The sequence below is a fragment of the Bradyrhizobium sp. USDA 4353 genome, from assembly GCF_054063215.1.
On record NZ_JBSSGB010000001.1, the window covers coordinates 6385720 to 6847092 of the forward strand.

Below are 461373 nucleotides of genomic sequence, written 5' to 3' on the forward strand. Positions count from 1 at the left end.
ACGTAATGTCGCTCAACGGCATCAGCGACGAGCTACTAAAAGAAGTGCTCGCCGAACACCTGACACCTTCTAAGTCAATCCAAACGCCGGAACGGCTGTTCGGTCGGACCAAAAACCTTCGCACCATCGATCGGGCGCTGAGTTCTCCAGGGCGGCAGATCTTCATTCATGGAGATCGAGGCGTAGGCAAAACATCATTAGCGCTCACGGCAGCAAACCTTCACACCAGTAGCGAGCTAAAACCGATACATGTGATGTGCGGTGCACATAGCACCTTCGCCGAAGTTATCCAGTCGATTGGAGCCGCAACGGTTCCGGTGGAGCGAAGGCTTGGAGAGCGCGCAACAGGGGGCGGCTTGAACTTCAACCTACCGGGTGGAATCGGCGGAGTGGGCTTCACCCGGCCTACTGTTAGTGGTGGCTCTATAGAAGCGCCAAACTCGCTCAACGAGGCGTTGGACATCGTTCGCTATGTGGCGAAGATCTCTAAAGGCAAGCAGGTTGTGATCATCGATGAGATGGAGCGTATAAGCTCGGCGGATGAGCGAGAAAAGTTTGCAGAATTTATCAAGAATCTCCAGGAGATGCCGGATAACCTTCGTTTCATCTTCTGCGGAATTGGGCACGACCTGACGGAGCTTTTACAAGCGCATGCCTCCGCCGGTAGGATATTGGAGACGATCAAACTGGAGCGCTTGAACCATAGCGATCTATGGCAAATCATCACCGTTGTTGCTGACAAGCTGAAAGTAAGCATCCAGCGAGACGCGCTCATTCGGATAGGCCAGATCAGCGATGGCTTTCCGCACTACGTTCACTTGATCGGCGAGTCCCTTTTCTGGAGCATGTTCGACGATCCAGAACCTGTAACAGTATCTAACGCCTCTCACTTCAAGGCAGGGATCGAGGGCGCGCTTCAACGAACCGAGGCGATGTTAAGAGCGCAATATGAAAAAGCTACACGAAAGACGCGCAACACCGCGGACTATGAGGATGCACTATGGGCCCTTGCCGATAGCACGGCCGATAGCCGCCAGATCGCCCAGATCTATGAAAGTTCGTACACGTGGATTGTAGCCAAACGCGCCCGTGTGCGTTTGCCGCGTGATAGACTCAACCAACGTTACTTGGCTCTACGAAAGGACACGCACGGTCGTATCGTTGTTGGGTTCGGCTCCGGGTGGTACGCCTTTCGGGAGAATATCATGCGGGGCTATGTGCGGTTACGTGCGGTCCACGAGGGCATTGATCTCGGTCGGCACAATGCGACGACGGGTGATTAGAGCGTAGACTGGATGAACGCAGCGATATCCGGGATCATCGCTACAAGCTCTTGTGAACCCGGATGTCGCTGAGCTCATCCGGGCTACGGACCCGCCGACTCGAGCTGCGGTGCGTAGGGCGGCGGCTTAGCCGGAGGCGTAAGCCGCCGCTCTGTCTCGGACCGTGATGGCGGATTACGCTGCGCTAATCCGCCCTACTGGTTTGGCAGTTAGTTACTCCGTCATGCCCGGGCTTGTCCCGGGCATCCACGTCGTTCTCAGCATGCCGGGCGACGTGGATGGCCGGGACAAGCCCGGCCATGACGATGGGGAGATGGACGAGCGCACCACTGCGACCGTGAAATGCGAGAGCCCTGCCTCACGCCGCCTGCAACGATCCCAGGAACCGGCTCACCTCGCGCTTCAGCCTTCCGCTCTCCGCCGACAGCGACCTGGCCGCCGTCAGCACCTGGGCTGACGCCGATCCCGTTTCCGACGCCCCTCGCTGCACATCGTCGATGTTGCGCGAGACGCGCTGGGTGCCGTTGGCGGCGTGCTGGACGTTGCGGGAGATTTCCTGGGTGGCGGCGCCCTGCTCTTCCACCGCGGCGGAGACGGCGGCGGAGATTTCGGAGAGGCGGCCGATGGTTGAGCCGATCTCCTTGATCGAGCCGACCGACTCCTCGGTGGCGGCCTGGATGCCGGAGACCTGCTGGGCGATCTCGCCGGTGGCTTTCGCGGTCTGCTCGGCCAGCGCCTTGACCTCGGCGGCGACCACCGCGAAGCCGCGGCCGGCTTCGCCCGCGCGCGCGGCCTCGATGGTGGCGTTGAGCGCCAGCAAATTGGTCTGGCCGGCGATGCTACTGATCAGCTCGAGCACGTCGCCGATGCGCGCGGCCTGCTTCGACAGCGTGCCGACGCGCTCATTGGTGCGGTTGGCCTGCGCGACGGCTTCGCCGGCAATGCGCGCCGATTCCTGCACCTGGCGGGAGATCTCGCTCACTGACGAGGACAGCTCCTCGGCGGCGGAGGCCACCGTCTGCACGTTGGACGAGGCCTCCTGCGAGGCGGCGGCGACCTCGGTCGACAGGCCCTGCGCGCGCGAGGCCGTGCTGGTCAAGGTGCCGGCAGAGGCTTCGAGCTCACTGGAAGCCTGCGACACCGCGTCGATGATCTCGCCGACGGCCTGCTCGAACTGATGCGCGAGCCGGGCCATGTCGGCCTTGCGCTCGTGCTCGCGGCGCGCCTCGGCGTCGCTCTGCTCGGCGCGCAGGCGCTCGGTCTCGGCCATGTTGTCCTTGAACACCTGGATGGCGGTCGCCATCGCGCCGATCTCGTCACGGGCGCCGCGGCCGGGGATCTCGACGGCGACGTCGCCGCTCGCGAGCCGGCCCATCGCCCGCGTCATCGATGTGAGCGGGCCGACGATGCCGCGGGCGATCAGGAACGCAACGAGACAGCCGAACAGCACCGCGGCGGCGCCGACCTGCATCTGCAGTGAGATGGTGTGGCCGATCGCGCCTTCCGCAGTCGTGCGCGCGGCGTGATAGTCGGCATTGATGCTTGCTTCGGCGGCTTTGAGGGTCTCGATGCTCCGTGCGATCAGCGGCTCGATCGCGTTGGCGTAGACCTCCTCGGACTTCAAGGTCGCGGCCGCAGTGGCCTCGAACGCGTTCTTGTTGAGATCGAGCGAGGCCTTCACCGGCGCGATCGCCGCGAGCACGCTCGCGGGCGGCGAATTGCCTTCGAGGGTGGCGAGGCGCTGCTCGACATTGTCGACGCCGGCGCGGAAGGCGGAGGCGGCCTTGGCGTCGCGCAGCGCCAGGAAGCGCCAGGTCGCGATGCGCACCAGTTGCAGGCGGGTGTCGATGTCGGCGACGGCGGTCATCACCTCAGGTTCTTTGGAAATGCGCGCGGAGATCGAAAGCTTGGCGGTCTTGGCGGCCAGGTCCTCGCCGCCCGGCAGCAGCGCGGCGCGGCCGGTCTTGATCTGCCTGACGGCGTCCTGCAACTGATCGCGCAGGGTTCGCATCTGCGCGATGTCGGAGAGCAGATCGGCATAGGCCTTGCGGCGCTCGGCGGAGAGCGGGCCGTTGCCGGCGGCCTGCAGCAGCTCGGTCGCCGCCGTCTCGCGATCGGCGGCCTCCTTCAGCGCGGGCTCGTTGGCATCGTGGATGTAGCGCAAATTGGCGCGCTGGATCGCCTGGAGATGGTTGGAGATCTGGAGGATGCGCGCGGTCGCATCCGACAGCGCCGACATGCTCGCGACCTGGTCGCTCACGGCGCGCAGGTTCCACACGGCAACCGCCGCCATGACCATGCCCACCGCCACCAGCGCCGCGAAGCCGGCGTAGAGACGCCCCCTGATCTTCAACCCGAAGCTCATCATTCCCGTTGGCCCCTTCCCTTGTGCGGTCAGCGGACATCTCGTTCCGCGGCTCCGGCACAGCATCCGCCGCGCGCGGCGGCGACTCCTCCCAGCAGAGCGCATGCACGATGAGGGGTATTTGCTAATAGGCGGTTAGAGCGGCCGGTGAAGCTCCGCGACATCGTGATGTTGTCGAGCTACTTAGTTCCGATGAGTTGCGTGGCGCGCCACCGCAACTCGGGATGCCGGAATCGTCGGGCGGCTTGGGCCGCGGGCGTATGCCGGGGCGCGGCACATCGCTGTCCATTGTGAGGGAGTGGCGGATTACGCTGCGCTCATCCGCCCTACTCACTGCCCGTGTCGCGCGAGTGGCCGCCACAACCACCACTGTCGTCCCGGCCTCGAGCCGGGACCCATACGCCGCGGCGGTTATGGTGAGACACGATTGGGTCGGCATCTCGCCCGACAACATCTCCCTGGGGTTATGGGTCCCGGCTCAAGGCCGGGACGACAGCGGAGGACTGGGTGAGAACTGCGCGTCGTGGCGGAGGAATTCGGCTGGCTGAGCAGCCGTCCCCTGTCCTCAGCTCGCCTTCACGCTGACGATGAACGCGTCGACCTCGCGCTTCAGGGTCTCGGCCTGTTGCGACAGATCGCCGGCGGCGTCGCGGGCGTCGGTGGCGAGGCGGCCGGTTTCGGCTGAGGTGGAGGTGATCTGGGCGATGTGGTTGGAGACGTCGAGCGTGCCCCGGGCGGCTTCCTGGACGCTCTTGGAGATGTCCTGGGTGGCGTTGCGCTGCTGCGAAGTGTCGACCTCGATGCCCGACATGATGGCGCTGATCTCGGACAGCGTCGTCGAGATGCCGTCGATGGCGCCGCGGGTCTCGGCGGTGATGCCCTGGATGCTGGCGACATGCGCCGAGATCTCGTCGGTCGCCTTGCTGGTCTGGTCGGCGAGGTTCTTCACCTCGGACGCCACGACCGAGAAGCCCTTGCCGGCCTCGCCGGCGCGCGCGGCCTCGATGGTGGCGTTGAGCGCGAGCAGATTGGTCTGGGCTGCGATCGCCTGCACAAGCTGCACGACGGTGCCGATCTTCTCGGCGGCGTCCGACAGCGAATGGATGGTGTTCTTGCTCTTCTCGGCCTGCGACGCGGCGCCCTCGGCGCGCTGGGTGGCATCGGAGACGCGGCGGCTGATGGTGCCGATCGAAGACGTCATCTCCTCGGCCGAGCCGGCCACCGTCTGCACGCTGCGATTGGCGTGGGCGGCGGCGGCCTCCACCGCATTCGCCTTCGCCGAGGTGTCGTTGGCGGCGCGCGACAGGGTCTCGGCATTGCTCTTCAGGCGGACGGCCGAGGAGGCCACGCTGCTGACGACGCTGGCGACCAGCTCGTTGAAGGAGTGGATGCGGCCGTCGAGGAAGCGCGAGCGCTCGCCCTGGCGCTGCGCCTCCTGCAATTCGCGCTCGGTGAGACGCTGGCGCTCGATGCCGTTGGTCTTGAACACCTCCAGCGCGCCGGCGAGTTGGCCGATCTCGTTAGTGAGGCCAAGGCCCGGGATGCGGGTGTCGTATTTCTGGCCGGCGACGTCGCGCATGGCCGCGACCATCGCGGCGAGCGGACGCAGGATGCCGTTCTGCACGGCGGCATAGGTCATCAGGCAGACGGCGCTGGCGAACACCGCGATGGCGACGCAGGCGGTGATGAAATAGGAGAACGCCGACTGCGCCTGCTGATAGGTCAGCATCGCATGATCACGCGCCGGGCCGCTGAGGGTCGCAAAGTCCTGCGACAGGCTGGTGATCTGGTTGTTGAGATAGAGCACCGCAATGAAGCCGGTGCCGCCGCCGATCGCCAGCAGCATCAGGAGCGAGGCCACGACGCCTCCCACGAGGAAGCGGATCGTCAGATTGCTGTTGGAGAACATTGGCTTTGCCCGGACACGTCAGACGGAATGTCAACGCACATTTCCAGACAATGGTAAAATAAGATGAAAGCCGGCGGCCGGGCGGAGCACGGGGGTGCGGGGGTTTTGTGGCGGCGATGGCGGTGCGCTCCCTCTCCCCGTCCTTCACGGGGAGAGGGTTGGGGTGAGGGGCAGCCACGCACACCGACCGTGCGGAGAGTCCCCCTCACCCGGATTGCATCTGCGATGCAATCCGACCTCTCCCCGCCTTAGCGAAGCTACGCTTCGCCCTGGCGGGGCGAGGTGCAGCGAGCGAGCCGCAACACCTATGACCTAACCAAAGACTTATACCGGCGGCTGCTGCTCCGCCGCCATCAGCGCGGCAAGGCGCGCCTCCTCCTCCGCCGTCAGCTTCGGCACAGCCTCCGCACCGCGCTGGCCGCGGCGGCGGACCTGGAGCCACAGCGCCAGCCCGCCGCCGAGCAGCAGCACCGGCGGCAGCAGCCAGAGCAGCAGCGTCTGGCGCTCGAAGCGCGGCTTGAGCAGCACGAACTGGCCGTAGCGGGCGACCAGGAAATCGAGCACCTGATTGTCACTGTCACCGGCGGCCAGGCGCTCGCGCACCAGGAGGCGCAGGTCGCGCGCCAAGGGGGCGTCGGAATCGTCGATCGACTGGTTCTGGCAGACCATGCAGCGCAGCTCGCGCGACAGCGCGCGGGCGCGCTGCTCCTTGGCGGTGTCGGACATGACCTCGTCGGGCTGCACGGCATGTGCTGCTGGCGCAGCGAGTAGCAGCAACAGGAGCGCGAGCGAACTGAGAATGCGTCGCATCCGCCCTACTCCGCCGGCTGCAGCGCGCGCGCCGCTCGCGCCGGGCGCGGAGCGCCGACGCGCAGGCGGCGATCGGACAACGACAGTAGTCCGCCGAACGCCATCAGCACCGGGCCGAACCAGATCAGCAGCACCAGCGGCTTGTGATAGATGCGCACCGCCAGCCCGCCATCGGCGGTGGTGTCGCCGAGCGAGACATAGAGTTGGCTGACTCCGCGCGTCAGCAGCGCAGCTTCCGTGGTCGACATGCCGCGCGTGGCGAAGCTGCGCTTGGAGGGCGTCATCACCGCGAGTTGCTTGCCGTCCTCGCTGATCACGAAGGTGCTGATCACCTCGGTGAAGTTCGGGCCCTGGCGCTGGGTCATGCCGTCGAACTTGATCTGATAGCCGGCGAGGTTGCGCATGTCGCCGGGGCGGAGCGTCGAGATCAGCTCGCTGTTCCAGGTGGTCTCGCAGACGATGCCGAGCAGCGCGACACCGAGGCCGGCATGCGCGAAGGCCGTGCCCCATACCGAGCGCGGCAGGCCGCGCGTCCGATGCAGCGCTGTCTTGAACGGAACACGGGTGATGCCGCTGCGCTCGACCAGATCAACGATGGCGCCTGTGATCACGAATACGCCGAGGCCGATGCCAACAGGCGCCAGCGCGCTGCCGCCGCGCGCCCAGGCCCAGGCGATGGCGATCGCGGCCAGCGAGGCGACGCCGGCGGCGAGCAGACGCTGCGTCGCCGCCAGGAGATCACCGCGCTTCCACGCCAGCATCGGGCCGAACGGCACCATCAGCAGCAAGAGCGCGAACAAGGGGCCGAAGGTGAGATTGTAGAACGGCGCGCCGACCGAGAGCTTGAAGTCGAGCGCTTCCATGATGACGGGATAGAGCGTGCCGAACAGCACGGTGGCGCAGGACACGGTGAGCAGCAGATTATTGAGCACCAGCGCGCCCTCGCGCGAGATCGGCGCGAACAGCCCGCCCTGCTTCAGCGACGTGGCGCGACCGGCGAACAGCGTCAGGCTGCCGCCGATGAACAGCACGAGGATGCCGAGGATGAACACGCCGCGGGTCGGATCGCTGGCGAAGGCATGCACCGAGGTGATGACGCCGGAGCGCACCAGGAAGGTGCCGAGCAAGGACAGCGAGAAGGTCAGGATCGAGAGCAGGATGGTCCAGACCTTGAGCGCGTTGCGCTTCTCCATCACCAGCGCGGAATGCAGCAGCGCGGTGCCGGCGAGCCAGGGCATCAGCGAGGCGTTCTCCACGGGGTCCCAGAACCACCAGCCGCCCCAGCCGAGCTCGTAGTAAGCCCAGTACGAGCCCATGGCGATGCCGAGCGTCAGGAAGATCCAGGCCATCAGGGTCCACGGCCGCACCCAGCGCGCCCAGGCCGCATCGATGCGACCCTCGATCAGGGCGGCGATCGCAAACGAGAACGAGATCGAGAAGCCGACATAGCCGAGATAGAGCATCGGCGGATGCACGGCGAGGCCGATGTCCTGCAGCACCGGATTGAGGTCGCGGCCCTCGATCGGCGGCGTGGCGAGGCGGGCAAAGGGATTCGAAGTGGTCAGGATGAACAGATAGAACGCGCTCGCGACCCAGGCCTGAACGGAAAGCACGCGGGCACGAAGCGACAGCGGCAGATTGTTGCCAAAGGCCGCGACCATGGCGCCGAACAGCGCCAGGATCGACACCCACAGCAGCATCGAGCCTTCGTGGTTGCCCCACACGCCGGTGATCTTGTAGAGCAGCGGCTTCATCGAGTGCGAGTTCTCGAACACGTTGGCGACGGAGAAGTCCGAGGTCACGTGCAGGGTGATCAGCGCGATGAAGGAGAGGCCGGCGAACAGCAATTGCGCCAGCGCGGCGGAGCGGCCGACATTCATCAGCGCGACGTCGCGTTGATGCGCGCCGAGCATCGGCACCGTGGACTGGATCAGCGCCAGCGCGAGCGCCAGCACCAGGGCATAATGTCCGCTCTCTGCAATCACTGCGTCGCTCCTGCGGCCGTCTTCTCACCCTCGCGCATCGACACCGGGCCCGGTTTGGCTGCGCCCTGCGGCTTGCCGTAATCGTCCTTCCAATGGCCTTGTTTCTTCAGACTGTCGGCGACTTCCTTCGGCATGTAGGTCTCGTCATGCTTGGCGAGCACGGTGTCGGCCTTGAACACGCCGGAGGCATCGAGCGCGCCCTCGGCGACGACGCCCTGCCCTTCGCGGAACAGGTCCGGCAGGATGCCCTTGTAGGCGACCGGGAGTTTCGCCCCGCCATCGGCGACTTCGAAGGTGACCGCGAGATCGTCGCCGCGCTTCAGCGAGCCCGGCTGCACCAGGCCGCCGAGGCGGAAGCGCTTGCCCGGCGCGACGTGCTTCTCCGCGACCATGGTCGGCGTCGAGAAGAACACGATGGAGTCGCGCAGCGCGTTCAGCACCAGCCCGGCTGCGACCGCGAGCACGAACAGGGCCCCGCCGATGATCGTCAAACGCCTCTGCTTGCGTGTCATCCCACTATCCCGTTCGCGGCGGACGCGCCGCTTCTCATCCATCCAGCCCGAACGTCTTCACGCCCTCGTTGAGCTGGCGCAACCGCTCGGCATCCTTCACGGCCTGCCGCGCATCCGATAACGCTGACTTGGCCTTGTCGAGATCACCCATCACGACATAGGCGCGCACCAGCCGCAGCCAGCCCTCGACGTCGTCGCCATTCTGCTTCAACCGCGTGGCGAGACGATCGACCATGCCGCGGATCATCGCGTCGCGATCGTCGGCGCTCATGTCCTTGGCGGCAGCCATCGCCTCGTTCGGCAGCGCCGGCGCCTCGCCGCCGCCGACGCGGGCCAGCGCCGCCACCACCAGCGGCCGCCATGGCGCGTCCGCCGGGCCCTTGCTCAGCATGCCGCGCCAGATATTGGCGGCATCGTCCTTGCGGCCGTCCTGCTCGGCGGCGAGACCGAGATAATAGTTGGACTTCGGCTCGTCGGCGTCGAGCGCATGGCCGCGCTCGAACTCCGCCTTGGCCTCGGCCGTCACCACGCCGCCCGCGGCAGCCGTGATCACCTCGCCGAGATCGGCGCGCTTGGCGGCGCCGTCGCCGGCATAATTGATCATGTTGCGATAGGCGCGGATCGCGTCCTCGGTGCGGCCGAGCCGCGCCAGCACGGGGGCGAGCACCGTCCAGCCGCGGCCGTCGGTCGGGTTCTTCTGCAGATGCTGCTCGACCTGCGAGACCAGGTTCTCCAGCGGCTGCGCGCCGTCGGCCGGCTTGGCGCGGGCGGTGAGCGGAAAATCCGGCAGTTGCGGCGAGCCGAGCGGCAGATAGACCGCGAGCGCCACGATCGGCACGCCGATCAACGCTAGCACGGCCGCCACCCGGCGCAGACCGACGCTCGGCTTGGCTGATGGCTCGCTCTCCTGGTCGGCGGCGGCGAGCAGGCGGCGGCCGATCTCGACCCTGGCAGCCTCGGCCTCGACCTTGCCGATCAGGCCGGTCTCGACGTCGCGCTCGATCTCGGCCAGTTGGTCCTTGTAGACGACGGCTTCGCGGCCGTCCGAGGCGCTGCGCGCGCCCAGCCCGAGCGGCAGCAGCACGGCGAAAATCGCCGCAGCCGTCATCACGGCGAACACGAACCACAGCGTCATCGGACCCAACGCATCATCGGAGAGAGTTCCAGGCAGCGCCCACCGGCGGACACGCGTTGCGGGAGCTTTTAACCAGCACCGTTCCCGGCGGCAATTCACAATTGCCGCCCTGGTAGCCCAGCCGTCCGCGCCGAAAAACTCAGGAGGATTACGTAATTAGCGGACCTCGAACTCGGCGCTCTTGGCGAGGTAGCTGCCATGGCCGTTGAGCGCGACGAGGAAATAGGTCCCCGGCCGAACCTCCTCGCTCAGCCGGATCCGCAGCGAGCCGGCCGGCACCGGCGAGGCGATGGTGGTGACGGGATCGGGCAGTTGCGTCCCGCTGGTCTTGTCGACCAGCACGACCTTGGCCTTGATCATGAGGTTGCGATAGGTCGCGCTGACGACGCGATTCTCGAGCTCGACGAATTTGATGACGGAAATCATGGTCTTGATGAAAAATATGAAACCGGCGGGAACTTATGCGTCGCCCCAGGAAGGGGTCAACTCAAAATTGCAAACTCGAAAACGCTGGCAGATTAGCAGAAAATCTCAACCGGCGCGCGAGGATTTTCGCTCGCCGCTCATGGCGTTCTCGGCCGCCCGGCTCATCAATTGGGCGTAGTCGTTGCCGAATAGCACGTGGCAAAAGCGGATCGCCGCCGAGACCTGCGACTGCCGATAGGCGCGCGCCCGCGCATCGCCGGAGCGCAGCGACTGCACCAGCGCTTCCGTGGCCTTCTCGACATATTGCTGCAGGTCGGTGTAGGTGCGCAGCGTGACCTCGTTGATCGCGAGCTCGCTGGCATAGTTGCGGCACACCGCGACGAACTCGATCAGCGCCGCCACCTCCTCGACCTCGCCAGCATCGACGCCGGCGCCGGCCGGAATGTCCTTGTCGGCGCGCTGCCGCAGGATGCGGCGGGCGCGGCCCGGCACGCTGTCGATCTCGGATTGCAGCGCGTTGGAGATATCGGCGCGGATCGCCGTGAGCTGCTTGCCCCAGTTCGACTCAGAGCGCAGATCGAGCTCGGTGCGCAGGCCGCGGACACCGTCATGCAGCGTCTTCAGCGTGTCGCCGAGATTGGAGAAATGCCCGCGGCGGATGTCGGCGCGCAGCAACGAGGCGAGGTTCGCAAGATCGTTGAGAGCGATGGTCACGGCGACGCCGAACGGGGTCGCCGCGACGCGGATCTCGTCGTCGGAGGCGGCGATCTTGGTCGCCAGGCGGATGATCTGCCAGGGCGCGGCGAGCCGCTGCATCACCAGCGACAGCGCAAACGGCAGCATCAAGGGCGTCTGCAGCGACGGCACGTTGATGGCTTCGGTGACCGAGGCAATCTGAGAATCGCCGAGCACGCGGATGATGCCGGGCAGCCGGCCGTTGAGGCCGTCGAGCGCCTCGCGGTTCTGCAGCACCAGCCCGATCGGCAGGAGATCCTCGATCACGCTGGGCGCGCCGATGCGGGCGAGCAGGCGCTGGCGGTCGCCGGTGGCATTGGGGCCGACCAGCTTCATCAAGGCTTCGGCGGCCGCGAGCTGCAGCTTGCGGGCGGCCATCTCGACCTCGCGCGAGCTGTCGCTGCCGGCCGACATCGCGGCCTCGAACTCGGCATAACGCTCCGGCGCGCCTTCGCGGCCGAGCCACTGCCAGACGGCGAGCAGCGACGCGCGGCGGATCTGCCCCGGACGGAGAGGACCGGTGGAATCGGTGAGGAATGGTTCGAGCGGCCGGAACAGCCGGCGCGGGCCATCGCCGCTCTGGCGGCGCTCCTCGCGCGCCGGCGGACGCGCGACCTCGACGGCGGGCGGCGGACGAACGGGGTCGGCTGCGGGCAGCGGAGCAGTCGGGGTGGCGGCCGGACGCACCACCTTGCGCAGCTGCTCGAGCACCATGGTGGCCACGGCCACGTCCTGGCCGCGCTCGATGGCGCGCTCGAACTCGCGCATCAAGAGCGACTGCGCGTTTGGCGGCAGCTGCCCGAGATATTCCCTCAACCGTTCGTGAGCTGTCTGACCCATGCGCCGGCGTGCAAATTTCCACGGCGAGAGCGCACATCGCGCACCCCGGCCCCCACCATAGCGACCGCGGTATTAAGAAGACCTTTAGGATGGGCGGATTCCACCGCCCCGTTAAATGCCGGGCAACACCAGCTCCGCCCGCAAGCCCCCGATCGGGGCATCGCCCAGGGTCAGGCGGCCACCATAGAGCGCCGCCAGATCGCTGACGATCGACAGGCCGAGCCCCGACCCCGGCTTGGACTCGTCCAGCCGCTGACCGCGCCGCAACACCTGCGCGCGTTCGACGGCCGACAGGCCGCGGCCGTCGTCGTCGACCACGATCCGCAACATCGGCGTCGCCCCGGCCTGGGCCGGCGGCTGCACCGCGACCTCCACTGACACCCGCGAGGCCGCCCATTTGCAGGCATTGTCGACGAGATTGCCGACCATCTCCTCGAGGTCCTGGCGCTCGCCGCGAAACCGCGCGGCGGGATCGGCGGTCGCCTCCACCGCGATGCTGCGCTCGCGATAGATCTTTTCCATGGTGCGGCGCAGCGCCTCGATCGCCGGCGCCACCTCGGTCACCGTCGACACGATGGTCACGCGGGCGGCGATGCGCGCCCGCTCGAGATGATGGGCGACCTGGTCGCGCATCACGTCCGCCTGCTCCATCACCTTGGCGGCGAACGGGTCGGCCGCATGGGTGGTCGCCTCGTTCACGATCACCGACAGCGGCGTCTTGATGGCATGGGCGAGATTGCCGACATGGGTGCGGGCGCGCTCGACAATCTCGCGGTTGGCATCGATCAGCGCGTTGGTCTCGCGCGCCAGCGGCGCGATCTCCACCGGAAACTCGCCTTCCAGCCGCTCCGCTCGGCCCGAGCGGATATCGGCGATCGATTCGGAGATCCGCTTCAACGGCGCCAGGCCGTAGCGGACCTGGAAGACGGTCGTCAGCAGCAGCACGACGCCAAGCGCCGTGAAGGTGCCGCCGAGGTAATAGTCGAAGCTGCGGGTCTCGTCGAAAATCTCCGAGGCGTCACCGGCGACGCTGACCAGGAATTTGCCGTCGGAGCCGAGATCGACCGGACGCTCGACCATGCGCAGATCCTGATTCTCCGGCCCCTCGACATAGCCGATCCGGATACCGGCCGCAGTTAGATCGATCCCCTGCTCTTCCAGCTTCGGCAGCTTCTTGTCCCACAGCGAGCGCGAGGCCCGCACCTCCGGCTTCTCGGTATCGGTGCGGGTGATCTGCCAATACCAGCCCGACAGCGGCAGCTCGAACAGCGGCTCGCCGAGCGACTGGAATTGGCGGTCCGGCGGATCATCCGGCGTCGCCACCTCGGCGATCAAGGTGCGGAGATAGAGATTGAGCCTGCGGTCAAAGGCGCGCTCGGTCGCATTGCGATAGACCGAGGACAGCACGATGCCGGTGATGGCGAGGATGACCACGAGCCACGCGGTCGCGGACAGGAACAACCGGGTGGCAAGTGAACTCTGGCGCATGATCGCAAATTAGCGAAACGGCCGGCGCCCGGCCACCTCTATGGCGGGCGCCGGTTCGGATCAGGCACCGGCTGCCGGCGGCGGCGTCAAGAGATAGCCGAGGCCGCGAACGGTCTGGATGACGTCGCAGTCGAGCTTCTTCCTGATGCGGCCGACGAACACCTCGATGGTGTTCGAGTCGCGGTCGAAGTCCTGGTCGTAGAGGTGCTCGACCAGCTCGCTGCGCGAGACGACCCGGCCGGAATGATGCATCAGATAGGACAGCAGACGGTATTCGTGTGAGGTCATCTTGACGGGATTGCCCGACACGCTGACCTTACCGGTGCGGGTATCCAGCGTGACCGGGCCGCAGGTCAGCTCGCTCTGGGCGTGGCCGGCGGAGCGGCGCAGCAGTGCGCGGATGCGGGCCAGCACCTCCTCAAGGTGGAAGGGCTTGGCGACGTAGTCGTCGGCGCCGGCGTCGAAGCCTTGCACCTTGTCGCTCCAGCGATCCCGCGCGGTCAGTATCAGGACCGGCATCGCCCGGCCGTTGCGCCGCCACGCTTCCAGCACCGAGATGCCGTCCATCTTGGGCAGGCCGATATCGAGCACGACGGCGTCGTACGGCTCGCTGTCGCCCAGATAGTGCCCCTCCTCCCCATCGAACGCACGGTCCACGACGTAGCCGGCGTCGCTCAGGGCCGTGGTGAGCTGACGGTTGAGATCCGGATCGTCCTCGACAACGAGCAGACGCACGCTTGCCTCCAAAGCTGAACTGCACGATTTCCGCCCTCAAGATGAACCGGAAGGCCGTGAACCGCGCATGAACGGAACCCGACCGAGGGGTTACTTTTTGGTCATCTCGGTCAGGGCCGCCGGCAAGGGCCGACAGAATTGGGGCGGATATAAGCTCTGGGACACCACGATGAAAAGCCCGGCCATGGGGATGGCCGGGCTTGGCTTGCGTGCGAAGCGATCGAAGCCGGCCGCCCGTCACGCGGCCGGTCAACACCTCGATGCCGCTCTCAGGTGTGGAAGAACACGAACCACACGAGGCCGAGGACCAGGAGCGCCAGTCCGGTGGAGATGGCCAGCATGGCCAGGACTGACGGGCCGGGTTCGCCCTGCCGCGCTTCGGTGGGAGTTTCGACGATCTGCGACCCTCGTCTTGTTGCCATGGCGCCCTCAGCTCGCTGCTACGATCTCGAACGCGGTATCGCGTTCTCTCATTTGCTGATTGGCAACGTCGCCCCCCGAACGATGTTCCGGCCCGGCCCCCTGCTGCGACCAGTTAACGCCGCTCTCAGAATCTGCAGGCCAGCTTGTTGAATCCGGGGGCTGCGATGTTATCCTCGCGGCTCTCAGCGACAACTACGTCGCAGCAGCCCGGTCCCGGGGGATTCCGCCCGTCAGTTTGCAGTTGAGTGGAGTTGAGACATGGCCCCGCGCGCCAATTGGAAGGGTTTTCTGCGGCTGTCGCTCGTGACCTGTCCGGTCGCGCTCTATCCGGCGACCTCGGAGTCCGAGAAGGTCTCCTTCAACCAGATCAACCGCAAGACCGGCCATCGCATCAAATACAGCCGGGTCGACGCCGAGACCGGCGAGGAAGTGGCCAATGAGGACATCGTCAAGGGCTACAAGGTCGACACCGACACCTACATCGAGGTCACCAAGGACGAGCTCGAGGACATCGCGCTGGAATCGACCCATACGATCGAAATCGATGAGTTCGTGCCGCGCACCGACATCGACAGCCGCTATCTGATCCGCCCCTACTACCTCGTGCCTGACGGCAAGGTCGGCCATGACGCCTTCGCGGTGATCCGCGAGACCATCCGCAGCATGGACAAGGTCGCGATCGGCCGCGTGGTGCTGACCAATCGCGAGCACATCATTGCGCTGGAGCCGCTCGGCAAGGGACTGATGGGCACGCTGCTGCGCTACCCCTACGAGGTGCGCAATGAGCAGGAATATTTCGACGACATCCAGGACGTGAAGATCACCGGCGACATGCTGGATCTCGCCAAGCACATCGTCGAGAAGAAATCGGCCGACTTCCAGCCGGAGAACTTCGAGGATCACTATGAGGCCGCGCTGGTCGAGCTGATCAACAAGAAGCGCAACGGCGTGACCATCACCGCCAAGGCTGCGCCGAAGTCGAGCGGCAACGTGATCAACCTGATGGATGCCCTGAAGCGCAGCCTCGCGAGCGAGGGCGACAAGGCGCCGGCGGCCTCAGCCCCCGCTCCGAAAGCGAAGCCCAAGAAGGCGAAGAAGCGAGTCGAGGGCCAGCGCGAGATGCTGCTACCGATCAGCGGCAAGAAAGCCAAGGACGAGGCGAAGAAGACCGACGAGCCGAAGAAGGCCGAGAAGCCGGTGCGGACGAGCGCACGCTCGCGCAAGGCGAGCTGACGCGCCGAGACGATCCGTCGCCTCTGCAACAGCGAGCCTCAGTCTCCGAGTTCCCGTGCGGAACTCCACGGAGGGGCATGCCCAAGCTCCAGGCCCCTTCTCCCTGCTATCGCGATCCACCCAGACGACGCCGTCCCCCGCACGCGCCTGCGAGCAGCTACGATTCTCGCAGGGCCGTCCGATCACCTGAGTCAGTCAGCCATTTGCAATCCCAGACGCGGATTTGTGATCACCACGAAACGGCGTCGATGCTTGCGGAATGAGCACGTCCCGCCTAGCTCTGCGGCGCGGGTGAATGATCGGGCGCGTCGAATCGGTGCGTCCGGATGGTGGAACGATCTTGGCGGAGTCGTTTCGGTTGCACCGACGCGGTGTGTCAGGGGGTGTGCATGTTTCAGCGCGATGAGAGACAGGATCAGGCGCGGCACGACTAGGGCATGGCGCGCGTTCAATTGTCCGAGCTCTCGGCGTTCGCGGCGGTCGCGGACACGCTGAGCTTCACCAAGGCTGCCGCTCACATCGGCTGCTCGCTGCCGACGATCAGTCAGACGATCAAGGGTCTCGAGGAGCGGCTGGACGTCAGGCTGTTCAACCGGACGACCCGCAGCGTTGCGCTGACCGAGGCCGGCGAGCGGCTGCTCGCGGAAATCCAGCCCGCTCTCGAGCGCGTGGATCAGGCGATCGAGAGCATCAACGCGTTCCGTGACAAGCCCGTCGGCACGCTCCGGCTGGCGGTGTCGCGCGTGTTCGCCCTCAGAGGGCTTGGGCCGCTGATCACGTCGTTCCTGGCCGAATATCCGTCCATTCAGCTCGAGCTCGCGGTCGACGACACCAACAGCGACATCGTCCGCAACCGCTTCGACGCCGGCATCCGCTCCGGTCAACGGGTCGAGCGCGACATGAAGGTGATTCGCGTGGTCGACGATTGCGATTTCATCGCCGTTGCCTCGCCGAACTATCTCGCGAGCCGTCCGGCGCCATCCCGCCCCGATGAGCTTCAGACCCACAATTGCATCCGCCACCGCTTTCCTGCCGATGACACTTTGCAGCCGTGGATCTTCGACAAAGGCGAGCAGCGGGCCGAGATCGCGGTGGACGGTTCGCTGATCGTCAACGATTTCGATCTGGCCCTGAATGCCGCGCTGGACGGCGTCGGCATCGCCTATCTGGTCGAGCCGATGGTCGATCAGCATCTGGCCGATGGGCGCCTGGTGCGGCTGCTGCCGGACTGGAGCTACGCGACTCCAGGACTGTTTCTGTATCATCCGAGTCGGCGACAGCCGCCGATGCCGCTGCAGGTGTTTCTCGACTTCGTGAAGCGATGGCGAAGCGACAGCACGCGCCAGGCGATGACGCCGATCACGAGATTCGGCGGCAGCGCACTTGTCGTACCAACGTCACATTGCCCCTCGGTTCAGATCGAATCGAGCCAGTGACACCGCGCGCAAGACGACCATTTCCGTGGGCAAGTCAGTGACTTGCCCACCTACGATGATGTGCGCAGCACCGCCCCCGGGATTGTTCGGGATTCCCATCTACCCTATTCACGAATAACGTCATTAACAAATTGCCACCGAGAGGCCAGAAGGGTGGCGTGATCGCGTCGAAGCGCGTGCGAACCAACGGCACGTTAACGACGATCGAGCGGAACCCGAGCAAGCGAGCAACTTTCATCAAATTGAAATGGGCTCGTGCACAATTCGTTCACGCGATCCGAGAGCCGAGCGTATCGGTGTGGGGACTTGAAGTCTGGCGACGCCAGGGGCGACACGCGGGGGGCCGTGTGGGCGCCGATCAACCGGAGATACAGAATGAAGACGATGAGGGGCCTGCTTCTCGGGACGGGAGCAGTGATTTTGTCAGCCGCGGCGGCTCAGGCCGCTGACCTTCCGATCAAGGCCAAGGCCGTCGAATATGTGAAGGTGTGCTCGCTCTACGGCACGGGCTTCTACTACATTCCCGGCACCGACACCTGCATCAAGCTGGGTGGCTATGTGCGCGCGGAAACCGCGCTGTGGACCAACAGCAATTATGGCGGCGCCTATTCCGCCCAGGCCGGCGCGGACAACCGCCTCAGCAACCGGCTTCAGACCCGCGCACGCCAGGACCTGAACATCGACACGCGCACCGCGACCGAGTATGGCGTGGTCCGCACCTATTTCGACGCGGTGTTGACCTGGACGTCGGGCACCTATGCCGGCGTCGGCAACGGCGGCACCCAGTATAACACCGGCTCTGCCAGCACGACCGCGCTGACCTCCGTCAACGGTCTCAGCAATGACGGCATCTCGGGCGGCTCGCTCGGCGTCTACTATGCCTTCATTCAGTTCGCCGGCTTCACCATGGGCAAGGCGGTGTCGACCTTCGACGCGCCCTGGACCAACTATCCCGGCAACAATTTCGACGGCCTGGTCGGCGGCAGCGGCTCCAACAACGGCGTCAACCAGTTCACCTACACGGCCGATTTCGGCCAGGGCATCACGGCGGCGATCTCCGTCGAGGACCAGAGCCAGTTCTTCACCAGCAACATCTGGAACACGTCCGGCATCACCGCGTCCGGCGTGCTGGGCGGCGCCTATGGCACGAACAGCATCGGCGGCAACGTGGCGCCCGACATCATCGGCATGGTGCGCGTCGATCAGGCCTGGGGCCTGTTCCAGGCGTCGTTCGCTGCGCATGACAACCACGCCGGCTACTACGCGCCGGGCGTCGAGACCGCCGGTCATCCGTCGGACAAATGGGGCTGGGCCGGTCAGCTGTCGCTGTCGATCAAGAACATCCCGACCGGTCCGGGCGACGTCCTGAACCTGCAGGCCGTCTATACCGACGGCGCGAGCCGCTACAACTTCCAGAGCCTCGCCAACACGTCCTACTCGATGTATGGCAGCACCGGCGTCGCCGGCGCCTACCAGAGCATCGGCTTCGCCGGCGTGGCCGACGCCGTGTTCGGCAACGGCACGGGCCTGTCGACCGTGCAGACCTGGGGCATGCGCGGCGCCTTCACCCATAATTGGGATCCGCACTGGAACACCGCGCTGTACGGCGCCTATGCCCAGGTTCGCTACGGCCAGACCGGCTCGGATTTGATCTGCACCCGCATCGCCGCGACCGGTTTGCTCACGGCGGGCTCGACCTGCAACCCCGACTTCAACCTGTCGCAGATCGGCCTGATCACGCGCTGGGTGCCGGTCAAGAACCTGACCTTCTCGGCCGACGTGACCTACAGCCATCTCGACCAGAAGTTCTCGGGAACGGCGAACGCTCCGACCATCGCGAGCACCGCGAAGCCGGCCGCGATCTACCAGCTCAAGGACCAGGACACCGTGAGCATGCTGCTGCGCGCCCAGCGTAACTTCTGACGCTGGACGACCGAACCTCCGAACAGGCCACGAGCTTCCGGCGATGCCCCGCCGGAAGCTCGTGCTTCAAACGGCCAGGAGTTCGGATCGCATAGGAGATACGAGCAGGCGCGCGCGTTTCGGCAGCGAGGTCGATTACTTGATCGAGCTGTTGATCGACGTGAACTTGCTGCTGAGGCCGGATCCCAGCCCGTTGACGGCGGCCAGGATCACGATGCTCAGGCCGCCGGCAATGATGGCGTATTCGATCGACGTCGCGCCGGCCTGATCTTTGAGAAAGCTCGCAATCAACTGCCGCATCTACCACTCCGGTCGGGCTCGATCATCTGATGCGCCGGAAGGGCGCGCCAAGGCCGGGACGGACGCCCCGGAGAAACCCTGCGTCATCGACTTGAACAATGGGTTAACCCGACCTGGGAGCCACGGCGTCCGGATATCATGGCGCGAAGCCAAGGCGAGCACGCGTCTGCGTTGTCGCGGCACGTTCAAAGACATCACAAGCGGCTGACGTCATTGCATTTTGTTGGCGGCTCGTCGCCCCCCGGCGGTCGACCGGACCGCTTCGCTGCATCCGAAATCTCAACCGATACATTTAGAAAAAATTCGGCCTGTCCGGCAGATGCGATCTGAAGATCTGATGGCATGATCTGGGTCAACGGTCATGGAGCCGGCCGGCATAAGGTTGATCCTGACCGCCATGACCGCATCAGATACCGCCCGCCCCCAGCTCAAGATCCGCAGCGTCGCGCTCGATACCGGCCGCGAGAACGTCGTCGTGATCTCGCGGCGCTCGCGCGCGCTGCGTCCCGAAGTGTTCAGCGGCTTTTCCCGCGTCGAGCTGCGCTGCAATTCACGCACCCTGCTCGCCACCCTGCTGATCACCGATGACGACGCCCTGGTCGGGCCCGACGAGATCGGCCTGTCGGAGCCGGCGCTGCGGCGCTTCGCCGAGCCGGCCGGCACGCTGGCCACGGTGTCGCCGGCCACCCCGCCCGAAAGCCTCGAGTTCGTCCGCGCCAAGATCCGCGGCGAGACCTTGAGCGACCAGGCGATCGCGGCCGTGATCGATGACCTCGCCCATTACCGCTACTCCGACATGGAGATTGCCGCCTTCCTGATCGGCTCGGCGAGCTTCATGAGCTCCGGCGAGCTGCTGGCGCTGACGCGCGCGATGGCCAATGCGGGGACCCAGCTGAAATGGCCTGAGCCCGTGGTCGTCGACAAGCATTGCATCGGCGGCATTCCCGGTAACCGCACCTCGATGGTGGTGGTGCCGATCGTCGCCGCGCACGGCCTGACGATCCCGAAGACGTCGTCGCGCGCGATCACTTCGCCGGCCGGCACCGCCGACACGATGGAGGTGCTGGCGCGGGTCAATGTCGGCGCCGAGGAGATGAAGTCGATCGTCGCGGCCTGCAATGGCTGCGTGATCTGGGGCGGGCACGTCAACCTGTCGCCGGCCGACGACATCCTGATCTCGGTCGAGCGGCCGCTCAGCCTCGACACCAGCGAGCAGATGGTGGCCTCGATCCTCTCCAAGAAGCTCGCCGCCGGCTCGACGCATCTGCTGCTCGACCTGCCGGTCGGGCCGACCGCCAAGCTCACCAGCGGCGTGGAAGCGATGCGGCTGCGAAAGCTGTTCGAGTTCGTCGGCGACCGCTTCGGCCTCGAGGTCGAGGTGATCACGACCGACGGCCGGCAGCCGATCGGCAACGGCATCGGGCCCGTGCTGGAAGCGCGCGACGTGATGGCGGTGCTCGGCAATGAGCCCGATGCGCCGGCCGATCTGCGCGAGAAGTCGCTGCGGCTCGCCGCGCATCTGCTCGAATATGATCCGAAGCTGCGCGGCGGCGCCGGCTATGCACGCGCGCGCGAGCTGCTCGACAGCGGCGCGGCGCTGAAGCAGATGCTGAAGATCATCGACGCCCAGGGCCCACCGACGAGCCGCAGCGAGCTCGGCGATCTCGCTTTCGACGTCAGGGCTGAGCACGACGGGATCGTGTCCGCGATCGACTGCCTGCGACTCAATCGTCTCGCCCGCACCGCCGGCGCGCCGGTCAACAAGGGCGCCGGCATCCGGCTGTTCAAGAAGATCGGCGATCGCGTCGAGCAAGGTGAGCCGCTCTACCGCGTGTTCACCTGCGATCCCTCCGAGCATGATCTGGCCGCAGCGGCCGCCGGCGCCAACCACGGCTACGCGCTCGCGGACGGACGGCCGTGACGCGCCGCTGTCGCAGCGCGACTCATTCCCAGGAGATTGCCGCATGAGTATCACGCTTCGCTTCTGCGGCGCCGCGCAGACGGTGACCGGGTCCTGCTATCTGGTCGGCACCGACCATGGGCAGATCCTGATCGATTGCGGCCTGTTCCAGGGGCAGAAGACGCTGAAGGAGCTGAACTACGGCGACTTCCCGTTTCGCCCCCACGACATCGACGCCGTGCTGCTGACGCATGCGCATATCGACCATAGCGGCCTGCTGCCGAAGCTGGTGCGCTTAGGCTTCGACGGCAAGATCTTCGCCACGCGCGGCACCATCGATCTGTGCTCCTGGATGCTACCCGACGCCGGCAATATCCAGGAACAGGAGGTGCTGGCGCTGAACCGGCGCAACATCGCGCGCGGCCGCGACGAGGTCAGCCCGATCTACACCCAGGGAGATGCGATCGCGTCGCTGCAATATTTCCAGCCCGTGCCGTTTGAGACCTGGACCGACATCATCCCGGGCGTGCGCGCCCGCTACTGGAATGCCGGGCATCTCCTGGGCTCGGCCTCGATCGAGATCGAGCTCGCTGGACAAGGCACCGGCGGCGCGCCGCTGCGCCTGCTCGCCTCAGGCGATGTCGGGCCCGACGCCAAGCTGCTGCAGCCTGATCCCAGAGCGCCGGAAGGCTTTGACTACGTGATCTCGGAAGCCACCTATGGCGATCGCATCCGCGAGCCGACGACGCCGGAGCTGCGCCGCAACCGTCTCGCGGGCGAGGTGCGCGACGCCGCGGCCGCCAAGGGCGCGCTGCTGATCCCGGCCTTCGCGGTCGAGCGGACGCAGGAGCTGATCGTCGATCTCGTCGGGCTGATGGAGCAAGGCGCCATCCCGGCCGCGCCGATCTTCCTGGACTCGCCGCTCGCGATCCACGCCACCGAGGTGTTTCGCGCGCACACCGAGAGCCTCGACGGCGGCCGCGATGTCGGCCGCCTGCTGTCGTCGCCGCATCTGCGCTTCACCGAGACGGTCGACGAGAGCAAGGCGATCGCCAAGCTCACCGGCTTTCACATCATCATCGCCGCCAGCGGCATGTGCGATGCCGGGCGCATCCGCCATCACCTCAAGCGCTGGCTGTGGAATAGCCGCGCCACCGTGCTGCTGGTCGGCTACCAGGCCAACGGCACGCTCGGCCGCTTCCTTCAGGACGGCGTCAAGGCGGTGCGCATCCAGGGCGAGGAGATCAAGGTCGGCGCCCGCATCCGCGGGATCGACGACTATTCGGGCCATGCCGACGGCGCCGAGATCGCGCGCTGGATCGCCGCGCGCCGCCCGATCGCGCGCGGGCTGTTCCTGTCGCATGGCGAGGAGGCGGCGATCGCCGCATTGGCGGCGCGCATAGGCGAGCGGATCGTGCCGGCGGCCAAGGTGTTCTCTCCCCTGCTCGACGACGTCTATGAGCTGACCAGCACCGTGCCGACGCTGCTCGACGTCACCAGCAGGCGAAGGCTCGCGCCGGAGGCCGTCACCCGGCTCGATTGGCACAACGACATGTCCGGCCTGCTGCTCGACATCCACGCGCGCATCGAGCAGGCCGCTGACGACCGCGCCCGCGGCGTCATCATCCGCCGTCTGCGGCGGGCGCTCGAGGAGTGATGCTCCGCACGGTGGCGTGAAGACGGGGGCAGAAGCTTCGTCGTCGAACGGTCACAGTTCGATCGCACCCTCGTCGCATCGGACAGGGATCGATGACGCGCGCGGAGCACGGCTGCCGAAAGCGACGCCATCTGCGCTTGTGCATAGGGAACGGCACAACGCGCAGACGGCTGGTCTCGGGGAACTATTCTGCTACGCTCGACGGGTGGTTCACGACAACGGCACGATCCGGGTGAACCCGGCGCAGGTGGGGAAACGGGGGGCTCTCACATGCATCAACCATCGAAATGGTGGACGGGACTGATTGCTGTCGCCGTGCTCTGGCTGGCCGCAGTGAGCTTCAAGACAGCAGGTGTCGAAGACGAGATTGCACCGCGGGTGCGCGCCGCGGTCGCAGCCGCCGCACCGGATACCGCCGCGGCGCTGAAGGTCTCGGTCGCCGGCCGCGACGTTCGCATCGAGGGGCCCGAGTTCAGCGCCGATCAGTCGGAGCGCCTGAGCGATGCCGCAGCCGTGAGCGGCGTCCGGCTCGTCGATGACAGCTACGACAAGCTGCCGACACCGAAACCCTACGCATTCCGCGCCGCACGCAACGGCAACCAGCTCGTGCTCGAAGGCGGCGTGCCGACGCCAGCGGTCCGTCAGGCCGTGTTGAGCGCGGCCCGCGCCGCGGGCGGCGGCGAGGTCGTCGATCGGCTCGGCTACGCCCTGGGTGCTCCGGTCAACTTTGCCGCCATCGCCGGCCATGGCGTGGCGCAGGCCGCCAAGCTCAATGGCGGCAGCTTCTCGCTCGCGGACAAGGCCTATTCGATCGCGGGCGCGGCCGCCTCGTCGGATGTCTATGAGGCAGCCATTGCCGCGACACGGCAGCTGCCGAGCGGCGCCGTGCCCGACAAGATCGCCATCCTGCCGCCGGAGGCGAAGCCCTTCATCTGGAGCGCGGTGCGCGACGACAAAGCGGTCGTCTTGTCCGGCGTCGTGCCGACCGACGACATCAGGCGGGCGCTGGAGACTGCCGCGGCCAAGGCGTGGCCTGGGTCGTCCGTGATGCATCAGATGCAGATCGCGCGCGGCGCGCCATCGGGCGATTTCAATGCCTATACCACTTACGCGCTGGCCGAGCTGGCGCGGCTGAGCACGGGCCGCGTTGTCATCTCCGACGCCACCTATGCGATCACCGGCGAGGCGCCCTCCTCTGCCGCCTACGACGAGGCCATGGCCGGCGTCGGCAAGCTGCCGGCCGGCCTGACGCTCGCCAAGGCGGACATCCTGCCGCCGGAGATCAAGCCGTATCGTTGGACGGCAGAGTTCGACGGCAGCGGCCTGAGCCTTGCGGGTCTCGCGCCCAGCACGGCCAGCCGCGAGGCGATCATGGGCGCGGCGAGCGGTCAGTTCGACGGCAAGCCGATCAAGAGCCAGATCGGCATCGCGCGCGGCGCCCCCGACGGCGATGTCGCCAAGGTCGGTGCCAGCCTGCTGCAACAGCTCGCCAGGCTGTCGGGCGGCCGCGCCGAGATCACGGACACGCAGGTCTCGATCCGCGGCGTCGGGCTTGCCAATGTCACCGGGGCTGCGGTGCGCGAGCAACTGGCCGGCGCGCTGCCTGCGCCGTTCACGCTCGCCGCCGTCGACGTGCGCGACGGCCCGGTGTCGCCCTACGCCTTCAGCCTGCAGAAGCAGGACGGCCGCGTCCGGCTGAGCGGCTATGTGCCCGACGATGCCGCACGTCGCGATCTCATTGGTGCGGCCACCTCGGCCTTCGTCACCGAGACGGTCGAGGATAGCCTCAAGATCGCCGACGGCGCGCCGAAGGATTTCGTCAAGTCGCTGAGCGCGACCTTCCCGGCCCTGGCGCGGCTGTGGTCCGGATCTCTGACGGCGAAGGACGCGACCCTGTCGGTCGACGCGCTCGCCATCTACGACAAGTCAGCCGATCAGGTGCGCAAGGAGCTCGCCGACGCGAGCGGCAATCTCAAGCTCGACGAGGTCAAGATCGGGGTCAAGCCGGAGAGCCCGCCGCTCCCCGTGGCCGAATGCCAGCCGGCCTTCGAGGGCCTGCTCGCCAAGGGCCGCATCCGCTTTGCGACTGGCAGCGCCGAGCTCAGCCGCGAGTCGCTGGCGTTGCTCGACCACATCGTCGACGTGGCGCAGCGCTGCAAGGACGCCGAGATCAGGATCGAAGGCCACACCGACAATGTCGGCGACGAGGCTGACAATATCGACCTCTCGAAGCGGCGCGCAGCGGCGGTGGTGAGCTACATCAGCGAGGCCGGAATCGACACCTCGCGGATGACCTCGGAAGGCTACGGCCAGAACCGACCCGTCGCCTCCAACGACAGCGCGGAAGGCCGCGCGCAGAACCGCCGCATCGAATTCGTCGTGAAGTGAGGCGCCGATCATGATGTACGACCTGACGACGTTCTTCCTCTGGATCCTGCTCGCCATCGTCATCGGCGGCTTCGTCGGCTGGCGCACCTGGTCGGATGCGAAGCAGCCGGACTGGATGAGGACCTGGCTGTTGCCGGCCATTCTGGCCGTCCTCATCGGCGCCCTGATGGCGATGCTGAGCGTGCTGCCCGGCCGCGCCGGGCTGTGGCTCGAGGTGGCGCTGCTGATGGTCGGCGGCTACGTCGTCGGCTGCCTGGTCGGCGGACAGCTGAAGGAGTATGTCGGGATCGGCGACTCCAGCGCGATGTCCCCGGGCGGACCGGGGAACGTCGCGGCGTTCACGGCGCCGGCTGCCGCCCGTCCCTGGGCGGACAGCCCCTCGCCCGCCGCGCAGGCCGCGGCCCAGGTCGAAGCCGATCGCCTGGCTGCGGAGGCCGCAGCAAAGGCGGAGGCTGATCGTCTCGCGGCCGAAGCCGCCGCAAAAGCGGAAGCCGAACGTCTTGCCGCTGAAGCTGCCGCGAAGGCCGAAGCAGATCGTCTCGCTGCCGAGGCTGCTGCGAAAGCCGAGGCCGACCGCCTCGCTGCTGAGGCGGCTGCAAAGGCCGAAGCCGACCGTCTTGCCGCTGAAGCTGCCGCGAAGGCCGAAGCAGATCGCCTAGCTGCCGAGGCTGCTGCGAAAGCCGAGGCCGATCGTCTCGCTGCCGAAGCTGCTGCGAAGGCGGAAGCCGACCGGCTTGCCGCCGAGGCTGCTGCGAAAGCGGAGGCCGACCGGCTCGCCGCTGAGGCTGCTGCGAAGGCCGAGGCCGATCGTCTCGCTGCCGAAGCCGCCGCAAAAGCTGAAGCCGATCGTGCTGCTGCGGAAGCTGCGGCAAAGGCCGAGGCCGAACGTCTTGCGGCGGAGGCCACCGCGAAAGCCGAGGCGGAGGCCGCGCGCCTCGCTGCAGAAGCCACGGCGAAGGCCGAAGCCGATCGCCTGGCTGCCGAGGCGGCCGCGAAGGCCGAGGCCGAGCGTCTCGCCGCGGAGGCCGCAGCGAGCGCGGAGGCCGATCGCCTCGCCGCCGAGGTCGCGGCGTCGGCCGCAGAGCCTGCCCCGGGCAGCCGCAATGGCACCGCTGATGGCCGGCCGCCAGCCCTGCCCGCGCCCGACGGCGCGGCCGACGATCTCAAGCTCATCAAGGGCATCGGCCCGAAGAACGAGGCCATCCTCAACGACATCGGCGTGCATCATTTCCGCCAGATCGCGGAGTGGTCGCCGGTGCATGCCGAGTGGGTCGGCCACCACATGGCCTTCCCCGGCCGGATCGAGCGCGAGCACTGGATCGCGCAGGCCAAGCTGCTCGCGGCCGGCCTCGACACCGCGCATTCGACCGCGGTGAAATCTGGCGCGATCACCATCGACGACCAGGCCGACGCGCCGCTGAGCGAAGACGAGGCCCGCTACCTCCTGGCCCACCTGCCGGCGCTGATGCCGCCGGTCGAGAACGAGGACGCCCACGCCGGCAGCCGGCCGCTCGGCCTCGCCGCGCCCCGTGGCGGACAGGCTGACGACCTCAAGCTGATCAAGGGCATCGGCAAGCAGAACGAGGCCCGGCTGCATGGGCTCGGCATCTGGCACTTCGATCAGGTGGCGGCGTGGACCGCCGAGCACGCCAAATGGGTGGGATCCTATCTGGCCTTCGCCGGCCGCATCGAGCGCGAGCAATGGATCTCGCAGGCGAAGGAGCTGGCCAGCGGCGGCACGACGGAGTTCTCCAGGCGCGTCGAGGCAGGTCTGGTCAAATCGTCGCTCGACGACGGCTCGCGCGGCCAGGACAATGTCGAGGTGGTGCAGCCGCGCGAGTAGGACGACGATCAGCCAAGTCCCAGCGCGCTGCCAGATACAGTGCCCTCTCCCCTTGCGGGAGAGGGCATCTGCGGCCCGTCCGCGCAGGAGATTGGGTGAGGGGTATCTATCCGCGAGCGATGTGCGCGGAGAGATACCCCTCACCCGACCGACATCGCCGCACGTTCGTGCATGCCCTCTCCCGCAAGGGGAGAGGGCACATTCATAAGCACCGCGCTCATCTTGCGTTCGTACTGCCTTAGTGAGCTTGCTGTTTGCTACTCCGCCAGCTCCACCGGCTCATTCCGCGACGGGCCGGCCAGCGGGCGCTCCTCCATCAGGATCATGCACACCGAGGCGCAGGCGAGCATCGCGGTGGCGGCGGCATAGACGAAGCGGAAGGCGTGGATCATGTCGGCTTCTGCGATGCCGCTGACGGCGCCGTGGGCGCCCTCGGCGAGCGAGATGTCGGCGCCGAGCACCATCAGAAGGATGGCGCTGAAGGCTGCGACCGTGAACGAGGACATCATCGAGCGGAAGAAGTTCATTGCGCCGGTGATGGTGCCGATTTGCGAGCGGTCGACCGCGTTCTGCAGCGACACCACCGAGATCGGGAACGCCGTGCCGAGCCCGATGCCGAAGATCGACAGTAGCACCATCAGCACCCACAGCGACGGCGTGGTCACCGTCATGACCGCGGCGGCGATGGTGCCGATGAAGGTGCCGACGATGGCGACGCGCTTGTAGTGCTTGACCCGCGCCATGGTGCGGCCGGCGATCGCCGCACCAAAGGTAGAGATCGCCGCGATCGGGATCAGGCCAAGGCCGGCCTGGCTCGGCGTGAGGTGATAGACCAGCTCGTAATACAGCGGCAGATGTACCGTGAGCCCGATCAGCGCGCCGAGCGCGCAGCCGCTCGCCAGCATGCCATAGGGCACAACCGTGCCGCCCATCAGCGACAGCGGCAGAAACGGCTCGTCGGCACGCTTGGCGTGCCAGACGAAGGCCAGGCCCAGAGCGATCGCGCTGCCGATCATCGCCAGGATGGTCGGCGATAGCCAGGCCAGCTTGTGGCCGCCCCAGGTCAGCACCAGCATGAACACGACGGCCGAGGCCATCAGTAGCAGGCCGCCGGCCCAGTCGACCTTGCGAAGGCGGTGATAGACCGGCAGCCGGCCCATCTTGGGCAGCAGCAGCGCGAGCGCCGCGATCGCCAGGGGAACGTTGATCCAGAAGATCATCGACCAGTGCAGATGGTCGGCGAAGAAGCCGCCGATCACCGGACCGAGCAGACCCGCCAGCAGCCAGACGCCGCTGAAATAAGCCTGGTACTGGCCGCGCTCGCGCGGGCTGACCACGTCGGAGATCACGGTCTGCACCACCGGCATGATGCCGCCGCCGCCGAGTCCCTGCAGGCCGCGCGCAAGGATCAGCACCGGCATGTTCGGCGCGAGCGCGCAGACGACGGAGCCGACCACGAACAGGCTGAGCGCGGTGATGATCATCGAGCGTCGTCCATAGATGTCGCACAAGGTGCCGAACACCGGCGCCACCGCCGTCGAGGCCAGCAGATAGGCCGTGATGACCCAGGAGAGATTGGTGACGTCCTGGAACTCGCGGCCGATGGTCGGCAGCGCGGTCGCGACGATGGTCTGGTCGAGCGCGGCCAGGAACATCGTCAGCAGCAGGCTCATCAGGATGGTGCGGACCTCGGCCGGGGTCAGCGGCACCGGGGCCACGAGCGACGGCGCATCCTCGATCGCCTGCACCTGCGGCGGGATCGCCGGCAGCTCGGCTGCGAGCTCCTCGGGCAAGGACGGGGACGCGGCAGGGTAATGGCTCTGCCGATCAAACTTGTTCATGGGGATAAATTGCTACGCCGCGCGCGGCCAACGCCGCGCAGATTCGCCAGATAGCGAACTACTTAAGGCATAATTTTCCCTTGCGGCAGCGGGCCGTGCGCATGGGTGTATCCCGACAGCACAGGACCGGTCGCACCATCGTGACTTGCTGCGTCTGCGAAGTGATCGCGCCTATTTCGGCCGGCGCTTCAGCTTGGCGCGCTTGGGCAGCAGCACCGGCCATTGCACGATGTGATCCTCGAGCTGGTCGTCCGGGACGTCGTCCTCGGTTCCCTCGACCCGGCCGCGCACGGACACGCCGGCTTCATGCACCGTCTGAGGATCGCCCGAAATCAGCGGATGCCACCAGTAGAGGTCGCGTCCCTCGGCCGCCAGCCGATAGCCGCAGCTCGGCGGCAGCCAGGTGATGGTGCGGACATTCTCAGGTGTCAGGCGCACGCAATCCGGCACCTGCTCCGAGCGGTTCGGGTAATCCTTGCAGGCACATAGGCCGGCATCCAGAAGCTTGCAGGAAATGTGCGTGAAGTAGATGTCGCCGGTATCCTCGTCCTCGAGCTTCTCGAGGCAGCAGCGCCCGCAGCCGTCGCACAGGCTTTCCCATTCCGCCTCGGACATCTCTTCCAAGGTCTTGGTTTTCCAGAACATTCCCTCCTGGCCCGAGGGACGTTTGAGCGGTGCGGTCATCGGGCGATTCCAAGGGGGGCGCGGCGTGGCCGCCATCTAGGTGCCCGGCCCCTTCCCGCGCAAGGGCGGCAAGCAGCGGCTCATCCATCACGTTAGCTTTGTGCATCAAATTGTGACGGGAACCCGTTGGTTTGTGCCACCTGCTCAGCTAGATATCGGCTACACAAGAGGCTTGAGTCACTCCGGCGGCGGTGTGCAGGGCCATCCGGCCCGGTGCCTTGGGTTTGCCGCAACATACGCGCAAGACCCTTCGAAGGCTTCAGCCCCGCTTGCTGAGTGCTTCGAAGCCCGCTGACACGATTTCGAAACGACCAGGGTTCCCGTGCGGCAGATCATTCCAGACGATTGGAAGAAGCGGATCAATAATTTCCGCCTGGATCTCGACGCCCGTTTCGATTCGGCGCTGTTCTCCTCCCTGCGCGGCACCCGCGAGCTGTACGAGCGCTATTCGGCGTTCATGGACCGCTTCTATGTGGGGGGGTGGAAGCGCTGGGTGTTCGTCGAGCCTCTGTCGGAAGCCGCCACCATCGGTCTCGGCGGCCTGGTGCTGATGCTGGCGCTGGCCATCCCTGCGTTCCGGGAGACCGCCGACGAGGACTGGCTGAAGAAATCTGACCTCGCCGTCACCTTCCTCGACCGTTACGGCAACCCGATCGGCAGCCGCGGCATCAAGCACAACGACTCGATCCCGCTGGAAGACTTCCCGGACAATCTGATCAAGGCGACCTTGGCCACCGAGGACCGCCGCTTCTACGACCATTTCGGCATCGACTTCCCCGGCCTCGCCCGCGCGCTGGTGACCAATGCCCAGGCCGGCGGTGTCCGCCAGGGTGGCTCCTCGATCAGCCAGCAGCTCGCCAAGAACCTGTTCCTGTCCAACGAGCGCACCATCGAGCGCAAGGTCAACGAGGCGTTCCTGGCGATCTGGCTGGAAACCCGCCTGACCAAGAACGAGATCCTCAAGCTCTATCTCGACCGCGCCTATATGGGCGGCGGCACCTTCGGCGTCGACGGCGCGGCGCATTTCTACTTCAACAAGTCGGTGCGCGACATCAACCTGTCGGAAGCGGCGATGCTCGCCGGCCTGTTCAAGGCACCGACCAAATTCGCGCCCCACATCAACCTGCCCGCCGCGCGCGCCCGCGCCAACGTCGTGCTCGACAACCTGGTCGATGCCGGCTTCATGACCGAGGGCCAGGTGTTCGGCGCCCGCCGCAATCCGGCCTTCGCCGTCGACCGCCGCGACGAGAGCTCGCCGAACTACTTCCTCGACTTTGCCTTCGACGAGATGCGCAAGCTGGTCGACACGTTCCCGAAGTCCTACACCGAGCGCGTGTTCGTGGTGCGGACCTCGATCGACATGACCGTGCAACACGCGGCGGACGAGGCAATCGAGAACCAGCTTCGCCAGTTCGGCCGCGACTATCACGCGACCCAGGCCGCGACCGTGGTCTCCGATCTCGACGGCGGCATTCGCGCCATGGTCGGCGGCCGCGACTACGGCGCCAGCCAATTCAACCGCGCCACCGACGCCTACCGGCAGCCTGGCTCGTCGTTCAAGCCTTACGTCTACACGACCGCCCTGCTCAACGGCTACAAACCCACCTCGACCATCGTCGACGGCCCGGTGTGCATCGGCAACTGGTGCCCGCAAAACTATGGTCATTCCTATTCGGGCACCGTGACGTTGACGCAGGCGATCACTCGCTCGATCAACGTCGTGCCGGTCAAGCTGTCGATCGAGCTCGGCAAGCCGAATGGACCGAAGGCCGGCCGCGCCAAGATCGTCGAGGTTGCCCGCCGCTTCGGCATCAAGGCGCCGCTGCCCGACACCCCGTCGATGCCGATCGGCTCGGACGAGGTGACGGTGCTGGAACATGCCGTCGCCTACGCGACCTTCCCCAACAAGGGCAAGGCGGTCACGCCGCACTCCGTTCTGGAGGTGCGCACCGGCGCCGGCGATTTGGTGTGGCGCTGGGACCGCGACGGGCCGAAGCCGAAGCAGGCGATCCCCGCCTCCGTCGCCGCCGACATGGCGGGCATGATGAGCCACGTCGTCAGCGAAGGCACCGCGCGCCGCGCCGCGCTCGACGGCATCCCGACCGCCGGCAAGACCGGCACCACCAATGCCTATCGCGACGCCTGGTTCGTGGGCTACACCGGCAACTTCACCTGTGCGGTCTGGTACGGCAATGACGACTACTCGCCGACCAACCGCATGACCGGCGGCTCGCTGCCGGCGCAGACCTGGCACGACATCATGGTCGCCGCGCATCAGGGCGTCGAGGTCAAGGAGCTGCCCGGCGTCGGCATGGGCGAGAAGCTGCCGCCGCAGCCGCCGTCCGCGGCGATGGCGCAGGCCGGCCAGCCGAAGACGCTGGAGATCAAGCCCGGTCCGCCGCCGATCCTGACGCGTCGCGGCGCCGAGGTGCTGGTGCAGGTGGAGAAGATGCTGGACGACGCCGCGCGCGTCGCCGAGAAGGCTGCGCCTGCCGACCCGAAGAAGCCCGGCAAGCCGGTGTCGTCGAGCGCGCTGGCGTTTCCCGAGAATTACGCCACGGCCACCGCCGACAGCGTGCCCAACCCTGCCTTGCGCAAGAACTGACGACAGCGAACTCCCGTGCGGCTGCTCTTCATCACCTTGATCGCGCTCCTGATCGCCACCGGCGTCGGCGTCGGCGCGACCTGGATCACCACCACCCGCGGCACCGAGTTTGGCACCTTGACGATCGGCGCCTGGACCGCGCGTCCGAAGACCGGCACAGCCGATGTCGATCCTTATGCGCGCGCCACCATCACCCGCAACGGCGAGCTGCCGATCGGCACCGGCGACGGCGTCGCCTTCACCGCCAACACCGATGACAAGAAGAAGCCGCTCGACGGCCGCTGCGACATCCTCGTCAGCGGCGTGACGCCGCCTGCGCGCTTCTGGACGATCACGCTGTATGACCGCAAAGGCCATCTCGTCGCCAACACGCTGCAACGCTACGGCTTCACCAGCCAGGAGCTGGTGCGCGGCGCCGACGGCTCGTTCGAGATCCGGGTCGCCGCGCGCTCGCGCGCCGGCAACTGGCTGCCGACCGGCGGCATCGAGCGCTATTCGCTGATGCTGCGGCTGTACGACACGCCCGTCGGAGTCGCGACGCGCACCCAGCGCGATGCGCCGATGCCCGCGATCACCACCGTGGGCTGCCCGTCATGATCCGGCTGCTGTTCACGATTCTGGTCGGCGTGCTGCTCGGCGGCGTGGTCCATCTCGTCAGCGTGCTGGCCCTGCCCCGCATCTCGACGCAGGACGCCTATTCGCGCCTGACGCCGATGACCAAGCTCAACGCAGTCACGCCGCTGCCACTCGCCGATCCCAACAACTCGCCGATGCCGTTCATGGACCCGGCCTTCGCGATGGCGATCTGCCGCTACGACCTGTCGGACGGGCCGCTCAAGCTCACCGTGCCGGTGAGCCAGGCCTACACGTCGGTGTCGTTCTACACGCGCAACGAGATCGCTTATTACGCCATCAACGACCGCTCCGCCGGCAAGCGCGTCATCGAGCTCGACCTGATGACCGAAGCCCAGCACGAGGATCTGCCCGAGGACGAGGAGGTCACCGCGGCCGACCGGCTGATCATCGATTCGCCGACGACGACGGGGCTCATCGTGTTGAAGGCGCTCGCGGCCGAACCCGGCCTCATGCCGCAGGCGCAGGCCTCTCTTGCGTCCGCCACCTGTGGCGTGCAGGCGGAGGCGCCCGCCAAGGCTGAAAAGCCGCGCGGCAAGCGCTGAATGGTAAGTCGTTAAGCGGACCTTCGATCAATTCGACAACGCGCTCTTCATCCTTCGTGGCATAGTGTTCATCACGCTCCGTTGCTATGACGGTTCAGGACGGCGAAGTTTCGCTTATCAGCAGGTCATGCCCCTCGAAATCGAACGAAAGTTTCTCGTCAGGACCGACGCCTGGCGGGCTCAAGCGACGCACAGTGAATACCTTCGCGACGGGCTCGTCGCGCGTCAGGACGGCCTCAAGGTTCGCGTCCGCTGCTACGGCAATCGAACGACCCTGTGCGTGAAGAGCGGCCGCCGCGGGCTGGCGCGCGAAGAGTTCGAATACGACATCCCGCGTGATCATGCGGAGGCGATCTTCGCGCATTGCGAGGGGCGCATGATGGAGAAGACGCGCCACTATGTTCCAGGTGAAAGCGGCATCTGGGAGGTCGACGTCTATCACGGCGAGCTCGACGGCATCATCATCGCCGAGATCGAGCTGCCGAGCGAGACGACCGTCGTGACGCTGCCCGACTGGATCGGCGACGAGGTCACCGGTGATCCCCGCTACAGCAAGGCCAACTTGCTGAGCGAGCGTCTGCGCGCCGCCAAGGTCCGAGAGCTGCGTCGCGCCTGCCTTGCAGGGCCTTAACCGGCCCCAAGGCCGCCGGGCCTTGACCCCTGTCAAACCGCCGTCGAGAGGCCCAGCTTAAACAGCGCGGGACTTGAACAGCGCGACTTGCGGTCTGAACGATCGCGCACGGAGTTGGCAGGATGAGCTCATCGCAAGTGATGTCGCAGGCGCTGCGCGCCAAGATCATGTCGGCGGATGATGCCGCCGCGCTGGTCAAGCCGGGCAGCCATGTCGGCATGAGCGGCTTCACCGGCTCCGGCTATCCGAAGGCCGTGCCGCTGGCGCTGGCCCGCCGCATCGAGGCGGCGCATGCGCGCGGCGAGCCGTTCCGCATCGGCGTGTGGACGGGCGCATCGACCGCACCCGAGCTCGATGGTGCGCTCGCCAAGGCCAACGGCATCGACCTGCGCCTACCCTATCAGTCCGACCCGACGACGCGCCAGCGCATCAATGCCGGCAGCATCGACTATATCGACCTGCATCTCAGCCATGTCGCGCAATTCGTGTGGTTCGGCTTTCTCGGTCATCTCGATGTCGCGGTGATCGAATGCTCCGGCATCATGCCCGACGGGCGGCTGATCCCGTCGACCTCGATCGGCAACAACAAGACCTGGCTAGATCTCGCGGACCGCGTCATCATCGAGGTCAATTCGTGGATGAACCCGGCGCTGCTTGGCATGCACGACGTCTATTACGGCACCCGCCTGCCGCCGCATCGCAAGCCGATCCCGATCGTGGCGCCCGGCGACCGCATCGGTGAGACCACCTATCGCTGCGACCCGGACAAGGTGATCGCCATCGTCGAGACCCATGCCCCGGACCGCAACACGACCTTTGCTGCGCCGGACGAGGTCTCCAACGCGATCGCCGGACACATCCTCGAGTTCTTCGCGCATGAGGTGAAGCAGGGCCGCCTGCCGCGCAATCTGCTGCCGCTGCAATCCGGCGTCGGCAATGTCGCCAACGCCGTGATGGCCGGGCTCGATGAAGGCCCCTTCCCGCATCTGACCGCCTACACCGAGGTCCTGCAGGACGGCATGCTCAATCTGATCCGCTCCGGCCGCATGGATCTGGCCTCCGCGACGGCGTTGTCGCTGAGCTCCGAGGCTGCGATCGAGTTCAACCGCGAGATCGAATTCCTGCGCGACCGCATCGTGCTGCGGCCGCAGGAGATCTCCAACCATCCCGAGGTGATCCGGCGGCTCGGCGTGATCGCGATGAACGGCATGATCGAGGCCGACATCTACGGCAACGTCAACTCCACCCATGTCCGCGGCAGCAGCATCATGAACGGCATCGGCGGCTCCGGCGACTTCGCCCGCAACGCCTATCTGTCGATCTTCATGACGCCGTCGACCGCCAAGAACGGCACCATCTCCTGCATCGTGCCGATGGTGACGCATGTCGACCACACCGAGCACGACGTGCAGATCCTGGTCACCGAGCGGGGGCTGGCCGATTTGCGCGGCCTGTCGCCGAAGCAGCGCGCGCGCGTCATCATCGAGAACACCGCGCATCCGCGCTTCCGGCCGGCGCTCGACGATTATTTCCAGCGCGCCTGCCGCGACGCCACCGGCAAGCACACGCCGCATCTGCTCGAGGAGGCGTTCCGCCTGCTCAGGCCGGAATGACGGCCGCGAAGGCCGGCGATCATCCCCGCGTCGTCAGCGGCCGCTGGATGTAGGGACGCGCCGCCACCGGCGGATTGGCGGTCTGGGCGGCCAGCTCGTTGATCAGGCGATCGGCCTCGGCGGCCATTCCGTCGGGCGCCTGCAGCACCAGGCGCTCCAGCGCCCAGCGGTAGGACGAGACGCGCTGCTCCAGACAGATCTGCACCCACTGCACGATCAGCGAGTTCTCCTGCATGCGCGCGACCGCGTCGGCCTTCTCGCGCGGCGACAGCTCGGTCATGTACTTCATGCTGGCGTCGCGCTTGCGATCGAGGTCGATGACGCGGATGGCGGACGCAAAGAACGGCTCGAAGCGCGTGAGGTCGTCGCGGACGTCGTCGGTGAGTTGCGCATAGCGCGAGGCGTGCGATCGATGCGGCTCGTCGATCAGAGCGCGGCCATAGGCGGTGCGGTCGAACACGACCTTCTGCCGCCAGGGCGACGCCGACGGCTGATAGTCGCCGAACACGGCCTTCCAGGCGGGGCGCGAATGCGGCGGCTCGATCAGCGGATAAGCGAGGTCGCGCAGCTGGCGCTCATTGTCGGTCAGTTGGAACTGCGATGGCGCGACGCCCACGCTCGCCGTGGCTTCAGCGCCGATCCATTTGTGCATGTCGTCGTTGCGCATATCGGCGCGGGTGCGGCCGAAATCGCCGCCGCTGCAGGCGCCAAGCAGTCCGCTACAAAGAATGAGTGCGACGGCCGGAGCGGCTCGCCGGACCCGAACCATCACGTCCGGCATTCCCATTCCCCTGATGTCAGCGGCGACGCCGGCGGCGGCTCGGAGCGGTGCCCTCGCGGGGATCGCGATCGTCGGTCGTGCTCTCGCGCTCGATCCTGATGACGGGAAGAATCAGGATCGTTCCCATGCCCTCCTGCGGCGCGCCGGTCACGGCAGGCCGCGCGCGACGCGCAATGTCCGCCGGAAATTCAATGATGGTCGCCATGTTGACTCTCTTTCGTGCCCGAAGTTCTTACCCCCCAACTCCCCGTTGCCCGAACTTCGCAGGCAAGAGAGCACGCAAACTGACGATCACGAATGCCGACCGCACTGACAGGCGACGCGGCATCCAACGCGGTGAGGATCAGGCCGGCGGCGCGACGAGGCCAGGGCGAGATCATCGAACGGGTCGATTAAGATCAGGACGTGGTTAAGAGGATCTTAATGCGGCGCAATGGAACACGGATCGCGTGCAGACGTCGCGCAAATGGCACGCGGGCGTTGCGCCTTTGTCTCACCGGGAAAATTCGGCCGATCTTCACCGATTGTTTTCCTTAACGGCCCATTAAAACAACTGCGGTCTAATCGGCGCAACGATTGCCGAAGTTGCGTACCCGACATGACCAGATCATCGCTGTTTCCCGGCTTCGACGGGCTGTTGACGCTCTCGCGCCGCGAGGGCGTCGACATCAAGCCGACCTTGCTGCGCGTGCTGACCGACCTCTATGTCCAGGCGAGCACGCATTCGGCCGATGAAGAGAGGCAATTCGTCGAGCTGGTGTCGCGGCTCATCGACGATGTCGACGACACGACCCGCGCCGCGGTGCGCGCGCGTCTCGCGATCTATCCGGGCACGCCGATCGAGATCTTGAGAAAGCTCGGGCTACGTCCTGCGCCTGACGAAGCGCTGCTGCCGCTCGCCGGTTTGATCCCGCCTGCTCTTCGTCCCCACGCGCCCGCGCCCGACGAGGCCGCGCCGGCCGGACTGGCGATGCAGCCGAAAGACGCGGCCGAGCTCAGCGAGATGTTCCTGCGCGCCGCCTCCAAGGAGCGTATCGCGATCTTGCAGAATCTCGCCACCGCCCCGCTGAAGCCGGCGGCGCCGATTCCGCAGCATCGCGCCGCGCATGCGATCGAAGCGCTGGAGATGGCCGCCTTCAACGCTGACGTCGAGACCTTCACGGTGGAGCTCGGCGAAAGCCTGATCCTTCCGGCGCGCATCACCCATGAGGTGATGAACGATGCCAGTGGCGAGCCGCTCGCCTGTGCGTTGAAGGCTCTTGCCATGCCCGCACCCGTGTTCGAACGCGTGCTGTTGTTCCTCAAGCCCGAGATGGGCCAGTCCGTGCAGACCGTGTTCAGGCTGTCGCGCTTCTACGAGCGGCTGAGCGAGCGCGCGGCGCTGGTGATGCTGGCGGCCTGGCGCGGCTCGGCCGTCGCGGCGATGCGCGCGAAACATCGCGCGGCGTTGTACGACGACGAGCGGCAGCATGTGCGCGGCGGCAGCTCGCGGATGGGTGCGCAATCGCCAGCCAAGCCGATCGTGCGCACCGGCACCGACGGCTTCAAACGCTGAGGCAGGCTAGGAGCGCTCCGGCGCGAGATCGAGGAAGTGGCGGCCCTGCTTGTCCTCGGTCTCGACGATCCAGGCATCGGGATCGAAACGCAGCTCCTTGCGGAGTCGTTCGTCGACCTCGAACTCCGGCATCGGCTGCGGCGAGGCCACAACGAACAATCGGTCGATCGGCCGGCTGTCTTCGTAGACCGTCTGCGGTGCGGGAACGTAGAGCTGAGCCGTGCGATCCATCAGCGCGACCTTGACGAAGACGGCGCCCGCCTCCTCCGCACCGCGATGGCTGATCGCGCCGAACACCCCGGCCGACTGGCAGCGGCGCAGATAGGCGCTGACCCAGATGCTCGTCTTCAACCGCATGATGGCTCGGCCAGGTGAATGCGCGCTGCCAAGCGCAGCCGCCGGCCTGCTCTATTCGATCGGGTGCCCGATGACAATTGCCAGCTCGCGCACCAGACGATCCGATACCTGGCCCGTCACCGGCAGCTTGCGCTCGCGTTCGAACTTCTGGATCGCGGTCTGCGTGTCGGAGCCGATCATGCCGGTCGGCTTCAACTGGCCATAGCCATATTCGGTCAGCGCCCGCTGAACCGCCGCGACGCGACGGGCATTGCCGCCCTGCTGGGTCGGCTGCGGCCGCGGGATGCTGTTGCCCTGACCGCCGCTGACGGAACGGACGAGATCAGCCAGGGGATCGGCGTATTTCTGATCCGGCCGGGCATCAACCGTTCGCTGATCGGGCACCTTCGGCTCGGTCGCGCGGGTCTCAGGCGGCCGGGTCTCGATCACCTTCGGATCGAACGGAGAGATCGCCTCCGCTGGCCTTGGGCGCGGCATCGGATTGGAGCTGGTCAGCACCGGCGGAATGGTCACGATGGAACCGAACATCGGCGCCGGATGCGGCCCCGATTGCAGGAAAACGGCGTTGACGATGATCGCGCTGGCCGCTGCGCAGGCCAGAAGACCGGCGAACAGATCCTTGGGGCTGTAGAGCATCGCGCGCATCACAAAACCGCGCTCGTCGGCCACTTCGACCACCGCGGCAGCGGCAGCAGCCCGCTTGCGACGGCGCGGCGGCGCCGAATCATCCTCTGCAACTCGTCTAGGCACTCTTCTTCACCTGAATCACCTGCCCGGCCTGGGCGGACCGCGAGGGCGACAGCGGCGTCACGGTGGCGCCGGTGCTCGCCTCGGCGACGCAATTGATCGGCAGCGCGATCGTGACCGTCGTTCCCTCGTCGATCTTGCTTTCTATCGACATTTCGCCGCCGTGCAAGTTCACCAGGCTCTTGACGATCGAAAGCCCGAGACCGGTTCCCTCGTGACGGCGCTGATAAGTCTTGCCGGCCTGGAAGAACGGATCGCCGATGCGCTTGAGATCGTCGGCGGCGATGCCGACGCCGGTATCGGTGATTCGCAACAGCAGGTTCGCGCCATCGACGCCGGCGGACACCGCGACGCGTCCGCCGCGCTCGGTGAACTTGATCGCGTTGGAGACGAGGTTGATCACGATCTGCTTGAAGGCGCGCGGATCGCCGGTGATGAGCGGCAGATCGTGCGGCGCATCTGCCGAGAGGTCGACGCCGTTTTCTCGCGCCCGCAGCGCCAGCAGATTGCAGCAATTGAACAGCGCGGCGCGCGGCGCGAACGGCTCCGGCGTCAGCTCGAAATTGCCGGACTCCATCTTCGACATGTCGAGGATGCCGTTCACGACCGACAACAGATGCTGGCCGGAATCATTGATGAGCTGCGCGTATTCGCGGCGCCTCGCGGCGTTGAGCACGAGCACCTGCTCCTGCATCAGCATTTCCGAGAAGCCGATGATGGCATTGAGCGGCGTGCGCAGCTCATGACTCATGGTCGCGAGGAACCGCGTCTTGGCCGCGTCGGCACGCTCGGCTGCGCTCCGCGCCAGCTCGAGCGCCTGCTCCTGCAATTTGCGATCGGTGACGTCGCGCATGACCGCGACCACCTCATGCTCCGATCCGGCCGGCGTCGGAGCGGCGTAGTCGAGCGGCCGGCAGCGCATCTCGACCCAGATGAAGTCAGCGCCGTGAAGCGAGCCGCGGCCCTCGCCGGGCGCATCGCGCCGCAGCCGGAATTCGACGCTTGAGGCTTCGCTGCCGCCCGCCGCCTGCGACAGCGCCGTGAGGTAGGCTGGCCGGTCGGCGACGTGAACGCGCTCGAACAGGCCGTGGCCATGGAGTTGCGCGACCGGCGTGCCGAGCAGCGTCTCCGCCGCGGGCGAGATGAACATGACCGCGCCGTTGCGGCGATGACGCGAGATCACATCGCTCATGTTGCGCGCGAGCAGCCGATAGCGCTCCTCCTCCATCGACAGCAGCGCCACGCTGGTGCGTGCGAGCGTATCGGCGGCGAAGGCGAGCACGGCCGCGTAGAGCGTGGCCGAGGCGACGCCGAAGGCGAGCAGCGCGGTCCGCAAAGCGGGGTTCGTCTCGGGCTTCGGGAGCCAGCCGAGATGGCCGATCAGGATCAACAGCAGCGCGCAGGACAGTGCGAGCGCGGCGGAGAACACGACGACGCGGCGAGAGGCCGAGAACGCGGCCTCCAGCGGCACGACGATGAGCCATACCGCGGCGAAGGATTCGATGCCGCCGGTCTCGATCGACACCGCCATGATCAGCGCAGACAGCGCCAGCGACGACAGCGCGCAGGCGCTCTCATAGCGGCCGGTGCGCGACAGATACCAGGACAACAGAATGGGTGCGATCAGCCAGGCGAGCGCGCCGACCTCGAGCGCGCTCGGTGCGCCGCGCATCGCAAGATAGGCGGGAAACACCGCGAACGCAGCGAGGCTGCCGAGCAGGCGCGGCGCGATGAAGGCGCGATGGCGCGCGCGCGTCATCGCATCAGTTCGAGCCGATGGATGCAGCAACGCATCAAGACAATCGCGGATGATACTCAACACACTCACGGCTCTCGCGCCTCGGCCTATTCGGTCGTTCTACAAAAGAGAACGCGCCGGGACGCCCCCTGTCGTCGAAGGCCACCGTGTCAGACTCGCATTAAGCGAACGCTAAGGGCCAGACTGCGGCGAGCCCGGCATTCGGCCGGGATGGTGAATGCATCGTTTCAGGCCGCGCCTGCGGTTGTGAAAGCGCAGCGATCCACAGCCGGTTGCACGGCGCATGCAGCTCGCGCCAACCAAAAATTTACGCCGAAAAAAGTTCGGGGGTCCGCTTTGCCAATTCTCAACCAATTAAGCCCAAAGCAAGCAGTCGCGACATAGAACAAGAGAGCTGCGATCCCGGTTATCGCGATTGAGGACGGACGCGGGATCAGCAGCACGGTCGGGGTTGCGTGATGTTCTTTCTGCTTCGCATGGCATTCTGGCTCGGGCTCGTGCTGGTGCTTCTGCCGCGCGAGAAGAGTCCTGACACCGACAAGCTGCCGCAGATCAACGCGCATGAAGCCGTGCAGGCTGCGACCGCCGCCGTCTCCGACATGAGTCAGTTCTGCAAGCGCCAGCCGCAGGCCTGCGAGGTCGGCGGCCAGGCCGCCACCGTGATCGGCCATCGCGCCCAGGAAGGCGCGCGCAAGATCTATCAGATCATCACCGACAAGCCCGAGACGGCCGAGAAGCCTGGTGCCGCCGACAAGTTCATCGGCCCGGTGAAACCGGCGAGCCTCGACAAGCGCAGCAACGATCATACCGGCTCGATCGATGCGGCCGTGACCGAAACCGATCTGGTTCCGGCCAACGAGGCCCCGGCCGATACGCTCTCGGCCGACGATCTCAGCGCCGAGTGGCAGCTGCCGCCGACGCCCTGATTGCCTGGAACCGACTGTCGCTTTCGTCGCGCCGACCCCCTATATGAGGGGTTCGGACGGGACTGAAGAGCATCATGACGATCGACGACATCCGCGACAATTTCGCCCTGCTGGACGACTGGGACGACCGCTACCGCTACGTGATCGAGCTCGGCCGCACCCTGGCGCCGATGCCCGAGGACGAGCACTCCGCGGCCAACAAGGTGCAGGGCTGCGCGAGTCAGGTCTGGCTGTCCAAACATCCCGATCTCAGCGGCGGCGTTCCGGTGCTGAACTATCTCGGCGACAGCGACGCGCATATCGTGCGCGGCCTGATCGCGATCCTGCTGACGCTGTATTCCGGGCGCACACCGCAGGAGATCCTGACCATCGACGCGCCCGCCGTGTTCGACGAGCTCGGGTTCCGCGAGCACCTGACGCCGCAACGTTCCAACGGCTTGCGCTCGATGGTCGAGCGCATCCGCTCCGACGCGCGCGAGGCGCTCGCCGCCGCGTCCTGATTTCTTGAGCTACTTCTCGCGCTCGGGACGCTGCTGCCCCAAGCCCATCTTCTTGGCGAGCTGCGAGCGGGTCACCGCGTAGTTCGGCGCCACCATCGGGTAATCGGGCGGCAGGTTCCATTTGTCCCGATATTGTTCCGGCGTCATGTTGTACTGCGTGCGCAGGTGCCGGCGCAGCGACTTGAAGCGCTTGCCGTCCTCGAGACAGACCAGATAGTCCGGGTGAATCGACTTCTTCACCGGCACCGCGGGCCGCGCCGGCTCAGGCGCCGGCTCGCTGCGTCCGGCCGCGACGCGCGTCAGCGCCGCATGCACCTGGCTGATCAGCGAGGGGATCTCGGCTGCGGGCGTCGGATTGTTGCTGAGATAGGCCGACACGATGTCGGCCGTCAGATCGATAAAGCTCTTGCCGGCCCCGTCGGTCATCGAAGCGCACCCCCACTGTCGCGCACTGACTTTCACTCGCAAGTATCACCCGTGCGAGTGCCCCGCGTCGTCTGTCAATTCTCCAAGCAATATGGGCGAATGACTGGCAAAATGACAATAAGGTGAGGACTTCTTCTTGAGAAGTCTGTCCTCGCCTCAGTACTGTGGCTGATATGCCAGTCTAAGCACCCTGACGTGCGTCAGGTGCGCCCTTCCAGGTGGGTGCGCAGCTCGTCGATCGAAGCGAAGCGCATCATGCCCTCGGGCATCTGCGCTTCGATCGAGCCGTCAGAATAGAGCGAGTACGCCATTCCATCGACCACCCCCGACTTGATGATGCTGGCGGCCGGCACCTCCGGCTCCTGGGGCTCCGGCGCCGGCGGCGGCTCGGGCTCGACGAAAGCCGGCGCGGCCCGCGCCAAGCGGCGCGGGAACGGCGGCCGCAGCGAGTCCGAGGCCCGCGTCCGTTCGGGCCGCGACCGGTTGTCGTCCAGCGCGGGAGGCGCGGGCTCCGGTGCCGGCTCATCGAGAGGCGCAGCCGGCGGCTCGCTGAGCGGCGGCGACCGGAAGTCCGTCGGCATCGGCTCTGCGGCGCGCTTGTCCCGCTCCCGCTCGCTTCGCGAGCTCGACGCGAACAGCAAATTGCGCCTGGGCCGCTCGGCCGGCTCCGGGGCCGGCTCGTCCGATGCCGGCTCCACGCTGGCGGCGCGCAGGCTCGCGGACAATGCCGAGGACATCGGAGGCGGCGCCAGCGGCGCTGATGACAATGGCCCAGACAGGTCGGGCATCCGCGGCCTCGGCCGCGGCGCACCGCCCTCGCGCCACATGTCCTCCGACGGCGGCACTGGCGGCGTGTCGAGCTCAGGCTTGGTCATCGCGCCCGGGAGCTGCAGGGGCCGAACCTCGGTCTCGGAGGGATTGCGCGTCCGCAACCTGTGGGAAATCACCTTCAGCTCGCTCAGGACCGCCGAGAGGCCGAATAGGATGAGCCCGCTGCAGACGCCGAGGGTGCCCGACAGGATCAGCGTGTTGCCGAGACTGAACTCCTTGACCGGAATTCCCCAGGCGATCGCTCCAAGCCCAGCCAGCACGGCCAGGGCCCCAGCGGCCAACAAAGCACTCATCATTCGAACCTATCCCCTAATGCGTCGGTTCCGGACGGCGTCCCGACCGATATCACACTAGCTAGCAGCGGTTGCCCCGCGTCCCCTGGCTGCTTCTAGTCGAAATCCGCGACAATTTGCAGCAGAACTTCGGCCAGACCGTCGTCTCACCCCGATGGAGGGGATTCGCGCGCCACGATCGCGCCACATTCCGCCCCCGCCAACCCACGGAACCGACTAGGGTTCCTCCGGGTTTGTCCCGAGGCTGATGGTTCAGGACGCGTTCATGTCACTGTGCCACTATGGCACCAAGCAGCCGAAATTCGGGCCCCTGCTGCACTGCGATGGAAGCGTGACGTTCATATTTCCAACACCTCGGAAACCGGGACGCGCTATACGCAGCGGGACATACAGGCCTGAACCGCGGAAGCGGGGTCGTTAGGGGACGCCGGGTCACACTCAGCCATGACATCGATAACCACTTCGGTCCTCGAGACGCCGACGCGGCGGACCCTCGAGCGGACTTGTGACGATCTCGCCATGTTCGCGCTCGCCGCCGTCGCGGTGGTGGCCGGACTGACGTTCCGCGACTATGGCCTCGGCTGGGACGACTACACCCACGCCGAATATGCCGATCTGTTGCTGCGCATGTACGGTTCCGGTTTCAGGGACCAGGCGGCACTGTCGTTCGCCAATCTGTATATGTACGGCGGCGGGTTCGACATGGTTGCAGCGCTGCTGCACAAGATCTTGCCGCTGGAGCTGTTCGAGACGCGCCGGCTGGTCGGCGCCATCGTCGGGCTGATCGGCCTCGCCGTCACCTGGCGGCTGGCGCGCCGGATCGGCGGCGCCGTGGCCGGCCTTGCCGCCCTGCTGCTGCTGGCCCTGTGCCCGATCTTCTACGGCCACATGTTCATGAACCCGAAGGATGCGCCGTTCGCGGTCGCGATGGTGGTGCTGCTGATGGGCTTGGTGCGCCTTGCCGAGGAGTATCCCTACCCCTCGCCGCGCACGATCCTGATCCTCGGCCTCGGCGCCGGCTTTTCGATCGGTTGCCGCATTCTCGGCGGCATGGCGGTGGTCTACGCCATGGTCGGCTTCCTGCCGCTGTTCCTGGAGGAGTACCGCACGCAAGGCGCGCGCGAGGCGATCCGCCGCTTCGCCCATGTGCTCTACGTGCTGATCCCCGGCCTGATTGTGGGTTATCTGGTCATGGGCCTGATCTGGCCCTGGTCGATCATCGAGCCGGCCAATCCGTTCCGCGCGCTGACCTACTTCTCGCACTTCTTCGAGAAGCCGTGGAAGGAGATGTTCGACGGCGCGCTGGTCTCGGTGCCGGACATGCCGTGGTCCTATCTGCCGACCTTGTTCGCGCTGCAACTGCCCGAGCTGATGCTCGCGCTGTTCGTGGCCGGCGTGGTGGCCACGCTGATGTCACTGTCGCGCCCGGACATGCCGGCCCGCCAGAAGACGATCCTGTTGATGCTGACCTTGGCGGCGACGCTGCCGATCCTGATCGCGATCGTCAAACGCCCGGCGCTGTACAACGGCATCCGCCACTTCGTGTTCGTGATCCCGCCGATGGCGCTGCTCGGCGGCATCGCGTTCTCGTGGCTGCTCTCCTGGCTCAACAATGACGAGCGCCGCAGCTGGCAGCCGGTGGCCATCGCCGCCTTCTCCTTTGGCCTGCTGCTGCCGCTCGCCGAGATGATCCGGCTGCACCCCTATCAATACACGCACTTCAACTACATCGCGGGCACGGTGCGCGAGGCCGACACCCGCTTCATGCTGGACTATTGGGGCCTGGCGCTGAAGCAGGCCTCGGACGGGCTCAAGGAGCAGCTCGACGAGCGCCAGGAGGTGCCGCCGATCGGGCACAAATGGAAGGTCGCCGTGTGCGGTCCGCAGCGGCCGGCCCAGGTCGCGCTCGGCCCGGACTTCACCATCGGCTGGGACAGCCATGCGGCGGACTTCGCGATGACGCTCGGCGAGTTCTACTGCAAGGGACTGACGGCTCCCGTCATGGTCGAGATCAAGCGTGACGACGTCGTGTTCGCCCGGGTCTACGACATCCGCGGCCGCAGCATCTCCAGCCTGCTGTCGATCCCGGCTCCGTAAGGCGATTGGCTCAGCCAAACGACATGACTGCCCTCCCGGCTCCGCGCCTTGCCGAGCCGGGAGAGGCCGCTTAGGCTCCGATCAACCCTGAGATCGGAGAATGCCATGTCGCCAGCCGAAGCGCGCCTGAAGGAAGTGCCGTCCAACATGACGGAGGCGGAGTGGTCGCAGCGGGTCAACCTCGCCGCCGCCTACCGCCTGGTCGCCATGTTCGGCTGGGATGATCTGGTCGACACCCACATCTCGGCCCGCGTGCCCGGCCCCGAGCATCACTTCCTGATCAATCCCTATGGCCTGCTGTTCGAGGAGATCACCGCCTCCAGCCTGATCAAGGTCGACCTCTACGGCAATCAGCTCTCCGAGAGCGAGTACAGCATCAACCCGGCTGGCTTCACCATCCATTCGGCGATCCACGAGGTGCGCGAGGACGCCGGCTGCGTGATCCATCTGCACACGCTGGACGGCGTCGCGGTGTCGAGCTGCGCCGACGGCCTGCTGCCCGCGAACCAGATCGCGCAATACGTCACCCACGACCTCGCCTATCACGACTATGAAGGCGTGGCGCTGGACCATGACGAGCGGCCGCGGCTGCAGCGCGACCTCGGCACCAAGAACCACATGCTGCTGCGCAATCACGGCACGCTGACCGTGGGCCGCTCGGTCGCCTCGGCGTTCGAGCGGATGTATCACCTCGAGCGCGCCTGCTCGATCCAGGTCCGCACGCGCACGCTGGGGCCGGTGGCCTACCCCGTCCGCGACGAGGTCATCGACAAGAACGCCAAGCTGTTCGAGAGCGAGGACCGCGCCGAGCTCCGCTCCAATCAGCTGGTCTGGCCGCCGCTGCTGCGCCGGCTCGACCGGGTCAATCCGGGGTACCGGAATTGATCGTCGCGCGCTGATCGGCTATAAGGGGGCATCACCCTCTACGCTATTTGGAATGAAACGCCGCCCAATTCCGGGCGGCGTTTTTATATGGTTGGTCAGCAGCACGCCGCCTGCGCCGACGGCGGCCGCTCCGACAGTCCGTGCAACTGCTGCAGTTCCTCCGTCAGCCGGCGCTCGACGAATCGCCGCTCGTGCTCGGCGAGCCGGGTGGCCAGCAGCTTGCGATAGCGCCGCACATTGGCTTCGCGCGAGAACCGCAGCCGAGCGGCTGGCCGCATCCGACTTCCACTGCCGAGAGCATGATCCGCCGCAGCCCCATCGGCCTCGACATCGACGCGCGGAACAATGCGCATCGCGGCACCGCCGCGCGGCCGCGGTGGCTGATCCTCGCGATCGAGCTGGCGCAGCGCACCGAGGATGTCGGACAGACGAAGCGGCCTCGCGATGCCCGGGATCTTGCGCAGGCCCGGCTGCGATTCGACCGCATACATGTCCGACGCCCAGGATGACAGGATCAGCCGCTTCTCGGCTCGCGACAGCTTCGCATCGTTCAACAGGTCCGTCGGGGATGCGTAATGCGAGACCGGATGGAAACCGGCGCCGCTTGCGGTGATCGAAACACGGTGATCGCTCATAGCGTGTCTCCTCCTCCACTCCTTTCACAACAGAAGAATGATGCCGCGACGCGGGCGACGATGCAGCCCGCGTCGCGGGTCAAAAACCTCAAGCAGCTCTCGACTGCGCGATCTGCTCGGCGGGCGCGGTGCCGATGGCGATGCGACGCGGCTTCATGGCCTCGGGGATCTCCCGCACCAGCTCGATCCGCAGCAGGCCGTTGTCGAACGCGGCGTTCGTCACCTGCACATAGTCGGCCAGATTGAACTGCCGCTTGAAGGGCCGCGACGAGATGCCCTGATACAGGTACTCGCGGGTTTCCTTGTCGGCCTTGCGGCCCTCGACCGTCAGCACATTGTGCTCGGCCGTGATGGTGAGCTCATCCGGCGCGAAGCCGGCCAACGCCAGCGAGATCTGATAGCGGTCGTCGCCGATCCGCTCGATGTTGCAAGGGGGATAATTGTCCTCGACGGCGCGCTGGGTCTCGTCGAGCAGGCTGAACAGCCGGTCGAAGCCGATGGTCGAACGCCACAGCGGGCTGAAATCATACGTCCTCATAACCAAGTCCTCCAGGGAGCAAGATGGATACGAAGGAGCGCCGGGCCGATGCAGGACTACTTCTGAGAACCAGACAACCGGTCAGCGCCCAGATCATTGCCGGGCCCGAAAGGCACCCGGCGCCGCCGAAGCGGCGACAAACGACTTAGAAAAACGTCGGGCTGTTTCAAGAGCCTCAAGCCATTTTTTTTGCCACGAGCCGGGCGGTATCTCCAGGCGTCACGCTGCCACAGCCGACAGCCGCTGCAACCGCATGGTGGCCTCGCGCAATACGCTGACCAGCCGCTCGCGCTCGCGCGGATCGATGTCGCCCCGCGACAGCACGGCCTGGCAATGCGCGACGACGCGCTGCTCGCTTTCGATGAGAAACCGCGTCAGCCGTCGCGGATCCGCGATCGGCATGACCGAGGTCGGATTTGGCGGCGGATGATTATACTGCCACGCAGCCATGTTGGCCCTGCAAAGGCTTCTGCGCTGCACTGAGACCGGGCGGCGCGACAGCGCCCAACCGCACCTCCCGTCGACCGTCGATCCATCCACGCGCCGGCCGCGCTCTGGCGATTGTGGCCGGCTCTGTACGGATTGCGGTCGTAGCTCTGACTGATAGCTGCGCGTTGTGGCCGATCCACGGCCAGCGGCGGCAGCAACTAACTTTCTTTTGAAGGGCCGTGACGGACGGCGCGTCAGGCAGTCCGTCACGGCTGAGAGCGATCAGTAATCCATCGCCGGAGCGGCTGCGGCTTCCGTCTTCTTCGGCTTGTCAGCCACCAGCGCCTCGGTGGTGATCAAGAGCGAGGCGACCGAGGCCGCATCCTGCAGCGCGGTGCGGACCACCTTGGCCGGGTCGATCACACCGGCCTGCACCAGATCCTGGTACTCGCCGGTCGCGGCGTTGAAGCCCCAGCTGTAGGTGTCCTTCTCCAGCAGCTTGCCGACCACCAGCGAGCCGTCGTCGCCGGCGTTCTGCACGATCTGCCGCACCGGCACCTGGATGGCGCGTCGGATGATCTCGACGCCAGCCTTCTGGTCGGCGTTGGCGGTCTTGATGCCGTCGAGCACCTTGGTGGCGCGCAGCAGCGCCACGCCGCCGCCGGGCAGGATGCCCTCCTCAACGGCCGCGCGGGTGGCGTGCAGCGCGTCGTCGACGCGGTCCTTGCGCTCCTTGACCTCGACCTCGGTGGCGCCGCCGACGCGGATCACCGCGACGCCGCCGGCGAGCTTGGCCAGCCGCTCCTGCAGCTTCTCGCGGTCGTAGTCGGAGGTGGTCTCCTCGATCTGCAGCTTGATCTGCTGCGCGCGGGCCTCGATGTCCTTCTTGGCGCCGGCGCCGTCGACGATGGTGGTATTCTCCTTGTCGATCACGACCTTCTTGGCGCGGCCGAGCATCGACAAGGTCACGTTCTCCAGCTTGATGCCGAGATCCTCTGAGATCGTGGTGCCGCCGGTGAGGATCGCGATGTCCTCCAGCATGGCCTTGCGGCGATCGCCGAAGCCCGGCGCCTTGACGGCCGCGATCTTCAGGCCTCCGCGCAGCTTGTTGACGACGAGCGTCGCCAGCGCCTCGCCCTCGACGTCCTCGGCCACGATCAGCAACGGCTTGCCGGACTGCACGACGGCCTCCAGCAGCGGCAGCATGGTCTGCAGACCCGACAGCTTCTTCTCGTGGATCAGGATGTAGGGGTCCTCGAGCTCGACCCGCATCTTCTCGGAGTTGGTGACAAAATACGGCGAGACATAGCCGCGGTCGAACTGCATGCCCTCGACCACCTCGAGCTCGGTGTCGAGGCTCTTGGCCTCCTCCACCGTGATCACGCCCTCATTGCCGACCTTCTGCATGGCCTCGGCGAGGAAGCGGCCGATCTCGCTGTCGCCATTGGCCGAGATGGTGCCGACCTGCGCGATCTCGTCATTGCTGGTGATCTTCTTGGCGTGCGACTTGAGGTCCTTGACGATGGCGTCGACCGCCAGGTCGATGCCGCGCTTGAGGTCCATCGGGTTCATGCCGGCGGCGACGGACTTCGCGCCTTCCTTCACGATGGCCTGGGCGAGGACGGTCGCGGTGGTGGTGCCGTCGCCGGCGAGATCGGCGGTCTTCGAGGCCACCTCGCGCACCATCTGCGCGCCCATGTTCTCGAACTTGTCCTCCAGCTCGATCTCCTTGGCGACCGTCACGCCGTCCTTGGTGATGCGCGGCGCGCCGAACGATTTCTCGATCACGACGTTGCGGCCCTTGGGACCGAGCGTGACCTTGACGGCATTGGCGAGGATGTCGACGCCGCGCAGCATGCGGTCGCGCGCGTCGGTGGAAAACTTCACGTCCTTGGCAGCCATGTTCGTCGTCTCCTTTCTCGTATGACTGTCAGTTCCGAGGAATCACGCGGCCTTCTTGGCCGCGGCGGGCTTGTCGACAATGCCGAGCAGGTCGCTCTCCTTCATGATCAGGAGATCCTTGCCGTCGATCTTCACCTCGGTGCCCGACCACTTGCCGAACAGCACGCGGTCGCCTGGCTTGACGTCGAGCGGCACCAGTTGCCCCTGCTCATTCCGCGCGCCCGGCCCCGCGGCGACGATCTCGCCCTCCTGCGGCTTCTCCTTGGCGGTGTCGGGAATGATGATGCCGCCCTTGGTCTTCTCCTCGGCATCGATACGGCGCACGAGCACGCGGTCGTGCAATGGACGGAAATGCATGCACATCCTCCTTCACAAGATCAGCGATGTCATAAGCCTCGGGTCCCATGAGGCCCCCGGGCGAGCAACGACCTAGGAAAGCCGAACTTTTCGTTCAAGAGGGTCACGCAAAATTTTTGGCACTCGGTGGGAACGATTGCCAGGACGGCTCTTGACCGCGGCAGCCGTCCTGACCAGTTCTACGGGCGCCAAAATCCGCCCCCGTCCGTCGAGGAAAAAACGATGCAGATTCTGCGTTGTCTCCGGCCTTTGGTCCTGCTGCCGGCGATCCTGCTCTCCCTCCTGGCTGCCCCCGCTCTCGCCCAGATCCCCGATCTCAAGCTTGGCCGCGTGCCGACGCTGGCGCCGCTGGTCAAGGAGGTGACGCCCGCCGTCGTCAACATCTCGGTCGAGGGCAAGGTCCGGCAGGACAATCCGCTCTATCAGGACCCGCTGTTCCGCGACTTCTTCGACGTGCCCAAGCAGGTCGAGAAGCAGATCAGCGCCACCGGCTCAGGCGTGATCGTCGATGCGGCCAGGGGCTACGTGATGACGGCCAACCATGTCGTCGAGCACGTCACCACCGCCCAGATCCGCACCAAGGACGGCCGCAAATTCTCCGCGCGCCTGGTCGGCCGCGATCCCGCCACCGACATCGCGCTGCTGCAGATCAAGGACCCGACAGAGCTGAAAGCGATCGCGATGGGCGACAGCGACGCGCTGGAGGTCGGCGATTTCGTGATCGCGGTCGGAAATCCCTTTGGTCTCGGCCAGACCGTCACCTCCGGCCTCGTCAGCGCGCTCGGCCGCACCGGTCTCGGCAAGCAGGGCTATGAGGATTTCATCCAGACCGATGCCGCGATCAATCCCGGCAATTCCGGCGGCGCGCTGATCAATCTGCGGGGCGAGCTGGTCGGCATCAACACCGCGATCATCTCGCCCGGCGGCGGCAATGTCGGCATCGGCTTTGCCGTGCCGATCAACATGGCGCGGCGGGTGATGGAGCAGCTGGTCGCCAACGGCCGCGTCGATCGCGGCCGCATCGGGGTCACCCTGCTCGATCTGGATTCGGCGGCGGACGGCCGCGTCGTCGGCGCGCGGGTCGCCGATGTGAGCGTGGGCTCGCCCGCCGAACGGGCCGGCCTGCGCAAGGGCGACATCATCGTGAAGGCCAACGACATGCCGGTGCGCAGCGCGACCCAGGTGCGCAATCTCATCGGCCTGACGCCGGTCGGACAGCGCGTCCGCCTCGTGTTCGAGCGCGACCGCGCGCTCGGCAATGCGACGGTCGAGGTCGCTCCGATCGCGGAGGAGCGTGCCCGCGTGCGCACGTCGGGTTGAGGATGGCTCGGCCCTCAGCCTGAACGGCACCGATTCAAGTCAAATTTTACCGTCCATCAAGCATGCAGTCAGACGAGGATACCTCCCTAAAGACCTGTTAAGTGCCATGCGGCTTATTGCAACCCCGCGGAGGTATTGACATGCGGGGTGATGGTCTGGCTTTCAGTTTGCCACGCTGGCGCGTGACGCGCTGGCTGGCAGACCCGGGACATCCGGTGTCACCGGATATCCGCCTGGCGTTGACCGGCGAGCTCTATGGCTGCTGGTCGGTGTTCGCCGGCGGCGCCGTCAACACCGTCGCCGTTGCGGCCGCGCTGGCGCTGCGCACGCCGACCGCCCTCTTCATCGGCTGGCTCATGCTCGAAGTCGCGATCTGCCTGTCGCGGCTGATCGTCATGATCATCTCCTATCGCCGCGCCCGCCGGCAGCTCGCGACGCCGACCGACATCCACATCCTCCTGGCCGTGGCATGGAGCGCCAGCGTCGGCTTCGGCGTCGGCATCAGCCTCGCCTCCGGCGACTGGATCGCGGCGTCGCTCGCCTGCATCTCCTCGGCGGCCATGGTCGGCGGCATCTGCTTCCGTAATTTCAGCGCACCGCGCCTGGTCGGCACCATGATCCTGTGCAGCATCGGCCCGGTCATCCCCGGCGTCGCCATCTCGCACGAGCCGCTGCTGTTTGCGATGTATCTGCAGATGCCGGTCTACTTCCTCGCCATGACCGGCGCGGCATTCCGCCTGAACAAGATGCTGGTGGCGGTCATGCATGCCAAGAGCGAGAGCGATGCGCAGGCGCGGCGCGATCCGCTCACGGGCTTGTCCAACCGCGCCGGCCTGATCGACGCCCTGCAAAGCCGTCTGTCCAGCAGGGTTCAGGGGCAGCAGAGCTTCGCCGTGCTCTACCTCGATCTCGACGGCTTCAAGCCGGTCAACGACACCTTCGGCCACGCCGCGGGCGATGAGTTGCTCAAGACCGTCGGCAAGACATTGCGGAGCATCGTCTCGCCCTCTGACGTCATCGCCCGGATCGGCGGTGACGAGTTCGTCGTCCTTGCCACCGATCCGGATATCGATCACGCCCTGGCGCTCGGCGAGCGCCTCATCGAGGTGATGACGGCTCCCATCGCGCTGCCCGGCGGCGCGCGTGTCAACATCGGCATGAGCATCGGCATCGCGGCTGCGCCCGATCACGGCAGCGATCCGGAATCCCTTCTGTTCGCCGCGGATGCGGCGCTCTATGAAGCGAAATCGAGCGGAAAATCCTGCTGGCGACTGGCCTCCGCCGAGGCCAACCTCGCAGCGCTGCGCAAGATCGCAGGTCGCGATCTCGCGCAGCCGGTCGCCAGTGCGGCTTGAGCTGACTTGCGCGACATCCGCGCTCTCTCCACACGATCATTCCGCGCTCTCGCGTTCGCGCGCCCGGAATGACGGGCGAGTGCGGCGTTCACTCTCCCATCACACCAGCATGACCAAGAGGCGAGCCGCCCGCCCTACCGCGGCATCTCCGCGAGCGCGGCGAGGATGCGGGCCCAGGAGCGGATGCCCTTGTGGTAGCTCTTGAGGTCGTACTTCTCGTTCGGCGAATGGATGTTGTCGTCGTCGAGGCCGAAGCCGACCAGCAGAGAGTCCAGGCCGAGCGTCTTCTTGAAGTCGGTGACGATCGGGATCGACGCGCCCGAGCCCATCAGGATGGTCTCCTTGCCCCACTCCTCGGTCAGCGCCTGCTTGGCAGCGGCGAGCGGCTTCATGGTCCAGTCAAGCGCGATCGCGGCGCCCGCGGAGTGATCGCCGAACTCGACCGCGCAGTCGCCGGGGATGCGAGCCGACACGTAGTCGCGGAACGCCTTGCGGATCTTCAGGGGATCCTGACCTTCGACCAGGCGGAACGACACCTTCGCATGCGCCAGCGACGGAATCACCGTCTTGGAGCCCTCGCCGATATAGCCGCCCCAGATGCCGTTGATGTCGCAGGTAGGGCGCGACGAAATCTGCTCGATCAGCAGGCGATCCTTTTCGCCGGCGGGAATCGACAGCCCGATCGGCTTCAGAAAGCTCTCCGGCGTCAGGTTCAGCTTCTTCCATTGCTCCAGGACTTCCGGCGGCACGTCCTTCACGCCGTCATAGAAACCAGGAATGGTGATGCGACCATCCGCATCGAACAGTCCGCCGAGCACCTCGGTCAGCACGCGGATCGGATTGCGCGCACCGCCGCCGAACACGCCCGAATGCAGGTCGCGGTTGGCGGCCTTGATCTTGATCTCTTCATAGAGAAGACCGCGCAACGAGGTCGTGATCGCCGGCGTGTTCGGGTCCCACATGCCGGTGTCGCAGACCAGCGCGAAATCGGCCTTGAACTCGTCCTTGTTGGCTTCGAGGAACGGCACGAAGTTCTTCGAGCCGACCTCCTCCTCGCCCTCGATCACCACGGTGATGTCGAGCGGCAGCGACCCCGTCACCTTCTTCCAGGCGCGGCAGGCCTCGACGAAGGTCATCAGCTGGCCCTTGTCGTCCTCGGCGCCGCGCGCGACGATGATCTTGCGGCCGTCGGCGTGGTCAGTGACCACGGGCTCGAACGGCGGCCGGTGCCACAGCTCGAGCGGATCGACTGGCTGCACGTCGTAATGGCCGTAGAACAGGACATGCGGCTTGGCCGCACCATGGCCGTTGCTCTTGCCGACGACCGCCGGGTGGCCGGCGGTCGGGCGCACCTCGGTGGCGAAGCCGAGCGTCGCGAGATCCTTGGCCAGATGATCGGCGGCCTGCTTGCAATCCTCAGCGAAGGCCGGATCGGCCGAGATCGACTTGATGCGGATCAGCTGGAACAGCCGGTCCAGGCTGTTGTCGAAATCGCCATCGATGTGGTCGAGCACGGATTGAAGCTGCGCATTGGCCATGGCCAAGAGATCCCTTCGCTGGTGACGCCTGTTGGCTCGCTTGTAGCCCCGTTGCGCGCTCGGGACCAGCGTGATGCCGTGAGCATCACGCTGGCGATGCCGGCATGGCTCAGCGCCGCAGCAATCCGCCGAGCGCGCCGCGCACCAGGGAACGGCCGATCGAGCTGCCCAAGGAGCCGCCGACCTGCTTGCCGAGATCGGCGGCGATGCCGCCGACAACCTTGTCGGTCACCTGGCGCGCGACGTTGCGCGCGATCACCTGCGTGGTCGAGAGCTGGCCGCGCTTGACGTTGGTACCGAAAATCGTCGCAGCGAGATTACCGATCGTGCCGAGCACGCCACCGGACGAGCCTTCTGTGGTTGCCGCCTTTCCGGCGATCCGCTGCTGCAGGAGTTCATAGGCGGACTCGGCGTCGATCTCTGTATCGTACTTCCCCTTCACCGGGCTTGCCGCGATGATCGCCTTGCGCTCCTCCGGCGTCACCGGCCCAATCCGCGCCGACGGCGGCCGGATCAACACGCGTTCCACCATGGCCGGCGTGCCGTTGCCTTCGAGGAACGACACCAGCGCCTCGCCCTTGCCGAGCTCGGTGATCACCTTGGCGGTATCGAGCTTGGGATTGGGACGGAACGTGTCGGCGGCGGCAGCCACCGCTTTCTGGTCACGCGGCGTGAACGCGCGCAGCGCATGCTGCACGCGGTTGCCCAATTGTCCGAGTACGCGATCGGGAACGTCGAGCGGGTTCTGCGTGACGAAATACACGCCGACGCCCTTGGAGCGAATGAGACGCACCACCTGCTCGATCTTGTCCAGCAGCGCCTTCGGCGCATCGTTGAACAACAGATGCGCCTCGTCGAAGAAGAACACCAGCTTCGGCTTGGCGACGTCGCCGACCTCCGGCAGCTCCTCGAACAGCTCGGACAGCATCCACAGCAGGAAGGTCGCGTAAAGGCGCGGGTTCTGCAGCAGCTTGTCGGCGACGAGGATGTTGATCATGCCGCGGCCTTCGCGGTCGGTCTTCATGAAGTCCGTCAAGGTCAGCGCCGGCTCGCCGAAGAACTTCGTGCCACCCTGGTTCTCCAGCACGAGCAACTGGCGCTGGATGGTGCCGACGGTCGCGCGCGTGACGTTGCCGAACGATTGCGCGGCTTTCCGGATCGGCGCCAGCGGATCTTCGGCTGCATCCGCGCCCTTCTTCGCTTCCGGGATGATGGCATCGAGCAGCGCGCGCAGATCCTTCATGTCGATCAACGCAAGCCCGTTCTCGTCGGCGACACGGAACGCGACGTTGAGCACGCCTTCCTGGACATCGTTGAGGTCGAGCATGCGTGCGAGCAGCAGAGGTCCCATCTCGGTGACCGTCGCGCGCACCGGATGGCCCTGCTCGCCGAACACGTCCCAAAATACCGTCGAGAACTGATCGGGCTGATAGGTCAGTCCGAGCTCCTGCGCGCGCTTGACGATGAAGTCCTTGGCCTCGCCGGTCTGCGAGATGCCGGAGAGATCCCCTTTGATGTCCGACGCGAAGACCGGAACACCGGCGCGCGCAAAGCCTTCGGCCATCACCTGCAGCGACACGGTCTTGCCGGTGCCGGTCGCGCCCGTCACGAGGCCATGGCGGTTGGCGAGTGCAAGCGTCAACCAGGCCGGCTGCTCGCCGGCACCTACGAGAATCCTGTCGTCGGTATCAGCGAGTGATTTTCCGGATGGTGCCATGTTGATCCGTCTCTCGATCATGTTGTTGCGCATCGCACGATGGAGCCGCGCCTTGCCTGCGGCGTAACATACTTCAGTTTCACTGCCTGGAACCAGCCGCAGAGCCCCTCACCGCCGCGAACTCCATGCCGCATTCATACCATCGGCGCTGCGCGACGTGCGGGTTTCATCCGCAAATTGGCCATCGGGTCTTGCATCGCTGCAACAGTTGATCCGCGATCGCGAATCGATTCGCGCGCGACGCGGGGTGGTCGCTTGTAATTCACGGATCGTCCGATCAAGATGAATTCAGCGAGAGGACATCCGGTCGGGGGGCCCGATGGAGACGGGGTTCACATGGACGAGTTGTTTGAGCCGCTGGCTAGAACGGCCGGCATCGCTACAGTCTTGGCCGAAGTGTCAAGACATCATTGTTCAGAACGTTTTTTTATCGACCAGATTTTTGTTGAGGGTCTGTGCAACGATAAGCCGCAGCGGCAGTTTGCTACCCGCTCGATTTCGGGCAATGACGCGCAGGCAAACGATTTTGCGACCGACGGACACCCCGCCCTTGAACTTTCCGGGTTCTTCCAAGACCAAACCGGAACGGACCAGATGATCACGATGCGGTTGGGCACGCGAGGCCTGAACCAGTTCGTTTGAAGCACCTTCGCGCGCCGAGTCTCATGACATATCCGATCACCGAACTCGAAGGCATGACGACCTTCTATGCCTCCAAGCTGAAGGCTTTGGGCATCCGCACCACCGACGCGTTTCTCGAGGCTGCCCGCACCGTCAAGGGGCGCAAGGCGCTGGCCGCCAAGACCGGGATCAGCGAGCAGCAATTGCTGGAATGGGCCAACGTCGCCGACTACATGCGCATCCCCGGCATGGGCAAGGCCAAGGTCTGCCTGGTGCGTGCCGCCGGCGTCACCACCGTCCGCGAGTTGGCGCACCGCAACCCCGCCAAGCTGGCGCAGAACATCAAGGAAGTGAACACGCGCCGGCAGCTGGTTCGCATCCTGCCCTCGGAAAAATCCGTCGGCCAGCTGATCGAGAAGGCGCGCCGGCTGGAGCCGAAAATCAGCTATTGAGCAGTCTTTATCCGGCTGCATCGGCCTTGTGCGGTGCGACACCTTGACTTGGGGGTAGCAACCGCGCAAAGCGGCGGCCATGAGCGCAATTTTGCCGCACCCTGCTACGGACCTCAACGCGAGCCACCCGCTGCTGCGGCCGTGGCTGGCGCGTCCCTATCCCGCGGTCATGGGCATCCTGAATGTCACGCCGGATTCGTTCTCCGATGGCGGCCGCTTCAATGCGCCGGAACGCGCGATCGAGCAGGCCAAGGCGATGATCGCGGCCGGCGCCGACATCATCGATATCGGCGCCGAATCCACCCGCCCCTATAAGGGCGCGGAGCCGGTGAGCGCCGATGAGGAGCTGGCGCGGCTGCGGCCGGTGCTGGCCGAGATCATCGCACTCGGCGCGCCCGTATCGATCGACAGCATGAAAGCGCAGGTTGTGAGCTTCGCGCTCCAGGCAGGCGCGGTGATCGCCAACGATGTCTGGGGCCTGCAGCGCGATCCTGATATGGCCGAGGTGGTTGCGGCGCATGGCGCGCCGGTCGTGGTGATGCACAACCGCGAGGCCGTCGATCCCGACATCGAGATCATCGACGACATGCTGCGCTTCTTCGCGCGCTCGCTCGACATCGCCGCAAAGGCCGGCATTCCCGCAGGCAATATCGTGCTCGATCCCGGCATCGGCTTCGGCAAGACGGCGCAGCAGAGCATGACGGCGCTCGCCAGGCTCGATGCCTTCACGCGCTTTGAGCTGCCGCTCCTGGTCGGCGCCTCGCGCAAGCGCTTCATCAGCACCGTGGTTGCATCCGAGCCGCATCAGCGGCTCGGCGGATCGATCGCGGCGCATCTCATCGCGGCTCGGCATGGCGCCGCGATCATCCGGGCGCATGACGTCGCCGAGACGGTTCAGGCCGTGCGCGTGGCAGCGGCAATCGAGGCTGAGGGATGACCGACACCATTTTCATCAAAGGCGTTCTCATCCATGCCCGTCACGGCGTGATGGAGCATGAGAGCGAGGTCGGCCAGCGCTTCGTGATCGATCTCGAGCTCGACACTGATCTGTCGGACTCCTCGCGCAGCGACCGGCTCGCGGACACGGTCTCCTACTCCGACGTGGTCGAGACGGCGACGGCCGCGTTCAAGGATGTCAACTATCGCCTGCTCGAACGCGCCGCGGGCGCGGTGGCCGACGCGATCCTCGCGACCTTCGCCCGCATTCGCGCCGTCAAGGTGACCGTGCACAAGCCGCACGCGCCGATCGCCGCGATCTTCGAGGATGTCGGCGTCGTGCTGACCCGCTCGCGGCATCCGTGACGCCATGGCCAGCGCGCTGATCGCCCTCGGCGGCAATGTCGGCGACGTCAGGGCGACCTTTGCGCAGGCCATTCCCGAGATCATCAGCCGGGCCGAGGCCAAGCTCGCCGCGCGCTCCTCCGACTACATCACTCCGCCCTGGGGCGAGGAGCAGCAGCCGCCCTTCATCAATGCCTGCATCGCGATCGAGACCACGACCGCGCCGCATCTCCTGCTCGCGATTCTGCACGAGGTCGAGCGCATGTTCGGCCGCAATCGCGCGCAGGAGACGCGGTGGGGCCCGCGCACGCTCGACCTCGATCTCATCGCGTATGATGATGTCAGGATCGACACGCCCGACCTCACCTTGCCGCATCCGCGCCTGTTCGAGCGCGGCTTCGTGCTGGTGCCGCTCGCCGAGATCGCCCCCGAGCGCCGGATTGCCGGCCGCCGGGTGGCCGACGCCCTGCTCGCCGTTTCGCGCGACGGAATCCAGCCGCTGCCCTCAGCCGAATAGCTGACATCCCCCGCGAAACAACCGTTTGGCTTGGCGGTCGCGACGTGGCATTTTGCGCCACAATCATCGCGATAACAGACGCTTCCGGGAGACACGGGCCGCATGACCACCGACACCGAACAGCTGCGATTGGCCGCCGATTTCGCGCCGGCCAGCGAGGCGGACTGGCGCAAGCTGGTCGATGGCGTGTTGAAGGGCGCGGCGTTCGAGAGACTGGTCGGCAAGACCTATGACGGCCTGAAGATCCAGCCGATCTACCCGCGCGCCAAGGACGCTGCGCCTGTCGCCGGCCGCGCGCCGGCGGCGGCGTGGCAGATCATGCAGCGCGTCGATCATCCCGATGCGGCCAAGGCCAATGCGCAGGCGCTGCTCGACCTGGAGAATGGCGCGACCGGGCTGACGCTGGTGTTTGCTGGATCGAACGCCGCGCACGGCTTTGGTCTACCGGCCACAGCCGATGCGCTGGCGCGCGCGCTCGACGGCGTGCATCTCGACGCTGCGATTGCGATCGAATTGCAGGCCAGTGACGTCGCTGCGGCCGCACTGCTCGCGGACTACGTCAAGCAGCGCGGCGTCAAGCCTGGTGCCTGCGACATCCGCTTCGGCCTCGATCCGATCGGCGATGCGGCGAGCCGCGGCGCGAGCGCGCATGATGCGTCGACGCTCGGCGGCAGCTCAGGCTCGGTCGTGAAGCAGTTGCTTGAGGCCGGCTTCAAGGGGCCCTTCCTCGCTGCGGACGGTCGCGTCATCCATGATGCCGGCGGCTCAGAGGCGCAGGAGCTCGCCTTCGTGCTCGCCTCCGCCGTCGCCTATTTGCGCGCGCTCGAAGCGAGCGGCGTTGCATTGGAGACCGCGCGCGACCTGATCTCTGCGCGGCTCGCCGCCGACACCGATCAGTTCCTGACGCTGGCAAAATTCCGCAGCCTGCGCCGGTTGTGGGCGCGCATCGAAGAGGCCTGCGGTCTTACGCCGAAGCCGCTCTTCATCTCCGGCGAGACGGCGTGGCGCATGCTCACCCGGCGCGATCCCTATGTGAACATGCTGCGCGCCACCATCGCCACCTTTGCCGCAGGCCTCGGCGGCGCCAATGCGGTGACGGTCCTGCCGCACACGGCCGCGCTCGGCCTGCCCGATGCCTTCGCACGCCGTGTCGCGCGCAACACGCAGCTGGTGCTGCTGGAGGAAAGCAACCTCGCCCGCGTCGCCGACCCCGCCGCTGGGGCCGGTGGCATCGAGGCGCTGACGGCCGAGTTGTGCGGCACCGCCTGGGCGCTATTCCAGGAGATCGAGAAAGCCGGCGGCGTGGTCGCTGCGCTGCAATCCGGGCTCATCCAGTCCAAGGTCGCCGCGGTGAAACAGGCGCGCGACGCCAACATCGCCAAGCGGCGCGACGTGCTGACCGGCGCCAGCGAGTTTCCGAATTTGAACGAGGCCGAGGTGGCCGTGGAAGCGGTCGCGCCTTCGGCTCCTCCGCCTGCGCCACAGGCTGCGCTCAGCTTCGCGCCGCTCACGCCGATCCGTCTCGCCGACGCCTTCGAGACGCTGCGCGACCGCTCCGATGCTTTGTTGAAGAGCAAGGGCCAGCGTCCCCAGGTGTTCCTCGCCAATCTCGGCACCACCGCCGACTACACCGCGCGCGCGACCTTCGCCCGCAGCTTCTTCGAGGCTGGCGGCATTGCCGCGATCGATGGCCAGGGCGGCGCCGATCCGGCCGGGCTTGCGGAGGCGTACCGCGCCTCCGGCGCCGCGATCGTCTGCCTCTGCTCGACGGACAAGGTCTATGCCGACACTGCGATTCCCGCCGCCAAAGCGCTGCAAGCGGCCGGCGCGCGACATATCTATCTCGCAGGCCGCGGCGGCGAGCAGGAGGCTGCGCTACGTGAGGCCGGGATCGGCAGCTTCGTGTTCGCCGGCGGTGACGCGCTGAAGACGCTCGAACACGCCTATACGCATCTGGAGTGAGCATGACCGAGGCGACAAAACCCGTCCTCACCGGCGGCTGCCAATGCGGCGCGATCCGCTATGCGCTGATGGCCGCGCCATCGCGCGTCACCATCTGCCATTGCCGAATGTGCCAGAAGGCGACGGGCGCGCCGTTCGCGTCGCTCGCCGACATCAACCACGACAGCTTCGCTTGGACGCGGGGCACGCCGGGAACGTTCCGCTCCTCCTCGATCGCGAACCGCTATTTCTGCGCCGCCTGCGGCACGCCGCTCGGCTTCGGCGCGATCGACGGGCCGCGCATCGAGATCATGACCGGCAGCTTCGACCGTCCCGACCGCGTCGTGCCGACACGGCAGTTCGGCTCGGAATCCCGGCTCGGCTGGGTGGTCGCAATCGCCAACCTGCCGAGCCAGACCACGCAGCAAAATTACGGACCGGAGAAGATGGCGACCATCGTCAGCCATCAGCATCCGGATCACGACTAACGCGATGAGGACACGAGGCCATGAGCCGCATTCCTGATTTCAGCGCCATCGCATTCGAGCCCACCGCCGCCCCCGCGCCCGCTGGCGCCGCCGAGCCGTGGCTGACGCCCGAGGGCATTCCGGTGAAGCCGGCCTATGGCGAGGCCGATCTCGCCGGCATCGATTTCCTCGACACGTGGCCGGGCACCCCCCCCTATCTGCGCGGCCCCTACCCGACCATGTATGTCAACCAGCCCTGGACGGTCCGGCAATATGCCGGCTTCTCCACGGCCGAGGATTCCAACGCCTTCTACCGCCGCAACCTCGCTGCGGGTCAGAAAGGCCTGTCGGTCGCGTTCGATCTCGCCACCCACCGCGGCTATGATTCCGATCATCCGCGTGTCGGCGGCGATGTCGGCATGGCCGGCGTCGCGATCGACTCGATCTACGACATGCGCACGCTGTTCGCCGGCATCCCGCTCGACCAGATGAGCGTGTCGATGACCATGAACGGCGCGGTGCTGCCGATCCTCGCTCTGTTCGTCGTTGCCGCCGAAGAGCAAGGCGTGCCGCCGGAGAAGCTGTCGGGCACCATTCAGAACGACATTCTGAAAGAGTTCATGGTGCGCAACACCTACATCTATCCGCCGTCGCCCTCGATGCGGATCATCTCCGACATCTTCGCCTTCACCTCGCAGCGGATGCCGAAGTTCAACTCGATCTCGATCTCCGGCTATCACATGCAGGAGGCCGGCGCGACGCAGGACCTCGAGCTCGCCTACACGCTCGCCGACGGCGTCGAGTACTTACGCGCCGGCATTGCCGCAGGCCTCGATGTCGACCGCTTCGCGCCAAGGCTGTCGTTCTTCTGGGCGATTGGCATGAACTTCTTCATGGAGGTCGCCAAGCTTCGCGCCGCCCGGCTCTTGTGGGCCAAGCTCCTGAAGCCGTTCAACCCGAAAGACCCGCGCTCGCTGTCCCTGCGCACGCATAGCCAGACCTCCGGCTGGTCGCTGACCGCGCAGGACGTTTACAACAATGTCGTCCGCACGGCCGTCGAGGCAATGGCGGCCACGCAAGGCCACACCCAGTCGCTGCACACCAACGCGCTCGACGAGGCCCTGGCACTGCCGACCGACTTCTCCGCGCGCATCGCCCGCAACACGCAGCTCTTCCTGCAGCAGGAGAGCGGCACCACCCGGATCATCGATCCCTGGGGCGGCTCGTACTATGTCGAGCGTCTCACCCGCGATCTCGCCGCCAAGGCCTGGGGCCACATCCAGGAGATCGAGGAGCTCGGCGGCATGGCCAAGGCGATCGAGGCCGGCGTGCCCAAGCTGCGCATCGAGGAAGCCTCGGCCAAGACCCAGGCGCGCATCGATACCGGCCGCCAGTCGGTGATCGGCGTCAACAAGTACAAGCCCACGGATGAGCCGCCGCTCGACGTGCTCAAGGTCGACAATTCCACCGTGCGCCGGTTGCAGATCGACAAGCTCTCCAAGCTGAAATCCGAGCGCAAGCAGGCCGAGGTCGACGCCGCCCTCGCGGCGCTCACGCGCTCCGCCGGCGACGGCAACAGCAACCTGCTGGCGCTCGCCATCGAGGCCGCGCGCGCCAAGGCCACCGTCGGCGAGATCTCGGATGCGCTGGAAAAAGTGTTCGGCCGCCACCGCGCCGAGATCAAGTCCATCACCGGCGTCTACAAGCGGGAGATCGCCGCCATGTCCGGCAAAGCCGAGAAGCTGCAGGCGCTGATCGAGGCCTTCGAGGAAGCGGAGGGACGCCGTCCGCGCATCCTCGTCGCCAAGATCGGCCAGGACGGCCACGACCGCGGCCAGAAGGTGATCGCGTCGGCCTTCGCCGATATCGGCTTCGACGTCGACATCGGGCCGCTGTTCGCCACCGCCGACGAGGCCGCGCGGCAGGCGGTCGAGAACGACGTTCACATTCTCGGCGTCTCCTCGCTCGCCGCAGCCCATCTCACCGCGGTGCCGGAGCTGAAGGCCGCGCTGAAAAGCCAAGGCCGCGAGGACATCATGATCATCGTCGGCGGCGTCGTGCCGCCGCAGGATTATGATGCACTCTACCAGTCCGGCGCCGAGGCGATCTTCCCGCCGGGCACCGTCATCGCCGACGCGGCCGAGGAGCTGATCCATAAGCTCAACGCGCGGCTCGGCCACAGCGAGGCGGCGGAGTAGCGCGCAACGCGCCGGGCGATCCTGATCAGACCGCCCGGCCCGCGAGCGACCTAATAGCCGCTGACGTCGATCAGCCGGTAGCCCTCGCCGACCAGCTTGTTGAACTCGGACTGGTACTCGTTGCTGGTCATGCCATGGCGGGCTACCCAGCCCGGCGAGGCCTTCTTGTCCCAGATCGCCGCATAGAGCGTCTTGTCGCCGACCCGATAGCCGTTGACCATGGCCAGCCGGAAGCCCTGTCCGACATTCTGATCGAACGCCTGCTGATAGTCGGCCGAGCTCATGCCGTGACGGGCCACGAAGGGAGGTCCGAGGTCGCGTTGCCAGATCGCGGCGTAGCGCGCCTCGTCGCCGACGGCGTAGCCGCTGACGACCACGAGCCGATAGCCCTGCGCGACGTGCTTGTCGAACTCCGCCTGATACGCCTCGCTGGTCATGCCGTGGCGCGCGATGAAGGCGGGCCCCTGGCTCTTCTCCCAGATCGCGGCATAGCGATCCTGGCCGTTGACGGTGTAGCCGTTCACCCAGACCAGCCGATAGCCCTCCCCGACCAGCTTGTCGAACTCGGCCTGGTAGCTCGCGCTGGTCATGCCATGGCGGGCCTGCCAGGGCGCTGAGGACACCTTGTTCCACAACGCCGCATAGCGGGCGCTGCCATCGACCTCATAGCCGTCGACCTTCACCAGCCGAAAGCCCTGGGCGACGAACTTGTCGAACTCCTGCTGATATTGATCCGACGTCATGCCGTGGCGGGCCACCCATGGCTCGGCGCCGGTCTTGGCCCAGATGGCGGCATAGCGATCCGGGCTGCCTTCCGTAAATGCTGCGGCATACAAGGTCAGACGGCAGACCGGCGAGTTCGGCAGCGGATGCTCGTCGCGCCGCAGCGCGCATTTCTGGATCTCGAGCGCCGAATTGAGGTGGCTCTGGCTGAATACGGTCTGGCCCGGGGTCATCCACAGCGGCGAGCTCGCCGAGTCCGGGTTCTTGCTGTGATTCTTGTTGTGATCCCAGGCGGCGGTGGCACGAATGCCGAAATCGAGCGCGGTGCCGGTGCCGGAATTCGCGTCGAGCGCCGTCAGGTTGCTGACACCCATGCGGTGGCAGTCGTTGCAGAGATTGCCCTCGACCTCGACCTTGTAGGCCTTCCATGACGAGAAGTCCGAACCGACGAAGGCATAGGGCTGCGTGCTGTTGAAGTTGGAATCATGCGATCCCGGCAGCACGTTCTTCTCGTTCGGATTGTCCTTCAGCTGGGTGAGATAGGGCGAGCGGATCAGGGGACCGTTGTCGTGGCATTCGGCGCAACGAATGCCCGCGGTGTCCGTCGGCGTCAGCCAGAAGCCGCCCGTGCCCTTGGACGGCGCCTTGACGTCACCCGACAAGGTGCCGAGCGCCTGATAGAAGCAGGTCGCGCCGTTCTTCTTGTTGTACTGGATCACGGCGATGTCGCCGAAATGCCCCGCACCCTGGCCCTTCTTGCGGCAATGCGCGACGACAGCCGCGTTGGCATCGTCGGTCAGGACCTGGAAGCGGCTGCCGGGATCGCAGACCATGTTGAGCTGGTTCGGCCGATCGCAGCGGTTTCCGGTCGGATGCGTGTCGGGCACCAGCGTGCCGGCGCCGCAGACGAAGTCGGGCACGGTGACGCCGACCGCCGCATCACACTTCTGCGCATATTGCTCGAGCGTATCGGATGCCCGGGCCGGGAGCGGTGAGAGGGCAAGACTACAAAGTAAGAGTGATTGCAGCACACGTTTCATCGTGTCGACCTCCAATGAAGCGCCGCTGCACTCCACCCGGCTGCCCGGCGCCTCTATGGGTGCGGACGACCGCGCCTGCAATTCAAAAGAGATGAAAATTTTCTGGCATCTTATGGTGGTATTACAGTCGGGCGCTTGGTCTCGCACGGTCTCGACGAGCCGGCATTGAACTTCGCCGCGTCCCAGCGCACAGATGACAGACGATGCGGCCAGCGGATGCGGCCGCAGCAACCGACCGGACAACGCATGCCATCCTTCAGACCAGGTCTCGCACTTCTGCTCGCCTTGATCTCGCTTCCGGCGCTCGCCGCCGAGCCCAAGCCGGACGCCGCCATCAACACCAAGGCGATCGAGGCCAACGTCACGCTCGATGCGCAGATCAAGGCGGACGCGCCGCTCGCTGCCTATTGCCTCGCCGACGGCAAGAAGTGGATCGACAAGAACGCGGCTGATGCCGCCAAGGAACGCAAGGAGGACCCGCAACTGTTCCGCGACCGCAAATGGTCGTTCGAGCGCAAATATTCCGTGCGCTCCGTCGTCGCCGACCGCTATGTGAGCGTGCTCAGGGACGACTACATGGACACCAATGGCGCGCATCCCAATAGCGACGTCAACACCATCCTGTGGGACAGATCCGCCGCCAAGCCGATCAGCATCCGCCCCTTCTTCACCGAGACCGCCGACAACGGCCCGGCGATGAAGGCGATGCTGGCCGCGATCCTCACCTCGCTCAAGGCCGAGAAGAAGAAGCGCGATGCGACGGAAACGGCGACAGCCGAATGGTTCAAGGACCTGGAGCCGAAGCTCCTGAAAATCGGTGCGGTGACGCTCGCGCCGTCCACGGAGGCCGGCAAGAGCTCCGGCCTGACCTTCCATTATCCGCCCTATGCCGTCGGTCCCTACGCCGAAGGCCAGTACGTCGCCTTCGTGCCCTGGGAGACGCTGAAGCCATATCTCAGCCCTGAGGGCCAGGCGATCTTCGCCGGCAGCCGGCCGAAGGGGGACGCCGAAGACAACTAGCTGGCCGCGCCGTCTGCATCCGCTATAACGGGCGCATGTCTTCCCGCTCCTCCGCTCCGTTTGGAATCACGACCTTGGCCGACGACATCCGCGCCGGCAGCCGCGCGGCGCTCGCGCGCGCCATCACCCTGGTCGAGAGCCGGCGTGGAGATCATCAGGCATCCGCACGCGAGCTGGTCCAGGCGCTGCTGCCGCAGACCGGCAATGCGATCCGCGTCGGCATCACCGGCTCGCCGGGCGTCGGCAAGTCGACCACGATCGATGCGCTTGGCATGTACCTCATCCAGCAGGGCCAGAAGGTCGCCGTGCTCGCGGTCGATCCCTCCTCGGCGCGCACCGGCGGTTCCATCCTCGGCGACAAGACGCGGATGGCGCGGCTATCGCATCACGAGCACGCCTTCATCCGCCCCTCGCCCTCCTCCGGCACGCTTGGTGGCGTCGCCGCCAAGACGCGCGAGGCGATGCTGTTGTGCGAGGCCGCGGGCTTCGACGTCGTGCTGGTCGAGACGGTCGGCATCGGCCAGTCCGAGACCGCCGTCTGCGACATGACCGACTTCTTCCTCGCGCTGATGTTGCCGGGGGGCGGCGACGAGCTGCAGGGCATCAAGAAGGGCCTGGTCGAGCTCGCCGACATGATCGCCATCAACAAGGCCGACGGCGACAACGTCAAGCGCGCCAACATCACCGCTGCGGACTACCGCGGCGCGCTGCATCTGCTCTCGCCGCGCTCCGAGCATTGGCATCCGCCGGTCGTCACCTATTCGGCCATGGCCGGCACGGGGATCGCCGAGCTGTGGCAGAAGGTGCTCGACCATCGCAGGGCGATGATCGCCTCCGGAGAGTTCGCCGCGCGCCGCCGCGACCAGCAGGTCAAGTGGATGTGGACCATGCTGGAGCAGCGCCTGATGGCGCGGCTGCGCACCGATCCCTCCATTCGTACGAAGGTGAAGAAGCTGGAGACCGACGTCGCCGAGGGCCGCGTGGCCCCTGCGCTGGCGGCCGAGCAGCTCGCGGAGATGCTGACTTGAGCAAGCGGCCGCGCATCCTGATCACGGGCTTCGGCCCGTTCCCCGGTGCCCCCATCAATCCGACCATGCCAATGGTGAAACGGCTGGCCGAGCTGCGCCGGCCGGCATTGGCTGATGTCGAGATCTTCAGCCACATCTTTCACGTCACCTACGACACCGTCGATCGCGAGCTGCCGCAGCTGATCGCCGAGCGCCGGCCGCACGCGCTGCTGATGTTCGGCCTCGCGGCGCGAACCTCTTACTTGCGCATCGAGACCCGCGCCCGCAACGCCATCACCACCACCTTCCCCGATGCCGACCGCCACGTCGCCCGCAAGGGCGTGATCGTCCCCGGCGCGCACGCAATGTCGTTCGGCCCGCACATGGCGCGGCTGCTACGCGCCGCCCGCGCCACCGGCATCGATGCGCGGCCATCGCGCGACGCCGGCAGCTATCTCTGCAACTACCTGAGCTGGCGCGCGATCGAGGCGACGCAGAGCGAAGGCGGCCCGCGCCTCGCCGCCTTCATCCACATCCCCCCACTGCCGCGCGCCGGAACGGTGCTGCCCCACGGCAGCGCGCGCATCACGCTGGAAGCGCTGGTCGATGCCGGTGAGGCGATGCTGATGGATTTGGTGAAGCTCGCGCGGGTGAAGCGTTAGTCGAATTCGTTCAGACCCATCGGTTCAATTCAATCGAATTGATATGACTTGTCAGTTCGAGGCCGAGCTAGCACATCGCGCACGGTGGGCTCCCTCTCCCCGTTCTTACGGGGCCGCGACGAGCTTCGCCCGCGCTGAGAGGGTTGGGGTGAGGGGCAGCCACGCGCACCGGCCCAGCGGAAAGCCCCCCTCACCCGGATTGCATCTTCGATGCAATCCGACCTCTCCCCGCCTTAGGGAAGCTTCGCTTCGCCCTGGCGGGGAGAGGTGCGCACAAGCCACCGAATATCAGCCCAAGAAACGATGCGCCTTCATTGCCATCTCAGACAGCGGTTGCTGCGGGTAAAGATTTAACCCTACCCGCAACAAACAACCCCTGCGGCGCCGCGCCAAAGCCGGCCGTCAGCGCTTTCGCGTTATCTCAGACCGAGAGCTGAACCAACGCGAGCCTGACACCATGGACGTCAACCGCCGCAACCTGATCGGCGCGACTGCGGCCGGTGCCGCCGGCGCCCTGGCGCTACCGAGCGAGCCGGCGAAGGCTGCCCCGCTGATCGCCACCCTCGGCCGGGACGCGACGCAGTACGGCGTCAAGCCCAACAGCCCTGACGACCAGACCCGCGCCCTACAGCGCGCGATTGACGCGGCCGCGCGCGCGCAGGCCCCACTGGCGCTGCCGCCTGGCACCTATCGCACGTCGATGCTACGGCTCGCCAAAGGCAGCCAACTGGTCGGCGTCCGCGGCGCGACGAAGCTCGTGTTCACCGGCGGCGCTCCGTCACTTTTGTCAGCAGAAGGCGCCGACAGCCTTGGAGTCACCAGCCTGTCGCTCGACGGCGGCGGCATCGCCCTGCCCCAGCGTCGCGGCCTGCTGCACGTCGCCGCCGGCAACGATGTCCGAATCCTCGACTGCGAGATTATCCGCTCCGGCGGCAGCGGCATCTGGCTCGAGCAGGTCTCGGGCGACATCAGCGGCAACGTCATCACCGACATCGCGGTCACCGCGGTGGTCTCCTTCGATGCGCTCGGCCTGATCGTGTCGCGTAACACCATCCGCGGCACGCGCGACAACGGCATCGAGATCCTGCGCACCGCGATCGGCGATGACGGCACGATGGTGCTCGACAACCGTATCGAGGACATCAAGGCCGGTCCGGGCGGCTCCGGCCAGTACGGCAACGCCATCAACGCTTTTCGCGCCGGCAACGTGATCGCCAGAGGCAACCGCATCAGGAATTGCGACTACTCCGCGGTGCGCGGTAACTCCGCCTCCAACATCCAGATCGTCGGCAACAGCGTGACAGACGTCCGCGAGGTCGCGCTGTATTCGGAGTTCTCGTTCGAAGGCGCGGTCATATCAGGCAATACGGTGGACGGCGCCGCGTTCGGCGTGTCCGTCTGCAACTTCAACGAAGGCGGCCGCATCGCGGTCGTTCAGGGCAACATCATCCGCAACCTGATCCCGAAGCGCCCGATCGGCACCGCGCCCGACGACGATGCCGGCATCGGCATCTATGTCGAGGCGGATTCGTCGGTGACCGGCAACGTGATCGAGAACGCCCCGTCCTACGGCATTGTCGCCGGCTGGGGCCGCTATCTCCGCGACGTCGTCATCTCGGGCAACGTGATCCGCAACGCGCTGGCCGGCGTCGGCGTCTCGGTCATGCCGGGCGCGGGCACGGCGCTCGTCAGCGGCAACATGATCTCCGGCACGCCGCGCGGCGCGGTGATCGGGCTCGATCACATCAAGCCGGTGACGTCGGATCTTACGCAGGACGGCGCGCAGCGGTTTGCGCAACTGAACGTCAGCGGCAACGCCGTGGTTCGATGAAGGTCTGGAGCATGATCCGGACAAGTGAGAATCGGTTTTCCGAAGAGATCATGCTCAAACAAAGAGATCAGATCATGATGCGTTTCCGCGGAAACGCATCATGATCTAATAGGCCACGGCCAGCGCCGGATAGCGACGCTCGATGGCGTCGAGGTCGACCACCGGCTCGTCATACCCTGCCTCGGACTCGTCCATGCCGATGCTCAGGGCCTGCTCCAGCGCCGACATGTCGATCCGCACCGGCGCGTCCGTCAGATCGGGTGCGATGTCGGACGCGATCTCGTCTTCGGATACGTCGCCGGATTCGACGAGGTCGAAAGTCTCGAAATCCTGCCCGGCCAGCTCGATCTGAGGCTCGGGCGCGACGATGATCTCGGAGTTCGCAAGGATGGTTTCGAGCGACCGCGGCAGCTCGATGGGCCGGTGCTCGACGATCGGCGCTTCGATCCTCGGCGCCGCGATCCTTGGCATCTCGACCGGCGGCTGCTGGATGTGATGAAGCGTGATCGGCTCCGGCTCGGCGAGGCGCATGGGAGCTGGCGGGATGGCGAGTGTCGCCGCGGCCGGCCTTTGGCTCGGCACGATGCTCACCGGCTCTGGCTCGGCGCGACGTACAGGAGCCGGCGGCATAGCCATTGTCGCAGCCGGCCTATGGCGCGGCGCGATGCTCGCCGGCTCGGGCTCGGCACGGGACAGCCCCTGCCAAGTCTGCACCGCCGCCTTGGCGTGGCGAAGGTCGTCGAGGAACGCCTGCTCGGTGTAGTAGCGACGCCAGCGGCCGCTATCGAACAGCTCGGTGAGATGATCGAGACGCCGTTCGGCAAGCGCGCACCAGCGCGCAGCCAGTTCGCGGCTGCAGGCCACGTCCAGTCGATGTGTCATAGGGGAGCCCGAAAAAAGGGGACGGACGCACTCGGCACGAATCAACGCAACGTGACGTGAATATTTTGTGGAAAAGGTTAACAAAGTCTAGCTAACGCCATCTTCTTTGGCGGCCAAACCGTAGTCGTGCGGACATTTTATCCGTGCTTTCGCGGGCTCGGCCGCATCAAAACAACGCTGGCGCGTCCGCCGAGATCGTCTAGCAACCCAAAGCTGTAGGCCGAAGCCGGCAGCGACCCGCCCGTCGCGGCCTCGCATATCCCCAAAACAAAAGAGCCGTCCGGGGGGACAACCGGACGGCTCGAGCCATATGGGCGCTTGGGGTGGATGGGCGCTCGCGCCTGATATAGCCGTGGGGAGGGGATCACCGCTCCCACGTACCATCTGTCGTGACCGCCCCAGCGCACGTTCAAAGTGACAGCGGGAATTTTGGAGCATTCACGAAAACGTTGACGCTACTGCTGCGCTGGCCGAACGGGGTCGGCACGCGGTGCGTCGGTCGCCATATCGGTTGTCATATCGGTTGTCATGGCCGAGGTCGACGCCGGGCGCAGCTCGCGTGCGGGCGGCGCCTCCTGTCCGTTGTCGCCGGGCCGCCCGGCCGCAGGTGCCGCCGAGACTGCGGGCCGATCCTGCGGCGAGAGCACGGCCTGCACGGCCGCCAGCGCGTCAGCCTCCCCTGCCCCGAACAGATCATCCGGCCCGGGCGAGCCGAGATCGCGCGCGGTCCTGGTCAGCACCGTGCGCACCGTCTCCGGCTTCAGCGCCGGATTGCGCTCCAGCACCAGCGCCGCAAGACCGCTGACATAGGCTGCGGAGAACGAGGTGCCGGAAATGATCTGATACTTGCCGTCCGGCGCCGGGAGGAAGATGTCGGCGCCGGGCGCGGCGAGCGCGATGTAGTTGCCGCGGTTCGATGCCGGCAGCAACTGATCCCGTGTGTCGGTCGCGCTGACGGCGATGACATTCGGATTGGCCGCGGGATAGAGCGGCGGCGATTTCGCCCCGGCATTGCCGGCGGCGGCGACCATCACGACCTCCTTTGCCGCGACCGCTGCGATGGCGCGCTCGATCACCGCATCCTTCGGGCCGGCGAAGCTCATATTGATGATCTGCGCGCCATGCAGCGCCGCGTAGTCCAGCGCCTTCAGGATCACATAGGAGCTGCTCTCCGGACCGCCCTTCTTGCCCACCCCGAACGCACGGATGGCGATGATCCGCGCATAGGGCGCGCTGCCCATCAGCCGCTTGTGCGAGACGATCACGCCGGCGATGCCGGTGCCGTGCACATGCGGCCCCTCGTCGCCGCCGAGCGCATCATACGTATCGAACGACGCATCGGCGAATTCCGGATGCTTGAGGTCGACCCCGGAATCGATCACCGCGATCGTGACGTTGGAGCCCTGCGCCAGCCTGTGCGCCTCCGGCAGCCGCAGCTTCGTCAACGCATATTGCGCCGGGTCGCCCTCGGTTGGCGTGGCGCTCTGCTGCAAAGCGTAGCGATAATTCGGCTGCACCGCGCGGACGCTGCGATCCGCCGCAAAGGCGCGGCTGGCCGCCTCGACGGAACGGCGGTCGGTGATCCTGAACAGGCCGATGGTGGCGCCGATCAACGGAAAGCTCTGCGAGCTGATGCGCTGCAAGCGATAACGACGAGCCAGCGCGTCGGCCTGGTCGGTGGACAGGCTGCCGTCGATCTCGGCGACCAGCTCATTGGCGATGCTGCGCGGATCGCTTGCCCCTGCGGCGGAGGGCTCGCGCCGCTGCGCTGACTTCGCCGACTTGCCCCCGCCCGACGTCCCGTTCGTCGACGTCGCCGTCTCTGATCCGCCCTCGGCTGTTGCCGACGAGCGCCTCGCGCATTCACCTGAGGCGGTGCGGTCGGGCGGGCTGCAGGACGTCTGCAGGTTCGGCGAGAAGCGCGCATTCGGCAGCGCCGGCCGCATGACGATGCCGGGGCTCGGCCCGGGCGCCCGCATCGCCGCGCCTGGATTGATGCTCGGCACCCGGCTCGGAATGTTGATGGTGGGCGAGCGCATCATCGCCTGCGCCGATGCGCTGAGATCGCTGCTCGTCATCACGAGCAGCAGGCCTGCACTCAGCGCGGCGAGATCTCTTGCGGACCGCAACAATGCGCGCAGCGACATGGAGCCTCCGAACGACGCCTTCGGACGGCGCAACCTATTGAGCGGCCACCGCGAGGCTGACGATCTTCTCCCGCGACAGCCGGCCGATCAGGCCGTCGGCGTCCGCCCGCGACAGCGGCTGGGTGCCGAGCTGCAGCTTGACCAGGCCGCCCTGGGCGCCTCCGACGATCGAGGCCTGATAGCTGTCGAGCAGCGCGGTGACGTCGGCCATGCGCGCATCCGGCGCGAACCGCACCAGCGCGTAGACCGGCGCGGTCGATCCAGCGACCTGCGGGCCGAGGCCGCGGATCAGCGGCGCAGCCGGGGCCGGTGCTTCAGCCATGCGCTGGCGGGCCACGCTGTTGTCAGGCGCCCGTTCGGCCACAGCCGGCGCGGCCGCGCTAGGCGGCGGCGGTGCTGCTGCCATCGGCTTGCTCGCGGGCGCAGGCGCGACACTCTTCTCCTGGACAAGCTTGTCCTCGGCGACCGAGGCGGTCTGGTAGGTCGCGGTCTGCGAGCGCATCAGCACGGCGCCGATGATGCCGGCCTGCGCCACCACCAGGAGCGCGCCGAGGCTGACGGTCCATACCAAGGTGCGCGGCGACAGGCTCTCGAAGAACGCCATGATACGCGCGCCGAGGCCGGGCAGCGCCTTGGGCGCCTGCTCCGGCTCGGCCTCGATCGCGGCAAACAGCTTCTGCATCGCGCGCATCGACGGCGCACCGAGGCTTTCGTTCAGCGCGATGGTCTCGGCATATTCCTTCTGAATCTCGGCGTATTGCCGGGCGAGATCGGCATCCTGGGCCAGCGCCTCCTCGACGCGGCGCATGTCGCGCGCATTCAGCGTGCCGGCGGCGTACCACGGCAGCAGCAGCTCGATGTCACCGGGCTCTTGCTCCAGCATCCTCTTGCTCAATGCCATCATGGCCAGCCTCTTTCAATGCCGGCCGCCTTCAGGAGTTCGGCCAATTTCTTGCGCGCATAGAACAGGCGCGTCTTGACGGTGTTTTCCGGAATTCCGACGATCTCGGCCACCTCCTCCACGGACTTCTCGTGGTAGTAGACGAGATCGACGATCTCCCGGTGATCAGGCGAAAGCGCGGTCAGGCACTTGCGCAGGGCTTCCCCGGTATTCTTCTTCTGCACCGCCACTTCCGGATCGTCGGACGTATCCTCGATCGCGTTGGCGGCGTCGTCCTCGAGCTCAACGTCCTTGCGGCGCCGAAGTGCCGAAAGCGCCTTGAACCGCGTGATGGCCAGGAGCCAGGTGGAGACGGCAGAGCGGCCCTCGAACTTGCCGGCCTGACGCCACACGTCCAGGAAGACCTCGCTGATGAGATCCTCCGCGACCTGTTCGTCCCGCACGAGCCGCAGCCCGAAACGGTACACCCTGACATGGTGCCGTCCATACAGCACCTGCATGGCGAGCCGGTCGCCTTGAGCGATCCGGGCAATCAGGGTTTCGTCTGACGCCGCTGCTGTCACGCTCAATGGCCGTCTCGCAAGATTGGTCTGGAGGAGTGAGATCGCGGTTCGAATACAACCGCAAAATTCTTGAAAATACCGGAAAGATACGTCCCCGCGTGTGAGCTGGCGCACAGACACGCATATTTTGCTGCATCAACCGGGGCGATCGCGCCCGGCGGGTTCCCGCCTGCCATGTTACGTCCCCGCCCTGACCAACTGCGCCCGAAACCCGTCAATTCCCTGCCGCGGCAGGCCGCAGCGCCACGTCGTCATGGTTCCCTAGATACCAAAGATAAAGGCTTTCCCACGTAGATTTTCAGTTGAACCGAGACAAATTGCGCGCGCATGGGCACCACGGCACCGCCTTATTCCATTCCCGACGTTGCCGATGCCAAGGGCTCGCGAGCGTCGCCGGCGCGCGAGCTGCGCGTCCGTCGCGCCGGCCGGCGCCGGCAGATCCTGGCGATGATCGCCGCCTGCTACCTGATCGACGCGGTCATCCTGCTCATCTACGCCCAGGCCGGCACCGTGCCGACCGCGATCGCCCCGTCCTATGCGGCGATCGGCGTCCTCACCGTCGCCTTGTGGACGGTGCTGTCGGAGAGCGGGTTCAACGACCGCTTCCATGATCATTATCTGGTGGTGCCGCAATCGATCGTCAGCATGATGATGACGGTCGCGTTCTGCTACATCGCGCCCGAAGTCAGCATCGTGTTCCTGTGCACGCTGTATCTCGTCGTCGGCTTCAGCTCGCTGCGCGCCACGCCGCGGCAGACCGCGATCTGCTGGACCTTCCTGGCGCTCGGGCTCGCCGGCCTGTTCCTGCTGACCGACAAGCCGCTCGGCATGCCCACCGGCAGCCCGCTGGAGCGGCTCGCCACATTGTTGGTGTTCGTGCTGACCATCGCCGGCTGCATGTTCCTCGGCATCTTCTCCAGCGCGCTGCGCGAGACGCTGTATCAGCGCGGCCAGAAGCTGAAGGAAGCCTATCGCCGCATCGAGGAGCTCGCCGAGCTCGACGAGCTGACCGGCGCGCTCAACCGGCGCTCCATCATGCACGTGCTGGAGGAGGAGCTGGCGCGCGCGCGGCAGGCCGGCAGGCCCTGCTCGGTCGTGCTGATCGATCTCGACTGGTTCAAGCGCATCAATGACGAGCACGGTCATCCGACCGGCGACGACGTGCTGCGCACCTTCGCCATCACCATGTTCGCCAACATCCGCAGCAGCGACCGCTTCGGCCGCTATGGCGGCGAGGAGTTTCTGCTGGTGCTGCCCGGCGCGCCGCAGGAGCCGGCCTGCCGGCTGGCCGAGCGGCTGCGCCAGATCATCGCCGACCTCGACTGGAGCGCGTTCTCGACCGGCCTCCAGGTCACCTTCTCGGCCGGCGTCGCCACGGCGCGCGGTGACGAGACCACGGAATCACTGCTGTCGCGCGCCGACCGCGCGCTGTACGAATCCAAGGCGCAGGGACGCAATCGCGTCACCCGCGCCTGAGCGATCCGGCCCCCATGTCGGTCAAGCCCAAGCCCAATGAGAGCCTGCTGGACGAGTTGGAGGACACGCTCGCGCATGGCACCGTGGCGCGGCGGGTCGAGACCCTGCGCAAGGTGACCGACCTGTTCGTGGCGGGCACGGCGGATTTTGCCGACAACCAGGTGGCGCTGTTCGATGACGTGTTCGAATGCCTGATCGACCATATCGAGACCTCGGCGCGGGCCCTGCTCGCCAGCCGGCTCGCGCCGCTCGACCGCGCGCCGCCGCGGACCCTGCACCGGCTCGCCGATGACGATTCCATCGAGGTCGCCGGCCCCGTGCTGTCGAAATCCGAGCGGCTCGACGAAGCCGCGCTGATCCGCACCGCCGAGACCAAGAGCCAGGCCCATCTGCTCGCGATCTCGATCCGCCGCGTGCTGAGCCGCGCCGTCACCGACATCCTGCTCCGGCGCGGCAACGACGCGGTCGTGCACAGCACCGTCAGCAATCCCGGCGCGGACCTTTCGGAGCGCAGCTTCGACGCGCTGGTCGACCGCGCGGCGCTCGACGAAAATCTCGCCGCATGTCTCGCCTTGCGGCCCAACCTGCCCCGGCATCTCTATCTGAAGCTCGTCGCCAAGGCCTCGGCCACGGTGCGCGCGCGGCTCGAGGCGGCCAACCCCAAGCTGGCGCCGGAAGTCTCCTCCGCCGTGCGCACCGCCGGCCGGCGGGCGCGGTCGAGCGCGGTGGCGCTGACCAGCCAGACCGAGATCGCGCATGCGCTGGTGCGCTCGCTGCACGCCGACGGCCGGCTCGACGATCGCCTCCTGGTGCAGTTCACCGAGCAGCGCAAGTTCGACGAGGCGAATGCCGCGGTCGCCGCCATGGCCAACGTGCCGGTCGCGGTTGCCGAGAGCATCATGGTCGAGAGCCGCGCCGAGGGCGTCATGATCCTCGCCAAGGTCGCTGGCCTCGCCTGGCCGACGGTCAAATCGATCATCCAGATGCGCGATGAGCTGGCCGGCGCCGCCGCCACCGATCTCGTCGCCTCCAAGGCGACCTATGAGCGGCTGCGGCGCTCCACTGCGCAGCAGGTGCTGCGCTTCCATCGCGTGCAGGATGCCGCGGCGCCGGTCTGAGCGGTCCCCCGCTCAATAGCGCAGCACACGCCGGCCGATCAGCGCGCCGAGCCCGGCCATTGCGAGCGCCGCAAGCGTGTACCAGGTGGCGACGAACAGCGGTGAATCGTCGGTGCAATGCGCGGCGTAGAGCGTCGCCGCAATCCCGGCAGACACCAGCCCGGCGATGCCCCCCGCGACGCCCGGGCGTGACGGCGCGCCGTGACGCAGACCGAACAGCGCGGCGGCGAGCATCGGCAGCGACAGCGCCGGGATTGCACACACGCACAGCATCGAATTGTGCCCGACCAGCCGCGCCATCATCGGCGCCCGCTGCGGCAGCATCATCTCGGCCGCGATCCCGCCGATCAGGACGACGATCGGCGCGATCAGCAGCCAGCCCCAGCCGTGCAGCGACGCTTCCGGCCGCGACAGATGCACGCTGATGATCAGCGCCGGGATCGCCAGCGCCGTGGTGACGACGAATTTCAGGTCGAAGAACGGATTGCGCACCGCAAGCCAGATGTCCGGGCGGATGCCGAGGCCGATCAGCAGCATCGCGGTCGACACCGGCGTCGCCGCCATCAGGGCCAGCGCCAGCACGATCCCGACCGGCAGCGCGCGCTGCGCATTGTCGGCGGCAAGGGTGCGGATGAGCTGATCGGTGTCCATGATTCACGTGTCCCGTAGCTTGGCCGTCAGGGTCGAGAGCGCCCGGTGCAGCGCCACGCGCACCGCGCCCTCGCTCATCGAAAACTTCTGCGCCGTCTGCTTGATCGAGGCGGCCTCGACCGCGATCGATTGCAGCACGTCGCGCTGGCGCTGCGGCAAGGTCTTGAGCTGCGCCTCGACCTCGCTCGCGGAGACGCTCGGCGCCGGCGGCTCGTCGGCCAGCGTCTCCGAGAAATCATCGATGTCGACGAACACGCGGCGGCCGCGCCGGCGCAGCATGTCGATCAGCTTGTTGCGGGCGATCGCGAACAGCCAGGGCGCGAACGGCGCATTGACGTCCCAGGTGTGCCGCTTGAGATGAACCGCCAACAGAATTTCCTGCACGATGTCCTCGGCCTGGTCGGGGGGTTGGCCGGCGCGCGCGAGGCCCCGCCGCGATGCCGCGCGCAGCACCGGCGTGATCGCCTTCAGCAGGCGATGATAGGCCTCGTCGTCTCCGGCGACGGCCTGGCGCATCCAGCCCGTCCACTCGTCGTCACGCTCGCGCACCTGCGCTCCCACCCGACAATTCGCCCTGGACCCGCTATCTGTTACACGACCCGCGAACTGATCACAAATTAGTGATCAGTCCTTCGGCCTCGGAACCATCCGAGTTGCGCCACACGGAGAGCACGCCAGCGGGCAAATCTCGGAACCGCTCCATAGCACCAAATCGATCCACGCCAAGATCGGTTTGTCAGCTCCATTGCGCGAGGCCGCCGACATGCTCGGCGTCGCCTCCATTTTGCCGTGAGCGGCAGGAAGATACCCATATTCTGCCCCGTTCTCGACATCTGTCGGGGTCTCACTCCGTCATGGGCTGGCAGGGTGGGGAGAAGGCCAATATGACGATCCAAGCCAGTGGACGTACAGCATTCATCATCGCAGCCGCGTTCGTCCTGAGCCTCGCCGGCACTGGAGCGGGACGCGCGGCCGAACAGCAGACCTATAGTCCGTTCCTGCCGGTCGGCTCCGACACGGCGCAGGCCGCCAAGCCGGACGTGTTTCCGGCACCGACCGCCGAGGCGCAGGCCGCGCCTGTGGCGGCCCAGCCGGCCGAGAGCGAATCGGCGGCCGCCGAGCCGACAACCGTCAACATGGTCACCGTCAGCAATGACGACGGCTCCGGCTGGGACAAGGCCTCGATCATCGGCAAGATCTTCATCGCCTGCGGCACCCTGCTCACCCTGGGCTCGGCCGCGCGGATGTTCATGATCTGACGCAGCCAGCCTCCCCACCTACTTGATGCGCGGCCGAGCAGCGGGCAGATTGCCCGCTGTTTGATTTGGGGGGATGGAAACATGAGCGTTTTCGAGCACATCATCGTCGAGGGCAAAGGCGCGGTCGGCGTCATCACCTTGAACCGGCCGAAGATGCTCAACGCATTGTCGTTCGGCGTCTTCCGCGAGATCGCCGCCGCCGTCGACGATCTCGAGGCCGACGACGCCATCGGCTGCATCGTCATCACCGGCAGCGAGAAGGCGTTCGCCGCCGGCGCCGACATCAAGGAGATGCAGCCCAAGAGCTTCATCGACATGTTCTCGAGCGACTTCACCGCGATCGGCGGCGACCGCGTCGCCCGCTGCCGCAAGCCGACCATCGCCGCCGTGTCCGGCTACGCGCTCGGCGGCGGCTGCGAGCTGGCGATGATGTGCGACTTCATCATCTGCTCCGACACCGCGAAATTCGGCCAGCCGGAGATCACGCTCGGCACCATCCCGGGCATCGGCGGCACGCAGCGCCTGACCCGCGCGATCGGCAAGGCGAAGGCGATGGACCTCTGCCTCACCGGCCGGATGATGGACGCGGCGGAAGCCGAGCGCTCCGGCCTCGTCAGCCGCGTCGTGCCCGCTGACAAGTTGATGGAAGAGACCATGGCGGCGGCCGAGAAGATCGCCGCTATGTCGCGCCCCGCCGCCGCGATGGCCAAGGAGGCCGTCAACCGCGCCTTCGAGACCCCGCTGTCCGAGGGCATGAACGTCGAGCGCAACCTCTTCCACGCCACCTTCGCCCTCGAAGACCGCGCCGAAGGCATGGCCGCCTTCATCGAGAAGCGCAAGCCGGTGAACAAGAACCGGTGAGCGGTACAGAGCGATCCTCTCCGAAGTAGTTCGACTTCTCGCCGCACGAACGGTGCCCTCCCTCTCCCCGTTCTTACGGGGAGAGGGCTGGGGTGAGGGGCAACCACGCGGGCAGTGTTGCCATAGAGCGCGAACGTGCGAGTCCGAAGGCGCTGGGGATGTGGCTCCGCCAGTGCCATGCCCCTCGCCCGGATTGCTATGCAATCCGACCTCTCCCCGCAAAGGGCGGGGAGAGGTTGCAGCCGTCGCGCGGCGCGAGACTGCCCTTGATCGGTGTCTAGCTGTCAACGCGCAATTGCCCCGGCACCGCGCGCGGCTGTGCCCGTTCTTCGCCGAAAGATCATTCGGGACGTGCAGCGCGCCGGTCACAATCACTCGCAACTATCAGACTGATTCGCGTTATTCAGCTCCGGCATTTCTCGCCGCCCACTCACCCGCCTACCGCGCGGCCGTCCCGGTGCACCCGCCGCGCGGCGCCTGTGGCGCGGCCGCCACAACAAACCATGGAAAAGCCTGCCGGAATCCACATCCGCGGTTTGTGTGTGGCCGCGCTCCGCCGTAAACAGGTAAACGATTGGTTAAGACAGTGAGACGCGGCGGAGTCGGATGGTGGGTCGAGCCAAGACGTTTGGCGTCGGCAAGGGACGTGCACGGAGGTTCGGCTCTGGCCTGATCCTCGCCGCCAGCCTTGTCGCTGTCTGCTCACCGGCGCGCGCCGAGGATCTCGCCGCGGCGCTGGCGAAAGCCTATCAGACCAACCCGGCGCTCAATGCCGAGCGCGCGCGGCAGCGTGCGACCGACGAGAACGTGCCGCAGGCGCTGGCCGGCTATCGCCCTCAGCTCATCGCGAGCCTCAGCGCCGGCCTGCAGGCGGTGCGCAATCTGCTGCCGACCAACGCGATTCAGAGCCAGACGCTAAAGCCCTGGACCATTGGCCTTACCGTCAACCAGACCCTCTTCAACGGCTTTCGCACCGCCAACAGCGTCCGCGTCGCCGAGCTGCAGGTGCAGTCCGGCCGCGAGGCGCTGCGCAATGTCGGCCAGGGCGTGCTGCTCGACGCCGTCACCGCCTACACCAACGTTCTCGCCAATCAGTCGCTGGTCGAGGCGCAGCGCTCCAACGTCGCCTTCCTGCGCGAGACGCTGTCGGTGACGCAGCGCCGCCTCAATGCCGGCGACGTCACGCCGACCGACGCCTCGCAGGCGGAGGCGCGGCTGTCGCGCGGCCTGTCCGACCTCAACGCCGCCGAGGTCAATCTCGCGATCAGCCAGGCGACTTACGCGCAGGTGATCGGCATGACGCCGAGCCAGTTGCGCGCCGCCGACCCGATCGACCGCCTGCTGCCGCGCTCGCGCGACGATGCGATTGCGCTCGCCAACAAGGAGAACCCGGCGGTCGCCGCGGCGAGCTTCGACGTCGACGTCGCCACGACCTCGATCAAGGTGGCCGAGGGAGCGCTGCTGCCGACCGTGACCTTGCAGGCCGGCGTCAGCCGCAGCCGTGATTCGGATCAGACGCTCGGCACCTTCGGCACCGACCAGGCCTCGGTGGTCGGCAGCGTCACCGCGCCGATCTATGATGGCGGCACCGCGGCCTCGCAGACCCGCCAGGCCAAGGAGGTCGCGGCGCAGAGCCGCCTGGTGCTCGACCAGGTCCGCAACCAGGCGCGCACCGCCGTGGTCAGCGCCTGGGTCGCGAACGAAGGCGCCAAGGTCGCCGTCAGCGCCTCAGAAGCCGAGGTGAAGGCCGCGACCGTGGCGCTGCAGGGCGTCTCGCGCGAGGCGCAAGGCGGCCAGCGCACCACCGTCGACGTGCTGAACTCGCAGGCCGACCTGATCCAGGCCAAGGCCCGCCTGATCGGCGCCCAGCGTGACCGCGTCATCGCCTCCTACACCCTGCTCAGCGCCGTCGGCCGGCTCGACGTCAAGAACCTCAATTTGAACACGCCGGACTATCTGCCCGAGGTTCACTATCAGCAGGTCCGCGACGCCTGGCACGGCCTGCGCACGCCCTCGGGGCAGTAGGAGCATCATCAGTCGATCAGTTCGCGACGGAGCCGGACACCCACCTCTCCCGGAGGGAGAGGTCGGATTGCATCGTCAGATGCAATCCGGGTGAGGGCTTACGGTCGATCGAGGAAACTGCGCCCCCTCACCCGCGCCTAGCGGCGCGACCTCTCCCCGCTGGGGAGAGGTGAAACCGTGCCGCACCCGACCTGCACGCCTCACCAACACGCGAGGAATGCCCGCGCTGTTCGCTCTTGCCCCCTACTGCGCCCCGGTCCACGCTGATGGCCGAAACCACGCGCGTCACCCGCAACGCACGCGCGACATTCGGGGAGGACCACCATGTTGAACCGCCGCAGCCTGCTTCTGGCCTCGCTCGCCGCCGGAGTGACGATGACCACGACAGCCCGTGCCAAGCCCTCGCAGCCCGCCACGCCGGTCGATTTCGACGTCCCGGCTGACGCCTGCGACTGCCACACCCATATCCACGGCGATCCCGAGAAGTTTCCGTTCGCTGCCAGCCGCGTCTACACGCCCGAGCCGGCCCTGCCGGAGGAGATGGCCGCCCTGCACAAGGCGCTGCACATCAAGCGCGTCGTCATCGTGACGCCGAGCGTCTACGGCACCGACAATTCCGCGACGCTGTACGGCATGAAAGCACGCGGCAATGACGCCCGCGGCGTCGCCGTGATCGACGACAAGACCACCGACGCGCAGCTCGATCAGATGAACGCCGACGGCTTCCGCGGCATTCGCCTCAACCTCGCGACCGGCGGCATCAACGATCCCAATGTCGGCCGCGCCCGCTTCCAGGCCGCGGTCGAGCGCATGAAGGCGCGCGGCTGGCATGTCCAGCTCTACACCAACACGCCGATGATCGCCGCGATCAAGGACCTCGTGATGCAGTCGCCTGTGCCGGCCGTGTTCGATCATTTCGGCGGCGCCCAGTCCGAGCTCGGCCTGGAGCAGCCCGGCTTCTCCGACCTCGTCGAGCTCGTCCGTAGCGGCAAGGCCTATGTGAAAATCTCCGGCGCCTACCGCGCATCAACGAAGGGCCCTGATTACACCGACGTCATCCCGTTTGCGAAAGCGCTCATCGCCGCCAACCCCGACCGCATCGTCTGGGGCACCGACTGGCCGCACCCGGATTCCTCGCCGCATCCGGAGCTGAAGGTGACGGATGTCAGGCCGTTCTATCAAATCGATGACGGCCGCCTGATGAACCAGCTCCCGGTGTGGGCACCGGATGCAGCGATCCGGAAAAAGATCCTGGTCGACAATCCCGCGCGGCTTTACGGGTTTTGAGAGGCGGTCCAGGCGCGATTGGCCGGCAATGCATTTGTGAGGTCGTAGGACGGATTGCGCTCCGCCAATCCACCCTACTCGCTCGAGGACTCTTATGATCTTTAATGTCATTGATCGACGCAGCCGCCCATACCGGTGGAAATCCGTCAACGCCATCATAGAAGCCGTCGAGCACGACAATAGTTGCCGCGATGCCGACCAAGCCGATGAGGCTCCCGTGTCCGAAGTCATCGACTACGAGGAGCGAAATGGCCTGTCTGTTTCCGAAGCCGTTGCATGGGCGAATGCACAACGCTGTCCTGTAACCCTCTATCTCTACGATGCTGACGGACAGACGAAGGGAAGACATTTTGAAAACTGCGGCGAGCGCTTTGGCGCGAACGACAATTAGCTCCTAGGGCGGGATAGCGGAGCGTAACCCGCCGCAACACTCTCCTCGACATTACGACGGAATAAGCTTGCTAATCCGCCCGACTTGCCACGTCGGCCACCGCGCGATTCTCGCTTCGCACCACCGTGAACATCTCCCAGATCGCGATGAACATCGCCGCGATCACAGGGCCGATGATGAAGCCATTCAACCCGAACACCTCGATGCCGCCCAAGGTCGACAGCAGCACCACATAGTCCGGCATCTTGGTGTCCTGCCCGACCAGGATCGGACGCAGCAGATTGTCGACGAGGCCGATGACGAGCGCACCATAGGCGATCAGGATGACGCCGTGCCAGATCGAGCCGGTCGCCAGCAGATACAGCGCGACTGGAAACCAGACGATCCCCGCGCCCACTGCAGGGAGCAGCGACATGAACGCCATCACCACCGCCCACAGCAATGGCGCGGTGATCCCGAGGAACCAGAACATCAAGCCGCCCAGTGAGCCCTGCGCCAACGCGACCACCAGATTGCCCTTCACCGTCGCGCGGATGACGATGATGAATTTTGAAAGCAGCGCGTCGCGTTGCTCGTCGCGCAGCGGGATGGCGTCCGTGATCCGCCGCGACAACCTCTCCTCATCACGCAGCAGAAAGAACAGCAGATAGAGCATCAGGAACAGGCTGACGAAGAACTCGAACGTGCCCTGCCCGATGTTCAGCGCCTGGCCCGCGATCACCTGGCTGCCTCGCAGCAGCAGCGCGGACAGCCGATCCTTCAGACCAGCCAGGCTGCCGATCCCAAAGCGGTTGAGCAGGTCGACGATCCAACCGGGCAGCGCGTCCAAGATCTTCTGGAAATACTGACCGACATCGAGCTGGCCGCCCTGCGCCTGGCCGTAGACGCCGGCCGCCTGCTGCGCCAGCGCCGTGCCGATCAGCGACAACGGAAGGATCACGATCAGGACAACGAGCAGCACCACGATCGCAGCCGCGAGTCCATCTCGGCCGTGCATCGACCGCGACAGCCGGCGATGCAATGGCGCGAACACGATCGCGCCGACCACGCCCCACAGCAGCGCGCCATAGAACGGCAGCAGGATCCAGCCGAGCGACAACGTGATCACGGCGAGCAGGAACAGCAGGACTCGGTCTTCGAAACTGCGCATCTCGACTTTCCAGTGTGGCCGCGTTTTGAACGGCACCCATTTTGAACCCGGCGGCAACGCGCCTCCGACTCGACTCGACACGGTCAACGCGGGAGCGTTGCTTTCGACCCTGCGCATAAATGCTATTTTCGGCTGCGTTCGCAATGACAAAGCCCGTTTCAAGCGGCCCGCCCAAAATAAATCACTTCCGAAAATCAGCAAATCATGCGTATAACATCCGCGTTCCGGTCCGGATGAGGGGCGTACGCGTCGTCACGACACGTTGGGCCGGCAATGCGGTGGACGTCGGGGCATCGGCGCGCGTGATGTGCGGACGAGCGATGCACTGACGTACGTGAAGTCGCGTGGTCCTGGCCTCCCGGTGCCGAGGTCAAGGTGTGCGGAGGTCTGACGAGCTCCGCGGCCGACGGGGTCAACAAGCCGGTCCCCGAGGAGAGCGCGTATAAGCGTGAAGCCCATCGCGCAGGGAATGCCGGGATGTCTCGGCTGACCTGTGGTGACTGCCGCCTGCTTTTTTCTTGCAGGCGGGCCATGGGTGCGGCCAGCGCCCGGCATTCCCTGCGCCCTCATCACTGACGAGGGCCCGCTATCCGGATCAGCCCGGGCGCCCAGCGCCGCGGGATCGAGAGCGCGCGCCGGCTGCTTGACTGGTCTCAGTAAGAAGGAGGCACGTTGCTGCCCACACTTGCCGAGGCAAACGACGTCCGATGATGAGATCGCTCGCGCAGCAATCTCATCCACCCTCCCCTTGAGGGGGAGGGTCGATCGCACGCGAAGCGGGCGAGCGGGGTGGGGTGAGCCACACAAAGACCGCCCATGGGACTCACCCCACCCCGTCCCACATTCGCTCCGCTCATGTGAGACGACCCTCCCCCTCCAGGGGAGGGTGGCAGCGGGTTCCGCAGCGAGGCGTGAGCAGAGCCTTGCACCAGCTCGGATTCCGACATCGCCTCGCCCCGTTGCCAACCGCGCGGCAAGTCGCAATAAACAGCGCTTTCCGAGCCGGCCTACCCCGGCCCGTCGACCTGGAGGCATGATGATGACGACGAGACCGGCCGCAAAATCATCCGACAAGGATGTCTGGCGCGTCGGCGTGCTGTTCTCGCGCAGCGGCCTGATGCAGGTCACGGAGTCCGAGCACTTCTTCGGCACGGCGCTGGCGATCCAGGAAATCAACACTGCCGGCGGCGTGCTCGGCCGCGAGATCGAGGTCATCGCCTATGATCCGGGCTCGCAGCCGGAAACCTTCCGCAAGCTCGCCGACCGCCTGCTGACCGAGGATGGCGCCTCCGTGATCTTCGGCTGCTCGACGTCGGCGGAGCGCAAGGCGGTGCTGCCGGCAATCGAGCGCCGCAACGGCCTGCTCTGGTATCCCTCGCTCTACGAAGGCTTCGAATACTCCCCGAACGTGATCTACACCGGCCCGGCGCCGAACCAGAACGCGTTCCAGCTCGCCGAATATATCGTGCGCAAGCACGGGCCGCGCGTCTATCTGATCGGCTCCGACTACATCTATCCGCGCGAATCCAACCGCATCATGCGCGACCTCGTCGAGTCCTATGCCGGCCGCGTCGTCGGCGAGCAGTATGTGACGATGGAAGCCACCGACGCCGAGCTGACGCGCGGCCTCGACGCGATCAGGGACGCAGCGCCCGACGTCGTGTTCTCGACCATCGTCGGCCGCACCGCGCAGCGCTTCTATCGGATGTATGCGCAGGCCGGCTTCGATCCGAAGCGGCTGCCGATCGCGAGCCTCACCATGGCCGAAGGCGAGGTGCGCGCCATCGGCGCGGAGTATTGCGCGGGCCATCTGACCGCGGCGAGCTATTTCGGCACGCTGGCGCGCGACAGCAACGACCGCTTCAAGGCGGCGTTCGCGGCCACCTTCGGCGCCGACACGCCGGTCAGCATGTGGAGCGCCTCGGCCTATGCGCAGATCAAGCTGTTCGCGCGCGCGCTCGAACAGGCCGGTAGCCTCGACACGCAGAGACTGGTGGAGGCCGCGCTCGGCCTCAGCCTCGAGGCGCCGGAGGGGCCGATCCGGATCGATCCCGACAACAACCACGTCTGGACGACGCCGCGCATCGGCCGCGTCCGCGCCGACGGCGAGTTCGACATCGTGTGGGAGAGCAAGAGCCCGATCAAGCCGGACCCCTATCTGTCGGTGTCGCCGATCGGCGGCCGCTGGCTGAGCGAAGAGGCGCTGTCCGCATGAGGCCGGATGACCGCATGAAGCCCGGCGTGCGCCGCCTGATCGAGGAGCTACGCGGCGCCCGCGTGCTGGTGATCCATCCGCGCGACGCCGAGGGCGATGCGCTGATCGACCAGCTGAAGCGCATCGGCTGCAATGTGCGCGGCGTGTGGCCGCCGCCGGCGGCGATCCCGCACGACATCGACACGGTATTCCAGCTGATCGAGACCTCGGAGGAGATGATCTTCCCCGAAGGCACGACCGAGCATCCCCTCACCTTCATCGCCATCGTCGACTACGAGAACCCGACCATCCTCAAGCGCCTGCTCGACAGCAATGCGCATGGCGTCGTCAACAAGCCGATCCGCTCGTTCGGCATCCTCTCCTCGCTGGTGCTGGCGCGCTCGCTGCGCGGCTATACGCGCCGGCTCGAAGGCAAGGTGCAGAAGCTGGAGGAGACGTTGAAGGCGCGGCGCGACGTCGACAAGGCGGTCAAGATCCTGATGGGGCTGAAGCAGGTCGGCGAGGTCGAGGCCTATGAGCTGATCCGCGCGCAGGCGACGCAGAAGCGCGTCGCGATGGCCGACATCGCGATCTCGATCATCAATGCGCAGGAGACGCTGGGAGGATTGGGGGTGCTGGATGCGCCGGTGTCCCGCTAGAGGTTTGCCGCGCCCACGCGTTGGGCAGCAACGGCCTCAAATTTTTGCAAGCGACGGCGTTGACTTCGCTTCGCGCATTTGAGTTACTTGATGTCGTTGCGGACATCGCATGTCCGCCAATGGCCGGTCGGCCATTTCACATCAGGCTATGCAGCCCTCGTATTGCGCCGCAAGGCGCAGTCGGGGGCTTTTTGTTTGGCGCGCGCGAACCTCGCGAACGCAACGGAGACTCGTGCCTTGACGACGGATGACGACAGCAAACTGCGGATCGCCTGCATCCAGATGCAACCGATGGTCGGCGAGTTGGCCACCAACCTCGCCCACAGCCTCGACCTGATTCAACAGGCGCTGGCCCAAGGCGCCAAGCTCGTGGTGCTCCCCGAGCTCGCCTCCTCCGGCTACGTGTTCAAGTCGCGCGAGGAGGCCTTCGCAGCCTCCGAGACGATTCCAGGCGGTCCCGCGGTGACCGCCTGGAGCGAGATCGCGGCCAGGCACGGCCTGCACCTCGTCGCCGGCATCTGCGAGCGCGATGGGACGAAGCTCTACAACAGCGCCGTGCTGATCGGGCCGAAGGGCTATATCGGCACGTTCCGCAAGGTGCACCTGTGGAACGAGGAGAACCTCTATTTCGAGCCCGGCAATCTCGGCTTCCCCGTCTACCACACCGAGATCGGCCGCATCGGCATGGCGATCTGCTACGATGGCTGGTTCCCGGAGAGCTATCGCCTCAACGCGCTGCAGGGCGCCGACATCGTCTGCGTGCCGACCAACTGGGTGCCGATCCCCGGCCAGGCCGAGGGCCGCGAGGCGATGGCCAACATCCTGGCGATGGCGGCGGCGCACTCCAACTCCATCTTCATCGCCTGCGCCGACCGCGTCGGCGTCGAGCGTGGACAGCCGTTCGAGGGCCAGAGCCTGATTGTCAGCTACACCGGATGGCCGGTCGCCGGCCCCGCGAGTCGCGACAAGGAGGAGATCGTGATCGCCGACGTCGCGCTCGGCGAGGCCCGCCGCGCCCGCAACTGGAACGCCTTCAACCAGGTCCTGCGCGACCGCCGCTCCGACGTCTACGACGAGATGCTCGGCAGCGAGGTCAAGCGCGGCTGGTACTGAGAACTTCGCCTGTCTGTTTTCGACCATTCATGGAGGACCATCAATGACGTCGCGTTTGCTCACCACCTCTCTCGCGCTCGCCCTTACGGCGACCGCGCTTTCGTCTGCCTTTGCCGCCGATCCGATCAAGATCGGCGTGCCTGTCGGCCTGTCCGGCGCCAACTCGGTCGTCGCGCCGTCTGTCGTGCAGTCCGCCGAACTGGCGGTCGAGGAGATCAACGCCAAAGGCGGCGTGCTCGGCCGCAAGCTGGAGCTGGAAGTGGCCGATGACGCCTCAGGCGCCGCCGGCGCGCAGAAGGCGTTCGACGCACTGATCTTCCAGAAGAAGGTCAACGTGCTGATCTCGATGGAGACCAGCGCCGCCCGCAACGCCGGCCTGCCGATCGTCGCCCGCGGCAAGACGCCCTACATCTACACCTCGTTCTACGAGGGCAAGTCCTGCAGCCCCTATCTCTACGTCAACGCCTGGGTGCCGGACCAGCAGGTGCCGCCGATCGTCGACTACTTCAACAAGGAGAAGAAGGCGAAGAACTACTTCCTGATCGGCTCCGACTACGCCTTCGGCCGCGGCATGCTCGCCTTCACGAAGATGTACATCGAGAATACGGGCGGAAAGGTCGTCGGCGAGGAATATCTGCCGATGGACGGCTCCGACTGGACCTCGATCATCTCCAAGCTCAAGGCCTCCGGCGCCGACGCGCTGATCACCTCGACCGCGGGCGGCGCGCCGAACGTCACTTTGACCAAGCAGCTCCGCGCCGCCGGCGTGAACCTGCCCTACGGCAACCTCGCCGTCGACGAGGGCACCGCCAAGGGCATGGGCGCTGACGCCGCCGGCATCTATCTGTCTGCTTCCTACGTCACCGGCATCGACACACCAGCCAACAAGACCTTCCTGGCCTCGATGGCCAAGAAGTTCGGCGGCGAGCTGAAGACGCCGAACGATCTGTCGGTGCCGCAATATGAGGCCGTCTACGCCTACAAGGCTGCTGTCGAGAAGGCCGGCAGCACCGATCAGGACAAGGTGCTCAAGGCGCTCGCTGAGGTCTCTGTCGACGGCCCGCGCGGCACGATCAAGATGGACAAGCAGCGCCATGCGCCGCTGACCATGTATCTCGGCCAGGTCCAGCCCGACGGCAGCGTCAAGGTGATCCAGAGCTTCCCCAACGTCGATCCCGGCGCGCAGTGCCCGGGCAAATCCTGAGCGTTTGGCTTCTGATCGGGTATGATCCCGCGGGGCGGACCTGAGGCCCGCCCCGCTTCTCTCAAGTGGAAGTCATCATGCTGACCGTCGCCCTCGATGCCGTCACGACGGCCGCCATGCTCTTCATTATTGCCGCCGGCCTCCTGATCGTGTTCGGCGTGATGAAGATCATCAACTTCGCCCACGCCGCGTTCCTGACCGTCGGCGCCTATTCGGCCCTCGTCGGCGCGCAACTCGGCTTGCCCTGGTTCCTGGTTCTACCGCTGGCCTTCATCGCCGGTGCGATCTGCGGTGGCATCACCGAGATCGTCATCGTCCGCCGCCTCTATAAGCGCCCGCTCGATGCGATCCTCGCCACCTGGGGTCTCGGCATCGTGCTGGGACAACTCATCACCCTGATGTTCGGCCGCGAGGTGCAGTTCGTGCAGGCGCCGATTTCCGGCACGGTGCATCTGTTCGGCGCCGACTATTCGGCCTACCGGCTTGTCATGATCGTCGCGGCCGTCATCGTCGGCCTGCTGTTCACCGCGCTGCTCAACGGCACGCGGCTGGGCCTATCGACCAAGGCCGTGATCATGAACGAAATGCTGGCACAGGGACTCGGCGTCGATTCCTCGCGCGTGCGGCTCATCACCTTCGCGCTGGGCAGCGGACTCGCCGCGCTGTCCGGCGCGCTCATCACGCCGCTGTCGAGCGTCGATCCGAACATGGGCGTGCCCTGGCTGATCGGCGCCTTCATGCTGGTCATGGTGTCCGGCGGCTCGCTGCTGGCGCTGGCCGGGTCCTGCGCCGTGCTGGGGACGTTGCAGGTGCTGGTCTCGACCTTCGTCAATCCGATCCTCGGTGGTCTGACGATTGCGATCTGCGCCGCGATTGTGCTGCGGATCCGGCCGGAGGGTTTTGCCCGTGCCTGAAGCGCGCCCCCTCGTCTCTCCCGCGACATCCCCAACGAGCCGTGCGATGCCGCGCCTGATCGTCCCCGCGTTGCTGGTGGCGCTCGCCGCCGGCGTGATCCTCGTCGCGCCGCTGCTGCTCGATACGTACCTCGTGAACATCCTGGTCCGCGCCTGCTTTGTCGCGATCGCGGCGATCACCGTCGACATCATGTGGGGCTATTGCGGCACGCTGACTTTCGGCCAGTCCGCCTTCTTCGGCATCGGCGCCTACGCGCTCGCAATCATGTTCACCGAATATGGCTTCGGCACGTGGCAGATCTTCGCTGCGATCGGCGCCGCGGTGGCCGTTGCTGCGGCGGTTGCCGCCTTCACCGGCTGGCTGTCGTTCTATCCCGGCTCGACACCGCTCTACGCCTCGGTGATCTCGCTGGTGGTGCCGATCGTGCTGGTGCAGATCCTGTACTCCGGCGGCACGTTCACCGGTTCGTCGAGCGGCCTCGTCGGCTTCGAGAGCTTTGACCTGGAGATCGAGACCTGGCTGCGCCTCGCCGGCCTCGGACTGCTCGCGACCGCGGTGCTTGCGCTCGTCATCATGCGCAGCGACACCGGCCGCCTTTTGTCGGCGCTGCGCGACAATGACGCGCGCTGCACCTATCTCGGCATCGACACGTCGCGCCTGCGCATCATCGTGCTGGTGCTCTCCGCGATCGTCTCCGCACTGGCCGGCTTCTTCTATGCCGGCTTCGGTGCGGTCGCCGCGCCCGAGAACGCCAGCTTCACCTTCGGCACCAATCTCGTGATCATGGTCGCGCTCGGCGGCCGCGGCACGGTGATCGGTCCTGTGATCGGCGCGCTGTGCATCGAGGTCGCCAGCGCCTATCTCGCCAACAGCCTGCCCTATGTCTGGGAGCTGATCGTCGGGCTGGCGCTGATCGTAGTGATCCTCGTGTTCCCCGATGGCCTGCTCGGCGCAGTGATGCATCTGATCAAGCGCGGGCGTTCGGCAGGCGCTACGACGGTTCTGCAGCCCGCCATCGCCGCCACCGTCGCCGACAATCCAGATGCCGTCGCCATTGAAGTACGCGCGCTCGGCAAGCATTACGGCAGTCTCGCCGTGCTGGACGGCGTTGAGTTCACGGCGTATCGCGGCGAGTTGCTGAGCTTGGTCGGTCCCAACGGCGCCGGTAAGACCACGTTGATCCGCTGCCTGTCCGATGGCCGCGAGCGCTCGACCGGCGACGTCGCCATCGTAGGCCACGACATCGCGCGGCTGCCGCCGGATCGGGTCGTTCGTTTCGGCCTGGGGCGCAAGTTCCAAACGGCGTCGGTGTTCGAGACGCTGACCGTCGCCGAATGCCTGCGCGTCGCGCGGACTCATGCCGATCCGCCCGCCCTCACATCGCGTTCGGACACCTTGGCGCTGCCTCCCGCAGCGATGTCGGTCGTCGAACGGTCCGGCCTCGGCGAACGGCTGGACGAGGAAGCGCGCAATCTCAGCCACGGGCTGAAGCAGGCGCTCGAGCTCGCGATGGTGCTGTCGCTCGAGCCCGACGTGCTGCTGCTCGACGAGCCCACCGCCGGCCTCACCCGCGCCGAGCGCCAGGGCTTCGCTGATATCCTGACCACCCTCGCCCGTCGCGACCGGCTGTGCATCCTCCTCGTCGAGCACGATCTCGATTTCGTCCGCGAGATCTCCTCGCGCATCATCGTGCTGCACCAGGGCCGGCTCGCGCTCGACGGCTCGGTCGACGAGGTCGTCAACAGCGAGTTGGTCCGCGAGATCTACACCGGTCAGCACGTGGCGCATGCGGAGGTGCCGGCATGAGCACGACGCTGGAAGTCAAAGAGCTCGCGAGCGGCTATGGCTCCTCGGAAGTGATCAACAATGTCGGCTTTGCGCTGGCGAAAGCCGAGACGCTGGCGATCGTCGGCAAGAACGGGATGGGCAAGACCTCGCTGCTCAAGGCCATCCTCGGCTTCCTGCCGGCGTGGCGCGGCAGTGTCACGCTTTCGGGCAAGGACGTCACACGGGTGGCGCCGCATCTGAAGCGCAAGATGGGGCTGGTCTATGTGCCGCAAGAGCATGCGCTGTTCCAGGACCTTTCCGTGCGCGACAACCTCCGGCTCGGTCTGCTGTCGGACAAGGATATCGATGCCCTGTTCGAGCAGGTCGGCGGCTGGTTTCCGGTGCTGACGAAACGGCTCGGCCAGCGGGCGGGAACGCTGTCCGGCGGCGAGCAGAAGATGCTGATCGTGGCGCGCGCGCTGATGGCCAAGCCCGACGTGCTGCTGCTCGACGAGGTCACCGAAGGCCTGCAGCCCTCCGTCGTCGACCGCCTCTCCGAGGTGCTGGTGCGCGTCCGCCGCGAGATCGGCACCTCCATGATCGTGGTCGAGCAGCATCTGCCTTTTGCCCTGTCGATCAGCGACCGCTACCTCGTGTTCAAGCGCGGCGAGATCGTCGATGCCGCCACTGTTGATGCCGGTGCAGCCGCGCGGATCGACGAGCATATGCGGATCTAGCGAGCCCTCCGGCGGGAGAACAGCGAGATCAGCACCGGCAATGTGATCAGGATGACCATCGGCGCCAGCATCATGCCGGTGACGACGACGATGGCGAGCGGCTTCTGCACCTGCGAGCCGATGCCGGTCGACAGCGCCGCCGGCAACAGGCCGATGCCGGCGACGACGCAAGTCATCAGCACCGGGCGCAGCTGCAATTCGCCGGTGCGGATGACCGCCTCGATGCGCTCGACACCCTCGTCGATCAGCTGGTTGAACTGCGACAGGATGATGATGCCGTCCATCACGGCGATTCCGAACAAAGCGATGAAGCCGATCGCGGCGGACACGCTGAACGGAATGCCGGAGAGAACAAGGCCGACGACGCCGCCGAAGATCGCCATCGGGATCACGCTCATCGCAAGCAAGGTGTCGGCCATCGAGCCGAAATTGAACCACAGGAGCACGCCGATCAAAGCGAGGCTGATCGGCACCACGATCGACAGCCGCTTGATCGCGTCCTGCAGATTGCCGAACTCGCCGACCCACTCCACGCGTGAGCCGGCCGGCAGCTGCACCTGCTCGGCGACCTTCTGCTGCGCCTCCTGGATGGCGCTGCCGAGGTCGCGCTCGCGCACTGAGAACTTGATCGGGAGATAGCGCTCCTGCTGCTCGCGATAGATATAGGCCGCGCCCGACACCAGCTTGATGGTCGCGACCTCGCTCAGCGGAATCTGCGTGATGCCGTTCGGCCCCTGCGCGCCGATGCGCAGATTCTCGATCGCCTCGGCGCTCTTGCGATATTCCGGCGCGAGCCGGACGATGATCGGAAAATGCCGGTCGCTGCCCGGCTCATAAAGATCGCCCGCGGTGTCGCCGCCGATCGCGACCTTGATGGTGGCGTTGATGTCGCCGGGCGCCAGCCCGTAGCGGGCAGCCTTGGCGCGGTCGATATCGATCTGCACGGTCGGCTGGCCGAGCGAGGTGAACACCGCAAGGTCGGTCACGCCCTGCACCGTCGACAGCACCTGCTTGATCTTGTTCGCGGTATCGGTCAGCGCCTGCAAATCGTTGCCATACAGCTTGATCGAGTTCTCGCCCTTCACGCCGGACACCGCTTCGGAGACGTTGTCCTGCAGATATTGCGAGAAGTTGAACTCGACGCCCGGGAAGCGGTCGTCGAGCTGCTTCAACAGCTCGGCGGTGAGCTGGTCCTTGTCCTTGGTGCCCGGCCAGTCCTTGACCGGCTTGAGCGGCGCGAAGAACTCGGCATTGAAGAAGCCCGCGGCGTCGGTGCCGTCATCGGGACGGCCGTGCTGCGAGACCACGGCCTCGACTTCGGGGCGCGCGCGGATCATCTTGCGCATTTCGTTGACGTAGGCGTTGCCCTCCTGGAGCGAGATGGTCGGCGGCAGGGTGGCGCGAATCCAGAGGTTGCCCTCTTCCAGCTTCGGCAGGAATTCGAGGCCGAGCAGCCGGCCCACCACCACCGTGAGCAGCACGAGACCGATCGCGCCGGCCATCACCAGGTTGCGGTTGCCGACCGCCCAGCGCAGCACCGGCGCATAGATCGCGTGCAGGATCCGCATCAGCCGCGTCTCGGTCTCCTCGACATGCGCCGGCAGGATGATGGCGCTCAGCGCCGGGGTCACCGTGAACGTGGCGAGCAGACCACCGGCCAGCGCATAGGCATAGGTGCGTGCCATCGGCCCGAAGATGTTGCCCTCGACGCCGCTGAGCGTAAACAGCGGCAGGAAGGCCGCGATGATGATCGCGGCGGCAAAGAAGATCGAGCGCGACACGTCGGCGGCCGCCGACAGGATGGCGTGGCTCTTCATGCCCATCATCGTCTCGGGCGAGATGTGGCTCGACTCCGCCTCCGACAACGGCGTGGTCTGCGTGAGGCGCCGGAAGATCGCCTCGACCATGATCACGGTGGCATCGACGATCAGGCCGAAATCGATCGCGCCGACCGACAGCAGGTTGGCGGACTCGCCGCGCAGCACCAGGATGATCACGGCAAAGAACAGCGCGAACGGAATCGTGGCGCCGACGATCAGCGCGCTTCTGAGATTGCCGAGGAACACCCATTGCAACAGCACGATCAGGCCGATGCCCACCACCATGTTGTGCAGCACGGTGTGCGTCGTGGTGTCGATCAGGTCCTTGCGGTCATAGATGCGCTCGATGCGGACGCCCGGGGGCAGGATGGTCGAATTGTTGATCTGGTCGACCAGCTGCTCGACGCGCGCAATGGTTGGCGAGCTCTGCTCGCCGCGCCGCATCAGCACGATGCCCTGGACGATGTCGTCATTGTTGTTAAGGCCGGCGATGCCGAGCCGCGGCTTCTCGGCCACCGTGACGTTGGCGACGTCCTTCACCAGCACAGGGTTGCCGCCGCTCTGCGACACCATGGTGTTGGCGAGGTCGTCCATCGAGCGGATCAGGCCGACGCCGCGCACCACGGCCGATTGCGTGCCGATCTCGACCGTGTTGCCGCCGACATTGATGTTGGAGTTGCCGACCGCCTGCAGCAGTTGCGGCAAGGTCAGGCCGTTGGCGACCAGCTTGTTGAAGTCGACCTGGATCTCATAGGTCTTGGTCTTGCCGCCCCAGCCGGTGACGTCGATGACACCAGGCACGGCGCGGAAGCGCCGCTGCAGCACCCAGTCCTGCAAGGTCTTGAGGTCGAGCACGCTGTAGCCGGGCGGGCCGCGCAGCCGGTAACGATAGATCTCGCCGACCGCGCTGAGCGGCGAGATCTGCGGCGTGACGTTGCCCGGCAGCGGCGACAATTGCGACAGGCGGTTCAGCACCTGCTGCAAAGCCTCGTCATAGGTGTAGTCGAACGAGAACTGCAGCTTGACGTCGGACAGGCCGTACAGCGAGATCGTCCGGATGGTCCGCAAATTCTTGATGCCGGCGACCTGGGTCTCGATCGGGATCGTGATGTAGCGCTCGATCTCCTCGGCCGACAGGCCGTTGCTCTGCGTCACGATGTCGACCATCGGCGGGGTCGGATCGGGATAGGCTTCGATGTTGAGCTGGCGGAACGCAATCAGGCCGCCGATCAGGACGGCGACGAACATTCCAACCATCAGGAAGCGCCGCTGAACGGCGATGGAAACGAGGCGGTCCATTCAGGTCGGAGCTTTCAGCACGGCAGGCAGGAGGACTTTACTCAGCTGCCGGAGGCAGCGCGATCGATGAACAGGCTGCCCTTTGTGACGATCTGCTCGCCCGCGCTCAGATTGCTTTCGACGGCGACTTGGTCGCCATTGATCAATCCGGTCTTGATCTTGCGCAGCTCGATCGACTTGTCCGGACGTGCAACCCAGATGCGGACCTGGTTGCCTTCATAGATCAAGGCCTGACGGGGCACAGCGACAGCGGGCTGCTCGCCGGGCGAATAGATCGTCACGTTGGCGAACATCTCAGGCTTGAGCACGCCATCCTTGTTGTCGATGGTCGCCCGCACCAGCAGACGGCGCGTTGCCGGATCGATCGACGCCGCGACGTAGTTGATGTTGGCCTTCAGCGGCCGGCCGGGCAGCGCCAGCACGTTGACGAGGATCTCCTCCCCGATGTTCACCAGCGCCGCATCGCTCTCGCGGACGAAGGCCGTCAGCCAGACGGTGGAGAGATCGCCGATCACGAACACGGGGTCGCTCGCGCCGGAGTTGACATACTGGCCGGGACCGACCTTGCGCTGCACGACCGTCCCGCCGATCGGCGCGTAGATCGTGATCTCGCGGTCGATCACGCCCTTGTTCTGGAAGTCGCTGATCGCGGCGTCTGTGAAGCCGAGGATGCGCAGCTTGTTGCGGGCGGCCTCGAGCGCGGTCTGCGACGACCGCATGTCGTTCTGCGCCTGAACGGAGGCCGCCTCCGCCTGTTGGAAATCCTTGAGCGGGATCGCCCGGCCTTCGAACAGATCCTTGGCGCGCTTGTACTGGATGTCGGCGAGGTCGAGCGCCGACTTCGCCTTGTTCATCGAGGTGATGGCGGTGATGAAATCGTTCTGCGCCTGCACGGTGTCGGCGGCCTCGATCACGAACAACGGCTGGCCCTGGCGCACGGTCTCGCCCGGGCGAGCCAGCAGCTTGGTGACGCGGCCGGCATAGGGGGAGAACACCGGCGTCGAGCGATCCTCGTCGACGGCGACCTTGCCCTCGGTGATGTGCTCGGCGCGGAATATCTTTTCACAGACCGGCTCGATCGTCAGCGTCGCCCACTCCGCCGCCGACGGCGTGAAGGTCGTGCCGTTGCGCTTCGACTGGCTGGAGAGCTCGATGTTGTCCTTGGACGACGGCGCCGAGCTCAACTGGGTGTAGCCGTAGGCGCCCGCGCCGGCGATTGCCAGCACGGCCAGGCCCAACACCAGCCGCTTGGTGCTGATCATCTGCGGAAGTGGGTTCGTGTCAGGCGCCATGGCTGTTTATGACTGGCTCGTTTGATCCGTCGACGATTCCGGCATTGGCGGGCTCATCGTTGCGCTAATAGTGCGGAACTGGAGCTTTAAACAACCTAAAAATCGCCAAACTCGCCTCTGTCTTGCTTTAAAAATTTGAAACTTCAACGACCGCCGTTCAGCTTGCATTCAGGTCATTTTGAGCAAGCGTCACTTTCTTCTGCGTCGCACCATGATGTCATCCTGTCGTAATGATCGCGGGGAACGGTGTCGGGACCTCACGGGCCAACTTCAGCGGGTATATCCCTACTCCGCCGATCATGTTCACACATAGGCCGCCGCATCTGGCAGGCGGCGGGACATGCCTGATCATTGCGGATCTCCGAAATCACCACCTCCAAGACGAACATAGCAACTTAGCCTCGCGGCGCAGATGCGTCCGAGTTGTGCCGTTCGTTTCACCCTCTCGTGAGGAGGGCGCAGGGAAGGCAAGGCGCCGACTGACGCCTGCGGCCCGCCTGCTAACAAGAATGCAGGCGGCAGGTACCACAGGTGCAGCCGAGATCACCCGGCCTTCCCTGCGCGACGGTTTTCACGTTTATACGCAGTCTGCCTGGTGCGCCGGGCTTTTTGGCCACCATTGCCCACGCGGCGCGCAAGCGCCGTCGCGAACGTAGCACCAGCGTCGGGGTGCCAGCACGCTGCGATTTCACGTCCGCGCGCTGCCGTTCGTCCACGTGCCAAGCACGCTGCGGCAACACCACGGCCATCGCTCCCCGCCCCGCGTGTCGTGACGATCGCGCGCTACGCCCCTTCTCGATGGGACGGGATACGCGAGAATAGAACATGATTTCGTAAAAATGTAAAGCCGTTTTCTGGAAATGCGAAGCAACGGGACCGACTGAACACCGTCTGGACGACGCGGCGGGTGGGCACGTCACGACGCGCGATGCGCGCCGTGCCTTTGCCCACCCTACAGATTGAGGCTTGATCCTACAAACTAACAAGAAGGCTCGGGGGTCAGCGCGAGGCAGCGGAGCTGCATCGACCAGCAGCCGCACAGGCAGCTTCGCGCAGGCCTTGCTCGGATTTGACTCGATGGATCTTAGGTTCGAACCATTCCCGGCTGAGGCAATCCTGGCCCGCAGCGGTTCTTGGACGGATCCGCGGCACCCTCTGCGGGTTGGCCATGGCTCGCTTGAGGGGGAACCTTTCGCAGGCGGAAGAGCAATCGATTGGATCGGGCAATCGGCCGAGCTCCGCGGGAGGGAGCTTGGACAAGTCAGCCATGAAATGCGCATAATGCGCAATTTGCATTTGCATTCTGCGTTCATCGAGCATAATTGACCAAAGAGCGCATATTATCTCTCATAAATTGCGCAAAATGCTCAGAACTGACGTCATCAGGGAAGGACGCGGGACATGCAGGTGCCCATCAAGCAGACGATCGAGAAGGTGCCGGGCGGGATGATGGTGGTGCCGCTGCTGGTCGGCGCGCTGATCGCGACGTTCTTCCCCGAGACGCCGAAATTCTTCGGCTCCTTCACCGGCGCGCTGTTCTCGGGATCGCTGACCATCCTTGCCGTGTTCTGCGTCTGCATGGGCGCCAGCATCGACTTCCGCGCCACGCCCTACATCTTCAAGAAAGGCGGCACCCTGCTGGTCGTGAAGGTCGGCGTCGCCGTGATCCTCGGCGTCATCTTCGGCCGCCTTCTCGGCGAGACGCCGGTGACCTCGGGCATGTTCGCAGGGATCTCGACGCTCGCCATCGTCGCCGCGATGAACGACACCAATGGCGGCCTCTACATGGCGCTGATGGGCCAGTATGGCCGGCCGCGCGATGTCGGCGCCTATACGATCATGACCCTGGAAAGCGGCCCGTTCCTGACCATGCTGACGCTCGGCGTCGCCGGTCTGTCGGCCTTTCCGTGGCAGGCGCTGGTCGGCGCCATCCTGCCGCTGGTCGTCGGCATGATCATCGGCAATCTCGACCGCGAGATGCGCGCCTTCCTGAGCCGCGCGATCCCGGTGATGATCCCGTTCTTCGCCTTCGCGCTCGGCGCCGGACTCGATTTGTCGAAGGTCTGGCAGGCCGGCCTGCTCGGTCTCGGCATGGGCGTCGCGGTGGTCATCGTGACCGGCATTCCGCTGTTCCTTGCCGACCGCATCACCGGCGGCACGGGCGTCGCCGGCGTCGCCGCGGCCTCCACCGCGGGCAATGCGGCGGCCGTTCCGGCCATCGTGGCCGCGGCCAATCCGGCCTATGCCCCCGCGGCCGGCCCTGCCACCATCCTGATCGCGGCCTGCGTCGTCGTCACCGCCATCCTGACGCCGCTGTTGACCGCCTGGGTCAGCCGCAAGGTCGGCCCTGGCGCGGACATGGAGAGCGAGGACGAGGTGGCGAGCGCCGCTGCACTGACACCCACGCCACGTCCGGCAGGTCACTGATCCCATGGCAGGCTGGCTGATCGTCGCGGACGACCTCACCGGGGCAGCAGATTGCGCGATCGCCTTCGGTCGGCGCGGTCGCGCCGCCGCGGTGACCTGGGGAGAGGACGCGTCCGATCACCGGCTGCCCGTGCTCGCCTATGACGCGGCGAGCCGCGGCCTTTCGGCCGAGGACGCCGCGCGCCGGCACGGCCACGTGCTGGCGCGGCTCGCCCGGCCGGGAGTGCGGCTGTTCAAGAAGATCGACTCGACGCTGCGCGGACAGCCGGCAGCGGAGACGGCGGCGACGCTTGCGCATCTCGCGCAATCGGGCCCGGCCTTCGGCGTATTCGCGCCCGCCTTCCCCGCGACCGGCCGCACCACGGTGAGCGGGCGCATCCTGGTGCAGGGACGGCCGCTCGAACAGGCCGAGGTCTGGCAGCGCGACCACAGCTATCCGACCGCCGATCTGGCCGACGTGCTCGCAACCGCCGAGGTGAATAGCGAGAAGGTGGCGCTCGCCGCGGTGCGCGGCCCCGGCCTGAAGGACACTCTGGCCCGGCTCGCGGCCGAGGGGAACATCGTCGCCATCTGCGATGCCGAGACCGAGCACGATCTGCATCTGATCGCGGCCGCAAGCAGCGAGGTCTCGCCGGCGCCGTTCTTCATCGGCAGTGCCGGCCTCGCGCATGCGCTGGCCGGTCTCGAGGCCGAGGAGACCGGCGAGACGTTGCGGATTCCGGCCAGCGCCTGCGGCACCCTGATCGTGGTCGGCTCGCTCGCGGGAGCCTCGCGCGCGGCGGCCCGCGCGCTGCAGGCGAGCGGCACCGCAAGGCATTTTCCGGTCGCACCTGAGATGCTGCTGGCTCGGGATGACGACGCCCGCGCCGCGCTCGCCGCCGGCGTGACCGCGCATCTTGCGCAAGGCGGCAATGCGCTCGTCGAGATCACGATGACCGATCACCCCGACATGCGGCTGGGCGCGCAGCTTGCGAACAGTCTCGCTGACGCGCTGCAGACGGTCGCACCCGCCATCGGCGCTTTCGCCGCAACCGGCGGCGAGACCGCGGCCGCCCTGCTCACGCGCTTCGGCGTCAACGGCATCCGCCTTGCTGACGAAATCGAGCCGGGCGTGTCGCTCGGCCTCACGCTTGGCCAGATCGCCGTTCCCATAGCCACCAAGGCCGGCGCGTTCGGCGACGCGCACAGCCTGATCCGCATCAGCGAACGGCTGCGCACGATCCGAACCAGAGGAAGCTTTTCATGACACGTCCGACCATCGCAATCACCATGGGAGATCCGGCCGGCATCGGGCCTGAAGTGATCATGAAGGCGCTGGACCATCCGGAGACGCGGTCGATCTGCAATCCGCTGGTGATCGGCGATGCCGCGCGCCTGCGCAAGGCGGGTGCAATCGTCGGCACCGCTCGCGGAGTCGATTCGCTTGGCGAGGCCAACGAAGCCAACTTCGCCTCCGAAGCTGTTCAATGCGTCGACCTGAAGCTCGTGCCGGACGATCTGCCGTTCGGCCAGGTGTCGCCGGTGGCCGGCGAAGCCGCCTATCGCTTCATCGAGAAGGCCGTCGAGATCGTGCAGGCGGGAACCGCGCAGGCGATCTGCACCGCGCCGCTCTCCAAGGAGGCGCTGCATGCGGCCGGGCACAAATTCCCAGGGCATACCGAACTGCTGGCGCATCTCACGGGCACGCCCGAAGTCTCGATGATGCTGGTGTCGCCGAAGCTGCGCGTCATCCACGTCACCACGCATATCGGCCTCTTGGACGCGATCGCGAAGATCGAGCCGGGGCTCGTCGAGCGCGTGATCACGCGCGGGCATGACGTGCTGGTGCGCGCCGGAATCAAACATCCGAAGATCGGCGTCTGCGCGATCAATCCGCATGCCGGCGAGAACGGCTTGTTCGGCCGCGGCGAGGAGGCCGCCAAGATCACGCCGGCGGTGGAAGCCTGCCAGCGCAAGGGCTGGGACGTGCGCGGGCCCCTACCCGCCGACACGCTGTTCTTCCTGGCCGGCCGCGGCGACTACGACATGGTGGTGGCGATGTATCACGACCAGGGCCACGGCCCGATCAAGGTGCTGGGGCTGGAGGCCGGCGTGAACATCACGGTCGGCCTGCCCGTGATCCGCACCTCGGTCGACCACGGCACGGCGTTCGACATCGCCGGGAAAGGCATCGCCGACGAGCGTAGCCTGATCGAGGCGCTGCGCCAGGCGGCGGATCTGGCGCCGAAGCTCGCGGCCTGACGCATTGCGCAGGCACGCCGGCATGCTATGGCGTCCCCTCATCAGCGGGCGCCATGAACAGGGCGCGGCATTGAGGGTGAGAGGTCGATGTCGATGCGCAGCAAGGAGCGGCATGCCCGTCTCCTCGAAGCCTTGAACGCCGGCGAGATCGATGTCGACGATCTCGCCCGGCGCTTCGACGTCTCCGCCTCGACCGTGCGCCGCGACCTGCAGCATCTGTCGAAGAGCAACGCCGTGCGCCGCACCTATGGCGGCGCCATTCTCACCGGCCATGTCGCCGAGGCCACGCTGGAGCAGCGGCTCGCGGTGCAGGGCCGCGAGAAGCAGGCGATCGCGCGCGCGGCGGCCGAGCTGATCGAGGATGGCGACACCTTGATCCTCGATGCCGGCTCGACGGTCGCCGCCTTCGGCCGGCTGCTGCTGCAGCGGCGGCTGCGCATCATCACCAACAATCTCGCGCTGCTGCCCTTTCTCGCCAAGGCGCCGGCGCTCGAGATCGTGGTGCTCGGCGGCGCGCTGCGCACCACCAGCATGAGCACGATGGGCCCGCTGGCGGGCGATGCGTTGCGGCGGATCACGGCCGACCGCGCCGTGATGAGCGCCGACGGCGTGGTGACGGGCCGCGGCCTGTGCGAAGCCGATCTCGACCAGGTGGCGCTGAAATCGCTGATGATGCAGCAGGCCCGCGAGCTGATCGTGCTCGCCGACGCCGGCAAGCTCGGCCGCGCCGAACAGGACGCCTGGGCCCCCCTGCCACCGCGCTGGACCCTGGTGACGGATGACGGCGCCTCGGAGACGCAACGCGCGGCGTTCGCGGAAGCCGGCGCGCGGGTCGTGATCGCCCGCACCGGCTGAGACGCGATCTGCGTCCGCCTCAATGAAAATCGCGCGAGCGCGGCAGGATGCGGACGTTGCGGGGGTGGCTGACGCGCTGGGAGGAATTGTCCGGGTGATCGCGGCGGTCGTCGTTGAGCGGCTCTGCCGGCATCTGACCTTGCGGGATGGCGCCGAGGCGGTCGTCGGACAGCAGGGCGAGATCGGCGGTGCGGTCGACCAGGCGCTCGGCCACGAGGTGTACCACCTTCTCCGGGCTGCTCTGGATGCGGCCTTCGACCAGCACCAGGCGCGCGCCCATCACCTCCTTGCGGAAGGTCTCCATCACCTTCGGCCAGACCACGATGTTGGCGATCCCGGTCTCGTCCTCCAGGGTCATGAACACGACACCCTTGGCGCTGCCCGGCCGCTGCCGCACCAGCACCACGCCGGCGCAGCGGATACGACGGCGGTCATTGGCGTCGTTGACGTCGCGGCAGGCCAGCACGCCCTCGGCGGCGAAACGCCGGCGCAGGAATTCCATCGGGTGGCCCTTCAGCGACAGGCGGATGGTCTGGTAGTCCGCGACCACATGCTCCGGCAGCGGCATCTCGGGCAGCGGCTGTGCCCCCTCGTCCGGCTGCTCGCGGGCGATCGCGGCCTCGAACAGCGGCAGCGGCACATCGTCGGGCAGCCGGCGCACGGCCCACAGGGCTGCGCGGCGGTCGAGCCCGAGCGAGCGGAACGCATCGGCATCGGCCAGCAGCAGCAGCGCGCGCTTGGGCAGCGCGGTGTCGCGGGCAAAGTCTTCCAGCGAGGTGAACGGACGGCGCTGGCGCGCGCGGATGATGCGGTCGGCCCAGTCGTCCTCGCGGTCGGCATCCGACAGCAACATGTGAGCTTGTTGTTCGTTGTCATTCCGGGGCGAGGCGACAGCGTCGCGCTCTCGAAATCCATCAATGAATTGTGAGTCGGACAACACTCTATCCCCGCCGTCATTCCGGGGCGCCCGGAGGGCGAGCCTGGAATCCATACTCCCGATCGTGGTTATGGATTCCGGGCTCGCGCTGCGCGCGCCCCGGAATGACACCGAGGATATAGTCGGCAACGAACGTGTAGAAACGGCCAATGCTTCTTTACGCACCGCTTCCGACAACTTCCTGATCCGCTCCTCGTCGCGGTCGATCCAGCGAAAGCCGTCGATCTGGCGGAAGCCGAGGCGGACGGCGCAATACTTCCCATTCGTATCCTCCAGCGTGTTGTCGGCAAAGCTGTAGGAGACATCGATGTCGCGGATCTCGACGCCGTTCTTGCGGGCGTCGCCGACGATCTGGGCCGGCGCGTAGAAACCCATCGGCTGCGAGTTCAGCAGCGCGCAGCAGAACGCATCGGGATGGAAGCATTTCAGCCAGGACGAGACATAGACCAGCTGCGCGAAGCTCGCGGCATGGCTTTCCGGGAAGCCGTAGGAGCCAAAACCCTTGATCTGGTCGAAGCAGCTCTTGGCGAAGGCCGGGTCGTAGCCGCGCGCGATCATGTTCGAGACCATCTTCTCCTCGTAGGAGCCGATGGTGCCGACATTGCGGAACGTCGCCATCGCGCGGCGCAGGCCGTTGGCTTCCTCCGGCGAAAATTTTGCGGCTTGAATCGCGATCCGCATCGCCTGCTCCTGGAACAGCGGCACGCCGAGCGTCTTGTGTAGAACTTTGTAGAGCTCGTCGGACGGGCCGTGATCCGGCGACGGCGCGGGATAGCCGACCTTCTCGAGGCCGTTCCGACGGCGCAAGTACGGATGCACCATGTCGCCCTGGATCGGGCCGGGCCGGACGATCGCGACCTCGATGACGAGATCGTAGAAGGTGCGCGGCTTGAGCCGCGGCAGCATGTTCATCTGTGCCCGGCTCTCGACCTGGAACACGCCCAGCGACTCGCCCCGCTGCAGCATCTGGTAGACTTCGTTGTCGTCCTCCGACTTGATGTCGGCGAGCACGTAGCGCCTGCCCTTGTGATCGGCGATCAGAGCAAAACTCTTGCGGATGCAGGTCAGCATGCCGAGCGCGAGCACGTCGACCTTCATCATGCTGAGCGCGTCGACATCGTCCTTGTCCCATTCGATGAAGGTGCGGTCGTCCATCGCGGCATTGCCGATCGGCACGTAGCTGTCGAGCCGGTCCTGCGTCAGCACGTAACCGCCGACATGCTGCGACAGATGGCGCGGAAAGGTGATCAGCTCCGAGGCCAGCTCCACGGCGCGGCGGATCATCGGATTGGTCGGATCGAGCCCGGCCTGACGCACCTGCATGTCGGAGAGGCCGTCGCCCCAGCTGCCCCATACGGTATCGGCGAGCACCGAGGTGACGTCCTCGGTCAAGCCGAGCGCCTTGCCGACATCGCGGATGGCGCTGCGCGGGCGATAATGGATGACGGTGGCAATGATCGCGGCGCGGTGGCGGCCGTAGCGGCGGTAGACATATTGCATCACCTCCTCGCGCCGCGAATGCTCGAAATCGACGTCGATATCCGGCGGCTCCAGCCGCTCCTTGGAGATGAAGCGCTCGAACAGCAGGTCGATCTTGGTCGGATCGACCGAGGTGATGCCGAGCACGTAGCACACGGCCGAGTTCGCCGCCGAGCCGCGGCCCTGGCACAGGATGCCCTCGCTGCGGGCGTAGCGCACGATGTCGTGGACGGTGAGGAAATAATGCGCGTAGTTGAGCTCGGCGATCAGCGCCAGCTCCTTGTTGAGTACCGCGCGCAATTTGTCATCGAGCTTGTCGCCGAAATAGGTCTTGGCGCCGGCCCATGTCAGGTCCTCCAAATGGCCTTGCGCGGTCTTGCCCGGCGGCACCGGCTCGTCGGGATATTGATATTTGAGCTGGTCGAGCGAGAAGGTGATGCGATCGGTGAAGCGCAGCGTCTCGGTGATCGCGTCGGGATGATCTCGGAACAGCCGCGCCATCTCGTGTCCCGGCTTGAGATGGCGCTCGGCATTGGCCTGGAGACGGCGGCCGATGCTCTCGATCGAGGCCTTCTCGCGGATGCAGGTCAGCACATCCTGCAGCATGCGCTGCTGCGGGTGATGATAGAGCACGTCGTTGGTGGCGATCAGCGGGACCTTGGCTGACGCCGCGAGGCGCGCCAGCCGCGTCAGCCGGCGGCGATCGTCGCCGCGATACAGCAGGCTGCCGGCGAGCCACACGCCTTCGGCGGCGCTGTCTTTCAGACGGGTCAGGATTTTGCCGAGGGCATCCTCGTCGAAGCGATGCGGCGGCATCAGGACCAACAGCTGGCCGTCGATGAAGTCGAACAGATCCTCGAATGTCAGGCGGCAATCGCCCTTGGCGACCTTGTCCAGATCGCTGCCGCGCTTGCCGCGGGTGAGCAGCTGGCATAGTCGGCCATACGCCGCGCGGTCGCGCGGATAGACCAGGATGTCCGGCGTGCCGCAGGTGAAGACGAGCCGCGCGCCGTAGAGCAGTTTCGGCTTGTAGCTGAGCTGGTCGTTGCTCAGCTCGCTATAGGCACGCACGATGCCGGCCAGCGTGTTGTGATCGGCGATGCCGATGCCGGTGAGGCCATAATCGGCGGCCTGGTGCACATAGGCCTGGGGATGCGAGCCGCCGTGCAGGAAGGAGAAGTTGGTGGTGATGCCGATCTCGGCGTAGCGGGTGGGAGTCATGGGGCGGCCGCGGAGATTGGGACGGCGCGTGGTCTATGCACGACATCGTTAGTGTGAGCACATCTCTCGCAGCTTGCGCGGTCCTTACCTCGCCCCGCTTGCGGGGAGAGGTCGGATTGCATCGCAAGATGCAATCCGGGTGAGGGGGGCTCTCCGCACGGTCGGTGGGCGTGGCTGCCCCTCACCCCAACCCTCTCCCCGTGAAGAACGGGGAGAGGGAGCGCACCGGTCGCGCTGCAAGTGCTCGGATCCAATGTCCAAGCTAGCTTCGTTCCGATGACAACGGGGACCGCAAACGCGGATGGTCTGTCACCCCACCCCGGCTCGCATGCGCGCATGCGAGCCGACCCTCCCCCTCCAGGGGAGGGTGAGCAGCGCGCTTGCCGTGCGACCACCCTGCCCCTCATGCAAATAGCCCGTGCATGTACCAGGAGGGCTGCACCGGCGGGCCGTTCTCCGGCTGCTCCAATTCACGGTCATACAAGCCGTCGCGGTAGAGCCAGAAACGCAGGCCATGCTCGTCCTCGACGCGGAAATAGTCGCGGGTGAGGCCCTGACCGTCGGGGCGCCACCATTCCATCGCGATGCGCTCGGGGCCTTCGGCGCGGACCACCGCATGCGCGGCGCGGCGCCAGACGAAACGCGCGGGCGGGCCGTCGGGGATGCCGGCGATCACCTGGATCGCCTCGGGGCGCGCGAAAAGCCTTAAAGGACGCAGCGGCGGCTCGCCGTCGTGGCGTTCGGGCCAGGCGGCGGTGCTGGTGGCCGCGAGATTGTGCTGGGCCGGCAGCGGCAGCGCCGCGCGCTCGGGGAGATGCGTGTCGACCGGCAGGTGCACGACGACGCGTTTGCCGCCGATGCGGGCGGCGATGCGGTCGATCAGCGCCGAGAGCTCGTCATTGTCGTGGACATGGGCATCGAGATCGCGCTGCTGCTGCACCACGATCTCGCTGCGGCCGGCGGCGAGGCGGATCATGTCGAAGCCGAAGCCGGGATCGAGTGGATCGTTCAGCGCCTCCAGCCGCTCGCGGAACAGCCGGTCGATGACGGCGGCGTCCGTCACCGGCTGGCCGGTGTCGATGGCGATGATGCGCACCAGCCCGTCGGTGCGGAAGAAGCAGGCCTCGAGCCGCCGCGCGCCCTTGCCCTGCTGCGCCATCGCCGCCACCAGCATCGCGGCCAAGCTGGAGAGGCTCGCCGCGATCACCGTGTCGGTCGCGACCGGCTCGGCAAAGCGCTTGTCGACGATGTAGTCCGGCGGCACCTTGCGCGGGCTGATCGGCGCATCGGCCTCGCCCAGCGCCTGCGCCAGCACGCGGGTGAAGGCGGCGCCAAACCGGGCTGTGATCTCGTTGCGGCCGCGCGAGGCGACATCGCCGATGGTCTTCAGGCCGGCACGGCGCAGGCCGAGCGTGATCGCGTCGCTGCCGCCGAGGGCGGCCACCGGCAGGGTTGAGACCGCGGCCGCCTCCTCGCCATCCGGCACGATGCGACCATGCACCTGCCGGTTCAGCGTGCGGGCACACACCGCGTTGGAGGCGATCGCCGCCGACACAGTGAGGCCATGCGCGGTCAGCGCATCGCACACCGACTGCATCAGCTTCGCCTCGCCGCCGAACAGATGCACGCAGCCGGTGATGTCGAGCGACAGCCCGTGCGGCGGGTCGAGCGCCACCAGCGGCGTGAAGCGGTCGCACCAGTCGGCGATGCTCTCCAGCAATTTGGCATCGGCGGCGAGATCGGCCTCATGCGCGACGAGATCGGGACAGACCGCGCGGGCATTCGCCAAGGGTTGGCCAAGCGATACGCCGTGGCGCGCCGCGGCTTCATCCAGCGAATGAATCAGCAGCGCATTTGCGTCCTTGATGACGACGACCTGCGGCTTGCCTTGCTCAAGCGGATCGGCGACGCGGCTCCGCTTGATGCGCTCGATGGGCAGGCGCGGCAGCCACAGGCTGAGGATCCGCCGCCGGTTCGCTGAAACGGCACGCATCGGGCATCCACTCCATGATCCATCGTCCGGTCTGGCCGTGACGGTTACGAATGAGCTCGGCATCGAGGCGCGGCGCGCCCCATGCCATCCATGGCGCCACCGCCGGCGACGGCGCGGTGCGCACCATCCAGCGCGTCTCCGCGGTCGACGGCTCCGGCGACGCGGCGACGCGCAGCAGCAGCGCGGTGACACCGGACTCCTGCGCCGCCAGGGTCAGCTTGCGGCTGGCGACGAGATCGAGCTTTGGCGTCTCGCCCCACACCTCCAGCATCACACCGCCCAGCGCATCGCAGGCGAGCGCATCGGCGGCGGTGCGCAAGGCGTGATCGAGATCGGGCGCGCGCACGACCACGAGGCGGCGCGGGTCGAGGCCGAGCTCGGCGAGCCCACTCATCGACAGCGCGCCGGCCTCGCGCTCGGCAAAATCCTGCCGGATCCAGATCAGCGGCCGCCGCGCGGCAACGCGCGCGGCGAGGCCCCACACGAAGCCGGTCGCGGCCGCCGCCTGGCGGCCGCCTTCCGCAAACACCTCGTGCAGCGCGCCGGTGGCAAGCCCGCCCTGCAGCACCGCATCGGCCTCGTCATGGCCGAGCGCGACCCGGCGCAGATCATGCGCGCCATCGGCCGCTTCGAGCCTAGCAATGCGGCCGCGCAGACGCGCGAGCGTATCCATGCGTGCGCCGGTCATCCGTCGCCGCTCCTTTCAATCCATCGTGCGGGTGCAGCCGTTCTCAAAAGAAAAGCTGGCTGTTGAACCCGCGACGAACCTCTTTGTTCATGATGTGTTCTAATATAAAGCTAACGCGTCCGAGAGAGTCAATCGGGATTGCCCCGGTCCGGATTCAACGAGTGGAATCAAAGGGATTCAAAAGCATGGAGCTGCTGCGCAAACTGGAGATCCTGGCCGATGCCGCCAAATACGACGCGTCCTGCGCCTCCAGCGGTACGGAGATGCGGGATTCCCGCGACGGCAAGGGGCTCGGCTCGACCTCGCCGGGCATGGGCATCTGCCATTCCTATGCACCGGACGGACGCTGCATCTCGCTGCTCAAGATTTTGCTGACCAATGCGTGCAACTTCGACTGCCTGTATTGCGTCAACCGCGCCTCCTCGAACGTGCCGCGCGCCCGCTTCACGGTCGACGAGGTGGTGAAGCTGACGATCGACTTCTATCGCCGCAACTACATCGAGGGGCTGTTCCTGTCGTCGGGCATCATCCGCAGCCCGGACTACACGATGGAGCAAGTCGTCTCCGTCGCGCGCAAGCTGCGCGAGGAGCATCGCTTCCGCGGCTACATCCATCTGAAGACGATTCCCGAGGCCGACGAGGCGCTGATCGCGGAAGCCGGCAAATATGCCGACCGGCTCAGCATCAACATCGAGACGCCGCTGGAGGACAGCCTCACCAAGCTGGCGCCGGAGAAGGACCAGCGCGCGATCCGCCGCACCATGGGCCGTCTCCGGCTCAAGCTCGACGAGACGGCGGAGGCGAAAAAGACGGTGCGCCGGGCCAAGCCGCCGCGCTTCGCGCCGGCCGGCCAGAGCACGCAGATGATCGTCGGCGCCGATGCCGCCAATGACCGCACCATCCTGTCGACCTCGGCCAATCTCTACGGCGCCTACAAGCTCAAGCGGGTCTATTACTCGGCCTTCAGCCCGATCCCCGATGCCAGCCGCGCCCTGCCGCTGCAGGCCCCGCCGCTCGTGCGTGAGCATCGGCTGTATCAGGCCGACTGGCTGATGCGGTTCTATGGCTTCGATGCCAATGAAATCGTCGAGGAGAACGAAGGGATGCTGCCGCTCGACATCGACCCCAAGCTCGCCTGGGCGCTGCGCCACCGCGACCGCTTCCCGCTCGACATCAACACAGCCAGCCGCGAGGAGCTGCTGCGCGTGCCCGGCTTCGGCACCCGCACCGTGCAGCGCATCCTCGCCACCCGCCGCACCACGACGATCCGCTTCGCTGATTTGGCCCAGCTCAATGTGATCCGGAACAAGGCGCTGCCGTTCATCGTTTTGTCAGACCACCGGCCGTCGCCGTCTTTGCTGGACGGCGCCAGCCTCAGGGCCCGGCTGCGGCCGAAACCGCAGCAGCTGGGATTTGGATTTTAGCCAAGTCGTCATTGCGAGGGGCGAAGCCCCGAAGCAATCCAGGGGCGACACGACGACCCTGGATTGCTTCGTCGCTCCGCTCCTCGCAATGACGTGAGGAGACAAATGCACGTCGTAACCCTCGACAGCGACACCGATTTCGATGGCTGGCGCAAGGCGGCGCGGGCGCTGGCGATGAACGACGTCAGGGCCGCCGATGTGAGCTGGCGGGTGAAGGGCGCGACGGCCGATCTGTTCGACGATCAGTCGGAGTCACGCCTCCCCGACGTGCCCAAGGGCGCCTTCTCGGTGCCTGCGAGCTTCATGGAGCTGGCCGAAAGCGCGATCCTGCACAGCGATCCCAATCGCTTCGCCCTGCTCTACCGGCTGCTGTGGCGTCTGCGCACCAACCACGACCTGATGGATATCGCGACCGATCCCGATGTCGCCCAGGCCAACGCGCTGGCGCGCGCCGTGCGCCGCGACGTCCACAAGATGCACGCCTTCGTCCGCTTCCGCGAGGTCGGCCGCGAGCGCGACGCGCGCTACGTCGCCTGGTTCGAGCCGGAGCACCACATCGTCGAGCGCGCCGCTCCCTTCTTCGCCCGCCGCTTTGCCGACATGCCCTGGTCGATCCTGACGCCGGAGATCTGCGCGCATTGGGACGGCAGCCGGGTCTCCTTCACCCCGGGTGTGAGCAAGGCTGAAGCGCCGACCGAGGACCGGCTCGAAGAGGTCTGGCTGCGCTATTACGCCAGCATTTTCAATCCGGCGCGGCTGAAAGTGAAGGCGATGGAGAAGGAGATGCCGAAGAAATATTGGCAGAACCTGCCCGAGGCGAAGCTGATCCAGCCGCTGATCGCGGAAGCCAGCCGGCGCACATCCATGATGATCGCCGATGAAGGCACCGAGCCGCACAAGCCGCAGAAACGCGTCGAGGAGACCGCGATGACCCGCAAGCCGAAAGCGCACGCGCCTGCTGCCGCTCAGACTTCACGTGATGTCGAGGCGACCGATCTTCAGACCTTGCGTGAAGAAGCCGCCGGCTGCCGCGCCTGCCCGCTGTGGAAGGACGCGACGCAAACCGTGTTCGGCGAGGGCCCGGAGCACGCGCCGCTGATGCTGGTCGGCGAGCAGCCCGGCGACAAGGAGGACCTTGCCGGCCATCCCTTCGTCGGCCCCGCCGGCCAGATGCTCGACCGCGCGCTCGAGGAAGCCGGCATCGACCGCTCCAAGGTCTACGTCACCAATGCGGTGAAGCACTTCAAGTTCGTCCCCCGCGGCAAGATCCGGCTGCACCAGAAGCCGGCGACACCGGAGATCAAGGCCTGCCGGCAATGGTACGAGCGCGAGCTTGCGGCCGTTCGCCCCGCTTTGGTCGTGGCGATGGGCGCGACGGCCGCTCAGGCGGTGTTCGGCAAGATCACCCAGGTCACCAAGAACCGCGGCCACATCGTCGAGCTGCCCGAGGGGTCCAAGGCGATGATCACGGTGCATCCGTCCTATTTGTTGCGGCTCCCCGACGCGGAGGCCAAGGCGCGGGAGTACGAGCTCTTCGTTAAGGACCTGAAGATCGCCGCCGCCGCGCTCAAGCGCGCGCACGCTGCTTGAGCGACGCGCGCTGCCCGCCGCCGAGCGCCGGTCAACTTTCCTCCATCGTCTCGCCTCGACAATGCAACCATGAGCTGATCGAGATCGTCCACGCGCGGCGAGAGCTCGTCATGCTTGATCTTGGCAACCGCGTTCGGCATTCACATGCATGTGGGGGATCACGTGGCTGCGGTCGCGGAAGAGGTTGGGGTCGAGGCAGGGGCGATGACGGATGATCAAGCGGCGGCAAGCCCGACAGCCACTCCCCCGAACGACTTCAAGCCCGGCGAGCATCGCACGACCGAATTCATCGAGCGGCGCAGCCTGCTGCCGCGGATCTTCCTCGGCCTGATCATGGCCGTGGCCGTCGGCGGTGGCAGCCTCTATCTGCTGCGGCCCGATTTCGCCGCGCCGGTCGATCAGGTCATCCAGACCTTCCGCAGCTCGGCGGTGGCGGAGCCCGATCGGCCTGCGACGGCAGCGGAGGCCAGGGCGGAAAGCCGATTCACCGGCCTCTACCAACGCTACCGCGTTGCTCCCCTTCCGGCCGGCCTCGAGAGCGGCGCCAAGCTGAGCAGCCTGCTCGCCACCTTGCAGAAGGAGCCATGCGACAAGCAGACCGCCTTCCACGCCTCCGTCGCGCTCGAGGAGCGGCGCGAGACCCGGTTGGCGGCTGACCTCCTGAACGGCTTCGCCGACAGCTGCCCGGAAAGCACCGCCGAGCGCGCCCGCGCCGGCGAGCTGTATTATCTGCTGGGCGACTATGACAAGGCGATCCGGCTGAGCTCCGAGGTGATCGGGCGCCGTCCCGAGGTGCAGAAGCCCTATGTGATACGCGCCCGGGCCGAGCAGGCTCTGAAGCGCTATGCGGCGTCGATCGACGACTACACGACCATGATCAGCCTGATGCCCGATGCAAAGATGATCATGTCCGATGTGTTCACCAGCATGTCCGACAGCTACGAGAAGCTCGACCGCCCGTGCGAGGCGATCGGCCCGATCCAGACCTACATCGCGCTCGACAGCGAGAAGCGCTCGACCCAGCCGCTGCTCCGCCGCATCGCCACGCTGGCGGCCAAGGGCAATTGCACCCAGGTCTACGCCACCGGCACCGCCCGCATTCCGCGCCGCTCCAGCGGCGTCACCACCGCCAAGGTCCAGATCAACGGCGTCACCGGCACCTTCGTCATCGACACCGGCGCGAGCTTCGTCATGCTCACCCGCGGCTTCGCCGACAAGGCCAAGCCGCAGATGTTCAAGACCGACCCGGTCGAAATCCAGACCGCCAACGGCACCACCTCGGCCAATCTGGCGACCGTCGACAGCGTCAAGCTCGCCGGCGTCTCCGCCTCCGGCGTTCCCACCATCATCGCCGCCAAGGGCATCGGCGACGGCATCGACGGCCTGCTCGGGATGTCGTTCCTGAGCCGCTTCACGGTCGTGATGTCGGACCGCGAGATCCAGCTCAAGGCCAAGACGCTGAACGAGTAGCGGCGGCTCACGCCACCACGCGGCGTGCTCACTCCGCGGCAACGCCGGCATCATCAGGGACAGACGTCACGCGATCATGCCCTCCGCGCACCGATAGGATGGCGATCGCGCGAATGAGCAGCGTCGCCAGGAAGCCGGCGAGGATGGCCCAGGCTTGCGGCACCTCGAGCAGCCGCATCGCCGCCACCACGCCCGCGCCGAGAAAGGCCGCCTCGAGGATCCAGTGGCGGGGGCGCAGCGTCGCCGGGACTTCGTTGATCAAGACGTCGCGAATGATGCTGCCGAAGCCGGAGCCGATCGCCCCCATCAGCGCGCACAGGATGAAGAGCTGCGCCGTGGCCAGCACACCGGGACCGATCGACAGCGACAGGATCGCGTAGGCCTTGGTGGCGCCGAGCGCGGCAAACGAGGCCAGCGCAATCGCCTCCGCGCTTTCCCTGATCACCCTGTCGCGCCTTGCGATGAGCCGTTTGACCAGCGCGACATGCGCATAGAGCATCGCCACCGCGAACACCGCGACCACTTCGAGCGGATAGACGATCCAGAAGAAGGGCTGCGCCGCCGGCCCCAGCAGCAGGTCGCGCAAGGTGCCGCCGCCGAACGCGGCCGCGAAGGCGCAGGCGAAGATGCCGAGCGCCGACAGTCTCTTGGCGTCGGCGACGATCATCGCATTGACTGCGAACGAGACGATGCCCAGGGTCTCGATGGCGACGAACCAAGCATGACTCGAACGCATGATCTGCAACGCCTTCTTCCGTCCCGCGGATGACGCAACAATTCCAGACGCGGCTGCGGCATGCAACGCCGGGCTGCCCAGTTTGATCACGCCGGGCTCGGAGGCCGCCATCCGTCATGCTATGCTCCTTGCAGTTGAGGGAGATGGCCATGAAGGACCTGCTGCTGATCGCACGCCCCGACTGGTTCGAGGGACAAGGCGGCGCCGCGCCAATGGCGTTGGCTTTGGCGAAACAACTCACAGCACAGCTGTCGGTCATGGTCGCTGCGCTGGAGCGCGACGACCGCCCACCGCCGCCGGACAACATGCAGCTTGGATGGCGACAAGAGCCGGCGGCTGCTCCGATCGCGGAGGCGATGCGCCGGCTCGGCGCGAGCGCGGCCGAAGCCGAGGTGACGATGACCGCGCTCGATGCGCCGGCGGAGACGGCCGCGCTGCGCGCAGCCGCCGTCGACCACCTCAAGCTCCGCGACGTCGCCCTGATCGATGTGTTCGGCACGAGCGCGACAATGCGGGCCGGCCTGGTCGAGGCCATGCTGTTCGGCAGCGGCCGCCCGGTGATCATCGTTCCCCCCGATCGCCGGGCCACCGCCATCCGGAAGGTCCTGGTCGGCTGGGACGCCTCGCGCGCGGCGGTCCGCGCCATCCATGACGCGCTGCCGCTGCTGCAGCGGGCAGACCAGGTGACGCTGCTGTCGATCGCCGACGGCGGCGCGGCCGACCTGAAGCCCTCACCTGCGGCGATGACCCAGCATCTCGCGCGTTGGGGCGTTCGCGTAGAGGCAACCATCGTTCGCGGCGAGCGCGCAGCGGTCGCGGCGACACTGCACGCTTACGCTACTCAGTCGGGTTGCGACCTGCTGGTCATGGGCGCGGCCGGCGCATCGGCCAGGGATGCGTTCGTGTTCGGCAGCGCCGCGCGCGACATGCTGGCAACGTCCATCGCGCTGCCGGTGCTGCTCAGCCATTAGCGGTCGGAGAACGATCCGGAAGGCAGTCTCACTCTTCGAAGACGTTGCGCTCAGCCCCTAAGTGATCACCAGACCAGCGCTGACCACAGCAACATCCGAGACGATCATCCCGATGGGCCTCCCCCGCTCACGGCTTGATCGCCATGATCTCCTCGAGGCTCGGAAACAGCAGCTTACGGCAGGATTCAAGCGAGGGGGCGCGGTTCTGGTATTCGGCCTGGGCGATGCCGAGCTGCGCCTGCTTGTCGAGCAGCGATGACAGCGATTCATTGCGCTGCCGGTACAATTGCTCGGCGCGCGCAACGACCTTCTCCATGAAGTCGAGCCGCGCCTTGGTGGCGGCAACCTCGTCGGGCCCCTTCTCGCAGCCGGCCTCCCAGCCCTTGCGGAAGGTAGCGTAGATCGCGTCGGTGGTCTGTGGCACGCCGCCGAAATGCTTGGCGAGCTGCACCATGGCCTGGTACTCGGCCTGGACATAAGCGAGATTCTTCTCGGCGACGACGAGCTGGGCCTTGTTCCAGGTGTCCTTGAGCTGGGCGATCTCCAGCTCCACCAGCGGAATCGATTTGCGCTCGTAGAGCTCCTGCTTCTGCTTGAGCAGGGTCGCGTCGCGCTCGAACTGGGCGCGGTCGCGGTCCAGCTGGATGCGCGCCATCATCACCTGATAGCCATAGGAGCGGCCGTAATCGACCAGCAGCATCACGGCGATCTGCTTGTCGTTCACCGGGGCCTGCTCCTGCGCCGCCGCAACCCGCACAAGGCTCAGGAGCGTCACGAGAGTCAGTGCGAGCGGTCGTCGCAGCGCGATCATCTGCGTTCCTCAATGGCCGAACAGCCGCACGACGGCGCCGCCGCCATGGACGTTGATGGTCTGGCCGCTGATCCACGCGCCCGCCGGCGAGCACAGCCACAGCATGGCGTTGGCGACGTCCTCGGGGCGGCCGGGCCGACCGGTCAGCGTGTCCGGATGCATCATCCTCTGTTGCGTCGCCTCGTCGATGCCGGCGGACTCATAGCCGGCCGTGATGACGGTGCCGATGAGGATCGAGTTGACGCGCACCTTGCGCGCCAGCGCGTGCGCAAGGCTCACCATCATCTGGTTGAGCGCGGCCTTGGCGGTCGCGTAAGCGAGGATGTCATAGGCCGGCACGGCCGATGAGAACGAGCCGGAATTGGTGATGGTCGGGTTACTGGCCTTGGTGAGATGCGGCAGGCAGGCCATGCTCATGCGGTAGGCGCTGATCGTGTTGAGCTTGTAGGAGGCGATCATGTCGGCCTCGCTGATCCCCAGGGGATCGGGATGCACGCCGCCCCAGCCGACATTGTTGATCAGCGTCGAGATGCCGCCGAACGCCTCCGCGGTCGCAGCGACGACGGCGGCGATGTGATCCTCCCGGGTCACGTCGCAGGCGATGCCGCGGCAATCATGGCCAGTCTCGCGCGCGATCGCGGCTGCCGTCTCCTTGGCCTTGTCGCCGTTGAGATCGGCGATCATCACCTTGGCGCCGGCGCCGGACAATGTGCGGGCGATGCCGGCACCGATGTTCTGCGCCCCGCCGGTGATGATGGCGCTGTGACCGGTCATGCGGAATTCCGCGAACGCATCGAACGTCATGGGCAGCCTTCCTGCTTTGCGATGATGGGATGAGCTCGGGCCGGCGCTCAATCGAGCTCCTGCACGCCGCCGCCGGAGACGGTCAGCACCTGGCCGCTGATCCAGCTCGATGCGGGCGCGCACAGGAACAGCGCGGCATGCGCGATGTCGGTGGCCTCGCCGAGCCGGCCGAGCGGGGTATGCTTGAGCATCGCGCGCTCGACCTCCGGCGTCAGCACCGAGCCGAGCGCCGCCGTCTTGATCGCGCCCGGCGCGATGGCGTTGACGCGGATGCCCTTGGGGCCGAGGTCGAAGGCGATGTTGCGCGTCAGATGGTTCACCGCGGCTTTCGACGAGCCGTAGGAGGCCATCCGCACATTCTTGTTCTCGCCGGCCATCGAGGAGATGTTGAGCACCGCGCCGTGCCCCGCCTGCTCCATATGCGGCACCGCGAGCTGCGTCAGGCGAAACAGCGAGAATACGTTGAGGTCATAGGCCCAGCGGAAATCGTCCATCGGCATCGCGAACGGCTTGGGCCCGCCGCCGCCGGCATTGTTGACGAGAATGGTGAGGCCACCGAATGATTTTACGGCCGCAGCGACGACGCCGGTGAGGTCGGCCTCGGCGGTCACGTTGCAGGCCAGGCCGATCGCCTGCCCGCCGCTCTGCTTGATCCCGGCCGCGACCTGCTCGGCAGCCTCCGCCTTGAGATCGCTCACCACCACCTTGGCGCCGGCCGCTGCAAAGCATTCCGAAATGGCCTTGCCGATTCCGGCGCCTGCGCCGGTGACGACGGCAATCTCGCCGTCCAGACGAAACAGTCCGGGATCGAACATGACGCCCCCCACGCAACGTTTTGAAGCGTGGGTATCCACATCCCGCAAAATCGCACAAGCGGCGACCTGCTCAAAATGAGCAGGTCGCCGGGGATCTCGCAGATGCAAGATCAATGGTGCGGAATCAGGCTCTTCAAATCGCAGAGCAGGCCGGCCACGCGATCGTTCGATGGCTCATCGAGCGCGAACGTCGCGCGACCTGTTTCGGCGCGGCGGCGGTTCGCCGCGCTCACGCCGCCAGCGTGTTCTCCACCACCTTGATGAAGAACGAGGTGCCGTAGACGATCGCCTCGTCATTGAAGTTGTAAGCGGGATGATGCAGGCCGGCCGAGTCGCCGTTGCCGACGAAGATGAAGGCGCCGGGGCGGGCCTCCAGCATGTAGGCGAAATCCTCGCCGCCCATCATCGGCGGCATCTCGTGGACGTTGGCGTCGCCCGCGACCTCCTTGGCGGCGCGGATGGCGATCTCGGTCTGCTCGGCGTGATTGACCACGACCGGATAGCCGCGGGTGTAGGCCAGGTCGATCTTGGCGCCGGTCATCTGGGCCACGCCGGCCACGACCTCGCGTACCCGCTTCTCCATCAGCTCGCGGATCTTCGGCGTCAACGTGCGCACCGTGCCGCGCAGCACTGCGCTGTGCGGGATCACGTTGCGGGCATTGCCGGCGTGGAACTCGCAGATCGACAGCACGGCTGCTTCCAGCGGATCGACATTGCGGGCGACGACCTGCTGCAACGCGGTGACGAGCTGGGCGCCGACCATCAGCGAGTCGATGCAATTGTGCGGCTTGGCGGCGTGACCGCCATGGCCCTCGATGGTGATGTCGACCGAGTCGGTCGAGGCCATCAGCGCCCCCTGGCGGATCGCGAACGCGCCGACCGGCAGGCCCGGACCGTTGTGCATGCCGTAGACCTGGTCGATCTTGAAACGCTCGATCAGGCCGTCCTTGATCATCGCGTCGGCGCCGCCGCCGCCCTCCTCGGCCGGCTGGAAGATCACGGCGACCTCGCCGGCGAAGTTGCGGGTCTCCGCGAGATAGCGCGCGGCGCCCAAGAGCATCGCGGTGTGGCCGTCATGGCCGCAGGCATGCATGATGCCCGGGGTCTTGGAGGCATAAGGCAGGCCGGTGATCTCCTCGATCGGCAGCGCGTCCATGTCGGCGCGCAGGCCGAGCACCTTGACGTCGCCATTGCCGGGCTTGCGGCCCTTGATGACGCCGACCACGCCGGTCTTGCCGAGACCCGTCACCACCTCGTCGCAGCCGAACTCGCGCAGCCGATCGGCAACGAAGGCGGCCGTCCGGTGCACCTCATAGAGCAGCTCGGGATGCGAATGGATGTCACGCCTCCAGGCCTGGATATCGGGCTGCAGATCGGCGACGCGGTTGACGATGGGCATGGGGAATCTCGTAACTCCAGAAGGGATTTGAGCCGTTCTAGCATGCAAAAGTCACACCGCCCAAGCTGGGGGCTGCGCAAGCCTCATGGCTCGGTCAACCAGCCATGAACGGGACGCTTGTCCCGCGCCCTCCCGGCTGACTAAAAGCTGGCCCAAAGATTGGGAAGGGAATGCCGATGGGACGCCAGCTCGCGGGGGATTTCGACTACATCGTGGTGGGCGCCGGCACCGCCGGGTGCATCCTCGCCAACCGCCTGTCCGCCGATCCCCGGAACCGGGTGCTGATTCTCGAGGCCGGCGGCAATGACAACTGGATCTGGTTCCATATTCCGGTCGGCTACCTCTTCGCGATCGGCAATCCCCGCTCCGACTGGATGTTTCGCACTGAGGCCGAGCCCGGGCTGAACGGCCGCTCCCTCGCCTATCCCCGCGGCAAGGTGATCGGCGGCAGCTCGGCGATCAACGCGATGATCTCGATGCGCGGCCAGGCCGCCGACTACGACCATTGGCGCCAACTTGGGTTGGCCGGCTGGTCCTATTCCGATGTGCTGCCGGTGTTCCGGCGGCTGGAGGACCATTTTCTCGGCGAGAGCGAGCACCATGGCGTCGGCGGCGGCTGGCGGATCGAGGCGCCGCGGCTGTCCTGGGCGGTGCTGGACGCCGTCGGCGATGCTGCCGAGCAGATGGGCATCCGCCGCATCCCGGATTTCAATACCGGCGACAATGAAGGCATCAGCTATTTCCACGTCAACCAGAAGCGCGGCCGGCGCTGGTCGTCGGCACGCGGTTTCCTCAAGCCCGCGCTGAACCGGCACAATCTCCGGCTCGAAACCAACGTTCACGTCGATCGCCTGATCGTGGAGAACGGCCGCGCGGTCGGCGTGCGCTTCCGGCAGAATGGCGAGACCATCGAGGCGCGCACCAAGGGCGAGGTGATCCTCAGCGCCGGCTCGATCGGCTCGGTGCAGGTGCTGCAACGTTCGGGCATCGGCCCGGCCGAGTGGCTCGGCGAGCTCGGCATCGATGTCGTCATCGACAAGCCCGGCGTCGGGCGCAATCTGCAGGACCATCTGCAGCAGCGCGCGATCTACAAGGTGTCAGGCGTCAAGACGCTGAACGAGACGTACTACTCACTGGTCAAGCGTGGGCTGATGGGGGTCGACTACGCGCTCCGCCGCCGGGGTCCGCTGACGATGGCGCCGTCGCAGCTCGGCATCTTCACGCGCTCGGATCCAAGGCGCGACCGCGCCAACATCCAGTTTCACGTCCAGCCGCTGTCGCTCGACAAGTTCGGCGATCCGCTGCATCGCTTCCCGGCGATCACCGTCAGCGCCTGCAATCTGCGCCCGACCTCGCGCGGCACGGTGCGCATCCGCTCGGCCAAGCTCGACGAGGCGCCATCGATCGCGCCGAACTATCTGGCGACCGAGGACGACCGCCAGGTGGCCGCCGACGCCATCCGCGTCACGCGGCGGCTGATGAAGCAGAGCGCATTGGTGGCCTACAAGCCTGAGGAGTATCTCCCCGGTCCCGCCGTCGGCGACGATGACGCCGCGCTCGCCAAGGCCGCCGGCGACATCGGCACGACGATCTTCCATCCCGTCGGCACGGCGAAGATGGGCACGGCAGATGATCCGATGGCGGTGGTCGACGAGCGGCTGCGCTTCCGCGGCCTCGACGGCCTGCGCATCGCCGACGCCTCGATCATGCCGACGATCACGTCAGGCAATACCAACACGCCGACCGCGATGATCGCGGACAAGGCGGCGTCGATGATTTTGGAGGATGGGCGTTGACGATCTCCATGCCGCTCGCCTGTCGCGAGCGGCATGACGCGAGATCGAACTCCTGACGATGGCTGTACGCTTACGCCGCGCGAACCGGCAGCGTTTTAGCGGCCCAAGCTGACACTTCTCTGACAGCGCGCGACCATCGGACGCGATGCAGGACAGTGGGAATAACGTCCGCACCGTCATCCGCCTGTCGTCACTTCATGCCGCAAAAACGTAGGGTGGGCAAAGCGACGCCGAAAGGCGGCGCGTGCCCACCGTCTTACGGCAGACTCCGCGGCAAGATGGTGGGCACGGCGCGCGCGAGTTCATCGCGAACAGCCGACATCACGGCCCGCCTTTGCCCACCCTACAGATCATCGCACGACCTAGATGATCCGCGCGACCAGCGGAATTCGCCGCAACAGCGCGGCGGCCAACCAGCTCACCGCCAGCGTCCCCACTAGCACGATTGCGAATTTCACCGCCGCGGGCCACGCCGGATCGAACACCAGATATTGCAGCCAGAGCAGCGGCAGGAAGTGCAGCAGATAGATGCCGTAGGCCGACGGCTGCATGCGGTCCATCAGCGACAGCGGCGCACGCGCCCAGCGCAGGAAGAAGGTCGGCACGCCGAATGCCATCGACGCGCAGAAGCTTGCGACGGCGCTCCCGTAGGCCGCGCGCCACCACAGCGGCGGAGAATCGAAATCGGCGATCCAATTGTGATGGGCATAGGCGAGCAACAGGACCAGGCCGTAGCAGCCATAGGACAGAGCGAACCAGATCGCCCAGCGCTGCACCAGCGCGCTGTCCTGCGCGAACGGGCCGGTGCGCAGGCCGGCGGCACCGATCGCGATGCCGGCGACGAAGAACGTCGGATAGAGCAGCGCGCGGCTCGCTTGCAGCGGCAGCGGGAAATGGCCGGGCATGAACCACAGCCCGTCGCCGAAGACGAGATGCGGCGGCAGATAGGCGGCGTTGGCGATGGCGAGGAAGACGACAAAGCCCGTGAGTGGATAACGCAGCAGCGCGCCGGCCCAGCGTCCGAGCGCCGGGATCATGCGCGGCGCGACAGCCCATGTGAGAGCAGCGAGCAGATCGAAGATCAAGAGCACGCCGAGAAACCAGGCCGAGCCCGACGGCCACGGACCTTCGCTGATCATCCGCCACCACACCGTCGTGAACTGATCCTCTGCGACGTAGTAGCGGTAATAGGCGATCGGCATGATGACGAAGATCGAGACGATGTAGGGCACGCCGAGCCGCAGCGCGCGGCGGCCGACATAGTCGGAGGCGCCCCGCCTCGCCAGGCTCGCCGGCACGAACAGGCCGGAGATGAAGAACATGCACGACATGAAGTAGCTGTCGTTGAACAGCGCGACGAGATCGAAGCCGAGCCAGTGCATGCGGTCGCCGCCCTGCCCGAAATAAGTGTAGTTGATCGCGGAGTGATAGAGAACGACCGACAGTGTGATGAAGGTGCGGGCGCGGTCGAGCGCGACGATGCGGCCGTCGGCCGCCTCGGTCCGTGGCTGGGTTGAAATCACACGCTCATGCATCAACGTCGGGTCCAGGGATCAGCAATGCCATGAGTTTCTTTATACCGTTCAAAATCTAGAACGGATGACATCCTGCTTGAACAATCCGAGCCTTGCCTGCGACCCGCGCGATCACGAACGCGTCAATGCCGAGCCAGATGCGGGACGCCGGGAATAAACCCGCCGCGAAACCGCTCTCCTCCTCCGCAAGCCCAGTGAGGGCGACGGGAGAGCACGATGAGCTTCGACAATCATGATGACGGCAGCCACAGCCGCCGCAAGGTCCTGGAATGCATGACATGGGCCGGCACCGGCGTGCTCTGGACGCTGGCCGGCGGCGTGCCACGCTCGCTCGGCCTCGTCGAGGCCGCGCGCGCGGCTGAGCAGAAGGCCACCGGCCTTACCTTCCTGCAGATCAGCGATAGCCATGTCGGCTTCGACAAGCCGGCCAATCCCAATGCGATCGGCACGCTGGAGGAAGCGGTCAATCGCATCAAGGCGATGCCGGTGAAGCCGGCCTTCATGATCCATACCGGCGATATCTCGCATCTGTCGAAGGCGGCCGAGTTCGACGATGCCGACCGCATCATCTCGCAGACAAGGCTCGACGTGCACTATGTGCCGGGCGAGCATGATTTCCTCGACGAGGACGTCAAGCTTTACAAGGAGCGCTACGGCAAGGGCACGCGCGGTGCCGGCTGGTACTCGTTCGACGCAAGCGGCGTGCACTTCATTGGCCTCGTCAACGTCGTCGATCTCAAGGCTGGCGGCCTGGGCAATCTCGGCGCCGAGCAGCTCGCCTGGCTGGAGCAGGACCTGAAGGGCCGTTCGCGATCGACCCCGATCGTCGTGTTCGCGCATATCCCGCTGTGGACGGTGTATCCGCAATGGGGCTGGGGCACCGAGGATGGCGGCCGCGCGCTCGACATGCTCAAGGGTTTCGGCTCGGTGACGGTGCTGAATGGCCACATCCATCAGGTGATGCAGAAGGTCGAGGGCAACGTCACCTTCCACACTGCGCGCTCGACCGCGTTCCCGCAGCCGGCGCCGGGCACGGCGCCCTCGCCCGGCCCAATGAAGGTCGAGGATGCCAGGCTGCGCAGCCTGCTCGGCATCGCCAGCATCGACTTCAAGCTCGGCGACGAGCGCCTCGCCATCATCGACACGCCGCTGGCGGGCTGAAGGACTGCGTCATGATCAAGCTTGTCTCGCGGGGGCGAAGCATCCGCCTCGCCCTCATCGCCGCCGCCGTGCTCGGCGCCGCGCCGCTGCACGCCGAGACCGTCAAGGTCACCATCGACAATTTCACCTTCACGCCGGCCGACGTGAAAGTGAAGGTCGGCGATACCGTGACCTGGACCAACCATGACGACATCCCGCACACCGTGGTGTCGGCCGGCAAATACAGGTCGAAGACGCTCGATACTGACGACAGCTTCTCATTCACCTTCACGTCGAGCGGCGACTACAAGTACTTCTGCTCGCTGCATCCGCACATGACAGGGATGGTCAAGGTTGAGTAGCCTGACGAACCAGGGCATGAGAGCAGCGTCATGGCCGGGCCTGCGGCAAGCCGCCGCTCCGGCCGTGATGCTGCGCCCCGAACCGGAAAGGACGCCGGTGAGCACATCGCCTGACGATCCCGAGCGGGCGCGGCGCTTCCGCGAGGCGGCGCTGCCTTATCTCGACGACGTCTACACGCTGGCGCGCTATTTGCTGCGCAATCCGGCCGACGCCGAGGACGCGGTGCAGGAATGCTACTTGCGCGCGCTCAAGCATTTCCACACCTATCGCGGCCCTGCGATGAAGCCGTGGCTGTTCGCGATCCTGCGCAATGTCTGCCATGCCGAATTCGCACGCCGCGCGGTCGCGCCGGTCAAGACGCTCGACGATACGCCTGACGCTGTCGAGCAGGCGCCAATCTGGCAGGAGACCGCCGAGACTCCGGAGGGCACGGTGCTGCGCGAGCGCGACGCGTCCGCCATCCGCGCCATGATCGAGACCTTAGCCGAGCCGTTTCGCGAGACCTTCGTGCTGCGCGAGATCAACAATTTGTCCTATCGCGAGATTGCGGAAGCCGCCGGCGTGCCGGTCGGCACCGTGATGTCCCGCCTCGCCCGCGCCCGCGCGATGCTGCGCGCCGCCTGGCTCGCGCAGGAGGAGCCACAATGATGACCTGCGACGAAGCCGAGATCCTGATCCACGCGCTGGCCGACAACGAGCTCGACGCCGGCCACGCCCGTGAGGTCGAGGCTCATGTGGCGACCTGCCCGCGCTGCGCCGCCGACCTCGCCGCCATCAGGCAGATGAAGCAGGCGCTGGCGAGCACCGACCTGAGCTTCAAGGCACCGGCCGCCCTGCGCCAGCGGATCGAGGCGGCGCTGCCGCCGGCGCAGCCGTCGAACGTGACGCCGCCCGTTGCCGCGCCGAGCCGTCGCTCGTTGCTGAGGGGCTTCGCCATGGGGTCGGCCGTCTCGGCGCTCGCCGCCACCGGCCTTATCGCCATCGTGCTGCGCAACGACGATCAGCAGCGCATCGAGGCGGAGATCGTCTCGGCGCATCTGCGCTCGCTGCAGGCCGGCCACCTCACCGACGTGATCTCGACCGACCAGCACACGGTCAAGCCGTGGTTCAACGGCAAGCTCGACGTCGCACCGCCGGTGATCGATCTCACGGCCGAGGGTTTCACGTTGATCGGCGGCCGGCTCGATTATGTCGATGCGCGCGCGATCGGCGCCGTGGTCTATCGCCGCCGCCAGCACGTGATCAATCTGTTCGTCGCGCAGACGTCCTCGACCGAACGCCGAGCACCGCGGCTGGACGCGCTACAAGGCTTCAATATCCGCTCGTGGCGCGACCGCCGGCTGAGCTACTGGGCCGTGAGCGACATCAATGCCGAGGAGCTGAACGAGTTCGGCGAGCGCTTCGAGCGCGCGATGGGTGGGTAAGCGGGAAAGGATGAGTAGTACCGAGACGACCCGTCGACGCACTAAGCCCGAAAGAGACGATCAGACGCGGTGTCAGTGAATGCGCCCTCTCCCCTTGCGGGAGAGGGCATGTAGGAAAGTGCAGCAAGCTCGGTTGGGTGAGGGGTATGTTTCCACACGCGTCGCTCGCGTTGAGATACCCCTCACCCAATCGAGAACTTGGATGAGCCGGCGATGCCCTCTCCCGCAAGGGGAGAGGGCACTGTATCCGGCAGCGCAAACGCGGCTGGCTATGAGCTGTTGTGGCGATAGGTGGGCAAAGCGAAGCGTGCCCACCGAAACGGGAGATCACATGGTAGGCACGGCGCTTCGCGCCTTTGCCCACCCTCCATATTCACCGGCTCACGCCGACTTGCGGATCGCGTTGTCGACCAGGGTCTTGCCGAGCGACCAGATCGCGCCGGGGACTTTGTGGCTCTGGGCGATGACGTCGTCGAAGGCGCGTTCGATCCAGGTGCAGTCTTCCTCGGTGATGGTCAGCGGCGGCAGCAGCTTGATGGTGTGGAGGCCGTGGCCAGCGACCTGGGTCAGGATCTTGTGGTCCTTGAACAGCGGCACGGTAATGAGCTGGCAGAACAGGCCCTTGTTGGCGCTCTCCAGCATCGTCCAGGAGGCCTTGAGGCGGAGCGATTTCGGCGGGCCGAACTCGACGCCGATCATCAGGCCCTTGCCGCGCACTTCCTTGAGCAGCTCGTAGCCGGGCACCATCCGCGTCAGCGCCAGGCGCAGCTCGGCGCCGCGCTTGGCGGCCGCCTCGACCAGCTTCTCGGCCTTGAGCACCTCGAGGGTGGCGATACCGGCGGCCATCGCGAGGTCGTTCTTGGCGAAGGTCGAGCCGTGCACCACAGCACGATCCATGCGGTTGAAGATCTTGTCGAAGATCGCCTTGCGCGTCAGCAGCGCGCCGACCGGCACATGGCCGCCTGACAGCGCCTTCGACAGCAGCACCATGTCGGGCTCGACGTTCCAGTGTTCCACCGCGAGGAACCGGCCGGTGCGGCCCATGCCGGTCTGGATCTCATCGGCGATGAAAATCGTGCCGTACTTCTTGCAGAGCGCGGCCGCCCCTGGCAGGAACTCGTCGGAGGGCATGTTGACGCCCTTGCCCTGGATGGGCTCGACGATGAACGCTGCAATTTCGCGTGATGAGAGCGCCTGCTCGAGCGCGGCGAGATCGTTGAACGGGATGGCGGTGCATCCCGGCAGCAGCGGCTCGAAGCCGGTGCGGAAGTTCGAATCATCCGTCAGCGACAACGCGCCGTAGGTGAGGCCATGATAGGAATGCCCGCAATACACGATGCCCGGCCGGCCCGTGGCACCCCGCGCGAATTTGATCGCCGCCTCGACGGTCTCCGCACCGGAATTCGCGAAGAAGACCTTGTCCAGATACGGGACATATTCCAGCAGCCGCTCGGCAAGAACACCCGCGAGCGTGGAGACGTCGAGCTGAACGAGGTTCGGCAAATCGCTGTCGAGAACGCTTTTCAGCGCATCACGCAGGGTCGGGTGATTGCGCCCGATTGCAAAGACGCCAAAACCGCTGAGTAGATCGAGGTAACGGGCGCCATCGCGGTCGTAGAGATACTGCCCTTGTCCCTTTTGGAACCCGACATCATACCCAATCGTCTTGAGGACGCGGACCAATTGCTCGTTCAGATGCCGAGAATGCATGGTGCTGCGCTGCGCCTGGCGCTCCACAAACATCTCGGAAACGTCTATATTGGGCTTTAGCATCGGCTACATACTTCGGTTGATGGACGTGACGTCAACTGAAAACGCGCAATGCGGCGTTTTGCCCTCATTCGCACCATCAAAGCAAGCACGGGTTTCTGCCAATGTTGCATCGCCTTAGATCTCTCATGTCGACAACGATAGCATACTCCGCAGTGGTGTTCGCCGCAGGAATTTCTTCTGCCTTCGCGGCCGATCCGACGGGCGACTGGCGGGTGGCCGACGGGGTCGCGAATATCCGAGTCGCACAATGCAATGGCAGCATGTGGGGCGTGGTGGCCTGGGAGAAGACCCCCGGCGGGCGTGACGTCAACAATCCCGACCCGTCGCGGCAGAGCCGGCCGACCTTGGGCATGCCGATCCTGATCGACATGAAGAAGAAGGCCGGCGCGGAGGCCTGGGAAGGCCAAGTCTACAACGCCAAGGACGGCAAGCTGTACGCCTCGACGATCACGCCGACCGATCCGGATCACCTGGAGATCCAGGGCTGCGTGCTCGGATTCCTCTGCGGCGGCGAGACCTGGACGCGCGTCGGTCCTCCGATCCCGTCGAGCCCGGTCAACAGCATGGCGAAAGGTACGCAAAAACCAATTGCGCCGGCCCCTGCTCCCGCGCCCAAGACCACGACCGGCGTCGGCAGTGGCGCGATGGCCGCAGCCAAGCCGGCTGCGGGCAAGCCCGCCGATCAGGTCGGCGACATCTGCCTGCTGCCGGAGGTCGCGCGCCCGCGCTGACGCAAGCTTCCACCGAACAAAAAAGCGGCCGATTTGCATCGGCCGCTTTTTTCTTGTTGCGAATAGTTCGCCCTATTCATGCACCTCGCGGGGCTTGCCCATCAGCGCTGGCTGGAACAGCAGCACCGCGGCCAGGGTCGTCACCAGCGACAGCGCCAGCAATTTGCCCATGCTGGATGTGCCGGGATGGCTCGACAGCCACAGGCTGCCGAACGCGGTCGCCGTCGTCAGCGCGCTGAAGAAGATCGCCCGTGTCAGGCTGGTCTGCAGCAGGTCGGTGCGGCCGCCGCGCCACGCCACCACGTAGTAGATCTTGAACGCCACACCGATGCCGAGCAGCAGCGGCAGCGCGACGATGTTGGCGAAGTTGAGCGGCAGCTTGATCAGCACGCAGATCTCGAGCGTGACGGCACCGGCCACCAAAAGTGGCACCAGCGTCATCAGCACGTCGGAGAAGCGGCGCAGCGTGACCCACAGCAGCAGGCTGATCACGACCAGCGAGTAGATGCCGGCGTGGATGAACGCCTTCACGATCGTGTCACCCGACTTCAGGATCGACACCGGACCGCCGATCGCGTTTGGCTCGGCGCTCAGCACGGCATTGGCGAACCGCCGGAGATTGTCGTTGTCGTTCGGATCGCCCTTCGGCTGCGCCTCGACCCGAATCAGCCCGTCCTTGCTCTTCCACTGCGACACCAGCTCGGGCGGCAGGTTGGCGAGCGTCACCGGCTGGGCCTGCAGCGCGGCGCCGAGCTGCGTGAGCGTGATCTTCCAGGGCTCGACGAACACGTCCTGCGCCTTGTTGCGCACCGCCTCGGTGGCGCCGGCGAGCTTGGCGAGCGCGTCGGCCAGGCGCCTTGACGCGACGGCGCCGGGGCCCTTGCCGTCGCCTGCGGTGCGGCGGAGGTTGTCGACGGTCGAGTTCAGCGCGTCGATATTCTCCTTGTCGGTCGGCGCGGCGTCGATCTGGTCGGGATTGAGCGCGGGCCCCAGCACCTTCGCGCCCTGCGCGATCAGCTTCAGCTTGGTCTGCTGGTCCTCGGGCACGAAGCTGTCGAGCGACATCACCCGCGCCACCTCGGGCACCTTCTCGAGCTTGGCCTCGATCGCCTTCGCCTCGGCCTCCGAACGCGTCAGCACGTCGATGGCATTGGCGCCGGTGTTCGGATCCTTGCGCAGGTCCAGATAGGTCGCAATCGACTCGGCGTGCGGGTTGCGCAGGTTCATCGGGTTGAAGTCGAACTTCATGTAGTAGAGCAGCGGCAGGCCGGCGATGACCAGGCCCAGCGTGCCGACGATGATCGGCACGCGGTGCTTTTCCAGGAAGTGGTCGACCGGCGCCAGGAAGGCGTAGCCGACCGGCTCCTTCTCGCCGGGCGGATTGAGGATCTTGAGCAGCGCCGGCAGCACCGTGATCGAGGACAGGAAGGCGATGATCATGCCGGCACCGGCGATCGCGCCGAGCTCGGAGATGCCCTTGTAGTCGGTCGGCAGGAAGCACAGGAAACCGGCAGCGGTGGCCATCGCGGCGAGCGACAGCGGCACCGCTGAGCGGCGCGCAGCCTCGGCCAGCGCCTCGGGCAGATCGTCGTTCTTGAAACGCTCGGAGCGGTAGCGGACGCTGAACTGGATGCCGAAATCGACCCCGAGGCCGATGAACAGCACGGCAAAGGCGACCGACAGCAGGTTCAGCGAGCCGACCATCATCAGGCCGACGGCCGTGGTGAGGGCGAGGCCGATGAACAGGTTGATGAAAACCGCCGAGATGATCTTGGCCGAGTGCAGCGCCAGCCACAGGATGATCAGCACGACCACCACAGTGCCGATGCCGTTCGTCACGGCGCCCTCCTGCACGGTGGCGTATTCCTCGTTCGCAATCGGCACCGGCCCGGTCAGCCTGACGCGCGCATGGAAGCGGTTCGGGAAATCGAGCTCGGCGGCCGCCTGGCGGATCGCGTCGGTCGCGGCCTTGCCCGGCTCCAGCGCCTGGTAGTCGAGGATCGGCTTGAATTGGATGAAGGCGCGCTTGTCGCTGTCGGCGAGCGGCTTGTCGGAGATCAGTTGGCGCCAGGAGAAGGTCGCATCGCCCTTGTCGAGCACGGTCTCGACGGTCTGCGAGATGTAGTCGAACGGCCGCGCGGCATTGTCGAGTTGGACCTGGCCGCGCTTGACGCCGGCAAGGCCAGTCTCCAGCGCGCCGGTCAGGCCGCGGATCGAGGGATCGCCGGCCATGATCTCGACCAGCGGCGCGGCTGCGGCGAACTGCTCGGTGAGCTGCTTCACCTGATCGGTCGGCAGGAACAGCAGGCCGTTCTTGGCAAAGAACTCGCCGCCGCCAAGCAGCTCGACCGAGGAGAAGTTGGCGGTGTCGCCCTTCAGCTTGTTGGCCAGCGCGTCCGCTGCCACGCCGGTCAGCTCCGGCGTCGCCGCCTCAACCACGCCCAGGATCATGCGGTCACGATCGAACGCCTGCTCGTATTGCTGGTCGCGCTTGCGCCAGTCCAGATCGGGAGAGATCAGCTTGTTAATGTCGGTGTTGATGGAGAAATGGCGGGCCGTGTAGACCCCCGCGCCCACCGACAAGAGCAGGCCCACAATCAATGTCGGCCACGCAAACCGGGTGCAGGCCTTGACGATCGAGACGACAAACGTTGTCAGCACTTCGTGACTTTCTAATGTTTAAAAGAGCTGGGCGGAAACGTCCGCTTCATGGCGGAGTTCCCAGGCCAGCGCCAGCTCGGAGCAGGCTCCAGCCGGGTCTGACCCAGTCTTCGGAGACGAGGATGGTCCCTGGACGGCGGATCAGGTGGAACGATGCACGGAACCGTCGGGGCGGCTGATATAGCGGCTGTTCTCGGCGGTAAAGTGACGAACGAGTGAGATCATAACCTACTCAATTGACTGAATTAATCTATCATTACCCTAATACCTTCAGACCATTCACCCGGTGTGTGCCGGCGGTCACATGCGAGCGGGTTGCAAACCGGCTTTCCTATCTGCTCGATTTTTGACACAAAGCCCTGCGCTTCCATGCTCATCGGCGGGCAAAATGGGGCAATCGCTTGGTGCGGATATTGCAAACCCATCGCACGCACGGAGGTGGCAGGTCGAAAGTGAGGCAACGTGGCTGACGGACGTCCCTTGCAGGTGTATCTCGCGCAACCGCGCGGTATTTTGTGCTGGCGTGGTGCGCGCGATCGAGATCGTCGAGCGCGCGCTAGAGAAGTATGGCCGCCCCGTTTATGTGCGTCATGAGATCGTGCACAACAAATACGTGGTCGAGAGCCTGAAGGCCAAGGGCGCCGTGTTCGTCGAGGACCTCTCGGAAGTGCCGCCGCGCGCCGTGACCGTGTTCAGCGCCCATGGCGTGGCGCGGACGGTGGAGGAAGAGGCTGCCGCGCGCGACCTCCCGGTGCTCAATGCGACCTGCCCGCTGGTGACCAAGGTTCACAACCAGGGCAAGCGCTATGTGTCGAAGGGCCGGACCCTGGTGCTGATCGGCCATGCCGGCCATCCCGAGGTCGAGGGAACCATGGGGCAGGTTCCCGGGCCGGTCTATCTGGTCCAGAATACCGCAGATGTGCCCGCCCTGCCCCTGCCCGTCGACACCCCGATGGCCTATATTACCCAGACCACGCTCAGCGTGGATGACACCAAGGACATCATTTCGGCCCTTCAGGCCCGCTTTACAGACCTTCAAGGTCCCGATATCCGGGATATCTGCTATGCGACACAAAACCGGCAATCTGCGGTAAGGGACTTAAGCAAGCTGGTGGACGTTATCCTGGTGGTGGGCGCCGCCAACAGCTCCAACTCGAACAGACTGCGCGAGATCGGCACCGAGGCCGGAATCGACAGCTATCTGATCGCTGATGGCAGCGAGCTCAATCCGGATTGGCTGAAGGGGGCCAAGGCCGTCGGCATCACCGCCGGCGCCTCGGCTCCCGAAGTGCTTGTCGACGACGTTATCGAGGCCCTGCGGCGCATCGGACCTGTCGAGGTCGCGGTGGTCCCGGGGCGGGAAGAAAACATCGAATTCCGCCTGCCGGCCGAGCTGGTCGCGGGTTGATCGGTCCTTGTTTGGTCCAGAAAGAAGAGACGTAATGGCAATCCCCTTCCATAAGGAACTGCGTATCGGGGCTTATCTGATGAAGCAGAAGCTTCTCGGCCGCAAACGCTATCCTCTCGTTCTGATGCTGGAGCCGCTGTTCCGCTGCAACCTGGCCTGCGCCGGTTGCGGCAAGATCGATTACCCCGATGCGATCCTCAACCGCCGCATGAGCGCGCAGGAGTGCTGGGACGCCGCCGACGAATGCGGCGCGCCGATGGTGGCGATCCCCGGCGGCGAGCCGCTGATCCACAAGGAGATCGGCGAGATCGTGCGCGGCCTGGTCGCGCGCAAGAAGTTCGTCTCGCTCTGCACCAACGCGCTGCTCTTGGAGAAGAAGCTCGATCTGTTCGAGCCGTCGCCCTATCTGTTCTTCTCGGTGCATCTCGACGGTCTGCGCGAGCATCACGACAAGGCCGTGTCGCAGAAGGGTGTGTTCGACCGCGCCGTCTCCGCGATCAAGGCCGCCAAGGCCCGCGGCTTCACCGTCAACGTCAACGCCACGGTGTTCGACGGTCACCCGGCCGAGGAGATCGCAAAATTCCTCGACTTCACCACCGAGCTCGGCGTCGGTGTCACGATGTCGCCCGGCTATGCCTATGAGCGCGCGCCGGACCAGGAGCACTTCCTCAACCGCACCAAGACCAAGCAGCTGTTCCGCGACGTCTTCAAGCTCGGCAAGGGCAAGAAGTGGAACTTCATGCATTCCGGCCTGTTCCTCGACTTCCTCGCCGGCAACCAGGAGTTCGAGTGCACGCCCTGGGGCATGCCCGCGCGCAACATCTTCGGCTGGCAGAAGCCCTGCTATCTCCTCGGCGAAGGCTACACCAAGACCTTCAAGGAGCTGATGGAGACCACCGACTGGGACTCCTACGGCACCGGCAAGTACGAGAAGTGCGCCGACTGCATGGCGCATTGCGGCTACGAGGCCACCGCGGCCAATGCGGCGCTGAGCAACCCGATCAAGGCGATGGCCGTGTCGCTGCGCGGCATCCGCACCGAAGGCCCGATGGCGCCGGAGATCGACCTCTCCAAGCAGCGCCCGGCGCAGTACGTGTTCTCCTCCGAGGTGCAGAAGCGCCTCTCGGAGATCCGCAAGGACGAGGCCCTCGAAGCGCAGCAGAAGGCCTCGACTGCGGCCTGAGGCTTTGACAATCAACAAACAACAAAAAGGCCGCCGAGCAATCGGCGGCCTTTTTTGTTTCGGGCGTCTCGGCTCTTCTCCTCAAAAAAGAGCCACTCACTTCTCCAGAAGAGACCCGGTGTCACCCACTCCGCTGTGAGTAGGATGCGAGAAATCAGGCCGCGCAAGCGGTGCGCTCCCTCTCCCCGTCCTTCACGGGGAAGAGGGCTGGGGTGAGCGACTATCTGGATTGTCAAGTTGCATTAGCGAACTCTGCGCGTGCCTCGCGAGCTTTTGCGTTGAGGATGACGAGAAGCTTGCGGGCGAGGGCGATCCGAACAACCATCTTTTCCTTGCCGGCTTTGATGAGCCTGTCCCGGAAGTCGCGGAGATGCTCGTCGTAGCGGGCGGCTGTGCCCGCGACAATGAAGAGGATGGTCCGGACGCCTTCGCGTCCACCGCGGGTAGATCGTTTGCCTCGTCGCTTCCCGCTGTCGTCAGCGAGCGGGGCGAGACCGGCAAGCTTTGCGATGGCCTTGTTGGAGAGGATCCCGATCTCCGGAAGCTCGGCGTGCAGACGCGCGACGGTTCTTCCCGCGACACCTTTCACCTCGCGCCAGGCTTCGGCGAGCTTTGCCCACAAGGGGTCGTCGTCGATCATGGATGCGATCTCCCCCTCGAGCGAACGGGATTGACGCTTGAGCAGGGCGATCACCTCGTCGAGGCTGGCCTGGATCTCCGCATTTTCGAACGCGCTGGAGCGCCGTTGTTTTTGGACGGTCAGGTCGTCGGTGACCTGCCGGAGCCTAGCGACGAGGGCTTTCAGGCGCTGCTGTGCCTGGCTCTGCAGCGGCGTCGGCGCAAGATCCTTCGCGTCGGCGAACCGGGCGATGACAAAGGCATCGATCCGATCCGTCTTCTCCAAGATACCCATCGCCTCGGCATAACGCCGCACGCTGCGGGGGTTGGTCAGGGCGCAGCTGATGCCGTGTGCCCACAGCTCGGCGAAGGCACGTCTCTCGTAGCCGCCGCTGGCTTCCATCACCACCAGCTCGACGCCGTTTTCTTTGCAGAACGCGATGAGTGCTGCGATGCCTGCTGCGTCGTTGTCGAAGCTCGCAAACAGATGCCCTGGCTCAATACCGGCATCGAGCTTGGCCTTCGAGATATCCACTCCACAAGTCGTCTTCTTCACGGTAACCTGCCTTGTCCATGCGATTGGAACTCAAGCGACTGTTCGGTCGTACGTGACATGGCGAAGATCCCAGAGCTCACCCACGGTTTTAGCCGGAGGGGTAACGGGCGACATCGCCACGCGCCGTGGCCGGTGGCCACCGGCCACGGCGCTAAGTCGCTTGAACCACAAAATTCATGGTCTTGCAGATACAAGGGGCAGCCACGCCCACCGACCGTTGCGGAGAGTCCCCCTCACCCGGATCGCATCTGGCGATGCGATCCGACCTCTCCCCGCAAGCGGGGCGAGGTTAGACGGAGCAAGCCGCAACCAGCACGCGTCTTTTGGGCTGCGATGGAGATGTGGGAATGCGTCTGCGCTCCGGATCAACCGAAACGCACGAGCTTACGTCGCGCGTGACGTCCTCCAGAACGCGACCTCACGCCTCGGCAGCGGCCAGCGTCTCGGTCTCGAGGAAGTGCTCGGCTGCGAGCACGCCGCTCAGCAGCAGGTCGCGGGCGCCGCGGAGTGATCGGAGGGCACGGTTGAACTCGATGCCCGTCGAGACCAGGCCGCCCAGCACGGCCGGATTGCGGGCGACGCCGCGCAGGATCATCGGCAGGTCGATGGCACCGTTCGGCTTGATCGCGTCCTTGGCCAGCGACGGCAGCGTGCGATGGGCGGGATCGGAAATCACGCGCAGGGCCGCGAACGGCAGCCCGTATTCGGCGGCATAGGCGGCTGCGATGTGGCTTTCCATGTCGACGGCAGCAGCACCGGTCTTCATGCGCAGCGCCGCCTTGCGCGCCTTCGCCACCACCACTTCCTCGGCCCCGGCGAGCACGCCGCGCACCACGCGGCGCTTCTTCAGCGCGGCGCGGGCGATGTGCTCCTCACGCAGCGACAGCCCAGACAGCCAGCGCGCATCACCGGCCGTGACCTCGGTCGCAACGACGATGTCGCCGGCCTTGAGGCTGGGATCGAGACCGCCAGCGACGCCGAAGCTGACGACGCCGCGGATCGAGGTCGGGTCGAACACCGTGAGCAGCGAGCGCAATTGCTTCGGATCGCTCGAGCTGCAGATCACCATCATGCCGGGCCCAGCAGCAATGCGAGCCTCCTGCACAAGTCCCGTCACGACCAAAACCGGCCGCGGATCAATCGGGCGATCCGTGGACGTGTCGTCCCCCATCCCCAACTTCACAATCCGACCCCTGACACCTTCTCGGACGTCGCAAAATCCGACGTCTCCGTCTCTTGTTTCAAAGCCTTAAGCCGCGGCGGCGCCAGAGCGGAAAAGACCTTAACAAACCGAGGATTACGCAGAAAAAATCCGCGAGGAAACCCCGTTTGCGCCGCACTGCACCGGCCCACGATGCCTTTTTTACCCGGTGTTGCCATTTAGTCCCGCACGCCCCTGTTCCACGGTGAAACAGAAGCGAGCCAGCATCACCGCCGCTGGAACTTTAAGCAAAAACTGCGCCACGAAGATGTGAGACTCGCGTCGCGAGCGCAGTCTCCAGGCGACTAGATTCGGCCGACATCGCTAGAGCACGTTGTTTTTCTTTGGAATCGGATTCCCAGGCGAGTGAATCTCTGATTCAAGCTTCATGCTGGGGTACGGAGGCCAGCATGGATGACGCGACCCTATTCGGACGATATCCGTGAGATTGCTCTGGCGCGGGCAGATGCCGGCGAGAGCGTGCGTTCGATCGCAGGCAGTCTCCAGATCAGCCCGTCCTGCATCCCGAAATGGAAGAAGCTCAGGCAGGAGACCGGCGGTATCTCTCCCGGCAAGATCGGCGGTCACAAGAAGCCAGTTCTATCTGGAGGCAACGCTGATTGGTTGCGTCAACGCATCAGTTCGGGGCCTTTCACGCTGCGTCAATTGACAAGAGAGCTGGCGACCCGCGGGGTAAAGACAGATGTCCGCGCGGTGTGGACCTTCGTACATGCTGAAGGGCTGAGTTATAAAAAAAACGATCCGCGCCGCCGAACAAGATCGACCAGACGTCGCGCGTAAGCGAGCGCGCTGGAAAGCTCACCAGGGCAAGATCCACGTCTCTCGGCTGGTCTTTATTGATGAAACGTGGATCAAGACCAACATGGCGCCACTGCGCGGTTGGGGTCCTTGTGGACAACGTCTGGAGGCATCGGCTCCCTTCGGCCACTGGAAGACCATGACCTTCATCGCGGCCCTGCGCCACGACCGGATCGCCGCGCCGTGGGTTATTGATGGCCCCATCAATGGCGAACTCTTCACGCTCTACGTCGAAAATGAACTGGCTCCGACCTTGAGCAAGGGAGACGTCGTTATCCTCGACAATCTCGGGAGCCATAAGGGCCAAAAAGTTCGTGAGATCATCCGCGCCAAGGGAGCGCATCTGCTCTTTCTGCCGCCCTACAGCCCAGACCTCAATCCGATCGAGCAGGTGTTCGCAAAACTCAAACACCTCCTGCGGGCCGCAGAACCACGGACGATCGAGGCGACCTGGCGAAAAGCCGGAGCTCTCCTCGATATGTTCTCGGAAAAAGAATGCGCCAACTACCTGAAAAACTCAGGATATGTTTCCGTATAAAAACATCACGCTCTAGCCCAGCTCGCTCAAACACAACCGGCGTCGTCCCGGACAAGCCCGGCGACGCGCAGCGTTGGCGGGCGCCGATCCGGGACCCATACTCCGTGACGCCCATGAGTTGAACCCGCTCGATCGGCACTGTCTTCGAACCACACCCGCCGCGGCGTATGGGTCCCGGCGCGGAGGCCGGGACGACACCGATGATGAGGCGCCTTGCTCGGGCATCTCCGCAAAATCGTGGCGAGTGCAGACGTAGCGGAAGTGGTCACCCCTACGCCAGCAACAGATCGGCCGCCCGATCACCGGATCGGACCGAGCCCTCGATCGTCGCCGGCAGGCCGGTGTCGGTCCAGTCGCCGGCCAATGCGAGATTGCCGAAGGCGGTCTTCGCACCCGGACGCAGCGCGTTCTGCTCGGGCGTCGCCTCGAAGGTGGCGCGGCGCTCGCGGACGATCTGCCACGGCGGCAGCTCGGCCGAGATGCCGGCGGCCTTGCAGACATCGGCCCAGATCGCCGCCGCCAACTCTTCGCGGGGCATGTCGACGAGCCGGTCGCCATTGCTGATCGTCACCGACAACCGCTGCGGGAAGGCGAACAGCCATTCGATCAGGCCGCCGACGACGCCGAGCAAAGCCGGCGAATCCTTTGGCGGCGTGATGCGGAAATGAGCATTGACGATGGCGCGATATTTGGTCGGCCCGGTCAGGCCCGGCAGCAGCCCCATCGCGGGCCGCGGCGGCACCGCCAACACAACGACGTCAGAAGCCCCGAGCGCAACAGTCTCGTCGCCGAACTTCAGGCCAGTCACGCGACCGCCCGCGCTCTCAAGGCCGCGCAGCTCGCGGCCGATCCGAACGCTGCCGCCCTTGCCTTCCAGGAATTTGACCGCGGGATCAATCAGCACGCCCGACAGGCCGTCGCGCGCGATCAACGGACGGCAGGCCTGGCCGCCCGCCAGCAACGTCTCGCGGACGATGGCGCCGGCGAGCCCGGCCGAGCCTTCAGGCGGATCGCAGTTCAGCGCCGCCAGCAGCAGCGGCTGCACCAGGCGGTCGTACAGCGTGCCCTTGCAGGGAATGGTGTTGCCGATCGTCTTCGAGGTGCCCGCCCAGATCAACGGCGACAGCGCGAGGTAATCGCCGAGCGTGGTGTCGGGCACGCGGCGGCTCTCGTCGAACACCCACAGCGGCAGCCGGCCGCTGCCGAGATCGAGCAGCCAGCGCTGCCCGGTCTTGATGTCGACAAAGGCGAACTGCGCCTGCTTCGGCCCGACCAGCCCCGCCTCCGAGCCGATCGTGCGGGCATAATCCAGCACGTGGTGGTTGGCTGACAACAACAGATGGTTGCCGTTGTCGATCACGAGATCGGTCGCAGCATCGTAATACGAGCGGCAACGGCCGCCGAGCTGCTGCGTGGCCTCGTGGACATGGACGGTGTAGCCCGCATTGGCGAGCCGCACGCCGGCGGAGAAGCCGGAGATCCCGGCGCCGATGATGTGAGCGGTCTTGGTCATCAGATGAAAGCGTAGCGGAGGATGATGCCGATCTTCGTGAGCTTGCTCACTTTGACGGGCTCGCGCGGCAGCGCGAAGCCGCGGTCCATCAGGAGATCGAACACGGCGCGATAGTATTTGGACATGATCCGCGGCGCGCGCACCGCGCGGCGGCGATTGCGCCGCATGATCTCGTCGGCCTTCTCGAAATGGGTCTTGGCGCGGACGGCTACGGAGTTGCAGACCTTGGGCAGCGCGCGCTCCTGCGTCACCTTGGCGGGATCATCGCCGGTGATGCCCGCGAACAGCAGCGCCTCGCGCGGCAGATAGAGCCGGCCGATGGCGGCGTCCTCGTCGATGTCGCGCAGGATATTAGTGAGTTGCAGCGCGCGGCCGAGATGATGGGCGAGCAGGATGCCGTCCTCCTCGGGCATGCCGAAGATGCGCACCGACAGTCGGCCGACCGCGCTCGCGACGCGATCGCAATACAGATCCAGCGTCGCGAGATCCGGCGCGCGGATCTCCTGCGGCACATCCATCTCCATGCCGTCGATGATGGCGAGGAAGTCCTCACGCTTCAGCCCGAAGGTCTTCACCGAGGCGACGTAGTCGCGCAGCCGCGGCGGCGGATGGCCCTGGTACAGCGCGTCGATGTCCTCGCGCCATTTCTGCAGCGCTGCCAGCCGTTCGGGTCGCGGCCCGTCGGAGTCGGCGATGTCGTCGACCTCGCGGCAGAAGCTGTAGACCTGGAACATCGCATCGCGCTGGGCGCGCGGCAGGATGCGCATGGCGGCATAGAACGAGCTGCCGGAGGCGGCCGTGCCGTGATCGATAGTCTCTGCGGTGGCTTCGAGGGTCATGCGCCCGCCGATTTGGTCTGGGGATGGCGGCCGGCGATGCGGCGGCCGATCTCGCCCATCACAGACGTGAAGGTGAGGCCGAGCATGCCGGCCGGCGTCAGATGCACGCGGTCGCTCAGGGGATCGCGCAACTGGAGCAGCGCCACGATGCGATCGGCGAAGGCCTGGATCACCGCGATCTCGAGCCCGAAGCGGAAATCCTTGACGCCGCTGTTGAGGTCCCTGCCCTCTTCCAGCAGCGCCGCGTTGCGCACCGCGAGCTTCTGCAGGCAAGCCAGCAGTTGCGGCGACGACTTGGACTCGCCGAGCATCTCGACGGTGGCGCCGGCCTCGGCCAGCGCATCGCGCGGCAGATACACGCGGTTGAGCGCCCTGTAGTCCTTGCCGCAGTCCTGCAGGTGGTTGTTGATCTGCAGCCCGGCGCAGATCGCGTCCGACGCCGCCCACGTCGACACATCCTCGCCGTGCACGTCGAGCATGAAGCGGCCGACCGGCATCGCCGAGTAGCGGCAGTAATGGATGACCTCGTCCCAGTTCTCGTAGCGCAGCTTGGTCACGTCCATCCGGAATGCGACCAGCAGATCGAGCGCATGGCGCGGCGGCATGCCGCGCTCGGCGAGCGCCCGGCGCAGGCTCACCGCGACGTCCTGGGTGTCGCCCGTTCCCGTCAGCTCGGCCTCGAGCAGATCGAGCAGCCGCAGCTTCTCATCGCCGGGCAGGCTGGGGTGATCGGCGATGTCGTCGGCGGTGCGCACGAAATTGTAGAAGGCGAGAATCAGCGCGCGGTGCTCGGGACGGATGATCCACGAGGCGACCGGAAAGTTCTCGTCCCGGTGTGTCTTGCCGGATCGCAAATCGCTCGCGGTGGTCATGGACGAAACAGCTATCAGGTTGAAGGGGCTTACGGAAAACAGTGCCCGCCGCTTCGCTCATGCGAACGGATTGCTGGCCCCCATATAGGGCAAGATCCGGCCAAAACCAATGCAATCGATGCCGGGCCGCCCATACGGCGCGGCCGCCGTCCACCCCTGACGGGCGGATCGACGGCCGTTAACCAAGATGGATCGTAAGCGCGCTTCCGATCGCCAACCGCTTACTGGTTGTGGTTCTTGAGCACCTTGTCGCAATCGGGGCTGATCTTGGGGCGGTTCTCCTTGAGGCACGCCAGGATGGTGAAGTCGCCCTGATCGATCACGGAACGGCAGAACTTCTGAACGTCGCGGGTGCAGGCCGCCTGCTCCTCGGCGGTGCCACGCGCGCCTTGCGCGAAGGCGCCGGTGGAGATGGTCAGCGACAGCAGGGAAAGTGCCAGGCAAATCTTACGCATCGTGTTCCTTCATTTTGACAGCAGAGGCCACCTCCCGGGGATCGCCGATGCGGACCGGGAAACACCTGTTTGGTTCGGCAAGGACCGCAAGCCCCCCAGCGCCGGAGCTACGCTGCCAAATGCGGCCAAATTCGCGCCCTATGATGCCGAGCGAACAAGCTCGGCAACCACAGCTTTGGCACAAACAAGGCGTTGATACTAGGGCATTATCCGGACGCCACGTTTTTCGCATTTGGCTGTTGCAAGCATGCCGCGCGGACCGTTAGATGCAGCGCCGTCGGAGCTTTGAGGGCGAGCTCTGCAGCCGTTTCTCGCGCGGGCGCGGTTACGGCAGGCACGTGATGCCGTCTTGCAAAGCGCCGGACCGGTCGTCATTTGAACCTAACGTTCGGCGAGAACACCAAGTGTTCGAAGCGGCGACACACGCCGGCACAACGGTGTCATTTTGGATGGGAAACTCGATATGAAACTGTTCGGCTCACCTCTTTCCGGGCGCCTCGTCAAGGCCGCCGGCCTCGGCGTCGCGCTGCTGATCTCGGCGTCGGCCGTTCATGCGCAGTCGGGCCCGTTCGCCGGCTTCGACGGCTCGTGGTCCGGCAACGGCACGGTCGCGCTATCCGACGGCACCACCGAGCGCATCCGCTGCAAGGCCAGCTACAAGGTGACCGGCGCCAATCTCAAGCAGAGCCTGCAATGCGCCAGCGACAGCTACAAGTTCCTGCTGACCAGCGACGTCACCAGCCAGGGTGACCGCATCTCCGGCAATTGGAGCGAATCGAGCCGCAACGTGAACGGCGAGCTGCAGGGCACCGCCGGCAACGGCCAGATCGACGTGTTCGTCCAGGCCGCCGGCTTCGCCGCCAGCATCAACCTCCGGACCAACGGCAACAAGCAGGTCGTGCAGATCTCCTCCAAGGGCGAGATCCGCGGCGTCAACATCACGATGTCGAAGACCTGATCGGCTCGATCAGAGCTGAATATGCAAACGGCCCTGACGATGTCAGGGCCGTTTTGTTTGGGCGGCTGGGCTGTTGAATCCGGGCACAGTTTGAAGCCACAAGTCATTGACCGGGATTACCGGCAAACAACGACCTCCGGGCGATCACCTCGTGAAGAGTCGTTCTGACCCGCTCGACGACCTCCGCCCAGTCGCGACTCTCGCCCTGCCGGAAAAGGCGCATGGTCGGGTACCAGGGGCTGTCCTCACGATCCAGCAACCAGCGATAATCCGGCGTGTAGGACAGCAGCGTCCAGGTCGAACGACCAAGCGCGCCGGCGAGATGGGCGACGCTGGTATCGACCGTGATCACGAGATCGAGGCAAGACACCAGCGCAGCGGTGTCCGCAAAATCGGTGAGATGACTTGTCAGATCCAAGATCTGACCCGCCTCCCGAAGCACAGCCTTGTCTTCCGGCTTAGGTGCTTTCTGCAGGCTGATGAACATCGCGTCATCGCTGAGCAGGCGGGACAGCGTGCGCAACGGGATGGAACGATTGTGGTCGTCCAGATGATTCGGGTTGCCTGACCAGACCAGACCGACACGCAACTTTTCATGTGGACCGAGACGCTCCTCCCAGAACTGGACCCGTTGCGGATCGGGCGGAGGCAAATAGGAGACGGGTGCGGGAATCGTCTCCGGCGATGTCCGACATGCGAAAGGAAGGCTCATGATCGGGCAATGGAGATCCACGGCCGCGAGGTCCGCTGCCTCCGAGACCGAAATACACTGCGAAATCCCGGGCATAATCGACAGGAGAGGAAGCAGCGGCTTCTGGACCGCAAGAATGACGCGCGCGCCGAGCGCCGCAACCATGGGCACATAACGGGCAAACTGAATCGTATCGCCCAGCCCTTCGTCGGCTGCGATGACGATGACTTTGCCGGCAATGTCGCCCTGCCCCTGCCACATCGGCTGCTGGAACTGGGGATAGGCACTGGGCAACTTCCAACGAGCCTCTCGCCCCGACCAGCCCGCGTCGAAATTCCCCAGCAAGAGGTTCAGATGCGCTGTTCCCAGATCGGCTAAAGCATCGTTTGGATCGACGTCCTTTAGCCGCCTGTAGATGGCGAAAGCCTCGTCAAACCGCCGAAGCTTGGTCAGAACAGCGGCCTTGTCGTGCAGCGCATCCCTGGAGTGAGGTTGCAGAGCGAGCGCTCGCTCGAACCATTCCAAAGCTTCTTCGTCCCTCCGCATCGTGCGCAAGACAATGCCCGTCTTGACGCAGATATCGGAGTTACCAGGCTCGATCGCGTGAGCTCGCTGACAGATCGACAGAGCCTCATCGAAGCGCTTCAGGGCGTTCAGAAGCGCACCACGCATCAAGAGAGTTGGCACATGATTGGGCCGCAAAGCGTCGCTCAGGTCGAGATAAGCGAGCGCTTCGTCGAGGCGCCCCAACCGTTGAAGCGTGATGCCGCACTGGTTTGCGGCATCCCAATTCTGCGGATTCAGCTCCAGCACGCGTTGGAAGCTCAGGACAGCGTCTGCCAGCTGCTGCAGAGCAACGAGGGCATTGCCCCTCAGCATCCACAGATCGGGGCTTTCAAGACCGAGCGTCCGTGCCTTGTCGAAGACCTTGATCACCTCATCAGAGCGTCCCTGGACCTGCAGCACCGTACCAAGGGTCAGGAGGTATTGCGGCTGAACATCCTGCTGGATCGCGCGGGATACCCACTGGAGCGCGGCATCATGGTGCCCAGCCTGCAGGGCAAGGATACTCAGCAGGTTGAGTGTCGGCGCATGCCCTCCGTCGATCGCAAGCGCCAAATGGCAACAGCCCTCGGCGTCCGCATGGCGCCCATTCGCGATCTCGCGTAAGGCTGTCTCATACAAGATCGCAGCACTATCGGGTCGAACAGGTTTGGGCTTCGCAGGCGTATGCGACGCTCGACGCTCACGGCGGCTCATTGTTGCAAGTTACTCCAGCGGCCCTACTGGAGTAGGTGATTCTCACTATGGTTGAAAGTCGAATTCTATCTCAAATTGCATATCGCACTCAATAGTTGCAATTCAAGCATCAACTGTCGCGATAACCTACATCTTCGGGCGGCCGTCGTTGCTCGCCGCTACCGAGGCCCTTTAAGGCTCCGGCACGCCTTTCGGTTCGTGGCCGCCCCGAAGCCAAAAGGCTTAGACGGGTCGGGCGATGACAGTTGGGGGTGGGGCTTGGACAAGCCCCTCCCCTCACACCGGCTTGCGCTTCAGCTTCTGCGACAGGTTGATCAGGAACATCGCGGTCGGCCGCAGGATAAACAGGTCCGCAAACAGCGCGGCCACCATCGAGAACGCGCTCAGCCAGCCGAACAGCCGCAGCGACGGCAGGTCCGAGAACACGGTGACGACGAGGCCACAGGCCAGCACCACCGTGGTGAGGATCAGCGCCGGGCCGACCAGCACCGTGGCACGCTCCACCGCGACCGCGGCGCTGACTCCGGGCGCGCTCTCCATGCGCAGCCGGTTCAGGAAGTGAATGGTCGCCGACAGACCGAGCCCGAACGAGACGGTCAGCGCCACGACGCTGGCGAATTGGAGCCCCTCCCCCATCGCCCACAGCAAGGTGCCGGACATCACCACCGGAAAGATGCCGGGCAGGATGCAGGCCAGCATCACCACCCAGGAGCGGAAGGCGAGGCCGATGAACATCGCCACCAGGGCGAATTCGATGGTCAGGCCGTGGTTGAGCTTCTGGATCATGCTGGCCGAGTTGCGCGCGGCGATGGCGGCAAGACCGGTCACCGCGACCTCGTAGCCCGGATGCTTCTTCCTGACCGCATCGAGCTCGCGGTCGAGCTTGTCGACCACCGGCAGCAGCTGGCTGGAGTCGAGATCGGGCACGCGCCCCGCGACGACAACGGCGTCCTGCTCCTTGTCGATGAAGCGGCGCACCAGGTGCTCGGGGATCAGGTTGACGTACTCCTGCAGGGTCGCTGTGTCGGACGACTGCGCCTTCTCGGCCAGCCAACGCCTGAGCGTCTCGACCGACCAGACATTGCCGACGCCCGCGGTCTTCTCGACCGTGGCGTGGACGTCGGCAATGGTCTGCAGGGTCTCCGGCGCGTAGAGCGAGGCGCCCTTGGGGAATTGGATGAGCACGTTGACCGGATTGGCGCCGGTCAGCTTGGCATCGAGCCGATCGCTGGCCGCGACCGCCTGCTGCTTGTCCGGCACCTGGTCGGCAAGGCGGTAGCGCGGCTCCAGGCCGGCATAGATCACCGCGAGGCCGCCGACGAAGATCACCGCGATCAGGCTGAACAGGCCGGGACGGCCGACCATGCGCACCGCGATCCAGTAGCAGAAATTACGCAGCGCCTGCACGCCGGCGTCGGCCCCCTGGAATTTGACCGCGAACGTCTTCTCGTTGCGCACCAAAAGCACGCCGAACACCGGCACCAGCGAGAGCACGGCGAGCAGCGCGATGATGGTGGCGGCGAGCCCCGCCTCGCCGAACTTGCGGATCAGGTCGCTGTCGGAGAACTGCAGGGCGATGAAGGAAATGCCCGCGGTGGCGTGGGTCAGCACGCAGGCGGGGCCGACGACCAGCACGGCGTTCTTGAACGCCGTCACCTTGTCCTGCCCCGCGATCAGGCGGTCGCGCGCGGCGAAGGTGAGCTGCATCGAGTCGGAGAAGCTGATGACCATGATGAGCGGCGTCATCACGTTCAGGAACATGTTGAGATTGAAGTTCGCCCAGCCGAGCGCACCGAGCGCGAGCAGGATCGCGATCAGCGGCGGAAACGCCGCCGCGATCATGAAGGAGACCTTGCGGAAGAAGATGATGGCGATGATGCAGCCGGCGAGAATGCCGAGCACGTTGTAGGTCAGCCCGTCGCGCTCGACCGCGTTGCGGATCTCGAGCTGCATGACCGGGACGCCGGAGAGCTGCACGTTCAGGCCGGTGTCGCCGAGGTCGTCGGTCATGAGCTTGCGGATGTCGCCCACGACCTTGCCGAGATCGTTGGAGGCGACCACCTTGGGCTCGAGCGACAGCACGATCAGAGCGAGCGTGCCGTCCTCGGACAGCAGCTTGCCGCGGATGATCTCGTTGGACTTCACCGTCTCGATGAACTTGTCATAGGCCTCGCCCTCCGGCAGCTCGGAGGGAAACAGCGCCGCCGGCAGCTTGCCGGGGGCCGGCGCCTGACGGGCCGAGAACAGCGACACCAGGCCGCGAGTGCCCTCCACGAGTTGCAGGTCGGTGACGAAGTCGCGGAGCTTCTCGAGGTTCGGCCGGGTCAGCAGCGTCTTGCCCTCGACCACGACGAGGACGTCGAACTCCTCGGCCGGGAACTTCTTCGTGACCTCCTCGTACTGGTGGAATTCCTTGCTGTCGGACCGGAACAGCTGGCTCAGCGAATCGTCGATCTGGATGCGCTTGATGCCGAACACGGCGGCCACGATCAGCAGCAGCAGGACGATGCAGGACAGCACCGGCACCTTGACCGCCAGGAGGCCGATGCGCTCCAGCCCGAAGGCGATGCTGTCGGCCGGCCGCTGCTCGACCTTCTCGACATGGACTTCGTTGTCGTGCCTGACTTCCAGCATACGGGGGGTCCAGTGGTTACGGCGCGGCCCCATTCGGGGGGCCTTGAGCGCATAGGGCAGAAATAAGGCCGCTCAGCGAAGCTGACATGACCGCATTGTGGCCCGCAGCCGAAGCTAATCCTTGAAAACACGCAGAAATTTGTCGGGGGGTCTAGCAGGGTTCACGGCCCGCCCGCAACCATGCGAGCCACACAAGACGGAGAGCCCGCACGGAATGCGATGACGCCACGATTCTGTCCTGCTTGAAAAGGGTTCGGGCGGCTCCAGAGGGCCGCCCGACTCCTGACAAGCTCAATGATCCCGACAGGTACGATTTGGCGCCGCCCCTGCTCCAAGCTCCGCGCCGCGGCTCCGTGGCTCGCGGACGCGCGGCGGTCACCCGGCGGGAACGGCGGCCTCGCGGAGCCTGATCGAGTAGTTCGAGGCGTTCTGGTGACCGCGGGAGGCGGCGCGGGCGAACATGATCAGGTGATGGGCGATCAACGCGACCGCGATGAAGTTCTCGATCTCCCCCCGCCTCAGCTGGCTCCAGGCGAAGCGCCAGAACGGCCGCTTGTAGTCGCCGAGCACGCCGACCTTCCAAAAGATCTTTCCCATCATGACGAGGCCGCGCCTGATATTCGACCAGCTCTTCATCTCGTCGCTGACCGGCACCTTGATGCGGTTGGAATAGGTGTTGTCGCATTGATGCTTGAAGCGCGCGAACAGCCGCTCCGGCTCGTAGGCCACCTCCATGCAGCGCCGCCAGGCGGTGACCACCTCGTCATAGGGCATCAGGAACTTGACGTTGGAATCGCGGCTGTCGTCCTGCACCAGCCGGCCCTCGCGCTCCAGCCGGTCCCACAGCGGCGTTTTCGGCAGCGCCTGCAGCAGATTGATCGTGAGCAGCGGGATCCGGCTCTCCTCGACGAATTGCAGCAGCGCGTCCGCGGTCTGCGGCGTGTCGGTATCGAGCCCCATGATGATGCCGGAGACCACCTCCATGCCGTAGCTGTTGATGGTCCTGATCCCCTCCAGGATCGGCACCATCATGTTGTGGTCCTTCTGCATCGCCGTCAGCGCCTCGGGATCGGGCGTCTCGATGCCGCAGAAGATGGTGATGAAATAGGCATCGCGCATCTTCTCGAGAATCTCGGGCCGCTTGGCGATGTTGAGCGTCGCCTCGCAGGCGAGCCGGATCACATAGCCGGTGCGCTTCTGCCATTCGATCAGATGCGGCAGCAGGTCCATCGCCGCCTTGCGGTTGCCGATGAAATTATCGTCGACGAAATACACCGAGCCGGTGACGCCGCATTCCCTGAGCTTGTCGAGCTCGGCAATGATCTGCTGCGGCGACTTGATCCGCGGATTGCGGCCATAGAGGCCGGGGATGTCGCAGAACTCGCACTGGTAGGGACAGCCGCTGGAATATTGGATACTGCCGAGGAAGTACTTCCTGACCTCGGCGAGCTCATAGGCCGGGACCGGAAAGTCCGTCATCGCCACGCGCTCGCCGGTGCGCAGCACCACCTGCTCGGCCGGCCGCGACGGATCGCGCGCCAGGCGCCTGATCAGCTCATCGGTCGCATCGCCGAGCTCGCCGACATGCAGATAGTCGAAGCTCGGATAATAATCGGGACAGGCGCTGACCGAGGGCCCGCCGAGCGCGACCGGCAGACCGAACGCATGCGCGCGCTGGCAGATGTCGTTCATCTGCTGACGCTGGATGTGCATACCGCTGACGAAGACAGCTTCCGCCCAGGCAAAATCCTCTGCTGTCGCGGGGCGGATGTTCTCGTCGATGAAGCGAACCTGCCAGGAGCTCGGAAGATAGGCCGCGATCAGCAGGAGCCCCTGCGGCGGCATGAAGGCCTGGACGCCGTCGGTGAGCGGATAGGCGTGCTCGAAAGTTCCGAACGAGGACGTGTAGCGGGGAAACACACAAAGGATGCGGCGTGTCGTTTCGATGCCTTCGAATCTCATTCGACGGTCCTCGCAACAAAATGCTATTCCGTTACCTTACGGCGAGAGACAGACCTCCGCTACCCCTTCCGGAAAAGTTGAGCCATGGGCGGATGCGGCAGACAGGCGCGGCTCAGCACGACCTTTTCACGAGGACCGCCCGAAGTTCCAGCTTCTCACGTCCGCTCTGCCGCCGACGTGGCGATCGCCGCTGATGCGACGCAGTCCTGCGCCGCTCGAAGCACCGGAGGCTCACCAAATCACGCCTCATGGGCAAGCCGATGCGCAATGCCATTGCAAGGCAGCAGGCTACCCGCGACCTCCAATTCCAATCCGTAGTCCAACGGAAGCCGCCCTGTCTCGGCCGCATCGCAGCGGGCTACTAATCAATTGAAAAACAAAGCAAAGTAAGCAGGGGTTGCATCACACTGACAACTCCCACTTAACGCTTTCTCCATGAAGCTTTTGCATAACTATTAACGATCAATCGTCCTGCGTCGTCGTCCAACTCTGCGGTATCCCACCTCATGACCTCCCGTCCGACGTCAACGAAGACGGCCACCCGGCATTCCATCGCAGTCAAGCTCTACGCGATCTTCGCGCTGTTCGCGCTCTTGACCGCCGCGATCACCTGGTTGTCGGACTACAATTCGCGGCGCTCGGCCGAGCTCACCAAGGCGATCGAGACGGCGAATCTCGCAGCCCTCAACGTGCAACTGGTCAACGGCCTGGTCTACGCGGTGGTCATGGAGTCGCGCGGCATCTACATGTCGACCGATCCCGCCGTCGTCAAACGATACGGCGAGGGCCTGCTCAAATTCAACGCCGAGATCATCAAGGTCGTCGACAAATGGCAGTCCATCGTGCAGGCGGACGATGCGCAGCAATTTGCGACCTTCAAGAAGCGCATCGAGCAGTTCGTCGACTTCCGCAAGGAGCTGGTTCGCCGCGCCAACGAGATCAGCCCCGCTGCGGGACGTGAATGGGGCGACAACGACGCCAACCGTTCGGTCCGCTCCGCGTTGAACAAGGACCTCGACGAGCTGTCCAAGGTCTATCTGGAGCGCGGCCGCAAGATCGGTGAGGACACCGAGATCAACCGCAAGCTCTCGCTGGTGCTCACTTTGCTCGGCGGCGTGATGCTGCTGCTCGTCGTCGCCGGCGTCGTCATCATCGCCCGCTCGATCGCGCGTCCGCTGTCGCAGATTACCGACACCATCCGCCAGGTCGCCACCGGCGCCGAGAACGTCGAGGTGCCGCATGCCGGCCGCGCCGACGAGGTCGGCGAGCTCGCCCGCGCCATCGGCGTGTTCCAGCAGGCGATGGCGCGCAACCGCGACCTCAACAATCAGGTCTCGCAGGATTCGGAGATCCGCGAGGCCCGCGCCCGCCACATCGAGGCCGCCGTCGAGGAGTTTCGCACCGCGATCGGCAGCGTGATGCGCACGGTCACCGAGAACGCGGCGGCGATGCGCCACACCGCCGAGACGATCACGCGCCTCACCTCGGATGCCAACGAGCGGGCCGTCACGGCCGCCGGCGCGACGTCGCAGGCCTCGACCAACGTCTCCGCCGTCGCCAGCGCCGCGGAGGAATTGTCGACATCGGTCGAGGAGATCGGCCGCCAGATCCAGCAATCCGCCGGCGCCGTCGCGCAGACCGGGCAGCGCACCGAGAAGTCGATCACCGAGATCGAGGGCCTCGCCGCCGCCACCCAGCGCATCGACGGCGTGCTGACGCTGATCCAGACCATCGCCGAGCAGACCAACCTGCTGGCGCTGAACGCCACCATCGAGGCCGCCCGCGCCGGCGAGGCCGGCCGCGGCTTCGCCGTCGTCGCCCACGAGGTCAAGGCGCTGGCCGGGCAGACCGCCAAGGCCACCGAGGAGATCAGCCAGAATGTCGGCCTGATCCAGGCCTCGACCAAGACCGCGGTCGATGCCGTCCGCGAGATCGGCGATGCCGTGCGCGGCATCAACGAGATCACCACCAACATCTCCAATGCCATCCAGCAGCAGGATCAGGCCACGCGCGAGATCTCGGTCAATGCGCAGTCGACCGCGCAGGGCAATCAGACGCTGGTCATGAACATCGGCTCGCTGCGCGACGCCATCGGCGAGACCTCGACGGCCGCCGCCTCGGTGCTGTCCGCCTCGGGCGACCTGAGCTCGACCGCGCAGACGCTGGCCCAGGAGGTGGAGAAGTTCTTCCAGAACCTGCGCTCGGGCCCGTCGGCCGAGGCGCGGCTGCGCAAGGCGAGCTGAGCGCTAGCCTCCTGTCAGGCGGGCACGGCGGCCGGATCAGTGAACGCGATGATCGGCGCGGCCGCGAGCAGCGCCTTGGTGTAGGCGTGCTGCGGCCGGTCGAACACGTCGTCGCGGCTCCCCTGCTCGACGATCCGTCCAGCTTGCATCACCACCACGCGGTCGGCGATCTGCTCCACGGCGGCGAGATCGTGGCTGATGAACAGGCAGGCAAAGCCATATTGCGCCTGCAGCCGCTCGAACAGCTTGAGCACCTGCGCCTGGATCGTCATGTCCAGCGCCGACACCGGCTCGTCGGCCACCACGAAGGCCGGCCGGCGGATGATCGCCCGCGCAATCGCCACGCGCTGGCGCTGCCCGCCCGACAATTCATGCGGCCAGCGCTGCGACAGGCCTGACAGGCCGACCTCCTCCAGCATCTCCGTCACGCGGTTCGCCCGCTCGGCCGCCGTGAGCGCGGTGTGACGGAGCGGCTCGGCGACGATGTCGCCGATGCGCATGCGCGGATCGAGCGAGGAATACGGGTCCTGGAACACCAGCTGCGCAGCAAGGCGGAAATCCTGGTCGATCGCCGCCGTCACCTCGCGGCCGAGGAAGCGCACCTCGCCGGTCGCGAGCGGCAACAGCCGCAGCATCGCGCGGCCGAGCGTGGTCTTGCCCGAGCCGCTGCCGCCGACGACCGCCACAGTCTCGCCGGCGCGGATGGTGAGATCGACACCGTCCACCGCCATCAAGCCCGGGTCACGGCGAAACAGCCGCTGCCGGCCGGCAAACGCCACCTTCAGACCGCGGACGGCCATCACGACCTCGGTCGCTTCAGGGACGGCTCGGGCGGCCGCGCGGCGCGGCAACGCCTCGACCAGCTCGCGCGTATAGGTCTCGCGCGGTGCCGTGAGGATCTGCTGCGCCGTGCCGGTCTCGACCAGCCGGCCGCGACACAGCACGACGGCGCGCTGCGCATAGCGCGCGACCAGGCCGAGATTGTGCGTGATCAGCATGACCGCGGTGCCGTGATCGCGTGCCAGGGCGACCATCAGATCCAGCACCTCGCGCTGCGTCAGCGTGTCCAGCGCCGTCGTCGGCTCGTCGGCGATCAGGAGCTTCGGCCGCAGCAGCATCACCGAGGCCAGCATGATGCGCTGGCGCATGCCGCCGGAGAATTCGTGGGGATAGGCGTCGAACGTCTTCAGGGGATCGCGGATCTGCACCCGCGCCAGCATGTCGAGGCAGCGGCGGCGCGCCTCGTTGCGCCCGAGGCGCTCGTGCAGCAACAGTCCTTCCATCATCTGCGCGCCGATCGTGAGCGCTGGATTGAGCGAGACCATCGGCTCCTGGAACACCATGCCCATCACGGGTCCACGCAGCGCGCGCAGCCTCCGCGGCGACAGCGCCGTCAGATCCTCGCCATCGAGCAGGATACGTCCCTGGCTGCGCACCAGGCCGGCAGGCAGAAGGCCGAGCACGGCGCGTGCCGCCGCGGTCTTGCCGCTGCCGGACTCGCCGACGACGGCGACGAACTCGCCGCGGCCGATCTCGAACGACACCTCATGGACGATCGGCGCGCCAGCGGCGGTCCCGATGCCCAGGCCCTCGATCTGAAGCAACGGCCCGCTCATCGCTGCGCCATCCGCGGGTCGAGGCGATCGCGCAAGGAGTCGCCAAGCAGATTGATGCCGAGCAAGGTCAGCGCAATGCACAGGCCGGGCGCAATGCTCAGCCAGGCCGCGTTCTCCATATAGGGCCGGCTGCCGGCGAGCATGTTGCCCCAGCTCGGCGCCGGCGGCGGCACGCCGAGGCCGAGGAAGCTCAGCGCGCTCTCCGCCAGCAGCACCCAGCCGAACATGCTGGTGGCGAGCACCGCCACCGGCGCCACGGCATTGGGCAGCACGTGGCGCAGCAGCGAATAGAGCTCGGAGTTGCCGAGCACGCGCGATGCCTCGATATACTCCTTCTCGCGGATCGACAGCACGGTGCCGCGGACCACGCGCGCCACCGACGGCATGTAGGCGAGCGCCAGCGCGAGCACGAGGCCGAATGTGTTGGCCCCGATCACGATCATCACACCGAGCGCCAGCAGGATGCCGGGGAATGCCAGCAGTGCGTCATTGACCGCCATGATCAGGCGATCGGTCCAGCCGCGCCAATAACCGCTGATGCTGCCGACCAGGATTCCGACGGTCACCGCGAGCACGACCGTCGCCAGCGCCACGAGCACGCTCGTCGAGGCCCCGGCCATGATGCGGCTCAGCACGTCCCTGCCGAACTCGTCGGTGCCGAACCAATGCTGCCAGGACGGCGGCTGCAATCGCGCGCGCAGATTGACGCGCAGCGGATCAAACGGCGTCCACACCACCGCGCCGAGCGCGGCACCGCCAAGCAGCGCGATCAGGACGCCACCAATCGCCGTATTGGCCCTGATCCTCATGCGACGGCCACCCGGGGATCGAACAGCGGATAACAGAGATCGACGATCAGGTTGACGGCGACGTAGATCAGCGCGGTGAACAACAGGCAGCCCTGCACCACCGGATAGTCCCGCGCGAAGATCGAATCCACCAGCAGGCGGCCAAGGCCGGGCAGAGTGAACACCGTCTCGATCACCGCGATGCCGCCGAGCAGATGCCCGAGCACCAGCCCGATCAAGGTCCAGGTCGGCGCAAAGGCATTCGGCAGCACGTGGCGCGCCAGCACCCGCCATTCCGGCACGCCCTTGGCGCGGGCATGGGTGACGTAGTCCAGCCGCAGCACCTCGATCGAGGCGGCGCGGGCCATGCGCGTGAGCACGCCGACCTCGATCATCGCCAGCGTAGCGATCGGCAGCACCATGAACAGCGCGGCGCCGACGAAGCTCTCCGAGAACGGGACATAGCCGACGACCGGCAGCCATTTCAGCCTGAGACCGAACAACAGCAGCAGCAGCAGACCGAGCCAGAAGCTCGGGATCGACAGCAGCAGCGTGGCGCTGCCGACGATGACGAGATCGATTGCGGTGTTCTGCCGCCATGCCGCGATCAGCCCGGCAGGCACCGCAATGCAGGCCGCGATGGCGACGGCGATCAGCACGATCACCGCGCTGACCTGGAACCGCTCCAGGATCAGCGGCAGCACCGGCAGGCCATTGGTGATGGAATGGCCGAGATCGCCGACCGCGAGTCGCTCCAGCCAGTACAGGAACTGAACAGGAATCGGACGGTCAAGTCCGAGCTGCTGCTTCAAAGCCGCGGCTTGCGCCGGATCGGCCGCATCGCCCAGCATGACCTGGACGGGATCGCCGGGGATCAGGCGCACCAGCAGGAAGACCGCGATGGCCACGATCAGGAGCGTCGGGATCGTCGTGACCAGGCGGCGCAGCAGATAAGCGAGCATCGTGGACGGACTCCGGGCTCAGGGCTGCAGGCTCACGCCCCAGAACCGCGCCTGCGGGAACAGCCAGCCGGCGTAGCCCTTCACCGCCTTGCGCAGCGCGGTGAGCTCGGAGCCGTTGAACAGCACGATCATCGGCACGTCGGCGATGAAGCGCCGGTGCATCTCATCGAAGAGCGCCTGGCGTTTGGCGGGATCGGATGTAAGCATCGACTGACGCAGCATCTCCTGAGCCTCGGCATTGTCCCATACCTTGCGCGGCTGCGTCGCCTTCGGTCCCATCAGCATCTCGAAGCTCAAGGACGGATCGAGCCGTGCCGAATAGATAAATGCCATCGCCTGGTAGTCGCCGCGATTGTAGCGGTCGAGCTGCGCCGCCCAGTCCAGCACCTCGAGCTCGATATTGATCCCGGCGGCACGCGCCATCTCCTGCGCCAGCACCGCGGCATCGAACACGAAGCTGTAGCGCTTGTTGGTGATCAGCTTGATCGGCTGGCCGCGATAGCCGGCAGCAGCGAGCAGCTTCTTCACCTCGGTGAGATCCTGCTGATAGCCCTGTCCCTGTACGCTGCCGTGGAATGGACTGCCGATCGGCAGCGCCGAATTGTTTGCCCGCGCGGTGCCCTCCATCACGACATCCACGATCTGCGGCATGTCGAGCGCGAGCGCCAGCGCACGCCGGATACGGACGTCCTGGAGCAGCGGATCGCGGGTCTGGAGCAGAAGCCCGGTCATGCTGAGCGAGGGCGTGATGCTGAGCTGCACCTCGGGCCGCGTCTTCAAATCGTCCATGTCGGGGATCGACAGACTCATGATGACGTCGAGCGCGCCCGAGAGCAGACCGGCCTTGGCGGCGGCGCTGTCCGGAATGACGTTGAAGCGCACGCGGTCGACCGCAGCCGTCTTGGCGCCGGTCAGGCCGGTGCGCGGCTCGCTTCGCGATACGTAGCCGTCGAACTTGACGACATCGACATATTGGCCGCGCTTCCACTCGCCGAGCTTGAACGGGCCGGTGCCGACCGGCGCAATCCATTTGCCGTCGGCGCCGACGGAGTCACGGTGAATAATCGCGGTCTGCCCGCAGTCGGGCCGCGCCAGCGTCGGCAGGAACAGCGCCGTCGGCTGATCGAGCGTGATCGTGACGGTCTGCGCATCGACGGCCTCGATCCTCTCGATACGGGCAATGCCGCTCGGACCGAACTCCGACAGGCAGCGCCATTGCGTGGCGGGATCGAGCCAGCGCTTCAGCGACCAGACCACGTCATCGGCGGACATCGTCGCGCCGTTGTGGAATTTGACGCCCGGACGCAGCTTGAATGTGTAGCTCTTGCCGTCCTCCGAGACCGTCCAGCTCTCCGCGAGCATGGGACCGACCGAGGTATCGTCACGGAAGGCGACGAGGCCCTCGACGACATGGGCGATCACGCCGTCGGTGTTGGCGTCGCGGTTGGTGCCGGGATCGGTCGAGCGGATATCGGCATTGAGGCGCGTACGCAGCAGCGTCTCCGCGCCCGCACCGGACGGGCCGGCCAGCAGCGCAGCGGATACGACGCCGACCAGCACCAAGGGGGCGCGCCGGATCGCCCGCATCACGACGCCAATGCGACTGTGGCGCGGTCCGCGCCCAAGGCCATGTCGAGCTTGTAGCTGGTGAACTGCTTGTTCAGCGCCGGCAATGGCGCGACCTCCATCAGCCCCTCGGCCGGCTCCATCACGATCATCGCAACGGTGGCGCTGAGATTGTTGCTGAGATTGCGCCGCGGCGGGCGGCACACCGACCAGGGATCGGCGAAATTGTCGAACAGCGCCGCTTTCACCGCATCCTTGGTGATGGCGCCGATCTGGGGCTGCAAGAGATCGCGGACGCGAATGTCGCGATAGAGGCTGCAGGGTGTGTTGGCGATGCCGGTGTCCTTGAGCTTCGACAGCGCCACTGGGCTGACGAAATGATTGGCATGCACCAGCAGTCCCCGCTCCGGATGCACCTGGAAGGTCTCATCGGGCGCGCATTCGAAGTCGATTGCGACGCCGTCGCAATGGCTGACGATCATGTTGTTGGCGGCGGACTTCTTCGTGCAATACACCGCGCGCATAGCGAGCGCGACATGCTCGCTCTCCAGCACCTTGCGGCGGATCAGCGCCAGGGGCACCCCGACCTCGCGATAGTCGCGATCGGATTCGAGGTAGTTGGCGGTGATGGCGACGCCGATCGCGTTGAAACCGGAGCGCCCCAGTGCGCCCGCCTCGGTGAAGGTCAGGAGATCCGGACCGTCATCACGGCGCACCCGCAGCACCACGGCGGTCTCGACGCATTCGCGCTTCCAGTCCCAGTTCTGCGCGTGAATGAGACGCCGATGAGCGGTCGCCACGGGCAATACGACGACGCCGGTGCAGCCATCGGGCTCGTCCGGCGTCTTCAGTCGCGCCCGCACCTCGGGCCGCGCCAGCTTGAGAATCTCGGTCCGTGCATTGAGCAGCGCGATGTCTTCGAACGGCACGTCGGCGCCCGCGGCTATGCCGCGCATCTCCTCGACATAAGCAGGCTCGAACTGCTCGATGACCGGCAGATAGTCGCGGACCAGCGCGGCGACGCCGGCTGCATCGAGCGAAAGCTCCCTCAGCTGCGACAGGTAATGCGTCGTGCCCTTGCGGATGCGGGCTACCGCCTGCTGGCCATATTGAACGCCCCGCTGGTACGGCGCACCGGAGATTTCGATCAGGGGAAACGGTTCGATCATCACTGTCGCGAGCTTCCTTTACGCAACTTCCCTTTGCCTTCCTCGGAACCGTAATGTATTTTGTGATGACATGAAACAAAAATCTTCACGCCCCTCGCGCATGACGCCGAGTAGGCTGCAGCAGCAGCTGTCGGCGGACATTCTCGAGCTGATCAGCAACGACGGGATGCCGCCGGGCACGCGCCTCGCCGAGGTCGCGCTGGCCGAGCGCCTGCAGGTGTCGCGCACGCCGGTGCGCGCCGCGCTCAAGCTGCTCGCATCGAAACGCTTGATCCGGCGCGGTGCGTTACGCGGCTATTTCGTCGCTGACGCACCGCCTGCCCCCGGCAAGACCCCGGCCAAGCCTGCACCGGAGCAGACCGAGCAACTCTTCCTGGCGATCGCCCGGGATCGCCGCGCCGGGCGTCTGCCGCTCGACGTCTCCGAGCGCGACCTGATGCAGCGCTACCAGGCGACGCGCCCACTGGTGCAGCGGGTGCTCGCCAAGCTCGCGGAGGTCGCCGCCGTCCAGCGCAAGCCCGGACATGGCTGGCGTTTCGAGCCCAGCCTCGCCGACGCCGACGCGCGCGCCGAAAGCTACCGCTTTCGGCTGGTCGTCGAGCCGGCCGGCCTGCTCGAGCCGAGCTTCCGGCTCGATCCCGCATGGGCCGCCGAGATGCGACATCAGCATCAGGCGATGCTCGAGGCGCGCTGGAGCGAGACCGCGAGCATCGCGCTGTTCGAGATGAACGCTGAATTCCATGAAGGTCTGGCCGCGGCCTCGGGCAATCGCTTCCTGCTGGTGTCGGTGCAGCAGCAGAACCGGCTGCGCCGCTTCGCCAACTACGACTGGGCGTTCGGCCATGAGCGCGTCGTGGTGAACTGCCGCGAGCACCTCGCAATCCTCGACCAGATCGAGGGCGGCGACCGGCAACGCGCCGCCGAATTGTTGCGGCGGCATCTCGAAAGCGCCGCCGCGCTCCGGCGGCCGCCCGGCAATGGCCGGAAATCCACATGATGATCACAACTAGAGCTGCTCGTTCCGGAGTGTCCCCATGACCGCCGCCTCTTCCGTCCCCGCAGATCTCGTGCTCAGCGACGCGGAGCTGAATTCGTTCTGGATGCCGTTCACGCCGAACCGGCAGTTCAAGACCAACCCACGCCTGTTCGTCGCCGCAGAAGGCATGCACTACGTCAAGCCGGACGGCAGTCGCGTGCTCGATGCGATGGCCGGGCTGTGGTGCGTCAACGCCGGTCACGGTCAGCGACACATCGTCGAGGCGATCCAGGCGCAGGCCGCCAAGCTGGATTTCGTCTCATCGTTCCAAATGAGCCATCCGGCCGCGTTCGAGCTTGCGGCGCGCATTGCCGCGATCGCGCCTGACGGCCTCGATCATGTGTTCTTCACCAACTCCGGATCGGAGTCCGTCGACACCGCGCTGAAGATCGCCCGCGCCTATCACCGCGCGCGCGGCCAGGGCGAGCGCATCCGCTTCATCAGCCGCGCCCGCGCCTATCACGGCATGGGCTGGGGCGGGTTGTCGGTCAGCGGCCTGTCGCGCCATCGCCGCGACTTCGGGCCTCTGTTGCCCGAGATCGATCATCTGCCGCATACCCACGATCCCGAGCGCGCCGCGTTCTCGCGTGGCCAGCCGCAATGGGGCGTCCATTTCGCCGACGAGCTCGAGAAGCTGCTGGCCCTGCACGATCCCTCGACCGTGGCCGCCGTCATCGTCGAGCCGGTCACCGGCTCGGGCGGCGTGCTGCCGCCGCCGGTCGGCTATCTCGAGCGGCTGCGCGAGATCTGCACCCGCCATGGCATCCTGCTGATCTTCGACGAGGTCATCACCGGCTTCGGCCGGGTCGGCGCGGCCTTCGCCGCCAATGCCTTTGGCGTGATCCCCGACATCATCACCTGCGCCAAGGGCATGACCAATGGTGCCGTGCCGATGGGCGGCGTGATCGTCGATCGCGACATCCACGACGCGATGATGAGCGGCCCGGCGGGGATCGAGCTGTTTCACGGCTACACCTATTCGGCTCACCCGCTCGCCTGCGCCGCCGCGCTCGCGACGCTCGACGTTTATCAAGAGCAGGATCTGTTCGGACGCGCCCGGCGGATCGCGCCGTTGTGGGAAAAGGCCGCCCACGCGCTGAGACAGGCCCCGCATGTGATCGATATCAGGAATATCGGCCTGCTCGCGGCGATCGATCTCAAGCCGCGCGACGGGGCGCCGGGCGCCCGCGGCAGCGAATGCGCCAATCGCTGCTTCGAGGACGGCGTGCTGATCCGCGGCTCCAGCGACACGCTGGTGCTGTCCCCGCCTTTGATCATCTCGGAGGAGCAGATCGAGGCGGTGTTCAGGACGATCCGGCGGGCGCTCGACGCCGTCGAGTGATGGGAAATATCGCCGCGTCGGTGAATTTCTCGGGGCGGTGATCCACGGCGGCAGGGGTTCCGTTTCCCTGCTTTCGGAGAGCCCCCGTGCGCAACACAGCCAAGAAACTCCCCTTCGTCTGCGATCCCGTCACCGTCACCCAGGACGACGTCGAGGACGCCATCCGCACCATCCTCACCTGGATCGGTGAGGATCCGTCGCGCGAGGGCCTGTCCGAGACGCCGGCCCGCGTCGCCCGCGCCTACAAGAGCTACTTCGCCGGCTACGACCAGAACCCCGAAGACTATCTCCGCAAGACCTTCGAGGAGACCGCCGGTTACGACGAGATGGTGCTGCTGCGGAACATCCCGTTCCAGAGCCATTGCGAGCACCATATGGCGCCGATCATCGGCCGCGCCTGGGTCGGCTACGTGCCGCGCAGCCGGGTCGTCGGCATCTCCAAGCTCGCCCGGGTGGTCGAGGCTTATGCGGCGCGGCTGCAGATTCAGGAGCGCATGACGGCGGAGATCGCCAACATCATCGACGAGGTGCTGCAGCCGGAGGGCGTGGCGGTCGTGATCAAGGCGGCGCACCACTGCATCAGCTCGCGCGGGGTCAAGAAGCACGGGGTCGACCTCACCACCAGCCGCATGCTCGGCTGCTTCCGCACCGATCCGATGAGCCGGCAGGAGTTCCTGGCGATGGTTAACTCCGACCTCAAGGATTGAGGGTCCGGGGAAAAATCTTAAGGCTCGTTGTGATCCAGCCCGACATCCCGTGCGTTCCCCGGTATCGAAAAAGCGTGCCGGGGATCATGACCACGCGACTGAGAGCGGCTAGATTAGCGCCATGGAACGTGGCATCGTCCCGCCAGAGATTTTCGCGGGGCGGAGGCGCCCGTGTCGTGGCGAGTGCGAGCAGAGGGCCGAAGGCAACTGTGGACTGGGCGGAATTGATCGGACGTGTCGCCGCGCGCGGCGACCGCGAGGCTTTCAAGGCCCTGTTCGAGCATTTCGCGCCGCGCATCAAAGGCTTCCTGATCAAGACCGGCTGCAATCCCGACGAGGCCGAGGAGATCGCCCAGTCGACGATGGTGTCGGTCTGGACCAAGGCGGCGCAATTCGACCCGACCACGGCGGGCGCGGCGGCCTGGATCTTCACCATCGCACGTAATCAGCGCATCGACGCCGCCCGCAAGGCGACCCGCGAGGGCCGGCTGAGCAAGGAGATCGTGCTCGACGAGGAAGCCGATCCGACTCTCGCCGCCGACCAGATCGTGTCGCGTGTCGAGGACGCCACACGCGTCGCGGCTGCGATCGAAAGATTGTCGGTGGAGCAATCCACCGTGATCCGCTTGTCGTTCATCGAGGAACGACCGCATTCGGAAATCGCGGCCGTGCTCGGGCTGCCGCTCGGCACGGTCAAATCACGAATCAGATTGGCGATGAATCGCCTGAGAGACCTGTTGGACGACGCGACATGACGATCAGCCATCACCCGCCGGAAGACCTGTTGGCCGACTTCGCCACTGGTACGCTCGACGAGGCCGAGCGGCTCGTTGTCGGCGTCCATGTCGCCGGCTGCCCACGCTGCCGGCGCTTCGTGCGCGCCATCGAGCAGCTCGCCGGCGCCGCGTTCGAGGCTGCCGAGCCGGTCGCAATGGCGTCGGACGCGTTCGATGCCTTGATGACGAGGATCGACCGCCGCCCCCAGCTCGCACCGCGGGTCCGTGAGGTTTCCGAGCTTGACCCGGAGCTCGCCGACCTGCCCGAGATGGTGAAGCGTCACAAGATCGGCAAGCGCCGCCGCGTGGCGCCGGGCATCAGCATGCGCCCGATCATGCTGTCCGGCGCCGGCAAGTCGCGCGCCTTCCTGCTGCGCTCCGAGCCCGGCGCGCGGATGCTGGAGCACACCCATTCCGGCAACGAGCTGACCTGCGTGCTGAAGGGCAGCTTCAGCCATCTCGGCGGCTATTACGGCCCCGGCGATTTCGACTATGGCGACGACGAGGTCGATCATCGCCCTGTCGTCGGCGACGAGGGCCCCTGCCTCTGCCTCGTGGCCATGACCGGCGACCTGCGCATGCACGGCCTGCTCGGCCGCATCATCAGCCCGTTCGTCCGGCTCTGATCTCACCATCCATCGTTGTGATCGACACGTGGTCGTCCAGACGGACTCGCTCGTCTGGACAAACAGCCAGTTGCCCTGCCGGCAAAGTCGGCTGAATGGTGACGGTGATCCGCATCACGCCCTGCCCCGTTTCGAACAAGGAAGCGGATGGAGGAGACGGATGCGGACAGCAAGCACGGATCAGAAGGGCTACGTCGTGCATCTCAGCAGCCTTTTGGCGCGCGCGGGAGACGGCGACGAGCAGGCCTTTTCCGAGCTGCATGCTGCAACCCGTGTGAAAATGCGCAAGACCGTGCGTGCCCTGCTGCCCTCCTCGGCCGACCTCGATGACATCCTGCAGGACGGCTACGTGAAGATCTGGCGTCACGCCGCGAGCTTCGATCCGGCGCGCGCGTCGCCGATTACGTGGATGTGCACGATCATGCGCAACACCGCGATCGACAGCCTGCGTGCGACCGGCGTGCCGACTTCGGAGCTCGATGAGGCGCTCACGGTCGCCGATCCCTCCGCGACCGAGGCCGATGACGAGTTCGACTACGCGCAGGCGGAGCCGATCGCCCGCGAGGCGCTCAAGCGGCTGCCGGAGGAGCGCAGGCGTCTGCTCGCACTTGCTTATCTCGAGGGCGAAAGCCGGACGCGGTTGTCGGAGCGGTTCGGCGTGCCGGTCGGCACCATCAAGACCTGGCTGCATCGCAGCCTGGTCACGGTGCGCAAGGACTGCCTCGGCCAGGCCTCCGCCCTGCCAGCCGCAGCGGCCTGATCAGCTTCATGGCCAAGGCGCATCCTATCAAGATCAGGCATCTCGTCGTCGTGCTCGGCGACCAGCTCGATGCAGATTCCGCTGCGTTCGACGGCTTCGATCCGGCGCAGGACGTCGTGCTGCAGATGGAGGTTGCAGATGAAGCGACCTATGTGCCGCAGCACAAGATGCGCATCGCCTTCTTCTTCGCCGCCATGCGCCACTTCCATGCCGATCTCGAATCCCGCGGCCGCAACGTGCACTACGTGCGGCTCGACGATCCCGCCAACACCGGCGCGCTCGACAGCGAGATCGCGCGCCATCAGGCTCTGCTGCAGCCCGAGGCGACGATCGTGCTGGAGCCCGGCGATTTCCGCGTGCGCGAGAGCTTGGGCAAGCTGCCGCAGCGTCCCGACATCCGGCGCGACCGCCACTTCCTGTGCACCGCGGACGAATTTGACGCCTTCACCGAGCGCCATCCGCGCCCGATCATGGAGACGTTCTACCGCGCCATGCGGCGCAAGACCGGGCTGCTGCTCGACGACAGTGGCCGGCCGATCGGCGGCAGCTGGAATTTCGACGCCGAGAACCGCAAGGGCTTTGGCAAGTCGCGGCCGCCGATCCCAGTCCCGCGCTCCTACGCGCCCGATGCGATCACGCAGGACGTCATCAAGCTCGTTGCCAAGCGCTTCTCCAACAGCCCCGGCAAGCTCGAGCGCTTCGACCTGCCGGTCTCGCGCGTCGACGCGCTGACCGAGCTCAACGATTTCGTTAGCTGGCGCCTCTCTCTGTTCGGCACCTATCAGGACGCGATGCTGACCGACGAGCCGTTCCTGTATCATTCGCGGCTGTCGGGCGCGCTGAACCTGCACATGCTCAACCCGCGCGAGGTGGTCGACGCCGCGCTCGAGAGCCGTAACGCGCCGCTCAATGCGCTCGAAGGCTTCGTCCGCCAGATCATCGGCTGGCGCGAGTTCGTGCGCGGAATCTACTGGCAGCGCATGCCGCATTATGCGGAGGAGAATGCGCTCGAGGCGACTCTGCCGATGCCGCGGTTCTACTGGACCGGCGAGACCGACATGCGCTGCCTGTCGCAGGCGATCGGCCACACCATCGATCACGCCTATGCGCATCACATCGAGCGGCTGATGGTGCTCGGCCTGTTCGCGATGCTGCTCGGCGTCAAGCCGCACGACGTGCATCTCTGGCACATGTCGATGTTTCACGATGCGATCGACTGGGTGTCGCTGCCCAACACGCTCGGCATGAGCCAGCATGGCGATGGCGGCGTGGTCGGCACCAAGCCCTATGCGGCCTCGGGCCACTACATCGACCGCATGAGCGACCACTGCCGCAACTGCCGCTATGATCCGAAGCAGGCGACCGGCGACAAGGCCTGCCCATTCACGACGCTGTATTGGAGCTTCCTCGCCAAGCACCGCCGCCGCTTCGCCAATAACGGCCGGATGCGCAACCAGTACGTCAATCTCGAACGCCGCAGCGCAGCCGAAATCCGCGCCATCCGCAGCCACGCCGATACCATCACCGCCGCCATGGTCTAGCCGGGCAGGCTTGCTGCCGGGCGCCGATCGGTCATATCCTCGAGGCAGGCTCTTCCTGCCGACGCCGCGAGTCGTGCGCTAACATCTTCCGCATTGACCGCGGCCATCGTGCAGGACAATTGCGGATCGGCGCATGCGGCGGTTTGGACATATTCTTGCAGTCGTTACGCCTGAAGTTGTCACGCTTGCACTTCTCACGCTTGCACTTGTCACGGCCCTGCTGCTCGGCGCAGCTCCCGGCCACGCCGAGGACACGACGCTCAGAAGCGGCTACGCGCTCGGGACCGCCAGTTGCGGCGAGGCTCCCCTCGCCTTCCCGCGATTGCAGATCGAGATGAAGGCAGGATTCTGCGCCGGCCTCGTCGCCAGCGGCGAGGATGGCCTGAAATTTCCGCGCAGCATCGTGCAGATCCCCGGCCAAAAGCTGTTCGTGGTGGCCGACATGGGCGGCTGGGGCCATGACGATGGGCGGCTTTTGATCCTCGATCCCGCAGCGCCTGCCGGCCAGCGCCTGCGCGAGGTCATCACACGGCTGTCCTATCCGTTCGGCCTCGCAGTCGGGCCCGAGGGCAAGATCTACGCGTCGACCGACACATCGATCTTCCGCTTCGACCCGCTCGCCCCCGATCCGAAGGCAACCATCGAAACGATCATCCGCAATCTTCCCGGACGCAAGCTCACCTTGCCGGACGGCACACGTGTCACCGAGACCGCGCATCCACTGAAGGCCTTCGCGTTCGACCGCACCGGCCGGCTGTTCGTCAATGTCGGCTCGCACAGCGATAACTGCCTATCCTCGGCACCGGGCCGTTGCACGGCCGCCGAAGGCGCCTCGCCGCTCGCTGCCATCTGGCTGTTCACGCCGCCCGCAGGCGGCGTCTTTCCCGCGTTGAAATCAGGCGATGCCGATCCCCCTCACGAGGTGTTCGCGCGCGGCCTCCGCAACTCGATGGCGCTGGCGCTGCATCCGCGCTTTCCCGATCCCGGCACCGCCTTCCTGCAAGGTGAGAACGGGCGCGATCTCCAGGACGTCTTTGCGCCGAACGAGGAGATCAATGCGATCGAGCAAGGCCGCCATTACGGCTGGCCCTATTGCTACGATCTCGCCACGCCGAGTCCGGAGTTCAAGCGCGTGCTGCAGTCGGGCGCCCTCAAAGATTTCTGCAGGACGACCGCGCTCTACAAACAGCCCTGGTCGCTGCTGCCGCCGCATGGCGCGCCGCTCGGCATGCTCTACTATACGGGCGAGCGGTTCGACGAGCTCAAGGGCAAGCTGCTGGTCGGCCTGCACGGCTATCGTCCCACCGGCAGTCGCCTGCTCGCCTATGAGGTCGACGATCGCGGCTTTCCGAAAGTGAGCCCGCCGCCGGTGCGCTATCACGTCAGTTGCGCGGCCGAGCCGACCCGCGCCTTCCGGACGTCGGCGGGTCCCGCGCCCGCTGCCGCTTTCGAGGAGATCATCACCGGCTGGCACCGCGTCAACGGCATCCGCCCACAGGGCGCGCCGGTCGGCATGACCATCGCTGACGACGGCGCGATCTGGTTGGTCGAGGACAAGAACCAGACCGTCATTCGCATCGATCGCACCAGCGAGGCCGCGCCAGAGCCGCTGCCCTGCGACATCAGGAGCAGTCAGTTGATCGACCGGCTCGCCGCCTTCGTGATGGATGATGCCGCGAGCCGTCAGCGTCTGACGACCGTGCGAAAGAACCTGGTAGAGAAACATTGCAGCGGTTGTCATTCGGAGTTCGGCCTGAAGCTCGGCCAATCCGAGCGCGACAAAGACAGCGCCGTGCTGCGCTTCATGCTCGCCCAGGACGGCTGGATCTATCCCGGCGATCCCGAGTCCGGCCGCCTCCGCCAGCGCCTGCGCGGCCTCGGCGCCGAACGGCAGATGCCGCCGGGCGCCAACCTCATCAAGACGGAACCAGGCTACGCCAAGCTGCTTGACGTTGCCGACGACCTCGTCGCGCGCATGGTTCCAGGCACGCGGATGCGGATCAAGCCCGGCGGCCCGCCGCATCGCAAGTTTGTCGCCCGGGACGGCCGCGACTGCGGCGATATCCCGTTCGGCAAGGTCGTGGTGGTCACCGAAAGGTCTGCCGTCAATAAGCCCGGCTTCAGCCGTTTCTTCCGGCCCGCCGACACCTACCTCAACGGCACCTGCACGGACGACAATGGCTATTACATCCAACAACAATTCCTGGTGCCGCTCTGACCAAGCTCTGAACGAGTTGAAACCGGTCGTGCCCAAGCGCACGCTGCGCTCCCCTCCCCCTTGCGGGGAGGGGTCGGGGGTGGGGGTGGCCTCGGGCGCCGCCATCAACAAGGAGCACGTCGCACCCGCAAAGCGTAGGGTGGGCAAAGCAATCGCCGCAGGCGATGCGTGCCCACCGGCCGCCGGCGCCGGTGCAAATGATGGTGGGCACGGCGCGCACGAGACCGCGTCTGGACGCCACCACTATCGCCTTGCGCCTTTGCCCACCCTACGCATCTCGCGCGTAGCTGCCGCTCTGCTAGTGTTAGCAACCGCCCCCGCCCTCGCCGCACCAAAGCTGTTTGACAGCACCCAGCTCACGCCCTCAGGCGAATACACCTTCGGCATCGAGGGCCCCGCCGTCGATCGCGACGGCAATCTCTACGTCGTCAATCTCGGCAAGCCCGGCACCATCGGCAGGCTCGCGCCCGAAGCCGCCGCCTCCGAGAAATTCACCGAGCTCCCCGACGGCAGCATCGGCAACGCCATTCGCATCGATGCCGCCGGCACGATGTTCATCGCCGACTACAAGCGCCACAACATCTTCGCCATCGCGCCCGGCACCACGGAACCCCAGATCGTCTTCCATACCGACGAGATGAGCCAGCCCAACGACATCACGCTGTCGCGCGACGGCACGATCTATGCGAGCGATCCGGCCTTCAAGGCGCGCAGCGGCCGCATCTGGCGCATCGCGAAGGGGCCCGACGGCGCAATGCAGGGCTCTGCGATGACCGCGCCGCGCGCCATGGGCACGACCAACGGCATCGATCTCAGCCCCGACGGCCGCACGCTCTATGTCGGCGAATCCAACAGCGGCGAGATCTGGTCCTACGCGATCCAGGGCGAGGCGCTCACGCAGCCCAAATTGATTACCAAGTTCGAGCCGAACACGATCGACGGCCTGCGCACCGATGTCAGCGGGCGACTGTTCGTCGCCCACATCCTGAAGGGCAGCATCGCCGTCCTCACGCCAGACGGCCGCCTCATCCGAGAGATCGCGCTAAAAGCCAAGGAGCCGACCAACCTCGCTTTCGGCGGCAGCGACGGCAAGACGGTATTCGTGACGCAACGCCAGGGCGGCTTCATCGAGTCGTTTAGGACAGATGTCGAAGGGCGCGAGCACTGCCTGCAGATTCGGAAGTGTTGAGCCTCAGCCGTTGAATACTGCAATTAGTCGGACTCGCTCTCTCAGCCGTCATGGCCGGGCCTGTCCCGGCCATCCACGTCGTCCGGCATACTGAGAACGACGTGGATGCCCGGGACAAGCCCGGGCATGACGGAGTAACTCATAGGCAGGAAGGTTCGCCGGGAAAGCTCCGCATCTCTCCATGCGATAGCGCTGTCGCTCCCTGCGTCCCGCCCAACAAACAGTTGGGGTTATGGGTCCCGGCGTTCGCCGGGACGACACTGGTTGTTTGGCGCGTGCATTCCAACTCACTCGAAGCGGAAAGCCCCCGCATGCGCGAGGGCCTTCCTGAAAACGACGACGATTTACCGCCCGTACACCACAGGCGCGCGGCGGATGATCAGCGGCGGCGGCAGGTCGCGCTGCCAGACGCGGCCGTCGTCGAACTGGATGCGCATGCCGTCGGGCGAATAGACCGCGCTTTCGTCGCGGGCATCGATCCACAGCCGGCTGTTCGGCGCATTCCAGTCCGGCCAAGCCTGCAGCGACTCGCCGGTCTCGGTGGTCAGGTTCACGGAATCGCCGTTCTGGGTCACGAAGGCCGGCGCGCCGATCATGCCGTCGCGGCACATCTGGATGCAGCGGTAGGTGCCGGTGAGATTCGCGCTCGGCTGAGCGGAGGCGGAGCCGGCGACGCAGGCGCCAACCAGGCCAATGAGGATTGCAACACGCTTCATATCGATCACTCCATCGCTCGAAAGGGTCAGCCAGCCCCCCTCGGGCAGATCAAGTGAGAAGCGGCAAAAATGTTCCGGGAGTTCCCGAGGCGGGAACCGCCCTACTCGACCAGCACGACGTCAACGGCGACGCCGAGCTTCTGCTTGGGCGAGCCGACGATGATACCGTCGATCGGCGAGACATCGGAGAAGTCGCGGCCCATGCCGAGGATGATGTGATCGTTGCCGACCACGAGATCGTTGGTCGGATCGAAGCCGATCCAGCCGAGCGTCTCGCCGCACCATAGCGACACCCAGGCATGCGTCGCATCGGCGCCCTGCAGCGGCTTCTCGCCTTCCGGCGGAATGGTCCGCAGATAGCCGCTGACATAGGCCGCGGGCAGGCCGAGGCCGCGCAGCCCGGCAATCATCACGTGAGCAAAATCCTGGCAGACGCCGTGGCGATTGTCGAACACCTCGCGCAGAGGCGTCGAGATCACGGTGGCCTTCGGATCGTATTTGAACTCCTTGCGGATGCGCCGCATCAGGTCGGCCGCGCCCGCCACGATGCCGGTGCCCGCCGGGAAGCTCGCGGACGCGTAGTCCGTCACCGGCGCAAGCACCGGAACCAGCGCGCTGGCGAAGACGTAGCCGATCGGCGACGCCGGCCCGAGGCTGGTAGCCTCGAAAGCGGCATCGCGCACGCGCTCCCATGCGGTGCTCGGCGCCTCGCGGTCCGGGGAGTTGCGCGACAGCTTCACCCGCGAGCGCGAGTCGACACGGAGATGGCGGTGCTGGGTGTCGATGACGATGCTCTCGGTCAGCGTGCCGAAGAAGTCGCGGCGCGCGGTTCGCTCCGAGGGGCGCGGCCGGATGTCGACGCTGTGCGAGATCAATTCCTGACCGTCGCCGCTCAGAGGCTCCAGGCGGAGCGAGCAGCGCGCGAAGCTGACTGCGCTCTCATATTCGTAGGTGGTGACATGCCGGATGTCGTAGATCACGCGAGGCCCGTGAGCTTTTCCGGCCGCGTCGCATTCGGACCGTGCGGGAAATAATGCTGGCCGATCGCCTCGGACAGATTGAGCAGATCCTGCTCCAGCCCGAACAGCGTGCGGCCATCGAGATGCGCGGCCTCCGCCGCGGTCAGCCGCGCCCCCAGCGACACCGACAGCCGCTGCGGCCGCTCGATCAACCCGTTCTCCTTCAGAATCGGGAGACCCGCGATGTGATCGTTCAAGGTCTCGATCTGGAAGGCGACCGAGCGCGGATTGTAGAGGTCGAGCACGACGAGGTCACGGATCGGCGCCAGCGACGGGCCGATCAGATAGCGCGAGCGATAGGTGATCTGGCAGTCGACCAGAGTGAGCAGGACATCGAGATCCTCCGGCGTCGCCTCGTCATAGCCGAACTGCCGCGCAAAGCGCGCGGTGTTGATGGCGCGCTCGGCGCGGCGGCCCATGTCGAGAAAACGCCAGCCGGCGGCGCGGTTCATGTTCTCCTGGGCGAGCCCTGCGAAGCTCGCGAGCTTCTCCAGAATGAACTCGGCCGTGCTGACGACAGCGTCCTCATCCTCCGCCTCCTGCGCCAGCCGGCCCGGCATCTCGGTGATGACCTGCCAGGCGTCGGGCGACAGCCGCTCGCGTAGCGAGGTGGCGGTGCGCTGCGCCGACCTGAGCAGCGAGAGCGCCGAGCCGAACTGCGCCTCGGATTGCAGCGCCTCGGCGGCGGCCTGCGCGCCGCGCATGCGGGAGGTCTGCGAGATCGCGCCCCACGCCAGCAGCAGCCGCTGGATGCGCTCGGCGGTGTTGAGCTGCGCCGGCGAATCCTTGCCGGGGTCGCGGTTCTGCGCGGCGAGCACGCGGATCAGCCGCAACGTCGCCTCGGCACGTTCGAGGTAGCGGCCGAGCCAGAACAGATTGTCCGCGGCGCGGCTCGGCAGCACGCCGGCGATGCGGCGGATGCGGACATTGTCGGAGCCGGGCAGCAGGCTGCGCGCCGCCACCGCCTTGTCGCCGACCACCCAGACGTCGGCGGCGCGCGCGCCGTCGCCCATCGAGATCGCGCGCGCATCGAGCTTCTCGGCGATACGGCAGAAGCCGCCGGGCATCACGGTCCAGCCACCGTCGGGCGTCACCGCCGCAAACACGCGCAGCACGAAGGGGCGCGGCGCGATCCGGCCGCCTTCCCACACCGGCGTGGTCGACAGCCGCACCACCTCCTGGCCGACATAATCGATGCCGCGCTGGCTGATCGCCGCGCGCAGGCGATCGCGCTCGGCCGCCGAAAGCTCGCTGGCCAGCACCGGGCCGTGGTTCGCGATGCCCGGCACCGCGCGGCCATAGGCGCCCTCGATGGCGAAGTCTTCGAGCCGCGACAGCACCTCGTCGCGCGCCGATTTCTGGCCGCACCACCAGGTCGCGATGTGCGGGATCTTGAGATCCTCGCCGAGCACGCGCCGGGACAGGCTCGGCAGGAAGCCGAGCAGCGCGCGCGCCTCCAGCACGCCGGAGCCCGGCATGTTGGCGAGCACCACGCCGCCCTTGCGCACCACGTCCATCAGGCCGGCGACGCCGAGCCGCGAGGCGGCATCGAGCTCGAGCGGGTCGAGCGAGTTGGAATCGAGCCGCCGCAACAGCACGTCGAGGCGCTTCAGCCCCGCCACAGTGCGGATGTGGACGCGATCGCCGCTGACGGCGAGATCATCACCCTCGACCAGCAGGAAGCCGAGATAGCGCGCCAGCGTGGCATGCTCGAAATAGGTTTCGCTGAAGGTGCCCGGCGTCAGCACGCCGATGCGCGGCTCGTCCCGATCGGCGCTGGCGCGCAGCGCATCGCGGAAGGTCTCGAAGAACGGCGCGAGCCGCTCGGCATTCATCGACTTGTAGATCGACGAGAACGCCCGCGACAGCACCAGCCGGTTTTCGAGCGCATAGCCCATGCCGGACGGCGCCTGCGTGCGATCGCTCAGCACCCACCAGCGCCCGTCGGGTCCGCGGCCGATGTCGGCGGCGTAGATGCTGAGGAAGCGGCCGCCCGCCGGCTTGATGCCGCAGACGGGGCGCAGATATTCGCTGGAGCCGGCGACGGCGGCCGCAGGCAGCGCGCCGCTCGCGATCAGCTTCCCCTCGCCATAGATGTCCTGCAGCACGCGCTCCAGAAGCTCGGCGCGCTGCACGATGCCCTGGGACAGTTGCGCCCATTCGGCCTCGTCGATCAGCAGCGGCAGATGACTGAGCGACCAGGACCGTTCGGCATTGTCGCCGGGCGACCGGTAGGTGACGCCGGCTTCGCGCAGATGACGATCGGCGGAGGCGAAGCGGCGGTCGATGTCGGTCGGCGCGAGCGCGGCGAACGTATCGGCGAAGCGGGTCCAGACCGAACGCGGCTGGCCGTCGGCGCCGATGAACTCGTCGGGAATGCCGGGCAGCCTCGTATAGTCGCGCGCCCATTGCGCAGCCCGGCGCAGCGGAGGACGCGCCGCCGGCCGACCGGCCGCGGGGCTCGCTCCCTGGTCCTGGCCGCTCGGGCCGTCCATACCCTGATCCTCCGCACACGCTCGCCTTCATCAATGCAGGAGCGGCCTGCGCAAGTCGAGGGTCATCGGGAATTCATTTGTGCGTTCTTCCGGCGGCATCGCGATTCGTCCGGGAGTGTGGCCGTGATCCTGGAATCGGGCGAGCCGTCGCGCCTCGGCCTCGTAGGAGTTGATCGGCTTGGTGTCGTAGCTGCGCCCGCCGGGATGCGCCACGTGATAGACGCAGCCGCCGAGCGAGCGGCCGTTCCAGGTGTCGATCAGGTCGAAGGTCAGCGGCGAATGCACGGGGATCGTGGGGTGCAGGCCGGACGCCGGCTGCCACGCCTTGAACCGCACCGCCGCGACCGCTTCCGCGGAGCGGCCGGTTGCGGTCATCGGCATTCTCCTACCATTGCAGGTGATGAGATGGCGGCCCTCGACGAAGCCTTCAGCCTTCACCTGAAGTCGCTCGACCGACGAATCCACGTAGCGCACGGTGCCGCCCGCGGCCCCCTCTTCGCCCAGCACGTGCCAGGGCTCCAGCGCCTGCCGCAGCTCCAGGGTCACGCCGCCATGCTGCACGCGGCCGAAGGTCGGAAAACGGAACTCCAGTTGCGCTTGATACCACTCCGGCGAGAAGTCGTAGCCGGACGCGCGGAGCTCATCCAGCACATCAAGAAAGTCCTCCCATATGAAGTGCGGCAACATGAAGCGGTCGTGCAGCGCCGTGCCCCAGCGCACGAACTTGCCGTCCTGCGGCTCGCGCCACAGTTTCGCAATCAGCGCGCGGATCAGAAGCTGCTGCGCCAGCGACATGCGCGGATCGGGCGGCATTTCCAATGCGCGGAACTCGACCAGACCGAGACGGCCGGTCGGCCCTTCCGGAGAATACAGCTTGTCGATGCAGATCTCCGAGCGATGGGTGTTGCCGGTGATGTCGACCAGGAGATGCCTGAACAGGCGATCGACCAGCCACAGCGGCACGCTCTGCCCGCGAGGTGGCACATTGGCGAGCGCGATCTCCAACTCATACAGACTGTCATGCCGCGCCTCGTCGATGCGCGGCGCCTGGCTGGTCGGCCCGATGAACATGCCAGAGAACAAATAAGACAGCGCCGGATGTCGCTGCCAGTACAGCACCAGGCTCTTGAGCAGATCCGGCCGGCGCAGGAATGGCGAATCCGGCGGCGAGGAGCCGCCGACCACGACGTGATTGCCGCCGCCGGTGCCGGTGTGACGGCCGTCGATCAGGAAGCGGTTGGCCCCGAGTCGCGTCTTGGCGGCGTCCTCATAAAGGCCAAAGGTGATGTCCACCGCCTGCCTCCAGCTCTGCGCCGGCTGGATGTTGACCTCGATCACGCCCGGATCGGGCGTCACCTTGATCACGTCGATGCGCGGATCGAATGGCGGCGCATAACCTTCGACATGAACCTTGATCTGCATCGCCTCGGCCGTCGCTTCAACGGTGGCGATCAGCTCCAGGTAATCCTCGATGGTCTCCACCGGCGGCATGAACACGCAGAGGATGCCGTCGCGAATCTCGACCGACATCGCGGTGCGCACGCCGAGCCCACCCCAATACTGATACTGCACGTCCTGCTGTTGTTGTGGCGGCCGATCGAGCGCCTTCAGCGGCGGCACCTGCGGCACGATCACGGGACGGCCCTGCGTGTAGGCCGGCAGCGGCCCGCGCGGCTCCATCGGATCCTGCTCGTGAATATACGGGAAATCTTCGGGCGGAATGTAGACCAGCGAATTGATCGGCAGCCGCAGGCCGAGCGGCGAGTCGCCGGGAATCAGGAACAGCCGCTTGCGCCGAAGGCCCCAGCGCTCGCTGCGCCAGCGCGCAGGTTTCGCATTCCAGCGCTGGATCGGCAACACGAAGCCGCGCGGAATGTGCAGCCCTTCGTCGAACACACGCGCCATGCGCGCGCGCTCTTCCGGATCGGCGAGCTTGGAATCGAGCGCATCGACGTTCTCCGGCAGCGCGGCTTCCTTCTGCAACCAATGCGCGGGATCTTCGAACGCCGGCAACACGTAGTCGGCCTCAAGTCCGAGCGTCTGCGCCGTCGTGTCGAGAAAGCGCTCGGCATCCGCGATCGTCGCCATGCGCGGGCCATCGATGCTCGCAATCAGATCGGGATTGCGCCAGATCGGCTCGCCGTCCTTGCGCCAGTACAATCCGAACGCCCAGCGCGGCAGACTTTCCCCGGGATACCACTTGCCCTGGCCATAATGCAGCAGGCCACCGGGCGCGAAGCGCGTGCGCAGACGCCTGATCAGGCTGTCCGCCAGCCCGCGCTTGGCCGGGCCGACTGCGGCCGTATTCCACTCGGCGGATTCCATGTCGTCGATCGACACGAAGGTCGGCTCGCCGCCCATCGTCAGCCGGACATCATGAGCGGCGAGATCGGCATCGACGGCTTCGCCGAGCCGGTCCAGCTTGTCCCAGGATTCATCGGAGAAAGGCCGTGTGATGCGCGGCGCTTCGCGGATGCGCTTCACGTTCATCTCGAACGCGAAGTCGACCTCGGCAATTCCGGCGCTGCCGCTGATCGGAGCGGCCGAGTGATAGTGCGGCGTCGCTGCGACCGGGATGTGGCCCTCGCCGGCGAGCATGCCCGAGGTGACGTCGAAGCCGATCCACCCGGCACCGGGCAGATAGACCTCGGCCCAGGCATGCAGATCGGTGAAATCGCTCTCGACCTCCACCGGCCCTTCGACCGGATCGATATCAGGACGAAGCTGTATCAGATAGCCGGAGACGAAGCGGGCGGCGAGCCCGAGATGACGCAGCGTCTGAATCAGCAGCCAGGCCGAGTCGCGGCAGGAGCCGGCGGCGGAGGACAGCGTCTCCTCCGGCGTCTGAACGCCAGGCTCCATACGAATGATATAACGAATCCTTTTCTGCAACTGGGCATTGAGGTCGACGAGATAGTTGACCGTGTTGTCGGCCTCGCGCGGGATCGACTTCAAGTACTCCGCGAACTTTGGCCCGGGCTCGATCGTTTCGAGATAGGGCGCGAGTTCCGTTTTCAGCCCCTCCGGGTAGCTGAACGGAAAGCTATCGGCATAGGGCTCGACGAAGAAATCGAACGGATTGATCACGGTCATCTGTGCCGTGAAATCCACCTCGATTTTCAGTTCGTTCACCTTCTCGGGAAAAACATAGCGCGCCAGCCAGTTGCCTTGCGGGTCCTGCTGCCAGTTCACGAAATGGTTGGGAGGGGTGACCTTGAGCGAATAGCTCAGCACCGGCGTCCTGGTATGTGGTGCCGGACGCAAACGGATGGTCTGCGGGCCCAATCCGACCGGACGATCATACTTATAATGAGTGACGTGATGTAATGCGACGTAGATTGACACGTGGGTTCACCGCTCCAGCAACTTTTTTAAGCAGAACATTGACGTGCCCAGGGATCAAGCACTAACAACGGGCAGAGCTGCCTAATGAACCATCCTAAGCCCGAAAGCTGGCATTCCGGCTGATTTCGATCTCCTGGGCTCCCCGATCATGTGTCCGAGCTGCACGCACCGGTGGCTTTTGCGGCGAGACCATGACCAGACCAGGCGTCCTAACAAGAACGAGAGAAGAACAAACAACCCGCGACACCGTGTTCCATCGGAGTTGTCCACAGGCAACGCGAGACGCAGTCACGGAAGATTGACCACTCTGGAATAGCAGGGATTAACCCCAAAAGTTGAACTAACAAGAACTAATAGCGTTGCATTCGCCGCAATCGCTTGATAGCTCGACTACACGTGCTATTTAGGACGCCCATTGCCAAAAGGAGAATCACGTTGGCCAAGACAGCTAAGAAGGCAGCTACCAAGAAGTTGGCGCGCAAGCCGTATACCGCCGCCGACATCAAGCTGCTGAAGCAGCACTCGAAGTCCAAGACCCCGGTTGCCAAGATCGCCAAGGCGATGAAGCGGACTGAAGGCTCGCTCCGCCAGAAGGCTCTGGCGCTGGGCATCGGCCTCGGCCACCAGCGGTAAATCGCTCGGCGCCGCTGTCGCGCGCGCATCAACGCGCGCCTTACCCACGGCGGCGCTCGTCATCGGTCATCTGATCTCAGTTGCGATCGAGTCTCAGCTATGCGGCAGATCTCAGCTGCGATCAGATGCCGGTCGAGAAACAACCGGCAATCAAATCATCTGCAAGCGAACAATCTGCGATCATAGTCGCAATTGATGAGCCGGAGCATCCCGGCTACATCGTGGCGCCAAGCACCCAAGGTGCAAACTCAGCCCCGCCGAAATCGAAGCTCTCGCTCTTGGTCGGCTGCCCCGACGCCGTCTTCAGCATCAATTCGAAGATGCGCTGGCCGCATTCCTGCACGCTCTCCTCGCCATCGAGGATGGTGCCGCAATTGACGTCCATGTCGTCTTCCATCCGCTTGTACATCGGCGTGTTGGTTGCCAGCTTGATCGACGGCGCCGGCTTGCAGCCGAACACGCTGCCACGCCCGGTGGTGAAGCACACGAGATTGGCCCCGCCGGCCACCTGCCCCGTCGCGGCGACGGGGTCGTAGCCAGGCGTGTCCATGAAGACGAAACCCTTCTTGGTCACGGCTTCGGCATAATGCAGCACATCCACCAGATTGGTGCTGCCGGCCTTGGCCATCGCGCCGAGCGACTTCTCGAGGATGGTGGTGAGACCGCCGGCCTTGTTGCCCGGGCTCGGATTGGCGTTCATCTCCGCGCCTTCACGCGCTGTATACTCTTCCCACCAGCGCATCAGCGACACCAGCTTCTCGCCGACCTCGCGGCTGACCGCGCGGCGCGTCAGCAGATGCTCGGCGCCGTAGGTCTCGGGCGTCTCCGACAAGATCACCGTGCCACCATGCCGCACCAGGAGATCACTCGCCGCGCCGAGCGCGGGATTGGCCGAGATGCCGGAATAGCCATCGGAGCCGCCACATTGCAGAGCGACCGTCAGCTCACTCGCGGGGACCGTCTCGCGCCGCACCTTGTTGGCGTCGGCGAGCGCTTCCTTGACAAAGGCGATGCCGGCCTCGACGGTCTTGCGGGTGCCGCCGACCTCCTGGATGTCCATCGCGCGTAAGCGGCCGGCGAGCTTCTGCTCCTCCATCAGCCCGCCGATCTGGTTGGCCTCGCAGCCCAGACCGAGCACGATCACTGCCGAGAAGTTCGCGTGGCGCGCGTAGCCGCCGAGGGTTCGCCGCAACAGCTTCAAGGGCTCGTCGAGGGTCATGCCGCAGCCGGTCTTGTGCGTCAGCGCGACGACGCCGTCGACGTTGGGATAGTCGGCGAGCGGATTGTCGCCGGTGAACGGATTCCTCTTGAAGACATCGGCGACGAGGCTTGCGACATGCGCGCTGCAGTTCACCGAGGTCAGAAGCCCGATGTAGTTGCGGGTGGCGACGCGGCCGTCCGGGCGGCGAATGCCCTCGAAGGTCGCGGGGAGATCGAAGTTCGGCGTCGGCTTGACGTCGACGCCATAAGCGTAGTCCTTGGCGAAGTCGCCCATGCCGCAATTCTGCGTATGAACATGCTGGCCTGGCGCGATCGGCGCGGTGGCGAAGCCGATGATCTGGCCGTAACGCCGGATCGGCTCGCCCTGCGCAATCGGACGCACTGCGACCTTATGCCCCGCCGGAATGCTGTCGGCCGTGACCACGCCATCAGCCACTGCAAGTCCAGGCGGCAGGCTCGCGCGCGCGATCAGCACGCTGTCCTCGGGATGAAGCCGGATGACGGGAGCGGGAGCCATGGCAGTCTCTCTCGTTGAAACTTTGGAAAAGTGGGCGAATAGCTGACGGCGAGTAGCGAATGGAAGGGGCCTCTACTCGCTACTCCCTATTCGCCATTCACGACGTCTTACGCCTTGCCGCCGGAGTCCTTGCGCGTCTGCGCGACCTGCTGGCGGGCATAGACCTGCATCAGGCCGACCTCGTTCGACAAGGTCACCAGCTTGAAGCCCATGTTGATGGCGCGGACCGCGCCCTCGGCGCCGCTGCAATGGATGCCCGGATTGAGGCCGCGCTTGCCGCATTCCTTCACGATCTTCTCGTAGATCTTCAGGATCTCCGGCTCGTCGCGATCGAGCTTCGGCACGAGGCCGTAGGAGAAGCCGAGGTCGGACGGGCCGATATAGACGCCATCGATGCCCTCGACGTCGAGGATGGCTTCCATGTTCTCGACCGCCGTCCTGGTCTCCATCATCGGAAGCAGCACGATCTCGTCATTGGCCGTCTTCTGGTACTCACCCGCGCTGCCATACATGCCCGAACGGATCGGGCCATTCGAACGCACGCCCTTGGGCGGATACTTCGAATAGGACACGAGGTTGCGGGCTTCCTGCGGCGTATTGACCATCGGGCAGATCACGCCATAGGCGCCGCCGTCGAGCACCTTGCCGATGATGCCGGGCTCGTTCCAGGGCACACGGACCATCGGGGTCACCGGATGCGCATGCATGGCCTGGAAACACTGCACCATGGACAGATAGTCCTGCACGCCGTGCTGCATGTCCACGGTGACGCTGTCGAAGCCGCACTGCGCCACGACCTCCGCGGAGAACCCCGAGGGGATCGCGAGCCAGGCATTCACCACCGTCTTGCCTTCGGCCCAGAGCTGCTTGACCTTATTGTTCGCCACGACTGCGTTTCCTTCCCTTGTTGTTGAATTGACGTTGTTGGAACTCGTTGTCGCCGATGCGCGCGCGTGATGCAATCCCGCACACGGCCTGCCTCACGGCCTCGGCCATCAAGCCGGTCTCACGAAGCTGCCCGCTGAATGCTCGCTTCGCTCACCCCGACCTCGCGCGCCGTGCTCACGATCGCTGCCCAGGTATCATCCGGCAAGGGCACGCCGTTGGTGGTACGATCAGCCCGCGTCTTGCGCTCGACGTCGCCCGGCACCAGCACCTGGTCGACGCCCGCCACAGGCTTCGTCGCGCGGATGAAATCGGTGTAGCGGGTGATCTCGCCGTCGAAGAAGTTGGTGGGATCGACCACCTTCGGATCGATGTAGATCGCGAGCATGCCGTTGGCGAAGCGCCGGCCGGACGAGGTCGCACCTGTCCCGGTCAACGCCCCGCCGAGCAACTCACAGATGAAGGCAAGGCCCGAGCCCTTGTGCTCGCCGAACGCGCGGATCGCCCCCGTGCCCTTGGTGTGGTCGCGGGGGCCTTCCGCCTCGTAAGCACCGTAGAGCACCGAGGGATCCTCGCTCAAGGTCCCGTCGGCATCGATCAGCGCCCCCTTCGGCAGCTTCTTGCCGCCGCGGCTCGCGACCAGCACCTTGCCTTCGGCAACGATCGAGGTCGCGAAATCCAGCACGATCGGATCCTGGCCCTGCCTGGGAATGCCGACACAATAAGGCGCCGTCGAGAACCGCTTCTCGACGCCGCCATAGGGCGCGACCAGCAGCGAGCCGGCAGCGGTCACGAAATGGATCGAGACGAGCCCTTCGGCGGCGGCCATTTCTGCCCAGTCGCCAACGCGGCCGAGATGGCCGGAATTGCGCAGCGCCAGCGCCGCCAGGCCGCTCCTCTTGCACCGCTCGATGCCGATCTTCACGGCCTGCGGCGTCACGGTCTGGCCGTAGCCGAACTTGCCGTCGACCACCACCAGCGAGGGCGTATCCACCACGATCTCAGCGGCCTGGTTCGGGACGATCGACCCCATCTTCTGCCAGCGGATGTAGACGGGGACACGGATCACGCCATGGCTGTCATGCCCGGTGAGATTGGCGGTTGTGAGATAAGTGGCGATCCGGCGCGCCTCCTCCGGCGAGGAGTGAGCATGTTCGAAGACGTCGGCAACGAAATCGATGAGGCGCTCAACCTTGATTGTGACCATGACAACTCGCGGGTTCGATCAGCATGCGAAGCAGAGTTAGCATGGATTGCCATGCCTGCGACGCACGCCCTCTCCGCTCGACTGCATCGCTTCTTATCAAACTGTTGAAGTGACTGCCAAGCATGAGGACTGATCAGGCACGATTTTGCGTGGGGTTTGCACGATGTCATTCATCGGCATCCGCATCCCTCTCACTCTCGTCGCCCATGCTCTGCTCGAGCTCGCCCAGCATTTTGTGCAGCGCGGCAAGCTTGCGCGCGCCGTAGCGTCGGGCAATCGTGGCGTAGATCGCCTCGGAATTCGGCGCAACCTGCGCAATCAGTTTCATCCCCCTGGTCGAAATCGACAACACGCCACGTCGCATGTCGCGCGCATCCACCTCGCGCTGAACGAGGCCGCGCGATTCCAGATCGCGCAGAATGCGCGACAGGCTGGGACCGAGCAGGAAGGCGACGCGCGCCAGCTCCGTCACCTCGATCGCATCGACCGCTGCCAGCGCACGCAGGATGCGCCATTGCTGCTCTGTCAGCCCGTGCGCGCGCAGATTGGGGCGGAACTGCCGCATGACCGCCTCGCGCGCCCGCAGCAGCGCCATCGGCAGCGATTGCGAGAAATCGCGCATCGGCACCTTGCGCGCGTCCTTGGCCGGCGGTCTCACGCCCCTTGGCTTGCTCTCACTCATGTCACCATCCCAGCCGCCCGACTATTTGCACTGCAGCAAGAACCGTTTCGATTTGCCGGCCGAAACTTAACATGTTAATCAACCGCTGCCATCTGTTTCCGTCAGGGAATACGCCTCATGCCGCTGTCGAGCGACCAGATTCACAGCTGCGCGCTGCGCCTCGATCTGGCCGAGAAGTCTCGCCGCCAGATCCGGCAGCTATCGCAAGAGCATCCGGACATCACGATTGCCGATGCCTATGCGATTCAGAAGGCCTGGATCGACATCAAGGTGGCGGAGGGACGCATCATCAAGGGACGCAAGATCGGGCTGACGTCGAAGGCGATGCAGAGCGCGCTTGCCATCGATGAGCCGGATTCGGGCGTGCTGCTCGACGATATGTTCTTCGCCGATGGCGGCCTCGTGCCGTCCGACCGATTCATCGCCACGCGGATCGAGGCCGAGCTGGCCTTCGTCATGAAGCATCGTCTTGCCGGCCCGGACTGCACGCTGTTCGATGTGCTCAACGCGACCGACTTCGTCGTGCCCGCGCTGGAGATCCTGGACACGCGCATCGAGCGCGTCGATCCGCAAACCAAGGCGACGCGCAAGATCTTCGACACGATCGCAGACAACGCGGCCAATGCAGGCATCGTGCTCGGCGGCCGGCCACTGCGACCTCTCGACGCGGACCTGCGCTGGATCGGCGCCCTCTGCTACAAGAACGGCCAGCTTGAGGAGACCGGCCTCGCCGCGGGTGTCTTGAACAACCCGGCCACAGCCGTCGCGTGGCTCGCCAACAAGATCGCCGCCCACGGATCGGCGCTAGAGCCCGGGCAGGTGGTGCTCGCCGGCTCGTTCATCAGGCCGATCGAGGCGCGCAAGGGCGATACGATCCAGGCCGACTATGGTCCCTATGGGACGGTGAGCTGCTATTTCGCCTGACGGAGCGAGCCCATCATGCCGCATTTCAGCATCGAATACTCCGCCAATCTCGACGCCCGCGTCGACATGCCCAGGGTATGCGAGGTCGTCCGCAAGGCCGCCAGCGAGACTGGGATTTTCCCGATCGGCGGCATCCGGGTGCGCGCGATCCGTTGCGAGCATTATGCGATTGCCGATGGCAAGCCTGACTACGGCTTTCTTGCGATGCTGCTGCGGCTCGGTGAAGGCCGCGATCTCGAAGCCCGGCAGAAGGCCGGCCAGCACGTCTTCAAGGCACTCTCGGATTACCTCGACCCGGTGTTCGCGAGCAGCAAGTTCGCGCTGTCCTTCGACATGCAGATCAACGACGCCGCGACCAGTTGGAAACGCAACAACATCCACGACGCACTGAAAGCCAAAACGCCCTGAAAGCGGAGGCATCCCATGGATAAGGCCACTCCCAAGACCGACATCTACAAGGCCAATCTCGACCGTGCCGCTCCCCTGCTCGTGAAGCTGAAGGACGAGGGCATCGGCCATTTCATTGACGGCAAGGTGGTGCCGGCGATCTCGGGAGCGACGTTCGAGACGAAGTCGCCGATCGACAATGCCGTGCTTGCCAAGGTCGCGCGAGGCAATGCCGAGGACATCGATCGCGCCGCGACATCGGCCGCGCTCGCGTTCAAATCCTGGCGCGACATGGCGCCGGCGCTGCGGCGCAAGCTCTTGCATCGCGTGGCGGACGCGATCGAGGCTCATGCCGACGACATCGCCGTGCTCGAATGCATCGACACCGGTCAGGCCTATCGCTTCATGGCAAAGGCCGCGATCCGCGCCGCCGAGAATTTCCGCTTCTTCGCCGACAAATGCACCGAGGCGCGCGACGGCCTGAGCACGCCGAGCGACGAGCATTGGAACATCTCGACGCGGGTGCCGATCGGCCCGGTCGGCGTGATCACGCCCTGGAACACGCCGTTCATGCTGTCGACCTGGAAGATCGCGCCGGCGCTCGCGGCGGGGTGCACGGTCGTGCACAAGCCGGCTGAATGGTCGCCGATCACGGCGCAATGGCTCGCAAAGCTCGCCAAGGACGCCGGCATTCCTGACGGCGTGCTCAACACTGTGCATGGCTTCGGCGAAGAAGCCGGCAAGGCCTTGACCGAGCATCCCGCGATCAAGGCGATCGGCTTCGTCGGCGAGAGCGCGACGGGGTCTGCGATCATGGCGCAGGGCGCGCCGACCTTGAAGCGCGTGCATTTCGAGCTCGGCGGCAAGAACCCGGTGATCGTGTTCGACGACGCCGATCTCGACCGCGCGCTCGATGCGGTCGTGTTCATGATCTACTCGCTCAACGGCGAGCGCTGCACCTCGTCGAGCCGGCTGCTGGTGCAGCAGAGCATCGCCGAGACCTTCACGGCCAAGCTCGCTGCGCGCGTACGCGCGCTGAAGGTCGGCCATCCGCTCGACCCGGCGACCGAGATCGGGCCGCTGATCCATGAGCGGCATCTCGCCAAGGTCTGCTCCTATGCCGACATCGCGCGGCAGGACGGCGCGATCATCGCCGTCGGCGGCAAGCGGTTCGATGGCCCAGGCGGCGGCCATTATGTCGAGCCGACGCTGGTCACGGGCGCGAGCCAGACCATGCGCGTCGCGCAGGAGGAGGTGTTCGGGCCGTTCCTGACCGTGATCCCGTTCCGCGACGAGGCCGACGCGGTCGCGATCGCCAACGACGTGCAATATGGCCTCACCGGCTATGTCTGGACCGGCGACATGGGCCGCGCGCTGCGCGTGGCGGATGCGCTCGAGGCCGGCATGATCTGGCTGAACTCGGAGAACGTGCGCCATCTGCCGACGCCGTTCGGCGGCATGAAGGCGTCGGGCATCGGCCGCGACGGCGGCGACTATTCGTTCGACTTCTACATGGAGACCAAGCACGTCTCGCTCGCGCGCGGCACCCACAAGATCCAGCGGCTCGGCGTATAAGGAGACCAGCCCATGACCTCCCCTCGCCTCGCCACCTATTCCGCCGATGGCTCCGTTCGTTACGGGCTCGTGACCGACAAGGGCTTCGTCGATCTCTCGGCGCGCTTCGCCAAGGACTATCCGACCCTGCGCGAAGTCATCGCGGCCGGCGCCCTGCCCCGGCTGGTCGACGCCGCGGCCGGCCTGTCGCCAGATCATGGTCTCGATGCCATCACCTGGCAGCCGCCGATCCCCTCACCGGAGAAGATCATCTGCATCGGGGTCAACTATCCCGATCGCAACGCCGAATACAAGGACGGCCAGGACGCGCCAAAATATCCGTCGATGTTCATGCGCACCCCGCGCTCCTTCGTCGGCCATGAGACACCGCTGGTGCGCCCGCGCGCCTCGCCGCAGCTCGACTATGAAGGCGAGCTGGTGCTGATCATCGGCAAGGCCGGCCGGCACATTCCGGAAGCAAGCGCGCTCGATCACATCGCCGCCCTCACGCTGTGCAACGAAGGCACGATCCGCGACTGGGTGCGGCACGCCAAGTTCAACGTCACCCAGGGCAAGAATTTCGATTCCACCGGCAGCCTCGGGCCGTGGATCGTGCCCTACACCGGCGAGAGCCAGATCGCCGACATCCGCCTCACCACGCACGTCAATGGCGAGTTGCGCCAGGACGACCGCACGTCGCGGCTGATCTTCGGCTTTCGCTATCTCATCAACTACATCTCCACTTTCACCACGCTTCAGCCCGGTGACGTGATCGTGACGGGCACGCCGACCGGCGCAGGAGCACGGTTCGACCCGCCGCGCTATCTCAAGCCCGGCGATGTCATCGAAATCGCCGCCGAGGGCGTTGGCACCCTGCGCAACGGCGTCGTCGACGAAGCCTGACAGAACGGAACAGCAGCATGACCACATTGACCGGCGGCGAAGCCATCGTCAGCGGGCTCACAGCCCACGGCGTCGACACCGTGTTCGGCCTGCCCGGCGCGCAGGTCTACGGCCTATTCGACGCGTTCCATCAGGCGCAGCTCAAGGTCGTCGGTGCGCGCCATGAGCAGGCCTGCGGCTATATGGCGTTCGGCTACGCCCGCGCCAGCGGCAAGCCTGGCGTGTTCAGCGTGGTGCCCGGCCCAGGCGTGCTCAATGCCGGCGCGGCGCTCTTGACCGCCTTCGGCTGCAACGAGCCGGTGCTGTGCCTCACCGGCCAGGTGCCGACGGACTATCTTGGCCGCGGGCGCGGCCATCTGCACGAGATGCCGGATCAACTCGCGACCTTGCGCACCTTCGTCAAATGGGCCGAGCGCATCGAATATCCCGATCATGCGCCGACACTCGTGTCGCGCGCGTTCCAGGAGATGCTGTCGGGGCGACGCGGCCCGGCCGCACTGGAAATGCCGTGGGACGTGTTCACGCAGAAGGCCGAAACGTCAGCAGCGAAGCGGCTGGCCGAGTTCGCGCCGCCGCAGCCCGATCCCGACCGCATCGCCAAGGCCGCGGCGCTGATCGCCGGCGCCAGGGCGCCGATGATCTTCGTCGGCTCCGGCGCGATCGAGGCGCGCGAGGAGATCCTCGATCTGGCCGAGATGATCGACGCGCCAGTCGTCGCGTTCCGTTCGGGGCGCGGCATCGTATCCAATGCGCATGAGCTCGGCCTCACCATGGCGGCCGCCTACAAGCTGTGGCCGACCACCGATCTGATGATCGGCATCGGCACCCGCATGGAGCTGCCGACGACGTTCCGCTGGCCATTCAAGCCTGATGGATTGAAGTCGATCCGCATCGACATCGATCCGAGCGAGATGCGGCGCCTCGTCGTCGATGCCGGCATCGTCGCCGATGCCAAGGCCGGCACCGCCGCGCTCGCGGCGGCCGTCAGCAAGGCCGGCTACCGCAAGACCTCCGGCCGCCGCGCGACCATTCGCGAGGCGACCGCGGCGACCTTGCAGGAGATCCAGAAGGTCCAGCCGCAGATGGCCTATCTGAACGTGCTGCGCGAGGTGCTGCCGCATGACGCCATCGTCACCGACGAATTGTCGCAGGTCGGCTTCGCCTCCTGGTACGGCTTCCCGGTGTACGAGCCGCGCACCTTCATTACCTCGGGCTATCAGGGCACGCTCGGCGCCGGCTTTCCGACCGCGCTCGGCGCCAAGGTCGCACATCCCGACAAGCCTGTCGTGGCGATCACCGGCGATGGCGGCTTCATGTTCGCGGTGCAGGAGCTGGCGACCGCCGTGCAGTACAACATCGGCGTCGTGACCCTGGTGTTCAACAACAATTCCTACGGCAATGTCCGGCGCGACCAGCGCGAGCGCTTCGACGGCCGCATCGTCGCTTCCGATCTGGTCAATCCGGATTTCGTCAAGCTCGCCGAATCCTTTGGTGTCGCTGCTGCCCGTGTCACTGCGCCGGATCAGTTCAAGACGGCGCTGGAAAAAGCCCTGGCACATGGCGGGCCGTATCTGATTGACATCGAAGTGCCGCGCGACAGCGAAGTCTCGCCCTGGGCCTTCATCCATCCGGCCAAGCCGGCCTGATCAGCGCGCGCGGCGGAAGGTCAGGTTGATGCGCCGGCGGCCGAGCAGCGCATGCTCGCCGTCGGCCAGCGGCGCGACGCCGTGAAAGACAAGCCGCGCCGGCCCGCCCCAGACGACGACGTCGCCGTGAACGAGACGATGGCGCTGCGTCTTGTCGGTGCGCTTGAGGCCGCCGAACAGGAATGTCGCGGGCAGACCGAGCGACACCGAGACGATCGGCGCGCCGATGTCGCGCTCGTCGCGGTCCTGATGCAGCGACATCTTCGCGCCGGGCTCGTAGCGATTGATCAGGCAGGCATCTGGCGCGAAGCCTGGAAAGCCAGCCTCGCGCGCGGCATTGTCGGCGAGCTCACGAAACAGCGGCGGCATCGCCGGCCAGGGCTGCCCGATCTCCGGGTCGACGGGATCATAGCGATAGCCGCTGCGGTCCGTCACCCAGCCGAGCGGCCCGCAATTCGTCATCGCCACCGACATCTGGTGGCCGCCCGGCGTGATCATGCGGCGGAACGGCGCCTGTGCTGTGATCGCTTCGATGGCGGTGATCAACTCCATCTCGTGCGGCCGCGCGAAGCCGCGCAACAGCACGGCGCCCGGCGCGAGCGGCTCGCGCGCAGGCCCGCTGACATTGAGACCATCGAACAAATCAGCCGTCATGCGCCTCACTTCGCATCATGAAAGATCACGCCGAGCGTATGACGCCGCCCCGCGCGCAGCCGGCTGACGCCGTGCCGCATGGTAACGCGATAGCTGCCGCGCGTCCCCTGCACCGGCCGATGGTGGACCGCGAACACCACGGCATCGCCCTGCTTCAGCGGCACCACCTCGGCGCGCGACTGCATCCGCGGCCGCTGCTCCGTCAGCACGAACTCGCCACCCTCGAAATCGCGCCCCGGCTCGGACAAGAGGGTCGCGACCTGCAGCGGAAACACATGCTCGCCATAGAGATCCTGATGCAGGCAATTGTAGTCGCCTTCGTCATATTGCAACAGCAGCGGCGTCGGACGCGTCTGGCCGGCCTCGTGGCAGCGCGCCAGAAATGCTGCGTGATCGTCGGGATATCGGACGTCGATCCCCATCGTCGCATTCCAGCGATTGGCGATGGCAACCAGGCGCGCATAGAGAAGCGGCCGCAGTTGCGCGATCGGCCCCGGCAAGGGATAACTGAAATACTTATACTCGCCGCGCCCGAACCCATGCCGCGCCATGATCACGCGACTGCGGAAATGGCTGTCGTCCGGATAGAGCGACGCGAGCGTGCGGCACGTGTCGGGCGAGACCAACTGCGACAGCACCGCGCAGCCGCAGGTATCTAGGTCGCGTTCCACCGCCGTCCAGTCGATCGTGTCAACGCGTTGCAACGTCTTCGGCGGAACGGATACGGCTGGGCTGCGAGCGTTCGTCATGACCACAATGTGGTCGTCAGAAACGTGTTTCGCCACCCGATTTCCGTGTTCCCCGAGCTTCCCCCTCAGCCCCGCACCCCACCCTCGACCCCCGCCGCGATCTCCAGCAGCTTGCGATCCTGGCCGCCGGCTTGTGCCAGCATCAGGCCGACCGGGACCTCGCCGTGGCGATGGGCCGGCAGCGAGATGGCGCAGCCGTCGATCATGTTGATGAAGGTGCAGTTGCGCAAGGCGCGGATGTTCTCGCGGGCGAAGGCCGCATCGTCGGCGAGATCGGCGATGACAGGCGGCGCGTTCGCCGTGGTCGGCATCACCAGCGCGTCGTAAGGGGCAATGCGCGCGGCGGCGCGCTTCACCAGGGAGCGGCGGGCGTTGAGCATCTCGATGTAGTCGGGCACGGTGATCGCCTCGCCGCGCGCGATGCGCACGGAGACGCGCGGATCGTAGACGTCGCCCTTGGCCGTCAGCAGGAAGCGATGCCAGGCATAGCTCTCGGCCGCGGCGAAGCCGCCCTTCATGCCGATGATGCCGACATCGAGAAACTCCGGAAATTCGATGCGCTCGATCAGCGCGCCCTGGCGGGCCAGCGTGTCCAGCGCGCGCTCGAAGGTCTCGGTGATCACCGCATCGAGTTCGTCGAGCACGACCGTGGTGGGCACCGCAAGGCGCAGGCCTTTCACAGGACGCGAGACCAGCGGCCGGATCGGTTCGTCCGCTAGTACGGAATCCAGCACCGCGCAACATGCGACCGTATTGGCAAGCGGGCCAAAGCTGTCGAGCGTGGTCGACAGCGGCACGCCGCCGTCGAGCGGCACGCGGGACTGCGTCGGCTTGTAGCCGACAATGCCGTTGAACGCCGCGGGGATGCGGCAGGAGCCGCCGGTGTCGGTGCCGAGCGCGCCATAGGCCATGCGGTCGGCGACGGAGACCGCCGCGCCCGAGGACGAGCCGCCGGGCACGTAGCCGACCTCGCGCTTCCAGGCGCTTTTCGGCGTGCCGTAATGCGGATTGATGCCGATGCCGGAATAGGCGAACTCGGTCATGTTGGTGCGGCCGATCACGACGAAGCCCGCCTTGCGCAGCCGCGCCACCGCCGGCGCATCGGCGTCCGCCGGCGCGGAATCCTCCAGCGCCCGCGAGCCGGCGCGGGTCACCTGCCCCCGGATGTCGAACAGGTCCTTGATCGAGACGGGAATGCCGGCAAAAGGCGACGGCGCCGCGTTGGCCTTGCGCAAGGCGTCCATGCCGTCGGCAGCCGCGAGCGCCGCATCCTTGTCGACGTGGATGAAGGCGCGCTGTCCCTCGCCTGCGGGATCGGCGATGCGGGCGAGACAGTCCTCGACCAGCTTGCGGGAGGTCGTGCGTCCGGCAGCAAGATCATCGGCGAGCGCGGCAAGGGTCGGATTGGCAGCGGTCATGGCATCCTAACTTGGGTCTAGATTTGGGTCAGCGGCATCAGCGGAGATATTGAGCTCGAGCAGCGCGGAACTCAGCGATTTGCCGTGCGCATCCAGCGCCAGCGAGCGGGTCACCCCGCCGCCAAGCGCCCGGCTCATCACGAAGTTCAGCGCCGCGATGTTGGGCAGCTCATAGCGAACCACCTCCCCCTGGACAATGCCGGCAAAGTGCGCCCTGACCCGCTCCGCCGTCACCTCTGCGAGCAGCAGCGGATAGTGCCTGGGATCATAGGCGATGACCGAGATGTTCGAGGTGTCCCCTTTGTCGCCGGTCCTGGAATGGGCGATATCACGCAGCTTCATCGCGGCTCCGATCATGTGATCACATCAAAGACCAATTTTCATCGGGCGGCAATTGCCACCAAGGCACCTCTGCACCATTAGGAGGGCCGCATGCGCGGCGCGATAGACCGTTGACGCCCCCTCGCCACATGGCGCATCAAAACAGCAATGCAGCGGGCGACGCAGCCCGCCTCACGGGAGGATCACCGGGATGGCCGAGCCGATGCGCGCACGCCCCAAGCCGACGCCGGAGACGCAGCATTTCTGGGACGGCACCCGCGCCGGCGAATTGCGCCTGCAGCGCTGCGACGCCTGCGCCCACGTGTATTTTCCGCCGCGCCCGTTCTGTCCGTCCTGCGCCAGCCGCAAGGTCAGCATCTTCAAGGCTTCAGGCAAGGGCACGCTCTACAGCTACGTCATCAATCATCGCCCGGCCGCGCCCGGCTTCACGCCGCCTTACGCGATCGCCGTCGTCGCGCTGGAGGAAGGCCCGCGGATGATGAGCAACATCACCGGCTGCCCGCAGACGCCCGAGGCGCTCGAGCTCGACATGCCGCTCGAAGTCGCCTTCGAGAACATCGACGACCAGATCACCCTGCCCCTGTTCCGACCGGCGAAAGGATAACGCCATGCATCGTAACCAGGTTGCCGTGGTCGGCGCGGCCGAGACCACCGAGCTCGGCGTCATCCCGAGCATGTCGCAGATCCAGCTGCATGCGGATGCCGCGCTGAACGCGATCGCCGATGCCGGACTGAAGCTCTCGGACATCGACGGCTTTGCCACCGCAGTCGAGACGCCGCAGCAGATGTGCCACTATCTCGGCATCACGCCGACCTGGGTCGACGGCACCTCGGTCGGCGGCTGCTCCTTCATGCTGCATGTCCGGCACGCTGCGGCAGCGATCGAGGCCGGCCTTTGCAAGACCGTGCTGATCACCCATGCCGAGAGCGGCAAGTCGATGGTCGGCAAGCTGCCGCGCTCGATTCCGGCCGACAGCCTGCAGGGCCAGTTCGAGGCGCCGTTCGGCGTGTACGGCCCGCCCAGCATGTTTCCGATTCCCGTGCTGCGCTACATGAAGACCTACGGCATCAGCCATGAGCAGCTCGCAATGGTCGCGGTCGTGCAGCGCGAATGGGCGGCGAAAAATCCGCGCGCGATGATGAAGGACCCGATCACGGTCGACGACGTCCTGAGCTCGCGCATGATCGCCTATCCGTTCCGGCTGCTGCAATGCTGCCTCGTCACCGACGGCGGCGGCGCGCTGATCCTGACCTCGGCCGATCGCGCCCGCGATTTTCCGCGCAAGCCCGTGTACATTCTCGGCACCGGCGAGAGCGTGGAGACGCCGATGGTCAGCCAGATGGAGACCTTCACCTCGTCGCGCGCCTTCAAGGTCGCGGGCCCGCTCGCCTTCAAGGAGGCCGGCATCACGCATGCCGATGTCGATCATTTGATGATCTACGACGCGTTCGCGCATCTGCCGCTGTTCGGCCTCGGCGATCTCGGCTTCATGCCTCATGAGGAGACCGGCCCGTTCATCGCCGCCGGCCACACGCGGCCGGGCGGCAAGCTCCCGCTCAACACCAATGGCGGCGGCCTGTCCTACATGCATTCGGGCATGTACGGCATGTACGCGCTGCAGGAAAGCGTCCGCCAGATGCGCGGCATCGCCCCTGCCCAGGTGCCGAATGCCAAGATTTCCGTGTGCCACGGCGTCGGCGGCATGTTCGCCGCGTCGGGCACGATCATCTTCACCAATGAGAGGTAACGACGCGGGACAGTTCGTGGCAGTCAGCACGGCCTCCAACGTCCTTCGAGACGCCCGCCTTCGGCGGGCTCCTCAGGACGAGGACTGATTTCGCGGAAAGAGAACTGATACCTGGGAGAGATCTCAACCCTCATGGTGAGGAGCGCCTCTTCGGCGCGTCTCGAACCATGAGGCCCCAACCGCCAAACATCGCCCCCCTGCGGCGGGCAAGGTCACAACACACATCCAGCCAAGGAAGCTCCCATGACCAAATCACTCCAGGACAAAGTCATCATCGTCACCGGCGCCGGCCGCGGCATCGGGCGCGAGATCGCGCTGCTGTGCGCCGCCGAGGGCGCCAAAGTCGTGGTCAACGATCCCGGCGTGGCCTCCGACGGCTCGGGCACCAGCGCCGCGCCGGCGGAGGAAGTGGTCGAGGAGATCCGCAAAGCCGGCGGCACGGCGGTCGCGAATTTCGAGAGCGTGTCCGAGGCGATCCCCGCCAGCAAGATCGTGAAGGCCGCGACCGATCATTTCGGCAAGCTCGACGGCGTGGTCAACAATGCCGGCATCCTGCGCGACATGATCTTCCACAAGATGAGCATCGAGGCGTTCGAGGCCGTCATCAAGGTGCATCTGATGGGCTCGTTCTATATGTCGCACTCGGCGGCGCGACTGTTCCGCGAGCAGGAGAGCGGCTCCTTCGTGCACTTCACGTCGACATCCGGCCTGATCGGCAACTATGGCCAGGCCAACTACGCGGCCGCCAAGCTCGGCATCGTCGGCCTGTCGAAGTCGATCGCACTCGACATGGGCCGCTTCAACGTCCGCTCCAACTGCGTGTCGCCGTTCGCCTGGAGCCGCATGATCGGCACCATCCCGGCGGAGACCGAGGCCGAGAAGGAGCGCGTCGAACGCATGAAGCGGATGGGACCGGAGAAGATCGCGCCGGTCGTCGCCTATCTCCTGGGCGATGCCTCCAAGGACGTCACCGGTCAGATCTTTGCGGTGCGCATGAACGAGATTTTCCTGATGGGCCAGTCGCGCCCGCTGCGCTCGGTGCATCGCGGCGAAGGCTGGACGCCGCAGACCATTGCCGAGCACGGCATGCCCGCGCTGAAGCCGTCGTTCTACAAGCTCGATCGTTCCGCCGATATCTTCGGCTGGGATCCCATTTGATCGCTGCGACGCGCAAGAGCTGGTTTGCAGCGCACACCATCTCAAGTTGTTATTTATCGAAACGACCCGCACGTCGCCACGATTCCGTCGTATGGTCGCCTCCCAACAAAAAACGTTTGGAGGAAACCATGACGAATTCACGACACGATCTCACCAAGGACGTGCCGGCCGAAGCCGATCGCTTCGACCGGCGCACGCTCCTCAAGGGCGTTGCGGGCTTTGCCGCCGCGGCTGCCGCGGTCTCCCCCGCGATCGCGCGCGACTATGGGCCGCATGCCGAGCCGCAGCGCTATCCCGATCCTGACATCGTCGTGATCGACGAGAAGCGCTTCAAGGCCAAGGTCGGTAACACCACGATCAAGCGTCTGTTCACCGGCTGCCTCTGGGCGGAAGGTCCGGCCTGGAACACGCAGGGCCAGTACCTCGTCTGGAGCGACATTCCCAACAATCGTCAGCTCCGCTATCTCGACGACGACGGCCACATCTCGCAGCAGTTCAGAAAACCCTCGAACGAGTCGAACGGCAACACCTTCGATTATGAGGGACGGCAGATCACCGCGGAGCGCACCCGCCTCGTTCGCTTCGAGCACAATGGCACCGTGACCGTGCTGGCCGAAAAGGCCAACGACAAGCCGCTCAACGGCCCGAACGACATGGTCGTCAATCCCGCCGACAAGTCGATCTGGTTCACCGACCCCGGCTACGGCGCGATCAACCTCTATGAAGGCCAGAACGTCCGCAACGGCTCCAACCAGCCGTTCCAGAAGGAGGCGGTGTACCGCGTCGACGCGCAGTCCGGCGCAGTGACGAAAGTGGCCGACGAGCCGTTCAAGCCGAACGGCATCGCCTTCAGCCACGATTACAAGAAGCTCTATGTCTGCGACACCGGCACCACGCATTATCCGAATGCGAAGAACGTGATCTGGCAGTACGACATCAATGGCGACAAGCTGTCCAACGCCAAGGCGTTCATCGACATGACGCTCGATGGCAAGTCGGGCTTGCCCGACGGCCTCCGCGTCGACATCGACGGCAACATCTGGGTCGGCGCCGGCTGGGTCGGCGAAGGCTATGACGGCGTCCACATCTTCGCGCCCGACGGCCAGCGCATCGGCCAGATCAAGCTGCCGGAAATCTGCGCTAACGTCTGCTTCGGTGGCAAGAAGCGCAACCGCCTGTTCATGACCGCCAGCCAATCACTGTATGCGGTGTATGTGGAGACGCAGGGCGCGCATATTTGTTAGGTCGCGCGATCGCTCTCAGGATGACGCCTTGTTACCCCATGCGTCCTCCACATCGACCATGAACACGCCGCTCGGCGTGTTCATGCAAAAGGACGGTCTGAGATCGGCGCTGCGCATAGACCATCAGCAACGCTTACGGGGAGGCGACACGACGTCGTCGCGGCACTGTCGGTGCGCTCCCTCTCCCCGTTCTTCACGGGGAGAGGGTTGGGGTGAGGGGCAGCCACGCCCACCGCCCCCGCGAAAAGCCCCCTCACCCGGATTGCATCTAACGATGCAATCCGGCCTCTCCCCGCCCTAGCGAAGCTTCGCTTCGCCCTGGCGGGGAGAGGCTAGCAGCGAGCCTCGCCGCCACGCGCCGACGCTCTCTCTCGGATGTTCTATAAAATAAAAATATCTTGCGTTTTTTCCGCATTCATGCTTTTCTCCCTCCATCCCGCCTCAAGCAAGGGGCGTAGCGCGCGATCGTCACGACACGCGAGGCGGGGATGCGATGACCGCAGTGGGCCGCAGCGTGTCTTCACGGATGCGCGGACGAACGGCTTTGTTGCGGACGTGAAATCGCGTGGTCCTGGCGCCCCGATGCAGGCGTCAAGTCAGCGGTGATGCCCAGCATCCCGCAGGCGACGGTGTCTACGAGCCGGCACACCGGGGAGATCGCGTATAAGCGTGAAGACATCGCGCGGGGAATGCCGGTGATCGGCTGAACCTGTGGTGACTGCCGCCTGCTTTTCTTTCTGCAGGCGGGCCATGGGTGAGGCCTTCACCCGGCATTCCCCGCGCCCTTGCATGGTTGTGAGGGACGTCAGTTGCATGCACTCGGGCGCGATGCGCCGCGAGAATGAGATGCTGTGTCCCGTGTTGTTTGAGACTGTGAACGGAAGATGTCCAAGCGACGCTGCCGTAGGGTGGGCAAAGGCGCGCCTCAGAGCCTGCGTTCCAAGCCGCGCTCCGTCGCGCGCCGTGCCCACCATTGCCTCCGACGACGTAGCTCCACGGTAGGCACGCAGCCGCCCAAAGGGCGGCCGCTTTGCCCACCCTACGGCAGCTACGAGTGCACTGCTCATGAATGCGCCCTCTCCCCTTGTGGGAGAGGGCATGTAGGAAGGTGCAGCAGGTTCGGTTGGGTGAGGGGTCCCTCTCCACGAGTTTTGCACGTGGCGAGAGTCCCCTCACCCAACCGAGTGCATGGAGAGGCCAGCGATGCCCTCTCCCACAAGGGGAGAGGGCGCTGTATTTGACAGTGCGCCTGCAATGGACAAACCGGGCCAAGACGGCGTCGATGCAGAGCTCTCGCCTACCCCGTATTCCTCAGCCCCGCCGAGATGCCGTTGATCGTGAGCTGAATCCCGCGCAGCACCTGTTCGTCCGGGTTTTGCGCGCGGTGCGCCTTCAACAGTTCGACCTGCACGTGATTGAGCGGATCGAGATATGGAAAGCGGTTGCGCACCGAGCGTTCCAGCAGCGGATTGCCCTGGAGCAGCCGCTCCTGGCCGGTGATGTCGAGCAAGGTCTCGATCACCAGATTCCATTCGCGGCGGATGCGGCCAAAAATCTTTTCGCGCAAGGCCTCGTCGGGCACCAGCTCGGCATAGCGGGAGGCGATCGCGATCGAGCTCTTGGCGAGCACCATGTCCATGTTCGACAGCAGCATGCGGAAGAACGGCCATTCGCGATTGAGCTCGCGCAGGAACGGCATGCCCTGCGCCGGATTCTCCGCGATCCAGGTCTCGACCGCGCTGCCGAACCCGTACCAGCCCGGCAGCATCAAGCGGCACTGCGCCCAGGAGAACACCCAGGGAATCGCGCGCAGATCCTCGATCGCGCGGGTCTTCTTGCGCGACGCCGGGCGGCTGCCGATGTTCAAAGTCGCGATCTCGTTGATGACGGTCGAGGCCCAGAAGTAGTCGACGAAGCCGTCGGTCTCGTAGACCAGGCCGCGATAGGCCTTGAAGGCGAGCTCCGAGAGCCGGTCCATCGCGGTGAGATATTCGGGCTTCGGCGCCGGCTGGCGCGGGTGCAAAAGACTGGCCTCGAGCGTCGCGGCCGCGAGTATCTCCAGATTATAGCGGCCGACTTCGGCGTTGGAATATTTGCTGGAGATGATCTCGCCCTGCTCGGTGATACGGATCTGGCCGTTCACCGCACCGCCGGGCTGGGCGATGATGGCGTCATAGCTCGGGCCGCCGCCGCGGCCGACCGAGCCGCCGCGGCCGTGGAACAGCCGCAGCCTGACGTGATGCCGCTCGAAGATCTCGACCAGCCCGATCTCGGCCTTGTAGAGCTCCCAGCCCGAGGTGACGAAGCCGCCGTCCTTGTTGCTGTCGGAGTAGCCGAGCATGACCTCCTGCACGGCGCCGCGGCTGTCGACCAGGCGCCGGTAATCATGCAGCGCCAGCATCCGGTCCATGATGCCGCTGGAGGCCTGCAGATCCTCGATCGTCTCGAACAGCGGCACGACGTTGACGGCGCAGCGCCCGGAAGGATCGATCAGCCCGACCTCCTTCAACAGCAGCGCGACCTCGAGCATGTCCGACATGCCCTTGCACATCGAGATGATGCACTGGGAGATGACGTCGGCGCCGAACGTGGCATGCGCCTCGGCCGCGGCGCGGAACAGGTCGAGCTCGCCGACGGTCTCGTCGCTGTATTTGACGAATTGCGACACCAGCGGCCTGTTATTGCGCAGCTCGCTGACCAGAAGGCCGACCCGCGCGTCCTCACTGAGCGCCATGTAGGACATGCCGGGCATCGCGGTGTCGATCAGCTCGGCCACCGTGCGCTCGTGCACCGCCGAGTTCTGGCGGATGTCGAGCCGCGCCAGATGGAAGCCGAAGCAGTCGACCGCACGCCGCAGCATCCGCAGCCGGCCGCGCGCGATCACCTCGGCATTGTTGGCGATCAGCGAGCGATGCAGCACGTCGAGATCGTCCTGCAGCTGCTTGACGCTGTCGTAAGGCGCGACATCCGCCACGGGCAGGCGGCTGATCTGGATACCGAGCTTCTTCGCGGTGGCCGCGAGGCGCGCATAGATGCCGGACACCGCCAGCCGATACGGCTCGCCGCTGCGATGGGGCGACGTGTCGGGCGAGCGCTCGGCGAGGACACGCAGCTCCTCGGAGACATCGGCGAGATGGGCCGCCATCGACAGCTCGCTGCCGAGCAGATGCAGCTCTTCGAGGTAATAATGCAGCGCCAGGCTGGACTGCAGCTTCAGCGTGCCGCGCATCACCTCGGCGGTCACGAACGGATTGCCGTCGCGATCGCCGCCGATCCAGCTGCCCATGCGCAGGAACGACGCCAGATCGCCCGCGACCTCGGCGCCGTCATTGAGCCGGTCCTCCAGGGTGCACAGCAGCCGCGGCACCTCGCGCAGGAAGGTGTAGTCGTAGAACGACAGCCCGTTGGTGACCTCGTCGAGCACCGTCAGCTTGGTCCGGCGCAGCAGATTGGTCTGCCACAAGGTCAGCACCGCGCGGCGCAGCGCCTCGTCATTGGCCTCGCGCTCGTCCGCCGTCAGCTGCATCCGCTCGCGGCGGTCGAGCAGCATCGCGACCTCCATCTCGCGATCCATCGTGCTCTTGCGCCGCACTTCGGTCGGATGCGCGGTCAGGACGGGGCTGACCAGCGCGGTGGAGAAGAACTTGCGCAGCTCGTCAGCCTTGAACCCGGCCGACTTGGCGTGGGCGAGCGTCGCCGCCAGCATCCCGGCGCCGCCATTGCCGTCGCTCTTGGCGCGCATGCGGCGGATGTTGTTCTGGTCCTCGGCGATGTTGGCGAGGTGAGAGAAATAGCTGAAGGCGCGGACGATGCGGACGGTCTCCGCCGTAGTCATGCCGTCGAGGATCTGCTCCAGTTCGCGGCGCGCCTGACGGTCCTCGTCGCGATGGAAGCGCACGGAGGTCTGGCGGATGCGTTCGACGAGGTCGAACACGTCAGCGCCCTCCTGGTCGCGGACGGTGTCACCGAGGATGCGGCCGAGGAGGCGGATATCGTCGCGCAGCCGCGCGTCCTCCTCCATGGCTTGCGCCTCGGCGGCGCGGTTGGGACGGATTTCCTCGGATGGCATGGTTTGCGGCGACATGGATGCGCTCTCCAGCAGCTGCCCATTTACGGGTCAGTCTGCCGTATCCGTACCGCAGCGCAAGATCAAGAAAGAGGCGTCACCTGCCTTATTGAATGCGGCACTCGCTTCCCGTCACTGCCGACCGCCTCAGATCTGCCGTCCCGCCCGCTCCCAATACGGATCGCGCAGGCGCCGCTTGAAGATCTTGCCGGAATCCTCGCGCGGCAATTGGCCATGGATTTCGATGTGCCTGGGCACCTTGTAGTCGGCCAGCGACGCCTTCAGCCGCGCCTTGATGTCGCCGGTGTCCAGCGTCACGCCGGGCTGCGGCTCGACCACCGCCATCAGCGCCTCGCCGAACTCGGCATCGGGGATGCCGAACACGGCGCAATCATGCACGCCGGGAACGGCGTGCAGCACGGCCTCGATCTCGGCCGGATAGATGTTGACGCCGCCCGAGATCACCATGTCGCGCTTGCGGTCGCAGAGGAAGACGTAGCCCTCTTCGTCGATGTAGCCGACATCGCCGGAGGTGATGAAGCCGTCGCGGTCGATCTCAGCGCGCTTTTCCGGCTTGTTGTGATAGGTGAAGTCCGGATTGCCGGCGATGCGGGAGTAGATCTCGCCGACTTCGCCCTGCGGCAGGATGCGGCCGTCCTCGCCGATGAAGCGCAACTCGGCGCCGGGCGAGACCTTGCCGACCGTGCCGGGCTTCTTCAGCGCGTCTTCGGAGGTCGCGAAGGTCACGGCACCCGATTCGGTCGAGCCGTAGAACTCGTAGATGACCGGCCCCCACCACTCGATCATGGCGCGCTTGACGTCGGCCGGGCACGGTGCTGCGGCGTGGATGATGTGGCGCAGCGACGAGACGTCGTAGCGGCGGCGCACCTCGTCGGGCAGCTTCATCAGCCGGATGAACATTGTCGGCACCATGAAGACGGTGTCGATGCGCTCGGCTTGGATGAGCTCGAGAAACGCCTCCGGCTCGAATCGCGGCATCAGCACCAGCACGCCGCCGAGCCGACCGGCCCGCAGGCCGAAGGCGTTCGGGGCCGAATGATACAGCGGCCCCGGCAGCAAAGCGCGCGAACCCGGCTTCAGCCCGTAGATCAGCGCCCGCATCCGCTCGGCGGAGGCCGCCTGTTCGGCCGTCGGCGCGGCACGGCGGACGCCCTTGGGGTGACCGGTCGTCCCCGAGGTGTAGATCATGTTCTGCGGCTGCGGCACCTGCGGCCCGTCGTAGGCGGTCTGCTCGGTGAGCCAGTGCTCGAACTCGATCGCAAAGTCAGGCGTCTCCAGCAGCTCCGCGCTGATCTTGTAGTTCGACAGGATCTCCGGCGGTGTCGGCACGCTCAGCACGGTCACGCCGGCCAGAATCAGGCCGCGCAGCTGATGCAGCAAATCGGCGTGGCCGATCAGCACCCGCGTCGCGGAATCCTTCAGGATGTAATCGATCTCCTCTGGCTTGAAATGCCAGTTCACCGGCACGCCATAGGCGCCGAGCCGCATCGCGCCATAGGCGGCCTCGATGAAGGCGATGTCGTTGCGCATCAGCATGCAGACGCAATCGCCCTGGCGCACGCCAAGCTGCGCGAGGCCGCTGGCGATCCGCGCGGCGCGGTCGGCGATCTCGGGATGGCTGCGCCGGCGATCGCCGGAGATGATGCCGCAGAACAAAGAGGACGTTTCCATTCTTATTACCTTGTCCGATCTAACGTCGGTTCGAGTGGCGTCGTCATTCCGGGGCGATGCGGAGCAGCGAACCCGGAATCTCGAGATTCCGGGTCTGCTCCTTCGGAGCATCCCGGAATGACTGCATTAGTCAGCGAACTTTGGCGCGCGCTTCTCGATGTTGGCACGAACAGATTCGAGTTGGTTGGGACTGCCGATGAGCTTCTGCTGCTCGACGGATTCAGCGAGCAACGCCGGGCCCGGATCGACCGAGAGATTGTTCAGCATCCGCTTGGCGGCGCGGATCGCATCCGGATTTTTGCCCGCGATCTCCCGCGCCGTCTCCAGCGCGGCAGCGCGCGGATCGGCACAGATGCGCGTGACCAGGCCGTACGCCTGCCCCTCTTCCGGCGAGAACACCCGGCCGGTGTAGGTCAGCTCACGCAGGATGTCGTCGCGCATCAAGGTCGCGAGAACAGGCGTGCCGGCCATGTCGGGCACCAGACCCCATTTGATCTCCATGATCGACATCTTGGTATCAGGCGCGACGTAGCGCATGTCGGCGCCGAGCGCGAGCTGGAAGCCGCCGCCATAGGCTACGCCATGCACCGCAGCAATCACCGGCACCGGCAGCTGCCGCCAGCCCCATACCGCCTGCTGGGCGAAGTTCGCCTTGCCGTGGGTGCGAACGGTGAGATCACGCTTCTCGCCGCCAGCGATACCATTACCACCGGACTCCTTCATCGCCGCGAAGCGGCCCATGTCGAGCCCTGCGCAGAATGCGCGCCCCTCGCCGGACAGCACCACCGCGCGCAGCCCCTTTTCGTTCGACAGCCGTTCGGTGGCCGCCACCAGCGCCGCAAACATCTCCTGATCGAGCGCATTCATCTTGTCGGCGCGGACCAGGCGGACATCGGCGACGCCGTCCTTGATCTCGATCGCGATGCGGTTGTCCATCGGGCGGTCTCCTCACGATTGTCTTTGTGACTTTACAGAAGGCTGTCGGAGCAGTTTAGTCAATCGACCAATTAACTCACAACATGTCAGGCGGGAAACTTCCATGTTCAAGGACAATCTCCTCGAGGGTCGACGCATTCTGGTGACCGGCGGCGGCACCGGCCTCGGCAAGGCGATGGCCGCCCGCTTCCTGCAGCTCGGCGCGGAAGTGCATATTTGCGGCCGGCGGAAAATCGTCTGCGACGAGACCGCCACCGAGCTGATGGATCTCTATGGCGGCCGGGTCACCAGCCACGGCGTCGACATCCGCAACGCGATGGCGGTCGAGGAAATGATCGAGGCGATCTTCCAGGAAGGCGGCCTGACCGATCTCATTAACAATGCCGCCGGCAACTTCATTTCCCGCACCGAGGAATTGAGCCCGCGCGGATTCGACGCAGTCGCCAACATCGTCATGCACGGCACGTTCTACGTGACGCATGCGGTCGGCAAGCGCTGGATCGCGGCGAAGCAGCCGGGCAACGTGGTGTCGATCACGGTGACCTGGGTGCGCAACGGCTCGCCCTATGTGGTGCCGTCGGCGATGAGCAAGTCGGCGATCCATGCGATGACGATGTCGCTCGCGACCGAATGGGGCCGCTACGGCATCCGCCTCAACACCATCGCGCCCGGTGAAATCCCGACCGAGGGCATGAGCAAGCGCATCAAGCCCGGCGACGAAGCCGGCGCGCGCACCAAGGCGATGAACCCGATGGGGCGGGTCGGCACCATGGAGGAGTTGCAGAACCTCGCGGTGTTCCTGATCTCCGGCGGCTGCAACTGGATCAATGGCGAGACCATCGCGATGGACGGCGCCCAGGCCTTAGCGATGGGCGGCAATTTCTATCAGCTGCGCGACTGGAGCGACGACGACTGGACCAAGGCAAAGGAGTCGATCAAGGCGCAGAACGAGAAGGACCGGGCGACGCGAACGAGCTGACGACGCTGTTGATTGGAGGCGCGTAGCCCGTCGTCTGACTGCAAGATGCTCGCTCCGGGCGTAGCCCGGGGCGAGAAAGAAAGGACCATAAATAAGCAATAAAACACAATCGGAGGGAAACATGTCCGTCACGACGGCAGCGTCGACGCTCGTCGACGTCGTGCGCAGCCAGGCGCAGGCACTCGGCTCCGCCACCGCCTATGAGTTCGAGGGCCGCATCACCAGCTTCGCCGAATTCGACCGCAAGACCAACCAGGTCGCGAACGCGCTGAAGGCGCTCGGCATCAAGCCGGGTGAGCGCATCGCCTATTTCGGCAAGAACAGCGACGTCTATTTCGAGCTGCTGGTCGGCGCCATGAAGGCCAATGTCGTGATGGCGCCGGTGAACTGGCGGCTCGCCGGTCCCGAGGTCGCGTTCATCGTCGAGGACTGCAAGGCCCCTGCCCTGTTCGTCGGGCCGGAGTTCATCACCATGATCCGGCAGATCCGCGACCAGCTTCCGAGCGTGCGGCACATCATCACCACCGAGGGCGGCGCACCGGAATGGCAGGATTTCACCGCGTGGCGCGATGCGCAGAGCGCCGATGATCCGGGCGTCGACATCACGCCGAAGGACATCGCGCTGCAGCTCTACACATCAGGCACGACGGGCAAGCCGAAGGGCGCGATGCTGTCGCACGCGAACTTCCTCAACCTGGTCAACACCGGCAATCCTGCGGAGAAGCCGGACTGGAACAAATGGTCGACCGAGGACGTGTCGCTGATCGCGATGCCGATCTTCCATATCGGCGGCTCCGGCTGGGGCCTGATGAGCCTGTATCACGGCGCCCGCGGCGTCATCGCGCGCGAGTTCGATCCGACCAGGATCCTCGATGTCTTCGAGCACTCCGGCATCACCAAGCTGTTCATGGTGCCCGCCGCGATGCAGTTGGTGGTGCGGCAGCCACGGGCACGGCAGGTCGATTTCTCGCGGCTGAAATACATGCTCTATGGCGCCTCGCCGATTCCGGCGGCGCTGCTCAAGGAATGCATCGACGTCTTCAAATGCGGCTTCGTGCAGATGTATGAGATGACGGAGACCACCGGCACCATCATCGCGCTGCCGCCGGAGGACCATATCGAAGGGCTGGAGCGGATGCGCTCGGCCGGCAAGCCGCTGCCCGGCGTCGAGGTGGCGATCATCGATCCCGTTGGCAATCCGCTGCCGCCGCGCGAGGTCGGCGAGATCGCGACCCGCTCCGGCTCCAACATGGCGGGCTACTGGAATCTGCCGGAGGCAACCGCGCGCACCCTCGGCAAGGACGGCTGGCTGCGTACGGGTGACGCCGGCTACATGGATGAGGACGGCTACGTCTACATCCACGACCGCATCAAGGACATGATCATCTCCGGCGGCGAGAACATCTATCCGGCCGAGGTCGAGAGCGCGATCTGCGATCACCCTGACGTCGCCGAGGCCGCCGTGATCGGCATTCCCGACGACAAATGGGGCGAGGCCGTGAAGGCGATCGTGGTCATGAAGCCGGGCAAGCAGGCGACCGCGACCGACATCATCAATTTCACCCGCACCCGCATCGCCGGCTTCAAGACGCCGAAGACCGTCGACTTCCTCGATGCGCTGCCGCGCAATCCCTCGGGCAAGATCTTACGGCGAAATTTGCGCGACCCTTATTGGGCGGGCAAGGACCGGCAGGTGAATTGACCAAGGACTTGCCCGACGACTCCTGGATCGCTTCGCTCGCGCTCGCGATGACGTGGAGAGAGCGTGCGCCCTCTCCCCACCGTCATTGCGAGGCGCCCTTGCGCCGAAGCAATCCAGGGGCCACGTGACAGGTCTGGATTGCTCGCGAATGCTCACGATGGCTGTCTTCGAACTACAACCGCCTCACCTCTTGTTCGCTCCCATATATCCAAACAGGAACCCCGCCACCTTGCGCATCTGGATCTCCTCGCTGCCCTCGGTGATGCGGTAGCGACGGTGGTGGCGGTAGATATGCTCGAACGGCTTGTGGCGCGAATAGCCCATGCCGCCATGCACCTGGATGGCGCGATCGGCCGCCTCGCAGCACAGGCGGTTAGCCCAGTAGTTGCACATCGAGACCTTGTCGGACAGCGTGTGCTCCACCTGCGCCTGGGTGAGCTGATCCATCTCCCAGGCCGTCTTGCGGATGAGGAGCCGCAGCATCTCGGCCTGCGTCGCGAGCTCCACCAGCGGCCACTGGATCGCCTGGTTCTCGGCCAGCGCCTTGCCGAACGGCTTCCGCTCCCGCGCGTAATTCACGCTCTCATTGATGCAGAACACCGCCGCGCCGAGCGAGCTCGCGGCCTGCCGGATGCGGTTCTCGTGCACGAAACATTGCGCCAGCGACAGGCCGCGCCCGACCTCGCCGAAGACAGCATCCTCCGGCACGAACACGTTGGTGAAGCTGACGCGGGGATGGTCGGTCGGCATGTTGAAGGTCCAGAGATACTCCTCGACCTTCATGCCCTCGCTCTTCGCCGGCACCAGGAAGCAGGTGATGCCGCGGGCGTCGCCGTCATTGCCCGAGGTGCGCGCGAACAGCGCGCAATGGGTGGCGACATGCATGCCCGTCGTCCACATCTTCTCGCCGTTGATCAGCCAGCCCTTGACGTTGTCGCGCGTCGCCGGAATGGCCTTGGTCTCCATATGGGTAGCATCCGAGCCGTGATGCGGCTCCGTCAAACCAAAGGTGATGCGGTACTTGCCGGTGATCGAACCGTCGATCATCGCCTTCTGATCGTCGCGGCCGTAGCGGTCGAGCATGGTGACGATCGGGAGATTGCCAACGATGGAATGCTCGTTCTGCAGGTCGTTATGCAGGCCGAGCCCCTTCGACGCAAAATGCTCTCGGATCACCGCCATCCAGAGGTTGGAGCCGTCCTTGCCGCCATAACGCTTCGGGATCGCGAAGCGCAGGTGACCTGCGGCATCGGCGCGGTCCTTGGCCTTGCGCAGCAGCTGCTCCCACTCATGCCGCGGCAGCCCGCCATTCTCGAAATCCGTGCGCGCCCATTCGCGGCGATGGTCGAAGAAGCGGATGTTGTCGTCGGCCTCCTCCAGCGGCTTGATCTCGGCGGCGATGAAGCGGTCGAGCTCGTCGAGATAGGCGACCAATTCCTTCGGCAAGGAAAAATCCATGGCGTGTCTCCCTATGCATGTCGTTGTTGTTCTTGATTGTGGGCGGCCCGGCTCTCCGCCGCGTGCTTGTGGCGCGCAGCGCGGTTGCGTATTTGGATGACTGCAGATGCAGCGCAGGCGCTAAGCTCGCGCAACGTTGCCAATCAGAAACCAGGAGGAAAGATCGATGGAGCTCAAATTCTCGAAGGTCACGCGCAAGGGACCGGTCACGATCGTCACCCTCGCCCGGCCCGAGGTCTACAACGCGCTGCATACCGACGCACATTATGAGCTCGAGGCGGTGTTCGACGGCTTCGCGGCCGATCCCGAGCAATGGGTCGCGATCGTCACCGGCGAGGGCGACAAGGCGTTCTGCGCCGGAAACGATTTGAAATGGCAGGCGGCCGGTGGCAAGCGCGGCTGGGGCCGGAGCGGCTTCGGCGGCCTCACCTCGCGCTTCGATTGCGACAAGCCGCTGATCGCCGCCGTCAACGGCGTCGCGATGGGCGGCGGCTTCGAGATCGCGCTCGCCTGCGACCTGATCGTCGCCTCGGAGAATGCGACTTTCGCTTTGCCCGAGCCGCGCGTCGGCCTCGCCGCGCTCGCCGGAGGGCTGCAGCGGCTGCCGCGCCAGATCGGCATGAAGCGCGCGATGGGCATGATCCTCACGGGGCGCCATGTCGGCGCGCGCGAAGGCCATGAGCTCGGCTTCGTCAACGAGGTGGTGCCGCAGGGCGAGGCGCTGGCGGCCGCGGAGCGCTGGGCGGAGACGATCGCCAAGAACTCGCCGATGTCGATCCGCGCCTCCAAACAGGCGATCGAAAAGGGCCTTGCGGTGTCGCTGGAGCAGGCCATCACCGAGCAGCGCGACTACCCGGCGGTGCAGGCGATGATCCATTCGCAGGACTATATCGAGGGTCCGAAGGCGTTTTCGGAGAAGCGGCCGCCGAAGTGGCTGGGGCGGTGAGCGCCACGTGAGTTGGTCATTCCGGGGCGCGCGCAGCGCGAGCCCGGAATCCATATCCACGATCGAGCGTATGGATTCCGGGCTCGCGACTGCGTCGCGCCCCGGAATGACGTCAGAGGTGATGGACGGACCTGCTCCGCTCTCACCACCGTCATTGCGAGCGAAGCGAAGCAATCCAGACTGCATCTGCAGAGGCAGTCTGGATTGCTTCGTCGCTGACGCTCCTCGCAATGACGGCCGAGAATTAGGCGCCATCCTGGCTCCTCCCCGCCTCGCGTTTGTAGGATGCGTAGTTCGGCTGATCGACAGCCAGCTTGTCGAGCGTGGTCTGCCAGAGATGCTCCTTCAGCCCCGGCGTCGCGAGGTCGACGGCGCCGCTCGCGATCTGGTTCGCCAGAGCACGATTGAGATCAACCAGCGCGCCGTCCTCTCCGAGCAATTGCTTCAGCCGTGCATGCTCGGCGGCGTCAGCTGCAGCCGCCTGCGTCAGCTGCCGCACGACGAGATCAAGCGCATTGATGCCCACGCGCAGCTTGAAGGCCTGGTGGCCCGAGATCAGCGGCGTGATATCGTTGCGCAGGAAATCCGCCACGGCCTGCACCAGCTCGGTCGGCGTCGGTTCGTCCTGCATCAGCCTTCTCCTCGCGGCGCCAGCAGCCGCAGCAGATCGATCTCGGTCTCCGACGCACGGCGACCGATCATCGCGCGCTCCATCGAGTGGTCGGGACCGATCCGAAACCGCTGCATCATGCCGCAGCACATCACGCCCCAGCGCAACGTGCCCATGACCTCCCAGAAATTCACCCTGTCGGGATCGACCTTGCGCCCGGCGGCCTCGTAGCTGGCGAACAGATCCTCCCGCGCGCCGAAGCCGCCGACGGGCTTGTCGATTTCGCCGAACCGCCAGGAGTTGACGCAGATCCAGCCGAGGTCCTCCATGGGGTCACCGAGATGGGCGAGCTCCCAGTCGAGCACGGCGCGCACGCCGTCGGACCCGATGATCAGATTGCCGTTGCGGAAATCGCCATGCACGAGCGTCACCACGTCCGAGGGCCCGGGATCGTTTTGCGACAGCCAGCGCAGCGCCAGTTCGAACACCGGCCGCGGCCAGTCGAAGCTGCGATATTCGCGCGCAAGCTCCGCGATCTCCCGGGTCGCGTTCATCTCGCGCAACGCCGGCAATTTCGCGCGCGCAATGCCATGAATCCCCGCAGCGATGCCGCCAAGCTGGCGCGCGAGACGCGGCCGCGCCTCGGCGAACTCAACATCGCGCAAAATCTTGCGCGCGATGGTCTCGCCCTCGACGCGGCGCATGATGAAGCCGGTGCCGAGATCATCACCGGGCGTCAACACGTGCAGCACCTCCGGCGACGGCACGCCGGCGGCGTGTGCGAGACGCATCAACGCCGCTTCATTGTCGAGTCCTGCAGCCCGTCCGGGGGCTGCGCCATAGCCCTTCGGCGAGCGGCGCAGGATGGCACCGATATCGCCGTCGGGATGGACGATGTCGAAGCGCCACGTCTCCTGGCTGGCGCCTCCGGACAGCTTCGCGGCGCCGCGCACGCCGGTCGCGCCCGGCATGAACGCGGCGACGCAAGCTGACAGCTCGGTCTCGATCATTGGCCCTTGAACTTGGCGGGGCGCTTTTCGAGGAACGCGGTGACGCCTTCCTTGAAGTCGGACGTCGCGCCGGCGATGCGCTGCGACTGAAATTCCTCGTTGAGCTGCTCCTCGAAGGAGTTCTCCGGGCTCTCCCAATACAGCCGGCGGATCTGCGCCAGCGCCACCGTCGGACCGTTGGCGAGTTCATGCGCGAGCTTCATGGTCTCCTCCTTCAGTGCCGCATCGTCATAGACGCGGTTGACGAGGCCCCATTGCAGCGCCGTCTCGGCCGGCAGCTTCTCACCAAGCAGCGACAGCTCGATCGCACGCGCCTTGCCGACCAAGCGCGGCAGCAGCCAAGTCGAGCCGCAATCCGGCACCAGGCCGATGCGGCGGAACGCCTGCAGGAAGTAGGCGGATTTCGCGCACAGGATCATGTCGCCCATCAGCGCGAAGCTCATGCCGGCGCCGGCGGCCGGGCCGTTCACCGACGTCACGATCGGGCAATGCAGATTGCGCAGACGGCGCAGGAATGGGTGGAAGGCGGTCTCCAGCGCAGCGCCGGCATTGCTGCGGCCGGGCTTGGCCTGCGCGTTGCGCCCCTGCAGATTGGCACCCGTACAGAACGCGCGACCAGCGCCGGTCACGACCAGGCAGCGCACCTCAGCCTTCCTCTCCTCGATCTCGTCGAGCGCCTCGGCGAGGCCGCCGAGCATGTCGATCGAGACCGCGTTCATCACCTCCTGATGATCGAGCGTGAGGATGGCGACGGGCCCGTCGAAATCGAGCGTGACGTGCTTGAACTGCATGGTTTCCTCTCAAAAGCTTGTCGAGCGCTGCATTCTTCGCGGCGGAAATTCGCAGCATCGCTTGGTTCGTGCAGCATATTTGATTTTTGCGCTTCGCTTGTCCATGGTTGCGTCATCCAAATAATCGAAGCGCCGAGAGCGCGCTCGCACCTCACGGAAACGCTCATGACAATGTTCGATCTCACCGGCCGTGTGGCCGTCGTCACCGGCGGCAATGGAGGCATAGGCCTCGGCATTGCCCAGGCACTTGCGTCCAGTGGCTGCAACATCTCGATCTGGGCACGCAACGCCGAGAAGAACAAGGCTGCTGCCGCATCGATGGCCGCAGGGCCCGGCAAGGTCGAGACGCGCATCTGCGATGTGACGAGCCCTGCCTCCGTCGCGGAGGCGATGAAGGCGACGCTGGATACGTTCGGCCGCGTCGATGGCTGCTTCGCCAATGCGGGCATCGGCGGCGGTGGCCGCAAGCCCTTCATCGAGCGCAGCGAGGAGGAATGGCGCACCATGTTCGCGACCAATCTCGACGGTGTCTTCCATGCCTTCCAGGCCGCCGCGAAGCACATGACCGCGCGGGCCGAGGCCGGCGATCCGTTCGGCCGGCTGGTGGCGACATCGAGTCTCGCTTCGCTGTTCGGCACCGCACGCAACGAGCATTATGCGGCGACCAAGGCCGCGATCAACGCGCTGTGCCGCGCGCTCGCCGTCGAGCTTGCCCGCTACGGCGTCACCGCGAATGCCATCCTGCCCGGCTGGATCAAGAGCGACATGACGGCGGGCATCATGGGCAACGAGAAGTTCGTCGCCAACGTCATGCCGCGCATTCCCGTCCGCCGCTTCGGCGAGCCGTCCGATTTCGGCGGCATCGCGGTGTATTTGATGAGCAAGGCGTCGTCCTATCATACGGCCGATAGCTTCGTGATCGATGGCGGCTATACGGCGTTTTGACGCACCTCGGCGTGGTGAGCCGGCCCACTGGTTCGCCACTCCCGAATTCGTTCCGCCCCTGCGCCGCAAGATTTCGGAAATTTAATCCGTTTGTCCATGCCACACCCCCGTGACCTCGGCGTTGTCCCGCATCACATGACCGGGAGAATTCCGAGGGGAACGATGCCATGAAACGCGGTGTGACGGTGTTGGCCTGTGTGTCTGCGCTAGCTGTGGCAGGCTACTTTGCGATGGCCAAATGGGGCATCCAGCACGAGAGCCGCGAATTCTATGACGCCGCGCGGCAGCGGCCGATCAATGTCGATATCGCGGTCCGCAAGGACTACGAGATGAAGGCCAATGCCGGGCTGTGGCGGCTGCCGGTCGCGGTCATCAGCAACGGCAACACGGTGAAGAACACCGAGTACTCGTTCCTTGCAAACGTGTTCGCCGCACGCGGCTACCTCGTCGCCAGCGTGCAGCAGGACCTGCCGACCGATCCGCCGCTCGTCACCAAGGTCGGTCTGCCCTATGTCGGAAGGCTGGACGTCTACAAGAAGGGCGAGGCCAACATTCTCTGCGTCCTGAACGAGATGAAGAAGCGGCATCCGAATGCGGACTATGATCATCTCACGCTGGTCGGCCACTCCAATGGCGGCGACACCGCGATGTATTTCGCCAAGGAGCATCCGAACATCGTCTCCCAGGTGGTGACCTTGGACAATCTGCGCGTGCCTTTCGTCGTGCGGGACAAGCTCAAGATCCTATCTTTCCGCTCCGACGATCCCGAATTCAAGACCGATCCGGACGTGCTGCCCAAGCAGCTCGGCCAGAAGAGCGGCATCGACATCATCAAGACCGAGTTTCAGCATACCTGGATGAGCGACCGCGGGCCCTATACAGCGCGGGAACGCATCCAGGCGACCCTCGACAAATATCTCGGCGGCGATGCGACCAGCGAGCTGGCGCCGGCGGATACGGACAATTTGATCGTGACCAATGGCGCCGCCGCGCTGCCGTGACTTGACCGGCCGTACTCTGGCGGCCGGACTGTTGCTGCAACGAGGATTGGCTCAATCGAAAGGGGCGACTGCGGACGCAGCCGCCCCTTCAAATACCCGCTCAGTCTTGCGGCTTCTTCGCCGGCGGGCCGTTCTTATTGCCCGGCATGCCCTTGATGTTGGACGTGTCCTGCGTGCTGACGTCGGGATTTTGACGGTTGATGGTGGACGACGAGCCGACCGTTCCGGACTCGGTCGCCGGCGGCCCGTTCTTGTTGCCGGGAGCCCCTTGAATGCCTGCACCGGAATTCTGCGCACTTGGCGGCGTCGTCGTTTGCGGCTGCATTCCCTGTGCCAGGGCTGACGTGGCCGAGATGACGAACGCGCACGCGATCAGGCTGACCGTCGATCTCATGGCGTGACCTCCATTTGTAGTTGTTGGTCTGGTCGAACGTGGCGCTGCCCGAGCCGTTCCCGGGAACGTCGAATTTCCCATTGAGGGAACGCCGCGGACGCACGCAACCACTGCCCGCTTTATCGGCTTCCGCATCGCATCATCGCCCACTACGGTCGGCCGACCAACGCACCAGAGGCCGTGACCATGCAATACCTTTCGACCGATCTCAGCCCGCGCGAGCGCTACAAGATCCTGACCTCCTTCGTGCTGCCGCGGCCGATCGCCTGGGTCACGACCAAGGGCGAAAGCGGCGTTGTCAACGCCGCCCCGTTCTCGTTCTTCAACGTGATGGGCGAGGACCCGCCGCTGTGCGTGTTCGCGATCAACCTGCGGCCGGACGGCCGTACCAAGGACACGCTCGTCAACATCCGCCGTTCGGGCGAATTCGTGGTGCACATCACCGACGAGCCATTGGCGCAAGTGATGCACGAGACCGGCGGCGACTTCCCGCCCGAGATCGGCGAGCCCGATCATCTCGGGCTGAAGCTCGCGCCGTCCCGCATGATCGGCGTGCCGCGGCTGGCGGACGCACCGTTCGCGATGGAGTGCAAGACCTGGCAGCTGATCGACGTCAACGGCGATCGCGTGCTGGTGCTCGGCGAGGGCTTGGCCTTTCACATCCGCGACGAGTTGTGGGATGCCGAGAAGATGCGAGTGGAGATGGAGCTGTTCCATCCCGTGGGACGCATGTTCGCGGATCGCTATTGCCGGACGAACGACCGGATGGATTTTCCGCCGGCGAAGGGGATTGGCTGAGGAGCTACACATCTCATGCTCCACAATCCGGACTGGAACTCAATGCCATACAGTGGTGGTGAATGCGCCCTCTCCCCTTGTGGGAGGGCATGTAGGACAGCGCTGTCATGTCGGTCGGGTGAGGGGTATCTCTCTACGAATGTCACTCGTGGAGAGATACCCCTCACCCAACGGAGAGCTTGGATGGGCCGAACATGCCCTCTCCCACAAGGGGAGAGGGCGCTGTATCACGCAGTGCACGTTGACTGAGATAGCGGTGAGGGACGATGGTAGCGCGGCGCGCTCGATCCTTCCTACGCAACAATGACGACCTCGACGCGCCTTTGCCCACCCTACATGCGCAACTACTTGCTCTGCCCGATCTTGTCTTGCGTCTTTGTGTCGAAGTCGCTGGCATCGTGGCGTTCGTGGAGCTGGCTGGCGGGGTCGCCGGAGATGCGGTTGACCATGCGGCCGCGCTTCACAGGCACGCGCTGCGCGATCTGGTCGGTCCAGCGCTGGACGTTCTTGTAGTCCTGCACCGAGAGGAACTCGCCGCCTTCGTAGAGCAGGCCCTTGGCGAGCGCGCCGTACCACGGCCAGACCGCGATATCGGCGATGGTGTAGTCGGGGCCGGCGAGATACTCGCTCTCGGCGAGACGCCGATCGAGCACGTCGAGCTGGCGCTTCACCTCCATCGCAAAGCGATCGATGGCGTATTCGATCTTGGTCGGCGCATAGGCGTAGAAGTGGCCGAAGCCACCGCCGAGATAGGGTGCGGCGCCCATCTGCCAGAACAGCCAGGACAGGCATTCGGCGCGCTTGGCCGGCTCGGTCGGCAGGAAGGCGCCGAACTTCTCGGCGAGATACACCAGGATCGCACCGGATTCGAACACGCGGATCGGCTCGGGTCCGCTGCGGTCCAGGAGCGCCGGGATCTTGGAGTTCGGATTGACCGCCACGAAGCCAGAGCCGAACTGATCGCCCTCGCCGATGCGGATCAGCCAGGCGTCATACTCAGCGCCGCTATGCCCGAGCGCCAGCAGCTCCTCGAGCATCACGGTGACCTTCACGCCGTTCGGCGTGCCCAGCGAATATAATTGCAAGGGATGACGGCCGACAGGCAATTCCTTCTCATGCGTCGGTCCTGCGATCGGGCGGTTGATGTTGGCGAAGCGGCCGCCGCTGGCCTTGTTCCAGGTCCAGACCTTGGGCGGCACATAGCTGTTCTGTTCGGACACGAATAACTCCGGCGTGAGCGGCAAAAGGAGCGATGGTTTTAGGCGCATATGCCGCCGAGCGGAAGCCATGCCGCGCGCGGATGCCATCGGCATTTTCCGCATTGCGCGGTCGAACCGGCGGTGACAGAACGAAGACAAGACCACAATGACGGTTCGTCACGGACCGCTTTTCGGAAACGCCCATGACTGCAGCTGCCCTGCCCCCGGACCGCATTCCCGTGATCGTCGGCGTCGGCGAGATCGTCGACAGGCCCAAGGAGATCACGGAAGGACTGGAGCCGCTGGCGCTGCTCGAACAGGCGATCCGTCGCGCGGAAAATGATGCGGGCGCCAAGCTCATTCAAGACACCGGCTCGCTCGATGTCGTCAACTTCCTGAGCTGGCGCTATCGCGATCCCGAGCAATTGCTCGCGCAGCGGCTCGGCGTGACACCGGCGCACTGCACTTGCGGCCCGGTCGGCGGCGAAAGCCCGATCCGCTATCTGCACGAGGCGGCGCTGCGGATCGCCCGCGGCGAATGCGACGTCGCCATCGTCTGCGGCGCGGAGGCGCAGTCGACCGCGACCAAGGCGGAGCGCGCCGGCGTGACCCTGCCGTGGACGCCGTTCGCGCATGACGTCGAAGAGCCCAAGCGCGGCGCGGCGTTCCAGAAGCCGCTCGCGGTGAAGCTCGGCGTGTTCCGTCCGGTCTCGGTCTATCCGTTCTACGAGGTCGCGAGCGCGGCGAAATGGGGCCAGACGCCGCGGCAGGCGCTCGCCGAATCCGGCGAGTTGTGGTCGCGCTTCTCGGCGGTCGCCGCCTACAATCCGAACGCTTGGCTGAAGCGGCACTTCGCGCCGGACGAGATCACCACGCCGTCCGCCGACAATCGCCCGATCGCCTGGCCCTACACCAAGCTGATGGTCGCCAATCCCATGGTCAACATGGGCGCCGCGCTGATCCTGACCAGCCTCGCGAAGGCGCGCGCCGAGGGCGTTGCCGAGAACCGCATGATCTATCCGCTCGGCGGCGCCTCGGCGGAGGATCCGCGTGACTATCTGACGCGCGATCAGTTCGCCGAAAGCCATCCGCAGAATGCCGTGCTGCAGGCGGCGATGACTCTCGTCGGCGGCAAGGGCACGGCGTTCGACGTGATCGAACTCTATAGCTGCTTCCCCTGCGTGCCGAAGATGGCGCGGCGGACGCTCGGGCTCGGCGCCGATGTCGAGCCGACCGTGACAGGAGGTCTCACCTTCTTCGGTGCGCCGCTCAACACCTATATGACGCATGCCGCCTGCGCGATGGTGCGGCGGCTGCGCGGCGGGGGCGCCAGACGCGGCCTGCTCTACGGCCAGGGCGGCTTCGTCACCAAGCATCATGCGCTGGTGATCTCGCGCGAGCCGCCCTCGTCGCTGTCGCATGATGTCAGCGTGCAGGCAGAGGCCGATCGTCACCGCGGCACCGCGCCGGAGTTCGTTAGCGAAGCGTCCGGCAACGGCAAGGTCGAGAGCTTCACGGCGCTGTATGATCGCAATGGCGAGGTCGAGCACGGCGTAGTGATGCTGCGCACCGAGCAGGACACGCGCACGCTGGCGCGCGTGCCGGCACAGGACAAGGCGACGCTGACGCGGCTGATGGACCTGGACCGGACGCCGGTCGCCACGCTCGGTCCGATCAGCATGGCCGCTGACGGCGTGCCGGAGTGGCGGGCGAGCTAGGCGCACCCAGCGCCGATCGCCGCTGACTCACACCTCCCGCGCCTCGCGCTGCCAGCGCGCATAGGCCGTGTCCCAACCGGGATCGGCGTCGGCCGGGAAGCCGAGAGTCTTGCCGCCGCCGAGGTCGCGAAAGCCGATCATCGCGCGGCGATGCGCGCCGCTTCTGACATAAGCGCGCATGCTGGCCTCGTCGCGCCATACCGTCAGCGTGTGATAGATGCCATCGACAGGGCGCAGCTCGACGCGCAGGTTTCCCGGAGCACCACGCGCCTGGCTCACCGCGCGGGAGGTGTGCCACCAGAAGCGCAGCAGGCGGAGCAGCCCGGGATGCGGACGGAAGCCGGTGACGGACACGTAAACGCTCATGAGAACCCCTGGGATCACCGACCGCGCCGCACAGCTACGATTGCTCATACGGATCGGCGTGAGCACAACGATGCTCGGAGCGTTCTGGATGTCCTACCGCCCATCGCACGCCGACGCCGCTCAGCGCGCGGTGCGCTTGGGCTTCGCATCCTCGGGCAGCGTGCCCGTGGTCTCGGCGGGCACTGGAACGGCGCGGCCGTCGCCGGCCAGCACCTGCTCGCGCTTGCGTGCGAGCGCATCGTCGCGGCGCGCCACCGCGGTCGCCAGCTCCGGATTCAGCTTCAGCGCCTGATTGAAGTCGGCGAGCGCGCGGTCGTAGCGCCCCTTCGCGAGCCAGACCGCGCCGCGGTCGCTGTACAGCTCGGCATCGCTGAAGCTCATGCGCACCGCGCGATCGAGATCCACCAGCGCCTCGTCGAGCTCGCCGGTCTGCTGCAGCGCCAGCGCGCGATCATGCAGCAGCGCCGGATTGTTGGGATCGAGCCGGATCGCCTTCTCATAGTCCGCCACGGCGCGGTCCCAGCGGCCCCTGCGGCCGAGGTCCCGGGCGCGATAACGGTAGAGGTCGGCATTGCGCGGCGCGAGCTGGACGGCCTCGTCGAAATCGGCGATGGCGCCGTCGAGATCACCCTGCTGGCTGCGCTCCAGCGCCCGCCTGACGAAGCCGGCCGCTGTGGTCGGCTGTGCCGGCGAGACCTGCTGGCCTGCGGATGCCTCCTTCGCCGGCGACGGCGCCGGGCTTGCTTCAGGCGCTGGTGGCGCAACCGGCAGCACGGCGCCGGTCGCGTCCTGGGCGGCTGAGGCCGCTTCACGGCCGGCCTCGCGCGGCGGCTCGGAGCGAGGTGGCGCCGGCGGCTGCACGGTGACTGAGCGCATCGCGGGCGGACGACTCGTCCAATCGCCGAGCGAGGGGAACAGCAGGATCTCCAGCCCGATCAGGATCGCGCTGAGCACCGTGGTCGCGGCGGTGAACTGCAGGACCGCGTCCCAGCGCTCGCGGCGGATCCGCGCGCGCTCGGAGGCGAGGCCCTCGTCATATTCGGCGCGGCGGCCGGCATCGCGCAGGACGTTGTAGGCGATGATGATCATTTTGAGCTGATGCTCGGACGCGGCATCGCGTCCTCCCGTGAGATCGGGATGATGCGCCTTGGCGGCCTGCCGGAACGCCTTCTTGATCGTATCGAGATCGGCGCGCGGCGAAACTCCGAGCACCTCGTAATGCGTTTTCATCAATCTGCCTCGCGGCCCCCTTCCGCGCTCGCGTCGTGATCATGCCGAGAGCATGTCGAGCGCATAATGGGCGCCGTCGCGAACGAGCCGGCCAAACCCGGGCCATGGAAAATGCGAGCCGCAGATCAGCATGTCGTCTGCGACCACCCTGTCGAGCAATCTGCGCCGGCTGACCTCCGCGGCCGGAGCATCCTGGTCATAGGCGCCGTGCCATTCGGGGTGGCGCAGGCTGAGCGCCGGCACATAGGCCGTGTCGCCGGAGATCATCAGTTGCTCCTGGCCGGAGCTGAGATGAAAGGCGGTATGTCCAGGCGTATGACCGTGCACGCTGACGAAATGGATGCCGGGCACCACCTCGTCCTCGCCCTCGACCGGCAGCACGTTCTTCCAGCTCGGCAGCACGCTCTGGATGCGGCGGGCGAGCGCCTGCCGCCACGGCGGCAGCCGGCTGGTCATGGTCGGATCGGTCCAGAACTTGTACTCGGCCGCGGCGACGATGATCTCGGCATGGGGAAACACCGGCGCGTTGCTGTCCTCGCCGAGCAGTCCGAAAATATGATCGGGATGGAAATGCGAGATCAGGATGGTGTCGATGTCCTGCGGGCGAAGGCCGGCCGCCTTCAGATTGTCCAGCATGCGGCCCGACACGAAGATCGAATCGGAATTGTAGCCCTGCACCTGGCCGCCGCCGCCGGCGTCGCACAGCACGGTCTTGCCCTTCAGCCGCACCACATAGGTGCTGATCGGAACGGGGACGAAAGCGGGACTGAGGCCGGCCGCGCGCAGCGCCGCCTTGACGTCATCGACGCCGGCATTGCTGAGGAAGCCCGCCTCATGCGGCTTCTCCCAGATGCCGTCATAGAGCGCGATCACCTCGGCCTCGCCGACGGTGAGCCGACGGAAGCCGCGCTCCGGATCCACCGTGCGGCGGCGCGGCTTGGCGGCAATGGCGAGCGGCGCATCGAGACCGAAGGCCGCGGCCGCGATGGCGGCCGACAGCACCAAGGTTCTGCGCGAAGGTCCGCACGCGATCACATTGTCCGCCAATAATTTGTACCGCTGGTTGAACAAAGCTCGGATGCAAGGAACCTTTGCACCTTAGCGGGATTATGGCGCGATGGCGGCGTTTATGGCCGGTCCGTAGCTTCCTGGCCAATGGATGCAGAAAACGCACAGTCGTGGCCTTCCAGGCCGCCGCACGATGAACAAGCTGCGAACAGGTCGCAGCTATGGAGCTTCGTCGACGGCCTGCCTTCCAAGCAAAACGGCGCCGAGCAGGCGCCGTTCAACCATCGCACGCGACGTGCTCACAGAGATCAGGCCGCGCGGACCGACTGGAGGAAGCGGCTGACCTCCTGCTTGAGGCGGTTGCTGTCTCCCGAGAGCTGGCGCGCCGCGGTGAGCACCTGGCTCGACGTCTCGCCGGTCTCGCTGGCGCCACGCTGGACGTCGGTGATGTTCGACGAGACCTGCTGCGTGCCGGTCGCGGCGTGCTGGATGTTGCGGGAGATCTCGGCGGTGGCGGCGCCCTGCTCCTCGACCGCGGCGGCGACCGTCGCGGCGATCTCGGACAGCCGTTCGATGGTCGTCGAGATCTCGCGGATGGCGCCGACGGATTCGTTGGTCGCGGCCTGGATGCCGGAAATCTGCTGGCCGATCTCGCCGGTCGCCTTCGCGGTCTGCTCGGCCAGCGCCTTGACCTCGGAGGCCACCACGGCGAAGCCGCGGCCCGCCTCGCCGGCGCGCGCGGCCTCGATGGTGGCATTCAGCGCCAGCAGGTTGGTCTGGCCGGCGATGGTGTTGATCAGCTCGACGACGTCGCCGATGCGGGTGGCGGCCTTCGACAGCTCGCCGACCCGATCGTTGGTCCGCCGCGCCTGCTCGACGGCATCAGAGGCGATGCGCGCGGATTCCTGCACCTGGCGGCTGATCTCCTTGACCGAGGATGTCAGCTCCTCGGTTGCGGAGGCGACGGCCTGGACGTTGGCCGAGGCCTCCTCGGAGGCTGCGGCCACGCTGGTCGACAGCTCCTGGCCGCGCAGCGCCGTGCTCGACAGCGAGTTCGCCGAGCTCTCCAGATGGCCGGAGGCCGAGGAGACGGTATCCACGATATTGCCGATCGCGCCCTCGAAGCTGTCGGCGAGCGCGGACATCTCCTGCTTGCGCGTGCGCTGAGCCCGATGCTCCTGCTCGATCAGCTCCCTCGCATTGAAGCGCACCATCGTCTGCACGGTCTGCAGGTTGCGCAAGGCGCGGCCGATCTCGTCGTCACGCTCGATGTGCATGCGGGTGTCGAGCTTGCCCTGGGTGATGCTCTCCATCGTCTCGTTGAGATGATCGAGCGGGCCGACGATGACGTTCATCGTGCGCAGGCCGACCATGCCGCACAGCACGATGCCCGCGCCAGCAATCGCCGCGGCAATCATGCCGCCGAGCCCGCCCTCGCCGAACGAGATCGCGCCGAGCACGATCAGAAAGACGGTCTGCAGCGCGATCAAGGTGCGCAGCCGCGACGCGATCTTGCCGCTGAACATCGCGAGATGATCGAACACCGAGCGGCGGCGGACGATGCCGTCCTCGATCTTGTAGCCATGCGGCTTGTTCTCGCGGATGGCGGCATAGACCTGCTCGGCCTCGGCGCGCTGGTCGGACGGCAGCTTGGTGCGCACCGAGGTGTAGCCAACGACCTGGCCGTCCTTGCGGATCGGCGAGGCCGTCGCCAGCACCCAGTAATAGTCGCCGTTCTTGCGACGGTTCTTGACCGCGCCGACCCAAGGCCGCCCGGCCTTCAGCGTGCTCCAGAGATTGTCGAATGCCTCCGGCGGCATGTCGGGATGACGCACGATGTTGTGCGGCTGGCCCATCAGCTCCGCCTCGGTGAAGCCGGCGGCCTTGACGAAATCCTCGTTGAAGAATGTCAGCTTGCCCTTGGCGTCGGTCTTCGAGACGATCAGGGTGTCATCCGTGATCGGATATTCGACGTTGGTCACAGGCAGGTTCTTGCGCATGGCGCGGAGTCCGATCTGCAATGATGGGGTGAGTCACGCCGGCACTGGCATGACTAATGTTTCAGCAATCGATCTGCCGACTATCTCCTCAGTCCATTAACCTACGCTAAAACGTCGCAACCGCGAAAATACGGTTATTCTTGCTAACGCTTCCAGGTTGCATCTCCGCACCAGCGACAAGCAGAAACGGCGGCAAACGTATTTGCCGCCGTCCGTTCTGAATCCTCGGCCGCCGTTCCGATCAGGCGGCGCGCACCGTCTGCAGGAAGCGCGACACTTCGGCCTTGAGGCGCGTGCTGTCGGCCGAGAGCGACTTCGCGGCCGACAGCACCTGCGACGAGGCGCTGCCGGTGTCGGTGGCGCCGCGCTGCACATGCGCGACGTTGGAGGACACCTCGCCGGTGCCCGCGGCCGCCTGCTGAACGTTGCGGGCGATCTCCTGGGTCGCCGCGCCCTGCTCCTCGACGGCGGCGGCGATGGTCGACGAAATCTCCGACAGCTTCTCGATCGTGACCGAGATCTCGCGGATGGCGCCGACCGAATCCTGCGTCGCCGCCTGGATGCTGCCGATCTGCTGGCCGATCTCGCCGGTGGCCTTCGCCGTCTGCTCGGCCAGCGCCTTCACCTCGGAGGCGACCACGGCAAAGCCGCGGCCCGCTTCACCGGCCCGCGCCGCCTCAATGGTGGCGTTGAGCGCCAGCAAGTTGGTCTGGCCGGCGATGGTGTTGATGAGCTCGACGACGTCGCCGATGCGGGTCGCGGCCTTCGACAGCTCGCCGACGCGTTGGGTGGTCGAGCGCGCCTGGCCGACGGCCTCGCCCGCCATCCGCGCGGATTGCTGCACCTGGCGGCTGATCTCGGTGACAGAGGATGACAGTTGCTCGGTCGCCGACGCCACCGACTGCACGTTGGTCGAAGCCTCCTCCGACGCAGCCGCGACGGTGGTGGCCAAATGCCTGGAGCGGTCGGCGCTCGACGACAGCGACGCTGCCGAGGATTCCAGCTCGGTGGACGCCGACGTCACCGTCTCGATGATCTCGCCCACCGCGGCCTCGAAGCTGTCGGCCAGCTTCTGCATCTCGGCGCGACGCTGCTGGGCTGTGAGCTGATCCTGCGCGAGCTTGGCCTCCGCCTCCTGCCGCGCCCTGTCGGCGAGCATATTGCCGACGCCCTCGACGGCGCGCGCGGTCTCGCCGATCTCGTCCTTGCGGTCGAGCCCGACCATCGCCGGGGATTCGCCGCGCGCCATCCGCTGCAGCACCTCGGCAAGCGCCTGCATCGGCCGGGCGATCCCGAACACACCGACGACCAGGGCGGCGCCGATGGCCATGATCGTCGCGATAACAGCCAGGACGAGCGTGGTGCGCGTATCGGCGGTGACCGCCTCATGCTGTTCGGCGGCCTTTGCCTCGGAGAAGGCCACCACATCGCTGACGGCTTTCAGCAAGTCGGTGATCGCAGTGTTGAGAACCGGGCTACACTCGGCGCGCAGCTTCTCCGCGGCCTTTGCGTTCTGCTCGGACGTCGTCGCCTTGCTCGCGACCTGGATGGCTGGATCGCAGCTCGCGAAGGCACGATTGACCAGCTCGATGATCTTGCCGGTATGCTCGGCCTTCTCCGGCAGATCGGTCCTGATCTTGTCCAGCCCGCTCCTCACCTGCGCCGCCGCCTCCTGCGTCGCCTTGAGCAGACGGGCGTTGCCGGCATCGGTGGTCTCGGCGACCAGCTCGAAGGCGGAGGCGCGATAGGTCTCGGCCCGGCGACCCGTCCGCGCCAGCAGCACCGTGGTGGCGTCGATCCGCTTGACGACGTCCGTATAGGCGCGATCGACCGCCGACATCTGAAGCGACATGTAGCTGGCGAGACCGATCATCGCCGCGCCCATCAATAGGGCGATGAGGCCGACCTTGAAAACCATGCGAAGATTGCTGAGCACGACAATACGTTCCGTATTCCTGAACAAAAGGTTGTAACGACGTCGACACTCGCCGATTTGGAATTAACGCAAGTTAAAGATCGGCCGGCTTGTACGGATTTCACGGGCCCCCTGCGCTGCACGCATGCTTCGTTGACACGACCGCGCCAAGCAAAAGGGCGCAGCCTTGCGGCTACGCCCTGGTATCTTGCAGTAGATGAGTGAGCTTAGGCGGCGCGCACCGTGTCGAGGAAGCGGCTCACCTCGGCCTTCAGCCGGTTGCTGTCGGATGACAGCGCCTGTGCGGCGGACAGCACCTCGGAGGAAGCCGAGCCGGTCTCGTTGGCGCCGCGCTGCACCTCGACAATGTTGGTCGAGACGTCCTTGGTGCCCTGCGAGGCGTGCTGGACGTTGCGCGAGATCTCCTGGGTCGCGGCGCCCTGCTCCTCGACGGCGGCGGCGATGGTCGAGGCGATCTCCGACAGCCGCTCGATGGTGCCCGAGATCTCCTTGATGGCGCCGACCGATTCCTGGGTCGCGCTCTGGATGCCGGAGATCTGCTGGCCGATCTCGCCGGTCGCCTTGGAGGTCTGCTCGGCCAGCGCCTTGACCTCGGTGGCGACGACCGCGAAGCCGCGGCCGGCTTCACCGGCGCGCGCCGCCTCGATCGTGGCGTTCAGCGCCAGCAGGTTGGTCTGGCCGGCAATGGTGTTGATCAGCTCGACGACGTCACCAATGCGGGCGGCGGCCTTGGACAGCTCGCTCACCTGGTCGTTGGTGCGCCGTGCCTGGTTGACGGCCTCGCTCGCCATGCGCGCCGATTCCTGCACCTGCCGGCTGATCTCGGTGACCGACGAGGACAGCTCCTCGGTGGCCGAAGCGACCGACTGCACGTTGCTCGAGGCGAGCTCCGAGGCCGAGCTCACCGTGGTGGTCAGCTCCTGCGCCCGCTCGGCGGAGCGGCGCAGCGTGTTGGCGGAGCCTTCCAGCCGGCCCGAGGCGGTCGACACCGCATTGACGATGTCGCCGACGGTCTGCTCGAAGCGGCCGGCGAGGTCCATCATGTCGCGGCGGCGGTTCTCGGCCTGGCGACGCTCGGTCTCCTTCTGCTCGGCCTCGAGCGCCTGGACGCGGATGGCGTTGTCCTTGAAGATCTGTACGGCCCTGGCCATGTCGCCGACTTCGTCGCGGCGATCGGCATAGGGGATGGTGACGCTGAGATCGTTGTTGGCGAGACGGCCCATCGCGGCGGTCATGCTGGTGATGCCGCGGGTGACCGCGGAATTCAGCACGAGCAGCGAGACGACTGCGATCAGGGCCATCACGATGCCGCCCGTCATGATCGCCGTTTTCGACGAGGTCAACGCGGCTTCCGCGGCGTCCGCGCGCGTCTGAAGCAGCGATGCTTCCATGTCGATGGCTTCCTTCACCAGGGCGCGGAGAGCGTCCATGTGCTTCTTGCCGGCGCCGGAGGCTTCGAGGTTGCGCGCCTCCTGCACCGTCTGCGGATTGCGCATCAGCGCGATTTCTTTCTCCGCGACGTCCTGGCGCCAGCTGGCAGCGGCCTTCGCGATCTCGTCGAAGCGGCGCTGCTGGGTCGGATTGTCGGAGGTCAGCTGCTTCACCTCGGTCAGCGCCTTCTTGAAGGCGACGTCGGAGTTCTTGTAGGGCTCGAGGAAGTTGTCGGTGCCGCCGACCAGGAAGCCGCGCACGCCGGTCTCGGCGTCGACCATCGCGGAGACCAGCGCCTTGGTCTGATCGATCACCTGATAGGTATGGACGGTCCAGCCATTGTTCTGGGCCAGCGTGGAGAGGTTCTGCCACGTGATCAGGCTGGCGACCACGGACACGATGATCGTCATCAGGAAGCCGGCGGCGAGCTTGCGCGACGTCTTCATGTTCATCAGGACGGAGAGCATCTTCTTCTTCTCTTCGGGGCTGAACCTCCTGCCGCACGCAGGAGGCGAGTTGGACGGAACTTCGCTTCAATTGGTCAGAACAAATTGAAACATAGATTAACTTCTCGGCCAGTAGTTCCCACGCGACAGCGCTGCGCCACTGCTTTGGCTCGCGCGAGCGACTGGTCCTCGGGGCGAGCCGAGCAACATGCACGCGGGCAGATTGCCAAGTGATGTCATGAGCTTGGCATGCAAGCACCGGCTTTCTTCTCAAGCCGAACGAATCGAATGTCTTGCGGTGCGAACGAAAGACATCTTAATTTTCCGTACCGTAGGACTCCGGCCGGACGGGAATGAATGAGACGCGCAGTGCCGACTGCGCGTCTCATCATGGTGCTGGAACGGTGCTAGGCCGCGCGCACGGTGTCGAGGAAGCGGCCGACCTCGAGCTTCAGGCGGTTGCTGTCGCCCGACAGCATCTGCGCGGCGGACAGCACCTGCGACGAGGCCGAGCCGGTCTCGTTGGCGCCGCGCTGCACCTCGGCGATGTTGGCCGACACCTGCTGGGTGCCGATCGAGGCCTGCTGAATGTTGCGCGAGATCTCCTGGGTCGCAGCACCCTGCTCTTCGACGGCGGCGGCAATCGCCGACGAAATCTCCGACAGTCTCTCGATGGTGCCGGAGATCTCGCGAATGGCGCCGACGGACTCTTGTGTCGCCGCCTGGATGCTGCCGACCTGCTGGCCGATCTCTCCGGTGGCCTTCGCCGTCTGCTCCGCCAGCGCCTTCACCTCGGAGGCCACGACCGCAAAGCCGCGGCCTGCTTCGCCGGCGCGGGCTGCCTCGATCGTTGCGTTCAGCGCCAAGAGGTTGGTCTGGCCGGCGATCGCATTGATCAGCTCGACGACGTCGCCGATGCGGCTCGCGGCCTGCGACAACTCACCAACGCGATCATTGGTGCGCCTGGCCTGCTGAACGGCGTCGCTGGCCATGCGGGCGGATTCCTGCACCTGCCGGCTGATCTCGTTGACCGAGGAGGCCATCTCCTCGGTGGCCGAGGCGACCGACTGTACGTTGGTCGAGGCTTCCTCGGACGCCGCGGCGACCGTGGTCGCCAGCGTCTGCGAGCGTGCCGCGGTCGAGCTCAGCGAGGTCGCCGACGCTTCCAGCTCGGTCGAGGCATGCGACACGGTGCCGACGATCTGCCCGACCGCCTGCTCGAAGCCGTCGGCCATCTGGTGCATCTCTGCGCGGCGCTTCTCGGCCACCAGCTTGTCCATCGCGATCTTGGCCTCGGCCTCCTGCTGCGCCTTCTCGGCCAGCATGACCTTGATCGCATTGACGGCCTGCGCCGTCTCGCCGATCTCGTCGCCGCGTCCCTCGCCGGAGATCGCGACCTCCTCGCCCCTGGCCATCCGCTGCAACACGGCCACCAGCGCCCGCATCGGCTTGGCGATGCCGTACTGGCCGATGACGAAGCCGAGCGCGAGCCCGAGCACGATGCCGACACCCGCAACCATGATCAGCATCCGCGAGGTCTGCTGGTACTGCTCGTCGGCCTGCTTGGCGAGGTTCTCGACGCGCGCGTTCAGGCGGTCGGCGACATCCCTGATCTTGAACTGAAGCTTCTCCGAGTTCGCGCGGCTCTTCAACGCGGCATCGCGCATCTTCTCGGTCTGCTCGTTGAGCTGCATGTCCTTGGAGGTGGCAATGACGCGGAACGTCTCCTCCATGCCCTTGACGTACTCGTCATAAAGCACGCGAACGTCCGGGATCATCGCGCGCGCCTGGTCGTCCTTGGTCTTGGCGACCTCCTCCAGGCGTTCGGCGAACTGCTTGCGCTGCTCCTCGACGACCTTCAACGCGGCCTCGCGGTTTTCGTCGCGCGGGTCGAGCGCTGCGCGGAATTCGGCACGGTTCAGCGCGATCACGTTCTGATTGGCGCGGGCGGCCAGCAGGGCACGGTTGGCAGCGGACTTCATGAGAACCGCGCCTTGCGCCACCGTCTCCAGCGCGGTGATCGCGAACCAGCTGATGGTGCCGGCGACGGCCGCCATCAGCACCACGATCGCGAGGATCTTGGTGAGAACACGGAAGCGAGACAGGAGCGACATCGATGACCTCGTCGGAGCTCTCGGATGCAACAGACGAGGACGGTGAGACCGTGTGCGAAGTGCTCGTCCGGCATCATTGGCGGATCTGAAAACCGCGCCAGTTTGAGTCGTGCGCACCGCAAATTGATTAAGATTTGATGCCGTAGAAATCCGCCCGGAAAACCGCGGAGGATCCGGTCGCCGTTCAAACGGTCCGCGCCATGACGGGTGGCAACGAACAATCAAGGGCGCCGCTGGCAGCGACGCCCCTCGTCAAGAGTCCGGCTTTCTCCGGTCAGGCCGCGCGCACGGTGTCGAGGAAACGACCGACCTCGAGCTTCAGGCGGCTGCTGTCGCCCGACAGCATCTGCGCCGCGGACAGCACCTGCGACGAGGCCGAGCCGGTCTCGTTCGCGCCGCGCTGCACCTCGGCGATATTGACCGACACCTGCTGGGTGCCGATCGAGGCCTGCTGGATGTTGCGCGAGATCTCCTGGGTCGCAGCGCCCTGCTCTTCGACGGCGGCGGCGATCGCCGATGAAATTTCCGACAGCCTTTCGATGGTGCCAGAGATCTCGCGGATGGCGCCGACGGACTCTTGTGTCGCCGCCTGGATGCTGCCGACCTGCTGGCCGATCTCGCCGGTAGCCTTGGCAGTCTGCTCCGCCAGCGCCTTCACCTCGGAGGCCACGACCGCGAAGCCGCGGCCTGCTTCGCCGGCACGGGCCGCCTCGATCGTTGCGTTCAGCGCCAGGAGGTTGGTCTGGCCGGCGATCGCATTGATCAGCTCGACGACGTCGCCGATGCGGCTCGCGGCTTGCGACAGTTCACCGACGCGATCATTGGTGCGCCTGGCCTGCTGAACGGCATCGCTGGCCATGCGGGCGGATTCCTGCACCTGCCGGCTGATCTCGTTGACCGAGGAAGCCATCTCCTCGGTGGCCGAGGCGACCGACTGTACGTTGGTCGAGGCTTCCTCGGACGCCGCGGCGACCGTCGTCGCCAGCGTCTGCGAGCGTGCCGCGGTCGAGCTCAGAGAGGTCGCCGACGCTTCCAGCTCGGTCGAGGCATGCGACACGGTGCCGACGATCTGCCCGACCGCCTGCTCGAAGCCGTCGGCCATCTGGTGCATCTCGGCGCGGCGCTTCTCGGCCATCAGCCTGTCCATTGCGATCTTGGCCTCGGCCTCCTGCTGCGCCTTCTCGGCCAGCATGACCTTGATCGCATTGACGGCCTGCGCCGTCTCGCCGATCTCGTCGCCGCGTCCCTCGCCGGAGATCGCGACCTCCTCGCCCCTCGCCATCCGCTGCAACACCGCCACCAGCGCCCGCATCGGCTTGGCGATGCCGTACTGACCGATCAGCCCGCCCATCAGCAGGCCCGCGATGATGCTGACGCCGGAGATGATCATCATCTCCCGCGATGTCTCGACATACTCCTCGGCCGTCGACTTCGCCAATTCCTCGACCCGGTGATCCATCCGCTCGGCCACCGCGCGCATCCTGGTCCGGAGCGTATCGGCAACAGCGTCGCTGGCCTTGACGGCCTCGAGCAGTTTCTGGGCGGAGTCGCTGATCTGGTTGGAGGACGCCGACTCGACAACGGCCATCGTCTTGGCGATGCTGCCCTGATAGGCCGCGAACGCCTCGCGCACGCCGCCGAGCAGCGCCTGGGTTTCCTGATCGCTCGTCTTGGCGACTTCGTCGAGGCGCTCCTTGAACACCTTCATCTGCTCGTCGATGATGCGGTGGGCGGCGTTGCGGTTGTCGTCGCGGGGATCGAGAGCGCTGCGATACTCGGCCCCGACGATCGACATCACGTTGGTGTTGGCCCGCGCCGCCAGCATCGAGCGCCGCGCGGCACGCGCCATGCGCTCGGCATTGTCGTTGAGATCACGCATGGCTCCGGTCGCAATGTAGCTCAGCACGCCCATCATGGCGCTGAGCAGGAGCACGATCGAAAGGATCTTCGTCAATATCCGGAAGCGGGACAGAAACGACATGGACGGCCTCGTCTGCTGCAATGTCACGCCGCCTGAGACCATCACGGCCTTGCGAAAGGACTCCCATTGCGAGTCGATGGCGGCATCGAAGTGCGCCGACTCTGATCAGCCGAAAACGAAATTGAGTTAATTTGTTCGTCCGTGGAACTCCGGGCCGGAGAAACACGGGAGCAGCGCGCCGGCGGTCAGCCAGCGCGCCCGAACCTCGAAGAGCTGCCGTCAGGTCTGGACCGAGGCTTCGAACTATGCGGCGCGGACCGTCTCGAGGAAGCGGCTGACCTCCAGCTTGAGGCGGTTGCTGTCGCTCGACAATGACTTGGCCGCAGAGAGAACCTGCGACGATGCCGACCCCGTCTCGCTCGCGCCGCGCTGCACGTCGGCGATGTTTGCCGAGACCTGCTGCGTCCCTTGTGCAGCCTGCTGCACGTTGCGCGAGATCTCCTGCGTCGCCGCGCCCTGCTCCTCCACCGCGGCCGCGATGGCGGACGCGATCTCCGACAGCCGTTCGATCGTGCCCGAAATCGTCCGGATCGCATTGACCGATTCCTGCGTCGCGGCCTGGATGCCGGAGATCTGCTGCCCGATCTCGCCGGTGGCCTTCGACGTCTGCTCGGCCAGCGCCTTGACCTCGGTGGCGACGACCGCAAAGCCCTTGCCGGCTTCACCGGCGCGCGCAGCCTCGATCGTGGCATTGAGCGCCAGCAGATTGGTCTGCCCTGCGATGGTGTTGATCAACTCGACGACGTCGCCGATCCTGGCGGCCGCTTTCGAGAGCTCACCGACCTGATCGTTGGTTGTGCGCGCCTGGGTGACGGCCTCGCTCGCCATGCGCGCTGATTCCTGCACCTGGCGGCTGATCTCGGTGACCGACGAGGACAGCTCTTCCGTTGCAGACGCGACCGACTGCACGTTGGTCGAGGCTTCTTCCGACGCGGACGCGACGGTGGTGGCCAGCCGCTGCGAGCGGTCGGCCGTGGTGGTCAGGGTGCCGGCCGAGGCCTCCAACTGGCTCGAGGCAGTGAACACTGTGTTGACGATCTCACCCACCACGGCCTCGAACTGCCGCGTCACCGCATCGACCCGTCGGCCGCGCTCGATCTTCGCCTCTGCGTCCTTGGCGGCGGCTTCGTCGGCTGCCTTCTTCGCAATCAAAGCCTCCTTGAAGATCTGCAGTGCGTTGGCCATCGCACCCATCTCGGTCTTCTCACCACGATGCGGAATCTCGGCGGACAGGTCGCCCTCGCCTAGCGCCTGCATCGGCTTTACGATCGAGGCGATCCCCTGCGAGACGCTCTGCAGCATCAGGTAGCTCACCAGCGCACCAACGATCAGCATCAAGGCGTTGATCCCTCCGAGCATGGCAAAGGAGGTCGAATAGGTCGATGCCGCATCGGCGGAGGCCTTGTCGGCGCCTCCGTTGTTCAGCTCGATGCTCTTCCTCAACACCTCGTCCGCTTCCAGCCCAATCTTGTTGACCGTGTTCTGGTTCAGCTCGTGCGCCTCATGAGGGACCTGGCCGGCCGCCTTGCGCGACAACTCCATCACCTTCTGGCCGCCTGCGAGATACCGGTCCCAGGTCGCCTTCCATTGCTGATAGATCGCCCGTTCCTCCGGCAGGCTGATCAGCGCCTCATAGGTCCTCGCCGCCTTGCCCGTCGTCTCCAAGGTGGCGGCCGCGGTCTTTTCCTGTGCGAGCTTCTCGTCCAACGTTTCCGCCAGCATGTGCTCACGAATGATGTTTCGATAGGTGATGGTGGCAGCCCGGAGCTCGCCGAGAACACGAACGCTCGGCAGCCAGTTCGTGGTGATGTCCACGGCGTTGGCGTTCATCGCGCGCATGCTGGAGATGGCCAGCAGGCCCATGCCGGTCAGAACGACGAGAAGCAGCGCGACCACTGACACGATCTTGCTTCGAATGGACATGCTGGCGAACATGGGACGATCTCCTCGGTCGGCGCTGACCGCAATGAATGATGCTTAACGATGAGTTTCATCCTTACGGAATCTTGGATGGGAACTGCGTTAACACCGGTCTGCGTAGAATTACGGAGACCTCCCCGCTGAGAAGCGCGGCGTGCAGAAACGTCGAGGCCACCGGCTTGCCGCTGGCCTTTCACGTCGGCACGGAAGGTGAACCGGCGGACGGCCGCGCTGGGGTTACGCCGCGCGCACGGTCTGCAGGAAGCGGCTGACTTCGAGCTTGAGGCGGTTGCTGTCGGTCGACAGGGTCTGCGCGGCCGACAACACCTGCGACGACGCGGTCCCGGTCTCGCTGGCGCCGCGCTGCACCTCGGTCACGTTCGACGAGACCTGCTGCGTGCCCTGCGCGGCCTGCTGGACGTTGCGGGAGATCTCCTGGGTCGCAGCACCCTGCTCCTCCACGGCGGCCGCGATCGTCGACGAGATCTCCGACAGCCGCTCGATCGTGCCGGAGATGGTGCGGATCGCATTCACCGATTCCTGCGTCGCGGCCTGGATGCTCGCGATCTGCTGGCCAATCTCGCCGGTCGCCTTGGAGGTCTGCTCGGCCAGCGCCTTGACCTCGGTGGCGACGACGGCAAAGCCCTTGCCGGCCTCGCCGGCGCGCGCCGCCTCGATGGTCGCGTTCAGAGCGAGCAGGTTGGTCTGTCCGGCGATGGTGTTGATCAGCTCGACGACGTCGCCGATCCGGGCGGCCGCCTTCGACAACTCGCTGACCTGCTCGTTGGTCTGGCGCGCCTGGCTGACGGCCTCGGTGGCCATGCGGGCCGATTCCTGCACCTGGCGGCTGATCTCGTTGACCGAGGACGACAGCTCCTCGGTGGCCGAGGCGACCGACTGGACATTGGTCGAGGCCTGCTCGGAGGCTGCCGCAACGGTCACGGCCATCTGCTGCGAACGTTCAGCGGTCGACGTCAGTGAGCCCGCGGACGCCTCCAGCTCGGTCGAGGCCGAGGAGACCGTCTCGATGATCTGGCCGACCGAACGCTCGAACGAGTCAGCCAAATGATTCATGTCGCGTTTGCGCTGCTCGGCGGCGATCGCGTCTGCCTGCGCCTTCTGCTCGGCCTCGGCGCGCGCCTTGGCCTCGGCATTCTCTCTGATGACGACAACGTTCTTGGCCATGTCGCCAACCTCGTCGCCGCGATGAGCACCGGGGATCTGGATGTCGAGATCGCCTGAAGCCATGCGGCCCAGCGCGCCGTTGAGCGCCACGATCGGGCGGGAGATGCCCATGAAGCCGAACGTCACGGAGCCAGCGAGCACCAGCACGAGCACGACGGACAGCGTGAAGTTGACCTTCGTCGCGCTCGCCGTCGCGGCCTCGGCATTGTCCTTGGCCTCCTTCGAGAACTTGTCGGCCGCCTGCACGGCTTCCGCCATCAGCTTGCCGGCCTCGTCCGCTGCCGGGAACATCTTCTCGGTGAGGAGCTTCGTCTTGGCTTCCTCCAGCGCGGCGGCCTTGCTCGACGATTCAATGTAGACCTTGAGGTCACCGCGCAGCTTCTCGATGTTCGGCTTCGCCGCTTGCGGCACCCGGTCCATGATCTCCACGAAGCCCTGATCGAGCTCCTTGGCGCGCGTCATCATGCCCTCCTTGGACTTGACGTCGCCGGTCGCCAGATAGCGCCATGCATTGGAGCGGATCGACATCCCCGTCGCATTCAGCTCGTGCAGGTCGCGCTCGAGCGCGGTGGCATCTGCCGCGGCCTTCAGGGCCGGCGACTTGATCAGAATATCGAACTGCTTATTCCAGTCGGCAGCCTGCGTATCGCGCAGCGCGTTCGCCGCGAGCAGCTCCTTCTGCATCCTGGCGATGTCTTCGGCACCCTTCTTGTAGTCGGTCGTGAGCGCGAGAATCTTGCCGAAGCGCTCCTTGCTGACGGGGCGGACGGCGGTGTTCTGCGCGGTTTCGAGTCCGGTCTTGATCTTCGCCTCGATCTTGTGCTCGTCCTCCAGCAGCTTGTCGACCTCGGCCACGCTGCGCGCGAGCCGCACGCCGCGATTGGCGAGCTGCAGGCTACGCAGGTCGGCGTCCGCGGTGAGAGCGAGCTTCCTGATGGCAAGCTGGCGATCCGAATTGCGGGTGGCCTCGTCGACCACGGCTTGCGACATGTGCTGATTGACCAGCGCGGCGCCCGCCAGCAGCATGCCGACGAGACCGGCGAGGCCGAGCTTGTAGCCGATACGATTGAGCTTCATGTCTTTCGCTTCCTCGGTGAAGCGCTGCCAAATCCCGTCTTAGGGACACGCGGCGCCAATATGCGCAATTCGAGAAGTGCAAATTGGAACTCGCCCGTAGGTGAAACCTTAACGGGCCGGCCCGGACGTCTACGGCAACGAGCCGACCAAGCTGCGGCACATTGACGCGAAAGACGTAGAACTACGGGCGCGTGGACGGCGCACGGCTCGCAAAAGAAAACGGCCGGAGCGGTGCCGCTCCGGCCTTTCGTAAGATCGTGCCTCGTCGTTCGGTGAGCTTAATCGCAGCTACGCCGCCCGCACCGACGACAGGAAGCTCGCGACCTCCTGCTTCAGCCGGCTGCTGTCGCCCGACAAAGCCTGCGCCGCCGACAACACCTGGGAGGAGGCCGAGCCGGTCTCGGCCGCGCCGCGCTCGACCTCGATGATGTTGGCCGAGACCTGCTGGGTGCCGTGCGCCGCCTGCTGCACATTGCGGGAGATTTCCTGCGTCGCCGCGCCCTGCTCTTCCACCGCGGCTGCGATGGTCGAGGAGATTTCCGACAGCTTCTCGATGGTCGAGGAGATCTCCCGGATGGCGCTGACCGACTCCTGCGTTGCCGCCTGGATGCTCGAGATCTGCTGGCCGATCTCGCCGGTCGCCTTCGCCGTCTGCTCCGCCAGCGCCTTGACCTCGGAAGCGACGACGGCAAAGCCGCGGCCGGCATCGCCGGCGCGCGCCGCCTCGATGGTGGCGTTCAGCGCCAAGAGGTTGGTCTGGCCTGCGATGGTGTTGATCAGCTCGACGACGTCGCCGATGCGGGTGGCGGCCTTCGACAGCTCGCTGACGCGGCCAGTGGTGGTGCGCGCCTGGCCGACGGCATCATTGGCGATGCGCGCGGATTCCTGCACCTGGCGGCTGATCTCGGTGACCGACGAGGCCATCTGCTCGGTCGCGGACGCCACCGACTGCACGTTGGTGGTGGCTTCCTCGGACGCCGCGGCCACCGCCGTCGTCAGTCCCTGAGACCGCGAGGCGGCCTCGGTCAGCGTGGTGGCCGACTGCTCGAGCTGGCTCGAGGCCGACGACACCGTGTTGACGATCTCGCCGACGGCGGCTTCGAACTGCTCGGCGAGCCGCTGCATGTCGGCCCTGCGCTGTCGCGCCGCGATCGCGTCCTGCGCGCTCTTCTCGCCGGCCTCGGCACGCGCCTTCTCCTCGGCATTACGCTGGATCACGGTCACGGTCTTGGCGAGATCACCGATCTCGTCACCGCGCGAGGCGCCGGGAATGACGATGTCGAGACGGCCGCGCGCCATCTCGCCGAGCGCCGCGTTCAGCCGCGTCAACGGCCGCGCGATCCCGAGGAACGAGAACACGACCGAGCCGATCACCGACAGCAGAACGGCAAGTCCGACGAACAGCGTGATGTAGCTCGCCCGCGCCGCCACCTGGTCGGCATCGAACCGGGCGCTGGCGTTGCGCGCGCGCGCGTCCTGGATCGCCGCATTCATCAGCTCGCCGGCCTCGCCGAGATAGATCAGCGTGCGGTCGCGCAGCACGGCCTCCTTGATACCCTCGATCTTCACCACCTCATCGTTGGCGGCGACGAAGTCGGAGGCAATCCCATTGAGCTTGGTGATCGTGGCCTGGACCTCGCGATCGTCGGCGAGCATGCGCGCATCCGTCAGCGAGCTCTTCAGGCCCGGGATCGTCTGCTTGACCGTCTTGATCGTCGCGGCATCGCCGGTCATGCCGAAGCGCCAGGCCTGGGCGCGCATGTAATTAAGCTTGGCGTCGGCCGTTTGAAGCTGGCGCTCGACGCGTTCGCGGAAGGCGAGGTTCGGCAGTGCCGGCGAGGCGAGCAGCGCCTTCAGACCGTTGCTCCATTCGTTGGAGACCGAGCTACGCTTGTCGATCTGGATCAACAGAGCCTTTTGCGCCTCGGCGAGATCGACCGCGCCCGCGGCATAGCTCGTCATCAGCTCCTTGATCCGGGTGAGCCGGGTTCGGTTCTCGGCCGTCGACACATTGGTGAGCGCCGCGTCGATGTCGGTGACCATGGCGGTCGAGAACTGCTGAATGTCGGCAGCCGCCTTCTCGGCCTCGGCCTGCGACCGCGCCAGCCGCGCCGAGCGGCCGCCGAGCTGGGTCTGCTGCATGTTGGCGCTCGCCGACAACACGCTCTCGACCACCCGCCGCGCACGCTCGGCCTGCTGGTTGGCCTGGTTGACCGCTCTCTCGGCTATCATCTGGTTGGCGATCATGCCGACCGCGAGAGATGCGCCGATGGCGCCAGCGAGCCCGAGTTTGTAGCCGATCCGATTCAGTTTCATTGCCCTACCCACAGAAGAACGCGCGCCGCGCGACGGTCCGTGTAGGCGGTATAGAGGTGAGGTCCGTAGAGACCGTTAATTTACGGGAGTCATCGTGCATTACACGCAAAAAACTTCTGCATTTTCCGTGTGCGTCCCGATGCTTATGACAGCAGAGAGCGCCCGCGCCCCGTGCTGTGGGCTTACAAACTATGCAGATGATGAGCGCGGGATCGCCGCTGGCGCCGGCGTTCCAAAATCCGGCACGATGCAGCCGCCACCGCCGATGCAGAGCTAACTCATCAACTCCAGCGCTTCGGCGAAGAACCGCGGCCCGCCAAAATTGCCGGACTTCAGCGCCAGCAGCATCTCGCCCGCGTCAGCGCCGATCGCGCGCAGCACCGGCACGCCGGCCGCGATCTCCTGCCCGACCAGGAACCCCGGAATCCGCAGCCGATCGACCACGGCGCCCGAGGTCTCGCCACCCGCGACAATCAGTCGCCTGACGCCGGCGGCGATCAATCCCTCCGCCAGATCGGCCATCGCCTGCTCGATCGCATGTCCCGCCGCCTCACGGCCGTGCCTCGCCTGCAGCGCGCTGACCTGATCAGGCGTCGCGCTGGAGGCGATCAGCACCGGCCCCTTGCCGATGCGCTCGCGCGCCCAGCCAAGCGCGCGCTGCGCCTCATCCGGACCAGCGACCAGGCCGGCAGCATCGAGATGCAGCACCGGCATCATCGTCTCCGCCTGCGCGATCTGCTGCAAGGTCGCCTGCGAGCAGCTGCCCGCGAGGCACGCCGCGAGGCCACCGACCGGCGAGTCATGGTGATGGCCGAGGCCATGCGCATGCACGTGGCCGGCCTCGACCAGCGCCCGCGCCAGGCCGAGCCCGATGCCGGACGCGCCGACCGAGACTTTGTGCTTCAAGGCCGCCGCGCCGATCGCGGTGAGATCGGCATCGAATACGGCGTCGACGACCGCCGCGCCGATACCCTGCCCCGACAACTCCTGCAGCCGGTGACCGATCGCCTCGGGGCCGTGCACGACGGTGGCGAGATCGACCAGGCCGATCTTGCGGCGGCTCTGCCGGCCGAGCACGCGCACCAGATTGGCGTCATGCATCGGATTGAGCGGATGATCCTTCAGCGGGCTCTCATTGAGCGGCACTTGGCCCACGAACAGGTTGCCCTGATAGACGGTGCGCTTTGTCTCCGGGAACGCAGGCGTCACCAGCACGATGCCATCACCGGCGTCGCCGGCGAGCGCGTCCATCACCGGACCGATATTGCCGGCGTCGGTGGAATCGAAGGTCGAGCAGATCTTGAACAGCACATGATCAGCACCTCGGGCCCGTAGCCACCTGTCCGCCTCGCGCGATCGGGCCACCGCCTGCGCGGCCTCGATCGAGCGGCTCTTCAGCGACACCACGACGGCATCGACCTCGGGCAATGCGAGATCGGAGGCCGGCACGCCGATGGTCTGCACGGTGCGCAGGCCGGCGCGGGTGAGCGTATTGGCGAGATCGGAGGCGCCGGTGTAGTCGTCGGCGATGCAGCCGAGCTTCAGGGTCACGGCTTCACTCCCTTGTAGGGCGCGAACCAGCCGAGCCCGTCCTCGGTGCGACCGCGCGGATTGTATTCGCAGCCAACGAAGCCGGCATAGCCGAGCCGGTCGAGCTCGGCGAACAGGAACGGATAGTTCAGCTCCTCGCCATCGGGCTCATTGCGCGAGGGGATGCTGGCGATCTGGATGTGGCCGGTGATGTCGATCATCTCGCGCAGCCGCATCGTGACGTCGCCATGGATGATCTGGCAGTGATAGATGTCGAACTGCAGCTTCAGGTTCGGGATCCTGAGCTCGCGGATCAGGTCGCGGGCGAAGCCGAAATCGTTGAGGAAGTAGCCGGGCACGTTGCGCGGATTGATCGGCTCCAGCACGACGTCGAGGCCATGCGGGGCGAAGAACTCCGCCGCCCAGGCCACCGATTTGTAATAGGCCTCCACGGCTTTCGCATCACGGCGATCGGCGATGCCGGCCATCAGATGCAGCCGCTTCACGCCGGTCGCCTTTGCATAGGGCAGCGCGGTCTCGAGGCTCGCCTTGAGATCGTCGAAGCGCGCGGGCAGCGCCGCAAAGCCCTTCTCGCCGGCATCCCAATTGCCCGGCGGCAGATTGAACAGCGCCTGGGTCAGGCCGTTGCCGTGCAGCCGTTTGCCGACCTCCTCGACCGGATGATCATAGGGAAACAGGAATTCGACCGCGGTGAAGCCGGCCTTGGCGGCGGCTTCGAAGCGGTCGAGGAATGGATGCTCGGTGAACATCATCGAGAGGTTGGCGGCGAAGCGGGGCATGGCGAGCTCGTGTCTTGTTATTATTTAGATGAGCCCGGCAGCGTGGTGCCGGTGACCTGCGCGTACATCCGCGCCACCGAGGCGTCGTCGTCGCGGCCCATGCCGGCGGCCGCCGTCATCAGGAACATCTGCAGCGCGGCGGCCGAGACCGGCACCGGGAAACGGTGATTGCGCGCCATGTCCTGGATGATGCCGAGGTCCTTGACGAAGATCTCGACGGCGCTGCGCGGCGTGTAGTCGCCGTCGAGCACGTGCGGCATGCGGTTCTCGAACATCCAGGAATTGCCGGCCGAGGCCGTGATGACCTCATAGACCTTCCTGATATCGAGCCCCTGCTTGGCGGCAAACGCGATCGCCTCGCTGGCGGCGGCGATGTGCACACCGGCGAGCAGCTGGTTGATCATCTTGAAGGCGGCGCCCTGCCCCGCGGCATCGCCGAGCTCATACAGCTTGGCGGCCATCGCATCGAGCGCCGGACGCGCCTTGGCGAACGCCGCCGCGCTGCCTGAGGCAAGGATGGTCAGCTCGCCCTGTGCCGCCCGCTGCGCGCCGCCGGAGATCGGCGCGTCGAGATAATGCCGTCCTGTCGCTTCGAGCTGCTTGGCGAGGCGCCGCGCGACATCAGGGTCCATGGTCGCGGAGGAGACGAACACGGCCTCCTTCGGCATGGTCTCGGCAGCACCGCCTGCGCTGAACAGGATGGCTTCGGTCTGCGCCGCATTGACAACGACGCTGACGACGATGTCGGCCCCCGCGGCCGCCTCAGCCGGGCTCTTCGCCCCCTTGCCGCCGTCAGCAACGAACCGCGCCACCGCATCCGCCGAGACGTCGCATCCAGTCACCGTGAAGCCCGCGCGCTTGAGCGACGTGGCCATGCCATAGCCCATGGAGCCGAGTCCAATCACGGCGACGTTCAATTGCGATGGCTGCGGCATGCGGCAAATCCTCGAAGCGTTTCCTGGTGATGTCCGATTGGCCCGGACTGGACCTTGGGTAACACGGCTTGGCCGCGTTGCCAAAGCGTGAGACAAAGCGGAAAACGAGGAACGATCGAGGACACCAGCCGTGGCGGACATTGCGATTCGCGAGGCCATCTGCCGGTTCGGCCGCTCGCTGTTCGAGCGCGGGCTGACGCCGGGCTCGTCCGGCAACATCAGCGTGCGGCTCGACGATGGCGGCTGGCTAGTGACGCCGACCAATGCCTCGCTGGGCTTCCTCGATCCGGCCAAGCTGTCGCGTCTCGATGCCTCGGGCAAGCTAGTCTCCGGCGACGCGCCGACCAAGGAGGTGCCGCTACATATGGCGCTGTACCAGACCCGCGATGCGGCCCGTGCCGTGGTGCATCTTCACTCCACGCATTCGGTCGCGCTCTCGATGTTGCCGGAGATCGATCCGCGTGCCGCGCTGCCGCCGCTGACGCCATATTATTTGATGCGCTGCGGTCAGACCGCTCTGGTGCCCTATCATCGGCCTGGCGATCCCGCCGTGGCCGACGCCATCAAGGGTCTCGCCGGCAAATACGCCTCCGTGCTGCTCGCCAATCACGGTCCCGTCGTGTCCGGCGACACGCTGGAGGCGGCGGTGTTCGCGATGGAGGAGTTGGAGGAAACGGCCAAGCTCTATCTGCTGCTGCGCGGGCTCAACCCGCGGCAACTGTCGCCGCAGCAGGTCGCCGATCTCGTCAAGGTGTTCGGCCTGACCTTACCCGATCACGACCATCAGCACTGATCGAACCGGCGGCCGACGCGCATGCAGTACCCTGCACCTTCGCCCGCCGAGATCGAAGCCGCCGCCCGCGTGCTGTTTGAGGAGGCCCGCTTCTATCGCTGGTTTCCGATCACGACCGATTCCTTTGAGATCTTCGCCGAGACCGATCGGATCGGAGTCGCCGAGTTGCGCGGCATTGCCGAGCGCATGCTGATGGCGGCGGCGCATGCCAAGCTAGGGACAAGGTTGCGCTAGCTAAAGCGTCACATCAAGCAGCCTGGCGCGCGTTTGCGCTTCCGCGCGGGTAGCGTGGAGGCGAGCCCCGCTGTCACCCTCCCCTGGAGGGGGAGGGTCGTCTCACATGGAGCGCAGCGCAATGTGAGACGGGGTGGGGTGAGCCACACGGGCAGCGCCGCCGTGGCTTCACCCCACCCCGCTCGCCCGCTTCGCGCGCGATCGACCCTCCCCCTCCAGGGGAGGGTGAGACCGAGATCGCGGCGTCTGCCGTCGTCATCATGGGGGACGAAGGTCCCGCAGAGCGGCGCCTCGGCTCATGAGTCATCACTCAGACTACAGGACGGCCGTGGGACGCGACGTCACTCGCCAGTTCGCCTTGCCTCCGATTGGGTTTGATGCCTAATATTGAGGCAGAACTTGGCTGCGCAGGCTGTCAGCGGCCGCTCGATCGATAGGCAGGCTGGGGCCGATGTGACCCATCACCGCGTCCGCGGCCTCTACCGTCGATTGCAGCGGATTTCGCATCACACGTTCGGCGCACAGACAGGAACAGGCAAAGTGCCTCCACAACGCCGTGGTTGCCGCTGTTTTCCCGGTTTATGGCCTGGCCATAGCCGGTGTGCGCGTCGTCCGCCCGTGCATTGCATACGCGTCACCTGCAGCGCGCGCTCCTTATGCACGTGGCAATCCGGCTGCCGGTCATTGGCATATCCGTTGCAGACACCACGCAGGTCGGGAGCCGGGCGCCCGAACGTGCGAACGATAAGTCGTGCCCGGCTGTCGCGATTGATTTGAGAAGATGTGGAGGGCGGATGGCGGCGGGCGCGAGCTTGGAACTGGTGAAGGTGACGAAGATGTACGGTCACGTCACCGCCGTCGATGCGATCGACCTGCGGATTCCCGCCGGCTCCTATTGCTGCCTGCTCGGCCCGTCCGGCTGCGGCAAGACCTCGACCCTGCGCATGATCGCAGGCCATGAATCGGCTACGTCGGGCGACATCATCGTCGGCGCCAAGAACGTCACCGAGCTGCCGCCCGCAGGGCGCGGCACCGCGATGATGTTCCAGTCCTACGCGCTGTTTCCGCATCTCTCCGTCATCGACAACGTCGCCTTCGCGCTGAAGATGAAGGGCGTGTCCAAGCCCGAACGCCACGCGAAAGCCCGCGAGCTACTCGAGCTCGTGGACATGCAGAGCTATGCAGCCCGACTTCCCGCACAGCTCTCCGGCGGCCAGCAGCAGCGCGTGGCGCTGGCGCGCGCGCTGATCACCTCGCCGCAAATTCTCTTGCTCGACGAGCCGCTGTCGGCGCTCGATCCGTTCCTGCGGCTGCGCATGCGTGCCGAGCTGAAGCGGCTGCAGCGCGAACTCGGCCTCACCTTCATCCACGTCACCCATGGCCAGGACGAGGCGATGGCGCTGTCCGATCTCGTGGTGCTGATGAATGGCGGCAAGATCGAGCAGCAGGGCAGCCCGCGCGAGATCTTCAATCACCCGCGCACGGAATTCGCCGCCCGCTTCATCGGCGGCCACAATGTCATCCCGCTCAAGGGCGAGACGTTTGCTGTTCGTGTCGACCGCATCCAGCTGAAGGCGCCGAGCGCGGCGATCGATGGCCCCGCGGTGCCCGGCACGATCAGCAAGATCGAATATCAGGGCACTTATGTGCTGATCGCGGTCGCGACCGACGGCGGCCCGGAGATCTCGGCCCAGCTCAGCGACGACCAGTTCGACGCGGAGACCCACGTGATCGGCGAGCGCGTCACCGTGACCTGGAATCCGGCGCTCGCCGATGCCCTGACGCCCCGCCCTGCTGCTGCTGTCGCGCCGGCCGCAGAGCTCGTGGCCTGATTTCGCCTTCTCGTTTTTAATCCCAAGGAGATGATCATGACTGATCGATCGAAAAAGACATCCATCAGCCGCCGCTCGCTGCTCAAGGGCGCGGCCGGCGTTGCCGGTCTTGCCGGTACGGGCACGCTGCTCAGCGCGCCCTACGTCCACGCCGCCGACCCGAAGGTGCTGCGCTATCTCGGCACCGCCGTGAACGAGGGCGACGAGATCTCGAAGAAGTGCCTCGCCGACACCGGCATCAAGATCGAGTACATCACGGCAACGACCGACGACGTCACCAAGCGCGTCATCACCCAGCCGAACTCCTTCGACGTGCTCGACACCGAATATTTCTCGCTGAAGAAGCTGGTGCCGTCGGGCAACATCTTCCCGCTCGACGCGCGCAAGATCAAGGAATTCGACAACATCACGCCCGTGTTCACCAAGGGCGAGCTGCCGAACGGCAAGAAGATCGGCGGCCAGGGCACCGCGCCGTGGAAGGTGCTGTATCTCGACGGCCCGAACTCCAAGACCTTCTCGGCGACCCCCACCGAGTACGTCACGCTGATCCCGACCGTGTACAACGCCGACACGCTGGGCATCCGCCCCGACCTGATCAAGCGCCCGATCAACTCCTGGGCCGAGCTGCTCAATCCCGAGTTCAAGGGCAAGGCCTCGATCCTCAACATCCCCTCGATCGGCATCATGGACGCCGCCCTCGTCGTCGAGGCGACCGGCCAGTACAAATATGCCGACAAGGGCAACATGACCAAGGCCGAGATCGACCTGACGATGAAGGTGCTGACCGAAGCCAAGAAGGCCGGCCAGTTCCGCGCCTTCTGGAAGGACTTCAACGAGTCCGTCAACCTGATGGCTTCGGGCGAGACGGTGATCCAGTCGATGTGGTCGCCGGCCGTCACCAAGGTGCGCTCGATGGGCATCGCCTGCACCTTCCAGCCGCTGAAGGAAGGCTACCGCTCCTGGGCCTCCGGCTTCTGCGTCTCGAAGGCGGTCGCCGGCGGGCCGAAGCTCGACTGGGCCTATGAGTTCGTCAACTGGTACCTGTCCGGCTGGGCCGGCGCCTATCTCAACCGCCAGGGCTACTACTCGGCCGTGCTCTCCACCGCCAAGGCCAACATGACCGAGGACGAGTGGGGCTACTGGATGGAAGGCAAGCCGGCGAAGAGCGACATCAAGGCGCCGGACGGCACCCTGATGGAGAAGGCCGGCGCGGTGCGCGACGGCGGCTCCTATGATGACCGCATGGGCGGCGTCGTGTGCTGGAACGCCGTGATGGACGAGAACGACTACATGGTCCGCAAGTGGAACGAGTTCATCGCCGCTTGATGTGACCGCCATTGCTGCCGCGCCCGCGACGCCCTGGGCGCGGCAGCTCTTCTCAGCCGTATCCTCCGCGACCGGACGACAGGTATTTTCCGTGGCCGTGACGATCGACAATTCGCCCGACACCGTGGCGCCAGCGCAAGGCACGCTCCGCAAGATGACCATGCGCTCGATCGCCTGGCTGCAGGCCGGGCCGATGTCGCTGGTGTTCGCGCTGTTCTTCCTGCTGCCGCTCGTGCTGGTCGTGATCGTCAGCGTCTGGGACTACAACGAATATGAGATGATCCCGGCGCTCAGCTTCCGCGGCTACACCGACACGTTCGAAGGCTGCGTCGCCAACCTGCCCGAGCTGTGCACCATCCTGAAGACCTATCTCAAGACGCTGAAGCTGTGCCTGCTGACCTGGGCCCTGACCTTGATGATCGGCTTCTGGGTCGCCTACTTCCTCGCCTTCCACGTCCGCAGCAAGACCTGGCAGATCGTGCTGTCGCTGTTGTGCACGATCCCGTTCTGGACCTCCAACGTGATCCGCATGATCGCCTGGATCCCGCTGCTCGGCCGCAACGGCCTCGTCAACCAGGGGCTGGTCGGCGCGGGCTTCATCAACAAGCCGATCGAATGGCTGCTGTTCTCCGAATTCTCGGTGGTGCTGGCGCTGGTGCACCTGTTCACCTTCTTCATGGTGGTGCCGATCTTCAATTCCATGATCCGCATCGACAAGCGACTGATCGAGGCCGCCTATGACGCCGGCGCGTCGGGCTGGCAGACGCTGGTCAACATCGTCATTCCCTTGTCGAAGCCTGGCATCGTGATCGGCTCGATCTTCGTCATCACCATCGTGATGGGCGACTTCGTCACCATCGGCGTGATGGGCGGCCAGCAGATCGCCTCCGCCGGCAAGATCATCGAGGCGCGCCTCTCGGCGCTGCAGTTCCCCGCCGCCGCGGCCAACGCCGTGATCCTGCTCGGCATCACCATCATCATCATCTCCGCGCTGACGCGGATCGTCGACGTGCGCAAGGAGCTCTAAAGAGATGGGAGACAAGCGCCCCCGCTCCTTCTACATCCTCGCGCTGTTCTTCGCGGCCTATGTGCTATTCCTGTACGGCCCGATGATCGCGATCTACATCCTGTCGTTCCAGGGCCCCGACGGCGGTCTGACGTTCCCGATGAACGGCGTCTCCCTGACCTGGTTCGGAAAGGTGTTTTCCGGCGGCGGCATCGTCGACATCGGCGCCGCCTTCAAGCGCTCGCTGGCGCTCGGCCTCGTGGTGATGGTGATCACCGTGGTGCTGTCGGTCGCCGCGGGCATGGCGTTCCGCAAGCCGTTCCGCGGCGCCTCGGTCCTGTTCTACACCGCGATTGCCAGCCTGATCATGCCCTCGATCATCACCTCGCTCGGCATCGCCTTGGAATTCCGCCTGATCGACGATTTCATCAACAAGCATGCGGCTGACTACGGCCTCGGCTGGCTGGCCGAGGGCCATACCACCGCGATGGGCCTGTTCACCTCCGGCTTAGGGGCGCACCTGACCTGGACCTTGCCGTTCGGCCTCCTCATCATGTTCGCGATCTTCAACCGCTTCGACGGCCGCCTCGAAGAAGCCGCCCGCGACCTCGGCGCCACCCCCTGGCAGACCTTCCGCCACGTCGTGCTGCCGATCATCCTGCCGTCCGTGGTCGGCATCGGCCTGTTCGGCTTCACGCTGTCCTGGGATGAACTGGCGCGCTCCAGCCAGGCCATCGGCTCGGTGAACACGCTGCCGCTGGAGTTGCAGGGGCTGACGACGACGGTGACCAAGCCCGACATCTACGCGCTGGGCACGCTGACCTCGGCGGTGTCGTTCGTTGTGATCTTCGCCGCGCTGTCGGTGATCCTGGTGCTGCAGGCACGCCAGCGGCGGCAGGGCTCGGATGCCGGCAAGGGGATGGTGTAGTTGCTTAGCTGGGGAGCCGTCGTGATACAGCTCGTCGGCACAACTGTTAAGGATAAGCAGCAAGCGCGGTGCTCATGAATGCGCCCTCGCCCCTTGTGGGAGAGGGCATGTATGACAGCGTAGCAAACTCGGTTGGGTGAGGGGTCTGCCTCAACAAGTCGGGCTTGCCGAGAGAACCCCTCACCCAACCGCGTACGCGGATAGGCCGTACATGCCCTCTCCCACAAGGGGCGAGGGCACTATATTGGGCACCGCGTGGATGCGCTAATAGGTCCGTAGGGTGGGCAAAGGAGCGCCCTACTCTTCATCGTGGAAATGATTGCTTCGCGCGCCGTGCCCACCGGCCGCACTCGCCGGCACTGGCGGTGGGCACGCGACGCCTGACGGCGACGCTTTGCCCACCCTACGAGGTCATCGCCTCACAGCCCCAGATACGCCTTCCTTACATCCTTGTTGCCGCTGATCTCCGCGGCCGTACCTTGCATCAGCACGCGCCCCGTCTGCAGGATGTACGCACGATCCGCAATCTCCAGGCACTCCGCCATGCGCTGCTCGACGATCAGCACGGTCATGCCGGCGTCGCGGATTTTCTTCACCGCCTGGAAGATCTCATCCACCAGCTTCGGCATGATGCCCTGTGACGGCTCGTCGAGCATCAGGAGGCGCGGCCGGGTCATCAGCGCGCGGCCGATCGCCAGCATCTGCTGCTCGCCGCCGGACAAGGTCTCGGCGCGCTGCTCGAGCCGCTCCGACAGACGCGGGAACAGCTTGAACACGAAGTCGAGCGGCTCCTCGCGATTGGCTTCGCTGCGATAGAGATAGCTGCCGAGCCTTAAGTTGTCGCGCACCGAAAGCCGCGGAAACAGCCGGCGGTTCTCCGGCACATAGGCGATGCCGCGTGCCGTGATCAGGTGCTGCGCCATGCCGTCGATGCGGTTGCCGTCGAACGTGACGCTGCCCGCGCGCGGCCGCTCGGCCCCGGCGATCGATTTCAACAAGGTCGACTTGCCCGCGCCATTGGCGCCGGCGACACAGACGATCTCTCCCTTCTCGACGTCAACAGAGACGTTCGAGATCGCAACCAGGCCCTGATAGGCGGTGGTGACGTCACGCACCGACAGCATGGCGGTCTCCGAGATAGGCGGAAATGACTTTGGGATCGCGGACGACATCGGTGGGCTTGCCTTCGATCAGCACCTTGCCGAGATCGAGCACGATGGCGCGGTCGACCAGCGGCATCACGATCTCCATGACGTGCTCGACCATCAGCACCGTAATGCCGGTGTCGCGCACGCGGCGCACGAGCTCGACACCCTTCTGCGATTCGACCGGCGTGAGGCCGGTCAGCACCTCGTCGAGCAGCAGCAGCTTCGGCTCGGTCGCAAGCGCGCGCGCCACCTCGAGCCGGCGCTTCTCGGACGGCACCAGATCGCTCGCCAGCACGTCGGCACGGGCATCGAGCCCGCAGAACGCCAGCACCTCGTGCGCCTTGCGGCGGGCGTCGCGCATGTTGGTCGTGCGCACCAGCGAGCCGACGATGACGTTTTCGATCACCGTCATGCTCTCGAAACTCTTCACGACCTGGAAGGTGCGGCCGATGCCGCGCTGGCAGCGCTCGGCCGCCGGCAGCGCGGTGACGTCCTCGCCGTCAAACAGGATCGTGCCTTCGGTCGGCTTGAACGCGCCGGCGATCAGGTTGAACAGGGTCGACTTGCCGGCGCCGTTCGGCCCGATCAGGCCGACGATCTCGCCGCGCCCGACCGAGATCGAGACGTCGGAGTTCGCCGTCAGGCCCGAGAAGCGCTGGGTGATGTTGCGGGTTTCCAACAACGCGGTCATGACGCCACCGCCTCTCGCGCCGGCTGCGCCGCCGGCTTCGGCTTGCGGGAGAACAGGCTGACGAGCCCTTGCGGCCGTGCCAGCGAGATCGCGATGATCAGGCCGCCATAGACGATCAGGTCGACGCCGCGGCCGGAGCCGCCAATATAGGAGCGCGTCAGTTCGGTCAGCGGGATCAGGATGACCGCGCCGAGCATCGGACCCCACAGGGTGCCGATGCCGCCGAGCACGGCCGGCAGCGCCATCAGCAGCGAGAACTGGAAGCCCATCACGCTCTCGGGGTCGATGTAGGAGACGAACTGGGCATAGAAGCTGCCGCCGATCGCGACCAGGAAGGCGGAGACGGCCGCCGCGCCCATCTTGGAGTTGAACACGTCGACGCCGAGGCTCTCGGCCGCGAGCGGATTGTCCTTCACCGCGCGCCACCAGTAGCCCCATTTGGAATCCTCCAGCCACCAGGTGACGAACCAGGCGACGCAGGCGAGCGCCAACGCAAAGTAGAAGTATGGCAGCTTCGAGCGGGTGAACTGGAACGTCAGCCAGGAGTCGCGCCGCACCGGGATGTCGATGCCGAGCGCGGCCCCTGCGAAGTCCCAGTTCTGGAACAAGAGCAGCGTGATCTCGGCGATGACGATGGTGGCGATGACGAAGTAATGGCCGCCGAGCCGGAAACACGGATAGCCCAGCGCCATCGCGATGACTGCGGAGATCAGGCCGCCGGCGAGCATGCCGAACCACGGCAGCACGCCGAACTTGGTGAACAGGATCGCGGTGGTGTAGGCGCCGAGGCCGAAATACAGCGCGTGCCCGAGCGAGATCTGGCCGCAATAGCCGGACAGGATATTCCAGCTCTGCGACAGCGCCGCATACATCAGGGTCAGCACCATGATGTTCTGGACGTAGACGTCCTTGACGAAGAACGGCACGGCTGCGGCGACCGCGGTCAGAAACGCGGCGAGGATGAGGTCGCGCCGGCGACGTTGAATGAATGCCTTGTCCATCAGATCGATCCGAACAGGCCGCGCGGGCGGACGAAGACGACGAGGAGATAGACGCCGTAGATGCCGACGGTCTTCAGCGACGGCGGCAGAATCAAGGTCGTGATGGCCTCGACGAGGCCGACGACGATGCCGCCGGCGAAGGCGCCGAACACGCTGCCGAAGCCGCCGAGCGCCACCGTGACATAGGCGATGGTCGCGAACGACGCGCCGACATCGGGGAAGACGTAGAAGAAGATCGCCATGACCGCGCCGGCGAGGCCGACCAGGGCCGCGCCGAGACCCCAGCCGAGCGCGAACACCTTGTTCTTGTCGATGCCGACCAGCGCCACCGCCCCGGCATCCTCACGCGTCGCCTCCAGCGCGCGGCCGAAATCGGTACGGTGGATGAAGAAGTACAGCCCGGCAAAGGCCGCGATCGCGATGAGCGCGCCGACCAGTTGCGGCTGCGGCAGGTAGATGCCGGCGATCGAGATCGTCTTGCCGCCCAGATAGGAGTGCGGAATGCTGCGATAGTCAGGCGTAAAGAAATACTGCGCGACGCCGCGCATCAGCACCGCGAGACCAAAGGTCGAGAAGATCTGCACCATGCCGGTGTTGGCCTTGGCGCGGACGGCAAATCTCACGATCAAGAGATACACGACGGCGCCGAAGACGAACAATCCCGCCGCGACGATCGGAGCCGACAGCAATGGGTCGAGCGCGAAATAGGCGAACAGGAAGAAGGTCGCGTACATAGCGATCATCAGGAACTCGCCATGGGCGAAGTTCACGACGTCCATCAGGCCGAAGATGAGCGCCAGCCCTACGGCGATCAGGCCGTAGAGCAGGCCCATCAACAGGCCGCTGGCGAGACTTTGGATGATTGTTTCTGCTGTCACAGATCTTGCCCCACTCTCGATGTGACTCGGGGTGTCGTCCTGGCGAACGCCAGGACCCATAACCACGAATGTTTGTGTGGGGCACGACGACAACCAGTCATCGTCCAACCACGGCCTCGGCGTATGGGTCCCGGGTCGGCGCCGCCACGCCCTGGCGCGCGTCGCGGCTTGCCCGGGACGACATCCGAGAAAGTTACTTCATCGGCCAGCTGGCTTCGGCGACCGCGGCCTGGGTCGGGAAGATCGTGACGAACTTGCCGCCGACATATTGCAGCAGCACCGGGTCGGCGTCGTTGTTCTGGCCGTTCTCGTCGAACTTCACCCGCTTCCACGGCATGATGGTCTGATCGCCCGGCATGTCGGTCGCGGCGAGCGCGTCGCGGATCTTCTCGCCGTCGGTGGACTTGGCGCGGTTGATGGCATCCGCCATCACGATCAGGCCCATGAACTGGCGCGACGAGAAGTCGTTGAGGTCCTTGCCCGACTTGGCCTTGAACATGTCGTTGACCTTGCCGACCATCGGCCGCTTGGCGGCGAGATCGAGCGAGAACGAGCCGCGCGAGATCACGCCTTCGAGCTTATCGCCAACGGCGTCATACAGCGCCTTCTCGGAGAAGCCGGCGTCCTGCGCGACGATCGCGTTCGGCTTGTAGCCGAGCTCGGCCATGGTCTTGACCAGGAGGATGCCGTCCGTGGTGTAGCTCGACGGCATCAGCACGTCGGCATTGGCCGCCTTGAGCTGCTGCACCTCGGCCGACAGCGACGGCGAGTTGGCGCGGTACTTGATGTCGGCGACGACCTTGTAGCCGCGCTCTTGCGCAAGCTTGAGCTGGGCGTTGCTCGAATCGGTGCCGAAGATGGTGTCCTCGTGGAACAGCGCGAGCGTCTCGATCTTGGTGCCCTTCTTCTTCATCGCGTCGAAGAAGTCGAACATCGCCTGCGAGAACATCTCGTCATGGGGCGCGGCGCGGAAATAATACTTCAGGCCGCGGCGATGCAGGCTCGGCGAGGAGTTGTCCGCCGACAGATACGGGATCTGGTAGCGCTCGCAGATCTGGCTCGCGGTGACCGCAACCGCGCTCTGATAGGAGCCGATGACGGCGGCGACCTTTTCCTGCGTGATCAGGCGCTCGGCTTCGGCGCGGCCCTTCTGCGGATCGGCCTGGTGATCGGCGAACACCAGCTTGATCTTGGCGCCGCCGAGGCCGGGCAGGCCCTCGGTGCGGGCGAGCGGAATATCGAAATCATATTTGCCGTTGATGATCTCGGCCGCGGTCTCGAACGCGCGCTGCGCGTCGACGCCGATCTGTGCACTGGCGCCGGAGAACGGATAGATGATGCCGATCTTCACCTCGGAGGTCTGCGCGCGGGCGGCGATTGGCCCCAAGGCGGCGGCAGCGGTGGCTCCAAGCAGGACGTGACGGCGCGTAATGGTCATGACGAGATCCTCTGATGAAAGCGCATCGATGAAGCGGATGAAGTCGGCGGTAAAGGCTCAATTAGCAGCACGACTGCCTGATTAGAGGACAGCGAGATCCTTGTTCTTGAGATCGGTGATCAGCATGAGGCCAGGCGCATGGGTGATGGCGAACGGCAGCTTCGCGGCGGCGATCACCGCCTGCGGAGTCACGCCACAGGCCCAGAATACGGGAATTTCATCGGCGCCGACCGGCACCGGATCACCGTAGTCAGGCTTGTTGAGATCGGCGATGCCGATCTGCTCGGGCAGACCGAGATGCACGGGCGCGCCGTGCACGGCGGGAAAGCGCGTCGTGATCTGCACCGCGCGGATCGCCTGCGCCGGCTTGAACGGGCGCATCGACACCACCATGGGACCGGCGAACGGGCCCGACGGCGTGCAGGCGATGTTGGTGCGATACATCGGCACGCGGCAGCCCTGCTCGATATGGCGGATCGGCAGGCCGTCGGCCATCAGCGCCTCTTCGAACGAGAACGAGCAGCCCAGCACGAAGGTGACGAGATCGTCGCGCCAATGCGCCATCAGGTCGCTGGGCTCTTCCACCATCTCGCCGTCGCGCCAGACGCGGTAGCGCGGCACGTCCGTGCGGATATCGAGATCGGCGCCGAGTGCCGGAATATGAGGATTGCCCGGATCGGACATGCCGATGATCGGGCACGGTTTGGGATTGAGCTGACAGAAGCGGTGGAAGGCGCCGGCATACTGCTCCGGGATGATCGCGAGATTGCCCTGGACGAAGCCGTTGGCGATTCCGGCCGTGCTCCAGCCCTTGCCGGTGCGATAATCCAGGCGGGCCTGATGGCTCGGAAGCAGCGTCGCTTCCCCCGTCGATTGCTGCAATGCCGCAGAAACAGTCATTTGTGCCATTTGCCTAATATCTCGACAAACTCACTCAACATCAGCCATGCTATAAAGTCTAATCTTCGTTTTTAATCAGGATCGATAAACCAAATTGATCCATGGCGGGGCCAATGTTGGATTTCCGGTCCATCGAGACCTTTCTCTGGGTGGTCAAGCTCGGCAGCTTCCGGGGCGCGGCGCAGCGCCTCAATACCACCCAGCCGGCCATCTCCCAGCGCATCGCGCAGCTCGAGCGCGAGCTCGGCGTCAAGCTGCTGAACCGCGACCATCGCGTGGCCTCGCCGACCGCGGTCGGACGGCAGATGCTGGTTTATGCCGAGAAGCTGATCGGCCTGCGCGCGGAGATGCTGGCCGAGGTCGGCGACCGCTCGGCGATGCGCGGCGTGCTGCGGCTCGGCGTCGCCGAGACCATCGTGCACGACTGGCTGCCGCGGCTGATCAAGAGCGTCAACGAGAGCTATCCGAACCTGTCGCTGGAGATCGAGGTCGACGTCACGCCCCATCTGCACGCGCGATTGCTGGCGCAGGAGATCGAGCTCGCCTTCGCATTGGGGGCGCCGTCGGAGTCGGGCATCCGCAGCCGGGTGCTGTGCGACTATCCGATCAGCTTCCTTGCGAGCCCTGCGCTGGGCTTCGGCTCGGGCGTGGTCACGGCGGAGCAGATGGCGCGCTTCCCGATCATCACCTTCCCGCGCAACACCCAGCCTTATGACAACGTCCGCTCGCTGTTCAACCGGCCACATCTGCCGCCGATGCGGCTGCACGCCAGCGCCTCGCTGGCGACCGTCATCCACATGGCGGTCGAGGGCCTCGGCGTCGCCGTCATTCCCGCCGCGATCGTGGCGCATGAGATCGAGCGCGGCCGCCTGCAGGAGCTGCAGACGGATTTGCGCATCCCGCCACTGACCTTCACCGCGAGCTGGCTGTCGTCGCCCGAGATGGTCGCGATCGAACGCGTCGCCGAGCTCGCAGCCCGGACCGCGCAGACGGCCAGCCATCCCACCGCGTCGGTTGACGCGCTCGTCGCGGCGCGCGATGGACAGGATGCCGGAGTACAGGGAATTCAAGCATGAGCCGCGCCGTCACCAATCTGCAGATCGATTCCGCCCGCCTCTGGGACAGCATCCACGAGACCGCCAAGTTCGGCGGCACCCCGAAGGGCGGCGTGCGCCGGCTGACCCTGAGCCAGGAGGACAAGCAGGTCCGCGACTGGTTCCGGAAAGCCTGCGAGGACGCGCGCCTCGAGGTGCACGTCGACACGCTCGGCTCGATGTTCGCGCTTCGCAAGGGCCGCGACATGTCGAAGGCGCCGGTCGGGCTCGGCTCGCATCTCGACACCCAGCCGACGGGGGGCAAGTTCGACGGCATCCTCGGCACGCTCGGCGCGCTGGAAGTGATCCGCACGCTGAACGATGCCGGCATCGAGACCGAAGCGCCGCTGTGCATCGTCAACTGGACCAACGAGGAAGGCTCGCGCTTCGCGCCGGCGATGATGGCGTCCGCGGCCTATGTCGGCGACTTCACCGTCGAGGACATCTTGTCGCGCAAGGACGCGGAAGGCGTCACCGTCGGCGAGGCGCTGGATGGCATCGGCTATCGCGGCGAGACCAAGGTCGGCACGCAGAAATTCTCGGGCTTCGTCGAGCTGCATATCGAGCAAGGTCCGATCCTGGAGGCCGAGAACAAGACCATCGGCGTGGTCGATCACGGCCAAGGCGTGTTCTGGTATGACGGCAAGATCACCGGCTTCGAGAGCCACGCCGGCTCCACGCCGATGCCGCTGCGCCGCGACGCGCTGCTGACGTTGTCGGAGTTCGCGCTGACGCTGGAGCAGATCGCGATCAAGCTCGGGCCGAATGCCGTGGCGACCATCGGCGAGGCCGTGATCGCCAATCCCTCGCGCAACGTTATCCCCGGCGAGATCGCCTTCACCATCGATTGCCGCAGTGCCAATGCCGACACGCTGGAGGCGCTCGACGCCAGCCTGCGCGCGGCCGCGGGCGAAATCTCGAAGAAGCGCCGCGTCGAGATCGCGATCGACCAGGTCTGGCGCAAGCCGCCGACGCATTTCGATCCCAAGCTGGTCGACGCCGTCGAGCGCGCCGCAGGCTCCCTCGGCTATTCCCACCGCCGCATCACCTCCGGCGCCGGCCACGACGCCTGCAACCTCAACACCATCATGCCGGCCGCGATGGTCTTCGTCCCCTGCAAGGACGGCATCAGCCACAACGAGCTGGAGGACGCCACGCAATCCGATTGCGCCGCCGGCGCCAACGTGCTGCTGCACACCGTTCTGTCGCTGGCCGGCGTGGCGTCGTAATGAGCTGGTTCAATCAGCTCCACCAGAACTATTAGTTATCTATCACAGGCCTGAATCGCGCGGGCACGCTGAGCTCCCCTCCCCCTTGCGGGGAGGGGTCGGGGGTGGGGGTCCCCACGGGCAGTCTCGCCCGGGGCTACCCCCCCTCCCCAGCCCTCCCCCACAAGGGGGGAGGGAGCGCACCTTGGTCCGCGCTGCCGTCTGGAGCCTTCATACAAGGAGACCATCCCGTGCGCGGAGTTTTCATCGACGCCAACCCGTCGCTTGCCGAGATCTTCGAACGGCAGCGTCAGCCCGGCGATCCCGAGATGCGCGTGCATCTCGACCCCGACATCAAGCCGGAGGATTGGCCGGCCATCCTCGACGGCGCCGAGATCGGCGTCGTCGACCACACCGCGCTGCCGACCGATGTCGCCAGGCAGTGCAAGAACCTCAAGCACGTCGTCTTCCTCGGCACCGGCGCCCGCAGCTACATGAACCCCGACGAGCTCGCCGAGCTCGGCATCACCGTCCACCTGATCAAGGGCTATGGCGACACCGCCGTGGCGGAAGCCGCCATCGCCTTGATGTGGGCCTCGGCCCGCGGCATCGCGCAGATGGACCGCGAGATGCGCGCCGGCAACTGGCTGCGCGACGACGGTATGCAGCTCACCGGCAAGACGCTCGGCCTGATCGGCTTCGGCGGCATCGCCGCCGAGGTCGCGCGCATCGCGGGCGGCAGCGGCATGAAGGTGATCGCCTGGAACCGCTCGCCGAAGAGCCATCCGGGCGTGGAGTTCGTGTCGCTCGATCAGTTGCTGGCGACCAGCCACGTCGTCTCGCTGCATCTCTTGCTCAACGACGAGACCCGCGGCTTCCTCTCACGCGAGCGCATCGCGCAGATGCGCAAGGGCGTGATCTTCGTCAACACCGCCCGCGCCGCCATCGTCGACGAGCCTGCGATGATCGACGCGCTCCGCTCCGGCCACATCCGCCACGCCGGCCTCGACGTCTTCACCACCGAGCCGCTGCCGGGAGATCACGTGCTGACGACGATCCCCAACGTGACGCTGTCGGCCCACTCGGCCTTCCGCACGCCGGAGGCAAGCGAGAACCTGATCCACGCCGCCTGGGAGCACTGCCGCCGCGTGGCGAAGGAGTAGTTGTGAACACGTAGGGTGGGCAAAGCAGCCGCCGAAGGCGGCAGCGTGCCCACCATCGATCAGCGCACTCGCGGCCAGACGGTGGGCACGGCGCCACAACGATCTTATGTGGGGATACAGCGAGGCAGCGCCTTTGCCCACCCTACGGCCTCTCCGTCATTGAGAGCGAAGCGACGCAATCCAGAGTCCCGCGAAGGCTCTGGATTGCTTCGTCGCTACGCTCCTCGCAATGACGATGTGGGCCGAGCTGCGGCCAAAACCACCACCGTCGTCCCGGCGAACGCCGGGACCCATACCGCGTGATCTATCAGTAGCGAACGGTAGTGGACACCTTGCTCGACAACGACGGCCGGTGGTTATGGGCCCCGGCGTTCGCCGGGGCGACAACTAATAGCGGACCCTAATCCACCATCTCCGCCACAGCCTTGCCGCACGCGACCGTATCCGCATTCCCACCTAGATCCCGCGTCCGCAGCGTTCGCTCCGCCAGCGTCCGCTCGATCGCGCCGACGATCGACTGCGCCGCGGTCTTCTCGCCGAGATGCTCCAGCATCATCGCGCCCGACCAGATCATGCCGATCGGATTGGCGATCCCCTGCCCCGCGATATCGGGCGCCGAGCCGTGCACCGGCTCGAACACCGACGGGAAATTGCGCTCAGGATTGATATTGCCCGACGGCGCGATGCCGATGGTGCCGGTGCAGGCAGGGCCGAGATCCGACAGGATATCGCCGAACAGGTTCGAGCCGACGACGACGTCGAACCAGTCCGGATGCAGCACGAAGTTCGCGGTGAGGATGTCGATGTGGTACTTGTCCCACTTCACGCCCGGATAGTTCTTGGCCATCGCCTCGACGCGCTCGTCCCAATACGGCATCGTGATGGAGATGCCGTTGGACTTGGTCGCCGACGTCAGATGCTTCTTCGGCCTGGATTGCGCGAGCTCGAAGGCGAACTTCAGGATGCGGTCGACGCCGGTGCGAGTCATCACCGTCTGCTGCGTGACGAACTCGCGGTCGGTGTCCGGGAACATGCGGCCGCCGACTGAAGAGTACTCGCCTTCGGTATTCTCGCGCACCACCCAGAAATCGATGTCCCCGGGCTTGCGGCCCGCCAGCGGCGACGGCACGCCCGGCATCAATCGCACGGGGCGCAGATTGACGTATTGATCGAACTCGCGCCGGAACTTGATCAGCGAGCCCCACAGCGAGACGTGGTCGGCGATCTTGGCCGGCCAGCCGACGGCGCCGAAATAGATCGCGTCATGGCTGCCGATCTGCGTCTTCCAATCGTCCGGCATCATCTGGCCGTGCTTCTCGTAATAGTCGTAGCTGGAGAAGTCGAAATGATCGAACTGCACCGCGACGCCGTGCTTCTTGGCGGCCGCTTCGATCACGCGCAGCCCCTCGGGCATGACCTCCTTGCCGATGCCGTCGCCGGGAATGACTGCGATGCGATAGGGCTTCTTGCTCATCGAGCGGGTCCTTGCGTTGTCGCCGGTTGTCCCGGCCGAAATTATCGACCGCCTGAATGGACCAAACGACGAGGAAGCGCAACGCTGCGGTGCAAGATTGACCGCATGGCTGACGCGCAAGACAATCCGCGCGGCTCCCCACCTCAGCGAGTATTGCCATGGACCTTCATCTGCGCGGCAAGCGCGTTCTCATCACCGGCGCCTCCAAGGGCATCGGCGCCGCGGCGGCCGAGGCTTTCGCCGAGGAAGGCTGCCATGTCCGCCTTGCGGCGCGCAGCGCCGACCGGCTCTCGGCGCTGATCGAGCAGCTCCGCTCCAAGCACCAGATCGATGCGGCCGCGCATGTGGTCGACCTGCGGAAATCCGAGGACTTCACGCGGCTGGCGCAGGAGGCCGCCGACATCGACATCCTCGTCAACAATGCCGGCGACATTCCGGGCGGGCCGATCGACAAGATCGACGAGGCAACCTGGCGGCACGCCTGGGACCTGAAGGTGTTCGGCTTCATCAACCTCGCGCGGCTGGTCTATGCCCAGATGAAGGCGCGCGGGTCGGGCGTGATCATCAACGACATCGGCGCGGCCGGCGAAAAGTTCGATTTCAACTACATCTGCGGCAGCGCCGGAAACGCGGCGCTGATGGCCTTCACCCGCGCGCTCGGCTCCAAGAGCCTCGCCGACAACATCCGCGTCGTCGGCATCAATCCCGGCCCGGTCGGCACCGACCGCCACGTCACCCTACTGAAGACCCGCGCCAAGCAGCAGTTCGGCGACGAGAGCCGCTACACGGAATTCCAGAAAGGCCTGCCGCTCGGCCGTCCCGCGCATGCGCGCGAGATCGCCGACCTGATGGCGTTCCTGGCGTCCGACCGCGCCGGCTATACCTCCGGCGTGATCTATACCGTCGATGGCGGCATCAGCGCAGGGTGGGGTTGAGCGCAGCGATCTTTCCACATTTAACGAAACGTGGTCTACGAGGCGGCGCCGGGATGCTTCCAATCAGGAGAACCAAGCTTTGGCCGACCAGGGATTGATCCGCGAGACCGCCTGCACCGTCGTCGACAAGTTGAAGACGGGCGAGGTCACCCCGCTCGATTGCCTCGACGCGCTGGAGGCGCGCATCAAGGCCGTCGACGACAAGGTCAATGCGCTGCCGACCCTGTGCTTCGATCGCGCGCGCGATCATGCCAAGGCGCTGATGCAGAAGCCGGCCGCGGAGCGCGGCCTGCTCGCAGGCTTGCCTGTGCCGATCAAGGATCTCACCGATGTCGCGGGCGTGCTGACCACACAGGGCTCGCCGATCTTCAAGGACCGGATTCCGGAACGCTCCGATCTCATGGTCGAGCATCTCGAGACCAATGGCGGCGTGATCTACGCCAAGTCGAACACGCCGGAGTTCGGCGCCGGCGCCAACACCTTCAACGAGGTGTTCGGCGCGACGCGCAATCCCTGGGACACGTCCCGCTCGGCCGCCGGCTCGTCCGGCGGCGCGGCGGTCGCACTCGCCACCGGCATGGCGTGGCTGGCGCACGGCTCCGACATGGGCGGCTCGCTGCGCAACCCTGCGAGCTTCTGCGGCATCGTCGGCCTGCGCCCGAGCTTCGGCCGCGTCGCGCATACGCCGGCGGTCGCCGTGGATCGCAACCTCGGCGTCCAGGGCCCGATGGCCCGGACGGTCGAGGATCTCGCGCTGCTGCTCGATGCGATGAGCGGCGAATATGCCGCCGATCCGATCTCGCTGCCCTCGCCCGCGACCTCGTTCCTCGCGGCCGCCCGCTCCGGCAAGAAGCCGGTGCGCATCGCCTACTCGCCCGATCTCGGCATCACGCCGGTCGACCCGGAAGTGATCGCCGTGACCCGCAAGGCGGCGCAGCGCTTCGCTGAGCTCGGCGTGATCGTCGAGGAAGCGCATCCGGATTTCAGCGAGGCGCATGAATGCTTCCACGTGCTGCGCGCACTCGATTTCGCGATGAGCAAGCAGGAACTGCTGCGCACCAAGCGCGACCTGTTGAAGCCCGAGGTGATCTGGAACATCGAGGAAGGCCTGAAGCTCACGGTCGCGCAGATCGCGCGCGCCGAAGCGCAGCGCGTGACGATCACCGCGCGCGCCGTGAAGTTCTTCGAGACCTATGACCTGCTGCTAGCGCCCGCGACAATCGTGCCGCCCTTCCCGGTCGAGAACCGCTACGTCGCCGAGTGCGCCGGGCATAAATTCGACAACTACGTGCAATGGCTCGGCATCGTCTACGCCATCACGCTCGCCTGCTGCCCGGCTCTGTCCCTGCCCTGCGGCTTCACCGCATCCGGCCTTCCGGTCGGCCTGCAGGTGATCGCCCGCCCGCGCAACGACGCCAGCCTGCTGGCCGGTGCCAAGGTGCTGGAAGACATCCTCGGCGTCGCCAGCTCCACCCCGATCGATCCGCGCGCGCCGAAGAGCTAAGCAGGCCAAAATCGTAGCCCGGATGAGCGGGAGCCAGCGCCCAAAGGGCGGAGGCGGACGCGACATCCGGGTTCTCACGAACTGTCGCCGCTGAACCCGGATGTCGCTTTCGCCGACGCCGAAGTGGCGTCGGCTGTCGCTCATCCGGGCTACCAGACGTCCGCACCAGCCGCCCCAGGGTTCCGCCACCAGGAACATGGCACCCCCGCCGTTATTCTATATTGGCAATCCCGGCGGCTCCCGTAGAAGGGCCGGAAAATCATGCTTGCCCGGAGACCGGAAATGACAGACCAGGCGATCGAGCCTGCCGCAGAGCCCGCCACATCGATCGCGGACGTCGAGCGCCGCATCAAGGCGATCCTGATCGGCTCCGCCGGCAACCTGGTCGAATGGTACGACTTCTATGCCTACACCGCGTTCGCGCTGTATTTCGCCCCGGCGTTCTTCCCCTCGAAGGACCCGGTCGTCGAGCAGCTCAACGCCGCCGTGGTGTTCGCCGCGACCTTCCTGATGCGCCCGCTCGGCGGCTGGCTGTTCGGCTATCTCGCCGACCAGTATGGCCGCAGGCTGTCGCTGACCGTCTCCGTGCTCTGCATGTGCTTCGGCTCGCTGATCATCGCGGTGACGCCGACCTATGCGACGATCGGCATCGCCGCGCCGATCATCCTGGCGCTCGCCCGCGTGATCGAGGGGCTGAGCCTCGGCGGCGAATACGGCGCCAGCGCCACCTACCTCTCCGAGGTCGCCGACGCCAAGCATCGCGGCTTCTATTCCAGCTTCCAATACGTCACCCTGATCGGCGGCCAGCTCACCGCGATCATCGTGCTGCTGTTGCTACAGAAGGTGTTTCTCACCACCGACGAGCTGAAGGCCTGGGGCTGGCGCATCCCGTTCTTCATCGGCGCCTGCCTGGCGATCTTCGTCGCGGTGATGCGGCGCAATCTGCACGAGACCGAAGCCTTCGTGGAGGCCAAGAAGAAGGCGGGCTCGTCCAGTTCGATCGCCACGCTGTTCCGATATCCGCGCGAGCTCCTGCTCGTCGTCGGCCTCACCGCCGGCGGCACCGCGGCGTTCTACACTTTCACCACCTACATGCAGACCTTCGTGAAGCTCTCGGTCGGCCTGACCGAGGACCAGACCACGATGGTGATCTTCGGCTCGCTGCTGTTCGCCTGCGTGCTGCAGCCGCTGTACGGCGCGATCTCCGACCGCATCGGCCGCAAGCCGCTGTTGATCTTCTTCGGCATCGCCGGCACCCTGTCGACGATCCCGATCCTGACCGCGCTGAAAGGCACCAAGGAACCATTCACAGCCTTCCTGCTGATCTGCGGCGCCTGGATCTTCACTGCCGGCTACACCTCGATCAACGCCGTGGTGAAGGCCGAGCTGTTTCCGACCAACATCCGCGCGCTCGGCGTCGGCCTGCCCTATGCGATCACGGTGTCATTGTTCGGCGGCACTGCGCCGGCGATCGCGCTCTACTTCAAGAGCATCGGGCACGAGACCTGGTTCTATTATTACCTGTCGGGCGTCATCTTCCTCTCGCTGCTGATCTATGCGACCATGCGCGACACCAAGCATGCCTCTGCCATGCACAGACACGAATGAGCCCGCACAAATTGACGAGGTGCTGAGATGGCAGATGAGTCCGGGCTGCCGCCCGAGAGCAAGCTGACCCGAAGCAAAGAGCGCTGGGCGCGCGAGGGCAAATTCCTCACCGGCCGCATCGTCAGGCCGGAGGACGAGCGCCTGCCGCCGGGCCAGCATCTGACCCGCGACTGGCCGGTGCTCGACCTCGGCCTGACGCCGAGCATCACCCGTGAGCGCTGGCGGCTGGACGTCTACGGCGCGGTGGAAAATCCGCTATTCTGGGACTTCACGGCGTTTCTCGCCCAGGAGCAGCGGCAATTCGTTTCCGACATCCATTGCGTCACCACCTGGTCGCGCTACGACAATCAATGGGAGGGGCTTGCGACACGCGACCTGCTCGCCGCCTGCCGGCCGCGCGACAATGCCAATTTCGTCGTGCTCCATTCCTATGACGGCTACACCACGAATCTGACCTTGGAGGATTTCGCCGCCGAGGACGCCCTGCTAGCGCACAGCTGGTCCGGCGCGCCGATCACCGGAGAGCATGGCGGCCCGGTGCGCGTCGTGGTGCCGCATCTGTATTTCTGGAAAAGCGCGAAATGGCTGAAGGCGATCGAGTTTCTCGACGCCGACAAGCCCGGCTATTGGGAAGTCCGCGGCTATCACAACCGCGGCGATCCCTGGGCCGAGCAGCGCTATTCGGATTGAGGGCCTGCGCTAGGAGCCAAGCCAACGGAGCCGTAGGGTGGGCAAAGACGCGCAGCGTCGTGCCCACCGTCGTTTCCCGAAATGAAAGGAATGGTGGGCACGCTTCGCTTTGCCCACCCTACGAACTACATGCTATCGCTTGCGCATCAAACGCGGCCACCGCGATATCCGAACGTGCCAGAGACCCAGCATGGAGTTCACCTCAGAAACCGGCAAGATCCCCAAGGGCTATGGGTATCTGCTGAAGCCCTCTGTCATCCTTGCCGCGTTGACCGCAAAGGATCTCGGCGGCATCCGCATCCATCTGGTGCGCAGCCACGGCAGGCGTCTGTTCGATGCGCGCTACCGGCCGCCGGACGGCGACATCCCCTATGAGCGCCTCAACATCAAGGTCGGCACCGCGCACGAGCGCGACCTGCCTCCGCTTCGCAAGCAGGCGAAGGAGGACGGCCTTCCGACGCTGGTCCAGTGGATTTCCGACCTCGTCGCCCAGGACCTGCCGACCGCGATCCGGAACGGCGAACAGGTGATCGAGCTGATCCCTCAGCGGGAGTGACCGCGGCTGGCAACTTGCCTCGCTCTGCACTTTGCAGCACGGGGTGTCGTTGCTGACGTCATCGCGTGATTGCTGAGCCCCTGGATCGCTTCGCTTGCGCTCGCGATGACGGAGTTTGTGGAGCGTCCGCTGCCCGCCAGGGCCGTCATCGCGAGCGCAAGCGAAGCGATCCAGGGGCCGCACGAAAGGTGCCGATCGTTTCGACGCACCGATACATGCAGGCCCGATCTGTTATACGACAGTGTGAGATCAGGCGGCGTCATCGCCGCGAACGGACGCAACGATGGGGGATCACATCATGCCGACCGAACGTTTCCAGTTTGAAGGCGCAAGCGGCGACAAACTGTCCGCGGCGCTCGACCTGCCGGACGGCGCGCCGAGGGCGTATGCGTTGTTGGCGCATTGCTTCTCCTGCGGCAAGGACACGCATGCGGCGCGGCGCATCGCGATGGCGCTGACGGCGCATGGCATCGCGGTGCTGCGGTTCGACTTCACCGGCCTCGGCTCCAGCGAAGGCGATTTCGCCAACACGACGTTTTCCTCCAACGTCGCTGACCTCGTCCGCGCCGCCGATCATCTGCGTGAGACCCGACAGGCGCCGGCGATCCTGATCGGCCACAGCCTCGGCGGCGCCGCCGTGCTGGCCGCGGCCGGCGACATCGCGGATGCAAAAGCCGTCGTGACGATCGCCGCCCCGTCCGATCCGGCGCATGTCACCGACATGTTCAAGGACAGTCTCGAGGCGATCCGCCGCGACGGCTCGGCGGAAATCTCGCTGGCGGGCCGTCCGTTCCGCATCAGCAGCTCGTTCCTCGACGACGTCGCCGAGCAGCGCCTGCTCGACAAGGTCAAACATCTGCACAAGGCGCTCTTGGTGATGCATTCGCCCGTCGACGATACCGTGGGGATCGACAACGCGACCCACATCTTCGTCGCTGCCAAACATCCGAAGAGCTTCATCTCGCTCGACCATGCCGATCATCTGATCAGCAGCAAGGCGGACGCCGCCTATATCGCCGAGGTGATTGCGAGCTGGGCCAGCCGCTATGTCGCGCCTGCGCCTGCCGAGCCCGCGGCCACCGATGGTCCGCGCGACGTGGTCGTGCGCGAGACCCGATCGAGCAAGCTGCAGCAGAGCATCGCGCTCGGCCCGCATCGCCTCACTGCCGACGAGCCACTCTCGGTCGGCGGCCAGGACAGCGGCCCCGGCCCCTACGATCTGCTGCTCGCCGCGCTCGGTGCCTGCACCTCGATGACGATGCGGCTCTATGCCGATCGCAAATTCCTGCCGCTCGACCGCATCACCGTGACGCTCCGCCACAGCAAGATCCATGCGGAGGACTGCGCGGAATGCGAGACCAAGGTCGGCCTGATCGATCAGCTCGAGCGCGAGATCCACATGGACGGGGCCCTCGATGACGAGCAGCGCAGGAAGCTGATGGAGATCGCCGACAAATGCCCGGTGCACCGGACCCTGACCTCGGAGATCCGCATCGTCACCCGCGCGGTGGAGTGAACTCTAACCACAACTCGACGCCCGACGTTCGACGGCGGTGCGCTCCCTCTCCCCGTCATTACGGGGAGAGGGTCGGGGTGAGGGGCAGACGCACGGGAAGTGGATGTGGTGAGACCTGTACCCCCTCACCCGGATTGCATCTTCGATGCAATCCGACCTCTCCCCGCAAGCGGGGCGAGGTACACCGAGCCAGCTGCAAGATGGCTCTTCATTCAATCGAAACGCATCGTGATCTAGCGCGCCGGCTGCGCTTCGATCTTCAAGGGCCGCACGCGCAGTGCACCACGCAGGCCGATCGCCGAGCCAATGAAGATGCCGCCGATCGCCACGAACGACGGCAGCGCCAGGGTCGACAGTCCCGTCAACCCCTGCCCGACCGAGCAGCCCAGCGCCATGACGCCGCCGATGCCCATCAGCGCGGCGCCTGCGGCCGAGCGCAGCATGTGCTGCGGCGAGTGAAAGCCTTCGAGCTTGAAGCGGCGCGTGACGATGGAGGTGACGAGACTGCCGGCGAGAATACCGGCCACGGCGGCGATGCCGAAATTCACCGTCGAGCCGGTCGACAGCATCACATATTGCAGGGCATCGGCGATCGGCGCGACGAAGGTCAGCGACGCCACCTGCACGGGATTGAAATCGTCCGCGCCAAGATATCCGGTCGCGAACCAGCCGCCGGCGATCAGCAGCCCGACGATGAGGCCCGCGAGAATCTGGCCGGGCGCGCGCCGGAACGGCGCATGCGCAAAGGCGAAGACGAGCAGCGCGCCACCGATCGCCAGCGCCGGCGAGAGCCGCGCCGGTGCGCCGTGCAAGCCGCCGATCGAGAGCAGCGCCGGAAGCGACGTCGCCGTGGCCGTGGTCTGCGAGCCCTGCATCAGCGCGATGCGCAGCGGCGCGATCAGTCCCTTCAGCGTCATCTCCGCCGCGATCGCCAGCACGGTCACCACGACGAAGGAGCGGAGATTACCGCGTCCCAGCAGCACCAGCGCACGCGAGCCGCAGCCGTTCGCCAGCACCATGCCGTAGCCGAACAGCACGCCGCCGGCCAACATCAGCGGCAGCGAGAAGCTCGGCTGCAGATAGATCGACTTGCCGAGATCGACCGCGCCATTGGCCGCGAGCAGTTGCGTCGCGATGACGGCGATGCCCATCGCCAGCGCGTAGGTGCGCACCAGACGGCCGTCGCCACCGGCCCACCAGCCGCGCAGGCTGCTCATCATGCAGAAGCCGCTGAGCAGCCCGACCACGCCATAGACGAGGCCAATCCCGAGACCGGCCATCACGGCGACATCAGCAGCTTCCAGCACGCGCGGCAGTCCTTCTGGTTGCGGGGAAAACGCGGCGGCACGCAGGCCATTCAAGCATCGCTTTCGCTTGACGCGCGCGGAATATTCGCCACGATATCGCGCTTAACTAGTTCAGAATGCTTGTTCCAACAAGCATCACCGGGAGAGAACGCCGTGGTTTCAGAAGCGCATCCTCATGCGCCGGTCGTGGCCTGCGCGCGGCCGGAGGCCCGCCGATGAGCGGCGCGGCGCCCCTCTCCCCCGACGCCCTGGCCCGCGCCTGTGCGGATGCGATGTGGCAGGACGATCGCGCCAGCCAGGGGCTGGGCATGCAGATCGTCGAGATCGGCCCGGGACGTGCGACCCTTCGGATGACGGTCGAGCCGCACATGGTCAACGGCCACGGCATCGCCCATGGCGGCTTCATCTTCACGCTGGCCGATTCCGCCTTCGCGTTCGCCTGCAATTCGCACAACGACCGCACCGTGGCCGCTCAGGGGAGCATCAGCTTCATACGGCCGGGCAAGCTCGGCGATATCATGACGGCGCGCGCCCACGAAGTGTCGCGCAGCGGCCGCTCCGGCATCTACGACGTCCGCGTCACCGCGGGCGAGACCGTCATCGCCGAATTCCGCGGCCATTCGCGCAGCATCGGCGGCACGCTGGTGCCGACCGGGACGCGAGAGGCCGCAAGCTGATCCGCCGGAGGACCTGACCCATGACCAAGCATCAATCGGCAGGCAGCTACGTTCCCGAGATGGACGCCGCCGAACGCGCCTCGCGCGACGAGATCATGGCCTTGCAGACCCAGCGCCTCGCGTGGTCGCTGAAGCACGCCTACGACAACGTCGCCCATTACCGCCGCGCGTTCGACAAGGCCGGCGTCCATCCGTCGGATTTCCGCGAACTCGCCGACCTCGCCAAATTTCCGTTCACGGTGAAGACCGATCTGCGCGACAATTACCCGTTCAACATGTTCGCGGTGCCGCGCGAGCAGCTGGTGCGCGTGCACGCGTCCTCAGGGACGACCGGCAAGCCGATCGTCGTCGGCTACACCCGCAACGACATTGCCACATGGTCTTCCGTGATGGCGCGCTCGATCCGCGCGGCCGGCGGCCGCAGCGGCATGATCATCCACAACGCCTATGGCTATGGCCTGTTCACCGGCGGCCTCGGTGTCCACTACGGCGCCGAGCAGCTCGGCTGCACGGTGGTGCCGATCTCCGGCGGCATGACTGAGCGCCAGGTGCAGCTGATCAACGATTTCCGGCCCGAGATCATCACGGTGACGCCGAGCTACATGCTGGCGATCCTCGACGAGTTCAAGCGCCAGGGGCTCGACCCCAGGCAGAGCTCGCTCAAGATCGGCATCTTCGGCGCCGAGCCCTGGACCAACGCGATGCGCGCCGAGATCGAGGATGCGTTTGCGATGGATGCCACCGACATCTACGGCCTGTCCGAGGTGATCGGCCCCGGCGTCGCGCAGGAATGCCTGGAAACCAAGGACGGGCTGCACATCTGGGAAGATCATTTCTATCCGGAGATCGTCGACCCCGACACCGGCCGTGTGCTGCCCGACGGCGAGATGGGCGAGCTGGTGTTCACCTCGCTGACCAAGGAGGCGTTCCCCGTCATCCGCTATCGCACCCGCGACCTGACGCGATTGCTGCCGGGTACCGCGCGGCCGGGCATGCGGCGGATGGAGAAGGTCACGGGCCGCTCCGACGACATGATCATCCTGCGCGGCGTCAACCTGTTCCCGTCGCAGATCGAGGAGATCCTGCTCACCACCGAATGGTGCGGCGGCCATTTCATGCTGGAGCTGACGCGCGAAGGCCGCATGGACGAGCTGACGATCTACGCTGAATCACGCCCGGAGCATTGGGACGAGAGCGGGCTCGGCGAGCATGCCGAGCGGATCTCGATCCACATCAAGAACACGATCGGCGTGACCGCAAAGGTGAAGGCCGTGCCGCCGGACACGCTGGAGCGTTCGGCGGGCAAGGCGAAGCGGATCAAGGATCGGCGGCCGATGGAGTGATGAACTCGCACCAAAATAGAATCGAGATATCGCGACGGCGCCGCTGCGCTCCCTCTCCCCGTTCTTCACGGGGAGAGGGCTGGGGTGAGGGGCAGCCACACAGGAGGTGTCGATAGGGGCAAACGCGACGGGAGTTTCCGCGGAAAGACCTGTACCCCCTCACCCGGATTGCATCTCACGATTCAATCCGACCTCTCCCCGCAAGCGGGGCGAGGTTGCACCGAGCCCGCCGTAAGAGCGTGCTCACATCGAGATTCTATCAGCGGTGAGATTCGGACACGCCTCTCACATATGATCGTAATCCACCACCACCCGCTCCGTCACCGGCTTCGCCTGGCAGGTCAGCACGAATCCCGCCTGCAGCTCCCAGGGCTCGAGCGAGTAGTTCAGCTCCATCTCGGCCTTGCCCTCGACCAGCTTAGCGCGGCAGGTGGAGCACATGCCGCCCTTGCAGGCGAACGGCAGATCGACGCCGGCGCGCAGGGCCGCGTCGAGAATGGCCTCGCCCTCGGCGACGGGGACCTCGCGGCGCTTGCCGTCGATGATCAAAGCGGCGATCGCCTTGGGCGGCGCCGAGTCGGGCACCACCAGCTTCGGCCGCGGCTTGCCGCCGGCACCGGAGACGAAGCGCTCGACATGGACGCGGTCGTCGGCGATGCCCAGCGCGCGGCAGGCGGCCTCGATGTCCTCGCTCATCCCCGTGGGACCGCAGATGAAGACGTGGTCGACGCTCTCGGCCGGCACCAGCGAGCGTAAGAGCACACGCACCTTCTCGGCGTCGAGGCGGCCGTGCAGGATCGGCAGATCCTGCTCCTCGCCGGAGATGACGTGGAACACCGAGAAGCGCTGGAGGAAGCGGTCCTTCAACTCCTCCAACTGCTCGCGAAACAGCATGCCCGCCGTGGTGCGGTTGCCGTAGAACAGGAAGAAGCGGCTGTCCGGCTCGCGCCCGAGCACGGCCTTCACGATGGAGAGGATCGGCGTGATGCCCGATCCCGCCGCGAAGCCGACATGGGTGCGCGCGACCGCAGGATCCAGCGCCACACCGAAGCGTCCGGTCGGCGTCATCACGTCGATCTCGTCGCCGCGCTTCAATTCGTCGGTCACGAAGCTGGAGAACGCGCCGCCATCGACGCGCTTCACGGCGATGCGGATCTCGTTGTCATCCGGACCCGAGCAGATCGAATAGGACCGCCGAACCTCCTCGCCGCCGAGCGTCGTCTTGAGCGTCAGATATTGCCCCGGCGCGAAGCGATAATCGTCGACCAGCTCATTGGGGATGGCGAACGTCAGCGATACCGCATCCGGGGCCTCGCGGCGCAGATCACGAACGGCAAGACGATGGAAGCGCGGCGTTGTCGACATCGACTCTCTCCCCGCGTCATTGCGAGGAGCCAACGGGTCCGCGCAAAGCGCGGCCCGATGACAGGCTCCGCGACGAAGCAATCCAGGGCTCCGGGCGTGACCCTGGATCGCGTCGCTGCGCTCGCGATGACGGATGTGGTTGCATCAGTGGCACTTGAAGTAATCGAACGGCTCGCGGCACGATTTGCAACGCCAGAGGGCCTTGCAGGAGGTCGAGCCGAACTCGGCGAGCTGCTCGGTGTCATCAGAGCCGCATTGCGGGCACGCGACCTCGGCGACGCCGAACAGCGCACGGCGGCCGCTAGCGGCTTGCGGCGGCGCGATGCCGTACTCCCGCAGCTTGCGCCGGCCCTCTTCGCTCATCCAGTCCGTGGTCCAGGCAGGCGACAGCACAGTGCGGACGTTGGCCTCACGAAACCCGGCGCGCTCCAGCGCGAGCTCGATCTCCAGCGCAATCATGTTCATCGCCGGACAGCCGGAATAGGTCGGCGTGATCGCGACCTCGACGCGGTCGCCGATCACCTCGACTTCGCGCAGCACGCCGAGATCGTCGATCGTCAGCACCGGAATCTCCGGATCAGCCACGGACGCCGCCGCCTCCCAGGCGCGCTGCCGCAGCTCGGCCGGGCTGATATCGGCGACTACCACGCCGCACCGGGAAAGCTGCGCTGCATGTATTGCAGCTCGCTGAGGAGATGGCCGAGATGCTCGCTGTGGCGACCATCGCGGCCGCCCTGCTGCATCCAGTCGTTCTCGGGCAGCACCAGCGTCGCCTCGCGCGCGACATGCGAGACGATCGACAGCCATTCAGGGAGCAGCATTGTCGGATCGATCGCGATGCCGGCATCGATCAGGCCGCGCTCGGCATCGTCGACGTTGAACATCTCGCCGGTGAAAGCCCAGAGCTCATCGATCGCTCCTTGCGCGCGGAGGTGGCTTTCATCGGTGCCGTCGCCGAGGCGGATCACCCACTCGCTGGCATGCCGCAGATGATAGGCGAACTCCTTCTCCGACTTCGCCGCGATGGCGGCGAGCGTCGAATCGGTTGAGCCCATCATCCCGCGCCAATACAGATCGGCAAAGGCCGCATAGAACAGCTGCCGCACCATCGTCTGCGCGAAGTCGCCATTGGGACGCTCGACAAGCAGCAGGTTGCGGTACTGCCTGACGTCGCGGAGATAAGCGAGCTTGTCCTCGTCGTTGTCGCGGCCCTCGACCTTCGCCGCGTAGCCGTAGAGCTCGCGCGCCTGGCCGATCAGGTCGAGCGCCATGTTGGACAGCGCCATGTCCTCTTCGAGCATGGGCGCGTGGCCGCACCATTCGGAGAGGCGATGGCCGAGGATCAGCGCATCATCGGCGCGGCGCAGGGTGTAGAGCACCAGCGGCGTTTCGGAGACGGTGATCGAGGGTGCGGTCATGGTGTGTCTGCCTCAGAGCCACGCATTCGACCTCATCCTGAGGAGCCCGCCTCAGGCGGGCGTCTCGAAGGATGGGCCACAGGCCATATCGGGCCTCATGGTTCGAGACGGCGCTGCGCGCCTCCTCACCATGAGGAGCTCCAACTACATATGCCCGACTTCGTCCGGCACCTCGTAGAACGTCGGGTGGCGATAGATCTTCGTCTCCGCCGGCTCGAACATCATGCCCTTGTCGGCGGGATCGGATGCGGTGATCGCGCTCGACGGCACCACCCAGATCGACAGGCCCTCGCCGCGGCGGGTGTAGAGGTCGCGCGCGGCCTGCAATGCCATGGTCGCGTCGGGCGCATGCAACGAGCCGCAATGCTTGTGCGCAAGCCCGTTGCGGCTGCGGATGAAGACCTCCCACAACGGCGTGTTCGGCGTTGCCATGTCGATCTCCCCTATCTATTCGGCGGCTTGCGCCATCTGGCGCCGCGCGCGCTTCTCGGCATAGGCGGCCGCGGCGTCGCGCACCCAGGCGCCGTCGGCATGCGCCTTGCGGCGCGCCGCCAGCCGGTCGCGATTGCACGGCCCATTGCCGGCGAGCACCTGCTTGAACTCGTTCCAGTCGATCGGACCGTGTCGCCAATGGCCCTGCTCATCCTGCGTCATCTCGGGATCAGGCATTGTCAGCCCGAGATACTGCGCCTGCGGCACGGTGGCATCGATGAACTTCTGGCGCAGCTCATCATTCGAGAAGCGCTTGATCTTCCACTTCGTCGAGGCATCGCTGTGCTGGCTCGCCTGATCCGGCGGGCCGAACATCATCAGCACCGGCCACCACCAGCGGTTCAGCGCGTCCTGCGCCATCGCCTTCTGCTCCGCCGTGCCGCGGCAGAGCGTGAGCATGATCTCGTAGCCCTGGCGCTGGTGGAACGACTCCTCCTTGCAGACGCGGATCATCGCGCGCGCGTAGGGCCCGTAGGAGCAGCGGCAGAGCGGGATCTGATTCATGATCGCGGCGCCATCGACCAGCCAGCCGATCACGCCGATATCTGCCCAAGTGAGCGTCGGGTAGTTGAAGATCGAGGAATACTTGGCCTTGCCGGCCAGCATCGCATCAACCAGCTCCTCGCGCGAGGCGCCGAGCGTCTCGGCGGCGGCGTAGAGATAGAGGCCGTGGCCGCATTCGTCCTGGACCTTGGCGAGCAGCGCCGCCTTGCGGCGCAGGCTCGGCGCACGCGTGATCCAGTTGCCCTCGGGCAGCATGCCGACGATTTCGGAATGAGCGTGCTGGGAAATCTGCCGGACCAGCGTCTTGCGATAGGCCGCCGGCATCCAGTCGTTCGGCTCGATGCGCTCCTCGGCATCGATGCGGGCCTGAAAGCGCGAGGCGCGCACGGCGTCCTCGGCGTGGCTGCCCTCCTCGGGCGAATTAAGCGCCTGCGTATACATGCGGCGGCGTCCTCCCAGGACTTGGTTGCCGCCAACATATTACAAAATTCGAGAGATGCAATCGAATTCCGTAATATATCAGCGCACCTCATCCTCGTCAGTGAACCGCCGCATCAGCGCCGCATCGGCCGCCGGCAGCGGCCCGGCCTCGTTGGTGGCGTGCGCATCGAGCCAGCGCTCGGCGCCGGGCAGCAGCAGCCGGTAGATCTCGCCGCACAGCGCCCGCGCCTGCCGCCCCGGCCAGCTCCCGGGCAGCAGCTCTGCGGGCAGCAGCGGATCGCGCAAGACGATGCGGCGATAGTGATGGATCAGCAGGATTCGGGCGGTGAAGGCCTGGCCGTCGGTCAGAGGCTCGCCGCGTTGCATGCTGGCCTTCAGCGGCGCGAAGGAGGCGCTGAACTTGCGATAGGCCTCTGCCGTCCGCTCCAGCGCCCAGCTCCCGGCGACCAGCCGCCGAGCCATGTCGGAGCCGGCGGAGGCCTGCAGACGGATCGCGCCTTCCACGGCGTCGGGCACGGCGATGCTGGAAGGCGCCACGAACACGCCCGGCAGCGGGCTGCCGAAGCCGGCGTCGCGCAGCGCGGTCCGCGCCTGCTCGCGATCCTCAGTGCTGCCGATCAGCACCAGTTCGAAGCTGCCGTTCCATTCGGCCGGCGGCGAATCGTAGATGTGGCGGGTGGCGCCGGCGAAGGTCTGCTCGCCGCGCCGGGTCAGGCGATAGAAGCTGTTACGACCGCTTTTGGTCCGCTCGAACCAGCCCTCCGCGGTCAGCCGCGACATTGCGGTGCGCACCACGCTGCCGTCGATCGCGAGCCCTTCGAAGAACGCCAGCAGAGTGCCCAGCCAGACGCTGCCGCCGCGCGGCACGATGGCGTCGCCGAACACGGTGATGATCAGCGAGCCCGTGCGCGACGGCTCGCTCTTCAGCTGGTCGACGATCCGGGACAGCGGCTGCGGCATGGCCATGGCTTTAGCCGGTTTCGCCTGTTCGCAAAAGAAAAGGCCCGCGAGAGGCGGGCCTTGAAGATCGTTCGTCTGACGCGGGAAGCGCGATCAGGCGGTCTTGTTGTAGGCCTTGGCCATGTTCTCCTGGGCGACCTTTGCACCCTCAGTGACCAGCTTGCCGACATATTCGCTGGTCGACTTGGCGCGGGCGACGAGCGCCTCGCCGCGGGCACGGGCCAGTTCACCCTGGATCGCAACGGCTTCGCTGATCGACTTGGCGGAGGCCAGCCGGTCCAGGCCGTCGAAGAACGCTTCGGTGTCCTGGTACAGCGCCTGCTGGATGTTGCGGCTGATCTTGCCGGCCTCGGTGACGCCATCGAACACGGCGGTCTCGATCGCCGAGGTCACCTTCTCGGAGCCGGCGAGGGCCTCCGCAGCGCGCTCCTTGGCGGTCGACGCGGTCTTCTTGACGAACTCCCGCGCGGATTCCGGCACTTCCATGGTCTGCAGGTTCTTGAACGCGTCGGTCATCGGCGCAAAGGCATCCTTGACGGTCTCGAACACTTTGTTGGTCTCGGTGGTCATGGTCGTCTCCATCCTCATCTGAGCTATGGGCTCGCTTCTCCGTTCCTAAGAAACCGGAGTAACTCAGCTATACCATCAATCATGGTGCAATGCAACATTAATGTTGCAATGCACCATTGCGGGAAGTTGGAGAGATCGATCAGGTTAGCCGCCGCCGTGCTTCTTGTTGCGCGACTTGCCGTGCCGGGGCGGCTCGGGGGCCCTCGGGGTCTCGGCGGCAGGAGCATCGCCGGTCGTAACAGCCGCCTCGGCGGCGACGGGTGCGGGTGCGGCCTCGCCGGCCTGCTGGGTTTGCTTCACCACCAGGGCGAGTGCGTCCCGGATCCCGCGCAGCTCCGCCTCTATCGGGACCGCAGGGGTTGCATCCGTCGCCCGCGCATCCTTCAGAAGTTGGTCGAGCAGCGCCTTGATCTCGCTCAACTGCGGCGTGACGTCGATGGGCGGCTTCGCTTCCGGCTGAGGCGCCTTGGAGGCGGCCACAAGCTCGCTCAGCAAGGCCTTGATCTCATTGAGCTCAGGGGTCACGTCCACCGGAGCGGGTGCGACCGGCGGCGGCACCTTGGACGCCGCAACAAGCACGTCGAGCAAGCCTTTGATCTCGTTCAGCTGCGGACCCAGGTCCTGAGCCGGCTTCTCCGCCGGCGGCGGTGCCTTGGCTGCAGCCAGCAATTCCTTCAGCAGCGCGCGCGTTTCCGTCAGTTCGCCTTCGATCGACGTCAGCCGCTCGCTCAGCGCGGTGAGCTGACCGCGGCTCGGCACATTCATGCCGGCGAAGTAGTTTTCCATCAGATCGGCCATGGGCTTCTGTCCGTTTCCAGAAGTTGCGGGATCATGGGAGGGGCTGGTCGTCGCGCCCATCGGGCGCAGCCGCGTGAAGGCCGTGAAGCTCTTCTGCATCTCACCGACCATCTGCTGCCAGAACGCGATCGGGTCGCCGGATTTGTTCGTCATCGGCACGCTCCTTCAGGCCACGCGGAGACTCAAAGCACAACCTCTCATAGCACGGTTACGTTGCAATGCGGGAGACGCGGTCTGCTTCTCTCCGTCAGCGGAACCGTGGCATAGAAGACCCGTTGGCCTTGAAAGAGGATTCCCGTGACAGCAACCGCTCATCAGCCGCCGCAAATCGCGCGCGCCAACGGTATCGACATCTGCTACGAGACGTTCGGCGATCCCACAGCGCCCCCGCTGCTGCTGATCATGGGCTTGGGCGGCCAGATGATCATCTGGTACGACGAGTTCTGCGAGCAGCTCGCAAGCCGCGGCTTCCACGTCATCCGCTTCGACAACCGCGACGTCGGCCAATCCAGCAAGCTGCATGGCGGACGCCGGCTGACCCCGTTCGAGCTGCTCAAGCTGCGCTTCTTCAACATTCCGGTCGAAGCCCCCTACAAGCTGCTCGACATGGCCAAGGACACGGTCGGGCTGATGGACGCGCTCGACATCAAGTCGGCGCATCTGGTCGGCGCGTCGATGGGCGGCATGATCGCCCAGGAGATCGCGATCAGCTTCCCGCAGCGCGTGCGCTCGCTGACCTCGATCATGTCCACCACCGGCAACCCGCGTCTTCCGCCACCGACCCGCGAGGTCGCAATGATGCTGATGGCGCCGCCGCCCAAGACGAAGGACGAGTACATCCGCCGCTTCCTGAGGACATGGAAGGTGCTGCGCGCCGGCTCGTTCCCCGAGGACGAGGCCCGCGACGTGGCGCTGGCCGAGCGCTGCTTCGCGCGCGGCACCAGCCCCGCCGGCGTCGGCCGCCAACTGCGCGCGATCCTCGCCTCCGGCAGCCGCAAGCCGCGGCTGCACGCCGTTACAGCGCCGACGCTCGTGATCCACGGCAAGCGCGATCCGTTGGTGCATCACACGGCGGGCAAGGACACCGCGGAGTCGATTCCCAATGCCAGGCTGCTGATGCTTGACAATATGGGCCACGCGATCCCGACGCCGACCTGGCCTGTGATCATCGATGCGATTGCTGACCATGCCCACGGCGCAAACGCGCAAGCGGCATAGGCTGGCAGCTGAGAGCCACCGCTGCCGCTCCAACAACGAGCTGTCATCCCGGCGAACGCCGGGATCCATAACCACCGACTTTCGAGGTTACGACGCGCTGTGGCTCCAGCCCGCTTTCACCATCAGGGACGGTGGCTATGGATCCCGGATCGGCGCCCGCCGACGCGTTGCGTCGGCAGGCTTGTCCGGGACGACACCGGTTGTTGGGGGCCGCGATTGCCTCTTCCTGAAGAGCGTTTGTGTCTGGTGCTCAGCCGGTCTGCAGCCGAACCGCGCCGCGCCCTACCCGAATCTCCGCCGCCGCCATTCGATCAGCTTCGCGCTGACCTCCTCCGGTTGCTCCTGCTGGGTCCAATGGCCGCTGTCCCGCACGAGGTACTTCTCCAAATCCGGCACCAGCTTCTCCATCCCGTCGGCCGCGGACGGCGGCAGCACGGCGTCGTTCTCGGCCATGATCATCAGCGAGGGCACCCGCACGGTATGGTCGAGCCCTTCCGAGCGCTGCCAGTTGCGGGTCATGTTGCGATACCAGTTGATGCCGCCGGTGAAGCCGGTGCGCGCGAACGTTTCGACGAACACCCGCTTCTCCGCCTCCGACAGGATCGGCTGCCGCGTATCCTTGGCGGCATCATAGGCCGCGATCATCTGCGGGAACGCCAGATTGAGCGACGGCGAGGCCGCGATGCCGCCGGCCGGCGGCTCGGTCGAGGGCGCGTCGTGGCGGGGCAGCGGCTTGCGCATAAAGGCTTCGAAGGTCTGCTCGACGCGGCTGGCGAAGATGCGGTCCGGCTCGCGCGCGGGGTCCTGAAACTGCACGATGTACATCATATCGCCGAACCGCTTGCGCATGATCGCGATCGGGTCGGCCGGCGCGCGCGGCAGATGCGGCGTGTTGATGCCGACCACGCCGGCGACGCGGTCTGGATATCGCAGCGGCATCTGCCAGACGACGAAGCCGCCCCAGTCGTGGCCGACAAAGATCGCCTTGTTGATCTTAAGATGATCCAGCAGACCGACGAGATCGGCGGTGAGATGCTCGAGATCGTAGGCCTCGACCGGCTCCGGCCGGTCGGTGGCGCCATAGCCGCGCTGGTCGGGGGCGATGACGCGGATGCCGGCCTCCGCGAGCGCCTTGATCTGGTGGCGCCAGGAGAACGCGATCTCCGGCCAGCCGTGACACAGGATCATCGGCGGCTGATCCGTTGCGGGACCGGCCTCGTAATAGCCCATGCGAATGCCGTTCGTCGTCGCGAACTGCAGCGGCGGCATGTCGGCCGGATCGCTCATGGGTCCTCCCGGATTGGCTCAGCCGGCCTTCGCTGACCGGTCTTTGGCTTCGGCACGGAGCGCGCTCCGGACCGAGATATCAAGGCAGATCGCAGCGTTCCACAAAGCGAACGCCGCTGGTGGCGTCCCCGGAAGCTCAGGCCGACTTCTTGTCGCTCGACCGGCTGCCGCCGAGCCCCGTCATGGTCAGCATGAGATCCTGAAACCGCTCGGCGAGGCGCGGATCGAAGTTGAACCAGCTCTGCATGATCGCTTCGGGCGTCAGCTTGTCGATGTTGCTGGTCATCTGGTGCTGCAGCCGGTCCATCACCGCGGATTGCATCGGCCCGACATCGGGAAGTCCGAAAAACTGCCGCGCCTCGAGCGGGGTGCAATCGATCTCGATATTGACTTTCATTTCCGCTCCGCCCTGTTCAAAACCACGCCCCACACCGTGCTCCCCCGCGGGTCCGGCGAGCGGATTCGCGACGGGAAGGGCGTACAGTATCACCGCGCGCCCCCCCCTCTAGCAAGCGGCGCGTTGCTGCAGGTGCGCAATTCCCGGGACATGGTCAACCCGGCACCGGCCCCTCGCGTGCTGCACAGCAGCGCCCATAACCATATCGTTGAGGCTTCAACAAACTGGCTTGTGTGCCGCCGCTGAACTCTGGCAACATCTTGCGCATCGATGTGCCGCCGGTCGTACGGCGCAGCGGCCGCCGACAGTCTCCGGATCGTTCCGGCGCGGCATCAGACTTGTCGGCATCAGACTTGCAAGCATATCGCCCGGCGTCTTGTTGCTTCTTGAAGTTCGTGCAAGAGGCGCTGCTGAGATCACGAACTTCGAGACAGACTCCAAGCCAAGGCAGGCCGGATCAATCGCGCCTGCCGCGAAAACAAGCGTCAAACGCGGAGAATTTGAACATATGTCGGGACGCAAATCCCTGCTGATCGCGGCAGCGGTCGCATTCGTCGGCTTCGCCATGCCGGCCTCGGCGCAGACCCTGCGCTACGCCAACCAGGGCACCCTGAAGTCGCTCGATCCTTATACCTTCAAGGAATCGACCACGATTGCGCATCACGCCCACGTCTATGAAGGGCTCACCGCGCGCGACAAGGATCTCAAGATCATCCCGGGCCTCGCCGAGAGCTGGGAAACGCCCGAGCCGACCCGCTGGCGCTTTCATCTGCGCAAGGGCGTCAAGTTCCACAATGGTGAACCCTTCACCGCCGACGACGTGATCTTCTCCGCCGACCGTGTCCGCGCCACCGGCTCGAACTTCCTGTCGAACGTTCCGCCCGACGCAAAATTCGTCAAGGTCGACGACTACACGGTCGACGTAAAGCTCGATGCGCCCAATCCCATCCTGATCTCGCAGTGGGATACGTGGTTCATCATGAGCAAGAAGTGGTGCGAGGACAACAACTCGGTCGCGCCGACGCCGGTCTCGGCAACCACGCCGAGCTTCGCCTCGCTGCACGAGAACGGCACCGGCCCCTTCATCATCGAGAGCCATCAGCCGGGCGTGAAGACCGTGTTCAAGGTCAATCCGAACTGGTGGGGCAAGCCCGAGCATAACCTCAAGGAGATCGTGTTCACGACGATTTCCTCGGATGCCACGCGCGTCGCGGCGCTGCTGTCCGGCGAGGTCGACATCATCGAGCCGGTTCCGGTGCAGGACATCGGCCGCGTCGATTCCAGCCCGAACGCGCAGGTGCTCAAGGGACCCGAGCTGCGCACCATCTTCCTCGGCATGGACGAGACCCGCGACGAGCTGCTCTACTCCAACATCAAGGGCAAGAATCCGTTCAAGGACATCCGCGTCCGCGAGGCCTTCTACAAGGCGATCGACGTCGAGCTGATCAAGACGCGCGTCATGCGCGGCCTGTCGACGCCGTCGGCGCTGATGGTCGCTCCGCAGCTCTATGCGCTGTCGAAGGACTTCACCCGTCCGAAATACGATCCGGATGCGGCGAAGAAGCTGCTGACCGAGGCCGGCTATCCCGACGGCTTCGAGGTCGGCATGGACTGCCCGAACGACCGCTACGTCAACGACGCCGCGATCTGCCAGGCCGTCGTGGGCATGCTCGCCCGTATCGGCGTGAAGGTGAACCTGAACGCTCAGCCCAAGGCGCAGTACTTCGCCAAGGTGCTGAAGCCGGGCGGCTACAACACCTCGTTCTTCCTGCTCGGCTGGACGCCGTCGTCGATGGACTCCCACAACGTGATGCACGACATCATGGGCTGCCGTGACGACGCCAAGGATCCGACCCGCGGCGAGGCCAATCTCGGCAACTACTGCAACAAGGAGTTCGACGCGATCACCGACAAGGTCCTGGTCGAGGCCGACCCCGCCAAGCGCGATCAGCTGATCAAGCAGGCGTTCGAGATCGGCATCAAGGACTACGGCTACATCCCGCTGCACCAGCAGGCCGTGGCCTGGGGCGTCTCGAAGAAGGTCAAGATCCCGCTGCGCGCCGACAACGCCGTGCTGATGTACTGGGCCAACAAGACCGAGTAGTTCGTCTGACGACCAGGAGTCCCGGAAAGCAGGACTGCTTTTCGGGACTTTTCATTTTCCGCGGCAGGTGCTACCCGCCGCGCGATCGAGAGGGACTGAAAGGACCAGATGCTCGCCTTCACGCTTCGCCGAGCAATTCAGGCCATCGGCGTCATGATCGCCGTCGGGATCATCGCGTTCGCCATGTTCCGCTTCGCCGGCGACCCGGTCAGCCAGCTCGTGGCGATCGACGCCTCGTCCGCGGAACGCGCCCAGATCCGCCAGTCCCTCGGCCTCGACGATCCCTTCATCGTTCAGTTCGGGCGCTATCTGCTCGATGCCGCGCAGTTCAAGTTCGGCGTGTCCTACCAGTTCCGCCAGCCCGTGTCGGATCTCCTCAAGGAACGCATGCCCGCGACGCTGGAGCTCGCGGTGTGCGCCACGATCCTCGCGCTGTTCTTCGGCATCATCATGGGCGTGTTCTCGGCGCTGCGCCGCGACTCCCTGATGGCAAAGCTGTTCCAGATGGTGTCGCTGATCGGCATCTCCTTGCCGACCTTCCTGATCGGCATCCTCCTGATCTACCTCTTCTCGGTGACGCTCGGCTGGCTGCCCTCGTTCGGCCGCGGCGACGTCGTGAAGCTCGGCTGGTGGTCCACCGGCCTGCTCACGCTCTCCGGCTGGAAGGCGCTGATCATGCCCTCGATCACGCTCGGCCTGTTCCAGATGACGCTGATCATGCGGCTGGTGCGCGCCGAGATGCTGGAGGTGCTGCGTACCGACTATATCCGCTTCGCCAGGGCCCGCGGGCTGACCACGCGCGCGATCCATTTTGGCCATGCGCTGCGCAACACCCTGGTTCCGGTCATCACCGTGGTCGGCCTGCAGTTCGGCTCGGTCATCGCCTTCTCGATCATCACCGAGCAGGTGTTCCAATGGCCGGGCATGGGCTTGTTGTTCGTGCAGGCGGTGCAGAACGTCGACATCCCGATCATGGCGGCCTACCTGATGATGGTGTCGCTGATCTTCGTCACCATCAATCTCGTGGTTGATATCCTCTACACCGTGGTCGATCCGCGCCTGCGCGCGACCATCAGCCGTCCGGCCTGATCATGAGCGACGCAGCCCTGCCCCACCCCACCCCCGTCGAAGCGACGCGCGCCACCAGGGATGGCTGGCTGAAACGCGCGCTGGCGAGCGACCTGTTCTACTCGTTCCGCCGTTCCAAGCTGACGGTGGCCGCCGCGACCGTCACGCTGCTGTTCTTCCTGCTCGCGATCTTCGCGCCGCTACTGTCGCCGCAGAACCCGTTCGATCCGGCGCAGCTGCAGCTCCTCAATTCCCGCATCGCGCCACTGTGGACGGCCGACGGCCAGAGCCCGTTCCTGCTCGGCACGGACGAGCAGGGCCGCGACGTGCTCTCCGCAATCCTCTATGGCCTGCGGATCTCGCTGCTGGTCGGCATTCTCGGCGTCGTCTTCTCCGGCGTGCTCGGCATCGGCCTCGGCCTCGTCGCGGGCTATTTCGGCGGTCGCGTCGACACCGTGATCATGCGCATCGCCGATGTGCAGCTCACCTTCCCGCCGATCCTGATCGCGCTGTTGGTCAACGGCATCGCCAAATCCGTCTCCGGCAATCATCTGGACTGGCTGAGCATGCTGGGCGTGCTGGTGCTCGCGATCGGCCTGTCGTTCTGGGTGCAATATGCGCGCACGGTGCGCAGCTCGGTGCTGGTCGAGAAGAACAAGGACTATGTCGCCGCCGCCCAGCTGATCGGCCTGCCCGCGCCGGTCATCATGCTGCGCCATGTGCTGCCCAACACGACGGGCCCGGTGCTGGTGATCGCCACGATCAATCTCGCGCTCGCGATCATCACCGAGGCGACCCTGTCGTTCCTCGGCTCCGGCATGCCGGAGACGATGCCCTCGCTCGGAACCCTGATCCGCATCGGCAACAACTATCTGTTCGCCGGCGAATGGTGGATCGTCGCCTTCCCCGGCATCGCGCTGGCCGGCCTGATCCTCGCGATCAACCTGCTCGGCGACTGGCTGCGCGACGCGCTCAACCCGAAACTGCGATGACCCCGTTCACGCGTATGAAGGCTTTGACCTTGAAGGCTTGGACCTCATGACCGCCCCCGTTCTGTCCGTGCGCAATCTGCAGGTCGAGTTCGAGACAAGGCGCGGCACCCTGCGCGCGATCGACGGCGTCTCCTACGACATCGCCAAGGGCGAGGTGCTCGGCGTGGTCGGCGAATCCGGCGCCGGAAAATCCGTTACGGGCCTCGCCGTGATCGGCCTGATCGACCGCCCCGGCCGCATCTCCGGCGGTGAGATCCTGCTGTCGGGCCTGCGGATCGATAACCTCCCGCCGGAGGAGATGCGCAAGGTGCGCGGCAAGCGCATCGGCATGATCTTCCAGGACCCGCTGACCTCGCTCAATCCGCTGTACCGTGTCGGCGACCAGATCGTCGAGACGATCAAGACCCACACCAATCTCACCGACCAGCAGGCGCGCAAGCGCGCCATCGACCTGCTCGCCGAGGTCGGCATCCCCGCCCCCGAGAAGCGCATCGACGGCTACCCGCACGAATTCTCCGGCGGCATGCGCCAGCGCGTCGTGATCGCGCTCGCGCTGTGCGCCGGGCCGGAACTGATCATCGCTGACGAGCCGACCACCGCGCTCGACGTCTCCGTGCAGGCGCAGATCATCTCCCTGATCAAGCGGCTCGGCCGCGACCACGGCACCGCGGTAATGCTGGTGACCCACGACATGGGCGTGATCGCCGAGACCTGCGACCGCGTCGCGGTGATGTATGCCGGCCGCGTCGCCGAGATCGGTCCGGTCCAGGAGGTCATCAAGAACCCGCTGCACCCCTATGCCAAGGGCCTGATGGGCGCGATCCCGACGCTCGCAGGCGAGGACAAGCGTCTGGTGCAGATCCCCGGCTCGATGCCGCGGCTGTCGGCCATTCCGCCGGGCTGCTCGTTCAACCCGCGCTGCAGCTTCGCCTTCGACCGCTGCCGCACCGACCGGCCGGAGCCGCTGCGCCAGGGCACACAGGCGGTCGCCTGCCACCTGTATGATCGCGCGACGGAGACCGCGGCATGAGCGATTTCGTCGAGGTCAAAAATCTGCGCCGTGTGTTCGACGTCTCGAAGCCCTGGCTCAACCGCGTGATCGAGCGCCAGCCGCAGGAGTTTCTGAAGGCCGTCGACGGCGTCAGCTTCGGCATCAAGAAGGGCGAGACGTTTGCGCTGGTCGGCGAGTCCGGCTCCGGCAAGACGACGGTGGCGCGCATGGTGGTCGGGCTGCTGGCGCCGACCTCCGGCGAGGTCATCATCGACGGCGTCTCGATGAGCGAGGCGCGTCAGGCACAGGTGCGTCGCAAGCTGCGCCGCCGCATCCAGATGGTGTTCCAGGATCCCTACGCCAGCCTCAACCCGCGCTTCCGCGTCGATGCCATCATCGCGGAGCCGATCCGCGCCTTCAACGTCATCGAGGGCGAGCGCCAGATCAAGGACCGCGTCGGCGAGCTGCTGACGCTCGTGGGCCTGCATCCGGACGACGGCCAGAAGTTTCCGCACGAATTCTCCGGCGGTCAGCGCCAGCGCGTCGCGATCGCGCGCGCGCTCGCCTCCGAGGCCGAGTTCATCGTCTGCGACGAGCCGACCTCGGCGCTCGACGTTTCCGTGCAGGCGCAGATCCTCAATCTGATGCGCGACCTGCAGGACAAGTTCGGCCTGACCTATCTGTTCATCAGCCACAATCTCGCGGTCGTCCGCCACATGGCGAGCCGCATCGGCGTGATGTATCTCGGCCGCATCGTCGAGATCGCGGAAGGGCGCACGCTCTTCAACGATCCGCGCATGCCTTACACCAAGATGCTGCTCGGCGCGGTGCCGGACCTGTCGATGTCCGGCCGCCAACGCATTCCGGTGAAGGGCGAGATCCCCAACCCGATCAATCCGCCATCGGGCTGCACCTTCAATCCGCGTTGTCCACTGGCGTTCGATCTGTGCCGGCAGAAGTCGCCGGAGCTGATCGGCGGCGTCGCATGTCACGCGGTGAACCAGCCGGCCGCAACGGCCGTTCCGACGGCATCGGTGGCGTAAAGGCGACACGGCAAAATTTGGAATGAGGTCGTCATTGCGAGGAGCGAAGCGACGACGCAATCCAGGGGCGTCATCCTGGGCCCTGGATTGCTTTGCTTCGCTCGCAATGACGGCGAGTACTAGGATAGGTCAACGCCGCCCATGAGCTTCATCAATCCCGATCCCTTCACCACCCGCCCGGAGATCGACGGCACGTTCGGCGTCGTCACCTCCACGCACTGGCTGGCCACCGCCGTCGGCATGGCGATGCTGGAGCGCGGTGGCAATGCCTTCGATGCCGGCGTCGCGGCCGCCTTCACCCTGCAGGTGGTCGAGCCGCACCTCAACGGCCCCGGCGGCGACGTGCCGATCATCCTGCACGACGTGAAGCGCGGACGTACCGAAGTGATCTGCGGCCAGGGCCCGGCGCCATCAGGCGCCACCATCGCGCACTACAAGCGCGAGGGCCTGGACATGGTGCCCGGCACCGGTCTTCTGGCGGCCTGCGTCCCCGGCACCTTCGAATCCTGGATGCTGCTGCTGCGCGACTACGGCACGATGCGGCTGCGCGATGTGCTGGAGCCTGCGATCTCCTACGCGCGCGACGGCTATCCGCTGGTCGAGCGCGTCTCGGCGACCATCCAAACCGTCGAGCAGTTGTTCAAGACGCATTGGCCGACCTCGGCCGCGCTCTATCTGCCGAATGGCGAGGTGCCGCGTCCTGGCATGCTGTTCACCAATCCGCAGCTTGCCGAGACCTACGCGCGCATCCTAAGCGAAGGCGAGAGCGCCGGCGGTGATCGCGACGCGCAGATCGAGCGTGCCTGCAAGGCGTGGTCGCAAGGCTTCGTCGCCGAAGCGATCGATCGCTTCTGCCGGACTCAGGAGGTCATGGACGTCTCGGGCTCGCGCCACAAGGGCGTGCTAACCGCCGACGACATGGCGCGCTGGCAGCCGACCATCGAGGCCCCGCTGACCTATCAGTACGGCCGCTACACCGTCTGCAAGGCCGGCGTCTGGAGCCAGGGCCCGGTGCTCTTGCAGCAGCTCGCACTTCTCAAGGGTTTTGCGCTCGACGGCCTCGATCCCACGGGTCCCGATTTCATCCACTGGCAGATCGAAGCCGCGAAGCTCGCCTTCGCCGATCGCGAAGCGTTCTACGGCGATCCGAACTTCGCCGACATCCCGATCGAGACGCTGCTGTCCGATGCCTACAACGACGAGCGGCGCAAGCTGATCACCGAGAAGGCCTCCCTTGAGCTTCGTCCGGGCAAGCTCGACGGCTATGGCGCCGAGGTGAAGCTGCGCGAGGCCGCAGGCAACCGCGAGGCCGTCGGCGCGATGGGCTCGGGCGAGCCGACCGTCGGCCGCTTCGGCGAGGTGCGCGGCGACACCGTGCATTTCGACATCATCGACCGCGACGGCAACATGATCTCGGCGACGCCGTCGGGCGGCTGGCTGCAATCCTCGCCCGTCATTCCCGAGCTCGGCTTTTGCTTAGGCACCCGCGCGCAGATGTTCTGGCTCGAAGAGAATCATCCGGCAGCACTCGTGCCCGGAAAGCGGCCGCGCACCACGTTGTCGCCGACCATGGCGCTGCGCGACGGCGAGCCTTACGTCGCCTGGGGCTCGCCGGGCGGCGACCAGCAGGACCAGTGGAACACGCAGTTCTTCCTGCGCCATGTCCATGCCGGCATGAACCTGCAGGAATCGATCGACGCGCCCGCGTGGCACTCCGAGCACTTCCCGATCTCGTTCTGGCCGCGCACCGCGCGCCCCGGCGTGCTCGTGGTCGAGAACCGCGTGCCGAAGACCACGATCGAAGAGCTGCGCCGCCGCGGCCATGTCGTCGAGGTCGGCCCCGACTGGTCGGAGGGCCGCCTGACCGCGGCCTCGCGTGTCGGCCGCCGTCGCCGTGCCGCCGCCAATCCGCGTGGCATGCAGGGCTACGCGGCCGGACGATAAGAGAGCGATACGCCGATGACCTGGTCGATCATTGCGAAGGACGATTCCACCGGCCGGATCGGCATCGCCGTCGCCACGCGCTTCTTCGCCGTCGGCGCGCGCGTGCCGTTCGTCGTTGCCGGCCGCGGCGGCATCGCCACGCAGGCGCTGGTCAATCCCTATTACGGCATCGACGGCGCGACGCTGCTGCGCGACGGCCGGCATCCGTGCGACATCGTGCAGCTGCTGACAGCGGCCGATCCCGGCCGCGAGAGCCGGCAGGTCCACATCCTCGATCTCAACGGCCAGATCGCGGCCCATACCGGCCGCGACTGCATCGACTGGTGCGGCCATCTCGAAGGCCAGGGCTTTTCGATCGCCGGCAACATGCTGGCCGGCCCGCAGGTGCTGAACGAGACCGCGAACGCTTATCTCGCCAACAGCGCCCTGCCGTTCGCCCAGCGCCTGATCGCGGCGATGAAGGCCGGTGAGGCCGCCGGCGGCGACAAGCGCGGCAAGCAGTCGGCTGCGCTGCTGATCCACGGCAAGGACGAATGGTCCGAGCTCGATTTGCGCGTTGACGATCATGCCGATCCGCTCGCTGAGCTCGAACGGCTGGAGAGCGTGAGCCGCAAGCATTGGACGGTGTTCCGCCAGTTCCTGCCGACGCGCGAGAGTCCGGCCGGCGTCACCGATCGCGCGACGATCGATGCTGGCATCGCGGCGGCGCTTGCGAACCCGACATGAGCCTCGGAAGGACTGCATCTGGCCGGGGTTTGTATGATTAGTGCAACAGCGCAGGCTGCATTCGTAGGGGACATCCGATGATCAGGACTTGGTGCTTGGCCGCGACCGCGGCCACTGTGATGGTGACATGCAGCCCGGCCGTACAGGCCCAGACCACGTTGCGCATCGGGCTTGCCGAGGATGCCGACATCCTCGATCCGACGATGGCGCGGACCTATGTCGGCCGCATCGTGTTCGCCGCCGTCTGCGACAAGCTGTTCGACATCGACGAGAAGCTCAACATTGTGCCGCAGCTCGCGCTGTCGCACGAGACCTCCGCCGACGGCAAGGAGGTCACGATCAAGCTGCGGCCAGGCGTGAAATTCCATGACGGCGAGCCGTTCGATGCCGAGGCGGCGAAGTTCTCGCTCGATCGTCATCTCTCGATGCCCGGCTCGTTCCGCAAGCCGGAGATCGCCTCGCTCGACCATGTCGATGTCGTCGATCCCCTCACGATCAAGCTGGTGCTGAAGACGCCGTTCTCGCCGCTGCTCGCCCAGCTCACGGACCGCGCCGGCATGATGGTGTCGCCGAAGGCGGCCAAGGAGGCCGGCGACAAGTTCGGCCTGCGCCCAGTCTGCGCCGGCCCCTACAAATTCGTCGAGCGCGTCGCGCAGGACCGCATGGTGTTCGAGAAGTTCGCCGACTATTGGAACAAGGACAATATCTTCATCGACAAGATCGTCTATCAGCCGATCGTCGATGCCACGGTGCGGCTGGCGAACCTGAAGTCCGGCAGCCTCGACATGATCGAGCGCCTGCTCGCCACCGATATCAAGGACGTCACCAGCGACAAGCGGCTGAAGCTGTCGACGGCGACCAGTCTCGGCTATCGCGGCGTGACGCTCAACATCGGCAAGGACAAGACCAAGGGCCCGCTCAGCCAGTCGGCCAAGGTGCGCCAGGCGCTGGATCTGTCGATCGACCGCGAGGCGCTCAACCAGGTGGTCTTCAACGGCGAGTTCAAGCCGGGCAATCAGTTCGTCAATCCCGAGAATCCCTACTATCAGTCCGCCTTCCCGGTGCGCGGCCGCGACGTCGAGAAGGCCAAGGCGCTGCTCAAGGAAGCTGGCGTGACGCCGCCGGTGACCGTCGATTTCATGGTGCCGAAGGAAAGCGAGAGCGAGGCTGCCGCGCAGGTGCTGCAGGCGATGGCGGCCGAGGCCGGCTTCGATCTCAAGATCCGCATCACCGAGTTCGCCACCTCGCTGAAGCAGGCCGAGGCCGGCGAGTACCAGGCCTACATGCTGGAATGGAGCGGCCGCAGCGATCCCGACGGCAACACCTACAATCACCTGCATTCGGGCGCGGCGCTGAACTACACGGCCTGGACCAACACCGCTGCCGACAAGGCGCTGGAAGACGCCCGCCTCGTCAGCGACATGACCAAGCGCAAGGCGATCTACGAGACGCTGGTGAGGGAGCAGCAGGCCGACGAGCCGATCCTCTACCTCTACCACCGCAAGTTCCTGTTCGCGCAGACCACGAAGCTGGAAGGCTTCAAGCCGATGCCGGACGGCCTGCTGCGCGTGGTGGGACTGAAGCTGAAGTGAGCGATCACGTGCCCCCTGCTCATTGGGACGCGACACCGACGCCCCGCACGCGCTGCGCTCCCTCCCCCCTTGTGGGGGAGGGTTGGGGAGAGGGGTGCCACGCACTCCGACCTCGCTTGGGGCACCCCCCTCCCTGTCCCTCCCCCACAAGGGGGGAGGGAACGCTAGGGGCGCGACCGGTTGCTCGTCGTGAGCATGCTCCTCGGCGCGCGAGGCAATGACCATGCTGACCTTCCTCACCCGCCGCCTCGCCCAGATCATCCCGACCTTGATCTTCGTCTCGATCCTGATCTTCTCGCTGCAACAACTGCTGCCCGGCGATCCCGCCCTCGTGATGGCCGGGGAGGAGCGTGATCCCGCCGTCATCGAGCAGATCCGCAAGCAATATCGTCTCGACCAGCCCCTGCCCGTGCAATACGGCTACTGGATCAAGGGCGTGCTCTCGGGTGATTTCGGCGAGTCGCTGCGCATCAAGATGCCGGTGCGCGATCTCATCCTGCAGAAGCTGCCGGTGACCTTGCAGCTTGCCTCCATGGCGATCGTGATCGCGTTCCTGATCGGCATTCCCGCTGGCATCATCTCCGCGGTGAAGCGCGGGACGCCTTGGGACTACGCCGCCAATCTGTTCGCGCTGTGGGGCATCTCGACGCCGAACTTCTGGCTCGGGATCATGCTGATCTTCGTGTTCTCGATCCAGCTCGGCTGGCTGCCAGCCTCCGGCTACGTGTCGCTGGCCGAGGACTGGCGCGCCAGCCTCGCCGCCACCATCATGCCGGCCTTCGTGCTCGGCAACGCCATCGCCGCGATCCTGATGCGCCACACCCGCAGCGCCATGCTGAAGGTGCTGGGCAGCGACTACATCCGCACCGCCCGCGCCAAGGGCATCTCCGAGCGCCAGGTCATCCTGCGCCACGCGCTGCGCAATGCTCTCACGCCCGTCATCACGCTGGGCGCCCTCGAGCTCGGCACGCTGCTGTCGGGCGCCGTGCTGACCGAGCAGATCTTCTCCATCCCCGGCTTCGGCAAGCTGATCGTCGATGCCGTGTTCAACCGCGACTACGCCGTCGTGCAGGGCGTCGTGCTGGTCACCGCCACCGTCTACATCATGCTCAACCTGATCGCCGATCTCGCTTACGTCCTCGTCAACCCGCGCTTGAGAAGCTGACATGGCCGAGACCACGCTGTCAGCACCGGGCATCCGCACCCTCGCCCCGCTCGAGCGGCCGATGCAGCGCACCTGGCGCCGCCTGGTCAAGCGCAAGGGGGCGATGGTCGGGCTCGGCCTGATCATGGCCTTCATCCTGCTCGCGCTATCAGCGCCGCTGGTCGCGCCCTACGATCCGATCAAGACGAGCTGGACGCTGGTGCGGAAAGCACCCTCGGCGGCGCACTGGTTCGGCACCGACGATCTCGGCCGCGACGTGCTGGCCCGCGTCATCTATGGCGCCCGTGCCTCGCTGCTGGCCGGCGCGATCTCGGTCGTCATCGCGCTGGCGATCGGCGTCCCCATCGGCATGATCGCGGGCTATCGCGGCGGCTTCATCGATGCCCTGATCAGCCGCATCACCGATGCGATGCTCGCCTGTCCGTTCCTGATCCTGGCGATCGCGCTGGCGGCGTTCCTCGGGCCCAGCCTCGGCAATGCGATGATCGCGATCGGCATCTCGGCGACCCCCATCTTTGTCCGGCTCACGCGCGGCGAGGTGCTGAGCGTCAAGGTCGAGGACTATGTCGAGGCCGCGCGCAGCGTCGGCGACACCGACCTGCAGATCGCTGTCCGGCACATCCTGCCGAACATCATGCCGGCGCTCCTGGTGCAGGCGACCCTGTCGGTCGCCGCCGCCATCATCGCCGAGGCCGCGCTGTCGTTCTTAGGGTTGGGCCAGCAGCCGCCGGCGCCGTCCTGGGGCAGCATGCTCAACGCCGCACAACGTTTCCTCACCAACGCGCCGTGGATGGCGATCTGGCCGGGGCTCGCGATCTTCCTCGTCGTCCTCTCCCTCAACCTGCTCGGCGACGGCCTGCGCGACGCGCTCGATCCGCAGCAGGAGGAGTGAGGCGTCTCGCGGAGGAATTCCGCCTGCGCCACACACTCCGCCGTCGTCCCGGCCTCCGAGCCGGGACCCATAGCCACGGTCGGTCATTGTTGCACGAGAACGTCACTCCGCGCCTGCCTCAAACCACAGCCTATGGTTGGGTCCCGGCTCAAGGCCGGGACGACAGCGAGAGCGTTGAGGGACCGCCAAAACAAGACGGCGGCTACCGAAGCAGCCGCCGCTATTGTTGTTAGCCTCGCAGCGCCCGCTCACGTCGCCTTCAGCGCGTGGTCCGGCTCCGCGTCGAACTGCGCGATCTCGCGGGCGCGCTTCGACTTGGCGGCGGCCTGGTGGTCGGTGGCGATGACGGTGTAGACGGCCGGCAGCACGAACAGCGTGAACAGCGTGCCGATCGACATGCCGGCGACGACGACGAGGCCGATCGAGAAGCGGCTGGCGGCGCCGGCGCCGGACGCCGTCAGCAGCGGGATCAGGCCGGTGACCATCGCCGCCGTCGTCATCAAGATCGGCCGCAGGCGGATGCGCGCCGATGTCTCGATCGCCGACCGCCGATCCATCCCCTCATTGAGCTGCAGCTCGTTGGCGAACTCCACCATCAGGATGCCGTGCTTGGTGATCAGGCCGACCAGCGTCAGCAGACCGACCTGGGTGTAGATGTTCATGGTCGCCAGGCCAAAGAACAGCGGGATCAGCGCGCCGACGATCGCCATGGGCACGCTGATCATGATCACCAGAGGATCCCGCAGGCTCTCGAACTGCGCCGCCAGCACCAGGAAGATGATGATCAGCGCGAAGCCGAAGGTGATGGCGAGCTGATTGCCTTCCTGGACGTATTGGCGGGCATCGGCGAGATAGTCATGGCTGAAGCCCGACGGCAGGTTCTTGGCCTGCTGCTCCAGGAAGTCGACCGCCTGACCGACCGTGACGCCCGGCATCGGCACCGCCGAGAACGTCGCCGAGTTGAGCTGGTTGAAATGGGTCAGCGAGTTCGGGTCGGTCGCCGTCTCGATGTTGACCACCGTCGACAGCGGCACCTGCTGGCCGGCCGCGGTCGCGACGTAGTAGCCGGTCAGCGATTCCGGTGACAACCGCTTGTCGCGCGGCACCTGCGGGATCACCTGGTAGGAGCGGCCCTCGAGGTTGAAGCGATTGATGTAGTTGCCGCCGAGCAGCACGGCCAGCGTGTTGCCGATCGACTGCATGGTGATGCCGAGATCGCTGGCCTTGCTGCGGTTGATCCAGACCTTCACCACCGGCTGGTTGAACTCGAGGTCGCTGTCGGAGACGATGAAGATGCCGCTCTTGCGCGCCGCGTCCTTCAGCTTGGCCATCTGCTCATAGACGGCCTGGAAGCCGCTGGTCGAGCTGATCACCATCTGCACCGGCAGGCCGCCCGGGCCGCCCGGCAGCGCCGGCAGGTTGAAAGCGAAGGCGTTGATGCCCTCGATCTTGGACAGCTCCGCCTGCACCAGCGGCTTCAGCTTGATCGAGGAGCGCGTGCGCTCGTCCCAGGGCTTGAGCAGCATGCCAGCAAAGCCGCCCTGCGGGCCCTGAATGCCGTTCAGCACGAAGCGCAGGTCGGTCTCTGGAAACTTCGCGAACGCCTTGTCGAGCTTGTCGGTGTAGAAATTGATGTAGTCGATATTGGCGTATTTCGGCGCCTTGGTGATCGAGAACACGATGCCCTGATCCTCCTCCGGCGCCAGCTCCTTGGAGGTGTGCATGTAGAGGAAGCCGACCAAGCCGAGGATCGTCAGCGCGAACAGGCCGGTGACCGGCCGGTAGTCGAGCGAGCGGTCGAGCTGGCGGCCGTACCAGTTCGTCATCGAACCGAACACGCGGTTGACGAGACGGGCGAAGCGGCCCTCCTCCGCGCTGCGCAACAGCACCGAGCACATCATCGGCGACAAGGTCAGCGCGATGACGCCGGAGACGATCACCGAGCCCGCGAGCGTGAAGGCGAATTCGCGGAACAGCGATCCGGTGAGACCGCCGAGGAAGCCGATCGGCGCATACACGGCGGCGAGCGTGATCGTCATCGAGATGACGGGTCCCACGATCTCGCGCGCGCCCTGCAGCGCCGCCTGCACCGGTGTCTTGCCCTCCTCGAGATGGCGATGAATGTTCTCTACCACCACGATGGCGTCGTCGACGACGAGGCCGATCGCGAGCACCATGGCGAGCAGGGTCAGCAGATTGATGGAGAAGCCGAGCGCCAGCATCATGGTGCAGACGCCGATCAGCGACAGCGGGATCGTCACCACGGGAATGATGACGGAGCGCAGCGACGCCAGGAACAGGAAGATGACGACGATGACGATCAGCACGGCCTCGCCGAGCGTGTGCTCGACCTCGTCGATCGACGACTGGATGAACTTGGTGGAATCATAGGCCACCTTCATCTTCATCGACGGCGGCAGATTGCGCTCGAGATCCGGGAACAGCGCGCGCACGCCCTTGACGATGTTGAGCGGGTTGCCCTGCGGCGTGGCGTCGACGCCGATGAAGATCGCGCGCTCGCCGTTGAACGCGACGCTGGCGTCGGTGCTCTGCGCGGCGAGCTCGACGGTCGCGATGTCCTCCATCCGCACGAAGCCGCCGTCCTTGGCCTTGACGATCATCCGCTTGAACTGGTTGACGTCGGTCAGGCCGGTATTGGTCGTGACGTTGGAGACGATGAAATAGCCCTTGGCCTGTCCGGCGGCGGACTGGAAGTTGTTGGCGGCGATCGCGGTGGCGACGTCGGTCGGCGACACGTTGCGGCCGGCCATCTTCTCCGGATTGAGCCAGATGCGCATCGCGAAGGTCTGGCCGCCCAGGATGTTGGCGGCGGCAACGCCATCCACCGTCGACAGCACCGGTTGAACGACGCGCGTGAGGTAGTCCGAGATCGCCGAGCCCGACAGCTCCTCGCTGGAGAAGCCGAGATACATCACCGAGGTCGTCTGCCCCGTGGTTTTGGTGACGATCGGGTCGTTGGATTCCTTCGGAATGAGGTAGCGAACCGAGTTGACCTTGGCGAGCACCTCGGTGAGCGCCTGGTTCGGATCGAAATTGAGCTTGATGAACACCTGGATGGTGCTGGTGCCCTGCACGGAGGACGAGGTGATGTAGTCGACGCCTTCGGCCGAGGCGACCGCCTGCTCCAGCGGCGTGGTGATGAAGCCCTGGATCAGGTCGGCGGACGCGCCGGGATACACCGTCGTGACGTTCACGACCGTGTTCGACAGCTTTGGATATTGCCGGATCGGCAGCTCGAAGGCGGCACGCAGGCCGAGCAGCAGGATCAGCATGCTGACCACCAGCGACAGCACAGGCCGCTTGATGAAGATATCGGTGAAACGCATCGCGGCAATCCTGTCAGCAGACGTCAGGTGAGGACCGAACGGGCCGCCACGATCAGCAGGCGGCCCGGCATTGGCTCAGAGGCTCGCTCAGTAGCGCGGCGGCTTCGCCGGCACCGGCGGCGGCGGATCGGTCGAGATCGCAACCGCGGCGCCCGACTGGATCTTGAGCTGGCCGACGGCGATGACGCGGTCGCCCTCCTTCAGGCCCTTGATGATCTCGGCGCGGCCGTTGATGCGATCGCCGGTCTGCACATAGGTGCGGTCGGCGGTCAGCGTGGTCTTGCCGTCGTCGGTCTTCTTCTCGTTGATGACGAACACGGAGTCGCCATACAGCGTGTAGTCGACCGCCGTCTCCGGCACCGTCAGCACCGGCGGCTTGTCCGGCAGCACCACGGTGGTGGTGGCGAACATGCCGGGCTTCAGGATGCGCTCGGGATTGGCGATGGTCGCCTGCACGCGGATGTTGCGCGTGTCGGTCGCGATCTGCGGCTCGATCGTGGTGATCTTGCCTTCGAACGTCTTGCCAGGATAGGCATCGACGCCGACGCGCACGGTCTGGCCGACCTTGAGCTGGCCACTGTCTTTCTCGGTCACGGTGAAGTTGACCCAGAGCTGCGACAGGTCAGTCAGCGACACGATCTGCGTGCCGGCGGACAGATACTGGCCGACCTCGACCTTGCGGACGCCGAGATCGCCGTCGAACGGCGCGCGCACCAGCTTCTGCGCGATCAGCGCCTCCGTCTTGGCGACGCCGGCCTGCGCCTGGTCATAGGCGGCCTGGGCCTGGTCGACGGTCGCCTGCGGGCCGAACTGCCGCGACGCCAGCTGCTTGGCGCGCTCGAGCGACAGCTGCGCCACCGTCACCTGCGCCTTGTAGTTGGCGAGATCGCCCTGCTCCGGCGCGTCATAGAGCTGCACCAGCGGCGTGCCCTGCTTCACGGTCGTGCCCGGCATGAACATGATGTCGGTGATGCGGCCCGACGCGTCGGAAGTGACGTTGACCTGATGCACGGCGGCGAGATCGCCGACGGCGGTCAACAGGTTCGGCACTGTCTCCGCCGTCGCCGTGGCGACGCTGACATTGATCGGCGGCGGCTTCATGTTCGCGAAGAACTGCGCGATCATCTTGTCGCGGAACATGTTGAACCACACGAAGCCGCCGACGAGCGCCGCGAGCAGCAGGCCGACGACGATGAACCACAGCACCGGGCGGGTGCGCTTGCGCGGCTTGTCGTCGAACGGCTTTCCAGAGAGCTTGGGTTCCGTCGCAATGTTCATGTCATGCACTTTCTGCCGTCGCCGGCCGGGCCGGAGGTTGCGACAATTCGTGGTCGAGATAGCACGCAATCGCGGCATCGGTCAGTCCGATGCCGCGGAGGATGAACTCGCTGAGCTGGCGCTCCAGGCTCGCTGCGGTTCCATAGGCCAGACACGGGGTCGATGGAAGCCGCGTCAATGCGGCCATCAACACGGTGTGGTGCGCAAACCAGAACAGGTCACGCGGCGTGGCTGCTGATCGGACGGCATCACCACAGGCGACGGCCCTTTCCAGCGAGTGAACGAATTTGGCGCCGATCAGATCATCGATCTTGGCGTAGATGATCCGCGCGAACTCGCCATCATCGAGATGGCTGCTCGCCATCAGCCGCAGCCGCTGCTCCTCTTGGTCGTTGGGGCCGTCGGCGATGCTGAGAAAATGGCGCACCATCCCGGCCATCAGCTTGACCAGCGTCGCGGTCGAAGGTTCCTGCCCCAGCAGCAGCTCGAAATCCGGATCGGTCTCGCATTCCTCGCTGAGGATCTCGGCATAAAGCGCCGCCTTCGAGGAGAAATGCTTGAACAGCAGCGCTTCGGAGATCGCGGCGGCCGCAGCCACGCTCTTCGTCGTCGTGCCGGCATAGCCGTGGCGCGCGAAGCAGCGCTTGGCCGCGCCGAGGATCAGCTGCCTCCGGAGATCGCTTGTCATGCGCAAAGTGGACATCGCCCGTGAGTAAATACTCACTTGATTGATGTCAAGAAACATGCCGCGGCGCAGCAGGTTGAGCGGCCAAGTCGCTGAAATCATTACTGAGAAACGCCACCGCCGAAGGCAGCTTCATACCGTTCCACTAAGGCGGATCTGCGGCACGCCCCGGTGGTGCGCAGGCAGAGCCACACCATCGGGCGGATTTTCTTCCCTCGCGGTCCGTGCGACCGTCGCCGCAACGAACGAGAATCGGCCGGGAGGACCTCACATGACCGACGACGCAGCGCTCGCCGAAAGCTTCGACCTCGAGAGCCTGACGCCGGCGTTCTACGCGGACCCCTACCCGACCTATCGCGCGCTGCGCCGGCATGCCCCGGTCAAGCGTCTGCGCAACGGCTCGTATTTTCTCACGCGTTATGACGATCTCGTCACCGCCTACAAGGCGACCAAGGCATTCTCATCGGACAGAGAGGCGCGAGTTCGCGCCGAAATATGGCTCTTCGCTGCTGTACGAGCACCACACCACGAGCCTCGTCTTCAACGACCCTCCCGCGCATACGCGCGTCCGCCGCCTGATCATGGGCGCGCTGTCGCCGCGCGCGATCGCCGAGATGGAGCCTTCGCTGATCGCGCTGGTCGACGGGCTGCTGGACCGGATCGCGGCGAAGCAGACGTTCGAGCTGATCGAGGATTTCGCCGCCGCTATTCCGATCGAGGTGATCGGCAACCTGCTCGGCGTGCCGCATGACGAGCGCGCTCCCTTGCGCGACTGGTCGCTTGCCATCCTCGGCGCGCTGGAGCCGGTGCTGACGCCCGAGCAGCTTGCCCGCGGCAACACGGCTGTCGGCGGCTTCTTGGAATATCTCGAAACCCTCGTCGCGCGCCGCCGCGCGGCCCCCGGCCATCCCGAGCGCGACGTCTTGACGCGGCTGATCCAGGGCGAGGCCGACGGCGAGCGGCTCAGCGAGAAGGAGCTGCTGCACAATTGCATCTTCCTGCTCAACGCCGGCCACGAGACCACGACCAACCTGATCGGCAACGGCCTCGTGCTGCTGTGTCAGCATCCGGAAGAGCGTCAGAAGCTGATCGAGGCCCCAGCCTTGATCCGCACCGCGGTCGAGGAGATCCTGCGCTACGAAAGCTCCAACCAGCTCGGGAACCGCATGACGACGGAGGCTATTGAGCTCGGCGGCGTCATGCTCGACGCCGGCACCTCCGTCACCCTGTGCATCGGCGCCGCCAACCGCGACCCCGCCCAGTTCGACGCCCCCGAACGCTTCGACATCACCCGCCTCCCCAACCGCCACCTCGCCTTCGGCACCGGCGCGCATCAATGCGCGGGCATGGCGCTGGCAAGGCTGGAGGGTGCGGTGGCGATCGCACGGTTTGTCAGGCGGTTTCCGAGCTATCAGCTGAACGGCGAGCCGGTGCGTGGGGGACGGGTGAGGTTTCGGGGGTTTGCGAGCGTGCCGTGCGTGGTCGACGACAGACCTGGCCATAATAATTGAACCCCGAACGCGACAGAGAGACGAACGTCGGCGCGGCGATGTCGGTGCGCTCCCTCTCCCCGTTCTTCACGGGGAGAGGGTTGGGGTGAGGGGCGGCCACACGGGCGGTGTAGATTTCTCTGCAGCAAACTCTCACCCGCTCGGCCCTGCTGGGCGGCGATGACGTCATCACAACTCGCATTCACGTGCCCGTCCGATGGACAAGCGATCCGCGCTTCGTACGTGCCATGCCCCTCACCCGGATTGCTGCGCAATCCGACCTCTCCCCGCAAAGGGCGGGGAGAGGTTTGCACCGCCCCAGCCGAGAGATCGGTGACATCAGCAACGACAAAGGCGGTGCGCTCCCTCTCCCCGTTCTTCATGGGGAGAGGGTTGGTGGCGCTGAGAAGTCCGTCGAGGCGCGGGCAAAAAAGTACTTTCTTTTTTCCAGAAATCATGATTATATCTCCTCGTCCCGTCTCACACGAGGGACGCTTCGCGGTCGTCACGAACGTCGAGGCGGGATGCGGTGGGCGTGTTGGTGCTGCGCGTGGGTGATCTGCGCGGACGACAGCAGCGATGCGCACGGTCAAGTCGCGTGGTCCTGGCACCCCGATGCTGGTGTCACGTCCGTACCGGCGCTCACGCGCCGCGCGGGCAACGGTGGCCAGAAAGCCCGGCGCACCGGGGAGATCGCGAAGCAGCCGTCAAAACCATCGCGCGGGGAATGCCGGGTGTTACTCGGCTGAACCTGTGGTACCTGCCGCCTGCATTTTTTTTCGCAGGCGGGCCATGGGTGCGGCCAGCGCCCGGCATTCCCCGTGCCCTCTTTTCGAAGAGGGCAGGACGAAGAGCAAAGCTCGGACGCGAAACGCGCCGCGAGACAGAGAGCGCATGTCTCACAACTGCCGTTACAAGTCTCACCGCCGTGATCACCGCTCTCACCACCGTCATTGCGAGCGCAAGCGACATGTCCGCCAAAGGCCGAAGGGCGACGACGGAAGCAATCCAGGGCCACGCGCGTGACCCCGGATTGCTTCGCCGCTTCTCTCCTCGCAATGACGCGGAGAGAGACGGACTCAAAACACGGCATGATCACCGCGCTCGGCCATCACTTCGCCACGGATCAGCTTGGCATAGTAGTCGAACAGCGTCTCGGAGCCGGTGGATGGCGTGGCGTCGGCGTCGTAGCGGCGGGTGGCGGGATTCAACACCAGCATCGACTCCGTCGCGTAGTAGCGGCCGATGCGGGCGAGCTCCGCCTTGTCGGCAAGCGACGGCACGATGCGCTTGGCAATGTCGAGCCCGCCGATGATGACGTCGAGCAGCGCCACCGGCACGCGCCGGATGCTCGGCTTGCGGCCGAGCAGCGCGAACAGGTGTTCCGCTTGCTCGATCGGCGTGATCGCAGGTCCGGGGCCGCCGATCGGCAGCACGCGGTTCCAACGCGCCTCGTCATCGAGACAGCCGGCCAGATAGTCGCCGAGATCGGCGTCGCTGATCGGCTTGCAGGCGGTGAGACGGCCGTCGCCGAACACGAGATAGGGCCGCCCCTGCTGCACGCGCGCGACCTGGCCGGCCAGCGACTTGAAGAATGCGGTGGGACGGACGATGGAATAGATCAAACCCGCCTCCATCAGTTCTGCCTCAAACGCCAGCTTGGCCTGCTGAAACGCCAGCAACGGCTTCTGCGCGCAGATGGCGGACAGCAGCACGAACTGCGTGACACCGCCCTGACGCGCTGCATTCAACACGTTCACATGCGCCTGGTAGTCGATCGCCTGAGCATCCCTCGGCACGCCGGTCCGCGACGCCATGCAGGACACGACGGCGTCAAAATGCTCACCACGAAACCCGTCGCGCGCGAGCGAGACGGGATCGGTGACATCGCCGGTCTTGACGGTGGCGCCAGGGATCGTGATGGCGTCGCCGCGCAAGCGGACGAAACAAACCACCTCGTGCTCGCGCGCGACGAGCGCGCGCACCGTGGCGCGGCCGATCGTCCCGGTCCCGCCGAGCATGAACACGCGGCGCGGGCCAGACGTAGGAGATCCAAGAGGAGACATGATCGGCTTCAGTGGAGTTGTGAGAACCACCTCGGTCTATATCACGCCTTGTACTTTCGCGGCGCTGGGCCTTCCAATGAGACACTCGTCATGCCCGGGCTTGTCCCGGGCATCCACGTCGTTCGGCATACGTGATGTGACGTGGATGGCCGGGACAAGCCCGGCCATGACGGCGTGGGTGGGGAGAGGCGGGTGCAAGCAGACACGTAGGTTTGCTGCTCCACCTGCCGTTCCATCAGCTAAGCGCAGGACAACAAGTGCAGCACGGGCCTCACTCCGCCGCCTGCGGCGTCTTCTCCAGGATCAGCGTGTGAATGCCGCAGGTGCCGCTGTACAAGCTCATCACCCGGGTGCCGGGCTTGCGCCCTGCCCTGGGCTCAGACACCTGCAAGCCGGCAGCAAGCAGCCGCGCGCGCGTGGCCTCGATGTCGGCGACGCGCCAGCTCAGGCCCCAGAGCTTGTCGTTGGTCTTGTCGTTGCCGGCGACCGGGCGCTTCACCACCTCGACGATCAGATCGCCGCAGCGGAAGAACATCAGCTGGCCCCATTCCTGGTGGCTGCGGTCGAGCGCCATGTCCAGGCCGAGCCGCGCGCCGTACAGCGCGGCGGCGCGCTCGGGATCCTCGGTCGAGACCACGATGTGGTCGAGCCCGAGAACGGCACTCTCCGCGGTCTTCTCCGACACCGGCCGCGGTCTTGCGAGCTCCAGGAAGAACATGCGCACGCCACGGGTGAGATCGGTCATGGCGCGCGTGCGCTTCCAGTGTAAGGTCTGGCCGGAGACGCGGTCGGTGCTGTCGACCTCGGCGATCGGATCCGGCTTCAGCGCCACGCGCTCCAGCCTTCGATGCATCTTGCCGATATCGGAGGTCGCGAAGCAGATGCTGGCGAGCCCCTCGCCCCAGATCTTGAGGACGTTGCGGATGCGATCGGCGCCGGGGCCCTGGCCGACCGGCGCCATCAGTTCGAGGCTCATATTGTCGAGCGTGAACAGCACGCGCTCGGCGCCATCGCTCGAATTCTGCCAGGACGGCTTGCGGCCGAGCAGCGTCTCGAACGTGGCGCAGCCCGCCTTGATGTCCTCGAGCAGGACTACGACGTGGTCGAGACCGGTGATCACGGAAACAGCCCTCGCGTGTTCTTGGCGTTGCGCACCTTCTCGACGCCGATGGCCATGGCCGCCGTCCGGTGCGCGATGTTGTCGGCCTTGGCGCGCGACAGCATGCGCTCGAAGGCGCGGTCGAGGATCTGGTATTCCCGCCGCATCACCTCTTCCTCCTCCCAGAACAGCTGCTGCAGATCCTGCACCCATTCGAAGTAGCTGACGACCACGCCGCCGGAGTTGCAGAGAATGTCGGGAATGAGAAAGATCTCCTTGCGGCGCTGGTCGAGCACCAGATCGGCATCCGGCGTGGTCGGGCCATTGGCGGCTTCGGCCACGATGCGGCACTTCAGGTTCGCCGCGACCTTGGCGTCGATCACGCGCTCGACGGCTGCCGGAATCAGGATGTCGCAGGCCAGCGTGAGGATTTCCTTGGGATCAAAGGCAAGCTCGGTCGAGAAGCCGGCGATGCTGCCGTGGGCGGTGGCATGCTCCATCAGCTTCGGAATATCGAGACCGCGGGGGTCATGGAGCGCGCCGGTATGATCGCTGACGGCAATCACCTTCATGCCCATCTGGTGGAAGCCGAGCGCGGCGTAGGAGCCGACATTGCCAAACCCCTGCACGACGGCGGTGGACTTGGTCGGGTCAATGCCGAGCTCATCCATCACGCGGCGGGAGACATGGGCGACGCCGCGGCCGGTCGCCTCGCGGCGGCCGAGCGTGCCGCCGGAGAATACCGGCTTGCCGGTGACGATCTCGGTCACGGTCTGGCCCTGATACATGGAGTACGTATCCATGAACCACGCCATCACCTGCTCGTTGGTGCCCATGTCCGGCGCCATCACGTCGGTATGCGGGCCGACGAAGGGGATCATCTCCTGCATGTAGCGGCGCGACAGCGACTCGAGCTCGCGCCGCGACAGCTTGGAGAGATCGACATTGACGCCGCCCTTGGCGCCGCCATAAGGCAGCCCGACGAGGGCGCATTTCCAGCTCATCCAGATCGCCAGCGCGGCGACCTCGCCGATGTCAACGGTCGGGGCAAAGCGGGTGCCGCCCTTGGTCGGGCCCATGGTCAGGAGATGCTGGACGCGGTATCCCTCGTAGACGGCAATGGTGCCGTCGTCCTTGTGGATCGGACACGAGACGGTGATCGCCCGCTTGGGCAGCAGCAGCCGGTCGCGCTCGTCGCCTGGGATGCCAAGATGGTCGGCAATCACGTTGAACTGATTGGTCGCCATCTCGAAGACCGGACCCGCATAGACAGTCATCTTCCACTCCCGAATCTGCGCCTGCAGGCCGGCAACCATAGCGCGACCGGTGCATGGGCGGCAGGGGGCCGCCGGTTGCAAAGGGGCGATCTCAACCACCATGGTGACGATTTGACGAAGAATTTCAGCGTTGATCCGCTTTAACCGCTTGCTAATCTGCGGCGCCGGGGCCGCAACACCCCTCGAGTGAGACAGAAATGCCAATGCAGGCCCTCTTTATCGGACAGACCTACATCGACGTCACGTTCATCACCGACCACATGCCGACCGGAGACGAGAAACACGTCGCCTCCGACTATGCGGTGTCGTTCGGCGGCAATGCGGTCACTGCGGCATTTTGCTGCGCCAAGCTGGGCATCGTGCCGGACCTGATCGCCACGATTGCGAATGACTGGCTCGGGCGGATGTTCCAGGACATGACCGCAAAGTACGGCATCTCCGTACATCCACGGAAAGTGAACGCCTCCTCGCTGTCCTTCATCATGCCGAAGGACGGCAAGCGCGCCATCGTGCGCTGCCGCGATGACGCCCACATCCATCCGTTCCCGCTGCTCAATCTCGGCAATTGCCGGGCGCTGCATGTCGACGGCCACCAGCCCGACGCGGCGCTGCATTACGCAAAACTGTGCCGCGAGGCCGGCATCCTGACCTCGCTCGACGGCGGCGGCCTGCGCACCAATACGCATGAGCTGCTGGAATACATCGACGTCGCCATCGTCGCCGAGCGACTGTGCGAGCAGATGGACCTCACGCCGGAGAAGATGCTCGACTACCTCAAGAGCCGCGGCTGCCGCATCGGTGGCGTCACCCAGGGCGAGAAGGGCCTGCTGTGGTACGACGAGGTCGGCGCGGTGCATACCTTGCCCGCCTATCCGATCCCGCGCGAGCGCGTCATCGACACCAATGGCGCGGGCGACGTGTTCCATGGCGCCTATGTATACTCCTATCTCGCCAATCCGGCGAAGAGCTGGAAGGAGCATTTCGAGTTCGCCCGCGCGGCCTCCACCTACAAGATCCAGAAGCTCGGCAACGAGGCCGGCCTGCCGACGCTCGCCGACATCGAGCTGGTGAAGCAGGAATTCGAGGCGCGCGTGTAGCGGCCGTTGGGGAGAGAGCGGATGGGGCGGGTCGTCGTTGCCGGCAGCATCAACATGGATGTCGTGGCGACGGCCGAGCGCCATCCCCGAGTCGGAGAAACCGTCGCCGGGCAATCGGTGATGTATTTTCCTGGCGGCAAAGGCGCCAACCAGGCTGTGTCAGCAGCCAAGCTCGGCGCGCAGACCGTGATGGTCGGCCGTCTTGGCCGCGACGCGTTCGGCGAGCAGTTGCGCGTATTCCTCGCCGATCAGGGCATCGATCTAGCGGCGGTGAAGGACAGCGCGAGCGCATCTACGGGCACGGCGATCATCACGCTGGCGAATGCCGACAACACGATCGTGGTGATCCCAGGCGCCAACGCCGAAGTCAGTGCTGATGACATCGGGGCGGTGAGTTTGGCGGAAGGCGACGTGGCGGTGAGCCAATTCGAGATCCCGCAAGCGAGCATCGCGGCGTTTTTCCAGCGCGCGAAAGCCGTCGGCGCGACGACGATCCTCAACCCCGCTCCCGCCAGCGCCTTCGCTCCGGGGCTTTTCGTGCTGGTCGACGTTCTCGTGCTCAACGAGACTGAGCTGGGCTTCTTGTCCGGCGTCGAACTCGGCGACACGCCAACGCCGCAGCAGGTCGTCGATGCCATCGACAAGCTCCATCCACGCGCGGACCATACGATCTGCGTCACCCTCGGCGCACGCGGCGCGATCGCGGTGCGTAGCGGCGACGCCAAGCTGGTCGAGGGCCGCGCGGTGAAGGCCGTCGACACCACCGGCGCCGGCGACTGCTTCGTCGGCGCGCTGGCGACGCGGCTGGCGCAGGGCGCTGCGATGGCAGATGCAATCGCCTACGCCAACGTGGCGGCGTCGATCTCGGTGCAGCGCATGGGCGCCGGCCCGTCAATGCCCACAGCAGAGGAGGTCCGCGCGCTGCTCTAGGCGAGAGCGCTCTTCAGGTCGAAGCTCGGATCGGCAGCCTTGGCCGCATCGATCGTGCCGCCCGCAGCCAACAGCTTGCGGCCGAACATGTGGTCACCGGCCTTGTTGACGGACTCGATGCCGACCAGCCGGCCCTCTTTGTAGCAGAATGCGGAGAATGCCTTTTGCGCCGGATCCCCGCGCAGCACAACCTGATCATATCCCGTGGTGAGCCCCGCAATTTGCAGCTTGTCATTGGCCTGATCGCTCCAGAACCACGGCTGCCCGTCATACGGCTTGACGTCGCCCGTCAGCCGCGCGGCGACGCAGCGGGCCTGATCCGTGGCGTTCTGCACCGACTCCAGCCGCAAGGTGCCGCCGAAGCGCGGGCTGGCAAACAGCGCGCAATCGCCGATCGCCGAGATATGTGGATCGCTGGTGAGCAGATATTCGTCGACTACGATGCCCGAAGCAACCTGCAGACCCGCTTCAGCCGCGAGCTCGACATTCGGCAGCACGCCGACGCCGACCACGACGAGATCGGCCGGAATGTGCCGGCCGTCGCTCAGACTGACGCCGGTGACCTTGGTGCCGTCTGCCTCGATGCTGGTGGACTGCACACCGAGATGGATGCGCACGCCGGCGTCCGCATGCTGCTTCTGGAAGTAGTCGGAGATTTCCGCCGTCACCGCCCGCGCCATCACCCGCGCGCCGAGTTCGAGCACGTCGACCTCGAGGCCCTTGATGCGCGCGGTCGCCGCGAATTCCAAGCCGATGAAGCCGGCGCCGATCACGACGACGCGCTTGGCGTCACCGAGCAGCCCGCGCAAGGCTTCGCTGTCGTCGAGGATGCGGAGATAACGCACCGCCGGAAGGTTGGCGTTGGGAATGTCGAGCAGCCGGTTGCGCGCACCGGTGGCGAACACGAGGTGGCCGTAGTCCAGCGTCTGGCCCGAAGCGAGCAGCACCTTGCGCTGGTCGCGGTGGACCGCGACGACACGGTCGTAGACGAGGTCGATGGTCTGGTCGGCATAAAACTTCTGCGGCCGGAACATCAAGGTCTCGGGACCACCGGTGCCCTTGAGAAACGCCTTCGACAGCGGCGGGCGCTGGTACGGCAAATGCGGCTCGTCGTTGATCAGGTGGATCGGATCGGCAAAGCCAGCCTGACGCAGCGAGGTCGCGAGCTGAAAGCCCGCATGCCCCGCGCCTACGATCACAACCGGTCCCTTCGTCACAGCACCCTGCCCCATTCGATCCGTATCCCGTGTTTGCAAGCCTTGCCTGCTGCGGGTTTACCTCCCGTCGCGCCAGCGGAACCGCCTTGTCGCAGACTTCCCCGGCATTGTCACCGGGCCGCTGTGCGCCTTAAATGCGGCAACAACGATACAAGGGAGGACTGAATGTCGGACGCAGCCGCGGAACCCGCCCGCCTGAGCATCGAAGGCCCGATCGCGACGATCACGCTCGACCGTCCCGCCGCGTTCAACGCCATCAACCTCGCCATCGCCAAGCGCCTCGAGCAACTCGCGGCACAGGTCGAGGCCGATCCGACGATCCGAGTGCTGGTGCTCAAGGGTGAAGGCCGCGCGTTCTGCGCCGGCGGCGACCTGCAGACGATCGGCGCCGCGGCCGAGGCCGACACCATCACGCCGGTCGTGAGCGAGTTGCTGCATCACTACCATGCCTTCATCGCCAGCCTGCGGCGCATGCCGAAGATCGTGCTGGCGAGCGTGCACGGCTCGGCCGCCGGTGCCGGGATGTCGCTCGCTTTTGCGGCCGACCTCTGCATCGCTGCCGAGGAAGCCCGCTTCACGCCCGCCTATGCCAAGCTCGGCGTGTCCCCTGATGGCGGCGGAACGGTCGGCATCGTCGCGAGCGCAGGCATCCGGCGCGCGCTGCAGATCTTCCTGGCCGAAGACAGCTTTACGGCCGCGCAGGCCTTTGACTGGGGCCTCGTCGCGAAGGTCGTCCCTGCCTTCGAGCTCGCGGCCGCCACCGAGGCGCTGGCGCAACGGCTGGCGCAGAACATGCCGGCCGGAATTGCTGCCACCAAGGCGCTGATCCACCGCGCGCCGACCAGTTCGGTCGAGGACCAGCTCGCCGCCGAGCGTGACGCGATCGTCAACTGCATGCACACGGGCGAATTCCGTGCCGCCGTGAAGCGGTTCACCAGCAAAGGAAAGTAGGACTGCGCTCACCCCTTCCCTTGCCCCTTCCCCTTCCTGCGCATGAAATCGAAATCGCAGCCGTCATCGGCCTGCAGGATGGTTTCATGAAACAGATGCGCGTAGCCGCGCTCAGCCCAGTCAGGCGTCGCGGCTTGCTTAAGGGACGCGCGACGTCGAGAGAGCTCGGCGTCATCGACCAGCAGGTCGATGCTGCGCTTGGCGACATCGAGCCGGATCATGTCGCCGGTCCGCACCAGCGCGAGCGGCCCGCCGACGGCCGACTCCGGAGTAATGTGCAGCACGATCGTGCCGAACGCCGTGCCGCTCATCCGCGCATCGGAGATGCGCACCATGTCCTTAGTCCCGCCCCGCGCGAGCTTCTTCGGGATCGGCAGGTAGCCCGCCTCCGGCATTCCCGGCGCGCCCTTGGGTCCCGCGTTACGCAGCACCAGCACATCATCAGCCGAGACATCGAGCTCGGGATCATCGACCCGCAAGGTCATGTCCTCGACCGACTCGAACACGACGGCGCGGCCGGTGTGCTGCAGCAGCTTGGGGCTCGCAGCAGAATGCTTGATGACCGCACCGCGCGGCGCGAGGTTGCCCCTGAGCACGGCAAGGCCACCTTCCGGCTTGATCGCGTCGGCGCGCGCGCGGATCACATCCTGCCCGGGCACGTCCTCGGCGGCAGCAACGATATCGCGCAGCGACTGGCCGGTGATGGAGCGGCAATTGAGATCGATGAGGTCGCCGAGTTGCTTCATCAGCTTCGGCACGCCGCCGGCGTGGTGGAAATGCTCCATGTAGTGATCGCCGGACGGCTTGAGATCGACCAGCACGGGCACCTCGCGGCCGATCCGGTCGAATGCATCGAGATCGATTGTGTGCGGCGTGCGGCCGGCAATCGCCGTGAGATGTACGAGGCCGTTGGTCGAGCCGCCTATCGCCTGCAGCACCACCTGCGCATTCTTGAAGGCGGCCGGCGTCAGCAACTCGCTCGGCTTCGGCCTCTTCGCCTTGGCCATTTCGGCAGCTACCCGGCCGCTGGCCTCGGCCGAGCGAAAGCGCTCGGCATGCGGCGCCGGGATCGTTGCACTCATCGGCAAGGAGAGGCCAAGCGCCTCGGTGATGCAGGCCATGGTCGAGGCCGTGCCCATCACCATGCAGGTGCCGACCGACGGCGCGAGCCGGCCGTTGACCGCCTCGATCTCGCTGTCGTCCATCTCGCCGGCGCGATACTTCGCCCACAGACGGCGGCAGTCGGTGCAGGCGCCGAGCACCTCGCCCTTGTGATGCCCGACAACCATCGGCCCCACGGGAATGACCACTGTCGGCAGATCGGCCGACACCGCGGCCATGATCTGCGCCGGCAGGGTCTTGTCGCAACCGCCGATGACGACCACCGCATCCATCGGCTGCGCGCGGATCATCTCCTCGGTTTCCATCGCCATCAGGTTGCGCAGATACATCGAGGTCGGATGGGCAAAGCTTTCTGCGATCGAGATGGTCGGAAATACGAACGGCATCGCGCCGGACAGCATGACGCCGCGCTTCACCGCCTCCAGGATCTGCGGCACGTTGCCGTGGCAGGGATTGTAGTCGCTGTAGGTGTTGGTGATGCCGACGATCGGACGATCGAGCGCGTCGTCGGAATAGCCGGCCGCCTTGATGAAGGCCTTGCGCAGGAACAGCGAGAAGCCGGCATCGCCGTAAGCGGTCAGTCCCTTGCGCAGGCCATCGGTCATGGTCTTCTCTTCTTTCATTCTCATCGTCATTCCGGGGCGCGCAGAGCGCGAACCCGGAATCCAGAAGTTAGTTTGCACTCTCACATCGAGATTCCGGGTTCGCGTCCTGCGGACGCGCCCCGGAATGACGATGTCTTATCAACCCCAGTCGATGATCCGGCTGGCGTCGCCATCGAACTCCGTGGTGCAGAACGCGCCGCCCTGGAAATAGTCCCCGATCGGATCGGCGGGCAGCTTGGCCTGCTCGGCCATGGCGTGCTCGCGGAAATCCTCGGCGCGGCCGGTCGGGCGGTATCCGAGATCATAGGCGCGCTGATTGTCCCACCAGGCACGCTCGTTGAGCGAGGCGCCGTACAGCACTTCGAAATGGATGTCGGGATGCTCCAGGCCGATGCGGCAGAGCTGGACGAGATCCTCCGGCTTCAGCCAGATCGACAGCCGCCGCTTGTCGAGCGGCTTCTCGCCGAAATTGCCGATGCGCAGGCACGTGACCTTCAGCCCGTGCTTGTCGGCATAGAGCGACCCCACCGCTTCGCCGAACACCTTGCTGACGCCGTAGCGGCCGTCGGGACGCGGCTGCACGTCATTGTCGATCTTGCGGTGGCGCGGATAGAAGCCGACCGCATGGTTCGACGAGGCGAACACCACGCGCTTCACACCCTTGCGGCGCGCGGCCTCGAACAAGTTGTAGCCACCGATGATGTTGGCCTGCAGGATGTCGTTCCACGGACCCTCGACCGAATAGCCGCCGAAATGAATGATGCCATCGACGCCGTCGCACAGCGCCTCGACCTGGGAGAGGTCGGCAAGATCAGCCGCCTTGAAGGTCTCCTGGCTGGAGAGATCGGCGGGCGCGCGGAGGTCGCTGAGCAAAAGGTCCGAATAGATCGGCGGCAACAGCTTCCGCAAAGAAGAGCCGATTCCACCGCTCGCACCGGTCATCAAGATACGTGGCATTTCATCCCTCGTGTTGGGTCCGCAGGTTTGCGGTCGTGACAAGCCGATGATAGCAGAGATCGCGAACGCACAATAACGGGACCAGCCAAATGTCCGACGGAAACGCTCACACGCAGGGCTGGCGCCCTGCAACCTTCTATCCTGATCCGGCGATCCACGCGCTCGATCCGCGGTTCGAGAAATACTGGCTCAAGCTCTCGGCCGTGGAACGTCTCGCCACAGGGCTGCGCTGGGCGGAGGGGCCGGTGTGGTTCGGCGATGGGCGCTACCTGCTGTGCAGCGACATTCCCAATCAGCGCATCCTCAAATGGGAGGAGGAAACCGGCGCGGTGTCGGTGTTCCGTAAGCCCTCGAACTTCGCCAATGGCAACACCAGGGATCGGCAGGGCCGGCTCGTCACCTGCGAGCATGGCGGTCGCCGCGTCACGCGGACGGAGTATGACGGGTCCATCACCGTGCTGATGGACTCGTTCGACGGCAAGCGGCTGAATTCGCCGAACGACGTCGTCGTCAAGTCCGACGGCTCGATCTGGTTCACCGATCCGACCTTCGGGCTGCTCGGCAATTACGAGGGCTACAAGGCCGAGCCGGAGATCGACACCCATGTGTACCGGATCGACGGCACCACCGGCCAGGCGACGGTCGTCGCCGAGGGTGTGCTGGGGCCGAACGGGCTGTGCTTCTCGCCCGATGAATCCATCCTTTACATCGTCGAATCTCGCGGCGCGCCGACGCGCAAGATCCTGGCCTATGACGTCTCCGCCGACGGGACTAAGCTCACCAACAAGCGCGTCCACATCGATGCCGGTCCGGGGACGCCGGACGGCATGCGCTGCGACGTCGACGGCAATCTCTGGTGCGGCTGGGGCATGGGCTCGCCCGAGCTCGACGGCGTCATGGTGTTCGCACCGGATGGCGCGCCGATCGGGCGCATCGCCCTGCCCGAGCGCTGCGCCAATGTCTGTTTCGGCGGCCTCAAGCGCAACCGCCTGTTCATGGCCGCCAGCCAGTCGATCTACGCGCTCTACGTGAATACGCAGGGCGCGCTCGGAGGTTGAGCGCAGGGTGGGCAAAGGCGCGGAGCGCCGTGCCCACCGTTCTTGTTCGTGGCGGAGATGGTGGGCACGCTTCGCTTTGCCCACCCTACGCATCCTCACCAATCAGGCCGCGTTGTAGCCTGCGACGGCCTTGACCTCGAGATACTCCTCGAGACCGAACCGACCCCATTCGCGGCCGTTGCCGGACTGCTTGTAGCCGCCGAACGGCGCGGTGCGGTCGTTCGGAACGCCCTGCAGGTTGACGTTGCCGGCGCGGATCTTGCGGCCGATTTCGCGGGCCTTCTCGATCGTCGGCGCCGTGACGTAGCCGGCCAGACCATAGGGCGTGTCGTTGGCGATCTTGACCGCCTCGTCCTCGTCCTTGGCGCCGATGATCACCAGCACCGGCCCAAAGATCTCCTCGCGCGAGATCGTCATCTCGGGCTTGACGTCGGCGAAGATCGTCGGCCGCACGTAGAAGCCCTTGTTGACGCCCTCGGGCAGGCCCGGGCCGCCGGCGACGAGGGTTGCGCCTTCCTCGATGCCTTTGTTGATCAGCGCCTGGATCTTGTCCCACTGGCCGCGATTGACCACGGGGCCGATCGTGGTGCCCTCGCCGCGCGGGTCACCCGCCCTCGTCTTGTCGGCGACGCCCTTGGCGATCGCAGCCACTTCCTTCATCCGGGCGGCCGGCACGATCATGCGCGACGGCGCGTTGCAGGACTGGCCGGAATTGTTGAACATGTGCATGACGCCGCCGGTCACCGCCTTGGTGAGGTCGGAGCCCTCCAGGATCACGTTCGGCGACTTGCCGCCGAGCTCCTGGCTGACGCGCTTCACGGTCGGCGCGGCGCGCTTGGCGACGTCGATGCCGGCGCGGGTCGAGCCGGTGAACGAGATCATGTCGATGTCCGGATGCTCGCTCATGGCGGCACCGACCTCTGGCCCCAAGCCGTTGATCAGGTTGAACACGCCTTTCGGCACGCCGGCTTCATGCAGGATCTCGGCGAAGATCAGCGCCGAAGTCGGGGTGAACTCCGACGGCTTGAGGATCATGGTGCAGCCCGCGGCCAGCGCAGGCGCGACCTTGCAGGCGATCTGGTTCAGCGGCCAATTCCAGGGCGTGATCATGCCGACAACGCCGACCGGCTCGCGCACCACCACCGACGAGGGCAGCGTCTCCTCGAACTCGTACTTCTTGAGCACGTCGAGCGTCGACATCAGATGGCCGAGGCCGGCGCCGGCCTGCAGCTTCTCCGCCATCGGCAGCGGCGCGCCCATCTCGTCGGACACGGCGGCGCCGATCTCCTTCATGCGGCCCTTGTAGATCGTGATGATCTTCTCGAGCAGCGCGACGCGCTCCTCGCGCGAGGTCTGCGAAAAGGTCTCGAAGGCGCGCTTGGCGGCGGCGACGGCCTTGTCGACATCGGCCTTGGAGCCCAGCGCAACCTCATACATCGCCTCTTCGGTCGCGGGATTGACGACCGGGGTGGACTTCTTGACGACCGGATCGACCCAGGCGCCGTCGATGTAGAATTGCAGGCGATTGACCATCGGAAAACCTCTTCAGGTGGAAGCATATGGGGGAGCGGCTGCGCGCGGACCGGCATCCTGGCACGCGCGATCCGCGGGATGAACCCGCCACATGCGGGGACCGGGGTTGCGTCCCGCGGATATAGGAGCAAGGCCGCGACCGGCGCAAGCCGACGGGCCTGCGTTTCGTCGCCGCTCCATTTTGCGCCGCAGCAAGTGCGGCTCCCCTCTTTGACTCTTCCACCGGCCATCATTCCGGATGGCAGAATTCGTCTCCCGTAAATTTCCCGTCCAAATGTGAACTGCTTCACATCAAGGCTCGATCGTCCTGGCTAATCTCCTCGTCATAGACATGACGGCATCTCGAAGGGGCGCCGGACACGATTTCAGAAGTTGATATTTTCGCCTGTTGTTATTGCGCAGCCTTTCAGTACGTAGACATTTGATCCAAGTTGCGACGCCGTCTCCTTCACCCCAGGTGAGCGAGGCGGCGTCCTCGTTTCTGCCCCCTCACACCGCCATCTTGCGATGCCTGACCGGTGCGCCGGTCAGGCTCTCTGCGGCGTCGATGATCGCGTTCGCATCCATGCCGTTGTGGCGATAGAGATCGTCGATCGTGCCGGTCTGGCCGAACTTCTCGACGCCCAGCGCCTCGACGCGATGGCCGCGCACCGAGCCGAGCCAGCCGAGCGTCGCCGGATGGCCGTCGATGACCGTGACAATGCCGCAATCGCGCGGCAGCGGGGCGAGCAGCTGCTCGATATGGCCGAGATGCTGCACGCCGCGGCGATGCCGCCGCAGGCTGCGTGCCGCGGTCCAGCCGGCATGCAGCCGGTCCGCCGAGGTGATCGCGAGCAGGCCGACGTCGCGGCGAGATTCGCCGATCAGGCCGGTGGCTTCGATCGCTTCCGGCGCGACCGTCCCGGTATAGGCGATGATCACCTCCGCGTTCGGCCCTGGCTTGCGCAGCCAATAGGCGCCGGCGGCGATGTCGGCTTCCAGCTCCGGCGTCATGATGCGCTGCGGCTGGTCGACCGGGCGCGTCGACAGCCGCAGGTAGACTGAGCCGCCCTCGCCCGGCGCGGCCTGCATGTGGGCAAAGCCCCATTTCATGATCGCGGCCAGCTCATCGACGAAGGCCGGCTCGAACGACGACAGCCCGTCCTGCGCCATGCCGATCAGCGGCGTCGCGATCGACTGGTGCGCGCCGCCTTCCGGCGCCAAGGTGACGCCCGACGGTGTCGCGACCACCATGAAGCGCGCATCCTGGTAGCAGGCGTAGTTCAGCGCATCGAGGCCGCGCTCGATGAACGGATCGTACAGCGTCACGATCGGCAGCAGCCGCGCCCCGTTGATGGAATGCGACAGGCCGAGCGCCGAGGCCATGATGAACAGGTTCATCTCGGCAATCCCCAGCTCGATGTGCTGGCCCTTCGGCGACGCCGCCCAGTTGAAGGTCGAGGGGATCTTCTCGCTGCGGAACAGGTCGGCCTTCTCGGCATGCGCGAACAGGCCGCGGCGGTTGACCCAGGCCCCGAGGTTGGTCGAGACGGTCACGTCAGGCGACGACGTCACGATGCGCGAGGCCATCGCGCTGTCGCTGCGGGCGAGGTCGTTGAGGATCAGGCCGAAGCCTTGCTGCGTCGACATCTGCGCCGCCGCGGTAAAGGTCAGCCTGGGCACGTCGAACACGGCGTCATCGAGCCTGCGGCCGTCGCGGTTGAACGGCACGGAGGCCAGGAACGCCTCCAGCGTCGCCGCGTCCTGCGTCAGGCCTTCGAACTTGTCCCACTCATGACCCGGGCGGATGTTCTGCTGCGCGCGCCACGTCTCCATCTGCGCGACCGTCATCAGGCCGGCGTGGTTGTCCTTGTGGCCCTGGAACGGCAGGCCGACGCCCTTGATGGTGTAGGCGATGAAGCAGACCGGACGGTCGTGATCGATGGACTCGAATGCTTCCAGCATGCTCGCCATGTCGTGGCCGCCGAGATTTGACATCAGCGCCAGCAGCTCGTCGTCGCTGCGCTTGTCCAAGAGCCGCGTGACGTCGCCCTGGTCGCCGATCTCGTCCTGGATGTGCTTGCGGAAGGCGGCGCCCCCCTGGAAGCACAGCGCCGCGTAGAGCGCGTTCGGGCAGTTGTCGATCCAGCGGCGCAGCGCCTCGCCGCCGGGCTCGGCGAAGGCCTCGCGCATCAGCCGGCCGTATTTGACGATCACCACGTCCCAGCCGAAATTGCGGAACATGGTCTCGAACTTCTCCCACAGGCCCTCGCGCACCACGGCATCGAGGCTCTGGCGGTTGTAGTCGACGATCCACCAGGTGTTGCGCAGGCCGTGCTTCCAGCCCTCGGCCAGCGCCTCGAAAATGTTGCCCTCGTCCATCTCGGCGTCGCCGACCAGCGCGATCATGCGTCCCTCGCGGCGGTCCTCCATCCAGCCATGCGCCTTGACGTAGTCCTGCACCAGCGAGGAGAACAGCGTCTGCGCCACACCGAGGCCCACCGAGCCGGTCGAGAAGTCGACATCGTCGACGTCCTTGGTGCGCGACGGATAGGACTGCGCGCCCTTGAAGCCGCGAAAATTCTCCAGCTTCTCCTTCGTCTGCCGGCCGAACAGATATTGGATCGCGTGGAATACTGGACTCGCATGCGGCTTCACCGCGACGCGGTCCTCAGGGCGAAGCACCGAGAAGTACAGTGCCGACATGATGGTCGCGAGCGAGGCCGAGGACGCCTGATGGCCGCCGACCTTGAGGCCATCGGTGTTCGGCCGGATGTGGTTGGCGTGGTGAATGGTCCAGGACGACAGCCACAGCGCCTTGCGGGTCAGCGCGTTCAGGATGGCGAGACGGTCTGACGATGCGGATGCTGTCGATGCGGATGGCGTCAATGCGGATGGCTTGGCCATGGCGCGCGGCTCCCAGGGGCGTTCGGTGGATTCGGTGACTCTAATCCCGCTGACGTGGCCATAATTCTCAAACTTTCGCGTGCGCCGGGTCATTATTGGGATATTTTCCCACCGCTCTGATCCTTTCCGGGACCGTATCCCAATGCCCGACCTCGACGCCATCGACCGCAAGATCCTCGGCCACCTCCAGACCGACGGCCGCATCACCATGCAGGAGCTCGCCGACAAGGTCGGCCTGTCCGTCTCGCCCTGCCACCGCCGCGTCAAGCTCCTGGAGGAGCGCGGCGTCATCACCCGCTATCTCGCGACGGTGGACCAAAAGGCGCTGGGGCTGCACGTCTCGGTCTTCATCTCGATCAAGCTGGCGCGACAGAAGGAGGAGGATCTCAAGCGGTTCGAAAAGGCGATCTCGGCTTGGCCCGAGGTGCTGGAGTGCTATCTGATGACGGGCAATCGCGACTACATGCTGCGCGTCGTCGCGGCGGACCTGTCGTCGTATGAGGCGTTCCTGAAGACCAAGCTGACCAGGCTCGACGGCATTGCCTCGATCGAATCCAGCTTTGCGCTGAGCCAGGTGAAGTACTCGATCGCGCTGCCCGTGTGAGGCACGCCAGCGCAACACCCACCGCCGTCGTCCCTGCGAACGCAGGGACCCATACTCCGCGACGGGTGTGGTGGAGAAAGACTGGGCCGACATCTCGCGCAACAACGTCTCCCTGGGGGTATGGGTCCCGGCGTTCGCCGGGACGACACTGGAGTGCTGGGCGAGAGCTTTCGTCACTACCGGCACAGAGCGTCCATCGTCACAGGCGTCCGCCTCCCCGCGACGCGTTGCGTCCGAGCTATGCTTTATCTCTTCGCGCTCCTCAAACAGAGGGCGCAGGGAAGGCCGGGCGCTGGCCGCGCCCGTGGCCCGCCTGCGGAAAAAAATGCAGGCGGCAGGTACCACAGGTCTGGCCGAGAACGCCCGGCCTTCCCCGCGCGATGGTTTTAACGGCTGCTTCGCAGTCTCCCCGGTGCGCCGGGCTTTCTGGCCACCGTTGCCCGCGCGGCGCTGGAAGCGCCGGCGCAAGCGTGACACCAGCATCGGGGTGTCAGGACCGTGCGACTTGACCGTGCGTGCATCCTTGTTCGTCGGCGCGAATGATCACGCTGCAACGACAGACGCCCACCGCATTCCGCTGCCGACGTCCGTGACGACCGCGATACGTCCCCTCCGACGCAACGGAACGAGCGGACAATAATGCTGATTTTACGAAGTCGGCAAGCGGTTTATTTTTCGCGGCGGGGCTGGACAGGATTTTCGCGCACGACCTGATTTGCCCGTCGGGTCGCCACACGCACCTCTGCCCGCCTGCGGCAGGGCTATCGCGTATGAAGATGCCGCGCTGTCGCGACGAATAATCCTGCGAGTTAGTTGCTCCGTCATGCCCGGGCTTGTCCCGGGCATCCACGCGGTTCTCAGCATGCTGAACGACGTGGATGGCCGGGACAAGCCCGGCCATGACGACGTGAGATAGACGAGTCCACCGCTCCGATTGGCATATGCGATGGCCCTGCCGCCTGCGGGGAGAGACCGGATTGCATCGTCAGATGCAATCCGGGTGAGCGGGACTCTCGGCAGGGCTGGTGCGTGTGGCTGCCCTCACCCCGACCCTCTCCCCGTGAAGAACGGGGAGAGGGGGCGCACCGAGATCGGCGCGACGGCGTTGGCCGACTTCAGCAAAGGAGGCGCGAACGAAGGAGGCGCGTGGCGCCGTCTCGAACCATGAGGTCCGCAATCAGGTCCGAATCCTTCCCGCCTTGATCGCGCCTGCGATGCGTCACAGCCGAGGCCGTCATTGATCCAGATCAAACGGCTTCGACAAGGCGCGCAAGACGCCGATCAAATCCTTGATGTTCCTCGGTTTGATCCAGATCAAACGGCCGCAGGCCGACCGCAGCATGGCCCAGGGACGTCCATATTGGCCGTCAAAAAGCGCCACATCTCGTCGCCAGATTCTGCGGCACAGCATGCGCTGATGACGCGAACTAACAGGCATGGCGGACTGATGCGCCCGGCCTGACATCGTCACACTAGCGCGCCCGTACAGAGAAACCAGCGTCCTGGAAAGCAATGCAGAACAACAGCGCTCAACGTTCGGCCCAACATGACTACACGTCGCATCCACGACAGGCCCGGCCGCTTAAGCATGTGGCCATCAACGTCGCCCCTGCCCACTATCAGCCGGCGGCGCAGCCGGGCAGCCGCAGCACCGGTCGCGCCGAACGGCGGTTCTGGCTGACGATGCAGACGATCATGCTGGCTGTCGGCGTTCTCCTGGTGAACCTGTTGCTGTTCTTCCCGCCGCTCGGCATCGCGCTGATGTGGAATCTGCTGATCCCGATCGCGCCGGCGCTGGTGACGATCTCGCCGGGGCTGTGGCGCAACATCTGCCCGATGGCGACCTTTCATCTGCTGCCGAACAAGATGGGCATCTCGCAGAACATCCGGATGCCCGAATGGGGCGCGGCGACGCTCGCGGTGATCGGCGTGACGCTTCTGTTCATCGTCGTGCCGATGCGGCGCATCGGACTGAACGTCGACGGCCCGCTGACCGCGCTGATGCTGCTGTCGGCCGCGTTCATGGCGTTCGCGATGGGCTCGGTATTCGAGATGCGCTCGGGCTGGTGCACCTCGCTGTGCCCGATCCACCCGGTCGAGCGCCTCTATGGCACGAACCCGGCGCTGACCTTCAAGAACGCTCGCTGCAACATCTGCGAAGCCTGCAGCAATCCCTGCCCGGACTCGACGCCAGAGCTGACGCCGACCGCGGGCGTGCCGACGAAGGTGCAGCAATTCCTCGGCAACTTCCTGATCGGCAGCTTCCCGGGCTTCGTGTGGGGCTGGTTCCAGGTGCCGGACTATCCGCCGGAGCAGGTCGGCCGGGCCGAGATCATCACCGCCTATGCCTGGCCGTTCATCGCCGCGATCATCAGCTATGCCGTGTTCAAGGTTGGCGAGCACGTGCTGCGCTACAAGCCGGCCCAACGCACCAAGATGCATCGCATCTTCGCGGCCGCCGCGATCAGCACCTACTACTGGTACCGCCTGCCCGGCCCCGCGTCGCTGCTGCCGGACTGGTTTCCGCTAGTCTCGCATCTCGTCACGACGCCGTTCTTCTTCTGGTTCCTGGTGCTGCGTAACCCGAAGGTGAGCTGGCTGAAGCGGCCGGTGATGGCGTCCAACTACTGGTCCAGCCGGTTCGAGAGCACGGCCAACAAGAACCTGATCCGCGTCTCGCCCGGCAAGGCGTGATCGCCGCGGCACACATCGTCCACCAGTTACAGCGTCTACGATCGAGGAGTTGAGCATGTCGAACTTCAGGACCGTCACCGTCAAGGGCCGCCAGTTTCGCGTCCGCGCAGGCGACGTGCTGCTCGATGGCGCGCTCGCCAACGGCGTCGAGATTCCGTTCGACTGCCGCGCGGGCACCTGCGGCACGTGCATGGTTCACGTCGCCAAGGGACAGACGGTGTGCGGCGAGACGCATACGCAAGGCATGATCTATGCGTGCCAGGCGCGCGTCGTATCGGACCTCGAGGTCGATGTCGAGGACGTGCCGGAGATCGACATCAGCAAGGCGCGGCTCGTGGGCCTGCGCGAGGTCGCGCCAGATATCATGGAGCTGATGATCGCGCCGGAGAAGAGCATCAGCTATCTGCCGGGCCAGTACTTCAAGTTCACCTTCGCCGGCTATCCGGCGCGTGCCTACAGCCCGACCGCCTCGTTTGACGGCCGCATCGGCGGCCGCGTCATCCACCTCAACATCAAGAAGGTGCGCGGCGGCCGCGTCACGCAGGCGCTCGGCAACGGCATCCGGCCCGGGCATCGGTTGCGCATCCAGGGGCCGTATGGCCACGCCTTCCTGCGTCCCGGCGGCACCGGCCGGCTCGTCCTCGCCGGCAGCGGCACCGGCTTCGCGCCGATCTGGGCGATCGCGGCGATGGCGCTGCGCGAGAACCGCAGCCGGCCGATGGTGATCATCGCCGGCGCCAAGAAGCTGCCGCAGCTCTACATGACCCCGATCCTGGCGCAGCTCGCGCGGCTGCCGAATGTCACGGTGATCCCGACCGTCGAGGAAGGCCCGATCAATCATCCCTCCATCCGTACCGGCCGCATCGAGCCGCAGATGCCGACGCTCACCGCGTCCGACGTCGTCTACGCCTGCGGCTCGCCGCGCATGGTCACCGCACTCGCCGGCATGGTGGAGAAGGCCGGCGCGACGTTCTACGCCGACCCATTCGAGCCGGCGCCGCCGGAAGCGCCGTCCGGCATCATCGGCCGCATCAAGACCTTCGTGGCGCGGCGTCCCGCAGAGCCCGAGCCGAGCCGCGACGGCGGCAAGGGCCACGACGCGTCGCTCGATCCGTTCGCGCGCGCCTTGTCGCTGGTGCCGAAGGATCCGATCGAGGACGACATGGTCATGCCGCGTGCCGAGCCCCGCCGCAGCACGGCGGCCGAGCGCGACCACGCGCTGTCGCTGGTGCGCGAGCGCGCGCTGGGCGATGCCGCCCAGCTCCAGGAGCGTCCGCGCCGCGCCGCCGGGCAGATGGCCTCGGGGCATGTCTGAAGCCGACCGTTGCCGTCGCAGACCGCGGCGGACTGGATCGCCCGGCCACCATTTTGAAGACGCGCTTCGCGCTTTTGCCGGGCGATGACAGGTGAGTGCCGGGAGGCGCCTGAAGGCCGTCCCTGCCGGGCGCCCTCGCCCGCAGCTCTTGATCGCGTCGCAACTGTCACAACACTGTATTACGGTGAAACCCTTGCCGGCCGAACCGCCGGCCAGCGAACTCTGGTCTCACCGATGCCGCCAACAGCTGCTTCGACGAACAGTCCAACGCCGCGCCGACGCCGGCGTTTTCCCAAGCTGCTCGCGCTGGCGAGCGGGCTGTCGTTTCTGACCGTGCTGCTCGCCATCGGCTACTGGCTGTCGCAGCCGCAGACCCTGCGCATCGCGGTCGGGCCGGCGGGCAGCGACGATGACGTGCTGGTGCGGGCGCTGGCGGATACGTTCGACGCCAATGACAGCGCCATCCGGCTGACCCCGGTCGCAACCGATGGACCGCTGCAGAGCATCACCATGCTCGCGAACGGCCAGGCGGAGCTCGCGGTCGCGCGCGGGGACCTGCAACTGCCGCCGACGGCCCGCTCGATGGCGATCCTGAGGCGTAACCTCCTGGTGCTGTGGTCGGCGCCGCGCGGGCCGAAGCCGAAGTCCGAGGCGCGCATCAAGAGCATGGCCGATCTGGCCGGGCGCAGGCTCGGAGTCGTCGGCATCAGCCAGGTCAACGTCGCCCTGCTCCGGGTCGTGCTCGGCGAATCCGGCGTCAATCCGGACAAGGTTGCGATCGTGCAGTTCGGCGCCAACCAGATCGCCGAGATGACGGCGGATGCCACGCTCGACGCGTTCGCGATGGTCGGGGCGCTCAATGACAAGACGATCGCGGATGCGATCGCCGCGACCGCGCGCCGTCGCGGCGAGCCACGCTTTCTTGCGGTCGACGTATCGGAGGCGATCGCCGAGCGTCATCCGCTCTATGAGTCCGAGGAGATCCCGACCGGCGCCTTCGCGACCAAGCCACAGCGGCCCGACGACAAGGTGGAGACGGTCGGCATCAATCAGCTGATCATCGCGAACGCGGCGCTGCCGGAGGAGACGGCCGGCGCGTTCGCGCGGCTGCTGTTCACGTCCAAGGCTCAGCTCGCCAAGACCGTGCCGGGCGCGGCGAGGATCCAGAAGCCGGACACCGACAAGGATGCGGCGCTGCCCGCCCATCCCGGCGCCGCCGCCTATATCGACAACAATGAGCGCAGCTTCCTCGACAAATACAGCGACTATCTCTGGGGCGGCGTGCTGATCCTGTCCGGCCTCGGCTCGGCCGCGGCCTGGCTGCGGCACTTCGTGAAGCGCGGCGAGCGCCAGGACAATACCGATCATCGCGACCGCCTGCTGGCTGCGATCGCGGCCGCGCGGCAGGCGCAGAGCCTGGCCGAGCTCGACCGCATGCAGACCGAGGCCGACGTCATCCTCGGCGAGACCTTGGCCTGCCACGATGACGGCGCGATCGAGGACGGCGATCTCACCGCCTTCAACCTGGTGCTGATCCAGTTTCACGAAGCCGTCGCCAACCGCCGCGCCGCTTTGGCGACCGAAAGCCAGCGCGCGCTCTCGCCGGTGCGCAGCGCGTGAGGCGACGATCAATCCACATAACAAGGCGGCCGCGGGCGAGGACCGAATCGCCGATGCTCACCCGTCCCTACGTCGTCATGGCCGGGCTTGTCCCGGCCATCCACGTCGATCGGCATACTGGGCTCGACGTGGATGCCCGGGACAAGCCCGGGCATGACGAGTAACTAAAAGATAGCTTCAGATCAGCTTCCGTCGCGCCAGGCTGCGCATCAGCGCACCCACGCCGAACGTCCACGGCTCGCATTCGTCGCTGTTGCGCATGCGATTGACGAGGCGGCCGAGCTGGGGCGCGGAGATGGTGACGATGTCGTCGCGCTTGTGCGTAAAGCCCTGGCCCGGCGCCTCGCGGTCCTTCACGGGGGCGAACATCGTGCCGAGGAACAGCGCGAAGCCGTCGGGATATTGATGCACGGCACCGATCGTCTGGGCGACCAGATCGGTCGGATCGCGGCTGATCTTCGAGATCGAGGAATGCCCGTCGAGCACGAAGCCGTCGCTGCCGGTGACGTTCAGCGCAACATCCATCTTGCGGACGTCGTCGAGGGTAAAGCTCTTGTCGAACAGGCGGAGCAGCGGGCCGATGGCGCAGGAGGCGTTGTTGTCCTTGGCCTTGGACAGCAAGAGCGCCGAGCGGCCCTCGAAGTCACGCAGATTGACGTCGTTGCCGAGCGTCGCGCCGACGATGGCGCCGCGGCTGGAGACGACCAGCACGACCTCCGGCTCCGGATTATTCCAGGTCGATTTCGGATGCAGGCCGGCATCCATGCCGGTGCCGACCGACGACAAGGTCGGCGCCTTGGTGAAGACCTCGGCGTCAGGGCCGATGCCGACCTCGAGATACTGGCTCCAGGCGTTCTGCTCGATCAGCACCTGCTTCAGGTGCATCGCCTGGTCCGAGCCCGGCTTGAGCTTGGAGAAATCGTCGCCGACCAGGCGCACCACCTCTGTCCGGATTGCCTCGGCGGAGGCCGGATTGCCGCGGGCGCGCTCCTCGATCACACGTTCCAGCATCGAGATCGCGAAGGTGACGCCGGCGGCCTTGAGGACCTGCAAGTCGACCGGCGCGAGCAGCCACGGCTTGGCCGGATCGCGGCGATCCGGCGGCGTGTTGGCGAGGATAGCGGCGAGGTCGCCGATGCGCTCGCCCTTCATCCCATTCAGCGCCGCGGCGGGATCGTCGTGCTCGCACAGCGCGGTGACCGTCGGAAAGGCCGAGGTGACGTCGAACACGCCGTCGGCGCGCACCGCGACCACGGCGGGACCATCTGCCTCGGGCCGCCAGACCCGGCCGACCAGAGTGCCGCTAGCGCCGTCATCAGGCAGGACGGATTCGGGCGTGAGATGGATCATGACGGCAGCTCCCCTGTTGTTCTTGTTGCTCAGCGCACCCGTAGCATCCGGGCGCGCCGGCTCCAAGCCGGACGGAGGAGTCACGGATTCGGCGAGCTTTCGCCGGCCACTTGCAGCAGTTGTGAGCGGCGGACGCGCTCGCGGTGGGCGGTGTAGAGGCCGCTGGAGACGATGAAGGCGGCGCCGACGATGGTCCAGACATCCGGCAGCTCGCCGAACACCAGGAAGCCGAGGATGCTGACCCACAGCAATTGCGTGTAGGAGAAGGGCGCCAGCACCGAGGCGTCGGCATAGCGGAACGCCAGCACGACGATCCACTGCCCCATGGTCGAGGCGACGCCGACCAGGACGCCGAAGCCGATGTCCTGCCAGGACGGCGTCACCCAGACGAACGGCACCATCATCGACAGCAGGCAGACGCCGGCGATCGACGAATAGGTCATGATGGTGATGGCATGCTCGCGGCCGCTCATCATGCGCGTCATGATCAGGGTGCAGGCCCAGGCGAAGGCCGAGGCGATCGGAAACAAAGCGGCGAGATGGAACGCGCCGGTGCCGGGGCGGAGGATGATCAGCACGCCGAACAGGCCGACGGCGGTGGCGATCCAGCGGCGCAGGCCGACCTTCTCGCTGAGGAAGACGATCGACAGCGCGGTGACGAACAAAGGCGCCACGAAGCCGGTGGCCGAGGCTTCCGCGATCGGCAGATAGCGCAGGCCGGAGATGAACATGATCGACGAGCCGAGCAGCGCGACGCCGCGCAGCAAATGGAACTTCACCCGCTCGGTGCGCATCGCAAACAGCGGCGATCCCGGGATCATCGCCGGCACCATGATCATCGCGAACACCACGAAGCGGATCCAGGTGATCTCGATCGAGGGCAGCGTCTTCGACAGATACTTGGCCGTGACGTCGGAGGTGCCGAGGAAGACGGTGGAGAGCAGGATCAGCGCGATGCCACGGAACGGGCGGTCGGCACGAGCCGGGGCGCGCTTGCGCGCGGCGCTCGGCTTCGTCTGCACTTGGGTCGGCACATCGTCGAGTCGCGCGGCGGCTGCCGCACTCGGAGGCGGGGTCACGGTCGAACTCGAAAGGTTGAGAAGCGGAACGATTCGGTGAGAGGCGACAAAACGCCAATCACGCCGCCGCGACAACCCGTTGAAAGCGGGCAGCATCTATGCGCTGGCCACGCGCCGGAGTAGCAAACATCCGTAATACTCCGTGATGCTGCGCTACAGCATCGGCAGGCCCCGCGGCTTCGGCCCGCGCGGAAAGGCGCGGTCGATCGCGGCGATGTCGGCCGCGGTCAGCTCGATGTCGCCGGCGGCGGCGTTCTCCTCGGCGTGCTCCGGGCACGAGGCCTTGGGGATCGCGAGCAGCGACGAGGCGCGGGTGAGGAAGGCCAGCGCGATCTGGCGCGGCGTGGCCTGATGCTGCTCTGCGATGCGCTGCAGCACCTCGCCACCGGGACTGCGGCGCTCGGGGAAATCGTCGTGGCCGAACGGCGAATAGGCGACCACGGCGACGCCGTGCTGGCCGCACCAGGGGATGACGGCGTGCTCGATGGCGCGCTCCTGCAGATGATAGAGCACCTGGTTGCAGGCGATCTTGCCGGGGCCTGCGACATCGAGCAGCTCGTCGAGATCGTCGACATCGAAATTGCTGACGCCCCAGGACGCGATCTTGCCGGCGGCTTTCAGCTCCTCGAACGCGGCCACCGTCTCTTCGAGCGGATAGGAGCCGGGCCAATGCAGCAGGTAGCAGTCGAGGCGATCGGTCTTCAGCCGCTTCAGCGAGCGCTCGCAGGCGGTGATGGTGCCACGGCGGGAGGCGTTGCTCGGCAGCACTTTCGAGACCAGGAACACCTCGTCGCGCCGCCCGGCGATGGCCTCGGCAATCACGAGTTCGGCGTTACCATACATCTCCGCGGTGTCGATATGGCTCATGCCGCGGTCGAGCCCGCGCTGCAACGTCGCGATGGCGCGCTTGCGATCGGCATGGTCGAGATACCAGGTGCCCTGCCCGATGACGGACACGCCAGCGCCGCCGGTTCCGAATGTCCTCTGCTTCATGGCGGCGAGCATAGAGGATGACGGCGGTGGCGTCGATTGGCCACTGCCGTCATTGCGAGGAGCGAAGCGACGAAGCAATCCAGAGGCGTGGGCGGGACTCTGGATTGCTTCGCTGCGCTCGCAATGACGAGGGCTGCGCCCTCCTCTGGAGGTCCAATTGGCTAGCTCGCCACTTTCACGGCATCAGCCGCCTGCACCGGCATCTGCGCGATCAGGCGCTTCATTTCCGGGATGCAGGAGCCGCAATTGGTGCCGGCCTTGAGCTCGGCGCCGATGGCGGCGGGCGTGCGGGCACCTGACGCGATCGCGTCGCAGATGGTGTCGCGGCCGACGCCGAAGCAGGCGCAGACGATCGGTCCGCCGCTGGCGCCGTCCGGCGCGCGTCCTGACAACAGCATGCGGCGCTGCTCGTTATCGAGGCGGTCGGCGGCGAACATCGTCTTCACGACGTTCCAGTCGCCGGCGTCGTGGCCGGGGCCGACGAACAGGCAGGTCGCGATGCGATCGCCCTCGAACGACGCGGCACGATAGACGCCGCCGCCGACATCCATGTAGTCGGCGACGTCGTCGGTGGCGCGCGCCTTGAGCCAGGCCGGCCAGCGCATCAGGTCGCCATTGTCGGCGAACAGATAGCCGAAGCCGCCCGCGATGGTCGCGCGCGCCCACCACAGATTCGGCGGCAGCGTGAGCTCGGTGCGCGACAGGATGAAGCCGCGGAACACGTACTCGTAAGGCGAGATCGCGGCCGGCGTCGCCTTGGCCTCGGGCTGGCCGGAGAACGGATCGGTGTAGGAGGACACCAGCGCGCCGACGCGACCATGCGAGGAGTTGGTCGCGTTCCAATGGATCGGCGCGAACAGCATGCCGCGCTGCTGGCGCTCGCTGACGACCACTTTGAGGATGCACTGGCCATGCTCGGTGGTGACCTTGGCAAAGCCGTCATGCATCAGGCCGTAGCGCAGGGCGTCGTCCGGATGCACCTCGACGAACGGCTCCGGCAGATGCGATCCCAGGCGCGGGCTCAAGCCTGTGCGCGTCATGGTGTGCCACTGGTCGCGGATGCGGCCGGTGTTGAGCCGCAACGGCCGCGCGGCAGTGGTTTCGCTGCGTAGCGCCGGGACCTCGGGCGCGACGAAGCGCGCCTTGCGGTCGTTGGTGTAGAAGGCGCCGTCGGCGAAGAAGCGCGGCTCGGGCGGTTTTCCCGCGCGCACCGGCCACTGCACCGGGGCCAGCGTGTCGTATTCGTCATCGGACAAATTCGCCAACGCACCGATGTCGAAATCGCGGCTGCCGTCGTTCTCGAACGCCGACAGCGCGGCGTGCTCGCGGAACACGTCGGCGGCGGAGCTGTAGTTGAAGGCGGCAGCGTGGCCGAGCCGCTTGCCGACCTCGCTCAGGATCCACCAGTCCGGCTTGGCCTCGCCGGCCGGCGGCATGAAGCCGCGCTGGCGCGAGATGCGGCGCTCGGAGTTGGTTACGGTGCCCGACTTCTCGCCCCAGGCCTGCGCCGGCAGCAGCACATGCGCGCCGACATCGACGGTGTCGTTGGAGCGGACGTTCTCGGAGATGACGAACAGTTCGAGCTTCTTCAGCGCGGTGCGGACCAGATCCGCATCGGGTAGCGACACGGCGGGATTGGTGCCGATCACCCACAGCGCCTTGATCTGGCCGCGCGCGATCGCCTCGAACATCTGCACCGCCTTCAGCCCCTCGTGGGTTGCGATGTCCGAGGCCTTCCAGAAGCGCCTGACACGATCGATGTCCGGCGGCGAGAAGCTCATATGGGCGGCGAGCTGATTGGCGAGACCGCCGACCTCGCGGCCGCCCATCGCATTGGGCTGGCCGGTCAGCGAGAACGGTCCCATGCCCGGCTTGCCGATGCGCGCGGTGGCGAGATGGCAGTTGAGGATCGCGTTGACCTTGTCGGTGCCCTGCGCCGACTGGTTGACGCCCTGGGAATACAGCGTGACGACCTTCGGCGTGTCGCGGAACAACTTGAAGAACGCCACGACATCGGCCTCGGATAGGCCCGTGGCGAGCGCGGTTGCAGCCGCGCTGCCGGCGAGATGGCGGGCCCGCGCAATGGTCTCATCGAAGCCCTGGGTGTGACGCGCGATGTAGTCGCCGTCGAGCGCGCCGCTGTCGGCGAGATGCACCAGCAGCCCGGAGAACAGCGCGGAATCGGTGCCGGGCTTCAGGCCGAGGAACAGATCGGCTTCGCTGGACGTGTCGGTGCGGCGCGGATCGATGACCACGAACTTCGCGCCACGCGTCTGCTTGTTCGCGAGCATGCGCTGGTAGAGCACCGGATGGCACCAGGCGGCGTTGCTGCCGACGAATACCAGGAGATCGGCCTGGTCGAGATCCTCATAGGTCCCGGGCACGGTATCGCTGCCGAACGCGCGGCGATGGCCGGCGACCGAGGACGCCATGCACAGCCGCGAATTGGTGTCGACATTGGCCGAGCCGAGGAAGCCCTTCATCAGCTTGTTGGCGACGTAATAATCCTCGGTCAGCATCTGGCCGGAGAGATAGAACGCCACCGCATCCTCGCCGTCGCGGGCGACGATGTGCTTGAGCCGTGTCGCGACGTGATCGAGCGCGTCGCTCCAGGCCACCCGCTCCATGCCGTGCTTGCAGCGGACCATCGGATAGAGCAGCCGATTCTCCAGCCCGAGCGTCTCGCCGAGCGCCGAGCCCTTCGAGCAGAGCCGGCCGAGATTGGCGGGATGCACGGGATCGCCGGAGATGGCCGCGCCGCCGCTGCCATCGGGCGTGGCGAGCACGCCGCAGCCGACGCCGCAATACGGACAGGCGGTGCGCACGGTGCGCAGCTTCGGATCGACACTGGTCATCTCGTGCGAGGCCCCTCTCTCACGCTGCCTTTGGCCGCGTCCCCACGCGGCCGAACATCATCTCGGTCCGGATCGACGCGATCGGCTCGCGCTTGCGGATCAGGTCGCGATACCAGAGTGCGTCCTGCGTGTCGCCGATCAGCACGACACCAGAAAGTCGGCCGTCTGCGATGACCAGCTTCTTGTAGATGCCGCGCCTGGCATCGTTGAGCACGATCGCTTCGCTGCCCTCGGCACCGATGAAGTCGCCGGCTGAGAACACCGCGACGCCGGACACTTTGAGATTGGTCGAGACCACGCTGCCCTGATAGGCGGCCTTGCGGCCGGCCAGATGTTGCGCCAGAACCCGCGCCTGCTCATAGGCGGGCTCGACCAGGCCGTAGCAGGTACCGCGATGCTCGGCGCATTCGCCGAGCGCGAAGATGCCGGGCGACGACGTCTGTAGAGCATCGTCCACCACGATGCCGCGATTGACAGCAAGCCCCGCCTCCTTGGCGAGCGCCACGTTGGGCTTGATGCCGGCGGCGAAGATCACCGCGTCGGCCGCGATGCGCCGTCCATCGGCGAGCTCGACGCCTTCGACCCGCGCCTCGCCATGGATCGCCGCCGTGCTGGCCTGCAGCAGGACTTCGATGCCCTTGCGCTCGACCAGCACTTTCAGCAGCGCGGCCGCCGGCGCATCGAGCTGCCGCTCCATCAGGCGGTCCATCAGATGCAGCAGCGAGACCTTGGCGCCGGCGCGCGCCAAGCCATAGGCGGCCTCCAGCCCAAGCAGGCCACCGCCGACGACCACGACGCGCGCCTTCTTTGCAGCCAGGCTCAGCAGCACATCGGTGTCGCGGCTGTCGCGAAACGTATGCACCCCCGGCAGATCAGCGCCGGGCACGGGCAACCGCAGCGGCAGCGAGCCGGTGGCGAGCACCAGACGCGAGAACGCGACGTTCTCATCATTCTCGATCTGCAACTCGCGCCGACCGACATCGATGCCGGTGACGCGGGCGCCATACTTCAACGTCACGCCGCGCTCCCGCCACCACGTGGCGGGCTTCAGCTCGATCTCGTGCGACGCCGCCTCGCCGGCCAGCACCGACGACAGCAGCACGCGGTTATAGGCGAGCCGCGGCTCCTCGCCGATCACGGCGATGGCGTAGCGGCCGAGCGCCGTCTGCGACAGCTCCTCGACCAGCTTCGCGGCGGCCATGCCGTTGCCGACGATGACGAGCGGCTCACTCAAATGACCTACTCCGCCGCCTGCGCCTTGCCATAGGCTTCCGAAATCATGAATCCCGACAACGTGCCGTAAGCCGCTGTCCAGGCGTCAGCGACCTCGGCTGTCCAGGCGGAGCCAAGCCCCTTCTCCAGCGTCCACAGCAGAGCCGCGCCGACCACGGGATAATGCTCGGGCTTGGCACCGTAGTTCACGTGGCGCTTGGCGAGTGCGCTCGCCGCCGGCAGGATCGCAGGCAGATTCGACAGTCCGTTCACGACGACCGCCAGTGTCGCCATCAGCTTCTTGCGCTGCTCGGTGAGATCATCGGGAAACATCGCGCGCACCTGCGGCGCCACGTCGAACAGGCGATCGTAGAAGATGGCCGCGGCCTGATCGGAGATCGGTGCAACCTTGGCAAAACTATCCTGAACCAATGTGATCTGAGACGGCGTCATGGGAAATCCTTCGATGATTGAAACGAGAACCCGTTAGTCGCTCACGGCGGAGAGCGGTTCGATCCGCTCTCCGCTTCGGTCATGAAATCGTCACGCCGCCTCGACGAAGCAGTGCCGCTCATAGAGGAATTCGAGCACGCGCTGGCGGCACTTCACGTAGGTTGGGTTGGTCGCGAGCTCGAGCCGCTTGCGCGGCCGCGGCAGCTCGACCTCCAGCACCTCGCCGATATGCGCGCTGGGGCCGTTGGTCATCATCACGATGCGGTCGGACAGCAGCACGGCCTCATCGACGTCGTGGGTGATCATCAGGATGGTGTTGCCGAGCTTCTGATGCAGCGCCATCACCGAATCCTGCAGATGCGCGCGCGTCAGCGCGTCCAACGCGCCGAACGGCTCGTCGAGCAGCAGCACCTTCGGCTCCATGGCGAGCGCGCGGGCAATGCCGACGCGCTGCTTCATGCCACCGGAGATCTCGTTTGGGCGCTTGTCCTTCGCGTGGGCCATCTGCACGAGGTTGAGATTGTGCATGGTCCAGGCGTCGCGCTCGGCCTTGGTCTTGGTCCTGGCGAACACCTTGTCGACGCCGAGGCGCACGTTCTCATAGACCGTGAGCCAGGGTAGCAGGCTGTGGTTCTGGAACACGACGGCGCGGTCCGGCCCCGGCGAGTTCACCTCGCGCTCCTCCAGCAGCACGCCGCCTGTCGTGGCCGTGGTGAGGCCGGCGACGATGTTGAGCATCGTCGACTTGCCGCAGCCGGAATGGCCGATGATCGAGACGTATTCGCCCTTCTCGATCGTCAGGTTGATGTCCTTCAGCACCTCGGTGGTGGCAGCGCCGCGGGTGAAGGTCTTGTCGACGTGGTCGAGCTTCAGATAGGCCATGATGCTGGTCCCTCTCAGTTCGTCGCGGTGCCGCGGGTGACGATCTTGCCGACCACCGCGATGAGACGGTCGAGCACGAAGCCGATGATGCCGACATAGAACAGCGCCAGGATGATCTCGCTGATATGCGAGGAATTCCACGCATCCCAGATGAAGAAGCCGATGCCGACGCCGCCGATCAGCATCTCGGCCGCGACGATCGCGAGCCAGGACAGGCCGATGCCGATGCGCAAGCCCGTGAAGATGTAGGGCGCGGCCGCCGGGATCATGATCTTGGCGAAGAACTCCAGCGGATTGAGCTGCACGACGGCCGCGACGTTGCGGTAGTCCTGCGGAATGTTGCGGATACCGACCGCGGTGTTGATGATGATCGGCCACACCGAGGTGATGAAGATGACGAAGATCGCCGAGGGCTGGCCGTCGCGGAACGCCGCGAGCGACAGCGGCAGCCAGGCGAGCGGCGGGATCGTGCGCAGCACCTGGAAGATCGGATCAAGCCCGCGCATCGCCCAGACCGACTGGCCGATCAAGGTGCCCAGCGCCACGCCGACGACAGCGGCGATGGCGTAGCCGATCGCGACGCGGCGCAGGCTGGCCTCGAGATGCCAGAACAGGCCCTTGTCGATGCCGCCATGATCAAAGAACGGATCGAGGATCAGCTCGCGGGTCTCCGTGAACACGCGCGAGGGCGGCGGCAGCGCCGAGCCGGCGCGGCGGCAGAGCAGCTCCCAGACGATCAGGAACAGGGCGAGCACGATCAGCGGCGGCACCACGCGCACCGCGGCCTCGCGGGCCATCTTCACATAGCGCTCGGCCTTGGGCGGCTGCTTCGGCGTCATCGTCACCACCGACGCCGTGGTGGATGCTGAAGCCGTCGGGACGACCTTGGGCACGCTGTCGTTGGTCAACGCTGGCATGGACATCGGAAGCCTTTCTCCGTGCAATGAGAGGAGCCGCGCGCTTGCCACGCGCGGCATGAGGTCCTGATCAGGCGTCGACGCGCTTGATCGACAGCGACTTCAGATAGGCGGCGGGATCCTCGGGATCGAACACCTTGCCGTCGAAGAACGTCTCCTTGCCGCGCGACTTGGAGGTCGGAATCTCCGCCGCCGGGACGTTCATCTCCTTGGCCGCCTCGCGCCAGATGTCCTCGCGGTTGACCTTGGCGATCAGCGACTTGGCGTCGAAGCCCGCTTCGTATTTGCCCCAGCGGATGTCCTCGGTGATGAACCAGAGGTCATGGCTCTGGAACGGATAGGAGGCAAAGTCGCGCCAGTACTTCATGATGTGGGGCGAGCTCTCGACCACCTTGCCGGTGCCGTAGTCGAACTTGCCGGCCGAGCGCCCGGCGACGTCATCGACCGGACAGTTGATCCACTGCCGCTTGGCCATGATGGTCGCAAGCTCCTGCTTGTTCTCCATCTTGTCGCACCACTGCTGGGCTTCCATGACAGCCATGGTCAGCGCCTTCGCGGCCTTCGGATATTTGTCGACGAAGGCCGCGCGCATCGCGAAGGACTTTTCGGGATGCTTGTTCCAGATCTCGCCTGTGGTCACCGCGGTGTAGCCGATGCCCTGGTTGACGAGCTGCGCATTCCACGGCTCGCCGACGCAGAAGCAATCCATGGTGCCGACCTTCATGTTCGCCACCATCTGCGGCGGCGGCACCACGATGGTCTCGATGTCCTTGTCGGGATCGATGCCGCCGGCGGCGAGCCAGTAGCGGATCCACAGATCATGGGTGCCGCCCGGGAAGGTCATCGCGGCCTTCACGGCCTTGCCCGAGGCCTTCTTCTTCTCCAGCGCCGCCTTGAACGGCGCGGTGTCGAGGCTGAGCTTGAGGTCGGCATACTCCTTGGCGACCGAGATGCACTGCGCATCGAGATTGAGCCGCGCCAGGATGTACATCGGCGTCGGCTGGTTGTTCTGCGTGACCTTGCCCGAGGAGATCAGATACGGCATCGGGGTGAGGATATGCGCGCCGTCGATGCCGTTGCCTTCCGAGCCCAGCACGAGATTGTCGCGCGTCGTGCCCCACGAGGCCTGCTTCTGCACGTCGACATCGGGCATGCCGTATTTGGCAAAGATGCCCTTGTCCTTGGCGACGAACAGCGGGCCGGCATCGCTGAGCGCGATGAAGCCGAGCTTGGCGCTCGTCACCTCAGGCCCGGCGCCTTGCGCGAAGGCGCCGCCCGGCAGGTTCAGCTTCGCGGCCGCGAGCAGCGCTGCGGTGCCGGCACCGGCCTTCAGGAGCTGACGTCGGCTAAGGCCGGAACGGCGGGGATGGGCGGTCTTCGTCATGAGTGCAGTCGTCCTTGTCTGAAAGGCGCTCGGTGGATTGAAGGCCCGTCCAGGCACCGCGTGGTAGCGCATAGGGGCGCGTTCCGAGGAGAGCCTCGGAGGGGCAGCGTCGGATGTCGGATGGGGGTTTGCGCAGACGGCATCGATGGCGTCGAAGCCATCTATTCAAGCTTCATGCCAAGGAGCGACGAAAGCAGAAGCCGTGACTCATCAAGAGCCTAGGCAAATCGAGCAACGCTGTGAAAGCGCGCGGCCGCTCGTAAAATTTGCGATTCGCCCACTTCCTGTGCGTTGCACAAGAAGTGGGCGGGGCGTTCAGCCCTACTCGGCTGCCTCGCTCGGCGCGTCCGCCAGCATCGGCTTGGGGGCGACGCCGGCCCCGGGCTTCATGCGGAATTCGTAGGTCATCAGATGCCAGGGCGCCGCCGCGAGCTTGCCGTCGGGCATCACGGGATCGGTGCGCTGCTCGACTTGCGCGATCAGCTCATCCTTCACGCCGAACACCACGTCGCTGTCGAGATATTCGTCGCCACCGATGAAGACATGAGTGACGAGCGGCTCATGGCCCTTGGCGTCGACCAGGAAGTGCACATGGGCCGGCCGCATCGGATGGCGCCCGGTGCCCACGATCATCTGCCCCACCGGACCGTCGGTCGGGATCGGATAGCTGCACGGCAGGATGGTGCGGAAGAAGAAGCGTCCGTCAACATCGGTGATGAAGCGCGCCCGCGACGACGGACCGTCGGAGGCATAGTCAGGCCGCTGCGAATCGTAGAAGCCTTCGTCGTCGGCATGCCAGACATCGACCGCCGCGCCCACCAACGGCGCGCCGGAGAGATCGGTGACGCGGGCCTGCACGAACATCTTCTCGCCCTTCAGGTCCGCCGAGATGTCGGCGCCATGAGGCGTGACCTTGTGCTCGCCGACATAGAACGGGCCGAGCACGGTGGTCTCCGTCGCCCCTGCCCTGTCGCGGTGATTGATGGCGTCGACCAGCATCGACACGCCGAGCACGTCGGACAGCAGGATGAACTCCTGCCGGCTCGCGGTGCAGGTCTGCCCGGTGCGGGTGAGGAAGTCGATCGCGGCCCCCCACTCGTCGAATGTGAGATGGGTCCGGCGCACATAGTCGTGCAGCGACTTGACGAGCTCCTGCAGCAGGAACCTGGCGCGCGGATCCGGCGCGCCGTCGAAGCTCGCGACGACCGCGTCGGTCAGCTCCGTCTCGTTGAATTGCGTCATGGCAGATCCTCCCTGCGCAAAGGGTACACGAGGCATCCCAGCCTTGCCATTGGAAGTGGGGCGTTTTTCGGCTATCACCCGGCTCAAATGGCCGTGCGCGTGATGCGCGCGCGAGTCCTCGAAAAACCAGATCACAGCGGAGACGTCCCGATGCTCGCCCCGACACCTGCCTCGCCCGACACCGTCGGCATGTCGAAAGCCGCGCTCGATCGGATCGATGCGCATCTGCAGCAGCGCTATGTCGACGCCGGCCGCTTCCCCGGCACGCAGCTGATGGTCTATCGCCGCGGCAAGATCGTGCACCAGAGCTCGCTCGGCTACGCCGATGTCGAGCGCAAGGTGCCGGTGACGGACCAGACGATCTACCGCATCTATTCGATGACCAAGCCGATCACCTCGGTCGCCTTCATGATGCTGGTCGAGGAAGGCAAGGTCGCACTCGACGAGCCGGTCGCGAAGTATATTCCGGAGTGGAAGAATCTCGGCGTGTTCGTCGCGGGCACGGCGCCGGCCTTCATCAGCCGGCCGCCGACGCGGCCGATGCTGATCGTCGACCTGCTGCGCCACACGTCGGGACTGACCTACGGCTTCCAGCAGCGCTCCAACGTCGATGCGGCCTATCGCGACGCCAAGATCGGCGCGGTCGAGAAGGCCGGCACCTTGCAATCGATGATCGATGACCTTGCGAAGATTCCGCTGGAGTTCTCGCCGGGCGAGGCCTGGAACTACTCGGTCTCGACCGACGTGGTCGGCTATCTCGTCGGCAAGATCGCCGACAAGCCGTTCGAGCAGTTTCTGAAAGAACGCATCTTCGATCCGCTGGGCATGGCGGATACCGACTTCCATGTCCCCGCCGCCAAGGCGCATCGGCTGGCGGCGTGCTATTCGGCCGATCCCGCCGGCATGATGTCGTTCCACGCCGCCGACCGCAAGGGCGGCCTGACGTTACAGGACGATCCCGCCACCAGCACGTTCCTCAGCCCGCCCGACTTCATCTCCGGCGGCGGCGGCCTGTGCGCGACGACGGCGGACTATCTCACCTTCTGCCGCGCGCTGATCAATGGCGGCGAGCTCGGCGGCGTCAGGCTGCTCGGGCCGAAAACGTTGAAGCTGATGACCTCGAACCATCTGCCGGGCGGCGTCGACCTGCCGGCGCTGTCGCGCTCGATGTTTGCTGAGGCCGCCTATAACGGCATCGGCTTCGGCCTGGGCTTCTCGGTGACGATGGACCCGGCCAAGACGCTGATCGCCGGCAGCGCGGGCGAGTACGCCTGGGGCGGCGCCGCCTCGACCGCGTTCTGGATCGATCCGGCGGAAGAGCTGATCACGATCTTCATGACCCAGGTGCTGCCGTCGAGCGCCTACCCCATCCGGCGCGAGCTGCGCTCGATGGTGTATGCCGCGATCAGCGAGAGCAATGTGTAGATCATGATACGTTTCGGCGGAAACGCATCATGATCCTATGTCTTTGTTTGAGCATGATCTTTTCGGAAAACCGGTTTCCACATTTCCGGATCACGCTCTCGGAGTTGCTGTGGCGCGAAAGCCGCTGCAGGAACCGAGGGATCGTGATGCATTGAGCTTGGCGCGCACGTGCCGGGCTCCTATGCTGATACGGAGGTGAACGGCCGTTATCGCAAGCAATTGCGAATGCGCCCGCCACAGCCTGATATCCACTCGCGTTACCCTGCGCGCCTTCGTATCTGTCCTTCCCCGGCGCGGCACGGCGATCGCGAACGCCACCAACGGGGCATCCGTGCCGAAGCTTTCCCTGCCTGTCCGGCTTGCGCTTCTGGTCGCGGGGACCACGTTGCCGCTCATCCTGTTCGCGGGCGGGATCGTCTTCCACAACTACATGCAGGACCGCAACGAGGCGCGGCAGCGCGTGCTCGATACGGTGCGCAGCATCCGCCTTACGCTCGATGCCGAGATGCAGCGCATGACCGGCGGCATCCAGGTGCTGGCCCTCACGGATGCCTTGAAGAGCGGCGATTTCGATCGCTTCCGTCCGATCGCGATGGGCTTCCTCGAGCAGTACGGCAAGGACGGCACCATCCTGGTTGCCGACCGCGAGGGACACCAGCTGTTCTCCTCGGCCACGACGGACACGGCGCACCTGCCGCTGCGCAGCAACCGCGAGATCACCCGGCGGGTGTTCGAGACGCGCCAGCCGCAATATTCCGACCTGTTCTACGGCATCGTGAAGAAGAGCCTGATCGTCACCGTCGAGGTGCCGGTGTTTCGCGACGGCGAGGTCATCTACGACATTTCCTTCAGCCCGCCGATCGCGATGTTTCAGACCATCCTGGACAAGCAGCTGCCGAGCGCCGACTGGACGTTGTCGCTGCTCGACCGCCAGGCCACGGTGTTTGCGCGCGTCCCCAATCCGGCGGCGACGATCGGCAAGAAGGCGTCGCCGACGGTGATCGACCGCATGATGAGCGAGCATGAGGCGACGCTGTCGAGCACCTCGCTGGAGGGCTTGCCGCTGCTGTCGAGCTTCACCCATTCCACCTTGACCGGCTGGATCATCGGCGCGGGGATCACCGAGACCTCGCTGGTCGCGCCGTTGTGGCGCAACCTCGCCATCACCAGCCTGATCGGCGGCATCATGCTGGCGATTGGCCTGGCCTTCGCGGTGCGGATGGCGACCACGATCGCGCGCGCCGAGATGCTGCACGACCTGCTGATCGAGGAGCTCAACCATCGCGTCAAGAACACGCTGGCGATCCTGCAGGCGATTGCAGTTCAGACCTTCCGCAGCGCCAGCCGCCATGAGCGCGAGAAGTTCGAAGGCCGGCTCGGTGCGCTGGCGGAAGCGCACAACCTGCTCAGCAAGGAGAAATGGCAGGGCTCCGAGCTCGAGGACGTGATCGGCCGCGTGCTCAAGCCTTACCAGTTGAACAATCCCGAGCGGATCAGGATCGCCGGCCCGAAGGTCGCGCTGTCGCCGCGACTCGCGGTCGTGCTGTCGATGATCGTGCATGAGATCGCGACCAACGCCGCCAAATATGGCGCGCTGTCCAACGACACCGGCACGGTCGATCTGTCCTGGGAGTTCACACCGGCGGATGCGGCGAAGAAGCTGCCGGCACGGCTGCGCCTGGTCTGGCGGGAAACCGGCGGGCCGGTGGTGTCGGCGCCGATCCAGCGCGGCTTCGGCTCGCGCCTGATCGAACGGTCAGCGCGCGACCAGCTCGGCGGCGAGGCCACCGTCGACTTCCTGCCGCCCGGCGTCGTCTACACCATCAGTTGCAAGCTCGACGACTGAGCCGCATTGCGGCGCTCAGCCGAACCTCTGCAGCGCCGGGAAGGTCTCGAGCAGCCAGATGCTGAAGGTCGATACGGAGCCGGTCAGGAAGCCGATGCCGGTGGCGATCATCAGCACGCCCATGGCCCGCTCGACATTCACCAGGTGGCCGCGCATCCGCATGAACAGAGCCGAGAACTGCTCGATCATGAAGGCGGCAACCAGAAACGGAATGCCGAGGCCCGCTGAGTAGATGGCGAGCAGCCAGGCTCCTTCGGCCACCGAGGCCTTGGACGCAGCAATCGAAAGGATCGCGGCGAGGATCGGCCCGATGCACGGCGTCCAGCCGAACGCGAAGGCCAGCCCCATGACATAGGCGCCCCACAGGCTTACCGGCTTCGGGATCGGCAGCCGCCCCTCGCGCATCAGGATGCCGATCCGGGTCAGACCGAGGAAGTGCAGGCCCATGATGATGATGATGACGCCGGCCAAAATGGACAGCTCGGCCGACCAGGTGCGAAGCTGCCGGCCGATCTCCGAGGCGCTCGCGCCCAGCATCACGAACACGGTCGAGAAGCCTAGCACGAACAGTGCCGCGGACAGCATCACCGCGCGGCGCGACGCCGCGGGCGGCTCCTCGCTCTCGATATGCTCGATCGTGGCGCCGGTGAGATACACCAGATAAGGCGGAACCAGCGGCAGGACGCAGGGCGACAGGAAGCTCACCAGGCCGGCGATGAAGGCCGCCGGAATCGATACGTTCTGAATCATGCAAGTCCCGCGATACGCCCCGTGAGCAGCGTCCTGACGCCGGGGGCCCGACGCTTCATGCCGCCGATGCCGGGAATACGCAACAGAGGCGCCGAAGTTACGGCGTCGTCGGCGAAGCAACGGGACTGAAGGCAGCCGTCGAGCTGGAGCGATCAGACCGCGCGCGTCGCCCGGCCCCATAAGAATTGCCGGATAAGCTCGCAATTTGCCGAAGAGGATGCCCTTTGGACAGACCAGCGCACGGTCCGGAGGTCCACCGGTCGCGCCATCACAGCGCGATCACGGCATATCACGAATGCGCCAAATGCACCTTTGTGCACATAACGAACTATGCTACTTGACCACTCGCAGCAGCGGCTGACGGCGCTGGCCCGGCTGCAGCTTCGGATCGCGCAGCTTGTCCGGGTTGTCAGATTGGACCATTTCATCGCACAGCGACTTCAGATCATCTTCGCTCAAGCTGTTCAGCTTCATGCGCAGATCGAGGATCGCCACCGAAATCAAATGCGCCGATTCGCGATTGCCGGTCGCGACGAGGGTCGCGCGGCATTGCTCCAAGGACGCGAGCACTGCAAGCATTTGGTCATCTGAATGGGCCACGGGCGTCGTTCCGTTTTAGCGTGCGGCGAGATGGAGCCGAGCAAATCCCGACTCGCGGATGGCTTTCCAATACGTCATCTGTTGCTCCCCGTCCGCGCTCCGCCTGCGGCTTTGCCGTGCGCCTCGTCCGAAGCCGACCCACCGGCCTCTGCGCGCGTGACCACAGGAAGACGCAACGTCGAACACAGGGATTCGATGAGTCAGCGCCACCATCCATTCATCAAGATAGCATGACGCAGGGTCTTCTTCGAATACCATTTCGCTGTGGTCGACGCAAAAACCATCGCTGTGCGGAATGATTCGCGCTAAGCGTGTCCCTGGCATACATGGTGTGTACCCCTGCGCATCTGCAGGTGGTAAGACCATGCTGCAAATGTGAGAGGTCGAAAGACTCATCTCGCGCGTCAATGTCTCAACCAATCCCATGGCGCAAACGCCGCCATGTTCCGTAGTTCATCGGTGTCACTCTAGCAGGCGGAGAGAGCTTGTATGCGCGTTGCGGCGGAACGGGGCGTTCCTCAGGAGGAACGCCAGGAGTCAGTTGCCCCCCAGGTGACCCAGCAGGTCACCCTGGCGCCGGCCGCGCATGACGATGCGTCTGCTGCTTCAGGTACCGGCGGAGCCCAGGCGCGCGACGACGCCACGAACGGCCCTGCATCAGGCAAGGCGCCTGCGCGTTCGACAACGAGTCGCGCCGCGCCGGCCAAGGCCGCGCTCAGCAAATCGACGCTGGCCAGTCTCACCGATTGGGATGCTGCGCGGATCTTCCTCGAGGTGGTCAGGGCCGGCAGCTTCCGCTCCGCCGCCGAACGCTTGACGCTCTCGATCAACGCGGTCCGCCGGCGCATCGATGATTTCGAGCGGCAGATCGGCGCGACGCTGTTCACGCGCGACGTTCACGGCGCGCGACTGACCGACGAAGGCGCGCTGGTGGTCTCGGCGGTCGAGCGCATGGAAGCCGCCTCCTTCGAGCTGCTGCGCGCCGGCGACGGGCTTGCGGGCGCGGCATCCGGCGAGGTCCGCGTCGCCGTCACCGAGGGCCTCGGCACGTTCTGGCTCGCGCCGCGTCTGGTGGAATTCCAGCAGAGCTTCCCAAACGTGATGGTCGACCTGTACTGCGCGATGCGCTCGGCCGACGTGTCGCGTCACGAGGCCGACGTCGCCATTCATTTGTCGCGGCCGGCGGCGCTCGACGTCAAGCTGGTCCGGCTCGGCCGCATGCACCTGATGTGCTTTGCCAGCGAGAAATATCTCGAAACGTATGGCACGCCGAAGACGATTGACGAGCTGGTGAAACACCGGTTGGTTCTGCAAGTTGCGGATGAGGCGGCGGCGAATGCAGCTTTCGCGACCATCTTCCCCGGCTACGAGCAGCGTGACCTGATCGCGATGACCACCAATGTCTCCAGTGCCAATTATTGGGCCGTCGCTCACGGCGCCGGTATCGGCGTATTCCCAACCTATGCGAGCGCCTTGGGCGGGAAGATCGTCCCCCTGGAGGTCGACCTCAAATGGTCCTACGACATCTGGTTGTCGTACCACGCCACCACCGGGCGCATCCCTAGGGTGCGCCATATGATCGACTGGCTTGTGGAGGCTTTTAACCCTGGCAAATACCCGTGGTTTAAAGACGAATTCATTCATCCACAGCAACTTAAAACAGTATATATGGGTGAACCCCTGACCCATCTATTCGGGGGCTTTCCGACGGAAGGACGGTAAAATCAGTATGAATAAATCAGCGGCAAAGAAGATGAAGCAACGCAGCGCCGGCAAGCCCGACATCGAGCTTGGCAAGCGCATTCGCCTGCGGCGTGTGGAGCAGAAGATCTCGCAGGCAGAGCTCGGCGAAAAGCTCGGCGTCAGCTTCCAGCAGGTCCAGAAGTACGAGAAGGGTGTCAACCGGGTCGGCGCTGCGCGTCTTCAGCAGATCGCCACCGCGCTCGACGTGCCCGTGACGTTCTTCTATGACGGCGACAACAAGGCGCGCGAGGTCGAGAGCCTCCTGTTCCTGGACTCCGCCTTCAGCCTGCGGTTGCTGCGTGCCTACAGCAAGATCAAGGACCAGACGGTGCAACGTCAGCTGGTGTCCCTGATGGAATCGATCGCTGCCAACGAAGAGTAAGCGAGGCCGTCTGACAGGCCTGCTCGTGATGGATATGGGCCATCTTCGCTCGAGGGCGCAACTTGGGGGCGCCAGGCGCTCAGCCGGCTCGGGCGAGTTCACGGCGTCGGCCTGCTAGGCCGATCGACCGATGCCCCGGCCTTTCGAGTCCGCCCAGCAATGGCTGCGCGGTCCGAGGCTTCGTCACCTTTATCAGCCTCATCTGCCGTCATAGGAAGTGGCGGCGTGCCGGCGCGTCACCTGCGCGTCTCATATGCCTTGATCTGCGTTGACGACACCCCTGGCGCGGTGAAGCATGGGCTGAAAGCCCTGTCGTCCCGGATTCCCCCGCCATGCCGCAATCGTCCGCCGCCTTCGCCGAGGGCACGATCCTCGTCTCCGTCGACGACCGCGTCGGCATCGTCACCTTCAACAATCCCGACAAGCGCAATGCGATGTCGCTGGAGATGTGGCAGGGCCTTGGCGAGGCGCTCACAGCCTTGCGCGATAATCCCGAGATCCGCGTCGTGGTGCTGACCGGCGCCGGTGGCAAGGCGTTCGTGTCCGGCGCCGACATCAGCCAGTTCGAGCAGAGCCGTCACAACGCCGCGGCCTCGGAGACCTATGCCGAGCGCAGCGCCGCCCAGCGCGCCCTGCTCGCGACCTACCCCAAGCCGACGATCGCCTGCATCCGCGGCTTCTGCCTCGGCGGCGGCTTGCAGATCGCCATGCTCGCCGACATGCGCTTTGCCTCGGATGACAGCCAGTTCGGCATCCCCGCCGCCAAGCTCGGCATCGCCTATGGCTATGACGGCCTGCGCAACCTGGTGTCGCTGGTCGGGCCGTCGCAGGCACGGCTGCTGCTGTATACCGGCCAGCGGATCGACGCCACGGAGGCGCTGCGGATCGGCTTGGTCGACCGGACCATGCCGGTGGATGAGCTGATGCCCGCGACGCTCGAGATCGCCCGCACCATTGCCGGCAATGCGCCCTTGGCGGTGCAGGCCGCCAAGATCACCATCGCCAGGTGCTCAAGGACGAGAGCCGCCGCGACATGGAGGCGATCAAGCGGATCGGCGACGCCTGCATGGATTCGGAGGATTTTCGCGAAGGCCGGCGCGCCTTCATGGAGAAGCGCAAGCCGGCCTTCAAGGGACGCTAGATCATGATGCGTTTCGACGGAAACGCATCATGATCTAACCTGTTTGTTTGAGCATGATCTTTTCGGAAAACCGGTTTCCACTTTTCCGGATCATGCTCTAGAGCGCCTCCAGCACCGCCTTGGTCACGTCGATCGTGCCGGCGCGGCCGCCGAACTCGAACGGCTTGAGGCCGGCGGCGTAAACCTTGTCGACCGCCTGCTCGATCCGCTGCGCCGCCTCGGCGGCACCCTCGATCCCCCGTGTGTCGGCCAGCCAGTCGAGCATCATCGCCGCCGACAGGATCATCGCGGTCGGGTTGGCCTTGCCCTGCCCCATGATGTCAGGTGCGGTGCCGTGGCAGGGCTGGAAGACGGCATGGCGATCGCCGATGTCGGCCGAGGGCGCCATGCCCATGCCGCCGACGAGGCCGGCGGCGAGATCGGAGAGAATGTCGCCGAACATGTTCTCGGTGACCAGCACGTCGAAATGCCAGGGACGCTTCACCAGCATCAGCGCGCAGGCATCGATGTAGAGCCGCTCCGTCCTCACGTCAGGATGAAGCTCCGCGACCTCGTCGAAGATCTTGCGAAAGTAGGCGAAGGCCTTGAACACATTGGCCTTGTCGACGCAGCCTAACGTACCCGGGCGGCCACGCGCGCGGCGCCGCTCGGCGAGCTTGAAGGAGAAGTTGAAGAGGCGCTCGGAGGTCTTGCGGGTGATGACGAGGGTCTCGCGCGCCTCCTCATGTGTCACCACACCTTTGCCCATCAAGGCGAACAGGCCCTCGGTCGATTCGCGGATGACGACGAAGTCGATGCCGCGCTCGGCGGCGCCGACGATCGGGCTCGGCACGCCCGGGATCAACCGCGCCGGCCGCACCCCGGCATAGAGATCGAAATGGAAGCGCAGCTCGATCTGCGGCGCGATCTCGGTGTTGTCGGGATAGCGCACCGACGGCAGGCCGCAGGCGCCGAGCAGGATGGCATCGGCGTCCTCGCACAGCCGGATCGTCGACTCGGCAATCGAGACGCCGGTCGCGAGATAGTTGTTGGCGCCGGCCTGGGCCTCGGTAAAGCGGAGCGACAGGCCGGCCTTGGCCTCGACCTTACGTAATACTTCAAGAGCGGGCGCCATGACCTCCGGCCCGATGCCGTCGCCGGGAAGGACTGCGATGTGGAGGGCGTTGGTGGATGGCATGTTTTTCTTCACGTCCGTAGTGAGTTAGCGCCGTCATTGCGAGCGAAGCGAAGCAATCCAGGGCCGAGGTTGAGACTCTGGATTGCTTCGTCGCTTCGCTCCTCGCAATGACGAAAGGAGAGAGCTACCACTACGGCGTCAGCACGGCGCGGCCGACGAGCTGGCCCTTCTGCAGGTCGCGCAGGGCGTCGTTGGCCTTGGCGAGCGGCATCGGGGTGACCGGGATCGGCGCGATGTTCTTGGCGCGGACGAGGTCGAGCAGCTCCTTGGTCTCGCGGAGATTGCCGACATAGCTGCCCTGGATCGTCACCGCCTTGATCGGAATGAGCGGCAGCGCCCAGGGCGCGCCGCCGCCGAACAGGCCGACGATGACGAGCTTGCCGCCCTTGGTCAGGCAATCGAAGCCGAGCTGGGCGGTGGCGGCATTGCCGACCAGGTCGATCACCACCCGAATCGGCTCGCCGGCCGCCTTGTTGAGCTGCTCCAGCGCGTCGGGCGCCTTGCCGTCGACCGCGGCGAGCGCGCCGGCAGCCAGCGCCGCCTCGCGCTTGCGCGCATCGATGTCGACCACGATGGCGCCCTTGCCGCCCATCGCCTTCAACAGCGACAGCGCCATCAGGCCGAGGCCGCCGGCGCCGAAGATCACGATCGGCGTATCAAAGTCCTTCTCGACCTTCTTCAGCGCGCTGTAGGTGGTCACGCCCGAGCAGGCGTAGGGCGCGGTGGTCACGGGATCGAGACCCTTGAGGTCGATCAGGTGGCGCGGATGCGGCACCGTCATGTGGTCGGCATAGCCGCCGTCGCAATAGACGCCGAGCGAGGCCGGCTTCAGGCACATGTTCTCGTCGCCGGCCAGGCAGGTGGCGCATTTGCCGCAGCCGATCCAAGGGTAGACCAGCGCGACGTCGCCGACCTTCAGGCCGCCCTTCTCCGCCTCCGTCACATCGGGACCGAACGCCACGATCTCGCCGGCGCTCTCATGCCCCATGGTCCGCGGCAGCGACACGCCGCGATCCTTCAGCGACAGCGGCTTGCGGCCGTGGCCGAGATCATAGCCGCCTTCCCAGATGTGCAGGTCGCTGTGGCAGACGCCGGCCGCCTTCACCTTGATCAGCACCTGCTTGCCGAAGGGCTGCGGCGTCGGCTCGTCGATTTCGGTCAGCGGCGCGTTGAAATCGGTGACCTTGAAGCTCTTCATGGTTTCACTCCCGTAGTCCGGTGAGCTGGCGGGACCGGACGGCGTCGTGACGGGCCACGCGGACGACGGCTTGCGCTGGCGCAAGCCGACCTCGACATCTCCTCCCGGCACGAGCGCGTCCGGCGGATCCGGACTGTTCTTGCGATATCAGGAACATTGGCCGGAAACGTGGGGAGCAGCAAGGCCGCGCGCATGGCGCGCATTCATGGCAGCCCTGCAGCGTTTTGCGTCAGCGCGTGTCAGCCTTTGTCCGGCGCCATCGCAGCCGCCTCGCGCAGGACATCAGCAGTGTGCTCGCCGAGACGGGCCGAGCGCGATCCGGCTGCGACCTTCGCCTCCGACATCCGGAACGGCAGGTTGACGACCTTGAAGGTGCCGGCGTCATCCTCGACCTCCGCCAGCGCGCCACGATGCGCGATCTGCGGATCGGCCAGCGCCTCGGCGACGCTGCGATAGGCCGAGCTCGGCACACCGCCGGCGTTCAAGGCCGCGACACAGTCGGCGACGCTGAGCCGGCCCGACCACGCTTCGACGCCATCCATCAGCGCGCCCCAATTAGCCCGCCGGTCGGAATATCTGGCGAAACGGGCATCACTGGTCCATTCGGGATGGCCGATCACCCCCATCAGGTTCTGGAACGTCTTCTCGCTGGCGATCGCGATCATCACATAGCCATCGCGGCACGCCGCCGGGCCGAAGGTCGGCCGCGACGGCTGCACCACCGGAAATTGCGACCATTGGATCTCGTTCAAGGTCAGGCTCAGCATCGATTCCAGCATCGAGCAGTCGATGTGCTGGCCGCGGCCGATGCGCTCGCGCTGATACAGCGCGGAGGCGATGGCGCCGAAGGCGTAGGTCCCGGTGACCACGTCGGCATGATAGATGCCGCAATAATCCGGCCGGTCGCGCCCTGGCTGATAGGCGAGATGCGCCATGTCATAGCCGGAGGCGGCGTGGATCACGGGCGCGTAGGCTGGAAGTTCCGCCGACGGGCCGGTCTGGCCGTAGCCTGAGATCGAGCAGTAGATCAGCCGCGGGCTGAGTGCACTCAAGGCGGCATAGTCGAGTCCGAGCCGCTGCATCACGCCGGGCCGAAAATTCTCGACAAGGATATCAGCGGATGCGACCAGCCGACGCACGGCCTCGACGCCTTCGCTCGATTTGAGATCCAGCACGACACTCTTCTTGCCGACGTTGAGCTGACCGAAAGCGGTGGAGCAGCCATGCCGCATTGGCGGCCGGGTGCGCATGGTTTCACCTTCGGCTGACTCGATCTTGATCACCTCCGCACCCATATCAGCGAGCATGCGGGCACAATGCGGGCCGGCGATGGTGGTCGAAAAGTCCAGCACGCGCAGGCTCTCGAAGCATCCTGTCAAACGGCTCTCATGCTCTCGATCTAGACTCACGCGTGCAGCTCCCTCTTGTCGGCGTTTCTTCTGTGCCGGACGTGGCAGAAGGCCAGCCCGTACTCGCATTCATGAAGCGTAAGCCATCGGACGCCGTGCCCGTCTTGTCCAGATCGAACCAATCGAGGTCGAGCGCGTTTGGCCTTTCGCGGCGCTGCGGCATCGCTTTTTGTTGATGGCTGAATTTGGACCCTTTCTTGCATAGGACGAACATGGGGCTTGATCGAGGACATCTCTTGCGGGTTCTGTTCGTTACGACCGAAATGGACGATTTCGTCCGGGTGGGCGGACTGGCTGCGGTTTCCGCAGCACTTCCCCGGGCACTGCGCTCTCACACCGACGTTAGGATCATGCTGCCCGGCTACCGGGACGTGATCGAGCAACTCACTCACATCGAGATCGTCGGCCACTGCGCGCCGCTGGCAGAGATGCCGGGATGCGCTCTCGGCCGCTCATCGACGCGCGACGGCCTGCCGGTCTATGTCCTGCTCTGCGACGAGCTGTACGACCGGCCGGGTAACCCTTACGGCGACGAGAACGGCAAGGACTGGGCGGACAACGACGTCCGATTCGGCCGTCTCGCCGCGGCAGCGGCCGAGCTCGCAGCAGGCACGCTGGACACGAGCTGGGCAGCGGACCTCGTGCATGCCAATGACTGGCAGGCCGCGCTGGTGCCGGCCTATCTGGCGTGGCGCGGCGTCGATGTGCCGTCGATCCTCACCATCCACAATCTTGCCTATCAGGGCCTGTTCCCGCGGGAGTCGCTGCGCCGGATCGGCGCGCCGGAATCCTCGTTCCACATCGACGGGCTCGAGTTCTACGACAAGCTGTCGTTCCTCAAGGGCGGCCTGGTCTATGCGTCGCATCTGACCACCGTCAGCTCGACCTATGCCAAGGAGATCACGACCTCGGAGCTCGGCTGCGGCCTTGAGGGCCTGCTGCGGCAGCGCTCCAATGCGCATGAGCTGACCGGCATTCTCAACGGCATCGACGAGAGCTGGGATCCCCGCTACTGCCAGCAGCTCGCGCAGCCCTTCGCCGCCGGCGACTGGAACGGCAAGAAGGCAAATGCCGACTACGTCCGCAAGCAGTTCGGGCTGGCGGTGTCGCGCGGCCCGATGTTCGGCATCGTGGCGCGGCTGGTGCATCAGAAGGGCATCGATCTCGTGCTGGAGGCGGCCGACGAGATCGTCGGCGCCGGCGGCCAGATCGTCGTCACCGGCACCGGCGAGCCCGCGATCGAGCGCGCGCTGATGGATGCCCATCGCCGCCGTCCCGACGCGATCGGCGTGGCCATCGGCTTCAACGATGCCCAGGCCCGGCGCATCTTCGCCGGCAGCGACTTCACTTTGATGCCGTCGCGGTTCGAGCCATGCGGCCTCAGCCAGATGTATGCCCAGCGCTTCGGCTCGCTGCCGATCGGCCACCAGACGGGAGGCCTGGCGGAGACCATCACCGACGGCGAGACCGGGTTCCTGTTCGAGAAGCCGTCGGCGGAGTCGTTCCTCGGCGGCGTCAAGCGCGCCTTCTCCGCCTTCAAGCGCACCGAGCAGTTGAACGCCATGCGGCTGTCGGCGATGGCGCGCTCGTTCAGCTGGGACCTGTCGGCCGCCTGCTACAACGCGCTGTACCGCAAGATGCTGGCGTCCTGATCACGACGCTTGGTCATCTGAGCAACAAAAAGCCCGGGCCTTGGCCCGGGCTTTTTCGTCTGCGACGCTTTTTCGTCTGGGCCGTGCGGCCGATTACGCCGCGCGCACCGCTTCGAGGAAGTTGCCGACCTCGCGCTTGAGGCGGTTGCTATCGCCGGCGAGCGACTTGGCCGAGGACAGCACCTCGGCGGAGGCGGAACCGGTCTGGGCCGCGCCGCGCTGCACGTCGGTGATGTTGGAGGAGACCTGCTGAGTGCCGTGCGCCGCCTGCTGCACGTTGCGGGAGATCTCCTGCGTCGCCGCGCCCTGCTCCTCGACCGCTGCCGCAATCGCGGCGCCGATCTCGGCGAGGCGCTCGATCGTGGAGCTGATCGCCTGGATCGCGTTGACCGATTCCTGCGTCGCCGCCTGGACGCCGGAGATCTGCTGCGAGATCTCGTCGGTGGCCTTGGCGGTCTGCTCCGCCAGCGCCTTGACCTCGGTCGCGACCACGGCGAAGCCGCGGCCGGCCTCGCCGGCGCGCGCCGCCTCGATGGTGGCGTTGAGCGCCAGCAGGTTGGTCTGGCCGGCAATCGTGTTGATGAGCTCGACGACGTCGCCGATGCGCGCGGCCGCCTGCGACAGCTCGGCGACCCGGCTGTTGGTCTGGCGCACCTGCTGCACGGCATCGCCCGCCATGCGGGCCGAGGTCTGCACCTGACGGCTGATCTCGGTGACCGAGGAGGACAGCTCCTCGGTGGCGGAGGCCACCGACTGGACGTTGGCAGAGGCCTCCTCCGACGCCGCCGCCACGACCGTGCTCAGCTCCTTCGAGCGGTTCGCCGTTCCGGTCAGCGTATCCGCCGAGGTCTCGAGGCCAGAGGCCGCCGAGGACACCGTGTTGACGATGTCGGCGATCGTCGCCTCGAAATTGCGGGTCAGCGTATCGAGCCGGCGGGCGCGATCGATCTGCGCCTGCGCGTCGCGCTGCGCCGCCTCGTCGGATTCCTTCTTGGCGATGAGGGCATCCTTGAAGATCTTGAGCGCGCGCGCCATGGCGCCGATCTCGTCCTTGCGGGTATCGTTCGGAATGTCGGCGCTGAGCTCGCCATTGGCGAGACGCAGGGTCACGCCGGTCAGGCCGACCAGCGGGCCGATGACGCCGCGGACGACGCCGATGACCACCGCGATCGACACGAGCGCAACCAGCAGCAGCACGCCGAGCGCGATGAACAGACGCAGCTGCGCAGCACCGATGGCCCGATCGATCGACTGATGCGCCGACTTCAGCGCCGCATCGCGCAGCACGTTCACGTTGTTCAGCATCGGCGAGGTCCAGCGCCCCCACTCGTCCACGCTGATCGGGGACGGCTGGCCGTCACGCGCAGCCGCGACGATCTGCCGGTAGCGGCGCTCGCCGTCGCCCATCAAGGTCGAGCGGACATGCTCGAGCGCGGCCGAGACCTCCGGCGTATCACGAATGCTGCGCGCGGCCAGCTCGATCTGCTGCCACAGCAGCGTGACCTGGCCGCTGGTCTCGGTCACCTCGGAGAGCCGGACCGGCGTCCAGCCGATGTTTTGAATGAAGAAGCGCAGCACCGCGGACCGGGCGCCGTTCACCGTGCGCATCGACTGCGAGAGCTGCGCCAGCTGCGCCGACGGCAACAGGTTTTCGACATCGCCGCCGGTGCGCACGAGCTCGATCGCGGCCTCATCGATGGCTGCGGTCAGCGACTCGCCGGCACGCCCGAGGCCGTCGATCGTGGTCACCTGGATGTTGGCCGGCCGCTGCGCTGCAGGCAGCACCGCGGCGGCACGCGCCGCAGAGCGAACACTGCGCAGAGTCTGCTCGGCCGCCTCGATGTTCTTCGTCGATAATCCGGCCGCCTTGGTGGACGATTTGGCCCGGCCGAGCATCTCGTCGGTGCTCGCAACCGACTGATCCAGCTTGGCGGCATCTTCAGTCGAAAGGGGCGCCGGAGCAGCCAGCACATTCCACACGTTTCGTTCGAGCGGGATCTGGGCGTTCACCTTCATCACCAGCTCGAACGCATCGAGAACCCGCGCCGCCTGCTCACGCTTGCCCAGATCGCCCCAGCTGCTCCACGCGAGCACGCAGGCAAAGGCCATGGCAAAAAAGCCGGTGAGCAGATTTCCGGCCAGGATCTTCCATTTGAGACTGACCGCCCCAGCCTCCCGGTGAAGAGGATCGCTCTGCATCGTCGCAAGGTCAGACATCGGTCATTCCCAATCGATCATGTTCTGCCGCGCTGCGACTCCTGATGTGGCCGCAACTACGCACCGCGACACCGCTGCCGCGCCACAATGATTAAGAACGAATGGCGACTAATCCCTTAAACTACATCTTGCTCGCTGGTATCGGGATGCGGATCAGTTCAATAAAGGCTCGGGCTTGCCTGATGCGGTTCAACCGTCATTCGGCAGCGGCTGCGGTCACAACTTGGGGGTCGTGCAGCACCACGCCAGCCAGCGGATCGAACTCACCCGTCCAGGGCATCCGCTCCAGCACAGATCGGGTCTGCTGATAACCGGCGCGCCAGCGCGCGGTGATGCCGCGCTCGCTGAAGTCGATATCCTTGGTGTGGCTCTCCCGATCGAGCCGTGGCGCCTGTAGCTGCACGACATGCATCCGCGTCTGGCAGCCATAGCTCGCGAGCTCGCGCATCGCCGGATCGTTGCGGGCCTGCTCCGGCAGCCGCGCAGCCAGTTCCTTGATGATGTGGCGGAGCCGGTGAATCTGCTCCTGGCGGGCGATCTGGCTGCCCATGCGGCTCGCATATTGGACGTCCTTATGGCGGTTGAACACCTCCGCCATGGTCGCGGGCTCGGCCCCTTCCGGATTCCACAGATTGACCGCGAAGATCAGCGAGTCTCGGCGCGGATTGTCGTCGAACACGACCTCGGTCGGCGTGTTCGAGAGGATGCCGCCGTCCCAATACAGCTCGCCATCGATCCGAACAGCCGGAAAGGCCGGAGGCAGCGCACCCGAGGCCAGGATGTGGCGGGCATCGAGCGCACCATCGCGGCTGTCGAAATAGTGCATGCGGCTGGTGCGGACATGCGCGGCTCCGACCGTCACGCGGGGGCTGCCGCTGTTGAGGAGATCGAAATCGACCAGCTCCCGCAGCGTCTCGCGCAGCGGTGCGGTCGCGTAGTAGCCGGCCTGCTCGGGCCCGAGCGGAAACATATCGCCGGCATGGGCCAGCGCGTTGGGCGTGAAGAAGCCGCTGATGCCGTGCATCAAGGTCGCCCAATAGGATAGCCTGTCGTCAAATTCCGGAGAGGCGGTTCGGAGAGTCCAGATCGGACGCGCGTGCATCCGCATCCAGAATTCCCGCAGCCGCGCCGTGCGCTCATGCACCGGGTTGCCGGCGATCAGGGCCGCATTGATGGCGCCGATCGAGGTCCCGATCACCCAGTCCGGCTCGACGCCCGCCTCGCTGAGGGCCTGGTAGACGCCAGCCTGGTAGGCGCCGAGCGCGCCGCCGCCTTGCAGCACCAGGACCACCTGTCCGGGAAGCGTGCTGCGATCGATCACCGCGCGCGTGGTATCGGCGCCCTCGGCCATGTCTGCCTCTTCATCCGCGTGAGCTCTTGGCCTGTTCGCAAGGCCCGCGTCCTTGTTACGACAGGGGCCGTCGATGCGACAGTCTCAGCGCTCGCGCGGATGGTATGGGGGTCAGGGCCGCGAGGGCGCAGCCTCCGGCTGAGCCGGCGCGGCCGGCTCATCATCATCGGCAATGGCGCGCCAGGCGGCGCCTTCGAGATCCTCGTACTGACCACTCTTCAGCGACCAGAGGAAGCCGACCAGGCCTGCCAGGCCGAGGGCCAGCGCCAGCGGCACCAGGATGATCATCACTTCCATGACGCAGCCTCCTCGCGAACCTTGCGGGCGCGCAACGCATTCAGCATCACCAGGAGCGACGAGCCCGACATCGCGGCCGCCGCGATCAGTGGGGTGACGACGCCGCTGATGGCGAGCGGTACGGCGAGGACGTTGTAGAGCACCGCGAGCCACAGATTCTGCCGCATCAGGTGCAGCGCCTTGCGGGCGTAGTCGATCGCCGCGAGCACCGGCGCCAAGGGGCGGCCGAGGAAGACGAGATCGGCGGTGGCCTGGCTGAGATGCGCGGCCGAGATCGGCGACATCGAGACGTGGGCAGCGGCGAGCGACGGCGCGTCGTTCATGCCGTCGCCGACCATCATGACCTTGACGCCGGCGCGCTTGAGCTCCTCGACGCGGGCGATCTTGTCGGCCGGCGTCACGCCGGCGCGCCATTCGGCGATACCCAGCGCCTTGGCCGCAGCGGCCACGGCGGCCTCGCGATCGCCGGAGAGGATCTCGACGTTGATGCCACGGCGCTGCAGGCCGGCAACGATCTTCGCCGCATCGGGACGCAGGCCCTGGCGGACCGAGAACAGATATTTCTGATCGCCACGGCTGAAGGCGACCACGGAGGCTTCGGGATCCAGCCCGGCATTCTGGGCGGCGAGCTGCTCAGCCCCGCAGAAAGCCGGACGTCCCAGCCGGATCTCGACGCCGTCGACGACGGCACGGACGCCCTGCCCCGGCTCCTCGACGGCGCCCATCAAAGGCGACCGCGATTTGGCCGCCTGGGCGACCGCCGCCGCGACCGGGTGATGGCTCGACAATGCGAGCTGGCCGGCCACGGAGAAGATGTCGGCTGGAATGTCGGCGGCGTTGACCACTTCGAGCTCAGGCAAGGTCAGCGTGCCGGTCTTGTCGAAGATAACGTGATCGGCTTCCGCCAAGCGTTCGATGGCATCGCCGGCATTGAGCAGCACGCCGGACTTGAACATCGCGCCGGAGGCCACCGTCTGCACCGTCGGAATCGCGAGGCCGAGCGCGCAAGGACAGGTGATGATCAGCACGGCGATGCCGGTGACGATGGCATCGTGCCAGCTCGCCCCCGCAAGCGCCCAGCCGAGCACGGTCAGCGCCGCGGTCGCATGCACCACGGGCGCATACAGCCGCGAGGCGCGGTCGGCGAGCCGCATGTAGCGCGAGCGGGCCTGCAGCGCGGTGTCGAGCAGGCGCGTGATCTCGGCGAGCAAGGTGCCTTCCGCAGCGGCGGAGACACGGACGCGCAGAGTACCGGAGATGTTGAGCGAGCCGGCATAGACCGCGGTGCCCTGCTCGGCCGGCACATACAGCGTCTCGCCGGTGATCAGGCTCTGGTCGATCTCGGAGCGGCCCTCGACCACCACGCCGTCGACGGCGCAGCGCTCGCCGGGCCGCAGCAGCACGAGATCGCCGGCGCGAACGGCGGCGACCGGCACCTCGGAGATCTCGTCAGGACCGATGAACTTGGTCGCGGTCTCCGCCTTCAGCGCGGCGAGATTGCCGGCCACCGCGCGCGTCCGCCGCCGCATGTTCTGGTCGAGATAGCGGCCGACCAGCAGGAAGGTCAGCAGCATGATCGCGGCGTCGAAATAGGCGTGCTCGGCGTGATGGAAGGTCTCGACGATGGACATGCCCAACGCCAGGATCACGCCGATGCAGATCGGCACGTCCATGTTGACGTTACCGGTCTTCAAGGCGCGCCACGCCGAGCGGAAGAACGGCTGGCCGGCATAGGCTGCCGCTGGCAGCGCGATGACAGCCGACAGCCAGTGAAAGAAGTCGCGCTGCTCCGGCAGCATGTCGCTGACATTGCCGGACCAGACCGGGATCGACAGCATCATCACGTTCATGGTCGCGAACGCCGCGACGCCGAGGCAGCGCAGCAGGAAGCGCGATTCCTCGGCCTCGGTGGCCTCGGCGCTCGCCTTCTCGAACGGATAGGCCTTGTAGCCGAGCTCGGCGAGGCGATCGATGAACTTGGCGGGATCGAGCGTGCCCTGCTTCCATTCCAGCGCAACGCGGCGGTCGGTGAGATTGACGCGCGCCAGGGTCACGTCCGGCAATGCGGAGAGGCCGCGCTCGATCTTGGCCATGCAACCGGCGCAGCTCACGCCCTCGACCGCGAGGTCGATGTGCTTCAGGCCGGCGCCGAGATCCTTGACGTAGTGGGAGAAGTCACGCGTCACGTGCATGATCGAGAAATCCTTCAGTTCAGCAGCACGCGGTTCTTCGACAAGAACATGCGCCGGCCGCTGGAATCACCTTCGAGCACGAGATCCCACTGCCCGGGCGCGATCGCCTCCGCCGTGCCGCGATAGACGCCGATGCCGACCTCGGCGAGATCGACCTGCTGATCGGCGCGCTTGTCGGCGGGACGCTCGAGCCGGCCCTGGAAGGTCAGGCCGGAGACCGGATTGCCGCTCGCATCGCGCGCATTGACCTGCACGACGGCCGCGCCAGCAGCGCTCCGCTCGACATGCGCCTCGACCTTCCAGCGCCGCGCCTCCTGGTCACGCGCCGCCGCAATCTCCTTCTCGTAGCCAAGGCTCGCGGTGTAGGCGCTGTCGACATCGGTGCCGGGCAAGGTCGAGATCGCCATCTTCATCATGTAGACGTTGACGCCGATCACGAGCCCGAAGAAGCCGATCAGCATCGCGAGCACCATGCGTCCGGTCAGCTGGAAGGACGGTTGGGAACGGCTGGCCATGGACGGGCTCCTAAGCTTCAAGGGCTGACGAAATTGTCGGTGGCGGAGGCGACGACGCCGAGGCCGATATCGGTGATGTGGAACTTCACCGGGATCGACTTCTCCGGATTGCTCTCCTCCGGAGCGGTGACCAGGAGCCGCAGCTCCTCGGTCTGGTCGCGGCCGACCACGATCATCGGACGGTCCGGCGTCACCGAGTCGGCGCCGACGACATGGACGGTCGCGTTGACAGGCCCCTCGATGTCGATGGCGATGACGCGGTCGAAGCCGTGCTTATTGAGCACGCGCACCGTATAGGCGTTGCGGATCGAACCGTCGGACAGCTTGATCGCGATCGGGTTGCGGTCGTGCAGCACGTTGACGTCGAGCAGCGAGCGGGTCGCGAGCTTGTAGACCATCGCGCCGCCGACCACCGCGATGATCGCGGCATAGGTGACGGTGCGCGCGCGCACCAGCTTGTAGATCGGCGCCTTGCCTTCCTGGCGGCGGTGGATGTTGATGTCGTTGTCATAGCCGATCAGCCGCGTCGGTCGGCCGATCTTGGTCATGACGGTGTCGCAGGCGTCGATGCACAGGCCGCACTGGATGCAGTCCATCTGCGAGCCGTCGCGGATGTCGATGCCGGTCGGGCACACCGCCACGCATTGCTTGCAGTCGATGCAGTCGCCGGCCGGCTGACCCAGCGCGCGCAGCTCGGCGGCCTTCTTCACCGACATGCGGTTCTCGCCGCGGTCATAGCGATAGGTGACGTTGAGCGCCCACTCGTCGGTCAGCGCCGCCTGGATGCGCGGCCAGGGGCACATGTAGACGCAGACCTGCTCGCGCATGAAGCCGGCGAGCGTGTAGGTCGTGGCCGTCAGGATCGCGATCCAAATATAGGCCAGCGGCGGGCCCTGGAAGGTGACGAGATCTTTGACCAGCGTCGGCGCGTCGCTGAAATACAGCACCCAGGCGCCGCCGGTCCACCAGGCGATCATCAGCCAGATCGAATGCTTGAGGACGAGCTCCGAGATGCGCTCCAGCTTCATCGGGTCGCTGGAGGCGTCCTTCTTCATCCGCTCGCGCCGGTCGCCCTCGATCAGGCGCTCCACGGCATAGAACAAGTCGGTCCAGACCGTCTGCGGGCAGAGATAGCCGCACCAGATGCGGCCGCCGATCGCGTTCATCAGGAACAGCGCGATCGCGGCGATGATCAGCAGGCCGGTGAAATAATACACCTCCTGCGGCCACAGCTCGATGAAGAAGAAATAGAAGCGATGGTTGGGGAAGTCGATCAGCACCGCCTGGTCCGGCGCGCCGAGGCCGCGATTCCAGCGCACGAACGGCAGGAAGTAATAGACGCCGAGGCAGAAGCCCATCAGGCCCCATTTGATGCGGCGGAAGGTGCCCGAGACGCTCTGCGGATAGACCTTCTTGGTGGGCGCGTACAGTGGACCGTAATCGTCCACCGGCTGCGCCTCTTGAGGCTTCAGGTCGTCGGGTTTTACCGTCTGGTTCATGGCAGGCGCGTCATGGCTGGGGTCTTCTCGCAGTTGCGGCCGAAGGTATGCCCACCTCCGGCCGCTCAGTTGATCCAGCTCAATTGGAAGGAAAGTTCCGTTGGATTTCCGTTACTTTCCCCCGCCCAGCGAGTGGACATAGACCGCCATCGCCTTGATCGTGGTCGGGTCGAGACGGCCCTCCCAGGCCGGCATGACGCCGGCGCGGCCATTGGTGATGGTCTCGATCAGAGTGGGCTCGTCCGAGCCGTACAGCCAGATCTTGTCCGTGAGATTCGGCGCGCCGACCTCCGGATTGCCCTTGGCGTTGTCGCCATGGCACGCCGCGCAATTCTCGGCGAAGATCTTGGCGCCGGCCTTGGCGTCATAGCCTTGCCGCGTGGGCAGGCCGGCCAATTCGCGGACGTAGTTGGCGACCGTGACGATCTCCGCCGGCTTCAGGACACCGTCCTTGCCGAAGGCGAGCATCTGGCCTTCACGCGTCTTCGGGTGACCCGAGCGCACGCCATACAGCAGGGTCTGCTGGATCTGCTCCAGCGAGCCGCCCCACAGCCAGTCGTCGTCGTTCAGGTTCGGAAAACCCTTGGCGCCGGCCGCACCCGTGCCGTGGCAGGCGGCGCAATTGTCGCCGAACACGGTCTTGCCCTTGGCACGCGCCAGGGCCAGCATCGCCGGATCCTTTTCGATGTCGGCGAGCGAGGCGGTCGCGAGCGCCGCCATCTTGGCGCCGCGGATCTTCTCGAGATTGGCGAGCTCGACCGCCACGTCCGCGCGGGACGAGTAGCCGAACAGGCCCGTCGTGTTGCTGGTGATGGTCGGCCAGGCCGGATACACGATCCAGTAGCCGATCGCCCAGACGATGGTGATGTAGAAGGTGATCACCCACCACCGCGGCAGCGGGGTGTTGAGCTCCTTGATGCCGTCCCAGGCATGGCCCGTGGTGGCGGTGCCGGAGACGCTGTCGACTTCGTTGTGGTCAGCCATGTTGAATTACTCCTCCCGCAACGGCATGCTCGCCGCCTCGTCGAAAGCGGCCTTGTTGCGAGGCCAGAGGGCATAGGTCACGATCGCGATGAAGATCGCGAAGAAGATCGGGGTCCACAGCGTCGTCACGAGTGAGGACGCGATGTTCTCGACTGCAAGGATGGGCTTCATGATGTCAGGCTCCCGATCTCAGCGCAGATTGGCTTTTTCATTGTAGATCTTGAAGTCGACCAGCGTGCCGAGCATCTGCAGATACGCGACCAGCGCATCCATTTCCGTCGGCGCACCCGCCTTGCCGTCGAAGTTGCGCACCACGGCCTTCGGATAGCGCTTGGTGAGCGCCTCCGCGCCGGGACCGTCCGGATCGACCTGCGCCTTCAAATCGGCGGCAGCGTTGGCGATCTGGTCGTCGGTGTAGGGCACGCCCACGGCCCGCAACGTCTTCAGATGATCGGCGACGTTGTCGGCGTTCAGCTCGGTCTCCTTCAGGAAGGGATAGCCGGGCATGATCGACTGCGGAACGATGGCGCGCGGGTTGGTCAGATGGGTGACATGCCAGTCGTCGGAGTATTTGTTGCCGACGCGGGCGAGGTCCGGACCCGTGCGCTTGGAGCCCCATTGGAACGGGTGGTCGTACATGCTCTCCGCGGCGAGCGAGAAGTGGCCATAGCGCTCCACTTCGTCACGCAGCGGGCGGATCATCTGCGAGTGGCAGAGATAGCAGCCCTCGCGGACATAGATGTTGCGGCCGGCCAGCTCGAGCGGCGTGTAGGGCCTGATGCCGTCGACCGCCTCGATCGTGCTCTTCAGGTAGAAGAGCGGAGTGATCTCGACGAGGCCGCCGATCGCGATCACCAGCAGGATGCCGATGATCAGGATGATCGAGTTCTTCTCGAAGACTTGGTGTCGTTGCCAAAATGACATAGTTGGATACCTCACTCCGCCGGCTGAAGGGCGACGGGGGACTGAACCTCTTCCTCACCGACACGGACCGTCATCCAGAGATTGTAGGCCATGATGAGTGAGCCGATCAGGAACAGCGCGCCACCGGCGGCACGGATGATGTAGAAGGGATGCATCGCCTCGACGGTCTCGATGAAGGAGTATTCGAGGAAGCCGAGCGCCGTGTAGGACCGCCACATCAGACCCTGCAGGATGCCCGAGACCCACATCGCGGAGATGTAGAGCACGATGCCGAGCGTGGCCGTCCAGAAGTGCCAGTTCACGAGCTTGAGGCTGTAGAGACCCTTGCGGTTCCAGATCCACGGCACGAGGCAGTACAGCGCGCCGAAGGACACGAAGCCGACCCAGCCGAGCGCACCGGAATGCACGTGACCGATGGTCCAGTCGGTGTAGTGGCTGAGCGAGTTGACCACCTTGATCGACATCATCGGACCTTCGAAGGTCGACATGCCGTAGAAGGCGACCGAGACGACCAGCATGCGCAGCACCGGGTCAGTCCGCAGCTTGTCCCACGCACCCGACAGGGTCATCAGGCCGTTGATCATGCCGCCCCAGGAGGGCATCCACAGCATGATCGAGAAGGTCATGCCGAGCGTCTGCGTCCAGTCCGGCAGCGCCGTATAGTGCAGATGGTGCGGGCCGGCCCAGATGTAGAGGAAGATCAGCGCCCAGAAGTGGATGATCGACAGCCGGTAGGAATAGACCGGACGCTCCGCCCGCTTCGGGATGAAGTAGTACATGATGGCGAGGAAGCCGGCGGTCAGGAAGAAGCCGACCGCGTTGTGGCCGTACCACCACTGGAACATCGCATCCTGCACGCCGCCCCAGGCGATGTAAGACTTCGAGCCGAAGAACGACACCGGAAGCGCCGGGTTGTTGCCGAGATGCAGCACGGCGATCGTGACGATGAAGGCCAGGTAGAACCAGTTCGCCACGAAGATGTGCGGCTCCTTGCGCTTGATGATCGTGGTCAGGAAGACCAGCAGATAGACCACCCAGACGATCGTCAGCCACAGATCGGAGTACCACTCCGGCTCGGCGTACTCCTTGCCCTCGGTGACGCCGAGCAGATAGCCCGTGCCCGCGATGAGGATGAAGAAGTTGTAGCCGACCACCACGAACCACGGCGCGAGGTCACCGGCGAGGCGGACGCGGCAGGTGCGCTGCACGACATAGAACGAGGTCGCCAGCAGCACGTTGCCGCCGAACGCGAAGATCACCGCCGAGGTGTGCAGCGGCCGCAGGCGGCCGAAGCTGGTCCAGGGCAGATCGAAGTTCAGCGCCGGCCAGGCGAGCTGCGAGGCGATGATGAGGCCGACGGCGAAGCCGGCGATGCCCCAGAACATGGCCATGAACGAGGAGAACTTGATCGGCCCGAGATTGTAGTTCGGCCGGCCGTTGATCTCCTGCGGCGGCAGCTCGCCGCGCTCGAAGTAGCGGTTGAGGATGAAGAAGACGGACGCCGCGCTGGCGGCAGCCGCGAGCGAGGCGTGAAACGCGAAGGCCGTATCCAGTGCCTTCGCCGCAGCGAAGACGCACAAGAAGGCGGTGACGGCGAAAATGAGCGATAGCCCACTCTCGCCGATGGTCATGGATTTTGTTGATGAGGACGCGCTCATGCGGAATCTCGCTGAAAGAACACGAGACCAGCAACCATAATCGGTCACACGTGGAATTGATCGAAATCAACCTTGCGACCGGTTCGCCGGTAAACAGCCGGGATGTTGCGGAAATCAGCGCGGCGCGAAGCACCCAAGCACATCGTCCCGCACGCCTGAGGCGTACGGGACGAGGCCGGTCTTAGACTTCCGTATCAGTTACGGGCGCGGCCGCAATCAGTCCTTCGCCGCCGCCGCCAGCGCCCGCACGATGTCCTCGCGGGCGATGATGCCGACCAGGCGGCTGTCGCCGTCGGTCACGGGCAGGCTGCGGATGCGGTGCTCGACCATCAGCTGCAGCACGCGCGTCAGCTTGGTGTCCGGCCGGACATAGATGAACTCCGACGTCATCACGTCGGCCACGGTCCGGTTCATCAGGTCGCTGTAGCGCGGCAGCATCTGGTTGGGCGTGAACGCAAAGCATTTCAGCACGTCGAACTTGGTGACGATGCCGATGACCTCGTCGTTCTCGACGACGGGATAGGTGTTGAAATCGTCGCGGTCGAACATGTCGCCGAGCTCGCGAATCGTGGTGTCGCGGGTCACGGTCGTGATGGTCCGCGTCATGTAGCTGCCGGCGGTGTCCTCGAGAAATTTGTACAAGGCGGCAATCCTGCTCTCGGATGGGACGGTTGAAGATTCAGTGCGACAGCAGCACGCAACGTTCGGTGCGCGTCACGAGATGCTCGGTGACCCCGCCGAGCACGAGCTCGCGGAATCGGGAATGGCCATAGGCGCCGGCGACGACGAGCCCGGCGGAGAGATCCGCAGCGATCGCGTCGAGCTTGGTCGCCACGTTGCGCCCCTGCCCCGGCTCCTCGATTCGGGCCGATGCGATGATCTTGTGGCGGCCGAGCCAGGCGACGACGTCCTCGAGGCGCGCCTCGCACGAATCGTAATCTGAGGTGCTCTCGACGATCTCGACGACGACGACATCGGTGGCTTTGGCAAGCAGCGGCAGCGCGTCCGTGATCGCCCGGCGCGCCTCCGGCGTCTCTTTCCACGCCACCACCACGGTGCCGAGATCGAGCCAGCTGGCGCTGTCGGGAACCACGAGCAGCGGCCGCCCCGCCTGCATCACGAGATCCTTGGGGCTGGCAATCGCGAACGCATCGGTGACGCCGGGAGGCACGCTCCCCGTGACCAGGATGTCGGCGACGCGCGCCTGCGCCAGCGTGTAGCGGAGCGGAAAATCCAGCGCACTGCGCCAGCCCAGCGGAACCGCCCGGCCGGCGACGGCGGTCCGGAATTGCTGCTCGAGCTCGACGAACCGGTTCTGCAACGCGGCCTCGCCCTGCTCGATGAGGTCCTGGGCCTGCTCGCCGGTCGTGAAATACAGCGGCGGCGTGAATTCCGCGGCGGCCACGCCGATAACCCCGGCCTCAAATCGACCCGCGAGATCGCACGCGACCTGAAGACGGGCCTCGTTGGGCTGGTTGAGCGCCAGGCTCACCATGACAGTCGCGAGCGTCATCCCGCCTCTCCAAACATTGCTTCCATGCAGCTCTTAGAGGTGAAACGCCCCACCGTGATGAGATAGATCAATGTGCGGCCGCGGAGCACGCGGGGAACGGCGACCATGGAACCCAGCCAAGTGGGGAGAAAGCCTTGAATTGTCGAACCAAAGTCTAGGCCCGCCCGGATTGTCACGGCACAATCTGGTATAGAATAAGGTGGCTGGCTCTCCTGGCCGTCCACGACAAAGGCTCCTGCTGGAGCGGCTCTTGGCAACAACGGCGAATCGATTGAAGGCTTCGACGTGCGCGGCGTGACTGAACCCTTTCCCGACGCGGCCGCCCGGCCCGACGACGCGCAGGCGCTCGGCTTCGGCGCGTGGGATCTGGATCTCGCGACCGGCGATTTCTATTGGTCGGCCACGACGCGCACGCTGTTCGGGGTCGCGACCGATCAGCCCGTGACTTATGGCTCCTTCCTGGCGCTGCTCGCTGTCGGAGATCGCGCGCCGGTCGAGGCGGCGATCGAGCATGCGCGTCACCAGGGCTCCTGGTTCGACATGTCCTTCAGGGTGCCGAAGGGTGGGCACTGGATTCGGGTGCTCGCCGGCGTGGTTCCCGGCGACGACGGCCAGCCACGGCGGCTGCGCGGCATCGCGCTGGACATCGACCAGGAGAAGCGTCTCGAGGAGGCGCTGCGGCTGCGCGAGCAGCATTTCCGTTCGATCCTGGACACCGTGCCCGACGCCATGATCGTGATCGACGGCGGCGGCATCATCCAGTTCTTCAGCGCCGCGGCCGAGCGGATGTTCGGCTACACCGAGGAGGAGGCCGTCGGGCTCGACGTCAGCGAGCTGATGCCCGAGCCGGACCGCTCGCGCCATGCCAGCTATCTCACCCGCTATCACGGCACCCGCGAGCGCCACATCATCGGCATCGGCCGCATCGTCACTGGCCGCCGCCGCGACGGCACGACCTTTCCCATGCATCTGTCGATCGGCGAGATGCAGTCCGGCGGCAAGCCCTATTTCACCGGCTTCGCCCATGACCTCACCGAGCATCAGCAGACCCAGGCGCGCCTGCGCGAATTGCAGTCGGAGCTGGTTCACGTGTCCCGCCTCAGCGCCATGGGCGAGATGGCCTCGGCGCTGGCGCACGAGCTGAACCAGCCGCTCGCCGCCATCAGCAACTACATGAAGGGCTCGCGCCGGCTGTTGTCCGGCAGCAGCGATCCCAACACGGCCAAGATCGAGAGCGCGATGGACCGCGCCGCCGAGCAGGCGATCCGCGCCGGCCAGATCATCCGACGTCTCCGCGACTTCGTCTCGCGCGGCGAATCGGAGAAGCGCGTCGAGAGCCTGTCCAAGCTGATCGAGGAGGCCGGCGCGCTCGGCCTCGCCGGCGCCCGCGAGCAGAACGTGCAGCTCCGGTTCCAGCTCAACCCCGACGCCGATCTCGTGCTCGCCGACCGCGTGCAGATCCAGCAGGTGCTGGTCAACCTGTTCCGCAATGCGCTGGAGGCCATGTCGCATGCGAAGCGCCGCGAGCTCGTCGCTACCAACAGGCGCGTCGCCGACGACTTGATCGAGGTCGCCGTGTCCGATACCGGGACGGGGTTCCACGACGACGTCATGCCCAATCTGTTCAAGACCTTCTTCACCACCAAGGACACCGGCATGGGCGTCGGCCTGTCGATCAGCCGGTCGATCATCGAGGCTCATGGCGGCCGCATGTGGGCCGAGAACAACGAGGCAGGCGGCGCGACCTTCCGCTTCACCCTGCCCGCCGCCCCAACCAAGGTTGAGCATGATGGCTGACAAGGCCAAGGTCTATGTGATCGACGACGACGATGCGATGCGGGATTCGCTGAATTTCCTGCTCGACTCCTCCGGCTTCGACGTGACGTTGTTCGAGAACGCGCAGGTCTTCCTCGACAGGCTACCGGCGCTCGGCTTCGGCTGCATCGTCTCGGACGTGCGGATGCCGGGAATCGACGGCATCGAGCTGCTCAAGCGCATGAAAGCCAATGGCAGCAGCTTTCCGATCCTGGTCATGACCGGCCATGGCGACGTGCCGCTGGCGGTCGAGGCGATGAAGCTCGGCGCGATCGACTTCCTCGAAAAGCCGTTCGAGGACGAGCGCCTGGTCGCGATGATCGAGACCGCCATCCAGCAAGCCGAGCCGGCGGCAAAGAACGAGCAGGTCACGCAGGACATTCTCGCGCGCATCGCGAGCCTCAGCCCGCGCGAGCGCCAGGTGATGGACGGTCTGATGGCCGGCCTCTCCAACAAGCTGATCGCGCGCGAATACGACATCAGCCCGCGCACCATCGAGGTCTACCGCGCGAACGTGATGACCAAAATGGGCGCGAACAGCCTGTCGGAGCTGGTGCGTCTGGCGATGCGCGCAGGCGCCTTCAAGGATTGAGCTAGATCAAGCGGCCTGGACAGATTCGGGTGTTATGTTGCGCCTTGGTTCAACATCACATCTCGCGCGGCACGTGCCATGTCGGTTCACGCCAAACCCAAGGTCTACGTCGCCGACGACGATGCTGACGTCCTCGGCTCGTTGCGTTTTCTGCTGGAGGCCGACGGCTTCGACGTCCGCACCTTCCGCAGCGGCACCGCGCTGCTGAAGGCGTCGTCTCACGCACCGGTCGACTGTTTCGTGGTCGATTACAAGATGCCGGAGCTGAACGGTGTCGAGCTCGCGGAAAGGTTGCGCAAGCAGGGCGCAACCGCGCCGGTCGTGCTGATCACGGGGCATTACGACGACCGGCTGGAGGCCCGGGCCGCGGCGGTCGGCATCCAGGATTTTCTGCTCAAGCCGCTGCTCGACGACAATCTGGTCAAGCGCATCCGCAAAGCGATCGCCAGCGACCATCGGGCTACCGCTCCTTGAGCCTTCTGGGCCCGGATTGCGGCCGCACCTACGTACATCTACGTAAGGGAACCCCCTTAAGATAACGGCCCAAATGTCCTTAACGGGAGCCGCGAGGTACCACATCGCCATCCGCCGCAAGGAGATGGTCATGCTCAATCAGTCGCTCACCCATTCGGTCGTTACCCCCAGCGCCACTGCCGTTCCCTCTCCTGCTGTCCCCTCTCCTGCCGCCAATCCCTTTGCCGAGATCACCGGCCATGCCGGGCTGATCGCCAGCGAGTTCTCCTACAAGAAGGACGAGGAGATCTATGGCGAGGACGAGCCGGCCGAGTACGTCTACCAGGTGATCTCCGGCGCGGTCCGCAGCTACAAGCTGCTGTCCGACGGCCGCCGCCAGATCGGCGCCTTTCATCTTCCGGGCGACGTGTTCGGTCTCGAATTCGGCTCGGTGCATCGTCTCGCCGCTGAAGCCATCATCGACACCACGGTGCGCCTGGTGAAGCGTCGCAGCCTCGAGCAGGCCGCCGGCACCGACGTCACCGTCGCCCGCAAGCTCTGGACCATGACGGCGCATGATCTGCGTCACGCCGAGGACCACATGCTGCTGCTCGGCCGCAAGACCGCGATGGAGCGCGTCGCGACCTTCCTGCTCGAGATGGACCGCCGCCTCGCGGTCGCCGGCATGATGGCGCTGCCGATGTGCCGCCGCGACATCGGCGACTATCTCGGCCTGACGCTCGAAACCGTCTCCCGCGCGCTGTCGCAGCTGCACAGCCAGGGCGTTCTCGGCTTCTCCGGCGCCCGCCAGATCGTGCTGCGCAACCGCCAGCGCCTGCGCAGCATGGACGCCTGATCCTGATCTGCTCTACGCCCTGCTCGCGCGCTGTCGCGTCTCCGGCATCAACAGCGCGATCAGCAACAGGCCTGTCAGCGCCACGCCCGACAGGCCCATGAAGGCGGTGACGCTGCCGTAGCGGTCGCTGGCAAAGCCGGCGACCACGGTGGACAACGATCCGCCTATTCCGGACGCCGTTCCGACGATCCCCTGCGCCAGATTGAAGTGTCCGCTGCCGAAGGCGACATCGGCCACCGTGAGCGGAATCATCACCGCGAACACCGCAGCTGTCACGCCGTCGAAGATCTGCACGGCCACCAGCACATAGGGATCGTGCACGATCGCAAACAGCGCGCCGCGAATCGCGAGCGCCGCAAATCCCAGCATCAGCAGCGGCCGCCGGCCCCATTGCTGCGCCACCGCGCCGACCGATGGCGAGGTCAGCGCCACGATCGCCTGGGGCACCACGATGCAGAACGCGATCAGCATCGGCGCCCATTCGCTCGACTTCGTCGTCACGACGCCGGCCATCAAGGGCAGCATGGCGGCGTTCGCCAGTTGCAGCAGGAACACGCCGAGCGCGAACACCAAGAGCGCCCGCTGCCGCAGCAGCCCGAGCAGATTCGACAGCCGTGCGTCGTCCCTATCCTCCAGAACGGCGTGGCCATGCGCACGCGCGACATCGATCTCGTGCTCGCGGATGCGAGACAGCGCGATCAGCGTCGGGAACGCGAGGATGAAGGTGACGAGGAACACGGCGCGGCTCGACAGCAGATAGCCGCAGGTACCCATGATGGCCGCCGCCACGCCGTTGCCGAGCGAGGCGAAGCGCGCGTTGCGGCCGAGACGTTCGGCCATGCCCCGCGGCCCGACCAGGCCGAGGCTGATCGCGGCGATCGCGGGCCCGAGCACACAGCTCGCGGCCGCATGCAGCATGGCCGCGCCCGCCACCACCGGAAAGATCGGCCAGACGGCGTAGGCCAGCGCGCAGCAGCCGATGGTCGCCACCGCAAAGCCGGCCACGCGCCGCTCCGATCTGGCGGCATCGATGATCGCGCCACCCGGCATCTGTCCGATCAGGCCGACGATGCCGCCGATCGACAGCACCAGGCCGATCTGCGCCTGGGTCCATTTCTGCGTCGTGAGGTACACGGCGATGAACGGACCAAACCCAGTCTGCACGTCCGCGAGAAAGAAGATGAACCAGTCGAGCCCGCGCAGGCTCTGCCGCGACGGCGCCGGCTTGGCCACCTGGCCATGATCCAGCACGCAGTCACCGCGCGGCTCGGACTCAACGTCCGGCGTGGGCTCCCGATCAGGTGATCTGGACGGCCGTGGATTGGCCATGGCTCTTTACATCTCAATGGACAAGGATTCTTGGGACAAAACGTCCCTCGCCGGTCCCGCAGCACGCGTCTACCGGAACGGCGGTCTCACGCATCAACTCAATGATCGAAATCCCAGGGTGACAGCTTGCCGGCGGCGCCGAGCACGACGACGGGCTTGTCCTCCTTGTACTCGGGCGCCGCCTTCACCTGCTCCTTCGTGAGATCAAGCGTCACCTGATCGCTCTTCTCGGTGATGTGCTTGAAATCGAGCGCGGTCCAATCGACCACGATCTTGCGGCTACCGACGCCAAGGAAGCCGCCGAAGTCGATCACCGCCGCGCGCACCGTGCCGGTGAGATCGACGATGACATCGACGATGTGGCCCATGTCCTCCCCGGTCGAGCTGCGCACGTCGCGGCCGAGCACGCCATGGGCATCCCGCGCGCCGAGAATGGTGACCGAGGGCGGCGGTGCAGGCTCCTTGGCCGGGGCCACCGTCTCCTTCGCGGCAGGCGTGGGCGATGCCTGCTGCGCAGCCGCGTCGTTCGCCTGCAACATCAGGAGGGCGAGAGCGGACATAGCACCGAGGCCGCGACGATGATCTGGCGTTCTCATTGCGCCAGCACCAGCGAGACCTGGATCTGCCCGCGACGGCGCAGCACCTCCATCGACACGTCCTCGCCGTGGCGACGCAGACGCAGATCAATCGCCGAGCCGCCAAGCCGGAGGTCGCGCAGCACGACCCAGTCGAGGAATGCCGGCAGTCGCGGATTGCGCAGCCGGATCTCGCCGCGCGCGGCATCGAATTCCAGCCCGAGCGAAGCTTCGAGCAAGGTGAACGGCGTCGCACTCGCCCAGGCCTGCGGCGCGCAGGCCACCGGATACAGCGTCGGACCACGATGCTTCTCGCGCCGGAAGCCGCAGAACAATTCCGGCAGCCGGCGCAGATCCATGTAGGACGCGGCGTCGAACAGGCCCCTGAACACCTGCTCGACCGCATGCTTGAGGCCGTAGCGCGACAGGCCGAGCGTGATCAGCGCATTGTCATGCGGCCAGATCGAGCCGTCATGATAGGACATCGGATTGTAGCGCGCTTCTCCGTAAGCAACCGTGCGGATACCCCAGCCCGAGAAGAAATGCGGCCGGAGCAGATCGGCGGCGACCTTGCGGGCGCGATCCTCACGCACCATGCCGCTGAACAGGAGCTGCCCGGCATTGGAGGTGCGCACCCGGCACGGCTGCTTGTTGCCATCGAGCGCCAGCGCGTAAGTGTTGAGCTCCTCGCACCAGAAGGCGTCCTCGAACCTCTCGGCCAACCGCGCCGCCTCGGCATCGAGCCTGTCCGCCATCTCGGCCTTGCCGAGCCGCCGCGCGCAACGGGCCGCCAGCTGCTTGCCGGCGAAGACATAGCCCTGCACCTCGGCGAGCGCGATGTAGCCTTCCGCGAGGCGCCCATCGGCGTGGAACACCGCGTCGTAGGAATCCTTCCAGCCCTGATTGGCGAGGCCCTGCTCCGAGGCGCGCTGATATTCGACGAAGCCGTCGCGGTCGGGATCGCCGGGTCCGTCGATCCAGCCGAGGCCCAACTCGATTGCCGGCCACAGCTCCTTCAACGTGTCGAGATCGCCGGTGCGCTCGACATAGAGGCCCGCGAGTAGCACGAACAGCGGCGTCGAATCGACGCTGCCGTAATAGCACGCGAACGGCACCTCGCGCAGCGCCGCCATCTCGCCGCCACGCATCTCGTGCAGGATCTTGCCCGGCTCCGCATCGGCCAGCGGATCGGTCTGCTTTGCCTGATATCTGGCGAGCCGGCGCAGCACGCCGCGGGCGATGCGCGGATCAACCCACAGCATCTGCATCGCCGTGATCAGCCCGTCGCGGCCGAACGTCGTCGAGTACCAGGGAATGCCGGCATAGGGATAGCGCCCCTCCGGCGTGTCCGTCATCAGAATGTTGAGATCGGCCGCGGCCTGGCACAGCACCTCGTTCAAGATGTCATTCGATGTCTCGATGCTGGTCGCACCTTGCGTGCTGCGGCGCATCTCCCTGCGATGCGCCAGCAGGCTGCGGAAGAAGCGGCCCGGCTGCTCGCCCGCGGCGGCGTTGCAGGTCACCGCGATGAACAACGAGGCCGATTGCTGCGGCTCCAGGTCGAAATGATAGGTCGCGACGTCGATCGAGAGCCGGGACGGGCGCGGATCGAAATGCAGCGCCGTGGTGCGCGTTACACCGTCGAGGCCGCGATAGTCGAGCATCACATCGGATGGGCTTATCATCCGGCCCGAGCCCGCGCCGCGTCGCGGCCGCACGCTGCCGCGGACCTCGAACAGGTCGGCAAAGTCATTGTCGAAGGCGAGCTTGAGATCGAAGCTTGCGCGCCGATCGCCATGGTTCTGCAGGCCGATGCGCTGATAGAAGGTGCCGTGCCACAGGAAGATGGTGCGGACGATGTGCAGCATGTCCTTGGGCAACACCAGCCGGCCTTGATCGTAGATATCAGGATTGGTCAGATCGATCGTGAGCGCCGAATTATCGTCCCGCAGGCTGGATCCCAGCAGCAGCGGCTGCACCTCCTCGAGCGTCAGCTCGAGTCGCGCCAGATAGCGGGTGTCGGAATTGAACAGGCCATCCGGCCCGCCGGCCGACGCGCCGATATCGCCATGGCCGTCAAGCACGATGAAGGTGTCATCGTGCTTGAGCGAGCGGCGCGGCCGCGCCGCGGGCCCCGTCATCGGGATGTAGAACGGTTGCTCGGCCGGCTCGTCCGCGCGGTCGATCGATCTGAGTGTGCTGGCGACTTCGGCCGACATGATGACCTCGTGCGATGTTGGAGTGGCCACGCGATCGGCCTGGCACGATCGCGACGCGACGCAACGATCAGGCGGCGAATTTGGCGAGCCGGTTCATTTCCTGCGTGACGAGTTCCCGATACGGACCCTCGCTCTGCATCAACCGGTCAGGCGCACCGTCCTCGATGATCCTGCCCGATTTCAGCACCACCACGCGGTCAAAATTCCGCAAGGTCGCGAGCCGATGTGCGATCGCGATCACGGTGCGCCCGCGCATCAGCCGGCTCAGCGCCTCGCGGATCGCCTCCTCGGATTCGCTGTCGAGCGCAGCGGTAGCCTCGTCGAGCAGCAGGATCGGCGCATCCTTGAGGAACGCGCGCGCGATCGCGATGCGCTGGCGCTGGCCGCCGGACAGCTTGACGCCGCGATCGCCGACCATCGTCTGCAACCCCTCCGGCAGCGTCTCGACGAAATCGCAGCGGGCCGCGATCGCCGCACGCAACACCTCGTCATCGGTCGCACTCGGCCGGCCGTAGCGGATGTTCTCCAGGATCGAGCGATGGAACAGGGAGATGTCCTGCGGAACCACCGAGATCGCCTCCCGCAGGCTCTGCTGGGTGACCTTGGCAATGTCCTGGCCGTCGATCGTGATCCGTCCGACCTGCGGGTCGTAGAACCGCTGCAACAGGGTGAACAGACTCGACTTGCCGCCGCCGGACTGGCCGACGAGACCGACGCGCTGGCCGGGCTGCAGCCGCAGCGAAAAGCTCTCGAACAGCTTGTGCCCACCCGGATAGTGGAAGGTGATGTTGTCGAAGGTGATCGCCGCGCCGCTCTTGACCAGCGGCTCGGCCTCGGGGTGATCGCGCAGCTCATGCGGCTGCAGCAGCGTCGCGATCGCCTCGCTCATTCGCGCGACATGTTGGGTTACATCGACCAGCGCCACCGCGAGATCGCGCGTCGCATTGAGAATGCAGAGGCCGAGCGTGCACACAAGCACGACGTCGCCGGTGCTTGCCCCGCCGCGCTGCCACAACGAGATCGCCCAGGCCATCAGCGCCACCGTCAGAACGATCGTGACCGTGGCATGAAGGATGCGCAGCTTCTCAAGATAGCGCAGGCTGCGCCCGCGCGCCTCCAGCTCCTTGTCGACCGTTGCATCGAACCGGTCATGCTCGTGACGCAGCCCGCAGAAGGCGCGCACCAGCGGCATGTTCGAGATCACGTCCACCATCTCGCCATCGACCATCGCCGCCTTGTCTGCGAAATCGTCGTGCAGCGGCTTGCCGGCCGCGGCCAGCCGGAACATCGTCAGGACCATCATGGCTGCAATCAGCAGCAGCGCGATCGCCATCGGGCCGCTGACTGTGCCGATCAGGATGATTGCCGCGACCGTGGCAAGGCATGGCGGCAGCACGTTCCAGACGAACATGTTCTCGACGGTGAACACCGCATTCGACGTCGCGGTGATGCGGCTCGACAACATGCCCGGCAGACGGTCGCCGAAATAGCTCGGTGCATGTCCGGTGAGATGACGGAAGATGTCACGGCGCAGGTCCCCGGTCACCCTCACGAAAGTAAAGCTCGCGATCCAGCTCGCCACGCGCCAGAGAATGTTGTCGGTCGCGATCAGCGCCATGAGCAGGATGAACGCTGCCCAGACATTGCCATTGCCCCGCGGCCCTGATGAGAGGCTGTCCACGAGGAACTTGACTCCGTATTGCGTGCCTACCGAACAGGCAACTGCACCGACAACGGACAACAAGATGATGAGATGGGCCGTCGGACGCTTGCGCAGATAGCGCATGACGAACGGGAACGGCCGGTGCGCATAGCCTGATAGTTGATCCATATTCGTCCCGTGCGACTGTTGGCGACACCCGTGCGGCCAATGAACCGCAGAGAGTTTCTTCAGTTCCGCGCTGCAACAGCAATAACGCTCTGTTCAAGGTGCATGGTTCGCGACGCAAGCGATGGAGAGTTCGGATGGCATCATTGCGACGAGAGGGAACACGTTGTGTCGAAGAAAGAGTGATCACGACAGCGGAACTTCGCAGATGCGCACACGTTCCCGCTGCGGCAGTGCCGGTGCCATTGGGGGCTTTCATCCATGATCACGAAGAGGAGACGGTGAGATGCGCATCGCGCAGGTTGCTCCATTGACGGAGGCTGTGCCTCCGAAGCTCTATGGCGGCACGGAGAGAGTCGTTCACTGGTTGACCGAAGAGCTCGTCGCTCTCGGGCATGACGTCACGCTGTTCGCCAGCGGCGATTCGCAGACATCGGCAAAACTCTCACCCACCTGGCCGAAGGCGCTGCGCCTCGACGGCTCGGTGCGGGATCCCAACGCGCTCCACATGGTGATGCTGGAAGGCGTGCGGCGGAAATGCGACGACGAGGAATTCGACATCCTGCACTTCCACCTCGACTACTATCCGTTCTCCCTGTTCCACCGGCAGCCCACCCCCTTTCTCACCACCTTGCACGGCCGGCTCGATCTTCCCGAGCACCAGCCGGTGTTCTCCGTCTTCAAGGATGTTCCGGTCGTCTCGATTTCCGACGCGCAGCGCCGCCCGGTGCCGAATGCCAACTGGGTCCGTACCGTCCTGCATGGCCTTCCCGAAAAGCTGTTGATGCCGAAGCCGTCCACGCCGAGCTATCTCGCCGTGCTCGGCCGTATCGCGCCCGAGAAGGGCGTCGACCGTGCGATCAAGATCGCGATGCGCTGTGGCATCCCGCTCAAGATCGCGGCCAAGGTCGATCGCGCCGACCAGGACTACTACGACCAGCTGATCTATCCGATGATCAACGGCAACCCGCTGGTCGAATATATCGGTGAGATCGGCGATCACGAGAAGCCTGAGTTCCTGTCCGGCGCGCTCGGCCTGCTGCTGCCGATCGACTGGCCCGAGCCGTTCGGGCTGGTGATGATCGAGTCGATGGCCTGCGGCACGCCCGTCATTGCCTACAACCGCGGCTCGGTGCCTGAGGTCATCGAGGACGGCGTCACCGGCTTCATTGTCGAGGACGAACTCAGCGCCGTCGCCGCCGTCAACCGCCTGCACGATCTCAGCCGCGCCCGGGTGCGCGAGCGCTTCGAGCAGCGCTTCACCGCGCGGCGAATGGCGCTCGATTATCTCGCCGCCTATCGCGGCCTGATCGATCATGCCGAGCCGCGTATCCGGCTGGTCAGCAGCGCGGAGTAGATCGCCTGCGTTGGAGGTCGGTCCCGGCCGACCTCCCTCTTCCTCAAATGACCTTGGACCGCTTCGGCGCGACGATCTCGAACATCCGCGGAAACTCGTCCATTAGCGACATCAGCTCGGCCAGCCGCATCGGATTGCCGACGAAGCTGATCTTTCCGGCCGCCACAGCTTCCGGGAACGTCGTCGCCTTGGCGATGATCTCGTCGAGCGTCGCGCGCGCCAAGGTGAAGCCGGCATCGGCCGTGGAGGCCTGCACGCCCGCCGCATAGGTCAGCGCGCAATTCTGCAAGGTGAGCACGAAGCGCTCGCCGGTGTCGGTGAAGCTCCAATTCAGCACGATGTGCTTGCCGTCCGCCTTCGGTCCGTTCAGGCGAACGCCGAGCACATCCCACAATTGCTCGGTGCGCAGCGCCGCCAGGGTCTCGCGCGGCATGCCCGGACGCGCCGGCACCTCCGGCATGCCGTGGCGCAGCTCCTGCGCGCCGAACAGATAGGCGTTGCGCCAGGTCGCGCTCTCCGCGGCATAGCCGAGCTGCTCCAGGGCATCCGCCAGCAGCGCGCGTGCATCGGCATTGTCGGGCTCGGCAAACACGAGATGACCGACCACCTGCGCGACGAAGCGGAATTCGCCTCTGGCAAAGTCTTCGCGCGCCCGCGCCAGCAACGACTCCGCGCCGCCCATATACGCGACATATTTCCTCCCCGCCTCGATCGGCGGCAGCGGATCGAGATTGACCGGATTGGCGTCGTACCAGCCGAGATATTTCTGGTAGATCGCTTTCACATTGTGCCGGATGTGGCCGTAATAGCCGCGTGCATGCCAGGCGCTGTGGAGGCTCTTCGGCAGCGCGATCTGCTCGGCGATCTCGCTGGCGGTCAGGCCGTGGTTCATCAGCCGCAGGGTCTGGTCATGCGCGAATTTGTAGAGGTCGCGCTGCTCGCGGATCATCGCATCGACGCGGCTCGTGCCCCACACCGGCCAATGATGCTGGCCGCACATCACCTCGGCCTTGCCGCCCCATAATTGCAAGGCTTCGCCGAGATATTTCGACCACGCCAGCGCATCGCGCACATCGGCGCCGCGGAACGGCAGCAGATTGTGGAAATTGTGCGTGCAGTTCTCGGCCAGGTTCAACAGCCGGTAGCGCGGCACGTAGAAATGCATCTCGGCCGGCGCCTCGCTGTTCGGCGCCATCTGGAATTCGAAGCTCACGCCGTCGATCGTCCTGGTGTCGCCGGTCGCCATGATCAGGTCGGTCGGCCGCAACAGGGCGACCCCGCCGGCGGCCATGGTCTTGCCAAGGCCGCAATCGACATGGCCCTTCGGTCCCTTCGCCAGCAGCGGCCCGAACTGATACTGAGCCCGGCGCAACATCGCCGGTCCCGCGATGATGTTCTCCGACACCGCGTGCTCGATGAACAGGTTTGGTGCGATCAGCGGCACGCGACCGCCGGTCACAGCCTCCTCCTCCACCACGCCCCGCGCGCCGCCCCAATGGTCGGTGTGGGTGTGCGTGAACATCACAGCCGTGACCGGCCGTTTGCCGCGATGCTGATAGTAAAGATCGAGCGCGGCGCGCGCGCCCTCGATCGAGGTCAGCGTGTCCACGACGATCACGCCGGTGTCGCCCTCGATCAGGGTCATGTTGGCGATGTCGAGCCCACGGACCTGATAGACCCCGGGGACGACCTCGAACAGGCCATGATGCATGTTCAGCTTCGCCTGCCGCCACAGGCTGGGATTGACGGTCGGCGGTGCCTCCTCCGCATCGAGGAAGCGGTAGGGCGCGAGGCTCCAGATGGTGCGTCCTTGCGCATTCGTCACCTTGGCATCGTCGATGGTGCCGAGGAAGCCGCGCGCGGCATCGTCGAAATCGGCGGTGTCGCCGAACGGCAGCGTCTCCAGCATCGCCTGCTGCGCCGCGATCACCGCCGCGGTGGCGTCCTTTGGCTGCGTGTTGTCGCTGGCCGGCGCGTTCATGGCTCAAGTCCCCCCGCAATGCTGATTGTTCGGGCGATGCTAATGCGGGGAACCGTGAAGCGCAAATGCGCTGAGCGGAACAACGATCAGAGCACGTGATCCACAGCCTCGTCGATCGCGGCATAGATCGTGTCGAGATCATCCGGGGTGACACAATAGGGCGGCATCACGTAGATCGTCTGCCCGAGCGGCCGCAGCAGGACATTGCCGGTGCGGAAGAACGCTTGCAGCTTCGGTCCGACCTCGGCCAGGTAGCCCGGCTCATCGGCGTGGAGATCGAGCGCCGTGATCGTGCCGCAGCGCCGCAGATCCGAGAAGCGCTCGTCATAGTGGAAGCGTGCGAGGCAGCGCGCCTGCGCGTCCGCCAGCCCGGCGATCCGCGCCCGCGTCTCCGGCTGTCGCCACAGTTCGAGATTGGCCGAAGCCGCCGCGCAGGCGATGGGATTGGCCGTGTAGGAGCTCGAGTGGAAGAACGTGCGCGCACGATCCGTCGAACGATGCGCCTCGAAGATGGCGGAAGTGCACAGCGTGACGGCGAGCGGCAGCGCACCACCGGTCAGCCCCTTCGCATAGCAGGCGATATCCGGCGTGATCTCTGCCTGCTCGCACGCGAACAGCGTGCCCGTGCGGCCCCACCCCGTCATGACCTCGTCGGCGATGAACAGCACGCCGAATGCCCGGCAGATCCGGTGCATCTCGCGCAGCACAGTGGCCGGATACATCAGCATGCCGCCGGCGCCGAGCACCAGCGGCTCGACGATGAAGGCCGCCGGGCGGTCGCGCTCGCAGATCGCGGCGAGCGCATCGAGCGTCGCTTGCTCCTGCCCTTCCGCCGGAAACGGCACCACGGCGACATCGAACAGCAGCGGCTCATAGGCGGCATTGAACACGCCGCGTTCGCCGACCGACATCGCGCCGATGGTGTCGCCGTGATAGGAATGCTGCATCACGACGATGCGCGTGCGCGGCGCGCCGATGTTCCTGAAATAGCCGAGCGCCATCTTCAGCGCGACCTCGACGCTGGTCGCGCCGGAGTCCGAGAAGAACACATGCGCCAGGCCGGGCGGTGTGAGCTCGAGCAGCCCGGCGGCGACCTGCTCCGCCGGCTCGTGCGTATGTCCGGCGAAGATGACCTGGTCCAATCGCTCGGCCTGCGCCTGGATCGCCTGCACGATCGCCGGGTGGCAATGGCCATGCGTGACCACCCACCAGGACGCGATCGCATCGATGATGCGGCGGCCATCCGCGCCGTAGAGATAGGCGCCCTCGCCGCGGACGATCGGGATCATCTCCGGCTGCAATGCATGCTGGGTGAACGGGTGCCAGATCGGCGAGGTTGCTGTGCGCGTCATCGCTGGAAATCCGACCGTCGAAACGCGGCTGCAAACGCCCGCTGCAACGAACCCGCGGTCAGCGTCGCAAGCCACGGCAGGCAGCCGAGACGCTTCACCGCACCAAGACGGCAGATCGTCTGCTCATTGTCGGAATGAGCCGCGCCGATGAAGGCGATGCCGAGCACGTCGATGCCGCGGCTGCGCAATGCCGACAGCGACAGCAGCGAGTGATTGATGGTGCCGAGACTGGTGCGCGCGCACAGCACGACCGGAAGACGCCAGCGCGCGTAGACGTCCAGATAGAGCGTGTCGCCATCGAGCGGCACCATGAGGCCGCCGGCGCCTTCGATCACGATGGGCCTGTCGTCCGCGTCGGGCGGCTCCAGGCGGAGCGGATCGATGCTGATCCCTTCCAACCGCGCGGCCAGATGCGGCGACGCCGGCTCGGCCAGACGATAGCGCTCAGGAATCACACGATCGTCAGCGAGCGCGGCGAGCTGCTGGACGCGGCGCGAATCCGTTTCCTCGGCAAGCCCAGCCTGCACCGGCTTCCAATAGCGCGCGCCGAGCAGCCCGGTCAGGCCGGCGGAGAAGACCGTCTTGCCGATGCCGGTATCCGTGCCCGTGACTACGATGCGCTGCGCCATCGCGGCTCTCCTTCGAGCTCGACCAGCGCGTCGAGCAGCGCCGTGATCGCGGCCTCATCGACATTCAAGGTCAGCGACAGCCGCAGCCGCGCCGTGCCGGCCGGCACCGTCGGCGGCCGGATGCCGCGGATGTCGAAGCCGCGCTGCTGCAGACTTTGCGCAAGCGACATCGCGCGCGCATTGTCGCCGACAACGTAGGGAATTATCTGCGACGACGACCAGCTCTCACCGAAGCGCGCGATGATCTCGCGATGCGCGAAGGCCACGAGCTGCGCCAGCCGCTGCTGCCGCTCGGGCTCGTCTTGCAGGATCGCCAGTGCCTCCGAGACGGCCACGGCCATCAGCGGCGACGGCGCCGTGGCAAAGATGAAGGGACGGCAGCGGTTGATCAGCGTCTCCCTCAGCACGCGGTGGGCCGTGACGAGCGCGCCGGCAGCGCCGAGCGCCTTGCCGCAGGTATGCACGACGACGATGTCGTCGCGGCCCTCGAACCGTGCCGCAAGGCCCCGCCCCTGCGGACCATGCACGCCGGTCGCATGCGCCTCGTCGATCAGCAGGAAGGCGTCGTGGCGTTCGGCCACCGCGAGCAGATCGTCCACCGGCGCTGTGTCGCCATCCATGCTGTAGAGGCTTTCGACCACGATCCATGGCCGGCCGACGCCGCCATCCCTGCGCCACGCCAGAATCCTGTCCTCGGCGGCATCAGCATCGTTGTGCTTGAACTGACAGATCTCCGCGCGGCCGGCGCGCGCGCCTTCATGGGTGCTGGCGTGGACGAACGCATCGAGCACGAGCAGATCGTTGCGCTGAGGCAGCGTGGTCAGCACAGCGAAGTTGGCAATATAGCCCGAGCCGAAAAACAGCGCGCTGTCGGCGCCGAAGAAGCGCGCCGCCTCTGCCTCCAGCCGTTCATGCTCATCACAATTGCCGCGCAACAGCCGCGATCCGCCGGCCCCGACCGGCGTGCCCGCCTCCATCGCCGCGGCGATCGCGCGCTTGATGCGCGGCGACTGAGCGAGGCCGAGATAGTCGTTGGAAGAGAAGTCGAGACCGGACCGTGGACTGAGACGCCGCAGACGGTCGTCGGCTGCGAGAGCCTGCAGACTGTCGGCATAGGTCGCCAATTTGTCGGAAGACATGTTGTATCCGTTCTCCATCGATCAGCCGCACTCACTGGGAGCAGCGACAACATGAGGCCAAGGTCGGGGCCTCGCCCTTCGAGACGCCCGCCCGAAGGGCGGGCTCCTCAGGGTGAGGGGAACGTGGTTCGCGCAGCTGCCAAGCACCACGGCCGATACGGCGGCCCGCTACGTCTTCATGCGCGAGCGGCTCATGGCCCAGTGTCATGGTCCTGTGCAGTTCCGATTGCGGAGCTCACCCCCCTCCATGAACACGCCACTTGGCGTGTTCATGGTCCGGTGTGCAGTCCCCGCCGGCTTTTGACCCTCATGGTGAGGAGCGCCGCGCATCCGATCGAATCGTCGCGAACGGTCGCAGTGGCGGCGCGTCTCGAACCATGAGGCCCGTCATCCTGCTCCATCACGCAATGCTTGAATGATGCGCCGCCGCTTCCCTTGCATCCCTGCTCTCACGCGCCGACAATGACGACGTCATGCCGAGCCGCGCCAGCAGATCGGCGTCGCGCGCGGCTTGCGGATTGGCCGTCGTCAGCAGCACATCGCCGATGAAGATCGAGTTGGCGCCGGCGAGCAGGCACAGGCTCTGCAACTCGTCGCTCATGTATTGCCGCCCCGCGGACAGCCGGACCACGCTCTGCGGCATCATGATCCTGGACACCGCGATCAGCCGCACCAGCGCGATCCCGTCGGGCCGCGCGGCCGTGTCGTTGACCGGCACGCCCTTGACCTCGTTCCACATGTTGATCGGCACGCTGTCCGGATGCGCATCGAGATTGGCCAGCAGCACCAACATGCCGAGCCGGTCGTCGACCTCCTCGCCCATGCCGATGATGCCGCCGCAACACGTCTTGATGCCGGCGTCGCGCACATGCGCCAGCGTGTCGATGCGGTCCTGCAAGGTACGGGTGGTGATGATGCGGTCGTAGAACTCAGGCGAAGTATCGACATTGTGGTTGTAGTAGTCGAGCCCGGCGGCCTTGAGCCGCTGCGCCTGCGGCGGCGTCAGCATGCCCAAGGTCACGCAGGTCTCCATGCCCAAACCTTTCACCGCGCTGACCATGTCGCAGACCTGGTCGAGATCGCGGTCCTTCGGACTGCGCCAAGCCGCGGCCATGCAGAACCGCTCGGCGCCCGCCTGCTTGGCGCGCCGCGCCGTCGCGACGACGGCCTCGCGGTCCATCAGCTTGGTCGCCTTCAGGCCTGTGTCGTAATGCGCGCTCTGCGAGCAATAGCCGCAATCCTCCGGACAGCCACCGGTCTTGATGCTGAGCAGGCTCGCCGTCTCCAGCCGGGTCGGGTCGAAGTGCCGGCGATGCACCGACTGGGCGAGAAACATCAGGTCCGGAAACGGCAGGCCATACAGCGCCTCGGCCTCGGCCCTGGTCCAATCATGCCGAACCTCGCTCTGCTGGACTGGCTGCGACGACGAACTGCTAAGACTGGTCATACTGATGCTCCAGGATCATAGATTTTCCTAGACGTTATCTATGAAATTTAGTCTCTTTGGACCGTAAGACAGCACGGCTTCCTCTGCACCAGCTTTTTCGATAGATAATCTATCGCCATGCAGGACGAAAATCTCACCACGGCGCATCGCATCGCCGAAGCCATCACCGAACGCATCGTCAGCGGGGCCCTGCCCCCGGACGTTGCCTTGCGGCAGGACCACATCGCCCGCGAGTTCAACTCCAGCCACGTGCCGGTGCGCGAGGCGTTCCGGCAGCTCGAGGCAATGCATCTGGTGGTCGCGATGCCGCGGCGCGGCGTGCGGGTGGCGCCGCTCGACGCGAAGGCGACCAAGGAGATCGTCGAGATGCGCGTCGCGCTCGAAGTGGTGGGCCTGCGCAACGCCGCGCCGCGCTACACGCCCGCGCATCTCGCCGCCATCGAGCTCGCACTGATCGAGGGCGACAATGCCGAGACGATCCAGGAGTTCGAGACCGCTAACCGCGCCTTCCACCGCGCTTTGGTCGCGCCTTGCGCAATGCCCCGCCTGCTCGCGAGCCTCGACGGACTCCGTCTCGCCAATTCGCGCCTCGTGCTCACCATGGCCCGCACCGCCGGCTGGCGCCCGCGCAGCAACGGCGATCACCGCCTGATCCTGCAGGCGCTGCGCGAGCGGCAGATCGGGCATGCGTGCGAGCTGCTGACGCGGCACAACCAGACGATCGAGCGATTGGCGCGGCCGGGGGGTGCTTAGCTCTGCGCACGCGCGAGCACGTTGCGGGCAGAAGTCTAACGTACCCGAAGGTCGAGCATCTGCTCCTCGCGCCGAACAGGTGATTTTGGATCATGCGCTAGAATGCTCGCAATCCATTCCACCAGCACAGGAACTTTCTTGGCCTCAAATTCACGGCGTATAGGGCCTACTCGGTCTACCGGTACAGAGCCGACACGAACGTAGAGGCGTTCATAGGGAACGTTGGGATTGGGCGGCCAAAAATGTGCGTCGAATAGCGTGCCAGGCTGCCGAATGAGATGGACGTCGATTGAAACGCCGGCGCGCTTAAGCGCATCCTCTAGCGTTGATGGACGAAGCGGATACCCTTGTCTCTTCGGGAGCTTTGCAGTCTGGGACCTCATCTCTCCAGTCTGCCAGCCGATTGCCCGATCAATCAATAGGCGCATTCAGTCGGCACAGACAACGACTAACGGACGACGACAAAGGAGCCTTTAAATCAAAATAACGGTGACAGTGCATAAAACTTCTAGCTATGCTTCCCGCCCAATTAGTGTCACCGTAATTCGTCACCTCACTACCATCCGGGCCCACGCGGCAATCGAGGCGTTGTGATGCTATTAAACTTGACCTTCACAAGCGACCAGATACCGGCGACTTGCACTTGATCAGAGTTACGCCAGACGAGCGAGTCATCGAGCTGTGTTGCATTAAACTCGACGTAGTTTCCTGCATGGGCACGCAGAACTCCGCCATCGTAGCTGTAGCCAACAACGCCAAGATTGTCCGCGATCCGGATCACGAGCAACTGGATTTGGTCGTTAGCGATGCTCCGCACAAGCATTTTGCCGGTCCACTTACTCAGTTTCTTGGGTATTTTCTTGCAACACCGGTGAATGGAAAGTGCGGTTGTTGATGCGCGCTGCTCTCCACGACCGCTGGAAAGTGGCCTGATCGGTGGGGACAGGGAGTGGCTGGTTCTCGGGATCCAACTCACTATTGTCTGGCGGAGTGGCCGATGCTTGGTCTGGATCACCGCCACATGCAATTAGGGGCGCACAAAGCATCGCCCCGACGACGGCCCTCCGTGATATCGGGATAGAGGTAGGGCCGGCTGGAACATGCCGTTCTTTCATGGGGCGGACCGAGACTGGAGCGACAACAGGCTTAGGTTGCAGATGTCCCCTGGGCAACTCGTCTTCCGGAACGTGCTCAATATTTGATGAAACTCGCGGGACGACACAGCGAGCCAAGAAAAAAAGTCCTCGCGGCGCCCCGCCCGAAGGTCCGCAAAGGGTCAAGTGCAGATATTCCCAGAGCGGCTTAAAACGTCCGCTTTGGGTCATTGCGGAAGATGGGTTAAAGACTGCACCACGCTCTCTATCACCCCCCGGGCCCATCCTTCATGATGTAGCCCATCAGGTCGTCGACGTTGTGCTCCAGATCCCGGATGATGTTCTTGACGACGTCGCCGATCGAGATCACGCCGACGACCTTGCCGGCGTTCAGCACGGGCAGATGGCGAAAGCCGCGCTGGGACATCATCGCCATGCAGCTGTCCAGCCGGTGGTCCGGTCTGACCGTCACCGGATTGGCCGTCATCACCTGAACGACCGGCGTCTCTTTCGCGTCGAGCCCGGGCAGCAGCACCTTGATGGCGCAGTCGCCCTGGGTGATGATGCCGACCAGCGCACCGTCGTCGACGACCAGAACCGAGCGGACCCGGTTGTCGCGCATCTGGCGCAAGGCTTCGACGACCATGTCGCGGGAGCGAACATGGATCAGGGAGTTGCTCTTCTGGGCCAGAGCGTCTTTGACTGTGCTCATTGCTCTCCTCGTGGGCTCCCTGTTTTGTCTGCCTTGTTGGTCGGCATGCAAGTCTAGCCCAAATAGGTTGCCGCGTCAGCACCGCCCGATGCCGCCGGCCCACCCCCGCGCATAAGCCCATGCGCCCGCGACGGCTGGGGCTCTCGCCCGCGCCCGTGTACACGCTCATGGCAGACGCGCGCAACGAAGGCCCCCACAGGTCCCCATGTCCAACCGCCACCATGCTTCGAAGCTCGCCGGCGACGGCCCGGCCGATGGCTTGCCCGCGAGCCAGCGCTCCTGGGCGATCGCGGCGATCTTCACCGCGCTGTCGATGGCCTCGCTCGACGTCGCCATCGCCAACATCGCGCTGCCGTCGATCTCCAACGATCTGCATGTGTCTCCGGCCGAAGTGGTCTGGGTCGTCAACATCTATCAGATCGCGCTCGTCGCCACCCTGCTGCCGCTCGGTGCGCTCGGCGAGATCGTCGGGCACCAGCGGATCTATCTCGGCGGCCTCCTGTTGTTCACGCTGGCCTCGGTCGGCTGCGCGCTGGCCTGGTCGCTGCCGACATTGGTGATCGCCCGCGCGCTGCAGGGACTCGGCGCCAGCGGCATCATGAGCGTCAACACCGCGCTGGTGCGCTATGTCTATCCCGGCAAGATGCTGGGGCGCGGCCTCGGCCACAACGCGCTCGTCGTCGGCATCTCCTTCACCTTCGGTCCCACGATCGCCTCGGCCATCCTCTCGCTCGGCTCCTGGCCTTGGCTGTTCGCGATCAACCTGCCGTTCGGCCTGATCGCGATCGCCATCGGCATGAGGATGCTGCCGAAGACGCCGCGCGCCGAGCACGCTTTCGACTTCCTCGGCGCCGGCCTCGCCGCGCTGTGCCTCGGCCTGTTCATCACCGGCATCGGCAGCGCCGCGCATGGCGCGACGCCGGCGATGGTGGTGGCGGAACTCGTCGGCGCGCTGGTGCTCGGCATCATCCTGACGCGGCGCCAGGCCGATCATCCCGCGCCGATGCTGCCGATCGACCTGTTCCGCCGCGGCGTGTTCGCGCTGTCGGCCGCGACCGCGGTGTGCTCGTTCTCCGTCCAGGGCCTCGGCTTCGTCTCGCTGCCGTTCTATTTCGAGGACATATTGCAGCGCTCGCAGGTCGAGACCGGCTTCTTCATGACCCCTTGGCCGCTCGCCGTGACGATCATGGCCCCGATCGCCGGCCGGCTGTCGGATCGCTTTCCCGCCGGCCTGCTCGGCGGCATCGGCCTCGTCATGCTCGGAACCGGCATGGCGCTATTGGCGATGCTGCCGGAGAACCCGAGCATCCCGAACATCGTCTGGCGCATGCTGATCTGCGGCATCGGCTTCGGCTTCTTCCAGGCGCCCAACATGAAGGCCATCATGTCAAGCGCCCCGCCGCATCGCAGCGGCGGCGCCAGCGGCATCGTCGCGACGGCGCGGCTGACCGGACAGACCACCGGCGCGGCGCTGGCCGCGCTGTGCTTCAGCCTGGCCGGTCGCGAGGGCGCGACCATGGCACTGGCGCTCGGCGCGGGCTTTGCGGCCCTCGGCAGCGTGATGAGTTTCCTGCGGCTGGCGGTAGCGCCACCGCGCGGGTCGTGACAGCGAACAACAAACAACCCCGCCCCATCACAAATCTTCCGCGCCGCAAACGCATATTCTTGATTTGAAGGATTCCAAGCTTCGCGCCACAGTGCGGTCCTCAGTTCAACGGGCGCGTTGAACGAAAGGGATCTGCGATGGCAAACCTCACGATTAACGGAAAATCCTATACTCTCGATGTCGAGCCGGACACGCCCTTGCTGTGGGCGATCCGCGAGAACGCCGGTTTGACCGGCACCAAATACGGCTGCGGCATTGCACAATGCGGCGCCTGCACGGTGCATATGGACGGCACCGCCGTGCGCTCCTGCGGCGTCACCGTCTCGGAAGCCCAGGGCAAGCAGATCACCACCATCGAAGGCCTCGCGGCCGACAATGGCCTGCACAAGGTGCAGCAGGCCTGGCTCGAGAACGACGTTCCGCAATGCGGCTATTGCCAGAGCGGGATGATCATGGCTGTCGCGGCGCTGCTCAAGGACAATCCGAAGCCGAGCGACCAGGACATCAACGACGCCATCACCAATATCTGCCGTTGTGGAACCTTCGCGCAGGTGCGCGAGGCGATCCATGCCGCGGCGAACGCCTAGAGGAGGCCGGCATGAACCAGCACGTGACGCCGCGCCTCAACCGCCGCTCCTTCGTCATCGGCACCGCTGCGCTCGGCGGCGGCCTCGCGCTCGGGCTCGACCTTCCCTTCGGCGGCCCGCACGTGGTGCGCGCCGCGGACGGATCGCCGGAGGTCAATGCCTGGGTGGTGATCCGGCCCGACGACACCGTGGTGATCCGCATCGCCCGCTCCGAGATGGGCCAGGGCTCGCTGACCGGTCTTGCGCAACTCGTGGCGGAAGAGCTCGCCTGCGACTGGAGCAAGGTGACGACGGAATATCCGACACCAGGCCAGAACGTCGCGCGCAAGCGCGTGTGGGGCGATTTCTCCACCGGCGGTAGTCGCGGCATCCGCTCGTCGCAGGACTACGTCCGCAAGGGCGGCGCCGCCGCGCGCATGATGCTGATCCAGGCCGCCGCCGACGAGTGGAAGGTGCCGGTGGCCGAGTGCACCGCCGCGAACAGCGTCATCACCCACAAGCCCTCGGGCAAGACCACGACTTACGGCAAGGTCGCGGAGGCCGCGGCGAAGCTCACGCCGCCGGCCGACGTGAAGCTCAAGGATCCTAAGGACTGGATCCTGATCGGCAAGGGCGTGAAGCGGCTCGACACCGCAGACAAGGTCACCGGCGCGATGGTCTACGGCGCCGATCTCAAGCTGCCGAACATGCTCAACGCCGCGATTAGGGATTGCCCGGTCACCGGCGGCAAGCTGAAGAGTTTTGACGAGGCCAAGATCGCCGGCATGAAGGGCGTCAAGAAGGTCGTGGCGGTCGACGGCACTGCGGTCGCCGTCGTGGCCGATACCTGGTGGCACGCGAAGACGGCGCTCGATGCGCTGCCGATCGTGTGGGACGAAGGCCCGAACGCAAAAGTCTCGTCGGAGTCGATCGGCAAATGGCTCGCCGAAGGCCTGGACTCCGGTCCCGCCTTCGTCGGCAATGAGAACGGTGACGCCAAGGCGGCGCTGGCGACCGCGGTGAAGAAGGTCGAGGCTGTCTACAACTATCCCTATCAGAACCACGCCACGATGGAGCCGATGAATGCGACCGCGCTCTACACGCCCGATCGCTGCGAGGTGTGGTGCGGCACGCAGAACGGCGAGGCGGCGTTCGCCGCGGTGCTCGAAGCCTCAGGCCTGCCGGCCGACAAATGCGAGGTGCACAAGCTGATCCTTGGCGGCGGCTTCGGCCGGCGCGGCCAGACCGACTATGTCCGCCAGGCCGTGCAGATCGCCAAGACTATGCCGGGCACGCCGATCAAGCTGTTGTGGTCGCGCGAGGAGGACATGACGCATGGCCGCTATCACCCGATCACGCAGTGCAAGCTGACCGGCGGCTTCGACGCCGACAACAACCTGACCGCCTTGCACATGCGCATCTCCGGCCAGTCCATCCTGTTCAGCCTGCGTCCCGACGCGCTGGTCAACGGCAAGGACCCCGCGACCTTCCAGGGGCTCGCGCCCTCGGGCGAGGCGACGATCGGCTACTCCGTGCCGAATTTGCTGATCGAGCACTCCATGCGCAACCCGCACATCAATCCGGGCTTCTGGCGCGGCGTCAACGTGAACCAGAACGCGATCTATCTCGAATGCTTCATGGATGAGCTCGCCAGCGCCGTCGGCCAGGACCCGCTGGAGTTCCGCCGCAAGCTGATGGCCAAGAACCCGAAGCATCTCGCGGTGCTCAATGCGGTCGCCGAGAAGATCGGCTGGGGCACGCCGGCGCCGGAGGGCGTCTATCGCGGGCTGGCGCAGTTGCACGGCTATGGTAGCTATGTCGCGGGCGCGGCCGAGATCTCGGTGGTCGACGGCAGCAAGATCAAGATCCACCGCATCGTCGCCTCGACCGATCCGGGCTATGTGGTGAACCCCGCGCAGGTCGAGCGTCAGATCGCGGGCTCGTTCGTCTATGGTCTGTCGGCGCTGTTTTATGGCGGCTGCACCGTGAAGGACGGCCGCATCGAGCAGACCAATTTCGATACGTACAACTCGATGCGCATCGCCGAGATGCCGAAGGTGGAATCGATCATGATCCCGAGCGGCGGCTTCTGGGGCGGCGTCGGCGAGCCGACCATCGGCGTCGCCGCGCCGGCCGTGCTGAATGCGTTCTTTGCCGCGACGGGAAAGCGCATCCGCTCAGTGCCGCTGCGCGACCAGAACATCACCTTCGCATGAGAGCCGTGGCGGCGGCCGTTGGGACCAACGGCAGCCGCCGTGCTAGTCTGAAAGCATGACATTCACCCGATCGCGCACGCGCAGAGAGGTCGGCGGCCTGATCGCGGCAAGCGCTGCCCTGATCGCCGCCCCTGCCGTGCTGCGCGCGCAAACGACGGCGCGCGTGGTCGTGGTCGGCGGCGGCTTCGGCGGCGCGAGCTGCGCCCGCGCGCTGCGCAAGGCCGATGGCAAGCTCGACGTCACGCTGGTCGAGGCCAACAAGACCTTCACCTCCTGCCCCCAGAGCAACGAGGTGATCGCGGGCCTGCGCGACATCGGCGCGCAACAATTCGGCTACGACAAGATCGGCGCCGAAGGCGTGCGCGTGGTGCTGCAAGCGGCGACCGCGATCGATGCACCAGCGCACGAGGTCACGCTCGCCGACGGCACGACGCTTTCCTATGACCGCCTGGTGCTAGCGCCGGGCATCGACGTCGATTTCACCGCCTTGCAGGGCTACGACGAGGCGGCGTCAACCATCATGCCGCATGCCTACAAGGCCGGTGAGCAGACCGTGCTGCTGCGCAAGCAGATCGAGGCGATGCCGGACGGCGGCACGGTGGCGATCTCAGTCCCCGCCAATCCCTCGCGCTGCCCGCCCGCGCCTTACGAGCGCGCTAGCCTGATCGCGCATTACCTCAAGAGCCACAAGCCGAAGTCGAAGGTTCTTATCCTCGACGCCAAGGACAATTTCTCGCAACAGAAGCTGTTCGAGCAGGCCTGGCAGCAGCTCTACCCGGGCATGATCGAGCACATTCCGTTGTCGCAAGGCGGCCGCGTCACCGGCATCGAGGTCGGCACGCGCACGGTGGTCACCGAGTTCGGCAACTACAATCCCGATGTCGCCAACATCATTCCGCCGCAGAAGGCTGGCCGCATCGCTGCACTCGCCGCCGCGGTCGACCGCACCGGCTGGTGCCCGATCGACGCCGCGACCTTCGCCTCCAAGCTCGTGCCGGACGTCCATGTCATCGGCGACGCCTGCCTCGGCGGCGGCATTCCGAAATCGGCCGGCGCGGCGCAGGCGCAAGGTCGAGCCTGTGCGGCCGTGATCGCGCGCGACCTGATCGCACGGCGGATCGAGCCGCCACCGCTGCTGACCGGCATCTGCTACAGCACCGTCGCGCCGGACTACGCGTTCTCGCTGTCGGGCGTGTATCAGCCGAGGGGAGATCTGTTCGCCGAAGCGGAGGGTGGCAAGGCAAGCCCGGTCGACGCCCCGCCGGCCGCCCGCGCGGCCGAGGCGAACGCGGCAACAGCCTGGTTCAAGGCGCTGACCGATGATGCGTTCGGCTAGCCGCGTCATCGCCGTGATCGTTGCCGCCCTGCCCGCGGCCGCCGCCGCGCAGGCGCGCGCGCCGTACACGATCAGCGGCGACGGCATCGAGCAATCGCTCACCGGCCAGCCCGGCGATGCCACGCGCGGTCGCGCGCTCGTGCTCGCGCGCAGCTCGACCTGCATCCTCTGTCACTCCGGCCCATTCCCGGAAGCGCGCTTCCAGGGCGACCTCGCGCCGAGCCTCTCCGGCGCCGGCAGCCGCTCGACGATCCCGCAATTGCGGCTGCGGCTGGTCGATGCCCGCAGCATCAATCCCGAGACGATCATGCCGTCCTACTACCGCGTGGACGGGCTGACCCGCGTCGGTTCCGCCTGGCGCGACAAGCCGATCCTGTCGGCGGAACAGATCGAGGACATCGTCGCCTATCTCGCGACCCTGCGCGAGTGATCCCATATGCACAGCATGTTCGACCCGCTCCACCTCTCGCGCCGCCACCTGCTGCAATTGGCGGGAACTGTCGCTGCAACGAGCGCGCTGCCGCTGATCACGGTCCGGCCGGCGCAGGCGACGCCCGCGATGCTGGCGTCCGCGATCGGCAATCTCGTCGGCGAAGCCAAGGTGCAGGTCGGCAAGATCAGGCTCGACATCCCGCCGCTCGTCGAGAACGGCAACACCGTGCCGATGACCGTCAGCGTCGATCATCCGATGACGCCCGACAACTTCGTGAAAAGCATCCACGTCTTCAACGAGAAGAACCCGCAGCCCAACGTCGCGAACTTCCATCTGACGCCGAGCGCCGGCCGCGCCCAGGTCACGACCCGCATCCGGCTCGCCGACACGCAGAAGGTCGTGGCAATCGCAAAGCTCTCTGACGGCACGTTCTGGTCGGCGAGCGTCGACGTCGTCGTCACGCTCGCCGCCTGCACCGAGGAGATGCCGTGATGGCCGCCGCCCTCGTCAACGTTCCTGCGAAGGCCAAGCGCGGAGCGCTCATCGAGATCAAGACCTTGATGAGCCACGTCATGGAGCCGGGTTATCGCCACACCGCCGCTGGCGAGATGGTGCCGCGCGACATCATCACGAGCTTCACCTGCAGGTTCAACGGCGCCGAGATCTTCCGCGCCGATCTGTATCCCGCCATCGCCGCCAACCCGTTCCTATCGTTCTTCACCACGGCCAGCGAGAGCGGCAAGTTCGAGTTCGAATGGATCGGCGACAACGGCTTCGTCGCCACGGCGTCGGCGGCGATCACGGTCGAATGAGGCGGCGCGCTCTCCTCGCTGCGGCTCTGCTCGGCATGGCGCTGCCCGTGCTGGCCGGCGAGATCGCCCCCGCCGACCGCCGCTCCGGCTATGAGTTCATGTCGCCGGATACCAAGACGATGCAGGATGACGACACCGCCAATCCCGCGATGCTGTCGGTGCTGGACGGCGAGACGCTGTGGACAACGAAGACTGGCGCGGCGAACAAGTCCTGCAATGACTGCCATGGCTCAGCCGATGTCAGCATGAAGGGCGTAGCCGCCCGCTATCCCGCCTTCAATGCCGCGAGCAGCGCGCCGGTCGATCTCGGCCAGCGCGTCAATCTCTGCCGCAAGCAGCATCAGGAGGCAGATCCGTTCGCGCCGGAGAGCCGCGAGCTGCTCGCGTTGACGGCGTTGATCGCCAAGCAGTCGCGCGGGATGCCGATCGCGGCCGGCGACGATCCACGGCTGAAGCCGTTCGTAGCACGGGGACGCGAGTTGTTCGTCCAGCGCCAGGGCCAGCTCAATCTCGCCTGCGCCAATTGCCACGACGACAATTGGGACAAGCATCTCGCGGGCTCCGCGATCACGCAGGGACAGCCGACCGGCTATCCGATCTATCGCCTGGAATGGCAAGCCATGGGCTCGCTGCAACGCCGCCTGCGCGGCTGCATGACCGGCGTCCGCGCCCAGGCCTTCGACTTCGACGCGCCCGACATGATCGCGCTGGAGCTCTATCTGATGTCGCGCGCTCACGACATGACGATGGACGCGCCGGCGGTACGGCCGTGAGCGCGACGAGCTTCTGATCCGTGTATCATCGGATGGCGCTGCAACGGAAGTCAACCTCTCCCCGCCCTTTGCGGGGAGAGGTCGGATTGCGCAGCAATCCGGGTGAGGGGCATGGCACATAGTCGCTCAGATGTCGGTCCTTCGGACGGGCACGGCAACGCCGCGACGTAAGCGGACTTGGACTTATTTTGCCGCGCGGCAGCAGATCAGTAAGGCGCGGTAGCGGCACTTCCCGTGCGGTTGCCCCTCACCCCACCCTCTCCCCGTGAAGAACGGGGAGAGGGAGCGCACTGGTGATGCGGCAATGAGTGGGGCCAATCTGGCTGATGCTCGAAGTCGAGCATGAGGACACTCATGCTTCGTCCAACCCGCGAGCTACAAGCTCCTCTCCTCACGCCTCCATCTTCCGTCCCTTCCTCGCCAGCACCGCGAGCGGGTCGATCGCAGTCGTCGGGCCGTCGGAGGCCTGCTTCATCAGCGGATCGGTGGCGATGAAGTCGATGAAGGTGCGGACCTTGGCGGAGAGATATTTCCGGCTGGGATAGACCGCCAGCAGCGGCGCCTTGATCGTCAGCAGCTCCGGCAGCACAGCCTCGAGCCGCCCCGCCGCAAGATCATCGGCCATCAGCCAGCGCGGCAGCACGGCCATGCCGAGGCCTGCGACGGCGGCCTGGTGCAGCAGCGTCTCATTGCCGCTGATCAGCACGTCGCGGAAGCCGAGCGCGACCTCGCCGTCCGCGTGGGGGACCAGGATCGTGCTCACCGGATAATGCGCATACTTCAGAAAGCCATGGCCATCGAGATCGGTGAGCGTCGCCGGCCGCCCCGTGGAGGCCAGATAGGCCGGTGACGCCACGAGCTGCATCAGCACCGGCGGCAGCGGACGGGCGATCAGCCCGTCTCCCGGCGTCGCCGAGACGCGCAACGCGAGATCAAAGCCCTCCTCGACGAGATTGACGAGGCGGCCGCTGAGATCGAGGTCGAGCACCACGTCCGGATGGCGCGCGTGATAGGCCGCGAGCATGCGAGCGAAGCGCGGATTGGCGAACCACACGGGCGCACTGACCTTCAACGTGCCACGCGCAATCACCGTGGCCCTGCTGACGACGGCCTCGGCCTCGTCGAGCTGATCGAGCATCGGGCGCACCTGGTCAAAATAGACCTGCCCGGCCTCGGTCAGGCCGACCCGCCGGCTGGTGCGGTTGAGCAGCCGCGTCGACAACCGCTGCTCCAGCTGCATGACGTGCTTGGAGGCCATCGCCGGCGACAGGCCCAGGCGGTCGGCGGCCGCGGCGAAGCTCTTGAGCTCGGCGACGTGGCAGAATACCCGAATACTGACGAGTGTATCCATCATCAACCCAAGGGAAACGATGCTTCAATGAGAAGCATAATGATCAAATCCGGCGAAATCATCAATGTCGGCGCAGGAATCAATCCCGGAGACCCCTGATGTCCGCGACGACGACCAACGATCTTCCCCTCCAGCCCTCCCTCGCCCTGCGCATCGGCCTGTGGGCTGCCCAGGCTCTGCTGTTCGCCCTGTTCGCCTTCGCCGGCGTGACAAAATTGTTCACGCCGATCCCGGAGCTGTCGCAGATGATGCCCTGGGCTGGCGAATATCCGGTCGGCTTCGTCCGCACCCTCGGGCTGATCGATCTCGCCGGCGGCCTCGGCATCCTCCTGCCCTCGCTGACCCGCATCATGCCGCGCCTCACCGTGCTGGCCGCGCTCGGCTGCACCATCTTGCAGGTGTTCGCCTTCGTCTTCCACATCTCGCGCGGCGAAGGCGCGGTGACGCCGCTGAACATCGTGCTGCTGGCGCTGTCGCTATTCGTGCTGTGGGGCCGCAACAGCAAGGCGCCGATCGCGCCGCGCGGGTGAGCCGAGGTCACTCGGCGCTGGGTGATCCAGCGCCGGCTTCCATCTCACGCACCCCAAAGGAAGCAGCGATGAGCGACCCTGTTGCATCCGTCTCGCGCCGCGGCTTCCTCGCTGGCGCGACGGCCCTCGGCGCCCCAGCCCCCGCCGTGCCGGCCGTCGCCCAGCCTCGCCACGGCATCGTCGTGCTGATCGACCGCAACGACCCGCATGTCATGGGCCATGCGATCAGCTACACGGCCAATCTGTCCCGGCATTTTGCCGGCAAGGGCCAGGCCGCGCCGCCGATCGAAATCGTCGCCAACGGCTCTGGCATCGATGTGTTTCGCGCCGACAAGTCGCCGCTCAAGGAGCCGCTGGCGACGTTGCGCCAGATGTTTCCGAACGTCGTGTTCAGCATGTGCGCCTCGTCGAAGTCGATCGCCGAGAGCAAGGAGAACGTCACCATTCAGCTGATCGACGGCGCCAGGCTGGTGCCGTTCGGGATCGGACGAATGGTCGAGCTGCAGATGAAGGGCTGGGCCTACGTTCATGGCTGAGCCCGTGTTGTCCAGCGCGCTGACACGCCGTGCGGCGCTGGTGGGAGCGGCCACCACGATCATCACCTCCTCAGCGCGCGTCCGCGCTGCCGAGCAGGATCTAAGGCCGCCGCTGTTCAGCAGCGGCCGCAGCCAGTTCATCGTCGAGCGACCGCGCAATCCACTGCCGCCGCTCAAGCTGCAGGACATGAGCGGCAAGGACGTCACGCTCGGGCCGAGGCCCGGCCATGTCACGCTGGTCAATCTCTGGGCGACATGGTGTGCGGCCTGCAAGACCGACCTGCCGACGCTCGCGGCGCTGGAGCGCATGCACCTGCCGGCTACAGATATCTGGACCATCTGCACCGACCGCCGCGACATCAAGACGATCCGCCGCTATGCGGAGGCGATCGCGATGCCCCGTCTCTCCTTCGCCGATCCACACGCGCAGGCGACCAACCCGGCCAACACCGAGGCCTCCATGTTCGCTACCCCGGCGATGCCGATCACCTATCTGATCGGCACCAGCGGCCTGATCGAAGGCTACGTGACGGGCGCTGCCGAATGGCTGTCAGAACCCGGCCAGGCTTTGCTGCGCTACTATCTCGATCTGCCGTGAGCATCAAAGCCGGCGGCAAGGCCGCCGGCTGAGTTCGCAATCACGAGCCCAACTACTCCGCCGGCGCGGCATGCATATCAGCGTGCGGCACGTAGCTCTCGGACATGCCGAGCCGTCCCAGCCAGAACAACCCGCCCGCGACGACGACATAGGCCAGCGCCACCGCCGGCGTGACGCCGAAGCCGCCGCCGATGCCGACGGCCTCGCCATGCATGAAGCCGAAATAGGTCATCACAGCTCCGGCCAGCGCAAAGGCCGCCGCCTTGGTGAAATCGCGCTCAATCACGAACACGCCGATGGCACCGAGCACGAGGCCGGCGAGGATCGAGCCGCCGCCCATCACTTCCAGGCCGTGATACAACACGCCCTGCTGCGGCAGCGCGGCGATCGCCGCGGTCTTGACCGCATCGACCTTGTCCGCCGCGAGCCCGCCGACCGCTTGCGCCGCCGTCACCGTGGACGCCAGCATGGTGTCGATCTGCAGCTTGGCCCAGGCGGCGAGATGCGGCGTGAAGGCGAGCACGATCGCCGGCGCATGCTTGACCGGCGTGGTCTGGAACGCCTGCGCACCGATCAGCATGCCGATGTACAGCAGGATCGGCGAGATCGCGACCACCGGCACCAAGGCCAGCAGCACCGAGATGATGCCGAGCCAGGACAGCACGATCACCATCAGCCCGGTCGCCGCGGAGTAGCCGATGCGGCCGCCCATCGCCTTCCAGCCGGGATGGCCGATGTACACGGCGTTGATGAACGGGTTGCCCATCATGCAGCCGATCAGGCTGACGACGCCGTCGGCGGTCAGCACGCGCGTGGTCGGATATTCGTCGCCGGCGGCCTCCGCGCTCTCGACGTTATCCATGGCCTCGACGAGGTCGTAGATGCCGAACGGGATCGCGGTCACCAGGATGATCCCGAGATATTCGAAGCCGGAGAACACCGTGCCGAACGCCGGCAGCGGCACCGAGAAGCCGAAGCTCGCGAAGGCATCACCGACGCCCTGCACGCTGAGCCCGCCGAGCCCGAGGCCGAACAGGTTCGAGCCCCACGCGATGATCATCCCGACCGCGATCGCGACGAGGCCGGCCGGCAAGCCCTTCGGATATTTCACACCGCCGAACCAGCTCACGAGGATGATCGCGAAGCATACCAGCCCGATCTGCGGCGTCATGTACATCTCGAGCGCCGGCCGCATCGAGATGAAGGTGACGGAGACGCCGGCGAGCGTGCCGAGCAGCGCTGCGCGCGGCGTGATCTTGCGGATGTAGGGCGCGATGAAGCCGCCGATCATCAGGATGAAGCTCTGGAAGAACACCCAGACGAGGCCGGCCGACCAGCCCTTCAACGGGTCCCCGGTCTTCAAGGTGATCGGCAGCATGATCACGAAGGTGACGATGAACATGTGCGGGACGCTGACGCCTGAGGGCAGCGCGCAGACGTCGCTGCGCCCGGTCTTCTGCGCCAGCCGATAGGCGAGGAACGCGTAGTAGAAGGTCGAGAGGCACATCATCAGGCCGAGCGCCGGCAGGATGCGGCCGAACACCAGGCTGTCCGGCATCTTCAGGACGAAGCGCAACAGCCCTGTCAGGACGAGCATGTTGACGAGGATATTGGTGCCGAAACCGAAGAACGCGTTCCAGTCGCCGGGTGTCCAGAGCACCGGCTTGAAATCCGCTTTGACCGAGCTTGCCGTCCCGCTTCCGCTCATCGCCTTGCTCCCCTGTTTGCCGTCCGCTACATGGTCGAACTCATTCGTCTCAGATCTCTCAGTCCGTCCCTCAGGCCATCTCTTAGGACATGGCCTTCAGCACCGCGGCGGAGTCCGCGACCCAGCCGAAGATGCCGCCTTGCGCCTTGATCATCCTCAGGCCCATCTCGTGGAATTCCGGAAAGTAGGAGGCGCAGCCGTCTGATATGACGACGCAGCGGTAGCCGCGGTCATTGGCCTCGCGCACGGTGGTGTTGACGCAGACCTCGGTGGTGACGCCGCACACCAAGAGGTTCTCGATGCCGTGATGCTTCAACACATCGCCCATCTCGGTCGCGTAGAACGCGCCCTTCCCGGGCTTGTCGATCACGACCTCGCCGTCGGTGGGATAGAGCGCAGGAATGATGTCGTGCCCGGCCTCGCCGCGAATGAGGATGCGCCCCATCGGCCCGGGATCGCCGATGCGCAAGCTGGGAGCGCCGCGCTCGACCTTCGCCGGCGGTGCGTCGGACAGATCCGGCTCGTGGCCTTCACGCGTATGGATCACCAGCATGCCGGTCTTGCGCGCGGCCGCCAGCACATTGGCGATCGGCTGCACCGCGCGCGCGAGCTGCGAGACATCGTTGCCGAGCGTCTCGCCGAAGCCGCCAGGCTCCATGAAGTCCCGCTGCATGTCGATGATGACGAGCGCTGTCCTGGAGAGATCGAGCGCGATCGGCTCCGGCTCGGCGGTGATCGTGGCGGTTGCCGCTACCGATGAGTTCGCCATGTCAGCCGCCTGCCTCCCCGCGAGAATTCCTCGCAACTGATGAAGCAAGCGCTATGCCATTGTGTACAATGGCGAGGATGCCGAGAACGGTCAGGAAGGTCGAGCCAATTCAACGGCTTGAGCCGATGGATGGCGCTGCCCGGTCGCTGAGCAGCGATCAGGTGCCCGCACGTCAGCTTATTTCTTGAGCCGCCATTGCATGCACTGCTCGCGGCCATGCATCTCTGCGCGCCAGCTCAACCAGCGACTCGACATGACGAGCGGCCACTCCTCCAAGCGAGACCTCAATTGAAGAGATGCGCCGTTTCCGTCTTTCCGCTTCCGAGACGAGACGGCAGCGGTGCGGGCTCAGATCCGTTGGGCGGAGTGGTTCGCCACGCCGCTGATGTCCTTCAGCTACCGAATCTCGATTGCGCCGACGCTCAACTCAGCGCTGCTCCGGAACTGGGCTGCAGGTCGTGCGGCGAGGCTGTTGGCAGAGCTCTTTGCAGTGCTCTCGGCGCTCGCAGCTTTGTTGGCAGACGGGACAAGTCCCGATGTCGCGTTGAATGTCACCGTTAGTTCTTTGGTATCGCTCCCCCCTAGTTTCTGTATCGCTTTGGTAATGTCGAACTGGAAGGTGCGTGAGACGCTCCCATGGTGCTGCATCCCCTCCATCGGATCGAAAACTCCGAACCAATTGATCGTGCCGACATGCTCGCGAACATCAGGCGCATCCTTGCGCGCGACAAACACGCTGAGAAGTGCTCCGGGATCAGCCTGAGAGCTGACGTCACGCAGCACCAGGGTCGTTCGTTCTGGTGAGGGCGCGGCGAATTGGCGGAACTTTCGATCCTCGATCGCGACATTGACCGACGTCACGGTTGAATTCAGCCGAATGGGCTGTGACTTGGCTGAAGCGTTCTGATCGGATCCATCGGCCTGGGCCACCAATGTCGGCGTTGGCGTTCGCGTGCAAGCGCTGTCGTTGTCGTACATGTAGCCGAGCACCTTGGTATCGAGGAAGTCTTTCACCGGCCGCTTCACCAACTCACCGTTCTCGTCCACCAAGCTGAACTCCTGGTTCTGCCAATCGCCAGGCTTCTCGTCCGGGTGGGCGTGTTGCCAGCACGACCACATACGATCGATATTGGCGTGATGTTCATAAAAGATCGGATCGTTCGCCGCTACACCGACGAGCCCCATCACCGGGACCGGGCAGGTCTCACCGACGGAACAGTGCACGTTACCATGCACGCCCCGTTCAATATCGCCCTCATACTGCAAGAAATTAGTGTCCGTAGTGAGAGGACCGTCGATATCCGTGATTTGAGGATCCAATCCGGCCGAGCCGTCGTTCAAGCTATCAGCACGTCGCCAATCATAGAGCGGAGAGGCCGGATCGCGGAACGCATCTGGGAGAGCCGTTTGGGCCGGATCGGTATAGTCCCAATACGGCAAGGTGAGCGTCGGATCATTCGCGGCCCACCGCAGCACGCGCTCGAAATAATAGAGATACATTCTGTGCCAGCCGAAGAAATTCAGCTGCTGGCCCTGCGGGGAATGTTGGCAAGTCGCCCATACGGCATTCGCAATCGCGTCTGGCGGCGTCTGATCCTGGAAGCCCGGCTTGCCATCCGCTCCGAGCAAGCGCGGAATGAATTGCGAAAGACCGAGATCGTTCAACCGGTTTTTCTGAAAGTCCACCGTCCGAAACTTGCTGGACGGCCCCAGATAGCCGTGAATGTTGGCCCAGTACTTCCAACTGCGTCGAAAATCGACGCTGTCCGACGGACTGCTGTCGAGCGACCTCATCTTCGCGACCGCCTTCTCCAGGCTCGCGAGCCGCTTGGCGCCGTCTGGCCCGGCGATGAAATCCTGCCATTTCATCCGGAGTTGCGGTGCGGGGGCGGATGCCTGCCCATAAGCACCATAGCTCATCATCGATACGACGAGACCAAGCATCGCTCGGGCTGCCCAGGTGGATATCCCCGCCATCACAACCTCCTCGACCAAATCATGTCGTATGGCCACAGCCGGCGTCCGGTCTATGTCAGTCGCATTACAAACCTACGAGCCATTGCATTTGACTATTCCACTTCTGGTAGATTTATATGTCAAGCGTTTCGGAGGTCTCCGGTGCTCGAAACCGCATTTCGATCTTACTGATCCGCCGCTTCCAATTAGATCGCCCGAGTGCACTGGGGGCTTATGAGTGGCTCGTCACAATCAAACACGAGGACTTTGCTGTTCGGTCACCCCATGGAGAGACGTGTGACCTCCATCGCCCATACGGACGTCGACGCGCATCGCATAAGCTGATTGACGCAGCCCTCTCTGTTGCGATGGCAGTGCCGCCATGGTACTTTGAACTATTCCTCTTGTCTTAGATCTTTTGCGATAGCCTGCTCCATCATCGCCTCCAATGTTTCGTGAGGGACTTACAGATGGCCAGCTCAGATTTGGTCGGCTCGTGGACCTATCGAAGTTTCCGTAATGATCCGACGCCGGTCGACGGCGACCCACAAAAGGCGCTGGGACTGTTTTTCGCCGAGGCCGAGTTTCGCTTCGAGGCGATCTCAGACACGGCCTTCAAGGGCGTGATCGATTGGGGCAGCGGCGGGCTGGACCTCGCTGGCGAGATCAGAACCGGGAGCGCTGACACCCCGGTCGCGTTTGCAATCACCGGCATCGGCCGACCGGGCACCCAGACGGACGGTTGGGAATACGACTACAACGGCTGCCTCGCCTACCAATGGCCCGCCGGCATCCGTCAGGTCCAAGCGCTCGTCGGATCTCTCATCCGCGCCAAGCCGCACAATGGAGCACCGGCAGGTTATACGGCTTCCTTTATCGCCGTGCGCAGACCATAGCCACAGCAGGGGTACGCCGATGAAGCTGGGAATTCCCGTCTATCAGGGCGTCAACCTTCTGGACGTCGCCGGTCCCTTGGAGATGTTCTATTGGGCAGGCCAAATCAAATCGGACTTCGAAGCCATCCTGATCTCGGAGGACGGCCAGGCCGTGACGTCGATCAACGAAGTCCGGTTTGATGCTCACGCGAGCTTTGCCGAGGCCCCCATGCTCGACATTCTCTGGGTCCCGGGCGGGAAGCCCGAAGCCCTCGAGACCATCATGCGCGATCCCGACTCGGCCTACCTCAACTATCTGCGTCAGATCGCGCCCAACGCCACCTGGGTCTGCTCGGTGTGCGAGGGCGCGCTGCTGCTCGCCAGAGCCGGCCTGCTCGATCATCACGAGGCGACGACGCATTGGGCTTTCGTCGACTGCTTGAAGAAGTTTCCGGCGATCAAGGTCGATACGACCTACAAGCGCTTCCTCGTGTCAGGCAACCGACTCACGGGCGGCGGCATCTCATCGGGACTGGACGAGTCTCTGGAGCTCATTCGGCTGATCTTCGGCGCCGACGTCGCGAAGGACGTTCAACGGACCACGCAGTACTTTCCGCAGCCGCCCGTGCATGCGCAACTGCCGGCAAACGCTCCGCGCTGCGACATGGTTTGGGAATAGCGCTGGCGCCTTGAGGCGGGTTCTGGTGACAAGACCTCGCGTGTCGTTCGCCAATTTAGTGCGCCGGCAACGACAGATATGGCGCTGAGGTCGACATCACCGGGGGATGGGTCGCGCAGCAGGGCCTCGCACCGGCACCGATATCTCACGTCATTCTTATCTCGGAGAACGTCGATCACGTCTCCCCACGACTCCCGCCGCGGAGTAAGGGTCCGGGGCAAGCCCGGCACGACAGTGGCGGATTCCGGGAAATAAGCACAATCCCAGCTTTTCACCGTCTCGCCGACGCGCTTCACGCAACCAGCGCCCGGCCCGTTCCTGACGTGTTCGAGACATTTATTCTCGCGGGCCGCATCAGTTCAAAAGAACAATCCACCGGAGTCCGGCTATCATCTCCTCCACCGAAGATCGAATTTTACCGCAATCACAACCAATTGAGTTTCAAAGGATAATGACAGCAGCCGTCATTCTTGATCGAATGATCGGCGGTCAATCGGGTTGATCGCAACCGGCCGGCCGATCGAGATCTTGCATCGAGACGCTGCCGCGCCAAAACTCAGAACGCCCCGCAAGCGAGGAACCGGAATGCCAACCACCTTGGACCTGAAGCTGCTGCGCTCATTCGTCATGGTGGCCGATCTCAAGAGCGTGTCGAGAGCGGCCCAGCATCTGCACCGGGTGCAATCTGCCGTCAGCCAACAAATCCAGAAACTCGAACTGCAGGTCGGGGCGCCTCTCTTCGGAAGAGCGAAGGGCGGCTTCACGCTGACCCCGCTTGGCCAAACCCTATACCCGATCGCCGTCAAGTTGCTCGCTCTGAACGACGAGATGATCGAGCAGGTCGATCGACGACATCACAAGAATGTTCTCATCATAGGCACCTCGGACGTCTACGCTCAACACCACGTTGCGCAGATACTCGGGACGTATAACGACACATTTCGTCACGTCCGAACCGAGCTGGTTTGCGGCTACAGCTCCGCCATCTGGCATCTTCTCCTGGAGGGAACGATCGATGTTGCGATCACGCAATCGCGGCCGGATTCGGTACCCGGCGAAATCCTCTACGCTGAACCCTTGGTATGGGTCGCTGCCCGACACTATACTCCCGATCAGCTACGCCCATTGCCACTCGCTCTCTACGGAGACGGCTGCGCCGATCGCACAGCCGCGATCAAGAGCCTGACCCGCGCAAACATTGCTTATGATATCATCTCGGAGAGCAACCATTTTTCGGGCGTGATCGCGCCGGTCAAGGTCGGCATCGCCGTTTCGGTTCTTCCGCTCTCGGCTGTGGATCGGACGATCAGCGTTCTGAGCCCATCGCACGGGCTGCCGCAACTTGGTACGCTCGAGATCTCCATCTCCCAGAGGCGCCGGACGCCGCCGAAGGAGCTCACCGGCTTCTGCGAAGCAGCGCGATCATACTTCGCGAGCGCTATGATGAACGCACCCACGGAGCAGCGTCCGACGGACCCGAAGCCGCTAATACGCCCTCGTCGCGCAACTCACGCCTGAAGATCACCGAGCACGTTCTTCAACGGACAAAGCTCCTGGCAATGGCGGCGGCGACAATGAGGAGAACGGCCGAGAGAACAGCGGCAGCGTGCATCCCGTCCACGATTTTGTCAGGACCACCGGCGATCAGCGCGCCGAAAACGGCGACACCGATCGCTCCTGCCGCCTGACGTGCCGCGTTGAGCACCGCGGAACCTGTGCTTGACCAGGCCCTCTCCACGCTGGACAGCATCGCATTGGTCATGGCGGGCACCGCCAAGCCCATCCCTGCCGGGATTGTCGTGAAAGGCAGGAGCATGGCGTAGTACGCCGATTGTGAGCTCAATGGCAACAACAGGGCAAAGCCTCCAGCGCAAATCAGCGCGCCCGTCACCATTGGACTGCGGTTTCCGTGGCGAGCAGCCATCCAGCCGCTGAACAGATTGGCGAGAATGAACGTCGCCGTCAGCGGCAGGAAAGCAAGACCGGCCAGGTCAGCCGAATAGCCACGAACCTGTTGGAGATAGAGGCTGACGACAAAGATCAAGCCATAATAGCTGAAGTTGATCGCGATGCCGAACAGCACTGTCGCACTGAAGTTCGGGTGTGTGAAAAAGGTCAAAGGCAGCATTGGATCAACCGCCCTGCTCTCGATGTAGATGAAGGCCAGCCCGCTCACCAGTGAGAACGCCAACCCGACCAAGACTATCGGATGAAAGAGACCAAGCGAGCCGGATCTGATGACTGACGCGATCAAGAGCGTGAGCGTCAGGACAGCGGTGACTTGTCCGCCCAGATCGAACCTGCGCGGCAGCCCGCGATGGGTTTCCGCGATGCGTGCAGTGATGGCGAGGCCGAGCAGACAAAATGGAATATTGACGAAGAAGATGCTCCGCCAACCCAGGGTACCCAGCAGGAACCCGCCGACAATCGGCCCGGACGCAACCGATACGCCGGCGACCGCCGTCCAGGCGCCAATGGCGCGGGCCCGCAGAGCCTTGTCACCTGCGCATGCATGATTGAGCAGCGCAAGCGACGGAGGCACCAAAATAGCCGCTCCAATCCCTTGCAGGATGCGGGCAGCAACCAATTGCTCGATCGACTGAGCGACGCCGCAGATCATCGAGGCCGCTCCAAACACCGCGAGGCCGATCATATAAGCGCGCCGAACACCTATTCTGTCGCCGAACGCGCCCGCCGACAGCAGCAGCACAGCAAACGGCAAGGTATAGGCGTCCACGATCCACTGCAGACTGTCGACACCCACCCGAAACTCGATGCTCAGATGAGAGAGCGCGACGTTGACGATGGAGACGTCCAGCTGCACCACGGCGAAGCCAATGCTCGTTGCCATGACGACCCAGCCAATGGGAAGGCTCATGGACGTCGCTTGATGTCGCTTTGGACAGCTCAACTCGATCTCCCGTGACGTCGCATCGATCAGATCAACCCGCACATTCCGCGGGACGCTCCATGGGTGCCAACTCATCCGGACGCCAACAGACATGCGGGCGAGGCAGAGCATCACGCGCCACCAGGCCATGACGCGAGATCACACCGCAAACGAGAAGATCTGATGCATCTATTACAATTCGCGATATGCGCCGATGGCTCGCGAGGTCCTCAAAACCCGACGATTGTCACATGCGCAACGGCGAGCTTTCAGACATCGTCGGTCTCACGGAACGGCAATGCGCTTCCCTGGCTCCAGAGCCTTGGCCAAAGGGGCCGATCGTGTCTCCCAATGCAGCGAGGTGGACCTCAGTGAATTCTGAAAAAAATAAACATCTTGCATTTCTACCGAATTCATGATCTTCTCTCGCCATCCCGCCTCACTTCGGGGCGTTGCGCGCGATCGTCACGACACGCGAGGCGGGGATGCGATGGCCGCGAGAGCTCGCAGCATGTCCTCCTGGGCGTGCGGACGAACGGGCTGTCACGGACGGTCAAGTCGCGTGGTCCTGGCCTCCCGAAGCTGAGGTCAAGTTTGCGTCGCTGCTGATGCACGGCGCGGATGACGGTGGCCAACAAGCCGGTGCACCGGGGAGACCGCGGAGCAGCCGTCAACCCATCGCGCAGGGAATGCCGGAATGTCGGCTGAACCTGTGGTACCTGCCGCCTGCATTCTTGTTCGCAGGCGGGCCATGGGTGAGGCCCTCACCCGGCATTCCCTGCGCCCTCTGCATTGTTTGCGGGGGCGACCTGACCGCAGGACTCGGGCGTCATGCGCCGCGAGAGCGCGATGTCATGTCCATGCTGTTTGAGACTGTGAAACCGGCTACACGACGCGACCGTAGGGTGGGCAAAGGCGCGCCCTGAACCTGTGTTTGAGCCAAAGCTTCTTCCCGCGCCGTGCCCACCATGGTTACCCGAGCAGGCAGATGCACGGTGGGCACGGCGCGGGATGGAGCGGAGCGAACAACTCACAACCCGGCGCGCCTTTGCCCACCCTGCAGACGACAAATGATCCTTCGTTACTGTCTAATGCAGAGAACGCGCCCCACCCACATCTGTCGTCCCGGACAAGCCCGGCAACGCGCAGCGTTGTCGGGCGCCGATCCGGGACCCATACGCCGCGGCAGATGTGTTGGGCAAAAGGCCAATGACCAGCCTGCCTCAAAACGCTCCCTGGGGGTATGGGCCCCGGCTCAAGGCCGGGGCGACAGCGCTGGGCGACGCCACGGCGCAGCGCTCCACGACGATCAGGACGCCTGTCGCGCCGCCGGCTTGCGCTCCACCGGGTGGATGTCGATGCCGCGCAATCGTCCCAGCCGCAGCACATCCATCGCCACGGTGCGGCCGATGCGGTCGCGGTCGAGGACGCGGATCAGATCGTCGACGCCGTTGATGTCGACGCCGTCGAGCTTGATCACGACATCGCCCGGCAGCAGGCCGGCGCGCGCCGCGGGGCCGTCCGGCTCGATCTGCATCAAGAGCGCGCCCATCTTGTTCTCGACGCCCGCGAGGACGGCATGACGCCGCGGCACCGGCGCGGTCTGGCCGGAGACGCCGATATAGGCGCGGCGGACGTAGCCGTGGCGGATGATCTCCGACAGCACGAACTGCGCGGTGTTGCTGGCAACCGCAAAGCAGATGCCCTGCGCGCCCTGGATGATGGCGGTGTTGATGCCGATCACCTCGGCGGCCGACGACACCAGCGCGCCGCCGGAATTGCCGGGGTTGAGCGCCGCATCGGTCTGGATGACGTCCTCGATCATGCGCCCCGAGACCGAGGGGATCGAGCGGCCCAGCGCCGAGACGACGCCCGCCGTGACGGTCGACTCGAAGCCCAAGGGGTTGCCGATCGCGACCACGAGCTGGCCGCGGCGCAGGCTCTTGGAGTTGCCGAGCGCCGCATAGCGCAGGTCGCGCGCATGATTGGCGCGCAGCAATGCGAGATCGGTGTCGGGATCGACGCCGAGCACCTGGGCATCGGTGACGACGCCCTCGACATCGCGCAACCGGATGTCCCTGGAGCTGCCGACCACATGGCTGTTGGTCAGCACCAGCCCATCCGGCGAGATCACGATGCCGGAGCCGAGGCCGCCGCGCTCGGCGCGGGAGCCGGCGGTCGATCCAGCCTTGGGACCAGTCTCGACGCGCACGACCGCGGGCCCGACCCGCTCGGTGACGTCGATGACCGCATTGGAATAGGCGTCGAGCAGCGCCCGGTCATCGACCGGGACGGCAGAAGACGCTTGCGCCGGCGACAGCTCGTCGCCGGCGACAACGGAGGTGAAATCCAGCATGACGTAATTCCTTCGTAACGTCAGATGGGTAGCTGGCCCCGCCAACGCAAGACGGGCGCTCGCTGCGAACCCGGCTGCCCTTGGCGAGACTCATGGTCGATGTGATAGGACTTCAATCGGGTATTTCATGATTGTGATTGCGGGAGAAAACATGCGGCTGCGAGACCGGCTGTTGTCATTATGTGCGGCGATCGTGATGGGGGCCGGCATGACCGGCGGTGCGTTCGCCGCGACCGCCACGGTGCGCAGCGGCGACACGCTCCAGCTCGGCGACACCGTGTACCGGCTCGACGGCATCGATGCGCCGGAGGTCGATCAGGTCTGCATCGACGACCATGCCGATCCCTGGAGCTGCGGCGTCGAGGCGCGCGAGCAGCTCACGAAGCTGATCGGCGGCCGCTCGGTGCGCTGTGAGGATTTAGGCCCGGACAAGCCGCTCAAGACCCGCAAGATCGGCCTTTGCGCTGTTGATGGCGACAAGGTCAGCCTCAACCAGCAGATGGCGCGCGCGGGCTTCGCAGTTAGCGTCGAGCCGGCCGCCAAGGCACGCGTCAAGGACGACATTGCCGCCGCCAAGGACGCCGCGCGCGGACTGTGGAAGGGATGCTTCATCGCTCCCGCCGAGTTCCGCAGCGACAAGAAGGATGGCGCCCTGCTCGGCGCCGCCTGCCGCGCCGATCGCGACCGCGAGATCCGCGCGGTGCTATTCCCGGAAACCCCGAGCGCGCCGCCCGGCTGCACCATCAAGGGCAAGTTCGCCGTGCGCGCCCGCGTCACCGGCAATATCGGCATCTATCACCTGCAGGGCTGCCCGAGCTATCCCGCGACCACCGAGCCCGACCGCTGGTTCTGCTCCGAGGACGACGCGAGAGCCTCCGGCTTCCGTCGCGCGTTCAATTGCCGGGCGGGGAGGAAGTGAGCCGGCACTGAATCGTAGGGTGGGCAAAGCGGCGCCGCAGGCGTCGCGTGCCCACCATCTGTCCGAGCATGCGGGAGATGGTGGGCACGGCGCGGGTGAGTTCGGCGCAACACAACAGATGCTCGGGCGCGCCTTTGCCCACCCTACGGACCCCGTAAACGTCAGCAAGTCTCACTGCTGCATCTGCATCAGCTGATTCATCGGCATCATGTTGTGATTGAGGTTCGCCATGATCCACAGCGAGCCGCCGACGACGAGGAACACGATGATCAGACCAAACGCCAGCGCCAGCACGTTGTTGGTGTTGTCGGGCCCGGTGGTGATGTGGAGGAAGAACACGAGATGCACGCCCATCTGCGCAATCGCGAGCACGATGATGGCGACGGGAATGGAGGGCTGCCAGACGAGATGGGTGCCCGCGATGAAGAACGACACGGCGGTGAGGAGGACGGCAAGCCCGAGGCCGGCGAGATAGAACAGAACGTGCGAACGCAGGTCGCCATGCTGCTGCTCGCCGGGCGCGAGATCGCCGCGGTCGCCAAATTCCTGGGCGTGATCGCTCATGTTGCACTCCCAAGCAGATAGACCACGGAGAACACCGCGACCCAGATGATGTCGAGCGCATGCCAGAACAGCGCGAAGCACAGGATGCGGCGCTCGATGTCGGCGCGGAAACCCTTCGCCACGACCTGGGCCATCATGGTCAGCAGCCAGAGAATGCCGGCCGCGACATGCAGGCCGTGGCAGCCGACCAGCGTGAAGAACGCCGACAGGAAGGCGCTGCGGCTCGGTCCGTCACCGCGGCCGACGAGATCGGCGAACTCGCGAATCTCCATCAGCAGGAAGCCGGCGCCGAGCAGGCCGGTCACGGCCATCGCGATCTGGAACCACAGCGCGTTGTGGCGATCGGCGGCGATGCTCGCCATGCCGCAGGTGAAGCTCGACAGCAGCAGCAGCGCGGTCTCGATCGCGACGTTGCGGATGTCGAACAGCTCGGCGCCGCCGGGGCCGCCGGCCGTGCCGCCCGACAGCACCGCGAAGCTCGCGAAGAAGCACGAGAACATCACGATGTCGGAGAGCAGGAAGATCCAGAACCCGAAGCCCGTCACGATCCGCTTCGGCGCCGGCCCCGGATGCTCGGTGGCGCGCAGATGATGCGGGTCAGTAAGAGCCGGCGATTGCTCGACCGTGGTCACCGACATCGGCCCACTCCGGCTGCAAACAGATCAATGCGCATGCGACGCTCCGCTCTCCTCGCGCGACTTGTTCTCGCTGAGCTGCGGTCCCGGCGCCGGCGCGATGTGCTGCATGGCGATCTTGCCGAACAGCTCGGGATCATCGAGCCGGTAGGTCTTCGGCGTCTTCTCGATCGACTGCACCGCGAGCTGCTTGTAGCTGCCCTCGTCGAGGGTCTGGTCGCTCTTGGCCGCGTTGGTCGCCCAGTTGGAGAAGTCGGGCTGCGACACCACATTGGTGTCGAACATCATGTCCGGAAAGCCGTCGCCGCTGAACTGCGAGGCGAGCCCCTTATAGGTGCCGACATGATCACCACGCAGGTTGAGCCGCGTGACCATGCCGTTCATGGTGTAGATCATGCCGCCGAGTTGCGGGATAAAGAACGCGGTCATCACGCTGCCGGAGGTCAGCTCGAACTGCAGCGGCGCGCCGATCGGAACGGTGAGGCTGTTGACGGTGGCGATGCGCTGGTCGGGATAGATGAACAGCCATTTCCAGTCGAGCGACACCGCCTGGATGCGGATCGGAAGCCCGGTGCCGTCGACCGGCTTGGCGGGATCGAGCTCGTGCGAGCCGATCCAGGCGACGCCGCCGAGCAGGATCACCGTGAGCGCCGGGATCGACCACACCACGAGCTCGACCGCGCCCGAATAGGCGAAATCAGGCCTGTAGCGCGCGCGGGTGTTGGAGCTGCGGAACCAATAGGCTGCGGCCAGCACCGCGATCGACGTCGGAACGATGATCGCCAGCATGATGATCACGGAATCGATCAGGATCGTCTGCTGGGCGGCGGCGATCGGTCCCTTGGGATCGAAGATGTTCATGCGGTCTTCCGGCGTTCAACCCCGCACACAACCGAGTTGCGCTGCGGAGGTTCCTGCGCCGCAAAACACACATTTGCGGGTGACGCGACAGGTCGTGCCGTTACCGTTGTCGGAACTCAGCGTCTCCCATCGCAGGCGATGGGACGACCGGCCGCGGTGGCGCGATCAGGACAACGCGCCGAGCACGCCGCGCGTGGCCTGGTCGATCTCCTCGACATAGCGGCGACGGGCGAACGACTCGGTCAGGAAGCCGATCACCTTGCGGCTGTTCTCCGACTCCAGCACGGCGAGCTCCTCGGCGCCGGAATCGTCGAAGATCTTCATCGCCGTCTTGACGTTCATTTCCGGCAACAGCGCGACCTCGAAATATTTGGCGAGCTCGACCACCTGGATCTCGTCGGCGATGGAGTCGAGCTCCCCGGAGAACAGGTCGGGCAGCGACACCAGCCCGCAATAATCGTCGCTGTTGTTGACCACGACCACCGCCTGCCGCGTGCCGAGCGCGAATTCGCGGCGGCAGGCCGCGATGCTGGTGGTGGTCGGCACCTTGGCGACGTCGGAGCGCATCAGCCGCTCGACGGTGAGGTTGCGCAGCCAGCCGACATCGTTGGCGCTGCGGATGGTCTCGCCACGCAGATGCAGCCGCCAGGTCGAGAACGAGTGCCCGAACAGCACGCGCACGCAGACGGATGTCACGATGCAGGCGCCGAGCACGACGGCGGTGACGTCGACGCTGCGGGTCATTTCCAGCACCAGGAAGGACATCGTCAGCGGCCCGCCGACGATGGCGACTCCCAGTGTCGCCATGCCCGTGAGCATCGCGACCAGCGGATCGAGCGCCAGGCTCAGTCCGGCCATCGCGAGCAGGCCCGCGAACAGCTTACCGAGCAGGCTGCCGATGAACAGCGAGGCGAAGAACAGGCCGCCGCGGAAGCCGGAGGCCAGCGAGATCAGGCACGCCGCGAGCTTCAGCACGATGATCGTGGCGATGAAGCCGACCGCCATCTCGCGATGCAGGTCGAGCAGCATCGCGCCGTGACCGGCCGCCAGCACCTGCGGCGTCACGATCGCCATGGCGCCGACGCAGACGCCGCCGATCACCGGCCGCAGCCAGACCGGGATGCGGACGAACAGCCGCTCCACCGCCGGCGAGGCGCGCATCACCACGATGCCGATGAAGGCGACCAGCAGCGCCAGCACGAACAGCGCGATGTACTGCTCGAAGCCGACGGCGCCGACCTTCTGGATCTCGAGCGAATACGGCGCGCCGGTGAGATATTGCGAGGTCAGCGCGCCCGCCAGCGAGGCCGCCAGGATCGGCGCCGCGCTGCCGACCGAGTAGACGCCGACGATCAGCTCGCAGGCGTAGAATGCGCCCGTGATCGGCGCGCCGAAGGCGGCGGCGATGGCGGCGGCCGCGCCGCAGCCGACGATCAGCCGGAGGTCGTTGCGGCGGAGCGTGAGATACTGCCCGAGCAGCGAGGCCACGCCGGCGCCGATCTGGGTGTAGCCGGCCTCGAGGCCGACCGAGGCGCCGGATCCGTTGGACACCAGGGTCTGGCTGCTGACCACGATGCTGTCGCGCATCGACAGCCGCCCGCCACGCAGCGCATTGGCTTCGACCGGGTCGACCGCCGCGGCAATCTTCCAGCGCCGCCGCAGCCATTCCATCAGGCCGAGGACGAGGCCGCCGCAGGCCGGCGCGATCAGCGCGACGACCGGGTTGACCCAGGCATTGGCGCTGAGGCGGACGTCGATCGGGATGCCGTAGATGATCACATGCGCGAATTGCGCGATCAGGCTCATCACCGTCACGATCGCGCCGGTGCTGACGCCGATCACCAGGGCCAGCGGTATCAGGTAGAACTCGTTGCTGCGCAGCAGCGCCCGCAGCCGCGTGACCACCCGGTTCGAAGCCTTGCGATCGATGATATGCGACAGCGTCGAGAGCACGAGAGCCATTTCTTCTACAAGGAGGCCTCTGCGTGGCAATAACCTGCCGCAATTTGCGGAACAAGCGCGAATTCCTTTCCAGCCGAAACGTGGTTGACTGGTCCGGAAACTGGAACCGCAGCGGCCCGTGTCGACGCGTCAACGGCGCAACGCGGCGAAAGTGGCAAGCCACGTTCCGAAACGGCGACGCCCGCTGCGGCCGGGCCGGAGCGGGCGTCGCTTGCGGATCGCAGGATTTGGGCCGCTCAGACCCGCTCGATGATGATCGCCGGCGCCATGCCACCGGCCGCGCACATCGTCACCAGGCCGCGCTTGAGGTCGCGCCGCTCCAGCTCGTCGAGCAAGGTGCCGATCAGGATGGAGCCGGTGGCGCCGATCGGATGTCCGAGCGCAATCGAGCCGCCGTTCACATTGACCTTGGCGCGGTCGAGCTTGAGGTCGCGCATGTACTTCTCGGCGACGACTGCGAACGCCTCGTTGATCTCGAACAGATCGATGTCGTCGATCGTGAGCCCGGCCTTGGCCAGCACCTTGCGGGTCGCCGGCACCGGAGCGTTGAGCATCAAGGTGGGGTCATCGCCCATATTGGCCATCGCCACCACGCGCGCGCGGGGCTTCAGGCCATGCGCCTTGGCGTAGGACGGCGAGGCCAGCAGGATCGCGGCGGCGCCGTCGACGACGCCGGAGGAGTTGCCGGCGTGATGCACGAACTCGATCTCGAGGCCGGGATAGCGCTGCAGGATCAGGTTGCGATAGGTCGTGCCCTTGTCGTCGAGCGCATAGTCGGCGATCGCCGGGAACGCCGGCTTCAGGCCGGCCAGCGCCTCCGCCGTGGTCTGCGGCCGCGGATATTCCTCATGGTCGAGCGCGAGGCTGCCGTCGTCGCGATGTACCGGCACCAGGCTTCTCTTGAAGTGACCGCCCGCGATCGCCGCCGCCGCGCGCTTCTGGCTCTCCAACCCCAGCGCATCGACATCGGCGCGGGTGATGCCTTCCATGGTGGCGATGGCGTCGGCGCAGACGCCCTGGTGCGATTGCGGGTGCAGCGCGCGCAGATGCAAATTGCCGGCGTCCATCATCAGCGGCCCCTCGCCGCGCCGTCCCTCCATCGACATCATCTCGCAGCCGCCGGCGACGACGAGATCCTCCTGCCCGGCCATGATCTGGGCGGCGGCGATGTTGACGCTGGTGATGCCGGAGCCGCAGAAGCGGTCGAGCGTGACGCCGGAGGCGCGGATGTCGTAGCCGGCATCGAGCGCCGACATGCGGCCGAGATCGCCGCTCTGCGGTCCCCGCTGCGAGGAGCAGCCCCAGATGATGTCGTCGACGTCGGCGGTGTCGATGCCGGTGCGCTCGGCCAGCGCACGCAAGACGGTCGCGCCGAGGTGTTGCGGATGCAGCCCAGCCAGCGCGCCCTTGCCGGCCTTGCCGATGCCGCGCGGGGTCCTGCAGGCGTCGATGATGAGCGCGTCGGCCATGGTGTTTCCTCTCCTGATCAGCTGCAACCGGCGGTCCGGTCGTCCTTGCTTTGGTCGATAGCATTGCGCCGTCGCGCTCGACAACCGCGTGAACTGCGGATCAGGCTTGAATGCCTCGCGCTCAGGTGCTTGACGGAGAACGCTTTTTTCACGGCACGGAACCGCCCGCGCAAGCCGCGGACAGGATCTCGCTCCGACGCGACTTCAACCGGTCGAGCAGCACCGGCAACGGAGCACAGCACAGCGCCATCACTCGCAAGCCGCACGCAAGGACGTCGCGATAAGCCGATGAGCGCAGGAGACAATTTGGCTCTCGGCTGGGAGGTGACGTCAAATGTGGGGGATGTCGGATGGCGGCGAGCGCGATCCTTCTGCAACACGATAGCCGTGAAATGATGGACACATCACAAGCGCACTTTGCGTCCACAGCATTTGACGCGATGACGCGAAGCTTCCATGAAGATGCACCCCTCCCCCGCCTTCCGCTCGACAGGACCTGACATGAGCAGTTCGAGTTCGACCCTCGCCGTCCCCGCCAGCCGCGCCTGGTGGAAGGAGCTGTGCGTCCAGGTCCTGATCGCGATGGCCGCCGGCATCGTGCTCGGCGCGGTCAAGCCGGATCTCGGCGCGCAGATGCAGCCGCTCGGCGACGCCTTCATCAAGGCGATCCGGATGCTGATCGCGCCGATCATCTTCTGCACCGTCGTCAACGGCATCGCCCACATGGCCGACATGGCCAAGGTCGGGCGCGTCGCGATCAAGGCGCTGGTCTATTTCGAGGTGGTCACGACGCTGGCGCTGATCATCGGGCTCGCGGCCGTGAACCTGTTTCAGCCGGGCGTCGGCATGAATGTCGACCCGGCCACCATCAACTCCGCGACCATCGAGCCCTACGTCAAGCAGACGGCCGCGGTCGGCCTGGTGCCGTTCCTGCTCAACATCATTCCTCAGACCTTCGTCGGCGCCTTCGCCGAGGGCAACATTCTCCAGGTCCTCTTCATCTCCGTCATGTGCGGCTTCGCCCTGATCTGGCTCGGTGACCGCGCCAAGGCGGTGACCGACGTGATCGAGGTCGCCGGCCAGATGATCTTCGGCGTCGTCCGGATCGTGATGTGGGCGGCGCCACTCGGCGCCTTCGGCGCGATCGCCTTCACCGTCGGCAAGTTCGGAATCGGCTCGCTCGCCAAGCTCGGCCTGCTGCTCGGCAGCTTCTATCTGACCTGCCTGATCTTCATCGCCGCCGTGCTCGGCCCGATCGCCGCCTTCGCCGGCTTCAGCCTGTGGAAGCTGATCCGCTATATCCGCGACGAGATCCTGGTCTGCATCGCCACCACCTCGTCCGAGACCGTGCTGCCGCGCATGCTAGCGAAGCTCGAGGCCGCCGGCTGCGAGCGCAGCATCGTCGGCCTCGTCATCCCCACGGGCTACTCGTTCAATCTCGACGGCACCTGCCTCTACCTCGCGACTGCCGCAGTCTTTCTGGCGCAGGCCACCAACACGCATCTCGACATCGGCCACCAGATCGGCCTCCTGCTGATCCTGCTGGTGACATCCAAAGGCGCGGCCGGCATCGCCGGCGCCGCCTTCGTCGTGCTCGCGGCGACGCTTGCAGCAACCGGTACCATTCCTGTCGCCAGCGTCGCGCTCGTGCTCGGCATCCATCGCCTGATGTCGCAGGGACTGACGCCGACCAACCTGATCGGCAATGCGGTGGCGACCATCGTCATTGCACGCTGGGAGAATGGATTGGACGCGGCGCGCCTGAAGCAGGTGCTGGATGGCGAGACAGTGGCATCTGATGCAAATTGAAATCATCCGCATAGGTGTGGATTTGCTTTGGCTGCCATGACGCCGATCAAACGGCGCATGACCTAAAATTAATAGTTATCTCCTTCGTCCCGCCTCCGCACTCAGCTAATGAAGCGGAACGGACGGCTGATGGCCTACGTGGTCGCGTCCGAAACGATCAGAAACGTTCACGGAGTGAGCGCCTGCGGACAACCGTCTCGCCACGCCATCGGTGTGCCTGACGATCATTCGGAGATGACGATGAACAAGCAGCTGCTGCTCAAACTCCACCGCTGGATCAGCCTGACCTTCGCGCTGCCCTTGCTCGTGATCATTGCCACCGGACTGATCCTCTCCTTCGAGCCGATGGCGCAGGTCGCAGCCGTCAAGCCCGGCAGCGTCGACCCGGCCCGCGTGGTCGGGCTAATCAAGCAATATGACCCGGACGGCAAGGCGCGCGGGATCTCGATCAATCCGACGACGCAGCATCTGACCTTGCAGGGACGCCCCGGCACCGAGCTGGACATGACCACCGGCGCCGTCGCGGACAAGCCTGCGATGTCGAGCCTGTTTCAGTGGGCGCGCGTGACGCATGAGCACCTGATCGGCATCGAGGGCCTCACGACGATCTCCACCATCGGCATGATCGTCATCATGATCATCGGCATCCTGATGGGGCTGCCGCGGCTGCGCAACACGCTGTCCGGCTGGCACAAGGGCGCCGCGTGGTTCACGCTGCCGCTGATCCTGCTGAGCCCCTTGACCGGCGTCCTGCTCGACCCCAGCAACAGCTTCTTCAGTGCGCCGGCGACGTCATCCAAGCGCGTGTCCTTGACGGAGGCGGTCAGCATCGTCGCCAGGGATCATGATCTTGCGACCGTCAACATGATCGGTAGCCGCGGCGGACGAATGATGGCGCGGATCATCGAGGGCGACGAGTTGCGCGCCTATGCCGTGACCGCCGACGGCCTCTCCGCGCTGCCGCGCAACTGGGTGCGGCTGCTGCACGAAGGCAATTGGTCGCTGATGGGCAGCGGTGCCAACGTGCTGATCTCGCTGGTGCTGCTCACGCTGCTCATCACCGGCGTGCTGATCTGGGCGCAGCGCCGGCTGCGCCGGCCGCAGCGGACGAGAGAGCTCCGGGCGAGCCCCGCGACGTCTTCTGTCACGCCCTGATGGTCACGGCCGTCTCGCCGCCGATCCGAGCGATCGCCGCAGCGAGGCCTTCGAGGTTTTCGCACGCGGCCTGGGCCTCACTTCGGCACGCCCATAGGCGGCGATGAACACCTTGATTCCACTTTCGAGCTGCGTCCTGTATTCGGCCGGACTCGGAGCCTGCATGGACAGAGCCCATGTGAGCGGCAGGCGGCCCTGGATCAAGGTGAGAAACTGAGTCGCGGCGAGCCTCGCATTGGGCACATCGAGCAAGCCCTGGGCCTGCGCCGCGCGCATGAACGCTGCGACCTCAGCATCGCAGCGCTCCGGCCCCGCCCGCATGAAGGCCTGCGCCACGGCGGGATACCGCGAGGCGCATGACATGATCAGGCGATACATCGCCAGTCCCTGATCGTCGAGAAACATCGCCAGAAATCGGCGGGCGATCTCGCGCAGATCTCGTTCGAGATCGATCGCGCCCTCGTGCTTTGTCCACAGCGACTCGCGCCGGCTTCGACAATCCTCCTCGACGAGCGCGAGCAGCAATGCATCCTTGTCCGTGAAGTGAGCGTAGAGCGTCGCCTTCGACACTCCCGCATGGCGGGCGATCGCATCGACGCTGGTGGTATCGAAGCCACCTTCCAGAAATAGCGTCCGCGCACTGTCGAGTATCTGCGTCTGCTTTCGCTCCGTACGGCTTGTGTCCGTAACGACACGCGATGGACCTGATTTAGTAGAGGATGTCATCATCCTCCCTCCTAGCACCAAAGTGACTTGACTCAAACCTAAGGCGGGCAGCATCTTCGCTCAAGAAAAACTAAACGGTTTAGTTTTATGAAGAAAGATGTCCAAATGTTTCAGGCCTGGTGGCGGCCCGGCGCAACACGCGGGACGATTGTCGCGCCGCTCGGCCTCGTCGGCTGCGGCGTGCTGCTCGCATCCTGCGCGATGGGCCCGGACTTCATGTCCCCGGACGCGCCGGCGACGGCGGGCTACACGTCCGAGCGTCGCCTCGCGGCGACCGCCAGTGCCGAGACACCAGGGGGCAACGCGCAGAGCTTCGCACCCGGCAGCGACCTGCCCGGCAATTGGTGGGCCGTGTTTCATTCGCGCCAGATCAACGCCTTCGTCGAGGAAGCGATCCGCAACCATCCCGATGTCGAAGCTGCGCAATATGCGTTGCGGGCCGCGCGCGAGAATGCGCTGTCGCAGCAGGGCGCGCTGTTTCCGCAAGTGAGCGCCAGCGGATCAGCCGAACGTACGCAGGCCTCTAGCACGCAGCAAGGGCAGTGGCCCGGCCAGACCTCGCTCTACACACTCTACGGTGCCTCCGTCAGCGTCAGCTACGCGCTCGACCTATGGGGCGGCACGCGGCGCCAGGTCGAGGCGCTGCAGGCGCAGGCCGACTATCAGGGCTTCAAGATGGAGGCGACCTATCTGGCGCTGACCGCCAACGTGGTGACGGCGGCGATCACCGACGCCTCATTGCGCGACCAGATCGCGGCGACCGAGGAGATCATCAAGGCCGAGACCGATCAGCTCGGACGCATCCAGCGCCAGTTCGACGTCGGCGCCATCTCGAAATCCGACGTGCTGTCGCAGGAGGCCACGCTGGCGCAGGCCAAGGCCACCCTGGCACCCCTGCAGAAACAACTGGCGCAGCAGCGCAACCAACTGATGGCCTATCTCGGCCGGCTACCGAATCAGGACCGCGGCGAGCATGTGACGCTCGCGGAGCTGAAGCTGCCGCGGAAGTTGCCCGTGTCGCTCCCCTCCTCGCTCGTCCGCCAGCGCCCCGACATCCGGCAGGCCGAGGCCACTCTGCACCAGGCCACCGCGACCGTCGGCGTCGGCATTGCCAATCTGCTCCCGCAGGTGACGCTGTCGGGCAGCTATGGCGCGAGCGGGCCGGAGCGACTGTTCTCGCCGACGACCCTGGTGTGGGACGCGGCATCGAGCGTCAGCCAGAAGCTGATCGACGGCGGCGCGCTCTATCACACCAAGGAAGCCGACGTCGCAACCTTTGAGCAGGACCTTTCGCTCTACAAGAGCACGGTCATTACCGCGTTCCAGAACGTCGCCGATTCGCTGCGCGCCATCCAATACGACGCCGAGGCGCTGAAGGCGCAGGCCGCCGCTGAAAAAGCCACCGCCGACAGCCTCGCGATGGCGATCGAGCAGTTCAAGAGCGGCGCCGTGCCCTACGCCAACGTCATCACCGCGCAGCAATCCTATCTCAACGCGCGCGTCTCCCGCGTCAAATCGCAGGCCACCCGCTTCACCGATACCGCCGCGCTGTTCCAGGCGCTCGGCGGCGGCTGGTGGAATCGGCAGGACGAGACACCAGCGGCGCTGCCGCGCGCCAATCCCGGCTATTTCGCCGGCCCCAATCGGACCATCCAGGAAGCGATGTAATGAAGAAGCGCATGACGATCATGCTGGCTGCCATGGCCGTTCTGTTCGGCGGCCTCTACGGATTCCAGACATTCAAGGGCATCATGATCGCCAAGGCGATCGGCGCCATGGCGAACCCGCCGCAGACGATCTCGACTACTGTCGCGGCGACCGCACCGTGGCGCTCCAATCTCACCGCCGTCGGCTCGCTGCGCGCCGTCAACGGCGCTGATCTCGCGTTGCAGGCCTCCGGCATCGTGCAGAGCATCCAGTTCAATTCCGGCGATTCGGTCGAAGCCGGTCAGCCGCTGCTGCAGCTCGTCGCGACCGACGATGTCGCCAAGCTGCAGTCGCTGCAGGCCACCGCCGAGAACGCCGCCATCGTCGTCAAGCGCGACGAGGAGCAGATCAAGTTCAACGCCGTCAGCCAGGCGACGCTCGACAGCGACCGCGCCAACCTGAAGAACGCGCAGGCGCTGGTCGCGCAGCAGAGGGCGGTGGTCGAGCAGAAGACCTTGAAGGCGCCGTTCGCCGGCCGGCTCGGCATCCGCGCCGTCGACCTCGGACAATATCTCAGCGCCGGCACCACCATCGTCACCCTGCAGAGCCTCGATCCGATCTTCGTCGACTTCTACCTGCCGCAGCAGTCGCTCGCCGATATCAGGATCGGCCAGGACGTCGGCATCAGCGTCGACGCCTTTCCGGGCGAGCGCTTCACCGGTCAGATCTCGGCGATCAATGCCAAGGTCGATTCGACCAGCCGCAACGTCCAGGTCCGCGCCACCCTGCACAATGAAAAAGCGCGCCTGCTGCCGGGCATGTTCGCCAAGGTCGAGATCGGAGTAGGCCAGCCCGAGCAGCTCGTCACCCTGCCGCTGACCGCTATCGTCAGCAACCCCTATGGCGATCTCGTCTATGTCGTCGACGATCTCAAGGACGGCCAGGGCAAGGCGCGGCAGATGTTCATCAAGAGCAAGCCGGCCAAGGGCGATCACATCGCGCTCACCGACGGCGTCAAGCCCGGCGAGACCGTGGTGATCGCCGGGCAGATCAAGCTGCGCAATGGCAGCCCCGTGAAGATCGATAACTCGCACGTGCCGGTGGCCGAAGCCGCCCCCAACGTCGTCGATCAGTAACCGCGCAAGCCCACGCTCAGAGCCTCCCATGCGTTTCACAGACATCTTCATCCGCCGGCCGGTGCTGGCGCTCGTGGTCAGCGCGCTGATCCTCGTGCTCGGCCTGCGCTCGATGACGACGCTCGCCATCCTGCAATATCCGCGCACGCAGAACGCCATCGTGACGGTCAGCACGGCCTATGCGGGCGCGGATTCCGACATCATCGCAGGCTTCATCACCACGCCGCTGGAGAACGCGATCGCCCAGGCCAACGGCATCGATTACATGACCTCGACCAGCGTCACCGGCAGCAGCACCATCACGGTGAACCTGCGGCTGAACTACGATTCCGGCAAGGCGATGACCGAGATCAACGCCAAGGTGAACTCGGTGCTGAACCAGCTACCGACCGGGACGCAGCAGCCGACCCTCACCTTGAAGGTCGGCCAGACCATCGATGCGATGTATATCGGCTTCGCCAGCGAGGTGCTGGCTCCCAACCAGATCACCGACTATCTCACCCGCGTGGTGCAGCCGAAGCTGCAGGCCGTCTCCGGCGTGCAGACCGCAGAATTGCTCGGCGCCAAGAAGTTCGCGCTGCGCGCCTGGCTCGATCCGGACAAGCTCGCCGCCTACGGTCTGACCGCGACGGACGTGTCGACCGCTCTGTCGGGCAACGACTACATCTCGGGTCTCGGCACCACCAAGGGCCGGCTGGTGCAGGTCGACTTGGCCGCCGCGACCAATCTGCATTCGCTGGAGCAGTACCGCAACCTCGTCGTCAAGCAGGTCAATGGCGCGATCATCCGCCTGCGCGATGTCGCCAACGTCACGCTCGGCAACGATGATTACGACAGCGCAACCCGCTTCAACGGCAAGACCGCCGTCTATATCGGCATCCAGGCGGCGCCGACCGCCAACCTGCTCGACGTCATCAACGGCGTGAAGGCGGTGTTGCCGGACCTGCAGCGCCAGCTGCCGAACGGCATCACCAGCGAGGTGCTCTACGACTCCACCGACTTCGTGAACTCGTCGATCGACGAGGTGGTGCATACGCTCGTCGAGGCGATCGCGATCGTGATCGTCGTGGTGTTCATGTTCTTAGGCTCGTGGCGCTCGGTCTTGATCCCGGTGATCGCGATCCCGCTGTCCCTGATCGGCACCTTCGGCCTGATGCTGCTGATGGGCTTCTCGATCAATCTCCTGACCCTGCTGGCGCTGGTGCTGGCGATCGGCCTCGTCGTCGATGACGCCATCATCGTGGTCGAGGCGGTTCACCGGCTGATCGACGAGGGTGTCTCGCCGGTCGACGCCGCGATCCAGTCGGCACGCGCACTGGCGAGCCCGATCATCGCCATGACCGTGGTGCTGATCGCGGTCTACGTGCCGGTCGGCTTCCAGGGCGGCCTGACCGGCGCGCTGTTCACAGAGTTTGCCTTCACGCTCGCCGGCGCCGTCACGGTGTCCGCCGTGATCGCGCTGACCTTGTCGCCGATGAACTGCGCCTGGCTGCTGCGCCGGACCGAGCGCGGCGCCACCACCTTGGAGGCGCGGCTGGTCCGCACCATCGACCACGTGCTCGAACGGCTCGCCCACGCCTACCGCCGTGGGCTCGAGAGCGTGTTCACCACCAAGCCCGTGGTCGTCGTGTTCGCGCTGCTGCTGCTGGCGATGATCCCCTGGCTCTATGCCAGCTCGACCAGCGAGCTCGCCCCGGACGAGGACCAGGGCATCGTGCTGTCGCTGACGAATTCCGCGCCCTCCGCGACGCTCGAGCAGCGCGAATTCTATGGCCAGCAATTGTTCGGCCTGATCGCGCAACGCCCCGAGACCCGCACCGTGTTCCAGATCGACACCCCGACGCAGGCGATCGGCGGCTGGGTGCTCAAGCCCTGGGATCAGCGCAAGGCGACGACCAAGACCCTGCAGCCGGAATTCCAGCAGATGCTGAACGGCATCGCCGGCGCCCGCTCGGTCGCCTTCCAGCCCGCCCCGCTGCCGGGCAGCAACGGCCTGCCGGTGCAGTTCGTCATCGGCACCACCGGATCGTTCTCCGAGCTCAACGACGTCTCGCGCGAGTTCATGGCCAAGGCGCTGGCGAGCGGCAAGTTCATCTTCCTCGACACCGACCTCAAGATCGACAAGCCGCAGACGACGGTCGTGTTTGACCGCGACAAGGCCGCCGATCTCGGCCTCAAGATGAGCGATCTCGGCGGCGCGCTCGCGACCATGCTGGGCGGCAACTATCTTGACTATTTCAGCCTGGAGGGCCGGTCCTACAAGGTGATCCCGCAGGTCCGGCAAAACGATCGCCTGACTGATCATCAGCTGCTCGATTATTCGATCCGCAGCAGCGGCAACACGATGGTGCCGCTGTCGACGGTCGCCCGGCTCGAGCACAAGACCATCCCGGAATCGATCAACCACTTCCAGCAGATCAATGCGGCGACGATCTCCGGCGTCGCGATGCCGGGGGTCGCGATGGGCGATGCGCTCGCCAGCCTGAAGGAGCTCGCGACGTCGCTGCCCTCGGGCTACTCGATCGACTATGGCGGCGCGTCGCGGCAGCTCGAGCAGGAATCCGGCGGCTTCGTCACCACCTTCGTGTTCGCGCTGATCATCATCTTCCTGGCGCTCGCCGCCCTCTTCAACAGCTTCGTCGACCCGATCATCATCCTGGTGTCGGTGCCGATGTCGCTCGCCGGCGCGCTGATCTTCATCAGCCTCGGCATCGGTGGCGCCAGCATCAACATCTATACCCAGGTCGGCCTCGTCACCCTGATGGGCCTCGTCAGCAAGCACGGCATCCTGATGGTGGAGGTCGCCAACGAGCTGCGCGAGCAAGGCAAGGATCGCACCGAGGCGATCATCGAGGCCGCCACGATCCGGCTGCGGCCGATCCTGATGACGACCGCGGCGATGGTGCTCGGCGTCATCCCGCTGATCGCGGCCAGCGGCGCCGGCGCGGTGTCGCGCTTCAACATGGGACTCGTGATCGCCACCGGGCTCGCCATCGGCACGCTATTCACGCTGTTCGTGGTCCCCGTCGCCTACGCGCTGATCGCCCATCGCGGGACGCACGAGGCGACTGTTCATGGCAACGAGGCCGTGGCCACGTCTTGAACGCTCGTAAAATCAGTGTGTTAAAGACGGATCGCGGGAGCTACATCGACCAGCATCGACAAACGATACTTATAAACGATATATCGTTCGTGTGAAACGGAGATCATATCGTATGAGACATCATCATTGGACATTCGGCCGCTCGCGCTGCGATGACGACCATCAGGAGCGCGGCTGGAGCCATCGTGGACGTCACCATGGACATCACGGCTTCGACGAGGCTTCCGACGACATCCGCATGGGCGGGCGCGGCGGCGGCTTCGGTCCGCGCGGACCAGGCCTGTTCGAACGTGGCCGCCGCGGCGGCCGTGAGGAGTTCGGGCGTGGCGGCGGCGGCCGTGTCTTCGGTCCCGGCGACCTGCGCAGCCTGCTGCTGTGGCTGATCGGCGAGAAACCCCGCCATGGCTATGAGCTGATCAAGGCGGTCGAAGAGCTCGTCGGCGGCGCCTATTCGCCGAGCCCCGGCTCGGTCTACCCGATCCTCAGCCTGCTCGAGGACATGGGCCAGATCGAAGCCGCATCAGCCGAAGGCGGCAAGAAGCTGTTCGCGATCACCGAGGCCGGCCGCCAGGCTCTCGCGGATGACGCCGCCGCCATCGAGGGCCTGCTCAGCCGCCTGCGCATCCTGGCGCGCTCGATGGGCGGCATGCGTCCGTCCGAGCAGGTGATGCAGGCGGTTCAGACGCTGAAGATGGCGCTCAAGATGCACCGGCGCGGCTGGAGCGACGCGGAGTCGAAGCGCGTCAGCGACATCCTCACCCGCGCCATCGCCGAGATCCAGGGCGACGACGACACCGCGACCTGACACTCAGACACAGATCAAAGGAGCATCGACATGCCCCACTCCTACGCCATCGAGGTCACCGACATCGGCCCGCGCACCGACGGCGCCGCCGGTCCGAGCTACGACTTCACCTTCTCGAGCCACGACGATCTCAACGAGATCCTCGCCCGCATCCAGCGCCGCGGCCTGTTCGACCACAATGAGAGCAAGGTCTTCGTCACCGGCCTCAAGCTGCTCGGCGGCGTGATGCTCAACCACCGCAACGAGCCGCTGTTCGCCGAGTTCGGCCCGGCGTTTGTGCAGTTCATGAAGACGCTGAAGTCAGGCGCGAAGGCGCAGGAGGCGGAGGGATAAGATTCTCCAAGGGATGAGAATCCATGTTTGAGAGCACCATGCAAGCCTCACCAACGGTGCGCCCCCTCTCCCCGTTCTTCACGGGGAGAGGGTCGGGGTGAGGGGCAGCCGCACGGGCGGTGCGTGCCGACGCGAGCAACCGACACCAACGTCCCTCGATAGCTTCCGGGGTATGGGTCCCGGCTCAAGGCCGGGACGACACCGGTGATGTGGGGCGCGGTTGTGCCAAACCCATCGGCGAGGTGGCACGCGATCGGACCTAACCCACCGCCGTCGTCCCGGCCTCGAGCCGGGACCCATACCGCGTGATCTCTGTTGTCAGACCGGATGCGAGTAATCGTCCCCCACAACAGGAATGACAGGAGCCGCTACGCCGGCTCCAGCACCATCAATCCCGTCGCGGTGTTCGAGATCGGGATGTGATAGTTCGCATGCTCCTTGCGGACCTTCTCCGGCAAGGCGCCGCGCGCAACCATCCAGTTCAAGAGCTCGACGCCCTGCGTGCCCGACAACTCGACCAGCTCGGTCGTCGAGTACTTCGTCGCCCAGGCGGGGTCGTCGACCATGCTGGCCATGAATGTCTCGTCGAACTCCTTGTTGATGAAGCCGGCACGCTCGCCGTCGAGCTGGTGCGACAGGCCGCCGGTGCCCATCACCACGACACGCTCGTCCTTCGGCCAGGATTCGATCGCCCGCCCCAGCGCTTGGCCGAGCTTGTAGCAACGCGCGGCCGACGGCAGCGGCGCCTGCACGGTGTTGACGACGACCGGCACCACGCGCACCGGCCATCTCTGGTCCGGCCAGCACAGCGCCATCGGCAGGGTGAAGGCATGATCGACCACCATCTCCTGGCAGGTGGTGAGGTCGAACTCCTCGTTCACCAGATGCTCGATCAGGTGCCACGACAACTCGCTGTCGCCCTTGAACGGCGCGGTCTGCGGAATGCCCCAGCCCTCGTCGGCATTGCCATAGCTGTCACAGGCGCCGATCGCGAAGGTCGGCATCTTGTCGAGGAAGAAGTTGAGGCCGTGGTCGTTGTAGACGAGCACGACGACATCCGGCTTCACCTTGGCGAGCCAGTCGCGGACATGCGGGAAACCGTCGAAGAACGGCTTCCAATACGGGTCCTGCTGCAGCCCCTTGGCGATCGCGCCGCCGATGGCCGGGACGTGCGAGGTGGTGATGCTGCCGACGATCTTTGCCATGATGATTACCCCCGGGCCGCGAGAAGCTTGGCCTTGAACTGCTCCTTGGTCAGTCCGGTCTGCTGCGCGCCGATGTCCTGCATGTCGAGCCCGAAGATGCCGGCGAATTTGGCGAGGTAATAGGCGTTGCCGCCGGCCTCGATCAGCGCGAGCACGTTGCGGCTCTTGATCGCGGCGCGCTGCTGATCGTTGAGGCCGTATTTCGTGCAATAGCTGTCCTCGTCGGCGACGAAGGCCTTGCGGTTGGCGGCGTCATTGAACGAGTAGCACATCTTGTTGAGCGCATAGCCCTTGCGGGCCTGCTCGCCGTCGAAGATGGTGGTGCCGGGCACGGGCTGCCGGGCCGATGTGGCGGACATTGAAACCTCCCCTGAAGCGTTCTGACTGCACGCGTTTGATCTGGATCAAACGCGGCGTCATCCATGCCCGCCAGTATCGCCCCGAGACACATCCGATAAAGGCCGCCCGACTGATCTGATCCATGAGCCAATTCGATCATTTGGACATCGACGGCCATCTGCTGCAGCTCCTGCTCGCCGTCATCGAGGAGGGCTCGGTGACGCGCGCCGCGATCAGGCTCGGCGTGACGCAGTCCGCCGTCAGCCATCTGCTCGACAAGCTGCGCGCCATCACCGGCGATCCGCTGTTCGTGAAGTCAGGCCGCGGCATCGTGCCGACGGCGCATGCGCAATTACTCGCGCTGCGGGCTCGCGCGCTGCTCGACGACCTCCAGAGCTTCTCGCAGGCCGCCGCGTTCGAGCCCGCGAAGATCTCCGCACAGGTGACGATCGCCGCCAATGATCTGCAGCGCGACCTGCTGCTGCCGTCGCTGCTGCGCTACACCCGGGCCCAGGCGCCCGGCCTCAGCCTGCGCGTCATTCCCTCGGGCGCGCCGACGCCGGAGATGCTGCGCGAGGAACATTGCCAGCTCATGATCACGCCGCGCCCGCCCGACGGCAGCGACATCCTGCAGAAGCGGCTGTTCGAGGACAGCTACCGCGTGTTCTACGATGCCGGCCAGCGCGAGCCGCCGGAAAGCCTGGAAGACTATCTCGCCAGCGATCACGTCACCGTCGTCTACGAGCCGCGCCGGCGGCTCGACATCGACGAGATCCTGGCCGAGCGCGGCGTCGTCAGGCGCTTCGTCGCGCAGGTGCCGGGTTTTGGCGGCATCGGCCCGTTCCTGCGCGGCAGCCGGATGATCGCGACGCTACCGAGCCTGCTCCGCGCCTACATGCTGCGCGGCCTGGCGATCGCCCCGGTGCCGGTGCCCTGCCCCGCCATGCCGATGTACATGGTCTGGCACCTGCGCCACCACGACGATCCCCTGCACCGCTGGCTGCGCCAGCAGCTCGAGATCGTGGTCGCACCGAGCCTTGCCGCCGCCGCCGAGCACATGCCGGCGGCGGCGTAGTCGAGCCATCCCGCGCAGCTCAGCGCAGGATGTGATGCAGCACCTCGCCGTCGACCTGCTGCGGCTTGACGCCGAGGATCCGCATGATGGTCGGCGCAACGTCGATGTTGCGCATCCGCCGGATCGTCGTTCCCTCGCGGATGTCAGGGCCGGCCGCGATGAAGGTTGCGCTCATCTCCGCGATCTCCGGATCGTGGCCATGGGCGCCGTAGAAGTTCGGCATCGACAGCGTCGTGGTGGTCGCACTGAACGGCGCGTCGCCGAGACGGGCGACACCGGGATTCTGGATGCCGTCGAAATTGTAGCCCGGCGCCATCAGCGCGAACACATCGCCGAAATCCTGGCCGATGGTCTTGCTGGTGCACAGGCCGGTGCCGGCATCGCACTGCAGCGGCCGGCTCTCGACCACCGTGAACAGCCGGCCGTCCTTGAGCGAGGTGTTGAACTTCGGATTGGGATCGACGGCGTTCTTCACGGCATTGGCGACCTGCGTCACCAGCGCATTGTAGCTCGCCGGATCGACCGTGCCGCCGGCCTCGCGGTTCTGCAGGTTGACATAGATGTTGACCGCAGGACCCGAGGTGCGGATCGCGAGCTTGGTCGTATCGATCCCCGCGTTGCGCAGGATGTTGAGCATGCTGACCGAGGTGTGGAACGGCGCGAAGCCATGGTCCGACACCACGATGATGTTGCTCTGCCGGCCCGCGGTCTCGCTGATCCGCTTCACGGCCTTGTCGGCCGCCTGATACGCCGCCCTGATGTAGGACGCATAGCGCGCGACCTTGGCAGGGTCCTGATTGGCGCCGATGGAATTCGGGTCCTTCGGGTTGGTGCCCTGGCGCGGATCGGTCAGCAGGAACTGGTGCTCCGAGCCGTCGGGCTGCTCGATATAGATCATCACGAGATCTGCGTCGGGATGGTTGCGGATCGCGCGCTCGCCGATCGCGGCCTGGTAACGCACGAAGGTCTTGACCATGTCCTCGAACATCGCCTCGATCTCGACGTCCGGGAAGCTCGTGAAGCCCGGGCTCAGCCGCTCCGGGATGCGGAAATCGGCCTGCGGGCGCCAGAAGCCGATGTTGTTGTTGATGTCGTCGACATCGGCCAGCACGGGCGCGTTGCGCGGGATGTAGTTGGCGCCGTAGCGGGCGAAGCGCACCACTGAGAGGTCCGGCGCCAGCGCCGAGACGAAATAGGCCGTTCCGACCTTGGCGCCGCTGCCCTCGAAGAAGAACGGCGCGTTCTCGCCGCCGAGCTTGGCGAAGGCCGGCCCGGTCGACGGCGCCTGGAACGGGCCTGAGCTGATGCCGCGGGTCGTATCGAAGAACACCAGCGTGTCGTAGTTCACCTGGCCGTCATTGGTGGTGTCGATCGCGGCGACGCGGATCGCGTATTTCAGGTCGAGCGTCGCGGCGGCGGTGCAGGTCGCGGGCGCGGCGGACGCGCAGGAGAAAGTCTCGATCGGCGCCGCGGTGACGAGCACCGGGCTGTAGGATGAATGGCCCGCCGACTGCAACGCGGCGATCACGGCCGGGTCCGACACGAAATCGCTGCGCGTGAGCGAGAAGCCCTGCGCCGAGAGGCCGCCGAAGGCGCCGAACGGAACGGTGTAGTCGGTGACGCGGGTCGGCTGCGCGGGCTGCACCACCGTGTTGTTGATCGAGATATCGGCGCCGTCGCCGCCCGGCCAGGTCGCGGTCACCACCTTCTTGCCGTGCTGGCGCAGCTGCACCCACAGCGGCGCCGCGGTCGGCTGCGGGCTCGGTCCGAGCGGGCTCAGCCGGTAGCCGCCGATCGGCGCGGCAAAGCCGCTGATGCTGGAGGTGATCGGCGCGACGATCGCCTGGAATGTGTTCGACGGAATATCGTTGTGAACCGCCGTGGAGCCGGTGGCGATCTCGACATGCGACACCGCCGTGAGCGAGGGCGAGGCCGTGACGTTCTGCTTGGCGACCACGCCGCGGCGGCTGAGCCGCGCCAGCCCGCCGTCGCGCGGCAGCACGCCCTGCTCGATGAATTTCTCGATGAAGTCGGGCTTGGCCCCGTCCAGTGAGATCAGCACCACACGCGGCGAGCGGCGGCCGTGGCGGTCATGATCGCGGTCGCGATCATGGTCGTCATCGCGGCCGTGATAGAAGCGGTCGCCGTTCGCGTCGCGATCATCGGCGTGGGCAGGCATGGCGAAGGCCGCAAGCAAGACCGCGAGCGCTGCGCTCGACAACGCCCGGTGAAAATTCCTCGACTGCATGAGACGCCCCCCATCGCTGCGCAACCTGCGCGCTCATTCTTGAATGGGCGTATCGACTAGCGGGCTTGGCTGACGCGCATGTGACGCGCGCACGACAGATGTGACGATCTCGCGACGGCCGACATGCGAACGAACTACGCCGCCGCGATCACCTCGCGAGAATGAGCTGCGCTGTCTGCCGGCCGCTCGCGAGCGCCGCCTCCACAGTTCCCATGTCGCGGCCTTGATACAGCGCCTCGCCGGAGATCAGCACCGGCCCGCCATCCCACGACGTGAGCACATCCTGCGCGCGTCGGGTGGCCAGCGTCGCATAGGAATAGGCGCCGCGCGCAAACGGCTCCCTTGCCCAGTCGGTGACATGAGCTGCGGTGAGCTCCTGCCGGAGCACGGTCACGGGCTTGGCGAAGATGTCGGCCAGCGCAACGAGTCCGGTCTCGACCAGCGCATGGTCGTCGAGCGCAGCGAAGGCGTCGGTGGGCGGCCCGGCGAGCCAGCCGGTCAGCACGGCATGGTCGTTCGGATGCTGCGTCCACCACACCGGCACGGTTGCGTCCGACAGCACGAACAGCATGTCGGACAAATCATGCGTCTGCATCGCCGTCCACCAGCGCCGCTCGAAGCGCAGCAGCAGCTTGATGACGTTGCCGAAGCCGATATCGGCGGAGGCCGCCACCTGCGCCTGCATCGCCGCAGGCAGCGCAAGGGATGACAACAGCGGCAGCGGCACCGTCAGAACGACGACATCGGCGCGATGCGTCTGGCCATCAGCACAGCGCACGAGCGCGCCACCATCCGCGCTCTCGATCGCCGTCACGACCGCCTGGAACGCAAACGTCACGCCGCGCGCGCGGCATTCCGCGACGAGATAATCCAGCAGCACGCCATAGCCGCCAACGATGCGCGCCTGGTCGCCGCGCTCGCCGCCCATCCACTCCTCGCGTAGCGCGAACACGCTGGCGCGATCGGGATCGGCGGCATCATAGCCCTGGACCATGCCGAGCACGGAGTCGCGCAAGGCCGCGAACTCCGCGCCGGAGAAATGCCGCTCGAGCAGCGCCGTGACGGTGAGATCCTCCTCGAGCGTCGCCAGCACCTGATGCAGGCGGTCCATCTGCCGGTCGGCCGGATCGGTGCACGTGAAGACGCCGTTCTCGACATGCCAGCGCGCGCCACCGATCGGCTGCGCCGAGAGGCCCGCCTCTTTCAGCAGCTGATAGGTGACCCGTGCCTCGCCGTGAATGAACTCGGCGCCCGCCTCGGCCCTGTATCCGAACACGTCTTCGCTGAGCGGATGAATGCGCCCGCCGCAGCGATCGCGGGCCTCGAGCAGCGTCACCTTGCGTCCGGCGCGCGACAGCTCGCGCGCGGCCATCATGCCGGCAGCGCCCGCGCCAACGACGATGATGTGATCTCGTCTCTCAGCCATGGCTGGCCTGTGCCGGCATGTCCGAGCCATTGGTGATCTTGTAGCGCAGCCATACCGCCCCGCCCTCCAGCATCTTGGTGCTCTCCAGCGTCATTGCCGTGATCGGCGCCCGCGCGCCGGCGTCGCTCTCGGCCGAGTCGAATACGCTCGGCGCGCCCTTCGTGCCGTCGATCGCCGGGCACAGCACGAGGTTGAACTCGTCGACCAACCCCGCACGCAAGAAGGCCCCATTGGCGCCGCCGCCCCCTTCGAGCAGCAGCCGCTTCACGCCGAGCTCGCGCGCGACGATGTCGAGCACAACGGCGAGATCGAGCTGCCGCTCGCCGGCGAAGACGTAGGACACGCCTTCGCTGCGCAGCCCCGCCAGATGCGCGTCGGACACCGCCTCCGTCAGCACCACGACGATCGGATCGCCGCCGATGTCGGCGCGGCCCCAGCAGATCTTGCCGTGCGCATCCAGCACGATGCCATAGGCCTTGGCGTCGCGCCGCGCGATCCAGCTCTCGCGCGGGAACCGCTCGCTGGTGGTCGCCGGATAGGCCGTGCCCTTGGCGAATTCCTGGCCGGTGACGCGGCCGATCAACCAGGCATCGCCACCGAGCTGGTCGTGCACCTGCTCGAACAGATCGCCGGATCCCCGCGGGCGCCAGCGGCTCGGCAAGGTGCGGCCATCGACGCTCGAGGCCATCAGGCAGATCACATCCGGTTTCATGGGCACTCCTCTTCGACGCTCAACGAATATGGCTCCGGCAGGGCTTGTCAACGAAGCGGCGCGGGTTTCGTTCGATCGCAGTGATGTCGCGGCATCGCCGTGCTGGCCGCTGTCACCGGACAGATCCATGCGCTAGGTTCGGCCCGGAACGGAGCAGGACATGGACGGCGCGACGCGCGGACGAAACGCCATCGGGATGCGCGGCATGGCCTTGCTGGCGGCTACGCTGGCCGGCCTCGCGCTCTGCGCGGCCGGGCTCTGGCGGCTCGAAGCCGCGCGCGGCGGCGTGAGCATCAATGAGCTCCAGACAGGCACGACGCCGATCACCGTCTATCGGCGCGAGGGCGCCGCAGCCGCGCCGATGGTCGTCATCGCGCACGGCTTCGCCGGCTCGCGCCAGTTCATGGAAGCCTATGCGCTGACCCTGGCGCATGCCGGCTATCTCGCGGTCTCGTTCGATTTCGAAGGCCATGGCCGCAATCCCACGCCGATGTCGGGCGATGTCACGCGTGTCGACGGCACCACCCGCAAGCTGATGAGCGAGATCGCTCGCGTCACCGATGTCGCGCTAGCGCTGCCGGGCGCCGATGGCCGCGTAGCCCTGCTCGGGCACTCGATGGCGTCCGACATCATCGTGCGCCAGGCGCTCGCCGATCCCCGCATCTCGGCAACGGTCGCGATCTCGATGTTCTCCGAAGCGGTCACGGCGAGCGCGCCGGGCAATCTGCTGATCATCACCGGCGAATGGGAGACGGCTCTTCGCCGGGACGCTCTGCGCAATCTGAAGCTCGCCGACTCCAACGCGCGCGAGGGCGACACGGTCGGCGATCCCGCCGGCAACGGCGGACGCCGCGCGGTGGTGGCCCCGGGGGTCGAGCATGTCAGTGTGCTCTATTCGGCAACGGCGCTGCGCGAAGCGCGCGATTGGCTCGACCAGGTGTTCGGCCGCACCAGCAGTGGTCCGGTGGCCGCGACCGGCGGCGCGATCGCGCTGCTGCTCACAGGCATCGTGCTGCTGGCCTGGCCGCTGGCCGGATTGCTCCCGAAGGGCGATGCGATGCCAGCGCCCCTTCCCCTGCGCAGCCTCGCCGTCGCCACCGTGCTGCCAGCGGTGGTGACGCCGCTCGCATTGCGGTTCGTCAACACACGCTTCCTGCCCGTGCTGGTCGCCGATTATCTCGCGGTCCATCTGTTCGTCTATGGCGCGCTGTCGCTGGCGCTGCTGCGCTGGAGCGGCGTTCGCTTCGGCCGCGTGGCCTGGATCGCCGCGCTGGCGCTCGCCGCCTATGGCATCGCCGTATTCGGCGGTGCGCTCGATCGCTATGTCGCCTCGTTCATGCCGATCGCTGCACGCCTCCCGATCATCGCCGCGATCGCCATCGGCGCCGTGCCCGCCATGCTGGCCGACAGCATCGCCAATCAGGGCGGCCACGCCGCACTGTGGCGCACGCTGTGGATCAGGACCGCCTTCCTCGCCTCGCTCGGCGGCGCGGTCGCGCTCGACACGCGCAGGCTGTTTTTCCTGCTGATCATCATCCCGGTGATCGTGCTGTTCTTCATCGTGTTCGGATTGATCGGCGGCTGCGTCGGCCGCAGAACCCGCTCGCCCACTGCAGAGGGCATCGGCCTCGGCCTGATCCTGGCGTGGTCGCTCGGCGTGTCGTTTCCGATGTTCCTGCCGGACTAGCGCTTCATGACACCAAAACGAGAGAGGAGGCGTTCATGGCGAAACACCGCATCTACACGATGAGCTTCGCGAGCGTGTACCCGCTCTATGTCGCCAAGAGCGAGAAGAAGGGACGCAGCAAGGCCGAGGTCGACCAGATCATCTGCTGGCTGACGGGCTACGATCAGAAGCAGCTCGAAACCGAGCTGCAAAAGCAGACCGATTTCGAGACCTTCTTCGCGCAGGCGCCGGCGATGAATCCGGCGCGGTCCCTGATCACCGGCGTAATCTGCGGTGTCCGCGTCGAGGAGATCGAGGAGCCCTTGATGCGGGAGATCCGCTATCTCGACAAGCTCATCGATGAGCTGGCGCGGGGCAAGGCGATGGACAAGATCCTGCGCAAATCCTGACCGCGCTCAGTCCTGCTCCTGCCCCGGCGTCTGTCGCAGCATGAAATGACCGAACGCGGTCGCGATCGGCTTCGTGGCATCGTCCTGCCAGGCGCGCGCCTCGAAGGCGATCACGCGGCGGCCCTGCTTGACGATCGAGGCCGAAGCGAAGCTGTCGAGCGCGCGGCCCGACCTGAGATAGTTGATCGTCAACCCGATCGGCTTCGGCGGCGACACGCCGAGCTCACGCATCACGGTGACGATCGCAGCGGTCTCCAGGAACGCACCCGTCATGCCGCCATGGATGGCGGGCAGCACCGGATTGCCGATGATCCGCTGCGAGAACGGCATCACCAGCGTGTCGCCGGTGCTTGAGCGAATGCCGAGACAGCGCGCGAACGGGCTGTTGGCAAACAGGCCTTCACCACCGCCGGGCGCGTCGAGCGGCGGCGGCGCGCCGGTGAAGGCCGGCCGGTCGGTCAGCATGTTGGTGCGGTTGGCCGCGATCATGAAGCAGGCGGTCGCGGTCGCCACCGGCTCGCTCTCCTCCTCCTGATAGGCGGTGGCGCGGACGAAGGCGATCGAGCGGGTGACGCGGTAGCACACCGCATGCGCCTTGATGTCGAGGCCGGGCGTCGCCGGCTTCTGATAGTCGATGCGCAGGTCGAGCGTGGCGATCGCGCTGCTGCCGTCGAGCGCGAGCTGCACCGCCATGCCGCAGCTTTCGTCGAGCATCGCGGTGACGACGCCGCCATGGATCACGCCGGTGTCGCTGTCGCCGACGAACACGGGACGATACGGAAGGGTCGACCATGCCTCACCGGGCGCGAAGCGGTCCATCCGCAGACCGCTGATATGGCCGTACACCGAGCGGCGATGCCTGATCGCCTCGGCGAGCTGTTCGAACGCCTCTGATGCGGCGTTGGTCGAGATGTCCATGGTTGGGATTTACCGCATGATCACGGGAGGAGCGAAGCGAATTCAGAGATCCATGTTCGCGAAACGAACGAGGATGGTCCGAGCTGAAGACCTGACGCAACCTTCCGATGCATTCACCGTCTGCAACATCGTCCGGCACTTGTTTGTAGCTCGAGCACCACGAAGCAGCCCCTCCCCCGCAAATCTACGTGCATCAAAAGTGAACCGAGCGGGGCGCGCTTAGAACATTGGCAACCTTAATAGGGTCATAATGGTCTCAATCAAATCCCGGAGACCTGTCGATGCGCAAACCCATGACGCCGGATGTCCCGCCGAAGAGCGGCACGGCTTCCCTACGAATCGCGATGAGCCTCGCGCTGGCGGCGAGCGCCGGCGTGATCTGGTGGAGCGGCGGCGGAGCCAACGGCTTCACCTTTGCCGGCAACGGATCGCCGTCGCTGGAGACGCGCGTCGCGGCGCTGACCTCGGAGCTCACCGAGCTCAAGGCGGAGACCGCCCGGCTGCGCGATCGCCAGAACGATGCGTCCGGCGAGCTGATCCAGCTTCGCGCCAGCCTGACCAGCGCCGAGACCGGGCTGGCGACGCTGCGCGCCGCCGCTGACGAGAGCGAGGGCCGCCGCCGCGACACCGCCGACAGGATCGAGCAGGACATCGCGCTGTTGAAGCGGCAGGCGATCCGCCTGCGCACCGCGCAGGAGGATACGTCCGCGGAGCTGAGCAGCTTGCGCGTCGCCGCGGCATCCAGCGACATGAGCATCGAGCAACTGCGCACCAGCACCAGCGAGATCCGCCAGCAGGTCGCCCGCATCGAGACGGCCCGCGAGGCCACCAGCTCGATCTCCCGCATGCACAAGCATCGCGCCCGCCGCGTCGCACGCGCGGCCGAGGTCGAGCCGCAGCAGGCTCAGCCATTCATGATGCAGTGGCCGGGCGTGGTGCCCGCGGGCCGGAACTGAGCGCTGAGCTGATCGAACGACCCGACCGCGCGCCTCCCGCGCGGTCTCGACATTGCCCCGCCTGCTACCACCAGCCCGGCTGCACCGGCCGGTAGTAGGTCGGAGGCGGACCGCGCCGGCGCGGCGCGGCGATGGGCTGGCCGTCCCAGCTGCGCTGGAAGACATTGCCGAAGCCGTTATCATAGTCTTCGCCGCTGGCGATCACGTCGACATTGGTGGTCGGCCGGCGCGTGATGAAGCCACCTTGCGGCTGGTTGCTCAGGACGGCGACGAACTCGGTGCGGTAGTTGGTCTCGCTCGACAGCGGCTCGTCCGAGACGATGATCGAGGAGCGCGGCACCGCCGTCGGCGCGATCCGCGCGAGCACATCCTTCGGAATGGTGATGCGGTCGAGCGCGTCCTTGGCGTCGTCGCCATCGTCGATCGTGACTGCGGTCCAGCGCAGCCCGGCGCCGTTCTGCGCTACCGCCGTGAACACGTGGGTGCCGAGCGGCCGGTCGGGATCGCGGATCGTCACCGGCGACTCCAGCGACGTATCGAACACCTCGCCGCCGCCGTCGCGCGCCGGCTTGTGCGTGTTGCGCCGGACGTAGAGCATCTGCGTGGAGCGGCTGATATAGACCGACACCGGCTCGGTCGCGAGCTTCGCCTCCTCGGCCGCCTTGGCGGTCTCGCTCTTCTTGGCGGCGGCCGCCTTGGCCGCGTCCTTCGTCGTCGCGGCCGTCGTGAGCTTGGCGACGGAGTCCGATTTGGCCGCCTCGAGCTGCGCCGCTGCCTCAGTCGCCTTCGCCTCCGCCTTCTGCCGGGCGTCCTCCGCCTGCGCCTTGGCCTCATCGGTCTTGGCGGCCGCCAGTCTCTTGTCGGCAGATTTCAGCTCGGCATCGCTGCGCGCCTTGGCCTGCTCGAGCTTGCGCAGGGACGCCTTCAGCGACTTGGCATCGCGATCGGCCGCGGCCGCCGCGGCCTTGGCTTCCTCGGCGAGCTTGGCGGCGTCCTCGGCGTCGCGCCCGAGCGTCGCGGCCCGCGAGGGCGCTCCGGTGAGCGCATCGGCGCTCGGCACGAACAAAGCGGGATGCGAGAACTCGACCGGCGCGACGTCGCCTGGCGCGATGATCACCCGCATGCCGATATAGGTCCGGTCGAACAGCTTCTCTGCGAAGCCATAGGGCATGCGGACGCAACCATGCGAGGCGGCATAGCCGGGCAGCGGCCCGCCATGCAGCGCGACACCGTTCCAGGTGATGCGCTGCATGTTCGGCATCCAGGCATCATCATACAGCGTCGAGTGATGGTCCTTGTCCTTCTCCAGCACGGCGAACACGCCGGCGGGCGTCTCGCGGCCGGAGACGCCGGTCGACACCGGCGCACGCCAGATCCAGCCCTCCGAATCGTAGAACGTGACCTTCTGCGCCTTGATCGACACGATCGCCATGATCGGATCACCATGCGCCCGCGGCGCCGTCGCCTCGGTGGTCGGTGCGGGCCGCGCCTGCCGCGCGATCGCGTGGGACCCGGGCATAGCCCAAGCGGTCACGACCGCAACAGTCATCAAGGCCGCTCCCCGACGCCGCATCGTTGCGATGGTCCGAGGTCCCGTGGATCGTGTCACCATGCCGTGTCCCGATTCAATGCTGTTCATCTGGCCTCCGCGCGATCGGCGCAGGACGATTTATAAGCTCGAACATGTCTTGGGGTGAAGTGAGGCGAGGTCGCACACGCGCTACGACCCATGCAGCACCGCGATTATGTCGAATTCTGGAACACGGCATGACGCGACGCTGTCCGTTGTCATGATTCGCCCCCGCCGTGTCATCCATTCATGAAGCCGTTGCCGAGCCATTAACGCCGACGAGGCCGGAGAGGTCCGTGGTCCCCGTGCGAGGCTCGTTCCTGTCAGACGCAGGCGGGACCGCGCCCCGTTCAATCAAACTGTGCAGCCGCGCTCGCCGGCCATCTCGTTGCCGAACAGGTCCCGGCGCGGGCACCTGGCATCGCCCCCGGCCAGGGGCCAGGGGTCGTGCCGCCTAGCGAGCATGATACGGAAAAGTGCGCAGCGGTTCTCCGAAAAGATCATGCGCAAACAAAAACCTAAAGCGCGATGACGATTCATCCTGATCTCATCGGGCTCTAGGACGACCTGACCGACGTCGCGGATCGTGGCGATCACGTCAGCTTGAATCAGCTGCGCTGCACACCCACTCTGTATGTGATTGCCGCCGACAGACCTTTGCCCTCCGGCGCCCGATTGCAGACAGGGAGATGACGCCTTGCCCGATCCGCGCGACTTTCACGTGCCGCAATCGTCCTACACGCGAGAGGATCTGCTCCGCTCCAGCGAGGGCGGCTATTTCGGCCCGGGCAATGCGCAGCTTCCGGCGCCGCCGATGCTGATGATGGATCGGATCACCGAGCTCAGTCTCGACGGCGGGCGCTACGGCAAGGGACGCATCATCGCCGAGCTGGACATCACGCCAAAGCTCTGGTTCTTCGACTGCCTGTTCCGCGGCGATCCCGTCATGCCGGGCTGCCTCGGCCTCGACGCGATGTGGCAGATGGTCGGCTATTGGCTCGGCTGGTCGGGCTCTCCCGGCAAGGGACGCGCCACCGGCGTCGGCGAAGTGAGCTTCACAGGCCAGATCACGCCGGACGTGAAATGCGTGCGCTACGAGGTCGACATGCGCCAGGTCAAGCGCGGCCGCCTCGTGCTCGGCATCGCCGACGGACGCGTGCTTGCGGACGGCGCCTGCGTCTATGAGGCAAGGAACATGAAGGTTGCGCTCACAACGGCATGAGCGTTGATGTCGTCATATCAGCCGCTTCTCGAAAAACAGATCCGGATAGGGATCGTCGTTGAAGCGGTCGATCTCGGTCCAGCCGGTCTTGCGATAGAGCTGCTGGGCCTCGCCGAGGGCGCTGTTGGTGTCGAGCCGGAGCGTCGTGATCGACAATTGTCGCGCGGCCGTCTCGGCCGCGTTCATCAGGCGGCGGCCGAGGCCCAGGCCGCGGGCGGCGGGGGCAACCCAGAGGCGCTTGATCTCGGCGGTGGCGCCGCCGCTTCCCTTGAGGCCCACGCAGCCGAGCGGCAAGCCGTCGGACAGCGCGACGAAGAAGGCGCCGCGCGGCGCCATCATGTCCAGGGCGTCGGGATCGCGTGACAGCGTGACGTCGTAGCCGCGCGCGAAGCGGCGTGACAGCTCGGCATAATATTCGTGCAGACAATAGCGCGCCTGCTCGCCGCGCGGATCGACCTCGTCGATGGCGATGCGGTCGCGGCCGAGTGCTGCGGCGACCATGTCCATCGCGGCCAGCAACGCGTCCGGTTGGCTGTGGCGCGCGATCATCGCCTGTGCCTGCGCATTGGAGAGCGTCTCATAGGCCTCGAACTCGCGCCGGCCCGCAGCAGTGAGCCTGGCGATGCGACGGCGCGCATCGTCGGGATGCGGCCTGGTCGTCACCAGCCCCTCCTCCTCGAGGCTGCGCAGGAAGCGGCTCATCAGGCCGGAATCGAGCGCGAGATAATCGCGCAGCTCCGCCACGTCGCTGCGGCCATGGCCGATCGCATTGAGCACCCGCGCCGCGCCGAGCGGCCGACCGCGGCCAAGGAACGAGGTGTCGAGCGCACCGACCTCGGAGGTGACGGCGCGATTGAAGCGGCGGACGCGGGCGACGGGATCGAGCATGATATCTGACTTAGGTCAGATATCATCCGATGTCAACGCAGTGCGGATTGCAAATAAAAAGGGCGGCCCGGTCGCCGGCCGAAGCCGGACGCCGGACCGCCAGGTTTTCCCCGGGAGGAACTTCAGATCAGTTCAACAGCTTCGCGACGTTATCCTTGGTCACGAGATCGAGGCCGGTGTAGATGATCTCCGGCACCTTCTCGCCCTTCTTGATCGCGAGCAGCGTATCCATCGACTTCTCGCCCATCTCGAACGGACGCTGGCCGGTGAGCGCATTGGAATAGCCGTCGCGCAGCAGCTCAAGCTGCATCTTCAAGGTGTCGGCGACGACGAGCGTCAGCTTGCCGGCGTCGATGTCCTTCTTATTCTTGTTGACGAAGGCCTTGTAGCCCTCGGGCGCGAACATCGGCCAGCCGCCGATCGGCACGATGGCGCCGAGATCCGGAGTCGCGGTGCGCAGATCGGCCATCTGCTGCACGGCGAGCGCAGGATCGTCGTTGCAGAAGGTCGGCGAGCCCGCGACTTCCGTCCACTTCGAGCCCTTGAGCGCCTCGCGCACGCCGTCGACGCGCTCGGCCAGGTTCTTGGCGCCGGGACCGCCGGACACCACGGCGTACTTGCCGCCGTCAGGCCGGAGCTCGCGCAGCTGCTTGCCGAGCGCCAGGCCAAAGTCCTTGTTGTTGGTGCCGATATAAGCGAGCCGCTTGGAGCCCGGCGCGTCCGCGTCGAAGGTGATGACGGGGATGCCGGCCGCGGTCGCCGCGTCGATCGACTTGGTCATCGCGGCGACGTCGGCGACCGAGATCGCGAGGCCGTCGACCTTCTGGGTGATGAAGTCCTGGATGATCTGCGCCTGGGTGGCCGGCTCGTGCTCGACCGGGCCCTTGTAGATGCACTCGACATTGCCGAGCTCCTTGGCGCGCTTCAGGCAGCCGTCGCGCGCGACGTCGAAGAACGGATTGTTCATCGCCTTCGGCACGATGGCGAAACGATATTTGGTCTCGGCCTGCGCCGGGCCCATCAGGATCGCGAGCGATGCGACCGCATATAGCAGCTTCTTCATGGCTTCCCTCCTCCATGTCTATCCGTGATGATTGTCTGTGCCGGGCGCGGATAGACCTGATCAGTCACATCCCGGCCAGTATTCGTTACAAGAGCCTTGTCACAACAGCCTTGTCACAAAAGCCTTGCGCGGATGCGATCCACCAGCACCGCGGCGATGATGATCACGCCCACCAAAGTCTGCTGCCAGTAGGAGTTGACCTGCGCCAGCACGAGGCCGTTACGGATGACCTCAAGCAGCACGCAGCCGACGATGGCGCCGAGCGGGCCACCGATGCCGCCGGCAAGATTGGCGCCGCCGATCACGGCGGCCGCGATCACGTTGAGCTCGTAGGACGTCGCCATGTTGGCCGGCGCGGAGCCCAGCCAGCCGGAGATGATGATGCCTTGCAGCCCAGCGGCGAGCGCGCCGACCACATAGACCTCGATCTTGACGCGCGGCACCGAGACGCCGGTCAGCTCCGCCGCCTTCTCGTTGCCGCCGATCGCGAACACGTGGCGGCCGAAGGTGGTGTGGTGCAGCACCAGCGCCATCAGCAGCGCCAGCAGGATCAGATAGATGAACGGCGCGGGCACGCCATACAGGTCGCCCTGCGTCAGCGCATAGAAATACTCCGCATCGGGCCCGCCCGGAAAGCTGCCCTTGCCGTTGGAGATGACATAGCCGAGGCCGCGCACGATCGAGAGCATGCCGAGCGTCGTCACGAACGGCGACAGGCCGAGCAGCGCGACACAGACGCCGTTGATGAGCCCGACCACGAGCGACACCGCGAGCCCGGCCAGCACCGAGACGATCAGGATCAGCCCGGGCAGGTTGGCGACCACCGTCTTGCCGTCGGCGGCGAGATGCACGAACAGCGACGACAGCGGCATGCCCGGCGTCGATAGCGACGTCATTACCATCGAGGTGATCATCGCCGCGAAGCACATCAGCGATCCCACCGACAGGTCGATGCCGCCGGTGATGATGACGAAGGTGATGCCGAGCGTCGCGATCGCGATGAACGAGAAGTTCTTGGCGACGTTCTGCAGATTGCCTTCGGTCAGGAAATATGGGCTGGCGAAGCTCATGATCACGATGAGCGCGACCAGCGCCAAGGTCACATAGGCGGTCTGCGACGCGAACACGCCGCGGTGCCACCATCGGATGGCGCCGACATTGGTGAAAGTGACCTCGGGGCTCGCTGGGCTCGTCTCGGATGGCACGGACATCACGCCGCCTCCTTGGCGCCGGTGATCAGCGCGGTGACTTCCTCGGGGCTGGTCTCGGTGACCGGCTTGTCGGCCCGCTTCTCGCCGCGCCGCATCACGACGACGCGGTCGCAGACCGCGAAGATGTCGGGCATGCGGTGCGAGATCAGGATCACGGCGATGCCCTGCTCCTTCAGGCGATGGATCAGGCTCAGCACCTGCTCGACCTGGCGCACCGAGATCGCCGCCGTCGGCTCGTCCATCATCACCAGCTTGGCGTTGGAGAGCCGCGTGCGTGCGATCGCCACCGCCTGGCGCTGGCCGCCCGACATGTCCTTGACGAGATCATGCGGCCGCGTCTCCGAGCGCAGCTCGCGGAACAATTCCAGCGCGCGCGCCTCCATGCCCTTGTGGTCGAGCAGCTTGAGCGGACCGAAATTGCGCCTCATCTCGCGGCCGAGAAAGACGTTGGCGGCGGCGGTGAGATTGTTGGCGAGCGCGAGGTCCTGGTAGACGACCTCGATGCCGACGCTGCGCGAATCCATCGGGCGATGGAAATGCACCTCGCGGCCGTCGAAATGGATCGTGCCCTGGCTCGGCGGAAAGTTGCCGGCGATGATGCGCACCAGGGTCGACTTGCCGGCGCCGTTGTCGCCCATCAGGCCGACCACCTCGCCGGGCAGAATCGAGAGATCGACGCCGTGCAGCGCGCGGATCGCGCCGAACTGCTTGCCGATGCCCTTCAGCTCGAGCACCGGCGCCGCCGCGGCCATGACACCCGTCGCCGCCCCGCTCACCGAAGCATTCACGTTGCTGTCGTCAGACATAACGGTTCACCACGCTTTCGAGATATTCCTGCCGGCCGGAGCGCGGCTGCGGATCGAGGCCGGTGTTGACGGCGCGGTCGGCGAGCTCCGCGAGCGAGCGGCGGCCGGCGAGGATCGCCTGCCCCTCCTCACCATCCCAGCCGGCGTAACGCGCCGCGAGCGGCGCGGTCAGCGCGCTGTCGGTGAGCATCTCGTCGGCCGCGATCAGCGCCCGGGCGCACGCGTCCATCGAGCCGACATGGGCGTGCAGCAGATCGTCCGGATCGATCGACTGCCGCCGGATCTTGGCATCGAAGTTGAGCCCGCCGGTGGTGAAGCCGCCGCCCCTGAGGATGTCGTGGAACACCAGCGCCAGCTCCGGCACGTTCATCGCGAACTGGTCGGTGTCCCAGCCGAGCAGATCGTCGCCGCGGTTGATATCGAGCGATCCGAACACGCCGAGCGCCTGCGCCAGCGCGATCTCGTGCTGGAACGAATGGCCGGCAAGGATGGCGTGGTTCTGCTCGATGTTGAGCTTGACGTCGTCGAGCAGGTCGTAGCGCTTGAGGAACCCGTAGCAGGTGGCGACGTCGAAATCATACTGGTGCTTGGTCGGCTCCTTCGGCTTCGGCTCGATCAGGAGCGGGCCCTTGAAGCCGATCTTGTGCTTATGCTCGACCACCATCGAGACGAAGCGGCCGAGCTGATCGAGCTCGCGTTTCATGTCGGTGTTGAGCAAGGTCTCATAGCCCTCGCGGCCGCCCCACAGCACGTAGTTGGCGCCGCCGAGACGATGCGTGACCTCGAGTGCGGCGCGTACCTGGCCCGCCGCATAGGCGAAGACGTCGGGATCGGGATTGGTCGCGGCGCCCGCCATGTAGCGGCGATGCGAGAACAGGTTGGCGGTGCCCCACAGCAGCCGCACCTTCGTCTGCTCCATCTTCTGCGCGAACAGGTCACCGATGGCGTTCAGGTTAGCCACCGACTCCTTCAGCGTCGCGCCTTCCGGGGCGGCGTCGACGTCATGGAAGGTGAAGAACGGCACGTCGAGCAGGCGGAACAATTCGAACGCGACATCGGCCTTGGCGCGCGCCATCGCCAGTGCATCGTCGCCATGCTGCCAGGGCCGCAGGAAGGTCTCGCCGCCGAACGGATCGGAGCCCGGCCAGCAGAACGAGTGCCAGTAGCACACGGCAAAGCGCAGATGGTCCTCCATCCGCTTGCCCCTGATGACACGATCCTTGTCGTACCAGCGGAACGACAGCGGGCTGCGCGATTCCGGGCCGCCATAGGTGACGGTCGCGCCGGTGTGGAAGAAGGGAGCCTGGACGTTCACGGGGATTACTCCTTGAGAGCGGGATAGAGCTTGCGCCAACGCGCATAGGCGTCGTCGTAAGCGGCGCGCTGCGCGGCGCGGGGTTCGAAACTCTGCAGCCGCTGCGGCTTGCGGCAGACATCGGCGGGTGCTTCGCCGGTCGCGGCGAGACGGCCGAGCCGTGCGGCTCCAATGGCGGCGCCGACCTCGCCCTCCTCGACGCGATGCACGGTGACGCCCAGCACATCGGCCATGATCTGTGCCCACAGCAGAGAGCGCGAGCCGCCGCCGACGAGGTCGAGCTCTCTGATCTCCTGCGCGCTGCGGCCGAGGGCGGCCAGCATGTCGCGTGAGGCAAAGGCGACGCCTTCGAGCACGGCCTGCACGAGATCGCTGCGATCAGCGGCGCTGCGCAGGCCGACCAGAGCGCCCGCGGCGTGCGCATCATTGTGCGGGGTACGCTCGCCGTCGAGATAAGGCAGGAACTGCACCGGGCTCGGCCGATCGACGCTGCTGCCGAGCGGCGCGAGCAGCGTGGCCTCGGGAGTTTCGAGGATGCGCGCCAGCCACGACAGCGACGCCGCGGCCGACAGCATCACGCCCATCTGGTGCCAGAGACCACCGAGCGCATGGCAGAACGCGTGCACGGCGGCTTCCGGCGCCGGCGCGAAGCGATCGGTGACGCGGAACAGCACGCCCGACGTGCCCAGCGACAGGAACGCATCGCCCGGCCTGATCGCGCCGAGCCCGATGGCGCTCGCGGCATTGTCGCCGGCCCCTCCGGCGATCACGACATCGGCGCGCATGTCCCAGCGCTGCGCCAGCTCGCGCGACAGCACGGCACTCGGCTCATTGCCCTCGACCAACCTGGGCATGTGATCGAGACCGAGCCCGGTCGCCGCCAGCAGCTTTTCAGACCAGCGCCGCCCGCCGACATCGAGCCACAGGGTGCCGGCGGCATCCGACATGTCCTCGACCATCTCGCCCGACAGCCGGTGGCGCACATAGGCCTTCGGCAGCAGCACCTTCGCCACGCGAGCGAAGATCTCCGGCTCGTGCTTCGCCACCCAGGCCAGCTTGGGCGCGGTGAAGCCCGGCATCGCGAGATTGCCGGCGATGGCATGCAGCTCGGGACAGCGCCGTTCGAGCTCGACGCATTCGGCCTGCGAGCGCCCATCGTTCCACAGAATCGCCGGACGCAACGGCAGGCCGTCGCGATCAAGCAACGTCGCGCCGTGCATCTGGCCGGACAGGCCGATGCCGTGCACCGCCGAGGTCTCGCGCGGATGGCGCGCGGCGAGATCATCGACCGCGCCGATGACCGCCTCCACCCAATGATCCGGATTCTGCTCGGACCACAACGGCTGCGGATGCGACAGCGCCAGCGGACGGCCCGCGCTCGCGACCAGCGCGCCCGCTTCGTCCTCCAGCACGGCCTTCACGCCGGATGTGCCGACATCCAGTCCGAGAAACACTGCTCACTCCTCCCACACGGGCCACCGATCATCAGCGCTCTGCGGCGCCTCGAAACCGGTGACCTGCTCGCTCTCATTCTCGTTCCGTGACCCGTCCGGCCGCGTGCGCCGCGGCCATCAGCGTCACGGCAAATTGTCCCGCATCACGATGTCGATGCGGATCGCTTCCTGCTCGCTCAGGATCGCCTCGCCGCGCGCCAGTGCCAGCAGCACGCGCACGGCGGAGCGCGCCTCATGCCCCGGATTCTGCGAGATCGCCGCATGCATCACGCCAGACAGCAGCAGCTTGCGCGTCAGCGCGGTCACGTCATGGCCGACGAACACGATGTCCCCGGCGCGCCCGGACTCCGTCAGCGCCTTGGCGACACCGGCCGTGCCGGCGCCGACATTGTAGAGGCCGACGATGTCGCGGTTCTCGGCGAGCAACGCCCGCATGAGGTGCTCCGAGCGATCGTCCGCGTCATGCCCCTCAGCGACAGGCGAAACCTCCAATTGCCGAAACTCCGCGGCCAGCACCTGGCTGAAGCCGAAGATGCGCTCGGCGTGGTCGCGCAGGCCCTGCGAGCCGGCGATGATCGCCACCCGTCCCGGCTTGCCGCCGGCGAAGCGTCCGACCAGCGCACCCGCGGTGCGGCCGGCGGCGATATTGTCGATCCCGACGTAATGATGTCGCCGCGACGACGGCACGTCCGACACCAGCGTCACCACCTTGGCGCCGGCCTCGACGAGATCGTTGATGGCCGCGCGCACGCTCGGATGATCCAGCGCAACCACCGCGACGCCGTCGACGCGGCCAACCAGATCTTCGAGCTTGCCGGCAAGCACGGCGGGATCGAACACGTCGGTGGTGACGACATCCGCGGTCAGCCGACGCGCGGCCATCCAGTTGCCGAGCTCGCCGAGATGCGCCTGGATCTGCTGCATGAAGGGATTGACGCCGACCGGCATCACGAAGGCAAAGCGCCGCGAGCGGGCGCGCGCCAGCTCGGAGGCCGCGGCATGCGGCTGGAACGCACTGCGCGCCATCGCGTCCTTGACGCGCCGCACCGTGTCCGGACGCACGCCCGGACGGTTGTGCAGCACGCGGTCGACGGTGGCCAGGCTGACGCCGGCCTGCCGCGCGATATCCCGCAATGTCAGCGGTGCGTTCATGCTCCTCCCCTTCGGATTGAGGAACTTAGCGCGATTTTTGAGGTGCGCAACTCATTTTTGAGGTGCGGCGATGATCGGCGACCGATGCGGCAAGGAACAGGACGACTGCGGAGCGCCCCTAATCGATGCGCTGGCCGCCGGAAATGCCGGAGATGCAGCACGGATTGGCCCGCGCCCGCGGCACCACCCGCTTCAGCCAGCACCGCGCCGGCGGCTGCTGCGGCCCACGCCAGGAGGTCGGCGCCTTGACATAGGTCCAGGCGCGACAGCGCGGCAGCTCGCGATTGCAGGTCTGCCGGCAGGCCTGCGCATCATCGAACGTATCGAAGCTGCGATAGTCGCCGCCGGGACGATCGATGCCGGTCGCGAAGAAGTCGTTCGCCAATGCGGGTGCTGCAAGTACAGAGGCGAGCGCGAAGGCCGCCGCGGCGATCAGATGACGAAGATGCATGGTAGCCTCCTGTCAACTTCCGCGATCAAGTAGAGAGCAGCCCACCATCCTTGTCAAACGATGTCTGTGCGCGCGATGACGCATGACATGAGGACGCAGCGTTAGCTCCCGATCCGGAGCGAACACGTCCTCCCCCTCAAAGGGATCATCTACACGAAAACGACCTCAACGCGCTTGTCGCTCCGCGCGGTCATGCGGCAGGCGCGGGAGAGGCCGTCGCCGGCGATCGCGAGCTTGAAGTGCTCGGGAACCTCGGCGGTCGAGAGCACATCCAGGGCGGCCGCAGAGTCGGACAGCGCTCGGACCGTGCAGTCGAACGTCGGCTGTCCGGTGGCGAAGGTAATCTGCCCGGCCTTGAACACGCGCCTGAGCGAGGGCGCCAGCGATGGAGCCGCCTCGACCCATGCGACCACCCGGTCCCGGCCGTCGTTCTTCGCCGCATACATCGCTTGGTCGGCACGCTCCAGCATGCTGTCGAACCGCAGCCCTGGGGAGACGTCGACCGCGCCGAAGCTCGCCGTGACGCGGATCGGTCCGGCCGGCGTCTCGATCGAGAGTGCGGCGATGGCTGCGCGCATCTTGTTGAGCACCGCCAGTCCATCAGCAAGGCTCGTATGCGGCAGGACGATGCCGAACTCCTCACCCCCGAGGCGACCGATGACATCCGACGCGCGCAACATCGCCCGGCAGGTCTCGACCACCCTGGTCAACACGAGATCACCGACGGCATGACCGTAAGTCACGTTCACCGCCTTGAAGTGATCGATGTCGAGCAAGGCGCAGGTCAACGCGTGGCGGTGCCGCTCGGCGAGCGCCCGCAGGCGCTCTCCTTCATTGCGGAAGGCGCGGCGCGACAACGCGCCGGTCAGGCTGTCGCGCAGGCTGAGATTGCGCAGCATCAGCTCGTCGACGGCGATCGCCGCGAGATCCCTGAGCATGTCGAGCTCGTGCGCGTTGAATTGGCGCGGCCTGGTGTCCATCGCGCACAGCGTGCCGACGTTGACGCCGCCGAAGCGAAGCTGCACGCCGGCATAGAAGCGGATGGACGGGTGGCCGACCACCTGGGCACCGTCCGCGAAGCGCGGATCCTGATGCGTGTCGGGAACGACCAGCGGCTCCGATTGCTGGATCGCATAGTTGCAGAGCGCCGGCCGCCGCTCGCCTTCGCGCGCCGTCATGCCCTCGGCGGCCTTGAACCATTGGCGATGGCCGTCGATGAAGGTCAGGGTCGACATCGGCACGTCGAAGATCTTCCGGCAAAGCCCGGTCAGCCGGTCGAAGGCATCCTCGCGCGGCGTATCCAGGATATCCAGCTCCGCCAGGGTCTCCAGGCGGCGCGCATCGTCATGGTGTTCCGTTGACATCGCTATCTCCTCACAACCACCATTCCCGGCCGGTCTTAATGCGCGATTTAACGGAAGGATTAGGAGAGTCCTAAAACGGTCGCGCGTAGTTGCGGAACCGATCCTCGCCCGGTGCAGCACGCAAGCCGGCGTATCCGGGCTAATCCGGATATGCGCAGCTCTCGATCTCCGACGGCGGAAGCGACAGACCGGCCCGAAACTATTTTCCGCTTTCCAGAAGATTTTGCTTTCGCTTTATCGGAAGATATGCTTATCTTGCGGCATCCCGCCTCAACGAGAGCAACTGTGCTTTTGAGGTAGGCCGGCGAACGGCCGGCCTCAAGGCTGGCGCGAGACGCGCCCCCGCCTTCGGCGGCTGAAGGCCTTGACCCCGTCCGCTCGCCGTCCTGTTGGCTTGGCATGCGCTCGGTCGTGAACCGAGCGCATGTGGCGCTCGATCAGCTCATCGCAACGCGCGGCTGCTTGGGATTCCATTTTTCGCCGCGGGCGATCATCGTGTTGAGGATGATGATCAGCTTGCGCATACAGGCGATGAGGGCAACTTTCGGCTCTTTGCCCTTGGCGATGAGGTGTTCATAGTAGGTCTTGAGCACCGGATTATGCTGCGTCGCTGCTCCGAGGCAGGGAAGGAACAGGCCGTTTCTCACCCAGCGCCGACCTCCCTTGATGTGGCGCTCGCCTCGGCGCTTGCCGCTGTCGTCGTCGTAAGGGGCAACACCGATCAGGGCAGCGGCGATCCTATCACTCACCTTGCCGAGTTCCGGCGCTCCTGCGATGAGGAGCGCGGAGGTCATGACGGCAAGCCCCGGCACACTTTCAATGATCTCGGCGCGCTCGGCAAATTCCGGCGTCGCCTTGACCCTGGCGAAGATCGCAGCCTCGAGCTTCACAATCTGAGCCGCGAGCGTCTTCAACACCTGGGAATGGGCCTTCTGCGCCAATCCCGGCACAACATGCTCGGTCTGGTTCTGCAAACGGGTTTTCAGATCCATCAGATTCTTGCGCGCTTTCACCAGCCCCGCCAGTTCCTCGCGTGCAGCATCGTAGATCTGGCTCGGTGCCTCGTCGAACGTCTCGGCGAACCAGGCGATCATCTCTGCGTCTATCGTGTCGTTCTTCGCCAGTCGACCCGCCGACAAGGCGAAGCTGCGAACCCGTTTGGGATCAACGATCCGCACCTCTATCCCGGCCTCGCGCAGCGCCTTGGCCCATTCGCGCTCATAGCCGCCGCTGGCCTCCATGACGGCCTTGGTCACCTTGTGCTTGCGAAGCAAGGCCACCAACTGGCGATGCCCAAGCGAACTGCTCGGGAATGTCTGCCGTACTCCGAGTTTCCGAATGCAGCCGTCCACCTTGTCCTTGGCCACATCGATACCAGCGACACCATTTGCGATCTGTGTCATCATCCACTCCCTTCCTTGCCTTGTATGGGCTCGAAGCCCTTGCAACTGTTCGGGTTGAGGAAGATCACCGGAGCTGTCCCTCGCTCTGATACAGGCTCTGCCGCGTTTGGGGCGTTACGGGCTCAGATCCAGCGACGGGCGGTTTTGCGAGAACCGCCCGTTCGCACATTCTGACAGAATTTCTGAACACAAGGGGCGTTGCGCGCGATCGTCACGACACGCGAGGTGGGGAGGCGATGCCGCGGGAGATCGCAACATGCTCGGCAACGAGCGTGCGGACGAACGATCGCCTGCGGACGCGAAGTCGCAGCGGCCCGACACCCCGAAGCTGGTGTCATCCGCGCCATGCGCGCAAGCGCATTGTCGCGAAAGCGACGAGGCTTGGCCTCGCGCGGAGGTGGCCAACACGCCGGCGCACCAGGGCGACTGCGTATAAGCGTGAAGACACCGCGCAGGGAATGCCGGATGCTCGGCTGCACCTGTGGTACCTGCCGCCTGCACTTTTTCTCGCAGGCGGGCCATGGGTGAGGCCCTCACCCGGCATTCCCTGCGCCCTCTCATCTTTGCGAGGGACGAAGCGATGGCAGACCTCGGGCATCAGATGCCGCGAGAACGCGATGCTGTGTCCGGCGCTGTTTGAGATGTGAAGCGGATTTTAATCGGCGTTGCGACCTTGGGACCCAGATCACGACTCTTGCGGATCGAGAGACGAAGCTCGCCAGTGAATGCGCCCTCTCCCCTTGTGGGAGAGGGCATGTAGGACAGTGCGCCAAGCGCGGTTGGGTGAGGGGTATCTCTCCGCGCATGTCGCTCGTGGAGAGATACCCCTCACCCAACCGAATGCTTGGACAGGCCGAACATGCCCTCTCCCACAAGGGGAGAGGGCGCTGTATCCGACAGCGCGGCTCTGACCGTCTGTTCGGGTGGGCCCAACCTGGAGAGAATGGTGGGCGCGGCGCGTGATCAAGCGGAGCAAATAACTCACGGATTTGGCGCGCCTTTGCCCACCCTACAGACAGCGTAAGCCTTCAGAACGGCAGGCCGACATAGTTCTCCGCCAGCGAGCGCTGCGCGGCCTCGGACGAGAACAGATAGGCGAACTCGGTGTCCTGCAGCTTGTCCTCGTACGGCAGGCGATCGGGGAAGCGATGCAGCAAGGTCGTCATCCACCAGGAGAAGCGCTGCGCCTTCCAGATCCGCGCCAGCGCGCGCTGCGAGTAGCCGTCGATGCCGCGGTCGTCGCCCTTTTTGTAGTGATCGAGCAGGCCATGATAGAGATAATAGATGTCCGAGGCCGCCGAGTTCAGCCCGCGCGCGCCGGTCGGCGGCACGATGTGCGCGGCGTCTCCGGCCAGGAGCATGCGGCCGTAGCGCATCGGCTCGGCGACGAAGCTGCGCAGCGGCGCGATGCTCTTCTCGATCGACGGTCCCGTGATCAGCTTGGCGGCGACCTCCTCCGGCAGGCGGCGCTTCAGCTCCTCCCAGAACGCGTCGTCGCTCCAGCCCTCGACCGTATCCGTCAGCGGCACCTGGATGTAATAGCGGCTCAGCACCTGCGAACGCAGCGAGCACAGCGCAAAGCCGCGCTCGTGCTTGGCATAGATCAGCTCCGGCGACACCGGCTTGGTGCGCGAGAGCACGCCGAGCCAGCCGAATGGATAGACCCGCTCAAACTCCTTGATCTTGTCGTGCGGGATCGACTTGCGGCTGACGCCGTGAAAACCGTCGGCACCGACGATGTAGTCGCAATCGACGCGGATGACCTCGTCGCCGGTGCGGTAGGTGACGTAGGGCGCGTCGGAATCGATGTCGTGCGGCGTCACGTCGAGCGCGTTGTGCACGACCTTGCCGCCCAACTTGTCGCGGGCCTCATAGAGATCGCGGGTCAGCTCGGTCTGGCCATAGACCATCACCGAATTGCCGCCGGAATATTTGTGCAGGTCGACGCGGTCGAGCTTGCCGTCATGGGCGATGTAGAAGCCGTGATGGATCTCGCCCTCTCGGTCCATGCGCTCGCCGCACTGCGCCTCGCGCATCAGCTTGGCGAAACCGTGCTCGAGCACGCCGGCACGGATGCGCGACAGCACGTAGTCGCGGCTGGACTTTTCGAGGATGATCGTATCGATGCCCTGCAGATGCAGGAGCTGCGACAGCATCAGGCCCGAGGGGCCGCCGCCGATGATACAGACTTGGACTTTCATGGGCATCTTCTCCCGGATTTCGACAGGCTGCGTTTTGTACTTTCTCAGCGATGCCTGAATTTACCAAGGAACCCATCCGGCCACTTGGATGGACGCTGCATTCTCTTGCACTTTTCCGACGTCCGGACGCTGCTGCATCGCGGTATAATGGTCCTGATCGTGTCAGGCTCCGACGCCGGCGCTCTCGTCGGAAACGCCCAGGGCCCGGCGATAGTCCCTCGGGCTGGCGCCGGTATGGCGCTTGAAGAAGCGGCAGAAATAGGCCGGGTCCTTGAAGCCGAGCTCGAACGCCAGCTTCGATACCGGTGCTGCGATATAGGTCAGCCGGCGACAGGCCTCGCGCGCCAGCCGCGCATGCACGATATCAAGCGCGGACTGTCCGGTCTCCGCCCGGGTCAGCCGGTTCAGCCGCTCCGGCGTCATGCCGAGCTCGTCGGCATAGCGCGCCACCGACCAGTGATCGCGGTGATGCGCCTCGACCAGCACGATGAAGCGGGTGAACAGCGCGGCGTGTCCGCTGCCGCGCGGCGCCGCCTTCGACTGTCGCGCACTCTGCTGCGCGAGCCGCCACACGATCGATCGCCCAAGCCAATGCGGCACCGGCGAGGCGGCCGAATCCGCGGCGGCGAACTCATCGGCGAGGTCGACGAACAGCGCGGCAATGCGGCGCGTCGCGACCGCCTGCGGATCGAGGTGCAGGATCTGCGGCGTGGCGAACAGGTCGCGCAGCGCCTGCCCGGTTGCCGGCACGTCACCTTCGACCACGGCACGTGGATTGAAGGTGAGCACATAGCCATCGGTCTCGCGCGAGAAGCGGAAGGCATGGACGACACCGGGCGGGATGATCACCGCAATCGGCCCGCTGCAATGGTCGCGGCTTTCGTCCAAGGCGATCTCGGCAGGCCCGGACGCCACCCAGAGGATCTGGTGCAGGCCCTGATGCGTGTGCGCTTCGATCTCCCAGCGGTACAGCTTGCTGCGCACCTGGATCGGCTCGATATGCAGCATATCGGGCTGCGCCGCCGAACCTTCGCGGTACAGCGCGAAAGTCGGGATCGACGGCTTGGTGCGAAACCTCGGCATAGTCCAGCTAAAGCAGAATGCTGGAAAAGTACAAGTCTGACCGGCTTTGTGTCCCACGCCCCGTCGGTGCCCCGCGGGGAAGACGGTGACCCTCTCCCCTTGCGGGAGAGGGTGCCGGAGATGCGAAGCATCGGAGGCGGGTGAGGGGTCTCTCTCCGCACGGGAGCTCGCGGAAAGAGACCCCTCACCCGGTTCGCATTTCGCTGCGCTCATGCGAACCACCCTCTCCCACAAGGGGAGAGGGTGCACCGATCAAGTAGCGACTGATCGAGATGAACTAACATCATAGAGCATGGATCTGAATGAGGTCGACGACCAGCCCCATGAACGAGCTATTGCTCAGCTCACACCAGTGCGCCGAGATCGGTCGCGTTGAAGCCCTTCAAGCCGGCCTTATCACCGGCCTTGATCTTGGCGACCCAATCGGCATCGCTGATCAACGCGCGGCCGACGGCGATGAGGTCGAACTCGTCCTTCGCCATGCGCTCGAGCAGCGCATCGAGATCGGCCGAGCTCGAAGGCTTGCCGGCAAACGCCGAGAAGAACTCGTCGGACAGGCCGACCGAGCCGACGCTGATGGTCGCCGCGCCCGTGATCTTCTTCGCCCAGCCGGCGAAGTTGAGCCCCTTCTCGCCGTCGATCTCCGGGAATTCCGGCTCCCAGAAGCGGCGCTGCGAGCAGTGCAGGATGTCGACGCCCGCATCGACCAGCGGCTGCAGCCAGTCGCCCATCAGCGCGGGCGTCTCGGCGAGGCGCGTCGCGTAGTCCTGCTGCTTCCACTGGCTGACGCGCAGGATGATCGGGAAATCAGGACCGACCGCCTTGCGGATCGCGGCGACGATCTCGCCGGCGAAGCGCGAGCGCTCCTTGATGGTCGGGCCGCCATAGCGGTCCTCGCGCTTGTTGGTGCCGGACCAGAAGAACTCGTCGACCAGGTAGCCATGCGCGCCGTGAACCTCGACCGTGTCGAAGCCGGTGCGCTTGGCGTCGGCGGCGGCCTGCGCGAACGCCGCGACGGTGTCGGCGATGTCGTTCTCGGTCATCACGTTGCCGCGCGGCTTGTCCGGCGCGACCAGGCCCGACGGGCTCTCGACCGGCGCGTCCGGCTCCCAGCGGCTCATGCCCTTGGTCGAGCCGGTGTGCCAGATCTGCGGCGCGATGCGGCCGCCCGCGGCGTGCACGGCGCTCGCCACCTTCTGCCAGCCGGCCAGCGCAGCCTCGCCGTAGAAGAAGGGGATCTGAGGCTCGTTGCGCGAGGCCGGGCGGTTAATCACCGTGCCCTCGGTCAGGATCAGCCCCACGCCGCCTTCGGCGCGGCGCCGGTAATAGGCGGCGTTGGCCTCGCCGGGAACGCCGTTCGGCGCGGCGTTGCGCGTCATCGGCGCCATGACGATGCGGTTCTTCAGCTCCAGCGACTTCAGACGAAACGGACGAAACAGCACGCCGGTATCGAGATCGGACATTCAGAAGGCTCCATTGCGTTCGGAACCGCTCCAGTATACTTCGGAAACCTGAAGTCAATGGGGCACCCGAAGTCGCTCAAGTATATCGAAGGAAACCACTGCCTTGACCGATGCGTCGACATCAGAGACCGCCCCGCTCCGCTGCAAGCCGCAGCACTTCTCGTCGGAATGCCCGAGCCGGGTGCTGATCGACCAGATCGCCGACAAATGGTCGATGATGGTGCTGGCGGTGCTCGACGGCGGCCCGCTGCGTTTCAACGCGATCAAGAAGCAGCTCGAGGGCGTGACGCAGAAGGCGCTGACGCAATGCCTGCGCCGGCTCGAGCGCAACGGCCTGGTCGCGCGCCAGGTGATCGCGGACTCGCCAGTCGCCGTGCAATACGAGATCACGCCGCTCGGCCGCACCTTGCAGCCGCCGTTCCGCGCGCTGTATGCGTGGACGATCGCGAAGATGCCGGAGGTCGAGCAGGCGCGGCAGGCGTTCGACGAGCGCCGGGCGCGCTGACCGGAGGCCGCAAGAGCCGATTTCGCCTGCGCTTGATAGATCTCATCCTTGGCCACGACCTCGGTCCACCTCTCCCGCTCGGGAGAGGTCGGATTGCATCGCCAGATGCAATCCGGGTGAGGGATACCGGTCCATCGATGAGCACGAAGCCCCCTCACCCGGCGCTACGCGCCGACCTCTCCCCGGTGGGGAGAGGTGGACTGAGACCACCACGTTCGCTCGGGAAACAACAACAACATGTGCGTGATGGGCCGCTACTGAAACGCGACCTCGGCGAAACTGCGCAGCTTGCGCGAATGCAGTCGTTCGGACTCCTGCTGCTTCAACAGCTCCAGGGCCTTCAGTCCGATCTGGAGATGCTGCCCGACGCGCTGGCGGTAGAAGTCACTGGCCATGCCGGCGAGCTTGATCTCGCCATGCAGCGGCTTGTCGGAGACACACAGCAAGGTGCCGTAGGGCACGCGGAAGCGATAGCCGTTGGCGGCGATGGCGGCCGACTCCATGTCGAGCGCAACCGCGCGCGATTGCGACAGACGCCGGATCACAGCGGGGCCCGAGATCTCCCAATTGCGGTTGTCGACGCTCGCGACCGTGCCGGTGCGCATCACCCGCTTCAGCTCGAAACCGGAATAGCCGGTGACGGCTTCGACCGCCTCTTCGAGCGCGACCTGCACCTCGGCCAGCGCCGGGATCGGCACCCAGGGCGGCAGCTCCTGGTCGAGCACATGGTCCTCGCGGACATAGCCATGCGCCAGCACGTAGTCGCCGAGCCGTTGCGTGTTGCGCAGGCCCGCGCAGTGCCCGACCATCAACCACGCATGCGGGCGCAGCACCGCGATGTGGTCGGTGACGTTGCGCGCGTTCGACGGGCCAGTGCCGATGTTGATCAGGGTGATGCCCTGGTGCCCGGGCTCGACCAGATGAAGCGCCGGCATCTGCGGCGTGCGCGCCGGCGCGGAGCCCGTCGTGCCGCCGCCGAGACGTGCATTGCGCGTCATGACGTTGCCCGGTTCGACAAAAGCTTCAGCGTCGCCCTGCCCGGCCGCGAGCTGCTGGCGGCCCCAATCGGCGAAGGCATCGACATAGAACTGGTAGTTCGTGAAGATCACGAAATTCTGGAAGTGATCGGGATCGGTGCCCGTATAGTGATAGAGCCGGCGCAGCGAGTAGTCGACGCGCGCGGCGCGAAACAGCGACAACGGCTCCGGCATGCCGGGCTTCAGCTCCAGCGTGCCATCAGCGATGGCATCGTCCATGGTCGCGAGATCAGGCGCATCGAACACGTCGCGCAGCGAGCGCGTCACCAGCGGGCTTTCGTGATGCGGCAGCGCCGTCTCGATGTTGATGTCGCGGCGATAGGCGAAATGCACCGGGATCGGCTCGGCGGATTCGCCGATCTCGACCGGCACGCCATGGTTCTCGACCAGCAGGCGGATCTGCTCGGTGAGATAGGAGCGAAACAGATCGGGCCGCGTGATGCTGGTCTCATGCACGCCCGGCCCTGCGACGAAGCCATAGGCGAGGCGCGAGTCCAGCCGGGCGTGACTCGCCGTGGTCAGGCGCACGAAAGGATAAGTGGCCCGGATGCGCGTCGTCGGCACGACGCCGTTGGCATACGCCTCGAAATGCCCGCGCAGGAACGCCGTGTTGCGCTCGTAGATCTCTTCGAGCCGGGCTACCGCGGCAGCGGCGCCGGTGAAGCTTTCCGTCGGGAACGGTTGCGGCGAATGGACGGTCAACGGCGGCCTCATCTGCTGAAGCCGAAGGTTAAGCGAAGCGGCCGTTCCCGCGCAACGCCTCCCGGCGCCTTGTCCAGGCGCCGGAGGTTCCCTCCCCGCACACAACCGCGCGAGGAGGGAAAGATCTCAGCCCTTGGCGAGCTGCTCGTCGAGCTCGTGCAGCACCTGGTAGCAGGGCAGCACCTGGGCGACGGAGGCGTTCGGCTCGCGGCCCTCGCGGATCGCGGCGAAGAACTCGCGGTCCTGCAGCTCGATTCCGTTCAAGGAGACGTCGACCTTGGAGACGTCGATCTTCTCCTCCTTGCCATTCACCAGATCGTCGTAGCGGGCGATGTAGGTGCCGGTGTCGCCGATGTAGCGGAAGAAGGTGCCGAGCGGACCGTCATTGTTGAACGACAGCGACAAGGTGCAGATCGCGCCATTGGCGGCCTTCAGCTGGATCGACATGTCCATGGCGATGCCGAGCGTCGGGTGGATCGGTCCCTGAATCGCATTGGCCTTCACGATCGGCGAGCCCGCCTGATAGGCGAACAGGTCGACCGTGTGCGCGGCGTGGTGCCACAGCAGGTGGTCGGTCCAGCTGCGCGGCTGGCCCAGCGCGTTCATGTTGGTGCGGCGGAAGAAGTAGGTCTGCACGTCCATCTGCTGGATGTGGAATTCGCCGGCCTTGATCTTCTTGTGCACGAACTGATGGCTGGGGTTGAAGCGCCGCGTATGGCCGCACATCGCCACCAGCTTGGTCTCCTTCTGCAGCTCGACGACCTGCTGCGCGTCCTTCAAGGAATCGGCGAGCGGAATCTCGACCTGGACATGCTTGCCGGCCTTGAGGCAGTCGATCGCCTGCGCGGCGTGCATCTGCGTCGGCGTACAGAGAATGACGGCATCGACCTCCGGCAGCTTGAGGCTGTCGGCAAGCTCGGTCGAGACGTGCTTGATGCCGTATTTGTCGGCGACTTCCTTGGTCTGGTCGAAGCGGCGGCCGACCAGCGACACCACCTCGACTCCGTCGATGTTCTTGATGCCGTCGAGATGCTTGATGCCGAAGGCGCCGGCGCCGGCAAGCGCGACCTTGATCGTGTCAGCCATTTAGTTGTTCTCCAGAATGACATGGCCGACGGCAGTGTTGCTGGCCGGCACATGGTAGAAGCGGTGACGCACGGTCGGCGCGTTGCCCTTCTTGGTCTCGTTGACGTCGCTCATGGCGCCGCGCGCGATCAGCCACATCACGAGCTCGATGCCCTCGCTGCCGGCTTCGCGGACGTAATCGATATGCGGCACCTTGGACAGCCCTTCCGGATCGTTGATCAGCTTGTCCAGGAAGGCGTTGTCCCATTCGCGATTGATCAGGCCGGCGCGCGGACCCTGCAGCTGGTGACTCATGCCGCCGGTGCCCCAGATCTGCACGTTGAGCGGCTCGTCATAGCTCTCGATCGCCTTGCGGATCGCCTTGCCCAGCATGAAGCAGCGGCGGCCCGACGGCACCGGATACTGCACGACGTTGACGGCGAACGGGATCACCGGACACGGCCAGGCATCGACCTGGCCGAAGATCAGGCTCAGCGGCACGGTGAGGCCGTGGTCGACGTCCATCTTGTTGACGATGGTGAGGTCGAAATCGTCCTGGATCACCGACTGCGCGATATGCGCAGCGAGCTTGGGATGCCCGATCACCTTCGGGACGGGCCGCGGGCCCCAGCCCTCGTCGGCCGGCTGATACTCGGCCGCAGTGCCGATCGCAAACGTGGGAATCATGTCCAGGCTGAAGGCGGTCGCATGGTCGTTGAAGACCAGGAACACGACATCCGGCTTCTGCTCCTTCTCCCACTGCTTGGCGAAGTCGTAGCCCGCGAACACCGGCTTCCAATAATCCTCGCCGGTCTTGCCGAGGTCGAGGGCGGCGCCGATCGCCGGGACGTGCGAGGTGAAAACGCTTGCGGAGATCTTTGCCATTTACTTCTTCTCCCCGGTGTAGCGGTTGCCCTCGACCGAGCGGCCGCCCTTGATCATCATCTCGCGATACTGCTCTTCGGTCATGCCGGTCATGCTGCCGGCCATCTGCTGAAAGCTCTTGCCGTCGGTCGCGCCGATCTTGGCGAGGAAGTAGATGTTGCCGCCGAGCGCGATGCAGCGGTTGAGGTCGCGGTCCAGCACCGCCTGCTTCTGCTCCTCGCTCATCGGCCATTCGTCGAGATAAGCGCGCTCATTGGCCTTGAAGCGGGCGCGGTTCTCCGCCTTCATCAAGGACATGCAGAACTGGTTGAGGTGATAGCCCATCCGCGACATGTCCGCGTCGAAGATGGTCGTACCGGGAACGTCGGTATAGGGTTTATCGAGCGACATCGCTTCCCTCCTTCAGGATTCTTCGGGCCAGTACAGCCGCATCGGATTGTCGACCAGGAGCTTGCGTTGCAGTTCCTCGGTGACCGCGATGTGGGGAATGAAATCGACCAGCAGGCCGTCGTCAGGCATGTGGTCCTTCAGGTTCGGGTGCGGCCAGTCGGTGCCCCACAGCACGCGATCCGGGAAGGTCTCAACGATGCGCTTCGCAAACGGCACCACGTCGCGATAGGCGTTTGGCTCGCCGTTCAGCGCCGACGGTCCCTTCACCGACAGACGCTCCGGGCAGCTCACCTTGGACCAGACGTTGCTGTGTTCACGCATGAACTTCACGAACAGCTCGAACTCCGGACCATCCACTGGCTTGGTCACATCGGGCCGGCCCATGTGGTCGACGACGACGGTGGTCGGCAGCGAGGTGAAGAAGTCCCACAGCTCCGGCAGGTCAACGGCTTCGAAATAGATCACAACATGCCAGCCGAGCTTGTTGATCCGGTTGGCGATCTCGACGAGTTCGTCCTTCGGCGTGAAGTCGACTAGGCGCTTGACGAAGTTGAAGCGGACGCCGCGCACGCCCGCGTCGTGCATCGCCTTCAACTCCTCATCGGTGACGCTGCGCTTGACGGTGGCGACGCCGCGGGCCTTGCCGTTGGAATGCACGAGCGCATCAACCATCGCGCGGTTGTCGGCGCCGTGACAGGTCGCCTGCACCACGACGTTGCGGGCGAAGCCGAGATGGTCACGCAACGCATAGAGCTGATGCTTGGAGGCGTCGCACGGCGTGTACTTCCGCTCCGGCGCATAAGGGAATTCGGCGCCGGGGCCGAACACGTGGCAATGCGCATCGACGCTGCCGGCCGGCACCTTGAAGCGCGGCTTCGACGGGCCGTCGTACCAGTCCAGCCATCCCGGGGTCTTCTGGAACTCCATGAGGTTCCCTACTCCTTGGACTTGATCTTGTTGATGATACGATCGGCCTCGGTGCGCCAGTCGGCGCTGCGCGCAAACTCCTTGGTGCCGCGCGTGCCGAACAGGCCGTCATCGGCGAGATCGGCGACCCAGGCCTGGCGCTCGGCGGTGCCGTCCGCCGACCATGGCGTCAGCCCGATGTCGCGCACGGTCTCGGCGACCTCCCTCACCTCCTCGGCGCGGCGGCGGCCATGCTCGATCACGCGCTGAAAGAAATAGGCGCCCTGCTTCTCCCAGTCGATGCCGGGAAAGGTCTCCTTCAGCGAGGCCAGCACCGCGTCCTCGACGCCATAGGCGCGCGCGGTGGTGAAGCTCTCGATCACCATCGCCTCGAGGCCCTTGATCATGATGCTGCGGCACATCTTGGTCGCCGAGGCGACGCCGAGCTTGTCGCTGGCGGGCTTGGCGGCAAAGCCGAGATCGTTGAGCAGCGGCGCCAGCTCACGCGCGCCGGCGCCGCCGAGCAGCAGCGGCACCTTGATGCGATAGGGCGGCACCGAGGTCATGACCGCGCCTTCGACATAGCGTCCACCGGCGCCGTCGATCCGCGCCGCCGCGCGCTGCTTGGCGCCGGGCGAGGCCGAGTTGAAGTCGAGGAACCAAGCGCCCGGCTTGATCGTCGGAGCGCAGGCTTCCGCGACCGATACGTCCTGGCTGGCGGTGACGGCGGAGACGATGAAGTCGGCCTGCGCCGCAAGTTCGGCGTGCGAGGCCGCGAGCGTCACGCCGATGCTGTCAGCGTGCGCGCGCATCGCGTCGCCTCTGATATCAGCGAGCTTCACGTCATAGGCAGAGACACGCACGCCGTCCTTGCGCAGATCCTCGGCGAGGATCTTGCCGACCTCGCCGTAGCCGATCAGCCCGACATGCCACTGGTTGGATGCCGCAGTCATTGCGCCTCAGTCGATATATTTGAGCCCGGCCTTCGCCAAGGGCTCGCGCATCTTGTACATGTCGAGGCCAAGCACGCCCGACGCCAGCTTCTCGCGCTTGTCGGCCTCGTTGGCCTCGCGCGCCGCCGCGGCGTCCGCCGCCTGATGCGCGACTGCGGCCGGGACCACGACGATGCCGTCGACATCGGCGACGATGACATCACCCGGATTGACGGCAGCACCCGCGCAGACGATCGGAATGTTGACCGAGCCGAGCGTCGCCTTCACGGTGCCACGGGCGCTGATCGCCCGCGAGAACACCGGGAACTGCATCTCGGTAAGATCGGCGACGTCACGGACGCCGCCGTCGATCACGAGGCCCTGCGCACCGCGGGCGCGGAAGCTGGTGGCCAGGAGATCACCGAAGAAGCCGTCGGTGTTCTCCACCGTGCAGGCGGCGACGACGACGTCACCTGGCTGAATCTGCTCGGCCGCGACATGCAGCATCCAGTTGTCGCCGGGCTGCAGCAGCACGGTGACGGCGGTGCCGCACATCCTCGCGGTCGGATAGATGGGACGCATGTAGCACTGCATCAGGCCGACGCGACCCATCGCCTCATGGATGGTCGCGACGCCGAACTTCGACAGCTTCTCCACCGCCGCCTTGTCGGCGCGGGTGATGTTTTTCTTGACGATGCCGAGATTGTTCATGGGGGTGCTCATGGCTCGCTTTAGATTACTTGCCCTTGGCCTTCAACGCGGCGTCGAGACGCGGGAACACGCGCCGGGCATTGCCTTCGTAGATCTGGTGGCGCTGCTCGGGGGTCAGCTTGGCGGCCTCGATGTAGCGCTTGGTGTCGTCGTAGTAGAAGCCGGTCTCCGGATCGATGCCGCGGACGGCGCCGATCATTTCCGAGGCAAACAGGATGTTGTCGATCGGGATCACGCCGGTCAAAAGGTCGATGCCCGGCTGGTGGTAGACGCAGGTATCGAAGAAGATGTTGTTGAGCAAATGATCCTTCAACAGCGGCTTCTTCAGCTCCTGGGCGAGGCCGCGGAACCGGCCCCAATGATACGGCACGGCGCCGCCGCCATGCGGGATCAGGAACTTCAGGGTCGGGAAGTCCTTGAACAGGTCCGAGGTCAGGCACTGCATGAATGCCGTCGTATCGGCGTTGAGATAATGCGCGCCTGTGGTGTGGAAGCAGGCGTTGCAGCTGGTCGAGACGTGGATCATCGCGGGGATGTCGAGCTCGACCATCTTCTCGTAGATCGGATACCAGTGCCGGTCCGACAGCGGCGGCGAGGTCCAGCGACCGCCGGAGGGATCCGGGTTCAGGTTGATGCCGACGAAACCGTACTCCTTGATGCACTTTTCGAGCTCGGGAATGCACGTCTTCGGATCGACGCCCGGCGACTGCGGCAGCATCGCGACGCCGATGAAATTATCCGGGAACAGCTTGCTGACGCGGTAGCACAGCTCGTTGCAGATCGAGGCCCAGGTCGAGGACACCTGGAAGTCGCCGATGTGGTGCGCCATGAAGCTCGCGCGCGGCGAGAACACGGTGAGGTCGCTGCCGCGCTCCTTCATCTTCTTGAGCTGATTGCTCTCGATGCTCTCGCGCAGCTCGTCGTCGCTGATCTTGAGTTCGGAGACCTTCGGCATCACGGACGGGTCCTTGATCCCCGCGATCTGCCGGTTGCGCCACTCTTCCAGCGCCTTCGGAGCCGTCGTGTAATGGCCGTGCACGTCGATGATCACGTCAGTCTCTCCCTCAAGCTTTTTCGTCCGGCGCCGCTCAATGCGCGACCACGGGGCTGCCGACATCCTTGCCGCTGGCGCGGCCGCCCGGTCCCACAATCTGCTTTACCACAAGGGCGAGCGCCGCGATCAAGCCGGGAACTGCGATCACGGTGAAAATCTCGCTGAAGGTCAGGTGCCGCGCGGTCAGCTCGGCGACCAGGAAGGAGCCGGCGATACCGCCGAAGCGGCCGATGCCCATCATCCAGGCGACGCCGGTGGCGCGGCCCTGGGTCGGATAGAATGCCGCGGCCAGCGCCGGCAGCGACGACTGCGCCGTGTTCATGACGACGCCGGCGACGAACACGATCACCACCAGGAAGCCCATGTTGCCGACCGCCTGCCCGATCAGGAAGATCGTCACCGCCGTCAGCGCATAGCCAACCGCGACGATGCGGTTGGCGTTGAAGCGGTCCATGAGAAAGCCGAAGAACACCGCGCCGACGCCGCCGAGCGGGAACAGCGCCGAGATCAGCGTCGCGGTCTGCGGGTTCAGCCCGACATCCTTGAACAGGATCGGCATCCAGTTGATCAGCGAGTAGAAGATCACCAGCCCCATGAAATAGGTGATCCACAGCATCAGCGAGCCCACGCGCAGCACCGGCGACAGCACCATGCCGATGCCGGTCGCGTTGACGCGGCGGGTGGTCTCGGCATGCTCCGGCTCCAGCATCACGAACTGGCCGACATCGGCAGCCCTCGCCGAGATCTTGCGCATCACCTTGCGCACGCGCTCGACATTGGCGCCGCGCGACAGCAGATAGTGCACGGACTCCGGCAGAATGGCGATCAGCAGCACCGTCAGCACCAGCGGCGTCGCGCCGCCGAGCACCAGCACGCTGCGCCAGCCCCATTGCGGGATCATCCACGCCGCGAGAAAGCCGCCGCAGGCCGCGCCCAGCGGAAAGCCGCAGAACATCAGATTGGTCATGGTGGCGCGCAGCCGGCCCGGGCAGTACTCGCTGAGCAGGGTCACGGCATTGGGCATGGCGGCGCCGAGGCCGAGGCCGGTGACGAAGCGCAGCACGGTGAGCTCAGTGAGGTTGCTCGCGAAGGCCGAGGCGAGACAGGCGACACCAAAGATCAGGACGGAGCCGACCAGCACCAGCTTGCGGCCGAGACGGTCGGCCACGGGACCGGCGAGCAGCGCGCCGGCGGCAAGGCCAAACAGCGCGGCGCTGAGCACCGGCCCGAGCGCCGATTTCTCGATGCCCCACTCCTTCAGCAGCGACGGCGCGATGAAGCCGATCGCCGCGGTGTCGAAGCCGTCGAGCAACACGATAACGAAGCCGAGCGCAAAGATCAGCCACTGGAAGGCGGAGAACGGGTGGTCGTCGAGAAAGGCCTGGACGTCGACGCGGGCGGTCGTAGGCATCGCTTCTGCTTCCTTGGGGTGCTGTTCTTGCGCGTTGACCGAGGTCCGCAGGGGCGCGCTCCACGCGCGCTCGGTCCTGCTGCTTCGGCAGCTTGACCGCTTATGTGACCGAGCGCGCCGGCCCGCACCAGCGCTGGGGGGCTTCTATCAGATATTCCAAACTGGAATATGATATCGGATGAGCCATGCTGATTTTAGAATGGGTCTGAGAGCTCCGCCGTTTGCTTTTGCCTCGCTGGACGCCACGGACTCCACCCTCCCCTGGAGGGGGAGGGTCGCTCGCGCGCGAAGCGGGCGACGGGGTGGGGTGAAGCCACGGCGGGACTACCCGTGTGGCTCACCCCACCCCGTCTCACATTGCGCTGCGCTCCATGTGAGACGACCCTCCCCCTCCAGGGGAGGGTGGCACCGCCCGAGCCGAGCTTATCCGCGATTTATCTCGGCAACTTCTTGATCAGCGCTGTCGCTAGCTTCATCGTCTGCTGCGCCAGCGGCGTGGGCCGCTTGTGGGCCGACGTCACGAAGCACAGCACGCTCGTCGGGGCGGGCTCGGTCAGCGGCCGGATCGCAAGCTCCCCCGCCCGTCCCGAGGCCGCCACGCCGCTCGGTGTCAGCACGGCATGGCCATAGCCCGCGCAGACGAGATCGATGATCGAGGGCACGCTCGACACCTCCCAGGCGATGTCGAGCTTGACGCCGGCCAGCGCGGCCTGCGTTTCCAGCAGCCGCCGCATCGCATGCACGCGCTCCGGCATGATCAGGCTGTAGCGCGACAGCTCGGCCATCGGCAACGGCGCGGTGACGCGGCGCTTGCCCTTCGGCGCGTGGCTGACCAGCGCCAGCGGCTCCTGCAGCACCGGCGTGATCTCGATGCCGGCCTGAGCGTCGGGATTGTAGACCATGCCGACGTCGATGCGGCCCGACGTGATCCATTCGACGACATGCGTCGACAGGCCCTCGACGACCGCGAGCCGGGCCGCCGGATATTCCTTCCGGAAGCGGTCGATCAGCGGCAGGGTCAGTTGCCGCGCGATGCTCGGCGGCAGGCCGATGGTGACGCGGCCGACCGGCGCGTCACGGCTGGCGCCGAGATCCTCGCGCGCATGCGCCACCAGCTGCAGCACGCCGACGCTGTGATCGAGCAGCCGCTTGCCGGCCTCGGTGAGCTCGACGCCGCGGCCGTTGCGCGCGAACAGCTGCTGCTTCAATTCGGATTCCAGCGCCCGCACCTGCCGCGACAACGCCGGTTGCGCCACATCGAGCACGGAGGCGGCCTTGCTGAACGAGCCGAGCTCGGCGACCTGAACAAAGTATTCGAGCTGCTTGAGGTTCATGGCTGGGGGGCTCGCCACAGCACGCCATGTAGCGCGAGCTTGAAGCCGCGGACTCGCTGCAACCTCGCCCCGCTTGCGGGGAGAGGTCGGATTGCATCGCCAGATGCAATCCGGGTGAGGGGGTACAGGTCTATCCGCGAACACTCCCCGCGCGGTTGCCCCTCACCCCAACCCTCTCCCCGTAAGGACGGGGAGAGGGAGCGCACCGGTTGTCTGATCTGACAGCGAGCTTCCATCAAACTCGGCTCATCTCAATTCAACACATTCACCGAGAAATTCAGCACCGAGGCGAACGCGACCCAGCAGGCGTAGGGCACGAACAGCAGCGCGGCGATCCGGTCCGCGCGCCATTGCATCACGATGAACGTCACGATCAGCACGAACATGCTGACGATGATCGCGAACGCGACCCACATCAGATGCGCGGTGAAGAACACCGGCGACCAGGCGAAGTTCAGCACCAGCTGGCCCCACCACACCTGCATGACGGCGCCGCTCTCGACCCGCTCATAGGTTCGCCAGCCGGCCACCGCGACGAGGATGTAGATCACCGTCCAGGCGATCGGAAACAGCCAGCCCGGCGGGGTGAACCAAGGCTTGTTGAGCGAGCCGTACCACGCGCCGGGCATGTTGGAGGCGCCGATGATCCAGCCGCCTCCGACCACGAGGACCAGGAGGACGAGAAGATGCAGGATGGATCGGTTCATATTCCGCTCGGCGTGATTTTCGGGGGCTGTCCGCCGGCGCCCGGCAGCCATGCGGCCGGAGCACCCACGCGCGCACTGGACAGGGCCGCCCTCTGCGCGTAGCCAGGACATAACACAATGCGAGGAAAAGTCAGGGTTTTCCCCTGGCGCCAACGTCCAGGGACCGGAAACGCCGATCAAGTCAGCGCCGGGGTCCCGATACCAGCAAACGGAGCACGCTCAGTGGCTGATTCCCCGGCCCCCTCTTCAGCCATCGCCTCGATCCAGGCCGTCGAAGCCGGCCTCGCCGCGCAGGGCTATATCGCCAGCCGCCAGATCGCGACCGCGGTCTACCTGTCGCAGGCGATCGACAAGCCGGTCCTGGTCGAGGGTCCCGCCGGCGTCGGCAAGACCGAGCTCGCAAAAGCGATCGCCGCCTGGCGCGGCCTGAAGATGATCCGGCTGCAATGCTATGAGGGCCTCGACGAGGCCAAGGCGCTGTACGAGTGGAAATACGCCAAGCAGCTGCTCTACACCCAGATCCTCAAGGACAAGCTCGGGGAAGTCCTGGGCGGCGCGCAGACCCTGCACGCCGCGCTCGGCCAGCTGCATGATTTCGGCGACGTGTTCTTCTCCAAGGAATTCGTCGAGCCGCGGCCGCTGCTCCAGGCCCTGCTTGAGCCCGCGGGCTGCGTGCTGCTGATCGACGAGATCGACAAGTCGGACGCCGAGTTCGAATCGCTGCTCTTGGAAATTCTCTCCGACTTCCAGGTCACGATCCCCGAGCTCGGCAGCATCGCCGCCGCCAAGCCGCCGACCGTGATCCTGACCTCCAACTCCGAGCGCAATCTCGGCGACGCCTTGAAGCGGCGCTGCCTGCATCTGCATATCGGCTTCCCCGAGCAGAGGCTGGAGGAGCGCATCGTCGAGAGCCGCGTGCCCGGCATCTCGCAGACGCTGCGGCGGCAGCTCGTCGCCTTCATCCATGACATCCGCACCCTCGACCTGAAGAAGCAGCCGTCGGTCAGCGAAACCATCGACTGGGCACGTGTGCTGGTGCTGCTGCAGGCGGCCGAGCTCGGCCATGAGATGGTGAAGGACACGTTGAACGTGCTCCTGAAGTACGAGTCGGACATCGAGGTGGCGCTGCCGCAGGTGACGACCTTCGTCGCCAAGGCGCAGCGCCAGAACATCTTCGGGTAGGCGCCATGCAGGAGAACCTGCATCGGTTCTTCCGGGCGGCGCGCGGCGCCGGCGTGCATGTCTCGCCGGCCGAGAGCATCGACGCGATGCGCGCCGTGGCAAGCATAGGTGTCGCCGATCGCACGGTCCTGCGAGACACGATGCTGCTGACGCTCGCCAAGAGCGAGGATGAGAAGAAGGCGCTTGGCGCCTGCTTCGATCTGTTCTTCGCCCATGTCGATCCGGCGCAGGCCGAGACCAACGACGACGCGTCGCAGGACGGAGCCTCGGGCGAGGCGCAGGCTGCTCCGTCCTCGGGACAACAGAGCGATGCGGACGCGAATGCCGAGCTCGGCCCCCTCGCCCAGATGCTGCTGGCGCAGAATACCGCCGACATCTCGGCCGCGATCGCCAACGCCTCCAGCGCCGTTGGCCTGTCGGAGATCCGCTACTTCACCCAGCGCGGCCTGTACTCCAGCCGCATGCTGGAGACGATGGGCATCCAGCGGCTGCGCGACGATCTCGACGCGCTGACGGAGACCAACCCGGCGCTGGCCGAGCGGTTGCAGGCCGGCCTCGACGGCCTGCGCGACACCGTGCGCGATACGGTCGCCCAGGCGCTGGCGCTGTACGGCCGCGAAGAGACCGAGAATTTGCGCCACGAGATCCTGCGCAATGCGCAGCTGTCGCGGATCGAGCCGCGCCAGGTGGCGGCGATGCGCGCGCTGATCCGGCAGATCGCTCGCCGCCTGCGCGAACGCTACAGCAAGCCGCGCAAGCGGCAGCGCCGCGGCCATCTCGACGTGCGCCGCACGCTCCGCCGCAACGCCGCCTGGGGCAGCGTCCCCTTCCTCACCGCCTGGAAGCGGAAGCACCGCGACCGCCCGAAGATCGTCGCCCTGTGCGACGTCTCCGGCTCGGTCGCGCGCGTCTCCGACTTCTTCCTGCTCCTGATCCACAGCCTGCACGACGTCGTCAGCGACGTCCGCTCGTTCGCATTCTCCGGTCGTCTGATCGAGGTCAGCGAGATCCTGGAGCAGAAATCGACCGAGGAGGCCATGGCCGAGATCATGCACAAGGTCGGCTTCGGCTCATCCGACTACGGCTCCTCGCTGGTCGATTTCGAAAAGCAGTTCATGGCCTCGGTGACGCCGCAGACCACCGTGATTGTGCTGGGCGATGCCCGCAGCAACAAGCTCGACCCGCGCGCAGATATCCTGAAAGCGATTTCAGAACGCGCCAAGCGCGTCGTCTGGCTCAACCCGGAAGGCCGCGTCACCTGGGGCTGGGGCGACTCCGAAATGCCGCGCTACCAGACCTTCTGCAACGTCGTGCGCCCCTGCGCCACGGCGCAGCAGCTGGAGCGCGCGGTGAGCGACATCGTCTCGGCGTATCAGTAAGCCACGGCTCTCACCACGTCATTGCGAGCGCAGCGAAGCGATCCAGGCTGACGGACCACAACTAATTCAGCTATTCGCACATCTTGCCACGAGCGCGATGCCCATGACTGCGCCCTCTCCCCTTGTGGGAGAGGGCATGTAGGACAGTTCTGCGAGCTCGGTCGGGTGAGGGGTCCTCTCCACGAGCACGACTCGCGGAGAGGCCCCCTCACCCAACCGAGCGCTCGGACAGGCCGCACATGCCCTCTCCCACAAGGGAAGAGGGCGCTGTATCGCACAGCGCCGAGGGTTGTAGTCCGTAGGGTGGGCAACGACATCGGGCGGCGCAAGCCGCGCGATGGCGTGCCCACCGACAGTCCAGCCGCGCAGCACGGTGGGCACGGCGCGATGAAATAGCCTCGGCTAACAACAACTGTACGGGCGCGCCTTTGCCCACCCTACGCACTGTCCCCCGGAGCTACCGTCCACCCGCCGCCCGCTTCAGCAACGCCGCACGCTGCTGGTCCGAAAAACTCACGCCCGACTTCTTCTCCACCACACGCACCGCCCATGAGCGCATCGGGTCATCATCCACCCGCGCCGGCTCGCGCAAGATGGCGACGCCGATTTCCAGCATCTTGGCGTCGGCCTGATGCTCGATGCCGCCGCCTGCGGTGCTCGTCACCACGAACACGCCGGCTGCCGCGCCGATCGCGGCCGCCAACGCCGCCGTCACGAAGAGTCTCCAGTCCAAGTCCGCCCCCTGCTCTCATCGCCATTGCGTGGCCACGTTCGAACAGGTTGATGGCTGCGACATGGCGTTCCTACGTCCGCCATTCGGCGGCACGCACATCCAAAGACCACATTTGTTCGAACCACGAATGCCGTGGCTCCATCCGTATGTGACATCATGTGTGACTGCCCGTCGCGTTACCTTGTCGCAGCACTCAACCCTTGTGTCGTCGGGCAAATCAGCACGATGCTGGCGCCCAACCTGCCTCGGCGAAGAGGGGCGTACGCGTCGTCACGATACGTGAGGCAGGCCGCGGTGGACGTCGTGCATCATGCGCATTTCGCGCGGACGAGTGATGCGGGTCGTCCGGTGAAGTCGTGATGTCCTGATACCCCGATGCTGGTATCACGTCTGCTGCGATGCCCAGCGCATCGCGTGGACAATGGTGGCCAACAAGCCCGGCGCACCAGGGAGACCACGTATAAGCCGATAAAACATCGCGCAGGGAAGGCCGGAATGTTCGGCCCACCTGTGGTTCCTGCCCCGTGCATTCTTTGTCGCACGGGGGCCGCGGGTGTGGTGGACACCCGGCCTTCCCTGCGCCCTCGACTTTGAAGGACGGCATCGACCGGCATGCCTCGGACCACACTGGTCGCGGGAACGCGACGGCATGCGCAATTGATCTCAGACATGAGGGGAAGCGCATCGGGACGCTGCGCGAGGAGGAACGGATGCCAGCGACGACGCTTAGCTCCGCAGCATCTCGCGGAGGTCTTCATGATCGACAACGATCGCAACGATCCCAATCGCCGGCGCATCAGCACGCTCGCCCTGGCAGGCGGCGGCGCGCTCGCCGTGTTGTTCATAGCCCTCATCGCCTGGCCGTTCGTCAGCCGCAATCCGATCGGTACGCCAAACGGCGGCGCCAATCCCTCCTCGGCATCCGATACCACGGTCGGCCGCACCATGCCGGCGCAACAGGCGGCGGAAAGCGCCGTCGGCAAGAACGATCCAGCGGGCCAAGCCGATGCGACCGGCGGGCGAGAGCGCGCCATCAAGCAGAGCTCGCAGCCCCTGTCGCTGAGCGATCAGGCCCGCAACCAGGTCAAGGACGTCATCGGCAAGCAGAATGCGCCGCGCGTGCAGCAGGCGCAATTCGAGATGATGATCGGCTCGGCCGTTCCCGGACAGGTGCAGTTGCAGGATATCCCGCCCGAGATCACGCAGATCATGAACGGCTATTGGGGCGATCAGTACGTGCTGGTGCAGGACAAGCTCGTCATCGTCGACCAGCACACCCGCCGCGTCGTCGCGATCGTGCCCGGCGTCGGCTGACCGCGTCAGGCGATGCTTGGCTTCTCGGCTGTCGCAAACCGCCGCTCATGCGCGGAGATGGCGAGGTTCGCCATCCTCAGCCGGTTCGTCTGGCCGCAATCGACCATCCGCGAAATCTCCGCCGCCAGGAACTGATAGGTCTCGAACTCGTCGCGCACGGCGCCGGTGCGCCAGAGGAAGTCGAGCGCGATGTCGTAGGCCTCGGCGGCCGCGGGCTGTCGGAAGTCGCTGAAGATCAAGCGTGCCATCGAAGAGAAGGCGCGGAGGCGAGTCTGGTTCCTATAACGGGACATGATCTCGCAACCTCCGTACCGGTCTCGCCCTCAGCGCGGCACCACCGCGGTCGCCTCGATTTCCACCCGCGCCGCCTTCTCCACCAGCCTGACAACCTGCACCAGCGCCATGGCCGGATAGTGGCTGCCGAAGATCTCGCGATAGATCCTGCCGAGCTCCTTCAGATTGCCGAGATACTCGTCCATGTCGACGACGTACCAGGTGAGCCGCACCAGATGCTCCGGCCGCGCCTCGCCTTCGGCCAGGATCGCGGCGATGTTCTGCAACGCCTGCCGGACCTGCGCGATGAATCCATCGGCAAGCTTCTCCTGCGCGTCCCAGCCGATCACGCCGCCGGTGACGACGATGCGGCCCTCCGCGCTGATGCCGTTGGCATAGCCCTTCGGCATCGGCCAGCCGCTCGGCTGCAGCACGCGCAGGCTCGAATCGTCCTGCTTCACCACGGCGAGCGTGGGCGCTTTGGTCGTGCTCACGAACGTCTCTCCCTGTCTCTGCTACGCGGCCGAGTCCGAAGCGGCGGCAGCGGCCTGCGCGATCTGCCGCAAGGCGAACCGCTTCAGCTTGCCGGTCTCGGTCTTGGGCAGCTGCGTCACGAACTCGATCGCGCGCGGATATTTGTACGGCGCGATCTCGCGTTTGACATGTTCCTGCAGCTCAGTCACGAGCGCCGGCGTGCCTTCCGCTCCCGGCGCGAGCACGACGTAGGCCTTCACGACCATGCCCCGCGCGTTGTCAGGGGCACCGACCACGCCGCATTCGGCGACGGCCGGATGGGTCAGCAGCGCCGCCTCGACGTCGGTGCCGGCAATGTTGTAGCCCGACGACACGATCATGTCGTCGGAGCGGGACTGGTACCAGAAGTACCCGTCCTCATCCATCACATAGGTGTCGCCGGTGACGTTCCAGCCGTTCTGGACATATTTGCGCTGGCGCTCGTCGGCGAGGTAGCGGCAACCTGTGGGACCGCGCACCGCGAGCCGGCCCATCGTGCCCGGAGGCACGTCGCGGCCCTCGTCGTCGACGATCTTCGCCTCGTAGCCCGGCACCGGCTTGCCGGTCGCGCCCGGACGGATCTCGTCCTCGACGGCGCTGATGAAGATGTGCAGCATCTCGGTCGAGCCGATGCCGTCCATCAGCTTCAGCCCGGTTACCTTGAGCCAGGCATCGAAGGTCGGCTTCGGCAGCGTCTCGCCGGCGGAAACGCATTTGCGCAGCGAGGAGATGTCGCGTCCCTGGAGCTTGCCCAGCATGGCGCGGTAGGCGGTCGGCGCCGTGAAACAGACGGTCGCCTTGTAGCGCTCGATGGCCGACAGCAGATCGTCCGGCGAGGTCTTCTCCAGCACGACATAGGACGCGCCGATATGCATCGGGAACAGCACGCCGCCGAAGCCGAAGGTGAAGGCGAGCGGCGCGGTGCCGATGAAGCGATCGCTCGGGCTGGCGCGCAACACGTTACGGGCATAGCCGTCGCACACCGCCAGCATGTCGCGGTGGAAATGCATGGTGCCCTTGGGATCGCCGGTCGTGCCCGAGGTGAAGGCGATCAGACAGAGATCGTCGGAGGCGGTATCGATCGCAGTGAAGTCGGGGCTCGCGTCCGCAATCAGCGCTTCCAGCGCGTCGGGCTGCCCGTTGCCCCAATACACAACCTGCTTCAGCGCCGGCGCGACCGCGCGGGTCTTTTCCATCTCGTCGGCGAGCTTGCCGTCGCACAGCGCCAGCGCGATCTGCGCCTTCTGGATCGGATAGGACAGCTCCTTGGCGCGCAGCAGCGGCATGGTCGCCACCACGATGCCGCCGGCCTTGATCGCCGCGAGATAGGTCGCGACCATCATCGGGTTGTTGGCGGAGCGCAAGAGCACGCGGCCGCCGGGCACGAGGCCGAGCTTGCCGACCAGGACGTTGGCAATTCTATTCACCAGCGCCTGCAGCTCGCGATAGGTGTAGCTGACCTCCGCGCTGAAGATGCAGGGCGCATCGCCACGGCCTTCCGCAACCCAGCGGTCGAGGAAATGCGTCACGCAGTTCAGCCGCGGCGGATACTGGAATTCGGGGCGGCTGAACACGAAGTCGGGCCACAGCTCGCGCGGCGGCAGATTGTCCTGGGCAAAGGTGTCGACGTGGGCGCTGTGCGCGCTCTCCGGCTGCTGAACCCTGGCGGCAGTGGCCATCACACGCTCCTGTCTCAAAGGGAAGGACGCCCGGCACGTTTCAGTCCTAAACATTTTAGACTTAAAACATTTGGATGCAAGAGCGGACTGGAGCGGAAGCGAGCCGAAGATTGTGCACCGCCCGCAAATTGTTTGAGCGTTTGCCGCGAGCGGCGGCGCGCCCGCGACGTTCTGTCAGCCCGTGATCAGTCCTGCCGGCGTTGCACGGCCTTTTGCGCCGAGCCCTTGGTCTTGGCCAAGAGCCGCATCAGCTCGCGCACGTCCTTCTCGGTGAGATCCCCGAAGATATCGGCAATCCAAGCCTCGTGCTCGGCGGCCATCTTGCGGAATTCC

The 461373-nt window shown here is 65.8% G+C and carries 382 protein-coding genes and 2 pseudogenes (1 of these 384 only partly in view); 171 read left to right on the top strand and 213 right to left on the bottom strand.

Features of this window, described 5'->3' with window-relative positions; genetic code table 11:
* Positions 1–5 precede the first annotated feature (5 nt).
* Positions 6–1283: an AAA family ATPase gene (locus ACVILH_RS29080; RefSeq protein WP_456715949.1), complete on the top strand. Its 1278-nt coding sequence runs from the start codon at positions 6–8 to the stop codon at positions 1281–1283.
* A 358-nt stretch (positions 1284–1641) separates the two neighbouring features.
* On the opposite strand, the gene ACVILH_RS29085 is transcribed toward ACVILH_RS29080, so the two are convergent.
* The 11 genes from ACVILH_RS29085 to ACVILH_RS29135 form a co-directional block, all read right to left on the bottom strand.
* The gene (locus tag ACVILH_RS29085; protein ID WP_456715950.1) at positions 1642–3651 is read right to left on the bottom strand and encodes a HAMP domain-containing methyl-accepting chemotaxis protein; all 2010 of its coding nucleotides are present in this window, start codon (positions 3649–3651) and stop codon (positions 1642–1644) included.
* Positions 3652–4213: 562 nt separating this feature from the next.
* The gene (locus tag ACVILH_RS29090) at positions 4214–5557 is read right to left on the bottom strand and encodes a methyl-accepting chemotaxis protein (RefSeq protein WP_456715951.1); all 1344 of its coding nucleotides are present in this window, start codon (positions 5555–5557) and stop codon (positions 4214–4216) included.
* Positions 5558–5881: 324 nt separating this feature from the next.
* Positions 5882–6367 (bottom strand): cytochrome c-type biogenesis protein, encoded by a 486-nt coding sequence (locus tag ACVILH_RS29095; protein WP_456715952.1) that lies wholly within the window; start codon positions 6365–6367, stop codon positions 5882–5884.
* A gap of 5 nt (positions 6368–6372) precedes the next feature.
* A complete protein-coding gene (locus ACVILH_RS29100; protein ID WP_456715953.1) occupies positions 6373–8352 on the bottom strand; it encodes a heme lyase CcmF/NrfE family subunit in 1980 nt (659 codons plus the stop codon).
* Positions 8349–8864, bottom strand: coding sequence for a cytochrome c maturation protein CcmE (gene ccmE / locus ACVILH_RS29105; RefSeq protein WP_456715954.1), 516 nt, complete (start codon positions 8862–8864; stop codon positions 8349–8351). Before ccmE ends, ACVILH_RS29100 begins: the two co-directional genes overlap by 4 nt.
* 34 nt (positions 8865–8898) lie before the next feature.
* Complete coding sequence (gene ccmI / locus ACVILH_RS29110) at positions 8899–9999, bottom strand: c-type cytochrome biogenesis protein CcmI (protein WP_456715955.1); 1101 nt, start codon at positions 9997–9999, stop codon at positions 8899–8901.
* 156 nt (positions 10000–10155) lie between these two features.
* Entirely contained in the window at positions 10156–10425 is a 270-nt protein-coding gene (locus ACVILH_RS29115; RefSeq protein WP_456715956.1) for a hypothetical protein, read from the bottom strand.
* Between the two features lie 105 nt (positions 10426–10530).
* Positions 10531–12000, bottom strand: coding sequence for a hypothetical protein (locus ACVILH_RS29120; RefSeq protein WP_456715957.1), 1470 nt, complete (start codon positions 11998–12000; stop codon positions 10531–10533).
* Between the two features lie 111 nt (positions 12001–12111).
* Positions 12112–13488: an ATP-binding protein gene (locus tag ACVILH_RS29125; RefSeq protein WP_456715958.1), complete on the bottom strand. Its 1377-nt coding sequence runs from the start codon at positions 13486–13488 to the stop codon at positions 12112–12114.
* Positions 13489–13548: 60 nt separating this feature from the next.
* Positions 13549–14223, bottom strand: a complete 675-nt coding sequence (locus ACVILH_RS29130; RefSeq protein WP_006614547.1) for a response regulator transcription factor — start codon at positions 14221–14223, stop codon at positions 13549–13551.
* Positions 14224–14492: 269 nt separating this feature from the next.
* Positions 14493–14645, bottom strand: coding sequence for a hypothetical protein (locus ACVILH_RS29135; RefSeq protein WP_009027687.1), 153 nt, complete (start codon positions 14643–14645; stop codon positions 14493–14495).
* A gap of 259 nt (positions 14646–14904) precedes the next feature.
* Here ACVILH_RS29135 and ku point away from each other — a divergent pair, with 259 nt between their 5' ends.
* From ku to ACVILH_RS29150, 3 genes are all read left to right on the top strand, one after another.
* Positions 14905–15879: a non-homologous end joining protein Ku gene (gene ku, locus ACVILH_RS29140; protein ID WP_456715959.1), complete on the top strand. Its 975-nt coding sequence runs from the start codon at positions 14905–14907 to the stop codon at positions 15877–15879.
* Between the two features lie 437 nt (positions 15880–16316).
* Complete coding sequence (locus ACVILH_RS29145) at positions 16317–17315, top strand: LysR substrate-binding domain-containing protein (RefSeq protein WP_456715960.1); 999 nt, start codon at positions 16317–16319, stop codon at positions 17313–17315.
* Between the two features lie 375 nt (positions 17316–17690).
* Positions 17691–19238 carry a porin gene (locus ACVILH_RS29150; RefSeq protein ID WP_456715961.1) on the top strand — a complete coding sequence of 516 codons (1548 nt, stop codon included), beginning with the start codon at positions 17691–17693 and terminating at the stop codon, positions 19236–19238.
* Positions 19239–19373: 135 nt separating this feature from the next.
* On the opposite strand, the gene ACVILH_RS29155 is transcribed toward ACVILH_RS29150, so the two are convergent.
* Positions 19374–19538, bottom strand: a complete 165-nt coding sequence (locus ACVILH_RS29155) for a Flp family type IVb pilin (protein WP_035648307.1) — start codon at positions 19536–19538, stop codon at positions 19374–19376.
* A 397-nt stretch (positions 19539–19935) separates the two neighbouring features.
* Between ACVILH_RS29155 and ACVILH_RS29160 the strand changes: the two genes are divergently transcribed.
* The 4 genes from ACVILH_RS29160 (at position 19936) to ACVILH_RS29175 (ending at position 27326) form a co-directional block, all read left to right on the top strand.
* On the top strand, positions 19936–21459 hold the full coding sequence (locus tag ACVILH_RS29160) for a thymidine phosphorylase family protein (protein ID WP_456715962.1): 1524 nt from the start codon (positions 19936–19938) through the stop codon (positions 21457–21459).
* A 43-nt stretch (positions 21460–21502) separates the two neighbouring features.
* Entirely contained in the window at positions 21503–23095 is a 1593-nt protein-coding gene (locus tag ACVILH_RS29165; RefSeq protein WP_456715963.1) for an MBL fold metallo-hydrolase, read from the top strand.
* Between the two features lie 270 nt (positions 23096–23365).
* Entirely contained in the window at positions 23366–25483 is a 2118-nt protein-coding gene (locus ACVILH_RS29170) for an OmpA family protein (protein WP_456715964.1), read from the top strand.
* A 10-nt stretch (positions 25484–25493) separates the two neighbouring features.
* Positions 25494–27326 carry a cell envelope biogenesis protein TolA gene (locus ACVILH_RS29175; protein ID WP_456715965.1) on the top strand — a complete coding sequence of 611 codons (1833 nt, stop codon included), beginning with the start codon at positions 25494–25496 and terminating at the stop codon, positions 27324–27326.
* A 257-nt stretch (positions 27327–27583) separates the two neighbouring features.
* Here ACVILH_RS29175 and ACVILH_RS29180 read toward each other — a convergent pair whose 3' ends face one another.
* Both ACVILH_RS29180 and ACVILH_RS29185 read right to left on the bottom strand, forming a co-directional pair.
* Positions 27584–29167, bottom strand: coding sequence for an MDR family MFS transporter (locus tag ACVILH_RS29180; protein ID WP_456715966.1), 1584 nt, complete (start codon positions 29165–29167; stop codon positions 27584–27586).
* 171 nt (positions 29168–29338) lie between these two features.
* Positions 29339–29851, bottom strand: a complete 513-nt coding sequence (locus ACVILH_RS29185) for a YcgN family cysteine cluster protein (RefSeq protein WP_035648309.1) — start codon at positions 29849–29851, stop codon at positions 29339–29341.
* Between the two features lie 322 nt (positions 29852–30173).
* Here ACVILH_RS29185 and ACVILH_RS29190 point away from each other — a divergent pair, with 322 nt between their 5' ends.
* The 5 genes from ACVILH_RS29190 (at position 30174) to ACVILH_RS29210 (ending at position 35878) form a co-directional block, all read left to right on the top strand.
* Complete coding sequence (locus ACVILH_RS29190; RefSeq protein WP_456715967.1) at positions 30174–32456, top strand: transglycosylase domain-containing protein; 2283 nt, start codon at positions 30174–30176, stop codon at positions 32454–32456.
* Positions 32457–32471: 15 nt separating this feature from the next.
* A complete protein-coding gene (locus ACVILH_RS29195; RefSeq protein WP_456715968.1) occupies positions 32472–33053 on the top strand; it encodes a DUF1214 domain-containing protein in 582 nt (193 codons plus the stop codon).
* The gene (locus tag ACVILH_RS29200; RefSeq protein WP_456715969.1) at positions 33050–33634 is read left to right on the top strand and encodes a DUF1254 domain-containing protein; all 585 of its coding nucleotides are present in this window, start codon (positions 33050–33052) and stop codon (positions 33632–33634) included. Before ACVILH_RS29195 ends, ACVILH_RS29200 begins: the two co-directional genes overlap by 4 nt.
* 127 nt (positions 33635–33761) lie before the next feature.
* Positions 33762–34265, top strand: coding sequence for a CYTH domain-containing protein (locus ACVILH_RS29205; protein ID WP_456715970.1), 504 nt, complete (start codon positions 33762–33764; stop codon positions 34263–34265).
* A 122-nt stretch (positions 34266–34387) separates the two neighbouring features.
* Positions 34388–35878: an acetyl-CoA hydrolase/transferase family protein gene (locus ACVILH_RS29210; protein WP_456715971.1), complete on the top strand. Its 1491-nt coding sequence runs from the start codon at positions 34388–34390 to the stop codon at positions 35876–35878.
* Positions 35879–35897: 19 nt separating this feature from the next.
* Here the strand turns inward: ACVILH_RS29210 and ACVILH_RS29215 are convergent, their stop codons facing one another.
* Together ACVILH_RS29215 and ACVILH_RS29220 are read right to left on the bottom strand one after the other, a co-directional pair.
* A complete protein-coding gene (locus ACVILH_RS29215; RefSeq protein ID WP_456717102.1) occupies positions 35898–36647 on the bottom strand; it encodes a hypothetical protein in 750 nt (249 codons plus the stop codon).
* Between the two features lie 28 nt (positions 36648–36675).
* Complete coding sequence (locus ACVILH_RS29220; RefSeq protein WP_456715972.1) at positions 36676–36864, bottom strand: hypothetical protein; 189 nt, start codon at positions 36862–36864, stop codon at positions 36676–36678.
* Positions 36865–37257: 393 nt separating this feature from the next.
* Here ACVILH_RS29220 and ACVILH_RS29225 point away from each other — a divergent pair, with 393 nt between their 5' ends.
* Positions 37258–38214, top strand: coding sequence for a DUF2336 domain-containing protein (locus ACVILH_RS29225; RefSeq protein WP_456715973.1), 957 nt, complete (start codon positions 37258–37260; stop codon positions 38212–38214).
* Positions 38215–38220: 6 nt separating this feature from the next.
* Here ACVILH_RS29225 and ACVILH_RS29230 read toward each other — a convergent pair whose 3' ends face one another.
* From ACVILH_RS29230 to ACVILH_RS29240, 3 genes are read right to left on the bottom strand one after another with little or no spacing between them, the layout of a single operon-like run.
* A complete protein-coding gene (locus ACVILH_RS29230) occupies positions 38221–38571 on the bottom strand; it encodes a DUF1491 family protein (protein WP_456715974.1) in 351 nt (116 codons plus the stop codon).
* A gap of 51 nt (positions 38572–38622) precedes the next feature.
* A complete protein-coding gene (locus ACVILH_RS29235; RefSeq protein ID WP_456715975.1) occupies positions 38623–39321 on the bottom strand; it encodes a peptidoglycan-binding domain-containing protein in 699 nt (232 codons plus the stop codon).
* Positions 39314–41077, bottom strand: a complete 1764-nt coding sequence (locus ACVILH_RS29240; RefSeq protein WP_456715976.1) for a PAS domain-containing sensor histidine kinase — start codon at positions 41075–41077, stop codon at positions 39314–39316. The genes ACVILH_RS29235 and ACVILH_RS29240 overlap by 8 nt, the downstream gene beginning before the upstream one ends.
* 458 nt (positions 41078–41535) lie before the next feature.
* Between ACVILH_RS29240 and ACVILH_RS29245 the strand changes: the two genes are divergently transcribed.
* Positions 41536–42003: a DUF5330 domain-containing protein gene (locus ACVILH_RS29245; RefSeq protein ID WP_456715977.1), complete on the top strand. Its 468-nt coding sequence runs from the start codon at positions 41536–41538 to the stop codon at positions 42001–42003.
* Between the two features lie 74 nt (positions 42004–42077).
* Positions 42078–42503 (top strand): SufE family protein, encoded by a 426-nt coding sequence (locus tag ACVILH_RS29250; protein ID WP_456715978.1) that lies wholly within the window; start codon positions 42078–42080, stop codon positions 42501–42503.
* 9 nt (positions 42504–42512) lie between these two features.
* Here the strand turns inward: ACVILH_RS29250 and ACVILH_RS29255 are convergent, their stop codons facing one another.
* Positions 42513–42929: a MucR family transcriptional regulator gene (locus tag ACVILH_RS29255; protein ID WP_012043182.1), complete on the bottom strand. Its 417-nt coding sequence runs from the start codon at positions 42927–42929 to the stop codon at positions 42513–42515.
* 200 nt (positions 42930–43129) lie between these two features.
* Complete coding sequence (locus tag ACVILH_RS29260; protein ID WP_456715979.1) at positions 43130–44056, bottom strand: hypothetical protein; 927 nt, start codon at positions 44054–44056, stop codon at positions 43130–43132.
* A gap of 441 nt (positions 44057–44497) precedes the next feature.
* Here ACVILH_RS29260 and ACVILH_RS29265 point away from each other — a divergent pair, with 441 nt between their 5' ends.
* Together ACVILH_RS29265 and ACVILH_RS29270 are read left to right on the top strand one after the other, a co-directional pair.
* Positions 44498–46150 carry a glycosyltransferase family 39 protein gene (locus ACVILH_RS29265; RefSeq protein ID WP_456715980.1) on the top strand — a complete coding sequence of 551 codons (1653 nt, stop codon included), beginning with the start codon at positions 44498–44500 and terminating at the stop codon, positions 46148–46150.
* 105 nt (positions 46151–46255) lie between these two features.
* Positions 46256–47035 carry a class II aldolase/adducin family protein gene (locus ACVILH_RS29270; RefSeq protein WP_456715981.1) on the top strand — a complete coding sequence of 260 codons (780 nt, stop codon included), beginning with the start codon at positions 46256–46258 and terminating at the stop codon, positions 47033–47035.
* Between the two features lie 95 nt (positions 47036–47130).
* On the opposite strand, the gene ACVILH_RS29275 is transcribed toward ACVILH_RS29270, so the two are convergent.
* The 5 genes from ACVILH_RS29275 to groES form a co-directional block, all read right to left on the bottom strand.
* A complete protein-coding gene (locus ACVILH_RS29275) occupies positions 47131–47670 on the bottom strand; it encodes a hypothetical protein (RefSeq protein ID WP_456715982.1) in 540 nt (179 codons plus the stop codon).
* Positions 47671–47758: 88 nt separating this feature from the next.
* A complete protein-coding gene (locus ACVILH_RS29280) occupies positions 47759–48208 on the bottom strand; it encodes an Hsp20 family protein (protein WP_456715983.1) in 450 nt (149 codons plus the stop codon).
* A gap of 219 nt (positions 48209–48427) precedes the next feature.
* Positions 48428–48658, bottom strand: a complete 231-nt coding sequence (locus tag ACVILH_RS29285; protein ID WP_456715984.1) for a hypothetical protein — start codon at positions 48656–48658, stop codon at positions 48428–48430.
* A 261-nt stretch (positions 48659–48919) separates the two neighbouring features.
* Positions 48920–50539, bottom strand: a complete 1620-nt coding sequence (gene groL / locus ACVILH_RS29290; RefSeq protein ID WP_456715985.1) for a chaperonin GroEL — start codon at positions 50537–50539, stop codon at positions 48920–48922.
* A 42-nt stretch (positions 50540–50581) separates the two neighbouring features.
* Positions 50582–50896: a co-chaperone GroES gene (groES, locus tag ACVILH_RS29295; protein WP_456715986.1), complete on the bottom strand. Its 315-nt coding sequence runs from the start codon at positions 50894–50896 to the stop codon at positions 50582–50584.
* Between the two features lie 222 nt (positions 50897–51118).
* Here groES and ACVILH_RS29300 point away from each other — a divergent pair, with 222 nt between their 5' ends.
* Positions 51119–52216: a trypsin-like peptidase domain-containing protein gene (locus ACVILH_RS29300; RefSeq protein WP_456715987.1), complete on the top strand. Its 1098-nt coding sequence runs from the start codon at positions 51119–51121 to the stop codon at positions 52214–52216.
* A gap of 140 nt (positions 52217–52356) precedes the next feature.
* Positions 52357–53571 carry a diguanylate cyclase domain-containing protein gene (locus tag ACVILH_RS29305; RefSeq protein ID WP_456715988.1) on the top strand — a complete coding sequence of 405 codons (1215 nt, stop codon included), beginning with the start codon at positions 52357–52359 and terminating at the stop codon, positions 53569–53571.
* A gap of 134 nt (positions 53572–53705) precedes the next feature.
* Here ACVILH_RS29305 and ACVILH_RS29310 read toward each other — a convergent pair whose 3' ends face one another.
* Together ACVILH_RS29310 and ACVILH_RS29315 are read right to left on the bottom strand one after the other, a co-directional pair.
* Positions 53706–55109 carry a M20/M25/M40 family metallo-hydrolase gene (locus ACVILH_RS29310; protein ID WP_456715989.1) on the bottom strand — a complete coding sequence of 468 codons (1404 nt, stop codon included), beginning with the start codon at positions 55107–55109 and terminating at the stop codon, positions 53706–53708.
* Positions 55110–55218: 109 nt separating this feature from the next.
* Positions 55219–56826, bottom strand: a complete 1608-nt coding sequence (locus ACVILH_RS29315) for a helicase HerA-like domain-containing protein (RefSeq protein ID WP_456715990.1) — start codon at positions 56824–56826, stop codon at positions 55219–55221.
* A gap of 336 nt (positions 56827–57162) precedes the next feature.
* On the opposite strand from ACVILH_RS29315, the gene ACVILH_RS29320 reads away from it, so the two are divergent.
* The 8 genes from ACVILH_RS29320 to scpA all read left to right on the top strand — a co-directional run bounded on the left by ACVILH_RS29320 (position 57163) and on the right by scpA (position 64303).
* A complete protein-coding gene (locus ACVILH_RS29320) occupies positions 57163–57468 on the top strand; it encodes a hypothetical protein (protein ID WP_456715991.1) in 306 nt (101 codons plus the stop codon).
* Positions 57469–57491: 23 nt separating this feature from the next.
* Positions 57492–57899 (top strand): DUF4332 domain-containing protein, encoded by a 408-nt coding sequence (locus ACVILH_RS29325; RefSeq protein WP_456715992.1) that lies wholly within the window; start codon positions 57492–57494, stop codon positions 57897–57899.
* Positions 57900–57978: 79 nt separating this feature from the next.
* Positions 57979–58836: a dihydropteroate synthase gene (gene folP, locus ACVILH_RS29330; RefSeq protein ID WP_456715993.1), complete on the top strand. Its 858-nt coding sequence runs from the start codon at positions 57979–57981 to the stop codon at positions 58834–58836.
* Positions 58833–59201, top strand: a complete 369-nt coding sequence (folB, locus tag ACVILH_RS29335; RefSeq protein WP_456715994.1) for a dihydroneopterin aldolase — start codon at positions 58833–58835, stop codon at positions 59199–59201. The genes folP and folB overlap by 4 nt, the downstream gene beginning before the upstream one ends.
* Positions 59202–59205: 4 nt before the next feature.
* The gene (gene folK / locus ACVILH_RS29340) at positions 59206–59697 is read left to right on the top strand and encodes a 2-amino-4-hydroxy-6-hydroxymethyldihydropteridine diphosphokinase (protein WP_456715995.1); all 492 of its coding nucleotides are present in this window, start codon (positions 59206–59208) and stop codon (positions 59695–59697) included.
* Between the two features lie 102 nt (positions 59698–59799).
* Positions 59800–61659: a methylmalonyl-CoA mutase family protein gene (locus tag ACVILH_RS29345; RefSeq protein ID WP_456715996.1), complete on the top strand. Its 1860-nt coding sequence runs from the start codon at positions 59800–59802 to the stop codon at positions 61657–61659.
* Between the two features lie 2 nt (positions 61660–61661).
* On the top strand, positions 61662–62126 hold the full coding sequence (locus ACVILH_RS29350) for a GFA family protein (protein WP_456715997.1): 465 nt from the start codon (positions 61662–61664) through the stop codon (positions 62124–62126).
* A gap of 20 nt (positions 62127–62146) precedes the next feature.
* Positions 62147–64303 (top strand): methylmalonyl-CoA mutase, encoded by a 2157-nt coding sequence (gene scpA / locus ACVILH_RS29355; protein ID WP_456715998.1) that lies wholly within the window; start codon positions 62147–62149, stop codon positions 64301–64303.
* A 50-nt stretch (positions 64304–64353) separates the two neighbouring features.
* Here the strand turns inward: scpA and ACVILH_RS29360 are convergent, their stop codons facing one another.
* Positions 64354–66066, bottom strand: a complete 1713-nt coding sequence (locus ACVILH_RS29360) for a hypothetical protein (RefSeq protein WP_456715999.1) — start codon at positions 66064–66066, stop codon at positions 64354–64356.
* Positions 66067–66312: 246 nt separating this feature from the next.
* Between ACVILH_RS29360 and ACVILH_RS29365 the strand changes: the two genes are divergently transcribed.
* The 4 genes from ACVILH_RS29365 (at position 66313) to ACVILH_RS29380 (ending at position 70586) form a co-directional block, all read left to right on the top strand.
* A complete protein-coding gene (locus tag ACVILH_RS29365; protein ID WP_456716000.1) occupies positions 66313–67086 on the top strand; it encodes a DUF3298 domain-containing protein in 774 nt (257 codons plus the stop codon).
* A gap of 35 nt (positions 67087–67121) precedes the next feature.
* Positions 67122–68114, top strand: coding sequence for a methylmalonyl Co-A mutase-associated GTPase MeaB (gene meaB / locus ACVILH_RS29370; RefSeq protein ID WP_456716001.1), 993 nt, complete (start codon positions 67122–67124; stop codon positions 68112–68114).
* The gene (locus ACVILH_RS29375) at positions 68111–68755 is read left to right on the top strand and encodes a pyroglutamyl-peptidase I family protein (RefSeq protein ID WP_456716002.1); all 645 of its coding nucleotides are present in this window, start codon (positions 68111–68113) and stop codon (positions 68753–68755) included. The genes meaB and ACVILH_RS29375 overlap by 4 nt, the downstream gene beginning before the upstream one ends.
* Positions 68756–69212: 457 nt before the next feature.
* Positions 69213–70586, top strand: a complete 1374-nt coding sequence (locus ACVILH_RS29380; protein WP_456716003.1) for a TIGR03808 family TAT-translocated repetitive protein — start codon at positions 69213–69215, stop codon at positions 70584–70586.
* 105 nt (positions 70587–70691) lie between these two features.
* On the opposite strand, the gene ACVILH_RS29385 is transcribed toward ACVILH_RS29380, so the two are convergent.
* The 4 genes from ACVILH_RS29385 to ACVILH_RS29400 form a co-directional block, all read right to left on the bottom strand.
* On the bottom strand, positions 70692–71513 hold the full coding sequence (locus ACVILH_RS29385; protein WP_456716004.1) for a TIGR03809 family protein: 822 nt from the start codon (positions 71511–71513) through the stop codon (positions 70692–70694).
* Between the two features lie 410 nt (positions 71514–71923).
* Positions 71924–73615: a S8 family serine peptidase gene (locus tag ACVILH_RS29390; RefSeq protein WP_456716005.1), complete on the bottom strand. Its 1692-nt coding sequence runs from the start codon at positions 73613–73615 to the stop codon at positions 71924–71926.
* Between the two features lie 34 nt (positions 73616–73649).
* The gene (locus ACVILH_RS29395; RefSeq protein ID WP_456716006.1) at positions 73650–74519 is read right to left on the bottom strand and encodes a hypothetical protein; all 870 of its coding nucleotides are present in this window, start codon (positions 74517–74519) and stop codon (positions 73650–73652) included.
* A complete protein-coding gene (locus ACVILH_RS29400) occupies positions 74516–75085 on the bottom strand; it encodes a sigma-70 family RNA polymerase sigma factor (protein ID WP_009027432.1) in 570 nt (189 codons plus the stop codon). Before ACVILH_RS29400 ends, ACVILH_RS29395 begins: the two co-directional genes overlap by 4 nt.
* Before the next feature lie 321 nt (positions 75086–75406).
* Here ACVILH_RS29400 and ACVILH_RS29405 point away from each other — a divergent pair, with 321 nt between their 5' ends.
* Positions 75407–76555, top strand: a complete 1149-nt coding sequence (locus ACVILH_RS29405; RefSeq protein ID WP_456716007.1) for a GGDEF domain-containing protein — start codon at positions 75407–75409, stop codon at positions 76553–76555.
* A 14-nt stretch (positions 76556–76569) separates the two neighbouring features.
* On the top strand, positions 76570–77673 hold the full coding sequence (locus ACVILH_RS29410; protein WP_456716008.1) for a DUF2336 domain-containing protein: 1104 nt from the start codon (positions 76570–76572) through the stop codon (positions 77671–77673).
* A 12-nt stretch (positions 77674–77685) separates the two neighbouring features.
* Here the strand turns inward: ACVILH_RS29410 and ACVILH_RS29415 are convergent, their stop codons facing one another.
* Both ACVILH_RS29415 and ACVILH_RS29420 read right to left on the bottom strand, forming a co-directional pair.
* Positions 77686–78324, bottom strand: a complete 639-nt coding sequence (locus tag ACVILH_RS29415) for an NrsF family protein (RefSeq protein ID WP_456716009.1) — start codon at positions 78322–78324, stop codon at positions 77686–77688.
* A gap of 3 nt (positions 78325–78327) precedes the next feature.
* Positions 78328–78873, bottom strand: a complete 546-nt coding sequence (locus ACVILH_RS29420; RefSeq protein ID WP_456716010.1) for a sigma-70 family RNA polymerase sigma factor — start codon at positions 78871–78873, stop codon at positions 78328–78330.
* A gap of 335 nt (positions 78874–79208) precedes the next feature.
* Between ACVILH_RS29420 and ACVILH_RS29425 the strand changes: the two genes are divergently transcribed.
* The 5 genes from ACVILH_RS29425 to ACVILH_RS29445 all read left to right on the top strand — a co-directional run bounded on the left by ACVILH_RS29425 (position 79209) and on the right by ACVILH_RS29445 (position 84147).
* Positions 79209–79583 carry a hypothetical protein gene (locus tag ACVILH_RS29425; protein WP_456716011.1) on the top strand — a complete coding sequence of 125 codons (375 nt, stop codon included), beginning with the start codon at positions 79209–79211 and terminating at the stop codon, positions 79581–79583.
* 81 nt (positions 79584–79664) lie between these two features.
* Positions 79665–80444 carry an enoyl-CoA hydratase gene (locus tag ACVILH_RS29430; RefSeq protein ID WP_456716012.1) on the top strand — a complete coding sequence of 260 codons (780 nt, stop codon included), beginning with the start codon at positions 79665–79667 and terminating at the stop codon, positions 80442–80444.
* A gap of 606 nt (positions 80445–81050) precedes the next feature.
* Positions 81051–82469, top strand: a complete 1419-nt coding sequence (locus ACVILH_RS29435; RefSeq protein WP_456716013.1) for a TolC family outer membrane protein — start codon at positions 81051–81053, stop codon at positions 82467–82469.
* Positions 82470–82793: 324 nt separating this feature from the next.
* Positions 82794–83756 carry an amidohydrolase family protein gene (locus ACVILH_RS29440; protein ID WP_456716014.1) on the top strand — a complete coding sequence of 321 codons (963 nt, stop codon included), beginning with the start codon at positions 82794–82796 and terminating at the stop codon, positions 83754–83756.
* Positions 83757–83850: 94 nt separating this feature from the next.
* Positions 83851–84147, top strand: coding sequence for a hypothetical protein (locus tag ACVILH_RS29445; protein ID WP_456716015.1), 297 nt, complete (start codon positions 83851–83853; stop codon positions 84145–84147).
* Positions 84148–84217: 70 nt separating this feature from the next.
* Here the strand turns inward: ACVILH_RS29445 and ACVILH_RS29450 are convergent, their stop codons facing one another.
* A complete protein-coding gene (locus ACVILH_RS29450; protein WP_456716016.1) occupies positions 84218–85297 on the bottom strand; it encodes an AI-2E family transporter in 1080 nt (359 codons plus the stop codon).
* Positions 85298–86336: 1039 nt separating this feature from the next.
* Here ACVILH_RS29450 and ACVILH_RS29455 point away from each other — a divergent pair.
* From ACVILH_RS29455 to ACVILH_RS29485, 7 genes are all read left to right on the top strand, one after another.
* Positions 86337–87512, top strand: coding sequence for a transporter substrate-binding domain-containing protein (locus ACVILH_RS29455; protein ID WP_456716017.1), 1176 nt, complete (start codon positions 86337–86339; stop codon positions 87510–87512).
* A gap of 14 nt (positions 87513–87526) precedes the next feature.
* Positions 87527–88150 carry an ANTAR domain-containing response regulator gene (locus tag ACVILH_RS29460; RefSeq protein ID WP_011925683.1) on the top strand — a complete coding sequence of 208 codons (624 nt, stop codon included), beginning with the start codon at positions 87527–87529 and terminating at the stop codon, positions 88148–88150.
* 87 nt (positions 88151–88237) lie between these two features.
* The gene (locus ACVILH_RS29465; RefSeq protein ID WP_456716018.1) at positions 88238–89263 is read left to right on the top strand and encodes a nitrilase family protein; all 1026 of its coding nucleotides are present in this window, start codon (positions 88238–88240) and stop codon (positions 89261–89263) included.
* 43 nt (positions 89264–89306) lie between these two features.
* Positions 89307–90467, top strand: coding sequence for a substrate-binding protein (locus ACVILH_RS29470; protein WP_456716019.1), 1161 nt, complete (start codon positions 89307–89309; stop codon positions 90465–90467).
* 77 nt (positions 90468–90544) lie between these two features.
* The gene (locus ACVILH_RS29475; RefSeq protein ID WP_456716020.1) at positions 90545–91381 is read left to right on the top strand and encodes a branched-chain amino acid ABC transporter permease; all 837 of its coding nucleotides are present in this window, start codon (positions 90545–90547) and stop codon (positions 91379–91381) included.
* Positions 91382–91427: 46 nt separating this feature from the next.
* Positions 91428–93188, top strand: coding sequence for a branched-chain amino acid ABC transporter ATP-binding protein/permease (locus tag ACVILH_RS29480; RefSeq protein ID WP_456716021.1), 1761 nt, complete (start codon positions 91428–91430; stop codon positions 93186–93188).
* Positions 93185–93886 carry a branched-chain amino acid ABC transporter ATP-binding protein gene (locus tag ACVILH_RS29485; protein WP_456716022.1) on the top strand — a complete coding sequence of 234 codons (702 nt, stop codon included), beginning with the start codon at positions 93185–93187 and terminating at the stop codon, positions 93884–93886. Before ACVILH_RS29480 ends, ACVILH_RS29485 begins: the two co-directional genes overlap by 4 nt.
* Here ACVILH_RS29485 and ACVILH_RS29490 read toward each other — a convergent pair.
* Positions 93883–97005 (bottom strand): efflux RND transporter permease subunit, encoded by a 3123-nt coding sequence (locus tag ACVILH_RS29490; protein WP_456716023.1) that lies wholly within the window; start codon positions 97003–97005, stop codon positions 93883–93885. The genes ACVILH_RS29485 and ACVILH_RS29490 overlap by 4 nt on opposite strands.
* 41 nt (positions 97006–97046) lie before the next feature.
* Positions 97047–98297: an efflux RND transporter periplasmic adaptor subunit gene (locus ACVILH_RS29495; RefSeq protein WP_456716024.1), complete on the bottom strand. Its 1251-nt coding sequence runs from the start codon at positions 98295–98297 to the stop codon at positions 97047–97049.
* Between the two features lie 1401 nt (positions 98298–99698).
* Here ACVILH_RS29495 and ACVILH_RS29500 point away from each other — a divergent pair.
* The 4 genes from ACVILH_RS29500 (at position 99699) to ACVILH_RS29515 (ending at position 103820) form a co-directional block, all read left to right on the top strand.
* A complete protein-coding gene (locus ACVILH_RS29500) occupies positions 99699–100724 on the top strand; it encodes a 2-keto-3-deoxygluconate permease (RefSeq protein WP_456716025.1) in 1026 nt (341 codons plus the stop codon).
* A 4-nt stretch (positions 100725–100728) separates the two neighbouring features.
* Positions 100729–101970, top strand: a complete 1242-nt coding sequence (locus tag ACVILH_RS29505) for a four-carbon acid sugar kinase family protein (protein ID WP_456716026.1) — start codon at positions 100729–100731, stop codon at positions 101968–101970.
* Entirely contained in the window at positions 101967–102965 is a 999-nt protein-coding gene (gene pdxA, locus ACVILH_RS29510) for a 4-hydroxythreonine-4-phosphate dehydrogenase PdxA (RefSeq protein ID WP_456716027.1), read from the top strand. Before ACVILH_RS29505 ends, pdxA begins: the two co-directional genes overlap by 4 nt.
* Positions 102966–103052: 87 nt before the next feature.
* The gene (locus ACVILH_RS29515) at positions 103053–103820 is read left to right on the top strand and encodes a DeoR/GlpR family DNA-binding transcription regulator (RefSeq protein ID WP_456716028.1); all 768 of its coding nucleotides are present in this window, start codon (positions 103053–103055) and stop codon (positions 103818–103820) included.
* 19 nt (positions 103821–103839) lie between these two features.
* On the opposite strand, the gene ACVILH_RS29520 is transcribed toward ACVILH_RS29515, so the two are convergent.
* The 3 genes from ACVILH_RS29520 to ACVILH_RS29530 form a co-directional block, all read right to left on the bottom strand.
* On the bottom strand, positions 103840–107457 hold the full coding sequence (locus ACVILH_RS29520) for an error-prone DNA polymerase (protein ID WP_456716029.1): 3618 nt from the start codon (positions 107455–107457) through the stop codon (positions 103840–103842).
* 403 nt (positions 107458–107860) lie between these two features.
* Positions 107861–109450 carry a Y-family DNA polymerase gene (locus ACVILH_RS29525; RefSeq protein ID WP_456716030.1) on the bottom strand — a complete coding sequence of 530 codons (1590 nt, stop codon included), beginning with the start codon at positions 109448–109450 and terminating at the stop codon, positions 107861–107863.
* Positions 109350–110138 carry an ImuA family protein gene (locus ACVILH_RS29530; RefSeq protein WP_456716031.1) on the bottom strand — a complete coding sequence of 263 codons (789 nt, stop codon included), beginning with the start codon at positions 110136–110138 and terminating at the stop codon, positions 109350–109352. Before ACVILH_RS29530 ends, ACVILH_RS29525 begins: the two co-directional genes overlap by 101 nt.
* A 185-nt stretch (positions 110139–110323) precedes the next feature.
* On the opposite strand from ACVILH_RS29530, the gene ACVILH_RS29535 reads away from it, so the two are divergent.
* The 3 genes from ACVILH_RS29535 (at position 110324) to ACVILH_RS29545 (ending at position 114622) form a co-directional block, all read left to right on the top strand.
* On the top strand, positions 110324–111562 hold the full coding sequence (locus ACVILH_RS29535) for a putative DNA modification/repair radical SAM protein (protein WP_456716032.1): 1239 nt from the start codon (positions 110324–110326) through the stop codon (positions 111560–111562).
* Positions 111563–111667: 105 nt separating this feature from the next.
* Positions 111668–113152, top strand: coding sequence for a UdgX family uracil-DNA binding protein (locus ACVILH_RS29540; RefSeq protein WP_456716033.1), 1485 nt, complete (start codon positions 111668–111670; stop codon positions 113150–113152).
* A 204-nt stretch (positions 113153–113356) separates the two neighbouring features.
* Positions 113357–114622 carry a TIGR02281 family clan AA aspartic protease gene (locus ACVILH_RS29545; RefSeq protein ID WP_456716034.1) on the top strand — a complete coding sequence of 422 codons (1266 nt, stop codon included), beginning with the start codon at positions 113357–113359 and terminating at the stop codon, positions 114620–114622.
* Between the two features lie 28 nt (positions 114623–114650).
* Here the strand turns inward: ACVILH_RS29545 and ACVILH_RS29550 are convergent, their stop codons facing one another.
* Entirely contained in the window at positions 114651–115358 is a 708-nt protein-coding gene (locus ACVILH_RS29550) for a trimeric intracellular cation channel family protein (RefSeq protein WP_456716035.1), read from the bottom strand.
* 149 nt (positions 115359–115507) lie between these two features.
* Between ACVILH_RS29550 and ACVILH_RS29555 the strand changes: the two genes are divergently transcribed.
* The gene (locus ACVILH_RS29555; protein ID WP_456716036.1) at positions 115508–116329 is read left to right on the top strand and encodes a universal stress protein; all 822 of its coding nucleotides are present in this window, start codon (positions 115508–115510) and stop codon (positions 116327–116329) included.
* Positions 116330–116456: 127 nt separating this feature from the next.
* Here ACVILH_RS29555 and ACVILH_RS29560 read toward each other — a convergent pair whose 3' ends face one another.
* The 5 genes from ACVILH_RS29560 to ACVILH_RS29580 form a co-directional block, all read right to left on the bottom strand.
* Positions 116457–117140 carry a hypothetical protein gene (locus ACVILH_RS29560; RefSeq protein ID WP_456716037.1) on the bottom strand — a complete coding sequence of 228 codons (684 nt, stop codon included), beginning with the start codon at positions 117138–117140 and terminating at the stop codon, positions 116457–116459.
* 9 nt (positions 117141–117149) lie between these two features.
* On the bottom strand, positions 117150–117944 hold the full coding sequence (locus ACVILH_RS29565) for an SDR family oxidoreductase (protein ID WP_456716038.1): 795 nt from the start codon (positions 117942–117944) through the stop codon (positions 117150–117152).
* A gap of 47 nt (positions 117945–117991) precedes the next feature.
* Positions 117992–118759: a 7-alpha-hydroxysteroid dehydrogenase gene (hdhA, locus tag ACVILH_RS29570; protein ID WP_456716039.1), complete on the bottom strand. Its 768-nt coding sequence runs from the start codon at positions 118757–118759 to the stop codon at positions 117992–117994.
* A 110-nt stretch (positions 118760–118869) separates the two neighbouring features.
* Positions 118870–118992 carry a hypothetical protein gene (locus ACVILH_RS29575; RefSeq protein ID WP_456716040.1) on the bottom strand — a complete coding sequence of 41 codons (123 nt, stop codon included), beginning with the start codon at positions 118990–118992 and terminating at the stop codon, positions 118870–118872.
* Entirely contained in the window at positions 118989–120158 is a 1170-nt protein-coding gene (locus ACVILH_RS29580) for a M20 aminoacylase family protein (RefSeq protein WP_456716041.1), read from the bottom strand. Before ACVILH_RS29580 ends, ACVILH_RS29575 begins: the two co-directional genes overlap by 4 nt.
* A gap of 176 nt (positions 120159–120334) precedes the next feature.
* On the opposite strand from ACVILH_RS29580, the gene ACVILH_RS29585 reads away from it, so the two are divergent.
* The gene (locus ACVILH_RS29585; RefSeq protein ID WP_456716042.1) at positions 120335–121954 is read left to right on the top strand and encodes a GMC family oxidoreductase; all 1620 of its coding nucleotides are present in this window, start codon (positions 120335–120337) and stop codon (positions 121952–121954) included.
* A gap of 362 nt (positions 121955–122316) precedes the next feature.
* On the opposite strand, the gene ACVILH_RS29590 is transcribed toward ACVILH_RS29585, so the two are convergent.
* On the bottom strand, positions 122317–123489 hold the full coding sequence (locus ACVILH_RS29590) for an acyltransferase family protein (RefSeq protein WP_456716043.1): 1173 nt from the start codon (positions 123487–123489) through the stop codon (positions 122317–122319).
* 216 nt (positions 123490–123705) lie between these two features.
* Here ACVILH_RS29590 and ACVILH_RS29595 point away from each other — a divergent pair, with 216 nt between their 5' ends.
* From ACVILH_RS29595 to ACVILH_RS29610, 4 genes are all read left to right on the top strand, one after another.
* Entirely contained in the window at positions 123706–124650 is a 945-nt protein-coding gene (locus tag ACVILH_RS29595) for a metallophosphoesterase family protein (protein ID WP_456716044.1), read from the top strand.
* 11 nt (positions 124651–124661) lie between these two features.
* The gene (locus ACVILH_RS29600; RefSeq protein WP_456716045.1) at positions 124662–124991 is read left to right on the top strand and encodes a cupredoxin domain-containing protein; all 330 of its coding nucleotides are present in this window, start codon (positions 124662–124664) and stop codon (positions 124989–124991) included.
* A gap of 97 nt (positions 124992–125088) precedes the next feature.
* Entirely contained in the window at positions 125089–125640 is a 552-nt protein-coding gene (locus ACVILH_RS29605; RefSeq protein ID WP_456716046.1) for a sigma-70 family RNA polymerase sigma factor, read from the top strand.
* Positions 125640–126416, top strand: a complete 777-nt coding sequence (locus tag ACVILH_RS29610) for an anti-sigma factor (protein WP_456717103.1) — start codon at positions 125640–125642, stop codon at positions 126414–126416. The genes ACVILH_RS29605 and ACVILH_RS29610 overlap by 1 nt, the downstream gene beginning before the upstream one ends.
* Before the next feature lie 381 nt (positions 126417–126797).
* Here the strand turns inward: ACVILH_RS29610 and hpnO are convergent, their stop codons facing one another.
* Complete coding sequence (gene hpnO, locus ACVILH_RS29615) at positions 126798–128189, bottom strand: aminobacteriohopanetriol synthase HpnO (RefSeq protein ID WP_456716047.1); 1392 nt, start codon at positions 128187–128189, stop codon at positions 126798–126800.
* Between the two features lie 101 nt (positions 128190–128290).
* On the opposite strand from hpnO, the gene ACVILH_RS29620 reads away from it, so the two are divergent.
* Positions 128291–128920: a DUF2147 domain-containing protein gene (locus ACVILH_RS29620; protein WP_456716048.1), complete on the top strand. Its 630-nt coding sequence runs from the start codon at positions 128291–128293 to the stop codon at positions 128918–128920.
* A gap of 72 nt (positions 128921–128992) precedes the next feature.
* On the opposite strand, the gene hpnN is transcribed toward ACVILH_RS29620, so the two are convergent.
* Positions 128993–131581 (bottom strand): hopanoid transporter HpnN, encoded by a 2589-nt coding sequence (gene hpnN / locus ACVILH_RS29625; protein ID WP_456716049.1) that lies wholly within the window; start codon positions 131579–131581, stop codon positions 128993–128995.
* A 480-nt stretch (positions 131582–132061) separates the two neighbouring features.
* Here hpnN and ispH point away from each other — a divergent pair.
* Together ispH and hpnH are read left to right on the top strand one after the other, a co-directional pair.
* Positions 132062–132989 (top strand): annotated as a pseudogene (gene ispH / locus ACVILH_RS29630) (4-hydroxy-3-methylbut-2-enyl diphosphate reductase).
* Between the two features lie 34 nt (positions 132990–133023).
* Positions 133024–134172, top strand: coding sequence for an adenosyl-hopene transferase HpnH (hpnH, locus tag ACVILH_RS29635; protein ID WP_456716050.1), 1149 nt, complete (start codon positions 133024–133026; stop codon positions 134170–134172).
* Between the two features lie 232 nt (positions 134173–134404).
* Here the strand turns inward: hpnH and ACVILH_RS29640 are convergent, their stop codons facing one another.
* The gene (locus ACVILH_RS29640; protein WP_456716051.1) at positions 134405–135346 is read right to left on the bottom strand and encodes an IS110 family RNA-guided transposase; all 942 of its coding nucleotides are present in this window, start codon (positions 135344–135346) and stop codon (positions 134405–134407) included.
* Positions 135347–135764: 418 nt separating this feature from the next.
* On the bottom strand, positions 135765–136529 hold the full coding sequence (locus tag ACVILH_RS29645) for a phosphorylase (protein WP_456716052.1): 765 nt from the start codon (positions 136527–136529) through the stop codon (positions 135765–135767).
* Positions 136530–136961: 432 nt separating this feature from the next.
* On the opposite strand from ACVILH_RS29645, the gene ACVILH_RS29650 reads away from it, so the two are divergent.
* A protein-coding gene (locus tag ACVILH_RS29650; RefSeq protein WP_456716053.1) for an IS630 family transposase occupies positions 136962–137904 on the top strand; the annotation gives its coding sequence in 2 pieces (ribosomal slippage) (positions 136962–137297 and positions 137299–137904; 942 coding nt in all).
* A 271-nt stretch (positions 137905–138175) separates the two neighbouring features.
* On the opposite strand, the gene hpnE is transcribed toward ACVILH_RS29650, so the two are convergent.
* From hpnE to ACVILH_RS29670, 4 genes are all read right to left on the bottom strand, one after another.
* Positions 138176–139417 carry a hydroxysqualene dehydroxylase HpnE gene (gene hpnE / locus ACVILH_RS29655; protein ID WP_456716054.1) on the bottom strand — a complete coding sequence of 414 codons (1242 nt, stop codon included), beginning with the start codon at positions 139415–139417 and terminating at the stop codon, positions 138176–138178.
* Positions 139417–140256: a presqualene diphosphate synthase HpnD gene (hpnD, locus tag ACVILH_RS29660; protein WP_456716055.1), complete on the bottom strand. Its 840-nt coding sequence runs from the start codon at positions 140254–140256 to the stop codon at positions 139417–139419. Before hpnD ends, hpnE begins: the two co-directional genes overlap by 1 nt.
* Positions 140253–141128 carry a squalene synthase HpnC gene (gene hpnC / locus ACVILH_RS29665; RefSeq protein WP_456716056.1) on the bottom strand — a complete coding sequence of 292 codons (876 nt, stop codon included), beginning with the start codon at positions 141126–141128 and terminating at the stop codon, positions 140253–140255. Before hpnC ends, hpnD begins: the two co-directional genes overlap by 4 nt.
* A 221-nt stretch (positions 141129–141349) precedes the next feature.
* Positions 141350–141583: a hypothetical protein gene (locus ACVILH_RS29670; protein ID WP_456716057.1), complete on the bottom strand. Its 234-nt coding sequence runs from the start codon at positions 141581–141583 to the stop codon at positions 141350–141352.
* 463 nt (positions 141584–142046) lie between these two features.
* Between ACVILH_RS29670 and ACVILH_RS29675 the strand changes: the two genes are divergently transcribed.
* Positions 142047–142541, top strand: a complete 495-nt coding sequence (locus ACVILH_RS29675) for a hypothetical protein (protein WP_456716058.1) — start codon at positions 142047–142049, stop codon at positions 142539–142541.
* Between the two features lie 103 nt (positions 142542–142644).
* On the opposite strand, the gene ACVILH_RS29680 is transcribed toward ACVILH_RS29675, so the two are convergent.
* The 3 genes from ACVILH_RS29680 to ACVILH_RS29690 form a co-directional block, all read right to left on the bottom strand.
* Complete coding sequence (locus ACVILH_RS29680) at positions 142645–144492, bottom strand: tetratricopeptide repeat protein (protein WP_456716059.1); 1848 nt, start codon at positions 144490–144492, stop codon at positions 142645–142647.
* 276 nt (positions 144493–144768) lie between these two features.
* On the bottom strand, positions 144769–147126 hold the full coding sequence (locus ACVILH_RS29685; RefSeq protein WP_456716060.1) for an efflux RND transporter permease subunit: 2358 nt from the start codon (positions 147124–147126) through the stop codon (positions 144769–144771).
* A 375-nt stretch (positions 147127–147501) separates the two neighbouring features.
* On the bottom strand, positions 147502–149088 hold the full coding sequence (locus ACVILH_RS29690; RefSeq protein WP_456716061.1) for a B12-binding domain-containing radical SAM protein: 1587 nt from the start codon (positions 149086–149088) through the stop codon (positions 147502–147504).
* Positions 149089–149594: 506 nt separating this feature from the next.
* On the opposite strand from ACVILH_RS29690, the gene ACVILH_RS29695 reads away from it, so the two are divergent.
* Positions 149595–151331, top strand: coding sequence for a methyl-accepting chemotaxis protein (locus tag ACVILH_RS29695; protein ID WP_456716062.1), 1737 nt, complete (start codon positions 149595–149597; stop codon positions 151329–151331).
* Positions 151332–151345: 14 nt separating this feature from the next.
* Here ACVILH_RS29695 and ACVILH_RS29700 read toward each other — a convergent pair whose 3' ends face one another.
* Genes ACVILH_RS29700 through ACVILH_RS29720 form a run of 5 tightly spaced genes read right to left on the bottom strand, consistent with a single transcriptional unit; the run spans position 151346 to position 157432 of the window.
* Positions 151346–152947: a dipeptide ABC transporter ATP-binding protein gene (locus ACVILH_RS29700; RefSeq protein WP_456716063.1), complete on the bottom strand. Its 1602-nt coding sequence runs from the start codon at positions 152945–152947 to the stop codon at positions 151346–151348.
* Entirely contained in the window at positions 152944–153756 is an 813-nt protein-coding gene (locus ACVILH_RS29705) for an ABC transporter permease (protein ID WP_456716064.1), read from the bottom strand. The genes ACVILH_RS29700 and ACVILH_RS29705 overlap by 4 nt, the downstream gene beginning before the upstream one ends.
* Positions 153753–154697: an ABC transporter permease gene (locus tag ACVILH_RS29710; RefSeq protein WP_456716065.1), complete on the bottom strand. Its 945-nt coding sequence runs from the start codon at positions 154695–154697 to the stop codon at positions 153753–153755. The genes ACVILH_RS29705 and ACVILH_RS29710 overlap by 4 nt, the downstream gene beginning before the upstream one ends.
* Positions 154698–154715: 18 nt before the next feature.
* On the bottom strand, positions 154716–156284 hold the full coding sequence (locus ACVILH_RS29715; RefSeq protein ID WP_456716066.1) for an ABC transporter substrate-binding protein: 1569 nt from the start codon (positions 156282–156284) through the stop codon (positions 154716–154718).
* Positions 156284–157432 carry a C45 family autoproteolytic acyltransferase/hydolase gene (locus tag ACVILH_RS29720; protein WP_456717104.1) on the bottom strand — a complete coding sequence of 383 codons (1149 nt, stop codon included), beginning with the start codon at positions 157430–157432 and terminating at the stop codon, positions 156284–156286. Before ACVILH_RS29720 ends, ACVILH_RS29715 begins: the two co-directional genes overlap by 1 nt.
* A 100-nt stretch (positions 157433–157532) precedes the next feature.
* Here ACVILH_RS29720 and ACVILH_RS29725 point away from each other — a divergent pair, with 100 nt between their 5' ends.
* The 9 genes from ACVILH_RS29725 (at position 157533) to ACVILH_RS29765 (ending at position 167627) form a co-directional block, all read left to right on the top strand.
* Positions 157533–158429, top strand: coding sequence for an FCD domain-containing protein (locus tag ACVILH_RS29725; protein ID WP_456716067.1), 897 nt, complete (start codon positions 157533–157535; stop codon positions 158427–158429).
* A 37-nt stretch (positions 158430–158466) separates the two neighbouring features.
* Positions 158467–159810: an aminotransferase class III-fold pyridoxal phosphate-dependent enzyme gene (locus ACVILH_RS29730; RefSeq protein WP_456716068.1), complete on the top strand. Its 1344-nt coding sequence runs from the start codon at positions 158467–158469 to the stop codon at positions 159808–159810.
* An 86-nt stretch (positions 159811–159896) separates the two neighbouring features.
* A complete protein-coding gene (gene folE / locus ACVILH_RS29735) occupies positions 159897–160517 on the top strand; it encodes a GTP cyclohydrolase I FolE (protein ID WP_006613848.1) in 621 nt (206 codons plus the stop codon).
* 209 nt (positions 160518–160726) lie between these two features.
* Entirely contained in the window at positions 160727–161272 is a 546-nt protein-coding gene (locus ACVILH_RS29740) for a sigma-70 family RNA polymerase sigma factor (protein WP_456717105.1), read from the top strand.
* On the top strand, positions 161269–161919 hold the full coding sequence (locus ACVILH_RS29745) for a ChrR family anti-sigma-E factor (protein WP_456716069.1): 651 nt from the start codon (positions 161269–161271) through the stop codon (positions 161917–161919). Before ACVILH_RS29740 ends, ACVILH_RS29745 begins: the two co-directional genes overlap by 4 nt.
* A 160-nt stretch (positions 161920–162079) precedes the next feature.
* On the top strand, positions 162080–162679 hold the full coding sequence (locus ACVILH_RS29750; protein WP_456716070.1) for an RNA polymerase sigma factor: 600 nt from the start codon (positions 162080–162082) through the stop codon (positions 162677–162679).
* A gap of 8 nt (positions 162680–162687) precedes the next feature.
* On the top strand, positions 162688–164220 hold the full coding sequence (locus tag ACVILH_RS29755) for a cryptochrome/photolyase family protein (protein ID WP_456716071.1): 1533 nt from the start codon (positions 162688–162690) through the stop codon (positions 164218–164220).
* A 133-nt stretch (positions 164221–164353) separates the two neighbouring features.
* Complete coding sequence (locus ACVILH_RS29760; RefSeq protein ID WP_456716072.1) at positions 164354–166438, top strand: PQQ-dependent sugar dehydrogenase; 2085 nt, start codon at positions 164354–164356, stop codon at positions 166436–166438.
* Positions 166439–166733: 295 nt separating this feature from the next.
* On the top strand, positions 166734–167627 hold the full coding sequence (locus ACVILH_RS29765; protein ID WP_456717106.1) for an SMP-30/gluconolactonase/LRE family protein: 894 nt from the start codon (positions 166734–166736) through the stop codon (positions 167625–167627).
* A 344-nt stretch (positions 167628–167971) separates the two neighbouring features.
* Here the strand turns inward: ACVILH_RS29765 and ACVILH_RS29770 are convergent, their stop codons facing one another.
* The 4 genes from ACVILH_RS29770 to ACVILH_RS29785 all read right to left on the bottom strand — a co-directional run bounded on the left by ACVILH_RS29770 (position 167972) and on the right by ACVILH_RS29785 (position 175202).
* Positions 167972–168352 carry a hypothetical protein gene (locus tag ACVILH_RS29770; RefSeq protein ID WP_456716073.1) on the bottom strand — a complete coding sequence of 127 codons (381 nt, stop codon included), beginning with the start codon at positions 168350–168352 and terminating at the stop codon, positions 167972–167974.
* 92 nt (positions 168353–168444) lie between these two features.
* Positions 168445–169323, bottom strand: coding sequence for a transglutaminase family protein (locus ACVILH_RS29775; RefSeq protein ID WP_456716074.1), 879 nt, complete (start codon positions 169321–169323; stop codon positions 168445–168447).
* Positions 169320–171857 carry a circularly permuted type 2 ATP-grasp protein gene (locus tag ACVILH_RS29780; protein ID WP_456716075.1) on the bottom strand — a complete coding sequence of 846 codons (2538 nt, stop codon included), beginning with the start codon at positions 171855–171857 and terminating at the stop codon, positions 169320–169322. The genes ACVILH_RS29775 and ACVILH_RS29780 overlap by 4 nt, the downstream gene beginning before the upstream one ends.
* A 30-nt stretch (positions 171858–171887) precedes the next feature.
* The gene (locus ACVILH_RS29785; RefSeq protein ID WP_456716076.1) at positions 171888–175202 is read right to left on the bottom strand and encodes a transglutaminase family protein; all 3315 of its coding nucleotides are present in this window, start codon (positions 175200–175202) and stop codon (positions 171888–171890) included.
* 435 nt (positions 175203–175637) lie between these two features.
* Here ACVILH_RS29785 and ACVILH_RS29790 point away from each other — a divergent pair, with 435 nt between their 5' ends.
* Entirely contained in the window at positions 175638–175835 is a 198-nt protein-coding gene (locus ACVILH_RS29790; RefSeq protein ID WP_006613836.1) for a hypothetical protein, read from the top strand.
* Positions 175836–176049: 214 nt separating this feature from the next.
* On the opposite strand, the gene ACVILH_RS29795 is transcribed toward ACVILH_RS29790, so the two are convergent.
* The 4 genes from ACVILH_RS29795 to hpaR all read right to left on the bottom strand — a co-directional run bounded on the left by ACVILH_RS29795 (position 176050) and on the right by hpaR (position 180347).
* The gene (locus tag ACVILH_RS29795; protein WP_456716077.1) at positions 176050–177573 is read right to left on the bottom strand and encodes a UxaA family hydrolase; all 1524 of its coding nucleotides are present in this window, start codon (positions 177571–177573) and stop codon (positions 176050–176052) included.
* A 107-nt stretch (positions 177574–177680) separates the two neighbouring features.
* Positions 177681–178460, bottom strand: coding sequence for an HpcH/HpaI aldolase family protein (locus ACVILH_RS29800; RefSeq protein WP_006613834.1), 780 nt, complete (start codon positions 178458–178460; stop codon positions 177681–177683).
* Positions 178461–178579: 119 nt separating this feature from the next.
* The gene (locus ACVILH_RS29805) at positions 178580–179665 is read right to left on the bottom strand and encodes a malate/lactate/ureidoglycolate dehydrogenase (RefSeq protein WP_456716078.1); all 1086 of its coding nucleotides are present in this window, start codon (positions 179663–179665) and stop codon (positions 178580–178582) included.
* 166 nt (positions 179666–179831) lie between these two features.
* Entirely contained in the window at positions 179832–180347 is a 516-nt protein-coding gene (hpaR, locus tag ACVILH_RS29810) for a homoprotocatechuate degradation operon regulator HpaR (RefSeq protein WP_456716079.1), read from the bottom strand.
* Between the two features lie 117 nt (positions 180348–180464).
* Here hpaR and hpaH point away from each other — a divergent pair, with 117 nt between their 5' ends.
* From hpaH to ACVILH_RS29835, 5 genes are read left to right on the top strand one after another with little or no spacing between them, the layout of a single operon-like run.
* Positions 180465–181271, top strand: a complete 807-nt coding sequence (gene hpaH, locus ACVILH_RS29815) for a 2-oxo-hept-4-ene-1,7-dioate hydratase (RefSeq protein WP_456716080.1) — start codon at positions 180465–180467, stop codon at positions 181269–181271.
* Positions 181272–181286: 15 nt separating this feature from the next.
* Entirely contained in the window at positions 181287–181679 is a 393-nt protein-coding gene (locus ACVILH_RS29820; protein ID WP_456716081.1) for a 5-carboxymethyl-2-hydroxymuconate isomerase, read from the top strand.
* Positions 181680–181694: 15 nt separating this feature from the next.
* Positions 181695–183233, top strand: a complete 1539-nt coding sequence (gene hpaE / locus ACVILH_RS29825; RefSeq protein ID WP_456716082.1) for a 5-carboxymethyl-2-hydroxymuconate semialdehyde dehydrogenase — start codon at positions 181695–181697, stop codon at positions 183231–183233.
* 12 nt (positions 183234–183245) lie between these two features.
* Positions 183246–184115 carry a fumarylacetoacetate hydrolase family protein gene (locus ACVILH_RS29830; protein ID WP_456716083.1) on the top strand — a complete coding sequence of 290 codons (870 nt, stop codon included), beginning with the start codon at positions 183246–183248 and terminating at the stop codon, positions 184113–184115.
* Positions 184116–184132: 17 nt separating this feature from the next.
* Positions 184133–185761 carry a thiamine pyrophosphate-dependent enzyme gene (locus ACVILH_RS29835; RefSeq protein WP_456716084.1) on the top strand — a complete coding sequence of 543 codons (1629 nt, stop codon included), beginning with the start codon at positions 184133–184135 and terminating at the stop codon, positions 185759–185761.
* On the opposite strand, the gene alkB is transcribed toward ACVILH_RS29835, so the two are convergent.
* The 4 genes from alkB to ACVILH_RS29855 all read right to left on the bottom strand — a co-directional run bounded on the left by alkB (position 185762) and on the right by ACVILH_RS29855 (position 188924).
* A complete protein-coding gene (gene alkB / locus ACVILH_RS29840; protein ID WP_456716085.1) occupies positions 185762–186415 on the bottom strand; it encodes a DNA oxidative demethylase AlkB in 654 nt (217 codons plus the stop codon).
* Positions 186416–186420: 5 nt separating this feature from the next.
* The gene (locus tag ACVILH_RS29845; RefSeq protein ID WP_456716086.1) at positions 186421–187164 is read right to left on the bottom strand and encodes a 2OG-Fe(II) oxygenase; all 744 of its coding nucleotides are present in this window, start codon (positions 187162–187164) and stop codon (positions 186421–186423) included.
* A 65-nt stretch (positions 187165–187229) separates the two neighbouring features.
* Complete coding sequence (locus ACVILH_RS29850) at positions 187230–188582, bottom strand: amidase (RefSeq protein WP_456716087.1); 1353 nt, start codon at positions 188580–188582, stop codon at positions 187230–187232.
* A 6-nt stretch (positions 188583–188588) separates the two neighbouring features.
* Positions 188589–188924: an AtuA-related protein gene (locus ACVILH_RS29855; RefSeq protein WP_456716088.1), complete on the bottom strand. Its 336-nt coding sequence runs from the start codon at positions 188922–188924 to the stop codon at positions 188589–188591.
* A 190-nt stretch (positions 188925–189114) separates the two neighbouring features.
* On the opposite strand from ACVILH_RS29855, the gene ACVILH_RS29860 reads away from it, so the two are divergent.
* From ACVILH_RS29860 to ACVILH_RS29875, 4 genes are all read left to right on the top strand, one after another.
* Entirely contained in the window at positions 189115–189528 is a 414-nt protein-coding gene (locus tag ACVILH_RS29860) for a Zn-ribbon domain-containing OB-fold protein (protein ID WP_456716089.1), read from the top strand.
* Between the two features lie 4 nt (positions 189529–189532).
* Positions 189533–190672, top strand: coding sequence for a thiolase C-terminal domain-containing protein (locus ACVILH_RS29865; RefSeq protein ID WP_456716090.1), 1140 nt, complete (start codon positions 189533–189535; stop codon positions 190670–190672).
* A gap of 243 nt (positions 190673–190915) precedes the next feature.
* Complete coding sequence (locus ACVILH_RS29870; RefSeq protein ID WP_456716091.1) at positions 190916–191830, top strand: SDR family oxidoreductase; 915 nt, start codon at positions 190916–190918, stop codon at positions 191828–191830.
* 128 nt (positions 191831–191958) lie between these two features.
* The gene (locus ACVILH_RS29875; protein ID WP_456716092.1) at positions 191959–193074 is read left to right on the top strand and encodes an SMP-30/gluconolactonase/LRE family protein; all 1116 of its coding nucleotides are present in this window, start codon (positions 191959–191961) and stop codon (positions 193072–193074) included.
* Positions 193075–194371: 1297 nt separating this feature from the next.
* On the opposite strand, the gene ppc is transcribed toward ACVILH_RS29875, so the two are convergent.
* From ppc to ACVILH_RS29890, 3 genes are all read right to left on the bottom strand, one after another.
* On the bottom strand, positions 194372–197158 hold the full coding sequence (gene ppc, locus ACVILH_RS29880) for a phosphoenolpyruvate carboxylase (protein ID WP_456716093.1): 2787 nt from the start codon (positions 197156–197158) through the stop codon (positions 194372–194374).
* Between the two features lie 129 nt (positions 197159–197287).
* On the bottom strand, positions 197288–198832 hold the full coding sequence (locus ACVILH_RS29885; RefSeq protein WP_456716094.1) for an acyl-CoA synthetase: 1545 nt from the start codon (positions 198830–198832) through the stop codon (positions 197288–197290).
* Positions 198833–198958: 126 nt separating this feature from the next.
* Complete coding sequence (locus ACVILH_RS29890) at positions 198959–199768, bottom strand: crotonase/enoyl-CoA hydratase family protein (protein WP_456716095.1); 810 nt, start codon at positions 199766–199768, stop codon at positions 198959–198961.
* 103 nt (positions 199769–199871) lie between these two features.
* Here ACVILH_RS29890 and ACVILH_RS29895 point away from each other — a divergent pair, with 103 nt between their 5' ends.
* The gene (locus ACVILH_RS29895) at positions 199872–200747 is read left to right on the top strand and encodes an SDR family oxidoreductase (protein WP_006613814.1); all 876 of its coding nucleotides are present in this window, start codon (positions 199872–199874) and stop codon (positions 200745–200747) included.
* Positions 200748–200868: 121 nt separating this feature from the next.
* Positions 200869–202449, top strand: a complete 1581-nt coding sequence (locus tag ACVILH_RS29900; RefSeq protein WP_456716096.1) for a fatty acid--CoA ligase — start codon at positions 200869–200871, stop codon at positions 202447–202449.
* 183 nt (positions 202450–202632) lie between these two features.
* Here the strand turns inward: ACVILH_RS29900 and ACVILH_RS29905 are convergent, their stop codons facing one another.
* Complete coding sequence (locus tag ACVILH_RS29905) at positions 202633–203907, bottom strand: acyl-CoA dehydrogenase family protein (RefSeq protein ID WP_456716097.1); 1275 nt, start codon at positions 203905–203907, stop codon at positions 202633–202635.
* A gap of 166 nt (positions 203908–204073) precedes the next feature.
* Between ACVILH_RS29905 and ACVILH_RS29910 the strand changes: the two genes are divergently transcribed.
* On the top strand, positions 204074–204853 hold the full coding sequence (locus tag ACVILH_RS29910; protein ID WP_456716098.1) for an enoyl-CoA hydratase-related protein: 780 nt from the start codon (positions 204074–204076) through the stop codon (positions 204851–204853).
* Between the two features lie 244 nt (positions 204854–205097).
* Here the strand turns inward: ACVILH_RS29910 and ACVILH_RS29915 are convergent, their stop codons facing one another.
* Genes ACVILH_RS29915 through ACVILH_RS29925 form a run of 3 tightly spaced genes read right to left on the bottom strand, consistent with a single transcriptional unit; the run spans position 205098 to position 207264 of the window.
* A complete protein-coding gene (locus tag ACVILH_RS29915; RefSeq protein WP_456716099.1) occupies positions 205098–205484 on the bottom strand; it encodes a DUF6285 domain-containing protein in 387 nt (128 codons plus the stop codon).
* Positions 205484–206473, bottom strand: coding sequence for a phosphotransferase family protein (locus tag ACVILH_RS29920; protein ID WP_456716100.1), 990 nt, complete (start codon positions 206471–206473; stop codon positions 205484–205486). The genes ACVILH_RS29915 and ACVILH_RS29920 overlap by 1 nt, the downstream gene beginning before the upstream one ends.
* Positions 206470–207264, bottom strand: coding sequence for an enoyl-CoA hydratase/isomerase (locus ACVILH_RS29925; RefSeq protein WP_456716101.1), 795 nt, complete (start codon positions 207262–207264; stop codon positions 206470–206472). The genes ACVILH_RS29920 and ACVILH_RS29925 overlap by 4 nt, the downstream gene beginning before the upstream one ends.
* A 165-nt stretch (positions 207265–207429) precedes the next feature.
* Between ACVILH_RS29925 and ACVILH_RS29930 the strand changes: the two genes are divergently transcribed.
* Together ACVILH_RS29930 and ACVILH_RS29935 are read left to right on the top strand one after the other, a co-directional pair.
* Positions 207430–208209 carry an SDR family NAD(P)-dependent oxidoreductase gene (locus ACVILH_RS29930; RefSeq protein WP_456716102.1) on the top strand — a complete coding sequence of 260 codons (780 nt, stop codon included), beginning with the start codon at positions 207430–207432 and terminating at the stop codon, positions 208207–208209.
* A gap of 167 nt (positions 208210–208376) precedes the next feature.
* Complete coding sequence (locus ACVILH_RS29935; RefSeq protein ID WP_456716103.1) at positions 208377–209210, top strand: alpha/beta hydrolase; 834 nt, start codon at positions 208377–208379, stop codon at positions 209208–209210.
* 100 nt (positions 209211–209310) lie between these two features.
* On the opposite strand, the gene ACVILH_RS29940 is transcribed toward ACVILH_RS29935, so the two are convergent.
* Positions 209311–209604, bottom strand: a complete 294-nt coding sequence (locus tag ACVILH_RS29940; protein ID WP_456716104.1) for a hypothetical protein — start codon at positions 209602–209604, stop codon at positions 209311–209313.
* Between the two features lie 186 nt (positions 209605–209790).
* Here ACVILH_RS29940 and ACVILH_RS29945 point away from each other — a divergent pair, with 186 nt between their 5' ends.
* A complete protein-coding gene (locus tag ACVILH_RS29945; RefSeq protein WP_456716105.1) occupies positions 209791–210402 on the top strand; it encodes a flavin reductase family protein in 612 nt (203 codons plus the stop codon).
* Between the two features lie 344 nt (positions 210403–210746).
* Here ACVILH_RS29945 and yghU read toward each other — a convergent pair whose 3' ends face one another.
* Positions 210747–211622: a glutathione-dependent disulfide-bond oxidoreductase gene (gene yghU, locus ACVILH_RS29950; protein WP_456716106.1), complete on the bottom strand. Its 876-nt coding sequence runs from the start codon at positions 211620–211622 to the stop codon at positions 210747–210749.
* Positions 211623–211804: 182 nt separating this feature from the next.
* Here yghU and ACVILH_RS29955 point away from each other — a divergent pair, with 182 nt between their 5' ends.
* On the top strand, positions 211805–213319 hold the full coding sequence (locus tag ACVILH_RS29955) for an acetyl-CoA acetyltransferase (protein WP_456716107.1): 1515 nt from the start codon (positions 211805–211807) through the stop codon (positions 213317–213319).
* Between the two features lie 27 nt (positions 213320–213346).
* Here ACVILH_RS29955 and ACVILH_RS29960 read toward each other — a convergent pair whose 3' ends face one another.
* The 14 genes from ACVILH_RS29960 to ltnD all read right to left on the bottom strand — a co-directional run bounded on the left by ACVILH_RS29960 (position 213347) and on the right by ltnD (position 235594).
* Positions 213347–213685 carry an antibiotic biosynthesis monooxygenase family protein gene (locus ACVILH_RS29960; RefSeq protein WP_456716108.1) on the bottom strand — a complete coding sequence of 113 codons (339 nt, stop codon included), beginning with the start codon at positions 213683–213685 and terminating at the stop codon, positions 213347–213349.
* Between the two features lie 120 nt (positions 213686–213805).
* Positions 213806–214915, bottom strand: coding sequence for a J domain-containing protein (locus ACVILH_RS29965; RefSeq protein WP_456716109.1), 1110 nt, complete (start codon positions 214913–214915; stop codon positions 213806–213808).
* Between the two features lie 39 nt (positions 214916–214954).
* Entirely contained in the window at positions 214955–215917 is a 963-nt protein-coding gene (locus tag ACVILH_RS29970) for an MBL fold metallo-hydrolase (RefSeq protein WP_456716110.1), read from the bottom strand.
* Between the two features lie 314 nt (positions 215918–216231).
* Positions 216232–217923, bottom strand: coding sequence for a methyl-accepting chemotaxis protein (locus ACVILH_RS29975; RefSeq protein WP_456716111.1), 1692 nt, complete (start codon positions 217921–217923; stop codon positions 216232–216234).
* A gap of 241 nt (positions 217924–218164) precedes the next feature.
* Complete coding sequence (locus ACVILH_RS29980; protein WP_456716112.1) at positions 218165–219841, bottom strand: methyl-accepting chemotaxis protein; 1677 nt, start codon at positions 219839–219841, stop codon at positions 218165–218167.
* A 224-nt stretch (positions 219842–220065) separates the two neighbouring features.
* Positions 220066–221700 (bottom strand): CHASE3 domain-containing protein, encoded by a 1635-nt coding sequence (locus ACVILH_RS29985; RefSeq protein ID WP_456717107.1) that lies wholly within the window; start codon positions 221698–221700, stop codon positions 220066–220068.
* A gap of 443 nt (positions 221701–222143) precedes the next feature.
* Positions 222144–223850, bottom strand: a complete 1707-nt coding sequence (locus ACVILH_RS29990; protein WP_456716113.1) for a methyl-accepting chemotaxis protein — start codon at positions 223848–223850, stop codon at positions 222144–222146.
* Positions 223851–224124: 274 nt separating this feature from the next.
* Positions 224125–225831, bottom strand: a complete 1707-nt coding sequence (locus ACVILH_RS29995) for a methyl-accepting chemotaxis protein (RefSeq protein ID WP_456716114.1) — start codon at positions 225829–225831, stop codon at positions 224125–224127.
* 243 nt (positions 225832–226074) lie between these two features.
* Positions 226075–227766: a methyl-accepting chemotaxis protein gene (locus tag ACVILH_RS30000; protein WP_456716115.1), complete on the bottom strand. Its 1692-nt coding sequence runs from the start codon at positions 227764–227766 to the stop codon at positions 226075–226077.
* Positions 227767–227988: 222 nt separating this feature from the next.
* Positions 227989–230013, bottom strand: coding sequence for a methyl-accepting chemotaxis protein (locus ACVILH_RS30005; RefSeq protein WP_456716116.1), 2025 nt, complete (start codon positions 230011–230013; stop codon positions 227989–227991).
* A 288-nt stretch (positions 230014–230301) separates the two neighbouring features.
* Positions 230302–232329 (bottom strand): methyl-accepting chemotaxis protein, encoded by a 2028-nt coding sequence (locus ACVILH_RS30010; protein ID WP_456716117.1) that lies wholly within the window; start codon positions 232327–232329, stop codon positions 230302–230304.
* 273 nt (positions 232330–232602) lie between these two features.
* Complete coding sequence (gene otnK / locus ACVILH_RS30015; RefSeq protein ID WP_456716118.1) at positions 232603–233880, bottom strand: 3-oxo-tetronate kinase; 1278 nt, start codon at positions 233878–233880, stop codon at positions 232603–232605.
* Complete coding sequence (otnI, locus tag ACVILH_RS30020) at positions 233877–234659, bottom strand: 2-oxo-tetronate isomerase (protein WP_456716119.1); 783 nt, start codon at positions 234657–234659, stop codon at positions 233877–233879. The genes otnK and otnI overlap by 4 nt, the downstream gene beginning before the upstream one ends.
* 20 nt (positions 234660–234679) lie before the next feature.
* Positions 234680–235594 carry an L-threonate dehydrogenase gene (gene ltnD, locus ACVILH_RS30025; RefSeq protein WP_456716120.1) on the bottom strand — a complete coding sequence of 305 codons (915 nt, stop codon included), beginning with the start codon at positions 235592–235594 and terminating at the stop codon, positions 234680–234682.
* Positions 235595–235724: 130 nt separating this feature from the next.
* Here ltnD and otnC point away from each other — a divergent pair, with 130 nt between their 5' ends.
* The 6 genes from otnC (at position 235725) to ACVILH_RS30055 (ending at position 241713) form a co-directional block, all read left to right on the top strand.
* A complete protein-coding gene (gene otnC / locus ACVILH_RS30030) occupies positions 235725–236387 on the top strand; it encodes a 3-oxo-tetronate 4-phosphate decarboxylase (RefSeq protein WP_456716121.1) in 663 nt (220 codons plus the stop codon).
* 21 nt (positions 236388–236408) lie between these two features.
* A complete protein-coding gene (locus ACVILH_RS30035) occupies positions 236409–236621 on the top strand; it encodes a hypothetical protein (RefSeq protein WP_456716122.1) in 213 nt (70 codons plus the stop codon).
* Positions 236622–237415: 794 nt separating this feature from the next.
* Positions 237416–238453 (top strand): ABC transporter ATP-binding protein, encoded by a 1038-nt coding sequence (locus ACVILH_RS30040; protein ID WP_456716123.1) that lies wholly within the window; start codon positions 237416–237418, stop codon positions 238451–238453.
* A 36-nt stretch (positions 238454–238489) separates the two neighbouring features.
* The gene (locus ACVILH_RS30045; protein ID WP_456716124.1) at positions 238490–239779 is read left to right on the top strand and encodes an ABC transporter substrate-binding protein; all 1290 of its coding nucleotides are present in this window, start codon (positions 238490–238492) and stop codon (positions 239777–239779) included.
* A 91-nt stretch (positions 239780–239870) separates the two neighbouring features.
* Complete coding sequence (locus tag ACVILH_RS30050) at positions 239871–240806, top strand: ABC transporter permease (protein ID WP_456716125.1); 936 nt, start codon at positions 239871–239873, stop codon at positions 240804–240806.
* Between the two features lie 4 nt (positions 240807–240810).
* Entirely contained in the window at positions 240811–241713 is a 903-nt protein-coding gene (locus ACVILH_RS30055) for an ABC transporter permease (RefSeq protein ID WP_456716126.1), read from the top strand.
* A 419-nt stretch (positions 241714–242132) separates the two neighbouring features.
* Here ACVILH_RS30055 and ACVILH_RS30060 read toward each other — a convergent pair whose 3' ends face one another.
* The 6 genes from ACVILH_RS30060 to ACVILH_RS30085 form a co-directional block, all read right to left on the bottom strand.
* On the bottom strand, positions 242133–242837 hold the full coding sequence (locus ACVILH_RS30060; RefSeq protein WP_456716127.1) for an ABC transporter ATP-binding protein: 705 nt from the start codon (positions 242835–242837) through the stop codon (positions 242133–242135).
* Positions 242821–243552, bottom strand: a complete 732-nt coding sequence (locus tag ACVILH_RS30065; protein ID WP_456716128.1) for an ABC transporter ATP-binding protein — start codon at positions 243550–243552, stop codon at positions 242821–242823. Before ACVILH_RS30065 ends, ACVILH_RS30060 begins: the two co-directional genes overlap by 17 nt.
* Positions 243549–244553: a branched-chain amino acid ABC transporter permease gene (locus tag ACVILH_RS30070; RefSeq protein WP_456716129.1), complete on the bottom strand. Its 1005-nt coding sequence runs from the start codon at positions 244551–244553 to the stop codon at positions 243549–243551. The genes ACVILH_RS30065 and ACVILH_RS30070 overlap by 4 nt, the downstream gene beginning before the upstream one ends.
* Complete coding sequence (locus ACVILH_RS30075; protein WP_434862046.1) at positions 244553–245431, bottom strand: ABC transporter permease subunit; 879 nt, start codon at positions 245429–245431, stop codon at positions 244553–244555. The genes ACVILH_RS30070 and ACVILH_RS30075 overlap by 1 nt, the downstream gene beginning before the upstream one ends.
* 193 nt (positions 245432–245624) lie before the next feature.
* The gene (locus ACVILH_RS30080) at positions 245625–246869 is read right to left on the bottom strand and encodes an ABC transporter substrate-binding protein (protein WP_456716130.1); all 1245 of its coding nucleotides are present in this window, start codon (positions 246867–246869) and stop codon (positions 245625–245627) included.
* 81 nt (positions 246870–246950) lie between these two features.
* Positions 246951–247769: a putative hydro-lyase gene (locus tag ACVILH_RS30085; RefSeq protein WP_456716131.1), complete on the bottom strand. Its 819-nt coding sequence runs from the start codon at positions 247767–247769 to the stop codon at positions 246951–246953.
* A gap of 113 nt (positions 247770–247882) precedes the next feature.
* Here ACVILH_RS30085 and ACVILH_RS30090 point away from each other — a divergent pair, with 113 nt between their 5' ends.
* From ACVILH_RS30090 to ACVILH_RS30100, 3 genes are all read left to right on the top strand, one after another.
* Positions 247883–248845, top strand: a complete 963-nt coding sequence (locus tag ACVILH_RS30090; protein WP_456716132.1) for a LysR family transcriptional regulator — start codon at positions 247883–247885, stop codon at positions 248843–248845.
* Positions 248842–250092, top strand: coding sequence for an allantoate amidohydrolase (locus ACVILH_RS30095; RefSeq protein WP_456716133.1), 1251 nt, complete (start codon positions 248842–248844; stop codon positions 250090–250092). The genes ACVILH_RS30090 and ACVILH_RS30095 overlap by 4 nt, the downstream gene beginning before the upstream one ends.
* A gap of 230 nt (positions 250093–250322) precedes the next feature.
* Complete coding sequence (locus ACVILH_RS30100; RefSeq protein ID WP_456716134.1) at positions 250323–251234, top strand: NAD(P)-dependent oxidoreductase; 912 nt, start codon at positions 250323–250325, stop codon at positions 251232–251234.
* Positions 251235–251634: 400 nt separating this feature from the next.
* Here ACVILH_RS30100 and ACVILH_RS30105 read toward each other — a convergent pair whose 3' ends face one another.
* Positions 251635–252708, bottom strand: coding sequence for a tartrate dehydrogenase (locus ACVILH_RS30105; RefSeq protein ID WP_434862051.1), 1074 nt, complete (start codon positions 252706–252708; stop codon positions 251635–251637).
* A 158-nt stretch (positions 252709–252866) separates the two neighbouring features.
* Here ACVILH_RS30105 and ACVILH_RS30110 point away from each other — a divergent pair, with 158 nt between their 5' ends.
* The 6 genes from ACVILH_RS30110 to ACVILH_RS30135 all read left to right on the top strand — a co-directional run bounded on the left by ACVILH_RS30110 (position 252867) and on the right by ACVILH_RS30135 (position 259517).
* Positions 252867–253643: an SDR family oxidoreductase gene (locus ACVILH_RS30110; protein ID WP_456716135.1), complete on the top strand. Its 777-nt coding sequence runs from the start codon at positions 252867–252869 to the stop codon at positions 253641–253643.
* A 79-nt stretch (positions 253644–253722) separates the two neighbouring features.
* Positions 253723–255147 (top strand): amidase, encoded by a 1425-nt coding sequence (locus tag ACVILH_RS30115; protein ID WP_456716136.1) that lies wholly within the window; start codon positions 253723–253725, stop codon positions 255145–255147.
* 282 nt (positions 255148–255429) lie between these two features.
* Entirely contained in the window at positions 255430–256755 is a 1326-nt protein-coding gene (locus ACVILH_RS30120) for an MFS transporter (protein ID WP_456716137.1), read from the top strand.
* Between the two features lie 27 nt (positions 256756–256782).
* Positions 256783–257445, top strand: coding sequence for a sulfite oxidase-like oxidoreductase (locus ACVILH_RS30125; protein WP_456716138.1), 663 nt, complete (start codon positions 256783–256785; stop codon positions 257443–257445).
* A 190-nt stretch (positions 257446–257635) separates the two neighbouring features.
* Positions 257636–258001 carry a hypothetical protein gene (locus tag ACVILH_RS30130; RefSeq protein ID WP_456716139.1) on the top strand — a complete coding sequence of 122 codons (366 nt, stop codon included), beginning with the start codon at positions 257636–257638 and terminating at the stop codon, positions 257999–258001.
* 298 nt (positions 258002–258299) lie between these two features.
* A complete protein-coding gene (locus ACVILH_RS30135; protein ID WP_456716140.1) occupies positions 258300–259517 on the top strand; it encodes a bifunctional alpha/beta hydrolase/OsmC family protein in 1218 nt (405 codons plus the stop codon).
* Positions 259518–259750: 233 nt separating this feature from the next.
* On the opposite strand, the gene ACVILH_RS30140 is transcribed toward ACVILH_RS30135, so the two are convergent.
* Positions 259751–260797 (bottom strand): YeeE/YedE family protein, encoded by a 1047-nt coding sequence (locus tag ACVILH_RS30140; RefSeq protein WP_456717108.1) that lies wholly within the window; start codon positions 260795–260797, stop codon positions 259751–259753.
* Positions 260798–261039: 242 nt separating this feature from the next.
* Here ACVILH_RS30140 and paaI point away from each other — a divergent pair, with 242 nt between their 5' ends.
* Both paaI and paaK read left to right on the top strand, forming a co-directional pair.
* Positions 261040–261501, top strand: a complete 462-nt coding sequence (gene paaI / locus ACVILH_RS30145; protein ID WP_456716141.1) for a hydroxyphenylacetyl-CoA thioesterase PaaI — start codon at positions 261040–261042, stop codon at positions 261499–261501.
* Between the two features lie 20 nt (positions 261502–261521).
* On the top strand, positions 261522–262844 hold the full coding sequence (gene paaK / locus ACVILH_RS30150) for a phenylacetate--CoA ligase PaaK (RefSeq protein ID WP_456716142.1): 1323 nt from the start codon (positions 261522–261524) through the stop codon (positions 262842–262844).
* A gap of 285 nt (positions 262845–263129) precedes the next feature.
* Here the strand turns inward: paaK and paaE are convergent, their stop codons facing one another.
* From paaE to ACVILH_RS30190, 8 genes are all read right to left on the bottom strand, one after another.
* Positions 263130–264209: a 1,2-phenylacetyl-CoA epoxidase subunit PaaE gene (gene paaE, locus ACVILH_RS30155; RefSeq protein ID WP_456716143.1), complete on the bottom strand. Its 1080-nt coding sequence runs from the start codon at positions 264207–264209 to the stop codon at positions 263130–263132.
* A gap of 144 nt (positions 264210–264353) precedes the next feature.
* Positions 264354–264857 carry a 1,2-phenylacetyl-CoA epoxidase subunit PaaD gene (gene paaD, locus ACVILH_RS30160; RefSeq protein WP_456716144.1) on the bottom strand — a complete coding sequence of 168 codons (504 nt, stop codon included), beginning with the start codon at positions 264855–264857 and terminating at the stop codon, positions 264354–264356.
* A complete protein-coding gene (gene paaC, locus ACVILH_RS30165) occupies positions 264851–265627 on the bottom strand; it encodes a 1,2-phenylacetyl-CoA epoxidase subunit PaaC (RefSeq protein ID WP_456716145.1) in 777 nt (258 codons plus the stop codon). Before paaC ends, paaD begins: the two co-directional genes overlap by 7 nt.
* Before the next feature lie 144 nt (positions 265628–265771).
* The gene (gene paaB, locus ACVILH_RS30170; protein ID WP_316183427.1) at positions 265772–266059 is read right to left on the bottom strand and encodes a 1,2-phenylacetyl-CoA epoxidase subunit PaaB; all 288 of its coding nucleotides are present in this window, start codon (positions 266057–266059) and stop codon (positions 265772–265774) included.
* 15 nt (positions 266060–266074) lie between these two features.
* Positions 266075–267064, bottom strand: a complete 990-nt coding sequence (gene paaA, locus ACVILH_RS30175; protein WP_456716146.1) for a 1,2-phenylacetyl-CoA epoxidase subunit PaaA — start codon at positions 267062–267064, stop codon at positions 266075–266077.
* A gap of 78 nt (positions 267065–267142) precedes the next feature.
* Positions 267143–268024, bottom strand: coding sequence for a phenylacetic acid degradation operon negative regulatory protein PaaX (paaX, locus tag ACVILH_RS30180; RefSeq protein ID WP_456717109.1), 882 nt, complete (start codon positions 268022–268024; stop codon positions 267143–267145).
* Between the two features lie 93 nt (positions 268025–268117).
* On the bottom strand, positions 268118–268594 hold the full coding sequence (locus tag ACVILH_RS30185) for a phasin (protein WP_456716147.1): 477 nt from the start codon (positions 268592–268594) through the stop codon (positions 268118–268120).
* 144 nt (positions 268595–268738) lie between these two features.
* Complete coding sequence (locus tag ACVILH_RS30190) at positions 268739–269545, bottom strand: hypothetical protein (RefSeq protein WP_456716148.1); 807 nt, start codon at positions 269543–269545, stop codon at positions 268739–268741.
* A 144-nt stretch (positions 269546–269689) separates the two neighbouring features.
* Here ACVILH_RS30190 and ACVILH_RS30195 point away from each other — a divergent pair, with 144 nt between their 5' ends.
* The gene (locus ACVILH_RS30195; protein ID WP_456716149.1) at positions 269690–270610 is read left to right on the top strand and encodes an alpha/beta fold hydrolase; all 921 of its coding nucleotides are present in this window, start codon (positions 269690–269692) and stop codon (positions 270608–270610) included.
* A 282-nt stretch (positions 270611–270892) separates the two neighbouring features.
* On the opposite strand, the gene ACVILH_RS30200 is transcribed toward ACVILH_RS30195, so the two are convergent.
* Positions 270893–271897 (bottom strand): alpha/beta fold hydrolase, encoded by a 1005-nt coding sequence (locus ACVILH_RS30200; protein ID WP_456716150.1) that lies wholly within the window; start codon positions 271895–271897, stop codon positions 270893–270895.
* A 136-nt stretch (positions 271898–272033) separates the two neighbouring features.
* Positions 272034–272294 (bottom strand): DUF6489 family protein, encoded by a 261-nt coding sequence (locus ACVILH_RS30205; RefSeq protein ID WP_456716151.1) that lies wholly within the window; start codon positions 272292–272294, stop codon positions 272034–272036.
* Between the two features lie 508 nt (positions 272295–272802).
* Between ACVILH_RS30205 and ACVILH_RS30210 the strand changes: the two genes are divergently transcribed.
* The 10 genes from ACVILH_RS30210 to ACVILH_RS30255 all read left to right on the top strand — a co-directional run bounded on the left by ACVILH_RS30210 (position 272803) and on the right by ACVILH_RS30255 (position 284811).
* Entirely contained in the window at positions 272803–274398 is a 1596-nt protein-coding gene (locus tag ACVILH_RS30210) for an ABC transporter substrate-binding protein (RefSeq protein ID WP_456716152.1), read from the top strand.
* A gap of 108 nt (positions 274399–274506) precedes the next feature.
* Complete coding sequence (locus ACVILH_RS30215) at positions 274507–275487, top strand: ABC transporter permease (protein ID WP_456716153.1); 981 nt, start codon at positions 274507–274509, stop codon at positions 275485–275487.
* 2 nt (positions 275488–275489) lie between these two features.
* The gene (locus ACVILH_RS30220) at positions 275490–276458 is read left to right on the top strand and encodes an ABC transporter permease (RefSeq protein ID WP_456716154.1); all 969 of its coding nucleotides are present in this window, start codon (positions 275490–275492) and stop codon (positions 276456–276458) included.
* A 46-nt stretch (positions 276459–276504) separates the two neighbouring features.
* Positions 276505–277488 (top strand): ABC transporter ATP-binding protein, encoded by a 984-nt coding sequence (locus ACVILH_RS30225; RefSeq protein WP_456716155.1) that lies wholly within the window; start codon positions 276505–276507, stop codon positions 277486–277488.
* Complete coding sequence (locus tag ACVILH_RS30230) at positions 277485–278492, top strand: ABC transporter ATP-binding protein (RefSeq protein WP_456716156.1); 1008 nt, start codon at positions 277485–277487, stop codon at positions 278490–278492. Before ACVILH_RS30225 ends, ACVILH_RS30230 begins: the two co-directional genes overlap by 4 nt.
* A gap of 141 nt (positions 278493–278633) precedes the next feature.
* Positions 278634–280436, top strand: a complete 1803-nt coding sequence (locus ACVILH_RS30235) for a gamma-glutamyltransferase family protein (protein WP_456716157.1) — start codon at positions 278634–278636, stop codon at positions 280434–280436.
* A 15-nt stretch (positions 280437–280451) separates the two neighbouring features.
* Positions 280452–281162, top strand: coding sequence for a DUF1028 domain-containing protein (locus ACVILH_RS30240; protein ID WP_456716158.1), 711 nt, complete (start codon positions 280452–280454; stop codon positions 281160–281162).
* A 119-nt stretch (positions 281163–281281) separates the two neighbouring features.
* Positions 281282–282754 (top strand): ABC transporter substrate-binding protein, encoded by a 1473-nt coding sequence (locus ACVILH_RS30245; protein WP_456717110.1) that lies wholly within the window; start codon positions 281282–281284, stop codon positions 282752–282754.
* Between the two features lie 223 nt (positions 282755–282977).
* On the top strand, positions 282978–283919 hold the full coding sequence (locus tag ACVILH_RS30250; protein WP_456717111.1) for an ABC transporter permease: 942 nt from the start codon (positions 282978–282980) through the stop codon (positions 283917–283919).
* Between the two features lie 61 nt (positions 283920–283980).
* The gene (locus tag ACVILH_RS30255; protein WP_456717112.1) at positions 283981–284811 is read left to right on the top strand and encodes an ABC transporter permease; all 831 of its coding nucleotides are present in this window, start codon (positions 283981–283983) and stop codon (positions 284809–284811) included.
* 248 nt (positions 284812–285059) lie between these two features.
* Here ACVILH_RS30255 and ACVILH_RS30260 read toward each other — a convergent pair whose 3' ends face one another.
* The 3 genes from ACVILH_RS30260 to ACVILH_RS30270 form a co-directional block, all read right to left on the bottom strand.
* Complete coding sequence (locus tag ACVILH_RS30260; protein WP_456716159.1) at positions 285060–288158, bottom strand: MexW/MexI family multidrug efflux RND transporter permease subunit; 3099 nt, start codon at positions 288156–288158, stop codon at positions 285060–285062.
* An 87-nt stretch (positions 288159–288245) separates the two neighbouring features.
* Positions 288246–289436, bottom strand: coding sequence for an efflux RND transporter periplasmic adaptor subunit (locus ACVILH_RS30265; protein WP_456716160.1), 1191 nt, complete (start codon positions 289434–289436; stop codon positions 288246–288248).
* A 1-nt stretch (position 289437) separates the two neighbouring features.
* The gene (locus tag ACVILH_RS30270) at positions 289438–290124 is read right to left on the bottom strand and encodes a TetR/AcrR family transcriptional regulator (RefSeq protein ID WP_456716161.1); all 687 of its coding nucleotides are present in this window, start codon (positions 290122–290124) and stop codon (positions 289438–289440) included.
* Between the two features lie 268 nt (positions 290125–290392).
* On the opposite strand from ACVILH_RS30270, the pseudogene ACVILH_RS30275 reads away from it, so the two are divergent.
* Positions 290393–291632 (top strand): annotated as a pseudogene (locus ACVILH_RS30275) (cytochrome P450).
* A 1058-nt stretch (positions 291633–292690) separates the two neighbouring features.
* Here ACVILH_RS30275 and ACVILH_RS30280 read toward each other — a convergent pair.
* From ACVILH_RS30280 to ACVILH_RS30290, 3 genes are all read right to left on the bottom strand, one after another.
* A complete protein-coding gene (locus tag ACVILH_RS30280) occupies positions 292691–293632 on the bottom strand; it encodes an NAD(P)H-binding protein (protein ID WP_456717113.1) in 942 nt (313 codons plus the stop codon).
* A gap of 316 nt (positions 293633–293948) precedes the next feature.
* The gene (locus ACVILH_RS30285) at positions 293949–294797 is read right to left on the bottom strand and encodes a VOC family protein (RefSeq protein WP_456716162.1); all 849 of its coding nucleotides are present in this window, start codon (positions 294795–294797) and stop codon (positions 293949–293951) included.
* Complete coding sequence (locus ACVILH_RS30290; RefSeq protein WP_456716163.1) at positions 294794–296053, bottom strand: Glu/Leu/Phe/Val family dehydrogenase; 1260 nt, start codon at positions 296051–296053, stop codon at positions 294794–294796. The genes ACVILH_RS30285 and ACVILH_RS30290 overlap by 4 nt, the downstream gene beginning before the upstream one ends.
* 203 nt (positions 296054–296256) lie before the next feature.
* Between ACVILH_RS30290 and ACVILH_RS30295 the strand changes: the two genes are divergently transcribed.
* Positions 296257–297150: a sugar kinase gene (locus ACVILH_RS30295; RefSeq protein WP_456716164.1), complete on the top strand. Its 894-nt coding sequence runs from the start codon at positions 296257–296259 to the stop codon at positions 297148–297150.
* Between the two features lie 21 nt (positions 297151–297171).
* On the top strand, positions 297172–298080 hold the full coding sequence (locus tag ACVILH_RS30300) for a ribokinase (protein ID WP_456716165.1): 909 nt from the start codon (positions 297172–297174) through the stop codon (positions 298078–298080).
* On the opposite strand, the gene ACVILH_RS30305 is transcribed toward ACVILH_RS30300, so the two are convergent.
* Positions 298077–299312, bottom strand: coding sequence for an NAD(P)/FAD-dependent oxidoreductase (locus tag ACVILH_RS30305; RefSeq protein WP_456716166.1), 1236 nt, complete (start codon positions 299310–299312; stop codon positions 298077–298079). The two genes, ACVILH_RS30300 and ACVILH_RS30305, sit on opposite strands and share 4 nt — an antisense overlap.
* A 150-nt stretch (positions 299313–299462) precedes the next feature.
* On the opposite strand from ACVILH_RS30305, the gene ACVILH_RS30310 reads away from it, so the two are divergent.
* On the top strand, positions 299463–300248 hold the full coding sequence (locus ACVILH_RS30310) for an enoyl-CoA hydratase/isomerase family protein (RefSeq protein ID WP_456716167.1): 786 nt from the start codon (positions 299463–299465) through the stop codon (positions 300246–300248).
* A gap of 8 nt (positions 300249–300256) precedes the next feature.
* On the opposite strand, the gene ACVILH_RS30315 is transcribed toward ACVILH_RS30310, so the two are convergent.
* Both ACVILH_RS30315 and ACVILH_RS30320 read right to left on the bottom strand, forming a co-directional pair.
* Positions 300257–301975, bottom strand: coding sequence for an IlvD/Edd family dehydratase (locus ACVILH_RS30315; RefSeq protein WP_456717114.1), 1719 nt, complete (start codon positions 301973–301975; stop codon positions 300257–300259).
* Between the two features lie 138 nt (positions 301976–302113).
* Positions 302114–302932, bottom strand: coding sequence for an NAD-dependent epimerase/dehydratase family protein (locus ACVILH_RS30320; protein ID WP_456716168.1), 819 nt, complete (start codon positions 302930–302932; stop codon positions 302114–302116).
* An 89-nt stretch (positions 302933–303021) separates the two neighbouring features.
* Here ACVILH_RS30320 and ACVILH_RS30325 point away from each other — a divergent pair, with 89 nt between their 5' ends.
* A complete protein-coding gene (locus ACVILH_RS30325) occupies positions 303022–303990 on the top strand; it encodes an SMP-30/gluconolactonase/LRE family protein (RefSeq protein ID WP_456716169.1) in 969 nt (322 codons plus the stop codon).
* Positions 303991–304092: 102 nt separating this feature from the next.
* Here ACVILH_RS30325 and ACVILH_RS30330 read toward each other — a convergent pair whose 3' ends face one another.
* Together ACVILH_RS30330 and ACVILH_RS30335 are read right to left on the bottom strand one after the other, a co-directional pair.
* On the bottom strand, positions 304093–305523 hold the full coding sequence (locus ACVILH_RS30330; protein ID WP_456716170.1) for an aldehyde dehydrogenase family protein: 1431 nt from the start codon (positions 305521–305523) through the stop codon (positions 304093–304095).
* Between the two features lie 489 nt (positions 305524–306012).
* The gene (locus ACVILH_RS30335; RefSeq protein ID WP_456716171.1) at positions 306013–308409 is read right to left on the bottom strand and encodes a transketolase; all 2397 of its coding nucleotides are present in this window, start codon (positions 308407–308409) and stop codon (positions 306013–306015) included.
* Positions 308410–308551: 142 nt separating this feature from the next.
* On the opposite strand from ACVILH_RS30335, the gene ACVILH_RS30340 reads away from it, so the two are divergent.
* The 4 genes from ACVILH_RS30340 (at position 308552) to ACVILH_RS30355 (ending at position 314642) form a co-directional block, all read left to right on the top strand.
* Positions 308552–309013 carry an Lrp/AsnC family transcriptional regulator gene (locus ACVILH_RS30340; protein WP_456716172.1) on the top strand — a complete coding sequence of 154 codons (462 nt, stop codon included), beginning with the start codon at positions 308552–308554 and terminating at the stop codon, positions 309011–309013.
* A 1590-nt stretch (positions 309014–310603) separates the two neighbouring features.
* A complete protein-coding gene (locus ACVILH_RS30345) occupies positions 310604–311707 on the top strand; it encodes a ferredoxin (protein WP_456716173.1) in 1104 nt (367 codons plus the stop codon).
* Positions 311708–311762: 55 nt separating this feature from the next.
* Positions 311763–313022: a 2Fe-2S iron-sulfur cluster-binding protein gene (locus ACVILH_RS30350; protein WP_456716174.1), complete on the top strand. Its 1260-nt coding sequence runs from the start codon at positions 311763–311765 to the stop codon at positions 313020–313022.
* 234 nt (positions 313023–313256) lie between these two features.
* Positions 313257–314642, top strand: a complete 1386-nt coding sequence (locus ACVILH_RS30355) for a TAXI family TRAP transporter solute-binding subunit (protein ID WP_456716175.1) — start codon at positions 313257–313259, stop codon at positions 314640–314642.
* A gap of 177 nt (positions 314643–314819) precedes the next feature.
* Here ACVILH_RS30355 and ACVILH_RS30360 read toward each other — a convergent pair whose 3' ends face one another.
* The 10 genes from ACVILH_RS30360 to ACVILH_RS30405 all read right to left on the bottom strand — a co-directional run bounded on the left by ACVILH_RS30360 (position 314820) and on the right by ACVILH_RS30405 (position 327009).
* Entirely contained in the window at positions 314820–315992 is a 1173-nt protein-coding gene (locus ACVILH_RS30360) for a fumarylacetoacetate hydrolase family protein (protein ID WP_456716176.1), read from the bottom strand.
* An 80-nt stretch (positions 315993–316072) separates the two neighbouring features.
* Complete coding sequence (locus ACVILH_RS30365) at positions 316073–317026, bottom strand: DMT family transporter (RefSeq protein WP_456717115.1); 954 nt, start codon at positions 317024–317026, stop codon at positions 316073–316075.
* Positions 317027–317224: 198 nt separating this feature from the next.
* The gene (locus ACVILH_RS30370) at positions 317225–318064 is read right to left on the bottom strand and encodes an aldo/keto reductase (protein ID WP_456716177.1); all 840 of its coding nucleotides are present in this window, start codon (positions 318062–318064) and stop codon (positions 317225–317227) included.
* Between the two features lie 161 nt (positions 318065–318225).
* Positions 318226–320919: a nitrate reductase gene (locus tag ACVILH_RS30375; protein WP_456716178.1), complete on the bottom strand. Its 2694-nt coding sequence runs from the start codon at positions 320917–320919 to the stop codon at positions 318226–318228.
* Between the two features lie 19 nt (positions 320920–320938).
* The gene (locus ACVILH_RS30380; RefSeq protein WP_456716179.1) at positions 320939–322153 is read right to left on the bottom strand and encodes an NAD(P)/FAD-dependent oxidoreductase; all 1215 of its coding nucleotides are present in this window, start codon (positions 322151–322153) and stop codon (positions 320939–320941) included.
* A gap of 5 nt (positions 322154–322158) precedes the next feature.
* A complete protein-coding gene (locus ACVILH_RS30385) occupies positions 322159–322584 on the bottom strand; it encodes a globin family protein (protein ID WP_456716180.1) in 426 nt (141 codons plus the stop codon).
* A 90-nt stretch (positions 322585–322674) separates the two neighbouring features.
* Positions 322675–323469, bottom strand: a complete 795-nt coding sequence (locus ACVILH_RS30390; protein WP_456717116.1) for an ABC transporter ATP-binding protein — start codon at positions 323467–323469, stop codon at positions 322675–322677.
* An 11-nt stretch (positions 323470–323480) separates the two neighbouring features.
* Complete coding sequence (ntrB, locus tag ACVILH_RS30395) at positions 323481–324389, bottom strand: nitrate ABC transporter permease (protein ID WP_456716181.1); 909 nt, start codon at positions 324387–324389, stop codon at positions 323481–323483.
* A gap of 64 nt (positions 324390–324453) precedes the next feature.
* Positions 324454–325767: a CmpA/NrtA family ABC transporter substrate-binding protein gene (locus tag ACVILH_RS30400; protein ID WP_456716182.1), complete on the bottom strand. Its 1314-nt coding sequence runs from the start codon at positions 325765–325767 to the stop codon at positions 324454–324456.
* A 321-nt stretch (positions 325768–326088) separates the two neighbouring features.
* Positions 326089–327009 (bottom strand): intradiol ring-cleavage dioxygenase, encoded by a 921-nt coding sequence (locus ACVILH_RS30405; RefSeq protein ID WP_456716183.1) that lies wholly within the window; start codon positions 327007–327009, stop codon positions 326089–326091.
* Between the two features lie 150 nt (positions 327010–327159).
* On the opposite strand from ACVILH_RS30405, the gene ACVILH_RS30410 reads away from it, so the two are divergent.
* Positions 327160–328434, top strand: coding sequence for a serine hydrolase domain-containing protein (locus ACVILH_RS30410; RefSeq protein WP_456716184.1), 1275 nt, complete (start codon positions 327160–327162; stop codon positions 328432–328434).
* Between the two features lie 331 nt (positions 328435–328765).
* Positions 328766–330280, top strand: a complete 1515-nt coding sequence (locus ACVILH_RS30415) for an HWE histidine kinase domain-containing protein (protein ID WP_456716185.1) — start codon at positions 328766–328768, stop codon at positions 330278–330280.
* A gap of 15 nt (positions 330281–330295) precedes the next feature.
* Here ACVILH_RS30415 and ACVILH_RS30420 read toward each other — a convergent pair whose 3' ends face one another.
* Positions 330296–331030, bottom strand: a complete 735-nt coding sequence (locus ACVILH_RS30420; RefSeq protein WP_456716186.1) for a cytochrome c biogenesis CcdA family protein — start codon at positions 331028–331030, stop codon at positions 330296–330298.
* A 333-nt stretch (positions 331031–331363) separates the two neighbouring features.
* Positions 331364–331609, bottom strand: coding sequence for a hypothetical protein (locus ACVILH_RS30425; protein WP_456717117.1), 246 nt, complete (start codon positions 331607–331609; stop codon positions 331364–331366).
* A 510-nt stretch (positions 331610–332119) separates the two neighbouring features.
* On the opposite strand from ACVILH_RS30425, the gene ACVILH_RS30430 reads away from it, so the two are divergent.
* From ACVILH_RS30430 to ACVILH_RS30440, 3 genes are all read left to right on the top strand, one after another.
* Positions 332120–333352, top strand: coding sequence for a LysR family transcriptional regulator (locus ACVILH_RS30430; RefSeq protein WP_456716187.1), 1233 nt, complete (start codon positions 332120–332122; stop codon positions 333350–333352).
* Positions 333353–333359: 7 nt separating this feature from the next.
* Positions 333360–333755, top strand: coding sequence for a helix-turn-helix domain-containing protein (locus ACVILH_RS30435; protein ID WP_006611929.1), 396 nt, complete (start codon positions 333360–333362; stop codon positions 333753–333755).
* A gap of 332 nt (positions 333756–334087) precedes the next feature.
* Complete coding sequence (locus ACVILH_RS30440) at positions 334088–334903, top strand: enoyl-CoA hydratase (RefSeq protein ID WP_456716188.1); 816 nt, start codon at positions 334088–334090, stop codon at positions 334901–334903.
* Between the two features lie 90 nt (positions 334904–334993).
* On the opposite strand, the gene ACVILH_RS30445 is transcribed toward ACVILH_RS30440, so the two are convergent.
* From ACVILH_RS30445 to ACVILH_RS30455, 3 genes are all read right to left on the bottom strand, one after another.
* Positions 334994–336073, bottom strand: coding sequence for an isocitrate/isopropylmalate dehydrogenase family protein (locus tag ACVILH_RS30445; protein WP_456716189.1), 1080 nt, complete (start codon positions 336071–336073; stop codon positions 334994–334996).
* Between the two features lie 130 nt (positions 336074–336203).
* Complete coding sequence (locus tag ACVILH_RS30450) at positions 336204–337271, bottom strand: alcohol dehydrogenase (protein WP_456716190.1); 1068 nt, start codon at positions 337269–337271, stop codon at positions 336204–336206.
* Positions 337272–337510: 239 nt separating this feature from the next.
* Complete coding sequence (locus ACVILH_RS30455; RefSeq protein ID WP_456716191.1) at positions 337511–338623, bottom strand: CaiB/BaiF CoA transferase family protein; 1113 nt, start codon at positions 338621–338623, stop codon at positions 337511–337513.
* A 293-nt stretch (positions 338624–338916) separates the two neighbouring features.
* Between ACVILH_RS30455 and glgA the strand changes: the two genes are divergently transcribed.
* Complete coding sequence (glgA, locus tag ACVILH_RS30460) at positions 338917–340332, top strand: glycogen synthase GlgA (protein ID WP_456716192.1); 1416 nt, start codon at positions 338917–338919, stop codon at positions 340330–340332.
* A 93-nt stretch (positions 340333–340425) separates the two neighbouring features.
* Here the strand turns inward: glgA and ACVILH_RS30465 are convergent, their stop codons facing one another.
* The 12 genes from ACVILH_RS30465 to ACVILH_RS30520 all read right to left on the bottom strand — a co-directional run bounded on the left by ACVILH_RS30465 (position 340426) and on the right by ACVILH_RS30520 (position 353482).
* A complete protein-coding gene (locus tag ACVILH_RS30465) occupies positions 340426–342549 on the bottom strand; it encodes a methyl-accepting chemotaxis protein (protein ID WP_456716193.1) in 2124 nt (707 codons plus the stop codon).
* Between the two features lie 196 nt (positions 342550–342745).
* Positions 342746–343900: a DUF3734 domain-containing protein gene (locus ACVILH_RS30470; RefSeq protein WP_456716194.1), complete on the bottom strand. Its 1155-nt coding sequence runs from the start codon at positions 343898–343900 to the stop codon at positions 342746–342748.
* 111 nt (positions 343901–344011) lie between these two features.
* Positions 344012–344197, bottom strand: a complete 186-nt coding sequence (gene ccoS / locus ACVILH_RS30475) for a cbb3-type cytochrome oxidase assembly protein CcoS (protein ID WP_257168957.1) — start codon at positions 344195–344197, stop codon at positions 344012–344014.
* The gene (locus ACVILH_RS30480) at positions 344188–346389 is read right to left on the bottom strand and encodes a cation-translocating P-type ATPase (RefSeq protein WP_456716195.1); all 2202 of its coding nucleotides are present in this window, start codon (positions 346387–346389) and stop codon (positions 344188–344190) included. The genes ccoS and ACVILH_RS30480 overlap by 10 nt, the downstream gene beginning before the upstream one ends.
* Before the next feature lie 14 nt (positions 346390–346403).
* Entirely contained in the window at positions 346404–346904 is a 501-nt protein-coding gene (locus ACVILH_RS30485) for a FixH family protein (protein ID WP_456716196.1), read from the bottom strand.
* Positions 346905–346921: 17 nt separating this feature from the next.
* Positions 346922–348403: a cytochrome c oxidase accessory protein CcoG gene (gene ccoG / locus ACVILH_RS30490; protein WP_456716197.1), complete on the bottom strand. Its 1482-nt coding sequence runs from the start codon at positions 348401–348403 to the stop codon at positions 346922–346924.
* A 111-nt stretch (positions 348404–348514) separates the two neighbouring features.
* On the bottom strand, positions 348515–349387 hold the full coding sequence (gene ccoP, locus ACVILH_RS30495) for a cytochrome-c oxidase, cbb3-type subunit III (RefSeq protein WP_456716198.1): 873 nt from the start codon (positions 349385–349387) through the stop codon (positions 348515–348517).
* A 6-nt stretch (positions 349388–349393) separates the two neighbouring features.
* Positions 349394–349558 carry a cbb3-type cytochrome oxidase subunit 3 gene (locus tag ACVILH_RS30500; RefSeq protein ID WP_257168952.1) on the bottom strand — a complete coding sequence of 55 codons (165 nt, stop codon included), beginning with the start codon at positions 349556–349558 and terminating at the stop codon, positions 349394–349396.
* Positions 349559–349576: 18 nt separating this feature from the next.
* On the bottom strand, positions 349577–350311 hold the full coding sequence (gene ccoO, locus ACVILH_RS30505) for a cytochrome-c oxidase, cbb3-type subunit II (protein ID WP_456716199.1): 735 nt from the start codon (positions 350309–350311) through the stop codon (positions 349577–349579).
* Between the two features lie 11 nt (positions 350312–350322).
* Positions 350323–351969: a cytochrome-c oxidase, cbb3-type subunit I gene (gene ccoN / locus ACVILH_RS30510; RefSeq protein WP_456716200.1), complete on the bottom strand. Its 1647-nt coding sequence runs from the start codon at positions 351967–351969 to the stop codon at positions 350323–350325.
* Between the two features lie 216 nt (positions 351970–352185).
* A complete protein-coding gene (locus ACVILH_RS30515; RefSeq protein ID WP_456716201.1) occupies positions 352186–352611 on the bottom strand; it encodes a CBS domain-containing protein in 426 nt (141 codons plus the stop codon).
* 37 nt (positions 352612–352648) lie between these two features.
* Entirely contained in the window at positions 352649–353482 is an 834-nt protein-coding gene (locus tag ACVILH_RS30520; RefSeq protein ID WP_456716202.1) for a universal stress protein, read from the bottom strand.
* 294 nt (positions 353483–353776) lie between these two features.
* On the opposite strand from ACVILH_RS30520, the gene fixL reads away from it, so the two are divergent.
* The 4 genes from fixL (at position 353777) to ACVILH_RS30540 (ending at position 357198) form a co-directional block, all read left to right on the top strand.
* The gene (gene fixL / locus ACVILH_RS30525) at positions 353777–355279 is read left to right on the top strand and encodes a sensor protein FixL (protein WP_456716203.1); all 1503 of its coding nucleotides are present in this window, start codon (positions 353777–353779) and stop codon (positions 355277–355279) included.
* Positions 355272–355889 (top strand): response regulator FixJ, encoded by a 618-nt coding sequence (gene fixJ, locus ACVILH_RS30530; RefSeq protein WP_456717118.1) that lies wholly within the window; start codon positions 355272–355274, stop codon positions 355887–355889. The genes fixL and fixJ overlap by 8 nt, the downstream gene beginning before the upstream one ends.
* A gap of 78 nt (positions 355890–355967) precedes the next feature.
* Positions 355968–356363, top strand: coding sequence for a response regulator (locus tag ACVILH_RS30535; RefSeq protein WP_456716204.1), 396 nt, complete (start codon positions 355968–355970; stop codon positions 356361–356363).
* A 130-nt stretch (positions 356364–356493) separates the two neighbouring features.
* Positions 356494–357198 carry a helix-turn-helix domain-containing protein gene (locus tag ACVILH_RS30540; RefSeq protein ID WP_456716205.1) on the top strand — a complete coding sequence of 235 codons (705 nt, stop codon included), beginning with the start codon at positions 356494–356496 and terminating at the stop codon, positions 357196–357198.
* Between the two features lie 12 nt (positions 357199–357210).
* On the opposite strand, the gene ACVILH_RS30545 is transcribed toward ACVILH_RS30540, so the two are convergent.
* The 4 genes from ACVILH_RS30545 to ACVILH_RS30560 all read right to left on the bottom strand — a co-directional run bounded on the left by ACVILH_RS30545 (position 357211) and on the right by ACVILH_RS30560 (position 363152).
* Positions 357211–358527: an MFS transporter gene (locus ACVILH_RS30545; protein WP_456716206.1), complete on the bottom strand. Its 1317-nt coding sequence runs from the start codon at positions 358525–358527 to the stop codon at positions 357211–357213.
* A 98-nt stretch (positions 358528–358625) separates the two neighbouring features.
* Positions 358626–359087 carry a PRC-barrel domain-containing protein gene (locus ACVILH_RS30550; protein WP_456716207.1) on the bottom strand — a complete coding sequence of 154 codons (462 nt, stop codon included), beginning with the start codon at positions 359085–359087 and terminating at the stop codon, positions 358626–358628.
* 32 nt (positions 359088–359119) lie between these two features.
* On the bottom strand, positions 359120–361321 hold the full coding sequence (locus ACVILH_RS30555) for an amylo-alpha-1,6-glucosidase (RefSeq protein ID WP_456716208.1): 2202 nt from the start codon (positions 361319–361321) through the stop codon (positions 359120–359122).
* 67 nt (positions 361322–361388) lie between these two features.
* Positions 361389–363152 (bottom strand): ABC transporter ATP-binding protein, encoded by a 1764-nt coding sequence (locus ACVILH_RS30560; RefSeq protein ID WP_456716209.1) that lies wholly within the window; start codon positions 363150–363152, stop codon positions 361389–361391.
* Between the two features lie 283 nt (positions 363153–363435).
* Here ACVILH_RS30560 and ACVILH_RS30565 point away from each other — a divergent pair, with 283 nt between their 5' ends.
* Positions 363436–364506, top strand: a complete 1071-nt coding sequence (locus ACVILH_RS30565) for a glycosyltransferase family 4 protein (RefSeq protein ID WP_456716210.1) — start codon at positions 363436–363438, stop codon at positions 364504–364506.
* Positions 364507–364549: 43 nt separating this feature from the next.
* On the opposite strand, the gene ACVILH_RS30570 is transcribed toward ACVILH_RS30565, so the two are convergent.
* The 5 genes from ACVILH_RS30570 to bioB all read right to left on the bottom strand — a co-directional run bounded on the left by ACVILH_RS30570 (position 364550) and on the right by bioB (position 371054).
* Positions 364550–366415: an alkyl/aryl-sulfatase gene (locus ACVILH_RS30570; RefSeq protein ID WP_456717119.1), complete on the bottom strand. Its 1866-nt coding sequence runs from the start codon at positions 366413–366415 to the stop codon at positions 364550–364552.
* 158 nt (positions 366416–366573) lie between these two features.
* Entirely contained in the window at positions 366574–367839 is a 1266-nt protein-coding gene (locus ACVILH_RS30575) for an adenosylmethionine--8-amino-7-oxononanoate transaminase (RefSeq protein WP_456716211.1), read from the bottom strand.
* Positions 367836–368468, bottom strand: coding sequence for a dethiobiotin synthase (bioD, locus tag ACVILH_RS30580; RefSeq protein WP_456716212.1), 633 nt, complete (start codon positions 368466–368468; stop codon positions 367836–367838). The genes ACVILH_RS30575 and bioD overlap by 4 nt, the downstream gene beginning before the upstream one ends.
* A complete protein-coding gene (locus ACVILH_RS30585) occupies positions 368450–369607 on the bottom strand; it encodes an 8-amino-7-oxononanoate synthase (protein ID WP_456716213.1) in 1158 nt (385 codons plus the stop codon). The genes bioD and ACVILH_RS30585 overlap by 19 nt, the downstream gene beginning before the upstream one ends.
* Positions 369608–370007: 400 nt before the next feature.
* Positions 370008–371054 carry a biotin synthase BioB gene (gene bioB, locus ACVILH_RS30590; protein ID WP_456716214.1) on the bottom strand — a complete coding sequence of 349 codons (1047 nt, stop codon included), beginning with the start codon at positions 371052–371054 and terminating at the stop codon, positions 370008–370010.
* A gap of 117 nt (positions 371055–371171) precedes the next feature.
* On the opposite strand from bioB, the gene ACVILH_RS30595 reads away from it, so the two are divergent.
* Entirely contained in the window at positions 371172–371807 is a 636-nt protein-coding gene (locus ACVILH_RS30595; protein WP_456716215.1) for a GntR family transcriptional regulator, read from the top strand.
* 1362 nt (positions 371808–373169) lie between these two features.
* On the opposite strand, the gene ACVILH_RS30600 is transcribed toward ACVILH_RS30595, so the two are convergent.
* Positions 373170–373613 (bottom strand): CBS domain-containing protein, encoded by a 444-nt coding sequence (locus tag ACVILH_RS30600; RefSeq protein ID WP_456716216.1) that lies wholly within the window; start codon positions 373611–373613, stop codon positions 373170–373172.
* A gap of 205 nt (positions 373614–373818) precedes the next feature.
* On the opposite strand from ACVILH_RS30600, the gene ACVILH_RS30605 reads away from it, so the two are divergent.
* The 8 genes from ACVILH_RS30605 to soxA all read left to right on the top strand — a co-directional run bounded on the left by ACVILH_RS30605 (position 373819) and on the right by soxA (position 381355).
* On the top strand, positions 373819–375219 hold the full coding sequence (locus ACVILH_RS30605; RefSeq protein ID WP_456716217.1) for an MFS transporter: 1401 nt from the start codon (positions 373819–373821) through the stop codon (positions 375217–375219).
* Positions 375220–375356: 137 nt separating this feature from the next.
* Positions 375357–375806, top strand: coding sequence for a (2Fe-2S)-binding protein (locus tag ACVILH_RS30610; protein ID WP_456716218.1), 450 nt, complete (start codon positions 375357–375359; stop codon positions 375804–375806).
* Positions 375807–375817: 11 nt separating this feature from the next.
* Positions 375818–378001 carry a molybdopterin cofactor-binding domain-containing protein gene (locus tag ACVILH_RS30615; protein ID WP_456716219.1) on the top strand — a complete coding sequence of 728 codons (2184 nt, stop codon included), beginning with the start codon at positions 375818–375820 and terminating at the stop codon, positions 377999–378001.
* A gap of 55 nt (positions 378002–378056) precedes the next feature.
* Positions 378057–379337, top strand: coding sequence for an FCSD flavin-binding domain-containing protein (locus tag ACVILH_RS30620; protein WP_456716220.1), 1281 nt, complete (start codon positions 378057–378059; stop codon positions 379335–379337).
* Positions 379321–379767, top strand: a complete 447-nt coding sequence (gene soxX, locus ACVILH_RS30625; protein ID WP_456716221.1) for a sulfur oxidation c-type cytochrome SoxX — start codon at positions 379321–379323, stop codon at positions 379765–379767. Before ACVILH_RS30620 ends, soxX begins: the two co-directional genes overlap by 17 nt.
* Before the next feature lie 6 nt (positions 379768–379773).
* Positions 379774–380262, top strand: coding sequence for a SoxY-related AACIE arm protein (locus ACVILH_RS30630; RefSeq protein WP_456716222.1), 489 nt, complete (start codon positions 379774–379776; stop codon positions 380260–380262).
* Complete coding sequence (soxZ, locus tag ACVILH_RS30635) at positions 380262–380582, top strand: thiosulfate oxidation carrier complex protein SoxZ (RefSeq protein ID WP_456716223.1); 321 nt, start codon at positions 380262–380264, stop codon at positions 380580–380582. Before ACVILH_RS30630 ends, soxZ begins: the two co-directional genes overlap by 1 nt.
* Complete coding sequence (gene soxA / locus ACVILH_RS30640; RefSeq protein ID WP_456716224.1) at positions 380579–381355, top strand: sulfur oxidation c-type cytochrome SoxA; 777 nt, start codon at positions 380579–380581, stop codon at positions 381353–381355. Before soxZ ends, soxA begins: the two co-directional genes overlap by 4 nt.
* Positions 381356–381746: 391 nt before the next feature.
* Here soxA and ACVILH_RS30645 read toward each other — a convergent pair whose 3' ends face one another.
* Positions 381747–382706, bottom strand: coding sequence for a LysR substrate-binding domain-containing protein (locus tag ACVILH_RS30645; protein WP_456716225.1), 960 nt, complete (start codon positions 382704–382706; stop codon positions 381747–381749).
* A 98-nt stretch (positions 382707–382804) separates the two neighbouring features.
* Here ACVILH_RS30645 and ACVILH_RS30650 point away from each other — a divergent pair, with 98 nt between their 5' ends.
* From ACVILH_RS30650 to ACVILH_RS30660, 3 genes are all read left to right on the top strand, one after another.
* Positions 382805–383236, top strand: a complete 432-nt coding sequence (locus ACVILH_RS30650; protein ID WP_456716226.1) for a DoxX family protein — start codon at positions 382805–382807, stop codon at positions 383234–383236.
* A 68-nt stretch (positions 383237–383304) separates the two neighbouring features.
* The gene (locus ACVILH_RS30655) at positions 383305–383772 is read left to right on the top strand and encodes a DsrE family protein (RefSeq protein ID WP_456716227.1); all 468 of its coding nucleotides are present in this window, start codon (positions 383305–383307) and stop codon (positions 383770–383772) included.
* Entirely contained in the window at positions 383765–384370 is a 606-nt protein-coding gene (locus tag ACVILH_RS30660) for a TlpA family protein disulfide reductase (RefSeq protein ID WP_456716228.1), read from the top strand. Before ACVILH_RS30655 ends, ACVILH_RS30660 begins: the two co-directional genes overlap by 8 nt.
* Positions 384371–384422: 52 nt before the next feature.
* On the opposite strand, the gene ACVILH_RS30665 is transcribed toward ACVILH_RS30660, so the two are convergent.
* From ACVILH_RS30665 to ACVILH_RS30675, 3 genes are all read right to left on the bottom strand, one after another.
* Positions 384423–386078 (bottom strand): regulator, encoded by a 1656-nt coding sequence (locus ACVILH_RS30665; RefSeq protein ID WP_456716229.1) that lies wholly within the window; start codon positions 386076–386078, stop codon positions 384423–384425.
* An 82-nt stretch (positions 386079–386160) separates the two neighbouring features.
* Positions 386161–386847 (bottom strand): cysteine hydrolase family protein, encoded by a 687-nt coding sequence (locus ACVILH_RS30670; RefSeq protein ID WP_456716230.1) that lies wholly within the window; start codon positions 386845–386847, stop codon positions 386161–386163.
* Between the two features lie 396 nt (positions 386848–387243).
* Positions 387244–388824: a tyrosinase family protein gene (locus tag ACVILH_RS30675; RefSeq protein ID WP_456716231.1), complete on the bottom strand. Its 1581-nt coding sequence runs from the start codon at positions 388822–388824 to the stop codon at positions 387244–387246.
* 449 nt (positions 388825–389273) lie between these two features.
* Between ACVILH_RS30675 and ACVILH_RS30680 the strand changes: the two genes are divergently transcribed.
* From ACVILH_RS30680 to ACVILH_RS30690, 3 genes are all read left to right on the top strand, one after another.
* Entirely contained in the window at positions 389274–389699 is a 426-nt protein-coding gene (locus tag ACVILH_RS30680; RefSeq protein WP_456716232.1) for a hypothetical protein, read from the top strand.
* A gap of 19 nt (positions 389700–389718) precedes the next feature.
* Positions 389719–390357, top strand: a complete 639-nt coding sequence (locus ACVILH_RS30685) for a DJ-1/PfpI family protein (protein ID WP_456716233.1) — start codon at positions 389719–389721, stop codon at positions 390355–390357.
* 585 nt (positions 390358–390942) lie between these two features.
* On the top strand, positions 390943–391875 hold the full coding sequence (locus ACVILH_RS30690; protein WP_456716234.1) for a LysR substrate-binding domain-containing protein: 933 nt from the start codon (positions 390943–390945) through the stop codon (positions 391873–391875).
* A gap of 19 nt (positions 391876–391894) precedes the next feature.
* Here the strand turns inward: ACVILH_RS30690 and ACVILH_RS30695 are convergent, their stop codons facing one another.
* Entirely contained in the window at positions 391895–393235 is a 1341-nt protein-coding gene (locus ACVILH_RS30695) for an MFS transporter (RefSeq protein WP_456716235.1), read from the bottom strand.
* Positions 393236–394556: 1321 nt separating this feature from the next.
* Positions 394557–395603 (bottom strand): S1C family serine protease, encoded by a 1047-nt coding sequence (locus ACVILH_RS30700; RefSeq protein ID WP_456716236.1) that lies wholly within the window; start codon positions 395601–395603, stop codon positions 394557–394559.
* Between the two features lie 151 nt (positions 395604–395754).
* Between ACVILH_RS30700 and ACVILH_RS30705 the strand changes: the two genes are divergently transcribed.
* Complete coding sequence (locus ACVILH_RS30705; protein ID WP_456716237.1) at positions 395755–396522, top strand: thermonuclease family protein; 768 nt, start codon at positions 395755–395757, stop codon at positions 396520–396522.
* 171 nt (positions 396523–396693) lie between these two features.
* Here the strand turns inward: ACVILH_RS30705 and cyoD are convergent, their stop codons facing one another.
* From cyoD to ACVILH_RS30730, 5 genes are all read right to left on the bottom strand, one after another.
* Complete coding sequence (cyoD, locus tag ACVILH_RS30710; protein WP_456716238.1) at positions 396694–397086, bottom strand: cytochrome o ubiquinol oxidase subunit IV; 393 nt, start codon at positions 397084–397086, stop codon at positions 396694–396696.
* Entirely contained in the window at positions 397083–397724 is a 642-nt protein-coding gene (cyoC, locus tag ACVILH_RS30715; RefSeq protein WP_456716239.1) for a cytochrome o ubiquinol oxidase subunit III, read from the bottom strand. The genes cyoD and cyoC overlap by 4 nt, the downstream gene beginning before the upstream one ends.
* A 24-nt stretch (positions 397725–397748) precedes the next feature.
* Positions 397749–398582, bottom strand: coding sequence for a cytochrome ubiquinol oxidase subunit II (locus ACVILH_RS30720; RefSeq protein WP_456716240.1), 834 nt, complete (start codon positions 398580–398582; stop codon positions 397749–397751).
* A gap of 165 nt (positions 398583–398747) precedes the next feature.
* Positions 398748–400544 carry a chloride channel protein gene (locus tag ACVILH_RS30725; protein ID WP_456716241.1) on the bottom strand — a complete coding sequence of 599 codons (1797 nt, stop codon included), beginning with the start codon at positions 400542–400544 and terminating at the stop codon, positions 398748–398750.
* Between the two features lie 236 nt (positions 400545–400780).
* Entirely contained in the window at positions 400781–402013 is a 1233-nt protein-coding gene (locus tag ACVILH_RS30730) for an acetyl-CoA C-acetyltransferase (RefSeq protein WP_456716242.1), read from the bottom strand.
* 501 nt (positions 402014–402514) lie between these two features.
* Here ACVILH_RS30730 and dctA point away from each other — a divergent pair.
* Together dctA and ACVILH_RS30740 are read left to right on the top strand one after the other, a co-directional pair.
* The gene (dctA, locus tag ACVILH_RS30735; protein WP_456716243.1) at positions 402515–403822 is read left to right on the top strand and encodes a C4-dicarboxylate transporter DctA; all 1308 of its coding nucleotides are present in this window, start codon (positions 402515–402517) and stop codon (positions 403820–403822) included.
* A gap of 240 nt (positions 403823–404062) precedes the next feature.
* Entirely contained in the window at positions 404063–404977 is a 915-nt protein-coding gene (locus ACVILH_RS30740; RefSeq protein ID WP_456716244.1) for a PepSY domain-containing protein, read from the top strand.
* Between the two features lie 3 nt (positions 404978–404980).
* On the opposite strand, the gene ACVILH_RS30745 is transcribed toward ACVILH_RS30740, so the two are convergent.
* Positions 404981–405706: a TetR/AcrR family transcriptional regulator gene (locus ACVILH_RS30745; protein WP_456716245.1), complete on the bottom strand. Its 726-nt coding sequence runs from the start codon at positions 405704–405706 to the stop codon at positions 404981–404983.
* An 84-nt stretch (positions 405707–405790) separates the two neighbouring features.
* On the opposite strand from ACVILH_RS30745, the gene ACVILH_RS30750 reads away from it, so the two are divergent.
* From ACVILH_RS30750 to ACVILH_RS30770, 5 genes are all read left to right on the top strand, one after another.
* A complete protein-coding gene (locus ACVILH_RS30750) occupies positions 405791–407371 on the top strand; it encodes an efflux transporter outer membrane subunit (RefSeq protein ID WP_456716246.1) in 1581 nt (526 codons plus the stop codon).
* Complete coding sequence (locus tag ACVILH_RS30755; protein WP_456716247.1) at positions 407371–408486, top strand: efflux RND transporter periplasmic adaptor subunit; 1116 nt, start codon at positions 407371–407373, stop codon at positions 408484–408486. Before ACVILH_RS30750 ends, ACVILH_RS30755 begins: the two co-directional genes overlap by 1 nt.
* A 28-nt stretch (positions 408487–408514) precedes the next feature.
* The gene (locus ACVILH_RS30760; protein WP_456716248.1) at positions 408515–411589 is read left to right on the top strand and encodes an efflux RND transporter permease subunit; all 3075 of its coding nucleotides are present in this window, start codon (positions 408515–408517) and stop codon (positions 411587–411589) included.
* A 112-nt stretch (positions 411590–411701) separates the two neighbouring features.
* Positions 411702–412394 carry a PadR family transcriptional regulator gene (locus tag ACVILH_RS30765; protein ID WP_456716249.1) on the top strand — a complete coding sequence of 231 codons (693 nt, stop codon included), beginning with the start codon at positions 411702–411704 and terminating at the stop codon, positions 412392–412394.
* A 30-nt stretch (positions 412395–412424) separates the two neighbouring features.
* Positions 412425–412727 (top strand): DUF3861 domain-containing protein, encoded by a 303-nt coding sequence (locus ACVILH_RS30770; protein WP_456716250.1) that lies wholly within the window; start codon positions 412425–412427, stop codon positions 412725–412727.
* A gap of 368 nt (positions 412728–413095) precedes the next feature.
* On the opposite strand, the gene ACVILH_RS30775 is transcribed toward ACVILH_RS30770, so the two are convergent.
* The gene (locus tag ACVILH_RS30775) at positions 413096–413932 is read right to left on the bottom strand and encodes a class III extradiol dioxygenase family protein (protein ID WP_456716251.1); all 837 of its coding nucleotides are present in this window, start codon (positions 413930–413932) and stop codon (positions 413096–413098) included.
* Positions 413933–413937: 5 nt separating this feature from the next.
* Entirely contained in the window at positions 413938–414291 is a 354-nt protein-coding gene (locus tag ACVILH_RS30780; protein WP_456716252.1) for a protocatechuate 4,5-dioxygenase subunit alpha, read from the bottom strand.
* 122 nt (positions 414292–414413) lie between these two features.
* Between ACVILH_RS30780 and ACVILH_RS30785 the strand changes: the two genes are divergently transcribed.
* Positions 414414–415346 (top strand): LysR family transcriptional regulator, encoded by a 933-nt coding sequence (locus ACVILH_RS30785; RefSeq protein WP_456716253.1) that lies wholly within the window; start codon positions 414414–414416, stop codon positions 415344–415346.
* Between the two features lie 19 nt (positions 415347–415365).
* Here ACVILH_RS30785 and ACVILH_RS30790 read toward each other — a convergent pair whose 3' ends face one another.
* The 3 genes from ACVILH_RS30790 to ACVILH_RS30800 all read right to left on the bottom strand — a co-directional run bounded on the left by ACVILH_RS30790 (position 415366) and on the right by ACVILH_RS30800 (position 419732).
* The gene (locus tag ACVILH_RS30790; RefSeq protein WP_456716254.1) at positions 415366–417594 is read right to left on the bottom strand and encodes an alkaline phosphatase family protein; all 2229 of its coding nucleotides are present in this window, start codon (positions 417592–417594) and stop codon (positions 415366–415368) included.
* A gap of 148 nt (positions 417595–417742) precedes the next feature.
* A complete protein-coding gene (locus tag ACVILH_RS30795) occupies positions 417743–419020 on the bottom strand; it encodes a flavin monoamine oxidase family protein (protein ID WP_456716255.1) in 1278 nt (425 codons plus the stop codon).
* On the bottom strand, positions 419013–419732 hold the full coding sequence (locus ACVILH_RS30800; RefSeq protein WP_456716256.1) for a RibD family protein: 720 nt from the start codon (positions 419730–419732) through the stop codon (positions 419013–419015). The genes ACVILH_RS30795 and ACVILH_RS30800 overlap by 8 nt, the downstream gene beginning before the upstream one ends.
* Before the next feature lie 160 nt (positions 419733–419892).
* On the opposite strand from ACVILH_RS30800, the gene ACVILH_RS30805 reads away from it, so the two are divergent.
* Together ACVILH_RS30805 and ACVILH_RS30810 are read left to right on the top strand one after the other, a co-directional pair.
* Entirely contained in the window at positions 419893–421419 is a 1527-nt protein-coding gene (locus ACVILH_RS30805; RefSeq protein ID WP_456716257.1) for an alpha/beta fold hydrolase, read from the top strand.
* 35 nt (positions 421420–421454) lie between these two features.
* On the top strand, positions 421455–421808 hold the full coding sequence (locus tag ACVILH_RS30810; protein ID WP_456716258.1) for a DUF2200 domain-containing protein: 354 nt from the start codon (positions 421455–421457) through the stop codon (positions 421806–421808).
* 6 nt (positions 421809–421814) lie between these two features.
* On the opposite strand, the gene ACVILH_RS30815 is transcribed toward ACVILH_RS30810, so the two are convergent.
* Entirely contained in the window at positions 421815–422726 is a 912-nt protein-coding gene (locus ACVILH_RS30815) for a PaaI family thioesterase (protein WP_456716259.1), read from the bottom strand.
* 281 nt (positions 422727–423007) lie between these two features.
* Here ACVILH_RS30815 and ACVILH_RS30820 point away from each other — a divergent pair, with 281 nt between their 5' ends.
* A complete protein-coding gene (locus tag ACVILH_RS30820) occupies positions 423008–423682 on the top strand; it encodes a hypothetical protein (RefSeq protein WP_456716260.1) in 675 nt (224 codons plus the stop codon).
* Between the two features lie 64 nt (positions 423683–423746).
* Here the strand turns inward: ACVILH_RS30820 and ACVILH_RS30825 are convergent, their stop codons facing one another.
* On the bottom strand, positions 423747–425294 hold the full coding sequence (locus ACVILH_RS30825; RefSeq protein ID WP_456717120.1) for a L,D-transpeptidase family protein: 1548 nt from the start codon (positions 425292–425294) through the stop codon (positions 423747–423749).
* Between the two features lie 655 nt (positions 425295–425949).
* Here ACVILH_RS30825 and fabA point away from each other — a divergent pair.
* Entirely contained in the window at positions 425950–426474 is a 525-nt protein-coding gene (gene fabA / locus ACVILH_RS30830; protein WP_456716261.1) for a bifunctional 3-hydroxydecanoyl-ACP dehydratase/trans-2-decenoyl-ACP isomerase, read from the top strand.
* A gap of 12 nt (positions 426475–426486) precedes the next feature.
* Here fabA and ACVILH_RS30835 read toward each other — a convergent pair whose 3' ends face one another.
* From ACVILH_RS30835 to ACVILH_RS30895, 13 genes are all read right to left on the bottom strand, one after another.
* Entirely contained in the window at positions 426487–427362 is an 876-nt protein-coding gene (locus ACVILH_RS30835; protein ID WP_456716262.1) for a bifunctional helix-turn-helix transcriptional regulator/GNAT family N-acetyltransferase, read from the bottom strand.
* 127 nt (positions 427363–427489) lie between these two features.
* Complete coding sequence (locus tag ACVILH_RS30840) at positions 427490–428425, bottom strand: sugar-binding protein (protein WP_009030255.1); 936 nt, start codon at positions 428423–428425, stop codon at positions 427490–427492.
* A 113-nt stretch (positions 428426–428538) separates the two neighbouring features.
* Positions 428539–429636 carry an ABC transporter permease gene (locus tag ACVILH_RS30845; RefSeq protein ID WP_456716263.1) on the bottom strand — a complete coding sequence of 366 codons (1098 nt, stop codon included), beginning with the start codon at positions 429634–429636 and terminating at the stop codon, positions 428539–428541.
* Positions 429636–430388, bottom strand: coding sequence for an ATP-binding cassette domain-containing protein (locus ACVILH_RS30850; RefSeq protein ID WP_456717121.1), 753 nt, complete (start codon positions 430386–430388; stop codon positions 429636–429638). The genes ACVILH_RS30845 and ACVILH_RS30850 overlap by 1 nt, the downstream gene beginning before the upstream one ends.
* 46 nt (positions 430389–430434) lie before the next feature.
* Positions 430435–431757 carry a xylose isomerase gene (gene xylA / locus ACVILH_RS30855; protein ID WP_456716264.1) on the bottom strand — a complete coding sequence of 441 codons (1323 nt, stop codon included), beginning with the start codon at positions 431755–431757 and terminating at the stop codon, positions 430435–430437.
* Between the two features lie 5 nt (positions 431758–431762).
* A complete protein-coding gene (gene xylB / locus ACVILH_RS30860) occupies positions 431763–433211 on the bottom strand; it encodes a xylulokinase (RefSeq protein WP_456716265.1) in 1449 nt (482 codons plus the stop codon).
* Positions 433212–433334: 123 nt separating this feature from the next.
* A complete protein-coding gene (locus tag ACVILH_RS30865; RefSeq protein WP_456716266.1) occupies positions 433335–434363 on the bottom strand; it encodes a LacI family DNA-binding transcriptional regulator in 1029 nt (342 codons plus the stop codon).
* Positions 434364–434481: 118 nt separating this feature from the next.
* Positions 434482–434814, bottom strand: a complete 333-nt coding sequence (locus tag ACVILH_RS30870) for a PAN domain-containing protein (RefSeq protein ID WP_456716267.1) — start codon at positions 434812–434814, stop codon at positions 434482–434484.
* Positions 434815–434963: 149 nt separating this feature from the next.
* Complete coding sequence (locus ACVILH_RS30875; protein ID WP_456716268.1) at positions 434964–436178, bottom strand: sensor domain-containing diguanylate cyclase; 1215 nt, start codon at positions 436176–436178, stop codon at positions 434964–434966.
* Positions 436179–436615: 437 nt separating this feature from the next.
* Positions 436616–437584: an IS110 family RNA-guided transposase gene (locus ACVILH_RS30880; protein WP_456715261.1), complete on the bottom strand. Its 969-nt coding sequence runs from the start codon at positions 437582–437584 to the stop codon at positions 436616–436618.
* Between the two features lie 1025 nt (positions 437585–438609).
* Positions 438610–439782: a 4-hydroxybenzoate 3-monooxygenase gene (gene pobA / locus ACVILH_RS30885; protein WP_456716269.1), complete on the bottom strand. Its 1173-nt coding sequence runs from the start codon at positions 439780–439782 to the stop codon at positions 438610–438612.
* A gap of 162 nt (positions 439783–439944) precedes the next feature.
* On the bottom strand, positions 439945–440865 hold the full coding sequence (locus ACVILH_RS30890) for a helix-turn-helix domain-containing protein (protein WP_456716270.1): 921 nt from the start codon (positions 440863–440865) through the stop codon (positions 439945–439947).
* 344 nt (positions 440866–441209) lie between these two features.
* Positions 441210–442328 (bottom strand): NADH:flavin oxidoreductase, encoded by a 1119-nt coding sequence (locus ACVILH_RS30895; protein WP_456716271.1) that lies wholly within the window; start codon positions 442326–442328, stop codon positions 441210–441212.
* A 181-nt stretch (positions 442329–442509) separates the two neighbouring features.
* Here ACVILH_RS30895 and ACVILH_RS30900 point away from each other — a divergent pair, with 181 nt between their 5' ends.
* Complete coding sequence (locus ACVILH_RS30900; protein ID WP_456717122.1) at positions 442510–442833, top strand: winged helix-turn-helix transcriptional regulator; 324 nt, start codon at positions 442510–442512, stop codon at positions 442831–442833.
* A gap of 254 nt (positions 442834–443087) precedes the next feature.
* Here the strand turns inward: ACVILH_RS30900 and ACVILH_RS30905 are convergent, their stop codons facing one another.
* The 11 genes from ACVILH_RS30905 to ACVILH_RS30955 form a co-directional block, all read right to left on the bottom strand.
* Complete coding sequence (locus ACVILH_RS30905; protein ID WP_456716272.1) at positions 443088–444584, bottom strand: AMP nucleosidase; 1497 nt, start codon at positions 444582–444584, stop codon at positions 443088–443090.
* Positions 444585–444698: 114 nt separating this feature from the next.
* A complete protein-coding gene (locus ACVILH_RS30910; RefSeq protein WP_456716273.1) occupies positions 444699–445658 on the bottom strand; it encodes a Gfo/Idh/MocA family oxidoreductase in 960 nt (319 codons plus the stop codon).
* Complete coding sequence (locus ACVILH_RS30915) at positions 445659–446522, bottom strand: class III extradiol dioxygenase subunit beta (RefSeq protein WP_006609597.1); 864 nt, start codon at positions 446520–446522, stop codon at positions 445659–445661.
* Positions 446523–446912, bottom strand: a complete 390-nt coding sequence (gene ligA, locus ACVILH_RS30920) for a protocatechuate 4,5-dioxygenase subunit alpha (protein ID WP_006609598.1) — start codon at positions 446910–446912, stop codon at positions 446523–446525. It abuts the gene before it with no gap.
* Positions 446913–446924: 12 nt separating this feature from the next.
* A complete protein-coding gene (locus tag ACVILH_RS30925) occupies positions 446925–447839 on the bottom strand; it encodes an amidohydrolase family protein (protein WP_456716274.1) in 915 nt (304 codons plus the stop codon).
* Between the two features lie 8 nt (positions 447840–447847).
* Positions 447848–448771 (bottom strand): DUF1932 domain-containing protein, encoded by a 924-nt coding sequence (locus ACVILH_RS30930; RefSeq protein ID WP_456716275.1) that lies wholly within the window; start codon positions 448769–448771, stop codon positions 447848–447850.
* A 6-nt stretch (positions 448772–448777) separates the two neighbouring features.
* Positions 448778–449473 carry a 4-carboxy-4-hydroxy-2-oxoadipate aldolase/oxaloacetate decarboxylase gene (ligK, locus tag ACVILH_RS30935; protein ID WP_456716276.1) on the bottom strand — a complete coding sequence of 232 codons (696 nt, stop codon included), beginning with the start codon at positions 449471–449473 and terminating at the stop codon, positions 448778–448780.
* 13 nt (positions 449474–449486) lie between these two features.
* Positions 449487–450512 (bottom strand): amidohydrolase family protein, encoded by a 1026-nt coding sequence (locus ACVILH_RS30940; RefSeq protein ID WP_456716277.1) that lies wholly within the window; start codon positions 450510–450512, stop codon positions 449487–449489.
* Positions 450513–450549: 37 nt separating this feature from the next.
* Positions 450550–451926, bottom strand: a complete 1377-nt coding sequence (locus ACVILH_RS30945; RefSeq protein ID WP_456716278.1) for an MFS transporter — start codon at positions 451924–451926, stop codon at positions 450550–450552.
* Positions 451927–452360: 434 nt separating this feature from the next.
* On the bottom strand, positions 452361–453260 hold the full coding sequence (locus ACVILH_RS30950; RefSeq protein WP_456716279.1) for a LysR family transcriptional regulator: 900 nt from the start codon (positions 453258–453260) through the stop codon (positions 452361–452363).
* 251 nt (positions 453261–453511) lie between these two features.
* Entirely contained in the window at positions 453512–453925 is a 414-nt protein-coding gene (locus tag ACVILH_RS30955; protein WP_172134131.1) for a TspO/MBR family protein, read from the bottom strand.
* Between the two features lie 264 nt (positions 453926–454189).
* Between ACVILH_RS30955 and ACVILH_RS30960 the strand changes: the two genes are divergently transcribed.
* Positions 454190–455149: an AAA family ATPase gene (locus tag ACVILH_RS30960; protein ID WP_456716280.1), complete on the top strand. Its 960-nt coding sequence runs from the start codon at positions 454190–454192 to the stop codon at positions 455147–455149.
* Positions 455150–455154: 5 nt separating this feature from the next.
* A complete protein-coding gene (locus ACVILH_RS30965) occupies positions 455155–456528 on the top strand; it encodes a vWA domain-containing protein (protein ID WP_456716281.1) in 1374 nt (457 codons plus the stop codon).
* A 457-nt stretch (positions 456529–456985) separates the two neighbouring features.
* Here ACVILH_RS30965 and ACVILH_RS30970 read toward each other — a convergent pair whose 3' ends face one another.
* Positions 456986–457261, bottom strand: coding sequence for a hypothetical protein (locus ACVILH_RS30970; protein ID WP_456716282.1), 276 nt, complete (start codon positions 457259–457261; stop codon positions 456986–456988).
* Positions 457262–458017: 756 nt separating this feature from the next.
* Here ACVILH_RS30970 and ACVILH_RS30975 point away from each other — a divergent pair.
* Entirely contained in the window at positions 458018–458575 is a 558-nt protein-coding gene (locus tag ACVILH_RS30975; protein ID WP_456716283.1) for a DUF1236 domain-containing protein, read from the top strand.
* 5 nt (positions 458576–458580) lie between these two features.
* Here ACVILH_RS30975 and ACVILH_RS30980 read toward each other — a convergent pair whose 3' ends face one another.
* The 4 genes from ACVILH_RS30980 to ACVILH_RS30995 all read right to left on the bottom strand — a co-directional run.
* Positions 458581–458814 carry a hypothetical protein gene (locus ACVILH_RS30980; protein WP_456717123.1) on the bottom strand — a complete coding sequence of 78 codons (234 nt, stop codon included), beginning with the start codon at positions 458812–458814 and terminating at the stop codon, positions 458581–458583.
* A gap of 84 nt (positions 458815–458898) precedes the next feature.
* Positions 458899–459342, bottom strand: coding sequence for a RidA family protein (locus tag ACVILH_RS30985; RefSeq protein WP_456716284.1), 444 nt, complete (start codon positions 459340–459342; stop codon positions 458899–458901).
* Positions 459343–459363: 21 nt separating this feature from the next.
* Entirely contained in the window at positions 459364–461040 is a 1677-nt protein-coding gene (locus ACVILH_RS30990; RefSeq protein WP_456716285.1) for a benzoate-CoA ligase family protein, read from the bottom strand.
* 185 nt (positions 461041–461225) lie between these two features.
* Positions 461226–461373, bottom strand: the final stretch of a protein-coding gene (locus ACVILH_RS30995; RefSeq protein ID WP_011925373.1) for a MarR family winged helix-turn-helix transcriptional regulator. 347 nt of this gene lie beyond the right edge of the window; 148 of the gene's 495 nt are visible here — the last part of the coding sequence; its start codon lies off the right edge, out of view; the stop codon is at positions 461226–461228.

Bases quoted from the DNA above. Each gene is read 5' to 3' on its own strand.
- ACVILH_RS29080 (WP_456715949.1), top strand. From the start codon at position 6: ATGTCGCTCAACGGCATCAGCGACGAGCTACTAAAAGAAGTGCTCGCC.
- ACVILH_RS29085 (WP_456715950.1), bottom strand. From the start codon at position 3,651: ATGATGAGCTTCGGGTTGAAGATCAGGGGGCGTCTCTACGCCGGCTTC.
- ACVILH_RS29090 (WP_456715951.1), bottom strand. From the start codon at position 5,557: ATGTTCTCCAACAGCAATCTGACGATCCGCTTCCTCGTGGGAGGCGTC.
- ACVILH_RS29095 (WP_456715952.1), bottom strand. From the start codon at position 6,367: ATGCGACGCATTCTCAGTTCGCTCGCGCTCCTGTTGCTGCTACTCGCT.
- ccmE (WP_456715954.1), bottom strand. From the start codon at position 8,864: ATGACACGCAAGCAGAGGCGTTTGACGATCATCGGCGGGGCCCTGTTC.
- ccmI (WP_456715955.1), bottom strand. From the start codon at position 9,999: ATGACGCTGTGGTTCGTGTTCGCCGTGATGACGGCTGCGGCGATTTTC.
- ACVILH_RS29115 (WP_456715956.1), bottom strand. From the start codon at position 10,425: ATGATTTCCGTCATCAAATTCGTCGAGCTCGAGAATCGCGTCGTCAGC.
- ACVILH_RS29120 (WP_456715957.1), bottom strand. From the start codon at position 12,000: ATGGGTCAGACAGCTCACGAACGGTTGAGGGAATATCTCGGGCAGCTG.
- ACVILH_RS29125 (WP_456715958.1), bottom strand. From the start codon at position 13,488: ATGCGCCAGAGTTCACTTGCCACCCGGTTGTTCCTGTCCGCGACCGCG.
- ACVILH_RS29135 (WP_009027687.1), bottom strand. From the start codon at position 14,645: ATGGCAACAAGACGAGGGTCGCAGATCGTCGAAACTCCCACCGAAGCG.
- ku (WP_456715959.1), top strand. From the start codon at position 14,905: ATGGCCCCGCGCGCCAATTGGAAGGGTTTTCTGCGGCTGTCGCTCGTG.
- ACVILH_RS29145 (WP_456715960.1), top strand. From the start codon at position 16,317: ATGGCGCGCGTTCAATTGTCCGAGCTCTCGGCGTTCGCGGCGGTCGCG.
- ACVILH_RS29150 (WP_456715961.1), top strand. From the start codon at position 17,691: ATGAAGACGATGAGGGGCCTGCTTCTCGGGACGGGAGCAGTGATTTTG.
- ACVILH_RS29155 (WP_035648307.1), bottom strand. From the start codon at position 19,538: ATGCGGCAGTTGATTGCGAGCTTTCTCAAAGATCAGGCCGGCGCGACG.
- ACVILH_RS29160 (WP_456715962.1), top strand. From the start codon at position 19,936: ATGACCGCATCAGATACCGCCCGCCCCCAGCTCAAGATCCGCAGCGTC.
- ACVILH_RS29165 (WP_456715963.1), top strand. From the start codon at position 21,503: ATGAGTATCACGCTTCGCTTCTGCGGCGCCGCGCAGACGGTGACCGGG.
- ACVILH_RS29170 (WP_456715964.1), top strand. From the start codon at position 23,366: ATGCATCAACCATCGAAATGGTGGACGGGACTGATTGCTGTCGCCGTG.
- ACVILH_RS29175 (WP_456715965.1), top strand. From the start codon at position 25,494: ATGATGTACGACCTGACGACGTTCTTCCTCTGGATCCTGCTCGCCATC.
- ACVILH_RS29180 (WP_456715966.1), bottom strand. From the start codon at position 29,167: ATGAACAAGTTTGATCGGCAGAGCCATTACCCTGCCGCGTCCCCGTCC.
- ACVILH_RS29185 (WP_035648309.1), bottom strand. From the start codon at position 29,851: ATGACCGCACCGCTCAAACGTCCCTCGGGCCAGGAGGGAATGTTCTGG.
- ACVILH_RS29200 (WP_456715969.1), top strand. From the start codon at position 33,050: ATGATCCGGCTGCTGTTCACGATTCTGGTCGGCGTGCTGCTCGGCGGC.
- ACVILH_RS29205 (WP_456715970.1), top strand. From the start codon at position 33,762: ATGCCCCTCGAAATCGAACGAAAGTTTCTCGTCAGGACCGACGCCTGG.
- ACVILH_RS29210 (WP_456715971.1), top strand. From the start codon at position 34,388: ATGAGCTCATCGCAAGTGATGTCGCAGGCGCTGCGCGCCAAGATCATG.
- ACVILH_RS29215 (WP_456717102.1), bottom strand. From the start codon at position 36,647: ATGGTTCGGGTCCGGCGAGCCGCTCCGGCCGTCGCACTCATTCTTTGT.
- ACVILH_RS29220 (WP_456715972.1), bottom strand. From the start codon at position 36,864: ATGGCGACCATCATTGAATTTCCGGCGGACATTGCGCGTCGCGCGCGG.
- ACVILH_RS29225 (WP_456715973.1), top strand. From the start codon at position 37,258: ATGACCAGATCATCGCTGTTTCCCGGCTTCGACGGGCTGTTGACGCTC.
- ACVILH_RS29230 (WP_456715974.1), bottom strand. From the start codon at position 38,571: ATGCGGTTGAAGACGAGCATCTGGGTCAGCGCCTATCTGCGCCGCTGC.
- ACVILH_RS29240 (WP_456715976.1), bottom strand. From the start codon at position 41,077: ATGACGCGCGCGCGCCATCGCGCCTTCATCGCGCCGCGCCTGCTCGGC.
- ACVILH_RS29245 (WP_456715977.1), top strand. From the start codon at position 41,536: ATGTTCTTTCTGCTTCGCATGGCATTCTGGCTCGGGCTCGTGCTGGTG.
- ACVILH_RS29250 (WP_456715978.1), top strand. From the start codon at position 42,078: ATGACGATCGACGACATCCGCGACAATTTCGCCCTGCTGGACGACTGG.
- ACVILH_RS29255 (WP_012043182.1), bottom strand. From the start codon at position 42,929: ATGACCGACGGGGCCGGCAAGAGCTTTATCGATCTGACGGCCGACATC.
- ACVILH_RS29260 (WP_456715979.1), bottom strand. From the start codon at position 44,056: ATGATGAGTGCTTTGTTGGCCGCTGGGGCCCTGGCCGTGCTGGCTGGG.
- ACVILH_RS29265 (WP_456715980.1), top strand. From the start codon at position 44,498: ATGACATCGATAACCACTTCGGTCCTCGAGACGCCGACGCGGCGGACC.
- ACVILH_RS29270 (WP_456715981.1), top strand. From the start codon at position 46,256: ATGTCGCCAGCCGAAGCGCGCCTGAAGGAAGTGCCGTCCAACATGACG.
- ACVILH_RS29275 (WP_456715982.1), bottom strand. From the start codon at position 47,670: ATGAGCGATCACCGTGTTTCGATCACCGCAAGCGGCGCCGGTTTCCAT.
- ACVILH_RS29280 (WP_456715983.1), bottom strand. From the start codon at position 48,208: ATGAGGACGTATGATTTCAGCCCGCTGTGGCGTTCGACCATCGGCTTC.
- ACVILH_RS29285 (WP_456715984.1), bottom strand. From the start codon at position 48,658: ATGGCTGCGTGGCAGTATAATCATCCGCCGCCAAATCCGACCTCGGTC.
- groL (WP_456715985.1), bottom strand. From the start codon at position 50,539: ATGGCTGCCAAGGACGTGAAGTTTTCCACCGACGCGCGCGACCGCATG.
- groES (WP_456715986.1), bottom strand. From the start codon at position 50,896: ATGCATTTCCGTCCATTGCACGACCGCGTGCTCGTGCGCCGTATCGAT.
- ACVILH_RS29300 (WP_456715987.1), top strand. From the start codon at position 51,119: ATGCAGATTCTGCGTTGTCTCCGGCCTTTGGTCCTGCTGCCGGCGATC.
- ACVILH_RS29305 (WP_456715988.1), top strand. From the start codon at position 52,357: ATGCGGGGTGATGGTCTGGCTTTCAGTTTGCCACGCTGGCGCGTGACG.
- ACVILH_RS29310 (WP_456715989.1), bottom strand. From the start codon at position 55,109: ATGGCCAATGCGCAGCTTCAATCCGTGCTCGACCACATCGATGGCGAT.
- ACVILH_RS29315 (WP_456715990.1), bottom strand. From the start codon at position 56,826: ATGGCACCATCCGGAAAATCACTCGCTGATACCGACGACAGGATTCTC.
- ACVILH_RS29320 (WP_456715991.1), top strand. From the start codon at position 57,163: ATGGACGAGTTGTTTGAGCCGCTGGCTAGAACGGCCGGCATCGCTACA.
- ACVILH_RS29325 (WP_456715992.1), top strand. From the start codon at position 57,492: ATGACATATCCGATCACCGAACTCGAAGGCATGACGACCTTCTATGCC.
- folP (WP_456715993.1), top strand. From the start codon at position 57,979: ATGAGCGCAATTTTGCCGCACCCTGCTACGGACCTCAACGCGAGCCAC.
- folB (WP_456715994.1), top strand. From the start codon at position 58,833: ATGACCGACACCATTTTCATCAAAGGCGTTCTCATCCATGCCCGTCAC.
- folK (WP_456715995.1), top strand. From the start codon at position 59,206: ATGGCCAGCGCGCTGATCGCCCTCGGCGGCAATGTCGGCGACGTCAGG.
- ACVILH_RS29345 (WP_456715996.1), top strand. From the start codon at position 59,800: ATGACCACCGACACCGAACAGCTGCGATTGGCCGCCGATTTCGCGCCG.
- ACVILH_RS29350 (WP_456715997.1), top strand. From the start codon at position 61,662: ATGACCGAGGCGACAAAACCCGTCCTCACCGGCGGCTGCCAATGCGGC.
- scpA (WP_456715998.1), top strand. From the start codon at position 62,147: ATGAGCCGCATTCCTGATTTCAGCGCCATCGCATTCGAGCCCACCGCC.
- ACVILH_RS29360 (WP_456715999.1), bottom strand. From the start codon at position 66,066: ATGAAACGTGTGCTGCAATCACTCTTACTTTGTAGTCTTGCCCTCTCA.
- ACVILH_RS29365 (WP_456716000.1), top strand. From the start codon at position 66,313: ATGCCATCCTTCAGACCAGGTCTCGCACTTCTGCTCGCCTTGATCTCG.
- meaB (WP_456716001.1), top strand. From the start codon at position 67,122: ATGTCTTCCCGCTCCTCCGCTCCGTTTGGAATCACGACCTTGGCCGAC.
- ACVILH_RS29380 (WP_456716003.1), top strand. From the start codon at position 69,213: ATGGACGTCAACCGCCGCAACCTGATCGGCGCGACTGCGGCCGGTGCC.
- ACVILH_RS29390 (WP_456716005.1), bottom strand. From the start codon at position 73,615: ATGTCGCTGCGCGCATTGTTGCGGTCCGCAAGAGATCTCGCCGCGCTG.
- ACVILH_RS29395 (WP_456716006.1), bottom strand. From the start codon at position 74,519: ATGATGGCATTGAGCAAGAGGATGCTGGAGCAAGAGCCCGGTGACATC.
- ACVILH_RS29405 (WP_456716007.1), top strand. From the start codon at position 75,407: ATGGGCACCACGGCACCGCCTTATTCCATTCCCGACGTTGCCGATGCC.
- ACVILH_RS29410 (WP_456716008.1), top strand. From the start codon at position 76,570: ATGTCGGTCAAGCCCAAGCCCAATGAGAGCCTGCTGGACGAGTTGGAG.
- ACVILH_RS29415 (WP_456716009.1), bottom strand. From the start codon at position 78,324: ATGGACACCGATCAGCTCATCCGCACCCTTGCCGCCGACAATGCGCAG.
- ACVILH_RS29425 (WP_456716011.1), top strand. From the start codon at position 79,209: ATGACGATCCAAGCCAGTGGACGTACAGCATTCATCATCGCAGCCGCG.
- ACVILH_RS29430 (WP_456716012.1), top strand. From the start codon at position 79,665: ATGAGCGTTTTCGAGCACATCATCGTCGAGGGCAAAGGCGCGGTCGGC.
- ACVILH_RS29435 (WP_456716013.1), top strand. From the start codon at position 81,051: ATGGTGGGTCGAGCCAAGACGTTTGGCGTCGGCAAGGGACGTGCACGG.
- ACVILH_RS29440 (WP_456716014.1), top strand. From the start codon at position 82,794: ATGTTGAACCGCCGCAGCCTGCTTCTGGCCTCGCTCGCCGCCGGAGTG.
- ACVILH_RS29445 (WP_456716015.1), top strand. From the start codon at position 83,851: ATGATCTTTAATGTCATTGATCGACGCAGCCGCCCATACCGGTGGAAA.
- ACVILH_RS29450 (WP_456716016.1), bottom strand. From the start codon at position 85,297: ATGCGCAGTTTCGAAGACCGAGTCCTGCTGTTCCTGCTCGCCGTGATC.
- ACVILH_RS29455 (WP_456716017.1), top strand. From the start codon at position 86,337: ATGACGACGAGACCGGCCGCAAAATCATCCGACAAGGATGTCTGGCGC.
- ACVILH_RS29460 (WP_011925683.1), top strand. From the start codon at position 87,527: ATGAAGCCCGGCGTGCGCCGCCTGATCGAGGAGCTACGCGGCGCCCGC.
- ACVILH_RS29470 (WP_456716019.1), top strand. From the start codon at position 89,307: ATGACGTCGCGTTTGCTCACCACCTCTCTCGCGCTCGCCCTTACGGCG.
- ACVILH_RS29475 (WP_456716020.1), top strand. From the start codon at position 90,545: ATGCTGACCGTCGCCCTCGATGCCGTCACGACGGCCGCCATGCTCTTC.
- ACVILH_RS29480 (WP_456716021.1), top strand. From the start codon at position 91,428: ATGCCGCGCCTGATCGTCCCCGCGTTGCTGGTGGCGCTCGCCGCCGGC.
- ACVILH_RS29485 (WP_456716022.1), top strand. From the start codon at position 93,185: ATGAGCACGACGCTGGAAGTCAAAGAGCTCGCGAGCGGCTATGGCTCC.
- ACVILH_RS29490 (WP_456716023.1), bottom strand. From the start codon at position 97,005: ATGGACCGCCTCGTTTCCATCGCCGTTCAGCGGCGCTTCCTGATGGTT.
- ACVILH_RS29495 (WP_456716024.1), bottom strand. From the start codon at position 98,297: ATGGCGCCTGACACGAACCCACTTCCGCAGATGATCAGCACCAAGCGG.
- ACVILH_RS29500 (WP_456716025.1), top strand. From the start codon at position 99,699: ATGCAGGTGCCCATCAAGCAGACGATCGAGAAGGTGCCGGGCGGGATG.
- ACVILH_RS29505 (WP_456716026.1), top strand. From the start codon at position 100,729: ATGGCAGGCTGGCTGATCGTCGCGGACGACCTCACCGGGGCAGCAGAT.
- pdxA (WP_456716027.1), top strand. From the start codon at position 101,967: ATGACACGTCCGACCATCGCAATCACCATGGGAGATCCGGCCGGCATC.
- ACVILH_RS29515 (WP_456716028.1), top strand. From the start codon at position 103,053: ATGTCGATGCGCAGCAAGGAGCGGCATGCCCGTCTCCTCGAAGCCTTG.
- ACVILH_RS29520 (WP_456716029.1), bottom strand. From the start codon at position 107,457: ATGACTCCCACCCGCTACGCCGAGATCGGCATCACCACCAACTTCTCC.
- ACVILH_RS29525 (WP_456716030.1), bottom strand. From the start codon at position 109,450: ATGCGTGCCGTTTCAGCGAACCGGCGGCGGATCCTCAGCCTGTGGCTG.
- ACVILH_RS29530 (WP_456716031.1), bottom strand. From the start codon at position 110,138: ATGACCGGCGCACGCATGGATACGCTCGCGCGTCTGCGCGGCCGCATT.
- ACVILH_RS29535 (WP_456716032.1), top strand. From the start codon at position 110,324: ATGGAGCTGCTGCGCAAACTGGAGATCCTGGCCGATGCCGCCAAATAC.
- ACVILH_RS29540 (WP_456716033.1), top strand. From the start codon at position 111,668: ATGCACGTCGTAACCCTCGACAGCGACACCGATTTCGATGGCTGGCGC.
- ACVILH_RS29545 (WP_456716034.1), top strand. From the start codon at position 113,357: ATGACGGATGATCAAGCGGCGGCAAGCCCGACAGCCACTCCCCCGAAC.
- ACVILH_RS29550 (WP_456716035.1), bottom strand. From the start codon at position 115,358: ATGCGTTCGAGTCATGCTTGGTTCGTCGCCATCGAGACCCTGGGCATC.
- ACVILH_RS29555 (WP_456716036.1), top strand. From the start codon at position 115,508: ATGAAGGACCTGCTGCTGATCGCACGCCCCGACTGGTTCGAGGGACAA.
- ACVILH_RS29560 (WP_456716037.1), bottom strand. From the start codon at position 117,140: ATGATCGCGCTGCGACGACCGCTCGCACTGACTCTCGTGACGCTCCTG.
- ACVILH_RS29565 (WP_456716038.1), bottom strand. From the start codon at position 117,944: ATGACGTTCGATGCGTTCGCGGAATTCCGCATGACCGGTCACAGCGCC.
- hdhA (WP_456716039.1), bottom strand. From the start codon at position 118,759: ATGTTCGATCCCGGACTGTTTCGTCTGGACGGCGAGATTGCCGTCGTC.
- ACVILH_RS29580 (WP_456716041.1), bottom strand. From the start codon at position 120,158: ATGCCCATCGTCAACCGCGTCGCCGATCTGCAGCCCGATATCCAGGCC.
- ACVILH_RS29585 (WP_456716042.1), top strand. From the start codon at position 120,335: ATGGGACGCCAGCTCGCGGGGGATTTCGACTACATCGTGGTGGGCGCC.
- ACVILH_RS29590 (WP_456716043.1), bottom strand. From the start codon at position 123,489: ATGCATGAGCGTGTGATTTCAACCCAGCCACGGACCGAGGCGGCCGAC.
- ACVILH_RS29595 (WP_456716044.1), top strand. From the start codon at position 123,706: ATGAGCTTCGACAATCATGATGACGGCAGCCACAGCCGCCGCAAGGTC.
- ACVILH_RS29600 (WP_456716045.1), top strand. From the start codon at position 124,662: ATGATCAAGCTTGTCTCGCGGGGGCGAAGCATCCGCCTCGCCCTCATC.
- ACVILH_RS29610 (WP_456717103.1), top strand. From the start codon at position 125,640: ATGACCTGCGACGAAGCCGAGATCCTGATCCACGCGCTGGCCGACAAC.
- hpnO (WP_456716047.1), bottom strand. From the start codon at position 128,189: ATGCTAAAGCCCAATATAGACGTTTCCGAGATGTTTGTGGAGCGCCAG.
- ACVILH_RS29620 (WP_456716048.1), top strand. From the start codon at position 128,291: ATGTTGCATCGCCTTAGATCTCTCATGTCGACAACGATAGCATACTCC.
- hpnH (WP_456716050.1), top strand. From the start codon at position 133,024: ATGGCAATCCCCTTCCATAAGGAACTGCGTATCGGGGCTTATCTGATG.
- hpnE (WP_456716054.1), bottom strand. From the start codon at position 139,417: ATGACCAAGACCGCTCACATCATCGGCGCCGGGATCTCCGGCTTCTCC.
- hpnD (WP_456716055.1), bottom strand. From the start codon at position 140,256: ATGACCCTCGAAGCCACCGCAGAGACTATCGATCACGGCACGGCCGCC.
- hpnC (WP_456716056.1), bottom strand. From the start codon at position 141,128: ATGACCACCGCGAGCGATTTGCGATCCGGCAAGACACACCGGGACGAG.
- ACVILH_RS29670 (WP_456716057.1), bottom strand. From the start codon at position 141,583: ATGCGTAAGATTTGCCTGGCACTTTCCCTGCTGTCGCTGACCATCTCC.
- ACVILH_RS29675 (WP_456716058.1), top strand. From the start codon at position 142,047: ATGAAACTGTTCGGCTCACCTCTTTCCGGGCGCCTCGTCAAGGCCGCC.
- ACVILH_RS29680 (WP_456716059.1), bottom strand. From the start codon at position 144,492: ATGAGCCGCCGTGAGCGTCGAGCGTCGCATACGCCTGCGAAGCCCAAA.
- ACVILH_RS29685 (WP_456716060.1), bottom strand. From the start codon at position 147,126: ATGCTGGAAGTCAGGCACGACAACGAAGTCCATGTCGAGAAGGTCGAG.
- ACVILH_RS29690 (WP_456716061.1), bottom strand. From the start codon at position 149,088: ATGAGATTCGAAGGCATCGAAACGACACGCCGCATCCTTTGTGTGTTT.
- ACVILH_RS29695 (WP_456716062.1), top strand. From the start codon at position 149,595: ATGACCTCCCGTCCGACGTCAACGAAGACGGCCACCCGGCATTCCATC.
- ACVILH_RS29700 (WP_456716063.1), bottom strand. From the start codon at position 152,947: ATGAGCGGGCCGTTGCTTCAGATCGAGGGCCTGGGCATCGGGACCGCC.
- ACVILH_RS29705 (WP_456716064.1), bottom strand. From the start codon at position 153,756: ATGAGGATCAGGGCCAATACGGCGATTGGTGGCGTCCTGATCGCGCTG.
- ACVILH_RS29710 (WP_456716065.1), bottom strand. From the start codon at position 154,697: ATGCTCGCTTATCTGCTGCGCCGCCTGGTCACGACGATCCCGACGCTC.
- ACVILH_RS29715 (WP_456716066.1), bottom strand. From the start codon at position 156,284: ATGCGGGCGATCCGGCGCGCCCCCTTGGTGCTGGTCGGCGTCGTATCC.
- ACVILH_RS29720 (WP_456717104.1), bottom strand. From the start codon at position 157,432: ATGATCGAACCGTTTCCCCTGATCGAAATCTCCGGTGCGCCGTACCAG.
- ACVILH_RS29725 (WP_456716067.1), top strand. From the start codon at position 157,533: ATGACGCCGAGTAGGCTGCAGCAGCAGCTGTCGGCGGACATTCTCGAG.
- ACVILH_RS29730 (WP_456716068.1), top strand. From the start codon at position 158,467: ATGACCGCCGCCTCTTCCGTCCCCGCAGATCTCGTGCTCAGCGACGCG.
- ACVILH_RS29745 (WP_456716069.1), top strand. From the start codon at position 161,269: ATGACGATCAGCCATCACCCGCCGGAAGACCTGTTGGCCGACTTCGCC.
- ACVILH_RS29750 (WP_456716070.1), top strand. From the start codon at position 162,080: ATGCGGACAGCAAGCACGGATCAGAAGGGCTACGTCGTGCATCTCAGC.
- ACVILH_RS29755 (WP_456716071.1), top strand. From the start codon at position 162,688: ATGGCCAAGGCGCATCCTATCAAGATCAGGCATCTCGTCGTCGTGCTC.
- ACVILH_RS29760 (WP_456716072.1), top strand. From the start codon at position 164,354: ATGCGGCGGTTTGGACATATTCTTGCAGTCGTTACGCCTGAAGTTGTC.
- ACVILH_RS29780 (WP_456716075.1), bottom strand. From the start codon at position 171,857: ATGGACGGCCCGAGCGGCCAGGACCAGGGAGCGAGCCCCGCGGCCGGT.
- ACVILH_RS29795 (WP_456716077.1), bottom strand. From the start codon at position 177,573: ATGGCTCCCGCTCCCGTCATCCGGCTTCATCCCGAGGACAGCGTGCTG.
- ACVILH_RS29805 (WP_456716078.1), bottom strand. From the start codon at position 179,665: ATGGTCACAATCAAGGTTGAGCGCCTCATCGATTTCGTTGCCGACGTC.
- hpaR (WP_456716079.1), bottom strand. From the start codon at position 180,347: ATGAGTGAGAGCAAGCCAAGGGGCGTGAGACCGCCGGCCAAGGACGCG.
- hpaH (WP_456716080.1), top strand. From the start codon at position 180,465: ATGCCGCTGTCGAGCGACCAGATTCACAGCTGCGCGCTGCGCCTCGAT.
- ACVILH_RS29820 (WP_456716081.1), top strand. From the start codon at position 181,287: ATGCCGCATTTCAGCATCGAATACTCCGCCAATCTCGACGCCCGCGTC.
- hpaE (WP_456716082.1), top strand. From the start codon at position 181,695: ATGGATAAGGCCACTCCCAAGACCGACATCTACAAGGCCAATCTCGAC.
- ACVILH_RS29830 (WP_456716083.1), top strand. From the start codon at position 183,246: ATGACCTCCCCTCGCCTCGCCACCTATTCCGCCGATGGCTCCGTTCGT.
- ACVILH_RS29835 (WP_456716084.1), top strand. From the start codon at position 184,133: ATGACCACATTGACCGGCGGCGAAGCCATCGTCAGCGGGCTCACAGCC.
- alkB (WP_456716085.1), bottom strand. From the start codon at position 186,415: ATGACGGCTGATTTGTTCGATGGTCTCAATGTCAGCGGGCCTGCGCGC.
- ACVILH_RS29845 (WP_456716086.1), bottom strand. From the start codon at position 187,164: ATGACGAACGCTCGCAGCCCAGCCGTATCCGTTCCGCCGAAGACGTTG.
- ACVILH_RS29850 (WP_456716087.1), bottom strand. From the start codon at position 188,582: ATGACCGCTGCCAATCCGACCCTTGCCGCGCTCGCCGATGATCTTGCT.
- ACVILH_RS29855 (WP_456716088.1), bottom strand. From the start codon at position 188,924: ATGAAGCTGCGTGATATCGCCCATTCCAGGACCGGCGACAAAGGGGAC.
- ACVILH_RS29860 (WP_456716089.1), top strand. From the start codon at position 189,115: ATGGCCGAGCCGATGCGCGCACGCCCCAAGCCGACGCCGGAGACGCAG.
- ACVILH_RS29865 (WP_456716090.1), top strand. From the start codon at position 189,533: ATGCATCGTAACCAGGTTGCCGTGGTCGGCGCGGCCGAGACCACCGAG.
- ACVILH_RS29870 (WP_456716091.1), top strand. From the start codon at position 190,916: ATGACCAAATCACTCCAGGACAAAGTCATCATCGTCACCGGCGCCGGC.
- ACVILH_RS29875 (WP_456716092.1), top strand. From the start codon at position 191,959: ATGACGAATTCACGACACGATCTCACCAAGGACGTGCCGGCCGAAGCC.
- ppc (WP_456716093.1), bottom strand. From the start codon at position 197,158: ATGTCGCCGCAAACCATGCCATCCGAGGAAATCCGTCCCAACCGCGCC.
- ACVILH_RS29885 (WP_456716094.1), bottom strand. From the start codon at position 198,832: ATGGAAACGTCCTCTTTGTTCTGCGGCATCATCTCCGGCGATCGCCGG.
- ACVILH_RS29890 (WP_456716095.1), bottom strand. From the start codon at position 199,768: ATGGACAACCGCATCGCGATCGAGATCAAGGACGGCGTCGCCGATGTC.
- ACVILH_RS29895 (WP_006613814.1), top strand. From the start codon at position 199,872: ATGTTCAAGGACAATCTCCTCGAGGGTCGACGCATTCTGGTGACCGGC.
- ACVILH_RS29900 (WP_456716096.1), top strand. From the start codon at position 200,869: ATGTCCGTCACGACGGCAGCGTCGACGCTCGTCGACGTCGTGCGCAGC.
- ACVILH_RS29905 (WP_456716097.1), bottom strand. From the start codon at position 203,907: ATGGATTTTTCCTTGCCGAAGGAATTGGTCGCCTATCTCGACGAGCTC.
- ACVILH_RS29910 (WP_456716098.1), top strand. From the start codon at position 204,074: ATGGAGCTCAAATTCTCGAAGGTCACGCGCAAGGGACCGGTCACGATC.
- ACVILH_RS29915 (WP_456716099.1), bottom strand. From the start codon at position 205,484: ATGCAGGACGAACCGACGCCGACCGAGCTGGTGCAGGCCGTGGCGGAT.
- ACVILH_RS29920 (WP_456716100.1), bottom strand. From the start codon at position 206,473: ATGATCGAGACCGAGCTGTCAGCTTGCGTCGCCGCGTTCATGCCGGGC.
- ACVILH_RS29925 (WP_456716101.1), bottom strand. From the start codon at position 207,264: ATGCAGTTCAAGCACGTCACGCTCGATTTCGACGGGCCCGTCGCCATC.
- ACVILH_RS29930 (WP_456716102.1), top strand. From the start codon at position 207,430: ATGACAATGTTCGATCTCACCGGCCGTGTGGCCGTCGTCACCGGCGGC.
- ACVILH_RS29935 (WP_456716103.1), top strand. From the start codon at position 208,377: ATGAAACGCGGTGTGACGGTGTTGGCCTGTGTGTCTGCGCTAGCTGTG.
- ACVILH_RS29940 (WP_456716104.1), bottom strand. From the start codon at position 209,604: ATGAGATCGACGGTCAGCCTGATCGCGTGCGCGTTCGTCATCTCGGCC.
- ACVILH_RS29945 (WP_456716105.1), top strand. From the start codon at position 209,791: ATGCAATACCTTTCGACCGATCTCAGCCCGCGCGAGCGCTACAAGATC.
- ACVILH_RS29955 (WP_456716107.1), top strand. From the start codon at position 211,805: ATGACTGCAGCTGCCCTGCCCCCGGACCGCATTCCCGTGATCGTCGGC.
- ACVILH_RS29960 (WP_456716108.1), bottom strand. From the start codon at position 213,685: ATGAGCGTTTACGTGTCCGTCACCGGCTTCCGTCCGCATCCCGGGCTG.
- ACVILH_RS29965 (WP_456716109.1), bottom strand. From the start codon at position 214,915: ATGAAAACGCATTACGAGGTGCTCGGAGTTTCGCCGCGCGCCGATCTC.
- ACVILH_RS29975 (WP_456716111.1), bottom strand. From the start codon at position 217,923: ATGCGCAAGAACCTGCCTGTGACCAACGTCGAATATCCGATCACGGAT.
- ACVILH_RS29980 (WP_456716112.1), bottom strand. From the start codon at position 219,841: ATGGTTTTCAAGGTCGGCCTCATCGCCCTATTGATGGGCGCGGCGATG.
- ACVILH_RS29985 (WP_456717107.1), bottom strand. From the start codon at position 221,700: ATGACGATCATCGTGTCCGTGGTCGCCAGCCTGATCACGTGGCAGAAC.
- ACVILH_RS29990 (WP_456716113.1), bottom strand. From the start codon at position 223,850: ATGTCGCTCCTGTCTCGCTTCCGTGTTCTCACCAAGATCCTCGCGATC.
- ACVILH_RS29995 (WP_456716114.1), bottom strand. From the start codon at position 225,831: ATGTCGTTTCTGTCCCGCTTCCGGATATTGACGAAGATCCTTTCGATC.
- ACVILH_RS30000 (WP_456716115.1), bottom strand. From the start codon at position 227,766: ATGTTCGCCAGCATGTCCATTCGAAGCAAGATCGTGTCAGTGGTCGCG.
- ACVILH_RS30005 (WP_456716116.1), bottom strand. From the start codon at position 230,013: ATGAAGCTCAATCGTATCGGCTACAAGCTCGGCCTCGCCGGTCTCGTC.
- ACVILH_RS30010 (WP_456716117.1), bottom strand. From the start codon at position 232,329: ATGAAACTGAATCGGATCGGCTACAAACTCGGGCTCGCTGGCGCCATC.
- otnI (WP_456716119.1), bottom strand. From the start codon at position 234,659: ATGCCCCGCTTCGCCGCCAACCTCTCGATGATGTTCACCGAGCATCCA.
- ltnD (WP_456716120.1), bottom strand. From the start codon at position 235,594: ATGCCGCAGCCATCGCAATTGAACGTCGCCGTGATTGGACTCGGCTCC.
- ACVILH_RS30035 (WP_456716122.1), top strand. From the start codon at position 236,409: ATGCAGTACCCTGCACCTTCGCCCGCCGAGATCGAAGCCGCCGCCCGC.
- ACVILH_RS30040 (WP_456716123.1), top strand. From the start codon at position 237,416: ATGGCGGCGGGCGCGAGCTTGGAACTGGTGAAGGTGACGAAGATGTAC.
- ACVILH_RS30045 (WP_456716124.1), top strand. From the start codon at position 238,490: ATGACTGATCGATCGAAAAAGACATCCATCAGCCGCCGCTCGCTGCTC.
- ACVILH_RS30055 (WP_456716126.1), top strand. From the start codon at position 240,811: ATGGGAGACAAGCGCCCCCGCTCCTTCTACATCCTCGCGCTGTTCTTC.
- ACVILH_RS30060 (WP_456716127.1), bottom strand. From the start codon at position 242,837: ATGCTGTCGGTGCGTGACGTCACCACCGCCTATCAGGGCCTGGTTGCG.
- ACVILH_RS30065 (WP_456716128.1), bottom strand. From the start codon at position 243,552: ATGACCGCGTTGTTGGAAACCCGCAACATCACCCAGCGCTTCTCGGGC.
- ACVILH_RS30070 (WP_456716129.1), bottom strand. From the start codon at position 244,553: ATGGACAAGGCATTCATTCAACGTCGCCGGCGCGACCTCATCCTCGCC.
- ACVILH_RS30080 (WP_456716130.1), bottom strand. From the start codon at position 246,869: ATGACCATTACGCGCCGTCACGTCCTGCTTGGAGCCACCGCTGCCGCC.
- ACVILH_RS30085 (WP_456716131.1), bottom strand. From the start codon at position 247,769: ATGACTGTTTCTGCGGCATTGCAGCAATCGACGGGGGAAGCGACGCTG.
- ACVILH_RS30090 (WP_456716132.1), top strand. From the start codon at position 247,883: ATGTTGGATTTCCGGTCCATCGAGACCTTTCTCTGGGTGGTCAAGCTC.
- ACVILH_RS30095 (WP_456716133.1), top strand. From the start codon at position 248,842: ATGAGCCGCGCCGTCACCAATCTGCAGATCGATTCCGCCCGCCTCTGG.
- ACVILH_RS30105 (WP_434862051.1), bottom strand. From the start codon at position 252,708: ATGAGCAAGAAGCCCTATCGCATCGCAGTCATTCCCGGCGACGGCATC.
- ACVILH_RS30110 (WP_456716135.1), top strand. From the start codon at position 252,867: ATGGACCTTCATCTGCGCGGCAAGCGCGTTCTCATCACCGGCGCCTCC.
- ACVILH_RS30120 (WP_456716137.1), top strand. From the start codon at position 255,430: ATGACAGACCAGGCGATCGAGCCTGCCGCAGAGCCCGCCACATCGATC.
- ACVILH_RS30125 (WP_456716138.1), top strand. From the start codon at position 256,783: ATGGCAGATGAGTCCGGGCTGCCGCCCGAGAGCAAGCTGACCCGAAGC.
- ACVILH_RS30130 (WP_456716139.1), top strand. From the start codon at position 257,636: ATGGAGTTCACCTCAGAAACCGGCAAGATCCCCAAGGGCTATGGGTAT.
- ACVILH_RS30135 (WP_456716140.1), top strand. From the start codon at position 258,300: ATGCCGACCGAACGTTTCCAGTTTGAAGGCGCAAGCGGCGACAAACTG.
- ACVILH_RS30140 (WP_456717108.1), bottom strand. From the start codon at position 260,797: ATGGCCGGTCTCGGGATTGGCCTCGTCTATGGCGTGGTCGGGCTGCTC.
- paaI (WP_456716141.1), top strand. From the start codon at position 261,040: ATGAGCGGCGCGGCGCCCCTCTCCCCCGACGCCCTGGCCCGCGCCTGT.
- paaK (WP_456716142.1), top strand. From the start codon at position 261,522: ATGACCAAGCATCAATCGGCAGGCAGCTACGTTCCCGAGATGGACGCC.
- paaE (WP_456716143.1), bottom strand. From the start codon at position 264,209: ATGTCGACAACGCCGCGCTTCCATCGTCTTGCCGTTCGTGATCTGCGC.
- paaC (WP_456716145.1), bottom strand. From the start codon at position 265,627: ATGACCGCACCCTCGATCACCGTCTCCGAAACGCCGCTGGTGCTCTAC.
- paaB (WP_316183427.1), bottom strand. From the start codon at position 266,059: ATGGCAACGCCGAACACGCCGTTGTGGGAGGTCTTCATCCGCAGCCGC.
- paaA (WP_456716146.1), bottom strand. From the start codon at position 267,064: ATGTATACGCAGGCGCTTAATTCGCCCGAGGAGGGCAGCCACGCCGAG.
- paaX (WP_456717109.1), bottom strand. From the start codon at position 268,024: ATGCCGCAGCCGCTGTCCCGGATCGTCGACCAGCTGAAGAGCGAGCCG.
- ACVILH_RS30185 (WP_456716147.1), bottom strand. From the start codon at position 268,594: ATGACCACCGAGACCAACAAAGTGTTCGAGACCGTCAAGGATGCCTTT.
- ACVILH_RS30190 (WP_456716148.1), bottom strand. From the start codon at position 269,545: ATGACGAACAAATCCGGCGACCCGATCGCGTTCTGGCAGCAGATGGTC.
- ACVILH_RS30200 (WP_456716150.1), bottom strand. From the start codon at position 271,897: ATGAGCGATCCGGCCGACATGCCGCCGCTGCAGTTCGCGACGACGAAC.
- ACVILH_RS30205 (WP_456716151.1), bottom strand. From the start codon at position 272,294: ATGAAAGTCAATATCGAGATCGATTGCACCCCGCTCGAGGCGCGGCAG.
- ACVILH_RS30210 (WP_456716152.1), top strand. From the start codon at position 272,803: ATGTCGGGACGCAAATCCCTGCTGATCGCGGCAGCGGTCGCATTCGTC.
- ACVILH_RS30215 (WP_456716153.1), top strand. From the start codon at position 274,507: ATGCTCGCCTTCACGCTTCGCCGAGCAATTCAGGCCATCGGCGTCATG.
- ACVILH_RS30220 (WP_456716154.1), top strand. From the start codon at position 275,490: ATGAGCGACGCAGCCCTGCCCCACCCCACCCCCGTCGAAGCGACGCGC.
- ACVILH_RS30225 (WP_456716155.1), top strand. From the start codon at position 276,505: ATGACCGCCCCCGTTCTGTCCGTGCGCAATCTGCAGGTCGAGTTCGAG.
- ACVILH_RS30230 (WP_456716156.1), top strand. From the start codon at position 277,485: ATGAGCGATTTCGTCGAGGTCAAAAATCTGCGCCGTGTGTTCGACGTC.
- ACVILH_RS30235 (WP_456716157.1), top strand. From the start codon at position 278,634: ATGAGCTTCATCAATCCCGATCCCTTCACCACCCGCCCGGAGATCGAC.
- ACVILH_RS30240 (WP_456716158.1), top strand. From the start codon at position 280,452: ATGACCTGGTCGATCATTGCGAAGGACGATTCCACCGGCCGGATCGGC.
- ACVILH_RS30245 (WP_456717110.1), top strand. From the start codon at position 281,282: ATGGTGACATGCAGCCCGGCCGTACAGGCCCAGACCACGTTGCGCATC.
- ACVILH_RS30250 (WP_456717111.1), top strand. From the start codon at position 282,978: ATGCTGACCTTCCTCACCCGCCGCCTCGCCCAGATCATCCCGACCTTG.
- ACVILH_RS30255 (WP_456717112.1), top strand. From the start codon at position 283,981: ATGCAGCGCACCTGGCGCCGCCTGGTCAAGCGCAAGGGGGCGATGGTC.
- ACVILH_RS30260 (WP_456716159.1), bottom strand. From the start codon at position 288,158: ATGCGTTTCACCGATATCTTCATCAAGCGGCCTGTGCTGTCGCTGGTG.
- ACVILH_RS30265 (WP_456716160.1), bottom strand. From the start codon at position 289,436: ATGAACATTGCGACGGAACCCAAGCTCTCTGGAAAGCCGTTCGACGAC.
- ACVILH_RS30270 (WP_456716161.1), bottom strand. From the start codon at position 290,124: ATGACAAGCGATCTCCGGAGGCAGCTGATCCTCGGCGCGGCCAAGCGC.
- ACVILH_RS30280 (WP_456717113.1), bottom strand. From the start codon at position 293,632: ATGCTCGGCGGGACCGGGACGATCGGCCGCGCCACGGTGCGCGCGCTC.
- ACVILH_RS30290 (WP_456716163.1), bottom strand. From the start codon at position 296,053: ATGACTGTCTATGCGGGTCCGGTCTTCGAGATGGCGACCAATCAGTTC.
- ACVILH_RS30295 (WP_456716164.1), top strand. From the start codon at position 296,257: ATGCAGGCCCTCTTTATCGGACAGACCTACATCGACGTCACGTTCATC.
- ACVILH_RS30300 (WP_456716165.1), top strand. From the start codon at position 297,172: ATGGGGCGGGTCGTCGTTGCCGGCAGCATCAACATGGATGTCGTGGCG.
- ACVILH_RS30305 (WP_456716166.1), bottom strand. From the start codon at position 299,312: ATGGGGCAGGGTGCTGTGACGAAGGGACCGGTTGTGATCGTAGGCGCG.
- ACVILH_RS30310 (WP_456716167.1), top strand. From the start codon at position 299,463: ATGTCGGACGCAGCCGCGGAACCCGCCCGCCTGAGCATCGAAGGCCCG.
- ACVILH_RS30315 (WP_456717114.1), bottom strand. From the start codon at position 301,975: ATGACCGATGGCCTGCGCAAGGGACTGACCGCTTACGGCGATGCCGGC.
- ACVILH_RS30320 (WP_456716168.1), bottom strand. From the start codon at position 302,932: ATGCCACGTATCTTGATGACCGGTGCGAGCGGTGGAATCGGCTCTTCT.
- ACVILH_RS30325 (WP_456716169.1), top strand. From the start codon at position 303,022: ATGTCCGACGGAAACGCTCACACGCAGGGCTGGCGCCCTGCAACCTTC.
- ACVILH_RS30330 (WP_456716170.1), bottom strand. From the start codon at position 305,523: ATGGTCAATCGCCTGCAATTCTACATCGACGGCGCCTGGGTCGATCCG.
- ACVILH_RS30335 (WP_456716171.1), bottom strand. From the start codon at position 308,409: ATGGCCAAGCCATCCGCATTGACGCCATCCGCATCGACAGCATCCGCA.
- ACVILH_RS30340 (WP_456716172.1), top strand. From the start codon at position 308,552: ATGCCCGACCTCGACGCCATCGACCGCAAGATCCTCGGCCACCTCCAG.
- ACVILH_RS30350 (WP_456716174.1), top strand. From the start codon at position 311,763: ATGTCGAACTTCAGGACCGTCACCGTCAAGGGCCGCCAGTTTCGCGTC.
- ACVILH_RS30355 (WP_456716175.1), top strand. From the start codon at position 313,257: ATGCCGCCAACAGCTGCTTCGACGAACAGTCCAACGCCGCGCCGACGC.
- ACVILH_RS30360 (WP_456716176.1), bottom strand. From the start codon at position 315,992: ATGATCCATCTCACGCCCGAATCCGTCCTGCCTGATGACGGCGCTAGC.
- ACVILH_RS30370 (WP_456716177.1), bottom strand. From the start codon at position 318,064: ATGAAGCAGAGGACATTCGGAACCGGCGGCGCTGGCGTGTCCGTCATC.
- ACVILH_RS30375 (WP_456716178.1), bottom strand. From the start codon at position 320,919: ATGACCAGTGTCGATCCGAAGCTGCGCACCGTGCGCACCGCCTGTCCG.
- ACVILH_RS30385 (WP_456716180.1), bottom strand. From the start codon at position 322,584: ATGACGCCGTCTCAGATCACATTGGTTCAGGATAGTTTTGCCAAGGTT.
- ntrB (WP_456716181.1), bottom strand. From the start codon at position 324,389: ATGTCCATGCCAGCGTTGACCAACGACAGCGTGCCCAAGGTCGTCCCG.
- ACVILH_RS30400 (WP_456716182.1), bottom strand. From the start codon at position 325,767: ATGACGAAGACCGCCCATCCCCGCCGTTCCGGCCTTAGCCGACGTCAG.
- ACVILH_RS30405 (WP_456716183.1), bottom strand. From the start codon at position 327,009: ATGACGCAATTCAACGAGACGGAGCTGACCGACGCGGTCGTCGCGAGC.
- ACVILH_RS30410 (WP_456716184.1), top strand. From the start codon at position 327,160: ATGCTCGCCCCGACACCTGCCTCGCCCGACACCGTCGGCATGTCGAAA.
- ACVILH_RS30420 (WP_456716186.1), bottom strand. From the start codon at position 331,030: ATGATTCAGAACGTATCGATTCCGGCGGCCTTCATCGCCGGCCTGGTG.
- ACVILH_RS30425 (WP_456717117.1), bottom strand. From the start codon at position 331,609: ATGCTTGCAGTGCTCGCGTCCTTGGAGCAATGCCGCGCGACCCTCGTC.
- ACVILH_RS30430 (WP_456716187.1), top strand. From the start codon at position 332,120: ATGCGCGTTGCGGCGGAACGGGGCGTTCCTCAGGAGGAACGCCAGGAG.
- ACVILH_RS30435 (WP_006611929.1), top strand. From the start codon at position 333,360: ATGAATAAATCAGCGGCAAAGAAGATGAAGCAACGCAGCGCCGGCAAG.
- ACVILH_RS30440 (WP_456716188.1), top strand. From the start codon at position 334,088: ATGCCGCAATCGTCCGCCGCCTTCGCCGAGGGCACGATCCTCGTCTCC.
- ACVILH_RS30445 (WP_456716189.1), bottom strand. From the start codon at position 336,073: ATGCCATCCACCAACGCCCTCCACATCGCAGTCCTTCCCGGCGACGGC.
- ACVILH_RS30450 (WP_456716190.1), bottom strand. From the start codon at position 337,271: ATGAAGAGCTTCAAGGTCACCGATTTCAACGCGCCGCTGACCGAAATC.
- ACVILH_RS30465 (WP_456716193.1), bottom strand. From the start codon at position 342,549: ATGTCTGACCTTGCGACGATGCAGAGCGATCCTCTTCACCGGGAGGCT.
- ACVILH_RS30470 (WP_456716194.1), bottom strand. From the start codon at position 343,900: ATGGCCGAGGGCGCCGATACCACGCGCGCGGTGATCGATCGCAGCACG.
- ccoS (WP_257168957.1), bottom strand. From the start codon at position 344,197: ATGGAAGTGATGATCATCCTGGTGCCGCTGGCGCTGGCCCTCGGCCTG.
- ACVILH_RS30480 (WP_456716195.1), bottom strand. From the start codon at position 346,389: ATGCACGTGACGCGTGACTTCTCCCACTACGTCAAGGATCTCGGCGCC.
- ACVILH_RS30485 (WP_456716196.1), bottom strand. From the start codon at position 346,904: ATGGCCAGCCGTTCCCAACCGTCCTTCCAGCTGACCGGACGCATGGTG.
- ccoG (WP_456716197.1), bottom strand. From the start codon at position 348,403: ATGAACCAGACGGTAAAACCCGACGACCTGAAGCCTCAAGAGGCGCAG.
- ccoP (WP_456716198.1), bottom strand. From the start codon at position 349,387: ATGGCTGACCACAACGAAGTCGACAGCGTCTCCGGCACCGCCACCACG.
- ACVILH_RS30500 (WP_257168952.1), bottom strand. From the start codon at position 349,558: ATGAAGCCCATCCTTGCAGTCGAGAACATCGCGTCCTCACTCGTGACG.
- ccoO (WP_456716199.1), bottom strand. From the start codon at position 350,311: ATGTCATTTTGGCAACGACACCAAGTCTTCGAGAAGAACTCGATCATC.
- ccoN (WP_456716200.1), bottom strand. From the start codon at position 351,969: ATGAGCGCGTCCTCATCAACAAAATCCATGACCATCGGCGAGAGTGGG.
- ACVILH_RS30520 (WP_456716202.1), bottom strand. From the start codon at position 353,482: ATGACGCTCGCGACTGTCATGGTGAGCCTGGCGCTCAACCAGCCCAAC.
- fixJ (WP_456717118.1), top strand. From the start codon at position 355,272: ATGGCTGACAAGGCCAAGGTCTATGTGATCGACGACGACGATGCGATG.
- ACVILH_RS30535 (WP_456716204.1), top strand. From the start codon at position 355,968: ATGTCGGTTCACGCCAAACCCAAGGTCTACGTCGCCGACGACGATGCT.
- ACVILH_RS30540 (WP_456716205.1), top strand. From the start codon at position 356,494: ATGCTCAATCAGTCGCTCACCCATTCGGTCGTTACCCCCAGCGCCACT.
- ACVILH_RS30545 (WP_456716206.1), bottom strand. From the start codon at position 358,527: ATGGCCAATCCACGGCCGTCCAGATCACCTGATCGGGAGCCCACGCCG.
- ACVILH_RS30550 (WP_456716207.1), bottom strand. From the start codon at position 359,087: ATGTCCGCTCTCGCCCTCCTGATGTTGCAGGCGAACGACGCGGCTGCG.
- ACVILH_RS30555 (WP_456716208.1), bottom strand. From the start codon at position 361,321: ATGTCGGCCGAAGTCGCCAGCACACTCAGATCGATCGACCGCGCGGAC.
- ACVILH_RS30560 (WP_456716209.1), bottom strand. From the start codon at position 363,152: ATGGATCAACTATCAGGCTATGCGCACCGGCCGTTCCCGTTCGTCATG.
- ACVILH_RS30565 (WP_456716210.1), top strand. From the start codon at position 363,436: ATGCGCATCGCGCAGGTTGCTCCATTGACGGAGGCTGTGCCTCCGAAG.
- ACVILH_RS30570 (WP_456717119.1), bottom strand. From the start codon at position 366,415: ATGCTGGAGACGCTGCCGTTCGGCGACACCGCCGATTTCGACGATGCC.
- ACVILH_RS30575 (WP_456716211.1), bottom strand. From the start codon at position 367,839: ATGACGCGCACAGCAACCTCGCCGATCTGGCACCCGTTCACCCAGCAT.
- bioD (WP_456716212.1), bottom strand. From the start codon at position 368,468: ATGGCGCAGCGCATCGTAGTCACGGGCACGGATACCGGCATCGGCAAG.
- ACVILH_RS30585 (WP_456716213.1), bottom strand. From the start codon at position 369,607: ATGTCTTCCGACAAATTGGCGACCTATGCCGACAGTCTGCAGGCTCTC.
- bioB (WP_456716214.1), bottom strand. From the start codon at position 371,054: ATGACCAGTCTTAGCAGTTCGTCGTCGCAGCCAGTCCAGCAGAGCGAG.
- ACVILH_RS30595 (WP_456716215.1), top strand. From the start codon at position 371,172: ATGCAGGACGAAAATCTCACCACGGCGCATCGCATCGCCGAAGCCATC.
- ACVILH_RS30600 (WP_456716216.1), bottom strand. From the start codon at position 373,613: ATGAGCACAGTCAAAGACGCTCTGGCCCAGAAGAGCAACTCCCTGATC.
- ACVILH_RS30605 (WP_456716217.1), top strand. From the start codon at position 373,819: ATGTCCAACCGCCACCATGCTTCGAAGCTCGCCGGCGACGGCCCGGCC.
- ACVILH_RS30610 (WP_456716218.1), top strand. From the start codon at position 375,357: ATGGCAAACCTCACGATTAACGGAAAATCCTATACTCTCGATGTCGAG.
- ACVILH_RS30615 (WP_456716219.1), top strand. From the start codon at position 375,818: ATGAACCAGCACGTGACGCCGCGCCTCAACCGCCGCTCCTTCGTCATC.
- ACVILH_RS30620 (WP_456716220.1), top strand. From the start codon at position 378,057: ATGACATTCACCCGATCGCGCACGCGCAGAGAGGTCGGCGGCCTGATC.
- soxX (WP_456716221.1), top strand. From the start codon at position 379,321: ATGATGCGTTCGGCTAGCCGCGTCATCGCCGTGATCGTTGCCGCCCTG.
- ACVILH_RS30630 (WP_456716222.1), top strand. From the start codon at position 379,774: ATGCACAGCATGTTCGACCCGCTCCACCTCTCGCGCCGCCACCTGCTG.
- soxZ (WP_456716223.1), top strand. From the start codon at position 380,262: ATGGCCGCCGCCCTCGTCAACGTTCCTGCGAAGGCCAAGCGCGGAGCG.
- soxA (WP_456716224.1), top strand. From the start codon at position 380,579: ATGAGGCGGCGCGCTCTCCTCGCTGCGGCTCTGCTCGGCATGGCGCTG.
- ACVILH_RS30645 (WP_456716225.1), bottom strand. From the start codon at position 382,706: ATGGATACACTCGTCAGTATTCGGGTATTCTGCCACGTCGCCGAGCTC.
- ACVILH_RS30650 (WP_456716226.1), top strand. From the start codon at position 382,805: ATGTCCGCGACGACGACCAACGATCTTCCCCTCCAGCCCTCCCTCGCC.
- ACVILH_RS30655 (WP_456716227.1), top strand. From the start codon at position 383,305: ATGAGCGACCCTGTTGCATCCGTCTCGCGCCGCGGCTTCCTCGCTGGC.
- ACVILH_RS30660 (WP_456716228.1), top strand. From the start codon at position 383,765: ATGGCTGAGCCCGTGTTGTCCAGCGCGCTGACACGCCGTGCGGCGCTG.
- ACVILH_RS30665 (WP_456716229.1), bottom strand. From the start codon at position 386,078: ATGAGCGGAAGCGGGACGGCAAGCTCGGTCAAAGCGGATTTCAAGCCG.
- ACVILH_RS30670 (WP_456716230.1), bottom strand. From the start codon at position 386,847: ATGGCGAACTCATCGGTAGCGGCAACCGCCACGATCACCGCCGAGCCG.
- ACVILH_RS30675 (WP_456716231.1), bottom strand. From the start codon at position 388,824: ATGGCGGGGATATCCACCTGGGCAGCCCGAGCGATGCTTGGTCTCGTC.
- ACVILH_RS30680 (WP_456716232.1), top strand. From the start codon at position 389,274: ATGGCCAGCTCAGATTTGGTCGGCTCGTGGACCTATCGAAGTTTCCGT.
- ACVILH_RS30685 (WP_456716233.1), top strand. From the start codon at position 389,719: ATGAAGCTGGGAATTCCCGTCTATCAGGGCGTCAACCTTCTGGACGTC.
- ACVILH_RS30690 (WP_456716234.1), top strand. From the start codon at position 390,943: ATGCCAACCACCTTGGACCTGAAGCTGCTGCGCTCATTCGTCATGGTG.
- ACVILH_RS30695 (WP_456716235.1), bottom strand. From the start codon at position 393,235: ATGAGCCTTCCCATTGGCTGGGTCGTCATGGCAACGAGCATTGGCTTC.
- ACVILH_RS30700 (WP_456716236.1), bottom strand. From the start codon at position 395,603: ATGCTGGATTTCACCTCCGTTGTCGCCGGCGACGAGCTGTCGCCGGCG.
- ACVILH_RS30705 (WP_456716237.1), top strand. From the start codon at position 395,755: ATGCGGCTGCGAGACCGGCTGTTGTCATTATGTGCGGCGATCGTGATG.
- cyoD (WP_456716238.1), bottom strand. From the start codon at position 397,086: ATGAGCGATCACGCCCAGGAATTTGGCGACCGCGGCGATCTCGCGCCC.
- cyoC (WP_456716239.1), bottom strand. From the start codon at position 397,724: ATGTCGGTGACCACGGTCGAGCAATCGCCGGCTCTTACTGACCCGCAT.
- ACVILH_RS30720 (WP_456716240.1), bottom strand. From the start codon at position 398,582: ATGAACATCTTCGATCCCAAGGGACCGATCGCCGCCGCCCAGCAGACG.
- ACVILH_RS30725 (WP_456716241.1), bottom strand. From the start codon at position 400,544: ATGGCTCTCGTGCTCTCGACGCTGTCGCATATCATCGATCGCAAGGCT.
- ACVILH_RS30730 (WP_456716242.1), bottom strand. From the start codon at position 402,013: ATGGCCGACGCGCTCATCATCGACGCCTGCAGGACCCCGCGCGGCATC.
- dctA (WP_456716243.1), top strand. From the start codon at position 402,515: ATGAGCAGTTCGAGTTCGACCCTCGCCGTCCCCGCCAGCCGCGCCTGG.
- ACVILH_RS30740 (WP_456716244.1), top strand. From the start codon at position 404,063: ATGAACAAGCAGCTGCTGCTCAAACTCCACCGCTGGATCAGCCTGACC.
- ACVILH_RS30745 (WP_456716245.1), bottom strand. From the start codon at position 405,706: ATGATGACATCCTCTACTAAATCAGGTCCATCGCGTGTCGTTACGGAC.
- ACVILH_RS30750 (WP_456716246.1), top strand. From the start codon at position 405,791: ATGAAGAAAGATGTCCAAATGTTTCAGGCCTGGTGGCGGCCCGGCGCA.
- ACVILH_RS30755 (WP_456716247.1), top strand. From the start codon at position 407,371: ATGAAGAAGCGCATGACGATCATGCTGGCTGCCATGGCCGTTCTGTTC.
- ACVILH_RS30760 (WP_456716248.1), top strand. From the start codon at position 408,515: ATGCGTTTCACAGACATCTTCATCCGCCGGCCGGTGCTGGCGCTCGTG.
- ACVILH_RS30765 (WP_456716249.1), top strand. From the start codon at position 411,702: ATGAGACATCATCATTGGACATTCGGCCGCTCGCGCTGCGATGACGAC.
- ACVILH_RS30770 (WP_456716250.1), top strand. From the start codon at position 412,425: ATGCCCCACTCCTACGCCATCGAGGTCACCGACATCGGCCCGCGCACC.
- ACVILH_RS30775 (WP_456716251.1), bottom strand. From the start codon at position 413,932: ATGGCAAAGATCGTCGGCAGCATCACCACCTCGCACGTCCCGGCCATC.
- ACVILH_RS30780 (WP_456716252.1), bottom strand. From the start codon at position 414,291: ATGTCCGCCACATCGGCCCGGCAGCCCGTGCCCGGCACCACCATCTTC.
- ACVILH_RS30785 (WP_456716253.1), top strand. From the start codon at position 414,414: ATGAGCCAATTCGATCATTTGGACATCGACGGCCATCTGCTGCAGCTC.
- ACVILH_RS30790 (WP_456716254.1), bottom strand. From the start codon at position 417,594: ATGCAGTCGAGGAATTTTCACCGGGCGTTGTCGAGCGCAGCGCTCGCG.
- ACVILH_RS30795 (WP_456716255.1), bottom strand. From the start codon at position 419,020: ATGGCTGAGAGACGAGATCACATCATCGTCGTTGGCGCGGGCGCTGCC.
- ACVILH_RS30800 (WP_456716256.1), bottom strand. From the start codon at position 419,732: ATGAAACCGGATGTGATCTGCCTGATGGCCTCGAGCGTCGATGGCCGC.
- ACVILH_RS30805 (WP_456716257.1), top strand. From the start codon at position 419,893: ATGGACGGCGCGACGCGCGGACGAAACGCCATCGGGATGCGCGGCATG.
- ACVILH_RS30810 (WP_456716258.1), top strand. From the start codon at position 421,455: ATGGCGAAACACCGCATCTACACGATGAGCTTCGCGAGCGTGTACCCG.
- ACVILH_RS30815 (WP_456716259.1), bottom strand. From the start codon at position 422,726: ATGGACATCTCGACCAACGCCGCATCAGAGGCGTTCGAACAGCTCGCC.
- ACVILH_RS30820 (WP_456716260.1), top strand. From the start codon at position 423,008: ATGCGCAAACCCATGACGCCGGATGTCCCGCCGAAGAGCGGCACGGCT.
- ACVILH_RS30825 (WP_456717120.1), bottom strand. From the start codon at position 425,294: ATGGTGACACGATCCACGGGACCTCGGACCATCGCAACGATGCGGCGT.
- ACVILH_RS30835 (WP_456716262.1), bottom strand. From the start codon at position 427,362: ATGCTCGATCCCGTCGCCCGCGTCCGCCGCTTCAATCGCGCCGTCACC.
- ACVILH_RS30840 (WP_009030255.1), bottom strand. From the start codon at position 428,425: ATGAAGAAGCTGCTATATGCGGTCGCATCGCTCGCGATCCTGATGGGC.
- ACVILH_RS30845 (WP_456716263.1), bottom strand. From the start codon at position 429,636: ATGTCCGTGCCATCCGAGACGAGCCCAGCGAGCCCCGAGGTCACTTTC.
- ACVILH_RS30850 (WP_456717121.1), bottom strand. From the start codon at position 430,388: ATGGCCGCGGCGGCGCCGGTGCTCGAGCTGAAGGGCATCGGCAAGCAG.
- ACVILH_RS30865 (WP_456716266.1), bottom strand. From the start codon at position 434,363: ATGAACGCACCGCTGACATTGCGGGATATCGCGCGGCAGGCCGGCGTC.
- ACVILH_RS30870 (WP_456716267.1), bottom strand. From the start codon at position 434,814: ATGCATCTTCGTCATCTGATCGCCGCGGCGGCCTTCGCGCTCGCCTCT.
- ACVILH_RS30875 (WP_456716268.1), bottom strand. From the start codon at position 436,178: ATGTCAACGGAACACCATGACGATGCGCGCCGCCTGGAGACCCTGGCG.
- ACVILH_RS30880 (WP_456715261.1), bottom strand. From the start codon at position 437,584: ATGATGACACAGATCGCAAATGGTGTCGCTGGTATCGATGTGGCCAAG.
- pobA (WP_456716269.1), bottom strand. From the start codon at position 439,782: ATGAAAGTCCAAGTCTGTATCATCGGCGGCGGCCCCTCGGGCCTGATG.
- ACVILH_RS30890 (WP_456716270.1), bottom strand. From the start codon at position 440,865: ATGCCGAGGTTTCGCACCAAGCCGTCGATCCCGACTTTCGCGCTGTAC.
- ACVILH_RS30895 (WP_456716271.1), bottom strand. From the start codon at position 442,328: ATGTCCGATCTCGATACCGGCGTGCTGTTTCGTCCGTTTCGTCTGAAG.
- ACVILH_RS30905 (WP_456716272.1), bottom strand. From the start codon at position 444,584: ATGAGGCCGCCGTTGACCGTCCATTCGCCGCAACCGTTCCCGACGGAA.
- ACVILH_RS30910 (WP_456716273.1), bottom strand. From the start codon at position 445,658: ATGGCTGACACGATCAAGGTCGCGCTTGCCGGCGCCGGCGCCTTCGGC.
- ACVILH_RS30915 (WP_006609597.1), bottom strand. From the start codon at position 446,522: ATGGCAAAGATCTCCGCAAGCGTTTTCACCTCGCACGTCCCGGCGATC.
- ligA (WP_006609598.1), bottom strand. From the start codon at position 446,912: ATGTCGCTCGATAAACCCTATACCGACGTTCCCGGTACGACCATCTTC.
- ACVILH_RS30925 (WP_456716274.1), bottom strand. From the start codon at position 447,839: ATGGAGTTCCAGAAGACCCCGGGATGGCTGGACTGGTACGACGGCCCG.
- ACVILH_RS30930 (WP_456716275.1), bottom strand. From the start codon at position 448,771: ATGACTGCGGCATCCAACCAGTGGCATGTCGGGCTGATCGGCTACGGC.
- ligK (WP_456716276.1), bottom strand. From the start codon at position 449,473: ATGAGCACCCCCATGAACAATCTCGGCATCGTCAAGAAAAACATCACC.
- ACVILH_RS30945 (WP_456716278.1), bottom strand. From the start codon at position 451,926: ATGCCTACGACCGCCCGCGTCGACGTCCAGGCCTTTCTCGACGACCAC.
- ACVILH_RS30950 (WP_456716279.1), bottom strand. From the start codon at position 453,260: ATGAACCTCAAGCAGCTCGAATACTTTGTTCAGGTCGCCGAGCTCGGC.
- ACVILH_RS30965 (WP_456716281.1), top strand. From the start codon at position 455,155: ATGCAGGAGAACCTGCATCGGTTCTTCCGGGCGGCGCGCGGCGCCGGC.
- ACVILH_RS30975 (WP_456716283.1), top strand. From the start codon at position 458,018: ATGATCGACAACGATCGCAACGATCCCAATCGCCGGCGCATCAGCACG.
- ACVILH_RS30990 (WP_456716285.1), bottom strand. From the start codon at position 461,040: ATGGCCACTGCCGCCAGGGTTCAGCAGCCGGAGAGCGCGCACAGCGCC.